Source organism: Myxosarcina sp. GI1 (assembly GCF_000756305.1).
GTDB lineage: Bacteria > Cyanobacteriota > Cyanobacteriia > Cyanobacteriales > Xenococcaceae > Myxosarcina.
Map to the genome: position 1 here is coordinate 1 of NZ_JRFE01000014.1, position 461,373 is coordinate 461,373.

Below are 461,373 nucleotides of genomic sequence, written 5' to 3' on the forward strand. Positions count from 1 at the left end.
ATACTCCCAACGAGCCGATGAATACTACCAGCCAGTTTTGAGTGTAGGCATAAAGAGCGATGATGTGATGGAGAGTAAAAAATACTGCCGATAGAGCAACTGCTGCTATTCCCGAAGACAATTTTTCGCATTGAGGATAGACAAAACCGCGCCAGATACATTCTTCAATAAACGAATTAATAAAACACCAATAAAAACATCCAGCTAAATAAATAGATAAGCTGGTAATTCCTACTACAGTTGCCTTGTTACGAATATCTGTTAGCTCGATCCACTGCTTACCAAGTAACAAGTAAGCACAAATAATTACTCCAAACATCAACAATCCCCAAGCAAGACCGATTAACGTTTTTTGGCGATCGAACCTGGGCAACCCTAGCGAATGCCGATTATGGTTCCACGTCCACCACAGAGGAAAAACTACTGCCCAAACTTTGGCAACTGTAAACACGCTATTGCCAACAATTCCTGGTGCAATGAGCAGAGACATAGTTACACCGATGCTAAAAACAGGAACAAATAGCAACAGAGCGATCGCTGCTTGCCGACGAGATAAGGAAGACATTCTTATAATTGTAGAAAAACTTTTCAGCAAGACTCTAATATTTTTTGCAACACACTACAAAAAATAAAAGTATGAACCAAGTAGTTGATGACTACAAAATTCATACTTCATATTAGACTCTGCCAGATTTTATCAAACTAAACCAAGCTTGGTTCTGATTTGGTTTCAGACTTCGATTTTGCTGCCGATGTCTTTTCTGTCGGCAATCCTTCAATGGGACACTCTTTCGTACCAACTGTAGAACGAGTAATTTTCTCTGAGGTTTCTTTGGCTTTTTGTTCGTCTAACACCCAGTCGCGATAGAAATCAAAAGGACATGTCTGTACGCCTTCGGCTCCCTCACCAGAGTTGATTTTACCCGTATAGCCGCGATGCATTAGTTTAAACAGATGATTTTGCGATTGAGCATTGGCGCGGAAGTCGCGGATGGCAAATTTAGATAGATTGGCATATTGAACGCCGTTTTCTTCTTCGCCACATTCTCCCAATGTGCGTCCATCAAACCCGACTATAGCCGAATGCCCGAAGTAGCTGTATACGCCGTCAAAACCAGAAGCGTTAGCAACTGCTACGTAAGTATTATTCATCCATGCCATTGCTTTAGAAACGTTAATTTGCTGTTCTTTGGCAGGATACATGTAACCCTGACAGCGTACGATTAACTCTGCTCCCTTCATCGCGCAGTCGCGCCAAATTTCAGGATAGTTACCATCATCGCAGATAATCAAGCTGATTTTTAGTCCTTTAGGTCCTTCCGATACATAAGTACAATCGCCTGGATACCAGCCTTCAACAGGACACCAGGGCATAATTTTACGATATTTTTGTACGATTTCGCCGCGATCGTTAATTAGAATCAGGGTGTTGTAAGGTACTTTATTTGGGTGATCTTCGTGCTTTTCTCCAGTAAGCGAAAACACTCCCCAAGTTTTATTACGCACGCAAGCTTCGGCAAAAATTTCTGTTTCTGCTCCTGGAATATCGGCAGCCGTATCCATCATTTCTTTAAAGTCGTACATGATGCCGTGAGTGGAGTATTCGGGAAAGATGACCAAGTCCATTCCTGGCAACCCGACTTTCATGCCGTCTATCATTTCGGCAATTTTATGACAGTTAGCAATTACTTCATCTTTGGTATGTAAACGGGGCATTTTGTAGTTGACCACTGCTACACCAACTGCATCATTACTAGAAGAAATATCTCCATGAAAAGCCATATTTTTCTCCTAAACTATTTTTGCTTTTATGTGTGAGAACAAAAAATTTATAATTTTAATTTTATTCCTGCGCTCATGTTATCGATTTAAATAAGTCAAACTTGTAACATTGAATACAGCACTGCGACTCTGTGTGTGATTTTGCAAAGCCATAAAAACTCAGATTGGGGTGCAGTAAAACCAAACTTATTCCCGTTGTTTCTCCATCGGAAATATCATGAGGGCGAACTAGGAGCGATATGCACTCCAGCAAAATCCCCCAATTCTTGGTAACATTTGAGTCTTCTCTTAAAAGAAAGGCTTAGATTGTGTCTTGCTGCAAAAAAAGACATTCCAAATGCTTAAAAATAGTATGAGTGAGGCGAGTTTGAAGTATGAATACTTAGTAGTTTATGAAGTAAATCGACGTTTTCTTAGTTTCGTCTGGATGAGAGCATAGCAACCTTATTTCAAAAAGATTCGGGTTTGCTCAAAGCTTCTCGTTGTGTACTAGCTCATATTCGTGTAGCTCAAAAACTTTGAGCTACAGTTTGCGATCGCATTCCAGTTACTGAGATTATTTCTCATACTATATAGTGTAGAAGTAAAGACGGAACCCGAAAGCGATGACACCAGACAAACATTTTGTTATCGATCGCCATCTAGAGTTTCCTAACTTAGTGTTTGGTGCTATTTTTTTCAGGACATGGTTTTAAGTTTACTACCTTAACTTGGCAGAATTGGCTTTAGAGGACGAAACAAAACACGATACCAGGCTTGTTCAAACTGTCACGTTTTTATGAATATTAGTTCAAAATACTTCTTAATTTTAATTACTACCATCTATCAAATTATTGCCAGTATTAAAGACAATATAGTTAGAGTACCACTAGGACAATTAATCGATCTTGGTGGTTACAAAGTACATATTTATACTAAAGGAACGGGAAACATAAGCGTTATTCTCGACCATAGCCTTGGGGGAATTGAAGGCTACTTTTTAATCGACGAAATTGCTAAATTTACTAGAGTTTTAATTTACGATCGCCCTGGATATGGCTGGAGCGATTCTAGTCCTAGAACGCGATGCAGTGCCGAAATTGTCAGCGAGTTAGATTTACTATTAACTAAAGCACAGATCGAGCCACCATATATTTTAGTCGGTAATTCTTTTGGCAGTTATAATGTGCGTCTTTATGCCCACAAGTTTCCCGAAAAAGTAGTGGGCATCGTTTTGACTGATGGACTGCACGAAAGGCAAATGTTAGCCATGCCGTTAATAGTTTCGGCTTTAAAACTATTGTTTATTTCTGGTTTTATAATGTCTATTTTTGGTGCGGCGATTGGGATAATTAGACTAATAGGAACTATTGGTATTTTTGAATTAATTAAGCCAGATTTAAAGAAATTTCCTAAAAAAATCAGACAAGAAGTTAAAAAATCTTTTTATAATCCCAAGCATTGGCTGACTATGACGAGAGAGCTAGGGAATTTAAATAAAAGTAGTCGTCAAGTTGCGATCGCCAATAATTTTAAAGATTTACCTATAGTTAGTATTAAATCGCAACATTTTTTTAAACCTACCTGGTTTAACTTTTTTTTGCCTCTAAAAACTGTAGACAGACTCAGAGATAGAATTCACGATCGCCTCAATCGGCTATCGAGCAACTATACACAACTAGCAGCAACCAACAGCAGCCATTTTGTTTGGGTCGATCGCCCAGAAATTATTATCGAAGCTATTAAACAAATTTGGTTGTTATAAACCAAGTGGCATTCTAATTAAAAAATGCGATAAAACTATAGAAAATATAATTTACCCTTTATTTTACGTGTGAAATGCACCGTCATAACTATATTGATCGCGCTATGAAAAATAGCGATAAATTTCTTTCGATGAAGAAAACGTACAAAAATAAGAGTATTTTGTTTGAGAATTAAACCAATGCGGTAATTTGCGATTCTCGAACGATAGTAAATTTTTGTTTTCTAGATCTTTGAGTTTTTAAAAGTCGATTTTTATAAAACAAAAGAAGAAAGAATAGTTTTTTCTATTTTTATTACAAAAAAACCTTCGATCCATTGAATCAAAGGTCTATCTTTATAAAGATAGTCATAATCTATAAGCTACAGAGAAATGTCAATTAACAATCATCCATTTTTAACCGATTCGCCGCTAGGCGTTTACGTATGCGGTTTACGCCTATAATACCACCAAGTGCCAATAACCCTAACGTGGGAGAAACATCAAAAGGAACGGCGGTTGCAGGTGCATCACTTGAAAACTGGGCGACTGGAAGTCCAGAACCGTTAGTATAAGCTAATCCATTAACATCACCATTGTTAAATGCGCGACAGATACCTCCTGGACAGACAACCCCACTACTAGAAGTAGTTACTGCATCCCAACTCAAGCCTCCACCTTCTCCACCGTAATTGTAAATTTCTAGAAGCAAATCTCCATTACTAGGATCGTAACTAAAAGTATTATCCAAATTTACAACAATATCAAAATCTCTGGGAGAACCAGTACCAGAGCTAGAAAGGGTCAAAGAATTACGATTTAAAACAGTAGTGTTATCTGCTCCTAAATTATTGTTAAAGTTCCTAGTTAATTGACTACTGGTAAAAGTAGACAGATTAAATTGAACATCCGAATAGATTGTCGAAAAAGCATTTCCGCTGCTATCATCTAGTCGAAATCGAATCTGATTGATATCAATCGGAGAAGAAAAGTAACTATTGTCATATATTCCTTGCCATCTACCATTTGGACCAAAATATCCTCCAAGAGGGAATGAATTGTTACTAGAGCTTTCGGTATTTTCGTAGTTAGGAGGAGTAGTAAAGGTGAGAGCGTTAGAGGGTGTAGTTATTGTTAAAATTGCTAATAATATTGCTCCACTTCCCAAATGTCGTGAAAATCTAATACTTCTTTTCATTGTATTCTTCTGGTTTGAGTGACTTTATTTATGCAAGTCGATCGCTTCTTTTTTAACTTACACATAAGCTAAGTCACATCAGTCTTTTCACATCGGGGTAAATACTGTCGTATTCTATTCCTAAAATTTGCCTTTCATTTTGCAATCAAAATATGCTGTCATAACTATGACGATCGCGCTAGAAAAAATAGCAATAAATTTCTTGTTTCTTGGCGATTAAGAAAACAACTATAAAACAATAAAAAAGAGAGAATAATTTTTAGTTTTTTATAGATTCCCTCTTCTTAAATAATTTAATTTGTTCGAGCTTAATACTGCGGAACATTGGGATCGACTTCTTGACTCCAGGCGGTAATACCTCCTTTAACATTTGTCCCCTCAATACCCGCTTGCTTGAGAAGATTTAAAGCTTTAGCAGAACGTCCGCCTAGCTTACAGTGAGCGATGAGGCGATGACCGTTGACTAGCTCTTTAACTTTCTCAATACCGCTACCGTCTTCAATTTCCGATAGAGGAATCAAAACCGAGCCATCGATTTTGGCAATTTGGTATTCGTTGGGGTTGCGAACGTCGAGTAAGACAAAATCTTTGCTGCCGCTGTCTATAAGCTGCTTTAACTCTGTTACCGTCATTTCAGAAATTGCGGTTTGTTCTTCGGCAGCGGTTGCCTGTGCTTGAGGAATGCCACAGAACTGTTGATAGTCAATCAACTTATCAATTACGGGACGTTCTGGATTGGGACGTAGCTTTAGTTCGCGGAACTTCATGTCCCAAGCATTATAAAGCAACAATCTACCGCTGAGAGTATTTTCTGCACCCAGAATTATCTTAATTGCTTCTGTTGCCTGAATCGTGCCAATAATGCCGCACAGAACCCCTAAAACTCCCCCTTCTGCACAGGAAGGAACCATTCCTGGTGGTGGTGGTTCGGGATACAAATCGCGGTAGTTTGGTCCTTCTTGATAGTTAAATACGGTTGCCTGTCCTTCAAAGCGAAAGATAGAGCCGTAGACGTTAGGTTTGTTTAGCAAAACGCAGGCATCGTTAGCGAGGTAGCGTGTGGGAAAGTTATCGGTACCGTCAACTATAACGTCATAGGGTTCTAGAATATCGAGAGCGTTAGCAGAACTCAGGGCAGTTTCGTATAAATCTACCTGACAGCTAGGATTGATCCCCAAAATTCTTTCTTTTGCCGATTGAATTTTAGGTTTGCCTACCCAAGCCGTATTATGAATAATCTGTCTTTGTAAATTGGAACTATCGACAATATCGAAGTCTATAATACCAATTCTGCCAATTCCTGCGGCAGCTAGATATAGTAATAGAGGAGAACCCAGTCCTCCCGTACCAATACATAAAACGCTGGCAGCTTTAAGGCGTTTTTGCCCTTCTAAACCTACCTCTGGCAAGATAATATGGCGAGAGTACCTTTGATACTCCTCTTTGGTAAGTTCGATTGCTTCCAAATTAGGATTGAGCATAGTAATGATAAAAAAACGCGATCGCTTTGCGGTTTACTAAGGACGAATCGATTACCAGCGATCGATCGAAGGATCGATTTTTGTCCGTCCCATTAATAGACTCAGACCGATCTTATACTGGATGAGTTCTTAATTATATAAAATTTCTCGCGACAATGAAAAACATTCAGATAGCCATTGGTAGTTATGACTTACATCGTTAAACTAAAGATCGATTTACAATGCGAACGCGATCGCGCTTTGCTCAATTTATCGTCATAATGCTTAAAACAATACTCAAACTGCGAAGAAATTTGTTTGAATTGGTTGGTTCGGAAAAATATTCTCGACCATCGTTATTTGATATCGATAAAAAGCTAGAACCATATCTTACTAAGACAAATGGCTTCTTTATCGAGGTAGGTGCCAATGATGGATATAGTCAGAGCAATACCTATTATCTCGAACGCTTTCGCGGTTGGCGAGGAATTTTAATTGAGGGCGTTCCCGAACTTTATAACTCATGCATCAGAGAAAGACCAAATTCGCAGGTTTTTAACTGCGCCTTGGTTGCGGATGATTATTCAGAATCTTTTGTAACGATGAAGTACGCCAATTTGATGTCTATTGTTAAAGGCGCACATAAAAGTGAAGATGCCGATGAAAACCACGTTCAAAAAGGTGTTGCCGTTCAAAAAAACGTCGTACCTTATGAAATTAAAGTACCAGCTAGAACCCTAACATCAATTTTAGATGAGTGTCAGGTTAAGGAAATAGATTTTTTCTCCCTGGACGTAGAAGGATTTGAATTAAACGTTCTCAAAGGCTTGGATTTCGATAAATACCGACCTAAATATATGCTGATCGAAGCGCGATTTAGACAAGAGATAGAAGATTACATCTCTAACTTATACAGCGTAGAAGCTCAGTTGTCGGTTCACGACTTTCTTTATAAAAGTAAAGACATTTAATAATTCTCAGTCGAGTTGGGTACATCTATATTCGGTTCGGTTTAAAAAAATATAGAAATAGTATCTATGAAGCGACGATTTTTTTTGTTTTGGCTGGCTAGCATTTCTCTAACAACGATCGCTAGTATCACCAAACCTTCACAGTCAGCCTACGGGCAATCGCCAGAAACAACAAAGACAGTTATATTTTATGTTGCCACTAACGGGAGCGATCGCTGGTCGGGGAAACGCAAAGCTCCTAATATATTAAAGACAGACGGACCTTTTGCCACACTGCATCGGGCGCGAGATGCTATTAGAGAGTTAAAAAATCAGCGAGGAGGAATTCTTCAACAACCCGTAACCGTAATGGTGCGTCGCGGTACTTATTATCTAGCCGAACCCCTAACCCTAACCGAGGAAGATTCTGGAACGGCGGAGTTTCCCATTACCTATCAAGCCTATCCCAACGAAAAGCCTGTTATTAGTGGAGGCAGGTTAATCAATAACTGGAAGCGACGGGGACGTTTTTGGGTTGCGAAGTTGCCTACTTTAGAAACGGGGAAATGGTATTTTCGTCTACTGCGCGTGGATAACGATTGGGCAATTCGCGCTCGTTATCCCAAATTCGATCCCGACAATCCCTCAAGAAGTTGGCTTTATGTAAATCCTCTGCCGCCTATCGCCAATAACCAGGGCAGATTTAATTCTAGTGTGGGTAGTATTCACAATCCAGGCGACAAGTTAGAGTGGAATATTTCTGTTGCTAAAGCTGGCAAATATAGAGTCTGGATTCGCTACGCCAACAACATGAAAGTTTATGGTGTTGAAAATATGGATGGCAGAACTGCTCTTAGGGTAAATGGTGGAAAACCTGTCAAGCTACAAAATTTACCTAATACGGGCAGCTTTAGTACCTTTCGCTGGTCGTTTGCGGCGACACTTTGGCTAAAGGCTGGAAAGCAAACTTTAACTTGGGAAAATCTTCAAGGGGGAGGTTTATCAATAGATGCTCTTTGTTTGACCGACGATTTTAATTGGAATCCTGCAAAAGCGATCGATGTAGATGCAGCAGGTGAAGTTCTGGTTAGCTCAAAACGAGCGGACAAAAACTTAATTGTCGTTCAGGCAGAAGCTTTCGATCGCTCTGTAGGAAATAAAATCGCCACCTTTTCTCGTAGTCGCCTACGGCATCGCTTGGCGATCGCTCCTGGTCAATTTCCTAACTGGCAAGACTGGGAGGGAGCAGAAGTAAATGTGTTTCTGACAGGAGACTATGGCAACGCAATTTTACCAATTACTCAGGTAGATCGAGCCGCTCGCACTTTGTACGGCAATTTTACCAGTGCCGACTATCCACCTGCTGCTGGCAATCGCTTTTTTATAGAGAATGTTCGTGAGGCATTAAATAATCCTGGTGAGTGGTATTTAGACACACAAAAAGATGAATTAATCTATTTGCCTAGAAGCCACGACTTTCCTAAAAATATAGATGTCGTTGCCCCTGCAATGGATAGGCTAATCGTTCTACAAGGCAGTAATCCCGAAACGGCTTTGGTAGAAAACATTAAGTTTCAAGGTTTGAGCTTTAGCGATACGGACTACACAATAGCGGACAATTACTTTTTTCCTGCCAATGCCGCAGTTTGGTTATCGGCAGCCAGACAGTGTGAGATTGAAAATTGCTCCTTTACCAGTCTTGGCGGCTATGGGGTAAGGATCGAAAAATCTAGCCACGACAATCGCATCGTACACAACCAGATGTCGCAGTTGGGGCAAGGTGGGGTAGTTCTTCTAGGAGATAAAGACTCTCAACCAGTTAATAATTTAATTGCTGCCAACGATATTCATGATGGTGGTAAAGTCTACAAACACGTAGCTGGAGTCTATATTGTCAACAGCAGCAATAATCGGATCGCTCACAACAATATCTATCGGATGCCACGTTACGGCATTTCTCTAAAAACAATAGAGCGCGATCGCTATTCCCGTCACAATATCATTGAGTTTAATGCGATTGTCGATACCAATTTAGAAACCAGCGATACTGGAGCTATTGAAAGCTATACGGGCGATCGCAAACAGCTTACTGGTAATATTATCCGCTTTAACTACATTCGTAATGTGGTCGGTATGGGAACTAACAGAAAAGGACAAATTCTTTCACCATACTACACCTGGGGAATTTATCTAGATGCTCATACCAGCGGCGTAAAAGTTTACGGAAATGTAATTATCGGTACGGTAAGAGGCGGTATTTATATTAACGGCGGTAAAAAAAACCTGGTAGAAAATAATATTTTTATCAACGGCGGTAAAAATCAACTCCGAGTCAATTTTAGAGATCCTGGTTTTGCAACGGGTAATATTATCAGACGCAATCTTGTCGTGTACAAAAATCCCCAGGCAACCCTATGGAAAAGTATTAATAAAGGTTTTAAAGCTTGGCAGCCCGTTTTAATGTCAGAATGCGACTACAATCTTTACTGGCATACAGGTAGTTTGAATCTTGCAGCACCAAAGCAAACTAATTTAACTCCCGAAGGCAATTTCGAGCAGTGGCAGACAGCAGGATTCGATCGCCATTCCCTAATTGCCGATCCTTTATTTGTTAATGCCGAAGCAGAAGACTACAGGCTCAAACCCAACTCTCCTGCTTTCAAACTAGGTTTTAAACGAATACCTTTAGAACGTATCGGAATTAGTGGTTTTAATGTAAGTTCTAAGCAATAGAACGCAATATTTATAAAGCTAACTCTAGAAAGAATTTGTTAATAATCTAATAAATTATAAAAAAGTTTCAAAACTATGCTCTTAATAAATGACGTGCGCTTAAGGTAGCCCAATAAGTTATATCATCTTTAGTTATTAAATCATCTGTTTGCCGTTCTTTAGGTTTAGAAGTCTCGATACTAGAATTAAAACTATTAGCTTGAGGAAATAAACTTTTTAAGAAAAAATCTATAGTTTGTTGTTTCAGTAGACCTTTCATCACTGCCGTACTACCAAAACGTAAAGCTATTTTCTTTTGTTCGCATAAAATTAATTTTATATCTTCTTCTGTTAATAATCCTGCTTGTTTTAAGTAATATCCTAAAGGATGTTTCTGTTGTTGATTGACGAAATCTAACCATTGTTCGCCAAAAAAGTCAGCAGTTGTCTGCTCGATCCAACCTCTCATCGCTAAAATTTCGCCAACTCGCAAATCTTGATAGTTTTTTTGGTCGAATAGTGCTACTTTTATTTGAGAATCTGTTACTAAGCCAGCATCCTGTAAAATTTCGCCCAAAGGCTTGTATGTAATCATCTTGGACATTTGTTTAAAAGCTTGTATGTAATTTTGTAAAACTATGCAAATCGATTAGCGTCCTAATTCCAACTAATTGAAGTTTAGCGCAATATATTTTCAAATAAGTAAAATTTATATCAATATTTTAACTATAAACTCTCCCAAATTCTGGGGATATTGCTTAAGTAAAAACACTCAAAATAAAATAAATTATTTTGTTTAGAAAATTACCATTTATATTTGAGATTTTGAAAATTATGTAGTAGGTGTAACCATAACCAACTTCGTAAATACTTGGGGTATTTATCCTTGGTCTATAGGTCGAGGAGAAAAATACATTTATCCAAACGATTTTAAATCGTTTGAAGCTCTTTCTCCTTTTGGCAAAGTTTTCTTTTGTGCTTCAAAAGATAGAGAATATCTATTTAATTAAAAACTATCAGATTCAGGTCTGGCATCAGTTCCCGAACGATTGAGGAACAAATTACCAGCAGCATCGTTTTGATACACGCAGTTAATTTGAGGAGAACCGTCTATACTACCCGTATAGGCAAAGGTATTCATTCTGCGCTTACAGTCTTTTACCTGTTCGGAATTAATTAGCTTTCTTTGTTCTAAGAGCGACCAGTTATTTTGACGCAGAATACATCCAGGCTGCATCACTGGCTGAGAAACAAAGACGTTGAAGGGGTTCATGCTCAAAAAGAACCGCATATCTGTTACCACCGCACTCGCTCCATATTGCTGACAGAGTTCGGGGTTTGGTGCCAGGCGATCGATTTCCAAGCGAGAATCGATACTGGCAAGGTTGCTGTTGCTGCTAAAGTTTAAGCTAATTCCTACGACAATACCTATGATAAAAACGCTGGCTAAAACTGCCACTTTAGCGACGTTAAAGGGATTTTTGTTTTTATTATTTAGAGGCGAAGTAGAGGGAGCAGATTTTCCATTGGGAGGACTATAGCGGTCGTATTCGTACTCGGTTCTATTTCTGCGTTTCATAAAATATAAGCTGGTTAAAAATTTAAATAATTCAAAAGTGATTTTATACTACCTATTCTAACTAATGAGTACAGAGGAGTAATTTTCTTAACTATCTTATTATTTAGTGTACGCACTAGGCAGTAGTACTCAATCTATTTAATAATAAGGGACAAAGAATCGCCTAATATCTTCCCCTGTTCCCTGCCAATTTATACCCATCAATTAGATATTGACACACCGACTAAACTTTTTACTAACGTTTGATAGCTAATCAAAGCTGTAAACCGAGTAATAAAATTGCTACAGAGTCTAATTTACAGCAAACTGACAATCATCTAGTTGTGGACGCTCTACTGGCTCTTTAAAAGCAGATTTTAAAGCAGCTTGTCTGCGCTCTGGAGATTCAGCAGCAAGATTCCAGAGACTTTCATAAAAGAAGAAAGATACGCCGCTAAGATGACGATCGCGTACTGCGTTTATCTGCTTGTTAATGTTGTTCCAGTAAACTTTACGACCTTTTAAACCAGATAAAATACCAATTCCTACGGGAATGTGTTGGCTGGCAGCAATAATTTCTGGCTGTTGTATTTCCTTAATAAAGCTTTTTTGGCGATCGCGATAAACTTGTACTATTAATTCTTCAATTAATCCCATTCTTTCCCAACGATACCAATCTAAGAGAAAAGAGTTGAGGGAAAACTCCTGGGGATTGGGCGACAGGGAGACAATTGCCTGGGGATTGGCTTGTTTGATTTCGTGAAACAGCGTTTCCATATAAGCCGTAATTTTATTGGCTCGCCAGCGTATCCATTCGGGAGCTTGACTGTCTTCTGGTGGAGATTTTCCGCCGTGTTCTTGTTTGTATAGCTCTACCGTATATTCGTCGTAACCCAACTCCGAAGGATAGCCAAAGTGATCGTCAAATTGAATGCCGTCTACATCGTAGCTACTAACAACTTCTACAACTAAATCGGTAATAAACTTTTGGACTTCGGGATGCAGGGGATTGAGCCAAACCCGTTGATGAACGTCTCCTTCCCACCAGATAGCGTCACCATCGCGTCGCATAGTCCACCACTGAGGATGGCTTTGTGCCAATACAGAATCGGCAGGAGCCATAAAGCCAAATTCAAACCAGGGAATTACCGCCAGATTCTTTTTATGACCTGCGGTAATAATTTCATCGAGAAGATCGCGGTTTTTTAATTCTTCAATCGGATCTTGTGGGTATCCCGTAACCTGTTGGGAAACTTGCGAGGGATAAAGAGTATGACCCCAATTCCAGACGGTAGGATAGAGAGTATTAAAATTTAATTCTGCCAGATTGGAGATCGCTTCTGAGGTTTTTTGACGGGAAAAAAGTACGTCGCTATCGATATTAGTCAGCCAGACTCCTCTTAATTCTCTATCAGTATTACTCGTACAGGTTTGAACTGATTCTGTAGAAGCGCGATCGCTTGGTAGTTGGGTATTACCCGTTAAAGGAGTTAGAGCGATAATAATAAAGGTCAAAATAAACAGAAACACCAACCAAGAGGGGCGACCCCAATCTCGGCTAAACTGGACTAATTTGTTAGCAAAGTTATCGTATGTCTTAGCAATTCGCTCTTTCATTAACAATTACTCTCAAATTATAAGCTGACGCGATCGATCGCAAATATGGCGATTATAGCTTTTCCAAAACAAATCATGAGTAAAAATAATGGCAATGTACATTCGAGATGCTGTTGAAGCCGATCTTAAGGCGATCGTCGAAATTTACAATCAGAGTATTCCCTATCGTCTTGCTACTGCCGATACCGAACCGATTTCGGTTGCTAGTCGCCTAAAATGGTATCGCGACCGCCCCAATAATCGTCCTCTATGGGTAGTAGAAATTGAAGCCACCATAGCTGGCTGGCTGAGTTTTCAATCTTTCTACGGTCGTCCAGCATATTGCCATACTGCCGAATTAAGTATTTATGTAGCCGATAAATTTCAGCGTCGGGGAATTGGTAGTGGTTTATTGGAAAGAGCGATCGTTTCATCGCCGCAACTAGAAATCAAAACTCTATTAGGCTTTATTTTTGCTCACAATCACGCCAGTTTAAAGCTGTTTGCAAACTATGGTTTTATAACCTGGGGACACTTACCCCAAGTAGCAGAACTCGACGGTATCGAGAGAGATTTAATAATTTTGGGTCGTCAGATTTCTAAAAATTAGAACTAAGCTTTTATTCTTTTTCAAGCTTGCAAACCTTAGCAATACAAGGCAAGAACATTCTAGCGTAAGATGGCGACAGCAATTGTCTCTGCTTTTTTAGTAGTTAGATCGGAATTGGCGATCGCTTTTTACAAGACCTCTGCCAAAATCTGACGACTCCACTTTGCTCCTAAAAAATACATAGTTGGCGTTGCAATTGTCGGAACAAATACAACGCCATTCCTTATCCTAATTGCTCTACAGTTACACTTTCGGTTGATTCGTTTGAAGATTCTACAGCTACGGGAATGGCTGGAGTTAAAGCAGATTCATCAGATTGCCTGGAATTCCAGAACCACCAATTATTAACGTAAAGCATCTGCCGTAATGGAGTTTTGATGGCAATTAAAAACATACCAATTGAAAGTAAACACCATACTGCTGGCCACTCGTTGATATTGTCGGTTAAAATGCGAGCTGCTAAAGGTCCAACTATGACATGGTATAAAGTAAATTTCCATGAACCATAGATTAGAGGAGCGACAAATACTGGAATGTAATAGCCTAAAGTCAACCATTTTAAACCATTCATCGGTACGTTCCAGGCTATATGCCAATTTCCCGATACAGAACAAAGCTGACTGCCACAAAGAGGTTCGTATCCGATCGTGCAAGTTCCCGCCCATTCAAAAGGATATAGTTTGAGCGACATTAAAATTACACCAATAAAACACATGCCATAGATAAAAGGACTGACTTGGTTTCTAACTTTTTCTGGAATAAATTGTAGTGCTACTGCACTAATGAAAAAGGGTTGAAAGATAATATGCAAGACTCCGAGCAGCGTAAAAATTTGATTTGAAGGTAGTTCTGGTCGGTCGATAACCGTATAAGTAAATGCTTGCAGCAATTCCATCAACGAGAAATAGCCAAGTGGAATCCAAAATGCTTTTTTTTCGCCTTTCCAAGCGACATAAGCCGTACTGGTCAGACCTATTGTAGCCAGGGTTGCCGATGCTTCTCCGCTCCAACACATAGTTTGTAAATCTCTAATTTGGTTTGAAGTTTAATTTAAATTAGCGAATCTTGACGCTAAAATGCACGGTTGAGCGATCGCATCTACATCTAACTAAATATTTCTTATTGCTTATTGCAGTATTTAAATTAAATATTTTAACCCCACTTAAAAATTGCCGAACTCCAGGTCAAGCCAGCCCCAAAACCAGAAGCGGCGATGGTATCTCCAGGCTTTACTCTACCCTGTCTGACGGCTTCATCTAATGCCAGGGGAATTGAAGCTGCTGAAGTGTTTCCATATTCGGAAATATTGCTAAGTATTTTGCTCCGAGGTATTTTAAGACGTTTTGCCACTGCATCCATAATGCGTTGATTTGCCTGATGTAAGAGCAGCCAATCAATATCTGCGGAGGTAAGATTGGCGTGAAACATGGCTTTACCAATTGCTTCGGGAACTTTATCTACGGCAAAACGATAGACTTCTTTACCATTCATGGTTATGGGCTGATAGGTACCGCTCTGGGTAGTAAGATCGGCAACCAGAGGCTGAGACTGACTCTGATAGGAAAGATTGAGACAGCCATTTTTGCTGCCGTCGCTATACATAGAAAAGCCCAAAAGGCGATCGCCTTCAGGAATTGCCTGACAAACTACCGCACCCGCACCATCGCCAAATAAAACGCAGGTATTGCGATCGTTCCAATCTACCCAACGAGAAAGAACATCTGCACCAATAACTAAAGCGTTGCGATATACACCAGTATGAATAAACTGAGTAGCAGTAATCAGGGCAAAGACAAAACCCGAACAAGCAGCAGTCAGATCGAAAGCTACGGCTCTATTGGCACCAATTAAAGCCTGAATGTTACTCGCGCTGCCAAATAAATCGTCGGGGGTAGAGGTTGCCAAAATAATCAAATCGATATCGGTGGGAGTAATGCCTGCCATTGAAATTGCCTGCTGGCAAGCGATCGCCGATAGTTTGCTAAGAGACTCGGTATTATTAGCAATATGACGGCGTTTCATTCCCGTTCTACTGCTAATCCAATCATCAGAAGTTTCTACTATGCGAGCTAAATGCTCGTTGGTCAAAATCGCCTTTGGTGCAGCCGAACCACATCCAGTAATTGCAATACCAGCCCCCGCATTATTCAATGTCTTTCTCCCTTGCTGCTTGGCACTAATAATTTATTTATTTGCCAAGTTTACACTAGCTCACAGCCTTTTCAGCTATATCTTCGGCATCTGTAACTATTTTTTCGTTATATGCCTTAATTCGTTCTAAAACGCGATTGTCGATCGCCTCTTTTGCCTGGCGAATAGCGTTAAATATTGATGGTGCTTTAGAGCTACCATGACTGATGATACACACCCCCGCTACCCCAAACAACAAACCTCCCCCATGTTCGGCATGGTCGATCCTTTGTTTAATATTGCTTAAATTGGGTTTGAGTAGTGCCGTGCCTAACTTACCCCGCCAGCCTTGAGGCAGTTCTTCTTTCATAATTTGCAGCATTACTTCCCCTACTGCCTCGGCAAATTTTAAGAGTATATTACCTACAAAACCATCGCAGACAATAATATCGAATTCTCCCGATAAAACATCTCTTCCTTCAGCATTGCCGACAAAGGGAATCTGGGGATTTGATTCTAATAACCGATGGGTTTGTAAAGCCAGGTCATTACCTTTGGAAGCTTCTTCCCCAATATTGAGCAATCCTAGTTTGGGTTTGGCATTACCCAATACATATTTACTGTATATAGTTCCCATTAAAGCAAACTGCTCTAAATATTTGGGGCGACAGTCTACATTAGCACCGACATCGAGTACGATTACCGATTTATTAGGTATGATGGTCGGAAAAACCGCGCCAATAGCGGGGCGATCGATACCTTTTAATCGTCCCAGACGTAGTAAAGCCGATGCCATTGCTGCTCCTGAATGTCCTGCCGAAACTACAGCCTGCGCCTGTTGTTGCTTGACTAAATTCATCGCTACATTAATTGAAGCTTTGGGTTTGCGACGAATTGCCACCAGTGGTTCTTCTTTCATAGCGATCGCTTCTTGAGCGGGTACTATTTCCAGTAAAGAAGTATCGACGTTACCATGTTTTTTAATCGAGGATTCAATTTGTTTTTCATCCCCTACTAACAAAACTTTTACATCGAGCCTGGTTATAGCTTGTATAGCTCCAGCAACGATTTCATCGGGAGCATAATCTCCCCCCATAGCATCTACGGCGATTGTCGGGCGTTTAAATACCATTTAGTAAATTTTTAGAGAAGCCTTACAAATTTTAACAGTTTTAGGGCAAATCTCTATATTGTCTGCATCATTTTCGGCACTTAAGCTCTAAAAAAATCACAGTAGTTCTCAATCGAGCAAACACCACAAAGCAGTTTTAGCATTGAGTATCAAGAGTTTGTGTGACTCCTTGTGCCTAATACTCAATGCTACTTTTTAAGTAGTTAATTAAAAAGGTATTTCATCAAGATCTTCGTAATTAGATTCATCAGAATTAGATGACGGCATGGTGGGTTCTGGAGTAGCAGAAAAGTCATTAGTACTGTAGTTATCCGACTCAACTGCTGCCGAACTCGGATTGGGTTCGTTCCAGCTATCGCTAGAAGCGGCAGCGGTTCCAACTGTATAGATGCGAGAGGCTACTAACTCGGCTCGTTTTTCTTTGTACCCCTCTGGCATTTCTACCAGGTTCATTGCCAAACGCCCTTCAATAATTATGCGATCGCCACGATGATAGCTGTTTTCAATTTCTTCGGCTAAATTTCCCCAGCCAACCACTCTAACTCTAGCTTTAGGGTCTTCGTCGCGCAGTCCTTCAAACTCCACCATCACATTAGCAACTTTAGAACCATCGGGAGTCGAGCGCAATTGGGGATCTTCAATTATTTCTGCCATCAAAATACAGCTATTCATTATGAGACACTCCTAAACATCTGCCAGTCGATCTTAACTTGAACAATTGTACTATTTTAACTTAAAGCTCGCTACCTCAGAGGCTATGACTTTCTACCAAACCCTGTTCGCGATCGATGAATTTTTGCACGAGATAACGATATTCCATTATTTTATCGTCTACCCAATCGCGGCGATCGCTATTAGCAAATATATGTACTAAGGGTTCTCCAGCATCGGGTAAAATTAAAATCCAGTTATCGTCTTGAGGATTGATAAGTTTAACTCCGTCGATTAACTCTAAATTATCGGAAGAATGAGTTTCTACTAAATAGCGCATCAATGCTCCTTTAACTTTCCAGGGACAGCGCAGTGAATAAGACTTATGACAGACATTAGGCAAATCGGCCCGAATTTGAGCGAGCGATCGCTCCTGAATAGTCAGCATTTCAATTAATTTGGCAATGCCAAACATGGCATCAAAACCTGGATGTAGCTGGGGAAAAATAAAGCCCATTTCGCCACTGCCTCCCAAAACTACATCGGGATTTGCCTGGGAAGTTTCCATCAGTGCTGTGGGATTGACTTTAGTGCGAATTACCCTACCATCATGACGGCGAGCGATTTGTTCTACCGCACTCGAAGCATGAACGGGAACTACTACCGTACTGCGAGGATGAGCGGTAAAAATCGTATTGACCATTAATGCCGTCAGAATTTCACCCTGAATTGGCAAACCAGATTCATCAACCAGAGTAAACTGCTCGCCATTAGCTGCTACTTGTACCCCTAAGTTGGCTTTTAAAGCTTCTACAACCTGACCTAACTGACGTAACAACACTACTGCTTCTGCCGCAGAAATTGCCGTTTGTTTGAGACTGGCGTTGAGTACCACAGCATCGCAGTCAAACTTGGTCAGCAGTTGGGGTAAAATAGCCCCCGAAACCGCATAAACGTAATCGATCACAATTTTTGAGCCGCTATTGCGAACCGCTTCGACGTTAAGCTGTTTGGCAAAAGTACGACTGTAGGTATCGATCGCGTTGCCAGGATAGGCAACCCCGCCAATTTCTTGAACCGAAACTCGGCGCAAGTCTTCTTTAAAATAAGCTCCTTCTACTTTCTTTTCTTTAGATTTAGAAATATTAATTCCTTGTTTGTCAAAAAACTCAATCAAAATGTAGTCGGGGCGGTTTGGCTCCAAACGAACGTGAATTCCTCCAGCTACTCCCGATAATTTGGTAGTCATGGTGCGAGAAATGGGAATGGCAGTAGCTTCTAAATTCTGCACGTTAATACCTGCCGACATCAATCCCGAAATTATAGAGCGACTTACCATTCGCGATACGCTACGCTGATCGCGTGATACCACTACCGTCGAGCCTAATTTGAGAGTAGAACCATAAGAAGCTCCTAATTTAACGGCAAACTCTGGGGTAATGTCAATATTTGCCAATCCCGTTACGCCGCGCTGCCCGAATAGATTGCGCTGGGCTGTATTGCCCCAAATTAGATTGATGTTCAAAATCGCACCCGATTCAATTCGCTTGCTAGGCCAAACTCTGACTCTAGGAGCTATTTGAGCTTCTTCTCCTACAATAGACAAAGGACCCACTACCGCACCTTCTAAAACTTGCGCCCTGCGATCGACTCTCGTACCGCGAGCGATAGTACAGGCACGTAGATGAGCTTCATCACCTATAGTGACTCCATTCCAGATAATCGGACGTTTTAAATCGGCATCGGCACCAACGGTAACGTTATCGCCTATCACCGTACCAGCCTCAATTTTGACCCGCGCTCCAATGCGACAATTGTTACCAATTAATACTGGAGTTTCCACCTCTGCAGTCGAGTCTATATAAGTATTTGTTCCCACCCAAACACCAGGAGTTTTTTCTTCATAGGCAAAATCTACGGTTACTTTGCCCTCCATAGCGTCATACTGCGCTTCGCGATAGGCTTCCAGGTGACCGACATCACACCAATAGCCTTCAGCAATATAACCATACATTGGCTTACCTTTATCTAAAAGTATGGGAAATAGATCTTTGGAAAAATCTGATTCTTCATTTTCTGGCAGATAGTCTAAGACTTCTGGTTCGAGAATATAAGTACCTGTATTAACCGTGTCGGAAAAAATTTCACTGAGAGAAGGTTTTTCTAAAAAGCGATTAATTTTGCCGTCTTTATCGGTAATTACTACGCCAAACTCTACAGGGTTGGGTACGCGGGTCAAAATCAGCGTAGCTTTAGATTTTTTTTCTCGATGAAAAGCGATCGCTTGTTGCAGATCGAAATCGGTAATTGCGTCGCCGCTAACAATTATGAAAGTTTCATTTAACCACTGTTGGATATTTTTAACGCAGCCAGCAGTGCCTAAAGGTTGTTCCTCTTCAACGGCATAAGTCATTTCTACGCCAAAATCACTTCCGTCTTGAAAATAATCGCGCATGACATCGGGTAGATAATACAGCGTAGCGATAATTTCTCTGATGTTGTTGCGTTTTAATAGATTGACTATATGTTCGGCGATTGGGCGATTGAGTACTGGCACCATCGGTTTGGGAAGATCGCAAGTTAAGGGTCTCAATCTAGTTCCAGAACCCCCAGCCATCAGCACTGCACGCATATAACCTCCTTGCTTAATAAATTAATTTGTTATAGAAGCTAGTTTTGTTTGTCTCTACTTCTATATCTTTATGTTCTCGTATTTTGCAGGAATCGCGAAAATTATTTAGTACTGAAACTAGCTGACCGAAAAATTGTCTCGATTTACAATTGATGAGAGTACACCCCTATAAGTACTCAAGCAGATAAGCTATATATTATGTAGTGATTAGTTTGACAGTAGGGCAATTATGACACAGTTAATCGGTATCGTTTTATTAGTAATTTATGGTGGCGGAGTTTGGAAATTCTGGAAGGGTTTTAGAAGAACCAGCTTTAACCCAAGTTTACCCAATCGACTCGTTTTAGCTTTTTTGTGGCCCGTACTCTTGGCAACCAATAAATCGTATCGCAAAAATTTCCAAAAAGCTCTTAAAGGTTAGTCACAGATTACTAAATGACCAAAAATATTTGGTCGATTGGAGGTACGAGTGAAAGCGCAGCTATAGCTGAGGCGATCGCCAGTATTGTTACCGATAATGTTCGTCTACCTTTGATAATTACTGTCGTTAGCCCGACTGCGCGCTCTCTCTATCCTTCTAACTTTAAAGTAGTTTCTGGGCGGATGGATGGGGCAGCAATGACAGATTTTTGTCGGCGAGAGGGAGTTATTGCAGTTGTCGATGCTTCTCATCCCTACGCTGTAGAAGTTTCCCGTCAGGCGATCGCTACGGCTAAAAACCTCAATTTGCCTTATTTGCGTTACGAAAGAAAGGCGATCGCCACAACGGACGATAACAATTCGCTTATAACCCGACTGAATAGTTTTGAAAGTTTACTAGCAGGCAGGTATTTAAATAATCAAAGAGTATTATTAACAATAGGTTGTAAAGCTTTACCATTATTCAAAAACTGGCACGATCGCGCCACCTTATTTGCCAGAATCTTACCCAAACCAGAATCGTTAGACATCGCCTTAAAATCTAGTTTTACTAGCGATCGCCTTATTTGCCTGCGTCCGCCGCTCGGTTTAGAATTAGAAACCGCTTTATGGCGACAGTGGAATATTTCGCTGGTGGTAACTAAAGCCTCTGGAACGGCAGGGGGAGAAGACATAAAATCTCAGGCAGCAGCAGAATTAAAGATTCCGCTGATAGTTATCGATCGCCCCAAAGTAAATTATCCGCAACAAACTAACTCTATAAATGAAGTTGTGGCTTTTTGTCGGAGGTATCTATCAAAAAATATAGAACGCCTATAAAAGCTAGTAACATAGATATTTGTTATCGAGATTATACACGTTTATTTATCAATGTCTGAAACTATTACTCCTGCAATCAGCGATCGCATCTGCAAACACATGAACGAGGATCATAGCGAGGCGATAGTTCTTTATGCCAAAGTATATGGCAATACTCCTCAAACTGAATCGGCAATAATGGATTCTATCGATCCACAGGGAATGAATTTATCGGCACAAATAGCAGGAGAAACCGTTCCCGTGAGAGTGCAATTTGACCATACTCTGAAAGATGCAGAAGATGCCCATCATACTTTAATCGATATGCTCAAACAGGCTGGAAATAGAAAGTAAAAAGCGCACCGCCTGCGCTGAGGAAACCTCAGCGTAAAGACGGAGCAAGAAGTTAAAAGTCAAAAGTAGTTTATCTTAACTTGCTACTTACTACTTTAAAAATAGGGAACTTATTGACGATAGGGACAGGTCAAAATTTATTGTTGTCAGGGACGATAAGTTGAAAAATTTAGCTACTTTACAAATCGCCAGGCGGACGCAATTTTGGTTGTGTTTGAGCTTGGCTTTTTCGGTAATCTATAGCTGGCTAGCACTTCAAAAGGCTTTTGCTGGAGAATATATAGTTCAAGACGATGCCCGACAGCACGTCTTTTGGATGATGCGCTATATCGATTCAGAACTGTTTCCTAACGATCTTATTGCCGACTATTTTCAATCTGTCGCTCCTGTAGGATATCGAACTCTATATCATTGGGCTGTGGATTTGGGTATCGCTCCTTTTGTATTTAATAGGCTGTTACCTCTACCAATTGCGCTAATTTCCAGCTATTATTGCTTTTTGCTATGTAAGCGGATATTTCCCGTTCCCATTGGGTGCTTTATTACCACGCTGCTTTTAAATCAGGCACTATGGATGCAGGATGACTTAATTTCTGCTACGCCCAGAGCTTTTGTCTATCCTTTCTTTTTGGCATTTTTATATTATTTAACCAAACGTTCTCTGTTGCCTTGTGTCGTAGCGATTGTTCTATTAGGAATTTTTTATCCTCAGTATGTTTTTATCTGTGGGGGTATGTTGGTTTGTCAACTAATAGAATGGCAGGGTAAAACTCTCAGTTTTTCTAAAGATTCACAAGACTATTTACTGTGTTTTTTAGGTTTGGCGACAGCTTTTATGGTCTTATTTCCCTATGCGTTTGATAATTCTGAGTTTGCTCCAACAATTACCCGCGCTCAAGCGTTGCAGCTACCAGAATTTTATCCAAACGGGCGATCGAGTTTTTTTAAAGACCATTGGTGGCAATATTTAGTAGGGGGTGGTAGAGCAGGATTGACTTCTGAAGCTTTATTAAATCCCGCTACCCTGACTTTTGGACTGTTTTTACCTTTTGCGAGCGAATTTCCGCAGCAGTTTGCTTTAATCGAGCGAATCAATCGCAATATTAGGCTTCTGCCTCAGTTAATTGCCGTATCTATAGTTATGTTTGCTTTAGCTCATGCACTGCTGTTTACCTTACATCTTCCCAGCCGCTATAGCGATCATAGTTTTCGGATTGTTTTGGTGTTGGCGGCAGGTATAACTATTACCACGTTTTTGGCAACATTACTCAATCGCTTGCAGCAAGCAATTCCTCCTCAAAATTTAAATTTAATTACTATCGGGCAGAAACTGTTGGTTTTAAGTTTGACTGCATTTTTGGCACTAGGAACGATTTTTTACTACCCTCTATTGCTAAAAAAATTGCCTGTCAGCAATTATAAATCTGGCGACCAGCCTGCTTTGTATCAATTTTTTCAACAGCAGCCCAAAAATATTTTAATTGCTTCTCTAACCAATGAAACCGACTATCTGCCTAGCTTTACCCAACGTTCGATTTTGGTTAGCCCAGAATATGCCATTCCCTATCATTTAGGATATTATCGTCCTTTTCGCCAACGGGCGACCGCACTAATTATCGCGCAGTACAGTCCCGATCTGAAAGTAGTCAAACAGTTTATTCGCAGGTACGGTATCGATTTTTTCTTAATCGAACCAAACAGCTTTACCCCTAAATACATCAAGGATAGCAACTGGATTTTACTACACCAGCCAGCCGCTCAAAAGGCGATCGAGCGTCTCGAACTAGGAAAAGTTCCAGCTTTGAGTACCGTCAAAGATAGCTGTTCGGTTTTCGCCAGCAATGGTTTTAACGTAGTTGCTGCTGAGTGTATTTTGTCTAAATAACTAGAAAAAATCTCTGGACAAAGTCTAGTAGATGATAATTTCTATATACTGTTCGAGATATAGTTAGACTATTAAAGATCTAAATACTTTTGCTTTAAAGAACTAAAAAACAACTATTTTTTTTGTCTACACTTGTAAATATTGGTATTGTAAATGACTTCAGCTATCGCTCCCGAACAAGTTGCTCGAATTGTTAATAATTTGCATCACGACCCTTTTGAAATCTTGGGTTGTCATCCTTTAGAACAAAACGGTCAAGTTCAAAGCTGGGTGGTGCGGGCTTATTTACCTCAAGCTCAAGCCGCCTGGGTAGTTTGTCCTGAAGAAAGAAACGAGTATCCCATGCAGTCACTGCATCATCCCAATTTCTTCGTATGCACGATTCAAGCACCCGAACTAGCAAATTATCAGTTGCGAATTAAAAACGGCGATCGCGAACGAGTAATTTACGACCCTTACGCCTTTCGTTCCCCCAAACTTACCGATTTAGATGTTCATTTATTTGCCGAAGGCAATCACCATCGTATTTATGAAAAACTTGGTGCCCATCCAACAGAAATAGAAGGCGTAAAAGGAGTTTATTTCGCGCTTTGGGCACCCAACGCTCGTAACGTTTCTATTCTCGGTGACTTTAACCATTGGGATGGCAGAGAACACCAGATGCGAAAAAGAGGTAACGGAGTCTGGGAATTATTTATTCCCGAACTAACGATAGGAGCGAGTTATAAATATGAAGTTAAAAACTTAGAAGGGCATATATATGAAAAATCCGATCCCTATGGTTTTCAGCAAGAAATAAGACCTAAAACCGCCTCGATAGTTGCCGATCTAGATGTCTATCAGTGGAACGATGCAGACTGGATGGAACAACGTCGCCATACAGACCCCCTGACCCAACCAATTTCTGTTTATGAAGTTCATCTTGGTTCGTGGCTCCACGCTTCTGCTAGAGAAAAAACTAATTTACTTTCGGGTAAATCAGAACCAGTGCCGATATCGGGATGGAAATCGGAAGGACGATTTTTAAGTTACTACGAACTAGCAGATAAGTTAATTCCCTACGTTAAAGAATTAGGCTACACTCACATCGAATTGCTACCCATCGCCGAACATCCATTCGATGGTTCGTGGGGTTATCAAGTTACGGGATATTACGCTCCTACTTCGCGCTTTGGCAATCCCGAAGATTTGATGTATTTTGTCGATCGCTGTCATAAAAACGGCATTGGCGTAATTGTCGATTGGGTACCTGGTCACTTTCCCAAAGACGGACACGGGCTAGCGTTCTTCGACGGTACTCATCTTTACGAACACGCCGATCCCCGTAAAGGCGAACACAAAGAATGGGGAACTCTGGTTTTTAACTATAGTCGCAACGAAGTCAGAAATTTTTTGGTTGCTAATGCTTTATTTTGGTTCGATAAATATCATATAGACGGAATCCGCGTTGATGCTGTTGCTTCCATGCTGTACTTAGATTACTGTCGCAAAGAAGGCGAATGGGTAACTAACCAGTATGGCGGTAGAGAAAATATTGAGGCAGCAGATTTTTTACGTCAGGTAAATAGTTTGCTCTTTGGCTATTTCCCTGGAACCCTGTCAATTGCCGAAGAATCAACTTCATGGCCTATGGTATCTTGGCCCACCTATACTGGAGGTTTGGGTTTCAACCTTAAGTGGAACATGGGCTGGATGCACGATATGCTGGATTACTTTCACATGGATCCCTGGTTTCGCCAGTTTCATCAAAATAATCTGACATTTAGTATGTGGTATCACCATAGTGAAAATTATATGCTGGCACTTTCTCATGATGAGATCGTTCACGGCAAAAGTAATATTATCGGCAAGATGCCTGGAGATGAATGGCAAAAGTTTGCTAACGTGCGCTGTTTGTTTGCCTATATGTTTGCCCATCCAGGTAAGAAAACCATGTTTATGAGCATGGAATTCGGACAGTGGAGCGAATGGAACGTATGGGCAGATCTAGAATGGCATTTGCTGCAATATAACAACCACAAATTGCTCAAGCAATTCTTTGCCGATCTTAACTCTATTTACAAATCCGAATCCGCTCTGTATACACAAGATTTTGAAGAAGCTGGTTTTGAATGGATCGACTGTAGCGATAATCGTCATAGCGTAGTTGCTTTTATTCGTCGTGGCAAAGATCCTGGTGACTTTTTAATTGCCGTTTGTAACTTTACTCCCCAACCTCACAGTCATTACCGTATAGGCGTACCAGAAATGGGATTTTATACTGAGTTATTTAATAGCGATGCCAAAACTTATGGCGGTAGCAATATGGGTAATTTGGGCGGCAAGTGGACTGATGAATGGTCTTTCCACAATTTGCCTTATTCTCTAGATCTGTGTCTGCCGCCTTTAGGAGTTCTTCTACTCAAGATCGATCGCGCTAAAACCAATGCAGCTTTGGAAGGCAAGTGATTAAAGTAGCAAGTAGCAAGTAATTCAGGCTCTAGGAAAAAGACATTGAGCAATGAGCAATAAAAATTTAACTGTTCATTGTTCCCTGTTCATTGTTCAATGTTTCCTGCTTCCCTTACTTCTCCAGTCTTCTACTGGCTGCAGACATCGAATAACAGAACACCCAGTAAATAGCCGCGACAAAAATATATACTTCTCCATAGCGTCCTAGATATTTAGGATTGGCTAAAATTGATTGGGAAATGCCGAGCAGATCCGTCAGACCGACGATCGCCAGTAAAGAAGTATCTTTAAATAAGGCGATAAACTGCCCTACCATACTGGGTATAACGGCTTTAAGCGCTTGTGGTAGGATAATAAATGCTAAAGTATAAATTGGATTTAAACCTAAAGCTTGTGCGGCTTCGGTTTGTCCGCGAGGAATTGACTGCAAACCACCGCGCACGTTTTCTGCTAGATAAGCCGCACTGTAAATCGTAAATCCTGCGATCGCTCTGACTACTCGTTCTGGTCTAACACCAGCAGGTAACACCAGGGGTAACATTACCTGTGCCATAAACAAAATACCAATTAAAGGAAAGCCGCGAACTATTTCAATATAGGCTACCGATAACCAATGAATAACTGGTAGTTTACTTTGTCTGCCCAATGCTAGTAAAACACCGAAGGGAAAACACAAGACAATACTAATTACAGCAATGGGAATAGTCAGCATTAAGCCACTCAAACGGTCTAAATTAAACGAGCTAACGTCTAGCAATAGCCAGAGATTGAAAAAAAAGGTTAAAGACCAAATTAACGTTAGCCAGCTACTAATATTGGGAAATTTTCTACCTAACTTTTGTCCGACAATTGCACAGACAATTAGCAGTAATAGCATTCCTAAAAGTAAGGCACTGGCTTTGATGCCTCCTGGTATTGCTACTAAAATACAAATCGCTGCTACCACACTTAAAATGACCAAAATATGGCGATCGAATAAATTAGCCGCCGCTCTAGCAAGTATTCCCCAAGAAAGTCCCGTTAAAGCAAAAATTATGACCAATGTTGTCCAGGCACGCCACAAAGCTTTGACAGGATACCGCCCGACAAAAAACAACCGCCAGTTAGCAGCTATAACTTGCCACTGCGCTTGAGTAAACGCCCAAGTAAACAAACGGGAAACCAGCCAATAAATCAGCAACAAACTAATTATGGTGAGAATGCTGTTATACCAGGTATTGAATAAATTTTTTTGCAGCCATTGCTTTGGACTGACTCTAGTTTTTGGCGGGGCAATATTAGTTACGCTCATGAGTAGATAGAAAGATTACCAGTGCGATCGAGTAGTAAATTCAGGTAAAGTTAAATTTTAAAATAACTTCAATTTGCTGTTACCAATAGAATTTTTAATCGCCAGTAAATGCGATCGCCTGAATAAAAACAGTGCCATAGATCTCTTTAGCTCAGGAACTGCTCGAATTCAATTAGATTGCCATCTGGATCGCGAAAGCAGGCGGAGAGTATCCCGTCTTGTAGTATCTCAACCTCTGGGTATTGACAGGGACTGCCGACTAACGCAATCCCTTTAGCTTTCAACTGTGCGATCTCTTCATCTAAATTAGTTACAGAAAATGTCAAAACAATCTTTGCTGGATGAAGATTGTAAGTTAAAGACTCAACTCACCCGAATTGTCAAGATCCGAAAGATGCAGCGTCCAAACTCTCGGCACTCTTGGAGCAGTGTTTCAAAATCATCGCTAGAAATTTCGTAAACTCGGCAGTCCGTTGAGGCACGTAAGGTAACGTGGCTAATTTCTTCCGCCAGGATAGGAACTTCACCAAAAAATGAGGGCGATTCGTGATGTCCTAGCAGTATATCGATCCCTTCGGGACGACGAGTGACCTCAATTTCACCCTCGATCGAGACAAACAGTCCTTGCGGGGGGTCTCCTTCTCGAACCAGGAAATCTCCTGCTGCGAGGTCGATCCGTCGAGCGCGATTGCACACCCATTCCAGGCGCGTCGGAGGCAGCGTCCGAAATAACTCAAGCTGTAATAAATCTTTTGTGCATAACATGGATATCAGTTTCCATAGCCTTCTGTTCGGGATGTTTCTGGCGATCTACCTTATTGCTACTAGTGCCGCTGCCTAATTATTCTTAATCTAAATCGATCTCAACGTAACGTTGGATCGATAAATACATAGATCGATTCGATCTTGCCATCCTCGATCTGGACTACATCGCTTCCCGAAATCGTAGCTGAACCACTTTGCGGACCACCGCGCCATTGAACACAGCACATATTGTGATGCCCTACAACTGGTCCTGCAACTGTAAACGCGAAGTCGGGCGGCAGGCTTGCTAGCAGACGACCGACGGTGTCCGAAATCGCCTGGCGACCCCGCACGATCTCGATTGGCTCATAGAGCGTTGGGTCAGCAACATACAGTTTTTCGATCGCTCGAATTCTAAACGCAGGTTCTCGCTCGCTGAACACGGCAGACAGATTGCTCTGCATCAACTGTTTGTAATCAAAATCCGACATCTTATTCGACCTCTATTTGCAACACTTTACTATTTAGGAAGCCAAAACACGCATCATCCGTGAGGCAGTAAGTTATTGAAATCGGCAAGTTCATATCGGCTTCTATGGTTGAGAACTCAACAATATGATTTGTTTCGGCTTGAGGACTTGAATTAGAATTATGTAGTGATAACATTGCCGAGATTTAATAAATTAGTTCGTAGTTTTTTATTTATACAAGCGATCGCTTAGTTTTGTTCGAGGATGACACTAATATAGTTATATAAGTCGACCAGACATTTTAAATCTTGCATAATACCTGGGAGTAATTCTGCCAACTCCTCCACAGACAAACTTGCTTTAGCTGTAGCAGCACTTAAGCTGGGAGCGTAGGCGAAATTGACAATCCTTTTACTCCCTGGATCGGATTTTGGTTTAGTTGGTCTAGTATAGTCATTTGCTTCTAAGGATAGATTAAAAGCTTGAAAAAAAGCCTTTAAGGTACGTTTATCTACTTTGACTTCGCAACTGAGAATGCGACTAACCGTACGAGAGTCGAGAAGCGATCGCTCGCTCAATTCTTCGTAGGTGTAACGACGGTCAAACTCATCACACAACACTCCAGCCCGCACGAGTTTCTGCCATCCCTGCTCGGTTAGAACAACTCCTCGTTGACGCTTGCTTTTATTAGTTGTTGAGTGCGATGGAATCATCTGTAGCACGCTCGAAAAATTAGAGTCAGATCTCGAAGGAAGAACTCTTAACGGTTGGTAGGGAGTAGTCAATGTTGTAGTAGGATTAGACATATTTTCCTCTTATTTAATCGAGTAATCTATTTGTTTATGGAATTAGCGATCGCCACCTGATCTTCCTGAAATGGCAGCAAGTAAGCTTTCAATGTCCCAAGCTCCAATATAGCGATCGCCATTAATAAATAACGTTGGGGTGCTAATGACGTTATTGTCTCTTCCGCTTTTGATATCTTCATTGACTCGGTTGATGTAAACGTGTTCTGATAGAGCCTTCAAAAATTGAGGAATATCTAACCCCAAGTTGTTGGCATACTCGACCAGATGACTATCATCCAAAGCTTGCTGATGCTCGAAAAGAGTATCGTGCATTTGCCAAAATTTTCCTTGTGCGGCAGCAGATTCTGCTGCTTCTGCTGCTCTTTGGGATTGGGGATGAATCTGCGTCTGGGGAAAGTGACGGAAGGCAAAGCAAAAGCTTTCGCTAATTTGTCGTACCATCCCCTGGAGCGTCCTGTGAAGCTGACCGCATTGGGAGCATTGGTAATCACCATATTCGAGAAGTTTTATTGAAGCATCCATATTTCCTCGAACGCGATCTGAATTTGACAAGGACAATTTATTATTATTGCTTGCTGGATTCATATAAGAACCTTTTAGCTAATTAGGTTATATCCTTTGCCTGCCTAGGTTTTCGCTGGCTGAAAGCATAGTAAATGCTAGATATTCCATACCTCATCCTTAAGTCTGAATTGAATAAGAACGTTTATTTGTCTATTTTTAATTTAAAGAATTGCTCTAACTTTGTCGCTGAAAAAAAGCTCGGATTTATAGCTGATAAGCCGCTCTACTTTTTGACTGACAATATTGACAGGTATTGTCCAATCGTAACAAGTTAAAATAACCCTCTTTTGTCACTAATGGGTATTGCCTTACAGTTTGACAATTCCTCGCCTCAATGCCACAATTACCGCTTGTGTTCGATCGCTGACTTCCAATTTGTTCAAAATGTTGTTGACGTGAAAATTGACGGTACGCTCGGTAATATGTAAAATCGCGCTAATTTCTTGAGTTCTCTTACCTTTAGTGATGAGCTGAAGTATCTCTAACTCGCGATCGCTCAAATCCCGACTCATCATCCGCTCGGCTAGTTTAGCTCCGACACTGGGCGGAATATACTGTTTTCCAAAACAAACGGTACGGATGGCTGCTAAAAGTTCCTCTGGTTCGGCATCCTTGAGTAAATAGCCCTTTGCCCCCGCTCTCAAGCCGCGATAAATATCTTCGTCGCTGTCGTAGGTACTCAAAATGATGATTTGAGCCTGGTGAAACTCGGCACAAATAGCAGTAATGGCAGCAACCCCATCTAGTTCTGGCATTCGCAAATCCATTAAAGTAACATCGGGCTGTTGCTGGCGGAAAAATTCGACTGCCTCGCGCCCATTGCCAGCTTGTCCGACAACGGTAAGATCTGATGATTCCTCTAACATTCCCACCAAACCCTGACGCACGACGGGATGATCGTCAACTACTAATATACGAATTGGCTGGGATGGATTCATCGCGCTCTATCTCCGTGTTACCGATACAACAATTTCTGTTCCTGCTTCTCTAGCACTTTGAATTTTTAACTGCGCCCCAATGCGACTGGCTCGTTCCGTCATTCCCAGTAAACCAAAGCCTTTACTAGTAGAGGAACTGTCGAGTGTAAATCCTCGTCCGTTATCTTTAACTCGTAAGATACACTGTGTCAGTTCATAGATTAACTGAATTCTAACTTCGCTTGCTGCTGCATATTTAATTGCATTTGTCAATGCTTCTTGTCCAATTCGCAGCAGATTATTTTCTACTTCTGCTGGCAGGGGATACGCCGTACCGAACGTTTCACAGACGATGCGCGTTTCTGCCGACGATTGCATTTGGGTAACTAGGCGATCGAGTGCCTCAGACAACTGACCGTTCTCTAGTAAGTAGGGACGACGCAGAGCTTCTACCGAGCGGCGTGCCTCGGCTAACCCAGAGCGTGCCAATTCTTGTGTTTGAGTGAGATGTATTTGTGCTTTGACTGGATCTGCGGTCAGTTTGTTTGATGCGGATCTTGAGTGAATGATAATGGCAGTAAAGGTTTGAGCTAAAGTGTCGTGGATTTCTCTTGCCATGCGGTTGCGTTCTTCGATAACTAACGTTTCTTCGGCTTGTTTGCGTTCTCGCAGTGCCGTGTTGTGCTGTTCGCTAATGTCTGTAATTAGACCATAGTATCCTTTGACTCGATCGTTGGCATCGAAGTCGGGAATATAGGTTGCACTAATATACCTTTTGCCAGATGGATAAAAAACTTCTGCCTCATAGTTTACAGCCTGTCCTTCCAGCGCACTTTTGATGTATGGCTCTAGCAGTTGATAAGCTACTTCACCAAGAAATTCGCGATTGCGCTTGCCGATAATTTCCTCGCGGCTACAATCAAACCAAACTGCACAGGTTTGGTTGACAAATCGATAGTACTGATTGATATCGGTGTAAAAGATACAAGCGGGGAGTGCATCCGTGATTAATCGTAATTCTTTTTCTCGTAAGTGAAGCTCGTCGTAGACATCGCACAGTGCAGCTTTACTTTCCTGCAATGCTGCCGTTCGTTCTGCAACCTTTTGCTCTAAGGTACGGTTGTAATTAGCTAACAGTTTTTCTGTCTGTTTGCGATCGCTAATATCTTGAAAGGTAGAGATCGCATAGATAATATTTCCCTTTTCATCAAAAACTGGCGTGCTAGAAACCGATATGGGGATAGTTCGCTCCAGACAGCGAAATTCTATATCGTCAACGGTAACAGTTTCCCCTGCTAACGCTCTAAAAATGGGAAGTCGCTCCACAGCATACAATCGATCCGTTCCTGCCTGGTAAACTTGGATCTGTTCTAATAATTCTTCGGTAATGGTTTCAGGCATAGCGTTGATGCCACATAACTTGTAGTTCATTTGATTGACGTAGCAAATACGTCCATTACTATCGATGACTGTAATTGCCACTGGCATCGCATTGATAAATTGAGTTAAACGGCTTTCCCGTTCTTTCACTTCAGCGTAGAGTTTGGCATTAGTAATTGCGATCGCCGCCTGTCCCGATAAAAGTTGTAAGCTTTTTAAGCGATCGCTCTTAAAAGCTCCAGTCGTAAGATTATTTTCTAGATACACAATGCCGTTGAGTTGCCCTTGGTAGAGAAGCGGCACACATAAAATCGATTTGGGCTGATGCTCTTTAACGTAAGGATCTAGAGTAAATTTACCCTCACGAGTCGCATCAGTTAAGACTACGCTTTCTTTAGTACGAATTACATAGTCGATAATTGTTGTAGGGAGGCGATTTTTAATTAGAGTAGACTGCAATACTTTAACGCTGCAAACGTCATTACCCGTACCGACATCCATTTCACAAGCAGCCTCAATTTTCCATTCCCCATCCGCTTCTAAAATCAAAAAACCTGTTTGCGCCCCAGCATTTTCGATTAGGATTTTCATTAAAGAAGACAGTAACTTATCTAAAATAATTTCACTCGAAATTGCTTGAGAAGCTTTCATTGCTGCTGCCAAATCTAAAGCTTCTTGAGAGCTACCAGCGCTCGTCGTGGTAACGGAATTCTTCATATAGGTATTTGTTGTCCGATTGACAGTGTGAGATTGAGTCAGCAAGTGCGGATATTTTGCTTCTATATCTGCAACTTTGGCTTTTGCTCCCCAGCGATCGTAGCAGTAGTGAGCTTCTCTCATGTAGGTTTGGGCGATCTTTTCTCGACCTCGCGCCAGATAATGCTTGGCTGCTAACTCGTAAGCCAAGGCTTCTTCTTGTAGATACTCATTATTTCTAGCCCCTTGAATTGCTTGCTCGTAAAGTTCTTCTGCTTCAAAAAATTGACCCAAAATTCGCGCTTTTTCTGCTTCTACCAGATCGTATTTGTGCTGATAATTAGTTGGAGCAGAATTTGCCCATTCCTGCATCTTTTCCTGGTTGCTGATTATTTTGGGCAACAGCAGTTCTCGTTCTGAAAAAGAAACAAGCTGATATAGCTGAATCTGAGCTAAAGAATCATAAAAATAGAATAGAGATATCGAAAAATTTCCTACTACTCCGTCTAAATAAAGTTCGGTCTGAGAGGCATACTCCACTGCCTGTAAAACATCTTCAAATAAATAATTTAAAATGAGTTTATCTAAATACAGATGATGAAGGTGAGTTCTATCATTTGCTTCAAGATGAATTGGTAAAAATTGATTTTCGTCATAGCAATCGCCCAGTAATCGACCTGGATTTTCAACTCGTTCTGCTTGTAAATTAAGGATAACTTGCTGCAATCTACGGAGATAAGTCAGCATATTTTCCTGTTTGAACTGAATTATCGCATCACTGTAGCTCTCGATCGCCGATATCACTTTTTTCAATTCTAAACCAGCAAAATATGAGTGCAGACAGCTAAAATTTGCAGCATATGCGCTAAATTCTATATTTCCTGTTTCCAGCCCAGTCTCATATGACTCTTGAAGTAAGGGTAGAGTTTGGCGAATAGGATCTTTACAGTGCATAATATGTCCTGCAACTATCTCTAGAACCATACACTTAAGCTTTTTATCGTCTAATCGCTCAGTTAAGCTTAATGCTAGTCTTCCAAACCGATAAGCTCCTGCAAAATCTCGCATTACACCATTGAGAATTAGCCCACCGTAAGCAGCATAGGCATGAGTTGAGAAGGACGTATTTCCATATCGCGCTGATAAATTTATCTGCTCTAATACAGTCAACGGTAGTAGTAGAGGAGCAACCTGATGTCCTGCTGCAACCAAGCTTGATAAGATCTGCATAGCAGCCAGTTTATCTGGCTCCTGCATTAATGGTAGCTCTAACAAATCTTCAATATGTATGGCACTAAAGTATTCTGCCGTTTCTGTTATTCGCCGTCGAACATCAATTTCTGTTGGCATCTCTGGCAGAGCTATACCCAGCAACTCTAAAACTTCTAAGCCAATCTCAATCGCCTCGGTTTGCCTACCCTGCACCATGCAATTTTGAATTTTAGTTTCATAAACTTTTATCTTATCTAGAACCGTATTGGCGCGTTCTAAAACGACGGCTGCCCATCGCTCCATTTGCCGAACGTCACCATACAGGTATGCTGCTTCTGTTGCTTCTTCGTGTAGTGCCAGGGTCAAAGCGTACTGAAACTGCCAGCTATCAGCAGCTAGTAATTCTATTCCTGTCGTTAGATATTGTAGTGCAGCACTATAGGCTGATGTTTTTTTGGCTCTCTGTCCTGCGATTAGATTTAATTTGGCTATTTTGTTTCGCTCTTGTCGCTCCGTGACTAGATTAAGACCTAAATTAAGGCAATCGACGATTTCAAATAATTTATCTGGGATAGTGCCAGGCTCGCTACTTTGCCACAAAAGATATCCAATTTGTAAGCGAACGGCTTGTTGTCGATCCTCAGCAATTAGCGCGTAAGCAGCTTGTTGAATGCGATCGTGTAGGAATTTATAATTTTGAATCAATAATGCTTCATCTAGTCTGGATACGGGCAGAATCAAACCTAACTCAATTGCTTCGACTAGTTTGGGAAAAATTTCGTGAGGCAATTTTTTACAAACGATCGCAAGGGTATCTAAATCGAAGTCAGCACCCACACAAGCTGCTAATTGTAAAATCTGCTGCGTTGAATTTGACAGTTTTTTCAATTTAGCAACAGTCATCTCCACCACATTGTCAGTGATATTTTTGGCTTCGATTTGAGTAATATCCCAGTTCCATTTTGGTTTTTCGTCTAAGCTAAACTGCGAATTGTCAGGCGAATTAAAAGTAATTAAATTTTCTGCATACAGCGTTTTGAGAAATTCATTAATAAAGAAAGGATTTCCACCAGTTTTAGCCATGACTAGCTCGGCTAAGGGTTTTACGGTGCTAGTGTCACTGTGCAAAGTTTCGGCAATGAGTCGAGCGATCGCTTCTAGTCTTAATGGTGCTAAAGTAATTTGAGCGATCGCCACAGCTTCTTCTTTTAATCTCTCAACTGTCATCATTAAAGGATGAGTTGGGTAGACTTCATTATCTCGGTATGCCCCAATTAAAAATAGATATTGCGTCTCGCGATCGCTCATCATCAATTCGATTAGCTTTAGCGTTGCTGAGTCTACCCACTGAAGATCGTCTAGAAAGATAACTAAAGGATATTCGTGGGAGCAAAACACCCGAATAAAGTTTTGAAAGACTCGATTAAATCGATTTTGAGATTCTGTTGCACCTAAATCTGGTACGGCTGGCTGTATGCCGACGATTGATTCTACTTCGGGAATTACGTCAATAATTACCTGTCCGTTTGCACCCAAAGCCGTTAATAGTTTTTCTCGCCATCGTTGCAGTTGCGTTTCTGACTCGCTCAATAGTTGCTCGACCAATTCTTGAAAAGCATCTACAACAGCCGAGTAAGGAATATTGCGCTTAAATTGGTCGAATTTTCCAGAAATAAAATAACCACATTTTTCAGTAATCGGTTTGTAAATCTCATGCACCAGATAGGATTTTCCAATACCAGAATATCCAGCAACTAGCAGCATTTCAATTTTGGATTGACGATCGTTTGTTGTCGCTACTCGTTCAAATGCTGTTAGTAATGTCTCAATTTCTGTTTCACGTCCATATAGCTTTTGCGGAATTTGAAACTTGTTAGAAATGTCGTGCGAACCCAAGGGAAAGGTTTCCAGGCAACTCTTTGTTTCTAACTGTTTTAGACATTTTTCTAGATCGGTTTTAATTCCCCAAGCACTTTGATATCGTTCCTCAGCATTCTTTGCCATTAATTTCATTACAATTGCTGAAACGATTGGGGGAATTTCTAGATTTACTTCATGAACTGGAATTGGTTGTTTGGCAATATGGCAATGTACTAACTCCAACACGTCAGTTGTAGCAAAAGGCAACTTTCCTGTCAGCAATTCGTAAAAGGTAACGCCGAGAGAATAAAAATCGGTGCGATAATCGAGACTGCGATTCATCCTTCCCGTTTGTTCGGGGGACATATAAGCAAAAGTGCCTTCTAAAATATTTAGATTTTTAAAAGTTGGATTGGTGCGAGTCAATCGAGTTGCAATGCCAAAGTCAATAATTTTGATAATTCCCGTTCGTGGATTGAGAACGATATTGCTGGGGTTTATATCTTTGTGAATGACATTAGCAGCATGAATTTTGCCCAAAATTTCGGTAATGGCGATCGCCAGACGGAGAAATTCGGCTAAGGGCATCGGACAAGAAATTTCTTTAAATTCCCTTAGTTTGTATAAGGATTCTCCGCCAAAATCTTCGAGGATAATAACTAAAGTTCTTTGATAATCTTGTTGGTTATAAGCTTCAATAACGCCTTCTAGATCGAGAGAGCGTGTAATTTCATATTCTTGTTTGTAGCGAATTAGTTCGGCACTTGTAGGATAGTTTTGTTTGAGAACCTTCAGCACGACCGCCGTATTATCCGCTCGCCTAACTGCCCGATAAACGAGGGAATTGACACTTTCGTAGATTTTAGTTTTGACGCTAATGTCGGGTAGGGCGATCGCCATCGTACACCAGGAAAATTGCCTGCGGTAAAACTCGATTTACCTTTAATATACTTTTAATTCTTCGCTCGCGATCTCGTTTAATAATTTGAATATTGGTGTTGGTGATTTTAGGTATGAAACAGTTGACGATACTGTTCGTAACTCTTGAATTTCAACTCTGTTTTATTTACCAACGCTACATGAGAAAGTTTTAAATTCCACCGTAACTTATCAATTTTGACTTGTTATATTTTGGTAAGTGTTGGCATAGTTAAGTAAAGTTTCAAACAGAAACAGCAAAAGAATTAGCCATGAATACAGAGCAGAAAACTCACCTAATTCACGATCGAAATTCACGAGGTAAGACCTTGACTGGCTGGTTAGATAGCCGTCATACATTTTCATTCGGTGGGTTTTACGATCCGAATCGAATGGGCTTTCGCACTCTCCGAGTAATTAACGAGGATCGCGTTATTCCAGGAGCGGGGTTTGGCACTCACAGCCATCGAGATATGGAGATCTTGACCTACGTACTGAGCGGAGAAATCGCACATAAAGACAATTTGGGCAACGGAGAAATCATCAAGCCTGGTGATGCTCAAATTATGAGTGCGGGAACGGGCATTACCCATAGCGAATTCAATCCTTCGCAGTCCAAACCAGTTCACTTATTGCAGATTTGGATTCTACCCGATCGCCAAGGAATTAAGCCACGCTACGAGCAACGTAGTTTTTCTCCAGTAGAGAAGCAGGGTAAGTTGCGACTCATTGCCGCACCCGATGGACGGAATGGAGCAGTAACAATTTATCAAGATGTCGAAATCTATGTAGCCCAGCTCGAACTCGGTCAACCCCTCAATTATCTGGTAAAACCCGAACGGTATGCCTGGGTGCAAGTGACACAGGGCAATCTCACCATAAACGATGAAATTCTCAAAGCAGGAGACGGGGTACAAATTAGTGGTGCAGAAAATCTAATATTTCACACAGATATTGGAGCAGAGATCTTACTCTTCGATTTAGCTTAATTGTTTTTTACGAATAACCTCGAATTTATTGCGATCGTTGTGATTAATTTTTTCTGTGTTGGCATTTTGGCAACAGCGTAACCGATTTTACATCACGATCGCGTTAATTGTGCTGGTAATTCTCATTCAAATAAGTCAATTCGTTAGTATTTCAACCTACTTAATGTCTCACTGAAGATAGTTCTATGGCACCTACTTCGTTACTAATCGAATTTGGCGAATATTGTTATTAATTAGCTGTCAAACTCATTTTGAAACAGTAGTGATACTTCTGCCGTAGCCACTAAAATTGGCAATTCTCTTAAGTTCCTGCTTAACACATCGATCTTGAATGGTCAGAGCATGAGGTCGAGCTTCATACTGAAACAAGTCAGCAATTAATCTACTATTTTACAAAGTATCTCGACAGTCAAATTTATCTTTTTCTAATTGATTCATACCTACTTAATTTAATTAACAAGGAATCTCATGCCTACAATTACGACTGAAGACGGAACTCAAATCTATTACAAAGACTGGGGCAGAGGGCAGCCCATCGTTTTTTCGCACGGTTGGCCTCTGTCTGCTGACGACTGGGACACTCAAATGATGTTCTTCTTAAATCACGGTTATCGAGTTATTGCCCACGATCGGCGAGGTCACGGACGATCGAGCCAAGTCAGTGACGGACATGACATGAATCACTACGCCGACGATCTTGCTGCGCTTACCGCGCATCTCGATCTAAAGGATGCTATCCATATTGGTCACTCGACCGGTGGTGGAGAGGTCGTCCGTTACATAGCACGTCACGGCGAAAGTCGTGTCGCCAAAGCGGTACTCATTAGTGCAGTGCCGCCACTAATGGTAAGAACTTCAGCAAATCCTGGCGGTCTGCCCAAAGAAGTATTCGATAACTTCCAAGTGCAGGTAGCCACCAATCGGGCACAATTTTATTGGGATGTGCCAGCCGGTCCTTTTTACGGTTATAACCGACCAGATACAAAAGCATCCCAAGGTGTGATTGAGAATTGGTGGCGACAAGGCATGATGGGCGGGAGTAAGGCTCACTATGATGGCATCGTGGCTTTTTCCCAAACCGACTTTACGGAGGATCTGAAGAAAATCTCGGTGCCGACTCTGATCATGCATGGCGATGATGACCAAATCGTCCCTTATGAAAACTCTGGACTGCTGAGTGCTAAGTTGGTGAAGAACTCAATACTTAAAACTTACAAAGGATTCCCACACGGCATGCCGACAACGAACGCAGACCAGATCGATGCCGATCTTCTGGAATTTATTCAATCGTAAAGACTTTGTCCAGTTAAGTTCCCCAGAAGAGCAGTTATTGTTTTTGCTAGTACTACTGGTTGGCTTTCCTGCTGGCGCGATCGCTGACATTATCGATTGTCGTTCGTTTGTTATCGGTAATGAAGTACCAATTGTCAAACATTTCATTATCATTCACTAGAGACTACTTCAGCAATACTCGAAGCTGCGCTAGAAGGAAAAATGCTAATTTCAAAAAAAACAGGACTATTCACACCCATCAGACTTGGTTCCTTAGAGCTTCCCAATCGGATTATCATGTCTCCGCTGACTCGTCTCAGGGCTACTCCAGACTGTGTTCCTACGCTGTTAATGGCTGAATACTACACTCAGCGTGCCACAGCAGGACTCATTATTACAGAAGGAACCCATCCGAGTCTAATGGGACGAGGGTACACAACCTCTCCTGGACTGCATAACAAGGAGCAGGTTGCAGGTTGGCGAAAAGTGACAGATGCGGTTCATGCTGCTGGAGGACGGATATTCGTGCAGCTGATGCACGCTGGACGGGTGACACACTCATCACTTTTACCCAATTGTGCCCGCCCGATCGCACCTTCGGCTATTCCAGTGGTGTCAGAACAAGTCCGCATTTGGGACGGCAAAGTCCCGTTCGAGACACCTCGTCCATTAGAGTTGGACGAAATTCCCCTAATAGTAGAAGAATATCGCAGATCTGCGGAACTGTCGATTGAGGCAGGTTTTGATGGCGTGGAACTTCATGCCGCAACTGGATATCTACCAAACCAGTTTCAAGTCACAGGCTCCAATCATCGCACGGATGCCTATGGCGGCACCTTGGAGAATCGAACTCGCTTTACCCTTGAAGTGGTCGAAGCTTTATGTAGCGTTCGGGGAGCAGATCGGGTTGGGGTAAAAATTGCCCCTGGTTTTACAGTCAATGACACATTCGATGACGATCCTGCCGAAACTTACATCTATGTCGCCAAGGCACTCAATCCATTTAAGTTGGCATACTTACACGTTGGGTATGAACGAGGTTACACCAGAGGTACTGCGCCGAACTTCAATCCCATCGATCTCCTGCGTTCTGTTTACCAGGGAACGCTGCTGGCTGTAGGTGGATTTGACCGTCAGCAAGGCGATGAAGCCATCAGAAGCGGACGGGCGGATGCCATCGTTTTCGGGCGATCGTTTATTTCTAACCCCGACTTGGTAGAACGGCTACGGCTCGATGTTCCGTTAACTGAAGCCGATCTGAGCACTTTCTATGGCGGTAGCGAGTTCGGCTACACAGATTATCCAAATTACCTTAGTAAATAACCGTAATCTAGAGCAACAATGAATAAATCCTGCACTCATCTCGATCTAATCCATGCCGTAACACCAAGTGCCAATGGCTGTAAAGACTGTTTGGCAATAGGCGATCGCTGGGTTCATCTACGCCTTTGCCTGACTTGCGGTCACGTAGGATGCTGTGATTCTTCCAAAAACAAACATGCAACAAAGCATTTTCAGGCTACCCAGCATCCCATCGTCGAGTCGTTTGAACCTGGCGAGGATTGGCGTTGGTGCTATATCGACAATACGTTCGTTTGAGTTAGTTAAATTAAGACATACAATTTACCTTATCTCCAGTAGCCCATGCATCTACTCAACCCAACCGATCTAATTCGAGAACGCTATGGCAGCAACGTCTTCAATCCAGAACACCTCTGGAATGAAACCCTAGCAACACTACTGTCTCACCGCTCGGTGCGTGCCTATCTACCCGACGAACTACCGCCTCAAACCTTAGAAACTCTGATTGCGGCAGCCCAATCAGCAGCAACATCCTCTAATCTGCAAACCTGGAGCGTCGTAGCCGTCCAAGATCCGTCTCGAAAAAACACCTTGGCTCAACTTGCTGGTAACCAGGCACACATCCGTCAGTGTCCTTTGTTTCTCGTTTGGTTAGCCGATCTAGCTCGACTGGATTACCTTGCCGCTCAGCAAGGGATGACCTCTGACGGCTTGAATTACCTGGAAATGTTTGTCACTGCCGTCATTGATGCGGCTTTAGCGGCACAAAATGCCACGATCGCCGCCGAGTCGTTAGAATTGGGCACGGTCTATATTGGTGGCATTCGCAACCAGCCGAAACAAGTAGCCGAAACACTTCAGCTACCGCCCCATCTATTTGCGGTTTTTGGCATGTGTGTCGGCTATCCCGATCTGGCAAACTTAGCAGCAGTTAAGCCCCGATTACCGCAAGCGGCTGTACTTCATTACGAAACGTACGATCTTACTCAGCAAGAAGCGGCAATCGCTCGGTATAACGAGGTAATGCAGCAGTTCTATGCGTCTCAGCAGATGAATGTTTCTGGAGATTGGGTAGAGCATTCCCTGAAGCGAGTCGCAACAGTACAGTCATTGGGTGGACGCGATCGGTTGAGAGAAGTTTTACGTCAACTTGGATTTTCACTGCTGTGAGGTCATTTCAAAGACAACTTTAGTTAGAGTTATCCGTTTGTACCGAGATAAATTCATCAATCCATCATTCTAAAGTACAAAATTATCAACTTTGAATAGTTACTGTTTTTCTATGAGGAATTGCATTATGGCTAGCAATATTGAAATAAACAAATCTATACCGCACGAGCGATGGGGCGAATTTTTTGACCAATTTTCTAATGGTAATCGAGGTCGACATATCTCGATTGAAATCATTAGTTCAGAATTTGGTGACGAAGAATTGATTCGGGACGCACCATTAATGGCAATTGTTTACGATCGCCCAGGTAAAGGTAACGCTCTGGTGATTGAGGTGGGTAAAAATGAAGTGTCTTACGCCCACACAATCGATGCACCCACTGAAGTTTTAATAGGACAAAGTTCAACTGGTCAAATCGCAGCACTCTGGATCGATGACGCTGGTGGGACAAAAACGTTAATCAAGCTACAAGCGAGTTGAGCGATCGCAATAAGCTGTAGAAGCAACTATTTCCAAAGCAGAGTTTTACAGTCTGCTTTAAGATCGTCTGCTTAGATCGAGAATAATTAGGCATCGTCGCCAGGAAAATGCAATGACTCCAAGAGCAACAGACAACCGCGCCCTGTTAAGCAGCATGATTACTCGGTGGCTCGTTCACTGGAATATTGCTGCGATCGCTCTTAGTTAAGTTATGAGAGCAGGTCCACCCATTCATCAAGCGATTAACTAAACTCAGTATAAACTTTAGAACGTTTTACTAAGCTAGATAAATAATCTAATTGTGAAGTTTAAAAATCATACTATGTTACAGTTTGTTAAAGATGCTGGAATGGCTTTACTCGGCGGTTGGATCATTGGAGTTGCCTTTGCTGGAATGAAATTAGTTCCTCCAGTTCCGCCGCTAATGGGATTAATTGGAGCCTCTGGCGTATTGATTGGTGGCTTTTGCTATGAATTATTAGTCAAATTGCTTTTTAAGCAATAGTTGTTCTTAAGTTTATTCACTATTACAAATACAATTCCATAACTTAGGTAAAGACTTATGCTATCTGTCCGAATCAATCATTTTGGTTCACCTTCAGAATTACAGCTTGAGGAGCTACCAAAGCCTTCAGTATCCAGAAATGAAGTCTTGGTAAAGATTCACGCTGCAGGGATTAACCCTGGTGATGTCAAAAATGTAGCTGGTACGATGCTACATACAAGCCTGCCTCGCACGCCAGGACGCGATTTTGCGGGAATTATGGTAGAGGGGTCCGACTCTCTTCTGGGCAAAGAAGTCTGGGGAACGGGAGGCGATATCGGATTTATCCGCGACGGGACTCATGCTGAGTACATTCTTTTACCACAAACTGCAGTTTGTGCGAAACCTAGTAACTTATCGATGGAGCATGCAGGCTCGATTGGAGTTACTTACGTTACCGCCTGGTTATGTCTAAATGCAGTCCAGTTGAAGGCTGATGAAACTGTGCTAGTGGTTGGGGCAACAGGCGGAGTGGGCAGTGCTGCCATCCAAATTGCTAAGTGGCAGGGAGCGCGAGTCTTGGGAACAGTAAGACGAGAAAGCGATCGTCATCTAGCTCGACAATCTAATCCCGATGTTATTCTCAATCTAGATGGAGAACTAGACAAAATTGTTTTGGTCGCCACTAATGGCGAAGGTGTCAATGTTGTCGTAGATACGGTAGGCGGAGCAATGGTCGAACCATGTCTCAAATCCCTCAGTCATCGAGGGCGGCTAGTGGAAATTAGTGCTCCTGCTAAAGAACGACGTATTAGCTTTGACGCGATCGACTTTTATCACCGAGAGTCGCGTTTAATTGGTGTGGACAGTCGATCTCTCGATAGCTCGGCTTGTGCTCAAATCTTAACAACCATAACACCAGGCTTTGAGACTGATGCCTTACATCCAATTGGCGAACTGCACTCCTACCCTCTGCAAAGTGTTGCTACCGCGTACGAGCAAGTGCTCAACCGTAGAATGTCTGGTCGGGTATTACTCACACCTCAGTTTGGGTAATGAGCAGAACCAGTCCAATAAGGTATGGAAACAATCTAAAAAGGTAAAATTGTTGGATCTCAAGTATTTGAGCGACTAAATATAGCATGACTACCTTTTCATCAAACTACATTTGTCAAATTAGACTGTAATCTAAATTAAGTTAGCTAACACCTACCGTTTCCCATTATGTCTAGCATTATTCAACTACTTGCTCCCCACATTAAAGATTTAGGAGGATTTAATGCTCGTCGCAGCTTGCCTCATGACGAAAGGATGATGATTGGTTCATTTATTTTCTTCGACCATTTGGGTCCTGCTGTTTTTCCTCCAGGTAAAGGAGTTGACGTGCGCCCTCATCCTCATATCAATTTAGCAACAGTTACTTATCTTTTCGAGGGTGCATTATTGCATCGCGATAGTCTTGGCAGCATTCGTGAAATACAACCTGGTGCAGTTAATTGGATGAGTGCGGGTTCTGGTATCGTTCATTCAGAAAGAAGTCCTCAAAGCGAACGCAACAGAGAAAGTACACTCCATGCCATACAAACTTGGGTAGCCTTACCAGAAGCCGAGGAAGAGAGCGAACCCTGGTTTCGTCATTATCCTAGTGCTGATATTCCGACATGGACGGAGAATGGAGTAGATATCACTCTTATTGCAGGAGAATCTAAAGGCAAAATTTCTCCCGTTGAAATTCTGTCTCCTACTATTTATCTCGATTTGGTTTTTACTTCAAAAGGTAAATTTATGCTTTCTGCCGAGTGCAGCGAACGAGCTATTTACAGCATTACACCAGGAATCGTTGTTGATGGGCAACAGCTAGAACAACACCAAATGGCAGTTCTTGCGCCTGATAGTGAGGTTGAGATAACTGCAAAGTCAAATGCTCGGTGTATGGTTATTGGTGGCGAACCTGTCGGAAAACGCCATAAATGGTGGAATTTTGTCTCCAGCCGCCCAGAAAGAATCGAACGAGCCAAGCAAGATTGGCAATCGGGCAAATTTCCTCAAGTTCCACAAGAAACCGAATTTATTCCTCTTCCTGAAGAAGAAATTGCCAGACCACAACCTCTAAGTTAAATTGTTCTTTTTAAAACTCTCAGTATGCGATCGACTGGTACTTTTTCATAGTTTATGCTCTTAATCGGCGATCGCTTTATTGATGGATGTCAAGATTACGAATGTTTTATTGAATGTAGCACGAAACTGTTTACGACCATTTTTGAGTTTGTTTTTTAAATACTTCACGGAACAAGATGATTTTTTTTAGTTAAACTATGAGTCTTACTATCTTTTTTCTGCGTCACGGAGAAACAACCGCCAGCCGCTCTGGAACTTATTGCGGTACTACAAATATTGAATTGACCCAACAAGGATTACAAATGGCAGAGGATTTTGCCGAGGCTTATCGCTCTTTGCCCTGGCAGGCAGCTTATGTTAGTCCTATGTATCGAACGGTGAGTACTGCTAAACCCCTGTGTAAAGCTATAGGGATTGAAATGCAGCTACGAGAAGGCTTAAAAGAAATTGCTTATGGAAAATGGGAAGGGTTAGCTCCCGAACGAGTAGCAAGAGAATTTCACGATGATTATTTACGTTGGTTATCCGACCCTGGTTGGAACGCACCAACTGAAGGTGAAAAAGGAATTGAGATCGCACGCCGCAGTTCTTTGGTTCTAGAAGAAATCGAACAAAACCATCCTACGGGAAATGTTCTAGTAGTTTCTCATAAAGCGACAATTAGAATTATACTTTGTTCTTTATTGGGCATAGACATCGGGCGTTTTCGCGATCGTATTGGTATTCCTGTAGCTTCAATTAGTATTGTCGAATTTGGCATTCGAGGTCCTTTAGTGCAAATCATGGGCGATCGCTCACATCTAAGATTGACTTTACGCCAAAGACAGGGACATTAAAATATTGATGTAGTGTTTTAGTGATGTTTGCTGCCGAGTTTGATATCAGTGCCAGCATACTTAAAATAAAGCACTCGATCGCCAAGTTTGACTTCAATTGGGGTACGACTGCCATCATGACCTGCTCCTACTACTACTACGCCGATTTAAGGCTTTTCTTTTGCTGTATCGGGTAATAAAATTTCTCCAGCAGTTTTTTCTTCTGCTGCTTGAACCTTAACAAAAACGCGAGCGCTCAAAGGCTTAATTGTTGAGACTGGTAAGGCTACTGTTGCCATAGATTACCCGTCTAATTATGAGGCAAAGAATAAAATGAATACAAATTAATTTGTTGGTAAGTAATAAGGGAAAGTGGCAGCGCTGACACTTTCCCTTCAAGTTTTAGGCGTTGGCTGCTGCTTCTTCTACTATTGCTTCTGTTTCTGGTAGAGAATTATTGGCTCTTGCCTCATCACCTAAACTAACTTTTACCACTCGCTGTTTTGCTTCTTCTGCTTTGGGTAAGGTTAGAGTAAGCATACCTGCTTCATAATTAGCAGTCGCTTCACTGTTAACTATAGGTACGGGTAAAGAAATCTGTCGCTGGAACTTGCCATAATTAAATTCCGAATGCAAGTATCGTGATGATTTTGCTTCTAAGCGATGGCGTTCTCCAGAAATAGTGACAGAGCTTCTAGTAACTTGGATATCGATATCATTGCCGTCCAAACCAGCAAGCTGCACTCGCAAGATTAAATTATTAGAGTCATCTAAAAGTTCGATTGCAGGAGTCCAAGTGGAGTAGTTCTCGTAACCAGCGCGATCGATATCATCAAAGACTCGATCGATCTGCCGACGCAATGAATCCATTTGTTCAAAGGGTGATAAGCGCACGATTTTCATAACGCAATTTCCTCCGTTATTAATGTGTCTCAACAAACCGTTGAATAAATAAATTGATTGAAATAAAGCTAGAAGTTATGCCTAATTCTTTATCGAATGAATTAGTACTCTTGACTTCTGAGTGCTAATTTAGCAGAACTTTTTTTAAATTGACAACTTTACTTAAAGTAGGGTTTCCCGAACTAAAGGCTTTGCTTAATTTATTACTTAAGTATTCAGCCACCATGCCAAACAAGCCCGATATGTTATTGCGAAGACTGTCGTGAAATATTCCTCTAATTTTAGTTGCAATGGAATAGAAGTAAGTCGTTCGTTTAATCGAATTTGGTATCTGTTCACGATCGAACTAAGATTGACTCAAAAAGAAAGTCGAATTATATGTTTTTTTATTTATTATTCAAATGACGATAGACACTTAAATGTTCTGCTAAAAAGGTTTTCTGAGTAAATAATTTTAAAGAACGCTCCAAAGCTTTTTTGCCGTACTGACTTCTTTCTTCTGGGGATAGTAACAGTAACTTGAGAATTGCTTCGGCTAACTGTTGGGGACGACCAGCACGAACTAATAAGCCCGTATCGGCGATCGCTTCTCTCACACCTCCCACATCGGTTGAAACAATGGTCGCACCAGACAGCATAGCTTCAATTACCGCAAAGGGAAAACCCTCAGAAATACTTGCCATTGCTACCACATCGGCTTCACTATAGGCTCGCCAGGGTTCGCTGGTAAAACCTGCAAAATTAATAGTTTCTTCTAAGTTATGTTTGCGAACGCTTTCTTGGCATTTGGCAAAGTATGCCTCATCAGAAGGTTTGCCATAGAAGCGAAACTCTACATTGGGAACTTGCTCTCGTACAACTGCTGCCGCTTCGATTAAGTCTAGCTGTCCTTTGAGAGGAAAGATCAAGCCCATGTTCATTACCTGCGGGCGTTCCTTTTTTACTGGCGGTGTAGGATGAAACTTGTCGGGATCGGCACCATTGTAAATAACTTTGATTTTCTCGGGCGGTACTCCCCACCAACGCTCCCAACGGGCATTATATTCACATACGGGCGCGATGCGATCGGCAAAGTGAAAGTTGAGTTTGACTACTGCACCCATCAGACAATATAAAAATTTACGGACGAACAAAGAAGGAATGCTGTGGTTGAGATTTAAATACTGTTCGCGAATATTGATGCCGTGTTCTGTCAGTAAATAGGGCGTATTTCGCTGTAGTTTGGCGATGACGCAGGGCAAACCACAAAAAGCTGCTGCTGAAGAATGAGTAATGTCGGTTTCGGGAACGGGTACCTGAATAGGAATGAGTAACCGATACACCAGGCGCATCGCTTCTGTTAATTCGGCTAGAGTAACTCCGATTAAATTCTGCTTTTGACAATAACTAGTGGCTAGATAACGAAAAGTCGACCAAACCAGCACCGAACTCATAGTTTGGTGATAGTCGTATTGCAGAAAGTATTCATGGATCGCCAACAGCAAGTAACCTAACTTTTCTGGCTTTAACTCGTCAAACAACACCGCCCGTAGCCAAGTCTCAAACAAAGGCATAAATCTGGTTTTAATTATGCGATCGCTATTGTCGAGCTTGCTTTTAAGTGCTAGAGAAAAAGGGAAACGCCAGCTATATTCAACAGGATCGTCTGTTCCCCACAACGGTATTTTGATAACTTCTAGTACATTGGAAGATAATTCATAATGTCTTTTGAGGTAGGGATTGGCAACAATCGACAATAGCTTAAAATCTACCTCTGGTAGCTGATGGGTTAGCACGTGACACCAGGTACTGACCCCACCCTTAGCAAAAGGATAAGTTCCTTCGGTGGTCAACAGTACCAGAGGACGAGCCACCTTTAATTGCCTCCAGCAATTTCTTGAGGTAAAAACTGGACTTTAGCCAATTGACCAATTAACAAGGCATTAGATAAATTGTCAAATTCAACTTCTACTAAATAATTCAAATTTTCAGCAGGTAGGGGATTAACAGTCGCGATTGTACCCTCAAATTTTTGTGCTGTCACTCCTTCGCCAATTTGGATCGCTACCTGCTGTTTGGGAGTTAAGGCATTTATCAAACGCCCGCTTACAGGAACTTCTACTTTCAAGCGTTCTAACTTTGCCAAGCTAACCAGAGGATTGCCCGTAAAGATGCGATCGCCTGAAGTTACTGGCAGTTCGGCAACAATTCCCGCTTCGGTGGCAGTAATGGTCTTGTTTGCTTCGGGGATTTGATGCTCTTTTAGTTGAGTGGCTTGTTGGCGCAACAGAGTTAATTTCTCGCTTGCCTGACGTTCTTCTAAGCGAGCGGCTTGAAGCTGTTTTTCTAGTTGGGCTATTTGTTCTTCCTGTTCTTTAACAGCTAGTTTTTCTTGTAAGAGAGATAGTTGTTTCTGGTTTTGTTCGAGTTTTGCCCCTGCTTCTGCTGCTGCTTGTGCCGTTTCAAAATCGATTTTGGCTACTTTTAAATCAGCAAGTGCTTGTTCGAGTTGTTCTTGAGAAATTGCCCCCTGTTTATTGAGGGTATTCCAGCGATTGAAACGTGCCAAAGCCCTTTCATACAGTGCTTTAGTCCTAGCTACCGAATCTTGACGCTGACGCAATGGTAGTTTATCTGCTTGACTTTGAGCCAGGGATACCTCTAAGTTTGCCTCGGCAATTTTAGTGCGTAAAGGAGCTAAATTATATTTGAGACTTCCGATTTGTTGTTCTAGTTCGTAAATTCGCTGTTTGATATTTTGTTGCTGCTGAATTACCCCTTGCTGTTGCTGATTGGCTAATTGTCTCTCTTGTAGAATTTGTTTCATCTGGGCTTCAGCTTCAGCATTTTTTAAAACCATTAAAGGTTGACTCGCTTCTACTTCTTCGCCAATCTGAACGTAAATTTCATCTACTACTGCTGGCGCGATCGCAGCTATTTTAAAGGTTTTAGCTGGTTGTATTTTGCCCGTAAACTTGGTATCGGCAAAAGTAGCTGTTTGTTCCGACAAACTAAGAGCGGGTAGCGGTTTACGCAACCACTGACGCATTAAATAAATCCCCGTAGTCAGACTCAAAGCAATTATTAACCAAGCCAATGCCGACCATTTATTTTTGTTCGGTTCGGGAGTAGTATTTGTCCGAACTGGACTTACTGCTGCTGGCGATCGCTCCAGAACAGCTACGGAAGTTTGCGAAGAATTGACAATCGCTTCACTGATTGATGATGCACTTAGTAATGTCGTTTTTCGCTCTAGAGGCAGCGTTTCAAATAAACCAGCGCCAATATGAGTACATCCTTTATGCACAAAGCGAATTGCTTGCTGTATTTCTTCGTCGGAAGTTCCCTTAAGTAAATATCCTGTCGCACCAGCAGCTATAGACTTAGCAATATATTCTTCATTGTTATGGCTGCTAAATACTATAATTTTGGTCTGTTTGCATTCCTGAGCGATAATTCTGGTAATCGTCAGACCGTCAAGTTGGGGCATTTCAATATTCAGCAGCACGATATCTGGTCGTAATGCGTCTACTTTGGCGATCGCACCAAACCCATCTTCAGCGGTACCGATTAACTGAAAATCGGCAGTAGAGTTAATTATTTCTTCAAGTCTGGCGCGAACGCTTTTTTGTGGGTCTACTATTAAAATACCAATCATGATCTTATGCTATGAATAAATAATTTTTTTATAGTAAGTAAATAAAAAATATAAATAATTTGTCTTTAATAGCAGCAACCGTATCCTAGCCTTATTGATGGATAAATATTAAAATGCTAGTTTTTATAGACAATAATTCAGGTTGCTACTTCATTCACAAATTTATAGCGAGGTTTACCTAGTAATTTTTACTGACATTTATAATTTGCCTCAAAAACAAGTCAATTACATCAAGGATTGATAAAGTTTTGCTGGTATTTTGTAAAAGTTATTAGATAAATGGTTGCCAGCAGATTGATAATTGAGACTATGGCGATCGCCTATTAAACGAGGTACGAAAAGTAGATGCTCTTTGGTAATAACGGAGAATTAGACTCCTTTTTAGCACCTTCTTTTTTTATTGAAGGAGGAGTCTTAAACCAAAGAAAGGAATAAGTTAAAAGAAAATCCTTTTGCACATCATGCCTTCTGCCTTCAGGAGCGAAGCGACGTTAAAATATAGCAATCGAATACTAAAACTATTAGCTATGGAAGCGACTAAAGTTCGTACTTCTAAAAACTTTAAAAGACTACAGGCACGGTTACGGGGTTTGGTAGGTAAAGCGATCGCTGACTATAATTTAATCGCAGAAGGCGATCGCGTCATGGTTTGTTTGTCTGGTGGTAAAGACTCCTATACCATGCTCGATCTGCTGCTTAGTCTGCAACATAAAGCTCCAGTCAAGTTTGAACTTTTAGCAGTTAATTTAGATCAAAAGCAGCCTGGTTTTCCGACTCAAATCTTACCCGAATATCTATCATCTCTAGGCGTATCCTATCGCATTGTCGAGCAAGATACCTACAGCGTCGTTCGACGAGTCATTCCAGAAGGAAAAACTATGTGTGGCTTGTGTTCGCGTTTGCGTCGCGGTGTTTTGTATCGAGTAGCAGAAGAGGAAGGAGCAAACAAAATTGCTTTAGGTCATCATCGTGATGATATTGTAGAAACTTTGTTTTTGAATATGTTTTACGGTGGCAGATTAAAAGCAATGCCGCCCAAACTATTGAGCGATGACGGTAAAAATACAATTATTCGCCCCCTGGCATACTGTTCGGAACGAGAAATTCTAAGTTACGCTAATGCCAGACAATTTCCCATTATTCCTTGTAATCTCTGTGGTTCTCAAGAAAATTTACAGCGAGCTAAAATCAAGCAAATGTTGCAGGCTTGGGAAAGAGAAGCACCGGGTAGAATTGAGAGTATTTTTCGCAGCCTGCAAAATGTATCTCCTTCTCAGCTAGCAGATACTCAACTATTTGATTTTATAAGTTTAAATGATTGCGATCGCCAAGTTTAAAACAAACTCAATTATTTGACGTGGAAACAATTACAAAAGGTAATTAAACCCAAAAACAACGATTGAGCGTGGTAAACAAGCGATCGGACTTAAATTGAGGCAAGGAAGTCGTTTAAGCATTCAGCGAGAATAATCTTGTTTATTACTGGTAGGCAATGAATTTTTTTGAATGCCAAACCAAACTTTTAGATTTTAACTACGAGCGATATTCCTTGTAGTAACGTGAGTTCTGGTTAAGCTAAAACCCTTATTCGATCGGGTTCGATCGCTCCTTCTTCTTCAAAATTTTTCAAGAAATGGATTGTATACAGATCGCTCCAACGCCAAAAGCTGGTAGCTATTCTCACCAATAAATTCTCTTATCCCGAACTGAGGTTACAGTACGCAACATCAAACAGTAAATTGCGATCGCTTACCAGAATCTAAGATTAAATTACTAAACAGTTAAACGAACATTTGCAAGGTTCTCAGAATTTCTTTTGCTGACTTCATAAAATCGATCGTGCTATTTTTTCAAATCATACAGCACAAGAAGCGATCGCACTATGAACACTTATAGCTTTGAGACACTAGACATTATAGGTTTTATCTGTTCTTGTGAGATTAATTTTATATCAAATCAATATAAAAACTGCTGTATATAAATCATATATAGCGTTTTCCATAGTAGTGAGGTACGCGCTCCTACACTCAAGATAAATCAATCAAACTCTAGTGTCTAGTGTTTAGTGCCTAATGCCTAATGCCTAGTGTCTGGTAAGACCAGAGTGTACTTTATTCAATCAAGAATTGCTATATAGCAATCCTAAATCAATTGTGAACAAAAGAAGGAATGAGAAGATGGGTGTGGATAATAAAAGAGAAGCTTAAGTTTGAACAACAACAGAAATGGAATCACTAACCGAATTTATCCAAAGCAGTAGAGAACCCAGAGAACTCAAACGAGCCTTAGCAGTACAAATGGTTCGACAGAATTATCCTTATAGTCAAATCAAAGAGGTCTTAAAAGTTTCAGTTGGTTTTATTAGCACTTATCAGACAAAGTTCAAGAAAGAGGGGATTGAAGGACTAAAGCTAAAGCACAAAGGCTCTCAGGGTTATTTAACTACCAAGCAAAAACAAGAAATTATCGGTTGGCTTCAGCAGAAAAATTATTGGCAGCTATCAGAACTTCAGACCCGAATAGAAGTAAAATACGACGTGGTGTTTGCTAGTCTTCAGAGCTATTACAGTCTATTTCACGAGGCGGGAATTAGTTGGAAAAAAACTCAAAAGTCTAATCCCCGTAAAAATCCTCAGTTAGTGGAGCAAAAAAAACAGAAATTCAACTTTGGTTGGAAGCGAATCGCAACAAAATCGCATCAGGTCAACTAAAAGTTTTTTTTCAAGATGAGTGTCATTTGTTGTGGGGTGATATTTGTGGCGCAGAGCCTCTCGGCTCAAGTCGCGTCTAGCGACGCTTGCAAGCTCTGCTTGCTGCTATGGGGTCAAACCAGCCAAAGAATTAAAGTACCGATAGTCAATGAAAAACAAAAACAGACCTACTATGGAGCAATTGACTTACAGACAAAAAAGATGCTGGTTCAGGCTTTTGAGAAAGGAGAATCCTCATGTACTATAGCTTTTCTCAAATATCTACAATCACAATATCCTCAAAGCCGTATTGCCTTAATTTGGGATGGTGCGAGTTATCATCGTTCTAAAGCAGTAAAAAGTTATCTCCATTCAGTTAATCAAGGACTTGAACCTAAAGAGTGGAAGGTTACTTGTATCCGCTTTGCTCCTAACGCCCCAGAACAGAATCCCATTGAAGATGTGTGGTTGGGCGCAAAACGTTTTGTACGGGAATTTTATTCTATTTGTTCTTCATTGGCGATCGCTAAAAGACTATTTGAATTAGCTACCGAACACCAAATTTTCGATTTTCCCAAACTTTCACTATACGGTTCTTTTTCATGAATCATTTAGGATTGCTATACAAAGTTGCTGACTTTTAATAGTTTCATGTTTTGGCATTAAATATAGCGATCGAATTTGCTTAAAACATTATATTCTTGGCTTTTTTGTTTATTGTTTTTTAGGATATATAAGCGCATAAAACTATACACACGTTATAAAAAAATGAAATTTTAATGAAGCAATATACAGCTACAAAAATGTTTGTTTATTAAAACTTTATTTTTATACTTTAGTTTTTGTCGGAACTTTAAAATTAACAATTATAAAACTAATGAAATCAATTTTTAATAAAAAGCTGTAGTTTTAACCCTAGGACTGACGCTGCCTGTAGCAATTTAGATGCAAAAAGTATACAAAATACTCCTAACTTTCATCTGGTTTTTATATACAAACAAAAAAAAGCCTGTATTATTTTTTGTAGAGCACAAATAATAAAAAGCTGCTCGAAAACATTAGGCAAATAAAAAACTTTTTATTTGTTAACATTAGGTTTCATCTATTCCATATACAAACAAATTTCAGTTATTTAGTTTAAAACACTGATTTTAACTATTAGCTGATAACTATTTTTGCTGTACAAAAAAAATTTTAAATTTATAAGGAGATAATTTTTATGGTTGCTTTTAAAGGAACTGTTGGTAATGATGACAATACATTATTGTTGTCAGAATCAGAACTTTTAGGCGATGACATCTTGTCAGGAGATCTAGGAAATGATTTACTCAAAGGATTTGATGGCGACGACACTATTGAAGGTGGTTTAGGTAACGACTCAATCGAAGGTGGTGCAGGAAAAGATCGTCTTTTTGGTCAAGAAGGCAATGATACGGTTGATGGTGGCGATGGCGACGACACAATTTGTGGTTATGAAGGTGACGACGTAATTTATGGTCGAGATGGCAGAGACCACATTTATGGTGGAGAAGGTAACGACATAATCTACGGCGGTGCTGGTGGCGACCACCTCTATGGTGGAGAAGGTGCAGATGTCTTTGTTTTTACACCAACAACTGACTTAAAAAATCGTGATATTGACACAATCTATGACTTTGATGTTAATAGCGATCGCATCGATCTTAGTGCTTTCAATTTAAATGCTTACAGCACCAACACCCACGCATTTGATATCTTCAAAAATGATTCAATGCCAGAAGTAGGATTGTACCAAAAGGGTGCTGATGTAGTTATTACTCCTAAGAATACTACTAACAAAGGTTGGGTTTTTCTCAAAAATGTCAACATTGACGACCTTAGTGCTAAAAACTTCATCTTTGCCGAAGCTCCTAAGTTAAACTTTGAAATTCGCAGTTTGGATGGTAGTGGTAATAACTTATTAAATCCAACTTTAGGTCGAGCTGGTGAAAATTATCTCCGTGTTGGCGATGCTAACTACGTCAATGGCGATGAAATTGACGATACTTTGCCAAATGCCAGATTTATCAGTAACCGCATCTTTAACGACCTTCATATCAACTTATTCTCTGAAAACAATGCCAGCCATTTAGTCTTTGTTTGGGGGCAATTTTTAGACCATACCTTTGGTTTGGCAACAGGAGTTGCAGATGCGTTTGGACTCGATATAAGAGGTGGAGAAGAAGCTAATATCGCTTTCGATAAAAACGATCCCCTAGAAGATTTCCGTAATGATTTTGGTGCCATTGAGGTTACACGCTCTGCTGCTAGAGGCAACGGCGAGCAAAGAGAACAAATCAATACCGTTAGCTCTTTTATCGATGGTTGGGCTATCTATGGTGGAACAGAAGCAAGATTAGAATGGTTGCGTGAAGGACCTGTTGATGGGGATATGTCCAACAATAGTGCTAAATTGCTATTGCCAAATGGCTATTTACCTACTGCTGATGCTCGTGGTGATGTAGCAAATGCTCCAGAGATGGCTTTAATGGGACGCTTGAGAAACGATCCCGCTTCGGCTATTGTCGCAGGTGATGTTAGAGCCAACGAAAATACTGGTTTAACCGCAACTCACACTCTCTTTGCTCGCGAACACAACCGCATCGTAGATTTGCTTCCAAGCTATCTCGATGAAGAAACTAAGTTTCAAATCACTCGTAAAGTTGTTATTGCCAAGCAACAATATATTACTTATGAAGAATACCTACCCTCTATTGGAATCGAACTAGATCCATACCAAGGTTACAACCCTAATGTCAATCCTAGTTTGACTAATGAATTTGCTACTGTCGGCTATCGCGCTCACAGCATGGTTCATGGAGACTTCGATTTCGATCGCGGTAATCTATCCGATGCTGATTTAGCAATGTTGGAACAACAGGGAGTTCTTAGAGATGGCGGTCAAATTGAAGTACCTGTAAATGCTCAATCGGGTAATCCTAGCGTAGTCAGTAAAGTTGGTTTGGGTGCTGTTTTTGAGGGACTATTTGAAACTAACTACAACAATGATTATCAAATAGATAATCAATTGCGTAGTATTCTCTTTCAAGTTCCAATTGTAAGTGGAGAATTTACCGATGGTCCTCCAATCGAGTTTCTGTTCAATGGCGTAGTTGATTTGGGTGCGATTGACGTTCAACGCGGACGCGATCACGGTATGCCTTCTTACAACGAGATGCGTATAGATTATGGATTAAAGCCTGTTACCTCTTTCTATGAGATTACTGGTGAAAATCCCGAAGCTATTAAAGCATTTGTAGATGCAGCCGATCTTAAAAATGTCGATGGCAGTAAGATAACTTCAGCAGACTTAATCTTTGATGCCAACCAGCTAAATCTCAACGATCCTAGTATTATCGACTTTATCGCTGTCTTTGACGAAGAAGGAGATTTAGTGGCAGATCCCGAAGAAATCGCCAAACTATTGGCTGATAACGATGAGGTTGAAGGTGTAACTGCTATCCAAAGATCGACCGTTGCTGCTCGCTTAGAAGCTATCTATGGCGACATAGATAACGTCGATGCTTTTACGGGTATGGTTGCCGAACCACATCTTGCTGGCACAGAATTTGGCGAACTACAGTACACTATCTGGAAAGAACAGTTTGAAGATCTTCGCGATGGCGATCGCTTCTTCTATCTCAACGAACCAGAATTAGCAAGTTTGAATGAGATTGAAGCAACTTATGGTATCAGCTATAAGGATGGTTTGGCTGATATTATTGCTAACAATACCGAGCTTGACAGAGGCGATATTTTTGCTAATGTCTTTATTACCGAGCCTCATGTCTAATTTATAGATGGCAATCTAGTACAACGTAAGTAAATAATTCTCGCAATTTTGATAATGGTTTAAATATTAGGGTGAGTAATACTCGCCCTATTTTTTTTGTAGACTTTACTCAGTCGAAGGGTTGTAAATACATACTTTTGGTTTGACTGTAAAACTACCATTCTCAACTAAATTACTAATACCTAAAAAGTTGCGCTCCTCATCATAGGTGGCGATATAGTTATTCGATCGCCTTAAAATTAATCTATCTACAGAAATTGCGATCGCTTGACCCTGACACCATTTTTTAGCTTCAAGCCGCTCTAAAATAACTGAGGATAGGTGAGTTAAAATTTGTTCTGGCGCGATCGCTTTAAATGTATTGTGCTGCAATTGTTGACCCAAATCGGCAAAGGTCAAACTAGTTTCTAATCTCATACCACAGCTTTCGGTACGAATCAGGCTAGCTAAAGTACCTCCCATACCTAAGATCTTTCCCAAATCGCGGGCGATCGCTCTAATATAAGTTCCAGGACTACAGATAATATTTACTTCTACTTCAGGAAATTCAGCCGCCAAGTCCCAAGTAATTAACTCAATCTTCTCAATGGCTACAGTCCTTGGAGGAACGTCTACTATTTCGCCTTTTCTTGCCAATTCGTAAAGCTTTTTACCATCTCGCTTAATAGCACTATATATAGGCGGAACTTGTTCGATGGTACCGACAAAGTTAGTCAAACTAGCTTTAATTGTTTTTTCGTCTAAATTACTCGTCGATGTAGTAGCAACAACTTCTCCTTCTAGATCGTCGGTAGTGGTAGTCATTCCCAAACGGATACGAGCGCGATAAGCTTTGGTTTCTGGTAAAAACTGTAATAAACGAGTAGCTTTGCCTACTGCAATAGGTAGTACACCAGTAGCCGCAGGATCTAGCGTTCCCCCATGTCCAATTTTTTTAGTGTTCAATAATCGTCTTAACTTGGCTACACAGTCATGAGAAGTAAAACCCGCAGGTTTATCGAGATTAATAAAGCCAAACATTTAATTAATAGTTAGCAAATACTAATAAAAAATAAATTACAACTTTTTACTATTGACTTTCTAGTACTAATTATCCTAGAGTTCAAAACTAAAAACCAGTTTTAATTCTATCAAGCTCTATGTCTACTCAGATAGTTACGGGTGTAGCAGGTTTTATCGGCTCTCATTTAGCAGAAACACTATTAAACAGGGGCGATCGCGTTATTGGCATCGACCAGTTTAATGATTACTACGATCCTCAACTCAAACACCAAAACGTAGAGCGTTTACAATCTTATTCGGCTTTTAAATTAATTAAAGCCAACATTCAAGATTTAGACTGGCAAAAACTTTTAGCAGAAACCGATGTAGTATATCATCAGGCAGCCCAGGCAGGAGTTAGAGCTAGTTGGGGCGACGGTTTTCGCAATTATACAGAAAGAAATATTAACGCTACGCAAGTGATTTTAGAAGCAGCTAAAGAAACCCCATCTTTGCAGCGCATTGTTTATGCTTCTACCTCTTCGGTATACGGCAACGCTGAAACTATGCCCACTCCCGAAACAACTTGCCCTCAACCCGTATCTCCCTACGGCATTACCAAATTAGCTGCCGAACGACTTTGCTGGCTGTACGAGCAAAACTTTAACGTACCAGTAACGGCACTACGCTATTTTACCGTTTACGGACCCCGTCAGCGTCCCGATATGGCATTTCACAAGTTTTTTCGAGCGGCATTAAAAGATGAAACTATTTCTATTTACGGTGACGGCAAACAAACTAGAGATTTTACCTTCGTCAGCGATGCAGTTGCAGCTAATTTAGTAGCAGTCGAAGTCCCCGAAGCAGTAGGACAAGTATTTAATATAGGGGGCGGCAGTCGGGTAGTTTTAGCTGATGTTCTCGATAAAATGGAAAAAATTATGGGGCGACCGTTACGGAAAAACTATGTAGCACGAGCTAGAGGAGATGCGCGTCATACTAGTGCCGACGTTACTAAAGCTAAAACAATTTTGGGTTACAATCCTCAAGTTGCTCTAGAAGAAGGTTTGACTAAGGAATGGGAATGGATTCAACCTTTGTATCGTTAAACGAAGGCAGATGGTAGAGGGGAATTCCTCGTCAGTCACAAGCTAATTTTTTGTCTTCTAGCTGTTTGCTAAAAGCATCACAATTTAGAGCGTAATTACTGTAGATTGTAGTTTGATTTATCAAAGACAATCGATTCTGAAAATTTTTTTCAGTGGCGATGCAATCACCTAATTTATCTAAAATATGTTTTCTGACTGCGCGTTCTATTGAATACTTGCGATCGCTATGCTTGAACTCAGACATACGATGAGCAAACAAAGTTGTTGCATGATAGAGTGATTTTAAATCGTATAAAGAATCAATTTGAGCAATACGTGCTGCTAAAAAACGAAACTGTTCGCAAACAGCTCTACTTTCTTCTTTAGTTAATTGATGGTCTTTGTAATAATAATTGATAGATTCTGCCATATATTGAGCATGTTTGGCTGCACTTTGAATTTGAGACTGCGCTTTATCTACAGGGGCGAGAAATTTATCTAACAAAAGTTGTCGAACGTAATCATCTCTTAACTTAGAATTAGCAATCAAATTTATTTCTGCCATTTTTTTCTCATGTCTTCTTTTGTTTTCTGCATGAGTCTCTTGAATAATGTTTTGTAGCAAGTTAGTAATAGGATGAACGAATAAATTTATACTCATAACAGTAAAACAATACTATATATACAAATAAATGCCATTATAATACATTTGTGTTTATGAAATTACTGTAAAAAACCAAGTGATAATTGCCAGGGGAAATACTCAAAAACTCGATACATTGAAAATAGCCAGCGATTTAAATTACCCGAATCGCGATCGCTCTAGAACGACTTTACTTTAAAAGATAATGACAAAGTTGATACATTGCGACGGGTTTTTGAATGACAATATAGATAATCGTTAGTATTTACGTTTATGTCGCGTGGCAAAATAAAGATTTTGCCGATTGGATTAGGAGAACCACTGAATGTTAGAACAATATAGAAAACACGCAGCAGAGAGAGAAGCTTTAGGAATTCCTCCTTTACCATTAACTGCCGAACAGACATCCGAACTGTGTGAGTTGCTAAAAAACCCGCCAGCAGCAGAAAAAGAAGAATTATTGTTATTATTGCGCGATCGCGTTCCTCCTGGTGTAGATGACGCAGCTTATGTCAAAGCGGGTTTTCTGACGGGAATAGCCCAGGGCGAGATTGAGTGTCCTTTGATTTCAAAGCAAGGAGCAGTTAATTTACTGGGCACGATGATTGGCGGCTATAACGTTCAGTCTTTGGTAAATTTATTAAAATCGCGAGAGCCCAGCCTTGCCGCTCAAGCTGCTGCCGCTTTGAGCAAAACTTTGTTAGTATTCGATGCTTTTAACGACGTTTTAGAACTATCCGATAGTAACCCCTATGCCAAACAAGTAATAGATTCTTGGGCAAATGCCGAATGGTTTATCGGTCGCCCCAAACTGCCTGAGAGTATTACTGTAACTGTGTTTAAAGTGCCAGGAGAAACCAACACCGACGATCTTTCCCCTGCTCCTCACGCTACTACTCGTCCCGATATTCCCCTTCACGCACTAGCGATGCTAGAGTCAAAAATGCCAGAGGGGATTGAAACTATTGCCAAGTTAAAAGAAAAAGGACATCCCGTTGCTTATGTCGGTGATGTAGTCGGTACTGGTTCTTCTCGTAAGTCGGCGATTAACTCGGTTTTATGGCATATCGGACACGAAATTCCTTTTGTTCCCAACAAAAAAGCTGGCGGTTACATCTTAGGTAACAAAATTGCCCCCATTTTCTTTAACACTGCTGAAGACTCTGGAGCATTACCTATTGAGTGTGATGTTTCCCAGATGAATACGGGAGATGTAATTACCATCAAACCCTACCAAGGAGAAATTACCAACGAAAGCGGCGAAGTTATCTCTACCTTCAAACTCAAACCAGAAACTATTCTTGATGAAGTCAGGGCAGGTGGACGTATTCCCCTACTTATTGGCAGGGCTTTGACCGATAAAACCAGAGACGCACTAGGACTCCAACCTTCAGAAACATTTACTCGTCCCTCTTTGCCCGAAGAGACAGGCAAAGGCTTTACCCTTGCCCAAAAAATGGTCGGCAAAGCCTGTGGTTTACATGGAGTCCGTCCAGGCACTTCTTGCGAACCAATTATGACTACCGTTGGCTCTCAAGATACTACTGGACCAATGACCAGAGACGAACTAAAGGAACTAGCCTGTTTGGGTTTCAATGCCGACTTAACTCTACAAACCTTCTGTCATACAGCAGCATATCCCAAACCCGTAGATGTCAAAACCCATCAACAACTACCCGATTTCTTCGCAACTCGCGGTGGTGTAGCATTGCGTCCTGGAGACGGTATTATTCACTCTTGGCTAAATAGAATGCTGCTACCAGATACTGTCGGTACAGGTGGCGACTCTCATACTCGCTTTCCTCTGGGTATATCTTTTCCTGCTGGTTCGGGTCTGGTAGCTTTTGCTGCGGCTTTGGGGGTGATGCCTCTAGATATGCCCGAATCGGTGTTAGTACGCTTTACGGGTGAGTTGCAGCCGGGTGTCACTCTCAGAGACATCGTTAACGCCATTCCCTGGGTAGCCATCCAAGAGGGTAAACTAACTGTGGCTAAAGAAAATAAGCAGAATGTCTTTAACGGGCGGGTAATGGAAATGGAAGGTTTACCCGATCTTAAAGTAGAACAAGCTTTTGAACTAACCGATGCTACCGCCGAACGTTCTTGTTCTGGTAGTACGATTAAATTAAGCGAAGAAACCGTAGCTGAATATTTGCGTTCTAATATCGCTTTGCTCAAGAATATGGTCGCACGGGGTTATAGCGATGCCCGTACTTTAATGCGTCGTGTTGCCAAAATGGAACAGTGGCTGGCAAACCCAGAACTGATGTCTGCCGACGCAGATGCCGAATATGCAGATGTTATCGAAGTCAACCTCAACGAAATTAAAGAACCTATTGTCGCCGCCCCCAACGATCCCGATAATGTCAAGCTAATGTCGGAATGTGCTGGCGATAAAATCGACGAAGTGTTTATCGGTTCCTGCATGACCAACATCGGACACTATCGCGCTGCGGCAAAAATTTTAGAAGGTGCGGGAGTAGTTAAGGGGCGTTTGTGGATTTGTCCTCCTACCCGTATGGATGAAAAACAGTTAAGAGAAGAGGGCGTATACGGTGTGTTTGCTGCTGCTGGCGCACGTACCGAAATGCCTGGGTGTTCTCTCTGCATGGGCAACCAGGCGCGAGTTGAAGATAATGCTACCGTCTTTTCTACCTCAACCCGTAACTTTAACAATCGTATGGGTAAAGGCGCGAGAGTTTATCTCGGTTCGGCAGAATTGGCTGCTGTCTGTGCCTTATTAGGTAAGATTCCCACAGTTGAAGAATATATGGCAATCGTGAACGAAAAAGTCGATCCCTTTGCTGGCGAACTGTATCGCTATCTCAACTTCGACCAAATAGACAATTTTGAAGATGAAGGCAGGGTAATTCCCATCGAAGAAATGCCAAAAATCGAAGATATTTTAGGTATGCCCGTTTAGTAAAGTGTGTACGTGTTTTGAATTCAGCTACTGTTACAGTAGCTGTTTTTTATTTACTGATTCTAATTCCGAGCGATTATAAGATTTTACACAAGTGTATTATGAGATCGCACAACGTAACAAAGCACCTATAATTAACTTAATGGAGCATTCTTTTGATACTTCCAAATTTCGTGGTCGAGTTGTCGTAGTGTTAAATTGGGAAAATTACTTTTCAGAGTTTTATATGCTTCTTTTAGCAATTCAGTAGCTTCGTGGATATTTATACTTTTTCCAATACATGATTCAATAAATCTAATTATCATTCTGTCTGGCTTAATAAAATTTTCTTCTCCTGCAAGCATATAAAAGTAACTCGTCGATATTCCGCTTTTTTGACCTGGTATCTGTTTAATAGAATATTCAAATTCTTTATTACCAATAAAATCAGGTAAATCTTGAAAAAAGTTTATTTCATATTTATATAAAACTTCGCTAAATTTAAAAACTGCTTCTGTCTTTAAAATTCCGTTACGAGAAGAAGTTCTACATCTATTTTTGAAAAAGTTATTAGCCAATTCTTCGATGCTATAGTTTTCATACAAACTAAGAAACTCTCTAATAGAAAACTGCTGTTTTTTGTCAGGGTACAGGCTGCCATATTCTCTTAGACGTTTGATTTTCTGGCGATTGCAAAAATTTATGACTACTCGTCGAGTTGTAGAATACCTAATTCCTATAGAAAAAACGGCATCGATAACACACAACGGAAGACTACTATAATAGTATTCTTCACTTAACTGAGCGTTACGCAAATCTAGAAGTTGTTTGCAGCAATTAGATAAAATTGTTTCCATACGTTAAATATACTTTTAGAATATCAAAAAAAATATTTGCGGCAGACTTAATAATCTTGAGTATGTTGATGTACTTGGAAACTAAGTCTAGCTTACGTAAAATTGTGTTTTTTATCAGTCAAAAACAATTGAAATTTTCAAAGTTTGAGGCTGTTGCGATATGATATTTTCAGCGATCGACAACCAACAATAGCAATAATGAAAATTACTAGCTGTCTTCATACGGCTATTTTAGTATCCGATCTCAACAAGGCAGAGCAATTTTATGGCAATATTTTAGGCTTATCTAAATCTTCTAAGCGTACTTCAAACTTTCTCGGTGCTTGGTATCAAATTGGCGAACATCAGCTTCATATCATCGTGCGACCTGATTTTGAAGCCAAAATACATAACATGGAAAAATGGGGCAGAAATGCTCATGTAGCCTTTACAGTAGACGATTTAAACACTGCCAAACAAAAGTTACAAGACCAAGGACATCCCATTCAGATGAGTTCCTCTGGACGTGCGGCATTTTTTACTCTAGACCCAGATAATAATATTATCGAACTCAGTCAAGTAAATCAAAATTCTAAATAAAGCGATCGCTCTTAAATATTATTCGCAGCTAAAAGTAATCGATGTCTTTACCCATTTGGCAACAGCCAGCAACTATTGTTCGATCGCAAATTTTAGTTAACAGTTTTCGCCGTACGGTTGGTAAAGAACTAATTTCAGCCACAAATAATCCCGAAATACTGGCAAAAAATTTATTTTTCGCGCCTTTTGTTCTCGTTTCTCATGGCACACAAAAAGATCCCGTACTTAATTACGGCAATAAACTCGCTTTAAAACTGTGGGAAATGCCCTGGGAAACATTTACCCAAACGCCATCGAGACTGACAGCAGAAAGAGAAAATCGAGAAACCAGAAAAATGATGTTAGAGCGAGTAACCCAACAGGGATATATTGACGACTATAAGGGGATAAGAATTTCTAGCAAGGGAACCAGGTTTTTAATTAAAAAGGCGATTGTGTGGAATTTGCAAGATAAAACAGGGGAACTTTGTGGTCAAGCTGCAACTTTTTCTAAATGGTCTGTCCTTGAAGCTTAGGGCAAATTTGTTTATCGTCACTGCGATCGCTCTATAAAATACTAAACATTTTGTTAATCAAAAATAATAACAGCTTGAGCTTGTGCGAGAATTATAGCGGTTTTCAGATTGATTAAGTACCAATTTAGCTCGAACTAAAATCGCTGAAACTCTTAGTGTTTGGCATCTTGACAGTTTAAGTATACTTAGGAGATCGCGCCAGCTGCTGTATATGGTTAATATATAGTTAACTCAAACAAATTTATTTAACTTTTAATATCTAATGATGGATGGTAATTTACCTTTAATATATATCTCGGCTTTACTAGCAATCTTGATTTTTGCCGCTATTTTTATTTTAAGAGAAGTAATTAAAACTCGTCGTCAAGAAAGCAAATTTTCTCGTTTACAAAATAAACTGAAAAAAGAAGCAGGAACCGCTCAGGAATACTATCAACTCGGTAGTCTTTACTTAGACAAAAAACTATTCGTACAGTCTATCAATTTGTTCAAAAAAGCTTTAAAAGCAGATAAAAAACTCGAACCAGAAAACGAAGCTCTCATCCACAATGCTATGGGTTACGCTTATTTTGGACAAGAACAATACGACATTGCTATTCGCCAATATAAAGAAGCTTTAAAAATTTATCCCGAATACGTAGTTGCTTTAAATAATTTAGCTAATGTTTACGAGAAAAAACAAATGGTAGTAAAAGCTGTAGAAACATATAAAGAAGTATTAAACATAGACCCAGAAAATAAAACCGCACAGCAACGTACTAAGTCACTAGAAAAACGTTTGGTTTCTTCTAATTCTTGATTTTTGTCGAACAAAAGAGCTAAAAAAAATAGATAGCTCTCAATTTTTAATACTCAATACTTGTTTGTTAGCAATATCCTGCATCTGGTGGTAAGTTAGGCTGTTGGGCTGCGGCAACGGCAAGCGCGTCGCATCTTTCATTTTCGGCGATACCCGCATGACCTTTAACCCAAACAAATTCTACCTGATGTTTTTGGCATAAATTGAGTAATTCTTGCCAAAGATCGGGGTTTTTGGCTGCTTCTTTTTTGTTGCGCTTCCAGCCGTTAGCCTGCCAGCGTTTTGCCCAACCTTTGTTTACAGCATCGACAATATATTTAGAGTCACTGTGTAGAGTTACAGTACATTGGTTTTTTAATGCTTTTAATGCTGCGATCGCTGCCATCATTTCCATGCGATTATTAGTAGTAAGCCGATAACCGCCAGCAATTTCCTTGCGATGTTCCCCATAAATTAACACCGCACCGTAACCGCCAGCACCAGGGTTGCCCGTACAGGCTCCATCTGTATAAATAATGACTCGATCGGAGAGAGTTTTTGTTATAGCTATTGGCGTAACTGGCGATTGCGTTTGTTGGGGTTTACGCTGCAAAGACTGGATAAAGTCTCGTACTTCAGGCAATAGAGATTCGGGAATTGCTTCAATCTGGCGAATAATTGCCTCTCTGTCATTCATTACTGCTCGATAATAAGTTGCGGTTGATTTTAAAATTATACAAACAAGCTATATTTAACGTGTCTTTAAACTAGAGCCGGTATGTCTGGTAAATAACCACAATAAAGCCCTGGCAGTATCGCGCCGAATTTTTATTTTAGCTTCAGGAGGCTCTTCGCTAGCCACTGCTATTGGAGTAAAAGCAATTCCCTGACTGCCTAGAACGATGTAGCCGATCGCTTTAGCTCTGGGCAGATGATAATCCGAAGTAATTAAATAGAGATGCTGGATATTTTGACTTTTGAAATCTGCTACTAAAGTAGTAAAGTTAGTTACCGTATCCGTAGCGCGATTATCTAGGTGTACTCTTTCTGAGGAAATACCAGCATCGCGAAAGATTTGTCGCGAGACAGCTTCGCTAAAACCACTAGAAACCCAAATAGGTAAAGAGGGATAGAACTGTGCAAACCAAGCAGTAAATTCTTCTCGCTGCGGACTTCCCCCTAGAGTAAGTATGGCTTGCGGTTGAGGCTGAAAAAAACGGGCGGTCGCAATTCTAATAGTAATGCTGGTAAAGATAAATAAACCTGCACTGAAAATAATTACTATGAATATAGCAAGATATCGCAAATAATATTTTGGTTGTTTGAATTTCATCCCAACCTTAAAGTCGTAGTTCTCGGTCGAAGGCTAGTATTTTACTTCAACCATATCTTACAGATTTATATGAGGCAATAAATAGTTTTGGTTCTTTTAGTAATCGAGGTAATGCTCGCATTTATTTAAGTTTCGTAAGACAGATCCTTTAAATCTGGAGTTAAAGTGTTGCGGTCGATAATTTCCGAATAATGGTCGATTAGTTTTGTAGAAATCGCCTGCCAGGAGTATTTCTCGGTAGTCAAATTACGAGCATTGTTACCCATTCGCGATCGCAACTGTGGCAAATTTAATAAATTGGCGATCGCTTGAGTCAATTCAGTCTTCTCTCCTTGAATGACAAAACCCGCTTCTGCCGCAGCAATTTCGGGGGCAATTTGCACTCCTGAAGTAACGACTACGGGCAAACCAGCAGCCATAGCTTCGGCAACGGCAATGCCAAAGTTTTCGGAAAAAGAGGGTAAGGCAAATATATCCGCACCCTGTAACAATAAATCTTTATCCCTTCCCGAAACAAAACCGACAAAAGAAGTGCGATCGCTCAAACCCAGTTTTATCACTAAATTTTGTAGGTAATCGATATAGTTTTGCTCTCCCGTACCCGCCAGAATCAGATGAAAATCAGAATTGCTGTCATTTAATCTGCTAAGAGATTCAATTAGTAAATCGGGACGTTTTTTGTAATGTAGTCGCGATAAAAATAAAATTATCTTTCTCTGTGGAGGTATTTGATAGAGACTGTTCAACTCGGCTCTCGCTGTAGGCAAGCTTGCTGGAGGCAATACTCCTAAAGGTAAAGTTATAGTTGGAGTTTCAATACCAAAGTTTCGCACATCTTCGGCTTCTCCTAAAGCGGTACAGTGTATTGCGGCGGCTCGTTGAAGATTGTGACGTTCGATTACAGCCGTGTATATTTGTTTTTTCAAATGGCTTTGAGCTAAAGCCCAAGGAGTAAGCTGACCAATGGTTCTAACAATGTAGGGAATCTGTCGCCGCCTAGCAATCGCGCCCGCACAAGTAGAGGCATAAGAAAAGAGATAATGGGTATGTAGCAAATTATATTCTGAAGCGTGTTGCCATAACCAGCGAGTAAGAGCCGCAGAGAAAATAAATTCTTTGATTGGCGGTGTAAAACGCGGCAAAAACCAGACGGGAACTTGCTCGTAAACTACACGACGATTTAAGGGAACATCTAAAAGCTCTACTCCATTATCGTTAGTCGTAACGATTTCAGCTTCTACCCCCAAGCTGCGTAGAGCTTTGACCATATTCAATACGGCTTGTGTCGGTCCACCTAAAGTAGGACTGAGAGAGGGAATGACATGCAATACTTTCATCTAACCGATTTCCTTCGCATGGGTTTGCAATAGTCGAGCGAGTCTGGTTTGAAACCGAGCAAATCCAAATTCCTCAATTACTTTCTGCCTTAAAGTCTCAGGTTGATAAATTAAGGAATGGGGGTGGGTTCTCTGTAAAATAGAGATTAGAGTTTGTGAAATCTCTCCTAAGTCGTCGGGATCGACCAGTACCCCTAGTTCACCGTTACAGAGAGCATCGACTGCCCCGTCGCGATTGCCTCCCAAAGTTGGTTTACCACAGGCTAATGCTTCTAAATAAACAATGCCAAAACCTTCCCCCTTACTAGGCATGGCAAACACATCACAGAGATTATAGTGGTCGTTGAGTTCTTCGTCAGGAACGAAACCCGCTAGAGTTACGCAGTCTTGTAACTTAAGTTCGGCAATTAACCGTTCGAGTCTGGGGCGATCTCTGCCTTTACCAGCGATAATATAACGAACGTCGGGACAAAAGGCGCGAATTTGCGGTAGTACTTGTATAATTTGGTCGTAACCTTTAGCACGCTCCAAGCTGTCTAGCCTGGCTACGGTTAAAATTACAGGCTGTTCCTTAGTTAAATGATAGCGTTCTAGTAAATATTGAGGTTTGGAAGCAATTTTAAAACGGCTAGCATCAAAAGTATTTGGTAATAAAGAAATGCGCTTGGGATCGAGATTTTGTTCGGCAATCAGGCGATCTCTTGTATAGCTACTTACTGCCAAAATGCGATCGGCAGACTTAAGAGCATTTTGTAAAGTTGGATTTTTAATATCCCAAGCATCGACTCCATGTGCTACCGTCCAGTAAGGTATGCCAGATAAGCGTTTGAGCCAGTAGGCAGCAACGGCAAAATTTAAATGAGTTGCCAGCACGATTTTAGGACGCTGCCACAGTCCGTAGCCGATAAGCTGACAGGCAAACATCAAAGTCCTTAACTTAGCAGTCCACTTGCCGCTAAAGTGAAAGCGAGTTTGGGGTAAAAAGTTAATTTCCTCTATAAAACGAGTATCGTGTTTGAGAAAAACATCGTAACTTTGTTGGGGATAGATCTTTTGCAAGGCTTCTAACAAAAAAGCCGAGTATACCTGAATACCTCCTTTAAACTCGAAAATATTAGGAAACCATAAGTGAAAACCAGAACGCGATGCAGCGTAATTCATAATCAATACTTAGTGAGTTTAAAGTCTTGCTAAAACCTCTTTTACCTCAGTCGATAACCGCTGGCGGTACAGATCCCATGTTAATCGTTCTGCCTGTTGACGCGCCGCTCGTCCCATAGCCTTCAACTCTTTAGGATGGCGGTAGCACCACTCTAGTTTTTCTTTAAGAGCATCATTATCACGAATGGGAACGATAAAACCTTCTACCCCATCGGTAATAATATCTGGTCCTGCGGTATTAGGAGTGGTAATAATGGGAATACCACAAGCCATAGCCTCTAGCAATACCAGTCCAAAACCTTCAACTAAAGAAGGAAATACAAAAACGTCGGCTGAATTATAGTATTGACTCAACTGTTGATGGGGAACGGAAGGAACGTGACGCACACCTTGCCAATCTCGATGTAAATAGCCTGGAGGAAATTCATCAACTCCCACCAATAATAACTCTGCATCTGGCAAATGTAGCTCCTGCCAAGCTGGTAGTAAATAATGGACTCCCTTACGCAAACCCACACGCCCAACAAATAAAGCGCGAAACTTGCTATGACTTTTGGGCTGTGGCTGAAAATAGTCTACGGGCGCACCATAGGGAATCACGCTGATTTTTGAGGCTGCAATTCCAATATCTAGCAGCGATCTTTTAGTCATTGAAGATGCTACAAAAATATGGTCTGCTAGTTGGACTTCTCTTTCTTTGCGCTCTAATTTCCAGGCGGGTTCCCTAACTACTTTTAGAGTAGTAGCCAAATTGGGAAACAGTTCTGCTTCTTCGGCTTGAATCTGCCTGCTCGTTTGATAAAAAGGAATTGGCAAGTCATACAAACAAAAGATATTTTGCTGATGAGCTGCTTGAAAGGTATCTGCTGCCCCATCTTCATAAGCATATACCGCATCGATTTCATGCAGATGATGTTGGGCAACAGTGCGATCTAATGTCGTATAGACCCGATCTATAGGACCAGAAATACCCATACCCAACGAGCGGCTCAGACCAGATTTAACCAATGCCATCCGCAGAATTTCTGCTTGGGGATAGCTATTTAGAGTCACGTTCTGCGGCGGAATCCAAGTTCGCCGTTCTAATTCGCGACAGAGTTGGTTTGAGCCATTGCCAGGTAGTTTTGCCAATAGGTTGGCAACTTTTCCCTGGGGATTATAGGCAAAAGAAGTCACAATTTCTTTGAGCCAGTTTACCTCTGCCAGAGCTATAGCTGCATGGCGGGAAAAAGGATTACTGGTGGGATGGATTAGTGAAATTCGCTTAGGCGCGATCGCAGTATTGAGCGACATAATAATTACGATTCCAAATTTTAATTCTTTCTAAGCAAGGATTACTGGTGGGATGGATCGGTGAAATTCGCTTCAGTGCGATCGCAGTATTGAGCGACATAATAATTATGTTTCCAAATTTCAATTCTTTCTAGGTGAGGTAACAAAAAAATAAAGCCGTTTAAAAACCAGTAATATAAATTGGTGACGTGATTGAAAACTATCTGTCCGATCGAGTTGATGACTAGAAATACCAGTATGCTATATCCCAAACGCCTCAAAAAAGGTCTATTCAACTTTTGGCAGACTCTCCACATAGCAACTAGCAAAACGATTTTTAAGCCGTACCACAAGACAAACCCAACCATACCCAACTCTAATGTTACTCTTCCTGGTTCTGCTTCGTAATAGACCCGAATAGCTTGTCCTTGTGGTAAGTGCAGCAAACTGCGAATGACTGCATTAGCCTGAAAAGTCGCTCCACTGCCATAGCCGTATGGTGTCAGCCCCATAAAGCGAAAGGGTTCGGTAAAAATATTTATAATTCTCGGTACGATGTCATCACTTTTAGCGGCGCGGGCTTCAAACGTATTTACTGCTGTGGCGAATTTGATTGTGACGACTGCAAAAGCTGCAATCGCAGGAACGAGAAACTTTTTAAAAGAATTTATTAAATCGGTAATATTTTTAGATGCTTCTAGATAAAAGTATCCAGCTAATAACAAAATACTTAAGATAATCAAAGCCCGCGAACCCGTCATCAAGCTAGTAATTGCGATTAACATTATTTCAATAATAGTCAACCACTCCCATAATCGTGTTTGCCTTCTACTAATCATAGGAATTAACAAGCACAGACAGGTCATTAAGTATGTCGTATAGCCTCCAATATAGGAAAAAGTTCCAGTTACTCTAACCGCGCCTCCCGACAGAGCTATTTCTTGTTCCATATCTGCCGCATAGACGTTTAGTGGACTACTAGGAGGGCTAAAGTATTGAGCGATCGCTAGTAAGCCCACGGGAATGAGTAACAACAAGTAAGCTCGCAAATATTTATATAATTCTTCTTCAGAAGCAAATAGAGAAGGCAGCATCCACATTAGGGGAACGTAAATCAAATAATTCCTGATGCCAAAAAAACCTATAATAGGCGAACCTAAAGCAGGATTGAAGGCTTGAAATAAACACCAGATAGTAGTGATATATACGAACCCCTCAATAGTACGATTTTTGACCGCAAAGTGATGGTTTGAGCGAGAACCAGCAAAAAAATAGGATAAATAAGCCCCAATGAGAATAAAGTCTTTAAGAAAGTAAATTAATTGACTGGCTTGAGGTAAGCCCCATTTACGTAATGCTCCTTCAATGACTACTATGACTAGTGCTGTTTTCACCGACAAACGCCAGTTTTGTGCTGCCAAACAAATTACGACAGAAGCTCCTAAAAAACCGATAATTAATAAGTCCAAAACAAAGTCTCCAATGACAAATAAGTTTCGTTTATGTTCTGCATTGAATGAGTTTAACCAACCGCCTGCTCGAAAACTCGTAAATAGGCTTGTGCCACTTCAGTTTGTTGGTGACGCGACAAGTGGACTTCAGAGTCTTGTCGATAGAGAGATAGGCGACTGGGATCTTTTAGCAATTCCGCTAATCTTTGAGTTAAAGCCGAGACATTGCCATTGGGGAAAGTAATTCCACATTGACCGATAGCATCCTTTAAGCCTCCTCCTTCCGAGCCAACTACAACACAACCACAAGCAATTCCTTCTAATGCCACGATGCCAAAAGGTTCGTGCCACAGGGAGGGAACGACCATAATTTGATGGGCATTTAGTAACTCGACTAACTCTCGTCCAGTTTTTACGCCAACAAAATTAACTTGCTCTAATATGTTTAAATCTCGTGCCTGTCTTCGGAGATTATTTTCTTCTGCTCCCTTGCCAATAATTGTTAATTTGGGATACAACCCATACTCTTTAAGATTGGCTAGAGCCTGTAGCAGTAGACCTACTCCTTTATCAGAAACCAAACGCCCCAAAAATATTAATTCGCGATCGCGCTTTATCTCTGGTATTAGTTTAAAAGTATCGGCTCGGTAGGAATTGGGAATTACTGAAGATTTAACGGGAAGATGGCTCGCTATGGCATGACTGACAGAGACATTAGTGGCAAACAGACTCACCAAATTTTTGAGATAGTCTTGCCAACTCTTGCTGCCATTGGCACGACGATACCAAGTATGATGGCTGGCAACATAAGGTTTGCGTATGGCGAGTAAGGGCATAATTCCTTTAAGACTGATACAGCCTTGAAAGTAGACATCACACCAGCGCATTAAATTTATTAAATCTCTCGTTTTTGGTTGGCGAATTACTTCAAAAGTAAATTGCTCTGCATCCCTGTTTGGTGTCAGGGAAACCAATTTTACTAAGTGTCCCTGCTGGCTAAATTCGGTTGCCAGAGTTGCAACAATTGTTTCTATACCACCGACATTGGGATAAAAAGATGGCGAATAAATTAAAATCTTCATTATCTTCTAAATGTTAACTATGGTTTCTTTCGATAATGAATTTCGTATTTTTGTAGTCAGCCCACCTGCTACGCTAAATCTATATTAAAACTGGCAATTATAGACTGTGGCATAGGCTCATTTGAGAGGCAAAAACCTGGGCTTGAGAAGCTAAATTGTGAGTTTGATACCAGCCATAGGCGCGATCGGCTATAGCCTGTAATTCATTCATTCCTCCTTGAAGTTCGAGCGAGCAATTGGCTACTAAATAATGTCTTCCCGATTTTATGCCATCAATTTCTAAATGGCTACCTTTGGCATTGAAGGGTACTAATCCATAAGCACAGTAAGCCGCAAAGATACCAGATTTTGCCAAATATTCGGGATTATAATCTAAAAATCCGCCACGTGATTTTAAGAAAATTCGATTTATTTCATCTTTGGGCAGTTTGCCCTTCTCTATTATTGGAATGCCATTGAGATCGCTCAAAGATAATCCAGTAGGAGTGCCAATATCGATAATTTGCTCGATACCTAAAATTTGACAAACGAGGCTAATTTTAGAGTGAGATTCTAAATAGGCTTTTTTACGATTATTTCTACCACCGAAGACAACCAGCCAAGGCTGACGTTCCGATAGACGAGATAGTTGCCTGGCTTCACCAATGTTAGAAAAAACGGGTAGTGCTGGAATATCTAAATGTTTACCCCGACTCAAGCCGTTCAAAATTTGACTGTAGAGCTTTTTATTAGTTAAAACGCGATCGCTCAATTGCACGAGCCTGGCAGCCAATTTTTTTTGCAGCCAAAATAGCCAAAAAGCACTCGTCCATGGTGGTTCTCCTGCGGCATAAACTTCATGAAACATGGTTACTAGCTGGCTTTTAGGACTAAAATCGCGCCAGTTTTGTAAACCATTTACCAACCAAGTCGGACAGCCTCTTTTGGCATAACCATAACCAACGTAGTGCAGTAAAATTGCCTCTGCTTGCTTTTGGGATAGCGCGAACGATAAAGATTTAGCAGTAGAAGATGTTAACTTGCTAATCGAAAAACCTTCAAGAGTATTTGCTCCAGTCCAAGTGCGATCGCCAACGATAAAATGGGTATCGATCTCGCGATCCTGGCGAAGTTTCCGAGCTAAGTTAAGAGCATAATCTCCAACACCATCAGTTGCTGGAGGAACGCGAGGAACGATTTGAATTATTTTAGCGATCGCCATACCTATCTATTTTTGCTGTAATTTTTCGAGCGACTCGATCGCCTATCTAATAGCTAAATCGAAGATTTTTAGCAACTTTTAATCTAAGTTAAAAAATGATTTGCCAAGGGTAATATCTCTAAAACTCTAGTTTTCTATCCAAAGGCGGTTTGACTAACAACATATTTTCTAAAAATAGCCAAAGCTTGAGCAAAGCAAAAGTTGCACCTGCGCCGCGATATTTTAAGATACCTGGTATGATTTCTAAAATTAAATCTTTTAAAAAAGCTCTAAGATAATATACTTTGTTGAGTCTATTTGATTCTTCAGGATGTATGGACAAATAAATTAATGTCGATTTTTGATGCTGTTTTAATTTCTGCCATTCTCCCATTTTTCTCCAAGGATGACAAACAGAGGCACTATTAACAAAAAATGATTTATATCCTTCTTTTGTTAACCTGTAGTTTAGATCGACATCTTCCATTGCTGCATAAGGAAATCGCTCGTCAAAACCATCAATCGACTCAAATAGTCTTCTTTCGATGGCAAAGTTACACGACCATAAATATCCTCCTGTCTCGTTAATAGGAGAGACTTCAGATAAACTTTTTTTAGGACGATTTACATAAGTTCTGCCTTCAAAAACTTGATAATTAGATTCATCAACTATAGCTTTAGCATAAGCTTCTAGCCAGTGGCGATCGGGCAAACAATCGTCATCCGTAAATACTAACCATTTTCCTCTAGCATATTTAGCTCCGTTATTACGATTGGCTGCTGGACCTTTGCGAGAACCTGAAACCCATTTTGCCCACGGATATCGCTCGCGAATTAGCCCCTCGGCAGTAGTATTAAAACCGTCGTCAGTTACAATTACTTCATAGCTTTCGGTTGATAATGTTTGAACATTAGGAGCCAAGCAATCCAAACATTTTGCTAATAAATCATTGCGCTGATAGGTAGGAATAATAACTGAAAATAAAGGAATTATCGTTGGATTCATAGTTTGTATATAGCTAAACTTTTAAATTGCTTAACTGCTGCTCGAATTTGGCTGTAGCATATTCGTAAAGTTTTAAGTCTAAAACGTGGGACTGATGAAGAGATTCCAAAACATTTGCATCGAGATCTTCAATTTTACTTTTTACTAAAGTTTTCTTTTCTAGATAATCTCGATCTTTTACTTGCTTCCAGTCAAAATAGTTTTGAAAGCAACACAATGATTCATCAAATCTTTCTTTAATTCCAATAACTTTATAACATTTATCTAAATTTTCTATTGCTTTGTCCAACAGTTTTTCGGAATTGCCAATTATTTTGTCATATCCATAACCAGCAATAAACCTAGTTTGTAAATTATCTCTATACTTTAGTTTAAAAAAATCCTGTAATGGCAAATTCTCAACTAGTGCATGGTCGGGATGAGTATAAGTAGAATATTTTGACTGTTTGATAAAAAAGTATTCTGAAATGGCTCTTTGAATTGGATCTCTGAAAAAAGTTATATATATAGGTCTGCAGGCAATATAACGATGAATACCAAACCTAATATGTCCCTGGATAATTTTAATTTTTCTCTTATTTAGTTTAGTAATTAAAGCTAGCCTACCTTTACCTTCATAAATTTCTCTAGCATCAAAATTGGGATCGATTGAATGTTTTCTAAAAGAAGTGCCACTAGTTTTAGGAATATGAGTAAAAATAATAGTACCGTTCATTTCTATTTATAATAAACTGCAAATTAATTCGTATAGTGCTTTTTTATTGCAAATCTTAACTTGCAAACATAAAATTACATTTGTTTTAATGCTATTTTAAAACCTACTACAATATCAGCATTAATTTTTTTTGTCTTTTCGACCGCGATCTAGTTTGTTTATTAATAATTCATGGTTTGCTTGGAATATTCCCTTTTAAAAAGTAATCAGCTTTATTTAGTAATTCAGATAATTTTTTAATAGGAATTAATAAATTTTGTTGTCTGGCAGCATAGTCATCAGATTCATCTACACTTTGTTCTACTTCACCGATCGCATAATAGTAGTCTAAGTTGAGAATATTGCACAGACCCCAATAGGTTAATTTGACATAGTCTTGAGGAAAGATTTCAATTACCTTCGTTCCTTCTCGGCAAAATACAACATTAGTCAATCCAGCACCATGAACTGCTACTACAGCCGATGCAGAATTTAGCAGTTTTGCCTGTTCGGCAATGGAAAATTCAGCCAAGTCAACAGTCTCAAAACCATGTTCGGTCAAAAATTCAATGACTTCTGGTTCGTTGAGAACTTTTCTTATTGAGGTTTTACGGGTAATATAAATTTTTCTACTTTTTGGAGTAGGAGAAGCAAAAGCAGTTGACGGCAAAAAGAGTTTTCTGACAAAGTCACAAGCCCAACGGGGAACGTTTCCCGTAAAACTGCCATATTTTTTATAGCGTAAAACATCTTCTGACGTTGGCTCTGCTGGCAAACAAAGACCATGGGGAATTACTAGATGCTCTACCTTGGCATGAAATTGCCAATCTGCAAGAATTATTTTTTCTTGAGAGATATTTAAAGCATTAAGTGTTTCTAAATGGAATTTAGTATGACAATTTTTACTTAAAATAAAACGATCTATGGAATTTAAATCGACTCCTCCAGCCTCTAATAAATGAAAACGAGGCAAAGTATTCAACATCCAATGAAAATAGCTATGGCTTCCAGGTGCCGACAAGACAGCTACCTTACCTTTTATCTCTGACAAAGGCGGCAATCGCCACTGTAAAAATACCGAATGGTCGTAACCCTGAGTAGGATCGACATAAAATTCACCTGGAGAATCTACTACCAACTTATTATCTGGAGTAATTACTGCCCCATTAGGTCCCCATAATTTAAATCCATCGGTTGTTTTAGCTTCAATTAGAGATACAGAAGCACTCTCAAATGAATAGTTAACATTACTAATTGCAAAATTTTTATGAATGGTCGATTCAATAGTTTTTGGCTGCGAGCGAAAAATTTTATGTCGTGAGTAAATTTCTTGGCAATTTACTGTTGTATTGTCGTCAGTCTGAATTTGTTGAATCCAATCGATAAACGAAGCATAAAAGCCCGATGGTAAACCAATACTATTTCTGACTCCTGGTATAGAGTGATATAGCTTTACCAAAGAATTACGAGTAGAGCCAATTAAAGGAGAAAACGTCTGATTCATAAAAATTAAAGTATAAAATTAAATAACTAACTTTTTGTCGATCGCTAAGTAGATTGTCGTTTGATATATTTCAATTTTTCCGTCATATTTAGATATTTTTTGAATACCATCTTTTAGAAGTCTATATATATCGTAGCGGTCGCCTAAAAGATCGAAAAAATCTTTCATAAACACTTTAGCAATAGCATTAACATTGCCAAATTCAAACTGTATTATTTCGATCTTGTTATTTTGCAAAGCATGTTTAGCACCCTGTAAAATACTAAATTCATGTCCTTCTACATCTATTTTCAGGTAATGGATTTTAGAAATTTGTTTTTTTTCAACAAAATCGTCTATAGTAGTTAGCTCGATTTCCAATCGCTCTTTGTCAAATTTTGGCTCGTATAAAGCATCAGTTGTATACAAAGAGGAAAGAGTTGAAATTTCATTGTTTTGAAAAAAAGTTTTTTTACCTTTAGTATCGCTAAAACCATAGTTATAGACTGCGACATTAGAGCTTTTTATATTTTCTTTGAAGTTTGTATATGCTTCCTTTTGAGGCTCGAAAGCAAAAATTTTTAACTTACGTTTGATTTTTTTTAATCCCGACAAAACAGCCTTGGTAAATTCCCCCTGATTAGCTCCAACATCAAATACTATTACAAATTCTTCCTCTTGAAATTTTTCTAGGATTAAAGAAATAGCAAAAAGTTCACCGCTAGTTTTTACATCAGTAGGCGAACCAATATTCATTCCATACAAAGAAATGAAATGCAGTTTTTCAAATAGAGGCTGAAAAGCTTTTTTGCCATACACCACATTATTAACGAGACTTTTTATCATTTTTTATTTTTCTCAGTAATTGTATTGTTTTTTGGCGTTATTACTTAAGCTTTTAATAAACTCATAGAGTCTTTGACTAACTCGCTGTTTTTCAAATTTTTCTTCGAGAACTTTAAAAGCAGTAGCCGCATATTTTTGATTTAGCTGCTGATTTGATATTTGTTCTAGAAGATATTTTTTAACTTCTGATACTTTATTAGTTTCGCAAACCAAACCGCAATCATGTTTTTTAATAAAATTATTGCAGGCTGAATAATTAGGTCCACTAGCAAAAATTGGTGTTCCAGATGCCATATAGTCAGTAATTTTGGTTTGTACCGAACTATTAGTCATATACTTATGCTCTGGCAAAAATGAGGAAGCAACTAATAGTAAATTTCCTTGTTGTAGGCACTGATTTAACTGTTCGTAAGGAATAAAGCCACCTTTTGTTACTTGCCATTTGTGCCAACTATCCTGGTACTGCTGCCAGAATTTTTCAGAAGTATGAAGAACGAGTTCGATATCTTTTCCTTCTTGCCTCAAATGATAGATTGCTTCGGCTATAACGGCTATGGCATCGTAGTGCATAGCGAAAATTGAACCTGCATAAAGTACTTTAAATGTAGTTGCTTGCGAAATCTCAAAGTCGGGCGTTTGTTTATCGGATAAATCGACGGGATTGTGTACGATCTCCGACTGCTGGGGTACGATTTGATATCGCTTGGACAAACTATCTTGAAGTTGCTCGCTAATCATTAGCCAACCAGTCGATTCAGCTAACAGCCAATCAGAAAGCTTCTGTACTCCGCTAGATAACCATGATGTGCGATCGGTTGCGATCCAGTCATCCATAAAGTAAATCGCAAATGGGCAATCGAAATACATAGCTACTTTATAGCCCATCAGCAGACAGCGAGTCGTAATCGGACAAATTAAGATTACTTCTGGTCTAAAATCTTCAAGACTTTCTCGATTTTCAATTGGCAACCAATCGAGTAACTGTAAATTAATGGCTGTAATTAGAGGATTGATAAATTTACCAAGACGATTGCGAACGGGTGGTAAAAAAGACCCTTTAAAAGAGTTAGAACGCGAGGCAAGTCGAGTAGATGTCGGTTCGTTTTTTAGTTGCTCGGCAGGAGCATAAACCATGAGGCGATCGCGAGGATAATTCTCAAATAGATTAGCCAGCGTTCGGTTCGCTCCTCTGCTATCTTCACTTAATGTTGCTTCGCTGACTATTAAAAGCCGAGGTAGATCGTTCATAAATTTTGTTTATGCTGGTTGTATTTATGCTTTGGCATACTGAAGTCTGCTCGACCAACCCGTAACAATTTCAGCAAAAATTGTATCTAAAGGCTTGGTAATCGACCAGTTGGGATAGTGGTCTTTGATTTTCCTCAAATCGCTGTAGTAACAAATGTGATCGCCTTCGCGATTTAAGGCTAAATATTCGTACTGCATTTTTTTATTGGTAAGGCTTTCTACCATAGCAAAGGCTTCTAAAATCGAACAGGTATTGTCTTTGCCACCACCTAAGTTATAGACTTCTCCACTACGAGGATTGGCGATAAATTCTTCAATAAAACGAGCGACATCATAAGAGTGAATGTTGTCTCTCACCTGTTTTCCCTTGTAGCCAAAGATTTTATAGGTACGACCTTCTAAATTAGATTTGACTAAATAGCTTAAGAAACCGTGAAGCTCTACGCCACTATGATTGGGACCTGTAAGACAGCCACCACGCAAACAGCAGGTTTTAAGCCCAAAGTAGCGACCGTACTCTTGCACCATAATATCTGCCGCTACTTTTGAGGCTCCAAACAGTGAATGTTTGGACTGGTCGATGCGAAAAGTTTCGGGAATACCCTGTTCGTAAGTGGGATCGCTATAGCACCAACGAGTTTCTGTCTCGTTCATAGAAATTTCATTGGGAGCATCGCCATAGACTTTGTTAGTAGACAAATGTACGAAGGGAATGTCAGGAACGAATCTACGAGTTGCTTCGAGTAAATTTAAAGTACCTACGGCATTAGTATCAAAGTCATCATAAGGGATCGCCGCAGCGCGGTCGTGACTGGGTTGGGCGGCAGTGTGGACGATCGCATCGGGACGCAAGCTTTCAAATAACTCTAGAATACCTTGGCGATCGCGAATATCTAGTTCGTGATGGGTGAAATTTTTAATAGACGATTGTAATCTCTGTTGATTCCAGCGAGTATCTCCTTGAGAACCAAAAAAGACCGCTCTTTGATTATTATCAATACCGTGAATTGCCCATCCTTGACTGGCAAAGTAAATACAAACTTCCGAACCGATTAAACCTGAAGATCCAGTAACTAGTAGTTTTTTCATGTGATTTGCACCAATAAATTTCTAATTTTCAATCAATTCAGCATTAATACATGTATTCAATTTTGCAAAGCTTGTTGATATAGCCGAACATATCTTTGAACTTGAAGTTCGAGGGAATATTCTGAAAGCGCGATCGCCCGACAATTTTGACTCATACGTTCTCTTAAGAGATCGTCTTGAAGTAATTGCTTTATACCGTTACCAAAATCTCGTTCGTCTTCGGGAGTAGCTGAATAACCTGTGATGCCATGACGTACTAAATCCGGAACACCGCCAACTTTAAAAGATACCATCGGGGTACCGCAAGCCATGCTTTCTTGCAAAGTCAAAGGAAGATTATCAGCACGAGTGGGAAAGACAAATAACTCGGCAGCAGAATAGGCAATGGCTTTTAAGCGATCGCTACTGATGTAACCCAGATTGACAGTGGAAATGCCAATAGTTGATTCTATAGTTTCGCCACCGCTACCAATAGTTAGCAATACAGCTTCTTTTTTAAGCTCGGCAGGTAGGTTTTGCAAAGCTGTGATTAACAAATCTTTACCTTTGCGCGAATCTTTAAGGCTATCTGCGCCAAACATCAGCACTTTTTTAAATTTTGGAATTCCCAATACAGATTTACATTGTTCGGAATCTATTGGTTGGTAGACTTCGGTATCAATTCCATTAGGAATGTGATGTATCTCAAAGCGAGCGAGCATACTTTGTTTAGCTTGCTCTGACAGCCATTTGCTCGGAGTAACTATGACTAGATTAGAACGACTATATACCCAATTTTTAAGCTTCCATTCCCAGTTAGTATTATCTCTACGTATGGAGGGATAGCTATTTAAATAAGGACATTTGCCGCAACCGTGTTTCCAACGATCGCAATCATAGCTATAGATACAATGCCCCGTAAAACTCCACATATCGTGGAGAGTAAAAATAGCTGGTTTGTGTTTAGTTAAAGCAGGAACAGTTAGATAATTGAAATAACCAGTATGCAAATTATGAAAGTTAAGAATATCTGCATCTTGATAAAAGTTGTGCTGTGGAATATTGAAACTACCGATAACATTGAGATAGTTGAGTCCCAAAGGGCGAGTAAAACGAGATAATTGGTTGTCCCAACGCTGTTTTAGAGGAACTGTAGCGACGCGATCGCTTTTTGTTTGAGCTTTTCCTACTAGCAGACGAGAATCAATGCCGTGTTCTAGTAACTCTTGGTGAAGTCTATATCCTGCGATCGCAGCACCGCCAGTAATATCTGATTGATTGATATGCAGAACTTTCATGGTTAGAGTTTGTTGATAAATACAGCGAGCGCTTAAATTCTGTCAATTTTAGGTTTTAGAAAATGATGATTTCTATAAAATCGATTTATCTGTTTTATACCTGGAAGATATGGTTTAATTAAAGCTTTTATAGTAGTGTTCCATTGAATAGATATATTTAATTTAGTTTTTAAAATCCATAACAACTGCAATCCAACTAAAGTTTGTCTGCTACGTAAAAGATGATTGCTTAATTGATAAAATCTAGTTCCCCAAATCTTGGTTCCCGCAGGACGATTGACCAATAGATTCCAAAACGGTTTTAGGCACCTAAAATCTTGCTGTTGAAGCAAACCGCTTTTTCCGCGTTCGTCATACCACCACTTTTTGTAAGATTGCCTATCTATCAGTTCTAAATATGTCCACCATAGTCGTTCGTGAGCTTTTTCGTTCAAAGATGATAAATCTCGATCTTGCAAACATTGATTTATAGCTTTATAAGAAATTTGTTGGGAACACTGTAGCTGTTTTTTGCGTTTGAGCTTGGTAATAGCAGCAGAATTGTCTTGTCTGTAATGTAGGAGAACATCGGGAAGTGTTGCCAAACAAGAGTTACAACTTATCCGCCACCAAAGATCGTAATCTTCTGCATGAAGCATCTGCTCGTTATATCCTCCCAATTCTTTAAGGAGACTATTTCTAACTGTCATTGATGAATGCCACAAACAGTTATTAATTAAAAGCAAACTTTGTAAGCTGTCATGGTCTTCAGGTAAGTTTTGTTTGCTTAATACTTTACCCTGGCGATCGATAAATTCTATAGAAGATCCTACGGCTCCAACTTGTTGATGTGTATCTAAAAAGTTTACTTGTAGTTGTAAACGCTCTGGAAAGGAAATATCATCCGCGTCCTGTCGGGCAAGATATTTTCCTGTAGTTGCAGCTAATCCTTTATTTAAAGATTTTTCTAAACCAAGGTTTTCTTGATTCTGAACGAGGACAATGCGAGAATCTTTAATACTATACTCGTTAAGAATTTGCCAACTGCTATCTGTCGAACCATCATCCACAATAACAAATTCAAAGTCTTTGAAAGTTTGCTTTAGAATACTGTTTACAGCTTCTTTCAGATGAGTTTCCCCATTGTAAACACACATCAAAACACTGACTTTTGGAATTGGTTTATTCATAAAGCTATTTAATAATTAACAATATATTTTTAAATTGTTAAAGTAATTGTTTATATTTAATACAATTCGCGTGTATTTATTTTTATATATATAGTCGCTTATTCTTAGTTGTTTTCAAGGAAAAACCGTTTTTCTTAATGAATTTAGTTTGCGTAATGTTTTAATCTTTCCCAACCATAACCGAGCAGTAACTATGATAAAATATTTTCCAGAAATCAAACGATGTATTAATGCTTGGCAAAATATTATTTGACAATATAATTTTCTTGTTTTACTCTGAATTAAAAACGGAATAACTTTATCTAATAAAAAAGCAGTAGCAGCTTTAGATGAAACATAGACTCGACATTGATTAATAAAGCTTTCCGAAAGTCGATAATCAGATATTCTGCCAACGTGTTCTAAATTGGGATCGCCATTCCAAATAACAAGCGGTTTTTGTATAAAAGAAAAAATTGCTCCTGCGGCTTCCAGTCGCAGACAAAAATCCCAATCTTGATGTTTTCTCAAGCTTTCTCGAAAACGGGTAGCCAGTGCCAAAGATCTATGCATTAGTAAAGTGCTGGTTTGCGCTATACCTCGATCGCAGAACAAGTAATCTCCCAGAGATTCAGTTGATTTTTTACCTCGTTTAGGAAAGATAAAACGCTCGTCAAAAGAGGTAAAAGTAGATTCGGAAATACCAGATGCGCTATTAAAAACTTGAGTATAACTTATTATTTTTTCTGGACAATCAAATTTTTGAATCGCAGCAAGTTGCAGTTCTAGTTTGTTAGCAACCCAAGCATCATCTGAATCTAAAAAAGCAATATATTCTCCTTTAGCTGCTTCAATACCCATATTACGTGCTGCTGCACCTCCTTTATTTGTTGAATGGCAAAAATAACGAATTCTAGAATCGTTTATACTGCTAACAACTGTTTCGGTATTATCTGTAGAGCGATCGTCAACTATGATAATTTCTAAATTTTGATGCGTTTGTTTTAGTACGCTATTTACTGTCTGACTGAGTATATTGGCGCGGTTATAAGTAGGAATAACCACGCTAACAATAATATTTTCTAATTCTTTTTTGCTGTAATTCATTTTTTTATAGATTAAACATAAAAAATAAAAAAATATTATGAGTTTTTTTCAATCCTTAAATGCTCAGTAATTTTAGATCTAAATTTTCTGTAAATCCCTTTAAAACCTAAATGTTTAATATCCAACCATTTATTCCATAAGTTCCACCAAAATTCGTTATCAAAATTAGTCTGTTGAGTATAGCCCAACATTTCCAAATAATTTCCAGCAATCCAGTTGAATCTTGTGTGCAGGCTTCGATCCCAGTTGCTATATCGAACTAAAGGATTAAACTTTTGGCTTTTTTCTACTTTGTTCCAATGCACTTTTCCTGTCTTTTCTTTTAGTTCTGAAGAACCTCTAATTGGTAAATTCAATGCTTTTTCAAAATCATAATTTTCTGCATTCAAGTCCAAGAAAGAAAAAATTTTGTTTAATTCTTGTTCTGTGTTAGTGAAAATTTCTTCGTATTTAACTATTAAATATTTGCGATTTAGTTTATCAAATTCAGACTTGGCTTGAATGATGGTACGAGCAGCTTCTGCCCAGGCTCTCATTTCATACTCATAACCTCTGTTGAAGGTTTTTACACTCGATTCAACTACTGCACGTCCATCACGAACTATAATAAGTAAAGGAGAATTAGGAAAAAAATGAAAAAAGTGAGATAGATTTTTAACGCTAGGAGTTTTAGTTATTCTTCTTTTAGTGGATTTTGTAAAATCATTCAAATTCTCTGTTTTATTTTTATAGTCAATTAAATCACTTTTAGTTCCCTGAGAATTTAAAAAAGTAGATAGAGTATTGCCAAAAGATTCATATATTTTTTCTGGTGAACCTACAATTTTATCTATCTCCCAATATCGCAAATGGCGATCGAGGGAATTAGCAAATTTAATTAATAAATCGGCGTAAGCCATAAAAAAATCTTCTGGAATTAGTGTGGCATCACAATCTGGATGTAGAGCCAACAGATCGCTAACAAAGTTTGTGCCACTTCTTTGACTGATTCCTAAGATGAAAATTGGTTCATTTCTCGATGTGGATGTAGTATCTTTTTTAGCTTCAATTAGCATTTCTTAAATCTCCTATTACTTTCAGTATGAATAAATTTGATAGAGTTGATATCCAATTTTCGACCAGTCATACTTTTGAGCAAGTGCATAAGCTTGAGTACACATTTCCTCCCATTCTTCATCGGTAGTAGCTAAGGCATTATTAATCGTGGCTAAGAGATTGCAATCTTTGTCATAGCAATAACCCTGTTTTTTATTACTAATAAGTTCGGGAATACTTCCTTTTTGAGGAGCAATAACAGGTCGAGCAAATGATAATGCCAACAAAACCGAACCAGAGTTAAGTATTTTTTGATATGGTAAGACGACCCAGTCGCAAGCATTCATGTATATTTGTATATCCTCATCTGGAATATATTCGAGTCGAAGCTGAATTTTGGGATTTTTCCGAGCAGCTTGCTCGATTTCTGCACACAAATCGCGATCGAAAGGAATTCCCGCTATTAATAAAATCACATTTGGGTTTTCAATTTGATTAAATGCAGCGATTAAATTATTTATTCCTTTATAATGTCTCACCATCCCAAAATACAGTATTACTTTGCGCTTCGGAGCAATACCTAATCTGAGTCGAGCATCCGATCTACTAACTTGATTGGGATAAGAACCAATATAGTTACCATGGGGAATTATGTGAACTTGTTTTGTTCGTCCATACATATGCGCAAATTCTTTTCGACTATACTCGCTCATTACAATAATGTCACTACAAATGCGACTTAAAAACCAACGCAAAATATGTTCGAGAACTGGAAAATTGTTGTTATGTGTATGAGTATTATGAACAGTCCAAACTATTTTGTTGCCAAGGAGCCTAAGAGTAATAAGATTACGAATAGTTATAAGAAAATATATTAAAGTTTTATATTTATTTTTTGAGTCAAAAAAGCATAATACTCTAACCCAATGAAGATGAATAATCTTATTGTGATGTTTCTCTAATAAAAGCTCAAAAAAACTACATAAAATTGAAAAAGCGTTAATCTGCACATTATAATCATTGAGAGAAGACCATAAACAAGTCAAATATTTATTTTCATTTGATTGTAGGCGAGGTGTAAGAACTTCGATTTTAAGTTTAGAATTAACCATTTTACATTGTTTTTGTTTGATAGAAATAAAATATATTTTTATTTTATTTACCGTGCAATAAATAATTGACTTTTGTTTTAAACTATAACTATTAAATTAATACATGTAAAAACACGAAACAAGCTATTTGTTTAATGTTGCAACGTCAAACACTAAGGTTTTAATCTTGACTCAATTTTAGAGTTGTAACCATGGTTATTTCATTCTAGTTTTGAGCAATAAATTTAGGTGCTTTAAGACACCGATAAACAAATACTAATGAAACTTAAAATAACGTATTTCCGTGAATGCATAAAATGTCGTAATTTAGAATAAAATAGCTGTACTTGGTTTGCTATCACAAGCTCTTAATTTGTTTCTGGACAACTTCTAAATGTTTTAAAATATAGGACTTTTGTTCTGAAGAAAATAATTTATTAAATTTTTGTCCATTTTTGTTATCAATAGCTTCTCCTACTGATATTTTCCAAGGCTCATTTTCTAAAACTATTTTTTTGGTAGCTATTGTATAGTTTTCTAGCATTGCTTCATCAAAAGAAATGTTTATGAAGTCACAAATTTTATCAAGAACTAAGGCAGGATTATGTACCAACTGTTCATATTGAACTAAAACATGATTGAGTTTGTCTTGACAACTAAGGCTGATTTGTACATCTTGTTTCCATTGATTAATGCACTTATCTATACTCCAGGGTTCATGCCAAGTCTGTGGATATTTACGACTTACTTCATATAGAGAAGATATTACATCTGTACCATTACGAATTATATGAATAAATTTGACTTCTTTAATGTATTTTTCAATGTAGTCAACATAGCGTACATGACCTGGAGTTTTTTCAATCCAAATACTTTTTTCCTGTTGTTGAGTTGTTGTATCTAAAACGTTCAAAAATGCTTGAATATGCTGATATTGAAAAATAGCAAATCGGGATAGGTATGAAAGCATATCTTCACGATCGATTTCTTTAAGAAATTCCTGAAATCTTATTCTAGCTTCAAGAGAAGCAATTCCTAATTTATAACGTTTTGTGTTGTGCTTCGGAATAAGATACCTAAAAAAATGAGATTCAGGAAAAGAAGCAACCTGTGGATGTGCGGTTAAAAGACTTTGTAGAAGTGTTGTTCCCGAACGTGGACATCCAACTAAAAAAAATCTTCTTTTTGACGAACTAAATATCTTCATTTATTGATTATTTGTCGATTTAATTTGTTTAAAAATATGACTAAAAATTGTAAATAATAAATATTAAATAAGCTATTTGTTAACTATGATTAGCTCAGTTATAAGCCATTTTTATTGCTAGCTTAAAAAGCGATCGCTATAATTGTAAATATCTAATTATATTTCTTCAGATATGCTCTAGTATTTTTTGTACCTTAAGATTAACCGATTCCCAAGAATATTTTGCTTTAACAAGCTCATAAGCAGAATCAACCAATTTTTGTCTCAAAAAAGAATTAGACCAAAGCTGACTAACTCCTGCCACAATATCTTCAGTTGTATTTCTAATCAATAAATGTTCTTCATCTTGCGCTGTTAAACCTTCTGCACCCTTAGAGGTACTTACCACTGGACGACCTGCAGCAAAGGCTTCTAAAATTTTGAAACGAGTTCCGCCTCCTTGGAGTAGAGGCACAACTGCTACACTCGCAGCAGCTAAATAAGGACGAATATCTGTAACTTTACCAGTTACTGTAATCCCAGGATTATTCTGTGCTGCTTGTTTCATCTGTTTAGTTGGTTCGCGACCGACTAACAGTAGATGGCAGTCTGAATAATTTTTCTGTAATTCAGGAAAAATTTGCTTTATTAGTATTTGGGCAGCTACAGCATTAGGTGTATAACTAAATGCACCAATAAAAATTATAGTATGAGGTGTAATTTGAAAGTTTTTAGGTAGAGGACAATTACCCAATTTTATAGTCTCATAGTCGGAAATATTAATTCCATTGGGAACTACTTGAGGGTGAGATTTTTTACCGTATAATTTTTGCATCAAAGCAGCATCATCATCACTACATACCCAAACTCGATCGACTTGACGGACAAAACTAGACTCAATAGCTTTAACTTTAGTTAGCAAAAAAGCCGATTCGATCTTGGATTTAATACCTCGAACCGAACCATATATTTGTTGTCTTAGAGATGCTTCTATATTATGAGTGTCGTATATAAAATAACATTTGTGTTTTTTCAGTCTTTTTAGATAAGGAAACAGCCAAAGTTCCTCAAAGACTATTATTTTAGGCTTGAATTTTCTTAATACATCTTCTAATTCTTGAGCTACTTTCTCTGAATAAAGTTTATTAGTCCAAGGATGCGTTTTAGGCTGTAAAAACCATAATTTATTTTTGATTTTTTGCCAACCAGAGTTTTTTTGAGGAATTTGTGATACACAGTAATTTTTACATAAGCTAACTTCAGGTGGATCGGGATACTTTGCATCATCTTTTGAATTATTCGCTTGGATAGAAATTACCCCTATTGAACCAAAATACAGCATAACATTTATATTTTGCCAATTGCGTAAAGCTGCTCCTCCCATGGGAGGATAAGGTAAATGACGAGTAATAAATAAAGTTTTCATAGATTGTTTATTCACTTGAGAAACTGTTTGTGAATTTATATTAAGCGAGATTAGTTGTAGAATCATACCCCGATTCAGCAACGCCAAAATAGCTAATCGAGATAACCTAATTTTTGTAGAATAGAGCCAGCCTCCATCTCAATTTGTTCGAGTTGTTGTGGCGATAATTCTTGTTGCCATCGACCTAACGAATTAGTATTGGCACGAGCAAATTCCTGATAGAGTAAATTTCGTGAATCGGAATCGACAATGTTTAAAAAGTTCAGTAAACGTTCGGCTTCTTCTTTTGGTTTGTTTACCAGGGCCTCATAACGCAGTTCGTAATATTGGGAATCTGGCAAATTAGCCGTTTGTGCCAATATGGCTTCAATATGACATCGCCATGTCCAAATGCAGCGATGAATATCGCTAGTTTCTTCAAACTCATGTTTGCGTTCTGCTTCGATCCAAAAACGAGCATAAGGACCGTGTAAATAACCAGCAGTTTCTCTTTTTCCAGATTTAGCTGAAGCAGCCTGCAACCAAGGTTTTTTGCTATGGGAAAGTGCAGCATCTCTGCCATCTCGAATTATATGTATAAACTTTGCATCTGGAAACGTTCGATACAAGAAGTCTATTAGAAAACAGTTTCGAGGAGTTTTTTCGGCAAATTGAAGGTCGCCATCAAAATGGAGTCGCATTAGCCAAGCATACACCGTACGATAAAACCATTTGGCTTTAATACTGTTCCATTTATTTTCATAAACATATCGTGCTGCAGCTTTCGTAGCTACAGGCTCTAAATGATAAGAAATCTCTGGTAGTTCTGCTATACACGAGCCTAAAAATGTAGTACCAGAACGAGGAGAACCAACAATAAAAATTGGCTGTCGTAGATTTGGTTTTAACGTACACCAAAATCGACGAGCCGACATCGACCGACTTTTATAGCAGTATGTTCTCTTATCTTTGATAGCTGTTTCACGCGCCCAACTTAAAAAGTTGTACCAACTTATCGGCTTGACTCGTGTTGTTAGTTCGGAACTAGACATTGGATTATTTTTCTTATTTGAATAGTAATTTAATCGAGTAATGAAGTGGATAGATGAATTTGATGTGTACAGAATCTATGAGAAGAGCAAATTTTAGTTTTAACAATTATTTATTCATCTTCTTTTTGTTGAATACGTTTTATAATTTTTGCTGGTACTCCCCCAACTACAGTAAAAGGCTCGACATTTTTTGTAACTACGCTCCCAGCAGCGACTACAGCGTTTTTACCGATAATGCAAGGTCCGATTATAGTTGCATTAGTAGCAATCCAAACTCCTTTCTCGATTACTATATCTCTTCCCTCTTTGGGACTTGTCTTTCTTCTTTCATCTTCAAATTTGGTAAAGTCATGCGTACCAGTAATCAAGCACACGTTTTTGCCAAAAAAAACATAATCATTTACGTACACCTCGCCAGAATTGGTATTTACCAGAAAATTATTTTTTTTTACGTTCTCTGATATATGCAGTCTTTCTTTCGGTCCTACAATCATTGGCTCGGTTAAAAATATGTTTTGTACTTCTTGTTTCAGTGCTTCAAAAAAAAAATTAATGAGCTTGTTTTTTATCTTGTGTTTAAAAGTTTTGAGTAAATTCATGTCATTTGTTATTCCTCTTTAAAAAAACAAAGTAAGTTAATTATTAATTTTTCTTGAATGAAAATGGTAGAATCATCGTTTACATAAAACGCCCCATTCTCTTGGTTGATAGAATAGACATCTGCTCATACTTTCTCTTCCGATCACTTTGAATCTAAAAGATGGAACTTTATCTAAACCACAAATTGAACCTTCTTTAATAGAAAAATCTAAATTGTATAGACCTGGTTTTAAGCCAAGATACGGTAAATGAAGTTGTATTTGGTGTTTTCCTACAGGTAAGGCTAGAGGTTTACCATCATTAAAGCTACTTAGATGTAAAACCAGATCGTTTTCTCCCATCATTTCTTTAATAGCAATAAATAAATTTATATTGTTGCTTGCTTTATGAACTTTACAACCTATAGATAAAGTGACCGATTCTCCACTTGTTAATGTCTCTATTGTGTTACCCGAATTGTCTTTAAACTGTACGGAGGTGACATCTAATCCCAAGCTTTCACTCTCCAGCTTTTCTGGTAAAAACATCGAACCAAAAGCTTTATCGCCGCCAATAAAAAACAGCTCTTCTTCGTATTTAGTAATTATTTCGTGGGTGTCGCCCGAGTCGATTAAATTACCTTTTGAAAGATATGCAGCCGATTGGCAGATGTTTAATATCGACTGAGAATTATGACTGACCAAGATAAAAGATTTGCCTGCTTGCAGCAAAGCGACTAGTTTACGTTGGCATTTGCGTCTGAACCTTATATCTCCTACTGCCAACACTTCATCAATCAAAAGAATATCTGGCTCGGTATAAATTGCACTAGCAAAGCCTAGTCTAGCTGCCATTCCCGAACTATATGTCTGCACCGGTGAATCTATCGCTTCACTTATTTCGGCAAACTCAACCACGTCATCAAAGCGTTCGTCGATCTCTTTCTTAGATAATCCTAAAATGGACATGTTGGCATAAATATTTTCTCTGCCTGTAAGAATAGGATTAAACCCCGCGCCTAGAGCAATTAGAGGTGCTACTCTACCTTTTACTCTAACCGTTCCTAGATCGGGTTTGATCAAGCCCGCAATAATTCGCAGTAGAGTCGATTTGCCGCTACCGTTTTTGCCTATTAAACCTACCGACTCTCCTCGTCGTAACTCAAAACTAACATTATCTAGTGCCCAAAATTCGCTAGGTCTTAATTTATCGCTATTTTCTCTCAACCCTAATAAATCACTAGTAATGTCTTGTACTCCATAAAACAGAGAGCGTTTTAAGTCACGACAAAACTTTTTAGAAACACTTTCAACTTTGAGAACGATGTCGTTATCTTGAAACTTTTGAGAAATATTGTGTTCTATAGTACTAGTCATTATGAACTTATCCTCTCAACTATATATGGTATTGACACACAGTAAGTCATCCAAGCGAATAGTAATCCTCCCAAACTGATTGCACTAACTACCCAAAAGCCAACTGGATCTGAAACAATGCCAGTAGTTGCCAGTTCTCTGGTAGTTACTAGTAATGGAGTTACTGGATTGAGATTGACAATGGTACCAAACAGTCCCTGTTTTGGCATTGGATAAACAACAGGAGTTAAAAATAGCCAAAATCCCGTAGCCAGGGTAATACCTTTAGAAAAGTCTTGATATAAAACTCCTAACGGTGCTATTAGCAAACCTATAAAAGTACCTAACAAAATTAAATGAATTAAAGCTACAGGTGCAATTATTACACTCCAACCTATAGGCATTTTGAACCAAATAAATAGCAAAATAATTAAAATTAGCTTGATTCCGAAATTAAAAAAGACTTCTCCTAGCTTGGTTAAAATCAACGCTTCACGAGGAAAATTAATTCTTGCTAACATAGATTTTCCCGAAGTTACGGCTTGCAGCGGACCGTTAAGAGCTTCAGTAAAAGTTTGCCACAAAGTCATACTAAACATGACATAAGCAGGATAGGGTAAGTCAGTTGCACCAATATTGACCACACCGCTTTCTCTGGCAAAAGTAAAGCTAGCTGCTGTCACTACAGCTGGGATAATAGCCCACAAAATTCCTAAAATTGACTGACGGTATTTAGCCTTAATATCTCTAACTAACAACCGCCAGGCTAACTCTCTAGATGCTAGCAAGTCTCGCCACATCTTATAAAACATTTGTTTGGGATGTCTAGTCAGACTTTCTGGTGTATAGATAACTTCCCGTGAATTCCACTTATTTGTCAATTTTTTCGACACTTTTTTACTTCTCAATCTTTTCATGGCTTGGCTGAGTAAATTTTCCAAGAATTGAAGGTAATTTTGTTTGTGCTATGTATATTCTCAAGATGAAAATTAACGGCGGCGGAACTGCTGCATAATGTTGCTAATTCTACTCTCTGATTCTTGTCTATCTTCATTACCATCAGCATTTGAAGCTGATTGATTGTAGTAAGAATCATAGTAAGAGTAAGCATAGTAATCAAATTCAGGATCGACCATATTAGCTACAACTCCAGCAATGTTACATTGACTACTCCGTAAAATTTCTAAAGAGTTACCAATTGCCTTACGATTGACTCTTTGAATACCTGCAATAAAGAGAAAGCTATCTATTTGACTGGCAATACTTTTGGCATCGGCAATTACTCCAATAGGAGGTGTATCGAGAAGTACATAGTCATATGCTTGTTGCCACTGGTTAATTAACTGCTTCATTTTGTCGGAGTTTAATAAAGCAATTGGGTTGGGAGAAGTTTCTCCAGAGGTAATTATGCTGAGGTTTTCTACTGTACCTGTTTGCACGTAGTTAGTCCAGTCTTCTTCTTGAGTAATCGCATCGCTCAATCCACTTTGGTTTGGTAATTGAGCCAATTTGTGTATCTTTGGTTTACGCATATCTGCATCGACAATCAGTACTCGCAAACCAAACTCAGCTAATACCAAGCCCAGGTTATGGGTAATCGTCGATTTACCCTCTGCCGAAGTAGAAGAAGTTATAGCCAAGGTTTTGATTCGACCAGTTTCAATCATTAGGTAGCGTAGATTCATGGCTAAAGAACGCAGACCTTCGGTAAAAGATGAATAGTAAGAGTAAGATCTTCTAGTTGTGTGAATGTTGATGTCAATTTGTGGTTCGTCAACTCTAGGAATAATTCCCAATACGGGCAATTTAGTTAACTGTTTGACTTCTTCTACTTGTTTGACGCGCTGGTCGAGTTGTTGCAATATGAAAGCTGTAGCAATTCCTAAAAAGACCCCAGCAGCAAGAGACATAAACAATCCTTGTTTGATGTCTGGAGAAACAGGTTTACTTGGTAAAAAAGGAGCATTGAGAATACGCCAAGGTGCAGTTTCTCCAGCTTCGGCAATTTCCAATTCTTGTCGTCTTCCTAATAAATAGTTATATGCTTCAGATTTTAGTCCTAGTTGACGCTGTAGTTCTGTATAAGTTTGCTGGAGTTGGGGAATGCTTTGAAAAGTATTTTCTGCTTGTAGTTTGCTTTGTTTTAGACCTGCCAATTCACTTTGTAGAGTAGCAATTTCAGTTTCCAACCGTAGTTTTTGATTGGCAAAAGATAGCAGAATAGAACCCTCAGAATTAATGTCTTCTTGAGCGTTTTTCGCTGTCGTTCCTGAATCGGATTGAGAACTAGAGGCTGTGTTGTCAGCAGTTGCTGAAGCATCAGTCTGCGGTGTTAAAGCTGTATTATTATTTCCTTGAGCTAAAACTACGCGATCGACTATGGCGGGAGAAACCGAATTTCCCAGAACTTGTCGCGCTCTTTCTTTTAATAGCTTTTTAAGTTCTTTTTGTCTTTCTTTTAGGTCTTCCATGACATAATAGCTGTCACGAAAGTTAACTTTACCCAAATTATATTGAGTTTCGATCTCTTTAAGCTCTGTAGCTAGATTGGTATAGACTCCGTCTTGTCCTAGTACTGATGCCGCTACCATAATTTCAGAGTCTTGACCCAGTTCTGCTAGCTGCTTTTCTAAAACTTTTACCTGTTTTTGCTTCAAATCTATGGCTATTTCTGTTCCCCGAATTTGTTCTTCTATAGTTAACTTGGTTCCCGTAGCTAAAGTTGCCGATGCTTCTGGGTCATTTATTTGATTTACCTGACGAAACTGACGTAAAGCTTTAGCTGCATCGTCCAATTCTTCTTGAGCTTTGGGTAGTTGCGAGTTGATAAACTCAATTCCTTTAGTTGCCTGCGATCGCTGCTTTTCTAGACTATAATTTACATAAGTGGAGCCTAAAGCTTCCAAGACAGCCTTGGCTTTTTCAGGGTCGGCATCGGTATAGGAAACTACCAGTACATCAGTAGGTATTTCATTGGTTGCTGCTTGATAAATAGATAAATTACCAACAACTTGAGATACAGAAATATTAGGATAGCGATCTTTGAGATTATCTATTGCTCCTGCCACCATAGAATTACTGCGAAGCACAAAAATTTCAGTAGATAAATCTTTGATGCTGTAAAATTTGCTTGCAGGTGTTTCGGTTGGTGCTACGGAAGCTGCCTGTTGATTTTGAGGAGTTTCCAATAAAATTAGTGTCTCAGAGCGGTATTGAGGGGTTTTTAAAATAGTTGATAAAAAGAATCCCGTAAAAGCAACAATGCCTACTGCTAAAGCTGGTTTCCAACGACGATAAACGATTTGTTTTAAATCTACTAGGGAAAAACTTGTTTCCTGAGAATTTATGTTACTGAAATCGATGATGTCTGGTCTAATTATGTTATTATTCATATTTTGAATTTAGAGCTAGAAATCCGATCTTATTTGACAACTATAGTTACGAACTAAATGATAAATATACCGAGCATAAAAAAGCGATACAGGCTACTAGCTAGCTGTCTTATAGCAAAAGCAATCTGTAACTTTGCCCATTTATGCTAATTTTTTTTAGTATTTAAAGCTTCAGTATTTTTACTAATTTATCTTTCCTGTCATAAATAAGTAGATTGTCTAGTTAAATTCAACTATGAATCTTCCATATTGGTTTCTAGACGTGCCCAAAGCGTACTTTTCCAAATAAAAAAGAATAACATTGAAGAAATTAAAGCACCGAGATTCCACTTAAAACAGCTTTTTAATAAAACCGAGCGTTTTTGCGAGCGTAAAGCTTGGGATTTGTTTCGTAACTCTATTTGTTTGTTTTGTAGTTTTTCGACAATTTCAGTTTTGAGTCGAGCGGGATTTATAGAATCAGTAATATTAACTTTTTGACTGGCTTGCTGTTGTAAAATCGCTCCAATCTCGTTAGCAGAATTAGCTGACTTAATGCGTTCTTGAAAACTTTCCATAGCATCTATTTGTCCTACAACACGACTATTTACTTCGGCGCTGTGCTGGTAATAAATACGAAAGCTATTAGTAATGCTTAGTGGAATCATGAGTAGCAAAACTATTGATGCGATTAAACATAGTCGAGACAACCACCTAAGTATCAAAAATTCTATAGGTGCGCGATCGCTTCTCTCGCCATAATAAACCAAAACTATGCCTAAAAGCGATACGGGAATTCGTTCGATAATTGCACCTATAGTTTGGAATTCCCAAACAGGGTTCATTAACTGTGGTGGAATTAGCAAAAAAAACAAGTCGATTAATGCCAAGATTAGTAAGCCATAGCCAACTAAGCGTAAAATTCCCGAAGAAAATATTTGTCGCTCCTGTGAAATATTCATGGTTAGTTTTTGTGCTTAACTAGTTAAGAATTTAAACTCGTCCAGTATAATGGCAAAATTTCTAAAGTAGGGATTGACAATTATAAAATAAAAATTATCTAGCGATTACAAACCAGGAAAACGAGGCTGCCACCAACGATACCATTCTATCCAAGCCGCTTCTAAAGTTTCATAAGCTGTCTGAAGATTAGTTTTGTCCTTTGACATAGATAGATGAGTCCACAAACAACGACGGTCGCGAATACTAGCATTTCCCCAGAGCCAATTCCACCACACTTGAAGCTTGAGATCGTGTCGATAGCGATTGAGTGAAAATTGCTGGTGGGTAACATTACTCTGGCTGCGGGGACTAATACAGCTACTAAGATAGGCGCGATCGCCACTGGTAAATAGGTAGTGATAGCCGATGTCTTCTAATCGTACTAGTTTACCTTTATCTACATCTTGGGACTTAGTATCCGTATAGCTAGCAATATACTTTTTTATATCTCCTCTAGTGCCCACGATATAACGTAGTTCTGCTTCCAGGTGAACTAGATTTTTATATTTTCTAACTTCTGAATCGTCGGTATCGGATGCTTGACGACGGTAGTGATAGCTGGCTGCTACCGCAATCTCTTCATTATTATTATCTGGCTCAGATGAGACCTTCAAAGTTTGACGAGCGGTTTGTTGCCACGAATTTAAAGCAATGCGGTTGGGCAATGCCATCGATTTTACCTGACGATTGCCTACTGTTGGTGTAAACAAACTAGATAAAACAATCGCGCCAAGACTAATACCAGTAGCAGCATGAATCAAACTGCGCCACTGATGTTTACCTACAATATTATTCATCTTATTTGGGTGCTGTCTGCTAAAAATTTAAAGTTTAAAAAAGATATTTTTAGGTTTCAATTTTTAGTTCTCGCTGCTGCACTATCCAGTAGCAAAAGAGTGAAAAGATAACCACGGCTAAAGTAGAAAAGATTTGAGAACCTTCAGAACCATGCCAATAATCAAATTCAGCAGGTTTGGGAATTGCCAGGGTTAAAATACAAACTCGAATTACTCCCAAAATAAATCCGACCACTATCGAGATAACAGGTAAAAACAAGCGTTGCGTTTGTTCTAACGGCATCAAAATCGACAGCAGTAGAGCCAGCTTGAGCATCAAGAGAATCATTGGACCTCCAGTACACGGATAAAGTATAGTTGCTTGAAACTCTCCAAAATTGGGCAAAAAAAGCAGCACTTCATTCCCCTGATTGGCAACATTAAAACCAAAATAATACAGTAGATAAGTAGCAACTTTGGCTGTCCAGAGGGAGATATCAGTCTGGCGATCGAGAAAATATCCCATCGCTCCCACAGGAAAAAAGAGGAACGCGGTAAAAAATAGTTCTCGCCAATACTGAAGTAATCCTTTAAATCCAGAAGCTATAACCGCTAGAGCGATCGCCGCACTAAAGGGAAGTATCGGTAGTAATGTCGATTCAAACCAAAACAAGGTAATAGTTTTTGTCATTACTATTGAAAGCCAAAACCAACCTACAAAGCTTGAAATTAGACCGCTATCGTAACTGAATCGATCGCGCTTATACCAGAGCGACCATAGAATTACCGCCCAAAATAAACTATCTGTTGTTAGACGATCTAGATCTGTAGTAGTTCTCCAGATTAAGTTGAGATAGAGAATACTCAGACTAATTAAGCTAAAAAACAGCCAGAAGCGATCGCGCTTTTGTCGTGTATCGATCTTTGTAGTCATATTTACTTAATTAATTCTTTCTCATAAAGCGAGCCAAATTGTTTTGCAGTTGGAAAAACCAGAATGCGTTTGAGGAAGCTATTGCTCATAAATGAAAGTTCAACTTAACTTAAGCTCTCGGAGCAAACAACTGTTGAGTTAAAAATTGGTCTTTAAAATTTTGGCATAACTCTACTGCATTTGTCGCGATCGATTTAATAACACTCTTAAGTAGATGAGTGAGACTAATTTTTCAGTAATGTTACTTTTACTGTTTCAATTTTGCCTATTACCAACACATAGAGCAACGAGCAGAACCTCTCTCGATAAATATATTCGAGAAAGCATAACTCAACGAAACTAGTCTGCTTATAACTAGTTGCTATAAATATTGAACTCGATCTTTGTACGGTATTTTTTTCTTTTAGAAGACTTCAGTGTTTTTGAGGATTAAAATACAAAACTTTCAATAGCCCACTTAATATAAATTTGATAAATACAAAGATAAATACGTAAATTTTTAATCGTTGCTTTAAATAATTATCGGTACTTTATCGGATTACCAAAATAACGACATAATCTTTAAACAAAAATACCTAAACTTTATTGCATATTTACATTTTAGACCTTTGTTTCTTTGATAATCAGCAATAGATAAGTAAAAACGCTATACAAAAAAAATCTAGTTATTTAATCAAATTAAGCGTTTTCAACTAATAAAACCATTATTTAAATCATTATTTATTGCTAATTACAGAGGATTATTATGGAAAATATGCAAGCTGGGCAAATGGCTCATCCCAACGATACAAGCAAAGCCAACGAACATCAAGCCCTTTTAGATTTAGTTCCTACCGAGACTGCAACTCACACCGCTATTGCTAGCGGCAGCTGGTTCGATCCTAATACTTGGAAAGATGGTGTAGTTCCCACAGCAGGTGCAATTGTCCATATCCCAGAAAATATTAGCGTCACTTATGAGGGCTACTCCGATGCCCCAATTTTTGCCCTACGAGTAGATGGCAATTTAACTTTCACAGCAGAAAATGGTACAGATACCAAAATTGTTGTCGATACATTATATACAACTACTAAAAGTCATTTTGAAATTGATGCTGACGCTACTACTGATGGTACCGTCGATATCGAAATCCGCCCCTTTGATATTGAAGCTCATAAAGCAATGGGAGCATTAGGTTGGAATATGGCAGCTATGCAACATTACAGTGATGGTGCTACTGTCACCGATACTGGTGCTGGCACTCGTCGCACCAGAGACTATGAAACAGTTGAGGATGGTGCTGGGGTTCTTGGCAGATATAACTGGGATCCCAAACAATTATCTCTCGGTATTGTTACTCATGGTGCTGTCCGTATAAATGGTCGGGAGAAACTTGCCAAAACTACTGCATCCGAAGTTGCTATGACTGGAGATATCAGCATCGAACTGGGAGATGTTCCCAGTGGTTGGCAAGTCGGCGATCGAATTGTCATAGTTGGTACACACTATGTAGAACGCGAAGCTAATACAGGCGAATCTCTCGGTAGCCAGGATGAAATTCGCACAATTACTCAAATTGATGGTAATAAAATTACTTTCGATCGCGCTTTAGATTTTAACCATGACACCCCTCGCGAGGGACTCGATGCCTATGTAACTAATTTAACCCGCAATATCAAAGTTCATAGTTCTACCGATATCTCAATTGAAGGCGTGCTTGAAGCTGATGATGTAGGTGATGTTGCCACTACCCTCGGTCATGTAATGTTCATGCACAATGAAGACGTGCAGGTAAGATATGCTGCCTTTGACGATTTAGGGCGCACTAATAAAAATGACGTTCTCGACGATTTTCAACGCCAAGGCTTCGATGGTCTAGATGCCGAGCGGAAAACTGAAAACGGCGAGTGGGTAACAACCCCTGTCAATCAGATTACTAATATACGTGGTCGCTATGCCGTTCATTTACATCGTGCTGGAGCCACGGCAACCGATAGTACCGCTTTAATACAAGGTTCGGTAATTACTGGAGGTCCTGGTTGGGGCTTTGTCAGCCACGATAGCAGTGCTGATTTTTATGACAATATTACCTACGGCGTGTTGGGTACAGGTTTTATGGCTGAAACAGGTAATGAGACAGGTACCTGGGCTCGTAATATCGCCATCAACACTTATGGTGCCGATTACAACGACCGTATTTTTACTCCTTCAGGCGATAAATATCTCTTTGAGAACAACAGCACCGATCTAACTACGATTCTCGAAAAACGCGGATCTTGGAAAAACCACGATATGGGTCACTTTGGCGATGGATTTTGGTTTCAGGGCAAGCTAATTAATGTTGTTGATAATGTTTCAGCTAACTCTGGATTAGACGGTTACTTTTACATGTTTCGTGCTCCAGATCAAATTAACGTCGATCCTAATGTTTTGGTAGAGCCATTATCCGTTCATAGTCCCGACGGCATCCATCCTTTTGCGCCAGGACTAAATGTTTTTGTAGGGAATGAGTCTATTGCCGATACTCGTGGCTTAGAAATGATCGGTATTGGCGGAGGGAGAACTAATGACGAACGTTCGGTAATTAATAATTTTACTGCCTGGGAAGTCGGAGATGTTGGTACGGGTGCTCAATATTATCCAGGCTATACCATTAAAAACTCTACCTTTATTGCTTCTACCAACCCTAAAGCTAATGCTGCCGATGGAGTTCTTTGGCGACAAGTACAAGTTGACACGGTGCTAGCTAATCTAGAAATTATCGGTTTTGACCAACAGTACGATCTACGTAAAAAGTGGTCTAGTGGCACTCTCAGTCAGCAAGGATTTGACGACCCTTACACTGTTATCAAAGAGGCTCTTGCTAATGGCGAACCCAATCCTCTACCCAATGGTTATGCTCATGTTTTGATCGATTCTGGATTCACTGCTGCCCAAGCTTCACAGAGTCAGTTTATGGGTAGTACCTTCGATCGCAATTACGATTTAATTCTCACTAGTGCCGACTTAGAGATTGGACGTTTTGAGATCGAGCTAGACGATCGCTCGCTCAAAATAGACCTCGACAATAAAAACATTACTTATGGTACGGCTCCTGACGATCCTGTCCGTCCTACTTTGCAAGAAGGTCATGTTTTGTTACTTAAAGGTACTAAAACAGATAGCATTGGCACTATTCCTATCGATTATCTTAACAACTCCTTAGTTTGGCATGAGGATGCGGTACAACATCGCCTTGAAACCTTTGGTTACCATCAGATGGCAAACGGATCTATTGGCGTTATTTTAGCCGAGCTATTCTCCGATCGCTACACTGCTGAAAAACATATCGTACAATTTGTTGCCGAGTTAGATCCCCGCTGGGAAATAATGGATGGTATTAATTTGGGAGTCTTCAATTCTGCTGACTATCCTAATGTTTATATACCTGAGTTTTTACTCAATCCCGAAGGTATTTCTTTATTCGCTCCAGCTACTTCTACTGATGGAATTTATCGAATTGCCGTTGGTGGTGGAGAATTTACCGATCTTAACGGAAAGGTTTGGGCTGCAGATTATGGATTCTCTGGAGGCACAGCTTATTACAAAGCTCAAGAAATTGCCAACACTGACAACGATAAAATTCACTATGGCAAGCGAGCTGGTAACAATTTTTCATATGATATCGAACTGTCTAACGGTACTTATGACGTAGCTCTACACTTTATGGAGCCTAGAAGTGATGCTCAGATTGGTAGTCGCGTATTTGATGTCTATGCAGAAAATAACTTGATGCTCGACAACTATGACATAATGGTCGCGCTTGGTGCTGAAGCTGCTCCTCTGACAGCTATTACTACTACTTTGAGCAATATTAAAGTAGTTGATGGAATACTCGACCTCGACTTTTCTAATGTTGCTGGTCTACCCGTTACCCTTTCAGGTATCGAAATTTCTCCAGTCACTCCAGATGATACTCCTACAAATCTTCCCACCGTTGGCGAACAAATTGCTAAACTGACAGCTTCTGATGCAGCAGCAAACGATATGTTTGGTATGGCTGTGGCAATTGATGGCGAGACTATGGTTATTGGTGCTCTATTAGATGATGACAATGTTACCAATAGCGGTTCGGCATATATCTTTACTAAAGATACAGATGGTAACTGGATAGAAACGGCTAAACTGACAGCTTCTGATGCAGCAAATAATGACCAGTTTGGTCGCAGTATCAGTATTGATAACGATACTATGGTTATTGGTGCTAGATATGATGACGATAACGGTAGCAATAGCGGCTCGGCATACATCTTTACTCGTCAAGCCAATGGCAATTGGACTCAGTCTGCCAAACTAACTGCTGCTGATGGTGCAAGGGGCGATGAATTTGGCTCTGTTTCTATTAGCGGCAATAATGTAGTCATCGGTGCTTTTGGTGATGACGATAAGGGTAGTAATAGCGGTGCAGCATACATCTTTACCCAACAAGCAAATGGTAGCTGGACTCAGTCTGCTAAACTAACTGCTGATGATGGAGAAAGTGGTGATGAACTTGGTCGTCGTTCGATTGCTATTAATGGCAATACAGCAATTGTTGGTGCTCGTGGCGATGACGACAACGGTAGTAACAGCGGCGCAGCATATATCTTTACCCAGCAAGCTAACGGCAGTTGGACTCAGACAGCCAAACTCAAAGCTGCTGATGCAGAAAGCAACGATTTATTTGGGATGTCTGTTTCTATTGATGGTGATACCGCAGTTGTCGGTTCTCGATATGATGATGATAAGGGTAGTAATAGCGGCTCGGCATACATCTTTACTCGTCAAGCCAATGGTAATTGGACTCAAACTGCAAAATTGACTGCCGATGATGGAGAAAGTGGTGATGAATTTGGCTATTCTGTCTCTATCAAAGATGATACTTTAATTATCGGTGCTTGGCAGGATAAAGATGGTGCTAGCAATAACGGCTCGGCATACATTTTTACTCGTCAAGCCAATGGTAATTGGACTCAGACAGCCAAACTCAAAGCTGCTGATGGAGCAGATGGTGATAAGTTCGGCTATTCTGCTACTACTGATGGCAATAACGTAGTCGTTGGAGCTTTTGAAGATGATGGTATTGGTAGTAATAGTGGCTCGGCATATGTCTTTTCACTAGGACACAATCCCTCTGATAATTTAACTCCTGTTGTCGTAGCCGACACCATTACCGTCGATGAAAACAGTACTAATAATGCTATTGATGTTCTGGCGAATGATACTAGTTTCGGTGATGGCTTGATGTCATTGAGTGCCGATCCTACTAGCATAAATGGCGGCACTATCTCGATCGACGATCGAGGTACAACCGATGCTACTGACGATCTTCTTGTTTACACTCCCGCTACCGACTTTAGTGGTACCGATCTCTTTTCTTACAGTATTATTGACACCAACGGTGATGTAGCAACTACTGATGTAACGGTCACAATTAATCCAGATACATCAGAAAATTCTCCACTTCGGATTGACGTTGGCGGACGTGGATTTACTGACATCAATGGCAATGTTTGGCAAGCTGATTATGGCTTCCAGGGGGGGTTAGATCATTATAGGACGCAGGAAATTGCTGGCACTGACAACGATGAAATTTTCTATGGCAAACGTTATGGTAGAAATATCTCTTACGACATTGCTATGGAAAACGGTAATTACGATGTTGTAATTCATATGATGGAGCCACAAAGTGATGCTGCGGTTGGTCGTCGGGTTTTTGATGTCTACGCCGAACAAGAATTGGCAATGGATAACTACGATATTTGGGCGGATATGGGAACTAATGCTGCTCCTATAACTGCCGTATCTGTTACTTTACCTAATATTACCGTTACTGATGGCTCTCTTGACTTAGACTTCGCATCCGAAATTGACTCGTATCGTCCTGTTAATTTCGCTGGAATTGAAATATATTCTTCTATCTAATAGTCTTCTATAGCTTTGCTAGATGTATTGCTATCGTATAAAATTGAAGCTTTTTTCAAATAGATACAAGTTTTAATCGATTTAGCTTATATTCCTTGTCAAAAGTCTGGTTTTAAATCGTCCGCAGTCTAGTAATTATAAAGAAGGGTTGGGTCAGTTGCGATCGCAGTTTACTCAACTCTTTTTTTCGGCAAATTGCTGTACCTTAAATGAGCTTAGAAGAATTAAGTCTAAGAGAATTTTTCTTAACCAGCAATGCCACAATAGAACTAAAACTATTTATTTAACGATTATTTTAAATCGATCGATCGCTTGTGCATTATGAATACTTCAAATAATTCTAATAAACATCAATCGAAACTTATCCGTCTCAAAGCAATCGAAAAAATCTATGGTAGCGGTAATACTGCCGTTCATGCTTTAGATAAGGTAGATCTGACTATCTTAAAGGGTGAGTATTGCTCGATTATGGGTGCTTCTGGTTCTGGTAAATCTACGGTAATGAATATTATCGGTTGCTTAGATCGCCCTACTAAAGGCAATTACTATTTAGATAACGTAGCCGTCGCAAAACTTTCTGACGAAGAACTAGCCACGATTCGCAACCGTAAAATCGGTTTTGTCTTTCAACAGTTTCACTTACTGCCTCAAGTTAGCGCGTTGGAAAATGTGATGTTACCGATGGTATATGCAGGGGTATCTAGTCGAGAAAGACGCGATCGCGCTGTAGAAGCTCTAACTAAAGTTGGTTTAGGCAATCGACTTCATAATAAACCCAATCAGCTTTCAGGAGGACAGCAACAGCGTGTGGCGATCGCTCGTGCGATCGTCAATCGTCCTTTGTTATTATTAGCCGACGAACCGACTGGTGCTTTAGATTCTCAGACTACCAAAGAAGTATTAAATATTTTTGGCGAACTTCACGACAGCGGTATTACTGTAGTTATGGTGACTCACGAACCCGATGTAGCACGTTTGACCAAAAGAATTATTTGGTTTAAAGATGGACGGGTAACTCACAATCGTCTTAGTCCAGAGGAAATGCTAGAAGTAGCGGTTGCTTCCTAGAGTAAAGGCAACAGATAAGAGATTTAGACATATAAAAGATTTAGATGGTTTTAGCAATGCTGTATATCTGTATATCTTTAACAAGATAAAAAAATAGGGACGTTGCTAAAAACGCCCCCCGTATATATAAATTGCCTAGCTGTAAATTTTAGCGATCGCGTTCTGCTAGATCTTTACTCGATTTTTCAATCTCAATCGTAGATACCGCGAGTTTATTTTGTGGTGCCTGTTGGACAATCGCTGACTGGAGAATTGGAGTACTCGTAACTGAGTCGCTAGCAAGAGTAAATAGGGGATTGGATAAAATTCCTGCTAGAGAAGTAACTACTGTTGCCAGAACTATACCTACCTGCAAAGGACGCATTCCAGGAATATTCCAACGAATCGGCGGATAGTTTTTTACCGACTCAGACATTTCATGAGGTTCTTTGACAACCATCATTTTGACAACGCGAATGTAGTAGTAAATTGACACTACACTAGCGATCAAGCCTAATAATACTAGGGTATACAAACCTGCTTGCCAGCCAGCCCAGAAAAGATAAATCTTACCGAAAAAGCCAGCTAATGGTGGAATTCCGCCTAAAGAAAGTAGACAGATACTCAAACACAGGGTTAGTAAGGGATCTTTTTGATATAGTCCTGCATATTCGCTAATTTGGTCGGTACCAGTACGAAGTGAAAAGAGAATGATGCAGGTAAATGCCCCCAGATTCATAAACAGATAGACCAGCAAATAGAATATCATTGCTGAATAGCCAGTATCGGTACCCGCAATCAAACCAATCATAATAAAACCAGCTTGAGCAATGGAAGAATAAGCCAGCATCCGCTTAATACTAGTTTGAGCCAAGGCTACAACATTACCTAAAATCAAACTGAGAAGTGCCAGGGCGGTAAAAATAAAGTGCCACTGTTCGGTAACTGCGCCATAAGCGGTAACTAACAAGCGAATTGCCAGGGCAAAACCCGCCGCTTTTGAACCAACAGAGAGAAACGCTACTACGGGTGTGGGAGAACCTTCATAGACATCTGGTGTCCACTGGTGGAAAGGAACGGCAGAAATTTTGAAGGCGATACCAGCAATAATAAAGACTAGAGAAATTGCCAATCCCAAGGAACGTCCAGAACTGATATCGGTAATTGCTGAGGCGATCGCATCGAGATTGGTTTCGCCTCCAGACAAACCATACAGCAACGAAATTCCATAGAGAAAAATTGCCGAACTAGAAGCCCCAATTAACAGATACTTTAACGCGGCTTCGTTAGAACGAGGGTCGCGTTTCATGTATCCCGTCATCAGGTAAGAGGAAATACTCAACATCTCTAGGGAGATAAACACCATCGTTAGTTCGTTTGCCCCCGAAAGAAACATCCCGCCAATGGTTGCTGAGAGCAAAATGCCAATAAATTCGGCTAGAGATGTTCCTGACTGCTGAATATAGCGAATTGACATCGGGATAGTCACCGCAGCCGATAGAGCGACGATACCGCGAAAGACAATACTAAAGTTATCGCTACTAAAAGAACCTAAAAAAGCAATAGGTTCGGGAGTGTCCCATTGGAAAACTAATGCCACGACTGAAGCCAGCAATCCTGCGATCGCCACATAGGGCAACCAGCGATAGGAACTACGTCCTGCAATTAAATCTCCGATTAAAATCACCATTAAGGTGGCAATGATAATACCTTCGGGTAAGATGGTTCCTGCGTTAAGCTGTGAAGCAATATTACTAGAAAAATCCATATTGTTGGAATAGAGGAAAGTAAATAGGGTCGAATAATTACGATCGAAAAGCTTTACAAAGGATTGTAACCTGCAAGCTGCTTGATTCTCTAGGGAATAATATCTGCTTGTCAGTAAAAAAAGAATAGAAACTTTAGATCGATTTTGGTTATGTTGAAATTAAACTTAGGTAAAAGAACTCATATTTTAAAACTTTAGGTTTGGAATGCAGAATGCGACTTTCATTGACACCGCCGTAAATAACGGTGTAACTACGACTAAAAACCAATTTCGGTCTGGAGACTATATATTGGAGACTAGATAAGTCTATATATCTATATATCTGAAAATAAACCTCTATAAAAGATCGACCTCTGTTATTTTACTGCGTTAGCTCGATTTTCTATGTCAACTCTTGTTATTGTCGAATCACCTACTAAAGCTCGTACTATACGTAATTATTTACCTTCCGACTATCAGGTACAAGCCTCGATGGGTCACGTGCGCGATTTGCCTCCCTCGGCAGATGAAATTCCTCCTGCCTATAAAGATAAAGAATGGAAAAATTTGGGAGTAAACGTTGAAGATAAGTTTCAACCGATTTATGTCGTACCTAAGTCGAAAAAGAAAGTCGTCAGCGAACTTAAAGCTGCCCTAAAAGCTGCAGACGAATTGATACTGGCTACGGATGAAGACCGCGAAGGCGAAAGCATTAGCTGGCATCTACTAGAAATACTAAAGCCTAAGATCCCCGTCAAGCGTATGGTATTTCATGAAATTACTCGCGAAGCCATTCAACAGGCACTAAAAGACTGTCGCGATGTGGATGAAAATTTGGTCCACGCTCAAGAAACTCGCCGAATTTTAGACCGTCTGGTAGGTTATACTGTTTCCCCACTGCTGTGGAAAAAGATTTCTAAGGGACTGTCGGCAGGGAGAGTTCAGTCGGTAGCGGTACGTTTGTTAGTAGAGAGAGAAAGAGAACGCCGTGCTTTCCAGTCTGGAGGATATTGGGATTTAAAGGCTCTTTTGGAACAGGATAAAGACCCCTTTGAAGCTAAATTAATTACCCTAGACGGCAAAAAACTGGCTACGGGTAGCGATTTCGACCCCGATACGGGAAAAATTGCCGAAGGTAAAGATGTGGTGCTGTTAGATGAAGCCGAGGCAAACAAGCTCAAAGATAGTCTGATTTCCAAGTCTTGGACGGTAAGCAACCGAGAAGAAAAGGCTACCAAACGCCGCCCCTCTTCTCCTTTTACTACTTCGACTCTGCAACAGGAATCTAACCGCAAACTGGGAATTTCGGCTAGAGAAACGATGCGAATAGCTCAAAAGCTCTACGAACAAGGCTATATCACCTATATGCGAACCGATTCGGTTCACCTGTCCAAACAGGCGATCGCCGCTGCCCGTAGCTGTGTCGAAAATATGTATGGCAAAGAATATTTAAGTCCCAAAGCTCGTCAGTACAGCACTAAAAGCAAAGGGGCGCAGGAAGCACACGAAGCAATTCGTCCTGCGGGCAATACGTTTCGCACTCCCCGAGAAACTGGTTTGGGCGATCGCGAATTTAAACTCTACGATCTAATTTGGAAGCGTACCGTCGCCTGTCAGATGGCAGATGCCAGATTGACTCAAATTGCCGTCGATATCGATGTCGAAAATGCCGTCTTTCGCGCTAACGGACAGCTAATCGATTTTCCTGGATTTTTCAGGGCATACGTCGAAGGTTCTGACGATCCCGATGCAGCTTTGGAAAACCGCGAATCACCTTTACCTCCTTTAAAAGTTGGCGATAAACCCGACTGTAAAGACATAGAAGCGATCGGACACGAAACCCAACCGCCAGCCAGATACACCGAGGCATCTTTGGTCAAAACTCTAGAAAAAGAAGGTATCGGTAGACCCAGTACGTACGCCAGCGTTATGGGAACCATTAGCGATCGCGGCTACGTACAGATGCGCGGTAAGGCATTGATCCCCACTTTTACCGCCTTTGCCGTTACCAGCCTATTAGAAGAACACTTCCCCGATCTGGTAGATACTGATTTTACTTCCAAAATGGAAGAAACTTTAGACGAAATTGCTAGAGGCGGTGCGGAGTGGCTACCCTATCTGCAAAAATTCTATCAGGGAGATGAAGGCTTGCGGAATCAAATCGATCTTAAAACCGAAGCCATCGATCCCGCTACGGCAAAAACTATCAAACTAGACAATCTAGATGCCCAAGTTCGCATCGGTCGTTATGGTCCCTATATCGAAATTACTAACGGCGAAGAAGAACTAAAGGTTTCAATTCCTGTAGACCTTACTCCAGCCGATCTTAACCCCGAACAGGTAGAAACTCTCGTCCGCCAAAAAATGGCAGGACCAGAAAAAGTAGGACTGCACCCCGAAACTGACGAACCAATCTATTTAAAGACAGGTCCCTATGGCGATTACGTCCAGTTAGGAGACAAAACCGACGATCGCCCCAAACCCAAACAAATTTCCATACCTAAAAACGTCAAAAAAGAAGATGTCACTTTAGATATGGCAGTGGGCTTGTTATCTTTGCCCCGACTGTTAGGAGAACATCCAGGTACGGGCGGTAAAATCAAAGCGGCGATCGGACGTTTTGGTCCTTATGTAGTTCACGAATTTAAAGACCCCGAAGAGAAAAAAATCAAAAGAGACTATCGTTCGTTAAAAGGCGAAGATGATGTTTTAACGGTTAGTTACGATCGCGCTATGGAATTATTATCTCAACCCAAGCGATCGCGTCGTGGCGGCACGAAAAAACCTCTCAGAGAGTTGGGAGAGCATCCAGAAGACAAAGAGCCAGTAAATGTCTATAAAGGACCTTACGGTAACTATGTCAAACACGGCAAGATCAACGCTGGTCTGCCTAAAGATGAAACCGTAGAAGGTATTACTCTAGAAAAGGCTTTAAAACTACTAGCAGAAAAAGCAGCTACCAAAAATACTCGCAAAACCACCAAAAAGAAAACTACTACTAAAAAAACTACAGCTAAGAAAAAGACTACCAAGACTAAAAAATCATCATCGTAAATGTATTGTTTTTAATCTTTGCTATTTCCATAGCCTTACAAATCCAGCTTGCTCAAAATGACGGGCGTTTGTTAAAGCTAGTGAAAAACATATAATCGCAGGAGTGAAGAGAAAATAAGTTTAGTTATAATTCTCTTCTACTCTTTGCTTCATGCTCGCCACTTATTGTATTATCCGCCGTATTCCCAACCAGTGGTTTCGAGTAAAAGCTGCTTACCTTCGCGGTGTATGCCAGAAGCGACTACTTCTCCTACATAAACAGTATGATCGCCTTCTTCTACCGTACCCACGACATTACATTCAATGTAGCCTAGTGAATCTTTAATAATCGGACAGCCTGTAGCTTCACCCTGGTAAAATTCTACATCTTCAAATTTATTACCCACGCGAGATTTGGGTTTAAAAAAGGAAGCAGCTAAATCTTTTTGTCCTTCATCGAGAAAGCTGATAGCAAACACTCCAGTATTTTTAACCATCTCGTGAGAACCAGTACCTTTTTTGACGCAATTAACTACTAAAGGTGGTTTAAATGAAGACTGCATCAACCAGCTTACGGTAAACCCATTCATTTCTTCCCCATCTTTGACACCACAGATATAAAGACCGTGAGGAATCTTGCGTAACATGGTTTTTTTTGCTTTTTCGTCTAGCAAAATTATTACTCCCAATAATATGATTATGTTTGTGTTTCGACGATTAGTTTATCAAGCTTCAGCCTTACGGCAAACTCTACTTTAGTTATAAAGTGTTTTGGCTGTTTAGAAAGATAACTTCGCTGTGACGGAAGCTATATATTTAATTTTTAGTCCGAGATCGATTGAGATAATATTCTCCTCTGGGAAATAAATCGGTATTGCGCGGTTGGGGTTTGCCGTCTTTGGCATGAGAAAACATACGGACGCTAGCATTTTTAATATCGCGGCGCATGGCGGCTAGATCGAATCCTGCCTTAGTTAAAAAATCTATGACTTTGGGGCGATCGAATTTAGCTAGTAGTCGATCTTTATTAAACTCTACGGGATGTTCGCTGCCAATTAAAATCCAAAGATTGCCACCCATGCCAACTCTAGTAACATGGGGAAAAACGCTACGCATAGTTTGAAGTGTACCCGCTCCTACATCCCACTCGACAAAAAATCCCCCTGGTTTGAGGCGCGATCGCACTTCTTGGAAAAACTCAGCCGAATAAAGCATTCCCGCACGCGATCGCCAGGGCTGGATAGCATCAGCTTCAATAATATCGAATTTGCGCTCGGCGTGGATTAACTCTCTGCGTCCATCACCGATAATAATTTCATAACGCGGATCGGCAAACAAATAGCTGAGGGGTTTGCCAACAGGAGTGTGAGAATATTCTTTGAGTACGGGGAGTTCTGCACCTAAAAGCTCTACAATGCGGATATATTCAGTATCGGGATTGACACCGATGGTATGAGGCGTACCACCAGAACCCAAACCGATTATCATGATTTCGGTTGGCTGAGGATGTAACAAAGCGGGTACGCTACCGAGTAAGCCATGCAGGTGTAAATAGGGAAAATTTGCCTGTATTTGCCCACTAGCGAACAGTACGGCTTTTTTATTTGGTTGGGTTTCGGCGATCGCCGCTACGCTAGTAGAATCTTCGGCATGAATAAAGTAAGCATCAGGTTTGACTCCCTGCAAAGCAGCCCAAAGACGATTGTTATTGGGAAAAAAGATAATTGTAACTATTAGAACTAGTGCCAAAACTGTAGTAAATTTAAACCGCAGCCACTTAGGACGCATAGCGATAATAAAGCCCAAGCCTAATACGGCTAAAAGTCTTAAAGAACCAGCAGTTCCTAACTTGTCTAGCAACAATAAACCCGTTGATAAACCTCCCGTCGTATTGCCCAAAATATTGAACAGCATCAAAAAACCTACTCGTCTGCCGATGCGATCGCGCTCTGTTTGTACGGCTTTTTGTACGATGGGAAAATAGAAGCCCAAGAGCAAATTAGGTATAACCATCATTACTGTAGGCACGACTAGATATTTAAACCATACTGCCCCGTCGAGATGATTGGGATCGATAAAACCAATGTCCGAGCGCAACCCTGGATGCTGCTGCCAATAGATACTAATACCCCAGATGGCGATCGCGCTATATGCCGCAACCATTCCTTGAATCAATAAAAATACCTTTTTTGGCTGACGAATGTGTTTAACCGCCCTCGCGCCCAACATACTGCCTACGGCATTACTAACTAAGACAAAAGCTAAGAGGTGAGCGTAAGTATAAGCATTAGACTGCAAGGCAATATCCAGCACCCGAAACCAAATAATTTCCAGGCTAATAGCTGCAAAACCCGAAAGAAAAACTAATAAATACCATTGTTTTGCCGAACGAGTTTGAGGCTGTATCTCAGAGTTTGCTAGCTTGGTGGTTTTTTGCCTTCGATCTTTAAACCAAAAACATAAAATTAATGCCGATATTCCTACTACAGCACTAGAAGTTGCTCCCAAATAGACCGTTCCTGCATAGCCTAGTGTGCCGACAATATACCAGCCAGAAATTAGAGTACCCAACCCCGAACCCAAAGTATTAACTCCATATAGCCAGCCAATACGGGAAGCCACTTTATTAGTACTGTGGCTAACTGCCCTAGAGAGTAAAGGCAGAGAAATTCCCATTAGAGTTGTGGGAATTAATAGGCTGAAAAAAACGATTGCTAAAGTTATGGGTAAAGAGTCTGCTAGATAATTAAACTTAATAAACAACAAATCGTAAAATAACCAACGGCTAAAAACCGCAAAAGCAGCAATTCCCAAATTACAACAGCCATAAATTCTTACCCGTTGACGATTGGTCAAAGAGTCGCCAATTATCCCACCCAAAGTATTACCTACCCCCAACCCCAACAAATAGGAAGTCACGATAATTGTTGCCGAACGTACGTCAGAACCAGAAAATAAGCCTAACATTCGCTGCCACGCAACTTGATACAGTAGGGCATTAAAGCCAGAGATAAAAAATAGAAAAAATAAAACTGATAGTATTTTTGAGTCGCGCCTAGGAGCGATCGCCGTAAGTTTAGAAATCATTAAAAGCTAATAGATACATAGACAATTACCGAGCGTTCTACTGAACGGCAGTTTGCCATAAAGTTTTGATAGAGCTACTGGCGATCTAGCCCGCTTTCTACAGACAAAACACATAGATCTGCCAATTGAGACTTATATTTTAATAGGTTTTCAAAATCAGAATTGGTATGATTGCAAGAATTTTTTAGACAACTAAACACATAAACGTGTCGCTTCTAATCAATTGAGTGTTACTTGCTATTACTGTTAAATTCTGATTTTTAATAAACGAGCGAATACAATTGTCGGTTTTTAGACGATTATTAATAAATGAAATAATTTTAAAAAACTGCCATGCCAATCTATGCCATTTTGTCTTTAAAGCCGCTCAACGACCCCGTAGCGGTTTTTCTCTCGATTTTAGTGATTATGCTGATCGCGCCTTTATTGTTCGAGCGAATACAGCTTCCTGGAATTGTGGGTTTGATTATCGCAGGGGTAATTGTCGGTCCCGAAGGCATTGGTCTTTTAGAACGCAGTAGCAATATTATTCTTTTGGGTACGGTGGGCTTGCTGTTTCTGATGTTTATGGCAGGATTGGAAACTAGCTTAGACGACTTCAAAGAGAATGGCGATCGGGCAGCTATTTTTGGCATAGCAACATTTATCGTACCGATGGTTATCGGGACACTCGCGATGATGATGGTAGGTTATGGTTTTCTGGCAGCTATTTTGGTAGCTTCCTGTTTTGCTTCCCATACTTTACTAGCTTTACCCGTTCTCAATAAATTGGGTATTATGCGTACTCCTGCGGTCAATATGACTTTAGGAGGAACTTTAATTACCAATGTTTTAGCTTTATTGGTACTGGCAGTTGTAGTCAAAGCTCATTCTGGAGAATTAACTCTTGGTTTTTGGCTGTTTCTCATTCCCGCACTAACTATTTATACCTTTGCCACCTTATGGGGCGTACCCAAAATTGGACGCTGGTTTTTTCATCGTTTCGGACACGACGAAAGTGCAGAATTTATTTTTGTACTAGCTAGTTTGTTTGTCGTTTCCTACATTGCCAACTTAATCGAAATCGAACCCATTATCGGTGCATTTTTAGCAGGGATTGCTCTAACTCCTTTGATCCCCCAACTAAGTCCGTTAATGAATCGGATTCAATTTATCGGCAACACTTTATTCGTGCCGTTTTTCTTGATTTCGGTAGGAATGTTAATCGATCCTAAAATTTTAATTAGCGAACCCAAATCGTTGCTAATTGCAGCAGTAATGATTGTTGCCGAAGTAATTGCTAAGTTTATCGCTGCCTGGGGAACGGGCAAATGGTTTAAATTAAAGTTTCCCAGCATTATGGTAATGTTTGGACTTTCCATCGCTCAAGCAGCTTCTACTCTGGCTGCGGCTACAGTAGCTTATGAAATAGAATTAATCGATCGCACCACAGTCAACGGCATTGTCGCGATGATTCTCTTTACCTGTATTGCTTCTCCCTGGATTACCGAAAAGTGGGGCAAACAAGTCAATTCCAGTACAGATAAAATTCCCGTAGCCAAGCAAAAATCATCAATTTCTCAACGAGTTTTGATTCCCGTTGCCAACCCCAACACCGAAGACAATTTGTTAAACTTGGCTTTAATTTTGTCTAAAGCAGCCCAGGGAACTCTTTTACCCCTTCATGTCTTAAGCGATCGTGACGTAATTGGGAACAATTCCGCAATTTCAGAAGCCAGAACTCAGCAGTCACAGTTGTTAGCTGCTGCTGAAACTATTGCCCATGCTGCCAATGCCGAGGTAGAAACCATCGGTAGAGTCGACGATCGCATCGATCGCGGTATTGTCCGTACGGCAGTAGAACGTCAGGCTTCACTAATTGTCTGTGGTTGGAAGGGCTATTCTACTTATAAAGAAAACTTTTTTGGAGGAACCCTCGATAATGTAGCAATAAAAGCTTCCGTACCCGTTTTAATCGCTCGTTTTGCCCAACCTATTGCCACTACCGCCAGAGTTTTTCTAGCAGTAACCAAACGTCAGGCTTTTTCTACAGAATTTAAGTCAATCCTGGAAATTGCCCAATTGATGTCTGCCGAACTCAAAGCCAGTCTTCAGGTTTTATTGGTAATTAGTGACAAGCAAAGCAAATTATCAGAGACAGAAATAACTCGACTTGCCACAGATACTTTAATCGCTCAGACACAAGGTAATTTAATCAAAGAAGTTTCTCAGAGAATACACCGCAACGATTTATTGCTATTGGTAGTTAACACTTCCAAACAAAAGTTACAGAGTAGATCGGCGGTAGGCACGATTCCCGAAATAATTGCCCGTTCGCATCAAGATACCTCCGTTTTAGTGCTGCATTTTCCCAATTGATTGCCACAGTTTTTTAAAAGCCTCTATTTGCCAGAAAAAATAGACGGTACATCTCTAAATAAGCAAATAATACCGATAAAAATTTACTATAGCGATAAGTTTATTCAATTGTAAGTGGTCAATTTGCGATCGCTCGCACAAAAAATAGTCGTGGCTAGAAAACTGTTGGTTTTTAAGTAGAAAACAAGTTTAACTTATCATTTTTCAAGCATTTCAGTAGTGTTTTTTTGCTTATTTGTTAATTATATAAATTGCATTTTTGAATTCTAGCGATTAAAGTTCCCTAAAATTATAAGGTTAATTATGGTGGAGATAACAAGAGGCAAGATATTAGGCTTTTAAAATGGAGCAGCGATTTATTAAAGAAAATTTTGGCAAAATCAAGTCAAAGATATAAATAAAGAAATAAAAAATAGAGGTTTTTGAGGTCAACCCAAAATTATTCAGATCGAATCAAAATTTTAGACGAATTTTGGGAATTTTAAATGTAGCCGAACATAGATCTGGCGATCGCTAGCTCTGTATAAAGCTAAAAAAATTTTAAAAATGCTCGTTTAATATGATAAATGACACCGTTTTATCCCAAAATCGAAAGCTGACTCAAAGTTCTCGTATCAGCCTGCGCTCCGCGTCGTTTCTTCTAGCTTCTATAGTCATAGGTATCGGCTGTCTAGTTATCTGTGGTTGGCTTTTCGACATACCGATTTTAAAGAGTCTGCTTCCAGGTCGGGTAACTATGAAAATCAGTACTGCTCTGGGCTTTATTTTAAGCAGTATTTCTCTATTACTATGGCATCTAAAACAAAATAACTCCTCAAATCCGAGCGATAACAACAACTTCAATCTACTAGTTGGTGGTTGCCTGTATCTTTTGCCAACTATATCGATTGTCTTTACTATTTTGACTTTTATTGAATATGGCTTTCAAGTAAATTTAGGTACTACTATACTTTCTTTTCCCGAAACTGCCGACGCTGTAGATGCAGTTGTTAATGGGCGAATGTCTCCCAATACAGCATTAGGTTTTCTTTGGTTTAATGGAGCCATTTTGCTGTCGATCGGGAAATATTATCTTACTGCCCAACTATCGGCATTGATAGTTATAGGGTTTGCTCTAACATCCCTACTCGGTCATATTTACAATCTTTCGGCGTTATACGGCATGAACTCTGGGACGGGAATGGCAATTCATACTGCTACCTGCTTTATATTACTAGGTTTGGCTTTATTAGGAACTCGTAGCGATCGAGGCTTGATGAGAATTATTACTGCAGATGAAGCAGGAGGAACGATGGCGCAATGGTTGCTTCCTTTAGTAACGTTAGTGCCAATACTATTGGGGTGGTTATTTTGGTCGTTTTTTGCCAACTTCGATCTAACTCCAGAAACTAGAATTGCCCTCAGAATTTTATTAGAAATAATTATTTTAGACGCAGTAGTTTTATGGGCTGCACGTAAATTGAATAAGGTAGATCGCCTGCGTCAAAGTTCTGTTCGCCAACAGCAAGAACAGGAGCAGCAGTTACGTTTGGCTTTTGAGTTCGCAGCAATTGGTAAGGCATTAATATCTAAAGAAGGTCAATTTCTCAAAGTTAATCCCGCTCTCTGCCAGCTTACTGGTTATAGTGAAGACGAAATGCTGCAACTATTGTTTCAAGATATTACCCATGATGATGATTTAGATACCCATTTAAAATTTGTTCGGAAATTTTTGGCAAATGAAATCGATAATTGTCAGTTTGAAAAACGTTACCTCCACAAATCGGGTCGAGTAATTTGGATTTCTCTTAACGTTACTTTAGCCAAAGACAATTTGGGCACACCAAAATATTTTATCGCTCAGATGCAGGATATTACCGTTCGCAAACAGGCTGAGGCTGAGATTCTGCGGCTCAATGAAGAGCTAGAATCAAGAGTCAAACAACGCACTGCCGAATTAGAGGCAGAAATTGTCGAACGTCAAAAGATTGAAGATTCCTTACGCTTACTTTCGGTAAAAAATCAAGCCTTACTCAAAGCTATACCCGATTGGATATTTTCTTTAGAACACGATGGCAAACTAGTCGATTTTAAAGCTCCCAGAAAAATTAAAGCTCCCCTAGTTCACAAAAAATTTATTGGGAAAAGACTAGATAAAGTTTTGCCCCCAGAAGTTTCGGCGGTAATGATAAAGGCAATTTCAGCAGCAGTAAATACCAAAGAAGTTCAAATCTGTGAATATCAATTAGAGAGAAAAGCGACCCTGAGAGATTATGAAGCCCGTATTGCTATCTGCGATTGCCAGGAAGTTATGGCGATTGTGCGTGACGTTACAGAACGCAAACAGGTAGAAAGAGATATTCGTCAGGCACTAGAAATTGAAAAAAATCTCAACGAGCTTAAAAACCGTTTTGTAACCATAACTTCCCATGAATTTCGCACGCCGCTAGCCTCAATATTATCTTCTTCAGAACTGCTCGAACATTACAGCTATAAATGGAATGAAGATAGAAAACTCAATCATCTGCACCGTATTCAATCATCGGTAAAGCACATGACAGATTTATTAAATGATGTCTTGCTACTAGGTAAAGCTGATGCAGGAAGGTTAGAGTTAAGTCCAACCAAATTCGATCTGTATCGATTTTGCCGAGAATATGTTGAAGAAATGCAGCTTATTGTTGATACCCATCAAATTGTTTTTAGTTTCAATACTCACTCTGACAGCAATTTTGATTCAAAATCGCAAGAATATCCCGTTGCTATGGATGAAATACTACTGCGTCATGTATTGAACAATTTACTTTCTAATGCAATCAAATTTTCACCCAATAGCGACAAAGTATATTTAGACGTAGAATACGATTTGGAGCGAGCTAGATTTCAAATTCGAGATACAGGAGTTGGTGTTCCTGTAGAAGAACGAGAACGATTATTTGAATCTTTTCATCGATTTAGCAATGCTAGCTCCATTCCTGGCACTGGTTTGGGATTGGCAATTGCCAAAAAAACCGTAGATTTACATGGTGGAAAGATTGCTATGGAGAGTCAATTAGGGCAAGGGACTACTTTTACCGTTACCTTACCCTACTTAACACAAGAATAGATCGAATTAAAAACTAGGTCGATCGCCAACATTACTGGTAGCGCGATTGAGATTGTCTTGAGCTTGTCGATCGCTAGGGTCTAAGCTAATAGCAACACGATAATTTTTAATGGCACTGGTAAAATCTCCCATAGTTTCTTGAAGCTGTCCTAAAAAATTAAACGCTTCGGGACGAGAAGGATCGCATCCAATGGCTTTCTTAACTTGAGCGATCGCACCATCAAAGTCTCGTTGTCTGGCTAGTTGCTTGGAGGCTTTCAAACTAGATTTGTATTCCGACTCACTATGTTCTGAAGGCTCCTCCAAAACGTTGTGAACGACATTTCTTAGTTCTTTAGGAGTAAATGGTTTTTGTAAAAAATCTACCGCTCCCAACTTCATTGCCTCTACTGCATTGTCTACCGTTCCGTGAGCGGTAATCAAAACAATTTTAATCTGAGGATATTCGGCGATCGCTTTTTTTAACAGTTCGATACCGTCCATACCAGGCATTTTTAAATCGGTAACAATCAGATCGTATTTATCCCCCGTCAATTGCAACATAGCATCTTTGCCATCGAAAGCAGTATGCACTCCGTAGTCTAAAGACTCTAAAGCCATTGTGACAGTACGTCTAATATTTTTATCGTCATCAACCACTAAAATTTTTGCCTTAGACATCGATTGAATTTCCTTTCCTTGTATTTATAATTAACTGTTGCTAATAGGAACGGTAAATGTAAAAGTGCTACCCTTGCCTACAGTAGAATCAATCCAAATTCTACCTCCGTGAGCGCGAACCATTTCTTTACAAATAGCCAATCCCAACCCACTGCCACCGACATCTTTTTCTGTTTCTACCTGGACGAATTTATCGAAGATTTTGCTTTGATACTCTAAAGGTATTCCCGCTCCTTCATCGGCGACGAAGATTTCTACCCAACTATTTCTAGCCGTCGCACCAATGGTGATTTTTCCTCCTGCTTCGCTGTAACGTAAGGCGTTAGCAATCAAATTAGTTAATACCCAAACAATTTTATTAGCATCTATTTTTACATTTATATCTTCTGATAGAGATCGCTCGATTAATTTGATATCTTTTTGTTCGGCCTGTATTTTAAAAGCAGCTATTGCTTTATCCAACAAAAAATTAACTTCGACGGGAGTGTATTCTAGTTCTAATTTACCAGACTCAATTTTAGAGAGATCGAGTAGATCGTTAACCAAACTGCGCAATCTTTCGACATCCTCTACCGCGCTTTCTAAAAGTTCTAATTCCGATTTTGATAATTTGTCGGCAGTAGTTTCGCTGAGTAAGTTGAGGCTCATCAATATCCCTGTAAGCGGGGTGCGTAGTTCGTGAGAAGCCGTAGCAACAAACTCGCTCTTTAGATTATCTAATTTTTTTAGCTTAGTGACGTTTTGCAATAACAGAATTGCTCCAATAACGCTATCGGTATCGCTAATTACTGGTGTAATAGCAAAGCGGTAATAAAGAGTATGTTCGCCTCGTTCGACGGTGAGGATTTCGCGCTCATCTTTTAATTCAGGTGGTTTGCCAGTTTGTGCAGCTTTTTTTAGATGCTCGTAAAGCGTGCGATCGCTAAAGACATCTAAAAAATGATTGTCCCTAGCCAGTAAAGATTTGACGTTAGCAATATCTGCCGCAATGGGATTGATGGCAATAATTTTGAGTTCGCTATCGACGACAATAATACCATCGGCAATACTCTGCACGATCGCTTCACTACGTTGTTTTTCGGTAATTACCCTACCAACATTAAGCTCGTGAAATGCCTTGAGTTTTTGGCTCATGACGTTAATTTCTCGCGCTAAAATTCCTAGTTCATCTTGAGATTTGACTTGTAAGGCAATGTCGTATTTTCCAGAGGCAATTTTACTAGTAGCATGAGTCATTGCCGTTAGCGGTTCGACGATGCGACGAGTCAGCAACAAGCTAAATGCCAACCCTACACCTGCGGCTGTAACTCCAGCGATCGCCGTCGACCAAATTGCCTGTTTTGATACTTCCTCAGCTTCTTCGGAAGTGGCTTCCATAGTTTCTTGATTGATGAGTCTCAATTCGATACAGGCGGCTTTAATATCGTCAAAAATTGGGACTATAGTATCGTAATAATTTGTGGTAGTATGATTAGTTTGCTGCTGTAGACGAGCAAAAGCTGCTAGATAAGTTTCATAACGAGCTTCGATGCGATCGATAATTTTGGCTTCTCCTAGAATGGTAATATTGCCCTCAGCTTTTCCCAGCCATTTTAAAAATTCAATTTGGTTTTGGCGAAACTGTTGCCTTCCCTGAATTTTGTTTTCTAATAAATACAGAAGTACTGCACTGTCCTGTCGTTCGAGAGCATCAATCGTGTTTCTTGCTGCTAGAATACTATGATAGTTTTCCTGCAAAATTGCTCCGCTAGCTTTTCCCAAACGCCTGAGATTGGCTATTCCTAAAATACCAACTAGAATAACCAAAGCCCAAGATAAACTGTAGCCAAGCAAAATTTTGCTTTTTAGCTTCATAGCTAATTAGATAGCCGATTAATTAAACTCAATTTTAGATTGTAATTGAGTTTGAGAGTTAGAGAAATATTTTTTTGGCAAGCGATCGCTATTTCACTACACCAAAACAATATTGCTAAAATTAATTCAAAATAAAGAAAAAACTCTAAAAAATGGCTCGAATTGCTGAAAAAGTATTTTGGACAATTAGAGATATACCACTTCTTCCTCAAAATGATTCGGTTAATTATGAAATCATTGATAGAGAACTGTTTGTAACTAGATCGCCCCATCATCTACATCAAAGAGTTTGTGGTAAGTTGTTTCGCTATCTCGATGAATGGTCTGAAAGCAGTGGTTTAGGAGAGACAATTATCGCACCTGTAGTAATTTTATCTGACATTGATAGTGTAATTCCCGATGTGGTTTGGATAAGTCAAGAAAGATTAGCTCAAGTTGAAGACAAAGCGGGACATTTGTTAAGCGCGCCTGAGTTAGTAATTGAAGTGTTACCTCCAGGAAAAAACAACGAAGACAGAAATAAAGAAGCTAAGTTGAAACTATACTCTCTTCATGGTGTTTCCGAATATTGGATTTGCGACAGATTGTCCAAACAAGTTGCTATTTATAGTCGGAAAAATGCGCGATTGATATTAGTAACTACCTTATTAGAAAATGATATTATTACTTTTTCTCTATTACCAAACTTTAGCTGTTTAGTCAGTCAATTGTTTGTATTGTAGATTAAATTCAATTCGACTCTTTAATAGTGGTAGTGTAATTAAAGTTAATTATCGCGATCGCAATAATTATAGTAGTAAGTCTTCGCAATGCGTTTCACTTAGCAGACAAGCAGTAAAGTTTTATGTGTAGTAAGTAGATTTAAACGACAAGATACATTTATTAGCAATTGGAATCAAAAATAGACAGTTGTGCGTCATTGATACTTTAAGTTTTATTTTTGTTTTATATGAGTAATGTATTTTAAATTTATAGTCAAAATTGCTGCTGCAACTTCTATATTTAGTCTGTCAAGTATCTCTACGTATAATCTACTAAGTCATGGAAACACTGTTTCTGAACTAAAAAACAATGAAAGAAAGTCTAATTGGGATATTTATACTAATAATTTGTCAACTCAACTTATCCTAGACGATGCTGAAGCTTACAATAATCGCGGTAAAGTTTATCGCGAGCGAGGAAAACTGAATTTGGCTCTAATTAGCTTTAACCGCGCTCTCGAACTCAATCCTAACTATGTCTCTGCTTATTATAATCGAGGTATTGTTTACCACTATATGGAAAAACTAGGTTTAGCCTTAGCTGACTTTAATACAGCTCTCGAACTAAATCCTGAATTTGCAGAAGCTTATTACGGTCGAGGTCTTATTTATTTTTATCAGAAAAAATCAGGATTAGCTCTAGCGGATTTTAAATACGCTCTCATACTTAATCCTAAATTAGCAGAAGCTTATTACGGTCGAGGTCTTATTTACGCAGAGCGAGAAAAATTTGAATTAGCTCTAGCGGATTTTAAATACGCTCTCACACTTAATCCTAAATTAGCAGAAGCTTATTACGGTCGAGGTCTTGTTCGTGCAGAGCATAAGAAATCTGAAGCAGCTCTGTCAGACTACAATCGCGCTCTCGAACTTAAGCCCAACCTAGCTCAAGCTTATTATGGTCGAGGTCTTATTTACGCAGATCGAGGAAAATTTGAATTAGCTCTAGCGGATTTTAACCGCGCTCTTAAGCTTTTTCCTAACTATACACCCGTATACTTCGATCGAGGGCTTCTATACGAAAAGCAAGGCAAAACCGAACCTGCACTAGCAGACTATAGTCGCGCCATCGAACTAGACGCTGAATCAGTCAAAGCACATGTTAATCGCGGTGTTCTTTATAAAGAGCAAGGCAAAACCGAACTGGCACTAGCAGACTATAATCGCGCTCTCGAACTAGACCCTGAATTAGACGAAGTGTATATGAATCGCGGTGTGGCTTATGCCGAACAAAAAAAAATTTGAGTTGGCTTTAACAGATTTCAACCGCGCTTTAGAACTAAATTCCGAACTACCTAAAGCTTACTTTAATAGAGGTCTTGTTTACTATAACAATGGTTCGGACAAAACTAAGCAGCTATAGTTCCATAGTCATAAAGGTTGTAGTAATTGGGATGGGATTTAATCAAAGTTGGCTCAAGACCTAACTGGTCAATAAATAGTTCGAGTAAATGATGATTGAGCGCACGCCGTTTATAACTTGCCATTGAAAAGACAAAATCGGTATCACAATCATGTTGTTGAACAGCATCCCATTTAGCAAGATTAAGAGCAGTCAAAGAACTATTAAAATGAAAATCAAGTTTGGCGCGATCGCGAGCCTGACAATCGGCTAAACCAGTAAATTGCTTGCTGTCACGAAACAAAAACTCAATTTGAAAGCGAGCCTTATAGTAGAGATAAATAGAGTAAGCATCTAGTTTGAGGTCGGTGGAGAATAAAACTGCATAACTGCTGGAGCTTGATTCAGAAGTTCTAAGTAGATAAACCAAGCGAATTTTGCGTTTGAGACTAATTGACCAGACAACAGCAGTGTATAACTCCATATCATCTGTTAATTGAGTTACCCACTCAAAGTTGCTGTAGTCAGTCAAATCGACTTTGCCAGCATATTTACGAGGTCTACCTCGTCGAGAGTACTCACCTTGATCTGGGTAACGTAAATCGGCATCTCGACGCAATTTACCAATTGCTTCTAGTTCTAAATCTGTAACTCCGTTGACCCACTTGATTTTACTGTAAAATCCATCGGTAACTACATATTGTAGCGAGGGTGGAAGATAAGGGCGAGTTGCTGCTAGTTGTTGAAGATAGTGATTGATTCTAGTTGTTTCAGGTTGTTGACTCTTCTCTGATTTAGACTTTGTCTGAGCCTTTGATGTTGCTGGTGTTTGTCGAACACTAAGACTGTAGCTGATGTTATTGGTGACATCTACTACTGCCATTGCTGATATTTCCAGCCCTTTTTCTATTTTAGCTGCACTCCCATTGTAGAAGTAATCTAGACCATAAGTTTGTTTGCCACTCTTAGGGATAAATGAGCAGTCTACTGCCAAGATTATTTGAGAATGAGGTTCAATTGCTTGCTGAATTAATGTTTGATTGAATCTTATAAAGTTGAATGAACGCTGATACTGTCTTCGATAGGTACGCTCACAAATTTGACTGTAACGACTTAAGTTGGTGAAAGTAGCTCGTCCACAAACAATGATAAGAGTTGACAATAAGGTTATCAGAAATTTTTGTTGGGGTTTGCTAAATCACCCACTGAAACCAGTAGGCTTTGTATAATTATTTTGATGCTGTCCATTTGCGGTAATCATTCAATACTTTTACCTTATCTGATGGATAGCTTTTTTTTGTCTTCTTTCCTAAAATTGTCCGAACCATTGCTATAAATAGAATAAATTCAAATTAGCTTTGGTGAACTACGATCGCGCCCTGAAATTAGATTCTGAATTTGCTAAAGCTTACACTAACTTGGGTTTGTTGTATCTGGAAATAGGAAACTTTAAAGCAGCTAAAACTAACTTACAAAAAGCGCGACGGTTGTTTCTTTCACAAGGTAAAATTGCCGAGGCAGAAAAAATTGAAAATCTTTTAAAACAGTTGCCTTACTTAAGACAATTACCCCATACTTCGATGCTAGATTAATTATTTATCATTTATAGTAAGCATCTCCTCTCGTCCCCGATAACATGACATCTATCCTAAAACAGCTTAAAACCTCAGTCAGTCAAGCTTTAGTTGCCGCTTTTGGTTCGGAATTAGCCGATACAGATCCATTAGTCGCCCCTGCAAGTAATCCCAAATTTGGCGATTATCAATCAAATGCGGCTTTGTCTCTGGCTAAAAAACTCAAGCGATCGCCGAGAGAAATCGCTCAATCTATTATTGATAAGCTGGAAGTAGATAGTATTTGCGAAACTCCTAACATAGCTGGTGCTGGTTTTATTAACTTCAGTATTAAGCCTAGCTATCTCGCCGCCCACTTAAGTAAGATTCAGAGTAGCGATCGCCTGGGAATCGAGCCTGTAACATTACCGCAAAAAGTAGTAGTAGATTTTTCCAGTCCTAACATTGCCAAAGAGATGCACGTCGGACACTTGCGATCGACGATTATTGGTGATGCGATCGCCCGTATTTTGGAATTCCGGGGACATGACGTTTTGCGTCTCAATCATATTGGTGATTGGGGAACTCAATTTGGGATGTTGATTGCTTACCTTAGAGAAACTTATCCCGAAGCCTTAACTACTGCCGATGCTTTAAATATTGGCGATTTGGTTTCGCTGTATAAAAAAGCCAAAGTCCGTTTTGATGAAGATCCAGAATTTAAAGAAACAGCCAGAAAAGAAGTAGTTAGATTGCAGGCAGGTGCCGAAGATAGTCGTCATGCCTGGCAGTTATTATGCGATCAATCGCGTCGTGAATTTCAGGTTATTTACGATTTATTAGATATCAAACTAACCGAACGAGGAGAGTCTTTTTACAATCCTTTGCTGCTCGATATTGTCCAACAGTTAGAAGCAGAAAATCTGTTAGAGGAAAGTGAAGGTGCTAAATGTGTCTTTTTAGAAGGATTTACCAATAAAGACGGCGATCCTTTACCCTTAATCGTGCAAAAAACAGATGGGGGTTTTAACTATGCCACTACCGATTTAGCTGCATTAAAATACCGAATTAAAGAAGATGAAGCCGATCGCATTATTTATGTCACCGATGCAGGACAAGCCAATCACTTTGCCGCAGTTTTTCAGGTAGCAAGAAGAGCGGGAATATTACCAGAACAAGTAGAAGTAGTTCACGTTCCGTTTGGTTTGGTTTTGGGCAAAGACGGTAAAAAGTTAAAGACGCGATCGGGTGAAACTATTAAATTAAAAGATTTACTCTCAGAAGCAGTAAACTGCACTCGCAAAGATTTAGAAACCAGACTGGCAGAAGAAGACAGAAGCGAAACAGAGGAATTTATCAATAACGTTTCTCAGACAGTAGGTATAAGTGCGGTTAAATATGCCGATCTCAGTCAAAATCGTACCTCGGATTACAAATTTGACTACGATAAGATGCTCGATCTTAAAGGTAACACCGCACCTTATTTACTTTATGCTTATGTCAGACCACAAGGCATTAGTCGCAAGGGAAATATTGACTTTGAACGGTTAGAGAGCGAACGCCAAATTTCTCTAACAGAAGATGCCGAACTGGTACTCGCCAAACATCTCTTACAGTTTGAAGAGGTTATTAAAGAGGTAGAAGCAAACTTACTACCAAATCGCATCTGCCAGTATTTATTTGAACTCAGTCAAAAGTTTAATAAATTCTACGAAGATTGCCCGATCTTAAATTCGGTAGAACCCCAGCTTACTTCTCGCTTATTGTTAGCAGATTTAACCGCTCGTACTTTAAAACTAGGTTTATCTTTATTGGGAATTAAAGTTTTAGAGAGAATGTAGGCAAAATAGATTCTACTTTGATGATGCGATCGCACATTACGAACCGAATGAAAATTTTTCCTCAAGCAGTTGCTAAGATTTACTTAAGATCTAAATCACTGTGAACTTGAAAACTCGACCCATAGCAGTCGGCAATTTTAAATATGCTCTTAGAAATTAACCGTATCTGCGTACCCCCAGGACAAACAGTACTGCTAGAAGATATTAGTTGGCAAGAGTTTGAGGCAATTTTAGCGGATTTGAAAGAACATCGCGCTTCCAGAATTGCTTACGACTGCGGCAGCTTAGAAATTATGACCCCGTTACCAGAACACGAAAATAATAAGGAATTAATTGGGGATTTGATTAAAGTTTTACTAGAAGAGTTAGACATTGAATTTTGTCCTCTAGGTTCTACCACATTTAAGAATCGCGTGATGGCGAAAGGTATCGAACCAGATAATTGCTTTTACATTCAAAATGAAGCTTTAATTAGAGGCAAAAAAAGAATCGACCTGGCAACCGATCCACCACCAGATTTAGCTATAGAAGTCGATCTTACTTCTCGTACTCATTTAGATTTATATGAAGCACTGGGAATTAAAGAACTTTGGCGATTTGAGGAAGACAAGTTACAAATATTGGTTTTAGTGAATGGTAAATATGTAGAGTCTCAAATAAGTTGTCATTTTTCTAAGCTTGGAGCGATTGTCGAAGTTATTTCTCAATATTTGCAGCAGTGTAAGATTCAAGGGCGAAATAAGGGAGTTAAGGCTTTTAGAAACTGGATCGAGGCACAAATAAGGCAATAAAATCGCAATTTGCTCGAAATTGCTAAGTTTACTATTTTTTAACAAATCGAGTTAAAGTTACAGGCTGTCTAATTTTAAGATTGCGATCGCCAGAAAATAAAATGAGTGAACTTTGAACCAAACTAACTCAAACATAACGATAGGTGAAGTTCAATCAAAAACCTATTCCTTTTAGAATATTTATTCTCAATTCATTTATGGTGTAATTGTTTTTCTTTTCTCCGAAAAAAATAATATGAACTGCTTTTTTATTATTTTTGTCTATCCAAACCCAATATTCGGCTTCTCCGTCACAGGCACTTTTGATTTTTTCGCCACTAAACCTTAATATTAACTGAGTTTCATATAAAGTTAAACCACGTTTTGCATTGTTAAGAGTGTTTGTTTTAGTTTTTAGATTTCTCTTAACAAGTGTTTGCCATTCTTTTTTATTAAGTTCACCATAAGCATAATTTGATAAATTGCTTAAGCGATTACTAAACTTTGGAGGAATACAAACTATTTTTTTTGCTTCTACTTTTAAAGGCGAAATAATAAAAAAGGCGATCGCTAAACACAAGAATTTTATACGCATACCTATACTATTGACTATTAATAATACAAGCCTATAGTATAAAAAATCTTGATTATTTAACGTGATTTGAATCATTATTGATTAACATTCATAAAATCAGCGATTTTAATTTATTTATTGTTTAGAAATCATCTTTTAATGTTTTTCATTATTTCTGACTCTTACTTCTTGACAACCTTTGATATCTCAAAGATTGTAGGTATTCATTGTCAAAAGTACTAAAATTAATCCTATTGTCTACTTTTAGACAGGTTAAATAAATCAATTCTAATCGATGAGCAACAATCTATATCGTGATATTCGCGAATTTTATGACGCTTCTAGCGGACTTTGGGAACAAACCTGGGGCGAACACATGCATCATGGCTACTACGGTCGAGCTGGTAACTACAAAATGAATCGCCGTCAGGCACAGATCGATCTGATTGAAGAGTTACTAATCTGGGCAGACTGCAAAGATAAAGAGAATGCACCACAGAATATTGTCGATGTCGGTTGTGGTATCGGTGGCAGCACGCTGTATTTAGCCGAGAAGTTTGGCGCAAAAGCCAAAGGAATTACTTTGTCTCCCAAACAGGCAGAAAGAGCCACAGAAAGAGCGATCGCGGCAGGATTAGGAGATAGAGTTGGTTTTCAGGTTGCCAATGCGTTAGAAATGCCTTTTGAAGATAATAGTTTCGATTTAGTTTGGTCTTTAGAAAGTGGCGAACACATGCCCGATAAAGCTAAATTCATGCGCGAATGCTATCGGGTACTTCAGCCTGGAGGCAAATTAATCATGGCTACCTGGTGTCATCGCGAGACTAGTTCGGTAGCTGGTGAATTAACTACTAGTGAAATAGAGCATCTACAAGATATTTATCGAGTTTACTGCCTACCTTACGTGATTTCACTGTCAGAGTATGTAACCATTGCTAAAGACTGCGGGTTTAAAAATCTACATGCTGATGACTGGTCGATGGCAGTCGCGCCCTTTTGGGATATTGTGATTGGTTCGGCAATGAATTGGCAAACAGTTACAGGTATACTTAAAGCGGGTTGGGAGACGCTTCGAGGGGCTTTGTCTTTAATCTTAATGAGTCGCGGTTACGAACGGGGGTTGATTCGCTTTGGGACGATCTATGCTACTAAGTAAATAAGATCGGTAACATTAATCTCAGCTTTATGGAAATTGCTTACGTACATTTTTACACCAGAAATGCAGCAGAAACGAGCAACTGGTTTATTCGTAATCTAGATTTTCAAGCGATCGCCAAAAGCCTCGATAACTATACTCAGACTGAAGTTATTGCTGGTAATTCGGTATTTTTATTAATCTCATCGCCATTAAATTCGCGCAGTCCAGTTTTTCGCTATCTTCAGAAGCATCCTTCTGGTGTCGCCGATATAGCTTTTAAAGTTAACAGTTTAAAAGCGGTAATTGATAAAGCCAGAGATCTTGGAGTTAAAATTTTACGATTTCCTCAAATTCAAAAAACCGAACGGGGAAACGTAAAAGTAGCTAAGATTGTTGGTTGGGATTCTTTAGAACATACTTTGATTGAAACTAGTGGCGATGAGCCGATAAGCTTTTTACCAATAGGTAAAGAACGACAAACCGAAATCGCCTGTAACAGCAGTTCGGGTATTATCGACATCGATCATATAGTTCTTAATGTCGCTGCTGGACAATTAAAAGCCGCAACTGCCTGGTATCAAAGTTTGTTTGGTTTACAGGTTCGGCAGAGTTTTAAGATTAAAACCGATCGCTCTGGTTTATATAGCGAGGCTTTAGCCGATGCTAGCGGTAAAGTGCAGTTCAATCTCAACGAACCTACTTCTGCTAGTTCTCAAATTCAAGAATTTTTAGATTTTAATGGTGGCAGTGGTATTCAGCACTTGGCGTTGCGCTGTGACAATCTAATTGATGCGGTTAACTATATGCGATCGCGTGAGGTAGCTTTTTTAGCAATTCCCAAGGCTTATTATCGGCAAATCGAACAAAAATCAGGCGATCGCTTATCTCTTTCGGCGCGAGAATGGCAAGCAATCGAACAGACAGAAATTTTAATCGATTGGCAGCGCGAGCATCCGCGATCGCTATTGATGCAAACCTTTACCAAACCAATTTTTGAGCGACCGACTTTTTTTCTAGAGTTTATCGAACGCAGACAACAAGCTACGGGTTTTGGTGAAGGTAATTTTCAAGCTTTATTTGAAGCAGTGGAAAGAGAACAAAGTAATCGATAAAATTGATTTTTCAAATTAACTAGAGACATTGTTAAAAGACAGCAGACAGTAATTAGACTTTTTTTTATTGATTTGTAGCAAAAATTTAAAAGTTTCATAAAAATTGCATAAGATATAAAATTTTGATATGTAGTTTTTAGCTTTTTTATTTATTGTTTATAAATTATTGGTAATGTTTTTATAGTTAATAACAGCGACTGATACAATTAAAACAGTCAAAAAGAGTGAATATAATTGCGAGTGCCGTATCGATTTTATTACTTTTAAGTGCGATTATTTCAATAAAATTAAACCTTTATAAAATAAACTAAAGTATCGTAGGAGAATTACTGTTTATGATCGCTTCTACCAGGATTGATGGTATTCTCGGTCCCGGTATTTGCTTGGCTGATGGCGAATATCAAATTACTAAACCACTAGGTCAAGGAGGTTTTGGAATCACCTATCGCGGAACGGATACCAGACTAAATCGACCTGTAGCGATAAAAGAGTTTTTTCCTGAAGGTTGCTGGCGAGAAGGGAGTTCGGTAGTTTCTGCGGGAAAATGGAATCTTACTACTTACAGAAGTGCCAAACAAAAGTTTTTGCAGGAGGGACGAACTTTAGGTCAATTCAACCATACGGGCATTGTTAAGGTGTTTCATTATTTTGAAGAGAACAATACTGCCTATATGGTTATGGAGTATCTACAGGGCAAAACCCTGACAGAAAAGCTTAAAGAGCGCGGTGGCAGGTTAAAAGAAGCCGAGGCTCTTTATTATATTGCCAAGATCGGACAAGCATTAGAAGTTTTGCATCAGGCAAGATTTTTACATCGCGATATTAAACCCAGCAATATCATGCTGGCAGATGATGAGCGAGTAGTATTAATTGATTTTGGTGCGGCAAGAGACTTTACCAGCCACAATTTTAAAAAATTTACTGCTATGGTGACACCAGGATACGCACCTTTAGAACAATATGGTAGAGCTTTACAGCATGGTTCTTTTACCGATGTTTATGCTTTGGGTGCAACCCTCTATCATCTGCTTACTGGTAGCGTTCCGATCTCTGCCGTTGAAAGAGCGGCAGGAGTAGAATTAAAAGAAGCTCGTCAACTCAATTCGCAGATTAGCCCCCATGTTTCCCAAGCAATTAGTAAAGCTATGGTCATGAATATCGAACAGCGATCGCAATCGGTACGAGAATTTCTCGAACTGCTAGATCGAGACTTGTGCCAACCACTGCCAAAAACAAAAACACCAAAAATTCATTTTTATCATTCTGTTCGAGATCCCTGGAGTGCGTTCGCAACATCTACAATAGCTTCAACTCCAGGTATAAAAACTACTCGTAACAGTGAAGATCGCTGGTTTTAAGGAACGATTTAGCATGATAGAAGATATTAAAATTGCCCTATTGGGAACTACGGGAGCGGGAAAAACCAGTTATTTACTAGGGATGTACGCCGTCATGCAGACAGGAGTACAGGGTTTTACCCTGGCGGCAAAAGATATGGATACGGATTTAGACCTGACCGAACGATGGGAACGATTGATTGCCGTTGAGGGAGAAGACCGCTGGCCCACACCCAACGCGGCAGAGATGGAAAAGTATTCATTTAACTTTAGCTATGGTTTTCGTCCTTTAATTGGTTTTGAATGGCTGGATTATAGGGGTTTGGCATTGAGCGATCGCTCGGAAGAAGTCGATGTTAAAGAATTGAGCGATTATCTCACCCAGTCTCAATGTTTGTTTTTGTGCGTATCGGGAGAACACCTAACAGAAAAGCTTACCCTGTCTACAGTCCGTCAGCTAAAAAGCGATCGCATGAATCAATTTATTCAGCAATACGTCAGCCACGACACAATTCCTAGTTCCAATCGTCCTTTTCCCATTGCTATTATCATTACCAAATACGATCTCTGTCAGCATCGTGAAAAACAAGAGATTATTGCCGACATCAAAAAATTATTTCAAGCTTTGTTTACACCAAATTCGGGTTGGCTGGTAATGATTTGTCCCGTTAGTCTGGGTAAAGACTTGAGTGACGATCCTCACGGTGGCGATATTGTACCTGTAAACGTTCATTTGCCGATTGTATTTGCCGTTTATGCCCAGCTAAGAAAATGGGGCATCGAACTAAAAGAAAAACGCGATCGCGCGGGGCAAACAGTTGAGGAAATGAAAAAAACTAATGCTCTCTGGCAATTACTCAAAGAGCGAGAAATTAAATCCAAATCAGCAGAATTACAAGATTGCGAAACTCAACTTACTACTGTCGAAAAAAATATGAAATTACTAGCAGAAGAATTACAGCAAGTTTCACTATTTTTCAGTGGTAATGAGGTGACAGCAGATGTCTGAACGAAAGTGGGCGGCAATTGTATACGGACGTAGCTATCATCTTGATTTTCGCTTTATCGCCATTCCCGAAGACTTTGGCGAGAAAGAAATTAGTTGGGCATCAAAATATATTTTTGCCACCACTCGTAAAGCCAGAAACTTACCCGCTCATCCTCGTTGGTCGCTATTTAAAAATGAAACTCATTGCGCGATCGGCGTTACCTGTATGGTACGGGATTTAGTTAGCAGCATGGATTTAGCTGGAACATCAATACCAACTAAAGATAATCGTGGCAGACCTCTCTATATTTTTGTTGGCTATGTAACTCAACTTAACGCTTCACAATCTTATTTAGATTTTCCTACCTACACCGAACATCTACAAGATTTTGCCAATCTCTATCAATACGTTCGCCAAGTTTGGACGATTGAAGATTATCATCAGAACAGCAAAAAACCTATAGTTACTAAATATCAAACTATTCTTTCTCCAGCCAAACTAACAGCAGATGTAACTTTAGCCGCGATCGAAGAATTAAACCACCAACAAAAGCAGCCCGATCGCGTGTTTTTCTGGCAAAGCGAACGCCAACACGATTGGCAACTATGGCTGGCAGCAGCAGTTTGTCCTTACCCAATTTCTCTTTGCCTCAATATAAATAGCGATCGCTACTTTAGTAACAGTCCATTTTTAAATCAAACCCTTACAAGTGTAGATGGTTTTACTATTAAAGAGCGAATTGCTACTCAAAAACAACTTCCACCAGCACAACCAGTAACGCGATCGCTTTCAAAAAGCATAACTAATAAAGTCAAAAGCGATCTAGAACTTACCATCTATCACGCTAACTATGCAGCTACGCTAGGACAAGAATTAGTAGAAAATTTTACTAGTAAAGTAAAAGTTAAATCGCTACATAATACAGAAACAGAAGCGCAAGATGACTTTGGATTTAAATATAAAAAATCTACTCAAGATAATTCCAGTTGGTTTTAATTTATCGAGAGGACAAATATCTCTAGCCAACATTTTAGCGATCTTCACCCGAATAAATTGTTCCGTCGAGCATAGCTGCACCGTTTAACTTGGGATAAGTCCCATCACTAACGTCATAGTATGGCTTTTCAAAATTAGGGATTTTCGCACCGAATAAATTTGCTCCTCTTAAATCAGCATTTTGCAGGTTAGTCCCTAGTAGATTAGCCTCCTGCAAATTAGTTCTCTCCAAATCGTAACCGTTCAACGTGAGACTTAAGAAAAACACTACTGGTAAAAAACAATGGATCTTTGAGAAAGCGAAAACCACGTTCGGGCGATTGTTGTGCTTTATATTCAACCAATAACTCGGAATTACTAATAAGTTTGGCATCCAAAACATTGGTAGCCAAAATAAATCTTCCTGCACGTTGCTTTTCTGTAGCGATCGCTAGTTGATTAGAACTGAGACGAGCTTTAATCTGGTAATAGCTGTTGGTTGGCTTTTGATATTTACTGGGTCTACCAGAGTGTTTATATTCAGAACGTTCGACTATCTCTAAATCAGCCAGTTGATGCCATCTTAATTGGCGTTCAAAATCTCTTGCTGCTTGGAGTGCATCTGGAAGACCGAGCAAATCTTTGTCGGCATAATTGGTTGAGTTTAGTTTGAGCCGAATCAAGGCTTTTGGCTACCTGCTGTTCCAATTGCTTGAGAGCAGCTTCTTGTCTGGCTTGACTTTCGACGACTAGCCAACGCTGTGGAATACCAGCATAATTGCTACAGCATTCAGCAACGGCATATCCCTCTACTGCGCTACTGACTAAAGCTTCGTCATTAATACTTAACAGTTGTCGAGCATCACTCAGGGWGGCTGGCACTCTCGACAACCATCTCAAAGATTTCATTTGTTGTAAATTTTGTTTGCTGTACAGAGCCGCATCAGCGACAAACAGCGCGTCTACATTCCATGAGGCGCGAAATTCTCGGAGAATTTGAGCAAAAATAGCACGGTCTGATTCATTCCCATCTGCTACTCGCAAATACAGTGGCACATCACCATCTCCGCTACAGATTAAATCGACCATAAATTGTTTTAAGTCTGGTCTATGATCTCTCGAATAGCCGTATTGGATTTTGATTGCTGTAGATTCAGTCTCTTCATCAGATTCAGCATATTCGCCATCAACATGAAACGAACTCGAATCGAGATGCAAACTTTTTCTGTCTACATTCATGTTTTTTGCCGCAGCTAGAGCCACCGTTACGAAAACTTGGGTTAAACCTGCTTCAAACAGTTTGTCTAGTACTCTGCCCAAGCAATCATCGTTTAAATGTTCTGGATAGATTCCTGTTCCCAGTAAATGTTCTGTAGCTTTACCTGCAAAGAATTTATCGAACAAGTAGAGGGGCGCACTGACCATTCCCAGACCATTGATAATCATCGCCTTAACTGCTTGACCTGGAGTCACTATTTGTTGATGATGTACTCCTATAATTTGGTTGATTTGTTCGACTAAACCAATTTGGTCAACTATTCCTGCGATAATGCCGTAGTGATTGAGATCTTGTACTTGGATTTCTGAAGTAGATGATGTCATGGTTTAAAAATACCATCTACTCCTCATTTACCTGCGGAATGTCGGGTCTAATTATGCCAAAAAACTCAAGTTATCAACAGATGATGAGCGTAAGCCTGGCTCTGATTTAACTCGGTCAATTTTTGGTAAGTTGTTTGGCGACAAAGGGTACATCTCTAAAGCCTTATTTGAGCAGCTTTACGCTCGAGGGTTGAAGCTTATTACTCGTTATCGTAACAATATGAATAATCGCTTAGTCCCTCTCCTTGACAGGATTTTACTTCGTAAGCGAGCCATTATTGAGTCGGTCAACGACCAGTTAAAGAATATTTGCCAAGTTCAGCACACAAGACATAGAAGTATTCCCAATTTTATGGTCAATCTACTTGGTGGATTAATTGCTTATACTTATCATCCAATCAAACCTTCTCTTGATTTGGAGGATAAAAGCTTACCTGCTTTGCCTCCTGCTATCTTTTAAGTTTATCGAACTCACGTTTACCAACTACCTCCAGCACCACCGCCATCGCTAGAACCACCGCCAAAACCACTACCAGAACTTCCACCACCATCAAAACCACCGCCGCTAGAACCACTGTCATAAAATTGATTGGCAAGAAAAATGTTAGTATTGTTCCTGTTTCTTTTGTTAGAAGAAGAAACGCGAGGAATCATCGTAACTTGTTCTGTTTGATAGTTGCAGCAATGACACTGTTTTTTAGACAGAAATTTCCCTTGACTATGGCGGGTTGCTGCTTCCAAAACTTCTCCAGTGGTAGTTACTGTTAACTCCTGACATTTAGGACAAGTATCATAGCGGTTAGAATCAGAACAATAGGCAATTATGGAGTAAGCTTGTATATCTAGACTACAGCGAGGACATTGAAAACCCCTATAGCTTACTCCACCAAGTTTTTGTGCTACTTGCTGTGCTTTGGTTAGTCTAATAGTTTTGACTCTTACCATCGGTTGATGACATTTGGCACAATGAACATCTTGATTGTCAATACGGTGCAAACTAATGTTTTGATTGGGTTTGACAAAAATTTTATTACGCCGTTTTTGATGCCAAACTATTCCTCCAACAATTAAAGTTAGCCCGCTCCCAACTATTGTAAATATGCTCCAATACCATTTATTGTCATTGAAAACCTCAGAATCTAAAGCCTTTACTAGAGCTTGAGTGCCATCAAGTGTACCGCGATCGAAATCATTTTGTTTATATTGAGGAATAATTTTAGTATCGATAATATTACTCACTCGTTCATCGGGTAAAATAGCTTCAATACCATAGCCAGTTTCAATTTCTACGCGATTTTCACCATAAGAAATCAAGAGTAAAACTCCATTATTAGACTCAGCTTTACCAATTCCCCAATAGTTAAAAAGTTCGGTAGCAAAATCTTCAGGAGAGGCAGCAGGAGCAGTTTCGGGTACAGTCACTACCGCAATTTCCGTTCCGTCTGTGCGTTCTTGTTGACTAATTAATTGATCGAGCTTGTTTTCAGTCTCGCTACTTAATATATCTGCCATATCCGTAACCCATCCACCGCTTGTTTGGCGAGGAGAAGGCACTTCGTCTACAGTTATGGCTTGTCCTGTAAGAGAACTAAATAAGATAGACGAACTTATAAAACCGAGGCTAAATATATGCTTGAGCATTAAAAGATAAATCTGTAATTTGTACTTGTAATGAGCAAATGCACCCACGCATCTGCTGGAAAACTATATTTGACTTATATTTAATACAATCTGTATCTTTATATGAGTCGCGTGATGATTCTATCGAGCGCCAGATTCATTTTTAAACTTTTGTCGATAATTAGTCTGTACATAAGTTTGTTCCTTTAATGAATAACACACTAAAATGAGTGTTCTAAACTTGTTTGAAGTTAAATCTCTATACGTAAGTAAAAAAAGAAATATGCAATAAATTTTTTCAGCTTGAAGCAATTTTACTTTACAGACATTTTTTGCTAAAGCGAAAAAAATTCTTGTGTTATATACAGTGCTACAAGTGTTATTATATGGGTTAGTAGTAATAAGAAAGTGAGTTTGCTTTGTGTAATCTTATTACATAAGCGGTTAATTTAAGCTTGTATTTGTATAGACATTTACTAAATTTGTAAGAAATATGGAAGAATCTAAAAGCGCAAAAATAGCGCAGCTTACATAAATTTTAATTTATCTTTATGGTTAACTGTAAAAGAAAGTATCCTATTTAAGATTTGTAAATATTTGACAAGGCATCAAAAAAATATATAAATGTCAAAAAGTAAGATGCTCCAAATCGTTTCTTTATACCGCTTTAAAAAGATTAATTTATTTTGATTGAAATTTTGAACTTTTATAAATTGCATATTATGTTGAAAAACAACATAAAAAAAGCTATCCAATTAAATTGAAATTGAAAAATGAACGTATTAAAACAGATAATTACTAAAGCCAGTCTCACCACAATTGTAGTTAGTATCGGTCTAGTAAATTCACCAGTCAAAGCAGAAACTAACAAACAATGTACTTATGAAGCAAACAATAGAATAACATGTACTTCTAGTGGCTCGGGTTCTAGCCGTACTGTCAGACAAAGTAGTTCATCTAAAACTACTTTGGATACCAATGTCAATGTTGACATCTCGGAAAAAGTTGTAGAAAACTTATTTAAAGGTATATTGGGGAACGGAAGTAACGAGTCTAAGCAAACTAACCAAAATCGCCGACAGAATAATATTCCAAATATTCCTGGTTTTGGTTTTTAAGTAAGTTTGAGTAAACTTATTTAGGCTTTGATTTACACAAATCAACAATTGTACAATTCATCATTTGCACAAATCATGTTTAGTCTCAAATCATAACACCCAGACTGAGTTACAGTCTGGTAGCCAATGAAGAGCCAAAAAAACTAGACTCCGCTTTTGGTAATTTAGGACAGCAGTTGCTCGACAGGGTGGAGTAACTGAGTGGAACGATGCTCAAAGTTTGGAAGTTTTATTACCCCCAAAAATTGCCAAGACCTTAAAAGTAAGGAAATTAGTCACTTTTACCACTAGTGCCGACACCAATGGTGGCAGTTATTTTGTGACCTACAATTCAGATATTCTCGGTGGAAGGTCGATCGCGTCGCGTCTCCCTCAACTGAAGAACAGACGGCTACGGCTCTCCTGAAGCTAAAACTAGATATTTGTAACATAGCTTGTTAAAAGACGAAAAGAATTATGAGAGCGTCAAAGTTGAGAAGCTAGTACTGGTCAGCACCCAAGCATAAACTATTAGCCCTAAGATAGCTAAACCGATGACAGTGTCTTTTTGTGTCGTCATCCAATGCAGGCAGCCTTGCCAAAAATAGCTAAAAGCGGCGCGGCGTTTAACAGCTAGTTCTGCCATCAAATCAGCTACTCTGGCATCTACTTCTTCGATAGRAATTTCACCTTGCTGATAAGCGATTTCTAATTCATCTAGCTGGTGCCAGTATTCTTTTGTTGCTTGAAGAAGATTAGRAAACATTAACTAAAACTGAAAATTGTAATTTGAATTTACGGTAACTTTGTAGCAGAAACTACTTACCGCCCAGAATATTGCTGTAAAAGTCATTTTTGGGGCAGCAGTAGCTACTCGTTAACTACAGCAGACCCAACTGAGATAGGATGTCTTGACACCTATCAAATGAAATTTTGATTTAGACACCAGACAAGCGGACAAATTCTTCAACCAGGCAACAGAGCTTTCTCAATTTAAGTTGAAAGAACCGAGTGTGGTRGAAGTCTGAGCCATTGTTGAGARAGTTTTATCTTGAAAGACAAATTCGCCATAATCAGCTAGATTATCCAACCCAATTACCGTAAGGTAGATTTCCGCAGATAACCAAAATATAGTTTTGATAAATAGCTGTGACCACTTAACTTTCATGATTGTTTTTCCGAACCAATAGCTAGCAAACACTTTACTTATTTCATAAAGCTCAAAGTGAGTGTTTCGATTTCTTTGACTTTAGATAAGTCCTTCTAGAGTTGCAGCGACGACTCGATAATCCGAATCCCGTCGCAGATTTGCCAGAGCAACTTCTGCTTTTGGAGTTTTGAAATTTCTCAAAACTTTTGCTRCTTGGGCGCGAATTACGGCTTGCTGCGATTGTGCTGCTGAGAGCAGAAGTTCTAAAGCTTTCGACTCTTGTGGTGTTTCGGCTAATTGTCCCAAACTAGCTACTACTGTTTCTCTGACAAYTGGATCGTCTCCTCTAAGACCTAGAATCGATAGTTCTAAAATAGTTTCTGGATATTGTATGCTGTCGATCGCTGCAAAGATACTAAACCGTACCAACCAATTAGAGTCTCGTTGAAATAATTGCGCCAGATAGGGGATTGCATCTTCGCCATATTTGGCTAAAGAATTAGCGGCTTCAGCTCTGACATTGTAATCGCTGTCGTACTCGATTAAATCCAATAACAACTCAAAGCCTTCATCTGTACGTTTGTGTCCTAAACCTGTAGCGACAAAAGAACGAATAATAAATTCTTTATCGTTGATGGTTCTCTTCAGTAAGGGAATAGCCAAATTAGGTTCGTAGTTTCTCAACTCGGCAATCGCTTTCATGCGATGTTGAGGATCTTGACTATCGAGATAAGTTTCAATCTGATGCAGTTCCATAAGACTATTTTTAAAGTATCTATAAGTTATATTAAGTCTTATTACAATAACTTGCCATACGCCGATCGGTCGATCGAGCAGTAGAATCCGTTAAGTCGAGCGACAATTAGTCTGGTTTCTAAGATGCGATCGCCAATCTAAATCACAACAGTCGAGTAACAAAGAGACAGGGAAAATATGGGGGCAACCGTTTGGAAAAATTTAAAATAGAGCAATCTTCGTTAGTACGGCTACACTAATGATTGGCTTTTTAGTTTTCAGTTAATGGCGAATCAGACCAAGAAAATCATTCACATTGGACGCTTTCTACGCATCGGTAGAGCAGAGGGATAATCCTGAATACAGAGGTAAACCATTAGCAGAGGAGTGCTTCTCCCCGTCAGCGTGGTGTAGTGGGAGCAGCCAGTTATGAAGCCAGAAAATACGGAATTCATTCAGCTGTGCCATCAAAACAGGCGATCGCTCTTTGCCCAGATCTTATTTTTGTCAAACCTAGATTTGAAGGTGAGAGAGGCGCGGGGTTCACGCGCATCTCTAATCAGCTTGTTGAAGTGTATCGAGCAATATCGGCACAAATCCATGATGTTTTTAGACGTTACACCGATATCGTCGAACCAGTAGCACTAGATGAAGCTTATCTCGACGTTACTGAAAATAAACAAGGATTACCCTATGCTTCTACAGTTGCCCGACATATCCGCGATGAGATATTAATTGAAACCAATCTCACTGCTTCGGCTGGCGTTTCGGTTAATAAGTTTCTTGCCAAAATAGCATCAGGAATGAACAAGCCCAACGGTATGACTGTCATCTTTCCAGAAGAAGCCGAAGCATTTGTAGAATCTCTACCCATAGAAAAATTTCACGGCATCGGTAAGGTTACTGCTGCGAAGATGCGTCGTCTGGGTATTCAAACTGGACTAGATCTGAAGAAACGCGATCGCTCTTTTTTAGTCAAATCCTTTGGTAAGGTAGGTAATTATTATTACAACATTGCCAGAGCAAAAGATAATCGAACAGTTGAAGCGAATCGTATTCGTAAATCAATTGGTGCAGAGAATTCCTTTGCCGAGAACTTAAAAGATAAAGAAACAATAATTATCAAACTCGAACAAATCGCCCAGACACTCAAAAAACGTATTGACAGACATCAAGCTTCAGGTAGAACGCTGACTTTAAAGGTAAAGTTTTCAGCTTATCAACAAATTAGGCGCTCGCGCATTTTTGAGAAGTGTATTAATAGTTTAGACGTGATTATCACTGAAGCAGTAGAGTTACTAGAAATAGTCGAACTAGATGGTAAAAATATTCGCTTGTTGGGTATTTCACTGTCTAATCTTAATAATTCAAAGAAAGCCAAGATAATACAGYTGTCACTGTTTGAATAATATATCCGAGCGCGTATGGGCGATACAATAATTTCTACCAGCGATCGCTCCAGTTACGATACTAATCTAATCTGTTATCAATTGTGGAAAACGAATATTCTCATTCTCAACAGCGGAGTGGAACATGGCGAGGAAACGGCGAGGTTTCCTATGCTCAAAACCGAAACCAGTCAAATCTTGTCTTTGCCTTGGCTAACGAACTTCAGCAATACGTAGAAGCAAATGCCGAGCAACTAGATAGATAGCAACGATTCGTAAATTTTACTCCTATATCCCTCTCAATCAACTGCCCTGTACTATTAGTTTCTTTAACGCAGCGATATAATTGACAATCCTATGATCTTTAAAGCGTTGAGAGAAAAAGTTTAGGCTGAAACGAGAACCAAGTCGGTATTCAGTATCCACATGACGGTATCCTTGCCAAGGTCTTGGTAATGCTGGCACGATATCCATTCCATAGACAAAACGATAGCTATTGGGAACGCGACGGTTAAAAGATTCTCTGAAACCATTATTGCCAACTCTAGGAGTGCCAAAAGTGTAAATGTCGATATTTTTGACTTGATTTGAGAAATTGTATTGAACGTCAACACCACACAGAGTTGCTAAAGCTCCACCCAAACTGTGACCTGTAATGGTTAAACTTGAGGCAGCATGATTCTTCAAATAATTATGAATTTGCTCTCGCACTGACATATAGGCAGAAGCAAATCCCCCGTGCATTTTAGCACCAGAAGAACTTTCTTCTTCATAAGGATAAACTTGCTCGCGCTCGCCAACAACTTTTTCTTGCAGCACGTCCTGTTGAAATTTAACGACTTCTTGCTTTAAATTGAAATTAGTGTCCCAATCAATGCGGTTTTCGCTACCCCGAAAAACAATATAGATGGAAGTCCCAGCATCGGAAAAAATAGCGCATTGAGTCCCCGTATTTTCCAAATCGATAAGCTCTGGCGTAACGCCAGGAAATCCACTAAATCGAAGCCCTGAGAAGTCTTCATAAACTTCTTGGGAAAGAATTGCACATTTGAGTGCTTGAGAGTAGTCCATTGCTAAAACTTCCTCTTAGATTTGCTTTGAATAAACAAATATTAGATCGAGTACAAGCGAGCGGAATACACGGCAAATTTTTCTTAAGCAAAAGCAAGTTACAAAAAGCAATAAAGATTGCCGAAGCGATAATCGCTCGTTATCCCTACCGATTGGTTTTGCTACCTGTTTGAGTAACGACGGGTGAGGAGTGCGAGCTAGCAAACAGGTTAACTACTTCCAATCTGCCATAGCCCCAAGATCTAGCAAATGACTCATAAAGACCGTCGAGCATAATTAGTTTCTCATAACAATTGTGTTGTAGTGCAAACTATCTATATTGCGAAACTACTAAAGGTTGGCGATCCCACTGTTATTAGGCACACTCTCTAGTTCTTTACCAGCATGAGAATTCTATTGCTCTCTGTGACAATATCCGAGGTTTATTAAAAAACACTAAAATTGCTAGACAAAATTGTTAGGTTGTGTATGTAACTCAAATTCAGTATTTTACTGAGGAGAAACATCATGACAACTCTTTTAATTAGTGTTTTAGTTTTGGGCTGGCTTTTAGCTGCTACTATCGGCACTTATGCTTACTTTGCCAACGGAGACAACTGAACTTCCAACAAGACCGCTTCAGGTTTGAAATATTTCCACATAAAGGAGGGAATAATGACAGATTTAACCAAGTATAAAGCTAGATTAGCTTGTGTAGATTGGCTAATAGATATTTATCGACAGCATCCTAGTATGCGTCAAGTAGAACTTTTTAAAGAACAACTCAAACGGAAAAAACAGGAAGATAAAAATATTTATCAGTCCGTCAAAGAGAAACTAGCTTCTTGCTAATAATAATTTTGGCTGGAGCGATACCTATTCGTTCCAGTCTAATAATTAATTAATAATAAATTCTATCTCTTATAGAATAATAGGGAAAAATTCTGTTTTCTATATAATAATAGCGATCGCCCTGATTTGCCCCGCGTCGATTTCTCCAGTTTCTTCTTTGAATCGCTCTTACGTCAAAATATTCTACTCCTGAGATGTCGTATTCTCTAAGTTCTTTAAGATCATCCCGAATCGAAACTGCTTCATCCTCGCTCTTAAAATTCCAACTGCCTTTACCTCCAGCACTAAGATCGTCAAAATTAAAGCTATCGGCAGTTCTGCTTTGAGCGTTGCTTGGTAGTGTAGAAAAATTGACAACTATGATTCCTAAAGCAACTGCGCTTAAGTGTATTACTCTCTTTGCAGTAGTCAACATAGTGTTTCGATCTGAAGTTCTGTTACCTCTAAAATATAGAAAAAAATTTGTCACCTCTGCATCCACACTGGGAACGATACTTAGATATTTTGCTGGTTGATGCAGAGCGATCGCGCCCACTACGATACAATAAATCCCGTTCCTCGCGATCGCCTCTACTCAAAATGCCCATAGATATAAGTCTCTATCCCGACAACTCGAAAGCACTTACACTAGAAATTAATAATACATCAAACATAAAATATTGGATATTGAACAGCTTCGTGCCAAATATCTCTGGTTGGTAAATGAAGAATTACCAGCACAGGCGAAGCAACGCGAGTTTCCCGTAAGATTTAATTATTGTTTTGCCAGAATAATTCTCGATAATTTTTCAATTGCTGTTGGTACGAAGCAATAGACCGCAAACAGGGTGCAGCTTACAAACAGCTATCGGTAGAACAGCTAGAAAGAGCCATAGAGATTGCCGAAGTGATAATCGATCGACCAGATAGCTATGTTCGGGAGCTTAATCAGAAGAATTGACCGCATCATTCTTGAAGAGAATTGATAAATTTGAGCCTACTTATAATGCCTTTATTTACTTAAACTCCGATGCTTTAAAGTTAGCTAAAGAAATCGATTTAGAGTATGAAACTTCTGGTCCGCGCTCTCCCTTATACTAAATCCGATTTAAAAAGTATGTAAACATGTGGTGTTTTTAAGCCAATGATAATTGGTCAACTTATGAACTTCATCTTTCATTTCACTGACTAGACAGCAACGCTCTAATAAAATATTTTCAATCTCATTAATAGTTTCAAAATATTGATTTACCAATGGCTCATCTATCAACTGCCAAAGTCTTTCGGCAGGTTGTAATTCGGGAGAATAGGGAGGTAAAAATTCAATTTCTATTCCTGAAGGAATTATGGCTGTTTTACTTCGATGCCAACCCGCATTATCTTCTACCAAGATAATTTTTTTTGATTACTAACTCCAGCATCAATCGCAAATTGTCGATCGACCAAATTAAGCCAATTTGTATTAACTCTTGGAATTAAGTACCACAAGGTTTCCCCAGTTTTCGGTTTCACAAATCCATAAACATACAACCATTCGTAGCGATGTTGTACGACCGCTTCGGGTCGATTACCAATTTTTGACCAAACCTTTTTGAGTATTGGTTTTAATCCTATTCTATGCTCATCAAAAAACCATAGATCTATTTGTACGCCTGGATTTTCTTGTTCTAGTTTTTCAACTTTCAATGGGAGGTTAGCTTTGAATATTTCCTGCTCCAATTTATCCGCTTTTTTATGTGTTGGTCTTGGACTCTGCCAGGAGTAACCGCACTTTTTTAGATAGTCCCAACCTCGCTGATTCCAGACTTTTTCTTTTCCCGTTTCTGTTTCAATCCAGCGAGCCACTTTCGTTCCTGTCCAGATTCCTCCATCTGGCGGCTTATTCTCGATCGCTCTTGTTAGTTTTTCTAACTGTCGTTGCGATAATAACCTTTTTTTTCCTCTAGCATGATTGCTGGTTTGATTTTTGCAATTCTTGACCCCTTCTTCTCCATAAAGGTTATATCGACTAAGAATCTTTTGACCATAAGAATAAGAACATCCCACAGCGAGCGCGCTATTTTTTATTGTCCATCCCAAAGATATTTTCCACAGCAGATGCCATCTTCTAGCTTCTACGGAGTCTTTACTTTTAAGATATTTTTTTTTAAGCTCACTCGAACTAAAATGCTTGGCTAAATAAGCTGTTTTTGGCATTTAACATTTTTTTGTTATTTCTCTCTATTTTACACGTACTTTGGTAATCGGATTTAGTATAAGAAGCACCGCTCGGTAGTCCATTGAATGCTCAAAAGAGCGCAGGTCGATGAAAAAAACTTCATCCCATTGGTTGCGCCATTTCCACACTAGCCATAGTTTAGAAGCTGGTTGTAATTTGCGGTTTCTACAGCAGAGTTTGGCTCATGTCAGCGTGACTACTACCGAGCGTTATCTGCATATATCTCCCGAAACTGGTAGCAGTCAGTTTATTGATTTTTAGTGAGGAAGCCTGCTGACGAAACGTCAGCTAAGGCAAGTCTCACTTTAGAGAGTTGGTTTAGGTAGGGCGATAAACCCTCTGAGTATGGCTTCGCTACGCGCTTATTGGGAACATCTATCAAACGCTTATCAAGAAGCTTTAAATTTAGTCATTAGTCATTAACTTTTCAGAAATAGATCCAGAGGAAAGTGGCCGTATGTTCCTGCAATCAGGTCATTTTCACTAGAACAAGAAACAATAACGCCTCGATATTTCCCTGTATATTGTTTTGAGTAATAAGACATTTTGTGAGTACTAAATTTCAAATAAACTGGTGACAAACTAATGGAAACGTTCTCTTGCACCAAATTACTTTGATGCGCGGAAATGCTCTGGTTCCCCGAGCTTATTCCACGCGCATGTTGATAACCTAAAGCCTCTAAATAACTAGCTAAAGCTGCAAAGCCTTACTGAGAATTATCGGCGCAAATCCCTAAATTTTGTGATGACGATAAACTCGTTACCAATAACAAGCTATGGCGGAGTAACTCTGGTTCTATTGACGAAGATGTATTTGTTACTTGGGCGCAATCGTATGACTTTACAATTTTTAAAGCTTTATCTAGAGTTAGAGTGGGCGGTTGTGATGCAGACATAGTAATGTTGTGGTTGATGTTTGAGCTTAATTTTTTGGCGGTTACTTCAAGCTAGAATACACGTTCGACCATCAGAGTGTAGCAGTTTTTAAAAACACAATATGCCCGACCTTCCAGAATTCATTCAATATCTTTACGAAGAATATCGCTCACTCGATTCGGGTTCTTTGGCTAGCTACATTCCCGAACTTACTAAAGTCAATCCTAACTGGTTTGCCATATCTATCATTACTAAAGAAGGAGAAGTCTTTGAAGTCGGAGACATCTCGGAAAATTTTACCATTCAATCTATATCTAAGGTTTTTGTCTTTGGCATGGCACTAGAAGATTGCGGTCGTCAAATTCTGCTAGAAAAAATTGGCGTAGAGCCTACTGGCGATCCTTTTAATTCGGTAATTCGCTTAGATGAAAACTCCAAGCGTCCAGATAATCCAATGGTCAACGCTGGAGCAATCGCTACTGCTGGTTTGATTAAAGGCTCAAACCCCACCGATAAGCTGAATCGAATGCTAGATATGTTTCGTCGCTACATCGGTCATGATGTTTATATAGATGCTCCTGTATTCATGTCAGAAAGAGCTACTGGACATCGCAATCGCGCTCTGGCTAATTTACTGCTTAATTTTGGCATTATCGATCGTAATATCGAAGAAATTCTCGACCTCTATTTCCAACAGTGTTCGATAGTAGTAAACTGTCACGATTTGGCAGTAATGGCTGCAACTTTAGCAAATCGAGGCATTAATCCCATAAATCAAGACAAAGCGATCGAGCCTTGTTACGTTAGGGATATTTTGAGCGTGATGTATACCTGTGGGATGTATAACTATGCGGGAGAATGGGCTTATAAAGTAGGAATTCCCGCCAAAAGTGGAGTTTCAGGAGGAATAATTGCTGTAATTCCTGACCGCGCTGGTATTGCGGTTTACTCGCCATTAATCGACCATAGAGGCAATAGTATTAGGGGAATCAAAGTATTTGAAGCTCTATCTGAAGAATTTCAGCTTCATTTATTGGATTTTCCTTTAGAACAGTGTCCCTTTCTAGATATTTCTCATCGAGATCCAATCAGGAGGCTTTGAAATTAGTCAGTTTTTAACGTATAAGCGTCTATACTTTCTTTGAAACCAAGAAACACATCTTTTCTGTTGAAAACGTGGTGTATCATTTTTAATCGGTCTTCCCCGATGCTTTTTAGATTTATAAATTCATTTGGGGAACTGAGGTCTAATACCTCTTTTTCTTAATTACAATCACTTTTCGTGGCTCTCATAACCCTTATCAGCAGCTAATATTGAGAATCTTCGTCTGGAGCGACCTAGTTTGCCTGTCTGTATTTTAATTCCATCTAGCAAAGACAATATTTGCTCTCTTTCGCTACCGCAGCTTGCGAAGCAAGCAAGCGTCGCTTCTGCGGCGCGACTTGAGCTATTCGGCTCTGCGCTGCTGTAGTTTTGTTAGTTAATGGCATACCATTGCCTTCAGTAATGGTATGAATCAAAATTCCTTTTCCCTTACAGCTGTAAGCAACTGCTTCACCGATACCTTTTCTAGAATAATAGCTAGTCCTAAAGGTAGGGGTTCGGCAGTTCCAAGTATTAGGGATGTTCCTGCTGCTGCGATCGCGCAATGCGTAATACTCATCATCGGCGGTAAAAAGGTAAGGTTACTTTCTACCAGTTTGGGTTTGGTCAATGGGATTTGTCAGTTATTTGGCTCACCGTTCATTATCATAATGTTGATACTAATTCTTAACTTACCAATCGTCCTATGTCCTGGCTTGACCTACGTTACGCTCGTCAACAGCAGATTCAACGGCTAGACCCAGTTACCGACCATTGCCAGATTTGTCATTTATTAGCTGGTTATGAATTCCCTTGGGATATCACCCGTTCTTTAGAACTAGCCATGCTCAAAACTTATTGCGTTCCCAGCATCTCCCAACTGCTCGACCGAACTAACGAATTCCATCATCATACCCAAAAACGCTACGATGATACGGGCTTACTAGTAGCTGAAATTCTCAAATGGGGCTACGACAGCGATCGTGGTCGAGAGTCTATTCGTAGGATGAATGCCATTCACGGGCATTACCCAATTAGTAATGAAGATTTTCTCTACGTTCTTTCTACGTTTATCTACGAGCCAATTCGCTGGAACGAGCGTTTTGGCTGGCGATTATTTGCTGAAACTGAAAAGCTAGCTATTTTTTACTTTTGGCTAGCAATTGGTAAGAAGATGCACATCCGCGATATTCCCTCAAGCTACGAGCGATTCGCTCAATATAATCAAGATTACGAACGGCAACACTTTATTTATTCTGACAGCAATCGTCGTGTTGGAGAATCAACTATCAATTTATTTCTCAGTTGGTTTCCTGCTTGGTGTCGCCCTCTTTTTAGACCATGTGTTCATGGGATGTTTGATGACTTAACGCTTGCCGCTTTTGGTTACTCTAATCCTCCAGTTGCTGTACGTAACTTAGTAGAAAATAGCCTTAAGTTACGCGGTCATGTCTCCAGATGGCTTTTGCCGAGAAGAAAACCTGATTTTTTTACTGACAGTAAGTTGAGAAGCTATCCCGATGGTTATGAGCTAAATGACCTTGGACCTACTAAAATGCTTTCCCACCTCAATCATTCTCCCAAACAAGAATAGACTCCTACTATTAGTTCAATTCACTGCTTTTTTGTCTGCAATCAAACTCCGGGTTCCCACCTCTTTCTCATACCTCGTACACCTCTTAATTGTTTAAGTGGCATATTTAGTGCTATTGTATCCTCACTGGAGTTAATCAAAATTTCTTCCTTAAGAGCATCGACGGTCATGGGTTTACCTTCGTCGCTTTCGGTGGGACAGTCTAACTGCATGGCGCTCGCGATAAAGAATTTCTTAAGAGAACCCTTATAGGTGGCGATCGCACAACGATATTCACCAAACAACTCGTCATAGAGATTCTGAGCAAATTCATTCGTACCCGTTCCGTTTCACCGAGGACTAAAATAGAGTTACCAGCACGTACTCTTTTACAGCTCTGCTAAAGTAGCTATTGAGACTTTTCAGATATCCTCTTACCCTCAGAATCTTTCTCTGGGCTGTCATTTTTTAAATGTTGATAGTTAGTTTGGAAAAGGCGATCGCTATAGCAGTGAAACAGGTTAAGCAACCACTCAGATATACGAGATTAAAAGAAAAATTAGAATGTAATAATTAGGAGCAATCTCGTCATGGTAGATTATTGCTGCCGTACTATCACCAAATTACTAAATTAATCCAGGTCCTTTGTGTCGCCAGTCGTGTTCCATTGTTAATTTACCTTCTTCATCTTCCGACAACTCTTGGAGTTCACGACGACGTTTAGCCTTAAGTTCGAGCTCTTTTTCTCTTAAATCCCCAGATTTGTTGATATAAGCTTCTGTTTCAACTGCATAGTTATTAATGAGCCCTTCTTGGTCGATAGTGTAGCCATCTCGGTTGTGGAGATGTTCTTTATCGGCAGGATCGTCATGGTTAACGTGACCGAAATGTTTGCCTTCTCTCTTCGCCCTGGCTACTGATTCTGATGGGACAATATGCGGATCGTAGTGAGGAATATTGGAATTAGAATCATTTTTAGTTTTCATAGCTTCCTCCTTGCTTATGAGCAATAAAATGAGGTTACTTAATCTTATTCTAACTCTCATTTCCTCTCAAAGAATTAAAAGGATGAAAGATGCAGGAGAATTAGTTCACCGTAATTTATCGCTAAATAAGAGCAAAATTTTTTTTAATCTTTACACGTCTCTATCCATACGGAATCACCTTGGCAAATAGTTCCTCCTTGTATGACCGACAGTCGAATTCCTGCATTAACATTGTTGTGCTGAGCAGCCGTTCTCAAAATATTCAAATCTTGTGGTAGCTCGGCTTGTGCTAGCGTAGTCACAACACATCGAGGGCAGAGTGTATCAATTTTTAGACTAACTGAATCTCCAATGGTGAGAATTTGCCCAACCCAATTATTCTCGACAAATTCTGCTTGCTTTGATTGAGTATCGATGAGAAGGTTAGGACGAAAGCGACAGCGCTCGAACTTACCAGCAGGATAAAGTTCTTGTAAGCGATCGAGAGTAGCTGTGGTGATAGCGTGAATCGGACAGGAATCGAAGAAAGTTCCTGGGGGCATAAATAATTGAGTCAAGGTATCTTGGTGAGCAGTACCTTCTACATCGGGCCAGTATTGGTCGAGACTGGGAGTTTCAGGAACGGTAGCCAGAAATTGCACCTTTCGCTCAATCCATTGAGATAGTATGGTATCGATCTCGGCTTGTTCGCTGGTAACAGTAGAACCGTTGGGTAGAGAAATACGGACTGAAGGCGTAGGTCGGTCGAACTGAGGAGTTTGCTCTAAAGTTGCGTGACACTTAAGTAGAGATGACCATTGCTTGGGATTTTTAGCACTGGCAATTCGGCTGGTTTTTTCATCCCATAAAGCATAAGCGCGATCGCCTAATAACCCCTGTGTTGCAATATCTGACGAGTCTAACTCTTCTCCCTGCATAGATTTAACTGGATAACGCCATAAGGATTTAAGATTGCCAACAAATGTGCGCTCCATAAATAATGCTTCCGATTCTACGCTTCTACGATAATTGAGCTAAATTTATCATGAGAACTTAATACCAAAGGTAGCAAGACTTACGAATCTTCCTTCATGGTGTAATTAGTATTCATTGACTTCCACAAAATCACTAAATGATCCCAAACTTATTGTTTTATTTTGTTTTTAGTAGTGGAGTACTTCGCGGTGGTTGTCTCAGCTGACTTGCTTGCTCGAAAGCATATGCTAATTTGATTAACGTCGGTTCGCTCCAAGGTCTACCGACAAATTCCATGCCAACAGGTACGCCTATGGGTGCAGTATCAGTTGGAGTAGAAAATCCAGCAGGTACTACCATTGACGGAAATCCTGTTGATGAAGTTAAAATTCCTTGCCGTTCTATTAATAGTGTCTAAAATTAAACAAAACACTATAATAGATGCAGTTTAATTGCTACTCCTCTTGTCGATACCACTCAATCGAACTAGGTTTAGTTCCAAACCGTTTCACCGAACCGTGCATGTTTATAAACGGACTAACTCCTGCTGTTTCGGGAAACAACCGCATTAAAAAAAAGTCTAAAGTAGTAAGCTTGAGATGTCCCTGAAATACTGCAATCGTTCCAAAACGCACCCCCGTTTGCTTTTGCTCTTCTAAAATTGCTTTAACGTCACCTTCTTGTAATAATGCTGCTCTACGCAAATAGTATCCCAATTTATGTTTGGTTCCCTCATTGGGTAACTTTCGCCAATCAATAGCAAAAAAATCAACTGTTTCGCGTTTGATCCAGCCATGTAACGCTAGTATTTCACCTAAAAGCAAATCGGGGTTGGCTTGCTGCTCTTGTAAAGCACGTTTAACCTGAGAGCTAGAAATCAATCCAGCTTCAACGAGTAACTCACCTAATTTTTGTGTATGGTTGCTGAGATCGTCTGGCATAAAAACAAATTTGATAACTTCAAAAAAACAAAAATATTTTGTTATTTTTTAAAATGGCTTTTTAGTACGGCTTCGTGTTTTATTTCATATTCCATTTTAAGCGCAGCGATCGGCAACAGCAATAGTACTTACCTAAATATAAATTAAAGCTTTCGCGCTACTATAGTTCGATGACGAGGACTATTAGTGGTTATAGTAAGTGTAGTAAAACTTTCTTCAGCGATCGCTCGTTCTAGATCTAAAGCAAAGTATTGGTCTAGATAGGGTTCGGTGCTTTTGAGCAAAGTCAAAATATAAGGCGGCATCGCTTGATAGATTGGCGAACTGGGGTTCATATCCATAATTGTTAGATATCCACCCGAACGCAACAAACGCCTTGCTTCACTAATGATAGCTTTAGCTGCGCTTTGAGGTAGTTCGTGAAACATTAAACAAGCAGAAACCAAATCGAAGGAAGCATCAGGTAAACCTGTAGACTCTGCTGCTGCATGAAGCCAGCTAATATTTTGTCCTGTTTGTTGCGATCGATACTTAGCCACTGCTAAAAAATATGGTGAAAGATCTACTCCCGTAACTTTGGCTTGGGGAAAGACTTCTTGGAGAGCAAAAGAACTCAGTCCTACGCTACAGCCAAAATCGAGAATTGCTTTAGGTTCTATTTCTAACTGCTGTCGCACCAAATCGTGATAGCTCTGACGTAGCATTAAATCGCCTCGAACATCTCCCTCTGACCAAATTTTGGCATGAACTGCCAGAGCCGCAGATTCTACTTCCCATGCTGCTTCCCAATTAAGATTGCCTCGTTCGTAGGCATGAAAAGAAGTAGTGTAATAGTCAGGATAATCAAGTTGGGGATTCGCTACCGCCTTAAAATCTGCATCCCAATTGCGATTGCTTAATTGCCTTACATTATCTCGCCAGGGTACGCCAATAGTCTCTGCCCGTTCTATCATCATATTTCTGGCTCGATTTTTAGCAAAGTTAGCCAGAGGTTTAATTGCTAAAATACCGTTTACCAGACGAGATGCCAGTCGCGCTCGTGGAGAAAATTTAGCTGCTTGTGACTGAGAGTCGCTCGATTTTAAGTTAGTAGAAGTAGCAGTCATTGACGCAATTAAATATAAAGTAACTTTAAGCTCGCTTTTAAATGTCTTAAAGGAATTTATATCATGTATTCCGCACTAAATTAGTTACCGTTTGTTTGAATATTTCTATTTGTTCGGCGTTAGGCTGTGTTTTCTGCCAAACTTGTCTTTGCATCAGGCGATCGCACCAAGCTTTGATTCGGGGAGTTGTATCTAATTCGTAACCCAGTTTAGAAATTAGAATTACGCCATTTGCCGCTACTATATCTCCTAAAGACAGGCGATTGCCACCAAAATAAGGCTCATCTGCTAATAGTTCGGCAAATAAATTCAATACTCGCTCTAGCTTGCGCTTTGCCCGTTTTAGCTTAGGCGAATCTGGCTTTTCTACAATCAGGGGAATTACCTGAGAACCTAGTTCGTTAGTCGTTACCATTTCTACCATACGCACTATGGCTAATCTTTGCGTGTTTTTTGGTAATAATGCAGGTTCGGGATATTTATGTTCGAGATAATCTAAAATTGCTAACGATTCTAAGACGCGAAAATTATTATCGACAATTACGGGTACGTGGTGAAAAGGGTTTAATTGCAGAAATTCTGGTTTGAACTGTTCTCCGTCTTTGAGATTGACAACAACGGGTTCAAAGGGAATTTCTTTTTCTAACAAAGCAATCCAGACGCGACGAGCTAGAGGTGATAGGGGATGATAGTAAAATTGCAGCATGATAATTTTAGGGAACAGGGAACAGAAAATCAGGAATAACTAAAAGCTAAAGTTTGATAATTTTTCGGGGTTTTAATTTCCTGTATAGGCGTTTCTCAGTGGTTCTGGAACTGCTAAGGGACGCATAGTATTAAGATCTTTGAAAAAGCCAGTCTGTGTCGCAGTTACTACCAACCTTTCTTCTAAATAAATTTCGGCTTGAAGAGTACAGCGAACGCGACTTAATTTTGACATCCACATCCTGGCTATTGGGCGATCGCCTAATCGTAAAGACTGTTTATACTCAATTTGAGTTGAAGTAATAATCGGACAGTAACCTTGCCTTAGCAGTTTGTCTAAAGGTAAATAAGTTTCCAGTATTTTAAGTCGTAAGTCTTCTAACCAGCGAATGTAAACGATATTGCTGACAATTCCTGCAAAGTCGATATCGTAAGTCTGAATGGGTAGAGCTAGTTCTATTTCTAAGGTCTTAGTCATAGTTTGAGATAGTGACATTTATTTTCAAAGACCGATCGGTCTTTTTGTTGATAAAAAAATATGCTGTTAGAGATTTTGTTGAAGATAAACCTGTAAATGACAAATGGCTCTTTCTAAGTGAATGCCATCTCGCTCTAGTTTACTCATCATAATTGCTCCTTCTAAGGTAGAAATGATTACCGTAGCCACTACATCGGGTTCGATATGCGATCGCACTTCGCCTTTTTTGATTCCTTTAACGACAATATTGACGATTAAGCTGCGCCAAGAGTTTAAAGCTTGTAAGGCGCGATCGCGCAATGGAGAGTCAGTATCGTCGGTTTCTATTGCCGTATTTAGGATCGGACATCCTCCTGCGATCGGCGGACAGTCAATATAATCTAAATAGCTAGATACCATCGCCTGCAATCTTTCTACAGCGTTAGTTTTAGTTCTTACTGCCTGCCAGATTTTTTGACTCATTAGACTGTAAGCATAATTAAAAGCTTCCAAAGCTAAATCCTCTTTACTAGAAAAATGATTGTAAATTCCTCCTTTTTTTAAGCCAGTCGCCTGCATGATATCGGCAATAGACGAACCTGCATAACCTTTTTGGTTAAACAATTCCGCCGCCTGTCGCACAATTCTACTTTTAGTTGCCTCAGCTTTAGACATATAACAAAAATCAAAAATCAAAACTAAGATGCTTAACTTATAGAGCTTCCAGACGTTCGGCGAAGCTCAGTCGAGCCGTAATTCGAGGTATCTTAATTCTTCTGTCCACTGCTATAATTGATGACATCATTTTTAAGACCGATCGGTCTTAAAAAAAGAATATCTCAAAGCCAATTTTTTGTCTAGGCGACTTTTCAAATATTTTGCGTACTGACAAGATTGTTTGCTGTAGCGCGATCGCCAAAATATCATTAAACCTAAGCCAAGGTAGAGAAATCATCAAACGCAATATCGTTAGCATTCACCCCAACTAAAGAAACTAGCTGTTCTCCAGTATCTGCAACTTCAATTACAGTATTACCATTGCTCGTACTAACTTTAAGTTGTTCGTATTCCAAATCATCGGCTAAAACCAGGGAATCTTTACCATCTTGAAAATCAAAAACCGTGTCTGTTCCTTCTTCTTCTCTCAGCACAAATCGGTCGGCACCAATACTGCCAAACAAGCCGTCACTACCCGCACCACCATCGAGTATGTCGTTTCCAACATCGCCATCGAGTAGCACATCATCGCCGTCATTACCCCGCAGTACATCATTTCCAGAAAGACCAAGTAATATATCTTTTCCACCTTGACCGTTAATAACATCATCGGAGTTTTCAAAACCCTGAATTGTATTATCTCGGTTGTTAAGAAAAGTAACCGTATTGCGTTTAAAAATTCTATTGCGAAGTTGTTTAGCATTAAAGACATCAAAACTATCTTGGATTTGCTGGTGACCATCAAAAAGAATATTACCTAGACCAGAAGGAAGATTATCTAGGTTTTCAAGGTCAAAGTCAGACAAAATAAGCTTGGTATCTTTTACTCCTTCAAAAGTAAGTTCGAGAGCTTGTTTATTCTGAGTAAGAATGAGGTTCTCAACAGTTAGTCCTTCACCAGAAAACTGAATGGTATCAACTCGATCGATAACTTTTTGAGGCGGGTTGATTCCTTTACCTACACCACCAAAATCGGTAATAATGTCAGTGCCTTCTCCTGCGGTAATGACAAAGCGATCTTGTCCGCTGCCGCCTGTGAGATTGTCGTTGCCTTGCTGTCCGTCAATCTGGTCGTCACCAGAACCCCCATCGATGGTATCATTACCTGCCAAACCGTTAATCGTATCGTTATCAAGTGTTCCAACAAGCAGGTCATTGCCAAAAGTTGCTCGAACAGGTTCGGTTTCAAAGCCAAACACTACATAGCTTTCTCCTGCATTTTCATTGCCATTAGGATCGCCGCCATATGCTCCAATAATTAGATCATCAGTGCCATCGTTATTGACATCTCCTGCGCCACTGACTGAGATACCTAAAAAATCGGAAGAATCAGTGCCGTTAATAACGAACCCATTGCTGCCGTTGAGCGTCGATAAGTCCAAACTTGACTCGAAGCCTTTACTGCTACCAAATAATACATAACTTTTGCCATTACTGCTAATGCCCTGGGATCTGGCGAGAAATGCCCCAATAACAACATCATCAATACCATCGGCGTTAACATCCCCCGCACTGCTTACCGAACGCCCCAAACGATCGACTTCATTAATACCGTTAATGACAAAGCCATTACTGCCGTCGAGTGCCGCTAAGTCTAAACTAGGCTCAAATCCGCTCTCCCTGCCAAACACTACATAACTTGCTCCTGCGCCATAAATGTTATTGGGAGAGGCATCTTGTGCTCCAATAATAATGTCATTAATGCCGTCGCCATTGACATCTCCTGCGCTGCTTACAGAGTATCCTAGAGAGTCATACTCATTAATACCGTTAATTACAAAGCCGTTGCTACCGTCAAGTGCCGACAAGTCTAAACCAGGAGCAAATTCACTTTCACTGCCAAACACCACATAGCTTTCTCCAGCATTATTATTGTCATTAGGATCGCCACCAACAGCCCCAATAATAATGTCATCAATGCCGTCGCCATTAACATCTCCCGCGCTACTTACAGAGCGACCCAAACTATCATTAGAATCGATGCCGTTGATGACAAAGCCTTTGCTACCATCAAGTGCTGCTAACTCCAAACTAGGAGCAAATTCACTTTCACTGCCAAACACTACATAGCTTTCTCCAGCATTATTACTGCCATTAGGATCGCCACCACCTGCCCCAACAATGACATCATCAATACCATCACCGTTAACATCTCCTGCACCGCTTACAGAAAATCCTAAAGAATCGTTAGGATCGATGCCGTTAATGACAAAGCCATTGCTACCGTCTAGTGTTGACAAGTCCAAACTAGAATTAAATCCACTCTGACTGCCAAACACCACATAACTTTCTCCTGCATTTGCACTCGCATTAAAAGCTCCAATAATGATGTCATCGATGCCATCGCTGTTAACATCTCCTGCACTACTGACGGAAAACCCCGAAACATCGCCAGGAGCGATACCGTTAATGACAAAGCCATTGCTGCCGTCTAGTGCCGACAAGTTTAAACCAGGCTCAAAACTACTAGTGCTGCCAAACACCACATAGCTTTTTCCAGCAACGCCAGCTTCAGCTGCCCCAATGATAATGTCATTAATACCGTCACCATTGATATCCCCTGCGTCGCTTACAGAGATGCCCGAATAGTCGTCAGGATTGATGCCGTTAATTACAAAGCCGTTACTACCGTCGAGGTCTGTGAGATTGAAAGATGCTATGGTCATAATAAGTTTTCGCTAAAAGCGATCGCGTGTATGTAATCGCGCCTATGTAAGTTCAATAACTACCACAATGAATATACATATAAACTGTAGTCATGTGAAGCCAGAAAAACAGTTAATTTAAGCTAGTAAATTTTTTTAGATTAAAGATAGCCTGTCCTCAGACAAAAGCGATCGCAGATAAAATAAATAACATGACCGAAATCGCACCAATTATTGCCCAAGAATTTTCGATTCCTCTAACTAATATTGAGAATGCTATACAACTTTGGCAGGAAGGCGGAACGATACCGTTTATTGCTCGCTATCGTAAAGAAAGAACGGGTTCGCTGGATGAAATTCAGTTAAGAGATATCTTTGAACGCTATACCTATCTAGATGAATTAAACAAACGTAAAGAAACAATACTTGAAGCGATCGCGTCGCAGAATAAACTAACCAAAGAGCTACAGTCTAAAATTGAAGCCTGTCTCAACAAAACCGAGTTAGAAGATCTATATTTACCCTACAAACCCAAACGGCGTACTAAAGCTACTGCGGCGAGAGAAAAAGGTTTAGAGCCTTTAGCGGAGTGGATTGAGTCGGTAAATGAGTCTGGTGCAAAAGCAAATTTAATTAAAGAAGCCGAGAAATATCTTAATCCAGAGCAAAGTGTAACTACAGCAGAAGAAGCCTTAAACGGTGCAGCAGATATTTTGGCAGAGTTAGTTGCAGAAAAGGCAAAAATCAGAGCTTATTTACGGGAATATCTATTAAAAAACGGCATTTTTACTGCCAGCATTAAAGACGACTATCCTGAAGGCAGCACCAAATACGAAATGTATCGCAACTATCGCTACAGCGTTAGCAAGATTCCGCCTCACAATATTTTGGCACTATATCGCGGTGAAGCAGAAGGGATGTTAAATGTCGATATTGCTTTTGAAGAGTCAGAAGTGATGTCTTATTTAGAACGTCAGGTAATCAAAACTAAAGTTAGCGAAGTGAGAGACTTCTATCGGGTAATGCTAAAGGATGCTTTTAGCCGTTTGCTCAAACCCTCTCTAGTTAGAGAAATAAGAAGCGATCGCCAAAATTATGCCGACATCGAATCGATTCAAACCTTTGAAGCTAACCTACGTAACTTATTGCTCGCACCACCTGCAGGAATGAAACCAACTCTGGCGATCGATCCTGGTTTTCGCACTGGTTGTAAAGTTGCTGTGCTATCGGATACAGGCAAATTTATAGAGAACAAAACTATTTATCCTCATTCGGGAGAGAAACAAAAGCAAGAAGCAGAAAAAATATCACGGGAATTAATAAATAAATATCAAATTAAACTAATTGCTATTGGTAACGGTACTGCTTCGAGAGAAACCGATCGCTTTATCGGCGATGTTTTAAAAACAATTAATCCCAAACCAATAAAAGTAATCGTCAATGAATCTGGTGCTTCTATTTACTCTGCTAGTGATGTGGCAAGAATGGAATTTCCCGAACTAGATCTTACTGTCAGGGGTGCAATTAGTATCGGTAGAAGATTGCAAGATCCACTTGCCGAATTAGTAAAAATCGATCCCAAATCAATTGGCGTGGGACAGTACCAGCACGATGTCAACCAAAAGCTGCTCAAACAAAAGCTGGAAGAAACCGTAGAAAGCTGCGTTAACTATGTAGGAGTAGATTTAAATACCGCATCTTCTGAGTTGTTGACCTACGTATCGGGAATTAGTAACGCGATCGCTAATAATATCGTCAGCTATCGTAACGAAAGTGGTGCATTTAAAAATCGTCGCCAACTACTGAAAGTTGCCAAGCTAGGCAAGAAAACTTACGAACAAGCAGCAGGTTTTTTACGAATACGAGATGGGGAAAATCCTTTAGACAATACCGCAGTACATCCCGAAAGTTATGGCGTAGTTAAAGAAATGGCGGCAGCATTAAAAGTTCCCTTAGCTGAAATTACTAAAGTAAGCGATCGCCTCAAGTCTTTAGATTTAAAGCAGTTTGTTACCGAAAATACGGGACTGCCAACTTTACAGGATGCGATCGCCGAACTGGCAAAACCTGGCAGAGATCCCAGAGAGCAATTTCAATACGCTACCTTTTCTGAAGGCATTAACGAAATTAGCGATCTTACAGAAGGTATGATCTTAGAGGGAGTAGTAACTAATGTGGTTAATTTTGGTGCGTTTGTAGACGTTGGCGTACACCAAGATGGTTTGATCCATATCTCACAAATGAGCGATCGCTTTGTCTCCGATCCCAACGAAATTGTCAAAGTGGGAGAAATAGTAAAAGTCAAAGTTTTAGAAGTCAACCAAAAGTTAAAACGGATAGGCTTATCACTTAAAGTTTAAAAATGTTTATAGAGGCAGAAAACCAAAACAGCTAACAGCTAAAGGCTTATCGCTTAAAATTTAAAGCATTTTTTCAAGAAACTGACAGGCGCGATCGCATTCTGGATTAGTAAAAAACTTGTCAGGCGGTGAATCCTCTGCCAGTCGCCCTTTATCGAGAAATAAAATACGATTAGCTACTTCCCGCGCAAAGCCCATTTCATGAGTTACAACTGCCATTGTGATTCCAGTTTTGGCTAAATTTTGCATTGCCTCAAGCACTTCTTTAACCGTTTCTGGGTCGAGAGCAGAAGTAGGTTCGTCAAACAACATCACCTCTGGTTCCATTGCTAGGGCACGGGCGATCGCCACTCGCTGTTTTTGTCCTCCCGATAGCTTTGCTGGATAAGTATCTGCCTTCTCTGGCAGCCCTACCTGTGTTAGCAATTCTATTGCCTTTTCTCGTGCCTTTTCTGCAATGACATTTTTAACTTTAATTGGTGCATAAGTTACATTTTCTAAAACTGTCATGTGGGGAAACAAGTTGAAATGTTGAAATACCATTCCCACCTTTTGCCGCAATTTTAGTATGTCGGTTTTAGCTTTCGTAATATCCGTTCCCTCAATATAAATCTTTCCAGATGTTGGAGTTTCTAATAAATTTAGGCAGCGTAAAAATGTTGACTTTCCCGAACCCGAAGGACCGATGATAGCAACCACTTCTCCTTTGCCAACTTTAGTAGATATCTCATGAAGAACTTGCAAATTGCCAAAGGATTTGGATAAATTTTCGACTCTAACTGCTTCTTTGTAATCTTTGTTCGAGTGCATACCCCCCCCAGGTTAAGAACATAACCATCACGTAATAAACCGCTCCAGCAAATAGTAGCGGTTCAAAATATATATACTTTTCTGCTCCTACAATCTGAGCGCGACGCAATAGATCTGCAACACCAATAGTAGATACCAAAGCCGAGTCTTTAAGTAAAGCAATACTTTCATTTACCAGTGCTGGTAAGATATTTTTTATTGCCTGGGGCAGAATAATATCTAGCATCATTGGTTTGTAAGGAACTCCCAGCGATAGCGCGGCTTCTCTCTGTCCTTTATCTACAGCAAGGATACCACCGCGAATCGTCTCAGAAATATAAGCACCTGAATTTAGGGTAAATGTAATCACCCCTGCTAGCAGGGCGGGAATATCATAGCCAGTTAGCTGTGGGGTAGCGTAGTAAACGAGCGCGATTTGTAATAAAAGTGGCGTACCGCGAAACACAGACGTATAGGCGTTAGCCAACCAAGTTAGAGGCTTAATGTTAGAAATTTTGAATAAAGAGAGAATCGTTCCCCAGATAAATCCAAATAAAGCCGAAAGAGCCGTAAATAGTAGCGTCGTTCCCAGACCTTTTAAAATAAACGGAATACTTGGTGCAATTCGAGCAAACGATAAAATACTATTGTTGGCTGGTTCTTCTGCTTGTGTCGTCGTTTCCTTTCCGTCGCCAAACCACTTGTTAATCAAGCTTTCTAGTTTCCCGCTTTTTTTCATCTCTTGGATAACGCGGTTAAAATCATCAATGAAAGGAAAATCTTTAGGAAAGGCAATAGCAGAACCAGCTTCTTCGGTGTTAGGAATTGTCTTAAATTCTAAATCGGAGTTAGCAGCCACAAAGCCTTTGGCGATGGTATCTTCAATAATGGCGGCATCAACTCGACCTGCTTTCACCTCTTGAATGATTTCACTGGTTTTGTTTAGGGACTTAGTTTGCATCCCTTCTACTTCTTCGGTCATGGTTTTTGCTGCTTCTTCTTGAGTAGAACCAAGCTGTACGCCGACCGTTTTACCTGCTAAATCTTCGGGTTTAGTTAGTTTGCTTTCTTTTTTTGCAACAATTGTGTTTTTAGCCTCGTAGTAAATTTCTGAAAAGTCTACGTTCTTTTTGCGCTCTTCGGTTGGGGTCATGCCTGCCATCGCAAAGTTAGCTCGACCCGATTGCAAAGCAGGAATAATCCCGTTAAAGTCTGTATCGACGATCTCTAACTCAAACCCCAATCGATCGGCAATATAGTTGGCAATATCTATATCAAAGCCAATAATTTCATTACCAGAGGCGGTATCTCTAAACTCGTAGGGAGGATAGTCCGCCGAAGTAACCATTTGCATTTGTGTCGGGATTTTTTCTGCCGACTGTGCTGCAATCCGCTCGGTTGTTCCCTGGATAAAGCCGATCGATAGCACTGTTATCAAAGATACAATTGCTAGTATTACTCTACTTTTTTTCCTTAGCAGTATTTTCACCACAGCATCGATCTAATGTTTATTTTATTAGGGGCTAAAACGCGATCGCTTTTTTAAATGTGCATAATTGCGGACAATTTTTGGTTGTAACTTTCGGCGAATGTAACGGATATGCCATCATCATACTTGAGTAACCAGTGATAAAAGTATCCGTTTTATCAAAGCGATCGCTATTGTAAATTAACGCATCGTTACAAATTCCTCTGCCGAACTAGGATGAATACCTACAGTAGCATCAAAATTAGCTTTAGTTGCTCCCATTTTAACGGCGATCGCTACACCCTGAATGATTTCTGCCGCACCATCTCCTACCATGTGCGCTCCCAATACTTTATCGGTGTTGGTATCGACAATTAATTTCATCAAAGTTTTTTCCTGAATGTTGGGAATAGTGTAATACATCGGACGAAACTTACTGCGATAGATTTTAATCGCATCGCCATATTTATCTCTTGCTTCGGCTTCAGTCAAACCAACTGTCGCTGCTTCTGGATCGGAGAATACGGCAGTAGGAATATTTTCATAAGACATCTGGCGAGATTGTCCACCAAAATGCGTATCGGCAAAAGCTCTACCTTCCTGAATAGCTACAGGTGTAAGATTGATGCGATCTGTACAGTCCCCTACTGCATAAATATGTTTTTCTGCGGTTTGATTGTAAGCATCGATCGCCACTGCACCATTGACTACTTCTACCTGGGTATTTTCTAATCCTAAGTCAGCGATGTTAGGTATGCGACCCGTTGCGGCAAGACTTACTACATCAGTAGCTATAGTTTCTTCTTTTTCGCCATGTATTTTGAGGTTAATTCCGTCTTCGCCCTCTTCAAGGGCAATTTTGGGTTTATTAGTTAAAATGCGAATGCCGTGTCTCTGCATCGCCTCCTGAATTTCCGAGCGCAAATCGTCATCAAAACCTCTAAGAATTTTATCGCTGCGAATAACTTGGGTTACTTCGGTTCCCATGCCGTTAAGTATGCAGGCAAACTCTACCCCAATATAGCCACCGCCGATAATCACCATACGCTTAGGCTGTTCTTTAAGGTGAAAAATATCGTCAGAAGTAATGGCGCGATCGATACCAGGAATGGTGTCGGGTTTGACAGGATGACCGCCAACGGCAATTAAAATCTTATCGGCAGTGACTTTTTCATCGCCGATCGCAATGGTATGAGAATCGACAAATTTACCGCGACTCTCAAACACTTTGACATTAGAATTATCTAACATCCGCTGATAAATGCCGTTGAGTCTATTTACCTCATTATTTACTGCCGTTATCATTTTTTCCCAGTTAAAGCTGGTTTCACCTACACTCCAGCCATAGCCCTGGGATTCATTAAAGTAATCGCTAAAATGAGCGGCATAGACCATTAACTTTTTGGGAACGCAACCACGATTGACACAAGTTCCACCAAGGCGATCGTATTCGGCAATTCCTACTTTAGCTCCATATTGAGCGGCACGTCTGGCAGTAGCTATACCTCCAGAGCCCGCACCAATAACAAATAAATCGAAATCATAACTCATTTTTGTAATATCTCCTGAGTGAAAATAGTTAATTTAACGGACAAATTATTTAAAGAAATCAAAAATTAGTAAGAACTGACTGAGCCGTAGTAATAAGCAGCAGCTTAATATATTTCTTGTCTATTAAAGTGATTAATCTTCTTTTCTATAGATTATGAAATATTTATCTTTTGCTTATATGTATTATGAAAATCTTTCTTGGGCTTCAAAAAGCTTATCTATATTTACTATTTTAGCTACAATTCTTAGTTTGCCAATTGCTCACAAGGTGGGATTTTCAGTTTTCCGAATCTGTAAATCTAAGTGATGTTACAATTGCCGATGTCGATTCTGATACACAGTATATAGATGCAGTTGCAGTTGAGGGTTTTACTTGCGCCACTTCAGGAACTATTGGTACGGAAATAGTACCTATTTTTGTTAATCTGGGAAGTGAATTAGAAGCTTCTAGCGTTAATTTGTCGGGTAGAGGGAGCCTGGACTTTGTGACCAATGGCGTAAAAAATGGCGTACAAATGGTCAGACTAGCTATGCTTCAAATCAAACAAATATTACTTTTGCCGAACCAGTTAATTCTTTTTCTCTACATTTATTCAATAATTCAGAATTTAATATCACTGGCGAACACGGTGTTGCTATAAAAAATAAAAGCTATCAAATAACAGTAGAACAAGTTCCTTTTGAATTTAGACACATTCCAGGTTTGTTACTTCCAGCAATGAGTTTATTAGGAGTACATTGCCTTCGTAAAAAATAGTTTTGGGTAAATTGTTTGAAGAACAAAAAATAAGTATTGTAGAGTAAATATAAAATTTAGAAATCATCAAACTATTTATATTTTCATATTTACTCTACTTTTAATCCTTAACCGAACAATAAGTGCTTACTTCGCCCCATAGTAAAAAGCAATTTCTTTGTCTTTTAGAGGAGGAAATTCGGCATCAGATAGCATCCGATCTAATTCCTCCTGAGAAATGTGCTTGGCACCAATCCTAACAATGCGCGATCGCATGGTATTAGTTACCCCACTCCTCTGTCTTCCAGCTTCTAAAGCCATTACTTGGTTATAGAGCTTGAGTTTTTCGGAAGGAATAGGGGAACCGTTAAGATCTACGCCACGTGCAATTGCCGCATCTACTTCATCTGCGCCTTTTGTTTCTGCCATAACTGTTACTATTTTAATTACTGTAGCCAATTATTGCAGATTATCGCTGGTGTCTACTTAACCAAGTGAGCTTCTAAGAACCAGAGACGCTTATCAATTGTCCGCGAAATCTCCGTATACAAGTCGGCAGTATCTGCATCGCCCATTTCATCGGTAGTATCGATCGCTTTACGTAAATGTTCGGCATAGGCTGCATAGCGATCGGCCAAAGCAGTAACGTGTTCGACACCGCTAACTGCATCGAGGTCGTATTCGGGTAAAATTGATTCTGAAGCAGCAATACGCGCCGTTCCCATTGCGGTTCCAGCTAGAGCAGTTACTCTTTCAGCTACCATATCTGTGTATTCTTCTAGCTCGGTTGCCATTTCGTCAAACAGTTCGTGTAGCTGGTAAAAGTCCATACCTTTGACATTCCAGTGTGCCTGTTTGGTTTGAGTTTTCAAGTCTAAAGTGGCAGCAAGTGTTTGATTTAATAGTTGAGTAACTTGAAGACGCAGTTCTTCTCCCAGATCGATTCTGGAGGGATAGAGTTTGGTTTTTTCTACTGTAGAAACCATAGGTTTTGTTCTCCTTTGTGTTTGATTGAAAATTTAATACTTAGTTCAATTAGCCAAAAGCAATATCCAAAAACATCATGGCGACAAACCCGCCAATAATTCCTAAAGCACCTTCTCGGGCAATACTTTCGCGGTCAATTTCTGGAATGATTTCACCGACAATTACAAATAACATCGCTCCTGCAGCGATTGCCATTGCCCAAGGTAAACTCGATTGACCGAAACTAACAATACTCGCACCAAATACACCACCCACTGGTTCGACTAAACCCGTCAATACTGAAATTCCCAAAGCAAAAGAGGTCGAATATTTTAATTCTTTTAAGGCTAGAGCAACTACCAATCCTTCAGGCATATTTTGTAATCCAATTCCGATCGCTAATGGCAGTCCATGACTGATATCTCCATTGCCAAAACCCACTCCTACAGCCAATCCTTCGGGAAAGTTGTGGATCGTAATTGCTAGAACGAATAACCAAAGGCGTTGAAAACTTTCAGTAACTTTGCCTTCTTGACCGCGAACAAAGTGTTCGTGGGGAAAATTATCGTGTAGCAACCACAAAAGTACCCCGCCGATAACGATCCCGATACTAATAATCGAGGCTGCTTGTTGTTGCGAATAACCGAGGGCAAGTGCCGCTTCGGTACCAGGAACAATTAATGAAAAGGCTGTTGCGGATAGCATTACTCCACCACCTACTCCTAGTAATATTCCTTGCCATTGTTGTTTGAGATTGGTAGTGAATAAAATTGGTAGAGCGCCAACTGCCGTACCCATTCCAGCAATTAAGCTAGCTAGAAAACCCAGATAAATTGTTCCCATAATGTCCGTATCGTATGGGGACACACTCTAAAAAATAAGCGTCCCCAAATTGTTTAAAAATCCGAAGTTATTTTCCTTCTCCTTTTAAGTATTGCAGCATAGTGTCGGCATCGGAAACTTCAAAAGGATCGGTAGGACAGTTATCGCCAAAATCTGGTTCGATAAACATCTGCTTAATTTTCATGTCGTCTACTAACATCGAGTAACGCCAGGAACGCAACCCAAAACCAAGATTGTCTTTGTTGACTAGCATCCCCATTTTGCGAGTAAACTCACCACTACCATCGGGAAGTAGAAAAACTTTTTCGGCTCCTTGAGCTTTGCCCCACTGGAACATAACAAAAGCATCATTGACCGAAAGACAGATGACTTCGTCTACACCTTGAGCTTTAATTTCGTCGTATAGTTCTTCGTATTTAGGCAAATGAGTAGAAGAACAGGTTGGAGTAAAAGCACCAGGGAGGGCAAATAAAACTATTTTTTTGCCTTTGAAGATATCTTCTGTGGTTAAATCTTGCCAGCGATAGGGATTCGGTCCTTCTACAGATTCGTCGCGGACTCTAGTTTTAAAGACTACGTTTGGTACTAAATCTCTCATAGTTGATAATTGTTTATTACTTATCTCGTACTCATTATGAGTTTTACTAAAATAAATCATACTCATAATGACTATGAGTTGTCAAGTAAAATCGAATATTAATTTTAAATTTTATTAATTTTTTGATGAAACAGTGCGAAATTACGATTATAGGTTGTGGCGTAGTCGGTGCGGCGATCGCCTACGAACTGAGTTCGATTGAAAATCTGCAAATAACGGTAATTGACAAAAATCCACCCGCAACTGGTGCGACCAAAGCGGCTTTGGGAGTGCTTATGGGAGCAATTAGCCGTAAAACCAAAGGGCGGGCATGGCGGTTACGAGAAACTAGTTTAAATAGATATCAGTCTTTAATTCCCGAACTAGAAGCGAGAACGGGGCTAAATATCGCCGTCAATCACCAAGGTATATTCAAGCTCTTATTTGCAGGCGATCGCCTGGATAAGTGGCAGGAGTTACAAGCGTTAAGAAAATCGCAAGGTTGGCAGTTAGAACTCGGCGATCGCGATTATGTAAAGCGACAATGTCCTCATTTAGTTAATGACAGCATTATTGGGGCAGTATACTCTCCTCAAGATAAGCAAATAAACCCCGTTCGACTAACTCAAGCATTGGTTGCAGCAGCAAGGCAAAATGGCGTAAATTTTTGCTTTAAAGTGGAATGTGAAAGTTTTATTACTGCTAAAGAAAATAATTTATTAACTTGTAAGTACCTAGAAACTAGTGCGGGAACAATAAGAACAGACTACTTAATAGTTGCTGCGGGACTTGGTTCGACAACTCTAACAGCTTCTTTACAGCAAGAAATTAATATTCGTCCCGTATTAGGACAGGCAATAAAATTACAGCTAGATAAGTATTTGGGTAGAGAAGACTTTCAGCCCGTTATTACTGGTAACGACATACATATAGTACCGTTAGGCAACAGTGAATACTGGCTCGGTGCGACGGTAGAGTTTCCTACAGAAATGGCAGAACCAATTGCCGATGCTCAAATGCTAGAAGAACTTATAGCTGGCGCGATCGCTTTTTGTCCTACTTTAACCAACGCCAAGATTTTAGAAGCTTGGTCTGGCAAACGTCCGCGTCCTGAAGGCAGATCTGCTCCAGTTATCGACAAATTAACAGGATACAATAACGTATTGCTTGCTACAGGACACTATCGAAACGGGGTATTACTAGCTCCTGCAACGGCTTTAGAAATAAAGCAAATGTTGAATGTATGAGCAATGAGCAATGAGCAAACTCGCGCGTTCCCTTGCTAGGGCAGACCCAACCAAGATTGATGATTGGTGCAAAAGGTCAATTGCTGAAAGAGTGACGATTTAAAAAACTTTTTCTAAGATTGAGTAGATAGTTAATAGTTAATAAACTGTAGTTTTCGTTAAAAACACTTAAGTATAGATGTTATTCAAACTGCAAAAGTAAATCTATCGTATTTTTTTAACTCACAAATTGTTAAAAATCAAATAGAAAAAGCAAAAAAATGATTCGTAAATATAGCATATTTATTCAATGGTGTGAAAAAGATAATTGTTTTGTGGTAACATTTCCCGAATGGGGCGAACTTTGCCACACTTATGGCGATACCTATGAAGAAGCACTGAAAAATGCTAGAGAAGTTTTAGAAATGATGATTCAATCATCTGTAGCAGAAGGAATGCCTCTACCAAAAATAAAAACCTTTAATAAGACGAGCGTGGAGAGTCTGGTTTAAAATCTGAGATAAAATAAATATCTTAGTTGCTTTAAAAATGTCAGATTTTATAATACAAGCAACAATAGGCGATCGCTCTTGAGAACTTACTAAGCAAGTTAATCGAGACAGTAAGTAAGCTGGTTGAGTTATGGAGCGATCGCTTTCGATTTAAAATTCTTTATATACAACTACCTTTCGATCTAACTTCCGTAGGATAATAAAAAACCATCGATTTATTTTTATCTCTCAAATCCCAAGCAAATATTCAATTTTTGATAAAAGGAGAAAATATTGGTTAGTACGGCTTCATTTAAAACTGCTAAATCCGAACAAATTTTTACTGCCGCGCAAAAATTAATGCCTGGTGGCGTTAGTTCCCCCGTTCGTGCCTTTAAATCTGTAGGCGGACAGCCCATAGTGTTCGATCGCGTTAAAGGTGCTTATATTTGGGACGTAGACGGTAATAAATATATTGATTATGTGGGAACTTGGGGACCTGCTATTTGCGGTCACGCCCATCCTGAAGTAATTCAAGCCCTCCACGAAGCTTTGGAAAACGGCACTAGTTTTGGCGCGCCTTCAGTGTTAGAAAACGTTTTGGCTGAAATGGTTATTAATGCCGTTCCCAGTATTGACATCGTGCGCTTTGTTAATTCAGGTACCGAAGCCTGTATGTCTGTACTGCGTTTGATGCGAGCTTTTACTGGCAGAGACAAAATTGTCAAATTTGAAGGCTGCTATCACGGTCACGCCGATATGTTTTTAGTCAAAGCTGGTTCTGGTGTAGCAACGTTAGGACTGCCCGATTCTCCTGGCGTACCAAAATCGGCTACTAACAACACTCTAACTGCTCCCTATAATGACCTGGAAGCGGTTAAAAAGTTATTTGAAGAACATGCCGATGAGATTGCGGGAGTAATTTTAGAACCTGTAGTAGGTAACTCAGGCTTTGTAACTCCAGATGGAGGTTTTTTAGAAGGCTTGCGAGAAATTACTCAAGAACACGGTGCTTTATTGGTTTTCGATGAAGTAATGACTGGTTTTCGCATTGCCTATGGTGGTGCCCAAGAAAAATTTGGTGTAACTCCCGACCTAACTACTTTAGGAAAAGTTATTGGCGGTGGTTTGCCCGTCGGTGCTTATGGCGGACGTGCCGACATTATGTCGATGGTGGCACCAGCAGGACCAATGTATCAAGCAGGAACTCTTTCTGGTAATCCTCTGGCAATGACAGCAGGCATTAAAACTTTAGAATTACTCCAGAAGCCTGGAACTTACGAACAGCTAGACCGCATTACTAAAAAACTATCTCAAGGTTTACTCGACGCAGCCAGAGAAGCAGGTCATCAAGTAACTGGCGGCAGCATTAGCGCGATGTTTGGTATGTTCTTTACTGGCGATGAAGTTCACAACTACGATGATGCCAAAAAATCGGATATGAAAAAATTTGCCAGCTTCCATCGCGGAATGTTGGAAAAAGGTATCTATCTCGCTCCTTCGCAATTTGAAGCTGGATTTACTTCTCTAGCTCATACAGAAGAAGACATAGACCAAACTATAGCAGCAGCAAAAGAAGTTCTTGGCAATCTTTAAAGCTGGTTAAGCTTCTAGTTGCGATCGCACCTAAAATAATATCGCAACTAAAAATAATTGCCCATTTTTTCTTAATTGCTGAAAAAATGGGCAATTCTATTGTTATTAATCTGTTGCTAAATCGTATTTATTTCTATGACTTTACAACCCAAACCGATACCGAACCTGCCAAGCAACGAAACTCAGCCCAACCTTCGTCGTTAGTAGTCACTGGTTCGGAAATATGTTCGGTAAGATCGATATAGGTTTGATTCGGCTGACAAACTTCCATCCATTTACTACCGTCTTCGCCATTACTTAAAACTACTGCCATTCCGCCTGGATGTTCCTCACTGCCCAATCTAGTCCAGCCGATACAGTTGGCATGGTCGAAATAATCATACTGTTCGCCAAAAGCATATTCTTTTCTGGCTTCGAGAAACTTGTCAATTAACCATTTGTGACTATCCATCCAGACTTCGTGTTCTTCTCCATCATTACCAGTATCTTTATAATGTGCGCCGTAGTAGTCTGCATAGAAAATACAGGGATAACCACCTTCTCTTAATAAAATTAGAGCGTAAGCTAAGGGTTTAAACCAGCCTTCTACTACAGATTCTAACAATTGTAGGGGTTGAGAGTCATGATTTTCTACCAAAGTAACCGCAAGTGCGGGCTGTTGGGCTACTAAGGTATCGTCGAATATTTGACGTAGATCGTAATCGCTACCAGCTTTACTTGCTTCGCTAAAGTTATAGTGTAAAGGTGCATCGAATAAAGCTACGTCTCCACCAGTTACATCAATAAAATGATGTAAAGCTTCGATATGACTAGACCAGTATTCTCCTACGGCAAATAAAGACTTCCCAGCATGGCGGCGTACGTGATTCAACCATTCGGGGAAAAATCCTGCCTTGACGTGTTTGACAGCATCAAAACGAAAACCGTCAACCTTGGTAGTATCTACATACCATTCACCCCAGTATTTTAGTTCGTCTCTTACTTCGGGATGTTCCATGTCGAGATCGCAACCCATCAAGTAAGCAAAAGAACCGTTTTCTAAATCTACCTGGTCGTCAAATTGTTTATCTTTAAATAAATAAATTGCGTCGGCATCTCCATCATAGGCATTGTAGTCAACCGCATCGAAATGCCACCAATGCCACTCTAAACTAGAGTATTTACCCTGTCTTCCTGGGAAAGTGAAGTGAGTCCATACCTTTACTTTTTGCATATCGCCAATTGGCTGATGGCGGTTGTCGGGACTAACGGGAGTGGCTTCAGCTTCTTCTTCTTTGTCCGCACCCATTTTATGATTTAAGACTACATCGGCATAGACTCTAATGCCTGCTTCTCTAGCTGTGGCGATCGCATTAATGTATTCTTCTTTGGTACCGTATTTAGTTCTTATCGTACCTTTTTGATCGAATTCTCCCAGATCGAACATATCATACACGCCATAACCAACTTCGCAATCGCCACCAACACCTTTATATGCAGGTGGCAACCAGACAGAAGTGATTCCAGCTTTAGCCAAATCGTTAGCATTTTCTGCTAATTCATTCCACAGCTTACCGTTAGGTTCGATGTACCAGTGGAAGTACTGCATCATCACACCATTAAATTCAGACATATCAAACTCCCTCCATTGGAAGCCAAACAGTTATATAAATGAGTAGATTAAATAAATTTTGCTCTCAACAAGACGTGGCGACTTTTAGTATCGTTGGTTTGTTTTTGATTGTTAACTATTGTTAAGTTAAACCCAGCAATTGTAATCATCCTCAAGATATATCTTAAATTTTGTTAAGTTTACTGCGATCGCCTATAGTTATTAACTATTAGGGGATATCAAACGTTTCATAGGAACAACTTCTACTTCCAAATAAATTTCTTTATCGGTCAATTGAGAAAGAGCAACTTTAATGCGATCGATCTGATTTTGGGAAATTGAATTAATAGGTGCGGCGACTTCTATATCTACCTTTAAATAACCTTTTTTAGGTGTGACTGTAACAAAATTAATATCTGCATTATTAAATGTTTCTGTCTCATAAAGAATAAAATCTTCAATTTGATAGCGAACATTCTTTTTGACAATTAATTCTCGCATGGAAATAGTAAGAGGAATACCCAAACAAAACATCACTGCTGTAGACAATGCCAATCCTTTTTTAGCTCGTTCGATGTTGCCATAAGATTGAAACAAAAATACCAAACTGCCAAAAAAGACAATACAGATGAGATTAGTTAAAAATAGCAGCAGCGCACCAAAGGCAATACTGCCCTCTCCTTGCCCCAAACCAATGCCTACTACGCCAAGCGGGGGAACTAAGGCAACGGCAATAGCAACTCCTGGTAACGCACTGGAAATACTGCGACGAGTATTAGCAAAAGCACCCGCAGCACCTGCTGCCATTGCAATACCGAAATCAATCAAAGTTGGCTTAACGCGAGCCATAATTTCTGTATCTACAGTTTCTAGACCGATAATTGAGGTGGCAACCCAGGCAACTGCAATAGTTAGAATAGTTCCTTTGAGTACTGTAAAGCTAGAACGACGCAATAGTTTGCGATTGCCCATTGCGATAGAATATGCCATCCCCACAATCGGTCCCATCAAAGGAGCAATAATCATTGCCCCAATAATTACTGCCGCACTATTAGCCAGCAATCCTAAAGTAGCGATAATGCTCGATAAGCCTAGCATGAAGTGAAAGCTGAATGAAGGGACGGATAAACGCCACAAACTTCTATTTAAACTGACAATGGGAAGCTGCTTTTCTTTTAGCCAATGCCAATTACCATTATCCTGATACCATAGCTTACTTAAATTTAGCTTTCTCTTGATTTTACGCAGAAAATATTTAATTCGGGTAAGATATCGAGGATTGTATGTTAGTAAAATTGTCATAATGGTCGTTTACTAAAAAATTGAATAAGCTAAAAGTAATTAGTAAAATTTAAGATTTATTAAAATAACTTTATCATTTGCTAAATATCCGAAATTTAAATCATTCTCAAGATATAAAGTTTTTATAGATGTTTTATAAAGCTAAAGATTAAATAACTTTAAGGTGCAACAGGAATTTTACGTAGAGTATGGGCAAAAATAATAACAATTAAACTATTCTATTTTTTTGTATTAGATATTGTAAATTTTACCTGATAGGTTTAAAACTCTCTGTGAAACTTTACTGATTACTGCTTTTTGAATTCTTTGTACATTTGATAAATTTCTGGTAAGCGTTTGTAAATTACAAATAGTTTTCGATACAGCTTGCTGGGAAGATGAGGCATTCCCGAAACCATTTCTCCTGCCGCAACATCATTAATAATGCCCGTTTGAGCGGTGGCGATCGCACCATCGCCAATTGTTACCTGATTGGCTACTCCTACCTGTCCTCCTAACAACACGCCGTTGCCTACCGTTACGCCTCCTGCAAGTCCTACATAAGCGGCAAAGGCACAGTTTTGACCTATCTGACAGCCATGACCAATCTGTACTAAATTATCTAGCTTTGTATTGCGTCCAATTCTGGTTTCACCTACCGCAGGACGATCTACAGTGCTATTGCAACCGATTTCCACGCCATCTTCTAATACCGTGTGTCCCGACTGCTGCATTTTATACCAGCCCTGGGAAGTAGGTACAAAACCAAAGCCTTCCGCACCGATTACCGCACCGCTATGAATGACACAGTTAGCACCAATATGACTGCGTTCGTGGATGGTACAGTTAGCGTGAAGTACTGTATTTTCTCCAATTGTTACATTAGGATAAATAACTACGTTGGGATGGATACAGACGCGATCGCCGATCTTTACACCGCTTTGAATTACGACATTGGCTCCAATATAAACATTTTTACCTATACGAGCATCGGTTGCGATCGCTGCAGACGGAGCAATTGCTGGTTCTGGTTGAAAAGGACGGTAAAATAGGTCGATAACTCTAGCGAATACGAGTCTCGGTTCTTTAGTAGCTATCCAGGCAATGTTTCTTTTGCTAGCTTGTGTTTGCAAAGATTCATCATTAGGTAAAATTAAGGCACTAGCAGCAGTTTCGGTCACTAAATGAGCGAATTTTCCCCCTTCGATATAACTGAGGCTGCCATATGTGGCACGCTCTACAGCAGCAATATCAGTAATTTCGGGATTTAAATCGCGACCGCGCAGGCTAGTCTTTTCAAGAGCTACATCTAATTTATCGACGATTTCTTTAAACTGCACTTTTTAACCTTAGTAGTTAGCATCTTAATCATAATTTGAGTTAGAGAGAGGGGCGATCGCTCTTAAAATTATCTAAATATAGTACATAAAAAATCAAATTAATTTTAAAAGATTTCGACTCAATCCAGTCTATTGATTCAGATTTATTTATTTTACTACTAGCAAGACGCATTCATATCTAATACTTTTCAATATTGATGCTTGAAGCTTATAACCATTCAATTTGAGAAAAGTTATTAAAATAATAATGGCTCGAACCTTACTGCCTGACACATAAATAATAGCGATAGCAATCTAAATTTACAAATAACCCATGAAGAGATCGCGCGAGAATACAGCAACATAATTCAAAATGTTTACTGTATTAATATTTCAAAAGCTGAAATTTAGCGATTGCAAATTTAGTTAAATAAGGCAGTTTTTAACTTTTAATTTTTGATTTTCTCGTAGCGATACTAGTCTAAATCTAAAATTAAAGAAGGCATTAACCTTTGTAAGTTCTTTAACGATTTACTTTGCCAGGGAATTTCTTCTGACCCAATAACAGACATTTTAACATTTTGTTGTTTGCGAACATTAATTACAAATTTTGAAAGTATGTTTATTCCAGAACTATTCAAAAAATCCAGCTCTTTAAGATTTAAGATAATAGTTTCTGGTTTGGTTTCTATGACTCTGTTTAGTAGTTCGGAAATTAATGTATATTCTTTAGTTCCATTTAAACGCAGCGTTCCCCGAAAGAAAACAGTTTGTTTGCTTTTATCATAAACTATGTGATAGGTATTAGTTTTGATTTCCATTGCTCTCTCATTTTATAAATATAAATAAATTGCGATTAAATTATAGTCAGCCTGTCAATAATTAAATACGATTTTAAAAAAAATGTCATATTTTATTGTTTTTATTAAATTTGTAGTTGAACCATTGTTGTTACACCTATTTCTTCAAACTGTCGCGTAAATTTTTCAAACTTCCAGCCAAGTTTGGCATTATAATCGTTAACCATAGTTAAAAAGCCTAACCCTGAATTTTCATTATTTTCATCAATAGCATTCTTTTCCAAAATATATAAGTACAACTCGTCTGGATCTGAATTAAGAAGTTTTTGAATACAGGCTTGGAAATTATTAAAATCCTGTTGTCTGAGGCTATTAGTAGTTTGAAAAATAATTCGGTCGTAGTTAAGATGAATTTGGATACTGATTGGCAACTCTGATTTTTTGTTACTGTATTTCACGGCATTTTCTAGTAGTTCATTAGCGATATAACTAACAGCACTTTTGATTTGCATTTGTTTTTTTAAATTGCTTGCGCAATTATCTGTATTGAGAAAAAAAGTACTCAAATAATCTGCTAAAAAATCTGCTGACAGACAATTATTTCGCCATCTTTTCTGTAAAGGAATCGAACTTGGAGAAAAGCTAAGTATTAAATATTCTTGACTAGGGGGCAAATGACGCAAAAAATCTCCGAATATTGTAGTCATAAATCAGTCCAAAAATTATTTTGAATATAAAAATACATTTTTTTTATCTTTTTTTTATAACAACTAAAGTAATATCATCATAAATTTTATGAAAACCAATGTGCTTTTTAACATCGTCAACAACAATTTGCCGAATATTTTCTGCAGAGCGATCGCAGTTATTCTTGACTATTTGAGATAATTTTTCCAGTCCATATTGTATTCCCAAGTCATTTTCTGCCTCAGTAATACCATCGGTATAAAGAACTACAACATCTTCAGGTTCTAATTCAATCTCAACTTGAAACACAAATTCTTCAATAGTTACTTCTAATCCAATAGGAAAACCGAGATCGATTGTATCGATTCGTTCTAAATTGCCTCCAGAACGAATTACTAAAATTTCTTCATGTTGTCCGCTTAATTTTAATTTTCCTCCGTGAAAATCTACCAAACATAAAGAAAGATATTTATCCGAATTCATTCTTTGAATATTTTTATAAATGGTACGATTGAGAATTTCTAGAAATTTTTTTGGATCGGTTTGATTGCTTTCCATTAAGGTACGTACTGCTGTTTGAACCATAAGCATCAAGACACCACTTTCTAAACCATGACCAGTAACATCTCCTATGGCAATTTTGAGCTGTCCGTTATTTTGTAAAACATCATAATAATCGCCTCCAACTTCATCTGCTGGTTCCATAAATCCAGCAATTTCTAGTTCTTTAATGCTATTTAATTCTTGTTCTTTAGGCAAAATCATTTTTTGCAAACGTTGACTAATTTCTAGTTCGGCACTGAGTCGACTATTTTCTGCTGTTAGAAGCTGATTTAATTGAGTAATTTGTGTATTAGCTTCAGCAAGTTTGCTTAAATAAAGAGTTTCTCGATCGCGCAACTTTTTTTTATTTAAACAGGCATTAATTCTAGCTTTTAATAATACAGAGTTAAATGGTTTGGGCAGATAATCTTCCGCTCCCATTTCAATACATTTGACGACGCTATCGATTTTATCTAAGGCTGAAATCATGATTACGGGAATATGCTGCCAATTACTATGACGAATCCATTGGAGAACTTGATAACCATCGATTTCTGGCATCATAACGTCAAGTAAAATCAAATCGTATTGTCCTTTTTGAATCATCTCTAAAGCTTGACGACCATCAGCTGCTGTAGCTACTCGATAACCTTGAGCCTCCACCTGACGAGACAGCAAATCGCGATTGGCTTGACTATCATCAACAATTAAAATAGTGTCTTGGCTAAGTTCTTCGTGCCGATCTGCAATATATTCTGGCGCATCTGATAAATTCATTGTTGATAAATTATCATTAATGGCTATCGAAGTAGAAGATTGTACCTCTTCATACAGTTGAATTATGTTTGCAATTTCGTTTGATAGATGTGAAGCCGCAGTGCAGATTTTATTTAAGTCTTCACTATAATTAATAGAGTCAATATTTGCTGTATTCAAGAGTTTTTGACAATAATTAATTACCTGCTGAGTTGGTTTTTGTAATTCTACTTGTAAAGTAGGATTGGCAACAATTGTTTTGAGGGCGTAAGTATCGCCATTTAGTAGTTCTGGATTGAGAAAAGTATTAACTAAATTCAGTAATTCTTTACCACAAAGACTAATTTCGGTTAAATCTGTTACCACCTTCGGATCTGTTGTTGTTGCTTCTAAATCTTCTAAAAGCATTTCACTGTAACCCACGATCGCATTGATTGGATTGCGTAATTCATGACGCAGATGGGCGAGTATCGATAATTGAGATTGAAGATCGGTAGACATTAAATGATAGAGTTTAACTTTGGGGTAAAAAATGCAGGATCTTGTCAATCAAACGATTTAATTCAATTGGTTTCGTATCGTAGTCATCGCATCCAGCTTCTAGAGCTTTTTCGCGATCGCCAGCCATCGCATGAGCAGTCAAAGCAATAATTGGAATCGATTGCGTATTGGGATTGGCTTTGATAGTTTTAGTAGCTTCCCAGCCATCTAAAATTGGCAAACTCATGTCCATCAATACTAAATCGGGACGTTCGGAAATTGTCATCGATACCCCTTGAGAGCCATCGAGTGCCATAATTACCTCATATCCTCTACGTTTCAACCGACGCGAAAGCATATCTCGATTCATTTCGTTATCTTCAACTAACAAAATTTTCGTCATCTATTTACTCCTATTTGCTAACTATGATGATTGAGAAGATAAAATCTTTATTGAATGACTGCGAGAAATAGCTTCTGATAAAAGATGATGGACTTCTGATAACAAAGTCTCACGTTCGTAAGAGCCTTTTTGAAAAATTTTTGTCACCTGTCCAGATAATTTTTGCCGCTCTTCGTTAGTAAGTTCCCTTGCTGTCAGCACAATTGTTGGAATCGATTTGTGTTGTTCTTGAAGTCGCAGTTGATGAATTAATTCAAAACCATCCATGTCAGGCATCATTAAATCTGAAATAATCAATCCAGGATTGTGTGTATCAAGTGCTTCCAATGCTTCTAGACCATTAGTGGCTTCTATGACCAATAAATTCTCTTTTTCTAACTGACGGCGTAATATTTCTCTAGTTTGAAAATCATCTTCTACCAGTAAAACTACGTTTGAAGACGATTTTGGTCGATATTTATCTAATACTGCTACTAAATTTTTCTGTTCGATTGGTTTGAGTAAATAATCTGAAGCCCCTAGAGCATAGCCTAAGTTGCGGTTATCTACCATAGTCATCATAACTACTGGAATATCGGCAGTTGTGGGCTCGGCTTTAAGAGCGGTAAGTATCGACCAACCATCCGTTTCAGGCATCATGACATCGAGAGTAATTGCTTGAGGTTTAGTTTCCTTAGCCAGACGCAAACCTTCCGTACCGTTAGAAGCGGTTTGAACGTTAAATCCCTGTTTTGTTAAGAATTTTTCAAGTAGATCGTGAATAGTTGGATCGTCATCAATTACCAAAATTGTATCCTTCTGAGATCTAACGGGATCGATTTTTGAAACAGTAGCTTGCTTCAAAACCTTATTTTTTGTCTGTTCGTTAATTTTTTCTACATGAAGTGGCAATTGAATTGTAAAAGTAGAACCGCAATCTACTTGACTAGTAACGTTAATATCTCCTCCCATCATTTGACAGAATTTTTTGGTAATTGCTAACCCCAAACCAGTTCCACCATATTTGCGGGTTGTCGAAGCATCAGCCTGAGTAAAAGCTCGAAATAACTTAGCGATTTGTTCTGAATTCATGCCAATACCTGTATCGCTAATTTGAAAACTTATCCAATCTTTAGTATCAATAATGTAACGGTTGACTTTTAAAGTAACTTTGCCTCGTTCGGTAAATTTACTCGCGTTACTCAATAGATTAAATAAACTTTGTTTTACTTTAGTAACATCAGCATGCATTACTCCTAAATCTTCGGAAAGTTCGACCGTCAAGGTATTGCCATTTTTATCTATTAGAGGAGATATTGTAGATACTGTTTCTCGAACAAGATCTCTAACATTAAAATTTTCTAAATAAAGCTCCATACGACCAGCTTCAATTTTAGAAATATCGAGAATATCATTAATTAGATTTAAAAGATGTTTTCCCGCACTGCGAATTTTGTTGAGATCGGGTATAAAATCATCTTGTTCTAAGTCTTCTGCTTCTTCGATTAACATTTCACTATAGCCAATAATTGCATTCATGGGAGTCCGTAATTCGTGACTCATATTGGCAAGAAAAGAACTTTTAGCCTGATTGGCATTTTCTGCTTCTTGGCGTGCTTCATCCGCATCGATAATACTTTGGGCGAGTTCTGCCGTGCGCTCTTTAACTCGAATTTCTAGTTGCTCTTTTTGTCTTACAAGCTGACTTTGAGCCTGTTGTAATTTTTTCAGAGTACTAGACAGCTTGACAGTGCGTTCGGCTACCCGCTTTTCTAGTTCTTGATTGAACTTGAGTAATGAGGCTTCTATTCTTTGTCTTTGTAAAATCTCTTGCTTGAGTATTCTATTTTGATCTTCTAAAGTTCTGGTTAAGTTGCGTAACTGTAGCTGAACTCGAACTCTTGCCAATACTTCATCTTGCTGAAACGGTTTGGTAATATAGTCAACTGCACCTAGAGAAAAACCCTTAACCTTGTGTTCTGTATCAGATAAGGCTGTCATAAAAATAACGGGAATATCGAAAGTTGAGGGGTTATTCTTTAGACGCTTACAAGTTTCATATCCATCGATACCAGACATCATAACGTCAAGTAAAATCAACTCTGGTTGATGATACTGAAGTTGTTCTAACGCGCTTTCTCCATCTATGGCTACAGCTACTTGAAATCCTGCTTTAGTTAAAGTTTCGGAAATAACTTCCAAATTATTAGGATTATCATCTACAACTAAAATGCCTTGAGGAACTGTACTTTCGGTCATAACTTATCGCCTTTTTGTAGTTGAAACAGAAGTAAAATTTTAATCGACGAGCTATTTTGGCTCTCCAAACTGTTCGATAAATTCTCTTAATTGACGCAATTTGAAAGATTGAGTTAGTTTGCGTATATGTAAACAGAAAACAACATATTTAGAATCTAGTTGTTCGATGCGATCTATTTCTTTTAATATGTCGTTGACTAAACCTTTGCGGCTAAGGTCTGCAAGCAAAGAAATTTCTTCAGAAGGCGGAGGAATAATTTCATTAAGATCGATTCCAGTTAAGGTTGTTTTATTCTGTTTTGTTTCTTGTTGTTTGTCTTCGTAAATCCACTCGATTTTAAGATTTTCCTGTAATGCTGCTAATAAATGATAGGCTTGAATTGGCTTGGGTAAAAAGGCATTGGCACCTGCATCTAAACTTTTTTGCTTATCGCTACCAAATACACTAGCAGAAGAAACTATTATTAATACATCTTTTCCTTGAGGAGCGGAACGCAATTTGGCAATCATTTCCGAACCATCCATTACTGGCATAGATAAGTCAGTAATTACTATATCTGGTCGAGCTTCAGCAAATTTATCTAAACCCTCCTTACCGTTTTCGGCTTCAATTAATTCAAAGCCAAGCGGGTTGAGTAAATTGACAATTACGGAACGATTTTCCCAAAAATCGTCTACTACCAAAACTTTGTGTTTTTCTCCTTTATAACCAACTATATTTTCTCCCTGGAATGAGTCATAGTTTTCAATCCAATTATTTGTTTCTGGTAGTTCTATTTCAAACCTAAAAGTACTTCCTTTACCTAACTGACTATCTACTTGTAGTTTACCACCCATTAACAATACAATTTGCTGCGTAATTGCTAATCCCAAACCAGTTCCTTCAGAACGTTTTTTAGTATCTCCTACTTGCTCGAAAGGCAAGAAAATCTTGGTTATATCTTCCGAACTAATCCCAATACCGCTGTCTTCTACTTGAAATAAAATACGATGAATTTTAAATTCTTCTGAATCTAGCATTTGCTCTTGATTATTAACAGCAAAGGTGACTTTTCCTCGTTCTGTAAATTTAATCGCATTACTGAGCAAATTAATTAAAACCTGCCTTAAAAGTTTTTCATCGGCTTTAACTCCGACAGGAAGATTGCGATCGCATTTATAAACAAAATCAATTCCTTTTTGTTCTGCTTTAATTCGACAAATTTCGACTACACCTTGAATAAAAGACGGAAAATGCAGTTCTATTGGATGCAGTTCCATTTTTCGCGCTTCTATTTTAGAAAGATCGAGAATGTCGTTAATTAAAGTGAGAAGATGAGAACCACACTGGTTAATAATTTCAATTCCTTTTTTTTCTTGTCCTTCAATTTTTTTCGATCGCTGGAGAATTTGGGCATATCCCAGTATGCCGTTAAGAGGAGTTCTTAATTCATGACTCATGTTAGCCAAAAATTCGCTTTTAGCCTGATTGGCAGAATCAGCAAATTCTTTGGCTTCTTTTAACTCTGTTGTTCTTTCTTCTACACGACTTTCTAAAATTTCGTTGGTTTTAGCCAGAGTATTAAAAGACTCTTGTAGCTGTTGTGCCATAAGGTTAAAAGAACGAGCGAGTACCCCTAATTCTTTAAACCTCGATTCTTTTACTTTCTGGTCTAGTTTCCCATCGGCGATCGCTTCGGAAGCTCTATTTAGATCTAAAATTGGTTGTGTGATCCAGCGAGATGTATAGAGTCCGAGTATAATTGCCAATCCTAGAGCTAATAAACATAACATAATTGTCGTGCGGGTATTGGCATGAATTTCTGCCATAAAGTCAGCTTCTGGTACAGTTACCACCATCAGCCAATCTAAACCTAATTCATCTTCCCAGGGAGTTACTTGGACAAACTGACGCTTGCCTTCGATAAAAAACTCTAACTGCTGAGGTTTTTGAATGTTATTTAAATCGTTAAATTGCTCTATTAGATGCCGAGCTGTAGCTCGTACGAGAGGACCCTTACTTTCTGTAGCCTTTAATCTTCTAGGTTTCTCATTAACTACAGTAAATGGTTGCTCGTCAGCCGAACTGCCAATTAGTAAACCATTTCTTTCTATAATAAAAGTCTTGCCTGATTCGCTGATTTTTAAGTTACGTAAAAAATGACTGATCTGTGAAAGTTGTTGTTCTGCACCAATTACGGCGATAAGGTTGTCATTTTGGTCGTAAATAGAACGACTGACAGCAATTGATAAATTGAACGGTGGAATTAACCAGTTGTAAACAGGACTCCACAGTAATTTACCACTTTCAGCTTTAGCAGCTTCTGTGTACCAACCTTCATCTTTAGCAATAAATTCTCCACTATCGAAAATAATTTCAGTGCGTTTTCCTTGAGAATCTACTGCCCAACTGTAGAGATGATTACTCCCATCATAACGTGCTGGATAAACCTCATCTATAGTAATACGCTCATCACCAAAAAAATGACCTGCGGCTAGATAATTACCTGTTTCAAATCCGAAAAGAATGTAGCCTATCTCAAATAAATTTAGTTGATTCCAAAAAAACTGCCCTAGTTGTTCTTGGTCTTGCAAGTCTAATATGTTCATCTCAACTGCGTCAGAGCTAACGCGAACAACTTGCTGGGGAATTGCCATGTAGCTATCAAGGTGCTGATCGATTCTTTGACTTACTTCTGTACGTAATTTGCCAGCTAAATCGTTAACGGCTTTTTGACCATTACGTAGTGAAAGATAACCTGTTATTCCTACGGCGACTACGATTTGTAAAATAAAGGGAATAACGAGTATCAAGTTGAGAGAAATTTTTCGGGAGTAAGCTGGAGAATCGGAAGTAAGCTCCGACGTTTGTTTTAACAACATAATATATATGTTTCTATAAAAAGTCTTGCATAAGCCGTTAAAAATAAAGTTCCCAAATTTAACCAAACAATTTCAGTAGCTCAAAAGTTTTTTTGAGCATCAAAGACTTTTTATAAAGATTTTACCGAACCCTCTTAAGTTTCAAAGACCATCAACCCATGTCTTAGCTTTAGTTTAAATAAACTACGAAACGATTCTCACGAAAAACTCACCAATTTTGAGTGTTACCAAGTAAATTGGAATTTTTGACTGTATTTTCTTGCTTTTCGATTTATTACTGAATTTATTTTGTTTTAGCGATTTTTGTACTTTTTTCCTGCTAAATTAAGTCCGAGTATTGACTTAATTTGAAAACGTAGAAGCAGTAAAACTATTACGGACACAATACAGAATAAGTAAAGTGGATAAGCCACTAGTTCAAAAGACCAGGATTTGAGAGCAAAAAGGTTAACAGTGTGTGCGAGAAGAAATACTAGCCAAGGTAGAGGATCTTCTGACTTTGGTTTGTAGTAAGATTTTCTAATTGTAGGTAATGCTCCTAGAAAATCAATCGCTATATTAAGGGAAAGCGCAATGAGGGGAGTTTGATACCACCACCATAGAAAAAGGCTCATTCCAGCACCTAATAAACAGATGCGGTCGAAGTTATTCCAACCTTTTTCTCCGTAACTGAGCGCAAGTATAGCGATAATAAAATGCCCAATTGCCAAACAAGCTGGAACCCATATGGTGCTAGTAGCTCCAGAAGAATAATAGCTGGCAAGAAGTATAAACCCCACAATTGTCCAAATCCACCAGGTGGTTCTATTCGGTTGAGTTTTACCTTGGTATATTGCTGTTAAATAAGGGACAAAACCAAATATGGAAATAATACCTGCAACTATTCCAATTACTGCTTGCCAGTCATTCATACTTAAAAAGTATAGAGTAGATCGTTTATATCTTTTTTAGAAATTTAAATTGCATTGGGAAAAGGGTACAAGGTATATATCCCTCGTACCCCATATACTTAACTGTATTCAGAAAAATGCTTCATTATATCTCTTAAAAAAATTTATTATTTTTTATTCTTGTTTTTATTAAGCCAGAATCAAATCTGCTTTTTGAGTCTGATGACTCACTTCCAAGCATTCTTGGTATATTTTTCTAAATAAACTTTGCTGTAACTCCACAAAAGATTTAAATCCTTCTAGTATCCATTCGTTAATTTGCTCCTCAGATTCAGGTCGATTGGGGGCTATCATGTTAAGTGCATTTAACACGTGGATAAAATGTCTGGCTTCTGCGCCAGTACCTTCATATTTGCCGTGAATAACAACATAGCACCAAGGATCGTAGCGGTGTCCGCCTTCACGAATTCTAGTAGCGGAAGTTTCATTACGGAGGTAACGGTCAAAGCCAATTCCTTTGTTTTCATGACGAATAATCATGTCAATTAAGGCGTATTCGCGATCGCCAAGTAATTCAGAAGCAGCATGAAACCCCATTGCTTTAATCAAAGACTCTGCATTCCCAGGAGTCCCTTGATACTTATCCATAGTTTCTCTAACGATTTCTTCTAACCAAGTTGGAATGGTAGCCATTTGATTGCGCTCTCCTGTAGAAAGCTGTGCATAGTCTCCCGCAGTCTTTAGCAATAATTGAGCTAGTTCGCGATGAGTAATTTCGTATGCACCTTCATCAGATGCAGCAACCATAACTTCAGCAGAAATTTGAAAACCTCTATCTGCTTGTTCTGTATCGAAAGTGTTGCGATCCATAAATAAGTAACGAGACATTGCAATAGAGCTTGCCAAACGAGCAATTACTGAAGAAGCATAGCCATTAAAGTAACAATATCTTTGCAAGAATTTATAGAAAGAAGTTGGATTTTTAGCTGCTAAACGTACTGTAGAAGATACTGTACGATCTAGTTGTGAAAAATCAAACAATTCATTGAAATAATTTTCAGTAAATAATGTCATCTTGCTACCTAATAATTTAAAATTGATATTTTTTGTTTGTTGCTGTAATCATTATCGAATAAGTTGGGATTAAATATTGCGATCTAACTAACAAATAACTAGTGATCTAGATCGCACCAAAATCGCTAGCTTTATAGTAAAACTTTAACTATTTTTTTTAAATTAAAGGTAGCAAAAAAACAACTAACAAAAAAGAAACTTTATAAAAATACAATAGCAATATTTAAATAAAATTACTGAAAAATTAATTTTATCATAAAAAGCTTTGATTAAGGTTAGATGATTTAATTTATTGTTTCTGTAAAAATTGAATAGTTGTGCGATCGCGATCGCAGTTACTTAGCGATCGCGATCGCAATTGAAATTTACTAGTTAGTTGTTAAAACTAAAATTTTTTGACTTCAGAATGTAAGTTTATGCAATATTTAATAAAATCGCGTAATTTTGCTATTCACAAATTGCCGATTTTTTTTGCACAATCAGGTAAAAACTATAATTAATATTTAAAAAAATATGGACAATCTAGATTCTACTAATAATTTATTTCAGCAATCGGTTGCTTTAGAATCTGCAGTTAACTACTATGACGATGTGGCTAACTTATTTTTAGAAATAAACTCAGCAAATAATCGGCAAAAATTAGAAGCTAGAACAAAACTATTAACTGTAGATCGCGATTATTATTTCGATCGCTTAACTGGCTTACCAACTTACGATTTATTAGTCAAACACATTATTAAATCTATTTCTATTGCTAGAGAGCAACCTGATTTCATTTTTGCTGTTTTATTTTTAGATCTAGATCGATTTAAGTCTATTAATAATAGTTTTGGTAGAATTTTAGGCGATCGCCTGTTAATTGCTATAAGTCAAAAATTGACTGCATGTCTGCGTTCTCAAGATTTTATTGCTCGTATTGGTAGTGACGAGTTTGCGATCTTACTGAATAATATTAAAAATGTTGATTATGCAACTAACATTGCCGAACGAATTTACAGAGAATTTATTATTCCTTTTAATCTTAATGGTTGCGATATATTTGTTGAAGCTAGTATTGGTATTGCGATCGGGCATAAAGATTACCAACAACCCGAAGATTTATTACGTGATGCTGAATTAGCAGTTGCCGATGCCAAAAAATATAATCGCACTTGTTACCAAGTATTCGATCGCTCGATGCACGGTGGTGCAGTAGCTCGTTTACAATTGGAAAGCGATTTGCGTTGGGCAATTAAACGTCAAGAACTTTTATTATATTATCAGCCAATAGTTTCTTTAATAGATAATCAAATCAATGGTTTTGAGGTATTAATTCGTTGGCAACATCCCGTTCATGGTTTGGTATCTCCCGCTAAATTTATTCCCATAGCTGAAGAAACTGGATTAATTCTTGCTTTAGGTTCCTGGGTACTAAGTGAAGCCTGTCAACAAATGCGAATATGGCAGACTCAGTTTAAAGAAATCGCTCATTGGAAAATTAGTATTAATATTTCTAGTAAACAATTAGTACAATCTGATTTTGCACAACAAGTCAAACAAATTTTACAAGAAACCAAACTCGATCCTCATAATTTAAAATTAGAAATTACTGAAAGTTCGTTAGTTGAAAACACCCAGCATACACTTGCCATATTTCAAGAGTTAAAAAGCTTGGGCGTACAATTTTCTTTAGATGACTTTGGCACTGGCTATTCGTCTTTAAGTTATTTATATCAATTTCCTTTCGACACAATTAAAATCGATCGTTCTTTTATTAGTAATATAGATAGCAATAGTGAAAAACTGAGAATTGTCCGTTCTATTATTACTCTGGCTCGAAGTTTGGGTATGGATACGATTGCTGAAGGTATTGAAAGCTTCGAGCAATCGGCTCAGTTAAAAGCTTTAAAATGCCAGCATGGTCAAGGTTATTTGTTATTTCGACCATTAAATAGAACTGCTTTAGAAGCATTTATTGTTAATGAATTAACTAACAATGTTCAAAAAAACGTAGATAACTATCGTGCTTTATTAGAAGAGCAGATTTCTAAAGATACACTATTTTCTCAAATCGAACGTTTACAGCACGAACTAGAAGATTTGAAACAAGAAAAGGTAGATCTAGAAATTATGCTTGAAACTACTACCGAACACGCTGATTTAATTCAATTTCAATTACATCAAGAAATAGATGAGCGTCAAAAAGCAGAAAACGCTTTGCAGCAAGCAAACCAAACGTTGGAAAAACTTAGTGTCATCGACAGTTTGACCCAAATAGCCAATCGTCGTCGATTTGATGATTATTTACTCGCAGAATGGCAAAAATTACAAATAGAGAAAGATCCTCTCAGTTTAATTTTGTGTGATATCGATTATTTTAAACTTTATAACGATAAATACGGTCATCTTATAGGCGATTATTGTTTACAGCAAGTCGCTTTAGCAATTGAAGGCGTAGTACAAAAATATTCAGGTTTATTAGCTCGTTATGGAGGAGAAGAATTTGGAATTATTTTACCTGATACCAGTGGAATGGACGCATTTGAAATTGCTAAGGAAATTAGAGCGGCAGTTCACAATCTCAAAATAGCTCATCAAAAATCGACTGTGGATAAATATGTTACTTTAAGTTTGGGTATTTATAGTATGATTCCGACTGTTGATACTTCGCCAGATTTATTAATTGCACTAGCAGATAAAGCACTTTACGAAGCCAAAGATTTAGGAAGAAATCGTGCTTATTTATTAAATTTCGGTAGCTTCAAAGAGTAACAATTCTGGTACTAAACTTGAAAGAAATTAAAACGACTCAGTCAGAAAACCAAGCCAGACATTGCTTAATCTGACGAGCGCGATTTAAAATACTCGATTCAAAACGCATATATAGTCATTTCAAATAGAAACCGTAGGAGAATATGTACTGTTTTTTTATTCTTATTCCTTATTACCTATTACCCATTACCTCGAAACGATAATTTAAACCACAAGGAAATTAATTGGAACGACTATAAAATCGCCAAAATGCAACCAAATATTGCTGCTGTGGTCGATAATTATTTGGCTTTTAGGTTTTTCTCTTATTTTTTTAACTCGAACTCAATTTCATTTACTAGCTTCAATCTGTCGAGAAGTTGCTCGAAGAGCTTTGACGCAATAGCAAGTATTTTTAACTTACTTTAACTGCATAAATTTAACTAGCGTACATATCTAATATATAGATAGTATTTTTGGTCGTATTAAGACTCGTACTTAATTGCTATAAAAATCATTAGTGCAATTAAGATTAAAAGCTATTCTATCGTCTAACGCAAGCCCGAATTTCCTCATAACTAAAAAAATTGTAGACTTTGGGAGTTTTTTATGTCTCTTGATATTAGTAAGTTTCGTGGTTCTAGCAAAGTAGCCGATCTATCTAAAGCGGTTAAATTTGAAACTTGTGATGGTAAATCCGAAGATTGGCGCGATTGGTTATCGGGTCATGTGTTTATTGTGGCACCATATCATCGAAAAGATGACCTTCACTTGTTTAGCGGTGAAGGTGTAATTATTGATTTCAATCTAAAATGCGATGGAGGCAAAATAAAAGTCCGCAGCCAAAAACTAACAACTTGGGATAGTTTTTGGCATCAAGTACAATTATCACTTGGCAAGCTACTGCCAAAAGCATTTTTTCCTGCCAGAATTGGTCTTTTGGGAGTCTCTGAAATAGCCAATACGGGAGTCGTCAATATGGACGGTAGGCTGATTCTAACCGCAGATGCAGGACGTTACTGGGAAGTAGAGCCAGATACCCTAGAAACCGCTACGCCAATAGGATATTTTGACGAACACATCGTTTCGGTTCCCCTATCATTTTTTCCAATGGTATCTAATACCGCTCACCCTTTTTACGATCGCGATACTAAAGAACTTATTAGCTGTGAATTAAAGGCTAAACCCCGTCCTGGAAAATTATTTACCGACATGATTAGTGCGGTGTACATTACTAAATGGGACGGCAACAACAAAAAATCTAAAGACCCACACAATAAAGGTATCAGACACTGGGAATTAGAAGGAACAATTCTCGATGGTAGCCCTCACACCGCTATAGTAACGGAAAAAGTGGTCATGATACCAGATATGCCCTTCCAAATGGGTCTATCGACTTTATTAGGGCTAAAAATTCCGCTGCAAAAATCTTATCACAAGACACAAATTTATCTCGTTGACCGCGAAGAGCTTAAAGACTCGGTTGATAAGGTGCCATCGCGTTTGCTAACTTTTGAAGGAGATAGCTATCATTTTTTATGCAACTATCATCATCGTGAAGGAAAAATCAATTTGGTTGCCGTACAGCAAGCAACTATAAGTCTGACTGAAGCTATAGAACCAGATGATGTCCGTCACTTTAATGGCGAACGCTACCAAGATCGAAACTATCATGGCGTACCCTGGATGTTTGCTTTCGATCCTGGAGTGTTAAGAAAAGTGGAAATAGAGGAAAAAGACGCTCGGTTAGTCACAGAAGAAGCTTTCTATCATCCTGGTTGGTTTTCGACCATGCTGCACACTGCCGATTCGCGTGAACTTTATACCACAACAGGTTATTCTGCTATCTATCAAGTATATGCAGGTTATTATCGCGATTTAATCTGTCGTCGCCAGTACCTTAGTTTTCGCGATCGCCGAAACAGAATTCTTCAAGATAAAGAACTACCTCAACAAGATCTGCCTTCGGTTTTGGCAAAAGTTCCATTGAATTGTAATTGGGACGATCTTAGTGACAAAATAAAAACAGAAACAGAACAAAATCCCGACACACCTGTAGCCGAGATTGGCAAGGAATTACTCGATTTTTATATTTGCCCAGAAGGTTACGTTCTCGATAGCGTTCAGTTTATTCCTCAAGGCGAAGGATATATTTTTGCTACGATTTTAAACTTGGGCGATCGCAACAGTCCAGATGAAGCCTGGTTATTTGCTGCCAATTGTCTTCAAGACGGTCCAATTGCCAAGCTCGATCTACCGATAAACTTTGGTTTTACTCTGCATTCAGAGTATTTTGACAGTATTTCCCAACGGACAACTAAATATAACGTGAGTAGATTTAAATCTGCGATGCGAAGCTTGGTAAAAGTTCCGTACGAATATATTTTCAATCAGCGTAATGACATTCTCAATCGCAAAGTGAATTGATATACAGTATCACTCGGTCGCATCAGATACATTATCTATATTTGTGACCCGTTTAGAAACCACTGTATATTTTTATAGAGAGTGTTTTCGAGTGGATGGATACCGCCTTAGCCTCTCTATTTGTGATTTAAGATTAGTTGGCTAATTATGATAACTCTGACAGGCTACCAAATTCTCGCTCAAATTTATGCCAGCCTCAACTCAGAAGTATATCGAGCCACGCGTTTGGCTGACGGTCGAGCTGTTATTCTCAAGGTCTTAAAAGACTATCCTACCGCTCGCGAACTAGCTCGCTACAAACAAGAATACAAAACTATTAACAGCCTTAATTTTGACAGCGCGATTGCCCGAAGGGCAGCGGCAGAGCCGATCGCGGCTTATAGTTTGGAAACATTTCAACGAACTGTAGCGATCGTGCTGGAGGATTTTGGAGCGATATCTCTCAGAAAATTACTGGAAAAACAACCTCTTACAGTAAAAGAATTTTTGCCGATTGGGATCGAGATAGTCGCAAGTTTAAAACAGATTCATGCCGCTAAAATCATTCACAAAGATATCAATCCTGCTAATATCGTCATTAATCCCACAACCAGACAAGTTAAAATCATTGATTTTGGACTGGCAACGATACTCAAGCAGGAAAATCCTGTTTTAAAAGCTCCCCAGGTAATTGAAGGCACTTTAGCTTATATTTCTCCCGAACAAACGGGAAGAATGAACCGTAGTTTAGACTACCGTACCGATTATTATTCTCTGGGTGTAACCTTCTACGAACTACTTACCCAACAATTGCCCTTTCAGGCAAACGATGCCCTCGAATTAGTCCATTGCCATCTGGCAAAACAACCCCTATCTCCTCACGAACTAAATCCCAATATTCCTCCAGCAGTTTCTAACATTGTCATGAAGTTAATGGCAAAAACTGCGGAGGAACGATATCAGAGTGCCGATGGGATTAAATTCGATCTAGAAGCCTGTTGGAATCAACTATCAACTACGGGGAAAATTGTCGATCTGGCGATCGCTTCTAGAGATTTAGTCGATCGGTTTCAAATTCCTCAAAAACTATATGGAAGAGAGCGAGAAATTGCTTCGCTGCTAGCAGCATTTGAAAAAGTTGCCTCGGGAGCTAACTCATCTCCACAACTGACACTGGTTACGGGACATTCTGGTTTGGGCAAAACAACTCTAGTCAGGGAAATCTACAAACCGATTACCCAAAAACGGGGTTATTTTATTGCTGGTAAATTTGAGCAATTTCAGCGTAATGTTCCTTATTCTGCTGTAGTTAGTGCTTTAAAAGATTTAGTCAGACAACTTTTGAGCGAGAGCAATACCAGTTTAAAGCGATGGCGCAAAAAGCTATTAGCGGCATTAGGAAGCAACGGACGAGTAATTGTCGATGTTATTCCCGAAGTGGAACTAATTATCGGTCGGCAACCAGAATTGCCACAGCTAGGAGCGACAGCAGCGCAAAACCGCTTTAATTTAGTCTTTAAAAGTTTTATTCGGGTCTTTTGTGCTTCAAAACATCCTTTAGTTCTTTTTTTAGACGATCTGCAATGGGCAGATACCGCCAGTTTAAAACTAATCGAACTAATTACCCTCGATACCGATTTTAAATACTTATTTACCATTGGCTCTTATCGAGATAATGAAATCGATCCTACCCATTCTTTGCAGTTTACTTTGCAAGAGCTGCACCGTGAAGGAATAGTAATCGAGCGGATTAGTTTACAGCCTCTCTCTGGACATCAAATCGCACAATTAATTAGCGATACACTTAACTGCAAACCAAGATCGGTACGCTCTCTTGCTAAATTAGTCTGGCAAAAAACTCACGGTAATCCTTTTTTTATTAATGAATTTTTAAAAAGTATCTATTCTGAAAATTTACTGTTATTTGAGCCTGTTGAAATTTCTGTTAGCAATGCTCGATCGTACAGTGGTGGTTGGCAGTGGAATCTCAAACAAATCGAACGGATTGGCTGCACTGACAATCTGGTGAAATTTATGATTGACAAGATGCAGAAATTGCCTCAGTCTGCTTTAGAAGTTTTGAGTGTGGCAGCCTGTATCGGTACGGAGTTTGACATAAATATACTTTCAATTATATGCCAACAATCGGCTGCGGAAATTTTTGAATATTTAGTTCTGGCGATCGATGCAGGTTTGATTATTCCTCAGTCGGACTTAAACGAACAGCTATTAATTCAAGATTATAAATTTGCCCACGATCGCATCCAGCAAGCAATTTATACCCCAATTGAAGTAGAAAAAAAGCTGGCGATTCATTTAAAAATCGGTCGCTTATTGTGGCGACAGACTCAACCCCAAGATCTATTAGAGAAAATATTTAAAATTGTCGATCGCCTTAACTTGGGATGGCGACTGGTAAAAGAAGGCTCGGAATTAAAGGAAATTGCTCGACTAAATCTACTGGCAGGGCGTAAGGCAAAAGCAGCCAACGCTTATGAAGCCGCACTTAAATATTTAAAGATCGGTCGGGAACTCGCAAACGATTGGCAGACAAATTACGATTTACTGCTGGCTTTGCATTCAGAAGCCGCAGAAGTAGCTTTTTTAAATGGCGATTTTGAGGAGATGGAACATTATGTCTCAGTAGTACTGCAACAGGCTAAAACTTTGTTGGATAAAGTTAAAGTCTATGAAGTTCAAATCGAGGCATATCAGTCGCAAAATCAAGATCTAGAGGCAATTCAAATGGCTCTGCCCATGCTCGATGAACTGGGCTTTATATTGCCATCATCCCGACAGAAAGAAATTCAGCGAGAGTTAAAACGAGTTCGGGCAAGTTTGGCTGACTTGCAGATTGAAGATTTAATCGAGCTACCACAAATAAGCGATCCAGAAAAACTAGCCGCCATAGAGATTGCAAGCTCGATCTTTTCTTCAATTTTTGTTGCCGACTCTCAATTGTTACCTTTGTTAGTTTGCAAACAGGTAGACCTATCGGTTAAATACGGCAATACTTCCTTGTCAGCTTTTGCTTATGTAAATTATGGACTTATTCTATGTGGTGTGTTCGATGAAATAGAGACAGGCTATCAGTTTGGCAGACTGGCGTTAAAGATTGCCGAGCGATTTGAAAGTAAAGAACTCATTCCCCGAATAACTGCCGTATTTTCTACGACAATTAGTATTTGGCAAGAACCCCTTAGAAATTCATTAACTCCGCTGCAATCTGCCTATCAAATTGGCTTGGAAATGGGAGATTTATATTATGGAACTTCCTGTGCCTATCTCTATTTATTTCATTCATTTTTTAGTGGCAAAGAGCTTAACGAACTAGCTTCAGAAATAAAAGTCTACGAGCTGGCTCTAAGCAAACTAAAACAACAAAATACCCTCAATTACCTCAAAATCTACGGACAAGCTGCCTTCAATTTAATTGATGTAGTCGATAATCCAGGTTGTTTGCAGGGAGAACTCTATGATGAAGCAACCATGCTGGAGCAACATTTGCAAGCTAACGATCGCTACGCATTATGTGCTTTGTATGTAAATAAATTATACTTATGTTATTTGTCTGGCGAATACGAACGGGCGATCGCCTATTCTGTCGAAGCTCAAAAGTATTTAGATGGTGCCACAGCAACCTTACTCATTCCTCTGTTTAATTTTTACGATTCACTAGCCCAACTTGCAGTTTATCCTGACGTTTCTAGTCGGCAACAGCAGCAAATTTTAGCCAGAGTTGTTACCAATCAGGACAAAATGCAGCAGTGGGCGGCTGTCGCTCCTACAAATTTCGCTCACAAATTTTACTTGGTAGAAGCCGAACGACATCGAGTTCGAGGCGATTGTGTTGAAGCAATGAGCTTTTACGAACTAGCCATAACTCAAGCAGCAGAACACTACTATATCAACGAAGAAGCACTCGCTAACGAACTAGCAGCAAAATTCTATTTAGACTGGGAGAAAGCCAAAATTGCCAAAACCTATCTGCGTGAAGCCCACTATCTTTATTCTCGTTGGGGAGCGGGAGCAAAAACTAAAGCTTTAGAAGCTCAGTATCCTGGATTTATCTTAGAAGCTGCGGTTGCTGTTTCAATGAGCGAGCGATTGAGAACGACTACCGAAACTGATACGGGTTCTAGTTCGGGCAAACTTTTAGATTTAGCGACCATCATGAAAGCCTCCCAGGCTATCTCTAGCGAGATTGTTTTAGATAAGTTGCTAGCTACCCTGATGAAAATTCTCATTGAGAATGTAGGAGCGCAGGTAGGCTATCTGATTTTAGAAACTGAGGGACAACTTTTTATTGAGGCTTTTGGTTCGGTAGATGAGACTAAAATAACTACTTTAAAATCTCTCGCCATCGATCGCTACTTGCCTACCTCAATTATCAACTATGTCGCTCGTACCAATAAGACCGTGCTGGAAAATGATGCGGCTCATCGAGGTAATTTTACTAACGATTCTTATATTAAAACCCATCAGATAAAATCTTTGTTGTGTGCGCCGTTGCTCGATCGCGGTCAACTTAAGGGAATTGTCTATCTAGAAAATAATCTGACCGTAGGAGCTTTTAATCAAGACAGACTGAAAATTTTGCAACTGTTGTCTGGTCAAGCAGCGATCGCCATTACCAATGCCAAACTGTATCGAGAGTTGGAAGAAAATCAAAATCGCTTGTCTCAATTCTTAGAAGCGATGCCAGTTGGGGTATCGGTTCACGAACGTTCTGGTCGCACTTATTATGCCAATCAAATAGCTAAAGAGTTGGCAAAGGCAAGTAATGCCTCGGCAGATACAACCACAGAGGAATTGCCAGAAATCTATCGAGTTTATCGAGCGGGAACGGAACGGTTATACCAGAGCGAACAGTTGCCCATCGCCCGCGCCCTGGCTGGAAAAGCGGCAAAAAGCGACGATCTCGAACTACACCTCCCAGATAAAATTTTGCCTTTAGAAGTTTCTGCTACGCCAATTTTTGATGAAACTGGCAAAGTCAAGTATGCGATCGCGGCATTTCAAGACATCACCGAGCGCAAACGCTCTGAAGCCGAGAGAATTAGCTTTACCAAAGAGCTAGAGCTTAAAAATATTGCCTTGCAGCAGGCAAAAGACAAATTAGCTCAGTCGAACCGCACTCTCGAACAAAAAGTTTTAGAGCGTACTCAAGAACTCTCACAAACTCTAGAAATTCTCAAAGCTACACAAGCCGAACTAGTCTTTGAAAACGAATTGCTCAAAACTGCTGAAGAATCGGCTTTTGACTATCAAGTAGGAGGCAGTTTGGCTATGGATTACCCCGCTTATGTGGTGCGTGCGGCAGACCGCTATCTCTATAAAGCATTAAAGCGCGGCGAGTTTTGTTACATACTCAATTCTCGACAGATGGGCAAATCCAGCCTGATGGTACGTATGATGCACCATCTTCAACATGAAGGAGTCAGTTGTGGCGCGATCGACCTCACCCGCATTGGTAGCGAAAATGTTTCGGTTGAAAGCTGGTATAAAGGCTTGGCGGTAGAGCTATGGCGTAGTTTTGGTTTGCTGAGAAAGGTCAATTTAAAAACCTGGTGGCAAGAGAGAAAAGATATTTCTGCTATTCAGCGGTTGAGTCAATTTATTGAAGAAATTTTGCTCGTTCATGTCGGTCATCAAAACAACGCTACACAAAATATAGTAGTTTTTATCGATGAAATTGATAGCGTTTTGGGGTTAAATTTTCCAGTTAGCGACTTTTTTGCTTTAATCCGTTCCTGCTATAACCAACGGAGTATTAATCGGGAGTATCAACGCTTGACTTTTGCTCTGTTTGGAGTTGCGACACCATCAGATTTAATGACTGACATTAAAACAACTCCTTTTAATATCGGGCAGGCGATTCAACTCGAAGCATTTAAAGAACATGAAGCTCGACCTTTATTGCCAGGTTTGATCGAGAAAGCTACCAATCCTCAAAAGGTACTCAAAGAAATACTGGCTTGGACTGGGGGTCATCCTTTTTTGACCCAAAAACTTTGTAAATACATTAGTAGTGCTTCAGTTCCGATTCCTGCCAACAGAGAAGCTGAATGGATCGAAAATCTCGTGCGAACCAAAACGATCAATAGTTGGGAATCGCAAGATGAACCAGAGCATTTAAAAACTATCCGCGATCGCCTTTTTAATAGCTCGCAATCAGTTCGGTTGCTCGAACTCTACAGACAAATTTTGCATCGAGGTGAAATTGTTGCAGTTGACAGTGCGGAAGAAAAAGAATTGCTATTGACGGGTTTGGTAGTCAAACAAAATGGAATTTTAAGAGTCCAAAACAGAATTTACAAATCGATCTTTACTCAGTCTTTGTTAGATAGCCAAAAGGTTTCATAAATATAGAAACATCGAGCATAATTTCAATTAGCCTATAGGTATAGATAAATCTTTGTCATCAAATCGATCGCGTGGAGGGAGAAAAATATGAGTATCGCAACCATAAATCCGACAACGGGAGAAACTTTAAAAACTTTTGACCCTTTAACGGATAGAGAAATTGAAACCAAACTTGCTTTGGCTGCGGAAGCTTTTGAAAAACATCGTCAAACTACTTTTCAGCAAAGAAGTCAGTGGTTAAACAAAGCGGCAGATATTTTGGAACGAGACAAGCAAAAATTTGCCCAGATTATGACCACAGAAATGGGCAAACCTTTTCAGGCAGCGATCGCCGAAGCCGAAAAATGTGCTAAGGTATGTCGTTTTTATGCAGAGAAAGCCGAGGAATTTCTCGCTGATGTTGAAATTACTACCGATGCCAGTAACAGCTATATTTCCTATCAGCCCCTGGGAGTTGTTTTGGCGGTAATGCCCTGGAACTTTCCTTTTTGGCAGGTGTTTCGCTTCGCCGCACCAGCACTGATGGCTGGCAATGTGGGCATTCTCAAACACGCTTCTAACGTGCCTCAGTGTGCTTTAGCAATTGAGGAAATTTTACAACAGGCTGGTTTTCCCGAAGGAGTATTTCAAACTCTATTAATCGGTGCCGACAAAGTCGAGGCAATTATCAAAGACGATCGCGTTAAGGCAGCAACCCTTACGGGTAGCGAACCAGCAGGAGCTTCCTTAGCATCGGCAGCAGGCAAACAAATTAAGAAGGTAGTTTTAGAATTAGGCGGTAGCGATCCTTTTGTAGTTTTAGAATCTGCCGATATTGAAGCTGCTGTAGAGACTGGAGTTTCGGCAAGAATGCTTAACAACGGTCAATCCTGTATTGCTGCCAAACGCTTTATCGTTGCCGAGGCGATCGCCGACAAGTTTGAAAAACTGTTTGTAGAAAAGTTTGAAGCTCTCAAGCTAGGCAATCCCATGCAGGAGGATACAGATATCGGTCCTTTGGCTACCGAAGCAATTCTGTCGGATATAGAACAGCAGGTAGCAAAAGCCGTAGATAACGGAGCAAAAATTTTAATCGGTGGTAAGGCTCTGCCAGATAGTGCTGGTAATTTTTATCAGCCAACTATTTTAACCGAGATCGATCCAGATTCAGCGATTGCTAGAGAAGAGTTTTTTGGTCCCGTAGCTATGCTGTTTCGGGTTAAAGATATCGATGAAGCGATCGCTTTGGCTAATAATATTCCCTTTGGTTTGGGAGCCAGTGCTTGGACTAACGTACCAGAAGAACGCGATCGCCTGATAAAAGATCTTGAAGCTGGTTCGGTATTTATCAACGGCTTGGTCAAATCCGATCCTCGTCTGCCTTTTGGCGGCATCAAACGTTCTGGTTTCGGGCGCGAACTAAGCAGCCAGGGAATTCACGAATTTGTCAATATTAAAACTGTATGGATTAAGTAAAGGCAGAGGGCAGAGGGCAAACAAGTCGAAAAATAATCTCCCTGCTCCCTGTCTTGGTCAGCATTCCCTTGCGCCTTTCGTCGACGCGGGGTCTGACCGCTGCTCCTCTGCTCAATACCTATATGCGGTCTACCCAATCGAAAACTGCTGTATATTTAGGCGGCAGGTAAACCTAACCAGTCGGGGTTGGCGGCAGTGGCATCAAACAAATTATCGGTTTTAAATGGTTCGTATTTTCCTTTGGCTGCAACTTCTGCCGTACGAGCTAGTAGTGCTGAGACTTCTTCGCTACTCAAGGGCTTAAAAGTATCGGCAGCCTCGATCGCCTGGTCGAGTATTTCCATACTATCGATACCTGTAATTACTACAGAAGTAGGTAAATTTAGCGCGTAATGCAGACATTCAATCGGCTTTACTACCTTGCTTTTGAGAATATGACCATCTGCCATTGATTTCATTCCCAATACTCCTATTCCTTGTTCGACCAGTACGGGCAAAACCTGATGCTCGAAACTGCGAAAGTGAGCATCCATAACATTTAAAGGCATCTGTACTGTATCAAACTGAAAATTATGCTGTTTGGCAATTTCTAGCATTCGCAGATGAACCAGCGGATCTTTATGTCCTGTAAAACCGATGTAACGGGTTTTACCAGCTTGTTTGGCTTCTAAAAAAGCGGCGATCGCTCCATCTGCGGCAAAAAAGCGATCGGGATCTTCGAGGCGAATTACTTCGTGAAACTGCAATAGATCGACGCGATCGGTTTGCAGACGTGCGAGAGATTCATCAATCTGCTTGGCAGCAAGTTCTTTGGTGCGACCGTCAATTTTAGTCATCAGAAAAACATTGTTGCGATAGCCATCCTGCAATGCTTTACCCATCCGAAGCTCGCTAACGCCGTCATTGTAGTCCCAGCAGTTATCCATAAAAGTGATACCGCGATCGATCGCACTACGAATAATGCGAATGCTTTCTTGTTCTTCATCTTGATGCCCGACGTGAAAGCCACCAAGACCAATGGCAGAGACTCTTTCTTGTGTATTTCCTAGCGTTCTATATAACATTTCTGATTTTAATTTAACCTAAACTAGCATTGCTAAAGTTGCACCCGACATAGTTGCAACTAAAATTTGCATCATCGACTACAACTGCCATATCGCACCCTTCACTACTTTATGTTTGATATTTGTCGTGACGAGGAGACATTATCAAAATAGATCTGCTAGTTTCTCAATTACATCTATCAAATGATTTAGAGTCAATTGCCACAGTTAGATAACTATTTACTTATAGTTATCGTGTTCGTTAAGTATTCTTTCGACTCTGGCTTCTTCTACTTTGTGAGTTAGTTTTTCAGCTTCGTATAAATCTCTTTGGGTTTTAGTCAAGCTAATAGTAGAACCGATGGTAAATACTAGTCCCATACCCATATAACCTTTAACCCAGCCATTTACGGGTAAATAAATTATTCCGATCGCCGTAGCTGAAATAGATATCATAAACGATAGCCAAGTTTGAATTACCCACGCCGAACTATGTTCTTGCGTTCTTTTTTTTGCCATAATTAAAATTCTTATTATTTAACAGTTATCGCAATTTTATAAAAGTAACTCATCATAAAATATTATGAAGTGACACTTAATAGAGCTAACCAAACATATTACAGCAGAGCAAACAAACTATTAGAAACAATCGACTGGATAAATCAAACTAGCTAAACTAAAATTGTTTATCAAACATAAATTTAATTCATAAACTTTTCCTAAAGATATTTTTGTAAAAAGAAACCTGAAATGAAGTTTTATGGCAAGCAAACGCTCTCAGCCTTATCAACCACTGTTACTACGCATACTTCACGGTATAACCAGCTTGTTTGCAATCGCGGCGATCGTTACTGCTTTTTGGACTTATGATATTTATGATGGACGATGGGGCAGAATATATTTACCTAAATACACAGAGATTGAAGGTATTCATGGAACATTTGGATTATGGACATTACTAATTTTTCCTTTGTTTGTTTTTTATGCTTTTAATCGGGGTCAGCATAGATTAATTGATTCAAATTCTTTAGTAAAACTGGCTGAATTTGGCAAACCTATTTGGTGGTACACTCTGCATCGTTTAGTCAATACTGTTAGTATTTTGGCATTAACCTTAGCTGTTTTTTCAGGGAAAATGATGAATGAAAAATGGCTGCCAGAAGGAGAATTAAATCATGTTTGGTACTATGTTCATTTAGTGGGTTGGCTAATCTTAGTAATTTGTATTGCGATTCATTTATTGATGAACATCAAGGTTGGGGGTGTTTCTTTGATTTTGTCGATGTTTAATTGGCGATTTCGTAGCGAAGATAGTCCTAAATTATGGCGCAGGAATTTTTCTATCTGGCGCGATCGCTTTGGAATGTCAACGGTAAAACAATGGCTACAATCTAGATCGCTGCTAAAAATTATTGAAATTTTTGTCTTGGTTGCAATTATTTTGGCTTGGATAGTTTCTCTGCTTAAAGAGTTATTGTTTTAAAATCTTGAAATTAATTTTGCCTTTGTTATTACATTAGTCGTTCGATTGAGCAATAATAACTACAATTATTATAAAAACACATGACCAAGACCAAAGTTAACTGGCAGGCGATCGCCTCAGAACTAGAGGGAATAGAAACAACAGATAATCGCGATCGCTTGACCAAACTATCTTTAGATTACTATCACTTCAGCCCTATTTTGTTCGAGCAGTTGCAAGACAAACGAGGAGACTTGGCGGTTTTTCCTACTACCGAAGCCGAAGTAGTTCGAGTCGCTAAAATCTGTGTCAAACATCGAGTTTCCCTGACGGTTAGAGGTGCGGGAACGGGTAACTATGGTCAGTGTATTCCCCTTAAAGGTGGCGTAATACTTGACGTTAGCAAAATGAATCGTGTTGTTTGGTTGCAGCCTGGGATAGCTTGCGTTCAGCCTGGAGTAAAAATGGCGGCTTTCGACAAACAAGCCAGAGCCATTGGTTGGGAGTTGCGGATGGCACCTTCTACCTATCGCACTGCAACTATTGGCGGCTTTATCGGTGGCGGTAGTGTGGGAATGGGTTCGATTAACTACGGACAAATAAGCGATCGCGGAAATTTGCGACGGGTGCGTTTGGTGACGCTGGAAGATGAGCCGAAAGTTATGGAACTAGAAGGTGATGAAGTTAAAAAAGTGCTTCATGCTTACGGTACTACAGGAATTATTACCGAACTAAAAATTCCTCTCGCTCCTGCATATCCTTGGCAAGAAGTTATTGTAGTCTTTGATGAGTTTATGAGCGCTGCTAAATTCGGTCAAGCTCTTAGCGATAGTAGCGGAATAGTTAAAAAACTAGTTAGTATTCACGCTGCACCCATAACTGCTTACTTTACTTCGCTACAGGACTATCTGCCTCAAGGCAAGCACTGTGTTTTGTTAATGGTGTCGGAATACGACTATGCACCTTTTACAGATTTGGTTAGAGAATATGATGGAGAAATTACTTACAGTAAGACTGCTGCCGAAGCCAGCAAGAGTACCAGCTTACTTGAATATACCTGGAATCATACCACGCTTTTAGCTCGCAAAGTAGATCCCAACCTAACCTATCTGCAAACTTTCTATTTCACCTTGGAAAGAGTGGAAAAAGCCTATGCCAAAGCTGGTGATGAAGTTATGCTGCATTTAGAGTTTTTACAGGCGGGAGGTAAAGCTGTTCCTGCTGCCTTGCAGTTAATTCGCTACACCACTGAAGATAGACTCAATGAAATTATTCGCGATCGCGAGGCAGATGGGGCATTTATTGCCAATCCTCATGTGTACACTATTGAAGACGGCGGCAACAAGCAAATCGATCTCGAAAAGGTTGCCTTTAAGCAAAAAGTCGATCCCTACGGTTTGTTAAACCCTGGCAAAATGCGCGGCTATGCGATCGAGCAAAAATCAAAAGTCAAAAGTTAAAAGCGGCGAGAAGCGTATCGGAGGTTTTCTCATCAGCCGCTGGAGTTAGCGAGGCTCGCTAAGACGTTAAAAGTTAAAACTAAAATACTTAATTTATAAAGCTTCTAGACGTTCGGCAAAGCTCAGTCGAGCTGTAGTTTGGGGTGTCTTAATTCTTCTATACACTACTGTATAATGGCGTTACAGCCTCTTTTTCCCACATACAAGATGACTGCTTCAACCACACAAAGCCTATATTCTTTTGAAGAATATCTCAGCTATGAAGAAGATCCCGACAACCGTTACGAATTGGTAGACGGCAAGCTTATATTAATGAACCCTCCGACTTTTCGCCACATTTTAATTGCCAAATTTATCGAACGAGAACTAGACAGAGAAATAAATCGGCTTCAGCTACCCTGGTTATCTATTCGAGAAGGAGGAATTAGAACTGGCTGGCGTAAATCTCGGATTGCAGATGTGTATGTGGTAGAGAAAGAGCGAGTTTTAAATTCCCTAGATAAATCGGGAGTGTGTGAAATTCCACCGTTACTAGTAGTGGAAGTAGTTAGTCCCGACTCTGTAAAAAGAGACTATCGTTTCAAAAGATCGGAATATGCAGCCTTGGGCATCAACGAATACTGGATTGTCGATCCTACTTCACAACAGGTTACGCTTTTAGTATTGGATGAAGGATTATATGAGGAGACTGTGTTTGCGGAAACAGAAACCATAGTTTCCTCTACTTTCACCAAACTCCAACTAACTCCCAAGCAAATTTTTACAGCCGAAGATATTTAGAGCGATCGCTAAATCGCTGATTGAGTATTTATTTCTAACGTTTATGGTATTAAAGAAATGCAACTTAAGCCTTACTATCGCAATTTTTATGCTCGTTTTTCTTTCGGGATGCTATGGAAAGAATTGTCTGAGTAAACAGACTACCAAACCAAGTCATCTGTAGCGGTTGCTTGAAACTAAAAAATGTCCAGGTTGTTACTTGGGCGATGCCGATCTAAGTGATGCCGAGCTAGCAGGTGCTGATTTGTCGGGAGCTATGCTAGTCAAAGCCCATTTAGATGATGCTAACTTGCAACAAGCTAATTTAAGCAGTGCAGAACAGAATTGGGAAGATGTAAATTATGGTGCTGGAATGAATGGTTACGCTTGAGTCTATACTGTAATGGCATGGGCTTTTTAATAGCAACTTTAGACAATTGCTGTTACGATTATTCCATATTTTTAAGAGTTTCTTCGCGAATAACTTCAAATACTTGACGATTAAGTAGAGTAAATTCTGGTGTCATAGTGTCATCGATATGACGCGGGCGTTTGAAATCTACCAGAATATCTTCTTTGAGATGTCCTGGATTTACGCCTAAAATTAAAATGCGATCGCCTAGAAAAACTGCCTCTTCAATATCGTGAGTCACAAAAATAACGGTAGTTCTCAACTCGCTCCAAATTTCCATCAACAGTTCCTGCATCATATGTCGCGTTTGGGCATCTAGCGCGCCAAAAGGTTCGTCCATCAATAAAACCGAAGGAGAATTAACTAAAGCTCTAATAATACTGGCTCGTTGCTTCATTCCTCCCGAAAGTTGGTGGGGATAAGCATGACGATGTTTGTACAACCCGACTCGATTGAGATATTCATCAACCAACTCGCGTCGCTGTTTTTTGGCAACACCTTTTATCCGCAAGCCAAATTCAACATTTTGTGCGGTAGTTTTCCAAGGAAGCAAGGAATACTGCTGAAAGACAAAACCGCGATCTGCTCCTGGTTTGGTTACAGTTTGCTTGTCTACAAAAATATAGCCCGTAGTAGGACTTATAAATCCCGCGATCGCATTGAGCAAAGTTGACTTGCCACAACCAGAAGGACCTAACAAACAAACAAACGAACCTGGTTCGACATGAAAATTGAGATTATCTAATACTTTAATAGTATGACGGCGCGCGCCAAATGAAACCGATAAGCCTTCTACTTCGACAAATCCTTTGGTCAATTGTGCCGTGGTTGGCGTTTGTACTGCGATATCATGCATGAGTTTGTTCCTAATTTCTCAACGACCTTGTTTATTAATCTGTCTCCAGGGCATTAATGCGGCGGTTAAACGGCTTACTGCCCAAGAACTAAAAGCACCCATCAATCCAATTAACAGCATTCCCATGACGATTGGTGGATAGTTAGAGGTGACATAAGATTCCCAGGTTATATAGCCCACGCCATAACGTCCTGCCAGAATTTCTGCCGTTACCAAACAGAACCAGGCATTACCCATCCCGATTACTAAACCACTGGCAATGCTGGGCAATGCTCCAGGAATGATGATGTCTAAAAAAGTGTGTCGGGGTTTTGCCCCCAAGCATTGACCGACTCGAATTAATACTGTGTCGTTAAGGGTGCTTTCTACTCCTTTAATGGTGCTAATTAGAACGGGAAAAAAGCCGCCTATAAAAGTGATAAATATCATTCCAGCTTCGGCTGTGGGAAACATTAAAATAGCCAGAGGAATCCAAGCCACTGCGGGAATTGGTCGCAATAATTCCAATGGCGGCGATAAAAAATCGTCAGCTTTTTGAAACGCACCGATAAAGATTCCCAGAATAATCCCCAAACAAGAAGCGATCGCATAACCGATTAGCACCCTAGCAATACTGGAGCGAAAATGTACCCAGGGATCGCTGGTAAAAAATTCCCAGGTAGCTGCGACTACCTCTAGTGGTGAAGGTAAAAAGTCAAAGTTAATGATGAAATTAAACTTTATCTGGCATAAAAGCTGCCAAACTCCAAAAAAGATAACTAAAGATAAAATACGCCGCACTAGTTTATGAGAGCTACTGCCTTCAAACAGTCGGGCGATTAGCTGACGAAAACTGTGAATTAGAGGAGTTCTGGTAAATTTAGTCGAGCTAGCCATCGAATAGCCTTTGAATTGTGGTTAATAGCAGATAGCAAAACGTTACAGCAAAAATCGATCGGGTAAAGAGTAGATTATTCGCTGCTAGCCGTGCCGACTAATGCGGGTGCAGTTTTGCTAGCTAGATTTTGTTGTAACTCTTTAAATGCCGTAACTTGTCCGCCAGAGGAAGCTGCAAACTGCTCGGCATCTTGTTCCAGCAAGAAAGCCGAAATTTCCTTGCCATCGTTGACATAGTAAGAATTTTCGGCAAATAGCTTCCAACCTTTATCGCGATCGTGTACGAACATGACATCGGCTGCTTTACCTTCTTCCTGTAGTTGCCCTAGCATTTTCATCATGTTGCCAATTGAAGCAAAATTGGTCACGGTTGGTTCGTCTTGAATCCACAACTGAGCTGCCATTGTAGGATCTTTTATTGGTTCTTCCGTTAGAGCATCTTTGCCAGTAATCTGGTAGCTTTCGGCTGTTTTAATTACCTGCTGATAATCGAGTTCCATTTCCTTCATTGCGGTTTTTAAATAACTTTCGTCAACCCATTCTGGTACTTTTTCTGGCTCGACTTTTCCTTCTACTTTTCCTAATTCGGACAAAGTAGTAATACTGTTTTCGAGTGCGTCTACATGAACCTGGCGAATTGTTGGATCGAGAGGCTGTAAGCCAGAAGGACCGAGAAACATATAAACTACTTCTTTTTCAATTCCCGACCACTCCTCTATTTTTGCTGAGATCTCTTCGGGTTTGGCTCTAAAGGTTTGGTTGGCTTCTAATACAGCTTCGAGATAAGCAACTACTATTTCTGGATATTTTTTAGCAAAGTCCGATCGCACGACAATACCATGTAAAGTCGGTACGCCCGTTTGCGCTCCATCATAGATTTTTTTGGCAAAACCTCGGAAGGGAAACAGTTCGCCAAAAGGTACGAAGTCAGCATGAGCATCGATTTGACCCGTACGCAGGCTCGTGCCGCCTACTTCGGGAGCTTGTGAAATTAACTGAACATCCTTATCGGGATCGACTCCATTATCTTTCAAAGCTTTTAAAACCATGCCGTGAGCCGCAGAACCAAAAGGAACGGAAACCGATTTGCCTTTAAGCTGCGCTAGAGAAGTTACTTCGCTATCTTTGGGAACGACTACCGCATTACCCGCACCATTTGGACTGTAGGCTAGAGTACCGATATAGGTAGATTTGACATCGCCTCCTTCTTGGCGAAACTTAACTAAATTAATTGCGGCAGGAAAGTCTCCCATCAGACCAATATCGATTTGATCCGCCAGCATTTTGTTGGTAATAGGTGGTCCAGATGTATAGCTAGACCACTGAATGTCGTACTTGACATTGGCATATTTACCAGTATTAGGTAAATGCTTTTCTAACAGTTCTAATTCTCTTACTGTAGCCCCACCTACCGCAGTATTTATTACCTGATCCTGCGTACCAATAGAAATCCGAATTGTTTCTTTATTACCAGAGCTAGTAGAGGCATCCGCTGTTTCTGATTCTGATGTAGAAGACTCTGCTGAAGGACTATTACCTGCACATCCATTAGCTAACATTGTGATGCCGAAAAATAGAAAAGTAATAACTACTGTGTTTTTCCAAGAACGATATTTTAAAGCAATCATAAATCTATATTTCCAGTATTTAAATATCTTTAATTGAGATAATTAAATGACGAGCGATCGCGTTTTTTTGTAAAAATGACTACACCGAAGAGAGGCGATCGATAAATATTTTGATTGGTACGATATATTTTTTTTATACTTAACTTAAAATATTTATTTAATTAAGAAATGCTTGTTTTGCAGCTAAAATCAATACAAAAATATAAAACTTAACTCTATTTTCAATAGATATATTTAGCTTAATCAAATAAATAAATTATCTAGCTGTTATTCAATTTGTAAGATGCGATCGCCTATTGGTTATGGGAGTCAATCCAGGACATATTAAAGAAGATATTAATATTTCGCTTCCTCGTCCCTGCCATATCGATGACACTATGACCCCATAGTTCATGCAAATTAATCGTCAAGCTTTGGCAACTATCCGTGAAGAAACTTTAAAAAGTATCGAATTAAGTTAGATTATTTAAAAACTTTACCAACAATTAAATAATCTAATATAGAGCGATCGCCACAGAGTGCTAGAACTTTAATGTCATTACTTGTTGATACTCGCATCAAACGGTAGTGTCACTAACATTTTTCAAAATTAATAGCTTTTAGCATCAGAAAAATAATATTAAATTAAATAAGCGATCGAACAAGATTGAGTTTGCTTTTTAAGTAATTCATTTGTATTTTACACATTCCTCGTTCAAAAAATTCTTCGATAAAATTTAGGAGCTAAATTTATGGTCGGTACAGTCAGCAAGCAGACAAAAATTGTTCGTGGAGCTTGTCCTCACGATTGTCCCGATACTTGTTCGATGCTAGTAACAGTTAAAGACGATCGAGCCATTAGGGTAGAAGGCAACCCAGACCATCCATTTACACGGGGAACATTGTGCGGCAAAGTAAGTGACTATCTCGACCGCGTTTATAGCGAAAAGCGAGTGCTGTATCCCATGCGACGAGTAGGGGCAAAGGGAAGTGGTGAGTTTGAACGGATCGGTTGGGATGAAGCTTTAGATGAAATAACCAGTCGTTTCCAACAAATAATTACTGAATATGGGACAGAAGCAATTATGCCCTGTAGTTACTTAGGTCATGAAGGTTTACTCAATGGGTTGACCGTTGGGGATGCCTTTTTCAACCGTTTGGGAGCAACCGTCACCGAGCGTACTATGTGCATTTCCTGTACCAGCACTGCATACCTAATGACCTATGGTCCCACTCACGGAACCGATCCAGATACCTTCCGTCACTCCAAATATATCGTTCTTTGGGGCTGTAATGCTCTTAGCACCAACGTTCACCTCTGGCCCTTTATCCAAGAGGCGCGTAAGAATGGAGCCAAGTTAGTCTCAATCGATCCAGTAAGAACTCGAACAGCCAAGCAATCGGATTTGCATCTTCCTATACGACCTGGTACAGATGGAGCTTTGGCACTGGGAATGATACACGTTATTATTAACGAAAATTTGACCGATGACGATTACATCGAACAGTATACTGTTGGTTTTGCCGAACTCAAGCAGCGCGTCCAAGACTATCCTCCAGAAAAGGTTGCTAGTATTACAGGGCTTGCCGTTAGCGATCTTGTTACGCTTGCTAGAGAATTTGCTACAACACAACCATCTGTAGTAAGGATTGGTGTTGCTCTAGAGAAACAGGCTGGAGGAGGGCAAGGAATTCGCGCTATTAGTTGTCTGCCAGCCTTAGTTGGTTCCTGGCGACATTTAGGAGGTGGAATGTTGCAAGCACCTATGTGGCCCTTTCCCATACGCTGGGATGTGGTTCATCGCCCTCATTTTATTAAACCTGGAACGCGAGTACTCAATCAGTGGCAATTGGGTCGTATTTTGAACGCAGAAATTCCTCTCGATCCACCAGTCAAAGCATTGTTCGTTTACAACTGTAATCCCGTAACTCAAGCCGCAGAACAAAATAAAATTGTTGCAGGTCTTGCCCGCGACGATTTGTTTACCGTAGTCAGCGAGCAGTTCTTTACGGATACAGCAGATTATGCCGATATAGTCTTACCAGCTACCACTCAAGTAGAAAATTTGGATTTAATGTTTTCTTGGGGTCATACTTATGTGACTTTAAATGATGCCGCTATTCAACCATTGGGAGAAGCCATACCCAACACAGAGCTATTTCGACGTTTGGCAGAACACATGGGTTTTGAAGAAGAATGTTTCAAACTTAGTGACGAACAGCTAGTGATGGAAGTACTGGACTGGTCATCTCCCGTTATGGAAGGCATCGATTTAGAGTTGTTAAAATCCCAAGGCTTTGCCAAATTAAAAATCGAGCCAGTTCCTCATGCTGAAGGGAATTTTCCCACTCCTTCGGGTAAATGCGAATTCTTATCTAGCATGGAAGTAGATAGCAACTTTGTTCTGCCTGCTTTTCGCCAGGGGTTTGAAGAATACCAACCAGGCGAACCTGTCGATCCTCTGCCAACTTACACGCCGCAGCGAGAATCTTCACAAAGCAATCCCGATTTAGCTAGTCGCTATCCCCTTAGCTTGATGTCTGCCAAACCCCATCAGTTTATAAATTCTTGCTTTGCTAACCTGCCCAAACACGCTAAGCTTCAGGGCGAACCACAAGTAATAATTCATCCCAACGATGCTGGCAAACGCAATATTGCTGAAGGACAAATGGTCAAAGTTTACAATGACAGAGGAGCTTTTCAAGTACCTGCAACCCTTAATGATATGACACGGGAAGGAGTAGTAGTGGCACCACTAGGATACTGGCGCAAGATTAGCCATGCAAACAATACGGTCAATGCAGCAACTTCTGCAATGTTTACGGACATGGGGCATACCGCAGCAGTTGGTGATTCTCTAGTGGAAGTAGAAGCTGTAGATTGATAACTTAGCCAGGAATTTGTGGTTTAACCGAACGAGATGCGATTGCTCATTTTCAAAATTATGAGATAAGTTAACGAAAAATAAACTACTAATGACGGGAATGGAATCTATTCCAGAAGCAGAGTCGCTGCTCTATAGTAGAGCAAATTCCTATCGTGGGAATAGATGAAGTTTTCGATTTATATCCATTCAGAGATTGTGGTAGTTTTTAAAAAGAACAAACCTTTAAAGGCGATCGCGATCCTAAGCTTCAACAGCTATTTTAAAAGTTTGACTCAAAGCAACGGCAATATGACTGAAAGTTCTAGCAGCAATAGAATCTGGCTGACTTAGTGCAATTGGTTTTCCTGCATCTCCACCACTACAGATACAAGGATCGAGAGGAATTTGTCCGAGTAATGGTGCTGATAATTCCTCAGCAATTTGTTCGCCGCCACCGCTACCAAAAATCGGCGTGCGTTTCCCCGTCGCATCTTCTAGATAACTCATATTCTCAACGATACCCAACACGGGAACGCCTACCTGACGAAACATATAAACTCCCCTACGCACGTCAGATAGAGCTACTTTTTGGGGAGTCGTTACCATCACTACACCGCAGATGGGACTTTCTTGCACGATGGTAATTTGAGCATCTCCCGTACCTGGAGGTAGATCGATAAGCAGATAGTCTAATTCGCCCCATTCGACATCGTTAAGAAACTGAGTAATAAGTTTGTGCAGTACGGGACCTCGCCAAGCTAAAGGGCGTTCTGGTTCGACGAGCGAGCCTACAGAAATTACTTTAATTCCATGAGCTTCTAAGGGAATAAATTTTTGTCCGTGTGGAGTATCAATCGCCCGAACCCCTGAGTGTTTTAAACCCAGCATTTGCGGGATATTGGGACCGTAGACATCGGCATCGAGTAAGCCAACTTTAGCCCCAGACTGGCTTAGTGCCATTGCTAAATTAACTGAGGTGGTAGATTTGCCTACCCCTCCTTTGCCACTAGAAATTGCTAGGGTAATTCTCACCCCAGGAATAGAACAAACCTCGATATAGGCTTTTTTACACCAATCTAGCGGAGATAAGGCAGCCTGTACTTTATCTTTGAGATCGAATTGATGAGAACCTACATATAGTTTGAGGTAAATATAATCTTCTACCACTTTTAGATTGCGTACCATGCCCAAACTCACCAGATCGTTATTGAGATTGGGTTCGATAATTTGCTTGAGTAGTTGAATGGTTTGTTGTTCGTGGTTGTTAGTCATACGGGTAGGGGCGATTCGCGAATCGCCCGTACAATAATAATTGATGAAAATTAATTAATGGCGGTTGGTTGTTGGCAAATTTTGTCGATCGCCCGTTGTGAAAAGATCCGCACGTCAGCATCGGGGTCGTCTAAAGTTTGCTGGAGAGCATTTAAAACATCGGTGTTACCGATATTGCCCAGCGCGATCGCCGCATCGCGACGAATATCAGAGTATTCGTCGGTAAGACATTTGATTAAAGCGGGGATAACGCTTTCGTCGGCAACTATTTGCAGGGTTCGAGCCGCAAACTTACGTACTTGCCAGTGTTCGTCTGTCAGGGCTTTGCCTAAAGATGAGATCGAACTAGTATCTTGGTGTAGAGCTAGAGATTGAGCAGCCCTACCGCGTACTTGCCAGTCGGGATCTTGAGTTAAAGCTTGACAAAGTAATTCAACTACTGACTCATCTTTTAGATGTCCTAAAGTCAAAGTGGCTTCCCGACGCACCTTTGGGGCTCTATCGTTCATCAAAGCTAGAGCGGGTGGACAGGTTTCTACCTGATTGAGGTAGCGTAGGGTAGTTATAGCTGCTTCCCGTAGTTCCTCTCTCGACGATTCAAAAAACGGTACTACATAAGGTAGTGCGTGCGCGTCGTGTATCTTTCGCAGCAAAATTAGTACATTAAGCTGTGTATAAAAGTTGTCTTCTTGAACCGCATCTAGAAGCATCATCAGATCTGCTGGGGCAATCAATTCTTTTAATGCCGATAATGTTTCCTTTCTAACTTCTTCATCAGGCGATCGCAAACAGATCATCAATGGTTTGATGGCGATGGGATTGTTAAGTTCCCAAATGCTTATGATAGCAAGCTTCTGGACAGACGTATTTTCATCTTCTAAAGCCTGAATTAAAGGCATAATTGCCTCTTCATCTCCAATGTGTTGCAAGGTTTTGACTGCTACTAAGCGGTCTTCTACTTCTGAAGACTGAAGCATTTCCACCCATGGTTTCAATTCTTCATTTATATCATCGTACATGAAAATAATCCTAATTTTTAAATAATCAAAAAGCGAGCTTTTACCTTAATAAAAAAGGAATTTGTACCGTAATTGCATTGGTCGGACATTCTTTTTCACAAGGCAAACAAAACCAGCACTCGTCATATTTCATATAAGCTTTGCCCGTTTCTGGATTTTTTGCCAAAACATCTAAAGGACAAACCTCAATACAGGCACGGCATTTTTCCAAACATTTAGATTCATCTACGATTACGGGAACATCAGCGCGCTGAGTAGTTAAAGCCATAATTTTGTTAGTAGTTGGTGGTTAACGGGTAGGGTGGGCAAATCTCAATCTAAAACTTGACTAATTCATAATCAGGTAGGTTTGCCCACCTTACTAAGATGTTGTTTGGTTGGGAATGGATATTTTGAAATGGATATTTTAAGTGTGGTGGGCAAATCGCCATCAAAATTCTATTAATTAACGACAATTGTGGTTTGCCCACCCTACGGTTAATTTTTCTAAGCTGTAGTTACCTTTACGTCGTAGACTTCTTTCTCTAAATTGACATCGACAATATATGGTTCGACGGGACGCTTAAAGAGAGTCATGCTGTCAGCTTCTTTTTTGAGATTGACGTGACAAAACCACTCATCATTATTTTTCTCTGGATAATCGATGCGGTAATGATAGAGTCCCCAACGGCTTTCTCTACGATACAAAGAAGCTCTAGCTGCCATTTCCGCACAGTCGCGAATAAAGTGAACTTCCATACAGCGCATGAGTTCGTGGGGATCTCTAGCTCCCATGATGTCTAAACTGTCGTAGTAGTTGACAAATTTATTTAAGCCAATCTCCATTTTGTGGGGATTTTTTGGTGGTTGTAAATAGTCATTAACGATGCGGCGGAGTTTGTATTCAACCTGGGTGTGGGGAACACCATCGGGATTTTGCAGGGGTTTATAAATGCGCTCTTTTTCTGCTGCCAACCAATCGGCATTGGGTTCTAAATGTTCTACATCTGCCGCATATTCCATTGCATTAGTGCCAGCAAGACGACCGAAAACAAAAGCTCCAATCATGTAGTTATGAGGAACGGAAGCCATATCTCCCGCAGCATACAATCCTGTTACTGTAGTTTCGGCTTTTTCATTGACCCAGACTCCCGAAGCACTATGTCCGCTACACAAGCCGATTTCAGAAATGTGCATTTCTACCCCGTGAGTGCGGTAGTTTTCCCCTCGGTTTTGATGAAATCTTTCTCGACTAGGACGCTCATTTGCCCACAAGATTGTTTCAATTTCGGAGATAGTATCTTCATCTAGATGGGTCATTTTCAGTTGGATTGGACCTTTACCAGAGTGTAACTCTTTCCAAACTTCCAGCATCATTTGACCGCTCCAATAGTCGCAATTGACGAAGCGGTGCCCTTCGGCATTAGCCGTGTATGCTCCAAAAGGACTGGCAACGTAGGCACAAGCAGGACCATTGTAATCTTTGATCAAGGGATTGATTTGAAAGCATTCAATGTTGGTTAATTCTGCGCCTGCATGATACGCCATTGAATAGCCGTCGCCTGCATTAGTGGGGTTTTCATAAGTGCCGTACAGATAGCCCGATTCTGGTAGTCCCAATCTGCCGCAAGCTCCCGTACTGAGAACCACTGCTTTTGCTTGAATAACTACAAAATCGCCATTGCGAACATCAAAACCCACTGCGCCAATGGCTCTGCCTTCTTTGACCATAACGCGAGTTGCCATTACTCGATTGGTCACTTTGGCTTTGTGCCGTTTGACCTGACGGGTGAGAATCTTTTTGAGGTCTTTGCCTTCTGGCATCGGCAACACGTATTTACCAACTCGATGAACCTGTTTGAGATCGTAGTTACCATAGGTGTCTTTTTGAAATTTAACACCCCAACTATCTAATTCCTTAATGACTTCGTAGCCTAAGTTTCCCGTTTGATAGACGGCTTTTTGATTGAGGATGCCATCGTTGGCAATGGTAATTTCGCGGACGTATTGTTCGGCAGTAGAATTACCTGGAATCACGGCAGTATTAACTCCGTCCATGCCCATGGCGATCGCACCACTACGTCGAATATTGGCTTTTTCTAAAATTAGTACTTCGGCTTCGGGGTTGGCTTGTTTGGCTTTAATCGCTGCCATTGTCCCTGCCGTACCTCCGCCGATTATCAGAACGTCTGTCTTGAGATGCTGGGTGTTCGTCATGTACTGTTCTCCGTTTGAAAGTGAGGTTTGATAAAGACAAATAGAGTAAAGATGCAAAAAGCCCGACCAAACAAAATTAAGTTATATTTTGCTAGAGATTTTTGTTATTTGCCAATATGAAACTAGAAATTCCTTGTTTAAATTCTGCCTCATTTACACCGAATCATTTATCAAACTTTGATATCGCTCGATAAATTTTTTTGATGAGTAATTTAATAAGATGGAAATATATCAATTAAAAGTTTTTTTAGAAGTTGCTCGCTGTTTGAGTTTTACTGAAGCTGCTGAAGTTTTAAATCTTACTCAACCTGCAGTTAGTGCCAAAATAAAATCTTTAGAAGCAGAATTAAAAACACCTTTATTCGATCGCCAAGGCAGACAAATACAGCTTACTGAAATTGGTAATTACCTAGTAAATGAAGGGAGAAAATTAGTCGAACTAGAAGCAGAAATTGGCAAAAAACTGGAAAATTTCAAACAGCTAAAATCATCCTGTTTGACTATTGGTAGTTCTCATAGTTTAGCTAGCTGCTGGCTACCTCAATTAATCTATCAGTATCGCCAAAAATATCCTCAAATTAAAATCCATTTAAAACTTTTTGGCGATAGCAAATTACTCGATCGAGCAGTTAACAGAGGCATTATCGACCTTAGTTTTTCCGAAACCAAATTTATCGATTGTCCTGAAATTTTGCAGCAGGAAATTGCTTCCATTCAATATAGTTTATTAGTTGCATCCAGTCATTCTTTGGCTGAAAAAAATTGGCTCTCTCTTCCTCAAATTAAACACAAACCTTTGGTATTATTAAGCGATCGCTTTGCCAGCCATCAAGTTTTTGAATCTCGACTTGCAGAACTGGGTTTAAAACTAGCAGATTTTACCAATCTAGAAATTGTAGATACGATTGGTTTGATGCGAACTTATCTAACCCAAGGCAATTATTTAGGATTTGCTTCCGATTTAGAATTTCAAGGGGAGTTAGATTCGCAAACTTTAACCGCAATTACTCTGCAAGAATTTGCTCTAGCAGCAAATATATATGCATCAGTATCACAACAGAGCAATAGCTATCGAGACAATCCTGCAAGTAAATTTTTGACTTTACTTTCTACTCAGACAACTCCAAAAAGTAATTGCGAGCCTGCCTTATCGGTTCCCAAAATGAAAACGCCAGTTTATGCCCAGCGCACACAATCTCAAGAGACTATTGCGATCGATCTTGGCATTCAAAACATCACAGTTCCTACCGTTACCGCAGGGTTAATCGTGCAGCGTTTGGGTTTACTCGAACACTTTTTACCCCGTACTGGTCGCTACGCTCGGGTCAAATACGAGCTTAACTGGCATAATTTTTCTCTGGGAACGCCAATTGTCAAAGGTTTACATTCAAAAAAATTAGATTTCGGCATTCTAGGAGACTATCCCCTACTTGAGAGTGCGACTCAAGGCAATAACGAGCAATTTGAACCTACACTTTTAGTCAGCTTTGTTTCTATCTCTCCCAACGGGGAAGGTAGCGCGGTTATCGTTCCTCAAACGTCTAAGCTCGAAACTATTGAAGATTTGCAGGGACAAACCGTAGCACTTCCTTTTGGTTCTTCCGCTCATGGCATGTTACTCAGAACCCTTTACCATCTCAATTTACTCTCAGAAGTACAGCTTTTTCCCCTAAAAAATTCTCAGATCGAAGCACCACTAGAGTCAGAAATAGCAGCAGGATATGCTTATTTCTCTCCATTCCACCAACTAGCAAGCGTTCGCGGTAATTTTAAGTATTTGTATAACGAGAATACCAGCGGTTTACCAGGTTTTTATGGTGTCGTAGTGCGCCAATCTTTTGCCGAGGCATATCCCGAAATAGTAGTTGGTTATCTCAAAGCTTTGATGGCTGCCCAATATTGGCTTGCCAATACCCCTTCGGCATTTTCATTAATAAGCCAGTGGACAAAAATTAAGCCGCAAATTCTCGGAAGTATTCTCAGTTCTACTCAAGCCGAAGCTTCGAGTCTGTTTGTAACAGATTGGCAAATCCGTCAAGACTGGCTAGAAAGTCATATCGCTCAACTTAAATCGATTCCCACAGTCAAACATTTGGGGAAAATTAACTTAAATCGCTGGGTGGAGCCAGAATTTCTGCAAACAGCAAGACAAAACTAATACTAAATCCGATTTAAAAAGTATGTAAACATGTGGTGTTTTTAAGCCAATGATAATTGGTCAACTTATGAACTTCATCTTTCATTTCACTGACTAGACAGCAACGCTCTAATAAAATATTTTCAATCTCATTAATAGTTTCAAAATATTGATTTACCAATGGCTCATCTATCAACTGCCAAAGTCTTTCGGCAGGTTGTAATTCGGGAGAATAGGGAGGTAAAAATTCAATTTCTATTCCTGAAGGAATTATGGCTGTTTTACTTCGATGCCAACCCGCATTATCTTCTACCAAGATAATTTTTTTTGATTACTAACTCCAGCATCAATCGCAAATTGTCGATCGACCAAATTAAGCCAATTTGTATTAACTCTTGGAATTAAGTACCACAAGGTTTCCCCAGTTTTCGGTTTCACAAATCCATAAACATACAACCATTCGTAGCGATGTTGTACGACCGCTTCGGGTCGATTACCAATTTTTGACCAAACCTTTTTGAGTATTGGTTTTAATCCTATTCTATGCTCATCAAAAAACCATAGATCTATTTGTACGCCTGGATTTTCTTGTTCTAGTTTTTCAACTTTCAATGGGAGGTTAGCTTTGAATATTTCCTGCTCCAATTTATCCGCTTTTTTATGTGTTGGTCTTGGACTCTGCCAGGAGTAACCGCACTTTTTTAGATAGTCCCAACCTCGCTGATTCCAGACTTTTTCTTTTCCCGTTTCTGTTTCAATCCAGCGAGCCACTTTCGTTCCTGTCCAGATTCCTCCATCTGGCGGCTTATTCTCGATCGCTCTTGTTAGTTTTTCTAACTGTCGTTGCGATAATAACCTTTTTTTTCCTCTAGCATGATTRCTGGTTTGATTTTTGCAATTCTTGACCCCTTCTTCTCCATAAAGGTTATATCGACTAAGAATCTTTTGACCATAAGAATAAGAACATCCCACAGCGAGCGCGCTATTTTTTATTGTCCATCCCAAAGATATTTTCCACAGCAGATGCCATCTTCTAGCTTCTACGGAGTCTTTACTTTTAAGATATTTTTTTTTAAGCTCACTCGAACTAAAATGCTTGGCTAAATAAGCTGTTTTTGGCATTTAACATTTTTTTGTTATTTCTCTCTATTTTACACGTACTTTGGTAATCGGATTTAGTATAAGAAGCAAATAGAGTTGTAAATGTATTTAGTGAATCATCCACAAAATAAAGCCAAGTGAACTAACACTCATAACAATCCATAATACAATTCCTTGGGCGATCGCTTGCCAACCCACAACTTTCAGAGTCTGTATAGATAGCCCCGTTCCAATAAAAAATAGCGTTAGCTTCAATCCAGCTTCTGAAAACTGCGTTAAGATAGGCGACCAGTTAGCGACACTGGGGACGAGCGATCGCATGAGAGATGCTAGTAAAAATAGACCGATAAACCAGGGAATTTGAATCGTAGGAGCTTGGTGTGATTCTGTTGTCCGTCGGCTCTGAAATAAACAGGAAAAAAAGAGCGAAATCGGTACGATCCAGAGTGTACGAGATAGTTTGACTGCCGTTGCCGTGTCTAATGCTGTCGTCCCGAAATGCGATGCCGCACCCACAACGCTAGAAATGTCGTGAATTGCGATACCTGCCCAAGTACCAAATTGGTCTGGCGTTAAGTGTAAGAGGTGTCCCAGCAGCGGAAAAATATATAGAGCGGCAGCATTGAGCAAAAAAATTGTGCCTATTGCCAGCGAAATTTCTTGTTCTGCCGCACCGATAACTGAAGCAACTGCCGCGATCGCCGACCCCCCGCAAATCGCAGTTCCTACAGAAATTAACACCGATGTTTTCGCTGGAATCTTTAACCGCTTGCCCAACCATTGCCCTAGCCACAATGATATGCCAATGCCGATTGCCGCAAACAAAGCACCTTTCTGTCCCGCTCGTACCACGACCGCTAAATCCATGCCGAAACCAAGCAGGATGACGCAGATTTGTAAAAGTTGTCGAGCCATCCAGCGGCTAGTGCGCTGAAACGGATTTTGAATCGTTAATGCCACTCCCATTCCCAATGTCAGAGCTAAGGGCGGCGAAATCCAGGTTGTAAGTGAAAAACTGGCAATACCCAGAAATAATGCTTGCTGCGGTGTAAACCGCAGGGTTATCGAACGCTGTAGTGTATTCTGTACTGCCAAAACCAGTTTAGATTCTTGTGAAGTCTCCATAATCTGTAGCGTTATGAGGGATCGACTTCACCGTAAGAAATTTTATTCATCGAAGCAAACGTTCTTTTCTGTCAATTCAATCGATAAAATCGATTAATAATTTTTCTTTCGCATACACATAACAATGACAGGTATAACGCTCGATCGACTCCGAATCTTTCTTGCTGTAGCAGAGCAGATGCATTTTACCCGTGCTGCTGAAGTACTCTACATGACCCAATCCTCTGTCAGTTCGGCAATCCAAAATTTAGAGGAACACTACGGATTGAAGCTATTCGATCGCATTGGTCGCCATATTGAGATCACCGCAGCAGGTAGATTACTCAAAATTGAGGCGCAAAAGATTTTAGAGCAGGTCAATTTAACCGAACGCGGCTTGCGGGAACTGAATAATTTACAACGAGGCGAACTAAAATTAGGCGCGAGCCTCACTATCGGCAACTATTGGCTACCTAATAAAATTAGCGAATTTAAGCGTCAGTATCCTGGTATTGAAATTTACTGTACATTGGGCAATACCGCAGAAATCATTACGGGAACGGTCGAGGGACAATTCGATCTGGGCTTTGTTGAAGGAAACGTCAGTTCCTCAGCGATCGATGCTCTAGAAATAGAAACCATTAGTAGCGATCGCCTTCTTATTGTTGTCGGTCAATCTCATCCTTGGTTTTCAACTCCAAGAGTTTCTCTAACAGCACTTACTCAAACCACATGGGTGATGCGCGAACCTGGCTCGGGAACCAGAGCGGTATTCGAGCAGGCTCTAAGAGAATGGGGTATTGACCCTAAAGACTTAAATGTCGTTCTGGCAATGAGTAGCGGTGAGATGGTAAAAGCTGTTGTTGAAGACGGTGTTGGCGTAACGGCAATTTCAGAACTGATGATTAAAAAAGAATTGCAGCTAAACAGCCTTCGCTCAGTTCAAATTGAAGAATTAGGAGCATCCACTCAAATTGCTCGTTCCTTTGTTCGACTAAAACATCGACAGCGATTTCAAACTCTTATTTCTCAAGCATTTACACAGTTATTAAATTATTAGTAGCTCGTGGAAATAAACTAACGCAGCTACCATAAATCTATTTTAAGTTTGCTAATAGCAAAGGCGCGATCGATTATGTTTATCGCCATCGGGAAGTTGTTTAAAAATTTGGTAAATTTCTCGATCGCAATCAAATAACGTTATAATTCCAAATCGCAAAATTCTGGCTTTAACTCTCTTGCCATTAAGGCTTGAATTGCTTCTTCAGGGGTAATCTTTCCTTTCAATAGTCGATAGACCTGACGAACAATCGGTATGGCAATAGCTCGCTCGTTAGCAATTTTAACTAAGACTTCGGTGGTGTTAATGCCTTCAGCAGTTCCTTCTATATTTGCTAAAATCTCTTCTAAAGTCTTGCCTTGGGCTAATCCGTAACCTACTTGATAATTACGAGATAAGGAACTATCGCAAGTGGCAATTAAATCTCCCAAACCAGACAAACCAAAGAAAGTTTCTCCTCTAGCACCCAGGCGAGTACCGATACGAATCATTTCTGGTAGAGAACGAGTTATCAACGCAGCTTTAGCATTAGTTCCCAACTGCATTCCGTCGCAGACTCCAGCAGCGATCGCAATTACATTTTTTAAAGTTCCACCTAGTTCTGCGCCAATCGGATCGTCGTTGACATAAACTCTAAAAGTGTCTGAAGCAAAAATTTCTTGTACGGTTTCGGCAGCAGCTAAATCTCGGCTAGCAGTTACGGTTGCGGCAGGTAAGTTTTGTCGAATTTCTTTAGATAGATTGGGACCTGATAAGACTACTACAGGATTTTCAGGAAAAGCCTGCTGCCAAATTTTAGATGGGGTATGAGTGGTATCGGAGTCTAAACCTTTAGTCGCCGTGACTATAATTAATTTGGAAGAAATATTTATTGCCTGAAGTTTTTCTACTGTCGGTCTTACTCCTTTCATAGCAACCGCAGAAACTACAATATCTACCTCTTTTACCACAGATTCTAAAGTTTTCTCGCTGCTTCGCGACCAGGTTAATACTTTGTGTCCGTTGTTTTTAAGAATATTGGCTAACGTCGAACCCCAAACCCCAGTTCCTAAAATAGTAACTTTGCTAAGTTGAAAACTCACTGTTTTAAACCATAATTTGTAATTTATTTTACATTTTAGGCAAACCCATCTCAGTTATTTCAAATTCCACTTCCCAAAATAAACAGACTTATCAAAGTGCCACTATTCCATAGACTGTGTAGCAACATTGGAGCTAACAGATTGCGCGATCGCGTGTAAACTACTCCTAAAACTATGCCGAGGGTAGCCAGGGGCAAAACTTCCGATAGGCTTAAATGTGCCACTGCAAAGATTAGCGCACTAATGATGATTGCCCCCCATACCGATACATAACGAGTTAGGGAAGGCAACAAGAAACCGCGAAACATTATCTCTTCAAAAATCGGTGCGGCGATCGAAGCGGTTACAAAAAATATGGTTAAAGCAACCTTGTCTTGAGCCTGCAAAGCTAAAAACAATAGGGGATTACTACCGCCCTGTCCGTTCCAAATCTGCTGATTGATTAAAGATACGATCAATACTGAAGGTACGGCAACCAAATAACCACCTAAGCCCCAAAGTACCCAATTGCTAAAAAGCTTGATTTTAAACCAATCTTGGGGTAAAGGAAAAAAAGATTTGACTGACAAATACAGTACCAAAATTCCGCTGGCTGACATCACCATGTATGTACCAAACACATATAAAGCTTTGAGTCTCAGGGAATAGTTAGCAGGATTTAAGCCCGATATGCCAAGGACAAAAGGCAAGACAAACTGACCGATAAAGAAAAAACCGACAATCAAAACTTGCCAGGTAATTTCCCAATTCCAGGGTGTTTCCCAAGTTTTATCGTTGTTAGTAGCTAAAATTGCGCCTTCTTTTTTGAAGAACAGTTGCACGATTAAAAAGATAGCTAAACTTATGCCGCCAATGCTGCCAAATACGGGAATACCGCTAATCAAACCTAGTTTGACGATAGAGTCTCTAGCTACTTGCTGTTCTTGTTGCTGAAGTATGGCTAAGTCGCGATCGCGATTTTCTAACTGATACAACTTTGCCAAACTTTGGTAGCGAAACCAGCTATCGAGGTTGGCTTCAATAATTGCTTCGCTATTATTGGCTATATCCGTTTCCTCTTGCCACAAACCAGTTAAAACTTTTGCCGTTCTAACATACCTATCTTGAGAATTGTTATCTGCAATCAACTGTTGCCAGGTAGATATAGCTTCGGTTTTATTATCTTGTGCCGTGTAGAGAATACCCTGTTTTAAATCTATTTCATTAATAAATTTGCCTATTTCTTGGATTTGTTTATCGATTTGTAATTTTTGTGGCGGTGTGAGGTTGGTAGGTTCATTTTCGGCTACAATTTGAGCTTCCTGGCGATCGCTACTAACTGTAGAGGATTCTAGCTGTCGTAGTTGTGCTACATAGTTGGCGCGGCTGGTTGTAGCTTCCTTACGGGCTTTTTGATACTGTTCTATTGCTTTGGCATAGGGTTCTTCGCCAATCAAAGAATCGACCGCTTTAAGATAATCCGCGCTGTTCTCGCCTTCAGGTTTTAGTTCTGAAACGTTAAGTACCAGATTGGTTTGGTAAAGTTCCAAACGACTTTGAATTTGTGGCTGGGAAAGGCTGTCGTTAAGCGAGAAAAATATTCTAGCGATCGCCAGTAAAGTTATTAAAGATAAGATTATTCGCTTGATAGTCATTAAATACTCGATAAAAAAATTTATGACGCATAGTTTAAATACGTCTAGTTGACGAAGTTTTAAGAAGCCTCGTCGTTATACGACAGGTTCTCTGTAAAACATTATCCCTTGTCGCCGAACAACGAACAATTGTTTCTATTTCAGAAAAATTTAATTTTGAGCGACGATTGTGAAGCTTAAAATCAATTAACAGCAATTGAAATACTAATTAATTGATTCTGGTAACGTCGTTTTCAGTGTGGACTTTTTAGATTGCGTTTACTTTTTGAAGAACTCGGATGGTTTAAATTCAAAAGATATTGGCTAATAGAAATAAGTAAAATTGCCAACGCCATGTAAATTACGTCGCTTGTTTGTCTGATTTCCAAACTAAGCATTTGCTTGAACAAACTTACAATCAAAGCAACTACGATTACATTGACTAACTTGCCTTTTAATTCTTCTAAAGTTTCACTCTGCAAAATATTTGAATCATCATTGTGTTTAATCTCTATTTCTGAAATAAACAATTCATAAATACCAAAAGCAAATATCAATAAAACAATGCCGATCAAGTAATAGTCAATTCCGCCAATAATATATGCTACTATCTGTACGGTTGCTTCTCCTTCTGGATCTTGAATATCGAAAGCTAGAGTCAAAGCCGCCCAAATGTCTAAAGTTCCAATAACAATTAAGCGCAAAGAGCTAAGTAAGCTAAAGACAACTGGAACTACAATAAAAAATCTAACATTCCAAATAAATGCTTCAAAAATAGCTTCTATTTTTTTGATTATTCTCGGTGTTTTTCTAACCATTAATTATTTGCGTACATATTTTAAAACCCCTGTTTTAGAGCATATACGATATGCAGTTGTTTTGGCTTTACTCAAAATAAAATCGTAAGTTAACACTACGTAACTTGCCATAGTTACAGCAATATTTATAAATTTGTTAATTTAGCTAATGTTTGTATTTGCTGGTGGCGCGGTGAGTTAGTACACTTTTGGGTAGAGGCTGCTGCCTAAATTTACTTTAGATGTAGTTTAAGTCAACGTTTGTACATAGGTTTATCGATCGCCAATAACTAATAACTGATAAATTGATAGATGTTTATTTAGAAGAGGATTAAAAGTTTGGCTACTCGCGTAATCATCGTCCGACACGGACAAAGCAGCTACAATGCACAGCAGTTAATTCAAGGTCGTTGTGATGAGTCGGTTTTAACCGAACGAGGTATTGCCGATGCCCAAACCGTAGGTAAAACCCTACAGGATATTTCTATCGATGCGCTTTATTGTAGTCCGTTGCAGAGAGCCAAAAAAACAGCAGAGATAATTCACGCTAGCCTGAATAATGCGCCAACTTTGCAGCCTACAGATAAACTAATGGAAATCGATCTACCGCTGTGGGAAAAAGTCAGCAAACAAGTAGCTAGAGAAAAATTTGCCGACGATTACAGCAAATGGAAACAACTGCCCCACGAATTTAAAATGATTTTAGAGGGAGGAACAGAACACTATCCTGTCCTTTCTCTCTACGAACAGGCGCGGCAGTTCTGGCAAGAAGTTATTCCCCAACATTCAGGAAAGACTATTTTAATCGTGGCGCACAACGGCATTAATCGCTGCTTGATTATGTCTGCTATTGGGATGAAATGCGATCGCTACCATTCAATTCAACAGTCCAACTGCTGTATTAACGTCCTCAACTTTACAGGAGACTACAACGATCCCGTACAGCTAGAGTCTCTCAATCAAACCTCTCATTTAGACGTGCCAATTCCTCCCGTTCGTCCTCCTCATGCTGGACCTCGTCTGCTGTTGGTGCGTCACGGTGAAACACAGTGGAATAAAGAATCTCGCTTTCAGGGAATTAGAGATATTCCTCTCAATGAAAATGGTAAAGAACAGGGACGTAAAGCCGCTGAATTTTTGAAGGATGTGAAGCTCGATTTTGCCGTAACTAGTTCGCTGTTGCGTCCTAAAGAGACTGCCGAGTTAATTTTAGAGCATCATCCAGAAGTAGAGTTAGAAACCACTACAGAACTAATAGAAATATGTCATGGCTTGTGGGAAGGCAAACTAGAAACCGAAATAGAAGCCGAGTTTCCTGGTTTGCTAGCCCAGTGGAAAGCAACCCCCAACTTAGTACAAATGCCAGCAGGAGAAAACTTGCAGCAAGTTTGGGATCGGGCAATTGCCGCCTGGGATAAAATAGTTGCCAAATTTAGTAACAGCGATCGCCCGCTTACAGGTATTGTTGTCGCCCACGATGCAATTAATAAAGCGATCGTCTGTTATTTATTAGGACTAGAACCCAAAAATTTCTGGAATATCAAGCAGGGTAATGGGGCAGTTAGCGTTATCGACTATCCCCAAGGTGCATCGGGACAGCCTGTGTTGCAGGCAATTAATATTACTACCCACTTAAGCGGTAGCGTCCTCGATAAAACTGCCGCAGGTGCATTGTAAATAGCTTATAACCTACAGCTTACAGCTAGATACAGAGCAATTTATTTTTATCCGTTAAATAATAATTATGTCTTTCCAACCGCCTACTATTTTGGCTTTAGATTTTGATGGCGTTATTCTCGATGGCTTAGAGGAATATTTTGCTACCACCAAAAAAACCTATCAGCAAATCTGGAACCAGCACGATATTAGTGACGAGTATAAACCTTTGTTTTGCCAATTGCGTCCCGTAATTGAAACTGGTTGGGAAATGCCTATATTACTAAGGGCATTAATTTTGGGTATCGATCGCGAATCTATTTTACAAGACTGGTCTTCAATAGTAACCCGAATCATGACTTCTGAAGGGTTGGATAAAAAAGATTTAGCTCAAAAATTAGACGGGGTTAGAGATAGCTGGATTAAAGAAGATCTAGCAGGCTGGTTGAGGATGCATCGCTTTTTTTCGGGGGTTATTCCTCGCTTACAACAAATAATTGATTCTCCTACTAAACTTTATATTGTCACTACCAAAGAAGGAAGATTCACCCAACAGCTATTACAACAGCAGCAAGTTTATTTACCAACAGAAAACATCATCGGCAAAGAAAGCAAACGTCCTAAATACGAAACCCTACGTCTGCTAAGAGATCGGGAAAGTGCAGACAATGTTAGTATTTGGTTTGTCGAAGATCGCCTTAAAGCTTTACAACAGGTAACGCAACAGTCAGATTTGCTACCTATTACCAAATTATTCTTAGCAGACTGGGGCTATAATACCGAACGCGATCGCAATCTGGTTCGTCAAGATGCTGATATTGAGTTACTCTCTTTACAACAATTCGAGCGAAATTTTGGCGAATGGTAAAAGAATTGCTAGAAGAGGCGATCGCCTACTAAATTTTTATTTATCAATCTTCTGTAAGATTAACTTTGTGATAGAGCTTTTTAAGCTCGATTTCATAATCTACAGAAGTCAAAGTCAATACTGAATTCTGTCCTTCATATTCTTGCAATAGCCACTTGTTTTCAGCTTGCTTAATGTATTGTTCGACAGCAAAACTATACTGGTCTATTAAAACGTATTCTTGAAAGGTCGAAATAGAACGATAGTATTTAAATTTATCGCCTCTATCGTAATTACTAGTAGATTTAGACAGCACTTCGATGATTAACAAAGGATTAATTACAGTAGTAGATTTATCTCCTTCATAAATAGGTTCGTCCTCGATAACCATGATATCGGGATAGGTATAAAATCGATAGCGAGGAATCCACAAACGTATATCTCCCATATACAGTTCGTAATTTCGATCATTTATAGATAAAGGAAATTGACGACAAAAATTCAGACTAATTTTGTTATGATTTGTCGTGCTACCTGCCATCGGTATAATTTTTCCATCTCGATATTCATGTTTGTTTTTGGCATCTGCTTCAAATTCGAGATATTGTTGCGGAGTGTAACAAACTTGTTTAGTTAAAGCAGACATAATAATTGTTCGCTATTTTATAACTATTGTTTTAATTGTAAGAAACAAAGTAGAAAAGAATAAAGCGATTTCAACGTAAAGAAATGTATGCGTTAATTCCCAATCCCTAGAATCACCGTTCCGTTTACGGCGGTGAGCAGTCAAGAAAATATACTGAATATCTCGTCGAATTCACGTTTAGTTAAATGCGATCCGTCCGAACAATTATTTTAATTTACCGCAAAAATTTGATTGGCAGTCATATTAAGATCTGGGAATGTTGGAGAATTTAAGCGATCGCTATCTCTAAATTGGCTAATCTGATATTCGCCGTCTACTAATTGGTAAATAGAAATTGTAGGCTGTTTGGGATTGCCAATATATCTTCTACCACCTAAAGCTAGATGATCCACAATCCAATACTCTTTTACACCAATTTCTTCATAATCTCTAACCTTAGTTAAGTAATCATCTCGCCAGTTGGTGCTGACAACTTCAATAATTAGAGGTATTGTTGCTGCTTGCTGTACGGTTGAATACTTCTCCCATAGTGATTCGTTTTTCAAGGCAGGGCGATTTAAAATTAATACGTCGGGAGAATAACCACACTCTCTAGCTGATGATTTTACCAGTGCAGTTTTTGGTATTAAATAAGGAAGTTGCAATCTTCTATACTCAACGGCTAATTCTGTGGCTAACAGACCAACAATCTCTTCGTGTTTTCCTGTTGGCTGCATCTCAACAATTACCCCATCATAAAGTTCGTAGCGTCCACCTTCGGGTTTCCAGTCTAAAAATTCGGCAAAAGTGACTGGTTTGATTATTGCTTGAGTCATAGTTAGTTCCAACTCATGTGATGTACTCCACATAGCCTCCATGATATTGGTAAGCGTGAGCTTCTCTGAGACTAATTATAATAAATACAAAATTATTTCAAAAAGTAATATGTCGTGCGATCGCTGTTTTCAATAACCTCTAAGGCTGGAAAGACAGCTAAAATGTCTGACATAAGATCTGTTGGAAACCAAGCAGATAAAATAAAAGAACTATAGAGATTAGATTTAATTAGATTTAAAACACATGACCAGTGCTGCACCAGCTAAAACAGAATACGAAGCCGTAATCGGTTTGGAAACTCACTGTCAACTCAACACCGAAACTAAAATCTTCAGTCGCGAATCGACTAAATTCGACCCCGAAAACCCCAACACTAATATTTCGCCGATTTGTTTGGGCTATCCTGGAGTGCTGCCAGTATTAAACGAAAAAGTTTTAGAATACGCCGTCAAAGCAGGATTGGCACTCAACTGTCAGATCGCGCCATACAGTAAATTCGATCGCAAGCAATATTTCTATCCCGACTTGCCTAAAAACTATCAAATCTCGCAATACGATTTGCCCATAGCCGAACATGGCTGGATTGAGATCGAACTTGTCGAAAAACCCAACACCGAACCCGTTAAGAAAAAAATCGGCATTACTCGCCTGCACATGGAAGAAGACGCAGGAAAATTAACTCATGGTGGCAGCGATCGCCTGGACGGTTCTTCTTATTCTCTAGTAGACTTTAATCGTGCTGGCGTACCCTTACTAGAAATTGTCTCCGAACCCGATTTGCGATCGGGGAAAGAAGCTGCTGAATATGCCCAGGAAATCCGCCGCATTATGCTTTATCTGGGTATTAGCGACGGCAAAATGCAGGAAGGATCGCTGAGGTGCGATGTTAATGTTTCGGTGCGTCCTGTAGGTCAACAAGAGTTTGGTACTAAAGTAGAACTGAAAAACATGAACTCCTTTAGTGCCATTCAAAAAGCGATCGAATATGAGATAGAAAGACAAATTGCCGCAATTGAAAACGGCGAACCAATCTATCAAGAAACTCGCCTATGGGAAGAAGGATCGGGACGTACTAAAAGTATGCGCTTAAAAGAAGGCAGTAGCGATTATCGTTATTTTCCCGAACCAGATTTGCCACCCATCGAAGTCTCGAAAGAACAATTAGAAGCATGGAAGGCAGAATTACCAGAACTGCCCGCACAAAAACGCAACCGTTATGAATCAGAATTAGGCTTATCGGCTTACGATACCAGAGTTTTAACCGACGATCGCGCCGTTGCCGAGTATTTTGAAGCGGCAGTAACCGCTGGTGGTGATGCCAAACAAGTAGCTAACTGGGTAATGGGAGATATTGCTGCTTATGTAAACAGCAATAACTTAACTATCTCCGAAACCGCACTCAAACCAGAAACCCTGGCAGAACTAATTGCTCTAGTTGCCGATGGTACAATTAGCGGTAAAATTGGCAAAGACATTTTACCCGAACTATTAACCAAAGGCGGTTCGGCAAAAAAACTGGTAGAGAAAAAAGGACTAATTCAAATCTCCGATACGGGAGAACTCGAAACAATTATCGATGAAGTCCTTAACGCACATCCCAAGGAACTAGAACAATTCCGTAATGGCAAAACTAAGCTCAAAGGTTTCTTTGTCGGACAGGTAATGAAGAAAACTAGCGGACGCGCCGATCCCAAACTGACTAACCAATTACTAGGTAAAAAGCTACAGGCGTAAATCTCTGACAAATAGATAATTAATAATTACCTCTTTCTAATCGATCGTTATCAGTTAGGGAGAGGTAAACATATTTTGTTAGATGATTTTTTGTTTGATGAGCGATCGCAACAGTATTAATAGTGAAAAATTGAAGAAAAGAGTGATTATAACTATATGTAGAAATTTGGCAAAGCCATCTGACAGATAGCAAACAAAAATATTATAAAAACATAATAGTTTATTTTATAAATAAGAATTTTTTGTACTTTGCAATCTTGAGAAAATTGAAAGCAACTATATTTAAAACAAAAATTGTTTGGATAACTGGTATATTTGCTATTTTTGCTATTAACTGTATGGGTTATTTGAGTGCATATTTTTTGACAAACTATCGTCAAACTGATAAACAATTTGGATATCCTCGTCCTGTTAATAAGCAAACACCCAAAGATTTTCAGCTACAATATATTTCCGATCGCCTGAAAACAAATCAACAATAATGGATCGATATCTGGTCGATTGAGTTACCTGAGTCCAACCCAAAAGGAACAATTATTCTATTTCATGGCAAAGGAAGTACAAAAAGCAGTTTATTAGCATCAGCTAAAGTATTTCATTATCTTGGTTACAAAACTGTTTTGGTAGATTTTAGAGGTTCTGGAGGCTCTAGCGGTAATGTTAATACCGTAGGCGTATATGAAAGTGAAGATGTAGCTTTAGTTTTTAATCGTATTCGAGAATTAAATCCTAATAAACCGATAATCTTATATGGTATTTCTATGGGAACTGCTGCTATTTTAAGAGCGATCGCTGAAGAAGATATAAACACCAATGCTATTATTCTAGAACTTCCTTTTACCAGACTTTTAAGTGCAGTACGAACTAGGTTAAAAAATTCTCAGTTTCCACCTTTTCCTATGGCAGAATTAATAGTTTTCTGGGGTGGGGTTCGCTACGGTTTTAATGGTTTTGCCCACAATCCAATCGACTATGCTAAAGAAGTTAATTGTCCGACTTTAATTTTACAAGGCAGTAAAGATCCTACAGTTAGTATCGAAGAAACTGAAGATTTATACTTCAAAATTAACTCTCTAAAAAAAATGGTTATTTTTCCCGAAGCAGGACATCAGTTATTAGTTACCGTCGATAAAGAAATATGGCAACAAAGTGTAAGAGATTTTTTAGGCAATTTGAATTAGCGATCGCTAGTAAATAAAAAATAACTTTGAACTAAAGAATGTATTAAACACTAGTAGTAACGTCTATTGCTCCGATTTCGATCTCGGCAATTTTATTCGATCGGCAATACCATGAATTATTGCTAATTTTAAAAGCTATGTTAAATGTTTCTCTTTATAGCAAAATTTTAATGGTTATAGTTGCGGCGATCGCATCTGTTATTGTTGGTTTAAAAATTCAAGACGATCGGCTCGATCGAAACTATAGCGTTCGAGTCCCAAAAACAACTCGACCTAGTCCGCAAGTAGAGCAAAAAGCCGAGTCATCTTCTACATCAGAAACCAAAAAGTCTGTAGAATCTTCTTCTGTATCTGAAGCCAATGCGTCTTCTGCAAATGTAATTACTACCTACAAGACTACAGATGCTTTTAAGCAATACAAACCTAGATATTTTATGACAACTATCCACCCTAGCAACTATGGCGATCGCTATAGTACTGACGTTTATGGTAACTCTGTAAACAACTTACCCCTTGTGGTCTTGCATGAAACCACCAACTCTATTGCCAGTGCTATTAATACTTTTAAAACACCTCATTCTAGCGACAACAATCAAGTTAGTTATCACACTTTAATTGCTCTAGACGGAACTATTATTTATTTGCTTACTTCGGATAAACGAGCTTTTGGGGCGGGTAACTCAGTATTTGAAAGTTCTTTAGGCAAGGAAACTGTTAAAACCAATGCTAATTTACCACCGTCGGTAAACAACTTTGCCTACCATATATCTTTAGAAACGCCGCCAGACAGTTGGGGTAAATCTCGCCAAAACTACCATAGCGGTTACACTGACAATCAATACAAGTCTTTAGCCTGGTTGCTAGCTCAAAGTAACATACCAGACGAACGCATTACTACACATAAAAATGTAGATCGTTCTGGTCATCGATTCGATCCTAGAAGCTTTGATTTTAATAAGTTTTTACAAATACTACATACTTATCGTCAACCAATAGATAAAATGTCCGAGCGAGAAACTTCGATTACAGAAATATTAAGAGGTTAATGTATTAAGTCAATTGCAAGTAAATCTTATTGTATAAAGTGTAAAAAAAATTGATGGATAAATTCATGGCGGAAGCCTTACAAGAGGCTTACCAGGGGCTGAAAGAAGAAGGAATACCTATTGGCTCGGTTATAGTTAAAAATGGCAGAATAGTCGGGCGCGGTCATAACCGAAGAATACAAAGAAATAGTGCTATTCTTCATGCAGAAATGGATGCTTTGGAAAATACTGGTCGTCAATCGGCAGCTTTTTATACAGACGTAATTCTATACACTACTCTTTCTCCATGCAGTATGTGTAGTGGTGCAATTTTGTTGTATAAAATCCCTCATGTTGTTATCGGTGAGAATAAAAATTTTTTAGGGGAAGAAGATTTACTAAGAAGTAAAAATGTAATAGTTGAAGTTCTCAACGAACCAAAATGTGTTGAGATAATGAGCGACTTTATACTATCTAAGCCTTTACTCTGGAATGAGGATATTGGAACCTAAAAAAAGCGATCTTAATGCGATCGCTATATTCTAGATTTATTTTTTTGCTGTAAACTACACAAACTAGCTTCGATTTATCTAGCAATTGGATGTGTTTCAGACGCGCTTGTCCCTTGGGCATCGATCGCTTTTTGAGTGCGTTTACAGTTAATAATGCCAAAAATTAACCAAAAAGCTAGTAGTGCTGTAGTTAGTATGAGTACCGTTACCGAACCAAATTGCACGATTAAGGCGGGTGCTGCGGCAGTAAACAAGCCACCACCAACAATTGGCTCGAAGAACAGTTGCTTGTAGGCAAAACTTTCAAAAGCACCAGTTCGGTTGTCAGGATCGACCATGCGAATTAACAAAATTCCCGTCGCGGTTACACCCATTGACTGACCCATATCGCCAATTCCTCGTTCAAACCAATATACAGGCAAAATACGAGGAGCTAGATACATAAATGCTAAAACGTTCCAAATAATCCCGACAATGGAAAGGGTAAGGAAAATACCAATATTAGCTCCCAATACGGCAAGATTGATCGATGCTAGAGCAGTGACAACTAAAACATCGAGAGCTATCCCTGCAATTCGTTCTTGCAGTCTTCTGATAATTAAAGTGTCGAGGTCGAGCTTAGTCATGACGACCTGAATAATGATACCGCCAATCAATGCTAAAGGAAATAAAGGAATAGCTCCAATCAACTCCAAACCGTTTCTGCCCCAGGTAATCGCTTCGATCCAGGTCAAAACCTGTAAGATCAGCCAACCAATTACTACTGCCAATCCTGTAAATCCGAAGTTTAGAGACAGAGGATCGATCAGTAGATTACGCATCAAAGAAGCACGTTTTCGCAAGACGTGGCTACTTTCGGTTGCGGCTGTCTCCTGAAACTGCGCGTCACCTTCTGCTACTTCTACGGGTTCGGTAGCAATATAGCCTTTTTTACGACCCCAGTGAGCCAAAGCCGTACCAAAAATAATTCCTGAAACGATACCCACTGTAGCCAAACCTAATGCTAAGTCTCCTCCTTCGGGGAAATCAAGACCGCTCAGAGTGTCAGCCATACCTGCCGCCGTACCGTGACCGCCTTCAAAACCAATTTCAATTAAAGCTCCAGTAATGGGGTTAGCACCAAACAGCGGAGAAAGTATCAGCAGCGTCAATAAAATACCAATAGTATATTGACCCCAGGCTAAACTTTGTCCAAAAGCTACTTGAGGAGCAGTTTTACGCCAAATTTCCTGGGGATTGGGTATAGTTTCACCTAAAAATAAAGCGGCAAAAACAATATTAATAAAAACACCAGGTGACTCAGACCAAACGTTTCGCATTTCTTCTGGGAAGATACCTCCCGCCCAGTAAGATTCTGCTCCCGCCCCCGATGCTACGGCGATCGCTCCTAAGACTCCAGGTCCTAAAAGTAAGGCGATTGCACCAGCAATAATTGATTCTGGTAAATAAATAGTTTCAAAGAACTTAATTTTGTGTTTGAGAAATCTTGCTACTAATAGCAAGATACCTACCATCACAAAAGCAAAGAATACACTGAGAAGAGTAAACATAACAAATTTTTCTGTACTTATTTCGAGTTGTATCGAATATTGGGATTATATTTTGTAATTTAAACTACTAATGATAATTTTTTTGAAGACATAAATTCAATCCCTACAATAGTTAAAAATTGGTGAAGTGCAGACAAATGAAGTTTTTGGAGATAATAACACAGCAGATTTACAGCGTTTTTGTATCTGGCTGGTACCAATATTAAATCGAATGTGATTAATTTATATTAAGTTTAATTTTGTCCAAACTGTAAAGTAAAATTCAATTAAATTAGCTTTTAAGCTGAGATACATTAAGTCGCTCAAGCAATGATTATCTCGTCATGTCGATTTTTTATTGTATTCTCTACAAGCAAATATCTAAAGGTGAGTAAAAAATATCTATGCTATTAATTAAAGCTATTTAGTAACTATATTCGAGCTACATAACTAACTACTTGATTAGAAAAGTTATTGTCGGTAATAACTGTATAGCAATCCTAAAACATTTGTGAACAGTCAAATCTCTGTATAGGGAACAGGGAACAAAAATTTCACGATTCACCAGGGATTGCTATATACATTTACTATAGTTGCGATCGCTTTAAGATTTATCTCAATTTAAAAAACAATGACTCGTTCTGTTTGGACTCCCTATCACGCTAAATTACACAAAACTCTGCGTCAGCAAAAGCTTTTGCCACAAGGAACGAGTATTTTAATTGCCGTTTCGGGGGGACAAGATTCTCTGTGTTTGGCAAAATTACTATTAGATTTGCGTTCTAAATGGCAGTGGAATTTGGCGATCGCCCATTGCGATCATCGTTGGTCTACCGATGCTGGTATTGCCGAGCGAGTAACAGAAGTAGCTAAAGTTTGGCAGATGCCTTTTTATCTGCAAATAGCAAGTGTACTTGAAGAAACTGAAGCTGCGGCTAGAAGCTGGCGTTATCAGGCTTTAACTGCTATTGCCGAACAGCATAATTTTAACTATATCGTTACGGGACACACCAAGAGCGATCGCGCCGAAACTTTGCTTTATAATTTAATTCGCGGTGCGGGTAGTGATGGCTTGAGTGCTTTGACCTGGAAACGCCCCTTAACAAACAAAATCGCTCTAATTCGCCCCATTCTCAACTTTTATCGCCATGAGACTTTAGAATTTTGCCAACAGTTCGAGTTACCAGTGTGGTTCGATCGAGTTAATCAAAATCGCCAGTATGCTCGCAACCGCATTCGCCTCGATTTGATTCCTTATTTGCAAAATAACTTTAATCCTATGGTAGAAAACTCTCTAGCTCAAACCGCAGAGTTATTACGCGCCGATGTTGAATATTTAGAATCAGCCGCACAACAGCTACTACAGCAAGCTAAAAGAGAAAACAACCAAATAAATCGCATCTATATGCGTAATGCACCTTTAGCGTTACAGCGTCGCGCTGTAAGACAATTTTTGCCATCAGTTATGACACGACAGCCTAATTTCGAGCAAATAGAAGCCGTATGTAGCTTGATTAGCGCGCCCAATAAAACTAAAATCTCTAGTTTACCTGGTGGTATAGTTGCTGAGGTTTCGGGAGACTGGATTATTTTTACTTAAAAAAGCGATCGCTCTATATGATGCGATCGCTTGTGTTTTCAGATATATTTACAGATGTTACTGATTGGCAGCTATCTGCTCGGTTACAGTTTGCATTACGCGCTGTTCTACATCTTGAGGTAGGGGAATATAGCCCAACTCTTGAGCGTATTGGTCGCCGCTATTTAACGCCCAGTCAATCATACTTTGCAAAGCTTGTGCTTTGTTGGGATCGTCATATTCTGGATAGAGCAGCATCCAAGTTAGACCAGCGATGGGATAGGCTTCGGGGTTGGCAGGATCGGGTACGGTTAGAGCAAAGTCTTCTGGTACGGTTTCACCTTGGAACACTAAAGAAGCACTTTCGGGAGAAGGAGTAATGATGTTACCAGAGCTATTTTCAATTGCAGCAGCAGAAATACCGTTTTCTGTAGCGTAAGCATACTCGACATAACCAACGCCACCTTCTGTTTGCAAAACTTGAGCGGCGATACCTTCATTACCTTTAGCACCGATCCCAGTAGGCCAGGAAACAGTTTTTGCAGCACCACCCTCCCAACTAGAGCAAGCTGTGGCAATGTGGTTAGTAAATAAGAAAGTAGTCCCGCTACCGTCAGAACGATGAATCCAGTTAATTGGAGTATCTGGTAGTTCTAGATCGGGATTAGCTTCAGTAATTGTAGGATCGTTCCAGCTAGTGATGTCACCAGTAACAATTCCACAATAGGCATCGCGAGATAATTGCAAGCTATCAATTCCAGGCAAATTGTAGGCAAATACCACACTACCCGCAGTCATAGGCACCTGAATGGGTTCTGTACCGTAGCTATCTACAAAAGATTGGCGTTCTTCGTCGGTTAAAGGAGCATCGCTAGCACCAAAGTCAACGGTTCCTTGTAAATACTGTTCGACACCAGCACCACTACCAACAGACTGATAGCTGATTTGTACGTTGGGATTTTGGTTGTTGTATTCAGAAAACCAACGTTGATACAACGGTGCTGGAAAAGATGCACCCGCACCTGAAAGGCTTACAGAATCTTGAGCGATCGCAACATTAGAAATATCTATATTTTGTGCGACAACTCCTAAAGTTACTACAGAGGCTGCCGTAAAAAGAAACTTTTGTTTTGATTTATTTGAGATCATTTAGACTTGCCTAAAACAAATTTACATAATTTATTTTCAAAATTAGATAATATTCTATTAAGGTAAAGAGAAATTTAAGAACGTGTAGCTTTTTGCGTTACATTTTAGTTATTTAAAATTACGAATACTAATAATTCGTACAAATATTCTCAATTGTTAAAGTATTCGTTTAAATTGAGTTGTATTTATACATTAACGGAGTCCCCTGCAACTAGATAAACATTTGAAAGCAAATTGCACTATCTATAAATATACTGCTTGAAGCGATTGTATCAATTAGTAAAAAGCAAGTGATTTTCTGTATTGACTGTGTTTATTTGCTTTGTTTGCTTGAATCACTGTTAACCAGACGTATTGCGAAAATACGAAGCGAGCGATTAAATCAAAAATGGCATAAGTATAACAATACTTTTTATCTTTAATTTTTGAGTAAAAATAGTACATCCATCTTTATAAATAAAGATCGGACAAAAAAATCATGCTAAAAAAGCTAATTAAAAATTAACCTTCATTTAACTAACTCTTAAACATTTGTTTTTTCTTCGCAGTTTTATTTATTTGCCCAAAAGTGTAATAATAAAACTCGATAACAGGCAAAAGTTTTTCTAAAAAAGTTTTATTTAAAGATTAATTAGAAAAATCAACCTCGCAAATTAGAGGAAAAAATCAATTGTCGATTTATTAATGCTAATTAAATCATGACTTCTTCCTCAGCAAATCTTCCTTCAGAAAGTTCGGAAAATAAAAATCGAACATCGCTTGAAAAAACTTTAGACACCACTTTTATTTGGACGACCCGCATTTTAGCTTTCGCCGTAGCTGCGGTGCTACTCTGGATTGCGATTAGAGTAGGAATACAGGCAATTCCAGCTATTAAAGAATTTGGCTTATCTTTTGTTACTAGTAGTGCCTGGAATCCTGTTGAAGAGGCATACGCCATTTTACCCATGATGTACGGTACGGTGATTAGTTCGCTAATTGCCCTACTCATCGCCTTTCCCATAGGAGTTGCTAACGCGATCGTTCTCAGTGAAGACTTTTTAGCTCCTGGTATAAGACGCATTTTGGTATTTATGGTAGAGCTACTGGCAGCAATACCCAGCGTCGTCTATGGTTTGTGGGGAATTTACGTCTTAATTCCATTTCTCAAACCAATCGGTTCGTGGCTGCATAATAATTTGGGATGGTTTCCTTTATTTTCGACACCCTATCCAGGTCCTGGAATGTTACCTGCGGGCATAATTTTGTCGATTATGATTTTACCCATTATTACCGCGATCGCCCGTGACTCTCTGGCTTCTTTACCACCAGACTTACGTTCTGGTTCTTATGCTGTTGGTTCGACCAGATGGCAAACTATCTTTAGCATCCTGATTCCCGCTGCTTTTTCTGGTATCGTCGGTGGCACGATGCTGGCTTTGGGTAGAGCTTTGGGAGAGACAATGGCGGTAACTTTAGTAATTGGCAATAGTAATGCCCTTCAGTTTTCAGTTTTAGCTCCTGCTAACACAATCGCCTCTTTAATGGCAAATCAATTTTCCGAAGCCAGCGGTTTGCAGAGAGATTCTTTGATGTATGCAGGACTAGTTTTGTTTCTAATTACTTTAATTGTCAACATTTTGGCGCAGTTAATCATTCAAAAAGTCAAGAAATATTGATTATGACCTCGGCAACTAACCAACATAAAGATACGAGCGGCTTGGAAAAATCATCTAAACCCCGTACCATTATTGGCACCATACTCAATATCGTTGCCTTTTCATTTTTGGGTTTATCGATACTTCCTTTGGGATTGGTAATTATTTACGTGCTGATTAAAGGGGGTGGTCGCCTCGGCTTAAATTTGTTTACCCAACTGCCCCCCGCAGCCTTGCAAGAAGGTGGTGGTATTGCCAATGCAATTGTGGGAACCTTAATTTTAGTCGGCATCGCGGCAGTAATTAGCATTCCCATTGGAGTTTTAGCAGCAGTATATCTTTCTGAATTTAGCCCTGCTAGAGCCGCCCGTTGGATTCGCTTTGCCACTAACGTACTCAGTGGCGTTCCCTCAATTATCGTCGGAATTTTTGCCTATGGCGCGATTGTGTTGCGAACGGGAGGTTTTTCGGCATTTGCAGGCGGTTTTGCTCTAGCAGTATTGATGTTGCCCATAATTGTCCGCACCACCGACGAGGCGCTGCAAATCGTACCGCAAGAGGTGCGTTGGGCATCTGTAGGTGTGGGAGCATCTAACTTTCATACCGTACTTAAAATTGTGCTGCCAGCAGCATTACCCGCAATTGTTACGGGAACTACCCTGGCGATCGCCAGAGCAGCAGGAGAAACGGCACCACTAATTTTTACTGCTTTGTTCACTCAATTTTGGCCCAATGGTTTATTCGAGCCAATTCCTTCTCTTTCGGTACTGGTGTATAACTACGCTACCGTTCCCTATGAAAATCAGCGAGAGCTAGCTTGGGCAGCTTCTTTAATTTTGGTATTGCTGATTTTAATTACCAGCATTCTCTCTCGCTTGGCAACTCGTAAAAGCGTCTATTAGTTAACAATCGATCGCAAGTAAATAAAAACAATTAGATAGTCATGACTACTCAAGAACAACAGCAGTCTCAAAACCAACAACCTGGAGCGGCAGAAACTATCTTACAGGCAGAAGATGTTACCGTTTACTATGGCGATTTTGCCGCTTTGCGAGGGGTTTACATGGAAGTCCCTAAAAATCAGGTTACGGCACTAATCGGTCCTTCTGGATGTGGCAAAAGTACCCTGATTCGCTGTTTCAATCGCCTTAACGATTTAATTGATGGTTGTCGAGTAGAGGGCAAGGTTATTTATCGCGACAAAAATCTTTATGCCGACAACATCGATCCGATAGAGGTACGCCGACGTATTGGCATGGTGTTTCAAAATCCCAATCCCTTTCCTAAATCGATTTATGAAAATATTGCCTATGGAGCGAGAATTAATGGCTATAAAGGGGATATGGATGAGTTGGTAGAAAAATCTCTCCGAGAAGCTGCCCTCTGGGAAGAAGTCAAAGACAAGCTCAAGCAAAATGGACTTTCCCTCTCTGGAGGACAGCAGCAGCGTTTGTGTATTGCTAGAGCCGTCGCACTTAAGCCAGATATAGTGTTAATGGACGAACCCTGTTCTTCCCTCGATCCCGTTTCTACTAATAAAGTAGAAGATCTGATTCACCAACTAAAAGCCCAATACACGATTATTATCGTTACTCATAATATGCAGCAAGCAGTTAGAGTAGCAGATATGACGGCATTTTTTAATGCTGAAGCAGGAGAATCGGGCAATCGTTTTGGTTATTTGGTTGAATACAGACCAACCGAGGAAATATTTGAAAATCCCAGAGAAGAAGCGACCAAACAGTATGTCAGTGGCAATTTTGGCTAGATTTATATGATTTAAGTTTAGCAATTCGCGATCGCCTTAAATATTAGGCGATCGTGTAAAAACTAATAAATATGATTATTTTGATTGACGCTTACCTACCAACTATTAATAACTAACCACTAACCCTCATATCCAATTATTTTCTTTCTACTTAACGGCGTATAAAGCATAAGAATCATCTTGGAAAAGTTTATTAAAGTCAGGGCATTGGATATTAAAGTTATTCTCATTTAAAACTACATGAGTAACTTGGTACTCAGCCTGTAAATAATCGAGTATCTGACAGGCGCGCTCTCTTGAGGGAGCTTCGTAAAATTTTAAAGCTAAGTTTACTCGCTCGTACCATTCCAAAACCTCAACATCTTTGTAAGGATGAGACTTAAAGTTAATAAAAATTGGCGCACCAGTATAGAGACGGAACTTTTGCAATTTTGGCAGTCCTAACATACTTTCTGACTGTATTGGCATCAAATAAACGTCATCAGCTTGCTTGTGGGTTTTGACATAGTTCATCAATGGTATGGTTTCATCGTTTAACTCTAGTTCCTCTACCTGCAACGCCGCACGACTTACAAATAAAACAGTCAAAGCTGTCAGACTAAAAGCGATCGCCAGCCTGCGATAGCGAGATAGGATAGTAAATTTGGCAAATATAAATCTAACTAACCAGGCAATAATCAAAGCCGTAGATAGAGGCACCAGAACCACAGAAATTCGCCAGGGAGTGGTAAAAGCTAAAGTGCCACTATTACCCAGCATTTTATAAACTGTCATTAAGGTTGCTAAAAGCAAAGGGAATGCCAAAATGGGAAAGATGCGCGTGTTTCTGGCAACTAACAGTCCCAAAATCATTGCCGAAATTTGTAAAATTGTGGCGGGATACTTCAACCAAATTTCTGGATGAGAGTGATGGGGAATCCTATAATTAATAATTATTTCCTGCGCTCGTTGCCAAATTGCTAAAGATGTCGGCTCGAAAAATACCAGGGTGTATATAACTACAGGAAGCACCAGTAGCAAACACAAACATCCCATTAAAAAAGCTTTGCGTATGTTTCGCTCTCGGTAAACAGTTATGACCATATAGGTCAAAGTTAAGAAAGCGGCACCAGGAAGATAAACGGGATGAAAAATACAGGCTAAAGCTAGTAGCGCGACCGCCGAATAAGCATAATTATTTAAAAACAAATAAATCGACAGCAGCAAGAACACCCCTAAAGTACTCGGCTGAAACTGATGGCTGATAATAAACTGTTCGGCAAAACCCTGATAGAGATATTCTTGAATATCGTTTTCACCACCAATGCCAATAGCAATAACGTGACTGTAGATTAGTAGTGTGGCATTGAGCAAATAAGCTGCTGGCTTGTTATTAAAGCCGAATAGTTGAGAAGTGATACCTAACAAGCTGTAGAGATAAACACCCAGACAGAGAATTTGATAGATATAAAACGATACTTCGCCAAAGTGAAGGTAGCTAAATTCTACTAGTTTACTAAAAGCTGGCAGGGGATCTAAAGTATTTGCCAGCCAGTCGCGATCGAGATAGCCCAAACCTGCTTTGGCAAGTCCATGTAAGAATTTAGTGTTTTGATTGCCTTCATAAAGTGGATCTTGTAAATAAATAATGCCAAAAACAACTGCAAATACAGTTATTTTGAAAAAACTGCGAGGAACTTTTGTTGGTAAAAGTTTATGCGTTACTAACTTCACTTAATTTTGTTTGAGTGCCAAGTTTCAACCTGAAGTTTAAATCCTATTAACATCTAACCCACATAAAAATTTTCTATAGATACTGCTGTTTTTTAATGGCGACAATACAAATTCTACGATAGTCGGCAATCCAGTTATCATCTCGATACAGAAGTGGTTTTAACCTTGTCTCAGTTTGAGCGATAATTTGGTCTTTAGTTTCGGAATAGGTTTCTAAATGACTACCTGCAAACATTTCCAGCCAGTTAGCCAAACCTTTTTCTCCTTCTAACTTAGTCGGGCGATCTCGCAAAGTAGCATAGACAACTTCAAATCCCTGTCGTTCTAAAAGGTTACTGTATTCGGCAATACTAGGAAAATACCAGGGATTATATGGTGTTTCTAAAACAGAATTTAAAGCAGTAACAATCGCAGCAATATTACCTTTTCCACCAAATTCGGCAACCAAACGTCCTTTTGGCTTTAAAGATCGCCAGATACATTCGATCGCTTTTGCTGGCGGCTGTATCCAGTGCAGCGCAGCATTAGAAAAAACCGCGTCAAAAGTTTTATCAAAGAAAAAATTAGCACCATCAGCGACCAAAAATTCTATGTGAGGAAAATTTTTCTTAGCTGTGGCGATCGCCTGTTCCGAACTGTCTATACCCACTACTTCAGCACCAGTTGCCGCAATTTCTGCCGTTAACTGTCCCGTACCGCAACCTAAATCGAGAATGCGTTCGTTTGGCTGTGGCGCAAGCAATTGCAAAACTTTTTGACCATATTGCCAAACAAAGCTGTGTTTTTCTTCGTATAATTCGGTATTCCAGCGATTCATATTTAAACGCCTAGTGTTTTGTCTATTAATTAATGAAGAATAGAGAAGCACTTAATATCTCCCTTGCTCCCTGCTCCCTGCTCCCTGCTCCCTGCTCCCCTGCCTGTCCACCAGTTAGATATTGACAGACCACTAGAGCCTAATTATCAATACAAACTACCATCTTTACGAGTAAACACATCTCCCTCAGAAGTACGCTTGGCTGCTAAATCGTCATCGGGATAAGTAACCTCGTCACCTGCCGTGCGATCGCCTATTTCTAAATACGTTACGATATAGTTAGAGCGATTGATAAGATGATGTCCGTCTGCTTCTCCTGCGGGAAAGCCAGCCATATCCCCCGCAGTTAAGATGTGTTCGCCGCTATTAGTAACTAAAGTAATTTCTCCTTCAATTACGTAAATAAATTCATCTTGACGCAAATGCCAGTGTCCAAGAGCAGAACGGCTTCCAGGCTGTAATTTGACTATATTAACCCCGAAATTAGTCAATCCTGCTGCATTTCCTATCCGCTGTCTAATTCTGCCAGCAACCAAATGTTTAAAAGGCTCGGGATAGTTAGTACTGCTATGTTCTGGTACCAACTTAGGATCTATTAGCATTTGATAACTTATTTATTTAGAATGCTCTGGTGCTTATAGTAGTATACATATTTGGGTTTAAATATTGTTTTAACTATTGACAGTTTATTGTTGATGGTTGGTGCGGGTTATGCCAAACTTTTATTTTGTCAAAGCTGTAAATAATAAACGGCATGATAGTTAGCTAAATTAACCATCTCTGACTGAAGCAGAACGATCGCTGATAACTGTTAAATTAAATAGGATTGAAACAAGACTAGGTAGCTCGAAGCAATTTTTTAGGTACTTACTCACACGGAAATTTATGATGAACGAACAAATTCGCATTTTAATGTGCGCTCCCGACCACTACGACGTAGACTATGTAATTAATCCTTGGATGGAAGGGAATATTCATAAATCTTCGCGCGATCGCGCCGTAGAACAGTGGTCGAAGCTACACTACACCCTTAAAGATTTGGCAATTGTCGATTTAATCCAGCCTCAAAAAGGCGTACCCGATATGGTATTTACCGCCAATGCTGGTTTGGTGTTAGGAGATAACGTCGTTCTCAGTCGCTTTTATCACCCAGAACGCCAGGGTGAAGAACCACACTTTAAAAAATGGTTTGAAGATAACGAGTTTAACGTTTTTGAACTGCCTAAAGATTTACCCTTTGAAGGCGCGGGGGATGCGCTGTTAGACCGCGAGGGAAGATGGCTATGGGCTGGTTATGGTTTTCGTTCCGAACTAGACTCCCACCCCTACATTGCTAAATGGCTGGATATCGAAGTGCTATCGCTGCGTTTGATTGACGATCGCTTCTATCATCTCGACACCTGTTTTTGTCCTCTAACTGGCGGCTATTTACTCTACTATCCAGGGGCGTTTGATTCTTATTCCAATCATCTGATCGAAACTCGCGTACCCGAAGCCAAACGAATTGCGATCGCCGAAACCGATGCTGTAAATTTTGCCTGCAATTCGGTAAACGTGGAACAAACGGTAGTAATGAACAAAGCCAGCGATAGTCTCAAACAGCGTCTGGCGGAGGCTGGTTTTGAAGTTATCGAAACCCCGCTTACCGAATTTCTTAAAGCAGGAGGCGCGGCAAAATGTTTGACTTTAAGAATTACCGAACCCGTACTAGAAGAAGTTCACGCTAGTACCCCAGTTGAAACTCGCGTCATTCAGCTAGAAGGACATTTGCTCGATGCTGGCATTATGAACCGTGCCTTAGATTTGGTAGTAGAAAACGGGGGTAGTTTTAAAGTTCTCAACTTTAACCTCGGTCTGGAAAGACAGAGTACCTCAGCCGCAGAGGTGCGAGTTTCTGCCCCCGATGGCGAGGTGATGGAAGAAATTATGCGTCGCTTAATTGACCTGGGGGCTGTAGCTACACCTCAAGAAGTGCGCGATGCCATTACCGAAACCTGTACTCAAGCAGGAGTTGCCCCCGATGATTTTTATGTTTCTACGATTTATCCCACAGAAGTTAGGGTCAATGGCGAATGGATACGGGTAGAAAATCAACGGATGGATGGGGCAATTGTTGTCGGCGAAACCGCTAAAGAAACAGTTGCCCGCTGTAAGATTTTACGAGACTTAGTAGCTGGCGATCGCGTTGTGGTCGGAGTTGAAGGTATTCGCAGCGTTAGAAAAGCCGCCTCTCGCGAAAAAAGAGCCAGCGATGAATTTAGCTTTATGGGGGCGGGTGTCTCCAGCGAAAGACGGGTAGAACTGGTAGTAGAACAAATTGCCTGGGAATTGAGGCAGATTCGCGATCGCGGTGGCAAGGTTATCGTTACCGCAGGTCCTGTAGTGGTTCACACTGGAGGCGTAAAGCATCTATCTCGCCTAATTCAAGATGGCTATGTTCAGGGATTATTAGGAGGTAATGCGATCGCCGTTCACGATATCGAACAGGCGTTAATGGGAACTTCTTTGGGCGTGGATATGCAAAAAGGAACTCCCGTAAGAGGCGGACATCGCCATCACCTTAAAGCTATCAATACCGTTCGCCGTCATGGCAGTATTGCCGCTACTGTAGAAGCAGGCTTACTCACCAAAGGAATTATGTATGAGTGCGTCAAAAATAACGTTCCTTTCTGCTTGGCTGGTTCGATCCGCGATGATGGACCGCTTCCCGATACGGAAATGAATCTGATCGAGGCGCAGGCAGAATATGCCCGACTACTCAAAGGTACGGACATGATTTTAATGTTGTCTACCATGCTGCACTCTATTGGCGTAGGCAACATGACTCCTGCGGGTGTCAAAATGGTTTGTGTAGACATCAATCCTGCCGTAGTTACCAAGTTAAGCGATCGCGGTTCGGTTGAATCTGTCGGTGTTGTTACCGATGTCGGCTTGTTCCTCAGTCTACTAGTCAATCAGTTGGAAAAATTAACTAGCCCCTATCAGAGGGTTTAGAAAAAATAAAGCACCGCTTCGCTTGGGTGCGGAGTGTTGAGGGGCAGGGGGATCTTTGTCCGACTGATTTCCCCCTGCTCCCTGCTCCCTGCTCCCTGCTCCCTTGCCCATAAAAACCATGCACTTTGCTTTTTCTGCCGAGTTATCCCTTCGCTTCCCTCTGTCTCTTACAAAAGGTTACAAAATTTCTAAAATATTTGTCTTTTATAGTCTTTAAAACAGCTTTTTGACATACTATAGAACTAAGGTACTAGTAAAAAGTAGGATAAATAGTTTATGAGCGATTGACTAAAGACATAATAGAATCGATAAAATGCTGATGATCGACTATAGGTTTAGAAATATAGCCATCCGCACCGCTTTGTTTGAGAAAACTCTCGCGATTTCCCTGCATGGCATGAGCGGTAACTAAAATAACTGGCAATGAAGCAGTTTGTGGATTGGATTTTAGCATTTGAGTAATTTCAATCCCATCTACTGGTTTACCTTGATAGATGCTATTAGCCAAAGAAACATCCATCAAAATTGCGTCTATATCGCCAGATTCAGCCAGTTGTAAAACCTTTTCTACGTTTTCGGTGCCTTCTACTTGCAAACCGCCTTTTTTTGTTAGTATTTTGGAGAAAACCCGAAGATTTATCGGATCGTCTTCCACAATTAGAACTGTGGTCATAAACAATAACTAGAAAGATTTTGAATTTAGAAAAAACTTATTGTTAAAAATAAGTTAATGATAAATTTAGTCTAAGTTTACTTACTCAGGAGACTGGTAACAAAATTTTCGTCTGCCAAGAGTTCCTGTGACTAAAGTTAAAATTTTGAAACAGACTTGCACTTTCGCAAGGAGGTTTGTACCAAAAATAGCATGGTGTAAAGCCATCAGCAATTTTAACTCATAGCTCTGTATTGTTGTGCGATCGCAATTGTCTTTTAGTCTGCCGAGGTTAGTTTGGCAATGTATATCGACCGTCACTGCTTTTACAGTACATACCCTTTTAGATGTAGATAAATATCACTCGAACCATTTTCTAGTGAAGAGCACATTATTTATTAATTGTGACTCAAAAAAACAGTAAGAGAAAAAACTTTTTCTATGTTATAGCTATATTGCACTATATTTTATAAACTCTCATTCCTAAAAGCTCGACTACATCTTCTGCGGGATATCTTACTAATCACCTTTGGAGACTTTTTAATTAATGGCAAAACAGCTTAACTTATTAGGGACTGGTCAAATTATCCCTACTCCTCTTCATCGCGAAATGGAGAGATCCTATTTAGAATACGCCATGAGCGTTATTGTCGGCAGGGCTTTACCAGATGTGAGAGATGGACTAAAACCCGTACATCGTCGAATTTTGTATGCGATGTATGAGTTGGGTCTTACACCCGATCGCCCCTATCGTAAGTGCGCTCGTGTTGTCGGTGATGTTTTAGGAAAATATCATCCTCATGGAGATCAGTCTGTATATGATGCTTTAGTAAGATTGGTACAGAGCTTTTCTACCCGCTATCCGCTTCTAGACGGTCACGGTAACTTTGGTTCGGTGGATAACGATCCGCCAGCCGCGATGCGCTACACCGAAACCAGACTAGCTCCTCTGGCATATCAAGGGATGCTCGATGAGATTAGCGAAGCGACGGTAAATTTTAGCGACAATTTTGATAGTTCTCAGCAAGAACCAGTAGTCTTACCCGCGCAATTGCCGATTTTATTGCTCAACGGCTGTGCGGGAATTGCTGTGGGGATGGCAACTAATATTCCACCGCATAACTTGACTGAAACCGTTGATGGTTTGATTGCGCTGATTGACAAGCCAGACCTGGCCGACGAAAAACTATGGCAGATAATTCCCGGTCCCGACTTTCCGACGGGAGGAGAAATTGTCGAAACCAAAGGCATCCATGATGCTTATCTTACTGGTAAAGGTATTATCAAAGTTCGAGGTGTTGCTAAAGCCGAAAGACTTTCTAAAGGCAAAACCAGACGTAGAGAAAAAGAGGCAATTGTAGTTACAGAACTTCCCTATCAGGTTAATAAAGCTGGCTGGATTGAAAAAGTAGCCGATTTAGTCAATCAGGGACGTATTGAAGGAATTTCCGATATTAGAGACGAAAGCGATCGCCAGGGCTTGCGAGTTGTTATCGAACTAAAACGCGATGCTAAAGCCAAAAAAGTCTTACAACAGCTTTATCGTCAGACGGCACTGCAATCCAATTTTGGCGCGATTTTGTTGGCATTGGTGGATAATAAGCCAGTTCAATTGTCATTGCGTCAATTGTTAACTGAGTTTCTCAAGTTTCGCGAACAAACCCTAACTCGACAGTACAGCCACGAACTAGCAGAAGCAGAGCGCAGACTACACTTGGTAGAAGGCTTATTAATCGCTTTAAATAATCTCGATCGCGTTATTGAAGTATTGCGTAATGCTCCAGATGGTACTACTGCCAAGTATCGCCTGGAAGAGGAATTAGGCATTAGTCCCGACCAGGGAGACTCGATTTTAGCCATGCCCATGCGTCGCCTGACGGGTTTGGAAAGACAAAAGTTAGAAACCGAAGCTGAAGATTTACGGGAAAAAATTGCTCAGCTAAATAAAGTTTTGAGCGATCGCCACGAATTACTTAAGGCATTAAAAAAAGAGTTACGCGCCCTTAAACGTAAGTTTGGTGACGAAAGACGGACGCGAATCATTAGCGTATTGCCTACTGCGGAAAAGAAAGTAGTTGCAGCTAAATCTACTCCTACAAAAACCGATGATGCGGTTCGGGCTACACCTAACAAGTTGATGATGCTCGATCGCTCTCCAAACGCTAACTTGCAAATTACTCACGAAGGCTGTATTTATTGGCAAAATCCTTCAGAAGTTGACTCCGCTTCTAATCTAAATATCAAAGCTGGTGCCGATTTTATTGTTGACAGAGAACCAATTGGAGATCGCCAATCGACAATTATAGTTACCGATAGTGGTAAAGCCTACCCGATAGCGATTGCCGATATTCCTTCGGCAATCGAAACTACTACTCAAACCGCTGTAGGTTTATTATCTTCAGCAGCACAAAGAGATGCTAACAAGACAGTGGCTCAGTTCTTTATGCCTCAAGATACTAGCAATCTCGACTTAATCATGTTGACTGAAAAAGGAATTATCAAACGCCTTAAAGCTTCTGAGTTAGAAGCGTTAGGCAATCGCGGTTTGGTTTTAATCAAGCTCAAGGAACGCGACAGCCTACAGTATTTTTGCTTTAGCCGTGAAGGTGAAGAAGTGGCGATCGCTACTACTGGAGGACGAATTTTGCGTCTGGCAGTAGACGAAAATCAAATTCCAACTATGGGACGTAATGCTCAAGGTAATAAGGTAATGCGTCTGCGGGTTCGAGAACAATTAGCTGGCTGCTGTGCGGTTACGAGCCAAGATACCATAGTTTTGATATCCCAATTGGGTTACGTCAAACGCATACCAGTTAAAACTTTAAGACTAGCCAATCGCGGCGATATAGGCACTCAGGGAATTCAGTTTGCCGACGAACGAGATAACTTGGCAGCAGCAACTGCGATTAAGTCTCTAAATAATTTAGTATTAATTACTAACAAAGATCGCCGTTTGGTGTTGCCTGTCAGCGAGATTCCTTTACTAGATAAAAATAGTACTGGAGAAAAATTAGTTAAGTTGCAAGCACAAGAAGCCATTATTGCTATCGCTTCTGGTGTTAAATAACTATTAGCGCGATCGCGTCCTTCCTTTAGACCTTATCGCGCTATTATCTCTGCTTTTAGCTCAAATTAGAAAAAAATGTTATTGTTAGTAATAAATACAGGGGCGCGTGGCTCAGGGGATAGAGCAACAGATTCCGGTTCTGTAGGTCGCAGGTTCGAATCCTGCCGCGCTCGTGAGGTTAATGTCTTACAGAGTAACTGTTTGTCAATTGCCACATATTATTTGTCACCGTTGTCAAATTAGCGTCATCACGCCAATAGACTCAAATAAGACGAGCGTAAATCTTTTGTATAATTTGTCGATATAATATTGCCGAACTAATCAGTTTGGTCTTATCATAATAAAAACTAAACTAAACCGTTTAGTCATGAACAAATTAAAATAGCTACCCAATGACTCTCAGAAGCAATCCTCTCTATCATAGTTGACTGTAGCAAGTGTACTTTTCTGTATTTTCCTTTAACCAATTACATAACATCTCTTCTGATGTTGTTCCGCTAGCAATACCTATCATTATGTTTACTACCTCTACTTCTGAAGCTATCATCTTAATTTGGTTAATTTCCAAAAAAACCGCCATAACAATAAAAGCAGTACGTTTATTGCCATCAACAAAAGGGTGGTTAATGGCAATACCATAACCTAATGCAGCAGCTAAATCGTATATACTGGCATCGGGATTGTAGTTAGCTATATTTACAGGACGATATAAAGCACTCTCAAGCTTTCCTTCATTAATAATTCCTGTTGTTCCACCAAATAAAGCAAGCTGTTGTTTGTGTATGGCTTTAGCTTGAGCAAGAGTAACAAATTTTAAGTTCATTTAGCCAATTCTTTCATGGCATTACGATAGCGATTAGTAATATTTTTTGCCGTCTCCATTACCGTCTTAAATTCTGGATCGTAAGGAGTTAAATATATACCATCAGGTGTTTGAGTGACGTACAAACTATCCCCTTCTCCTACATTCATTTTCTCTAAGATTTCTTGGGGAATACTCGCACCCAAAGAGTTGCCGATTTTCTGAATTTTTAATTTCACAACTTTAATACTGTAGATACGAATGTAGTTACCACTTTAGCAAAAACATATACCCAAACATGACCAAAAAGCAAACAAAATGTTGCTAATCTACTTTGCCTGTTCGGTAGCAAGCTTAATTCCCATGCCAATAAAAATCACTCCTGTTACTCGTTTGGCAAAGTCCATAAACCGAGTTTTAGAACGAACAATACTAGAAGCTTTAGCTGCTAACAAAGCAACAAACATACTCCATGTAGTGCTAGTAGTAATAAACATACACCCCAGAAAGAAAAATGAAAACGCTTTATGGCTATTAGCTGGATCGACAAACTGAGGTAACAATGCCAGAAAAAATAAAGCTACCTTGGGATTAAAAACATTAGTCAAAATTCCCTGGCGGTAAATAGTCGATAAATTTGCCTCTTTTGTCTTAGTAATGTCGGTGGTTTCCTGGGAACTATTATTAAAGAACATTTGGATACCCAAATATACCAAATATGTAGCACCAATCAATTTCACGATATTAAATGCAATTACCGAGGTAGCCAAAATAGCGGATAGTCCAAATGTAGCGGCACTGGTATGTAATAACAAACCAGTACTAATGCCCAAAACTGAAGCAACACCAGCTTTTCGTCCCTGACCTATGCTACGAGTAATGATATATATAGTATCCGAACCAGGTAATAAGCTAAGAGAAATTGCTGCCAACAAAAAAACAGAGAGGTCTTGAGTACCAAACATAAGTTAGATATTTGAGAAAAATTATTTAAATAAATTGAGAGTATTTAGGATGTTAACACTTTATTCTCGTCATCAAAACCATTCAAATCATTAGTTCGACAATGACTTTACTAACTTTAGTTAGTGGCTTGCGATCGCTACCCAAAAAAAATCAGATATCTAAGATAATAATTGTTTCTTAGTTATTCAATATATCGGGAGTAAAACCAATGCCTTTTTTAACTAATTCTTTAGCTAGTTCATAATTCCATTGAGACTCAATTTTGAGATTATCATTTTCATGATAAAAATCATATATAACTCTGTTACCAAAAGCTCTAATTAGTTCTACCAAGCTATCCGAACCACCAAAAGGATGACCCATAGGCTCATAATATAAACAACCTCGATTGTTTTCTTCTCGATTGTTTTCTTGTCGAACAAGCTTGATTAAACAATACTCCCCACAAAAAATAGAATGAAGCATTGATTCTAAATCCCAGTTACCAGGAGTTCTTAAAAATGGATGTAAACGATGTTCGTAATGAGTTAGATTACAAAGTTTCTGATACACTATACCTTCCTCACTGTCGTAATCAAAAGTATCTTCAAACCATGCTTTCGCTTCATTATCAAGATAACTATACCAATTAAAATCTTCGATTGGATCTTGATAATCTAAATTGCTTTCTTCTTTTTCAGAATCACAAATATTCATCCAATCATTTTTGATTATTTTGAGCTTCTCAAACATTTTTTGGAAATACTCAAATCTATCTAAACTAAGGATTTCAAATTCAATATAAAAGTATCTATCTTTCAAATTCATGTCATCAATACTCCATTGGTAAATATTTATGAACGAACAACAATCAATACAACCAGTAATCGACATCAAAAACCTCGACCACTATTTTGGTACGGGACAACTTCGCAAACAGGTTTTATTCGATATTAATTTAGAAATCGATCGCGGCGAAATTGTCTTAATGACAGGTCCTTCTGGTTCGGGTAAAACTACTTTATTAACCTTAGTTAGTGGTCTGCGATCGCCTCAGTCGGGAAGCTGTAAAATACTTGGGTCAGAGCTTTGTGGTGCGAGTAATAAAGAGTTAGTTCGAGCTAGACGCAATAACGGCTATATCTTTCAAGCACATAACTTACATAAAAGCCTTACTGCCTTACAAAACGTGCGGATGGGTTTGGAAGTACATGGCAAATACTCTCAGGCAGAAATGCGCGATCGCGCCGCAGCAATGCTAGAACAGGTAGGCTTAGGAGATAAATTGGATTATTATCCCGACAACTTATCTGGTGGACAAAAACAACGTGTGGCGATCGCTCGTGCTTTGGTGGCACATCCTGCGATTGTCTTAGCCGACGAACCAACAGCCGCTTTAGACAGTAAATCTGGTCGCGACGTAGTAAATTTGATGCAAAAGTTAGCTAAAGAACAAGGCAGCACAATTTTACTCGTCACTCACGACAACCGTATTTTAGACGTTGCCGATCGCATCATACATATGGAAGACGGCAAGTTAGTTAATAACTCTACTAAAAAAGCTGCTGCTTGAAAATACTTTGCCTCGATTGGCTCTACAGCGAAGTTATAATGTATTTTTAAACCATACGTTTACTATGCCTTTAAATCCTCGCTTACTTAAAGGGCGTTATGAAATCCAGAGGCATTTAGGTCAAACCGACCGTCAAACTTTATTAGCCAAGGATCGACAAACTCAAGAGTTAGTGGTAGTTAAGCTGCTAACCTTTGGTGGTAAATTAAAGTGGGAGACATTTAAGCTTTTTGAGCGTGAAGCTAAAATTCTCAAAGAACTCAAACATCCAGCTATTCCTCGTTATCTCGATTATTTTGATGTAGAAACAGATTTTGGACGAGGTTTTGCATTGGTACAAAGCTATATCGATGCACCTTCTCTAGCAGCGCATATTCAAGCAGGAAGAACCTTTAGTGAAATAGAACTAAAACAAATTGTCACAGCAGTTTTAGAAATTCTGATTTATCTGCATCATCGCCATCCCCCAATTATCCATCGCGATCTCAAACCAGAAAATATATTACTGGGCGATCGCTCTGGAAATTATGTCGGACAAGTTTATTTAGTAGACTTTGGTTCGGTACAGGCTGCTACCAAGGAACTAGGAACGAGAACGGTAGTAGGAACTTACGGTTATATGCCATTAGAACAGTTTGGGGGAAGAGCGGTACCAGCTTCCGATCTCTATGGTTTGGGAACGACAATTATTTATTTAGCTTCGGGACAGCATCCAGCCGATTTACCTCAACAAGACTTTCGGATTAGCTTTGAAAACTTTGTCAATCTCTCGTCTAGCTTTGTTGAGTGGTTGCAGTGGATGACACAACCAAGTTTAGAACGGCGTTTGGAATCTGCCGATCGCGCTTTAGAAGCCTTAGAAAATCCCAAGCTACAGACAAAGCCTGCTTTAGTTGTTTCCAAACCAATAGATTCTAAAGTGGTTTTGAATAAAAAAGCAGAATATCTAGAAATTTGTATTCCGCCAGTTGGTTTTAGTATGCAATTGCTGTTTATGATTGGATTTGCAACCTTTTGGAACGGATTTTTGGTGGTTTGGTATTCTATTGCCATCGCCACCTGGAGTCAAGGAGGTTGGTTTGCAGCTTTGTTTGCACTCGGTCATTTGGGTGTTGGTGTCTGGTTAATTTTATCTATACTATTTACTCTTTTTGGAAATACTCTGTTGTATATCGACAACAAACAAATTTCCCTCAGATATCAGCTTTTTGGTCTTAAATATTATCGTCCTCGTCCTATGTCCAGGCATAAAATCGTTAAGCTAGAACGCACTAATACTTCTTACAAGAAAGATTCCGATGGCGATCGCGTAGAAGTAAAACCACGAATTAATATTTGGGCTGGAACTAAAAAGTTTAAAATTGGGGGAAACGGTATACTTTCTGAAATTGAACTTGACTGGATATCTCACGAACTCGGTGATTGGCTGAAGTTGCCAGTTGTATCAATGAACAATGAACAGTAAACAATGAACAATTTTCACTGACCACTGATATCTGTCCATTGCTCATTGATAAATGCTAAATGTTAAATGATAATTGCTCATTATCGAAAGGTTGGGCATTTAACTGTTAACTTCTTGGCGAGCGTTCCAGGGCGCAACTGCGCCGACTCGTTTTATTTGTTTTATAAAAAACGTCTCGCTCCTAGCGGAGCCTCGCGGGATACCCGCGCCAGTTCTCGCCGCTTTTGACTTTTGACTTTCGTTATACCTACTCATATTTCACTCGCGGATCGAGAACGGCGTATAAAAGATCGGCAATTAAATTAAATAACACAATCAAAATACCGTAAATAAAAGTAATTGCCATTACTACTGGCGTATCGCTACGGTAGATCGACTCAATTAACAATGCACCAATTCCTGGGACTCGAAAAATTTGTTCGGTTACTAATGCACCAGTAAAAATTGCAGGTATATCTATAGCAATTAAAGTAACGACAGGAATCATTGCGTTACGTAAAATATGATTTTTAATAATTGCCCATTGAGTTAAACCTTTAGCCATAGCCGTTCGCACGTATTCTTGATTTAATTCTTCTAAAACCGAAGAACGAATAAACCTCATTAAAATTGCCGACTGATATAAAGCGAGTACCGCAATTGGCATAATAGATTGTTTTATTTGACCGATAAAGCTATTAAAATCCGTTACTTGCAAACTGCTATTGTAAATAAACGGAAACCAGTTTAACCAAACGCTAAAAATAATTATAAATAGTAAACCTGTAAAAAACGGTGGAATAGAAAAGCCTAAAAAAGCAATAGTAGTAATAATTTGGTCGGTAACAGAATAACGTCTGAGAGCGGAAATAATTCCCAACGGAAAAGCAATTAATACGCCAAAAATATAAGCCAAACCAACTACCCAAAGCGTAGCTGGCAACCGCTGCCTTAATAGATTGAATACGGGACTGCGACTATTGAAAGAATAACCCATATCGCCGCGAACAAATGCTGTAAACCACTTTATATAGCGAATATGAATCGGCTGGTCTAATCCCAAAGAACGGCGAATATTTTCTCTGACTTCGGTGGTAATTGCAGGATTAGACGCAAATTCACCTAAAGGATCTCCTGGTGCTAGTGCCAAAATAGCAAAAATAATTATACTAATTGCTATCAAAGTAGGAATTGAAATTAGCAAACGTTTAATAAAGTAGTGGCTCATTAAATTTAGTTTTTAGAAGCTCTTCTCAAAATAATGTACTTCAGGAAGATCTTCACGTTGCCCCAGATCGACCCATCCGTGTTTGAGAAAAAATCTCATTGCAGCTATATTCAGTGTGAAGCTACTGCGATCGCCACATCTGTTAATCCTAGCCTGTTAAATTCTGGTTCGGATACTAAGACAGCAGAACTATAAAAAGATATTACAAAATAAAATCAATCGAATTTATCATGCTCTTATTATCTTGCGAGATTGGTATAGGCTCTGTCAACCAATGTAGGAAGACAATTGCTGACATTTAGCTTTGCTGCTAACTTAACATCCCGCTTAAAACCTCGCTCGATTAATTCTTTGCCAGAGCCACATTGCTTAATTAAATATTCTAGGCTGTGTTGAAGGTTTTGATATACCGTGACTGCGGCTTGCGCCTCTGGTGACAAACTACCGCCAAGATAATTTATAACTGCACCTGCTCCAATCCAGTCTTTAAAATAAACAGTTCTAAATCATGATACTTTCCCTTCCAAAAACCAGGTTTTATAAGTATTCCCGGACTCTGGAAACCTAATTTTTCCGATAGCTTTTTAGATGCCACATTTTCTAACATGACTTCTGCAATAACATATTTTACTCCTCACAAATAAAATATAGATTTATGCGATCGACTTAGTTATTAATTTAAAATCTAACCATTACGCAGACAAATATTAGACAAGAAATATACATGACTGAAGCTACAGCTATTCGTCAGCCCAAACCAACAGCTACAACTATCGCTTATCAGGTGGCAATGCCACAACCAGCTTCTCATTTATTTGAAGTGAGTTTGCAGGTTAACAACTGGCAAGAAAACCAGCTAGATTTAAAAATGCCCGTTTGGACTCCTGGCTCTTATTTAGTCAGAGAATACGCGAGGCACGTTCAAGATTTTGTGGCTGAAGATAGCAATGGCAATTTAGCTAGCAAAAAAGTCAGCAAAAATCGCTGGCGCATAGAGACAGAAAATAGTTCTGAGATTACGGTACGCTATCGAGTTTACGCTAACGAACTAACGGTACGTACCAATCATTTAGATAGCACTCATGGCTATTTCAACGGCGCGGCTTTGTTCTTTTTCATTTCAGGTTGGGAACGACAGCCGATCCGTGTCCAGATTATTCCTCCGTATTCTAATTGGCAAGTCAGCACCACCTTATCTGTAGTCGATCGCAAAGCTAATATTTACGAAGCACAAGATTTCGATACTTTGGTAGACAGTCCCGTAGAAATCGGTACGCAAGAAGTATACGATTTTGAAGCTGTCAACAAACCCCATCAACTAGCAGTTTGGGGCAAAGGAAACGCCAAACCACAAAAGATTATTGAAGATACACAAAAGATAATCGAAACCGAAGCTAAAATCTTTGACGGGGTACCTTACGATCGCTATTTATTTTTACTACATCTTTCTGGTAGTGGTTACGGTGGTTTGGAACACAAAGAGTCTTGTACTTTAAATTATCCCCGCTTTGGCTTTCGCGATTGCAACAAGTACAATCGTTTTATGCAGCTTGTAGCACATGAATTTTTTCATCTGTGGAACGTGAAAAGGATTCGCCCCCACGTTTTAGAAAAGTTTAATTACGAAGCGGAAAGCTACACTACTTCTTTGTGGTTTTGCGAGGGAACAACCAGCTACTACGATATTTTAATTCCCCTGCAAGCAGGAGTTTACGAGCGTAAAACCTGTTTGGAAAATCTTAGTAAAGACATTACCCGCTATCTCACCATACCAGGGCGCAACGTTCAACCATTAGGAGAATCTAGCTATGATGCCTGGATCAAACTCTATCGCCGCGATGCCAATAGCGATAACAATCAGATTTCTTATTATCTCAAAGGAGAAATGGTATCGTTACTGCTAGATCTTTTAATTAGAGCCAAACATAATAACCAGCGATCGCTAGATGATGTGATGCGTTTGATGTGGCAGCGGTTTGGCAAACAAGAGATTGGCTTTAGCGAATCACAATTACGTAATGCGATCGCTGAAGTAGCCGATGATAATTTAGATGACTTTTTCGTTCGCTATATCGAAACTACAGAAGAATTGCCGTTTGACGAATATTTAGAACCCTTTGGCTTGTACGTTAAAGCCGTTGAAGACGATGACCCCGTTTTCCATACGGGTATGAAAGTAGTTACCGAAAATGGCAGAGAAATAATTAAGTTTGTTGAAGCTGATTCTCCTGCCGCCAAAGCAGGAATAGATGCTGAAGATGAGCTCCTGGCAATTGACGATATTCGCATTACCTCAGAATTTTTGAGCGATCGCCTCAAAGACTATCAGGCAGAAGATACAATTCAGGTTACGGTATTTCATCAAGACCAATTAAAAACTTTACCCGTAACTCTTGCCAAACCGCTACCAACTCGCTATGAACTCGCTCGTTTGGATAACCTTTCCGACTTGCAGCAGCAAAATTTATCTGGATGGCTGGGTTAAAGACAATTAGCAAAATAGATCGAATAAAAAATGCACACTTTTTTAACTTTTGCCTACTTTAAAAATCAATTTGTTCCCTTTGAAGAAGCCAATATTTCCATTGCTACTCATGCCCTGCACTACGGGACGGGAGCGTTTGGCGGCATGAGGGGACTGCCCGATCCCCAAAATCCCCAACAAATCTTATTATTTAGATTAGACCGCCACTGTCAGAGACTGAGCAACAGTGCCAAGTTTTTAAATTACGATTTGCCTGCCGATAAGATACAGCAGGTAATAATTGATTTCGTTCAAAAAAATCAGCCTACTAAGCCCTTTTATATTCGTCCTTTTGTCTATACTTCCGATCTCGGTATCGCGCCGCGCCTGCACAAAATTGAAAAAGACTTTTTTATCTATGGTATCGAGTTGGGTGATTATTTACCCCCCGACGGTATTAGCTGTCGCATTAGTTCCTGGCATCGCCAGGAAGATCGCAGTTTGCCTTTAAGAGGTAAAATTAGCGGGGCATATATTACTTCTTCTCTAGCAAAAACCGAAGCTGTCGAATCTGGTTTTGACGAAGCTATCTTGATGAACTCTCAGGGTAAGGTTTGCGAGGCTTCGGGTATGAATATTTTTATCGTCAGAAACGGTAAATTAATTACCCCTGGATTCAATCAAGATATTTTAGAGGGAATTACCAGAGATAGTGTCTTGACCATAGCTAGAGATCTTGGTATTGAAACTATAGAAAGACCAGTAGATAAAACAGAACTGCTAATTGCCGATGAAGTTTTCTTAAGCGGTACGGCTGCCAAGATCACGCCAGTCAAAAAAATCGAGAGTTATCATTTGTCAACAAATAGACCAATCACCGATAAACTAAGGCAAAAGCTAACCGCAATTACCGAAAATCGCGATTCTAAATATCAAGATTGGGTACATATTGTTAATTGTTAGCTGTCGATCGTAGATAATAAGAGAACGAACTATAGACCGATCGCCATAATCAAGCTAACTAATAATTAGAGGAGGTATAAGCTGTGGACTGGAGAGTGCGAGGAATTCGCGGGGCAATTACAGTAAAGGAAAATACACCCGAAGCGATCGCCGAAGCTGTAGATGAGTTGTTAGACGAAATAGAAGCATACAACAGTCTCGACCTCAATGAAATAGTCTGCGTTTTCTTCACCGCCACATCCGACCTCAACGCCATGTTTCCCGCAGCAGCTACTAGATCTCGTCCTGGATGGGATAGTGTTCCCTTATTAGATTTACAGCAAATGCCAGTCGAAGGCAGCCTGCCACGCTGCATTAGAGTGTTAATTCAGTTTAATACTAATCTGCCGCAGTCGGCGATCGTTCACTGCTACTTACGTCAGGCTCAAACTTTACGCCCCGACTGGAATATTTCCTTGACTGTAAATCATTAAAGTAGGGGTAAGGCACTGCAAATTATTGAAGTATGGGAAAGCCACTGCCATGCCTCTATTAACTCCGAATTCACCTCATAGCCAATGCAGAATATGACCGACAATATAGCAACCGAAATACAGAGTGCGATCGCCTCCCGCCGTCACGATGTCGATTATTTAGAAATTAGAGTCGAACAAAGTGAAGCTACCGCTCTATCTTTTAGAGGCAAACAGTTAGATGGGGTCGATCGTAGCTTTGCTCTAGCAGGAGGCATTCGCGCCTGTCATAAAGGAGGCTGGAGTTTTGTAACTTTCAACGGTTTAGAAGAATTGTCGGCACGAGTCGATGAAGCGATTTCTCAAGCTAAAATAGTCGGCTCGGAAACGACTCAACTAGCACCGATAGAACCAATAGAAGATTATGTCCCCGCTCAAATTAAAAGAGATCCTCGCGGTATTGATTTGCAAGAAAAACGTCGTTTATTAGAAATTTACAATCAGCTTATTTTAGACTACGATCCGCGCATTCAAACTACCATGACTAGCTTGAGCGATCGCTTTACTACCAAATATTTTGTCAATTCAATTGGTAGCTGTATCGTTCAAGAAAGACTAAATATTTCTGGACGTTTTGGGGCAATTGCCAGAGGAGAAGCAGGCTTAGTCCGTCAGGGGTTTGAATCGGTTTTTTCTCTCAACGACTTTAACGATTTGGTGGGAATTGAGGAGCGGGTTTTAAGCGCGGCGCAACGGGCAATTAGACAATTAGAAGCAAAATCTGTCAAAGGAGGACAGTATACCGTACTGCTCGATCCCTATCTAGCTGGTGTGTTTATCCACGAAGCTTTTGGGCATCTTTCGGAAGCCGATTTCGTCTATGAAAATCCGCAGATGCAAGAACTATTAACTTTAGGCAAGCCGATGGGAATCAAACAACTAAACGTTATTGACGATGCGACCTTAGAAAACCTGCCTGGAACTTTAAAATATGACGATGAAGGAGTGCCAGGACAGCGTAAGTATTTAATTAAAGATGGCGTATTAACTCAAAGACTGCATTCTAGAGAAACTGCAGGCAAAATGCAGGAATCACCGACGGGAAACGCCAGAGCAATTCGCGCCAGCTATCCTCCCATAGTGCGAATGACTAATACGGCGATCGAGCCTGGAGAAACTCCCCTGGCAGAAATGATTAAAACTATTGACGATGGCGTATATGCGGTCAGAATGCTAGGAGGACAAACCAATGGCGAAATGTTTACCTTTGCTGCCGCAGAAGGATATAGAATCCGCAATGGGAAAATAGCCGAGCCAGTTAGCGATGTAACTCTGACGGGAAATGTATTTCAAACTCTCAAGGATATAGAAGCAATTAGCAATGATACTCTCTACACCAATGGTGGATGTGGCAAAGGAGGGCAAATGCCTTTACCAGTTAGCGTTGGCGGTCCTCATGTAAAAATAAATAATGTAGTCGTGGGTGGCAGGTAAACGGTTATGGCGATCGCAGCAAGTTATTGTTAATTTGCTCTCTATCCCAACACTTCTCGATTAACGAGTTCATTATTGGGTTGAGCTATAGAGAAATAGAGTTTTGGAGATTTAGGAACAAACTGTTGAAAATACTCCATTTTCCTGCTTCCCAAACTCGATACAGCTATTCTACTAAATAGAAAGTTTCAAACGAGAAGTATTGCTCTCCGTCCTATCAGTAGAACGGAGAACGTACCAGATTCTACTAATTAATATTTAAATATTTAGCTTCTGCCTGTAGCTGTTGGATTAATTGTTCGTCTCCTCTAGCTTTTGCAGCTTCTAAACGATTGGTCAAGCTACGGCGAAGACTTTCACGATGGCTTAAAGTAGCTTGGTTTACGGTTTCCTGACTGATTTTGTTCATGGTGTAGTTTTTTTAAAGCTGATAAATAACATATGGTTAGTTTTCTCATTAAAAGATAACATTTTTTATAGTAAATAGTATAATTGGTTACAGAAACTTCAAATAAACTTAATTGTTTGGTTATATACTTCATCAGGCAGATATTAAAGTCTCGATCGTCAAAAAAAAAATTCACTTAAGTAATGAGTATTAATACTGATAGTTTGAGTATTAATCAAACTAAAGATTGGGAATGTTTTTATAATTTAAAGAATTAGTATTTTTGTTTGTCAATGAGTTTATTAGCTAAAAGCGAATTATTAACAGGTGTAGAAAATCGTGAAGAAATTACTCGTATTATCGATAAAGCCGAACAAGCTATCAAAACTTGGGAAGTATTATGCACTGATTTTTTTTCGCCGTTAGTTTTGGCAGAAGCAGAAACAGTATTTGGCAGACTGACAGAAATAGAAACTGTAGCTTGGGGAGGATATCCTCAAGCAGAAAGAAAGCGAATCGGGCTTTCTCGTCCAGATATTCCTTTAGATAAGTCGCAAATAGAACTAGCGGCTTTAGATATTGCAGGTAATTTTCTTTTCGATCCTGCTACCCACAGAGATTTTTTAGGAGCAATTTTAGGTACGGGAATAGTTAGAGAGAAAGTCGGAGATATTATCGTTTTAGGTGAAAGAGGAGCGCAGGCTATAGTCGTACCAGAAATGGTCGAGTTTCTAACTACATCTTTGACTCAGGTAAGATCGGTTAGCGTTAAAACTCAACAGATAGAATTTAGCGAATTAAAAATTCTTCCACCTAAAAAGAAAGAAATGACTACGGTAGAAGCTTCAATGAGACTAGATGCGATCGCTTCTGCTGGTTTTGGTATGTCTCGTAGTAAAATGGCTGAAGCGATCTCCAGTAAAGATGTACGGGTAAATTGGAAAGAAATTACTCAAGCTAGCTACAATCTTAAATCGGGAGATTTAATCAGCGTTCGCGGCAAAGGAAGACTAGAAATAGGCGAAGTTTCTCTAACTAAAAAACAACGCTATCGTATCGATTTGGTTAGATACAGGTAAATTATTTTTGGTATAAAACAATAAGCTTGCATTTAAAGAGTTGTTTTGCCAACTAATACAAACTGTTTATCCGTAAATATAACTAAAAGAAAAAATTATTTTACAAAATATCTTCGTATATCTACTGTTGTTATATACCCAGATAACACCGATGATAGATTCAACAAAACAAAGTTTGTATCAAAGAATTTACCACGCTTTGGTTAACAGCGTACTGCTCTACAATTACAAAGTTTTTTAACTCTTGCTCCCTAAGTCAGCGTAAAACGCTGGCTTTTTCATTTAAACATATTGTAGCTCTTAATACTTATTAAATGGCAAGAAAATAATATAGGCGGTTTTTAATCTTGTTACTTTAACAATTAGTATAAGCTGTGACTAAATGAATTTTCAAACAAATTGCGATCGCCTCGAAGCCAACAAGTTTTGTAGTTTTTATTCGGTATTACCACCAATAGTTACTTCTTTAATCCTTAGACTCGGTCCTCCACAGCCAACTGGCAGACCTCCCTGTCCACCTTTTCCGCAACCGCCAGATTCATCCCAATAAAAATCATCACCAATTGCTTCGATGTTAGCCAGAGTTTTAAAAACGTTACCCGACAAAGTTACATCTTTTACTGGTTCTGCTAACTCTCCATTACGAATCATCCAAGCTTCACCTGCACTAAAAGTAAACATCTCGCCATTGGTCATTCCCCCCAGCCAGTTGCCAGCATAGACTCCAGTAGATATATCCCGCACTAAATCTTTGACGGGAGTTTTACCCCTACCAATCCAGGTATTGCTCATGCGAACGATGGGTGAATAATGATAGTTGAGACAGCGAGCATTACCCGTCGGTTTTTCTTTTAGCTTGGCTGCGGTTTCGCGAGAATGTAATCTTCCTACCAATACACCGTCTTTAATTAACTGAGTGACAGTAGCAGGTGTACCTTCGTCATCGTAAAAGTAACTACCTCGATGTAATTTTGGTGTTTCTGTAGGGCAATCTTCTAGATTGGGTGCTGCACCATCAAAGATTTGTAGTTCTGGCGAACCAAATTGTTTACCCATGCTCATTACTGACAACAAATCGGGATTTTCATAAGCCATATCCGCTTCAGAAAGGTGTCCAAAAGCTTCGTGAACGAACAAACCTGTCAAAATTGGATCGATAACTACAGTATAAATACCGCCTTTAATAGTTCGCTGTGAGAGGGCATCCACTGCTCTTTGTGCCGCACTTTTTACCTTAGTATCTAGACTTTCCAAATCTTCAAAACCCTGACGCGAACCAGTAGTCTCTCTACCAGTCTGTACGATATTGCCATTCCTGGCCGTAGCTGCAAAACGCATTTCCATGTCCGACCAGGACTGTTCGATTAAGCTGCCTTCTGAAGTTGCAAGCAAAACTCTTTGAGAGCAATCGCTATAGCTGACGGAACTGGCAATGATGCGATCGCTATAGCTTCTGATGATATCATTGTAGCGATCGCAGAGAGACTTTTTCGCTTTTAGCGGAATTTGCCGCGGATCGCTACCAGTTAAAGGCAATCTACAAGCTATCTGTACTGGTTCTACAGGTGCGAGTATGGTTTTTTCTTGCCCCACCATTTTAGCAGCAGCGATCGCTTCTTCGATCTTCTCTGCCATAGCGGTCAAGTCATTAAAAGTTACTAAACCCCATCCTCCTTTATGACAGGCACGCACTTGTCCGCCAACCGCCATACTGTCGCTAAGAGTTTCAATTTTTTTTCCTCTTAAAGATATGTTGGTTTCGGCAGCTAACTCCAGCCGAATTGATAAAAAATCGACGTGTTTTTTATATTTAAAAATTAATTCTGTTAATAGGTTTTTTTGCTCGGCAAATATATCTGACATAAACAGGTAAAAACACAGTATCTATTTAATTATCACCTGTTTCTATTATATATATTCAACATTTTTGGTTAATAATAATTGGTGCGAGAAGTTTATTACCATTTGTTTCTCGCGAACCAAGAGTATTTCATACAACCGCGAAATAATATATTTAACTTCTGACTGATTTCAAGCACTCGTACAATCTATCATCTGCATAGAATGACCGAGGATAGTTACCAGCTAAATCTAAAGCCTCGATTAATTTTTTTGGCTCGCATTCTTTATGACAGAAAAAGTTAATTCCTAAAGAATATAACAACTCGATTACTTCAGGATGCTGACAGCTACTCCAGTTAATCAGACTAATCTTTGGCGCGATTGCTTTAATCAAGGTAATATTGTCGGTGTTAAGTTCTGCTTTGATGTCAAAAAAGATTACGTCAATTTCCACTTCGCTATACATCAAAGAAAAAATCTGCTCGCTATTTTCTACAAGCAAAACTTTGTGCATAGGTCGAGCTTTTTTAATTAGCCTGGTGAGAGATTGTCCGTAAAATTTATTTGATTCGACTGCCAAAACGCTCAACTGCCGATACTCGGTTTTGCTATCTGAAAAAAATTTATTAACTATATTAAACATTAATTTGAAATTACTGTAGTCAGTTTATCCATATATTTACTTAGATCCTGGTAACTATACTACAGTCCCGCCCGCTAAATAATTTCGATAGCCGTGAAATTAACTAAAAATTCATTTGTTTGTATACAGTTTTTTAAAACACACTGCTGCTAAAAGATAAAGAAAAGTGCAAACGTTTTGTCGAACCTGGCTTTCCACAAAAGTCAAGAAAGTAATTTCAATCCAACATCTACTGAATTTTTGTATCGAGCGTCAAAACTAGGCAATTCTTTTACAATCTGTTACAGTATTAAACGAAATGTAAAGAGAATCTCACCCAAAAAACAAATAAGTAATCTTACTTGGTATCCGAACGCGCCAACGCAAGAGATGCCAGTATCCTAACAAACAAAATACTGCTAAATAATTTCACAGTAAGCTGTTTATTAAGTTTTAAAATACGAGGGAACATAGAGATCTAAAAAAATTGCCTTCAGTAGGCTGTCTGTTTCTATTGCTCGACCGAACGGTTTAGGGTACTTGAGACATAAAAGCATACCTCGTTCAAAATAGTCAGTCATTTAAAAACTACCAACCAAATTTCGACACGGAAAATAATCGTAATTTATTTGATTTATGTCTAATCAAAAGCTAAACTTGTTGTCTTCTGGTCGCTTGGCACAGCCAGATATTCTAAAAATACTTTCTTTTCCAGAAAACACAGTTTCATCTGCTGGAAAATCAAATAGCTCATTCAACTATTTACTTGACAAACTTAGTCATGTAACTTGTAGCCAGTGGTTAATTTTGACAATATTAAATATTATTTCCTTTACTTTTATCGTTATGGCTTATTCTTGTACCAAACATTGAAGTATGGTTAGATTTAAAATCGAATAATACTCAGTAAATAATAAATAACAGGTGCTACAGCTAGCGCGGGCAAAAAAGAAGCAACTCTAATTTTGGTTATTTCTAATAGATTAAAACCAATAGCAATGATAGTTAAACCCCCAACCCCCGTAATAATTAATAAATAGGGATTGTTATTAGGATCGGTAATAGTATCGGCAATCCAGCCGGCAATTAAAGATAGACCGCCCTGATAAATTAAAATTACTAAAGTAGAAAAACCCACGCCAATACCGTAAATATTCGCTAAAGCTATTGAAACTATTCCATCCATAGCTGATTTAAGAGTCAATAAAGTATTATCGCCATTTAGACCGTTATTAAAACTTCCAATTAAAGTCATTGGACCGACACAAAATAGTATACTGCTAGCAACAAATCCTTCGGTAAATGACCCCTTGCCGCGAATTTTGTACTTCAACCAGTCTCCCACAGCAGTTAACCTATACTCTATTTCCCACCACTCGCCTAAAATTCCACCCAATATCATAGAAAGCAAGCTCAAAATAGCACCGTCAATACCAGCAATTGTTACCTTTGCCATGCTATTTGCCATACTCAAACCAATCCAAATGGTTATTAAGCCAATCCCTTGAGTTATAATTTTTTTCATTTGTGTGTTGAGGCGGTTTTGAAGAATTAAACCCAAAGTTGTGCCAATGGCAACGGTAAAAATATTAATCCAAGTACCGCTGGTTTTTACCCAAAAATCCATAAATAATTTTACAAGTTTGCTTATTTTACTTTGAATCTGTTCGAGGTAGAAAAGCGACGAGTTAAAAACCTATACCGTTTCTCAAAAGTAACTGGAGAGACAAAAAAGCTTTTTTGTTGCAAGCGAAATAACTAAAAACTAAAGGCTCCATTTTATCTATTTCTTTTTGCATAATCTATATCTAAAAATTTCATTATTTACGAGAATTGGTATTAAGTTTCTCTTTCTGCTAATTCCATCCACCGTTCGGTAACCCGATCTATTTCATTGTTTAACGCTGCCAATTGTTCGGATAAATCCTGCAGCTGAGTAAAATCTGTAGGAGGATTATGGTATAGTGTCTTTTCTAGTTTTTCTTTGGCAATTTCTAGATCGGTAATTTTACCTTCTAAAGACTCAAATTCTCGTCTTTCGTAGTTAGATAAACGACGAAATTTATTATTAGCAGATTTAGATTCAGTTTGTTTTTTGTTGCTGGAAGATTTAGGCTCTGCTGCTTTTTCTTCTTCCTTAGCTACTTTTTTTTCTGCTTGTTTGTAATCTAAATAAACTGAATAATTACCAGGATATTTACGAACAATACTATCTGGTTCGATCGCGAAAATAAATTCTACAGTACGGTCTAAAAAATAGCGATCGTGAGAGACAGAAATAACGCAACCATTAAAATTTTCTAAATAGTCTTCTAAAATTGCTAGAGTTTGTACGTCTAAATCGTTAGTAGGCTCGTCTAAAATCAAAACGTTAGGTGCTGACATCAATACCTGTAGTAGAAACAGACGACGCTTTTCTCCACCCGATAGTTTGTGTAGGGGTGCATACTGTTGATTGGGAGGAAATAAAAATCTTTCCAGCATTTGCGACGCGCTAATCTGGCTTCCGTCGGCAGTGGTGACTATCTCGGCAACATCTTTGATATAGTCAATTACCCGCTGCTCTTGGTTAAGTGCATCGAGTAGGTTATCGGAATGCTGATCGAAATAGCCGATGTAAATAGTTTGACCGATTTCTACCCGTCCCGTATCGGGTTTGATGCGGTTAGTAATAATATTAATTAAGGTAGACTTACCCACACCGTTACCGCCAATGATACCGATGCGATCGCGCCTGTTAAATTTATAGCTAAAATCTTTAAATAGAGTCCGTCCGTTATAGCTTTTAGAAATATTATCGACTTCAATTACTTTTTTACCGATGCGTCTGCCTGGAGTATCGATTTCTACTTTTTCCTGAGCCTGCTTGAACTCTTTGTTTTGCATTTCTCCAATGCGATCGATCCTGGCTTTTTGCTTGGTGCTACGAGCTTTAGGACCGCGTTTGAGCCACTCTAATTCTCGCCGTAATACCCCCTGATGCTTGCGCTCGGAACTTGCTGCTGCGGCTTCCTGCTGGGCTTTTTTCTCTAAATAATAAGAATAATTACCAGCATAAGTATAGAGATCGCTGCGATCGATTTCAATAATTCGTTTGGTTACTCGATCTAAAAAATAGCGATCGTGAGTAATTAATAAAATAGCACCAGAAAAGCGATCGAGATATTCTTGCAGCCACTCTACCGACTCGGCATCGAGATGGTTGGTAGGCTCGTCCATTAGCAATAAATCGGGTTCGTTTAGTAATGCCGTCGCCAGAGCAATACGCTTGCGGTATCCTCCAGAAAGACTGCCTACTTTGGCTGTCATGTCTTCAATTCCCAGCTTAGTAAGAACTATTTTGGCTTTGGTTTCTAGTTCCCACGCTCCCGCTAGTTCGATTTTTTCGGTAATACCAGCCAGTTTAGACATTAAAGCATCGAGTTTATCACCTTTAGCTCTGGCAACTTGATGTGATAATTCTTCATATTGCCGTACTAGCAACATTTGTTCGCTACTGTTAGCAAATACCTGATCCAATACGTTGAGGTTTTCATCTACATCTGGCTGTTGTGGTAAATAGATAATTTTTGCTCCCGACTTAACCATTCGTTCGCCGCGATCGATAGGTTCGATACCCGCAATCATTTTTAGCAAGGTAGATTTACCAGAGCCATTAACCCCAATTAACCCTACTTTGTCATCGGGTTCGATACTAAAACTGGCATCTCTTAAAATTTCTTTAATGCCAAAATCTTTACTGACGTTTTGTAAGGTGATGATGCTCATTTATTATTCGGGTTTGGCTCGCTATCTTCATCATAATGAATCTCTCTGTTGCAGACTACGCGGATCGAGAGCATCGCGCAAGCCATCTCCTAAAAGATTAAAGGATAATACCGTAACCACAATTAAAATCGCAGGCGACCAAATTAACCAGGGCTGTAGCACTAAAATCGAAGCATTGGTAGCTACAGACAGTAAGTTTCCCCAACTAGGATCTTTTGACTGTATCCCCAAGCCAATCAAACTAAGAACCGATTCGGCAACGATAAAACCAGGAACGGCAAGAGTAGCAGAGATAATGATGTAGGTAGCAGTTTGGGGTAAAACGTGACGAATAATAATATATAAAGGCTTTGCTCCCATTGCTCTGGCGGCTTGCACGAATTCCTGTTCTTTAATAGATAATACCTGTCCTCTAATTACCCTGGCTAAACCCGACCAGCTAATAAAGGAAGTAATAAAGACAATTAGTAGAAATTTTTGAGGGCTAGTCAAACCAGGAGGCAAAATCGAAGCCAGGGCGATAAGTAAATAAATTCCTGGAATGGTCATCAATACTTCTACAATTCGCATTAAAGACGCATCGAGCCAACCGCCAAAATAGCCCGAAATTCCGCCAACTAACATTCCTATGGGAAAAGAAATGGCAATTCCCACTAAGCCAATAAATAAACTGACCCTGCCACCAAACAGCAAGCGGCTAAACTGATCTCTTCCCTGTTGGTCGGTTCCCAAAATATTAATTCTGGCTTCGCCCAAAGTTCCAAATAAATGCCTCCGCAGGGGAATACCAGGGAAAATAGTCACCTGCTCGAAATTGGGGGGTAAAGGTAGCTGAATTTGAAATAGATTGTAGGAAAAACCTTTAGCAAATAAAGCGACTGGTGCGGGGTTTTCATAGTCTACAATCAATTCGCGATCGCCCGTATCTAAATCCGTTTCACCCTGAATGCTAGGATAAACTATAGGCGTAGTCCAATTACCATTGCGGTCGCGCCAATGAATTTCCGTAGGCGGTAACAAAGAACCATCAGATTGCGCTGCATAAGGACTATAGGGAGCGAGAAAATCAGCGAAGATTGCCGATAGATACAAAATAATCAATATAATCGCCCCAAAACGAGCCAAAGTATTTTTTTTGAGTTTTTGCCACCAGACCATGTTAATTATTCTTCTATCGGACTAACCTTTGCTTTATACAGTAACTTATCTCCCTGTTTATATCCCACATAGCGCACTTCTACTAATTGTCCCGAATTAGCCGTTCCTTTTAGTAGCTGGTGCCATTGCGGATCGTAAGGTAATTTTTCACCGACAGCAGCAATAGTTTCAATTCCCCATTCATCTAATAACTGTTCTATTGGTTTTACCAGCGGTAATAATCTCTCGGCTGGCAATTGAGAATTTTTACGTACGGCGGCAGCAGCAGTAGGCCATTGCAACAGCCAGGATTCAATGGCTTGCAAGCTATCTTGTTGAAATTCTCGTTTTAAAACTTCTCGCTGTTGCTGCATTTGCTCTTGTAAACTAGCGTATTCGCGTTTCAAGTTTGCTATGGTCGTCGCCTCTTCCCCAGACGACTTGGCAGAAATGCTTTCTCCATCATAAGAAATAAATGTGTCGATTAATTGTTCTATTGATAAGTTTAACGTTCTTGCCAAAGCAGCAATATTTTCTACAGACATCTTGACGATCAAGCCATGTTGTAAACGATTTAACTGCCACTGAGAAACACCTGACAATTTACTAAGTTCTAACAAATCCTCAATATTGGCTTGCTTTATCAACGTGTTTAAAAGTTGCTGGTTTTTTTCGTACAAAGTTTGACTCATAATTAACTAATATTTATTTTGGTTTCCATAGTTTGTTATTGAGCTCTCGTCGTTTGATGACAGAGATTTATCTAACTTCGTAAATACACTTAAAAAAGCAATCAGACTGAACATTTTTAGAAATATTTTTGGAAAAAATTACTCTAACAGCTTTAGCTGTAATTTGATGCCGCTTTTTAGCTTTTTCAGTGTTATTTTTCCTGTGTTAGCATTGTCTCAGAAAAATTGAACGAGTGTAGTGCGGATAAACCTCCGCATGTTGACCGCTCTAGGTTTTTATTCAAGATAAAAAAGCGAACCTGCCAGTATTATTTAGAATGACACCACAGTCAACTTCTAACCCAAATTCCATCGATAATTTTACTACTTCTCAACAGCTTGAGTTTTTTAAAGAACTCAAAGAAAAACGTTTTAGTGGTGAAGTTGTGTTTGCAGATCGCCTAAATACTGCATGGATTTTTTACTTTTACCTGGGCAGAATTATTTATTCTACTGGCGGCGAACACCCAGTAAGAAGGTGGCGGCGCAATCTCGCTTATTATTTTCCCCAAATTGTAGCTAACTTAAAGTCAGAATTAGAGTCACTTCAAAACTTTGCTGCGCAAAAAACTGTCATTAGCTGGGATTATTATTTGCTATGTCTTTGGGTAGAGCAACAAAAGGTAGACCGAGAACAGGCTACTAAAATGATTCGAGCCGTTACTGTAGAAGTTTTGTTCGACATTACTTATGCTAGAGACATTACCTATGTTCTCAAACCCCAGGATAAAGCTTTAACCAAACAGCTAGCAATGATCGACTGCGAACCACAAATTATTGAAGCCTGGAAACTTTGGGAACAATGGCAGGATACTAAATTTGCCCGCTACTCTCCTAACCTCGCTCCCAAGCTCAAGCAGTCAGAAGCACTTACTAAAAAGCTTAATTCCTCAGAGACAATATACAAAGCACTCGCTAAAATGCTACAGGGAAAATATACCTTTCGCGATTTAGCAGTTCAAAAACAAACTAGTTTGCTTTTAGTTGCTCGCTCTTTGACTCCTTATTTTAGATTTGGTGCGATTGAGTTAGTGCAGATTCGCGATTTGCCTGGCTCTTTGCCCGATTTTGTCTTAGATTCTTCTGCAACCACTGTTGATGAAACTTTTTCTAGGATTGTTGGTTCTAATTTTTCTCAATCTGCTTCGAGTAACAGCAGCAAGCTAACAGTTGCTTGCGTTGACTCCAACAGCGTCGTTTGTCAGATCTTAAAAAAAATGGTTACTAGCGCAGGTTATCAATATGTAAGTGATAGCGGCACTTTAAATACAAGTAAGCTCCTTAAAACAGCCCAGCCAGATCTAGTTTTTATTAATGTAGAGTTAGCTGAGTTCAGTGGCTACGAACTATGTTCGTTATTAAGACAAATAGATAACTTCGCTCGCATTCCAATAGTTTTGTATGGTAAAAAAATTGGTTTGGGCGATCGTGTTAAAGCCAAAATGGCGGGTTGTACCGAGTTAATAACTGAGTCTTTAGAAGTAAATCTTATTCGCAACACTATTGCTAAATACATCAAAGCCTCTTAGCTCGACTTTATTCAATTAAACAGCATAAATAACAATAGCTTTCAAACGCTCAAATAGATGACGGGAAACTTCGATCGTGTCAATAGATTTATATGATATGTAAAAAGTGCTAGCCCTGAAAAATCGGCGTATCAAATTTAAATGTTTTCTAGCTTCTTCAAAGCTCACTTTCATTTGCTAACGATATACAAACCGATCGAGAACTTGTTGTGTTAGAGCTTCCTGATCGGTACATAATTAAGATAAAATAGAGCCAATTATTTTGCCAATCGCGATTTTGTTATCATAAAAATATACTATTGAGTGTGAGAATAGTAATTAGGAGTAGTAAAAACGCGAGACACGATACTACTACTACAAATTAATCCTTAAAATCATTAAATAACAAAACATGGCTAAATTACAGCAGCGACGTTCTCAAAATGTGAGCGGTAATTTTTATGTCGATCGCTCTTGTATTAACTGCGATACCTGTCGCTGGATGGCTCCAAGCGTCTATCGTCAGGAAGGTTCTCAGTCGGCAGTATATCATCAACCGAGTAACGAAGAAGAACGTATTCTAGCACTAGAGGCACTGTTAGCTTGCCCTACAGCTTCGATTGGTACGGTAAAAAAGCCAACAGACATAAAAACCGTACAGGCAAAATTTCCTCTATTAGTAGCAGACAATGTCTACCATTGTGGTTATCACTCCGAATCTTCTTTTGGTGCTGCCAGCTACTTTATTCGGCGACCTGAAGGCAATATTTTAGTCGATTCTCCTCGTTTTGCGCCGCCGTTAGTCAAACAGATTGAAAAAATGGGGGGAATTAAATGTATGTATCTTACCCATCGCGATGATATTGCCGATCATCAAAAATTTAATGCTCATTTTGGCTGCGATCGTATCTTACATAGCAAGGAAATTTCTGAAAAAACTAAAGATGTAGAAATCAAGTTAACTGGTACTGATGATTATTATTTAGCTGATGACCTGCTGATTATTACCGTACCAGGTCATACCAAAGGACATACCGTTCTACTATATGACAATAAATTTTTATTTACTGGCGATCATCTAGCATGGTCGGATAATTATCAACGCCTGGTTGCTTTTCGTGGTTATTGCTGGTATTCATGGTCGGAGCTAGTTGAATCGATGGCTAAATTGACCAAATATAGCTTTGAATGGGTCTTGCCTGGTCATGGCAGACGTTATCATGCTAATCCCGATAAAATGCAGCAAGAATTAGCTAAATGTCTTAACTGGATGCAACAGGCAGCTTAACTGCTGAAAAACGTTAATATATTTTCTCAGGCTCCAAATAAAGTCTTTTTTTCAATTAATTTTCTTGCTAAAAAACCATACTTCAGTATGACGCTCCCCGTCAGTTAATTTCATTTGTGCCGTTCTACTTCCGTAATATCAAGTACGGATGAATAGTTAAATTAAATAGCTCTTGTCTTTGGCCACCAATGGTAGCAAGTTAACCCTTTAATCAAATCTCGCTGTTGTAGTAGTTTCTGACAACGAATGACTAACAATTCTTCCAGTTGCTTGAGGGAATGAACTCTATAATTAGCAACAACTTCATTGGTTAAAGGCCACAATTTTTCTGCGGGCTGCAATTCAGGAGAGTGAGCTGGTAAAAAACATAGATCTAATCCTTCTGGTAATTGTAGTTAATGAGCAATGTGCCAACCTGCTTGGTCTAAGACCAGCAATCCTCTCTTGTTTCGATTGAGTTGAAATTCACGAGCAAAATCTGCCAACACTCGATTAAATAGTTCGGTATTAGTATATGGTAATATCCACCAATAACTTTCTCCCGACTCTGGATGAACAAATCCATACAACCAGACCCATTCATACTGAATTTTAACTTTAGCGAGCGGTTGTTCACCTTTCGGTGTCCAGACACGACGTAGGATTGGCTGTAACCCTAAACGATGTTCATCTTCCACCATACTTCAATGTCTGCTTTGGAATATCGAGCTTGAAGCCACGATAATTGACAATTTAGTTTTCTTGGTGCGCGTTCCCTTGCTGATTAAAAATCAGCGGGGTCGCACCGCTTTTTTCCAGTCTCGTTGTTCGGCCAGAGAAATTTCATCATGTTTTGCCCATCGGTAACAAAGCTAAAAGCCTTACTGTAACTAACTAAGCGGGTAGGGGGAATCGAACCCCCATCATTAGCTTGGAAGGCTAAGGTTTTACCACTAAACTACACCCGCATCATTTGCGATGCGCTATTTATCTTAGCATAAAATTCAAACGAAACCAGAAGTAGTCTTTATTAAATCTTAAATTTGCTATAAGTATAATAGCGATCGCTCTTTCTAAAATAAATAGTTCAAAACAAAACAAGCACCCACATAAGTAGGTGCATTAAACTAAGACACATAAATTAAGCTTAAGCAGCTTTTTCGGTAGCAGGATAAACGCTTACTTTTCTTTGTCCTCTGGTTCTATATTCAAACTTGACAATGCCGTTGATTAAGGAATACAAAGTATCGTCACTGCCGCGACCGACATTATTACCAGGATGATATTTAGTTCCTCTCTGACGAACTATGATGCCACCAGCTTTTACTGCCTGATCGCCATAGCGTTTAACACCTAGTCGCTTAGAATTAGAGTCGCGACCGTTTCGGGTACTACCAGTTCCTTTCTTGTGAGCCATGTTGTTCTCCTATATTTTTTAACTAGATAATTTAGTTTATTCCGCCGCAGTCTCTACTGGTTCTGAAGCAGTTTCAGTTGCTGCCGATGCTGTCTCGCCTTCGGCAGATGCGATCGCAGTACCTTTAAGATTAATCGAATCAATCATCAAACGAGTTAATTCTTGACGATGTCCGCGTTTTTTGCGAGTTTTCTTTTTGGGCTGCATCTTGTAGACAATTACTTTTTTGCCTCGACGATGACGCATGACCGTTCCTTCTACCGTAGCACCTTCAATGTAAGGTTGACCTACGGTGATGTCGCCGTCATTGTTTACTAGTAAAACTTTGTCTATAGAGTAATTAGAATCTGGTTCTACGGATAGCAGCTCGATATCATAAAAACGACCTGGTTCTACCCATAGTTGTTTGCCGCCTGTTTCGATAATTGCGTAAGTCATGAGTTTGCCTATAGTGAGTGTTGCCGTACGGGTAGCCAAATATGGCTTTTAACTGTCTCAACCCGATCCGAGCAGATAGTTGACGCACAATCTCTAATTATACATCTAATTTTATATATTTTAACTATTTTTTTATTAGCCTAAGCTCGATTCAGAGGTATTTTCTTTTTCTAACCACAGAGTAACGGGACCATCATTAGCAATTTGCACCTCCATCATCGCGCCAAATTTACCTGTTTCTACTCGCAAACCACTTTGTCTGAGTTTGGTAACAAAGCGATCGTATAATTGTTCGGCGATCGCGGGAGGTGCCGAACTGCTAAAAGAAGGACGGCGACCTTTACGACAGTCGCCATAGAGAGTAAACTGACTGACTACTAAGATTTCTCCGTTAATGTCCTTAACTGACTTAGACCACTTATTACTATCATCTGCATCTTCGGGAAATAGTCTTAATTCCAAACATTTACGGCACATCCAATCTAGTTCGGCATCTGTATCATTAAGAGAAATTCCTACTAGTAAATTCAAACCCCGACCGATTTTGCCAATAATTTCTCCGTCAACGCTAACGGAAGAAGATGTGACCCTTTGAATAATTACACGCATTTGATTAGGATTAATTCTCAAATGATTTTTTTGTAGGGGTAAGGCATTGCCTTGCCCCTACCATATGGCGATTCGCGAATCGCCCCTACTTGCCGAATCCCTTGCCGCGATCGCTCTTTGGCATACACAGACAATTTTCAATCTGCTGGCGCAACGTATCGTGGTCTAGATTTTGTCCGATTAATACCAACTGATTTTTTTGATCGCCCCGCCATTCTTCATCCTCGATGGTAAATCTTTTACCGCTTAGATGGAAAACATGACGTTTGGGACTTTCATCAAACCATAAAATACCCTTCGCACGAAACACGCTTTGAGGTAATTGGTTGTCGAGGAAGTATTGGAATTTTCTAATTGATAGAGGTTTATCAAACTGTAGCGATAGAGAAGTAAAACCATCGTTCTCTAAATGATCGGAATGATGGTGATGATGTTCGTGGTCGTGATGGTGGTCACGATCGTGGTCATGATGATGGTGATGGTCGTGGTCGTGGTCGTGAGATTGTGACTCTGCTTCGGCAAAATATTTATCCGACTCAAATAAACCCACGCTAAGAATTAAAGGTAAAGCAACCTGTGATTTTTGGGTGCGTAAAATTCTGGCATCGTTTTTTAAATCTCTCAGTCTGACTTCTAAAGCATCTACGTCTGCTTCTTCTACCAAATCGGTTTTATTGAGGACGATGACATCACCATATTGAATTTGGCTTTGTGCGGCTTGGGAGTTAAATAGATCGAGACTAAAGTTGGCGCAGTCTACCATCGTAACGATTGAATCTAAGCGAGTCATGTCGCGCAATTCCGTACCCAAAAAGGTCAGTGCCACGGGGAGGGGATCGGCAAGTCCCGTAGTTTCTACTACCAAGTAATCGATCTTTTCATCTCGTTCGAGAATTTTATAAACGGCGTTGACTAAATCTTCGTTGATGGTGCAGCAAATACAGCCGTTGTTTAACTCGACCATATTATCTTCGGTAGTAACGATTAACTCGTTATCGATGCCGATTTCACCAAACTCATTGACTAATACGGCAGTTTTTAATCCTTCTTGATTGGTTAGAATGTGGTTGAGAAGAGTGGTTTTACCGCTACCGAGAAAGCCAGTAATGATAGTAACGGGTAAACCGCGTTTGGCTGCATCCATGCTGGAGGATTCGGGAGTTTGAGTGTTAACAGTAGTCATAGCGATCGCTTGTAACTGGACAGTCTTAAACTAAATAACAATAATGTTTTGTATCCACATTATTATTACGTATTTACGATCTTAGGTCAGTCTGAGGGGCAATTGCTATAGCTGAGGCATCGCTAAGAAAGCAATTAGATTTTCTTGAAGCTACTGAATCTTGCACCCGTACTAATACGTTATAATTCAATCTGTTCCCGTACCTGCGTCAGTAGTAGCGAACGAGCAAATTAAAAAGTGCAATTGCTTTTACTCAGCCAGAAGCTTTATCGTTAGTAATTTATTGTAATTTAAAGTTAATGACAGCCAATCAATTCCCAGACGATCGCCAAAATAAATCTAATTTAGACGAAATTCGCGCTACTAGAATTGAAAAGCTACAGCAACTCAAAGATTTGGGTTTAAATCCTTATGCCTATAAGTGGGATATAAGCCATCATGCAGCGGAGTTACAGGAAAAATACGCCGATTTAGCCGAAGGAGAAGAAGTTGCCGACGAAGTGGCGATCGCAGGTAGAATTGTCGCCCGTCGCGTATTTGGCAAACTGGCTTTTTTTGAACTGCAAGACGAAACGGGAAAAATTCAGCTTTACTTAGAAAAAAAACGCATCAACAACACCATGTCCGATTTGGTGGGTGCGTTCAATTACCTCAAAAAACTTTCGGATACGGGGGATATTTTGGGTGTCAAAGGCACGATTAAAAGAACTGAAAAAGGCGAACTTTCGGTATACGTCAGCGAGTTTGCCATTTTGACCAAATCTCTATTACCCCTACCAGATAAATGGGCTGGCTTAACCGATACCGAAAAACGCTATCGTCAGCGATATGTAGATCTAATCGCCAACCCACAGGTAAGACAGACTTTTCGCCTTCGCGCCAAAATTACCGCTGCCATTCGCCGCTATTTAGAAACCAGAGACTTTTTAGAAATCGAAACTCCCGTATTGCAAAGTGAAGCTGGTGGTGCCGATGCCCGTCCGTTTGTCACCTATCATAATACATTGGAGATGGATTTATATCTCCGCATCGCTACCGAGTTGCATTTAAAAAGATTAATCGTCGGTGGTTTTGAGAAAGTATTTGAGTTGGGCAGAATTTTTCGTAATGAAGGGGTTTCTACGCGCCACAATCCTGAATTCACCTCGATAGAAGTTTATCAGGCGTATGCCGACTACAACGACATGATGGCGTTGACCGAAAATCTAATTAGTAACGTCGCCCAGGAAGTTTTAGGAACGACTAAATTAAACTATCAAGGAGAGGCGATCGATCTTAGTACTCCCTGGCGTAGAGTTACCATGCACGACCTGGTTAAAGAGTCAACAGGGGTCGATTTTAGCAGCTTCAATGACTTTGAAGAGGCTAAAGCCGCAGCACAAAATGCAGGAATTGAAGTTCCAGCAGAATGTAGCAGCATTGGTAAATTACTTAACGAAGCTTTCGAGCAAAAAGTAGAAGCAACTTTAATTCAACCAACATTTGTAGTTGACTATCCTGTAGAAATTTCCCCTTTGGCAAAACCCCATCGCAGTAAGCCAGGTATGGTCGAAAGATTTGAACTATTTATCGTTGGTAGAGAAACCGCCAATAGTTTTTCTGAGTTGACAGATCCTTTAGATCAAAGACAGAGACTGGAAGCACAGGCAGCCAAAAAAGCGGCAGGAGATTTAGAGGCACAAGACGTAGACGAAGACTTTTTAGCGGCTTTAGAATACGGAATGCCTCCTACTGGCGGCTTGGGCATTGGAATAGATCGTCTGGTAATGTTGTTGGCAGACTCTCCTAGCATTCGCGACGTTATTGCTTTTCCCCTACTTAAATCTCAAAGTGAAGCGATTAAATCTTTTGATTACGACGAGAACAAACAAATTCTTAAAGTTGTTTTTAATAACGGTAGCGTTTACAAATATCTCGACGTACCTCAATCAGTTTATCGAGAATTGAAAGAAAGTTCCTCTGTAGGTCAGTATTTTAACTCTCAAATCAAAAATAAATATGGTTTCGATCGCGAGGTTTGAACGGATAAACAATATTAGTAGGTAGAAGGTTTGAGCTAACTACCTACTAACTAGTGCCTTTTATTACCTAAATCATAGTGCCTAGAGTCTAATTGCTAAAAGCATCTTTAATATTTTCAACGGTGCTTTCAACGAAATTTTTACTTTCGTCTACTGCTTCTTGAGTGCGAGCGGCATCTTTATTGGCTTTTTCTTGAATTCGAGCCGCATCTCTTTTAGCTTTATTTTCAAGAAAACTATTTTCGTCTGTAGCGCGATCGACTTTCGCAGCATTTTCTCTAGCAGTTTCTTTAACTTCTTGTGCTGTATCTCGAATAAAGTCTTTGGTCGAACCTGCGTCTTCACTAGCCTTGCCTCGAACTTCGTTACCAAAGTCAGCTGCCATAGCTGTATGGTTGGGGATAAAAGCACCTTGCCACATCAAAGCGATCGCTAAAAGAGATAATAGAGTTGTAGTAACCCAGCGTCTTACAATCGAAAGCCGTTTATTAAAATTATTTAATTTCATTAAATACTCCATGAGATTTATTATTCTCATTTGTACTGCATTTGGTTTATCAGCCAAATCGTTCCCTAGATAGAGCTTTTTGGAGGCTTAGTTATCAAACAAAAATTTTTTAAATAAATAAAACGAATGATTTTTCCGCTTAGTTATCAAACAATGAATTGTTCAACCTTTTTTTATATTTTCTTTTTTTAACTTGAAAACAGTGTATTTCAGTGTGTTATTTATCGCTCGGTTTCTTTAGCTTTCGTTTGAAATAGCAACCACCTGCAATAATTCCCGATAGTAAAATCCCCAAACCAGGAGAAAACTCAAAAGGAACGGCTGCACTATTAGTAGTTACCTGAAATGATTCGCCATCGCTTAAATTATAGTTCCATTCGTATGCCGAAGTTACAGGATCGCTAGTAGATGAAGCTGCTTCTAAATCATTATCTAAATAATTATTTACGACTAGATTTTCGTTAGAGGAAACGGCACTTAAATTATTGTTCGGAGAACTATTATTTAAAACTAAATTTTCGCCTGATGGTTCTAGTAATTTGTCATATAGAGTATCTTCGTTAAAGTCAATTACATCTACTTCAGCATTGCGATCGCTCAATCCTGTAGAAGTTTGCTCTACTGTAGTAGTAATTTCGTAAAGATCTCCAGTTTGAGTAGCGGTATAGCTGTTGCTGTCAATACTCACGCGATCGCCACTATTACCAATACTAGCAATTAAATCTTGATAAAAATAAAGATTGAAGTTGAGATTAGAACCACTAGTGTTAGTTACTGTCGCCGTTTGACCGAGGGTAGAACCATCATCGGCTAGGGATAAATCTAAATCCATAGTAAAACCCGTACCGCTATAGTTAAGCGTTGCCGAACTACCATTATTAGTAAAAGTACCTTCAGTAAGGGTATCTAAAGGCTGTGCCTGACCGCTTCCCAAACGATAAAACCAACCTGTCTCGGTTAGCAACCTATCATCATCTACTTGCCAATCGCTAAAACCAAGACTGCCAGTAGTATCAAAATCATCATCATAGGTAGCAATGTTACTACCAGATTCGAGAGTAAGATTAAAAGCATTAGCAGGCTGAAGCTGAATGCCAAATATAGTAAGTAAACTAAAAGATATTGGAGCTACGATCGCTTTAAACATAATATTTGAGTTAATTTTTATACCAAATTAAAATCACCAGAGTCAATTACACTGGCATCGACGCTGTAAAGCCTTGCTAACAACTCATCTGTACTTTGAACTTTGATTTCGGTATTAGAGCCATTTTGAGCGATAGCTAACTGCTCGAAGCTGAGGCTATCGGCTAGTCCAAAGGTGTCGTGATTATCTGCATAATCGTAAATAAGGTCGCTACCGTCTCCCGATCTAAGTACAAAAGTATCTGCTCCTCCATTACCAAACAGGCGATCGCCTAACGCGCCACCATCGATAAAATCGTCTCCCGCGCCGCCGTACAAGATATCTCGTCCGTTACCGCCAGCAAGAGTATCGCTATCGTTTTCTCCGTAAAGGCGATCGTTACCCTCACCTCCAGCTAGAGAGTCATTGCCATCGCCGCCTTTAAGTAAATCATTAACATCGTCACCAGAAACAACATCATCTCCAGCATCACCATAAACGCGATCGCTGCCGTTGTCTCCGTTTAGCACATCGTTATCGGCTTCACCCGCAACTAGATCGTTATCGTCGCCCCCGCTAAGGGTATCGTTACCTTCTCTACCGTTGAGACGATCTTTACCACCTTGACCTGCAATACTATTGTCTTCAATTCCACCTGTAAGTCGATCTTTGCTATTGCTACCGTTTAAAGTTCCAGTAATAACGATGTTGTCAAAAGCCATACCATCGGAAGTACTAGAATTGTTTGAATTAATCGGATTTAAACCATACTGCTGAAACTTAAGCTTGACGTTAGAACCTAAAGTTAGATTATTAAAGTCGGCAAAGTCATCTAGATTAAAGGCATGAGTTTGGTAGGTATTGGTAGAGTTACTACCCGTCAGAGAAATTAACCTATACCAGGTATTACCATCTACGCTCAAAGCTACCCCGTCAGCATTTACCGAACCAGTAAAACTGTTAGCCATCGCGTGGTCGTTATCGTTAAATTCTTTTTGGTCGAAGCTGAGTTGAATATCAGAATAGTCTGTAGTGTCTAAATCTAAAACAAATTCATTGAGGGAGTTAACGTTAGCAAAAGAGTTGTCTAGAGTTAAATGATAATTTCCGACAGGATTATTGTTAGTAGTTACTCTAATTCTTCCTCCACCGTTACTATTAGTTTTGTAAACGAGGGGTAAATCTCCATCTTCAAAATCGTCGCTGAAAATTAGAGATTTAGCAATAGCTTCACCGTAAATAGCTTTATAGGCATTAATCAAACCATTACCAGTTAGATTATCAAAACCAGAATTACCAATATCGATCGCGCTAGATTGCAAACGCTGATAAATTTCAGTTGAAGTTAGATTTGGTTCGGCTTGTTTTAATAGTGCTGCGATCGCTGCTGCGTGGGGTGCGGCGGCGGAAGTACCAAAAAAGTTAGGAAAACCATTCCCATCGACATCAGAACCAAAAAAAGTGGTATCCGTACCGTCAATTGCGGTAATATCTGGTTTATTTCTAACTTCTGGATTGTTTTTACGAACTACGGCTATAGGATTACCGTTAGTATCAGTTACATACTCGTAAAAGAAAGTTGTCGGTCCTAAAGCTGTAAAAGATTCGGGTCGATCTTGTCTGTAATAGGGAACTGCACCCACAGCCTCGGCGTTAGCAGCAGCAGCGTGACCGTAAATTGTCGAACTGTTGGTAAAGTATTCGGGAGTTACGCTAGAGCCAAAATTGATATATTTGAGCCGTCCTGGATCGGAACCGCTATATTTACCAATAACCAGATCGTAGTTCTGGCTACTACCGCTAGTGTTGGCAAAATCTAAATACTCAAGGGGAGTTCTATTGTTAACGTTGTCGTTAAATGAGTAGGCAACAACTTTGTTGTTAGAATCGAGCAGAAAGAGATCTATATCGGTATCGACTCCTCCAGCAGTGTAGAAAGGGTCATCCCACTGCATGACAAATCTAATTCTCTGACCGTTATTAAGTCTAATTTGCTGGCGGTTATCGACGCTATTAGCATTGGGATCGAAGTCATGATAGCTATAGCCTTCTGGAGAAACAGTAAAGTCACCCTGTATTACATTTCCATTAGCATCAACCCGATCCATAGCATCATCTAAATTCGGATCTTGCTCTAAAATATTATCGAGATTGGTATCGGCTACACCTGCAAAATTATCCGACTTATAAGACTTAGAAGCATTATTACCAGCCGAAGAAAAATAGGCTACTCCGTAGTCATTCACTACATCCTCGACAGCTAAAGACACAATGCCATCTTGAAAAAATGGTTCGCCAAAGTAAACAACATCATCGACAATGATATCTGCACCCGCTTCGGCTAAAGCGCGAATATTGTTGGCAAAGTTAGATTCACCTGTAAAAGCCGTAGCAAATAAAAGATCGGCTTCTGGTGCGAGGTCGTGAATTAGCTGTAGCATGGCTCGACCTTCATCGGAACCATTAGAAATATCTTGTAGTTCTCCATTGCGACTAATAACGGTAACGTCATTGGGTAAATCTCCCGAAGCAATATTACCAGCGGCTCCATTTTTGCTGTTGTAACTATCACTGAGAACGCCAATTTTTATACCCGTACCGTCATAGCCAAGAGGCAAAGATTTTCTAACTCTATTTGCTTCATGAATGAAGTCAGCTTGGCTCGTAACATTTCCCGAACCTGCGATCGATTCGTATACGGGAACTACTCCAAGTAATAAACGATTTTCAAGTTTGGTTTCAAGAGAAGTATTGATATTTTCGATTGGAATAAATTCTTCGATAAACTGAATTTCTGATTCAGGATCGTTATCTTCAGTTGTAAATCCTAATATGTTAGATCCGAGTACAAATCCATTCCTTCTACCAGTAGTAATTCTAACTAGTACCTGCTCTCCAGTTTCATCTAAAATTAAATTTTTATTGCTACTTTTAAAACCGCTTTTGCCTGTAAAATTACTGTATTCTTTACTTAGYTCGAGAAGCTCGATCGCCAAAGGGGATTTATTATCTTTAATAGCCATACCGAAGCATAAATATATCGGTTTTTATTTCAATCAATTTAAAGTTATATAAACTGATTTCTATATAAATTAAAATGTTGTCAAGCTCCAATCAGCAACAGTAATAACACCTAAAGCACATATATTTCTATCTTTGTTACTTTCTCGACAGTTAGCTACGGAATATACTCGTTCGTAGCTTTTGTACTTTGGTTTTTATCTATTAATTTGCATATATTTCTCTATCATTATTTTGCTTTAAGTATTTTTACCAACTACAAAAACGAAATGCTTTCAGATCGCAACTTATACCGAACAAACAAGTTTGTTATCTATTTACTGTACGCTATTGCCTATTTCATTTTTGTTGGCAAGAAAACGTTCGGCAACAGTAGATTCTGGGAATAATTGTTATTGATTTTGGTTGATTGATAAGCAATGATTTGTCTGTACCTAAAAATTCATAAACGAAGATTAAATAATTAAATGTAAGACTTGTTTAAAGTGCTTAAAATATCACAATTAATGCTTTAAATAAAGTTGAATCGTAATGTAGTAAATTATTTTTGCCGCTTTTTGGTAGATTTAAGCGCGATTTGTTGTTCCCAAATTTCAACTAAGTTGCGGATGCTGTTATCCCAACTGTATTTATCTACGGTTTGTTTACCATAGGTTCCCATTTCTTTCCTGAGTGCTTTATTTTCAACTAAAGTTTGCAGTTTATTGGCAAAATCTTCCTCGTCTTGAGGTGTATACAAAAAGCCATTTTTGCCATTTTCAATATTTTCTACGACACCGCCAGCACGGGGAGCGAGTACGGGAATACCTGCGGCTAAAGCTTCTAAAATAGTTAAGCCTCTAGTTTCTTTTTCTGAAGTAGTAACGTGTAAGTCGCAATTAACCAAAACTGCGGGGACATCTTGAGGAGATATTCGTCCCAAAAAATGAACGTGAGGAGTTAACTTACCCAACTTATCCGCTATTTCCTGACGCATGGGACCATCCCCCATAATTATAATCGCAATACGATCTAGATCGATTTTACTTGCTATTGTTGGAAAGACGCGAAGGGTAAAATTCCAACCTTTATCGGGATAGAGCCTACCGAGAAACACCAGCTTGATTTGCTCGTCTACTCTAGTAATTCCGTACTGCTGCTCGAAAAAGTTTGCTTGAGGAGAGGTATGTTTAAATCGCTCGGCATCAAAACCAACTAGGTTAGAGTGTAAAGTGTTTTTAATTCCCAAAGCTCTTACTTTGGGTTCGGTAATTTGACTGGTAACTAAAGTCAGATCGTAGGAATTATAAACATAAACTATCATTTTGGCGATCGCGCTACGGACAATAGCCATAATGATTCCAGGTAATTTAAAATAATCTTCTACATAATCTAAAAAATTGGTTCTAAAAAAGCTGATGCAGGGAATACCAGCACGTTTGGCATAATCAACTCCAGCTACTCGCCACAAACTAACAAATAATCTTTCTGGTTCGTCTACATGAACGATATCTGGCTGAAATTTTTCTAATTCTGCTAAAACAGTTTTATAAGAACGACGACTAGGGTTGAGTTCGTATTCCAACCCGACAAACAAATCGCTTTCAAGATTGACAATTCTTACTCCAGGTAAAATATTGCCTGTATAATCTCGCCAGTTAGGATAATCTTTTGCCAGACTGCTATAGTCGGGACAAAATAATAAAACTTCATGTCCCCACTGACTGAGTTTCTGCAATCTCTGCAAACCACTAACGGTAACGCCATCAATCAGAGGCAAAAAACAGGCTGTAATAATTGCAATTTTCACAGGCTAACTAAAAGCGATAAACAACGAGTATACCAATTCTCAATCTTACTGCTAATTAAGGAGGGATAAAGAATCGCTTTTGTAAAGCACCGCTTCGCCAGGGGGCAGGAAAGCTCATTAATTAGATATTGACAGATCGCTACTCCTTTGCTCCTGCTGCTGTTAATAACTCAACTATCTCCTGACAATCGTTAAATTTTGCTAGCATCAAAGCCGTGTAGCCTCCGCGATTGCGACGATTGAGATTTACTTTGTCGATCTCTAACAAAATTTTAACTCCATCGGCATAACCACGATGGCTAGCCCACATTAAAGCCGTAGCACCAGAACTATCTTGTAGATTGACATCGGCACCTGCGGAGATTGCTGCGCGCATAATGGCAAAATTTCCGCGATCGCCTGCGTGCATTAAAATAGTTTTGCCGTCGGCAAACTTAGTATCGGGATTAGCTCCTGCTTGGAGTAAGATCTCGGTAAGAGGCACATGACCTTGCGATACCGCTAGAGTTAGAGGTGTTTCTCTCTTATTGACGGCGTTAGGATCGGCACCTGCGGCTAAAAGTAAAGAGGCAATTTCTCGATATCCCTGTAGCGCAGCTACCATTAAAGGTGTATCGCCTAAATGGTTGCGTACATCTGCTACCGCACCAGCCTGTAGTAAAATTTCGACAATTTCTCGATAGCCTTCTACCGTTGCCAAATGTAAAGGCGTTTCTCCCCGTATATCCTGGCGATTAACTTCAGCACCTGCGGAAATCAAATAACTTACTATTACTTTATTGCCATTACCTGCAGCGATCGCCAGTACTGTTTCTGCTTCTACTGTTGCTAAGTTAACTTCGGCACCAGCTTCGACTAAAGTTTTGACCATTGCTAGATCGTTAGTTTCCGTTGCCAACACTAGAGGAGTATCGCCATTTTCATCGAGGTTATTAAGTGCCGCACCCGCTCGAACTAATTCGGTGACAATTTCTGTGTGACCATTGGCGATCGCTAAATTTAAAGGATTATCGCCATCTTCATCTAGATGGTTGACGTTAGCACCTGCACTAATTAACAGCTTAACCACAGATAAATAACCTTTATAAGCGGCGATCGCTAGAGCGGGTGTTCCATCGTCATTAAAGGTATTAACGTCTGCACCTGCGGCGATTAGGCTGGCTACAATGTCCACAGAGTTAGCTGCTGCAGCAACCATCAAAGGCGTTAGATAGTGGGGACGATTGTAACAGTTAACTTCGGCACCATTCTGTAGCAACAAATCGAAGATCTGGCGATCGCTAAGTCGAGCAGCATAAAACAAAGCAGTATTGTCTCGTTCGTCTTTACCGTTAGGATCTACACCTTTATCTAATAATTCTGCGACGCGCTCGCAGTTTTTTTGTTTGACTGCTTGTAACAGTAGCTTTTCTTCATTGGCAGCCATTATCTTTACTCCAGCTAACTCTCCATATTTTAGATTAGGCTAGATTATTGACCTAAAAACTTTTATCTAGAATTAAAGCCAAAATTTTTATTAAGAAGCATCGAGACTGGCTATCTTAGCTTCGTATTCTGCCTGAGAGAGAACGCCCTGTTTTAAAGACTGTTTTAGTTTGGCTATATACTCTTCTTGTTTTTCCTTTAGTCGCTGTTGCAAAATTTGTTCTTCTATTTGCTTGGCTACGCTAGCGACTTTAGCTTCATACTCTCGTTCGTCTAAAATGCCTTCAATAAAGGCTTGTTCTAATTTTGCTATTTGGGCTTCGATTGCAAAATCAATTTCATAACGCTCTACAGTAGCTTCTAATGCCGTTTTTTTGGCAAAATATTCAGTCGGCTCTAATATTCCTGCCTGATAAGCGCGTTCCAATTTTTGTAATTCTATTTTTACCTTGGCTTCGGCTTTTTCTCTAGCCGAAAGCTCTGTTTGGCTATTAGCTTCAACCACATCAGTAGCTGGAACGTTACTAAAAGGATTATCGATTTTAAAGCTTAGTTCTGGTTTAATTCTCGTACACTGCAAAGAATTCTCTACATATTCAACGAGGCTATTTTCTAAAATAACCGTCCAACCCGCACCTGCCAATCCAGTAATAATTGTAAGTCCGCCTGTAAATATGGAGGTTATACCCGCGCCTGCAAAGTTAGAAATCCATTTTCCCGTAGTGGTTTCAATAACAAATTCATTAGCGCGATCGCTTGGCTGCGACCAGTGTATTCTAACTTTAAAAGCTAGATTGGTTCCTGTAAAAGTTCTCAGTAAGCTGGTTTTTCTGGCTTGAATTAGATACTCGCCTTTGCTTTCTTTGCCATTAACTTCATACTGTCTGACTTTAAACCAGTGCAGTAGCTGTTGATAGACACTATCTAAATTCAGATCGTTGGCAATAAAGTAGTGAGTAGCCATTCAAAAATTACCTAGAATGTACGATCGGTACTAATACATTTTAAATCCATTATATAATGAACGACTGGTTGGGTTTGAGCATAGGAAACTCAAGAATAAATTGGGGGTTATTCCAAGGCGAGGTAGCAATTGAATTTGGCAGTTGCCAGCATTTATCGAATAGAAGCGATCGCGATACATTAATTAAACAAATTTTCAGTTCTCAAACTGGCGAGGTATTACCCATTTATTTGGCTTCAGTAGTCCCCCAACAGACAAAGTTATGGTTGGACTATTCTTTGTTAAGACAGATAACTTTACAAGACATTCCTGTAAAAAATCTTTATTCCACATTGGGTATCGATCGCGCTTTGGCTGTTTATGGTGCGGGAGAAATTTACGGCTATCCTGCCTTAGTAATAGATGGCGGTACGGCATTAACTTTTACAGGGATAGATGCCGCACAAAAGTTAGTTGGTGGTGCGATTCTGCCTGGATTGCGAGCGCAACTTACTTTTTTACCACAAAAAACCGCAGCTTTACCCAAAATAGAGCTACCCCAATCTCTACCCAATCGCTGGAGTTTGGACACCAAAACAGCAATTGCCTCTGGAGTCATTCATACTCTCATTGCAGGAATTACCAGCTTTATCGATGATTGGCTTGAGAGTTTTCCTTACAGTCAAATCGTGTTTACGGGAGGAGACAGTAATTTACTCTGGCAATATCTGTTAAAGTTCGATAAGAGTCATAAAAATTTAATTATCGATCGCCATTTAGTGGTTCAGTCTTTAAAGTTTATTTACCAAAGCGACAGTAAAAATAATCTTTTGTAGTAACTATACGATGCGGTACTGGAAAAACTATTCGTCAATACTCCAGTTTAAAACGACCAAAATAACTGTATGGCGATCGCTCGTTACAACCTCAGTCATTATCGGCGATCGCTAGCAAATAATCTAAATTTAAGAGGGTTGGGGAATAGAAATATCTACAGTCTCTATTTCTCGATTCAAACTTGTAAGAGGTGGTTCAATCGCCTGGGAATTTCCAACAACTAAAGTAACCATTTTTTCTGGATGCAAATGTTCTTTGGCAACCCTTTGAATATCTTCAACTGTCGTATTCTTAACCCCATCTTGATACTGAAAAATAAAGTCTTCAGGATAGCCAAAATATTCGTAACGCATTAACCGCGATAGAGTGGCATCGGGAGTTTGAAAGTTAAACACGAAAGAATTGAGAATTGATTCTTTGGCATTAGATAATTCAGCTTCGGTAATAGGTGTAGTGCGTAACTGTTCGATTTCTCCTAAGACCGATTTGATAAAGGGTACGGTAGTATTTGATTGAGTTTGTCCTCCAGCGACAAAGGTACCGTCATAGTCATAATTGGGATTCCAGTAGCCATAGATGCTATAGGCTAACCCTTGACGCGATCGCACCTCATCAAACAAACGTCCGCCAAAGCCATTTAGCACCCCATTTAACACGCTGAGAACGGGGTAGTCGGGATTCTTGAATTTACCTCCAAGATGACCGATTAAAACGTTACTTTGTGTTAGTTGAGGACGATCTACCAAAAATAAACCGTCGCTAAATTCTTGTGTGGCATTGGGAACCTCTAAAGGAGGTAGTTCTGAAGTAGGATTCCAATCGCCAAATGCTTCGGTAATTTTGGTTTTTATAGCTTCAGAATCAAAATCACCAACGATGCCTAGAATTATGCTGTCGGGGCGAATATACTGTTGATAAAAATTGACTACATCCTCACGGGTAATATTGTTTAAAGTTTGATATTCAACGGTGCGAGCATAGGGACTATTGGCACCGTAAACCAATTTATCAAACTCGCGCTCGGCAATACTATCGGGATCGTCATTACGACGAGCAATCTGTCCTTTATTTTGGGAGATCGCCAGATTTAATTTTGCGGGTGCAAATGCAGGTTGGCGAATTATTTCGGCAAAAAGCGGAAATACCGTATCTAAATCTTCAGTTAGGGTATTAAAGCTAGCATTGCCCGAAGTCGTACCAATACCTGTTTCGACGCTGGCGGCTTTCTGTTCTAAAAGCAAATTTAATTCTTCTGCCGGGTGACTTTCCGTTCCACCGCTACGCATTAGCGTACCAGTAATTGATGCCAATCCAACTTTGTCTGAGGGTTCGTAACGCGAACCAGTTCTAATAATTGCCGTCCCTTTAACCAAAGGTAAATCCCGATCTTCAACGAGATAAACTACCATGCCGTTATCTAACTGATAGCGTTCGTATTCTGGTAGTTCGACTTCGGGAAGCGGTGGGAATTCTAATTCTGTATAGTGTTTTGGCTCTAGTTGAGCAGTTGCAGGTTGTCTTAGCCCAAAGATTACTATACTAGCGATCGCCACTATAGACAGCCAGCTTACTATTTTCTTTATTTGTTTTACTTTCATTCTTTAGCGATAACAGTCAAATATAAGCTATGATTTCTCCTCATTTTGGCAAAAAAAATCAAGGCATGAACTAATATAATTTCTTTTTTCTAAAAAACTAACGCTTGCGATCGCTTCAATCGGATGTTCTAAAACCCAACCAAAGTCAAACGCAAGCGTTGCCAATTTAATAATTTAAGGTTAGTTCGATGTGCTTAAAATAAGCCAAGAGTCAAAGACTCGTCGATAGGATAAGTAGCACCAATTCCCAACCAAATAGTTACCAAAGTACCAAATAGAAATATGGTAGTAGCTACGGGACGACGGAATGGATTTTGAAACTTATTAACGTTCTCTATAAAAGGAACTAATATTAAGCCCAAAGGTACAGCACCTTGAGCGGCAATACCTAATAGTTTGTTAGGTAGTACCCGTAAAATTTGGAATACTGGGTATAAATACCATTCAGGTAAAATTTCCAGAGGAGTAGCGAAGGGATTTGCAGGTTCGCCGACGATAGCTGGATCTAAAACTGCCAGACACACTATCAAGCTGATAGTTCCCAAAATTACAATGGGGAAGGTGTACAACAGGTCATTAGGCCAAGCTGGTTCGCCGTAGTAGTTGTGACCCATGCCTTTGGCTAACTTAGCGCGTAAAGCTGGATCGGTTAAATCGGGCTTTTTCAATGTGGACATAGTTTTCTCCTTTTAATACTCTGAAGTGGCAGAAGCCAAAAACGACAGACTGCCCTCAGAGTTAAGTTAATTTATCTGGGGAAGAATAATTGATTTTATAGTGCAATCTTCTTCCCGATCGAGTTTGGACAAGAGCCAATCTTTATTTAGTCAGACAAATCTGGCTTACAAAGGACCAGAAATACCTTGTTTGCGAATCATTAAGAAATGTAGCAGCATGAATACTGCGATCAACCAGGGCAGAACGAAGGTGTGTAAGCTATAGAAGCGAGTTAAAGTAGCTTGACCGACGCTGGTACCACCTCTCAAAAGTTCTACCATCTGGTCGCCGACAATGGGAATTGCTGCGGGAACTCCAGAAACGATTTTCACCGCCCAGTAACCAATTTGATCCCAAGGCAGAGAATAACCAGTAACACCAAAGCTTACGGTAAGTACCGCCATAATTACTCCAGTGATCCAGGTTAGTTCGCGTGGTTTCTTAAAACCACCAGTAAGATAAACACGGAAAGTATGCAGGATCATCATCAGAACCATCATACTGGCAGACCAGCGATGAATGGAACGAATCAACCAGCCAAAGTTTACTTCATTCATTAAATACTGCACCGAAGCAAAAGCGTCGGTTACAGTAGGTTTGTAATAAAAAGTCATGCAAAATCCAGTAGCAAACTGGACGAGGAAGCAAACCAGGGTAATTCCACCAAGGCAATAAAAGATATTAACGTGGGGTGGTACGTATTTGCTAGTTACGTCATCAGAGATCGCCTGAATTTCTAGACGGTCTTCAAACCACTGAAAGGGCTTTGAGTCAGTTACTTGTTTAGAAAACATGAAGCTTGTTTAATTAGCTAACAAAAATAATGTATGGATAATCTTTTTTTTACCGAACTAACCAAACAAAGTCCTTGAGACTTCGAGCGCAGAAATTTGCTTTATGAGAGCAAAGTAATCTACGTTTGTTGGTTGAGGTATAAATTTTTAGTACGTTAAAGCTTTGTGCCTGTAGGCTACACGCAAATTCGTACTAACGTATGTTTTTGTTGTTTGAGTCCGCAGAAGAACTAAAACCGAAAAAAGTATAGTTCCCTATTAGAAATTTAACATAGCTTTACGCTGCGGTGCTTTTTTCTCAGAATGTATTATACGTTATATTTTAGTTCGGTTATTTGCTCTGTCTCAAAAACACTAAACATTTTAGCGTTTATCTCTATGGGTGTGGTGGTAACAATTGAAAAAGAATCGTTAAATTAATAAGATAAACAAAATTCGATTATCTAATTAATGGTCAAAAAAGCTTTCTGGGTCACTTTACTGGTATGTATTTGGCTGAGTTTTTCTCTTATTTGGTTTACTCCTGCGGCTGCGGCGTTTACTGAAGAACAAAAATTACTATTACAATCTTGGAGAATTGTCAACCAGGCTTATATAGATGCCACTTTCAATCATCAAAACTGGTGGCTGATGCGCCAGGAATTCGTCAAAAAACCCTTGCGCGATCGCGATGAGACTTATGAAGCAATTGAAGAAATGCTGTCTCGTCTCGACGATCCCTTTACCAGACTTCTTAGACCAGACCAGTATCGCAGTTTGCAGGTAAATACTTCTGGCGAACTATCGGGAGTAGGACTGCAAATCAATCTCGACTCAGAAACTAAATTAATTGAGGTAGTATCGCCCCTGGCAGGTTCTCCTGCTGAAGCTGCGGGAATCAAACCCAAAGATCTCATTTTAGAAATTGACGGGGTTAGCACCAAAACTTTGACTTTAGATGAAGCCGCATCAAGAATGCGAGGTCAGATAGGAACTGAAGTTTCTCTAAGAGTACAGTCAGATTCTCAGGTGCGAACGGTTAAACTGGTGCGCGATCGCATCGCTCTCAATCCTGTCTATATTACTTTAGATACTCATACCGACACTCCTATTGGTTACGTGCGCCTCAATCAGTTTAGTGCCAACGCTGCTAAAGAAATCGCTCACGGTGTCAGTAAGCTAGAGCAAGAAGGAGCAGAAGCTTATATCCTTGACTTGAGAAATAATCCAGGCGGTTTGTTACAAGCAGGAGTAGAAATTGCCAAAATGTGGTTGGAAGATAGCACTATTGTCTATACTGTCAACCGTCAGGGGGCTTTGGGTAGTTTTGTATCCAATCGTGAAATTTTAACCAACGAGCCTTTAATTGTATTAGTCAATCAAGGAACGGCTAGTGCGAGTGAAATTTTAGCGGGCGCACTTCAGGATAACGACAGAGCGTTGTTAGTAGGGCAAAAAACTTTTGGTAAAGGTTTGATTCAATCTTTGTTTGAATTACCAGACGGTGCGGGATTGGCAGTAACGGTAGCCAAATATGAAACTCCCAATCATAAAGATATTAACAAACTAGGAATCTTGCCAGACTGGGTAGTAGAACAAGAACCAATTAGTTTTGCTCAAATTGGTACCGAAGCAGATTTACAATATCAAAAAGCGATTGAGTTGTTGAACGACCATACTGCGATCGCCAAAGCTTCATAAGGAGATAGTATTGATGTTTAACTTTACAGGAACCAAACCAGACAACTTGGGAGTAACCAACGGCAAATTAGCTGCTTGCCCCGACACACCTAATTGCGTTAATAGTCAGAGTGATGAAAAACCAGCCAAAATTGACCCTTTACCATTAGCGTCAATTTCCGAGATTAAACAAGTCGTTGAAAGCATGGACAAAACGACTATTGTTGAAGAAACTGACAATTATCTGTATGCAGAATTCCAAAGCAAGCTAATGGGATTTGTTGACGATGTCGAGTTTTATCGCGATGAAGCTGCCAATGTAGTTCACGTTCGTTCGGCTTCCCGCTTGGGTAAATCGGATTTAGGAGTAAATCGCAAGCGAGTAGAAGAAATTAGAGCTAAGTTGTCATAAATTCAAGTAATAGACATTAGCAAAACAATAATAAGAAAACTTGCAATAAAATACAATTTCAATCCCAAAAATCGCCATTTTTTTCATTGCGGAGCTTAAGTAGGTAAATTAGCTCAATTCACAAAAAGCAAATACTAAATGGTTAAAGCGATTTGTATTAGTAAATTCTTTTTATTGTGTGGGTACTCTAAATTCATCAATTGAGTTTGGGTATACCTCATATAATGTCTAGCTTTTATCTAAAATTACTTTTTTTTATTGCCGTACCGCTTTCAACTTTTAGCATTAATATCCCTATTAACGCTCAACTGTCACCCGATCAATTAATCGAACAGCTTAATGAAATTAATGATAAAGCAAACGAACGCAATCGACTCTTAGAAGAATTAGAAAAAGAGGAGTCGCCGCAGAAAAAAGACGAGCAAAAAAAAGAAGCGCAAAACGACCATAAGAATTTAAAAGAAAATAATTCAGAGCAGAAAAATTTAAATTTAAAAGAACAGTTAGACTCCAAACCAGCTAAAAATTATGTTGCTGAAGAATCTGATGGCTCTCTTCCAACATACGTATTAATTAGTATTGCCGCTATGTTAAGCGTCGGTGCTTTTCCAATTGTTAAATATGGTGGACGTTCTTTTATCTGGGGAGAACAAAGCTTTATCAGAAAATATATAAATTATTTTCGTGACAAATATGGTAAACCGCAAGTTCCTACAGGTGTAGCTTTTAGACACAATAAATCTCTAGAAGAACTATCAGCAATTGGAGAAAAACTAGCAAAACTTGATAATGATAAATTCGATAATAAAGAATTTTTGATGTTTGTTCGGATTAAAATTGCTTTAAACAAAAAAGATATTGAATATCAAATTTTAAACAACAGCGCACAGCTATTAAAAGCTGGAATTGTCACCCAAAAAAGCTTTTTACGAATAGAACAAACCGAGTTACGCTTTCGTAGTTATAAACAGCAAAAACTTTATAATTTTGTAGTAGAAAATTTAACCGAAAACATCGATCGGCAAGAGTTTCTAGATAAAGTCGAAGAAAAAGTAACCGAAATTTTACCTTTACTAAATACTGAAGAAGGAAAAGTTGCATTACAGTGCTATATCAAAGAAATCAATCTAATTGCAGAACACGAATTCGGTTTAAAATTACTGCGTCTATTTAAACAATATAAACTTGCTGACTATTCTGTATTAAAAGCAGTGTCGGATATTATCGATTGTCTCAAGGGTAGAGATTTACGAGATTCTCAAGAACTAGTAGGTATGGTAATAGAAAATTTTGAAGCCTTTGAAAAACTAGCACCTATTATTGAAGTTCCTCAAGCAAGTAGAGAACCTAAAACTTATGCCAGTCTAATTCAATATATAGGATTGATGAATAGGCACAAAAAATCATATTACGATTTTAGTAAGCTATTAAAATTATTAGAAAAATGGCTAGTACCATATCAATTAATTTCAATTATTAGAAATGAATATACAGTGGATAATTATCGTCTTCCTAAAGAATTTAAACAAGATATTCCTGGTGAATACGTGTTTAAAAAATATGAAGAATATTTCGAAGAAAAACTAGAGAAAAAGAATTGAATGACAATATTTCCTACTTGTATAAAGTAAAGTATGAATCATACTAGTCAAACATCAAGAAAAGTAGAAAGTTTCTGATTTCATTGTTTTCACTGCTTTTACTGTTTCTCTGGGGTGTCAGTCATCCATTTGCCAAGGTTCGAGCAGATTATTTTCATCGAGAATTTTTTTGGGACGCAGGACTACAACAAGCTGACCGATTATTGAGTCAGAATTACTAGGTTCGGCTTCTAACCATCGCAGTTCTATATTGCCCTCTACCTCTACTAGAAAGTAGCTGTTAATATCCCATTCTCGACTGGCACGATCGACAATGACCAATACTTCTTCTGTTGTCGTCAAGAATTTAGGCAGGCGATCGCTCGAACACAAATAAGCTACGGGATCGCTTGCTTTTAGTACTGCCTGCCATCCAGGAACGGGAACAAAAGTCCCCTCATTAACTTTAATATGAGCAAATGGTTCTCGAACTTCTACAGAACCTACTGTCTCTATTGCTTGGCGAGTTAGGGGATAAGTTCCTACTAAAGGAACGATACGGGGTAATTCTTCTTCTAGTTCTAAACGGTAGAGAGGTAGTAAGGGTGCGGTGGCTGCCGAAACTACGGTAAAATCGCTTAATAGCTTTTCTATTTCCGCTCTCGCAGTTGGTGAATGAGCAAATTTTAGTCCTTTGGCAATCAGGCGCGATCGCTCTTGTAAATCTTTTTTCTGACGCGCTCGTTTCCAATTTGTATAAGCTACCCAATCCCCTGGATGGTTGGTAAAAGCTTCTGGTAGCTGAGACAAACGAGACACATCTTGAATAACTCTAGCTACCTGATGAGCTTCGTCTACGTCTAACTGTTTATCGTAAGCAAGTAAGCCAGCAGCAGTTCTTTGCTGTTGACTGAGAACGCGGAATTCATATAAAACGTCGCTTCTAGGTCCGCGAAAGTAAGCTAATACTTTTTCATTTACGCCAGATTTTACCAGAGTATCGTAAACTTGAGCCGCAACAATAATCAGGTTTTGCTGGCTGGCTTGAAAGCCCGTCTCTTCAAAAATTACTTGAGGACTATAACCAGACTTTTGTAAGGTCTGACAGTTTTTGCCCCAGTCGATCCAAGTACCTTCTTTATGCAGTAGCGATCGCATTAATTCTCTAGCCGTAGCATCGTCAAGCTGTACTGACTCGTTTTGCGGTGAATTATTCATTTCGTCTATTCTTTAGTCTTACAGCAATTTTGACATTAACTAAGTACCAGATACAAACTTTCTACTTTCCAGCATTGTATTTATCTTGAAGCTATTAGCTATTTAGGTTGCTCTGACCCCCGTTAAAAATCAACATAAAAACCGATAAACCAAGCTAATGGCTAACCGCTAAAAGCTATGAATCTCGGTGATAATGGGTCAACGAATGGGGAACTTCCAAACCATTTACTTCCATCAAGGATTTATTTCTCATGACTTCGCTGGGAATTCCATCGGCAACAATTCGTCCTCGATCGAGTAAAATTACGCGATCGCATACTTCCAAAATTAATTCTAAATCGTGAGAAGCGATAATTGCTGTTTCTTGAGATGTTTGTAAAAATTCGATCAGTCTTCTTCTCGCTCTTAAATCCAAATTTGCACTGGGTTCGTCGTAAAGTACAATTTGCGGCAGCATAGCAATAACTGCGGCGATCGCTACCATACATTTTTCTCCCCCTGAAAGATGATGGGGAATGCGATCTACTAAGTGAGAAACTCCTGTTAGAGCTAATGCTTCTTCAATGCGCTTATCTATTTCTCTAGAAGACAAACCAATGTTTTCCAAACCAAAAGCAATATCGTCTCTTACTGTCGGACAAAATAACTGATCGTCGGGATTTTGAAAAACCAAACCTATTTCTGGATTAAACTGTCCTGACTGAATCGGGCGATCGAATAGTTTAATAGTTCCATAACTAGGATTTAAAATACCGCAAATAGTTAAAAACAAGCTGGTTTTTCCCGCGCCGTTAGCACCGATCGCTCCTACAGTTTCTCCTGAAGTTATTTTTAGATTTATGTCGGTTAAAGTTTGCCTTTCTTTACTGTAGCCAAAACCTACATTATCGAGAGCAATAGCGGTAGTTTTAATAGTTGGTAAAGAAGCAGTCGGGATTAAGTCTTTCATTTAGTTATTTGAAACTAGTCTTTAAAGTTACTTTTGGTTAAGTTGTAGGTAAATATATCGACATTGTCATAAAAAATATAGCAATAATCAAAGTTATTACTGTCGCCCAAAAGCTATATAAATTTTCGGTAATGTTGCTTTTTCGGCTATTGCCGATCGCTTTCCGATTGCCATATCCCCTCAAGATCATTGCTTGATAAACCCGCAAGGAACGTTCGTAACTTCGGATTAATATACTGCCAGTTAATTGAGCAAAAATTCTCAAATTGCGCCGATTAAAATTTTTGGGTTGAAATCCTCTTAATTTTATCGCTCGCTGCATTGTTGTCAGCATTTCTCCCAATTCTTCTAAATAACGATATGCCAGTAAAGTCATGTCAACTATTATTTTAGATAATCCCAGCGATCGCGCAGCTTTTATACTATCTAAAAATGGTGCCGTGCCAAACAGCACTAAACTAATAGTTAAAATGCAAAAAAAGCGTACAGAAATCAATAGAGCATCCTGACATCCTTCTTCTCTAACTACTAAGTATCCCCAACGAAAAATTATCGTTTCTCCAGCTACAAAAGGCAGCAAAATTACTACTGCTAGAATAAACCAGCTAGGATAACGCAGGCGAGATAGTAAAAAAGAAAAAGGCAGCTTAGAAAGTTTAAAAATAATTGAAGTTATTATAATTGCTGCTGGTAATAAAGCCAGATTTTGAATAAAGGCAAAAGCAAAGATCAAACCAAATAAAGCTACCATTTTATAGCTTTGCTGCCAGCGATGTAAGGGAGAGTCTAAATAGGCGTAGCGATCTAGAACTAATTTCATAAATTATTTATTTATGTCATGTTATTTATGTATCGAGCGACCATCGTACTCTGACGAACGGAGTAATTCGGGTTTAACTCGTTCGAGAAAAGAAATTAACATTAAAGTAAATACACCTTCGATCGCTGCTTGAATGCTATAGCCCGTTAAAGATAACAGAATTGCTTTTTTTTCAGTATCCGCATCTATATCTGGAGAAATAGTAGTAATTAATAAAAATGCAAACATACTAGCAGACAATAACACGGCACTCGCACCAGCACCAAAAGACAAAACTGCCGTTAGTAGTTGTTTATTACCCTGGAGGCGATTGCGCCAATGAAATAAATAATAGGCAAAAATCGCGGGCAAACCCATAATTATTGCATTGACCCCCAAAGTAGATAAACCGCCGTGTTGAAACATTACCGCCTGAAAAAATAAACCGATCAGGATGGCAAGAAAGGCATAGTACCCCAAAATTATCCCTACTATGCCATTGAGAACGAGATGAATACTGCTCGGTGGTACGGGAATATGAATTAAGGAAGCCACAAAAAAAGCTGCCGTCAATAAAGATGCTTTGGGGATATTGGCTTGAGTGGCGCGATCGCGACTAATTTTGCGCAAACAGTACCAGGTAATACCGCCAGAAATTCCATAACCAGCCAAACAAATACCAGGGGGAACAAAACCGTCAGGAATGTGCATCAGACAAGGGAATCGTAATTTTCATGCTCTAGTTTTGAGTATTTTTACGAGAAAAGAATAAAGCCGTACCGATAAAGCCCCAAACGCCTACTACTGCCATCACTAGTTTCTGGGCTGAGGTATAATTGCCTTCGCTAGATTGGTTAGCTGACATTTGCGTCTGGGAAACATTGGCTGACGATGTTTTATCTGCGATCGGAATGCTGGTAATATCACCGTGTCCCGATTGACGTACTTTAACATCCCACTCACCAGTATTTTTTCGGTCGGGAACAAAGGTAAAATTTCCCTCAGAATCGGTCATACCCTTAAGCCAGGGGGTGGCAGGTTCGTTGGGTGCATAAATTACCACCTGAGCATTTGCCATTGGCGTACCGTCATCATAAGTAGCTCTAATGGTTATCGCAGAAGTTTCTCGATATTCAATCTGCGCTCCGTGAGCTAGAACTGGTTTTGGTGACAAAGAAAGTAAAAATAAAGAAATTAAAAAATACCATTTATTCATAAAACTTTAGTCATAAAAAAATAAATCATAAAATTTGATTTTTCTGAGTAATTTTTCAGAAATGCCGTGTATATAAAGGTAAGTTGTTGTTTGTTTCTCATTCATTACTACTGCTTATCGCACAGTGTCCTTCACCTACGTGACCCAAACCTGCGATCGCTTCGGTTAATTTTTGATAATTTTCGGAACTCAGTTCGGTTGCTAGAGCATCCTGGTTGATATTGAGAGTATTTCCCTCTGCCAAATCGGCTAAAGGCTGAAATCCCAGTGCATCTTGGTTCAAAGCATCGTCAGCAGGAGTTTCACTATCGCCAAAAATATGATCGAAGTGAAAAGTAGCTTCTACTTCGGCTGTATTGTCTACTTCCACAAAGCCTTTTCGTTCTTCACCAACAAATTCACCGCAGACGTATTTTAAAGGAGTATTGAAGCCAAGATCGAAGTTAATGGTTTCGTCATCTTTAGTAGCCGTACCCTGTAGGACTATGGTTTGCCCTGATATGGCAGTCTCCGCGCCAGCAGGAGCCAGCGTCCAGGCTACTGCATTATAAAAACCTGTAGGAGCGTTAACTTTCTTAACCAAAATTGGTTCGGCATCAGCTTCTCCTGCAGCTAAGTCTATAATTTGAGGGGAGTCTAATAAGGAAACTGTTTCTTGGTAACTAATATCATTAACAGTGTCTCCTGTTTCTGGTTCGTAAGCTGGTTCTGATTGATAAGCATTTGCTTCTGTCATACTGACGTAGACACGATCAAAATCAATTTGCCAACCATCTTTAGTCACAAAACCCTGACGGACGAAATCTTCTCCATTGGCAACCAAGCTAAGAGTTCCTTGACTTGAAGTTTCTGCTTCCGTTTGGGCGAGACTCTGCCGCTCGTAACCGCCAATAGCTCCTGAAGCTATCGCCATAGCCATAACTCCATAAACTGCTCGATTTTTTTTCATAACCTCGTATATGGCAAAAATTCATTTGACTACTACCTTTTTATTAATAATGAATTTTAAGTTTTGTTTTCAATACCCCTAGAGGGCATTTTTGCGCTTTTTTCTTTTTATTTAAGCTTTTCAGGCTTTGCTATTCTACCTAAAGAGAGATGATAAAATTGACGACGTGTTATTTTTTACCAAATTGCTTACAATGCCAAAGGGAAGCAAATAAAAGCAAACTTTTAAGTTTCTTCACAATTTGCTCGATATTACCCAGTAATTTCGGTCAAAACTTTACCAAACTTCTGTCAATCGAGGCTAAAATCGGAAAATAATCGCCGATTTATAGTAGATATTACTGACTAGTAAATTTACGTAGTCAGCAAGCTGAATGAAGTATGGTTTGCGTAAATACGCCTGCATACAATTACAGCTAAAGACAAAACAATTTGAAAAAGGTATAACTAAATACAACCTAGTTCATTCGCTCGAATAAATATAGTTAATTTTTCACTGAAGGAGCAAGAGGAAAACGGTATGACTCAGGCTAATCAAGTTTTAGCAACAATCGCACTTCCTGGAAACGATTGGGAAAGTCTAATCGAACAAGATACCAGTAAAGCCAAAGACGAAGTAGAAATTAAGCCAGCCAAAGGGAAAAAGAAAAAAACCGCTACCCGCCGTGCCGAACGAGGCAGAAAAAAACCATATACGGAAGATTCTATTCGTATTTATTTACAAGAAATTGGTCGTATTAGACTGTTAAGAGCCGAAGAAGAAATTGAGTTAGCCCGTCAAATTGCCGATTTATTAGAACTAGAAAGAATAAGAGAAAATATAGAAACAACTTTAGAAAGAGAAATTAGCGACGACGAGTGGGCGCAAGAAGTCGATATGAATATTCGGCAGTTCCGCCGCCGCCTATTCATCGGTAGAAGAGCCAAAGACAAAATGGTACAGTCCAACTTACGTTTGGTTGTATCGATCGCTAAAAAATACATGAATCGCGGTTTATCGTTTCAGGATTTGATTCAAGAAGGTTCATTAGGCTTGATCCGCGCCGCCGAGAAATTCGACCACGAAAAAGGTTATAAATTCTCTACTTATGCTACTTGGTGGATCAGACAGGCAATTACTAGAGCGATCGCCGATCAGTCTCGAACTATTCGCCTCCCCGTTCACCTTTACGAAACTATCTCTCGCATCAAAAAAACCACCAAGCTGCTCTCGCAAGAAATGGGACGCAAACCCACAGAAGAAGAAATTGCCACCAGCATGGAAATGACCATCGAGAAGCTAAGATTTATCGCTAAATCGGCTCAATTACCAATTTCTTTAGAAACTCCCATCGGTAAAGAAGAAGATTCTCGTTTGGGCGATTTTATCGAAGCTGACGGCGAAACTCCAGAAGATGAAGTATCCAAAAGTTTGTTGAGAGAAGATTTAGAAAACGTCTTAGATACTCTCAGCCCCCGCGAACGAGATGTTTTACGTTTGCGTTACGGTTTAGATAACGGTCGCATGAAGACTTTAGAAGAAATCGGTCAAATTTTTAACGTTACTCGCGAACGCATTCGCCAAATTGAGGCTAAAGCTTTGCGTAAACTGCGTCATCCCAACCGCAATAGTATTCTTAAAGAATACATTCGTTAATAAAAACCAGGGGCAAGGCATTGCCTTGCCCATACTGTAGCAAGAAGGTATTTGGCAATCCATCGTAGCCTACCAATTGGCACTTAAAATCTTAATTGCGTTTGCGTATGAGTTTGCGTTCTAATTCCTAAGTGTTCGTAAGCTTTATCCGTAACTATTCTGCCTCTATGGGTGCGATTGAGATAACCACTTTGAAGTAAGTAAGGTTCGTATACTTCTTCGATAGTTTTGCGGTCTTCTCCCGTAGCGGCAGCGATCGCTTCTAAACCGACAGGTCCACCTTGAAACTGTTCGATGATGGTATTGAGAACCAGACGATCCGTCCAGTCCAAACCACAGGCATCGACATCAAAAATATCCATTGCCGCAGCCGCTAATTCTTGAGTAATTTCGGTGGCTTGCTGTACCTCAACATAGTCTCTTACCCTTCTCAGCAAACGATTGGCAATACGGGGCGTTCCACGCGATCGCCGCGCAATTTCTTCTGCACCCGTTTCAGTAATTTTAGTATTGATAATTTCGGCAGTGCGTTTGACGATGAGAATTAGTTCGTCTAGCTCGTAAAAGCGCAATCTCTGCACCATGCCAAAGCGATCGCGCAAGGGAGAAGACAGCGACCCTGCTTTAGTAGTTGCCCCGACTAAGGTAAAGGGCGGTAAAGGAATGCTGCGAGTTTTGGCAGTCTGACCTTTACCAATAGTAATATCGAGGCGATAATCTTCCATTGCAGGATATAGCAATTCTTCGCTCATGCGGTTGAGGCGATGGATTTCATCGATAAACAGAATATCTCCTGGTTTGAGATTGACTAGCAAGCCCGTAATATCTCGCGGACGTTCTAATGCAGGTGCGGAAGTTATTTTACAGTTAACTCCCATTTCTGTAGCCAAAATAATCGACATGGTGGTTTTACCCAAACCAGGAGGTCCGTAGAGTAATAAATGATCTAAGGGTTCTTCTCTACCCTTAGCCGCCGCGATCGCAATGTTGAGAATTCCTTTTAAATCTTTTTGTCCGATATAGTCAGCTAGTCGTTGAGGACGAATTTTGTCTTCACTATTGTCTGTTTCTTCAACAGTTGCCTGTGCCGACATTAAGTTGGCTTCGTTTCTATTTGAGGGAATAGAATCGCGCTTCGGTTTTTGACGGTTTTTTTTAGGTGCTGGTTGCGAATCAGATGCTCGTTTAATTGCCATTACAGCTATATCTAAAATTCTAAGCTTTATTCGTACTGCTATTGTGACACCGAATAGTAACTAATTACTAACAGCGGAAGTTTAACGCTACTATCGACTCAACTTTTAATTCTTCGAGATTTAGATTTTGAATCGATTTTAGTAAATACTCGCCACAGAAGCTGGGGAGAAAAGAAAGATAGCGGCGATTTGAGCGAATGTGCTATTTCCATAAATGAAACATAGACTTCGGGATCGTAAGTTGCTTGCTTTTGTAATCTCTGTAAATATGGTTGAAGCAAACTATTTAATAAGGTAGGCTTGACTCTACCTTTAGTTTTTAAAAAGCGAGAATCTTGAGCAATAGCTAAATTCCAATGTGGGGAATTGCTTTTGGCTAAATCTTGTTGAAAGGAAGCAGAAGATAGTTTACTAAGTAAAAAAGATTTTCGCGTTCTATTTAGCCATTTTTGCAAAGTCAACACAGCTAAGGCACTTACCGTCATTCCCTGACCGTAAACTGGACAAAGAGAGCAAACGGCATCGCCAAGTACGATAAACCCATAAGGAAGCTCGATTTTTTCATAGTGACGCAACCTATTGGTAGTTGCTCTATAGGCATAAATAGGCGATATGGGTTCGGCTTGAGTAATTGTTTCATAAATGCTGGCATGACGCAGACTACGAGCGAAATCTAAAAAACCAGGCTCGTCAATCGGAGGAAAGTCTGCTTCATAACCGCCTAACGTAGCAATCCATTCACCTCTTTCGATTCTGGCGAGATATCCCAATCTAGTATGCTCTGGAGGAGCATGGTTAATTAACATAACTTTCCAAGGAAGTTGAAAGCCTTCTGGCTCTTTATAGCGGCGAGTCGCATATCCAAGATGAGGATTGACTGTAGTTTCTGGTGGTGCAGTTATGCCGATGTTTTTTAACCATTGAGGTGCTTTAGAGTTACGTCCGCTACAGTCTACAATCAGATCGGCAGTCAGTTTTTTTTCTTCTTTATTACTTAATGAGCTAGCTGTTATTCCTCGAACTCGATGTTCCTGTCGATGGTAAATTAGTTCGGTAACGCGATGTTGTTCCCAAAACTTTATTCTGTTGTTCTTTTTAATCTGACGAGCGATCGCCCATTCTAATAAAGGACGACTGCAAGTTATAGAAATTAAGTCGGAAGGTTTTGAAGTATTTGCCAACCATCCTGCTTCGCCGTAGCTATAAAACTCTTTCGCCCAATCAATAGTTAAAGCACCTCTTTGAATTAATTCGATATTAAAATCTTCGCCCAATAGTTCTAATAAAATTCTGTAGCCTTTGGTAAGCAAAATATGTGGCTGCGCTGACTGTGGTACTCCCTGGCGTAACTTTGGTTCTGTCGGTAGAGTATCTCTTTCGACAATGATTACTTCGGCAAAATAATCGATAAGTATGCGAGCAGCTAGCATTCCAGCAACACTACCACCGATAACAATTGCTCTATGTCCGAGATTACGGGTTCGATTTATCATGCAAAGAATACTAACTGATACTATGTTTGAGTATAGTTGCTACAGTTAGATAATTTGGTGAAGTAACCCAAGGAATATTTTTTGTTGCCAATCATCCTCGCTAGTGTCAATAGCCAGTAAAGGGGGTGAGCCGTAACCTATTAAACTGTAGAGGTTTCCTCTACAGTCGCGCCCTTTAGAGGGCAGAGGGCRGAAGTCTAGTCAACCATTTTTCACGAATGATTTAGTACTGCTATATTTTAGAAAACTTAAAAACTAAAAGTTGTTCGCAAAACACCTACCGCAGTAGTATCATTGTTCTCATTACCTTCTGGATTAAACAAAACAAAAAACCCAGGGGTAAGACTTAAATTATCGTTAACTTTGTAGTTATAAAAAAGTTCTAAATGATATGGTATTCCTCGCTCGACATCGGGTTCTGTCAATTCGGCTGCACCACCAGCATCGACTCGGTTTAGAGGTTGTCCAAAAATTAGTCCAGCACTATTTCCTTCTTTTAATAAATCTCGAACCTGAATACCTGTCATCCAACTGAGAAATTCTGAAGAAGCATCTGGTCCAGATACCGAATCAACAAAAAAATACGAACCATATCCAGTAAAAGCCAGATCGGGCAAAATGTTCCAGTTGAAAGAAGTTCCAATAGAATGAATGTGTACGGGGGTTTCTAGAATACCGTTAACGTTAACAGTTCCGTCTTGGTTAACAGTTTGATTGGGAATTGCTAAGGGAGTTGCCGAAAATCTATTAAGTCCCGTGGCTAATATATTTAGTTCGTGATAACTATAGGCGTAATTCAAACCTAGATCGATATTGTCTGTAGGCTTCAAAGTCAACTGAGTTGAAGCTAACATACTGCCACTAAATAGTCCTGCACCTAAGACATTACTATCTTCTTTTTCGGGTATAGCCGCGTTAACGCTAGCATATAAAGCCCGCCAGTCTATTCGCTTGGAGATGTTCCAAATAAATCCTGCTGCCGAAGCCAAACCAGTTTGAGAAGTTCCTCCCGACACGCGCAGCACTGGATTTAAAGCAGCAAATCGAGAAATAGCTCCCTGTCCTTCGTCAGCAAAGGGAATAATAGTGGGAAAAGCATCGGAGGCTTCGGCAGCTGTGCCAGCAAACAGAGTAACTTTATCTAAACCCGAAGGAAAAATGTAAAGTAGTTTGTAAAGGTTGACCGAATTACTTTCAACTTCTTCAGAAATATCCTGGGGATTGAAGCGCGGAAATTGAGGTTCAAAGCTAAGTTTGGTCGAGCCAGCAGTTAGTAAAGATTCTGTAGGAAATAAACTATTTTGAATGCTACCAGAACCATCTATTTCACCGCCAAAATTATAAGCCTGCAAACCTGTAATCAATAAATCTTCACCAGAAAAGCTGGTGTTTAAATTCAGGCGGACGCGATCGTTAAAAACAACTTGAGGATCTTCCCCTGTTTCTGAATTTCCCCCAGTTGCACCAGCTAAGGAGAAAATAACTTCACCACTTAATTTACTGGTAGGAGAAAATTGATTGTCTTCCAAGAAAGCAGTGCGGCTTTCAATGTTATCGATACGCCCGCCCAAGGTGGCAAGTTCTGCTTCAAATTCTTGGCTCAGACGGCTTATAGTATCCAAATCTTCTCTACTAACAGCTTCAGAAGAAGCAATCAAACGTTCGATTTGATTCAAGCATGAGTTTAAACCAGCCGCAAATTCATAACGAGTTAGAGCTTGACTGCCGCGATAGGTTTGGTTGGGGTAACCTGCAATACAGCCATAGCGGTTGACTAAGCTGCGGAGAGCTTCATAAGCCCAATCGGTAGGGGCAACATCTCGCAAACTGTCTACGTTTGTTACTTGACCTAGATAATCGCCTGAGTTATTTTGTATGTCAATTCGGTCGAGATTGCTATCGATACTATTAGTTTGATAATTCTGTACAAAATTATTGTTATTTTTAGTAGTTTGTGCTTTAACTTGTGGCGCAGCTAGCAAAACAACAGAAATTCCTATGGTAAATAAAGCTTCCAATTTTTTCATCTCTGAATTTCACACCCAAAAATATTGCGATTAAATTGTCTCGAATATTTTACTTTAATCGGTTTAAATAGTAGCGTTACAATATGTTAATTTAATTGATAAATATCAATATATTCTATTTTCAATTGTCAATAACTTGGGTTGATATTCAGAAATTGATTGTATCCTATCTTTGTTTTTCCAATGAAATATAGCAAAAATATAGTTTTTTATAAATAGAAACCTAATAGCACACTAAACGGAAATATTTTGATATTTTGAATGAGCAAAAATAAAAATGACGCTCGAAGAGTAAAAATTCAAGGGGAAGAAACAGTAACTAAACCGCGTCCACTTTGAAACTCATAGTTTTTAAGATAACTATTTTGGGTTAAAGGAGAAGGGCAAAAGGGCAAGAAATTATTTTAAAACTCCAGTTTTATATTTAAACGCGGTTTACAAGTTTTTGTTTTACTTGAATTTTAAATTTTGTTGCCAATTGTCGTTGCTGGTGTCAATAGTTGTCACGTAAGACTGTTCGCCAGTACCAAATTCTTCAAACAACTCTAGCTGTTGCCTGAGTAAATCGGGAGTAGCATCGGAAACGTCACCACTACGAGTGCTGAGGCGATCGCGTAAAATTTCCGTAGGTGCAATGCAGTGAATTATCTGTAGGGGAATATTGGCAGCTTGTGCTTGTTCGATAACGGGTTGACGCAGGGCAATGCGATCGTATTTAGCATCTAAAATGACGGTAAAACCCTCTTTTGCCAGCATGATGCCCAATTCTCTCAGGCGATTATAAGTTTTTTGACTCATGTCAGCAGTGTATATTTCATCTCCTCCTGGCTCATCAAGAGATATACCTGCAAGATGTTTGCGAACGACATCAGAACGAATTTGAATCGCGTTCATTTTTCGAGCGATAATTTTGCCTGCGGTGGATTTACCCGTACCAGATACCCCCGACATTAAGATTAATTTTCCAGATTGCCTTTTAGTATACTTCCAAGCCTGTCGATAGTAATCTGCGGCAGTTTGTTTGGCTTGCTGTTTATCGGCTTCGGAAACACCCTCATCATCCAATAGCATAGAGTTAGTTTTGGCTCTTACATAAGCCTGCCGAGAAAGATATAAAGATAATACGGTCAATCCCGACCAATCGCCAGTGTATTCTAGATAGGTATTGAGAAAAACATTAGCCAAATCTCGTCTGTCTCGGATTTCTAAATCCATTACCGTAAATGCCACATCGTACATTACATCTACAAAGCGGAAAGCTTCGTTAAACTCAATGCGATCGAATAGTTGAATTTCGTTCTGCCACCAGCAAATATTTTTGAGATGTAAATCGCCGTGACATTCTTTGATTTTGTGAGCATCAATTCTAGCTTGAAATAATTCCTGGCGATCGCTAAAAAAATGGTCGGTAAAAGTTTTGGTTTCATCAAACTGTTTCTGGGTTTGCACCGTACCGATATACTTTTTGGTTTGCTGATAGTTTTCGTCGATCGCCTGTTTAATTTTGGCTACCCTACCAAAGCTACGGATATATTCATTAGTCTTAGCTTGCTGATGAAACCGAGCGACTTTTTTACCCAATTCCGACAGGCGATCGCTCGATAGTTTGTTATTTTCAAAAAGATTAATAAATAGATTTTTCTGGGGAAACTGCCGCATTTTCAGAGCGTATTCGACAGCTTCTCCATCACCGCCCAAAATTAATTTATCTCCCTGCCGAACAATTGGTAATACTTCCAAATACAAATCGGGAGCAATTTGGCTATTTAAACGAATTTCTTCTTCTAAAAAATGCTTTCTTTTTTCGAGAGTAGAAAAATCTAAAAACCCAAAATCTACTCTTTTTTTTAGTTTGTAAACGTATTCACCTGTTAGAAACAGATAGGAAATGTGCGTCTGTACCAATTTTATAGAACCAGACACAGAATGAGGATAGGTTTCCTGCTGCTGCATCTTAGCGATAATAGAAGCAATATCGATCTGAGTCATGATGCTAGGTTCGATACTCTGGGTGGTAAGGGTTTGACGATACCAGTAAGGGTTTGACAATGCCAAACCCCTAGAGACGTGCTACGCACCAACCGCTTCTTTAGCCGCGTACATAACTTCTAAAGTAATTTCACTAAACCCTCTTTCGCGAGCAAATTTTTCGGTATTGCGCTTAACTTTACCCCTTACAAAACCAGGAACTTTATTTAGTTCTACAGTGGCTTCTTTGTTCCAGTTTAAGTCAGAGTCTGCCGAAATGCCTTTGGTGATAACTTCTTTGGTATCGTGTCCGCCAAAGATTTCTAACAGGTGATCTTCCATTCCTAAAGTGAAGGAGTTGTAAACTAAGTCAGCAATTTGATTGGTACCTTCATAACCCACAAAAGGCTTATAGCCAATAGGGAAGTTTTGAATGTGAATTGGTGCGGCAATTACGCCACAGGGAATATCTAATCGTTTGCCTACATGACGTTCCATCTGCGTACCAAAAATTGCTGAAGGTTCGTGACGGGCGATCGCATCACCAATTTCGCCATTATCTTCACTAATTAAAATTTCATCGCAATATTCGCTTACCTGTTCTCTAAACCAGTCGGCATCGTATTTACAATAAGTTCCTGCTAGTACTACTTTAATACCCATTTCTCTAGCTAAAATTTTGGTCATTGCCGCAGCATGGGTATTGTCGCCAAAGACAACGGCTTTTTTGCCAGTTAGGTTTTGACAGTCAATCGAACGAGAAAACCATGCCGCTTGAGATACGTGCAGGGTTTGGTTTTCAATATACTCTTCGTAATTTGCAGATGCACCCCGTTCGTTAATTACTTCCTGAATTTTACGAATACAGCGAGCGGTTTCGACTACTCCCATCGGCGTAATATCGACATAAGGCATCTCGAACTCGCTTTCTAGATATTCAGCAGCCATCATGCCTAGTTCGCGATAGGGTACGAGGTTAAACCAGGCACGGGGTAAGTTTTTAAGTTCGTGAACCGAAGCTTTATCGGGAATTACCAGATTTACTTCTATGCCCAAATCAGCCATCAGTCTTTTCAACTCGGTGCAGTCGTGCTGGTTATGAAAACCCAAAGTGGAAATACCGATGATATTAACCGAAGGCTTTTCAGTTTTGCCTGCGGGCAGTTCGCCTTTCTTACGAGCTTTTTCTAAATAAAATTTAACTACCTGTGCCAAAGTTCGATCGCCTGCCTGTAGTTCGTTGTAGCGATAGTGATTGACATCGGCTAACATCACATCACCTTGAGCATCCATTTGGGCGCGAGATACGAAGTTGTTTAAATCTTCTTGCAGGATGCTGGAGGTACAGGTAGGAGTAAGAATAATTAAATCGGGACGTTCTTCGCGATCTTTGCGAGTGATGTTATCGACAACTTTTTCTTGCGAACCTCTCGCCAGAACTTTGCGATCGACTACGCTAGCAGTTACTGGGGTAAAGTTACGCTCTCTTTCTAACATCGATCGCATAACGTTAAAGTAATCATCTCCCAGGGGAGCGTGCATGATTGCATGAACGTTCTTAAACGAACTGGCGATGCGTAAAGTTCCAATATGAGCGGGTCCTGCATACATCCAGTAAGCTAATTTCATAAATTTCTCCTCTAATTAATTCTTTTGATTCGGATTTGGCTTGAAAATAATAGCTTCTATTGCCGATTCTGGTTAGACTCCAGTTTGAAAAACTAGTTTCTTACGCACTAACATTGCATCGAGCAAAAATTTTAATACTTACCCAACTCCCACTTTTGAATATAGTTCTCTTGGTCGCTTTGAAAAACCCCCTATCGAAGAAAAACAATAAATCTTAATGTCTATATCCCTGGTGTGAATTTAATTATTTAATTAAGAATTAATACTTAGTGTTGATAATTTGTGTTAGGTTGAAAATAAGTTAAAAAATTGTAATATAGTTACAAAAATACTACTAGAGTAGTATAAAATTGGATTATTTTGTGGTTGAAATTTTATAGAGCAATTTTCAACCTGATTTATAGCCCAAACATCAAATAACAAAGTTTTCTAAAACCTTAGAAACAGAGCATAATCAGCAAAAAAAGCTTACAACTTACATATTGCTAACGGGAGTAGTTTATTAAATGGACTTTATCGAACAGTTATTAGAAAAATTGAGAGAATTTGGTCAAAAATTGATTGAGGTATTGTTAGGAGCGGAGCCAGAATCAGAAACAGAAGCTATTCCCATTCCCGTTGACGATCGCGCCCAACGCCGCTACCGCTAATTTACAAATTTTCTATTTTTAATAGTTTTGTCGCAGCTAAAAATATTAGTATTGCATGGTCCCAATCTTAATTTATTGGGGCGGCGCGAACCAGAAGTTTATGGTTCGATGACTCTCGAATCAATTGAAAAACTTTTACTAGAAGAAGCAAAAAGACTGCAAGTAAGTATATCTTGTTTGCAGTCTAATCATGAAGGGGTATTAGTAGACTCCATCCATGAAGCGATAGACAAATATCAAGGAATTTTAATTAATCCAGGTGCTTATACTCATACCAGTGTAGCTATTCGGGATGCTTTCGCCGCAGCAATGATTCCCGTAGTAGAAGTACACCTGAGTAATATTTATCAACGCGAAGAATTTCGCCATCACTCATATATTGCACCAGTCGCGATCGGACAAATAAGTGGCTTTGGTGCTGATAGTTATGTTTTGGGATTACAGGCGCTAGTTAATTATTTGCAAAGATAAGAAATTATTGTTTTCAAGGCAAGGGTTCAATACATAATTCCTCACGGTAGTAGGTTTCAAGAGTTATCAAAAAACCATTTTGTACTTTGGCTTTAGCGACATTAGTTCGCTTAATCAGATGAGGCGTTATGTTTTCATCAAGACGAAACACTTCTAATAGCCCAGCTAATTCGCGCTCACGGTTACAAGGACGCATTACCGCTAATATGTTGTCACTCAAAGATAATTTTCCAAAACTATCAATAACCTTAGTCGAACCGTTGTTAAGGTTTCGGATTAGTGACATATATGATTTATCAAAAGGATTACCTTGGGGAAAATACCAACGGAATCCTTCATAACCAACCGCAGCAAATTGCTGAGAAATTGCTACAGTGCCTCCTAAAGCAGTATTTTCGATAGCCAATTTTAGAGGTTCGGCTTGTGGTCGCTTTAAATCGAATAGCCAAGCCCCACCTGTTTTGTCATGTGAGGAATAACCTACTAAAAGTAAGTTCTGATGCAGGGCAAAATTACTACCAAAGTATTCTTCACCCATATCAGGTAAAATAAATTGCTCGATCTTCCCTTGACGGAGCAGATTAAAACAAACCAAATTTGATTCTGGTTCTCTTTGCACCAACAAATCGATAGGTTTAACTTCTGTTTCTGTTTTGAGGTTAATTAAATATCTTTTGTAAGAATATGTGGCAGGTGTATTGACTGCCTGATACCGAGATATACCTTCTCTTAAAACATCTGGATCTCTGATTCTGGCAGAAATTGTTAAAACATCTCCATCTATCTCTAGACTATTGCCAAAGATAGAACTATTAAAGATAAAACCTTCTCTATCTAACGCTAAATCTACAGACTGAAAAATTTCCCTAGTTCTGCTCCATTTACCAAAATCATCTGAAGTGTAGATAATGACCTTGTTCAAACCAGTATGACTTACGGCTAAATATTTTTCGTTAGCAACAAAATCACTACCAAAGCCATAAAGACGACTTTCATGTGGTTCGGGAAAAAAGCAGGTTTTATTTGGATTCGATCTACTCACTTTTACTGTTTTATTCAATGTTTAACATCGTCTATTTTTGATGCGATCGCGCTTAATGCTTTATTAAAATCTTTTTCTATAGTTAAAGGACTTTCAGTTAAACTGCGGTTAACAAAATCAATTAAAAACTCTGCCGATAAGTTGTGTAAATAAAAGCTGCGTTCTTTTTCTTCATAGTCATCGCGCTGTTTATTTAGCACAAAAAACCTCAATTTTTCATTTTTCCATAGCCAAACTTCTTTCACGTTTAACAATTTATATTTTTCTAAATCTTCAAGACTACCGCTAGAAAAAGCCACTTCAATCGCTAAATCTGGAATGTCTTTTATTTCACCAAAAGTAAAACTAGCATCAGGCTCCTTCCCAGCTAAAGGCTTGTTGGTTAATGTGGTAGAACCCATAGGAAAATACAAAATATTGAATCTTCGGCAAAAAGCTTTTATTAAATCGCTAATAATATCGGCAATAACTTCATGATTTTTGCTGGGAGACACAATGGTAATAACTCCATTTAAATAAGATACTCTATAACCAAAATCTTCCTCACAATATAGTTTTTCAAAGTCATCCCAAGTAGCATTAGCAAAACTAATTGTTAAATCCTCTTTTTCTAAACGTTCTAAAGGCAGAGGAAAATTTTTATTGGTTAATAACATAAAAAATAAACGCTTGAATAATAAATGTATTTTATGGAGATTAAAAAACAGATTGCGAGCTTCTAAAAATATTATTCAGAAATAATACTCAAAGCGACTGTTTCACCATCTTTTAAAGGCTGACTACTGCGAAGTACGAATCTTTCTCCCGATCTAATTCCCGATAAAACTTCAACATTGCCGTTAGTGCGATCGCCCAATTTTACTTGTCGTTTGGTCACGGTAGCTTGACGATCGTTAGTTTGAGTAACTACAAATAAATAATTTACTCCTTCCTCTTCAATAACTGCGGCTTCGGGAACTTCTATTTCTGATGTGGCTGTAGTTTCAAAGTCAACTCTAGCGAGTAAACCCCCTTTGATAAGATTGTCGGGATTATCAACTGTAACCTGTACTGCAATTTGACGCGCTACAGAATCGGATGTAGTAGGGGCAATTTGGGTAACTTTACCTGAAAAGGTGCGATCGCTAAAAGCATCTAGCTTAACTCTAACGCTTTGTCCGAGATTGACTCTACTTAAATCTAGTTCTGATATGGGAACTACCACTTCCACTTCTTGAAAATTGCCAATAGTAACAATTTCTTCTCCTGTTTGAATTACATCTCCAGGTTCGGCAGCCTTAGCAATTATCGTACCGCTTATCGGTGCGAGCAACTGAGTATAGACCCAACGCTGTTCAGCTTCGGCGATCGCTGCTTGTTGTGCTGCAACTCTCGACTTTGCCACATCTACAGCTTGTCTTTGAATAGCGATCGCTTCTCTTGCTGAGAATACAGTCTGTTGGGCAGTTTGAGCCGCAGTTCTGTATGATTCTGCCTGTTGTTCGGCAATTAAACCCGTTTTAGCTAGTTGACCGTACCTGGCAGCATCGCTTTTTGCCTGTTCTAGTTGAATTTGAGCTTGTTCTAACTGAATTTGCGCGTCTTTGACTTCAATTTCGGCTCTGGCTACTTCTGATTTTAGGCTGGCTAACTCCTCTCGTTCTTGGCTGACAACGGCGGCTAACAAACTATCATCCAGTTTGCCAATTTCTTGACCTTTGATAACGTTCTTCCCAATAGCTACAGATAACTCTAACAATCTACCTTCTACTTGCGATCGCAAAGAGACTTCAGTAGCGGGTTGAGTCGTACCGATATATTCTCTAGCCGGAGCCGAACCTAAGCTGGCAGTTGCTAGATCGACACTGGCCAGCTGCTGTTGACTGGCAACTTGTTCTGTGGTCGAATCTCTACTGTCGGCAGTGACGCAGCCAGTAATTAAAAAACCGATAAATAATAATAATTGCAACATTAGAGGAAACTAAGGGACTGGAGATTTATTGCTCGATGGATAATTGACAATGAGCAATGAACAATGAGCAGTTTAAAGTTAGTAAATGAAAAATTGTTCATTGTAGTTCTGTTCATTGTCAATTGTTGAATGCCCTGCTTCCTCTACCTTAGTCACTATTATGCCAATCCGACCAGCTTCGCGCTCAAGTCCCAAAGACGTTCGGCTTTAAGTTCGTCGAGAGCTTCGTCAGAAATTTCCTGTTTGAAAGCAGCGCGGTCTTTTTGCTGGCGGTTGCCCCAACTATAGTAAACTCCAGATTCGTTATACTTTGGTTCGGCAACTATCTTCGCTACTCGTTCTCCTGCTAATTCTTCCGAAACATAACCACCCGTGATATTTTTCTGGAACCAGGGAAAGATGGTCTGAAACAAAGAAAAGTGATTGCGGAACAAGCCAGTTTCGGCAACGCAACCAGGATAGAGAGCATTAAACACGATGCCAGTAGCGTCATGATAGCGGCGATCGAGTTCCTGCATAGTTAGCATATTGCACAGCTTACTGTCTTTATATGCCTTGCCCGATTTATATTTTTTACCATCGATCATCGATACTGGCTCTTTAAAACCAGCTTCCATACCCTGTAAATCTCCCAAGTCTGGCGGTGCGGGAATGGGAATTTTGCCTCCCAACTCTTTGGGGTTAGCTGTTACCGTACCGATAAATACTAATCTTTTATCTGTAGCTGACGATCTTCTTAAATCTTCTAACATCAGATTACATAGCAAAAAATGTCCGAGATGATTGGTAGCAACGCTCAACTCATAACCATCTTTACTCCGCAGGGGTTCTTTTTCTAAGGGCAAATATACTGCCGCGTTACAAACTAGAGCATTTAAATTTTTACCAGTAGCACGAAAATCTTTAACAAACTGCCGCACGCTATCTAAAGAAGCTAAATCCAAATGAATAACGCTATAGCTATCTGGTTTCATGCCGACTTCTTTGGCTACTTTTTTGGTTTTATCGAGGTTGCGACAAGCCATTACTACGTGCCAGTTGCGATCGCTCAAAGCTTTAGCCGCCTGTAATCCTACTCCTGAAGATGCACCCGTAATTATTACTGTAGAAGTTTGTTTCATATCTATTTAAAAATTGTCGTTATTAAAATGTGTGCAAAATTTTATAGTACAGAACTGTTAGTTCTAATGTTTTTAAGTATTTATAATCTGTTACAGCATTTCTCGAACTAACGAGCTACACCTTGGTTTTTTAGGCACTAGTCGCTGGGAAGTAGTTTTAGCGTTTTATATATTGAAAATCGCAGTTCTGGCTGTAGCAAGATGAAACAACACACAGCAAAGCTGCATAATATATATAGACGTAACTTAATGTATTAGCTAGACTTTCTACTATTGCCTGAAATTTCTCAGGCTTACGCGCTTTACTTTACTTTTTGCTATTAAATAAAAAAAATAATGCTGGAATGGATTACAAATACTGTTGACTCTTTAGGATATGTCGGTATTGGTTTGTTAATGTTGCTAGAAAATCTATTCCCTCCCATTCCTTCTGAGTTGATTATGCCTCTGGCTGGGTTTGCCGTAATCCAAGGAAAGCTTCAGTTAGTTTATGTAATCGTAGCCGGGGTAATAGGTTCGGTCTTAGGTGCATTACCCTGGTATTATTTAGGCAAGGTTTGGGGACTAAGAAGAATTAAACGCTTTGTCGATCGCTATGGAAAATGGCTGAGTGTTTCTAGTGAAGATATCGATCGCGCCAGACAATGGTTTCAGAAAAGAGGTAGAGAAACCACTTGTTTTAGCCGCCTCGTTCCTGGAGTGCGTACCTATATTTCTGTTCCTGCCGGCATTAGCAAAATGCCCCTCCTGCCCTTTCTCGTTTACTCTACTATAGGAACGGCACTTTGGGTCAGCTTTTTAACTTATGCTGGATTTCTACTCGGCGAAAATTACGATCGCGTCAAACAATATCTTGCTCCAGTAAGTACGATTGTTTTAGTCGTCTTTGTAGTTGCTTTTGTATTTTGGATTATCAGGCGAAATGTCAAACAAAAATAGATTTTAAAAACCGAATGGTCACACTTGTAAAAGTGTCAATCTGGAAATTATTAATCCCCAACCATCATTCTAAAATTGTTTGTAGTTCGATCGGTAAAATAAATAATACTAATGTCAAAACAATTTAATATTTCTCCTCTTTCTCGAGTCAGTAAAATCGGCTTGGGATTACTCAGTTCGTTGGTGTTTATCGTTGGCTGCGATACTCAAAATGCCCAACAATATGAAGCTACCGCAACGACTAATATTACGTGGCGAGTCAACTACAGTAACGATCCAACAGAAAATAAACGCGGCAGGTACGAAAAATTTGATTCTGTTTCTTTAGTTAACCGCAATGGCGAAAAACCAGAAAGAGGTGTAGTACAGGACGATAAAGGATTGTGGTGGGCTCAAGTTCCACCTAAGCCTAGTGTCGATGAAATTGAAGCAGCTAAAAAGCGTCCTTACGAAAAGATTGGCAAACCAGAATTACTCCGCACCATAGACTATCGCGTAACTTTTCAACAGGACGGACAGACAGTTAACCTACCAACTAACTATGCCGTCTATCGCCAGGTAGCCAAAGCTTACCCCAATCAAACCCCATTAAAATTTACGTTGGGAATTAATAACGGTTCGGTAGAAAAAGCAGAACCAATTCAATAAATAAACCACATCTACTTTGAGCGTAGGGTATGCTGAATCGCATTCAGCTTATACAACTACGCTGTTAAAACCATTAGTTTCAAGTTATCTATTCTCGTTCGTTGTCATTTTTACTCCTTAGCTAGTCAGCGAGTTTCTTTGGCGATCGCATCTAAAGTTTTTCTTCAATAAAAATCTAGAATCTTAAGAAGAAACTCCAATCATTTTTTATTGCTTTAGCTTCATCCTGGAAATTTTGAGAGGCTAGATCGTTTATTTATGCTCTAAAGTCAGCACTAGTTAAACTAAAAGTCTTCTTGCTTTATGCTTAGTAGCCAAATCTCATTACGTAATGAATCATCGAATCAAATCGCTTTTAATTGCCTTGGGTGGCGGTATCTTGATGGGTTTGTCGCCAGCACCAACTAACGCTTGGTATTTAGCCTGGTTTGCTTTAGTTCCTCTATGGTTTCTGGTGCGGTCGGAAAAATTTTTAAGCTGGGTAATTTTAACTGGTTTAGTTTGGGGCTGCGGCTATCATGGCTTAGGTTTATTTTGGATTACGGGAGTACATCCCATGACCTGGATGGGGGTTCCCTGGTTGGCAAGTTTGCTTATTGCTATTTTTTGCTGGTTATTTATTACCTTTTGGGGTGCTGTATTAGTCGCTACCTGGTCGATATTATTCAAACTAGTTATTAACAGGCTAGATCGCCATACTAATAAAACATATATAAATAGTGCGATCGTAGTCTTGGTGGGAGTAGCTCTATGGTGCGGTTTAGAAACGTTATGGAGTTATGGCTCGTTATGGTGGACATCTTTAAGCTACACCCAAAGCCCTAATAACTTAGCGATCTTGCAGTTGGGTAAAATATCGGGATTTAGTACGATTACGGCAGTAATTGTAGCGGTAAATGGATTATTAACAGAAGTAGTCTTATCGTGGCGCAGTTACAAGCGACAAACTTGGTTATGGTTATCACCTTTATCAATTTTTATTGTCAGTCATGCCTGGGGATATTATCTCTACCAATACCCCATAGCTGTTGAGAATCTAGAACCAATTGAGGTTGGTATTGTTCAAGGCAATGTTCCCAACGAAATTAAACTATCTCCTACAGGATGGCGTAAAGCGATACAGGGTTACACTACAGGTTACGAAAAACTAGCGCGGCAAGGAGTAGATGTGGTTCTCACTCCCGAAACTGCCTTACCTTTTTACTGGCACAATATTATCGATAATTCTGAATTTTATCGAACCGTAACTAAAAATAGAGTTCCTGTTTGGGTTGGTGCTTTTGGTGAAAGCGATCGCGGTTATACGAACAGCTTATTTACCCTTACAGCACAAGGAAAAACATTTAGTCGCTATGACAAATACAAACTAGTTCCTTTGGGGGAATATATTCCTTTCGAGCCGATTTTGGGAAAGTTGGTCGATCGCCTGTCTCCTTTAGAAGCCCATTTAATACCTGGTAAGCCCAATCCTGTTTTCGATACTCCCTTCGGTAAAGCAATTGTGGGAATTTGTTATGAGTCGGCTTATTCGGAGCATTTTCGCCGTCAGGCAAAAGCAGGTGGCGAGTTTATCATTACTTCATCGAATAATGCTCACTATAGTACCACAATGCCTGCCCAACACCATGCTCAGGATGTGATGCGAGCCATAGAAAGCGATCGCTGGGCGGCAAGAGCTACCAATACTGGTTATTCGGCAATAGTCGATCCTCGCGGAAATACTTTATGGATTTCTCCTCTCGAACAATATGCAATTCATGCAGGCACTATTTATCGTCGTCAACATCAAACTTTATACGTTCGCTGGGGAAATTGGCTAACACCAACTTTAATTTTATTGGGTGTAGTGAGTATTTCCATACGTAAGTAGTTAGTAGCAAGTAGCAAATAAAAACTTTTTACTCTTGCCTGTTCCCTGTTCCCTAAAGCCTGAATTACTTAAATTCGCTGTAATAAGCTCAAACCATGAGAATCCGTACCGCAGGTACTATAAAGATTATATTTAGCTGCTAGTTGTTTGACTTCCTTAGTCTGTGTCGCGCTGGGCTGCCAGGGTTTAGAATTGCTGTAAGCGTAATAAGTTTCTACTCCATCTATACCCAATTTAGCAGCTGCGGGAATCAACGTGCGAGCGGGAAGGCGATAGCGAGCGGGATGGGCTAAAACCGCTAACCCTCCTGCTTGTTGAATGCTTTTAATTACTTTGTCGGCTTTTGCTCTGGAGTCTCTTAAAGTACTGCCTTGCAAATAAGGTTGAAGATAAGGAGATTCGATATCGAATCCATAACCAAGAATATGTACTTCTGTATCTAAAAGTTTGGCAGTTATTTCAACTCCAGTCCAAATATACGGTAGAGTTTTGCCACCGTTTTGGTGACGCAATTTTGGTAAACTTTGTTGTATATCGAGATAACCATCAACAGTATGATGATCGGTAATTGCCAATCCCGTCATTCCAATTCTTACTGCTTGCTGAATCAAGCCATAGGGAGACATTCTGCCGTCAGAAAATATCGTGTGCAGATGAAAATTGTAGTTGTAAGGACAGCTATTTTCGTGAATAGTTAGCCAAGCTTTCTTAAGAGTAGAAGTGTCAAGAATGTTTTCATTTGACCGAGACATTTTAATCATACATATTTATTTATTATTTTAATTGTTATCAACACCTTAACAAAATAAAATACCTGCTGACAGCGATCGTAATCGTTAACTAGCTACAATTAACTGAGTTTTTAAGTAAATTGATGCTGCGAAAAGTTATCGTTCGTTAACTATTAATAATTCATATGACTACCTTGCTACCTGCGGTTTTGCCAGTAGGTTTAATTATTTTAGTAGGCTTTATCGTGGGGCGTACTTTGCCCTTACAGCGTCAAACTCTTTCCCAGCTAATTTTATTTGTCTTATCTCCAGCTTTAGTAATTGATAGTTTGTATCGAACTACTTTATCTGCACAAAATTCTCAACGATTATTACTTGGCTTTGCATTAACTTCGTTACTAATTTATCTAGGAATTTGGTTGCTAGGCGCGATCGCTAAATTATCTTTTGCTTCTAGTAAAGCTTTAATCGCGGCGACAGTATTTGCTAACAATGGCAATATGGGTTTACCAGTCGTGACCTTTGCTTTAGGTGCGCCTGGACTAGAGAGAGCGATCGTGTATCTGATAGCTTCTAGTATTTTGATGTTTTGTTTTGGTCCTGCGATTTTGCAAGGCAAAGGAGTTTTGTACGGTGTCAAACTAACTTTAAAGCTGCCGCTGTTTTGGTCGATTTTAGTTGGTTTGAGTCTGCGCTGGTTCGAGCTAAAATTTCCCTTTGAACTAGATACGGGAATTCAAAGACTGGGTGCGGCAGCCATACCGATCGCCCTGATTTTACTCGGTATGCAGCTATCTACTACCCGCTTTCAATTGGGAAAACGAGAACTTGTGGCGATCGCCGTGAGACTATTAATCTCACCGCTTATTGCTTATGGAGTTGGCAGCAGTATACAAATGGAGCAACTAAGTTTGCAGGTATTAGTTTTACAAAGTGCTATGCCTACAGCGGTTAATTCTCTAGTTATCGTCAGCGAATTTGGTGGAGATATCGACTTTATTGCTAGAGCGATCGTTGGTTCGACAATAATTAGTTTTGCAACTCTGCCTTTAGTTTTGTGGTTGCTGTTGGACTGAAAATTTGTCTGATAATTAATGTCTCCCTTGCTCCCTGCACCCCTGCTCCCTGCCAATCTATACATATCAATTAGATGTTGACAAACCACTAAGCATCCATCGGGTTAAGCTGCATCATTTTCCAAGTTACAAATGTACCAACGGGACTCCATAACAGATAGGGAAGCAATAACAAGGCTGCTATACCACTAATAGGTAACACCGTTATAGCTAAAATCAAGCCCAGGACAAAACCAGTACCGCCAATAATCGTGCCGATTTTAAGACTGCGGGTTTTGCACATTACGGGAGTATATATAGAAATCGCCACCTCTACTAATAAATAAAATCCCATCAGCCACCAGTTTTGTGTAGCCTCCCAAACGATATATGCCGACCAGGCACCGCAGATAAAAACCACCGTCCAGATAATCGGAATTGCCCACTCAAAAGTCAGCCACCTCGGACGGGTCAAATGTTTGAACCAACGAATATCTTTGGAATTAAGGGTTTGATTGAGAGCAAAAGCTACTACAAACGTTACTACGCCAATTATTAGCCAAGAGGGAATCATGTTCGAGAATTATAAACTATAGGGGTTGTTGGGGAATTTCTAGAATATCGATGGGAATTACCTTAACTCTTAATTCTACGGGTCGCTCTAGCTCTTTAGCTAATAAATCTCTAGCTTGTTCCAGGCGAGCGCGAGAGATAGCATCTGCCGATGCTACTTCCATTTCTACTAGTAAATAATCCGATTGAGGTTTGACTTCAATCGAGCGAATATCGGAGTTAGAAAAAATTGGCGTTCGACTGCGAACTATTTCATTGACCGTATATCGGACATTTTTTTGGATAATCAAAGTTCTCAAAGAAAAAGTTAGAGGTAGACCTAATAAAGCAATAATCCCTATGGAAAATATTAATCCTTGTTTTGCTCGTTCGATACTGCCATAAGATTGACATAAAAAAACAATTAAGCCGCTAAAAACAATTCCCGTTAGGTTAGTTAAAAATAGTAGTGACGAACCAATAGTTAGAGATTTTTCTCCCAAAGCCAAACCGATACCAATTACGCTCAACGGAGGGACGAGGGCTACTGCGATCGCCACTCCAGGTAAAGCATCGGCGATCCGCCTTCGGGAATTGGCAAAAGCCCCCGCTGCTCCTGCGGCAAGAGCAATTCCCAGATCGATTAAAGTAGGATTGGAACGAGATACAATTTCTGGTCCGACCGTTTTTAATTGAACGATAACGGCAGTTAACCAGGAAATTGCGATTGTTAGCGTTACACCTGTAAAAAGAGTCAAAGTCGAGCGTCTGAGTAAACGTCGATTAGCAACTGAAGCTGAATAAGCAATTCCTACGATTGGTCCGATTAAAGGTGCAATAATCATCGCACCAATAATGATGGCAACGCTATCTCCTAACAAGCCAAATGTGGCAATAATACCCGACATACCCAAGAGAAAATGATAACTCAAGGAAGGTACGGAAGCTCGCCACAAATCGCGATTGAGACTGGCAATTGGAATTGGTTTCTCTGCCAACCAATGCCAATCACCGCTTTGAGTATTCCAAAACTCTTCGATTTTTTTGGTTTGAACGGGAAGTTTTTTACGAAAATAAGACTTAATCCGCTCGAAAATGCTGGGACTGTGAGTAAGAAGTAACATATTTTATCTACAAATAAAAATAATTCGATTTGGTGTTTTGTCTGTTTTATTAATGACGGATAAATAATCCCTTAATAACTCCCCCTGCTCCCAAGCGAAGCGATGCTCCCTGCCCCTTTCAACTTTCCAATCAGATTGTTAACAGACTATTGGTGTTGTCAGGCTCCCATTCCCGAATACTGTCTCAAACCCTTACGCCATAGCCAGCGATTGGCGATCGCAAATAAAATTGTCCAGCCCAAGATGATGGCAATACTCTGTCCGATGTTAACTTCCAACCCAGTTAATAAGGCAGCTGGGAAGTGCATCGTGTAGGGAAAAGGTGTCCACTCCACAATTCGCCTTACTGTAGCGGGAAACACTTCTAAAGGAGCAACAGTGCCAGAGAGAAAAGTATCAAACAGAAACCAAAATTGCTGAATTGCACTGGCTCTTTCCGTCCAAAAAGCGAGCATGGCAAAAGTGTATTGAATAATAAAGCGCAAGCTAAATGCTAAGGCGATCGCGACTATGTACAGCAAAAGCTGTTTCCAGGTAGGAAACCAAGCTGCATCGGGATAGAGCAAGAAAAACAAACCCGCAAATAAAATTATCAAGGGAATACGAGTCATTTTTTCGGCTAAGTGTCTGGCGACATGATGCCATGCAGGATCGATTGGCTGTAGCAAACGAAAAGAAAGCTTTCCTTCTACTACTTCCCGTTCAAATTCCCAAATTACCCAAATAGTTGTAAATTGTCTGGTCAAAAAAACGCTAAAAAAATAACGTATAAAATCAACCGAACTCAGCCCAAAATTACCATTTTGAGAAGCTTTTACCCACACACCCATTAGAATAATTGGTAGGGAGTTAGATAAAGCCCATAAAAAAATTTCGGCTCTGTATTCGAGCATATGAGCATAATGAGCTAGTAAAATGGTACTGGCTTTTTTATAAATCCATTTCATAATGGCTTCTTTTAGCGATTAAATAAAACTTGAGGCATAAATAATAAGTCAAGCGATAAAAAGTAACAAATGTTTTTCACTTTTCTCAAACCCTTAGCTATTAAAAAAAGCTTATAGCTTATAGCTAAAGGCTTTTTATTAAAATCAATAATTCCTATCGACTCTAAATTTTACAAAAATTAACTTCGATCGTAACTTATTTTACTAAAAATAGTTCTTTAGCAGGATCGATAAGTATAGCTTTTTATTTAAAGTTAATTGTTGATAAACAAAAAAACAATCTCGATACACTCGATTTTATTAATCTATTTAGGAGGAACAAGTGCGATCTTTTTTTAAAAAAAGCCGTCAACTAATCGCTACAGTATTGATAGTTTTGGTCTTTACTACCGTTACGGCTTGTGCTAGCGCACCTACTGCCCAAAACACCGAGCGGTTAGCACCTGGGGCTAACGGACAAGTTTATAGCCAGTTAGAAAGAGGTAACAGTACCGCTGGTCAACAGTTTGGCGACTGGGTTGTAAGTAAAAGTCAGGGACTGATTAAAGATGCTTACGTGCGCGACAACAATAAATTGGGGGTAGTAATTACACCTCAAGTTAGACCAGATGAAGTAAAATCTCTAGCGCGATCGCTCACTCAGGGATTTCATAAAAACTTTCCCGATCGCAACCTATCGGTGTTGGTCTACGCACCCGATAAAGAATTAATCTTGACCACTCAATACGATTTGCAAACGAATCAAGTTCAATACAAATCTTAATTAAAAACAGGTAATTAAATTATGTCTAATAGAGAATACAAACGCCAAATTATGAACGATTTGGCACAAGGTGATGTAGAATCTCTCGACGATACAACCGCCGATAATTTAAGCAGAGAATATCAAAACTTTGATGACTTTGCCCAACGCTCTTCTAGAGAAGAAAGACGTGGTTTGTTCGGTCGTTCGTTCAACCACAATAACGTTTCGCCCGCTCAAATGGAGCCAGAATTGCAGCAGGCAATCTCTAAAATTAAGCCCAACGAACGAGACGATGTAGCTAGAGAGTTTTTCAAACATCTCAAACAAAGAGGCTTGAGCGATCGCGATTTAGAAAGACAGCTAGGTCTATCTACCCATCATGCCAGTCGGATGAATGCTGACGACGTTAGCAAACTAGCTAACTTCACTTATCACTCTCATCCCGATATTTTTCAAGAAGTTATGGCAGACCAGCCAGCGATTCTTAAGTTTCTCAGTAATCCTATAGTAGGTGCGGCTTTGGGTGCAGTAGCTGCTAAATGGTTTGGCGGTAGAAAATAGCATTGAGCTATAGTCATCCTAAAACTGAACTAAACGTTTTGATAGTGCTAACACGGTTGTTAGCACTATTTTTTGTTGCGTTATTTAAAGAAAACTTTTGGCTATGGACTGATAAAGATTTAATAGAAAATATCGGTCAATAATAAAACAACCTAAAAAAACAACCTCTATCTGGCATTCAACAATTGACAATGAGCAATGAGCAATTATCAATGTTCCTCGTTCACTGTTTACTATTCATTGATAACTGCCCTATAGAATAAGATATTCACTGGTTTGAGCTTTTAAATTTATATGAAAGACATCGGTTCGGAATTGCTAGCCAAAAAAGAAACAATTTTAGATAATTGGATTGATGCAGTTCGCCGAGATGCCGAAATTGATAGTGCTAAAAGTTTGGCATATCAGTCGGTAAAAGACAGTCTGCCGTTTATTCTAGAAGCAATCGCCTCATTACTCAACAAAAATAGAGACGATGATAAACCGCAGCAGATAGAAAGAGAAAGTTTGGAACATGGCTTGACCAGAGCCGAGCAAGGATACGATGCCGCTGAAATAGTCCGCGAGTATCGTTTATTGCGTCAGGTGATTTTTACAGTTTTAGAACCAGCTTTACTTACTGGTTCGGGAAGAGAAGTATTAGAAACAGTTAAGACAATTGATACCGTACTCGATAAAGTAATTGCCATATCTTTAGAAAGCTATGTCGAGGCGCGAGTGAATGAGGTCAAACAGGTTCAAAACCAACTCATGCTGACCAATCAAGAATTGACACGTTTGGTAGAGTCGCAAAAAGATAATCTTTCACACCTAGCACACGAATTAAAAAATCCTTTAAACGCTATCGTTAGTTTTTCTACCTTATTGCTACAGCAACAGCAAAAATCGACCCAGGAACCAGGAAATACTTTAAATTTGCAAACTATAGAGCGAGTACTAAATAATGGACAGCAACTGTTACGTTTGATTAATAATGCTTTAGAGGTTTCTCGCTATGAAAGCGATCGCATCGAGTTAAATTTAAAACCAGTAGAAGTTAAAACTCTAATTCAGGATATCACTAATGCTTTAGAAACCTCTATTGGCGATAAAGAAATTGAAGTTATCCTAGATTGTGCTAATGCTCCAGAAACTATTATCAGCGACCCTTTACGTTTACGCCAAATTATTTCTAATTTGGTTAGTAACGCTTTGCGCTATACCGAGCGAGGAAAAATTGAGATAACCTGTAGTCAGCCAGATGAAAGTTGCTGGGTATTTTCTGTTAGCGATACTGGTAGAGGTATTAGTTTGGAAGATCGGCAGCAAATTTTTGAGCCTTTTTATCGCGTGGGTTCTCAAGAAGATTATTTACCACAAAGCACTGGTTTGGGTTTGGCGATTGTGAATAAACTAGTAAAGCTCTTTCAAGGACAAATAGAACTTCAATCGGAGTTGGGCAAAGGTTCGGCTTTTACCGTAACTTTACCACAAAAGTTGCAGAACCAATCGTCCTAAGACATAGCTGTCGCGATTGATATTATATCAAGTACGGATAATCAATTAAAATAGAATGGCATCCATTCAAACAAAGTAGCAGTGCCAAAAAAACTTTTTCTGAGTCAGCATTTGAGTACTTCAGAACTATTAGACAGATATCGTAATGCCAATAACGTAATACAGAAAAGCCACTATCAAGTAATCTGGTTACTATCGACAGGTAAAATTTCAAAACAAGTAGCCGAAATAACAAGCTACACTCAGACTTGAATTTATCAGCTAATCAATCGATACAATAGAGTTGTCGGGAAATAAGAATAAAAATCCTTGAAACCTCTTTCATACAAAGCTTTCACCAATTTAAAGCATAAATCAATAAAATCCATTACTGGTATGCCTTTCACCGATGTCAGTCACGATTTCCCAACAAGTTTAATAGTCTCCAGGCACAGCCAGTTACCAAAACGTAGAGGATTCCTTGGATCGCCCACATCATGTTTACGGTGCGAGGTCTTCCTGTAGTTTTTGCTGAGGGTAAAAGAGAATATAACAATTCATAATGCTTAGGGATTAGCTGTGTAGTGTAAGTTATAGTCATGGCTTTCTAGATGGTTGTTTAGACGTTGAACTTTATTCAACCTACAGTCTAGAAAGTTTTTCTCTTTCAATACTTGTGTTTATTTTTACTTTCCAAACATCCTCTGAGACAAAATTCTACAATTAGATAACCTCGATTAGTTTTTTGCGGTTTAAAAATATTATTTGTTTTTGGTTTTTAATATTACCTAAATTGCTAACTTGGTAATTAGGAAGACTTTGTATTTTTACTTAATATTCAGGGCTATAGCGAAGTGCTATTGATATTTCATACATTATATTTAATGCGATCGCATAATCTATAAAATTATGTTTGTTGTTTTTTTTGAATTGGTAGAATCAATTTTATTTTTTGCATAAAAAAAGTTGTCATACAAAAAAAATTAAATAAATCTAAATTTGCTTTCATTTTTTTGTTGTTAATTTGAAAAACAAAAATTCTTGCAAATAGCAACTTTGTGTTTTATTTCCGTAAAACTTACATGACAAGAGTAGAGGACGAAAACACAAGGCTCAGACACTGTGCGCTGGAGCGCACCGCCGTTGCAAAAGCAACGTCGAATCGACGTATGTCGATTGCTCGTCTTCATCGCAAAACCTTATGCTATTCCAAGTCTCTGTTCATGCTCCGATAAACAATTAGTCTTTTGCTTCATTATCTTAAGTTTAAAACTATTACTACGATCGCTTGAATCATTACTTATTCAGCAACGCCCTTTTTACTCAGTTATCCCCTGCTTTTCATGACTTTATCCAACCAAGCTTCAAAGCGATCGCCTAAAGCAGAGAGTGAATACTCGGTTTCTGCCTGTAAACGGCACTGTCGGCGGTCAATACTGTCAATTTTATCGATCGCTGCTACTAATTCTTCGATGCGATCGGGTTCGACCAAAAAGCCTGTTTCACCATCTCTAATAATTTCAGTAGGACCTCCACGAGCATAAGCAATTACAGGTACGCCACAGGCAAGAGCCTCAATTGCCACATTGCCAAAAGCTTCGAGCCAGCGAGGAGTCATTAACAGAGCGCGACACTTACCTAATTCTCTCTGTAAATCTTCTGTACCTAAAAACCCAACATATTCTAATGGTGCATTGGGAAAATCCCGACATATCTGCTGCCAATAATCTGTATCTTGCATTTTGCCAAAAATTTTGAGCGGTAGTTTAGTAATGTTTGCTGCCGCTACCGCGTCTTCTAAAGCTTTTTCAGGGGCAATACGACCCAACCAAGCTAAACTGCGTTGCGGAGAATTATTAAACTGATAGAGAGATAGATCGATCGCGCTACCTAAAATTTCACAGTCATCTCCGAAAGGAAAACTTGCTGCCTGAGACTTAGTATAAACCCCAAAAGTATGAGGGTATTGCTTTATCGTCTCGCTCATAATGCGATCGGTTGCCACCGTCATCGAACCCATACTAATAAAGTGAGCGATTGGACGCTGGAAAAAGGGAGTTAAATAAAATGGCAGCCAGTCAAAAGCAAAATTGATGATAATATCCCAGTCTTTCTGTACTCTATTAGCGTAGGCACACATATTAGCTAAGACTGAATTGTCGGGTAAATCTACAGGAACATCTCGACTTTGAGTCTGTACGGGAATGTGTAAATTTCCAGCAATCTCTATAACTGCAAGATAGGCAACTGTAGAACCAACAGGAGCGACTATTTGCAATTGATGACCCCGACTCTGAAGCTCTCTAGCAACATTTTGAATAGTTAATTCTATCCCTCCACCTTGTCCAGAGCCTAAAGCTCCTACAGAAGTAGACAAAATAAGTATTTTCAGCATATTCTATCTAAAAAGATTTTTCTAAAGTTCTAGAGTATCTTGCCATCTCGTTTAAATATCGATTAATTATCGAAAAACCATCGAGGCGATCGCTTCAGTTTATTTATCTCGGTCAAATTTATGATTGGCATATTCAGTAAAAATATCTCTATCATTATTTTTATATGGTGAAAATTTACAAAAAACAAAAGTTTAAAATACTCGATTTGGCAGTAGCGATCGAGTCTTTTGTTGAAGTTCAATTACAGTAAGACTAAAAATATTAATGAGCGATCGATTAATTCGGGCAACAGCAGCCGAAAACAGCATCAGAGCCGTAGGAGTGATTAGCACTCGTTTGACAGAAGAAGCCCGTCAAAGACATCAACTTTCTTATGTAGCTACGGCAGCTTTGGGCAGAGCAATGGCTTCGGGGTTGTTGTTAGCCTCCAATATGAAAAAAGAAGGTTCGAGGGTCAATATTCACGTAAAAGGTAACGGACCTTTGGGAACGATCCTCGCCGATGCAGGTGTAGATGGTACCGTTAGGGGTTACGTGCAGCATCCTAAAGTCGAACTGCCTCCTAACAGTCGTGGTAAGCTCGATGTTGGCGGGGCTGTCGGACATCAAGGGTACTTATACGTCGTTCGCGATGTTGGTTATGGATACCCTTATTCCAGTACGGTAGAATTAGTTTCGGGAGAAATTGGCGAAGATGTTGCCAACTATTTGGTTAATTCAGAGCAAACTCCCTCAGCTTTATTGGTAGGGGTGTTTGTTGGTGCGAGTGGCGTAACTGCCGCAGGGGGGCTATTACTACAGGTATTGCCTAAAGCCGCTCGCGATGATTCTTTGGTATCCTTATTAGAATCTCGCGTCTCTCAATTATCTGGCTTTACACCTCTGTTACGGGAGGGAAAAACCCTGCAAGAAATTATGGAACAGTTACTGGGAGATTTAGGTTTATCAATTTTACCAGAAGTACAAATGGTGAGATTTAACTGCGGTTGTTCTTTCAATCGAGTTCTGGGTGCTTTAAAAATGTTAGGTGAAGCAGAACTACAGGACATGATTGAAAAAGATGAGGGGGCAGAAGCTATTTGTCAGTTTTGTGGTGAAGTTTATCAGGCTAACGAAGCAGAATTAGCACAATTGATTACCGATTTACGAGCCGAATCTACATAAATTTTTTGGCAGAATTTTGTTAATCTAAATCTATTCTTAATCAAAACGACAAATTTAAGAAATTTGGCTACTAAGATCGAATGATAAGATGAAAGACAATTCTACCGCTAATTATTGTAATGGTAGAAAATAGTCAAGATTAGTTGCTTTATTTTGGTTGACTTATGGCGATCGAACAAAATCCCAAAGACTGCGGCGATACTTCCAAAGATAAATTTATTGATGAAAGTCAAAAAAATCCGCCGCCAGAATCTAAAGCTACGATCGATAATAATAGATTAATGCGTCGCGATCGCCGCCAGCAGCCAGCAAAGCCTGCTCAAACGGATACTCTCGGTCAAACTACAACCAATGTCGGGCGCACTGCCAACGTAAAAAGGAATATGATTAGTAGCAAAGCAAAACTACACCGAGAAAAATCCTCAGTACCTAAAAGCCGTTGGTGGCAAACCTGGCAGTTTTGGGGGATTTTGCTAATTATTTGTTCTGGCGGCATGGGTTATGCTGCTACCTCAATGCTATTAAGTTTACCGAAAACTCAAAGCTGCAATCGAGTGTTTTGGCCCTTTGCTTCGGCAGCCGTAAGAATCTATTGCGCTCAAACGGCAGCAGAAAACGGCAGCGTTAAGGGTTTGTTAGAGGCGATCGATCTGGTTGCAGTATTACCAGAAGACCACCCTCTGCATTCGGAAATCAATCGCAATGTTGAAAAGTGGGCAACAAAAATCCTAGAAGTTGGCGAGACAGAATTTCAACAGGGAAATCTCAAACAAGCGATAAAAATCGCCAGACAGGTACCAAAGAAGGTAGAAGCTCGTAGTTTGGTAGAAGATAAAATTGACAGTTGGCAAGAGATTTGGCAGAGAGGAGAAAAAAATTATGCCGAAATCGAAAAAAGATTGCGGGATGCTAACTGGGGAGAGGCATTTTCCTGGGCAGTACGGCTGACAGAAATTCCCAATCAATATTGGGCAACTACTAAGTATCAAGAAAGCATTAATAATATCAACATCGCTCAGGAAGAAAACGCCACACTCTATAAAGCAGAAAAGCAACTCGAATCAGGAGATCTTGACGGACTGTTTTATGCTCTTGATAAAGCTGACGAAATTGACAAAGATAGCTATGCTTACCAACAGGCAAGAGAGATTTTAGCTAAAGGCAAAAATAAATTATTGGCTATTATCGATAGCTCTATAGAAGAGGGCAACTGGAGACAGTTGTTGAGAGTTGTCAATCGCATACCTCAAAGTTTGGAACTGGGTTCGCAAGTGCGGGAATGGAATATTTTAGCTAGTGCTGGTACTAGTGCCGATCTCGATACGGTATTTGGTTTGGAAGAGGCAATCGTCGAAGCGCGAAAATTAGATAAAGATAGTTCTTATTACCAGCTGGCACAGCGATTAATCGCTCGCTGGGAATTAGAAATAGATGATGTGGCACATCTGACCGAAGCGCGCCAGTTAGCCCAACTAGGTACAGTCAAAAACTTAAATATGGCAATTTCTGAAGCCAACTTAATTCCTAGTTCCAATCCTCGCTACTCTGAAGCCCAGCAGGAAATTGCTGAGTGGCGTAGAGATATTCAGATAATTGAAGATCGACCTATTTTGGATCGAGCTACGGAGTTAGCTGTCGCTAACAACCCAGAAGCGTGGCGCAGAGCTATTTCCGAGGCTCAATTAGTTTCTGCTAATAGTCCCCTTTATAGCGAAGCCAGAAACTACATTAGTAGATGGCAGTACAATATTCAAAGACAAGAAGATTTACCTTATTTAGAGCGAGCCGAATCTTTGGCAAATATTGAAAATTATCTAGCGGCAATCGCCGAAGCCGACAAAATTGGTTCGGGAAGGGCATTATATCAAGAGGCGCAAAACAAAATTAGTCTCTGGCGTAGTGAGATTGCTGCTGAAGAATATTTGCGTCAAGCTTATGATTTGGAAGAACAGGGAACTCCACAGGCTTTAGCTAAAGCGATCGAAGTCGCCAGACAGACTTCTTCTAGTAGCTCTCGTTATAGTGAAGTCGTGGAAAATGCCAATCGCTGGAGTCAAGAAATTCTCGACATGGCACAACGAGCTTCCTTTAGTTCGCTGCGAAGAGCGATCGCTATTGCTCAACTAGTACCAAGAGGTACCACAGCTCATTCTCAAGCGTTAGACGATATTCAGAGATGGGAAACCGAGTTAAATCCTCCCGAGCCAGAAGCACCACTACCTCCAAGGTTTAAATTAGAAAAACGCGAAAAAAATCGTTAGGTAATGGGCAAATAATTAGACAATTCAACATGAAGTTAAATAGAACTACTTGGCTATCGCTGTTGCTGGCAATTATTTTTAGTGGTGGAGTTTATGGTTACGAACTGGTCAGAAGTAAACAAGGAGTGTCCCAAGCCAATACAACTTCATCTCAGCAATTATTTCAGCTTCAAGAAGCAGATATTCAACAAGTAGTTATAGAGAAACCTGAGTTGACTTTGGAGTTAGTTAAAACTGGAGATCGTAGCAGTCCTTGGCAACTAAAAAGCCCTCAAGATGTCCCTGCTAATATGGGTACGGTTGCTTTTTTGCTAGACTTGCTCGCTAGTGGTAAACCCCAGCGCACTTTTATAGTCTCTGCCGATAAGCGATCGCAATATGGTTTAGACAATCCTATAGCTACCGTTACTTTTAAATCTGACAATAAAAGCCAACAAATTATTTTAGGGCGATCGGGTCTTAATGAAGACACTATATATGCTCAAATTGTTTCACCTTCTACAGGGGCAACGGCAACTGAAGTCTCACTAGTCTCAAAAAATTGGCAATATGCCGTAGAACGGGATTTAGAAGCCTGGAAACAATCGACTGTAATTAAATAAAATAAGTCTTAAGTTAAAATTTTTACTTGAATTTATGCCTGGCAGCCCAAAAACTAATTGTTAACTGTTTTTTACATTAGTTTACAATCTGTTAATATAAAATATATCAGCTTATATTAACTTTTATCAAAATTTCACTCAATGTCGGTCAATATCTTTAGTAAACCTAATCTTAACAATACATTTACTTTTAATTCTTATAGAAACAAAGCCGCAGGCTATGGAAGCGAGGCTCATTTGCCTCTACTGTCTTCTGAAAGCTTAAATTGCACTTTTTTAAGCGATCGCCAAAAATATACTTCTCAGTCCTACTGGAATGCTACCGAAGTCGATCGTCCTCAGAAAAAAACTCGGTTGTCAATCGAAAATTATCAAATTAAACATCAAGGAATTAATACTTTAGATATTGTCTTAGAATACAGCTACCACTATAGATTAGCTACTGTAAATGCTTTAAGCACCGATTTAATTTTTCGGCAACTAAATTTATTGCTACTGAATTATCCTAATGAAGAAGACTTTTGGGAGGTAATGAATTGTTATTTAACAGAGCAAATCTTAAAGCTAAATCCCATACTGTCAGAGGTTACAATTGTCATAGCCGTTCATCCTAATAGCGAATTTCCCTATCATCGCTCGTCTACAGTAAACCAGTCTAACTGCGGCAGTCGTTTAGAAACTTGGCATTTTAATTTTCCTTTCAGCTTCATCGACTCAATAGACAAAAAGTACGCTGCGTATAAAGTCAATGTTGACTACACTTACAATATCGACTCCTTAGATTTTCCCTATCCAGACTTTGTAGTTATCTACAAACAAATTGAAAACTTGCTAGTCGAAGATTGGAAAAATGAATCTTGGGCAAATGCACAGAGCAATTTAAAAAATCTTTTATTAAAAGAAAATTCAACTCTCAAATCGATATCAGTTGAGTTAGAACAATTGCCACAGAGAATAAAAATGAAGAGTTTTGGGTTGTGAGTGTCTTTGGTTATTGGCAAGCTACCCCAGGTGCGAACCTGTTGATAGCAACAGAATGCACTTCTAAATAGAGCGAGCAGTACTAAATGAGCTAGTAAAAGAGGTAGCAATATCAGATTTAGCCGACATTCCGCAGAAATAAAAAAATAACTGAATAATTATCGGAAGAATCAAGTCTGGATATCAAATCAAGTTAAATTAAAGAAAAAGTTGATGGTATGTTAAAAATCATGACACCATCAACAGCAGAAGTAAAAGTTAAAGACCTAAATCACTGTGGAATAATCGCAGGAATAATTGATGAAATTGGGCTAGTAGAGGAAATAGACAAAATTATCGCTTCTCATGGCAACCAAAAAGTAACAACAGGGCAAGCAGTGAAAGCCATGATTATCAATGGCTTGGGCATGATTAGCTCTCCATTATATCTGTTCCCAAAATTCTTTGAGGGTAAAGCTACAGAACATTTACTGGGGGAAGGAATATTACCAGAACATCTTAATGACGATATGATGTGAAACTAATTCCACATTTTAGTCACGGCAAATCTGGTAGACCCCCTCAAAATCAACTCCCAACTCAGGTTCATTACCAAATTGATGCTAGTTTGATTCCTAATCTAAATGCTATTGCTCTAGAAGAACGAAAAGCAGGAAGATTTATTCTGGCAACTAATGTCTTGGACAAACATCAGTTGAGCAATGACCAATTGTTGATTGAGTATAAAGCACAACAATCTACTGAGCGAGGTTTTCGATTTCTCAAAGAGCCTTTGTTCTTTACCAGTAGTGTTTTTCTTAAATCCCCAAAACGGATTGCTGCTTTGGCAATAGTTATGGGCTTATCTCTTTTAGTTTATAGTCTGGGTCAACGTGCTTTACGACTAGCTTTGGCAACCGCAGGGCAAACTATTCCTAATCAGTTGGGCAAACCGACTACTTCCCCTACTCTACGTTGGGTTTTTCAATGCTTTATGTCGGTTCATCTTGTTTCCTTCGGTGGAGTCAAACAAATTAGTAATCTTACTAGTGAACGAAGTCACATTCTTCAGTTTTTTAATTCCTATTGTCGTCAATATTATCTGCTCTCTTAAACTTTTCTGCGGAATGTCGGTTTAGTATAATTTGAGTTGGCGATCGCGGTGTGGAAATTACTTTATTCTCTCTTACAACCAATTCCCTACTAATACATAGGGTGCCCAAAAACCAGGGCGTGCATATTGAGGATATTTTTTTAATAACATTACTTGAGCGCGACGTAAAGCTTCGGCTTTAGTTACCTTGTTGTGGGTCAACTCGCGATAAAATTCACCCATCAAAATCGCCGTACCGCGATCGCTGATATTCCATAATGAAGCGAGTGTGCTACGAGCACCTGCTTTTACCGATGTACCAGCCAAACCCAAGATCGCTCGATTATCCCCTGCGGCAGTTTGACAGGCACTTAGCACTAATAATTCTAAAGAGCGATCTCGTCGGTTTGCATCGCGACGACGTAGGAGGCGATCGAATTGAGTAATGTTAATCGCACCGTCAGCGGCGAGAATAAAAGTATCCTCTGGACTGGAACTAAATTGACCGTGAGTTGCTAAATGTAAGATATTGAATGGAGTAGTATTAACATTCTCTTCTATAGTATTACTGGTAAATTCTTCATTTAAGAGTTGTTTGTTAGTTACTCCCGTCTGTTCGATAAGATTAAATTCAGACTTAATGTCTGGTAGAGGAGGAAACTGCGGAAATTCTGGAGGGGGTTCTACCAATCCAGCAGCAAGTACCTGGAGAGATTCAGGTGCCAGGGTTTTGGGGGGGAATAACTGCAATCCCAAACTTAGAGCGATCGCATATTTTTCTATTAGATATTGCCGACCATCATATAAAACAGACATGGGGATATTGCGTAATGCCCCATCGAGAACGAATACTAAGGTGTTGACCTCCTGAGTTTCTAGATCTGATTCAATATCTTTAATCAACCAATTATAAACCTCTTGGGACAGCAGCTGAATATCTTCTGTGCGGTCTGGTTCGAGTATGTATTGGCGAATTTGTTGCAGGGTTGCCTCAACCTCTTCTTTGGATTTGTCAATCGTAAAGTAGCGTAAGGGTTGTTGGGGAATTTTAACGATTACTTGGAGTTGCTGGGGCAAGATAATCGGATAAATAATCGCTGTCGTCGGATTGTCTCGGTCTACTACGTTATCAACTAAAATTGTATTGGTATCAATACAAGCTTCACGAAAATAATTATCTAATTCTGCTATTTGTAGAGCTTCAATTCTATTTCTGGCTTTGTTTAAAATTGCTTCGCTGGGATTATCTTTCTGTGATTCAAACAGTAAAGCAACGGATTCTCGATAGACGGGTTCTACACTTTTTTGAAAAGAGTATTGTAAATCTGGATTTACCGCTACTAAGTCGTTACGAAGGGCTTGCAAATTTTGCACCGCATTATCATAAGCTGTAATTGCCCCTGCAATATCTCCTCTGGCTTTTAACAACCGCCCTAATTGCCAATACCAACGATAGGAAATATCTGAGGCATTAATTGCTTTAGCGATAGACAATGCCTGTTGGGTATAATTTTCGGCATTGCCAAACTGTTGGCTTTTTTCGTATATGTTCCCTAAAGTACCTAGTGCCAAACTTTTTGCCCGTCTATCTCCTAAATCAGTTGCCTGTTCTACTGCTGTAGTGCAAAATTGAACGATTGTTTCTGGTTGTATGCCTAATTCCCATAAATTTTGTGCTAGATTAAGCCGAGCATATACTGTTTCTTGAGATACTGGTAAATTTGCTAATTGAGATCGTATTTTGGGAAATATTTCTCGTGCGGTAATAAAATTTTCCCCCTCGACTAATAAACTCAATAGATTAATTTGAGCTTGAACTTTGGTGATGGGGTTGGGAGTAACGGCAGCAGCTTCTCGATAAAATTCCAGGGCATTAGAAAAATTTCGTTCGATTTGAGCGGTATTGCCCAGGCTCAATAAAGCAGCACCTACATTTTCTTTAGAACGTAACTTTTGAGCAATAATTTTACTTGATTCTAGTACCTTGCGAGATTGCTTTAAATCTCCTGCCAATTGTAAAGCATCGCCCAGCATCCTTAACTCCACTGCTATAACTATGGAATCAGGCTGCGATTTTAACTGTTGTTTTAATTCAGTTAAAGTATTTAAACTACGACGATAAAACCCTAAAATTTGCCATGCTTGAGCTTGATTGAGACGAGCGCGGGTAATTCCATTACTATTATTTAATTGCTGATAAATTGTTTCTGCACGCTGCCAAGTTTTTAAAGCTTCTTCAACCTGTCCTAAATCTAATTGAATACTGCCTTGAATATTTAAACTAGAAGCAATAACAGCAAAGTCTCGAGCAGCAGGAAACTGTTCCAATATGCTCAAACTCTGGGCAATAGATTGCTCTGCTTTATCTAACTGACCCGATTTTTGGTACATCAATGCCAAATTACTAAGAGCAATAGCCTGTCTTAGTCTATCTTCTTGCTTCTCGTAGTTGGTTACAGCCTGTTGTAGAAGTTCGATAGATTGTTTAAATTGACCAGCTTCATAAAGTTGTTTTCCCTGCTGTAGGTAGTTAGAGGATGAATTTACCAACTGCGGTCTTTCTATTTGAGCTGCTACAGGATAACTCGTAACACAGATAAAAGCAGTCAAGCAAACCAAGGAGATAAAAACAGGTAAATAGCCAACTTTTAAGCGACGGATAAATTTGCGAGTGTTGCGATCGCTCTGAATTTTTTTACTAGTTTGCTGCCAACGCTTATAACTATTTACCCTGTTATTCATTTCTGCCCCTCTTGCGTATCGTAGTGGAAATATTAAAACTAATTACTTATTACAGGGATTATTAATTGGCATAGTAGAATTCGTAGAAGCCTCGGATACTAGCTCGACATTGCCGCGATCGTTAACAACCCATCCTTGTGCCTCAACAATCTTTGAGCTAGATTCATCTGTTGATGACTCGACTAATCGTTCATTTATCTTATCCGTCGTGATTTCTGTAGGTTCGTCAACCCAATCGGTAACAACTGCCGTTTCTCGCAGTGGTTCGTTAGGACTCAAAGGTAATCCTCCTCTACCTATAGCTACAAAGCGGTCAGTTTCTTCCTCTTGAGGCGTACAAGCTTGGCTGATTTGTTGAGAAGCATCAATTACATCAGCAGGTAATCGAATTAAACCCCGTGCGGGATCTAGTTCTAAAATTTCAATCGATACATCTCCCTCTAAACCAAACTGAGATGAGGCACTAGTATTAACAAAATCGCTACCAAAAAAACTAATAGTTTCAAGCTCGATATTGCCGCCATCTCCTTTAAAAGCGTTGGCAGTAATGCCATAGGTGTTGTCAGTAGGAAAAGCCAAGATAAAATCAGCATCAATATTGACGTTACCCCCGTTACCTTCTGCTTGCGCTGTTCCTGCGGTAGCCGTAATTTCTCCATCGTCAATAAACTGCACAATATCTCCATTGAGAGTAATGTTGCCTCCTTGATTACTGGTAGTTTCGGCTGTAATCGAACTATTATTTAATGTTAGTTCCTCTGCTGCAAGGGCAATACTTCCTCCTTGACCACTACCGTCGCTATTTACAGCAATAGCAGCCCCATCACTAATGGTGATAGTCTGTGGATTGATAAAGATACTGCCACTATTCCCTGTCGAATCTGCCTCTGTATTGGCAAATATTCCACTGTCTTCTCCAGCTAAACTAATGCTGTCTCGCACATTCATCGTGATGTTACCAGCATTAAAACTACCCAAGGTGGCAGTGCTGATTTTTCCATTATTAAGAGCTTCCAATGAATTACTCGTAATTGTTATGTTTCCTGCTTTACCATCCCCTAATGTATCGGCTGATATCTGCCCCCCATCTCTAATTCTCAAGCTTTCTGTATTAATTTTTAAATTACCACCATTTCCAGTTGCTTCAGAATTAACGTCTGCTCTTAAAGCACTACCAAGTTTCCCGTTTGATAAAAGACCGACTAATTCTATATTTTGAGTAATAATTTCTAAATTTCCAGCATTTCCCTGACCAAAAGTGCTAACAGCCACTTGTCCACCATCAGCTACAAATAAGCTTTCTGCGTCGATTATTAAGTTACCTGAATTGCCAGTTGCCCCATCTTCTACTTGAGCTATTAATCTACTAGGAAGTTCGCCATTGGGAGAAGTTCCGCTACCAATTACTTCGACTGATTTTGCTCTAACATTTATTTCTCCGACTTTTCCCGAACCAAAGGTGCTGGATATTACCTGCGCTCCATCAGCAATAATTAAACGATCGGTTTTAACCGATAATTTTTCTCCATTCCCACTAGCAGACAAAAAAGCATTACCAGTGTTGGTTCCTATAGTACTTGAAAATATATTATTTGGTGTTCGACCAGTTACTTCTATTGACTCCGCCTTAATTAATAATCTTCCTGCATTGCCCTTCGTAACAGTTGCAGAGGTTATCTGTCCTCCATCAGCAACGAACAAGCGATTGGTTTCTATAGTTAAATTCCCTCCAGAACCAGATTGAGGTTCTGCATTCTCACTAGCAATTTCACTAGCACTTACTAACCTACTGGGAATATCATCACTATCAGCACCAGTTACCTCTATTTCTCGCGCTGTTATTTTTAAATTTCCAGCATTCCGGTCGTTAGCCGTAGCAGTCGAAATTTGCGCTCCATCGTTAACGAGCAAGCGATCAGTTTCTATAGTTAAACTCCCCCCAGAACCGCTAGCTTCTGCTTCTGTACTGGAAAAGATGGTACTAGAAGTGTTTGCAGAGCCGCCAATAACTTCCACTTGATTCACGCTAATATTTAAGTCCCCAGCATCTCCTTCACCAAAAGTACCAGATGATATTTGTCCACCAGCAGCAAGTCGTAGACGTTCGGCTTCAATGTTGAGATTTCCAGCATTTCCCCGTCCTTCTGGATTAACTTGAGCAGCTATACTCGAATCATTTATAACTTCTACTGACTTAGCTATAACTTCTACATTGCCGCCATTGCCAGTTGCATTAGTAGCAACAAGAGATGTTAGTTGTCCTCCACTATCAACCATCAAACTGTTAGTATTGACGGTTATATTTCCAGCATTTCCCGAACTGCCCAGCACCTGACTACTAAGCAAACTTTGATTTATATAAGTAGATTCGCTAGTAAGATTGATGTTTCCAGCATTTAATTTTCCCAAAGTTCCAGTAGCCAATCTAGACAAATTGGTAATAGACAAATGATCGGCTATCAAGTTAATATCGCCTGATTTTTGTTCCAGTGCAGTATCATCAAAACTCACACTCAGTAAAAAACTATCTGTCACCGAAATCGTATTCTTACTGTTGAGGGAAATATTGCCACCATGTAAACCAAGAGCAACTATGTCAGCTTGAGGATTTATGATTATGTTTCCATCTGCTAGTAAGGTTACATCACCAGCATTACCCGAAAAGGGTCCGAAATCAGATTCAGAAAATGCGGAGACAAGAATCGAGCGATCGAGTGTAATATCACTACGGGAATCTATAGTAACCGAACCTCCTCCAAAATCATCTCTTGCGTCAATAAAACTAAGACGAATACCATTTGGCGAATCAAGAGATAAATTTGGTTGATATTGGTTGGTTATAAATACTCGACCTCCATCAGTAGAATCGAAAACAGATATTGCTCCTTCTATGTTGACATCAGCAGTCGTACCCTCGGCTTCAGGATCGGGAATATCGATCGAATTATTAATATTACTTATAATTTTCAATCGCCCAAAAGCTGTTGTTCCCGCTCTAATATCTAAAGTAGGTTCTGCGCTGCCATCAAGATCGAATATAGTTCCGCTATCTGATAGTGTTACTCGTTCCCGAATAGAATTCTCAAGCGTATCCGCAGAAGCAATATTGATATCTCCCGAAATAGTTACACTTCCTCCAGCAAAAATGTGCAAAGATGCTCCTGTGTAACTATCAAAACTGACATCACCACTAGCTCTAATTACTGGATTGTAAAGACTATGTAAATTTCCTAAACTACTGTCTGATTGTTTAATCTGAAAGTTGCCACCACTCCAAAAGTGAACATCTCCTACTACGGAATTAGTTGAAATCAAGGTCATATCTCCGCCAGAGAATAGACCACTTCTAGGATTGTTCAGGGCAAAAATATCTATACTTTCATTGCCTTGAATTAACAATTTATTACCAGCCGCAGCAATAAAAGGATTAGTTAAACTATCTCTAATTTGGATATTATCTGCTTGTAAAATTAAATCTCGACCAGTTTGAAGCTGTCCTTGTAAATCTAAATTCCCTGCTGTTAGTTCTAAATTTTGTCCTGCTGCTAAATTACCTTGATTGGTAATCGTTTTAGAGGAGTAATTTTGTCCGTACTGTAAGCCAGGTGTAAAATTAATCGTTAGTAATGGTGCTTCTTCGGGGTTGGTAGCACTAAAGTCTAGACCATTGCCAAATACTAATGAATCGGCTGTAGTTGCTAGAAATGAGCCGCTGACATTTAAACTGGCATTTGGACCGAAGATAATACCATTTGGGTTGAGCAAAAATAAATTAACATCTTGTCCGAGAGTACGAATTAAGCCATTAATAGAGGAGGCACTACCACCCGTTACTCTTGAGAAAATATTATTAATGTCATTTCCACTTTGAAAAATAGCTGCTTCGTTGCTATTAAGATTAAACTTACCAAAGCTGTGAAATAAATTATTCTTAACTGTTTGCCCTAATGATTGGGGAATATCGTAATTTGGTCCTATTATGGTTTGTGACGTTCCTAAAGTACCATCTGTGGTAATGTTTTGAGCTAAAATTTGCCCAGCAGGATAAATTAATGCGGTGCCTATAGTTAGGGTATCTACTAATAAGATTCGCCAATTTCTAACCATAGCTCACCTCCCTATTAAAACTCTTAAATAGAGTTGTGTATATTTGAATCTTACTATGGTGTGTAATCTCTAAAACCCTCATTACAAAAAGATTATGTGTCAAAATGTAAAGCGATCGCTTTGACTAATAAAGTTATTTTTCTTTTAGAATCGTAAAATCTCTGTTTGCCAAACCAAACCTTCTCCTGGTTGTAACATTACTTCCAAATAGAGTAGATCTACAGGCGCGATCGCCATATTTTTCTATTTAAAAAAAATTACTTGTTACAGGTATCAATCGACAAGACAGAATCAGTAGAAGCCTCGGATACTAGCTCGATATTACCGCGATCGTTGATAATCCATCCCTGTGCCTCAACAATTTTGGGGCTATATTCATCTACTGATGACTCGGCTAATCGTTCATTTATCTTGCCCTTCATGATTTCTGTGGGTTCATCAACCCAATCAGTAACAACTGCCGTTCCTCGCAGTGGTTCGTTAGGACTCAAAGGTAATCCTCCTCTACCTATAGCTACAAAGCGGTCAGTTTCTCCCTCTTGAGAGGTGCAAGCTTGGCTGATTTGTTGAGAAGCATCAATTACGTTAGCAGGTAGTTGAATTAATCCTTTTGCAGGATCTAGTTCGAGAGTAGTGATAGTTATCGTACCGTCTGAACCTTCGATTTCAGAACTAGCATCAATATCATTGGTATTGTTGTTTAAAACATTGCCTTCGCTGTCTATAGCATCTCCTTCGGTTAAATTAAAAACTTGCTGAGTATTAATATCAATCTTGCCTCCTTGTCCGCGATTTGCTGTAGCGATGATGTCATTACCATTACCCTGACTGGAAAAAGCGATAACAAATCTAGCATCAATGCTCAAATTACCACCATTAGCTTCTTCAAGTGCGCGAGCAGAAATAAAGCTATTATTCTGTAAAGTTAAATCTTTGGTAATCTGTAGATCGATATTACCACCTTCACCAGATATAGTCTCAGCATCAATTTTTCCTCCATCGGTTAACAAAACAGAGCCAGCATTAACAGCAATATTTCCTGCTTCTCCCGTACTTTCACCAAGAGTTACTAGGCTACTGTCAACTTGTTCGCCATTAATCTCTCCAGTACCAATAATCTCGATAGAATCTGAAGCGTTAATATTTAAAATACCACCCGCACCTCTTTGACTATCTGGATCTGGCGCGTCTTTTCCAATCAGCGAAGCAGCGCGAATCTCGCTACCGTCACGCACAACTAATTGATCGACATTAATATTGGCATTGCCACTTTCACCGACACTAAAAGTATCAGCAGAGATAACTGCGCCCTTTTCCACAATTAATTTTTTGGTAGTAAGATCTAATGTACCTCCACTACCAGTAGTAGGAGATATTGCTCCTGACTTGGCTGGAATAGATGGCTCGACTGAGACAAAAATACCACTTAGCCCTTTTCCGCGAAATTCTGCTAGTGGAGAAAATCCAGTTAATAAAATAGAGTCGGAAGCATTAATAGTTAATTTACCGCCGTTACCACTGTTTTGTGCCGTTGTACCTATCTGGGCTCCATCTCTAACTATAAGACTAGGAGTATTAACGGTTAGATCGCCACCGTTACCTGTTGCTGTAGTTTCTGCGGCTACGTCTGCACCTAATCCGCTAGGATTATCTATTTTACTTTCAGGAGTAGTATTATTTTTAGGTATCGTTCCAACTAGTTCAATAGATTCCAGAGCATTAACCAACAAATCTCCTGCATCACCCGCACCAAAGGTAGTGGTTGATATTTGTCCTCCATTTTTTATTGTGAGTTTGTTAGTATTTATGCTGATGTTGCCACCTTTACCTGTAGCATCAGTTTCAACTTGAGCTAAGAGTAAAGCATCGACATCATTATACTTTAGTTCTATATCAGTAGCTTCAATCTCTAAATTGACTCCTCTACCACTACCATAAGTAATTGTACCTATCTGCCCTCCTTGTATTTCCAATCGATTTGTTTCTACTGTTAGTTTACTTTTTTCACCTGTAGCGTCATCGAGGACGTTATTGATTATAAAAGTTGGAAAGTTATCGTTTGGAGTCTGCTCCAATTTTACAGAATTAGATGCTACGATATGTAAATTCGCAGCCTGACCACTTGTATTATCAATATTAATTTCACTACCTTCAATCAGAGTGATATTTTTGCCTTGAACTTGAATATCGCCAGTATTTTCGCCAAAACTGTTAACAAAAGCAGCACCCGATAAACTAATATCTTGAAAATTTTCGGCTTCTTCGTAGGCGAAATCAAAACCTTTAGCTACAGGTATGATATTAACGGTACTATTTCCTGCAACGCTGCCTAGTTCAATCCTTCCTTCTTCAGTAGTTAAAAAACCTCCTTCAATTAATACATCTCCACCAATTAAGGATAAAGTTTTTTCTGCTGGTACTCTTAATCCAACTAAATTATTAAGATCGAAAATAGACTTATTGGTAATAGCTTCTGGATTAGCTCCGAAATTTAATCCGATGGGTGCATTAATTGTCAATAATGGAGGAGTTTGAGGAGCGGTGGCACTATATTCAAAACCATTAGAAAAAACCAGACTGTCAGCAGTGCTACTTATAAACGAACCACCAATATTCAAGCTCGCCCCTTGCCCAAAAACAATACCTGCGGGGTTAATTAGAAATAAGTTCGCTTCACCTACAGCACCAATTACACCCTGAATATCGGATATATTACCTCCAGTAACTCTGGAAAGAATATTCGTAATCGTATCGGCATTATTAAAAGATGCTTCAATATCAGCAGGTACGGAAAACTCTTTAAAGCTATGAAACAAATTGCTACCTCTGACAGTACCTCTATTAATTTCAATTTTGCCATCTTGAAGAGGAGCTACTAAGGAACTTTCTGGAAGGGTGGTGTCGGGTAAAATTTGCGCCCAAACAGGAACAGATGTTAAACATCCCAATACTGTAATTCCCGATATAAACAAACAATATGTTTTATTTATCATGAGTAGCTCCACTATTTATTTCTTGTAAAAACTTGGTGTTGCTGAGATAAATTTTTTGATGCTTGGGAGTGATTTTCAAGTTATTCTTAACGACGTATTTCAAGCAATTAAAAATAAATTTCTTGAAAATCAGATGCGGTAAGAGAGGCGACAGAAATATTGAGAGTGGCTAAAGTTTGCGTACCGAAAACAATATTTTTATCGGCAAAAGTTAAATTGGCAAAGGTCAAACCATCAGCTAAACCAATTTTGTCTACTCCTAATTGAAAGTCTTTGACTGTATCGCTTCCTTCTTCTGCTGCTAAAACAAAGGTATCATTTCCAGCATTTCCCCGTAAGATATCGTTACCTTTTCCACCTCTTAGAAGATCGTCTCCTTTATTTCCCCATAGTCGATCGTCACCAGCACCTCCTTCTAAAAGGTCGTCTCCGTTATTTCCCCATAGTTTGTCTTTCCCAACACCTCCATACAGTTTGTCATTTCCACCGCGACCAAAAAGAATATCTTCACCATCAAAACCTTTAATAATATCGTCTTGCTTGGTACCAAAGATAACTTTATTGCTAACAGAGTTATCTTCTTCAGAGGGAACAAATTTGCTATTAGTAAGTTTTGCTTCAGTGGAAACAATTGTATCTTTATCGTCGAATTTTTGCCCACTTACGCGAATGCCATTAATTGAACCTAATAAATTTTTTTCAACTATATAATTTATATCGGTTGTGGCTTTCTCGACATCAATTGAAATACTATTATTTACTACAAGCTTTGTATTTCCACTTACATCAGTACTCGTTTCTCCTTCAATCAATAAAACAAGCTCAGTTATATCTCCTTTATCGTTGCTAAATGTATTGCCAATTTTATACTCTATTCTTGGGTTTAATTCATTATTATCTTCACCATCTAATTCATCATTCAAGGGAAATCCGCCTTCAACACCTTCGGCACCATCACTTGGTATTACTAGTTCGCCATCAAAACGAGTAAAGGGATCATTTTTTTTAACAAATCTTGCTTGTAAATCCAGAGTTAAACCAGGTTTTTTAATAACAATGTCGGTAGGACTATCATCGTCAGGGTCATCGGGTTTATTGTCAAGATTAATTTGAAATTCCTTTCCTCCAGCAGGCAAATCTTCAAATGTACCATTGAAATTTTCGATCGCTTTTTTAAAGGTCGTAATTTTTCCAATAGTAGTAGTATTAAGTGGTTTGTCATTTGACTGCAATGTAAATACTTGAAAATCGTATTCTACACTAAAATTAGTACTCCTACTTCCTGTTGACTTACCGCCTTTACCTCTTCCCATAATTTTATTTCTCCTTATTTATAAGTATTCAATAGGAGGTTTTATTCTGCTCGATCGGCGAACCGTGTATTGTAGACTTAATTATTAAAAGCTTTTTGGTTCAGTGTTTTATTATTAGACCTTGCTTAAAAAACAAGTTTCTGAGATTTTTTGTAAAATTAACCCAATCGACAAAATAATCTTATAATGCTTGATTTTTTTTGTATACTAAATTGTTACTAATGTTATTTGATTAAATGTGAATTTATGTTGCTTTTTGTAATCAGTTGGCAAACAATTATTTTGGTCGAATAATATTTTTTGATAAATCCGAACAAAAAAAGTAACTTTTCTTATTTTTTATTTATTAAATTTTTAAAATATCGGAAAAATTTTGATTCACTTTAATTTTTCTTAATATTAAAAACGTATAGTTTCTTGTCGATAGTTATTTGCTTCTGGCTCAGTTTCCCACACCAAACCTTCGCCTGGTTCTAACATTACTTCTAAATAAAGTAAGTCCACGGGCGCGATCGCAATATCTTCATTATTTTCAAAAGGTTGCAAAGCTTCTGTTAGCAAGCGCAGTTTAAAACCTACAGGAATTTGTTGTTCTGAAACCGTACTTTGTAATTCAAATCGCCAAACTAAGTTATTTTCTTTAGTAGTGGGAAAAATTATTAATTCATAAGAATTACCTGCAATAGTTAATTGTCGGGATACACCCGTAACCGTCTCTATACTTCGCATTCCTACAGGTGCGATAGTTAATTCTTTTCTCGACCAGCCCCACTGTTGCGCCAAGTTATCAACTCCTGTTTGCAACCATTGAGGAATTGACCAGCTTATAGATATGCCTTGACGCAGTTGAAATAAACTTTTACGCCAGTTATCTCGCGCCAGTAATGCACCCCATAGTGAAAAAGGTATAGCCAAACGAGGAAATTTGAGTTCGGGATTACCCAATCTTTCTAGCAGGTTTTCTGCCTGGATGGATGAAACAGCAGATAATGACTCGACTTCAGCCCGTAATATGCCTACAGAACTAGTTTGATGTGTTACCCAGAGTACATTAAGGTCTTGAATTAAATCGTCACTTTCTAAACTGTAAGTGCGATCGCGCCAATCGTAAAGTCCTTGAGTTTTTAACTGGTAATGAGTTGTATAACCATAAATTTCAATACAATCATCATCGGGCTGTACTCGCACTGCTACATAATAATCAGCAATCCATTCGGGAATATCTAGCCATTCTTGAGGTACGCGCAATTCATAATTATCGATCGCCAAAGTAGGGATTAATATTAAACGATAGTTCTCAAAAGTAATTGCCGTACCATTTACCACTTCCCAAAAACTCGGTAGGGTATCGATGCTGTAAGCTAGTCGGGCATCGGAGGCAATTTCTTCTCGAAACCAGGGTAAAAATGCTTGCAAGCAAAGTTGATTGAGCCAAGCACGGCGATCGCCACCAGCGGTAGAATAAGCGTGTTCGGTAATTTCTATGGCATCAGGATTTTCTAAGTAAAGATGTTCTGAATAGATTGTATGAGTAGGATAGTCAAACATAGGTATTTTCGGTTAATAAAGCGATCGGAATTTAAGTTAGGGGCAAGATAGGCTTTTCCTACTATGTCTGTAAAACAATTATTCGACCTGATTTTGGTGGTAATGATATCTGAGCCATTCCTCCAAGCTTGAATTAACTTTTTCTATTACGTCCGATCCAAGAGAAATATGCAAAGTTTGCTGACTCCATTTAGTTAAAGTTATTAACAATGATTTTTTAATACTGCTGAGACGGCGAGAAACTTGATACTGCTTGAGATTTAGCTGCTTAGCAACTTCAGTTTGTGTAAGCTGTTTACCATAGTAAACCTGTAATAATTGTCGTGCTTCTGGTTTTAAAGCAGCGATCGCATCATTTAATGCTCGATTTAACCGTGTTTGATAGTTTTGTGAACTTGCCGTTTCTTCTCGCTCGATCGCTTGAGTAAGTAGAGAAATCGATTTATCGTCAGGCATCATATCTAATAAGCTTGTATTGCCTTCATCTTTTATCGGAGTATCTGCCGAGACAATTTGGGGATAAAGTAAATTACGGGCAGCTCTAGCGCAAGCTAACAACCACTTTTCTAGAGTTTGTGAATTTATTGCTGAAGTATTTTTGCCCAAACGGCTCAAATGTTCTGAATTATAAAGTTCTGCAATCGCTTTTGCCGTATCAGCGTCTGGTTTGATAAGCTTTCGAGTTCTTTGACGATCGACAGAATGAAATTCGCAGTAGCATTCCCAAGCCAATAGATAACATTCAATAGTTTGACTATCAAAACCCATGTATTGCAATGATTTTATCAGTCGCTTACGGCTTAGTTTGTGTAATAAAGACCAATCAGAACATATATCTGCTTCTTTTCGCACTCTCAACAGATCTTTAATAACGTGCTTAAAGGATAATTCGGCGTAGCTTTTTAAATAGGGACTGTATTGAGGATTAAAGTTTTTCAGAATTTTAGGTATATGTGCGATCGCAATCTGAAAATAGTCTGCTAGAGAAGAATGACCAGAAACATTAAGCGTAAATTTTTTTACTGCCCAGTAGCAATCTTCTTGTAAATAAGCAGCAATATGAGAAGCAGCTAGATAGTTTAGATTTGGTTGAGTTTGCCAGACTTTATGCCAGTATAATGCCCAAAAATTTTTAGACTGGCGATCGGGTATCTGTTGCAAACTAGTTGTCATACTCCGCCGCAATTTAGGATCTCTTATCCAGCCACCAAATCGATCTACTTCAAATTTGATAAAGGTAGAAAAAATTTCCACTGTATCTTCTCGGCGTTGCATGGAATAATCGCTGCTTTTGAGATGTATGTAATTTCAATTATAAATCTATGCCTTACTAGATAAACCTGCGATCGATATCTGTAACAAAACAAAATTGCCTGCTTATGCTGCATAAAAACTTTAAGCCGTCGTAAAAGGTGGAATCAAAACTCATAGTTAACAAGTAAATAGGAGACAAAACCATGTCTAATATTGACAAAATTACGGCAAACGAAGAATTATTTACCGAATTAACACCAAAAGAAGGAGCAATGATTGAGGGAGGACAGTTTACTATTCTAATTAGAGATGTTGGTCCAGCTAGGGCAGCGGCACCATTAGCATTTAAAGCTAGTCAGATTCAAGCTCAACCCAACCCGACAGTTCTTCAAATAACAAATGGCACGGGCTACAATTTGAATTTTGGTTTGGACTTTGATGCACCTAACGCTGGCTCAAATCTTTCCATTGCTCCAAATGCGGTTCAAAATTTTCTAGGTCAAAACCCGAAAGCTATAGTAAAACACGATCTGAGTCTCTTGTTACCAGGATCGCAAGAAATTGCTACGGAGTTGAATCCAGGAAGAAGATATGAATTTTACGAAGTCTAATAAGATTAGTTGTCTGACATTATGAAAAATACATACTTAGTCAGTCCTAAGCTTAAAAAAAGCGAATAAAAGCCATATCTATTAAAGTAAACTATTCCCCGGCTGATGCTAGAGGAGGAATAGTTTATTTTGTCTCGGACGGGCTTTATTCAAAAACTTCTCTCCTAACTCTGCATAAAAACTCGAAATTGTCGTAGAGAAAAATATCAGATTAAAACAATAAAAATTTGCATCTACGAATTATTTATTTTTAGCTAACGTGCAATTTCATCTCAATAGATATACAGGGTTGAATTGCCACTAAGGAGGGAAACCATGAATACTCAATGGGAAAAAATAATTTTTAAAATCTTATGTTGGTTATTCGTAGAAGCTGTTTTTAATTTAATTGGAATTGACGATTTAATTGATTATGGTGAATTCACGCTGATACCTAAAGTAATGCTGCAAGTAAATGCTACAGAACTCGCTCTCCACCAATGTTAAATAACTACAAACTACAGAGCGTACATAAACCAATTCGCTGTAAATTTTAGTTAGGCGCGATCGCAGTTTGAGGAAAGGCTCGGTGAACAAGTTAGTTGTTTTAAAATTAGGAGAAGAAACCTTAAAAACTGGTTTTCCCGTAACTCTGCAAATTGGAGAAGAATATACTCGCCCTAGCGTTGAAATTACAGGTAATTTACCTGCCTATCCAGAAATTATCTATCATTACCGTTATTGGCAAACTATTTACCGTAATCTAAAGTTGGCATCTCGCCCCATTGGTTTACCCAAACAAACTCTTGCCGCCAATACCATAGAAGAATGTCAGCAAGCCGCAAATATTTTTAACACACATTTCAACAATTGGCTGGCAGCAGATTCTTTTCGTCCCATTCGTGAGAAATTTTTAGAAAAGCTCTCTCCAGAAGATAGCATTCGCATCCTATTACAAACTGAAGATTTTCAAATACAACAACTACCCTGGCAGCTTTGGGATTTATTAGAACAATATCCCAAAGCAGAAATAGCTTTAAGTTCTTCTGTATACGAACAGGCGGATAGAAAAGCATACATTGGCGAAAAAATCAAGATATTAGCTATTTTGGGTAATAGTCAGGGAATTGATACCAAAACTGACAGAGCCATTCTCGAACGTTTACCTAATGTTGATATTACTTTTTTAGTAGAACCAGAACGTCAAGAAATTAATGACCGATTTTGGGAACAGCATTGGCAGATTTTATTCTTTGCAGGACATAGTTCTACTCAAGAACTAAAGAATGCTGGCAAAATTTATATCAATCAAACTGAGAGTCTAACTATAACTCAATTAAAGTATGCCCTAAAAAAAGCAGTTGCAAGAGGTTTACAATTAGCTATTTTTAACTCTTGTGATGGCTTAGGATTAGCACGGGAGTTTGCACCCCTACAAATTCCTCAAATTATTGTCATGCGAGAACCAGTTCCTGACAAGGTAGCACATCAGTTTTCCAAATATTTTTTACAGGCATACTCTCAGGGAACTTCTTGTTATTTAGCCGTGCGAGAAGCAAGAGAGCGATTACAGGGTGTAGAGAGTCAATATCCTTGTGCTAGTTGGTTGCCTGTTATCTGTCAAAATCCTGCGGAAGTACCTTTAATTTGGCAAGAACTGTATAATAGCAAACCTATACTCAATTCAACTCAAGTTTTAGTCAAATTTACTCCCAATAAAAAGAAAATAAACTTATTTAGTTTTTCAGCAATCCTAATAGTAAGCACCCTGATGTTTGGGTTAGTAATGGGGACAAGATATTTTGGTTTCTTGCAATCTCTAGAATTAAAAGCGTTCGATCGCTTATTGCAATTACGTCCTTCGGAAAAACCCGATCCGCGCCTTTTAATTGTAGCCATAACAGAAGAAGATGTACGAAACCAACAATCGGAAAAACCGCGAGGTTCTCTATCAGATAAATCTCTTGCTCGGCTGTTAACACAATTAGAACAAGCTCGACCAGCAGTGATTGGGTTAGACATCTATCGGGATTATCCAGTGGATGAAGAAGATTCCGAACTAGACAAATTATTGAAAAACAGCAGTTCCCTAGTAAGTGTCTGTAAAGTTAGCAATCCTCGCGCGGGTATATCGGGTGTTGCTCCACCTCCAGAAGTTTCCAAAAATAATCTAGGTTTTAGTAATATTCTTCTAGATTCAGATAATGTGGTGCGTCGTCATTATTTAGCTTTAACTCCTCTTGCTTCTGTTTGTAATACTTCTTACTCTTTAAGTGTTCAACTTGCTTTACGCTATCTCTACAACCAAGGCATCGAACTTAAATTTACCTCTGAAGGCGCATGGCAACTAGGAAAACTAACCTTTAAACCCCTGGAATCACATACTGGAGGATATCAAGGAATTGATGCTTTAGGTCATCAAATCTTACTCAATTATCGAGCTTCACCTTCCCTAGAAGCGATCGCTCCACAAATATCTTTGGGTGATTTTTTGGCGGGAAAACTAAACGATTCGGCAATTAAAGACCGCATAGTTCTAATTGGTACGACAGCAGAGAGCTTTCGCGATTATTCTTTAACTCCCTACACTGACAATGGAAAACCCAAAATCATTCCAGGAGTAGTATTGCAAGCTCAAATGGTTAGCCAACTTATTAATGCTGCTATGGATAGAAGACCTTTATTACAAACTTGGTCGATCTGGTATGAAATCTTTTGGATATGGAGTTGGTCTTTAATTGGTAGTTTATTAGCTTGGTATTTGCGGCAGCCTAATTATTTAATAATAGGTGTTGGAGGAGTATTACTGATTTTATCTGGTGCTAGTCTGATTTTATTAATTATATTTGCTTTATGGATTCCTTTAGTTCCTGCATTTTTAGCTGTGAGCGGTAGTGCTATATGTACGGCAGTCTTTCTAGCAAATAGCAAAAACCCTAAGTTAAGTTAAGTTATAGTGAGCTTTTTATTTAAACTAAATTATTTAAAATAAAGAAAAGAGCTATTTTGTTTACTATCGATAATAATTAATACAAAGTTTTAAAAGTTTTTGATAGCTCAATTTTATGATGATTACCAACAACTATTGGCGGACTTTTAAACTAATTACCACCTTAGTTATCATAACTATCGTGGCTGGGATTGCTCGCTCTTCAAAACTATTGGCAGAGTCAGTTATTGTTAGTAGCAAATCAATCGAATTTGTTCCCCCACCTCCACCACCAGACCGTAGTGCAGCAGGCGATCGCGGTGAAGCTGCAAGTCGCGGATGTATTAATAGCGAGCAACCTTTAACAGCATTAGTTCCAAGTTATCAACAAACAATTCATTTAAATAAAGAAGAAACTATTCCAGTCACTAAAGTTTGGGGGTTAACAACCTCTGAATATCCTACTTTTTGGTTTTTAATTCCTTTCAAGCACAGGGAGATTTCGTCAATGGAGTTCGTTCTCAAAGATGAGTCTCAACAACCTAGTAAAACAATATACCGTAATTTATTAACCATACCCGAAACTCCTGGTATTATCAGCATTGCTACCAAACATCACGCTCCATCTTTAAAAATCAGCCAAACTAACCAACCAAAAATGTATCATTGGTTTCTAAAAGTACGAGTCAAATGTAACCCGCAACAGCCAGCAAAATTACATTTTGTTGAAGGATGGATCGAGCGGACTAATTTAAATTGGGAATTTGGCGATCGCTTAGAGCAGCTAACTGCTATAGAAAAGGCTGCATTTTACGCTAAAAAAGGAATATGGCACGATGCAGTGACTAACTTGGCAGAACTTAGCCTGGCTAATCCTGGCAGCGATCGCCAAAATTATGCGGCTGAATGGAAAAGCCTGTTGCAATCTGTAGATTTGGAGATTTTAGCCAACTATCCACTGCTCGACTGTTGTAAATTTCTTGAGTAAATGGCTCTACTCAACTCTTTAATGTTAGGTAACTTAAAGAGCAATTCATAACTAAGTTCGATAAAAATTGTGATAATAGTAAAATCTGGCAAAAAAAATACCCCCCATCACTGGAGAGCATTGTTTAGTCATTTATCTTTTGAGCTTTTTCCTCGTCGCTTACAGGAACTGTAATAAGCTCTGCTTGCTCGGCATTTGCGGTTTTCTCTTTATAAACTGCGAGCGCAATTACACCGATTAAAAGTGTATCTATTAAAAGCATGGGTTGGATTATCCTCGTCTAAGATTGGCTAAAAATTGACATTAAATGCTTATCTAAGCAAAAAGCGTTCCCATTTAACAAGATGAGAACGCCTTTTTTAAAACTCGATGAACGAGTTAGTTAAACTTTTTGATTAGCCGTTAATGCTAGGAGCAGAGAGTGCTACAGGAGTAGCATCGGCACTGGCAAGGTCTAAGGGGAAGTTGTGTGCATTACGCTCGTGCATTACCTCAAAACCAAGGTTGGCTCTGTTGAGTACGTCTGCCCAAGTGTTTACAACTCTTCCTTGAGAATCCATTACCGACTGGTTGAAGTTGAAACCGTTCAAGTTGAACGCCATCGTACTGATTCCCATTGCGGTGAACCAAATACCGATTACAGGCCACGCTCCTAAGAAGAAGTGTAGGCTGCGGCTATTGTTGAAAGACGCATATTGGAAAATCAAGCGACCAAAATAACCGTGTGCGGCTACGATGTTGTAGGTTTCTTCTTCTTGTCCGAATTTGTAACCGTAGTTCTGTGACTCGGTTTCGGTTGTTTCTCTTACCAAAGAAGAGGTTACCAAACTACCGTGCATGGCAGAGAATAATGCTCCACCGAATACGCCTGCTACACCTAACATGTGGAAGGGGTGCATCAGAATGTTGTGTTCGGCTTGGAACACGAACATGAAGTTAAACGTACCAGAAATACCTAATGGCATTCCGTCAGAAAAGCTTCCTTGTCCTAAAGGATAGATTAGGAATACTGCTGTGGCAGCCGATACTGGTGCAGAATATGCTACGCAGATCCAAGGACGCATTCCTAGTCTGTAGGATAGTTCCCACTGACGTCCTAAGTAGGAGAAGACTCCGATTAGGAAGTGGAAGACGATTAGCTGATAAGGTCCGCCGTTGTACAGCCACTCATCTAATGAGGCTGCTTCCCAGATGGGATAGAAGTGTAGTCCAATTGCGTTTGAGCTTGGTACTACTGCTCCCGATACGATATTGTTACCGTACAGTAATGAACCTGCTACTGGTTCTCTAATGCCGTCGATGTCTACAGGCGGTGCTGCGACGAAGGCGATTAGGAAACAGGTGGTTGCTGCTAGGAGGGTGGGAATCATCAAGACACCGAACCAACCGATGTAAATGCGGTTGTTGGTGCTGGTTACCCACTGACAAAAGTTCTCCCAAGCACTGCGATTTTCGCGAGTTCTTAGTGTAGTTGTCATATTGTGTGAATTATTGCGTTATGTATTAAATTTTCAAGGTTCTGTAGATGGGAAACGAGATAAAAATAATTTGTTTGACCTCATCCACATTTACATACTAACTAACTTTTCAGTCTTTGTCAAGTTTTGTAACGAATATTAGACCCTAATCTATCAATGGTTGTAGTTACTTGGTGTTTGTAAATTCGACCGAAGATCTAACTAGTTGACATTAATAAACAAGAATGCCACTCCTCCTAAAGAAATGAAAACTCCCAAAACGGAACGCCAACTAATTTTTTCACCCATAAAAGCTACTATTGGTAGAACAAACAAAGGACTTGTAGCTAATAAAGTTTGAGCAATACCTGTAGGTGCATATTTTAATGACGTTTGCTGTAACCAAATGCCTAAATAGGTACCGCTAAAAGCTGCGATCGCTACTGCACTCCAATTGGTTATGCTTAAATTGCTTTTAATTAATAGCGATCTAGTCAAACCAGTTTGTCGGCGGTTGGTAACTAACCAAAGCAGCCAAACGATTGCAGTACCTGCCAGCAAACGTACCAATGCACTAGTTAGAGGACTGATATCGGACTGTAACAACGCAAAACGAGAGATTACTGCACCAAAGGCTTGAGCGACTGCCGCTAAAATTGCATAAATAATTCCTGCTTTCATCTTTATACTTTTCTTCGTGGCAATCGGAGTGCGTTCGCTAATTACCCAAACGATACCGCCAAGAGTGAGTATAATTCCACACCAAGCACTAGATGATAACTGTTCGCTCATAAAAATTAAGGCAAGCAGCGCGCCTATAGGGGGAGACAATGTTTCTAACAATAAGGTGCGTCTCGCGCCCAAAATATTTAAAGCCGCAAAATAGGCAGTATCGCCTAAGCCAATTCCGATCGCGCCGCTAACCGATAGCATGAGCAAAGGATATAAAGCTATATTGTCAAACGTCGCTTTCTGCCCTATCAGAGTTATTACTAATAGTGCGATCGCAATAATACCTTTATAGACATTAAGCTGTAATGGTGAAATTTTTAATCCCAGGCGACTGTAAATTATGGAAGCAGCTGCCCACAAAAAAGCAGCACTCAATGCTGCTATTTCTCCAATAAATTCCTGAAAATAACCGATATTTATAGACAAAACTTTAATTTAATTTTTGATATAGCGGTTCTTGAATAGGTGAGGTACTAATTTAAACTTAGAACAAATTGCCTTTTGCACGGATGGCTAGAAGTTTTGAGGTTCCCTCAAAACTCGCATCCTCCTCTTGCCTGACAGAATCGAAATGTACCTAATATGACTAAGGATTGCTATAAATACTGCTAACTAATATTCTCGTATGCAGTCATAAAGGAAGCTTAATAGTAAAAGTAGTTCCTTTATCTACTTCTGATTCTACTTCAATAGTTCCTTCGTGAGTATTTATTATTTGCTCGCACAAATATAAACCCAAGCCTTTACCAGAGCGACGATGATTGCCTTGTTGAAAACGTTGGAAAATGGCTTTTTGCTCTGACTTGGGAATACCAATGCCCGTATCTTCTATTTTGATAACAACGTTTTTGTCTGTAGTTTGCAGGGCAATAGCAACATAACCTCTGTCGGTAAACTTAATTGCGTTACCAATCAAATTAGACAAAACACGTCTTAATTCTAGACGGTCGCCTTTAATACTAGTATTAGGTAATATCTCTAATTTTATTTCTAAATTTTTTTCTGCTGCTAGAGGCTTAAGTTCTACTACTACTTCTTCTACTAACTCCGATAAATCGAATTCGATAAAGCTGAGAATTTTTCTACCTACTTCGTAATGATATACTTCTAATAATGTATTTAACATTTTTAGCAAATTTTCATTACTGTTATTAATATTTGCAATAGCTTCTTTCATCTCATTAGTAATAGTACCAAAAACTTCTTGCTGCATCAGACTAAGCATTCTGTTGGCTGCAACCAACGGTGTACGCAGGTCGTGTGTCAAACAAGAAACAAAATTTTCACGCTGATCGATGGTTTGTTTGAGACGCAGTAGCGAACGGACTCTTGCCTGTAATTCATCAATTTGAATTGGTTTGCGAATAAATTCATCTGCTCCAGCATCTAATCCTTGAATAACGCTAGTCTCTTGATAGGCACTAATCAACAAAATAGGAATAAAAGGTAAGTTGCGGTCTTGACGAATTTGCTTTGTTACTTCATAACCGTCAATTCCTGGCATCATTACATCGAGTAAAATTAAATCGGGAGGAGATTGCTTAATTGTCTCTAGAGCTTTTAAGCCATTGTCAACCAGGCAAACTTCGTATCCTTCTTGTTCTAAAGCTAATTTAAATAAAAATAAATTATCGGGGGTATCATCGACAGCAAGAATCCGATCTTTTTTTAAAGCTACAGCAGAAGACATATAAAAAAGTTTTATAAAAGATTATTATCAATCAATTCTAAAATACTGTCTGCTGTCAAACATAAGCCTTACGAGGGATTTTGACACAAAAAACCGAACCAACTCCCACTTCGCTTTCGAGAGTTATCGTACCCTGTAGCATTTTGGTTAATGAGTCGGTAATTGCTAATCCCAAACCAGTTCCAGTATGAGCGCGAGAGATAGATTGATCTGCTTGGCGAAAAGCTTCAAAAATACGTTTAAAATTATCTTTTTCAATACCTATACCCGTATCTTCCACCGCTATAGCTATTTTGTTCTCACTTTCAAACTCCCATACTTTGACCCGTACACCACCTTGATTGGTAAATTTAATGGCATTAGATAACAAGTTAATGAGAATTCTTTTTAAACAACTATAGTCTTGAAACACTGTAGGGTTATTTAAATTAATATCTGTTTTTAGCTCGATCTTCTTTTGCACTGCCAACGAACGTAGTTCTTCGACGGTCAGACAAACTAATTTATCTAGATCGAATTCGCGAAAGTTTAGTTCGAATTTACCTGCCTCGATTTTAGAAAAATCCAACAGTTCATTGATCATTTCTAATAAGTTTTGGCTATTATTAAAAATTCGACCAACTATATTTAGCTGTTGTTCGCTTAAAGGATCGGGATACTGACGTAGTAACAGTTGAGAAAAACCCATAATGGCATTCATCGGGGTTCTCAATTCGTGAGACATGGTTGCCAAAAACTCGGATTTAAGGCGAGAAGCTTCCTGTAGCTGAATGTTTTGTAGTTGGATTTGCTGCTGCTGTAGTTTCAGTTCTCGATTTTTTTGCATTAATAGCTCGTTTGTGGCTCTCAAGCGTTGATTTGCTAGTTTTGCGGCTTTCTCAGCGCGGTTAATTCGGATAGCACTACTAATAGTTTGAATCAAGCTTTGGGGAGAAACCCGAGATTTTGATAGATAATCGGCGGCTCCAGCTTTCATTATTTCGACAGCAATTTCTTCATCTCCTTGTCCTGTAAGTACTATCAAAGGTATTGATAGATTCAATTCGTTTATTTGTTCGATCAGGTTTAGTCCATTGCTATCTGGCAAATAATAATCGAGCAAGATGACATCAAAATTTTGATTGTTTGGGGTTGAAAATAGTTTTTCTAAAGCCGCAGCACTATTTTCGGCTTCGCATAAAGTTATGTTTAAACTACCTTTTTGTAAAGCCCGTCGTACCGCCATACGGTCTACTTCATCATCATCTACTATTAATATCTTGATATTTTCATCCATTAACTACAGTGGAGCGTTTGTTTGATTGAGATTGGTTGTCGATTTTACAGTTAAATATCAAACTGGTTAGGGCATTTCGCACAAAGTCCAGTATTTATTTAAAGCAACCATTACTTCGGCAAAATTGCCAAAGGTAACAGGCTTGAGAATATAGCCTGCTACGTTAAGATTATATGCTTCTACGCGATCGCGATCTTCGTCAGAAGTTGTCAAAACTATAACAGGTGTTAGCTTTAGTTCGGGATGTTCTCTAAGTTTGTGCAGAAATTCCAAACCGTTCATTTTGGGCATATTGAGATCGAGTAAAATCAGGCGGCGATTGGAAGGAATAACTTCTTGATGACCTTGAATCGCTCCTAGCTTTTCTAGAGCTTCAATACCGTTATTGGCAATATATAAAGGATTATAGATATTGCTTTTTTTGAAAGCGCGTTTGACGTTCATGATATCTACTTCATCATCTTCGACCAGCAAAATATTAATTACTCGTTCTTCCATAATTATCGCTCGATTTAGTTTAATAAACTGATTTGCGCCAGGTGAAATGAAAAGTACTACCGTTACCGAGTTCCGATTCTACTTCAATTTCTCCTCCTCTTTCTTCGACGGCTTTTTTAACAATTGATAAGCCAATTCCCGTAGCTTCTTTGCGATCGCGAGCTTCGAGAGTTTGAAAAATGCCAAAAATCTTTTCGTGATAATCGGAATTAATACCAGGACCATCATCACTGACGCTAAAGCGATAAAACTGACCGCAATCGCTGACCGAGATTGACACTTTTCCTGTCGAACGATGGTGATGGGCGATCGCATTACTAATTAAATTGGTAAATACTTGCTGTAATGGTATGTATTCGGAAACTACAGTAGGCATATTATCGTCAATTTCGACTGTAAAGCCCGAAGGAAGTTGTATGAGTCGAATAATTTTTTGCAGTAAAGCAGTTACATCTATAGTTTTTGGCTTCGACCTATCTCTACCAATACGAGAATATGCCAGTAAACCATTAATTAAATTTTCCAGACGCTGAACCCTACCTCTTAACAGATTCATTTGATGGCGCGTGTCTTCGGTTAATTTGTCTGCTAAATCTTCTTCAATCCACTGCGAAAGATTAGCAATAGCTCTCAGTGGTGCTTTGAGATCGTGAGAGGTAACATAGGCAAAGCGATCTAATTCCTGATTGCGTTTTTCCAGCTGCGCTGTGGTTTTTAAGAGCATGGCGTTAATCTTTGTTAGCTCTGTAGCTCTAGCTTGCAGCATTATTTGTGTTTGTTGGCGTTGGGTAATATCTTCTAAAATTAAACCTACTAAACGATTGGGTAGGGGAAAAGCTTGAAGGTTAAATGTTAAATCGCTCACACAGTCATTGAGGTTGGTTACTTCTCCTAAGTCTCGCACCTGCTGAGTTTCAATAACTTCAACACAGGCTTCAGGAATTTTTAGTTCGACCAAACGCGGAAAACACTCCGCCACATAGCAATCGACAGTCGGGCTGACGTCACACATCGAGAGTCTTGCGGCAGCGGGATTGAGATCGATTAGCTTGAAACTATTGGGGTTTTGAGGGTTGTCTAACCGCCAAACCATAATTCCAATTTGAATATTGTTAACAATATCGGCATAAAGCTCGATTTTTTGCTTTACTTGTTCTACTTCGGTTCGCGCTTCTCGCTCTCGAATTAGTAACAAATCTTTTTGGCGATCTGCTGCTTCTAACTGTGCGGTGCGCCGTTGGACTCTTTGCTCTAGCTGTTGATTGAGTTCGGCAATTTCTACTTCGGCTAATATGCGGTCGCTAACGTTACGCGATATAGAGACAATCTCGGCAATAGTTTGGCTATTAGGGCGATAAAGGCTACGGTTGGTAGTTTCCAGCCAAATATAGCTGCCGTCTCGATCGCGGAATCGATAGGTGTAGGTGTAAAACTCGGAATATTGTTCGATTTTGTTGGGAGTTTCTGTAAGTAAAAGGGCATCTTCGGGATGAAGAAAATCATAAATTGATTTTCCGATCATTTCCTCTGGCTGATAACCTAAAGTTGCTCTAGAAGCAGGAGAAACATACAAGAAAATTCCTTCTGGAGATTGAATGGAAATTAAATCGCTAGAATTGTCGGCAATTGTTCGATAGCGTTTTTCACTTTCTTCTAATGCTTGAAGAGTTTGTCTGGCTTCGGTAATATTCTGGAACAACGACACAAAATAAAGCGGCTCGTTTTGTTCGTTACGCATTATCGAAGTGCTAATGTTAAGCCATACTGGATATCCCTGTTTGTGCAAATAGCGTTTTTCTACCATGACGCTAACCCTTTCTCCAGACAATAGCTGGCGAGTATATTCTAAGTCACGCGGCAAATCTTCTGGGTGAGTAAGCTTTTGAAAAGTTGTCTGAGTTAATTCTGCCTGAGTGTAACCAATAATATTACACAAGGCAGGATTTGCTTCTAACCACCTTCCCTCTAGCGAAAGGATCGCCATACCTACTGCTGCTTGTTGAAAGGCACCATTAAAACGAATTTGACTATCTTTTAGAGCGCGTTCTATCTCGAGGCGATCGCTGATATCTCGCATTGCTGCCACTGCACCCAATTTTTCTCCCGTAGCTGTAATAATTGGGTCGCCACTTGCCAGAATATAGCGCGTTTTAGCGTTTTTGGGTTTGATAATCATTTCAACATTGCGTACTGATTCTCCTTGTAGAGCGCGAAACAGAGGAATGTCTTCTGGTTTCATCAATGTTTTGCCATCACTATGATAGAGATCGTAGTGTTCGCTCCAGTCAGTAGCAGTAATTGCTGCTTGTGGCAGTCCATGAAATTCTTGAGTAGCGCGATTAAACAAAGCCAATACTCCCTGGCGATCGCAAGCTACAATTCCTTCAGCAAGATTATCTAATAAGGCTTTGACAAATTCTTTTTCGGCAATCAACTCGGTTTTTATCCGCTCTGTCGCCTCAACTTTTTTTCCAACTCCCATCCATTCTACAATGCGATTTTGGCGATCGCGTATGGGCTTAACTTCGAAATTAAAACTCCAATAGTTGTCATTAAAATCTTTCAATCTAACAGATATCTGCCAGCAGTTTTGCAGTTGCACCGCTCGCTCGATTTTTGTCTTGAATTTGATTCTATCTTCTGGATGTATAGATTTTAAAAAAGCTCGCTCGACTGCTTCTGAATTTTCTAACCCCGTATATTTTTGCCAGGAAGAATTAGTGTAAATAATAGTTCCAGTTTTTTCTGCCAGCCAGACAATATCGCTATTAGAGGCGAGTAAATTATTATAGCGAGAGCGGCAAACAGCCAATTCTTGCTGTAATTTATCTATTTCTTGCTGACATGATTGCATTTTGATTTTTAAACTGGATTTAAACTTGCTGTGATTTTTACTCTAATTTTTTTTATAAAAAATAGATTATATGTACTGTATTTAATAATTTTGGCATTGTTTTCCTGTTTATATTAAATGATATTAAAGCTAATCTTTCCTCTAGCGGAGGAAAGAGTCTAAGCTGTTCTCTTTTAGATTACAGATTACTTTTTTATTTGTGACGAGGTAAGAGAGATGTAAGAAATTTGAGTAGCAAAAATTATTAACTTTGAGTTAAAAATAGTAGAATAATTTTTTTTGATTAGCTTTTCAAGCTTAAGCTATAGGTTTCAATTGTAAATATACAGCATTTTTCGGTTTTATTAAGTACACTGTAGTTTAATTAAGCTTGAGCTTCAATGCTTTATAGCAGTTAAATTAACTGCTACTTGCTACTTTTGTTAATCGCCATTAATATGAACTACTAACTCTCTTTGATGGCTGCGTTGACGGTGTTCCCACAGATAAATTCCCTGCCAGGTACCCAAAACCAACCTGCCTCCAGCAACTGGAATTTGTTCGGAAGTGTGGGTTAGTGCCGAGCGTATATGGGCTGGCATGTCGTCAGCACCTTCTGCATTGTGAACGTAACGCGATGGGTCTTCTGGTACTAGTTTGGCAAAAAAATTATTTAAGTCCTGAAGCACATCGGGATCGGCATTTTCTTGAATTACTAATGATGCCGATGTGTGCCTGACAAAAACCAGACACAAACCCGTATCGATTTTCGACTCTGCTACAATTTGCTCGACTTTGCTTGTAACTTTATGAAGAGATTTTCCCGTAGTTTTTAAGCGAAAAGCTTTTTGATACTGTTTCATATTCATTTAGCTCGTTCTCGTTCAACTTCAGTGTGACTAGTATTAGATTTTTTTTCATTGTTTGGCGAACCAGACCGATTAGCATCGGCTACTGCTGAGGGATCTAAGTTACAGCGAGTAAATAAGTGCTTGAGGACATTTTGTTGTTCTTCAGGAAGAGCGAACCACCAGGGAAGATGACCTTCTGGAGCACGTTCGGGATTGAAGTTTAACTGTTCGTAAAGCAAATAGCCTCCCGCACTAGCAATTTCACCCTGCTTCCAACCGACTTGAGTAGCAAAACTCCGCCAGGCTGCGGTTGAAAAATCGCCATTTCGATCGACATTTTGCCAGATTTTTTGCTGGGGTGTAAAACCAAACCGACCGCCACTGTACTGCTGCCAGAGACTATCGATAGTTCTAATGTCGCTACAGGCAAAATCAGCAATTGTTTTGAGTTCGATAAAGATGTTCTGGTTCTGTTGTTTGGCAGATGTAACGATGCGATCGATTAGTTGATAGGTTTGACGGTCTGCATCTTCCCACTTTTTGGCTTCGAGAAGTCGTTTTAAGGGTCTGTAGTCGATACTTGTGGTGGCAGAGATTAGTTTTGACTGCGGAGAACGCCTGGATGCTGCTTCGTTGGCTGTTGTAGTATTTGGTTGGGGTGAATTGCGATCGCTAGAAGCATCTAGAACATCTTCTGATGAAAAAGTAGGTATGGAAGAAATTCCAGATTCTGATGGTGTTGCTTCAGCAGCAGAACTTTCCTGGCGAATTTCTGAAGAAACTTTGGTTGTGTTTTCTTCTGAAGAAGTAGATTCATCGATCGCGGAGTTGGATGTATTGGAAGTCGTGTCGGGATTTGAATTTGCCTCCGTTTCTCGATTTTCTTCTGAAGGTTGAGGTTCGATAATTATTTCTGGTATTGCTGGAGTAGAATTATCGTTTGTATCGGAAACTGTAGATTGAGATTGATTTTGCGCGATCGCCTGTCGGTAAGCATTTATAGGAATGGCATAGTTGGAAGTCCCCCCAGTAATAGCATTAATATTAGCTTCACCATGAATACCAATTAGATTGCCGTATTTATCAAATACAGGACCGCCGCTCATTCCTGGAAACGCTTCACCGTTATAGATCAGCGAGTAGCCATTAGCAGTAGAATTTGGCAAGATTCCTACCAGGTTAGCAGCGAAAAAGCGATAATAACGGCTATTTTCTTGTCTTTGTTCCCCTGGATAACCAGCAAAATAAATGCTTTGTCCTTCTAGGATATTTCCCGAATCGCCTAATTCTGCTACCTGATAATTTTGATTGCTCTCAAACTTAACAATAGCTAAATCTAATTTGGCTATCTGTCTGATGCTGGTGGAATTTATTTGATGCTCTCTACCATCAATAGTTTGTAGCGAGTATTGTCCTGGATTTCTTACTACATGCCAATTGGTTAACACCGTGTAGACATTATTAGATTCGGCTATAATTGCTCCCGAACCGAGATTTGCGCCGTCTATACGCACGGTGATTTGTTTGGCGCGGAGGTTTATTTGTTCTGGTTGTAATGCTTGAGCTAGTTGGAGTTGCGTTTTAGGGCTTTGTATTTGATAGAGTGAACTCTTAGAGGAAGAAGTTTCCTCAATAAGAGACGCAGTAGTTCTACTAAAAGCTGGCTGTACGGTTGCGGCGATCGCACCTCCAAAAAATAATATAGAAATTATTTGCGAAAAGTTCATTGTTGCTTTGCCTCCAGCAAATCTGTCCGTCAGCCAAAATAATATTTAATGTTAGCCTCTATCTAGACGAGTATTTTCAATACCACGACTCGATTAGTTATCAATTATTTTATCTTCAACTATTTATAAATAAAGTTATAGCTTGTCAGCGCCGAGCAGGTTTAGCGGTGAGTTGCCAAGTTAGAATTATGTCTTAATCTTAATGACGACAAATTGTCTCTCGGTGTTTCCCAGAAAACAATCTCTATTTAAAACTAGACGAGCGCGCTGCTATTAACTTAGCAAACATCAAAAGCTTAAATTCAAACTCATTCTGGTATTTGGCAGTTTTCGATCGCTTTAGCTCTAGCCTGCATTTGAGCGACTAACTTTACAGGATTACTCACTAAATCGGAATCTAAAGTTATTGATGTCCAAGCAGAATCTTTAGCTGCTGAAATATCTGGCTTGGATTTTGGCTTTGGTATCAGGCTAATTCCCGCTTCAATCGGAATAGCCAGACTAGAATTAGTAATTAATTCTTGCAGGGGCGGGCAGGGTTGAGAGCCATCTTCGTAGTAGTCTGGTGCTTCCCAAAGTGGATAGGCATGTTTGCCGTTAACTCCAATGACTGTTCCATGAAGATCGAACAAAGGACCACCACTCATACCTTTTTCTACATCATTAGTATATCCAATTCGGTATCCTTCTTCTAACGCTCGCTCCAAAATTATTTGAATTCTTCCCGATCTCAGAGTAAAGCCAGGTAGCGGGGCATTTTTGTAGTTTTCAACTTCCGTTTGACTGAGTTTTTTGCTACTGGCTACAGCATAACCTGCCGCAAAAGCTGGTTCTCCTACGGTTAGAGATGAAGAACTACCGAAACTAGCAATATTGTATTGCACATCGCTAGTAAATTGTAATAAAGCCAGATCGTATTTTGAAGCTAATTTAGCTCTTCGTGCTGGATAAATTTTGCCGTCGGGAGTTTGTATAGAGTAAGGAGCTTGACCTGCCCTCAAGACGTGTTGATTGGTAATAACCGTATACAGGCTGCTTCGTTGTTGAATAATAAAACCCGAACCTAAAAAATTCTCACCTAGAATTTTAACGGTAATTTTGCTGGCTGTAGTGTTTACTCTAGCATTTAAACTATTAGGAAAAAATGCTGGAATTTTGTCAGACAAATATAGGCTGCTACTAGCTAAAAGCACACCAACACCAGCCAAAACTAGAGATAGTTTGACTGCTGTTTTCGGCTTCAAAGGTAAAAAGCGTTCATTTAAAAGCGAATTTAAACGATTCTTAGGTTTTTTATTTGGATCGAACAACTTTGTTTACTAACCCATTGAAATGGGGAACTTCAGCGATTTATTTATCCTTTTGCTATTTAGTAACGGGAACTTTTTCGAGAAATTTTTCTAAGTCGACATAAAATTCACCATCATTGTAAAAACCAGGATCGTCCGCACTTAAGGTTAGGGTTTGTCCGCTGACGCTACGACGAAAATCAACTAATCTAACTAAGGTTGCTTCTGGATCTGTTCCTTGTTTGAGAGTAATCAAGACATTCTTGTCTGGACATGTACCGCTACTAGAGTCGGCAACGCAGATTACTGGCTGTTGATTGACGTTACCCGTACGAATATACTTTAAATTTCCTTTATCCAGAAATTGTTGAAAACGCTGGGAAATTGCCAGGCATCTTTTTTGCGGAGTCCAGTCATTAGCAAAGGAATTTGCCCACTCAATCAGAGTTACTCTACCTCTGGGAGTGTTGACAAAAGTATTCCACTTACCGTTAAGCTGGGCGCAGTAGTAGGTATTATTTCTAGCTGAGGTAGCTGAGGGAAAAGCGATCGCGCTTCCTAAAACAACGCTTACTCCAGCAAGCATTCCAACTAAAGATCTTATCATGGCTTTCAATCTCAATTAATCTACTAATAGTTAATATTACGCAGAATATAGCGATATGTATTATTTATACTCACATTTAGAAATCGTTTTGCTCGGTCATGACAGTAAATATACTGTCCACTCAAAGAGTACTGGAAAATTTACGAGGTTTTCTTAGATCTCTCGTCTACTGAGCGTTACTCATTTAAAATAGCGGCTTCTACCTGTTCTCGCTCTAAATTACGTCCGATAACTACCAAACGAGTTTGACGAAGTTCGTCACCTTGCCACAGGCGATCGTAAAAGCGGTCGAAACGATTGCCAACACCTTGAATTACCAGACGCATGGGTTTTGTCGCTACATTAACAAAGCCTTTGATGCGATAGATTTCATGCTGTAGCAATAGCTGTTGTAATCGTTCGATTAAAATATTTGGTTCGAAGCTGCGATCGCAGACAATTTCTACTGCTTTAATATCATCGTCGTGTTCGTGGTCTGCTTCATCATCATGATGGGAGGGGCGATCGCTTAGATTATCCTCTACCGCAGCATTAAACCCGAGTAAAAGATCGGCAGCGATTTGTCCCCGTTCGGCGACGACAATTTTAACTCTCGGCGATAAGTCTTGCTTCAGCAGAGTTTTAATCCTCTCTACATCGGCAGCATTTACCAAGTCGGTTTTAGTTAACAGTACTAAGTCGGCACAGGCTAACTGATCTTCAAATAGTTCTTCGAGGGGAGTTTCGTGTTCTAGATTGGGATCGGCTTGACGCTGTGCTTCTAATGCCGCTAAATCTCCAGCGATCGCTCCATTGGCTAATGCCTGACAATCTACTACCGTAACCACTCCATCGACCGTAGCACTATTACGAATCTCGAACCAGCTAAAAGCGCGCACCAGAGGTTTTGGTAATGCCAGTCCCGAAGTTTCGATTAGCAAACAGTCTATTTTGTCTCTACGTTTGAGTAGTTCCTGCATAGTTGGATAAAACTCCTCTTGTACCGTACAGCACAGACAACCATTGGTTAGCTCGATAATATTCCCGTCAGGAGTTTCTTCCTCATCGCAAACTTGACAAGAGCGTAAAAGATCGCCGTCTATTCCTACCTCGCCAAATTCATTGACTATAACGGCAATCTTTCTTCCTTGATTATTTTGTAGCAAATGACGCACTAAAGTCGTTTTCCCCGCGCCGAGAAAACCTGAAATTACAGTTACGGGTATTTTGTGCATTTTATTTTGTTAGTAGTTAATGGTTGGTAGTTGGTTGACGATTGCTCGTCTTAACTTATTAATGTATTAGCTAAAAAAGCTACGCCGATACCGCAGATTGTAAAACCTGCAAATCGTAGGTTTAGATTAGAAGTATTATCGGACAAAGAATTTCTACTAATTACCAATCTTCCGATAGTAAAGACAGTCGCGCTTATAACTAGCTGAATCAAACAAAAGCCCAATAGATAACCACTCAAAGCGGTAGTTTCTGCACCAACTATTGATTCGCCGTAAGCATAACCGTGAAAAATTCCTGCTATGACGGTAAAGACAATTAACAAACCTGAATCAACTAAATTTTTTTGAGCCAAGAAAATTCCAACGATCGATACAGAACCAGTAATAATTACTTCTGGTAAAAACAAATCTATGCTTAATAAATGAATTCCCGTTCCTATTGCTGTGGCAGTAATGAAAACCAAGGGAATTACGCCTAATTTGTTGCTTAAAGCGGCTAACAATCCAATCGCAGCTACAAAAGCCAAGTGCTCTAAACCTATAACTGGATGAGCCAATCCTGACAAAAATCCTTCAGCAAAATTATCAGGAAGTATACCACCCATAGCGTGATGAGCTTGGGCGGGTTCGATTGCTATAAAGATAAACAGTAACCAACTAAAAATTGCTAAAGCGATCGCGCTAATTTTTTTTAGCGATCGCGCTACAAACGATAGAGCAGACATTATCCGTACCTCGCAGATATGTTCGAGCGAATTTTTGATTTTTATCGGCGGGCATCCTGACTTAGAGTATCGCAAAGATCTCTTTACAGTTGCGGGACAGCGTCAGATTTGCACTGAACTTTCCCCTTCACTCCTGATGGCTGACCCCCATCAGAACCGATATCGCAGACAAATATAAACCTACCATAAGATTGGTATAATCAGCTTTAAATCGAAGTTCAAATTATTATCGATCATGGCAGACTGGCAGACAGTAAGCGGTGGCATAACTGCACCCAAAGGATTCAAAGCGGCAGGGATCGCCGCAGGATTAAAAGCTTCGGGGGCAAAGGATTTAGCCCTGATTTTATCAGAATCTGAAGCGATCGCCGCTGGAGTATTTACCACTACCCAAGTAAGAGCCGCTTGTGTCGATTATTGTCGGAAGCGTCTGCAAGCCAAGGCTAGTGCCAGAGCAATTTTATGTAACGCAGGACAGGCTAATGCTGCCACGGGCGAAGCGGGTTGGAAAGACGCTCGGTTGTGTGCCGAACTACTAGGTAGAGAATTAAATATTGCTGAAGATTCGATTTTACTCGCATCAACGGGGGTTATCGGTCAGAGAATCAAAATAGAAGCTTTATCTCAAAGCTTACCCCAATTAGTTGCTGCTGCTTCTCTAGAAGGAGGTAAAGATGCTGCCGAAGCTATTGTAACTACCGATCTGGTAACTAAAGAAATTGCTTTAGAAACTACAATTGAAGGTCGTCCCGTCAGAATTGGCGGTATAGCCAAAGGTTCGGGCATGATTCATCCCAACATGGCGACTATGCTGGCATTTGTTACCTGTGATGCGGCAGTTTCGACTCAGCTATGGCAGCAGATGCTCAAGCGAGCCGCTAACAAAAGCTTCAATCAAGTTACTGTAGATGGGGACACTAGCACCAACGATACTTTATTAGCTTTGGCTAATGGGCAATCTCGCACCTCAGCAATTACCGAAAAAAGCAAAAATGCCGAAAAATTAGAGGCAATGTTAACCGCAGTCTGCCAACATTTAGCCAAAGCGATCGCTCGCGATGGTGAAGGAGCGACATGTTTGATAGAAGTACGAGTATCGGGAGCTAATGATGATAAAGCTGCCTCGGCAATAGCTAAAACTATTGCTGGCTCGTCTTTAGTCAAATCGGCAGTTTTTGGACGCGATCCTAACTGGGGCAGAATTGCTGCTGCCGCAGGTAGGGCAGGAGTTAAATTTCACCAGGACGAACTAAACATAAGGCTGGGCGATTTGCAACTCATGCAAAACGGACAACCTCTTCCTTTCGATCGCGCTGCGGCTAGTAACTATCTCAGACAAGCCGCCGCAGGAGAATATTTGCAAAACGACACGGTATTAATTGAGGTTTCGATCGGAGTTGGTAGTGGAACCAGTGTCGCCTGGGGTTGCGATTTGACTTATAAATATGTAGAGATTAATGCTGAATATACAACTTAAATAGAGGTAGAGGAGTAGAAAAGGTTTTAGGTACTAGTAGGGACTGGGGGACTAGGGGAACTCTCTAGTAGAGTGAAGCCTCCCCGTCTCTTATGACTTCCTACTTTCTACTTCCTACTTTATTAAGCTGCTTCCCAAAGTTCTTTAATTTTTCCTGGAAGAAACTCAGCAATTTCATTCGCTCTTTCTGCTGATAATTCACCTTTGGTGGCAGAAAAGATTGCTTTGATTACTTTCTCGCTATCTGTACCTTTTGGTAGTCCTCCTTCTTGTTTGACTCGAAAGAAGAAAGTTTCGTCGTCGAATTTTAACGGCGGACGAACTTTACTCAACCAGGATACGATTGGATTTTCGTCTTTCCACAGTTGGGCAATTTCTTCCTGCAATCTTTTTTGGTCGGTAGGTTCGGCAGGATCGTGCAGTTCCGACTCTACGTTTTCGGCAGCTTCAGTAGTCATCAAGTCTCGCATGGTGCGATAGACTACAGTGACTAAATCTCTAGCATCAAATATATCTGGCAGTTCGGCTTTGAGAGCAACTTCTTCGAGAAAAGGAGTGTCTCGGTCGACAATTTGTGACGATGGTCCCGAACCCAATGATTCTGGAGGTTTTTCTTCCATGCGATCGAGCATTTTTTGACCTTTATCGGTTAATTCAGCGCGATTGAACCTAATTAAATGCGGCAGTGGTCCGTCGGGTGCGCCCAAAGTGTTAGCAATACTAAAGTCTACTTCGTCTGAATCGATAACATCTGGTACATCTTCCTGATTGGCATAGGCATTGCCTGTAAAATCAGCTTCGATATATTTTTTTTGATTGAGATAATCTAAATGACCGAGAAAATCAGATACGGTCATATTTCTACCAGTAAAATCCGTACTGCTAAAATCTACCCTGTTATCATTGCCTTCTCCTGCTTTAATTTTTTGTAGCAGGATGTACATAATGTCCTCTTTTAAATTAATAGGCATATCTTTTCTTTTATGAATTCTGTATTTATTTTTTGCTAAATCGAGTCCTTTGGCAATAGTTAAATTTATTTATATGTATAAAGTAGAGTGTTTTGTGTTTAAAGAGGGATCGACCCAGGCTACAGTAATACAGGGTTTTTTTCTAACATACATCTACCAAAAGAACTAAATAAGCTTCTTAAATTAAGCATTCGCAGTTTTGCGTCTTTTATTCGGACGTTGGAAAAACTTTATTATTCACAAGCTAAAATTGAGCAACTTTACCTATTGCTATTAGTTTTTGATTAGTCTATATGAAGGCTATTACGTACTAACCACAAATAACTTGTTTAAATTTTCAATTTTTACATTGAATTTTTGCCGTGCGATCGCTATTTTAATTAGCGCTCACTTATTTAAAACTCAAGGGTTAACAATAAGAGACATTAATTAATTCCTAAGACAAGTTAAAGATTTGACTGCGATCGCGGGGATCGTTTTAGGATAAGCAAGACAGTAAAGTAGAAAAGTCTTCAGTGCTTTGTACTATTTGCAAATCTCATAAAACTATCAATTGAGTCAAGCTTCAGGAAAACAGGAATATAATATACCCATGATAAATAATTTAATTTAGTTATCTAAAATAGTGAAAATTTAAATCGACTATTGTTTAAGGTACATTTCGCCCTCAAATACTGCGCTGTAAGAAGGGCGATTTTAATGTCTTGGTGTCGATCGCACATATATATAAAATTAAGGAGAATACATGACTGCAACTGTTGATAAACAGATCGAATCACAACAGCCAGAGGTAAAAAAATCCAGCCCTCGTAAAATTGGCATACCTAAAGAAATATATGAAACCGAACGACGTGTAGCTGCAACTCCCAATACCGTCAAAAAGTTGCAGAAGCTTGGTTTTGAAATTTTGGTCGAGTCGGGTGCGGGAGAAAGAGCCGACTTTAGCGATAAAGCTTTCCAAAAAGCAGAATGCAAAATCGTTCCCGACGCTAAAACTTTGTGGGCGGAAGCCGATATTATTCTTAAAGTACGCGCTCCCGAAGCTTCAGAAATAGAAACGATGCCAGAAGGCAAAACTATTATTAGTTTTATCTGGCCCGCGCAAAATGAAGAATTATTAAATAAGCTCGCATCCCGCAATGCTACAGTGTTGGCGATGGATTCAATTCCTAGAATTAGCCGCGCTCAAAAAATGGATGCTCTTAGTTCGATGGCAAATATTGCTGGCTATCGGGCTGTCATTGAGGCGGCTAATAACTTTGGACGCTTTTTTACAGGACAAATCACCGCCGCAGGCAAAGTTCCCCCTGCTAAAGTTTTAGTAATTGGTGCGGGTGTAGCGGGCTTAGCTGCTATTGGTGCTGCTAGAAGCCTGGGTGCTGTAGTGCGGGCATTCGATACTCGTCCTGTGGTCAAAGAACAGGTAGAAAGTCTCGGTGCCGAATTTCTGGAACTGGAGTTTGAAGAAGACGGTACTGGTGCTGGTGGTTATGCCAAAACCATGAGTAAAGAGTTTATCGATGCGGAAATGGCTTTGTTTAGAGAGCAAGCCAGAGAAGTCGATATTATTATTACTACTGCCTTAATCCCAGGCAAACCCGCACCTAAGTTGATTCTTACCGATATGGTAGAAACCATGAAAGAAGGTTCGGTAGTAGTTGACTTAGCAGCAGAACAGGGAGGTAACTGCGAAGTAACCAAACCCAATGAAGTCTATCAATACGATGGGGTAACTATTATCGGTTTGACCGACTTACCCAGTCGTATGGCAGCACAGTCTAGTCAGCTTTACGGAACTAATCTCTGGCATCTGCTTAAAGATATGGGTGGTGCGGAAGATTATAAAGTAGACTACGAAGACCAAGTAGTGCGCGGTGCGCTTGTACTTCACGAAGGTAAGATAACCTGGCCTCCACCAAAAATTGAAAATCCCTCTCCCACACCTCCGCCAAAGGCGAAAGCTGCGACAGCATTAGACAGTCAAAAAGAAGAGAAAAAAGCTTCGGGTGGCTTCTTGTGGTTGCTTATTGCTGGTTTAGCTTTACTTGGAATTGGTGTTGGTGCGCCTTCTTCTTTCCTATCTCACTTTACCGTGTTTATTCTGGCTTGTTTTGTTGGTTGGCAGGTAATTTGGAACGTTACTCCTGCTTTACATACACCCTTAATGAGTGTCACCAATGCTATTAGCGGCATTATTATTTTAGGAGGTATGTTGCAGATTTCTGGCGAAATAACTTCTGCCCCTGTAATTCTTGGCGCGATCGCAATTTTGGTAGGAACAATTAACATCTCTGGCGGTTTTCTCGTTACCCAACGAATGCTGAAAATGTTCCAGAAATAAATATTCATACATTATCAATTTTGAGGGCGAACTGTCCTTCGCCCCTACCGATACATTCTTAATTTTTGCAAAAAATATGTCTAGCAATCTCGTAACCGTCGCTTATATTGCGGCAAGTGCCTTGTTCATCCTTAGTCTGGGGGGACTATCCAACCAGGAAACCGCCCGTAAAGGTAATCTTTTCGGTATTATTGGTATGGCGATCGCTCTTACCGCTACTGCCTTAAGCTCCCAGGTTCACAGTTACACTACTCTTGCGGCTGCCGTTATTCCTGGAGCAATTATCGGCTCTATTTTAGCCGCTAGAGTGGCAATGACTTCCATGCCTGAATTAGTAGCAATTCTGCATAGCTTTGTCGGTTTAGCTGCCGTATTAGTAGGTATTTCCAATTATTTGCAGCCAAACTCGAACTTAGTTGGTGTTGAAGCTACTATCCACGAAATTGAAATTTTTGTCGGTGTCTTTATCGGTGCCGTTACCTTTACGGGTTCGGTTGTGGCATTTAGCAAGCTTAATGGTTTAGTGGGAAGCAAACCTCTAATGTTACCCGCCCGTCATTTAATTAATATTGGTTTATTAGTCGGTTCTGTAGTTTTAGGCGTGCAGTTTATGGGTACGGAAAACGGACTGCAACCTTTACTCATCATGACTGGTTTGGCTGGCGTTCTTGGTTTCTTATTAGTTATGGGTATTGGCGGCGCAGATATGCCCGTAGTTATCTCTATGCTTAACAGCTATTCTGGCTGGGCGGCAGCAGCAGCTGGCTTTATGCTCAACAACGATGTGCTAATCGTTACGGGTGCTTTAGTTGGTAGTAGCGGCGCGATCCTCAGCTACATCATGTGCGAAGCGATGAATCGTTCGTTTATTAGCGTTATTTTAGGTGGATTTGGCGAGGGTTCCAGCAGTGCTGGCAAAGGAGAAGCCCAACCAATGGGCGAAGCAACTGCTACTAATGTTGAAGAAGTTGCCGAACTTCTCAATGATGCTAAAAGCGTAGTTATCGTTCCTGGTTACGGTATGGCGGTAGCGCAAGCACAACACGCCGTTTCCGATATTACTAACATTCTTCGCAAACGCGGTAAAGAAGTGCGTTTTGGTATTCATCCCGTAGCAGGCAGAATGCCAGGACACATGAACGTACTTTTAGCCGAAGCTAAAGTCCCCTACGATATCGTGTTGGAAATGGATGAAATTAACGATGATTTGTCCAATACTGATGTAGTTTTAGTGATTGGTGCCAACGATACAGTCAATCCTAGTGCGTTGGAAGATCCCAATAGCCCTATTGCAGGTATGCCTGTAATGGAAGTCTGGAAAGCTCAAAACGTTGTGGTCATGAAGCGTAGCTTGGGAATTGGCTATGCAGGAGTAGATAATCCCTTGTTCTATATGGACAATAACCAAATGCTCTATGGCGATGCTAAACAGAATGTTAGCGCATTATTGAGTCAGTTGTCTGCAAGTGAAACTAAGAAAGAGTTAGTAACTGCTTAGTTTGAAACTTCTTTTTTTTAAAACTTAAGCGTAAGCGTCCCTCTTTAATTTAAGAGGGATTTTTTTGTACCCTTTCTTGCAAAGAACTGCTATAGCAATAAGTTTTAAAGTTAAGATACAAAATAAAATCCTCGGTAGTTATTAAACGGCGAGAAGTATCTAATAAAGGAAACTCTGCTAAATAAAGTTCTGTTGCTTCCTTTAAATTAGCCACAGCTTCTTCGACGCTTTCTCCTTGACTTGTTCGTTCCTACTTCGGGACATTCTGCTATATAAACATTCTCTTCCCAATATAAAATAGCAGTTGAGGTTTTAATTTTATTAGATAAAGAATTGGTATTCATATATATAAATAAATCTTAATCGCTCTTTCTTAAGTCCTTCAATTATTAGCAGACAGCTTCTAAATTTGTTTTATATAGTTCTTGAAACTGTTCAATCATTTCATTAGTTACAATGTTATTAATATTATTCAGATTAGCAATTATATAATCAAAAACTTTTTTAGTTTCTTGCAGAGGATTTATACGTTCTTCACCGCAAGCATTTCTAAACCGATTGGTAATGCGGCGAAATTTCATATAATCACTAAAATATAATAATTGGTTTTCACTGAAATCACCCGATTCTTTTAATGATTTATATAACTGAATGCTAGGTTCAAAAGCATTCGTGAGCGCAATATAAGTATGTTTAGGAGTTTTGCCTTTTTCTTTAGTAAAGCTACTATCTATTTCATGTTGTTGTTTGACATAAGTAATATTTCGATAGCCATTAATGCAATTACTTACAAAAAAAGAAAAGCAAGAATAATCTTCATCGTAAAAGTAATAAAGATCGTTTGACAGCATCCAATTATTAAAATGTTCTTCGTAATCCATTAGAGGTTCTAGTCGATCGGGATGTATTCTACATGTTTCCGTACATCCATCATTTTGAATTGTATAACTGGAATCAAATTTAATAATATTAATATTGCAATGATTGCCATAAGGTGCGGGACAACTGTAGCGATCTGGCATTATTTGTTTAAAATTGTACCCGTCAACAATATAAGAACTACCCTCTAACAAATCTAAACCTCGCTCAAATATCTCATCGATGGGTAACATTTGCCCGCCAGAGGTCATAAACTTATGGTCTTTAGTGGCTTTAATAGTTGCACCATTTTCTAAAGTATATTCAAAAACTTCTTGTTCGCCGCGATCGTGCCATTGCTCGATTGATTGTATATAGAAAAAACCGCTTTCAGCCCTTGTGTAGACATGACAGTTTATTCGTTTTTCTACAATTTCACCAATAGGCAACGCGCCATATTTCAACGTTAAAACTTCGGTATCGTAACTCAAACAATACTCGGCAAACACCACCATTTCATCAAATAAGCTATTAGCAAGTTGTTTGCTAACGCCATTTTTAGCCGAACCATCGATAAATTTTTCGCGATGTTTTTCCATTTCGGCTAATTTTTTCTTACCCATACATCGCCGTAACAAATCGGCTTCACCGAGAGAATAACCAGCTAAATCTTGAGCAATTTTCATGATCTGCTCTTGATAGACAATTACTCCGTAAGTCTCATTTAAAATTGGTTTTAATAGCGGATGTTGATAGGTAACTTGTTCTTGCCCGTGTTTGCGTTTGATAAATTTGGGAATTAGTCCCGCATCTAGAGGACCAGGGCGATAGAGAGCCGAAATTGAGGAAATATCTTCAATACCAGAAGGTTTTAAATCTCTAGTAATCTGTTTCATGCCGTCAGATTCTAGCTGAAATATTCCCTCTAAATTTCCCGCTCGAAATAGCTTATGGGTTTCTTGTATGTCTTCTGGCAGCTTTTTTTGTTTGCCTTTAGCTAATATTTCTAAAGCTTTGCGTTCGTCTAAGGGTATTTGGTCTAAGTCTAAATGAACATTTCTAGTTCTGGCAACTAAATTAGCAGCGCGTTGAATAGTAGTGAGATTTTTTAAGCCCAAAAAGTCCATTTTCAATAAACCCAAGGCTTCTAAATCTTCCATATAATATTGAGTGATTACCGACCCGTCATTGTTCTTTTGTAGGGGAACAATTTCGTCTAAAGGTTGGGAAGAAATAACTACTCCTGCGGCATGAACTCCAAAGGTTTTATTAGTACCTTCTATTCGCATTGCCATATCAACCCACTGACGCACCGTTACCGTTCCGACTTCCTCTTTACGGTCGTTGTAAACTTTTACCGTAGCGTTTTCATAAGCATCTCTAAAAGCTGGTTCTGGTGTTTTTTCAGAAACCATTACTTTTAGCTTGGTAGGCTTACCGCGAACTACGGGGATCATTTTAGCAATGCGGTTTTGATCGGCAAAATCTACACCTAGTACTCTACCGACATCTTTTAACACCGCCTTGGAAGTCATGCGGTTAAAGGTAATAATTTGGGCGACATTATCCTCACCATATTTATCGGTAACATACCGAATCATTTCTTCCCTGCGATCGGGGCAAAAATCCGTATCTACATCAGGCATTGATTTCCGTTCGGGGTTTAGAAACCTCTCGAACAACAAACCGTGATGAATGGGATCGATATTGGTGATTTTGAGACAATATGCCACTAACGAACCTGCCGCCGATCCCCTACCAGGTCCAACAGGGATATCATTGTCCCTTGCATATTTAATGTAGTCCCAAACGACTAAAAAGTAAGTGGAAAACCCTTTTTCCTGCATTACCTTTAATTCGGTTTGCAGTCTTTGTTTGTATACGGGATCGATTTCGGAATGGTGACGACATTTTAATCTTTCTAGTAATCCCTGCCAGGTTACTTCTTCTAAATAGCTATCGGCAGTATGTCCCAACGGCACGGGATAATCGGGTATGCGAGGTTCGCCTAAGATGTTATATGCTTGAACTTTGTCGGCAACTTCTAAAGTATTGTTAATCGCTTCTTCGATAACGTCATCGGGTAGATGATCGCGGAACAATAACTTCATTTCTACGGCAGATTTTAAATATTCCGTACCACTATAGCGCAATCTTTTATCGTCGGTAATGCGTTTTTGAGTCAGAATGCACAGTAAGGCATCGTGTGCTTCTACGTCATAACAGGAAATAAAGTGAGAGTCGTTAGTAGCAACGATTTTAATTCCTAGTTCTCTGGCAATTTTGACTATGCTAACGTTAACAATACGATCTTCTGGCGAACCGTGATCTTGTATTTCCAGGTAATAGTCATCGCCAAATACATCCTGATACCATTTAGCTACTTTTTTAGCTTCGTCATAATTGTTTGCCAGCAGTCTTTGCGGAACTTCACCACCCAAACAGGCACTAGTAACGATCAAACCTTCATGGTATTTTTCCAACAGTTCTTTATTTACACAAGGACGTGCAAAGATCCCGCTACCTTGAAAGCCTTTGAGATGAGAAATAGTAGTTAGCTTGACTAAGTTGCGATAACCCTGAGTGTTTTTGGCTAAAACAACCTGATGAAATTTTTTGTGGCGTTTTTTCTTTTCTTTGGGGTTGATTTCAATGTCGCCATTGATGACGTACATTTCATTGCCAATTATCGGCTTGATGCCTTTGTTGCGACAGACTTTTATTAGTTCGATCGCGCCATACATCACCCCATGATCTGTCAGTGCGATCGCAGGCATTTCTAATTCTAAAGCGCGATCGATCAACTGCGGGATCTGTGAAGCACCATCGAGTAAACTATAGTCGCTATGAATGTGTAAGCCAACAAAAGTCATTTTTCAGTTAACAGTGAGCAATGAGCAGTTACTTATTATTAACGATTTGCTTCTGTTGTGGGGAGGATAGTAAGAATATTTAATTTAGACTGGAGAGTAGAGCGATCGCTTCTGGTATAAAATTATGATTACTTACAAAACTTTGTCTTGAAACAATAGAAACAATAATTGTTTCATTATAGCTATGGTGGAAACTATAAATAGGGAAACAATTGTCGATCCCAACTATATTTATTTTATTTTTGATGGAAAATATTTCAAAGCTGGTTATTCAAAAAATCCTAAAAAAAAGAATGTTTGATTTGCAGATTGGATGTTCGGAAAAAAATCTTTATTTAGGTGCGTTGATACGTCTTCCTAATAAACATTACGCATTTATCTTAGAGCAAGAATTGCATAACATTTTAAAAAATTATGAAAATGTTCATGTAAAAGGAGAATGGTATGACCTGCTCAATGATGATAATAACCAAGAATACGATTTATTATCAGCTTGTTTTACATATTGTGCTATTAGGGTTGCAGATGGCTTGAATTTAGATATTGATGAAGTTTTTTCTGAATATTATGATAATAAAAAAAGATTGCTAGATCTTGTAGAAATATGTTACGAATGATTATTTATTTCGACCAGCTAAAATGTGTTTAATATAATTTATATAATTGAGCGTCATCATTTATCTTAAATGCGCTTTCTTTTAATAGGTACGAGCGAGCACTAATCTAAGAAGATACGGCGAACTTTCTGACTTCTGGTAATGCTTCGCCTTCTTCTATAGCAGATTCAATTAATAACTCTAATACCTCTTCGGCATTCTTTAGTGCTTCAGCATAGGTATTGCCATGAGTATGACAAAATTCGCCCCATTCTGGCAGGCTAGCGATAAAACAATTGTCTTCGTCCGACCATTGAATAATAACGGTATAGTTGGGATTTTTCATAAGCTACTACTTTATGTCTTTTAGTGTTTTTAAAGCCTTCTCTACATCTCTTTCTTGATACAGTTTTGCATCGCTTCCATCTTTTCCCGATATTACTATTTTCCCAGATAATAATGGATGCGACCATTTTGTATGACTTCCCTTGCCACTGCTTTCTTTAAATCCTGCTTTGCGTAATATATTTTTTAGTTCTCTAACCTTTTTAGGTATTTAGCAGATTTGATTCATTTTCTTTATTTTACTAGCGAAAGAAAAACAGGGTTTCCCTCCTCTTGCTCCCGATTTTGTAATTGAGTTAGTAAGTCCTAGCGATCTTAAAAATCAGAGATATGAAGATTTACAAGAGAAAATGCGGGAATATATTGATAACGGTGTTCGACTTGGATGGTTAATCGAACCCTCAGTAAAAACTGTAGAAATTTATCGTCTTAACAAACAAGTAGAAATTTTAAATAATCCCAAAACGCTATCGGGAGAGAATGTTTTATCTGGATTTATTTTGGATCTAAGCGAGATTTTTTAGTTGTTTGTATTTTGCGATCGCACCATACATTATCCCACGATCGGTAAGCCCGATAAGCCTTTGGTATAACTACGCTACGCTGGTATTTCTAATTCTAAAATTTTAGTCGAATTTCGGATAAAGAAGTCCCAGATGCGATCGCTTCAAAATCGCGATCGAGGTGTAACAGTTTTAAAGTAACTTTAGTTCTGAATTAGTCGCTACTTTTTTGACTCACAGTCCACCAAGCCAAAGCATAAGGTTGAACCGCCTCATTCATCTGACGGCGATAGTAAACGCGAATTTTATAGCGTCCAGTAGCGGGGATCGGGCAAAAAATATGTTCGGCACTATCTTCACTACTGAGGGAAGAACAGGTATTGCGAAGACTACTTTTTTCAGAAGCTGGCATCAGATAAATATCGAGATTATTCAAGCTGCGATCGCGAAAAGTTTCTCCTACATCGTATTTGCCATTTTGGTTGCGGTCATTTAATAAAACCAAACGATCCCAAGCCAAAGTAATCGCTGCATGACTACCTGCAACTAAAGGCTGTTCCAAATAATAGTCTCGGTAGGAATTGACTCTAACCTGACGGTAATCCCAACCAATAGGAGAAACCAAGCTGTCTGGCGAGTTTTGTCCCGCGCTTAACTGTTGATAGGCTCTAAAGGCATTGAGATGTCCCGTACCCATTTGAATATCAAAAGGAATGCGCGGATTTTTATAGGCATCTGAGTCCAGCCAGGTCTGATTTTGTTCGTTGAGTATAGTGCGTTCCATGCCTAGTAAAAGGTTATCTCCTGCATCGCGAATTTTGTCGGCAGAATTTAGCAGGATTGCCTTCATTACTTCATGACGACGAGAATCAAGACTTTTGTTAGCTGAAGTTGCAATTGCGCGATCGCCGTATTCTTGTAAGAGAGCGACAGAAGCCGTAATGTGTGGTGCGGCAAAGCTGGTACCGCTTACCGTTTCTAATTCTCCTTTGCGATTGTAAAGTGAAATTTGGCTTCCGGGAGCTAGCAAACTAATAGCGCGGCGCAGACCCTTATTGATTTCTTTTTTAATAACGCTGCGACCAATTCCTATAGGTAACGCGCTTAAATTGGCAAAATCTACTTTATTAAATAATCCCTGGCGTTTGGTCGTGTATGCTGTAGTAATGCCGTTATAGTTATCGGTAGGAATGGGAATTCCTCCTTTACCCTGATTGCCCGCAATTACGTAGAGAACGTTATGTTTTCGAGCCGACCAGTCAATACATTCAGTTAGTAAAGCTCTTCCGTCTAGAGTTGCAAAATCGCGATCGTCTCGTTCTAAAGATTCACCAAAACTAAAGTTAATTGCTCGAACGTCTCCGCCATTTTGTAGGGCGATGTGCTGGCTGGTCAGACATTCTATAGGCTGTCCGCCTTCTTTGAGAGAACCTACTGCCGAGGCGTAAAGTCTGGCTTTGGGAGCTACTCCCTGTAGGGCTTTATGGTTGGCAATCATCACTTCTGCTACCAAGCCTGCATGTTCGTCAACATTATCGTTAAATTTGGGTTGGAGATCGCGAAAAAAGACCGTGTGTGGTGCAATTAAAAGATCGCCAATGTTTAGTTTGTCAATCCCGAATTTTCCTGGTCTGCCGATCTCAATCTGACCGATACCTATTTTACGTCCGAGTAAATTGTAGGGTTCTTGATGCAGACGGCTAGCCTGAATACCTCGATCGCCAATAGAATCGCCTAGTGCTGTAGCTGGTGCGAGCGCACCAAATGTTGATATAATTACGGTGACACTGCTAAATAGTCGGCTAATTTCTCTAAACTTTATCTTGCTCTCGGTAGTGCGATCGCCAAAGCCGAGCTTCAATTTTTGTCTTTTAACTTGCATTTTTAAATTGTTTATTATCAATCGCAGTTAACTGACATAACATTTGGCTTTTAAGTAGCTCCAATCTGGTTTTCTCTGCTTTATTTAGTGATTGCCGTACCTTTGCCATAAAATACTTGCCAAAAATTGTAGCTTAGGTTAAAAGTATGTCATGTCTGTTTATCAATCGATAAGCTCCAGGTAACAAAGTGTTAGAGCTAGATAGCAGGCGATCGATTTTTCGTTATTTACAAACATCATAACCATAGTAGACAACTCTTAGCGTATGACCAAACAAGTTGCGCATCCGATGATGAAATTGCAGCGCAAAGTATCTTCCTTGATTGATTCCAACATCATCAAACCAGACGATAGCATTAGCAAAATTGCCTTACTATTAGGCAGTGACTGGGCATATTGGAAAAATGAGCTTTTAGAGTTTGATTTTTCCCTCAAAGACCCAATCAAAGAATTGTTAATAGTAGAAGACTGGGATGAAGATTGAAAAAGCTTTTAGCCAGGCTGCTATCGCAGCGAGCCTCGCTGTCTGTTACAAATGCGAGGCTCGGCGCAGGCGCGCCCTGCATAACTATGTAGGGGGATATTTCAACATGTACTCTCCCTAGCCCTTGCCTTAATTCTTCTGTAAAAACTACTAAAGGCAGACGGACAAAGCTTTAAAAAGCTCTTCTGCCGTCTGATAGCGATCTTGAGGTTTGGGTTGACAAGCTATTTTTAGAACCTCAGCCAGAGCTACAGATAGATTGGGAATGCTATCTATATCAAACTCAAATTTATTGCTGCGGTAGCGATAATATTGCATGGGTGTTTTACCAGTTAGCAAAAAGATAATAGTCGTACCAATTCCGTAAATATCTGATTGAATACAGGGTTTACCCCGATACTGTTCTGGTGCGCTATAACCTTCTACACCAATACGAGTATTTAACGAAGTTCCCAACTCTTTTACCGCTCCAAAATCTAGTAGCATCAAGCGGCTATCGAGATTGCGTAACATTAAATTAGCTGGTTTGATATCCCGATGAACTAAAGGCGGATCGAGATTGTGTAAATAAGTCAGAATCTGACAGACTTGCATCATCCATTTAGTAATTCTATCGCGATCTACGGCTCCTCTTTGATAGACAAACTGTTCTAGATTGTGACCGTGAATTAACTCCATAATCAAATACTTATGGTCGTTATCGACAAAAAAGTCATAATATTGAGGAATACCAGGATGGTTTAAAGATTTGAGAATACGTGCTTCTCTCTCAAAAAGTTCTTTAGCTTTGGGAACGCGAATCATATTTGCATTCATCTCTTTGAGAACTAACAGTAAGGGAGCATTTTTGACAGTTCTGTTTTTGTCCCAAACCAAATAAGTAGTTCCCATACCACCTCTACCTAAAGTTTTAAGAATTTGATAGGGACCAACAAAGCGTTCTTCTTCAACCATTGCCGCGCCGCAGTGACGGCAAAAAATGCTGTCGACAGGATTACCGCTATGATCGCAGGTGTCGGTAGATACTTTAGCTGTAGTCGTGCTTTTTGGTTCGGCTACCAAAGCTGATTCGAGTTCAAACTTAAATATAGGTCCATTTTCAGCGAGACGAAGCAAGTTATTATGTTGAAGAATAGCTTCGTCAATTGCAACTTTATCAATCGAGGTTCCATTAGTTCCTCGATTGATTGCCTGCCATTTATCTGTTTCTATTAACCTCAGTTCTAAGTGCTGGCGAGAAACCTGAAAATAGCCATCTAGAACGATATCGTTATTTTGAGCGCGACCGATACGAATGAGAGTTTTCTCTTTGAAATGCCACTGTTGCAAGGGGTGATTGGTTTGCGGTTCTAGAAGAGTTAAGATGACCATATAAAACAGCTAGCTGCAAAGTTGAGGATTTTTCCTCTTAAAATTCTGGCTTTAGTTTGATTTTAATTGAAATGCCCGTAATGTTATCGTGTCCATTATGCTGATTGGCAAGCTCGATTAGTTCGACCAAACCTGCTTCAAGATCGCTTTGAGAGCTAATTAATGGTTCGAGATACTGTTCCCAGTGGTTTTCTACAAAATTGAAATCGCTAAGACCATCACTACATATCAATAACAAACAATCTTCGGTAATTTCTAAAAATTGAATTTCGGGTCTAACATAGCTATTGTCCCTGGGACCTAAAGCCTGAGTTAGCTGATAGGCATCGGGACGACCATAGGCAATATCTACCTCGACTCCTCGATTAATCTCTCTTTGACCTACTTCATGATCGCTAGTCAAAAGTTCCAAGCCATGTTTGCGAGTAAGGCGATAAATACGACTGTCTCCTACATGAGCGATCGCTAACTGACAATCGTGTAATAATGCCATTGCTAAAGTTGTACCCATTCTAGCGCTACCAGAACTGGAGTTATTTATATTGGTTTGATAAATAGTATTGTTAGCAAGTAAAATCCCTGCCTCGATTGTAGCTGCATCGGGTAATTCATCATGCCAATGCGCTCTAAAGTAGTCCAAAATAGATTCTCCAGCCATTGCGCTAGCTACTTCTCCTGCTGCATGTCCTCCCATACCATCACAGACAACGTACAAACCTCGAAAGCTAAAATTTTTTACGCTACTGTTCTCTTGTTTGATAATTGAAGTTTCAATAGCGTAAAAATCTTCGTTGTGCTTTCTTTGCGAACCTACATTAGTACAGCCAGCATCGATAATGCTATCGAGCTGCATCGAATAAATAAGCGTTTCTCGATCGTCAGCATCGTCATCGCGATCGAGTTCATCATCAAAAAAATTATTTTCTTCTGAAGTAATGTGCAATTCTTCTGTGTCTAAATCGGAATCTAGATTTTGCAGTTGAGAACGCAACTGTTCGATTTCTCTAATCTCGCCAGAAGTGACTTGTTTGAAGATTGGGTCGAGTTTTTGGCGGTAATTATCTTCTAAGTTACTCAACCAAGTTTGCCAAGTTCGTACTAAATTTTTGAGACTGGGTGTATCTTGGGGCTTATCTACAAACAGTTGTTGCAAACAAAATGCCCCGTCTTCGTCTACACGTAAATTGGATTCAGTTAACAAACTGCTACTACAGCCAATTTTGCATAGTGGAGTCCATAGTTTGGCAATTTCATCTAGAAACCAAACAACTTGAGCTAGAGGTAATTCTTCGCTAGACCAAAATTCTGTCAACAATTGCCATTGCGAACGATCTTCGATTAGTGTTACGCCTCCATCTACTAGTTGGCAAGCTTCATAAACTTTAGGCACTATAGGTGTGTGCCGTTCTAAAGTTAAGTATGGTAGGGCATGAGATGGAACACTCAAAGAATTCCAAAAATGAGCGAGAGACAAATAAAATCCATTAGAATTAGACTGCAAATTGTCTAGTTTTTCCCTATGCTGTTGGCGTATTGATGCCAAATGAGTTTGTTGCAGGGGTTGTAGATCGATAATTTTTCCTGAAATACAGTCGTTTGGACAGATAGCTTCGGCAAACGTTCGATCTAAATCGTCAAATACATATCGTTGCCAATTTGTATTACTACCTTGTGGCAGGTTAAAAAAATCTGCTAGATTTTGAACTTCTAGTTGAGACTTTTTGCCCTTTTTATGGGTAAGCTCGATAAGTCGCTGGCTGTTTTTAGCGGGTTTAATTATTGCCCATAACATATTTGTTTTTTTATTACCTTTACCATTTTTAGCGATTTCGTCTGTTAAAGAAACTCCACAACTCTGGCAAAAGTTATTAGTGTGTGGATTTTTAGACTTACATTGAGGACAAATTAGCATCTCCAAACTTCCTCTAATTTATTTTTTCGTTATTTAGAATTCAAAATAGATATATCTGTCAAGCATCTAAATTGGGTTATACGATCGACTGATTTTACTCGATCGCCGCTTAAATAAAGAAATATAAAAATATTTGATATAGAGCGGAAAACAATCGCTTTTATAGGTTTCATTACGAAAAAGAATGGTTCAGCCAGAATAAAAGTCATCTAGCGCAATCTTAACTTATAGCATTGTTTTGACAATACCCTAGAGAACATAAAGCCGATCGAATAAATTTCTATGTATAAATATCTATTATTGAAAATAAAAAAGCTAGCCCGATTGCCGTAAATTTACTTACGAAAACTTATCGAAACTAGCAACAATTAAATCGATATTTTTACCGATCTTTAATCAGAGTTAATTCGCCGAGAAACTCGATCGATTACCCAAGTTAAGATGGCTCCTAAAAACAAAATGCCAATGGCGGGATTGAATAAAGGCTGCCAGAGGCGATACCAAAGATCGAAACCCAGAGGAATATCTAAATAGCGTCCGATAACGGCGATCGCAAACCAAACAAAGCCAAATAGCACCAAAAAAACATCGGCGACTAAAAGACGATTTAACCAAATAACTAATTGTTCTTTCATAAAGATGTATATCTAGGTAATTAGACTTACCCTACTTTTACCAGAGTTCGATCTAACTGTTGCTGCCAGGCTATCAAATCTTCTAAAGAGCGATCGCGATATTTGCCGTATCTCTCGCGTTTATTTTTGACTCTGTTGGATAATTGAGGAATAATGCCAAAGTTTGGCGGCATCGGTTGAAAGTGTTTGGCAGAAGCCGAACTAATAAATTCAAATAAGGCACCCATCATAGTTGTTTGAGGCATAATTACGGGAGAGATTCCCAATATAGTTCTAGCGGCATTAGTTCCTGCCAGCCACCCTCCTGCCGTAGCTGCGGTGTAGCCTTCCGTACCGATTAGCTGTCCTGCGGCAAGTAAAGTCGGTCGAGTCTTAAACTGCAAAGTAGAATGCAAAAGATTGGGAGAATTAATAAAAGTGTTGCGGTGCATCACTCCCATACGAACGAACTCGGCAGTTTCCAAACCAGGAATTAGACGGAATACCCGTTTTTGTTCGCCCCAGCGCAAGTTTGTCTGAAAGCCAACTAGATTCCACAACTGTCCTGCTTTGTCTTCCTGACGCAATTGTACTACCGCATAGGGACGCTTATGTTTGTTGGCAGGATCGCGAAAGTCTCCCCAGCGAGGATCGAACAAGCCCACAGGCTTTAAAGGTCCGTAACGCATCGTATCTTCACCCCGTTGCGCCAACTCTTCAATAGGAAGACAGCCTTCAAAAAATTTGGCACTTTCTCGCTCGAAGTCTTTTAATTCGGCAGCTTCGGCGTTACATAACTCCTCTCGGAAGCGCAAATACTGTTCTTTATTCATCGGACAATTAAGATAAGCCGCTTCTCCTTTGTCGTAACGCGAAGCCAAAAAAGCTATGTCGCGATCGATCGACTCGCCTACTACGATGGGACTTGCCGCATCAAAAAAGCTCAGGTATTCCATACCAGTAAACTGCTGTAAATCTTCTGCCAAATCGTGGCTAGTTAGAGGACCCGTTGCTAAAACTACCACACCAGTTTGGGGAATTGACTCAATTTCTTCTCGCCTTAAATCGATGAGGGGATGACTGGCTAAAGTGTGGGTTAAGTCGCTACTAAATACTGCCCGGTCTACAGCTAAAGCCCCTCCTGCTGGTACGGAGTGTTTGTCGGCAGTACGAATAACAATTGAATCCAAATGGCGTAGTTCGGCATGTAGCAACCCCGCAGCGCGATCGCTGGCTAAAGCACCAAAAGAATTACTACAGACTAATTCAGCTAGTTCTTGAGTGTGATGAGCGGGAGAAGACCGCACGGGTCGCATTTCATATAGGGTTACTGGGATTCCCGCCCTAGCAATTTGCCAAGCTGCTTCGGTTCCTGCCAGTCCACCACCGATTACTGTTACTCTGTTGTCAGTCATAGCTGAGATTAGTCAATATATTGTCTTATCTCAGTTTAATTAATTTTGTAGTGTTAAGTAGCGATTGGCTTGTGTCAGCGCGCAGAGCAAGATCGCTTATCGAGCTAAAATAAATCTTGTTTAAAAAAATTACAGTCAATACCGTATTGCGATCGCAATACGGTATCAAACAATTTTTAATTTTTTGCTTCAGAGCTTTTTCCTGTTTTTGGCTCGTTAGCGAAATAAGCCCAGGTTCCGATGCTTACAGCTAATAAATAGCCTAAAGCTAAAACGGCAATCAGAGCGATCGCTGTAGATGTAATAGTCATGGCTGCATCTCCTAATTGAGATTTTTATTTGCATTCATAATTTAGCAATGGTGTCAAGACAATTCAACAATTATTAACGAGTTCGTTAAATCGTTACAGATAGAAATAAAAGACTCAGAATTTTAAAATCCGAACTAAATAATTTGCTGCTTAAAAATATGCTGTCTCACACTTTTAGCACCACGATCCCCAAACGTGCTTTCTTCACTTACTAAATTAAATATTATGAGAGGAGGCTAAAAAGTTTGGCGAAGATGAGAAAAGGCATTATTTCGATCGCTGAAAACAGAGAATCTTGAATTGTTGCTTTTCAGGCGTTCTCTAACTAAAAAAGCAAGTCAAGCTAATAAGCATTCGATAAGTTAGGGGACTAAAGTTAGGGGACTACGCTTTTCGTCAATCGATTTTTGGCTGTAAGCTATAAGCTTTTAAAAATACTTACAGTTTACAGCTTTATTCATATTTAACGTTAGATGATGAGCGCAGAGACTATCAGTTGGCAAATAACATTTTTGCTTAACTTGTCACCAGTGGCTAATGAGTCACCATAGTAATAATTTTTTGTTGCTTGAAACTATTATTTTTCGTCGTATTGGGTAACGCCAGAAAACAAATAAAAATTAATCTTTCTGATTTCACAAGGGGCTGACTTTTGAAAGCCCCACTGTTTTAACTGGTTTCGCTGTCTAACTGAGTTTACTGTACCCCGATCGCTCTGCCACCAGAACCAAAGGTAATAGGAATATCTTCTTTATGCGGTTCCCAACCGACATCAAATCCTTGCGCCCAAGCTTGCTCTCTGGCAGTCCGAAATGCCGAAAAACTGTCAGGTCTGACAATAAAAGCCAGGTAATCTTGTTGTGGATTTAAACCCGCCAAAACTTGATTGAATTCGGATTTTTTTGCAGCTATCTGGTCTTTATTTTCACCTTCTTTAGTGGCAATTGGCTCGTATACCATCGAAAAAGTGCTAGCATTAGTCATTTTGACGTTGTAATATTCAGTTTGAGTCTGAAAATTTATCAAACGATTGGAACGGCTGCTGATACAAGATCGATATTCACTCATCCGTCGTACGTATTCACTAGAACCAGTAAGATCGAACTCATCAGAAAAATCTGGTCGATTGCAATTAGGAAGATTGCCTATGAGCGTCTCAATTTCCTGTTGTACTTTAGCATCATTAAGATATGTAACTTTACCGTCTCTAATCTCAAAAAAACGTGGCTCTTTTGTACTTTTACTTACTATAGGAGTTTTAACAATAGAGTCTGCTTCAACGGCAATTAACGTGACAAACAAGCTAACAAACATTAATACTCCAACAGTATTAGTCAGAATATCTAAAAAAGAGTCGAGATTTTGACTGGGAACGGCAAGTTTGCGCCGTATTCTATTTCTCATAATTTCAAGTGTTATTTATTCTTTAATAGTTAACTTCCAGTTAAAGTCAACTGGTTCGTAACCAATATCAATACCTTCTCCTTCTACCAAATCGCGAATTTGATTGAAGATATCAATACCGTCTGGTCTTAAGGCAACAATTAAATATTCTTTATCTTTATTAGCTTTGACTTGTTGAATGAGTTTTTGTAGGGGCGAATTAGGATCGTTTAGATTGGCTCTAGGAATAAATTCTTCACTTGGATGTAATACTACCCCATCATCGCGACATTCTATATAGCGTGGTGACTTGCTGCGATTTACCCCTCCCTCCTCAGCTTTGGCGACAATAGTTACCTCTTGCTGATTCATAGCTTGAGTTGTAAGTACGATAATCAGTAAAATTAGGGTACCGATAGTACAAGCCAAGATTGAGAGAAAGGGAAATAATTCTACTTCAGTATGTTTGCGAGAAATAGTTTGCCTACGCATAAAAATTTGTTATAGATGAACTAAAGGCTTCGCCCTTAGGGAAGAGATTCGAGAGAAGAAGGAAAAAGAATTGTTGTCCTTTCCTCCTTCGTTTTGACTACTAAAGATCGTCATTGAAAATTTTTGTTCTTTAAAGCCCAGTAAAGATTATTTATTATTACCGTCTTGTTCGACTAGAGTAATACGACGGGGTTTGTTTAACTGCTGGAGAATTGGTTCTAGCTTGCCTAAGTTATCTCTTACTCCTACCAAGACTGTCTCTAATTGAGCCGTTTTTTCTAACGATCGCAGGCTATCATCCAAGCTACTCTGTAAATTTTTAAAATCGCTAAATTTGCTGCTAGCTTGTTCTAAAGCGGCAACTCGATGTTCTAAAGCTTTAGCCGCATTTTCTAATTGATTGCTAATTTCCTGGGTGCGATCGCTCAAATCATTAGCTGTGGCGACGTTTTTACTTCTAATTTCGTCAACAGTAGTTTTAATTTGATAGATCAATTCCTGGCTGGCTTGCTGTTGTTGGGTAAAGAAAGTCATAAACTCCTGACGATCTTGTGTTGCCAGTTCTCTAATTTGAGTAACCCGATCCATTACCTGAGAATTGACATCCTGTACTTTACTAATTTCGGCCATAAATCCTTGAGCCAAAGCCTGGGCTGCCTGTTGAGCATATAATTGTGCTGGTTCCACCAAAGCTTCGGGATTGGGGAAATGTCCGTCAATGGCATCTTTGACGGCGCGGTCTACTGCTGCTTCATCTAAATGTTTGTTTTTATCTCGCAGTCTGGGTAGCAGCTTATCGTTAATAAATACGTCGATTCCCAAGAGCAAGCGAGATTCGTAGCGTTCTACCAGTACCAACGGAATCATCACCACAACACTCAAAAACAAAGCTAGTAGTGTAGTATCGAAAGCAACTGCCAAGCCCCCCGTTACGGTGCCAATTCCTTCTTTAATTTGTTCGACATCGCCCGCTTGTTCGAGGAAACCCGAAAAACCATTAACTGCTTGACTGATACCGATTACCGTACCGATAAATCCTAAAAGAGGAATTGCCCAAACCAAAATCCGAGGAATTGAGTAAGAAGATTCCGAAGCACTTAAGTAAAATGACGAATCATCGAGAGCAAATTCATTAGCTACGGCGCGATCGCCGCTTTGAATATAGGCTTTTAGAATTCGACTACAGCGCATAGCGACCAAGTTTCCATCTTTAGTCAATCTTTCTTGAAAATATTTGACTTCGTGAGACTCTGGCTGGTTTAGGGGTATGTGGTCGGCAATCCAAATTCTATTTAAAGCGCGATATTCATATCTGAGCTTGATATATTTAAGTATGGTTATAGCTGCGACTATTGCTGCTAGGGCTACTGCTACATATTGAGTAAATCCTCGTTCGTAGAAAAGAATACCGAGATAAGTATCTCTAAAAAGTAATAGTATTGCGTAAACCACTACAAAGATCGCCGCCGCCACTCCTAAAACAAATGGTAGATTGATTTCTAACTCTTGACGTTTGGAGCCGCGAACACGGGATTTAGATTTAGAACTAAGCTTATTCATTTTAAATTTATTAGAAATTTATTAGACTGGCTGCTACACTTTACTCGACGACCTCTTAAAATTTGCTAGTCAGCGGTAAACTACCTTCTACGTTCGCGATACGCTTCATGCTAAAAACTTGCGACTGAAATATCTTGAATTACAACGAAGGTTACTATGGTCTACAGATCGAGTTTGACCTACACAACCCTAGCATCGATAAAACGATTGTAAAAAATATCTCAATATTTGCCACTTTTTTTGCTTTTATTGATAGTGCCATACATATATAACGGCTGCCAATTAGAGTCTATAAAGGTTCAATTACCTTAGTCTAGTAAAATTAAAATCTGGGTAAAATATTGGAAATACGTGGCCGAGCTGTTAATTGTTTAAACTGAACATTCTTGAATTAGATAAATAGCAGTTAACCCTGCTCCCTATCTTCCCTGCTCCCAGTCCCCTTACAAGGGTACGTTTTTAACAACTGAATGATTTACTAGTAACACGGGAACGAAAAATCAAGGAGTATAACTTCCTTTAACTCTAAAAACCAGCCTTAATAATTTAATTCTCTAAACCATCTAACTCGCGTGTTACTGGGGTTTAACCAGAGATAGATAAGGTCTATCTAGATAACGGTTTGCTACTTCCAAGATCTTATCGCCTGTAACTTTAGCTATTGCCTCTTGAAAATTGCGGTCGTATTCGACTTTCAAACCTAGAGTTTCGTACCAGCCATAAATTTGAGCTAGTTCGCTGTTGGTTTGCTTGCCTAAAGCATATTGTCCTAAAAGTTTGTTCTTAGCTCCTTGTAGCTCCGCTTCACTAAGCTTGACTTCGCTCAATCGCTTTACTTCATCTCTCAGACCAGCGATCGCAACTTCGATATTCTTTGGCGCAGTCCCCATATAGGTAATAAACGGTGCTGGTTCCAATCTGGTCGGATAAAATGCCGATACATCATAAGCCAAACCGCGTTTTTCCCTCAGTTCGACAAACAGACGACTGGAAAGACCGTTACCCAAATAAGTACTAATTAACTTCAAAACTGGATAGTCGGAGCAATCGACACTAGTTCCCAAATAACCAAGCATCACAATTGCTTGTTGAGTATCTCTTACGATTTCGGCAGTGAAAGGATTGGCGGTTAGAGTAGGGAATTGTGGTTTTGGAAGAGGATTAGTAGGAGCTTTCCAGTCACCAAATACATCTCGAATTAAACTGACTGCTGTGTCTGGAGTAATGCGTCCAGATAGACTAATTACCAGACGATCGGGGCGAAAATAAGTTTGATGGAACTGCTGTAAATCTTGACGTGTTAACTCGGCAACTGAAGACTCCGTCCCTAAAGCTGAAACTCCGTAGGGATGTTCGCCATACATCTGCTGGCGAAGTTGATTAAACGCTACATTAAAGGGCTGTTCCTGTTGCGAACGAATGTTTTGTATAGTTAGTTTGCGCTCTAGTTCTACTTCTGCTGTAGGAAAAGACGGCGATCGCACGATTTCTGCTAATAGCTTTAGCATGGCAGGAAAGTCAGCCGCTACGGTTTTTAAACTGAACAAAAAATAATCTGTTGCCGCATCGGCACCCAGACCCGCACCAATAGATTCTACTTTTTCGGCAATATCTAAGGCTGAAAGTTTTTCCGTCCCTTTAGTAATTACGGCAGAAGTTAAATGAGCGAGTCCCGCGCGATCGCGCTTTTCGGCAATTGTGCCTGCCTGTTTGAAAAAAAAACGACCAGAAATTATATCGGCAGCTTGATTTTCTATAACTATTAGGGTGATGCCATTATCTAATACGAGTTGCTGTAAATGAGGTTCTGCTACTGACAGAGGTTCTTCATTGGTGGTGGGAGCGGTATTTGGCTGACCATTGGTCAATTTTTCGGACATTGTTGCTGGTAATTATCGTTTAACAAGATCTCAAGCTAGTAATAGCATAGCGTTCTGGAGACAGATAGCGTCGGGCGACTGCTCGAAGCTGCACTGCTGATAGTCGCTCGACAATCTGAGGGTAAAGTGCCGAATCTTCAGCGGAAGACACTATATCATAGAATCCATAAATGCCTGCTAACTGGCTGGGAGTCTCCATCGAAAAAATATAGTTATTAATTAGTTGCCGTTTGGCACGGGTTAACTCTAACTCTGATACCAAAAAGTTTTGTAATTGCCATAGGCTGGTACCTAGTAAGCTCTCGACTTCGTTTAGATGTTCTTCTGGTAGCCAGGCGTTAATTGTAAAAATACTTGAATCTTTTTGCAAAGAAAAATCGCTGCAAATATCTAGTACTAGCTGACGCTCTTCTCTAAATTCTCTCACTAAGCGAGAACAGCGACCTCCAGCTAAAATTACCGATAATAAATCTAAAGCGATCGCTTCTTCAAGATCGCTCGCGTTAGGTCCGACCCATCCCATCAATAAACGAGCACATTCGATTATGGGTAGGCGCAATTCCTGGCGGCGAATGGCGGTTGCTGATGGCTCCTCTCGAACTACCTCAAGGGGACATTCTCTAGGTTGGCTAAATTCTGTAAAAGATGATTCTACCAGCGATCGCGCCGTCTGCGATTCTATTCCCCCTATCATTACTACCGTCATATTTTCTGGCTGATAGTATGCTCGATGAAAACAGCGCAGGCGATCGGGTGTATGCTGCATTAATAACTCTTTTTCTCCCAAAATCGAGCGTTTATAGGGATGATGCTGGTAGAGAGTTTGACATAGTGTTTGAAAAGCGATCCAGTCTGGATCGTCATAGCTAGAATGAATTTCTTCTAATACTACATCTCGTTCGCGATCGAATTCCTCGTCTGGGATGCTGGCGTGGAGTAAAATATCTGCCAGACAGGGTAAAGTCTGCTCGATGTGTGCTGTGGCTGTGGTCAAATAAAAATGCGCGTAATCATAGCTAGTAGCAGCATTAGCCATACCGCCAACGTTTTCAATTATCCAGTCGAATTCTCCAGCTTTGAGATTGGGAGAGCCTTTGAAAATAGCATGTTCTAAAAAATGTGCCATTCCAGACCATGCTTCTGGTTCGGCTGTAGTACCAGCCTTAACCCAAACGTCGGCAACTACCACAGGGGTTGCGGGCAAATATTGATGAATTAGAGTTAATCCGTTATCTAACTTGTGAGTTTCGGCTAGAAACCGAACTGTGTTTAAACTTTCTAATAGTCGTGGCATTAACTAGCTACACTTTAGGCAATATAGCTAATAATAACTTTTTCTTAACTAATTATTTTGTTGCTGTAGAGCTAATTTTATTTGAAAACCATGACATTTTTGGTTTAATGGCATACCGCCGCGCCGTCTTACCCTAGTTTACGACCTGGGTTCACCAGGTGGGGATTGGCATTTTCTGCTTCCATTTCCGAGTACTCGCTCGGTATACTTCCACAGAAAACAGTTATTCCCCAAATAAATCAAGCATAGATCGTTAAACTATGCAGGTAGTCACCAACGCGGTAGCATAACCTTTTCTATCTTAATAATTTTTGCGTTTTTGGCAAGTAGGAACGAATCGCGTTTGTCTCTACGGTAAAGATTGAAGGGGCGCGATATTATATGGGAAACATGCAGCAACTAATGAAATTAAGGTGGAGTTAAGACACGCAATCATTGTCTACAAAGCATACGATAGTAACAGCAAACAGTGGGCTGAAAAATGTGCGAAAGAATTAGAAGCACGTCAATGCAAAGTTCTAATGGGACCGAGCGGCATTAGAGACAATCCCTACCCAGTGTTTTTAGCTTCTTCAACGATCGATATCGATCTAGCTATTGTCCTGGGTGGAGACGGTACGGCTTTAGGGGCAGCCAGACAACTTGCACCACAAAATATACCAATCTTGGCAGTTAACGTAGGCGGACACCTGGGTTTTTTGACCGAACCTTTTGAATTGTTTAAAGACACAGAAAAAATGTGGGATCGTTTGGAGTCAGATCTCTATGCCGTTCAAAAACGCATGATGCTGGAGGCACAAATATTTGAGGGCGATCGCAGCAACTCGCAAGCCGTTAGCGAACGTTTTTTTTGTCTCAACGAGATGTGCATTAAGCCTGCTAGCATAGACCGCATGCCTACTTCAATTTTAGAAATGGAAGTAGATGGGGAAGTAGTAGATCAATACAGCGGCGATGGTTTGCTGGTATCGACTCCTACAGGTTCTACAGGCTATACAGTTTCCGCTAATGGACCGATTTTACATCCTGGAATGCTGGCGATTGCCGTAACTCCTATCTGCCCTCTCAGCCTTTCTGGTCGTCCAATTGTCTTACCCCCTGGTAGCATAGTCAGTATTTGGCCTTTTGGCGATCGCGAGGTTAATACCAAACTTTGGACTGATGGAGCTTTAGGAACTACTATCTGGCCGGGACAGAGAGTTCAAGTACGAATGGCAAATTGTCAAGCAAAATTTATTATTATTCGAGAAAGTTATTCTTTCTATCAAACTTTGAGAGAAAAGTTACTATGGGCTGGAACGAGAGTTCATTATGAAAATAATGGTTTAAAGTAATTTTTTTAATAAACACTAATCGTTAATACTTTTAAAACAAATTACAGCGATTGATGAATTACAAAAAGCTATTTTATTTAGCTATAGCTATATTTACTACTGTGTCAATCTGGGTTGTTGATGGTGACATAACATTGGCGCAGTTTGACTATGCCCCCTTTCAAAACTTCTATGGTTTGGAAAACCTACGATTAACTCCTAATTCAGAGAACACTTCAAAAGCTCCAGTAGTAATTGACGGTAGAAGAATATTTTCTGTCAGCCAATCGACAGAACAAAAAGCTGCTGAAAGAGCGGAAAACATCGAAACTAAGCTTAAAAACGCTATTAAATCTTCCGAATCTTTAGAAGTTAGTATAAGACAAGAAAACAACTATCCCGTAATTTATCTCAACGATAACTATTTATTTACTGTTACTAGCGACGATACCCTTGGTAGCGAAACTATTCAAACCAGAGCCGAACAGATCCGTGACGATATCGATTTAGCGATCGCTTTAGCCAGACAAGAAAGAAGCACAGATTATCTTCAACAACGCGGAATTATTGCAGTTGCGATACTATTGGTTGCCCTAATTTTAAGTAGGTTTATCGATCGACTGCAAAAATATCCTTTAAGAACGGCCATAAAAAAAATTATTCCAGGTTTTCCCAACAATGACAGTTCTCAGCCTTCTAGCCTCACTACTTTATACCGCGTCAAATTGGGATTTATTCAATTTATCTTGTGGATAATTACTATCCTGACTATTTCTGAGTTATTTCCTCTGACAAGACAATGGCGATATCGAATCTTCAATCTATTTAATAACTCAGTATTTGATTTCAGCGGCTATGACTTTTCAATTATCGATCTAGTAATTCTGATAGCTTTATTGATTGCCGTCATCATCGGTAGCGGCTATGTCACCAACCTGTTGCGAGTCAAAATTTTACAGGCAACTAGAATCAGTCGCGGTTTGCAAGAGGTAATTTTAATTGTTACTAAATACGGTCTGATTACGATTAGCGTAATTATTTTGCTGCAAGCGTATGGACTGAATTTAAGTTCACTGGCAATAATTGGTAGTGCTTTGGGTGTAGGTATTGGTTTTGGTTTTCAAGATATTGCTAAGAACTTCGGTAGCGGTCTGGTGTTGTTATTCGAGCGCACGATTCAGGTCGGAGATTTTATTCAAGTAGGAGAACATTTAGGAACTGTAGAAAGAGTGGGAGCGCGGAGTATTGTCTTACAAACTTTAGATCGAATTTCGGTTATCGTACCTAATTCACGCTTTTTAACTGACGAAGTAATTAACTGGAGTCATCGCAACTCAGCCGCCAGACTTCACATACCAGTTGGCGTGGCTTACGGTACTGATGTAGATAAATTTAAATTAGCTCTATTAAAGGCAGCAGAGGAACATTTAGAAATTTTGAGCAATCCCAAACCGCAAGTTTTTTTTACTGGCTTTGGTGATAGTTCCCTCGATTTTGAATTGTTAGTTTGGGTAGCTAATCCAAGCATTCAGGTAAGAGTTAAAAGCGATCTTTACTTTAGTATTGAAGCAATTCTTAGAAAGCAAGATATTGAAATCCCTTTTCCTCAAAGAGATTTGCACTTGCGTACTGGTAATTTACCCATAACTCTAACTCCTCAATTAGAAAATCATTTGCTTCATTTACTAAAACGTTGGATTAGCGATCGCCAGACAAATGGCAAGAAATAATTCTTTTTAACCTTCGCTGTTCAATAAAGCACGTGCCATATAAAAACTAGCAATAGATTTACCATCTATTGGTTCGCCAGCTACAATTGCTGCCTCTAGTTCTTCACCACTCATCAATACAACTTCTATATCCTCATCTTCATCTTGTTGGGGAGGTTGTGCCAATTTTTCTAAATCTCGTGCCAAAAAAGCATAGATATATTCGTCGGAGTAACCAGGGGCGAGAATAAACTTACCAAGAGATTGCCACTGATGAGCGCGATAGCCTGTTTCTTCTTCAATCTCTCGTTTTATGGTTTCAGCAGGATCTTCATCTGGTTCGACGGTACCCGCAGGAAACTCTAGCAGTCTACCTTTGACGGTAAATCGATATTGCTTGACCAAAACAAATTTACCCTCTGGGGTAACTGGTACGGCTAAAGCTCCACCTGGATGGCGAATACATTCCCAGTCACCTTCAACACCGTTGGGTAGACGCAGTTTAATTACTTCGTAGTCAAATTTACGTCCTTTATAAAATAGCTTGCGTTGCAGAATTTCTGAGGGTTCGTTACTTACTGACATATGTGAGTTTGAAGTTAGTGGTTAGTAGTTAAGCAGTAAAACGATCGAAAGTGAGAAAATTTGGTTTTTTCCTTTGTCAGATTTATGTCGATCATTGTGTTGGGGGAAACTTTAATATTAAGAATATCATTACTCTACTCAACCGTATTTTTCGACTCCTGTAGCGTCTACTCGTCGGGCAAGTTGAGCGATCGCTTTTTGGGAAACTGGTTCGATCCAGTCTGGAGCAATTTCTGCTAGAGGAATTAACACAAAAGCTCTTTCGTTCATTCTGGGATGGGGAATTGTCAGATTAGGATGCTCTAAAATCAAATCTTCGTATAGTAACAAATCTAAATCTAGAGTTCTGGCTCCCCATTTTTCAGTTCTCACTCGTCCAAACTGAAGTTCGATCGCCTGGATAAGAGTTAATAACTCTTCTGGAGTTTGGTCTACCTGCAACAGCGCACAACCATTGAGATAGTCTGGTTGAGGCGTAGGCGTTCCTACTGGTTTGGTTCGATACCAGCTAGAAGTAGCTTTCAAATCTATGCCAGGAGTTTGGGATAGTACTGCTAAAGAAGTTTTTAAAGTATTGAGGGAATCACCTAAATTACTACCTAGAGCGATCGCACATTTAGCCATTACTAATAAAATAATTTGTATTTTTTAGTTAGATTAGCAGACTACAGAAAACTAATTGACATAACTATACTCGGCGATCGCTTTATTAAATTCTAAAAATTTAATTTAGATATTTCCTAAATAAAACTCTTTACTTAGCGATTGCCAAACAAGATATTAAAGTACATACAGCAATTTTTAGTTGGATGAGGTTCGTTTTGGATTAGTCAGGCACTAGGCACCAGGGGGTCAGCGATTCTCGTTTGGTATAAATTTGTACTCAATTAATATGAAAATTGCTGTGATTGCTAACTCAAATGCTTTCAAAGTCATAGCAACTAAAAGCTTTGAGCCAATAAAAAGTCATTTTGCGCAGTTCTAGCGATTGTAAGATTTTGTTCTCCTGCATCGATAATGTTTCCGCTTTGAGTCGGATCGAAACTCCAGCTGATAATTTCTCCTGTACCGCGATTGACTCCATAAAGATTTCCATCAGGACCAGTCGATATTTGAGTCAGACCACCAACGTTATCTTGAAAAGTATTAACCTCAACATTACCATTTTCAAAAGTTAGATAGCGTACTGTACTATCACCAAAGTCACTAAAAAATAAAGCATCATCGTAGACATCAGGGAAAGTATCGCCAGTATAAAAATCTCCCATAATAATTGCCACAGCACCATCACTGTGATTGCGAGCATAAAGCGGTGTGGTTACAGATTCTCCACTCTCATAAAAAGCCTGTGCTTCTGGTAGAGTTTGATACTCATTTTGCTGCAAGCTTTCTTCATTGCCACCTTCATAGTAGGGCCAGCCAAAGTTAGCACCAGCACCTGTATTAATTTCTTCCCAAGTCTTCCAGCCTACATCGCCAATATATGGTTCGTTGGTATCAGGATCGATGGTAAAACGAAACGGATTGCGTAAGCCATAGCTATATACTTTAGAGCGATTGCTATCGGGATTACCATCATAAAATGGATTGTCAGACAAACCATCTCCAGTAAGAGGATCTACGCGTAAAATTTTACCCGAAAGATTATCAATATCTTGAACGCGAACGCTGCGGGGATCGACCTGATTATAGGAAGTTCCATCACCATTGCTGATAAATAAAGAACCATCAGTTCCAAAACGCAAGGCACCTACAGAATGGGATTCGCTATCGGTAGCTAAATAGTCCTGAATATTTTCGCCTTCTGGAGTAATTCCCGACGGAGGAATATCAAAATCATTGGTACTGTTGGCATCGGGACGACTAATATTTTCCCAGGTGCTGTTGGCTCCCGCAATCACGACTTCGCTATTAGGTAGAGCAGTAGTAAAATCAGTACTAGGATCGGCTTCGATCCTGATGACGCGAGAAGGACGATTGCCATTACCGTCGGGTCCTGCCAAACCAGTATTTCCCTGTGCTTCAGGTGGATCGTAGGTAAAAGCCAAATAAACATAGGGTTGGTTGGGGAAATCTGGATGAACGGCTAATCCCAATAAACCACGATCTCTGGTATTGTTAACTTGTTCTGAAATATCGATAAACGGCGTTGCCGCTAAAGAGCCATTTTCGATTAAACGCACTATTCCAATTTGTTGTGCTACAAACAAGCTTTCACCATTGGGTGTCCAGTCAATTGCGGTTGGCTGATTTAGTCCCGAAGCAAAGGTTTCGAGAACAAAGGCACCAAGATCGTTATCGAGAATATCGACTGCCAGATCTTCTAAGGTAAAACCATCAAAAGTATTGTCTTCACTACTGACACTATGGCTAATCGTTCCTTGATGATTGCCTTCTTGTAGATCGTCATCAATTGCGCTCACGCTGACTGTTTGAGCTTCGTTCCAGTTATCGGGAGTAAAGGTAAGAGTCGCAACATCAGTGCTAACCTGGTCATCGGTGGTAATATCTACCGTAACGTTACTATTTGGTTGACTGCCTAGAGTAATGCTGTAACTATCGCTACCCCCTGCTTCGCTAACTTGAGTGTTGCTTTCAGTTTCCTCTAAAATTACCGCATCTACAGGAGTTTCGTTGTCATTAATGGTAATGCGTGCGGTTCTGGGTGCATCGAGCGTGCCATTACCTGTAACACTATCAATAGTTAAACTAAAGGTTTCTTCTGGATCTACTGTTTCATCATCGATGATTGGAACGGTGATATTTTGGCTGCTTTCTCCTGGAGCAAAAGTTAACGTTCCCTCCGTAGCAGTAAAGTCTTCTCCTGCGATCGCCGTTTCAGCAAAAGTTTGATAGTTTACCGAAACGGTTTGCTGTAGATTACCAGTTCGTACTACGGGAATATCAACCGTACCAGCAGCTTCATTGACTGTAAAAATACTGTTGCCTAAAGCTAAAATGCTAGGCTCAGAATTGACGGGAATGAATTCGAGATAGTCAACTCTTGCTGGTTCAAACCATCTCTCTCTGCCTGTAAGGGTAAAATTATCACCTTGGTTAACAGTTATACCCGCAGCAATTTCTCTGGTAGTTGCGGTTGTCGAATTTGCTCCACCGCTAGGAAAATTGCGATTGAGTCTCCAACTGTCTAAAACGTTATCGTTTTGCTTGACTTCAAGTCTTGAAATACCGTCATTCTCGTCATAGTAACCAACAACTATATCGTACTCTCCAGAAGCTCCTTCAAAACTAAATGAAGCAGTTCCAGTTTGAAAAATCCAGCCACCAGCTAAACTAATTAATTCTCCACCCGATGCCGAACCATTGGCTTCAATACGATAGGTGTCGAGAGACATCGATTCAGCTTCTACGATAAATGTTTCGACCATGACCGTTTTAATGTATACAAATATACAGTTTGGCTTGAAAGCTTTACAAGCCTTATGACTGCTTAATTTAAATGATAAATATTGCTATTTATATTAGTATATTTACGGAGCACATCTTAATAAAATAGAACATACACAATTAGAAAATTAAATTGCAGGCAATCCCTATTTTTTGTTTTCCTTTGCCTGTTTCCTATGGTTGAAACTTGGCGTAAGTTCTAAAATACTTAAAACCGACATTCCGCAGAAATAAAAAAATAACTGAATAATTATCGGAAGAATCAAGTCTGGATATCAAATCAAGTTAAATTAAAGAAAAAGTTGATGGTATGTTAAAAATCATGACACCATCAACAGCAGAAGTAAAAGTTAAAGACCTAAATCACTGTGGAATAATCGCAGGAATAATTGATGAAATTGGGCTAGTAGAGGAAATAGACAAAATTATCGCTTCTCATGGCAACCAAAAAGTAACAACAGGGCAAGCAGTGAAAGCCATGATTATCAATGGCTTGGGCATGATTAGCTCTCCATTATATCTGTTCCCAAAATTCTTTGAGGGTAAAGCTACAGAACATTTACTGGGGGAAGGAATATTACCAGAACATCTTAATGACGATATGATGTGAAACTAATTCCACATTTTAGTCACGGCAAATCTGGTAGACCCCCTCAAAATCAACTCCCAACTCAGGTTCATTACCAAATTGATGCTAGTTTGATTCCTAATCTAAATGCTATTGCTCTAGAAGAACGAAAAGCAGGAAGATTTATTCTGGCAACTAATGTCTTGGACAAACATCAGTTGAGCAATGACCAATTGTTGATTGAGTATAAAGCACAACAATCTACTGAGCGAGGTTTTCGATTTCTCAAAGAGCCTTTGTTCTTTACCAGTAGTGTTTTTCTTAAATCCCCAAAACGGATTGCTGCTTTGGCAATAGTTATGGGCTTATCTCTTTTAGTTTATAGTCTGGGTCAACGTGCTTTACGACTAGCTTTGGCAACCGCAGGGCAAACTATTCCTAATCAGTTGGGCAAACCGACTACTTCCCCTACTCTACGTTGGGTTTTTCAATGCTTTATGTCGGTTCATCTTGTTTCCTTCGGTGGAGTCAAACAAATTAGTAATCTTACTAGTGAACGAAGTCACATTCTTCAGTTTTTTAATTCCTATTGTCGTCAATATTATCTGCTCTCTTAAACTTTTCTGCGGAATGTCGGTTAAAATAAGTCTCACGTATTAGGTGCAACGCTCAATTTTTAACTCTACTGCTATTTACTGTGTTTTAAAGCGTATTCTTTAAATCTTTCTAAATCTGCTTGTACCGTAGATTTGACAATATCGCCCAAAAACCAATTATCCATTAACCTGCCTAGAATGCCAGGGATTGCATAGGAAAAAGTCATTTTAACTATACTTTTGCCGTGGCGATCGTAAAAGCGAATCGCGCCTCGATTGGGCAAACCGTCTACTGATTCCCATTCAATTATTTGTTCGGGTACGACTTGCAGTATGCGAGATAGCCAAGTGAAGTTAAAACCACCCGAAGCCAATTTCCAGCGAGATAGTTCGGGATTGTCTTCTAAAATTGTCACCGAATCGATCCACTTCATCCAACGCGGCATTTGTTCTAAATCCGACCACATACCCCATACTTCCTCGATGGGAACGTCTACTTCTACTTGTACGGTATGTTCTAACCAATCTGTCATGATTTTGTAAGGATGCGAGTTGAATGAAGCAAAGTTTTCTGAATCTTAACTTTAAATTTTAAACTGCTACGGGCTTAAGTTTCTCGGCGTTTTCTAAAATAGCTCTGGCAGCCTGTTTGCCCGAAAGAGTTGCCCCTTCCATACTGTCGATATAGTCTTGTTGGGTATAGCTACCAGCCAAGAAGAAGTTAGGAATGGGAGTTTTTTGAGCGGGACGATACAGATCCATGCCAGGGGCTTCGCGATATAAAGATTGGGCGAGTTTAACTACACTGTACCAGGTCATGTTCAATTCTTTAGAAGAGGGAAAGAGTTGACGTACCTGTTCCAGAACGTGATAAGCAATAGTCTCATTATTTTCTTTGATAAAAGGATCTCCTGGAGTCAAGACTAATTGAAGTAAAGAACCCTGTCCTGCCCTGTAGTAATCCCCTGGGCTAGCTAAAGCTAGATCGGCAAAACAAGAAAAATCGGCATCGGGAGTATAGAGTAAATTATCGATACCTGCGGCGGCAGCTAGCTGTTTTCTCTGACTAGCATCTTGTAGTTCTGTTACCCAACCATCAAAACGCAACTGTACTGTAGCGACGGGGACGGCATCTAACTTGTAGATATTGTCAAATTCCGACCATTTGCGCCACTCTGGAGGTAAAACTTTCTTAATTCCGGGAACATCACAGGCAAAAACATAGGCATCTGCAGTAATTGTCTCTTCTGTTTCTCCGTCAGCAACAACTATACCCGTTACTTTGATAGTGTCTCCCAACTCATTAAATAAAATTTTTCTTACGCGACGACGAGTATGAATCTTGGTGCCTCTAGCGGTTAGATATTCTACGATCGGCTTGTGTAAATATTCACTAGGAGAACCTTCTAGCATCCGCAGAACTGAGGCTTCAGTTTTGGTAGCGAAAAACTGAAAAATGGTCAGCATACAGCGAGCGGAAATATTTTCTGTGTTGATAAAGCCCAAAGCATAAGCAATGGGATCCCACATTTTTCTCAAGCTACCATTGTTACCGCCATGAGAGCGAAACCAGTCGGCAAAGCTAACCGAATCTAAATCACGAATGGTTTTCATCGCTCCTTCGGAGTCTAGCAAAGCTCTAACTATGGGGCTAGTTCCCAATGCTAAGGAATTAGCCATTTTATCTACCGCAGAAAGCTGAGAGGTGGTAAAAAAGGCTTTCAAACCGTTAAAAGGCGCACCTGTTAGAAAGCGAAAATCTAGTTCGCCAACTCTGCCTCCTTTATTGATAAAAGTATGAGTATGCTCTTTGAGACGCAAATTATCGATCGCCCCAACTTTTTTCATCAGTTCAAACAGATTGTAGTAGCAGCCAAAAAAGACGTGTAGCCCCATTTCTAAATGATTGCCGTCTTTGTCTATCCAGCTACCTACTTTGCCACCTACAAAAGGGCGCGATTCAAAAATTTCTACTTCAGCACCAGCATCAGCTAATTCAATAGCCGTGGTCATTCCTGCTAGACCTGCACCTACGATTGCTACACGCATTAAATTCGTTATCTATTACTTCAAGATTGGCGAAGTGAACCCCAGCCCTGTATCACAGCGCGTTCCCTTGCGTCTTACGCCGAACAGCCTCTGAAAGAGGCAAGCGACGCTTAGTCGCGTCTTTGGGCGTATCCGCCCTGTGGGTTGCTGCTCCGTTTTACGGCAGGGTACTATTCACTTTACATATTGTAATAGATATTACTGCTCTTCTAATTTTTCTCGTCCAAAAGCTTTGAGTTTGTTATAAAAATCGGAAACATCTGGCATGGGTACAAACTGATGGATTGGGGTTTGCTCTGCTGCAAATCCATTCCAATCTGCTTGAAAAGGGATATTCATAGCGGGAACCAAATTTGAAGCTGAATTAGATTGAATCCCATTATTTACGGACGATTCCGAACTCGATTCTAATGGTGTGTGCTGGGGACGAGTAGCTTTGCCAGTATCCGAAGGGCGATCGCTAGACTGAAGTTGCTGGGAAGAAACTTCTGGTTTTATGGTAGAAGATTTTTTAGCAGCAATGGTTTCTTCGGAAGATTGCTCTTGTACTAAAGGTTTTTTAACTACACCGTTTTTAAGCTCTATATTTTCTTTCTCGATCGCCCGATTGAAGAATTTACTGCTATTGTTATCGCGTTTGTTGTTAGTAGAAGAGTCAGTTATTGCTTCAGTTGAAATATCGGTTATGTCAATTAAATACGTAGGTAGCTTGCGACAAATTAAACGCTCGAATTCATGAGTAAAGTGAGTATTGGGAGTACCTATACGCAACCAAACGCTTAAAATTTGTTCTATAGAAACTGCTTTATATCTCCCTAAATACAAAGCTTCAATAGTTGCCAAACGTATCCAGCTTGCGTGATATCTATCCAACCATTTTTGCAAAAAGCCTTCTATACTAGATTTTCCTAGATCGAAGGCATAGCTTCTAATTAAACTTGTCGTTTGTTCTAGTGCTAACTCTGTATTTAATTCTGTCATCGACCTTTTAATGTCAAGAATATTAACTAAATTAGTAAATTAGTTACAAATGCCAATTAACTACTTTTTAGTTTGCAAATTATCTCTACGTAGTTTTACTTAATTAATAATACTACATAAAAAACCATAGGTATCCAGCATACAACATACTCTAATTTTTTTTAAACCGCTATTAAATTAAATCTATTTAACAATCTATGGTTTTTATAGTAAGCGTTCGCGAGAAGCAGACATGATATTAGGAATATCTAAAATTATAAATATTATAGTTGGCTATGCGAACCAAGTTGGAAATTAGGAAACGTGTCCGAATTAAATTTCGCTCCGAATCATTACGAGCGGGTATTTTCAGATCTTTTGTTGCCGTCAGAATTTTCTCTAACTCAATATAATTAAGGCAACTACAAACCATTTCTACAAAACAGATTTTTTATAGAAACTGGAACTGTCACAAATTAATTCAATTACCAAATTTAGATGCAAGATTTAGTTACTGACGCGATCGCACTTAAAGAAGCTTTGTTAGACTTTGTCTATGATGCTGAAGGAGAAATAGCAGTTGCTTTAGAAACCTATGCTGCCGAACATGGCAGTAAGGATAAGTATGACATCAAACAGCAAAATATAATCGTCGATACTTTTTTGACCGAAGGCAGAGTAAACGAAACAACTCCTCTAGAACTTTTTATGGAGGAACGTAAAGATCTTAACGAAATCGACTGCGTCTTATTGGAACTATGGCAACGTAATTTTACTGGTTTGTTTGAAATTAAAGCAATTTCAACTACGCAACTAAAACTAATGAACTGGTTAACCGCTAAAGAATATCTTGTAGTGCCGCACTCTAGCATACCTACTGCCGAATCAGACCGCTGGCAACAGGGAGAAATTTTATTAACTCGTCTGGCACCGCTAACAGACGATTTTTGGTTCTTTTTTAGCGATCGCAGCGACAAGGGAAAATTGGGCAAGCCTAAGCTGGCGGTTGCTATAGGAGAATTTAGAACCAAATTTGGTAACCAGCTTTATGGCGACGCACCCGAACTACTAGCAGAGGCTTGGGATTCTGTAGCAGTGTACCATCAAGAATTTATCGATTATTTTGGCAGCGATCGCTTAACTATGCCTGGAGAAGAACTCAATCAAAAATTGGGTGAATTGCAGAGTAAAATGAGCCAAAAACGTCTGGAGGCGGCGGGAATTGATAGTTCTAAATCGATGCAGGAACTGATGCAGGAATCAGGTGCAGACGTGTCAGAAATTGAAGAGGCTGCGGATTTATCGGGATCGGACACCGAAGCAGTTGCCAAAGTTTTAAAAAGTAAAAAAAAGCTGTCCTCAGTTATTCCTAAAATCGATCTGCCTCCAGAAATAAAAGCTGCCGAACTCGTGACGGTTTTTTCTCATCCCAAATGGGGGCAAATGTATTTGCCTAACTACCTCAAGCTAATAGATCTTTTAGATAAAGAAAGTCCAGAAACAGATATTACTTGTCAATACTTGGTTCGTAAATATCTTGAAGAACCTCAAACTAATTACTATATTTGGCAATTATTGGTAAAAGAACGGGGCAACAAACTAGAAAAAGTGCTGCAAACTGTTTTGAATAATCCCAATCTAAAGCTAGAAACAGACTTACCAGCAACACTGCAAAAATACGATAAACCACTGCATCCCGTGCTGCCCGATATTGCTAGTGTTCCCATACATTTAAATAATTTATTTGAAGAAGCCGTAGCGCAGGTACAAAAATCTAAATCGAAAAGCAAAAAGAAAAAGAAAAAGAAAGGTTTTTTGTAAATATAGCAGTAGACAGAAGAAATAAAATACCTCGAACTACTAAAAGCTTTATTTGTTATGTATTTTAGTTTTAACTTTCGACTTTTAACTTTTGACTTTTGCTATATATTGTTTGCAAGTGTCGGTCGAACTGCTTCTTAATAGACAAAAAAACAGAGGCGGTTTGTCTTGCCTCTGTCTGAATCGTAATTACTTTTGTTAATTTACTAATGTTCAAAAAAACCTTTTAAAATAGTATGTCTTTAGGCAGAACGGCGAGTTACTAAACCCCAAATAAAGATGAGGATGATTGCACCGATAACTGCAAAAATAATACTAGGAATAGTTAAGGCACCTGCTGATGCTCCTGCCGCCGCTGACGATCCCAGTAGAGCAGAACCAACCCAACCTCCAACTAAAGCACCGAGAATACCCAAAACGATAGTAGCAATAATGCCGCCACCTTGATGACCGGGGTAAATTAATTTTGCTAAAGCGCCAGCGATTAAACCTAAAACTATCCAGGCAATAATACCCATAATTTTTTCTCCTGTTTATATTTTTATACTGTTTTAGTATTGTGATATTTGAATTATTCAAGTAAGAATATCCATTTAGTAAGAATAATATCAGTAATTTCTCTAATTTTTATCTATCTTAATGAAGATCTACAATTCTATCGAATTATTGATTTAAATCTAGAAAAAAAATGTATGGGGCAGAGCTTTACAATAGCTTCGCATATTTTCTATTTTTTGAAACGGTTTTAGCTGATATAAATTTTAGCATTAAAAGACTCTAAAAGCTTCAAAACGTAACCTTAGTGTTTGTTTCTGCTATTGTAACTTTCTAATTAAATTTGTAAAGATTTAATATAGCAATTCTCGGTCAGATAAAGTGAACTATTGTTTTTTGATTGTTAAAGATCGAAATGCATAGTTTAACTTTATTTCTTTTTCGATTTAGTGGCTTGCGGTTTTACAATCGCCACTAGAACATCTAGAACTAAACAACAGTTGAGCTTTGGTAAAAATTTCGCGAGCGAATTCGGGGTTACTTTGCATTTGCTCGAACAAAACTGTAATTTCTTCTGGCTTACTTTTAATAGTAAAACTCGTACCAGCATAAGTAATTTTAAAATTTTGCAGTCGAGCATTTTTAGTCTCTAGCCTGGTGTAATCATTATCGACTACTGCTTCGTTAGCAATAGTTTGAGCAGTGACATCAATTGTTTGTATCGGGTTTCGTTCTGCTACATTTACATTAGACTCGTTCGGTTCGCGATCGCTGCTTTTTTCATCATCAATACATCGATAATGATTGACAATTAATTTTGCCAAAGAATATGTTATTTGCTCGCCATGACTGGCAAGCTGTAAAGCTCGATTTCTAGCTTCTTTTGGAGTTGAAGGAGCAGCCAGAATATAAAGTGCAGAAGTCGAAAAATTTAGATTGGTAAAATTTACGTCTTTAAATTGTTCGCTTACCTGCATGAATTTAGTTGCAGAAGACAAACTCCAGTTAAATTCTGCTTTCAGCCAACTTCCAAAGTTTCCGTGTTTGAGCTTTTCTTTTACTTCAGTTAGTTTTTGACCTATTGATACTATGTCTTGTGCTGTTTGACGTATTAAACTTCTAATTTCTGAAGCTCGCTGTTCCACTGTAAGTTTAGTTTCACTATCGATATTTCCATAGTCAAACCTCTGTTGCTGGAATAAATTTTTTGAAGATAGTTTTGATAATGAGTGATTGGTAGCCATAGCCAATAAAGCGTGTAAAAATACATTTGCCTATTCTATTTATAGCTATTGTAAGTTAATTGAAATAAAAATGTAATAATTTTTTGTATTATTACTTAAGTATAATAAATACAATCTGCCACAGTTGCCCAAACGATCGAAAAATCGAGCATTACAGCATCAACAAGATTCACAAAATAGAAACAATTATATATTTACTACAAAGCAAAAAAACTCGCGAGCGATAAATAACTGATACCATTAAACGTAAATTGCAAGAAAAACAAACTTTATAATGAAGCGCAGAAGAGCAACCGAATTGGTTGAAAATTTAGCATGACGATCGAGGCAACCGACTGTAATGCGGTCGCCAATAGACAGAATAGATAAAAAGATAAGGACTAAGCTAATTTTAGCCTTTCGATGTCGCGAATTGGCGGCGCACCAAACATCCGAGAATATTCACGGCTAAACTGCGAAGGACTTTCATAACCTACTTGATAGGCAGCGTTGGTGGCATCGGCGTTATCGGCAAGCATCAGGCGACGTGCTTCTAGTAGCCTCAATTGTTTTTGATATTGCAGCGGACTCATTGAGGTTACTTGCTTAAAGTGCCGATGAAATGAAGAAGGAGACATATTGGCTCGATCTGCTAACTCTTCAATTCGCAGTGATTGAGCAAAATCGGACTTGATGAAGGCGATCGCCCTGGCAACGCGCTGCATATTACTTTCAGATGTGGCAATCTGGCGAACAGCTTCCCCTTGTTCCCCTGTTAACAGGCGGTAATAAATTTCGTGAATAATTAGCGGTGCTAAAAACGGAATGTCTTGAGGTGTATCTAGAAGCCTTGTAAGTCTGATAGCGCAATCGATTAACGGGGTATCGATATTATTAACACACCAGCCTCTAACCGAGTTTTCTTTTTTACTCTTTATAGGCTGAATTTGAGCAATGAGATCGCAAAGTTGAGTAGGGGACAAACTTAGCACTAATGCTAGATAGGGCTTGTCTGGCGTAGCCTCAATTATAAATCCTCTAGCGGGTAAATCTACCGAAACGACTAGATATTGACCTGCACCATAATAATAAGTCTCTTCACCCAGCAATACTTTCTTTTTACCCCGAACGACAATTGCAAGAGCGGGTTTATACATGGTGCATATTGTCTTAGTAGCAGAATCACGCGCAAATTCTAGTTGCTCGATATCTGTTTGATGAAAACCATTTCCTTTACTTTCAGTGTGTCTGGTTATTAAAGTCCCTAGTTCCCTACATTTATTGTCAATCGCATCGCGATCGGTTGCCTCAATCATCACGCAGAATTTTTAGCTAATTTGATTACCTTTCGGTGCTAATTATAGAAAATCTTTTGTTCGTACAATGTTCGACTTGAGAGATTTAGGCAACAATCTGCCAGTTTTGTGTATTTAAAAACTAGTTTTGCAAACATAAGATAAAGCCAGAACGAAAAAAATAAACGACCGAACGTTAGCGGCGGTAAGGTACGTTTTCGAGCAGTAGTTGGTTTCTAGCGATCGAGCATAGTCAAGTTATTATTCGTTTCCTACATGCTATTTTCGAGGCTAAACAATATGAAATACAAATTGCTTACTAATTATATTTTGAAAAACTAACGCTAACCCAAAGCAAGCTATACATCTACAAAAATTCAAACTCAAATGAAACCGAAAGATACGATATCACTAGAAAGTAAAGTAGCTTTAGTTACTGGAGGTACGTCTGGAATAGGTAGAGCCACCGCTATTGCTCTTGGTGCTGCTGGAGCTAAAGTAGTTTTCTCTGGTAGACGAGAGCCAGAAGGCAAAGAAACTGCTGCGATGATTCGCGATGTTGGTGCTGAATGTCTTTTTGTCCGTTCGGACGTATCGAGAGAAAAAGATGTCAAAGCGTTAGTACAAAAAACAATAGAGACTTATGGCAAACTCGATTGTGCCTTCAATAACGCAGGTATCGATCCTCCCTCTATTCCCCTTCACGAACAGTCAATTGAAGATTTCGATAAACTAATGGCTATTAACCTGCGCGGACTGTTTATGTGCATGAAATATGAAATTCTTGCCATGCTGGATCGAGGAGAAGGTGTTATTGTCAATAACTCTTCTATGGCAGGTTTGATTGGTTTTCCTGGAGTATCTCCTTATGTTGCCAGTAAACACGCTGTCATGGGTCTGACTCGCTCGGCAGCACTCGACTACGGCAAACAGGGTATTCGGATCAATGCCATTAATCCTGGTATTATTGCCACCCAGATGATCGATCGCTTGACTGAGACAACAGAAACCACCGCTGATGATTTGGTGTCTGCAATACCAATGGGAAGAATGGGTCAAGCAGAAGAAATTGCTAAACCTGTCGTGTTTCTTTGTTCCGATGCCTCTGGCTACATCACGGGACAGCCTTTGGTTTTGGATGGTGGATACACGGCACAGTAATTTCTCCCCCCGATCGTAAGCTCGATCGCTGCTCTCTATCGGTACGCTTAGCAAACACAGGGCTAGGTTAGTTCGAGCTTGTCAAAAATCAGAGGGTAAAGATTAAGGAAAAATAGGCTCCGCCAAGAGCGCATCAGAATACAAACCTAAAATAAATACGGTCATAAACTTAGTAAGAGGATAAGGCAAACATGAACGATGGACGCGATTTAGCTGGAAAAGTGGCAATTGTTACGGGTGCTGCTAGCGGTATTGGTTTGGCGATCGCTAAATTACTAGAGCAACGCGGTGCGTTCGTTGTAGCTGAAGATATCAACCCAGACGTAAACGAAGTTTTTAAAAACCAGGAACGGATCGTTCCTTTGGTGGGTGATGTGGCGACAGAACAATTTGCTATAGAAGCAGTTGCCACTGCGACACAACGCTTCGGCAAACTCGACATCCTGGTTAATAATGCTGCTCGTATAGTGTACAAAAATGCAGTCGATCTGACCCTTGAGGAGTGGAACTCGATTATGAATATCACTGCTACTGGTGTCTTCTTACATTCGCGGGAGGCACTCAAGGCAATGATTCCCAACCAAACAGGTGCCATTATTAACATTGGCTCTTATGCCTGCTACCAGACTTTTCCAGGTATTTCGGCTTATGCAGCAGCTAAGGGTGCCTTGGCACAAATCACACGGACTCTGGCACTGGAAGCGATCGAACACGGCATTCGAGTCAACGCAGTAGGTGCTGGCGATGTAGTAACTAACCTTTTAAATACATTCCGCGAGGACGGACGCGATTTTCTCACCGAACACGGTAAAAAAGCTCCCATCAAACGTGCTGCCCAACCAGAAGAAATTGCCGAAGTTGTGGCTTTCTTAGCATCAGACAGAGCAAGCTTTTTGGTAGGTTCGGTCGTAATGGCTGACGGTGGTATGAGCGCAGCCATATAACAATTAGTACTCGTTCCAAACCGAGAAATAATCTAAATCTACAAATATAAAGTAATTCATTCAAACAATATTATTTATGTCAAACGTAAAAAATAAAGTTATTGCTATTACTGGAGCTAGTAGCGGTATTGGTCAAGCTTCTGCCAAATTATTAGCTGAAAATGGCGCAAAAGTTGTTCTAGGCGCACGACGTACCGAAAAACTAGAAAAGATTGTTGAAGAAATTCGCGCAGCAGGTGGTACGGCGGAGTTCAAAGCTGTGGATGTTACCAGTCGCGAAGAAGTAAAAGCGTTTATTCACTTTGCTAAAGACAAGTTCGCTCGCGTCGATGTCATCTTTAACAATGCTGGGGTAATGCCCCTGTCTCCGATGAAAGCTCTCAAAGTTGAGGAGTGGGACAAAATGATTGACGTAAATATTCATGGCGTACTTAACGGTATTGCTGCGGGACTACCAATCATGGAAGCGCAAGGTGGCGGACAGTTTATTAATACCGCATCTATTGGCGCACACGTAGTAGTACCTTCATCTGCGGTCTATTCGGGTACAAAATTTGCTGTTTGGGCAATTTCTGAAGGATTGCGACAAGAATCAGAAAATATTCGCGTGACCATCATCTCTCCTGGCGTGGTGGAGACGGAACTCGGCTCTGATATTACTGACGAATCGGCACAAGCGGATTTACAAGAATTTCGCAAAACTGCTCTAACTCCAGATGCGATCGCCTCTGCTGTTTTGTACGCCGTTTCTCAAGCAGATAATGTCGATGTCAATGAAGTCATTGTTCGTCCGACGGCAAGCGCGTTTTAACTTTAAAACGGCAAACTAGATTGAAACACTTTTTCTACAAAAATTTCAAGAATAAGGATAAAGCAATGATACAAGACATCAAAAAAATTGCCTTGGTAACAGGTTCGAGTAGAGGTTTAGGTAAAAATACGGCTTTGGCATTAGTTAAAAAAGAAGTTGATGTCATCGTGACTTATCGCAGTAGTGAGGCAGAAGCAAATAACGTCGTTTCAGAAATTGCAGACATAGGCGGTAAAGCAGTCGCTTTGCAACTGGACACTTCCAACACCAAAACTTTTGATAATTTTGTAGAACGATTCGAGCAATCTCTGCAAGATACCTGGCAGACAGGGCAGTTTGATTTTCTGATTAACAATGCTGGTATTGGGATTAATGCACCTTTTATCGAAACCACTGAAGAAGATTTCGACCGTTTATTTAACATTCAAGTTAAAGGAGTCTTCTTCCTGTCGCAGAAATTACTGCCTCTGATTAAAGATGAAGGGCGAATCGTTAATATTTCATCTGGTCTGGCTCGTTTTTCTCTACCTGGCTATGCTGCTTATGCTAGTGCCAAAGGAGCAGTCGAAGTTTTGACGCGCTATATGGCAAAAGAATTGGGTCAAAGACAAATTCGAGTCAATGTATTAGCACCAGGGGCAATTGAAACTGATTTTGCTGGTGGAGTGGTTCGAGATACTGAAGAAATTAATAACTTTATCGCTTCGCAAACTGCCTTGGGTCGTGTCGGAGTGCCAGACGATATTGGTGGTGCGATCGCAACTTTGCTCTCTGAAGAAAATCGCTGGATAAACGGACAGAGGATCGAAGTCTCTGGCGGTATGTTTCTTTAATTGAAACTTTATCGCTTCGCAAACTGCGTTGGGTTGCGTTGGGGTGCCAGATAATATTGGTGGCGCGATCGCTCTGGTGTTGAATTGCTATGATTTAGGACTAAATTTTGCCTCTGCTCTCCATTTGGCTATGATGCAGAAATATAAGACGTTCTATACTTTTGATAAAGCTTCAATAAAATCGGTCACAGCAATAGAGCTAATTAAAGTAAACGCACCTAAAAATATTAAATTAAGATGACTCAACAGCCAACTCCTCCTGTAGCAGCAAAACATCCTCACGAATTAGTAACTCATAGAGATAAAAGAATCGATGACTATTATTGGTTGCGTCAACAGGACGAACCAGAAGTTATTGAATATTTAAAAGCTGAAAATGAATATACAAAAGCTAAAATGCAGCACACCGAAAAGCTGCAAAAATCTCTGTATGATGAAATGCTTTCACGGATTAAAGAAACCGATCTTTCCGTACCCTATCGGCTAAAAGATTATTATTACTACTCTCGGACTGAAGAAGGTAAAGACTATTCTATTTTATGCCGTAAATATCGGAGTTTAGAGGCAGAAGAAGAAATACTCTTAGACCAAAACGAATTAGCTGCCAACAAAGAGTTTTTTAGTTTGGGAGTGCGATCGATTAGTCCCAACCAGCAAATTCTAGCTTACTCTACCGATACGACGGGTGCAGAACAGTATACTTTAGTTTTTCTCGATCTAACTACTAGAAAACTTTATTCAGAGTCGATACCAAATACCTATTATTCTTTTGCCTGGGGTAATGATGACCGAACGGTTTTTTATACCAAGGTAGATAATGCCAATCGTCCCTATCAACTGTGGCGACATACTTTAGGCAGCGATCCTCAAAACGATGTTTTAGTATATCAGGAAGATGATGAAGGGTTTTATTTAGGTGTAGGGAAAACTCGCTCTCGCGCCTATATCGTGTTGGAATTAGGCAGTAAAATTACTTCCGAAGTTCATTATCTCGATGCCGATAATCCTGGTGGCGAGTTCAAGCTATTTCAACCGCGTCAGAAAGGAGTAGAGTATTCTATCGAACATCATAGCGATCGCTTTTACATCGTCACTAACGAAGAAGCGATGAACTTTAAGCTGATGGAAACGCCAGTAGATAATCCAGATAAAGCAAACTGGAAAACAGTAATTCCCCATCGAGAAGAGGTAATGTTAGAGGGAATCGACGCTTTTGCCAATTATTTGATTATTTACGAACGCCAGGCAGGATTACCGACGGCGAGAATCCAAAATTTGAAGACAGGCAAAATCGAAGAACTTACTTTTCCCGAACCAACTTACTCTTTTTCTGGCGGTAATAATCCCGAATTCGATACTACCAAGTTTCGCTATGGCTATACTTCAATGGTTACTCCCTCTTCTGTGTTCGATCGCGATTTGGAGACAGGAGAAACAGAACTAAAAAAAGAAACTGAAGTATTGGGAGAATTCGATCGCACTTTATACGCTAGTGAGAGATTGTACGCTACTGCACCCGATGGTACGGAAGTTCCGATTTCCTTAGTCTACAAAAAAGGAGTCGAGAAAAATGGTAACAATCCCCTATGGTTAACTGGTTATGGTTCTTACGGCTATCCCTATCCCGTTACCTTTTCTTCTTTAAGGCTTTCATTATTAGATCGCGGCTTTGTTTATGCGATCGCTCATATTCGTGGTGGTGAAGAAATGGGGCGTAAATGGTATGAAGACGGTAAGTTTTTACAGAAAAAAAATACCTTTACCGATTTTATCGCCTGTGCCGAACATCTAATTGCCGAAAAATGGACGAGTAGCGATCGCCTCGTAATCTCTGGCGGCAGTGCGGGGGGTTTACTGATGGGTGCGGTAATCAATCTGCGTCCAGATTTATTTAAAGCTGTAGTTGCCGATGTTCCGTTTGTCGATGTCTTAACTACAATCTTAGATACGTCGTTACCTCTAACTATTTTAGAGTGGGAAGAATGGGGCAATCCCAACGAGCCAGAATATTATGACTACATTAAGTCTTATTCCCCCTACGATAACGTTACCGCCAAAGACTATCCCGCTTTGCTAATTACCGCAGGTTTAAATGACTCGCGGGTTAAATATTGGGAACCTGCTAAATGGATTGCTAAATTACGCGAACTCAAAACCGACGATAACCTATTGTTACTTAAAACTAATATGAGTGCTGGTCACGGTGGCGCATCGGGACGCTACGAAGCTCTTAAGGAAATTGCCCTTGAATACGCTTTCGTCCTCGATCGCCTGGGCATTAGTAACGATGTCTAAAATCATACTACGCTTTTTAGTCGAATAGACTACGAAGCCAATTCGCTCGCTCCTTCCCCGTTCCCTAAAAACAATATGTGTGTATGTTGGAAGCGAGTTTGACTTATACTGACATCGGAGCCTTGGCAGGAGTACCTTTATTACGAATAACTTAGCGATCGCTAGTTGGCGGAGTTTTTATCATCGGGACAAAACGAACTGGAAAAGTTTTTTCCTCGACCGTACCATCAGCAGTTTTAGTCAGCACGTACATTTCTTGATTGCGGTTGCCTACGGGAATAACCATCTTACCGTTTATTGCCAACTGGTCGATTAAGCTTTGGGGGATTTGTTCTGGAGCCGCAGTTACAATAATTACATCATAGGGAGCGTGTGTTTTCCAGCCTTGATATCCGTCACCAGTTTTCACTTCAATATTTTGATAACCTAGTTGACTCAAAGTTTGCCGCGCTTTATCTGCCAGTTGGGGAATAATTTCAACCGAGTAAACTTCTTTAGCTAGCTCTCCTAATATAGCTGCCTGATAGCCACAACCAGTTCCAATTTCTAATACGCGATCGCCAGCAGAAATTTCGACAGCTTCGCTCATGTAAGCCACAATATAAGGCTGAGAAATCGTTTGATTGTAACCAATGGGTATGGGGCGATCGCTATAGGCTAAGTCTCTCTTAAATGAATCGACAAATTGATGACGGGGGACTTTTAACATGACAGCTAAAACTTGTCGATCTTTTATACCCCGCTCTTTTAACTGATATTCCACCATTTGCCGACGCTGTAACTCAAATTGCTCTGTCGCCAAATAAAAAGGTTGCTGAAATTCTGAGAAATTAGAGGATATTTTTGCTGCAAAACCAGGTTTGATTATTAATAAAATACAACAACCCAATAAAGCGATCGCTACTAGTCTAAAATTCATAATTATTCACCTAAACCTTAGCTAGATTTTTTTAACTTCGTCTCAGGTTTACTTAATTATCAACGTTCAAACAAAATAGGGCGAACCGTACATTTATATAGCTGTAGCTGTGGTTGAGGCAGCAATAACTCAATTACGATCGATCTTTGAATATTCAACACTAGCTGTATTTACTGTTGCTAATGCCATCCTAGTTTGGCTTGCTCTAAAACGTATGCCGATACAGATTCAATCTGTTGGGATGAAAGACGCTCGGCATAAGCTGGCATATTGTTTTTACCGTAAGTCACTAGAGAGACTACTGCTGATAAATTATCTACTTGATTACGATGTAAGGCTCTTTGCTTGAGATTTTTACCACGCCTGACAATATTTCCACCGTTGGCATGACAACCCGCACAATTTGTCTGAAAAATTTCGCTGCCGTTAGTTACCTCTGCTGCCATAGCAAAAGGTAACTGAAGCAAAAATATCATCGTGGCGATCGCTATAGAGATAAATAACTTATTCAAAATATTTTATTTAAAGTTCTCTTATTTCTGGTTTGCCGTCTTTAATTTCTCCAACCAGAACTATATCGGCAACACCAACAAACAAACCATTTTCTAGCACACCAGGCAGATTGTTGATTGTCTTTTCTAATTCGGCTGGATTATCTAGATTATCGAATTTTACATCAATTACTAAATTGCCCTGATCTGTTACTACAGGACCTGCTTTTTTAACGCCCATACGCAATTCAGGCTTGCCTCCCAATTTAGAAAGGCTATTCATTACTGGTGCAACTGCCATGGGAATGACTTCTACAGGCAAAAGAAAACTAGACCCTAATTTATCTACCAGTTTGCCGCTATCGACGACTACTATAAACTCATTTGCCAGAGAGTCTACAACTTTTTCTCGGGTATGCGCCGCACCGCCACCTTTAATCAAATTTTTTTGAGGATCGACTTCGTCGGCACCGTCGATCGCAATATCTATACCATCGATTGCATCGAGGGTAGTCAGAGGAATACCAAATTTTTTGGCAAGCACTTCTGATTGAAAGGAAGTAGGAACGCCAACTATATTCTTTAATTCTCCTTTTGAGAGGCGGTTGCCAATATATTCAATCGCATAAGCTGCAGTTGACCCAGATCCCAATCCCACAACTGAGTCAGATTTGACTCTATCGGCAGCAGCTTTACCTACTTCCTGCTTCATGGTTTTAACTGGGTCGTTGTTTGCCGCCATTTTTCTAGCTCCTTATATTTTTCTATCCGCGATCGATTTTACTAGCTATTTAGCCCAAAATATCTTTCGAGCCAATTTTAGCTGCTAATCGATTTAAATTTCCCTAAAGCTTATAGTTAAAAAAATTTACTGAGGCGGAGTGCAAATACTATCGGCTAGTTATTGGCTGAAGCTAACATTTCTTTTAGTTTGGCTAATTCATCTGCCCAACGGGGATCGGGTTGCACGCTTCCTGATTGTTGACTACTACTCTGTTTTTTAGAACGTTTGCTACCGCCTCCTTTATTTTTTTTGGTTGGAGGATTGTTGCTAGCTTCTGAAGTCGAAGCAGTTTCTTCGTCACTTTTCTTATTGCGCGGCAAAGCTTTTTCTATTTTTAAAGGATTTTCCATGAACGACTGACCATTGTATTTTTCAATAAATTGGTCGGCTACTTCATCACTGGGAACCGTAACAAAGGCAAAACCGCGACATTTTCCAGTTTTGCGGTTTTTGATGACTTTGGTTGAAACCTGCTGTCCTTCATCAGCAAATAATTCGGCTAACTTTTCTTTCTCGACATTTTCTTTTGGTAAATTACCTACGTATAAACGAACAGACATAAGAATATATCCTCTATGCTAAATTAAACTTTTATGTAACAAAATAAACACTTTTATTATTTTTATCGATAACTGCTCCAAAATCCAATTAGTTTGCTAAAAATTTTTAAAGTTCGGTCTTTTGATAAATTTTTCTTAGTGCATCTCTTATTTCTTTCAGAAAAAATCTCCGAAATCTGAAATAAGAAGCGCAGTGATTTCACTATAATCCGATTCTGGCACCTTAAATTTTTTCCTTTAAAATGAGTGGCATGCTAATTTGAGTTGGCATTCTCTCGGACAATATTTTCGGTCGTTAATTTTTAGCTCTAATAAAATCGATTGTTGCAGAGATTGTTTACTATCAAGCAATTTACCAGTGTTTGTGGCGATCGCATCGACACCATCAACGTCAATTTATTTGACTGAGCTCGACCGACCTATTATTTGCTCTTAATATACTTTAACATCTAGACGATTATAACTAAACCCCACAATTGTCAAATTATTGTCATACTCGATCGCATTCAATTCCTCGAACACCGAAATACCTGCTTACAGCGCGATAAAGTTGATAAGAGAGATAAGTTAAAATACTTCAATCGGTCTTATTAGCTACCAAGCATTCGCCAGTAGCAGACAGTATGAGGTAGCAAATTTTATAACTAGAGAAATTTTCTCATCTTGTTTGGGATTGCTATAGTATTCAGTTTAATTCTAATTTGACAGAAGGTGTAGTAAAGCCAGACTTAAAGTTCCGTCCGCAAAAGTTTGTACGCCCCTTGGCTGCTTCGAGCAAGCTCAAATTTAAACTTTAATTAATTAAAATCATAAAAATCAAAATTTTTGTCAAGTAAAAACCTTTTTTTGCTAGGGTGAAAGTAAAATCAACTCGTTCTGTCAAATATATGTTCCAAAGTTGCTTAATCTGCACTGATTTTACAGATGGTATATATCGCTTAGTCAATTTTGTTCCAAATCTCGCTCAATGCGGATTGAAAAAAATTGTGTTTTTTCATAGCGTACCGATATGGAACGAAGGAGAAGTTCCCAGAGTTGACGAAGAGGCAATGAAGCGAGCCAAGGAACGGTTGGGTCGAGCTTCAAATAATGCTCCCGAAGGAGTGGAAGTGATAGTGGAAGTCGCTTCGGGAAAGCCTCTTGATACTATACCTAGAGCTTTAAAGAAATACGATGTTGAAGTTATTTTAACAGGGACACCCATACATAGTCTCTTGAAAGAACAATGTTTTGGTAGTACCAGTACGGGTCTTGCCAAACAAACCGAACAACCTTTAACTATAATTCGTCCCGAACTAATTACTACTTACACCCGCGAGGAATTAGCTTTACGCTGTCAACATCTGTGGCGATACTTGCTCGTTCCCTATAATGGCAGCGAAACTGCAAAGTACGCAATCGAACAAATAAAAGCTTATGCCAAAGAGCGCCCCCAAGGATCTTTTACCCAGTGTATGTTAATTACGGTGGTAGAAGATGTTGGCAGACAGTCTTTGATAGCTAAAGAACGAGTCAAGGAAGCTCAAGCGCAGCTAGATTCGGTCAAAAAAGAGCTAGAAGAATTAGATATTGAAGTTAATACAGCAGTAAAACAAGGTAGCCCTTTACAAGAAATTGCTACTGCGGCTTTAGATTTTGATATTAGTGCGATCGCTATTGCCGATGATTATAAAAATAGCCTATTAAAATGGGCGGCTGGCAGCTTTGCTAACGACCTGTTGCGGAGTAGCTGGTTTCCCATTTTGCTGTTCTCGCCGAAAAAATAGACAGAGTAACTCAATCGAGTAGTTCGACTATATGAGCGATTAAATGAGGATAGTTACTGAGTAGGTAGTCTAAGCGATCGCAAAACAAACTTAGAATTAAATCTTCATAACTCATTCCATATTCGGTTAGACCCTGCGCTACCAAACTGGTAGCGTTGGCTGTAGGTCGTTTGAGATCTGGTTTGGGGTTAGCTTCAAGAATGTAGAGTTTGCCCGAGCGATCGGTTCTCAGATCGAGGCGAATTAAAGCTGTAAGGTTAAAACTACGATAAACGTCTTTTGCTATCTGCTCTAACTGCTGTTTAATCGGTTCTCGGTCAGACAGCAAACGCAAGCGATCGCTAGTAATTGCTTTTTTGTCCATCGAAGTAAAAATTTTTTCATCAGGTTCCAAAATACGTTCGATCGCGCTAAAAGCAAAAGGTGACTGTCTTTTTTGCAACTGTAAATTTATATAAGTTACATAGCCGCCTACTGCGATACAAAATTCTCTTCCTGGCAAGTAAGCTTCAATCAAAGCACTATTGTGAGTCACACGCTGGACATCAGCGATCGCCGCAGCTAGAGCGTCAGGTTTATCGACAAAATGAATATTTAAAGAAGCTCTTCCCGACACGGGTTTGACTAAAAAAGCACCTGTATAATTGCCAAACAGATGTTGAAAATAAAGATTGTTGGGCTGAAATGTTTCTTGATGGGGATGCCAAACCATAAAAGGTGAAGTGGGAAAACCCAGACCCTTTAGTTCGCGTTTAAGTAGGTGTTTGTTGTCGAGAATCGAGCTATTTATCGGACTGTGACCGATATAAGGAACTCCTAACATTTCTAACAGTGCAGGAGTATGACAGACGGGATCGTAACCTTGAACTCCTCCCGTATTCAACCAGGCTAAGTGAATCTGTTTGGCTTTAAGTTGCGCCGCTAGAGACATATCGTCTGGTAATAACCAAACATTTTGGAAACCGAGATTTTTAAAAGCCTGGGCAATATTTTTAGCCACTGCTTCATAGGTTTTAGTCGATCGCGGATTGTGAGTTTTATAAATAACCGCTCCTGCTCTTTGTTTGTCACCACCATAAATTACTGCCAGTCGCAATTTTTTGGTTAGCTCATTCAAATACTGAGAAAAAGAGTTAAAGCTGTAGTTAAATTTCATAGCGGTCGATAGCTCAAAAAAAGAGTAAATATGGCTCGTAGCGATTTTTTTAGTAGATAGCAAGAAAACAAAATCTGCTCGCACCGTACTGAAAATTCAATCCTATGAGAAGATTAAACAACTAACATTATTAATGAACTTAAAAGATTATCATGGCAGAAATTCAATTTTCCAAAGGAGTAACTGAAGAAGTAGTTCCCGATATTAAAGTTACTCGTTCTAAATCAGGAGATACGGGAACTGCTACTTTTTATTTTGACGAACCGCAAATTTTTAGTATGGACGAGGCAAATGAAGTTACTGGTATGTATTTAGTGGACGAAGAAGGAGAAATTGTCACTAAAGAAGTAAAAGGCAAGTTTGTTAATGGGGAACCAAAAGCAATTGAAGCAACTCTAATTATGCGTTCTGCTGAAGAATGGGAACGTTTTATTCGTTTTATGGATAGATACGCCGAAGAACATGGTTTGGGACTCAACAAATCTTAAATTTTTAGTAGTTGGCTTCAATTAGTAATCGGCGATCGGTAACTATATTACTTTCTTCAAAAAAGATATTAGAAGCAAAAAGTATGACTGTTTTAAAATAACCTTTGATATCGAGCGATGGTCTTGAGAAGGTGCTTCAAATTATAAAAATCGGTGCATACTATTAACTGTGAACCGATCGCTGTCAAATATTATGACCGTACCCCATCCAGATAAATCGGCTGTATCTCTTAACTGCGCTGTAATTACAGTAAGCGATACTCGTACTGTCGAAACCGATAACAGCGGTAAAATTATTCAGCAGTTACTAGCCGATGCGGGTCATGAAATCTTAGCATACACTATCGTCAAAGACGAACCACAACAGATCGCAGCTTGTTTGTCCGAGCTAGATAAAGATACAGATTTAAATACGATTATTTTTAGTGGCGGTACGGGAATTGCTTCTAGAGATACAACTTATGAAGTAGTTTCCAACTGGTTAGACAAAACAATACCAGGATTTGGCGAACTGTTTCGCTGGTTGAGCTATCAAGAAATTGGTTCTCGCGCGATCGCTTCTAGAGCCATAGCAGGAAGTAAAAATCGTCAGTTAATTTTTGCCCTTCCTGGTTCGTCGAATGCAGTTCGCCTGGCGATGAAGGAGCTTATTTTACCCGAACTCAATCATTTAATAAAACAACTGCAAGGTTAAACGGTTACTTACCGAATTTCTTTCTGAATTTCTTCTAAACCAGATTTAGTTTTAAGATGACGGCGCAGGCGATCGCCACCAAAGATGCCACCAACAATTAATAAGCCCAAAGTAGGAGAAAATTCAAATGGTACTTGCTGCACGGTAAAATTATCCACCATCAAAGCCGAAGTGCGATCGTAACTATCGACATCTACCACCCCAAACGCCGCTCTGTAAGTATAGTTGCCCTCAGCTAAATCACTCACAGTTTCCGTGTACTGATTATCTGGATTATCTGAATCGTAGTAAGTAGTGTCTTCATAGACAAAATCGCCACTAGCTATTGGCTGCTGTATGAGGTCATCGCTTTCAAATAAAACGTTAATCTCATTAGTAGTCAAACTTTCAGGGTTTTCTAACAAACTAAAATAACCATAATCCTGATTGCCCAAACCAGGGTCGGTATTGACTCCATCATTAGTCAAGTAAGCCGTATTAAAGCTAACGGTAAAGCCATTATTGCCGTTAGTCACATCATTTGAAGAAATGGTGACATTAAAATCCTGATAGAAACCAGAACCCTCTTTAGAAGTACGGCTATCGCCAACTAACTCGGGATTGGAAGCAGTACGGTCGATACTCAAAGCTTCGGGAGAGAGACTGGTTTGATTTTGCAGCGAAGAACTGTCATTGGGGTTGATATCGGCATTGACGGGGTCGCTGCCCGACTGGTTGAAGTCCAGGGAAATAAGAGGATCGGAGCTATCGACATCGTCAATTCTGGTGGTGTGTCCTGTAGTAGTAATGGCATGAGAACTACCATTAATCGGCTCGATACCATCTATAGTTCCAGTAACAGTTGAATCACCAATAGGAGTCCAACCTGAAAGATCGTTAGTTTCAAAATCGCCATTGGTTAAATTGACCGAAAAAGCAGTGGCAGAATCGACTGCTACTAAATTACCAAGAGCGAGAAAACCTGTCAGACAAATGAGACGAAGTTTGAATTTAGGCGAGAAAAATAAAAACATAATGACTAAATGGTTAGTTTAACTATAAATTTATGAATGGCATGGATACAGATAACGTTGAAGAATGAGAACTAAACAAAACAGCTAGCGAGCGAGCTTAATTCTCATTCCCATAGCCGGGGCTAGAAGATAAAATCGCTAGAATCTATGTCGCTAGAGTTGACACCTTGAAGATAGACAACGTCTTTGTTGTAGACGCTGCCTGGAGGTTGGAAATCGACTTGAATCATGGTGTCGGAACCAAAGGGGGTAGCAACGACATAGCCGTCGGCATAGAGGTCGCTCGACACATTATTTAATTCTCCAGAGGCGATCGCACTGAAGTCTAAAAGATCGCCGTTGGGATCGAAATCGCTAATAAGATCAATGCCGTCACTGGTTTGGTTGAAGTAAAAAACGTCATTACCTCCATTACCAGTTAAAGTATCTTGTCCTGCACCACCAGTAAACAACTCATTACTGGAAGTACCGCTTAGATTATCGGAATAATCTGTACCGTCAATGGGATTGAATTGGATGGTAGTCGTAGCTATATTACTGTCATAATCTCCGTCGTTGACTACTACTTCAATAATGCGTTCCCTCGCATCGGGACTGGTTTCGGTGTTATTAAAGCTAATTGCTTCGATTAATTCTTGATAATCTGCTAGCGGTACGGAGTTTAGCGAAGCACTGGTAAATTCAATAAAGATCTGACCGTCAGCAGTAGAACTCGCGTAGTTAATTAAATTAAGATTGCTAGATACATACGTTCCTGTTAGCTCAACTGCCAAGCCATCAATTAATAATTCATCTCCAGTTTGAGCATTAGTGAGAGTAACGGTGGCAGATTCAATATTGACATCGTCGTTATCGGTAATAGTAGTATCGCTATCGGCAATTCCAACAGCAGAACCAAAAAAAGTAGTTAGATAATCATAATCTGTAGCGGTACTGCTATCATCTCCATCAAGATCGATAAACGGTGGATTGATATTGACAATTGTTCCCGTACCAGTATCCGAGAAGTCCGCAACATCACCGCTAATTACGGAGTTTACTGCCAGGGTAAAGCTTTCATTAATTTCGACCTCTTCATCAGTGGTGCTATCAATTCTTACCTGAATTCCTGTAGAACCTGCGGGAATAGTTACCTCCGTACCGTCAGTAGCACTCAACCACGTGGTTCCGCCATCGGTAGAATATTCAAAATTGGTATTTTCATAATCAACACCGTCTGTAGCAGAAACCCCTGTTGTAGTTAGGTCGAGAACTACATCGCTAGTTTGATGGGGAACATCGAGGGTAACGTCAAAAACAAGTGGGTCACCTTCATTAACAGAGACATCCGAGATACTTACTGTCGGTAATGCACCCACCGCCAGAATCATATCTTCCACTTCACCATCGGTTGCTGTACCCTGATACGCTAGCTTGGGAATCGTCGGTTCCTCGTCAAACAAGCGGAAACGAGCATAAAATTCGCCGTATCCCCCTTCAAGCCCGCCTGTGGGAATATCGATAGAGATGGTCTGCGTTCCCGCAGTTACCGCTTGGTTAATTACTAAATCGTTAGTTCCTGTAAAATTACCGTCGTTATCCCAATCGATCCAGCCTAATAAATAACCAGTTCCCGTTACCTCAAATTGAAGCGAACCTCCTCCTGTACCGTCGTCCCAAAGAGTAGCATCGACAATTGCTACTCCATCATCTTCAGCTCCGTCACCATCGGCATTTACTGTTGGTTGACCGTTAGTTTCCGTATCGGGTGCGGTGCCCAGATACAGGGTAGGTGTTTCGCTAACAACGTGTCTTGCGCCATCACTTTCTAGAGTAGTCTGGTAAGAATCTGGTAAGTCGCCAAAATCGTAATTGAGGGTAGAAACAAAGGCAAAATCGAGTGCCGTTACGTCACTGTCTACTGTGACTGTTTGGAATACTGAAGTATTGTTGTCGGTAATAGAAGTTGCTGGGGTATCCGTATCAGTTGTAGTTAGGGCAGTATCTTCTAGGATGGGTAGGCTCTTAGCTAAAGAGATATAGTAAGTATCGGCAGGTAAATTACCGAAAGAATAATTACCATCAGCATCGGTTTCAGTCGAGCCAATATAAACTGGACTGCCACCGTTGTCTTTATAAATAAAGACCGTCAGACTTTCGACAGGAATATCGGTGCCTTCTCCCGAATTGCCATCAGTCGTACCTTGTTCTTCTAAAACTACTGTACCGCTAACACTGTTAGGTCCACTATAGGCATAACCAAAGTCAATATATGTTCCGTCATCTATGGCATTACCATCTACTTGAGTAACCGCTCCTGTGTTATCAACCGTAATCGTAGTGGTATTAGCTCCGACACTGCCCGTCCCATTAAGTAGGTCGTTAATATCTCCACTAGAAGTTGGTGATGTGTCTGTTGGCTGAGTAACAGTAATTGTCCAGTTTCCTTCCGTCAGGTCTTGGAAGAAGTAGTAACCCTCGTTATCAGTAGTTGTAGTGAAGGTTGTCGTACCATCGGTAATGGATATTTCAACATCCGATATCCCTACTTCGCTAGCATCTTGAATGCCATCTCCGTCTTGGTCTAACCAAATATAATCTCCAACTACCGAACTGGGTTCAAAACCAAAATCCGCACCTTGATAATTCGTGCCGTAGTCAACGATGACATTACTATCTTGGGCATCTGCAGCAGGAAGAGAGGGGTAAGTATTATCCCAACTGGGTACACCATCGCGGTCTGGGTCGTCGGTGTTGTCGGCAATAGTTAGTCCCGACGGTAAAGTAGCAGTGTCAATTGCTACGGTATAAGTTCCAGGTTCGACTCCTGTAAACAGATAAGAACCTGCTAATTCTGCACCAGTTCCGTCTGCTGTGGTGGTAGTTGCAACTGTGTTACCTTCTCCATCCAGCAAGTTAACGGTAACGCCACCAATCCCGATTTCATTGAAATCTTGAGTTCCGTTAGCGTTAGCATCGTAATAAACCGAATCTCCAATAGTTGCCAACACCCCAAAACCAAAGTCCGCAGTTTGGTCTGCTCCGTTGGTGATGGAAACATTTGTTGTATTAGCTGTGGTTGGCTGATAAACATTTCCATAGCTATCTATGGGTAAATCGGTATCTGCATCATCGACAATGATTTGATAATCCCCGTCAGGCAAACTACTAAAGCTGTAGTTACCGTCAGCATCGGTATCCACTGTTTGTAGTGCCACATAAGTACCATCACCGTTGAGATCCGCATATAGGGTTACCAGAATGTTGGATAGAGTCGTGGTTTCAGAAGTGCCTTGAGTTCCGTCACCGTTTACGTCATACCAGAGATTACCGCTAATGGTGGCATCACCATATTTGTTGTAGGGGAAATCGATATCATTATTAGTTTCACCTGCAGTGAGAGTAACGCTAGCAGGATTAGTCACCAATCCAGTAAGGTCGGCAGGTAGATCGGTATCAGTTTCATCTACCGCAACTAAATAATCTCCTGGTGCGAGATTGGTAAAGCTATAGGTACCATCAGCAGCCGTAGAGGTAGTAGTAATTATTGGGTCGGTATCGGGGTCGTATACGCCATCACTATCAATATCGGCATAAAGATTGAGGATGATATTAGGTATGCCTTCATCGCTAGCATCTTGAATACCATCCTGATTCCAGTCAAAGAAAACCGTATCACCAATGGATGCCGTACCCGAAGCAGAATAACCAAAATCGTAACTGCCAAGAAAATCACCCCCACTAAGAGTGATTAGGCTAGTGGTCAGGTTGTCAACGGTGGCATCGGGGTCGGCAGTTTGCGTCCAGGTCGAATCCGCAGGTAGAGTAGTTGCATCAATTTGTATTTGATAATCTCCACTAGCAATACCTTCAAAGGTGTAATCACCATTTGCGTCAGTGGTGGTCGTGTCAACTACAGAGCCTGTATTGTTTAGTAGATTAACTGTAATCCCACTTAGTCCACCTTCACCGTCTTCGGGAGTACCACCATCGCTATCGTAGTCTTGCCAGACATTACCAAATAAAGAATTGCTGATGATGTTATAGCCAAAATCCTGGTCGAGATTGTTTGCTAGCGAGGCAATAGTGACATCTGCTACATGTTTATTTGCCTGACCACCATCAGGGTCGTAGGTTTTTGTATAACCACTGGGTAAAGTTGCAGTATCTATTTGAACTGTATAAGTTCCATCAGTATCTACTACAAACTCATAGTTACCACTGGACTCAGTTACTGTTGTTTGGAGTAAAGTATTACCGTCATATAACTCGACAGTAACTCCTGGTACGCCAGGTTCGCCCGCATCAAAAACACCATCATTATTCTGGTCACTCCAGATAGTATCACCGATAGTGGCAGTTGGATTGATAGTAACGGTAACGAGATTGGAGTCATCGTTAACGGCTTCTCCGTTTGCCATCACCGCGCCCGTAACCAAAGCAGTGTTCTGGATGCCGCTTTCAGTAGTATTGTTTAACGGTTCGAGTGCTTCGTAAACTACTTCAATTTGGTTAGTGTCCCCTGCATTAACTGCCCCAACATCATTCCAGGTCAAAATACCGTTAACTTCATCAACTGAATCAGGAGTAACTGAAGCAGAGACAAATCTTAGCTTAGTTTCATCATAATCATCGATTAAGGGAGTGGAGGCAATGGTTGTATCGATATCGAAGGAACTGCCAGAACCCGCGGGTTCATCGGTAGTAACTCGAAAACCCAAGGCATCAACATAGGGAACTGAATTATCACCCTGACCGTTTTTGATAGTAATAAGATATGCGCCAACTCCAGAATTAAAAGTGCTAGTAAAGTCAGACCAATCCCAGGTTCTTAAGCTAGTAACATCCCAGATCAGTTCACCTGCATTAGCAACAGAATTGTAAGTAGAAAAATCTGAAGGGACAAACGTTAGAGTATCGGTGGTTGCGCCATTTTCTCTAAGTTGAAATTCCCAAGTGTCATCATTAATAGTACCTGTCTGATAAACATTCGCCACCATTTCCACTTTAGTAATGTTGGCTGTCGTTCCTGGTAGAGTAAATACACCTCCATCAGCAATGTTCCCATTAAAAAAGGCTGAAGCAAAAGTATCATTAGCTCCGTCTGTTATATTCTCGGGTGGCGTAAAATTTCCATTAACCGATTCGACCCAAAGATCGTATTGATTCCCCGAACCGCCTTCACCAGAACCCGAACTTAAATTGTTGGTCAGATCGATAGTATAGGTAACTTCACTTCCTTCTAAAACTGGGCTGTTTACTACTTGCTTATCAACCGCCAATACGGGACCAAAACCAAAATCATTGTCGGTAGAATTTACCCCCGCAATATTAACCGCATAGGTTTCTTCCGACGACAGAGTATAACCAGTCGTTTTATCTGGGTCATCGCGAGTAACTTCTACGATCCAATTACCATCGGGCAAATCACCAAAGGAGTAATCACCATTGACATCGGATGTAGTTGTATCCCAAAGGAAATCACCCGAATCGATCGCGCCATCATTATTGCTGTCGTAGTAAAGATTTAGATCGACCAAATCCATACCCGCTTCGTCACCGTTGAGAATACCGTCTAAGGTAGTTCCAGTAGTTCCACCATCGTCTTCAAATACTGTTCCCGATATGGTTTGCGAACCAAGAATACGGGTAGTTGCTTCGCCATCAGATAATGTACCACCAGCAAATCCTACTCCCCCCGTGTTGAGAATGTAGGGGAAGGACTCTGTGGGAGTAGTACCGTCAGGAACTGCATTAAAAGTTGCCGTAAATGAGTCACTTGCTTCTAAAGAAGAATCTAGCCACCACTGTAGATTGGTAACTGTAGAAAGATCCGCAGGTTCGGTAGCGTCCCAGGTAGCACCATTATCGGTAGAATAGAAAACCGTTAGAGTAGAGTCAGCAGGAACGGTATTATTAATTTCCGCACCGCCAGCATAATTCATGCCCTCTGGAATTTCATCATAAATCACCAGAGGAGTTCCATAGCTGGGATTGCCCAAAGGAACCGTACCATCATTAGTAGCGGTTAAAGTATAGGTATACTCTGTAGCAGAGGCAATATCTACGGTGTCGGTATTGACGACTTTATCAAAGGTTAGTGAGGGGTCGGTAAAGACAACCTCGCCCCCAGACCTACCATAGTCACCGTTGTATTTAATGTTATCGTCGCCCGAAGCTGACTGTTGATAGGGGGTTAAAGTAGAACTGCCATCACCAAGTTTGGCAAATTCATAAAAGACCAAACCGACAACACCAGTATTATTAGCAGGTATATCTTTGTGATACAGTTGGTCTTCAAAGGCAATGATTTTTTCGGTGCCGTCGTTGAGCTTGACGATTAGCACCCCATAATTACTAACCAGGCGAGAATTTGAAGGATCGTATTGGCTGGGATCGCCGACAGGCTGCAACCAAACATCGTGGTCGGGAATGAAATCGCCGTCGTAGTCAATACCTTGATTGACCCGACCCATATCGTACCAAATACCCTGCAAACCCGTCGTGCCGTCGCCGACAACGTTTTCGGGTCGCCATCCAAGTTGCTCTTCAAAAGCATTAAGGTATTCGTCGGGAACTTTAGATGTGGTATTGGGCCAAATTTTGTTTGCCGAAGCTGCAATCTCTGCCCGTAAAGTCGCTTCGCCATTTTGAAATTCTAATAAACTGCCATTTGTCGGATCGTTGGCTGTTGCCCATACGTCGTAATTTAGAGTTGTATCGTCGCTGATATCGGCTTTTTTGCCAAAAACGGCGGTATCGGTTGGGTAGCTTACCAGCCAGTATTGATGGATGGTTTCGCCTGGGGCAATAGTCCCAAGATATCTAGCAGCATCATTACCTTCATGGGTAAAGGAGTAAGAACCATTGGCAGCATAGGTACCAACCTGGGGATTAGTGCCATCGCCATAGTCCCCCATGTAAAACCAAACATCAGTCAGTGGTTCGCTACCAGTATTAGTAATTGTTGCCGAAAGGTGTGCTGCTTCGGGACCACCATTACCATTGTGATCGACTACTAAATTCGGTGCGGACGTAATATTTACTTCTAATGCCAAAACGCCATCCCAGTCTGCGACACTCAAAGGGGTAAGAGCAACTGGTTCATTGTGGAGTGTAGAGATTGTATGACCGACTCGATGTTCTAAGTTCCAATTACCACCCTTAGCAGCATTACCAGTGCGAGTAGTAGACGCAGCGATGTTGGCACCAGTAATGTCGTATAACTTGGCGATAAACTCTTCACCAGCATCCCCAGCAGCAACGTTACAACCGTAAAGAAAAAGCAGGGGAGCAGGAGAGCAGGGGAGCAGGGAATACGAGAACCAGGATTTTAAATCTTGTTGATACTTATCTAACGTGTTGAGGCTGAGTTGGGTGTTGCCGAGATACAAGCAGCCAGGAGAACCGTGTGAGACGATATGAACTTCTGCTACCTGCTGTCTTTGGCTTAAAACTTCACTTATTTGAATGATACCATCGTACTTCTCTGAGAGAATAACTACTTTGGCTTCGGGAACGACTCCAGCAGCTAAAGCTCGATAGTTTTCAACTTGAGAGTCGATAAAAACCAGTTTAGATTTATTTGCCAACATATTTATCTCAGTAGTAGTAAATGTATCGTGGGACAAATTCATAAGTAATTAATTAAAATCTATAAATCGCGTAACAAAGTTAAATAAATTTTTCGAGCTAATAAGTTAAAAAACTTAGTCGATCGCAAGTTGCTAAATAGAAACCAACCTCCGCTTTTAGCTATAAGCAAATAAACTGGAAGCAATGTTATGTGTATATTGCGTTATTACAAATAAAAATAAATATGCATTTAAAGGCTAGCTGAACCCCCACTAATTTAATCAATGAAAACTGAAACGCCCATCAGAAAAAATAGGGAGGCTCAACCCTAAAAAGCGAAAATACTATGAAAAAAGTCGGGAAAATTATTTATGCAGAAATTTTTGTAAAGACTACTTTAGTGATTTTACTGAAGCTTCTAGCAAAAATTAACTCAATATTGTTTTAATTTTCAGTGTTATTAGTTAGATGAAGCGATCGCCCACAAAAACTACAATAATTTCCTTGATATCCCAAAAAAAAAGTCCCTCTATTAACTAGAGGAACCGATTATCTAGGGGTAAAAGCTTAAGCTGTAATAATATAAATTGCTATAGTTATGAAGTCTGGCTGGGTAAGATTCCTACCTTGACATCTAAAGCCAAATTTCTACCCTGACGGTTTAATTTCATTGGTAACTGCTCGCCTACTGCGATTTGCTCTACGGCTCTTTGTACTTCATCGGCAGTTTTAATTTTTTTACCGTCAATTTCTTCAATTACATCTCCAGCACGCAATCCCGCTCTAGCAGCAGGAGAATTAGGTACGACTTCGACAATAACTACCCCGCTATCGCTATCAAAAGCAAAGTTTTGTCGGTTTTGCAATTCGGCTTTGATTTCTGGAGTCAAAGAAGTCATACGGATACCTAAGAAGGGATGGTCTACTTTTCCACTAGCGATTAACTGTTCGGCAATATTTTTGGCGGTGTTGATGGGAATAGCAAAGCCCAAACCCTGAGCGTTTTGAATTATTGCAGTATTAATACCAATTACTTCACCTTTAGAGTTGAGTAAAGGTCCTCCAGAGTTACCAGGGTTGATAGCAGCATCGGTTTGGATAAAGTCAATCCGTTTATCTCCCACACCAACTTGAGAGCTACTGCGTCCTGTAGCACTTACGATGCCAGTAGTAACGGTGTTGTCCAGCCCTAAAGGATTGCCAATGGCGATCGCCCACTCACCAATTTGCAAAGTATCTGAATTACCAAATACAACTGCGGGTAATTCGGTAGCTTCAATTTTAACTACCGCCATATCGGTAACGGGATCGGTTCCCATTACTTCTCCTGCTATAGTGCGTCCGTCTTTAAGAGTAACGGTTACTTTATCCGCACCATCAATAACGTGAGCATTGGTTAAAACCAAGCCGTCAGAACTGACAATAAAACCAGAACCCGTACCTCGCTGTACCTGGGTATCGGGCATGTTAGGCATTTGGGAACCAAAGAAGCGGCGAAAATAAGGATCGTCGAAGGCTTCTGGTAATCGTGTTTCTACCGTCCGCGAGGCGTTAATTCGTACGACTGAACTACCAACCGTATTGACTACATTGGTAACGAAATTCTGGGGAACAATGTCGGGGGAACTTTGAGCTACTGACGAACGGAAGGGCGAATTGGAGCTTTGAGCCACTTCTGAGTCATTTAGAGGACTGGCAACAATTTGTGGACTATTAATTAAATAGTTGCCACCTAAAGCTATGCCGCCTCCAAGCAGTACTAGAGATATAGGTTTTGTAACTTTTCGCCAACTAGACAACAGGTTCTGTTTTGGCGATGATGATGGGGATGAAAACGTTGGTTTCATTATTTATATATCACCTCTGATGCTTATTTTGTTATGAGTAGCGAATTATATTAAAAGAGTAATTATAAAAATTATTTATTTGGTAATCTAAAATTTAGAGAAAGCCGACCCTAAAAAGCCTGAAGGAGCTTGGGTGAAGTAGAATTTAGAGCCGACATTTTTAATATAAATGTTGGCTATGACTTTCTTGTGACAACCAAATGAAGTTTTAATGACTAAAACTTATAAATTGTTACTATAACTACCCAATCTGTGTTGCTAATTAATTCTAACTAGCGATCGCGCTAATATGCCGATGAAATATACTATATTTTCGCCTGCAAAATTTCTATTGTCGAAGATCTTATTGTCAAATATAAGGGGAACTATAAAAACCAGTCGGATTTTAACTGGCTTAGTCTTTAATAACTTACAGTAAAGCAATGAAGCAATTTTTCAAGCAAACCATTGCCAGTGCGATCGGCACCTTAGCAGGACTGCTGCTATTTTTTGGTCTTGGTGCAGGTGGATTGGTCTTATTATTAATAACTGCCGTATCCGTAAACAAACAACCCGTTGTTGAAAACAAATCGATATTGGTAGTCGATCTGGGAATGCAGATTAAAGATTCACAATCGCCTGCTAATTTAGGACAAGCCTTTTCTGGTAGCGATCGCGAAACCATGACTTTGCATCGGGTATTGCAGTCAATAGAACGGGCAACCGAAGACGAGCGGATTGTAGGTTTGTTGCTCGATGGCAGAAAAAACGATGCTGGCAATGGCTATGCCAATTTAGCTGAAGTCAGACAAGCTTTACAAAATTTTAGAGCTGCGGGTAAGAAAATTATTGCCTATGATGTCAATTCGAGCGAACGCGATTACTATCTAAGTTCTGTTGCCAACCGAGTAGTTTTAAATCCTATGGGAATTATAGAATTTAATGGTTTGAATTCCCAACAGATTTTTTTCAAAGAAGCATTGGAAAAATACGGTGTTGGCGTGCAGGTAGTTCGAGTAGGCGACTATAAATCTGCTGTCGAACCGTTTACTCGTTCCGATTATAGTCCTGAAAATCGCCAGCAAACACAAAAGTTGCTCTGGGATTTGTGGGGAAATTTTATGTTTGCAGTAGGTGAAAGCCGTCAATTAACAACGGGAAAATTGCAGCAGGTGGCTAGCGATCGCGGTTTTCTCTATTCTCAAGAGGCAAGAAAGATCGGCTTAATCGATCGCAGTGGGTATTACGATGATGTCTTAACCCAACTGCGACAGCTAACTGGAGAATCTCAAAATAGCGAAACTTTTAGACAAATAAAATTAGCAACCTACGCCAATCGCGTACTGGTTGAAGGAGAAAATGCTGCTAACAATGTAGTAGCAGTACTGTATGCAGAAGGCTCGATTGTAGACGGAGAGGGGAATTTAGATTCTATAGGTAGCGATCGCTTTACTGAAACCCTGCGTCAGCTTAGAAAAGATGACAAAATTGAGGCAATTGTCTTAAGAATTAATAGCCCTGGAGGTAGTGCTACCGCTTCAGAAGTCATTCTCAGAGAAATTTTACTCGCTCGCCAAGCCAAACCCGTAGTAGTCTCTATGGGTAATGTGGCAGCTTCTGGCGGTTACTGGATTGCTGCTGGTGCCGATCGCATTTTTGCCTTGGAAAATACGATTACTGGTTCGATTGGGGTTTTTGGCTTGCTGCCTAATTTTCAAGAAATTAGTCAAGAACAGGGGATAACTTGGGATGTAGTCAAAACGGGGCGTTTTGCCGATATTAACTCTAGCCTGCGTCCCAAAACCGATGCCGAACTGGCTATTTATCAAGAGTCAGTCAACAAAATATACGACCTTTTTTTAAATAAGGTTGCTAAATATCGCCATCTTTCTCAAGACAAAGTAAAAGAAATTGCTAGAGGTAGGGTTTGGTCTGGTCGAGAAGCTGTTGAGATTGGATTGGTAGACAGCATTGGCGGATTAGAAGCGGCGGTCGCTTATGCAGCCAAACAAGCCGAGTTAGGAACTGACTGGCGGCTAGAAGAATATCCCCAACAAAATAGATGGGAAACTGAAATTCTCGAATTACTGTTTGATGCCGAGGCTTTAAAGACGCTAAAGAATACTGCTCCCCTAACCACAGAATTACTAAGAATCGAACGGGATTTAGAAATTTTGCAAAGTTTTAAAGATCCACAGGGTATATACGCCCGTTTACCCTTTAATTTTAATTTTGAATAATATTTTCTTTTAAATCTGGAACAGAAATTTTAAACAAAGTGCCTCTACCAACTTCGCTTTCTACTACGATCGCGCCTTGTAATTGCTGAACTACCAAATTGTAGACTAAATGCAGTCCCAAACCGCTACCGCCACTGTGTCTTGCCGTAGTAAAAAAAGGATTGAAAATTTTACTCAAATTAGCCTGGGAAATACCACAACCGTCATCACTGTAGTTAATTTGAACTCGATCTTCGTTTTTAAATACGGCAAATTCTATCTTTCCCGATTTTTCTGAGGGATAGGCATGAGTTAGAGAGTTCATGACTAAATTAGTAATTATTTGTGCCAAAGCACCTGGATAACTATCAATGAAGATCGTTTCATCTCCTGTTACCTCAATTTGATGCTTGCTATGTTTGAATTGAGGAGTTAGGCTTACCAAAACTTCTTCAATATAGTGTTTGACCGAAAACTGTCGTTTTTCTAAACTGGTGCGATCGACTGCAACTTGTTTGAAACTTTGTACCAGTTCTCCAGCGCGTTCGAGATTCGTAGAGATTAATTGGCTACTTTCTGAAGCTGTTTCTAAATAGCTATTAAGAGTCGAGCGTTTTAATGCGCCTTGTCGAATGCGAGCGACAAAAGCTTGAGTTTCATCAAACAAAGTAGAAGCAACGGTTATACTAGTACCGATAGGCGTATTTATTTCGTGCGCGACTCCTGCAACCAAATTACCCAGTGCTGCCATTTTTTCAGCTTCTACTAGCTGTTTTTGCGTCAGCTGCAAGTTTTCTAGTGCCTGTGATAATTCTTGAGTGCGCTTTTCCAAAATATCTTGAGACTCTTGAAGATCGCTAATTACTCTTTTAAATAAAGACTCTTTTTTTTGATTGTTTTCTTCAAGACCAATTCGTCTTTCTTCAGAACGTTCGAGTTTTTTTTGCAAAACTCGATTGGTCTTTTCTAGCTGCTTAATTTGCCGTTTGTAATCTATCCGTTCTGAATCCATTTACCTCGTTCCTAAGAGTAAAGCGATCAAAGTTTCGTGGTGTAAAAAAGTTTCTGGATAATGTTCTAAGGGAGAAATTTCGCCATAAGTATAAAATCCACAGCTTGGAAGCGATCGAGGTAAACAACTATTAATTACTTCATATTCTCGTTCGGCTTTAGTCCCTAAAATCTTTCTGCGAGTCGCACAGGAAAAAAATAAGGCAACAGTTGGTGTCGTTCCTGGGTATTTGTCGATCGCCTGTAACATCGACGATGGAGAAGATTCGATAATGCGATCGCCATTAGTTTCGACAATTTGCACGGTTGCACCCAAGGGAATTTCGGCAAAAAAGCTAACGCTACCCGTTTCGGTATCGTAATTGTTGGGTACTCTCATATAAAAGTTGTCGCTGTCTTCATCGAACACTGCCAGGGGATACTCTAAAGAAGGAAAAGAATCATTCAAATAGTATTGATAAAAATCTAAAATGGGGCGATTATCAAGTTCGTAAACTATATTTTTGTCAACTTTGGTTATTTTTTGTCTTTTACCAATCGGATTCCAGCCATTAGCCACACCATAAGAATGGATTAACTTGCCAGAAAATAGCAATACCGCGATCGCGTTAGTATAGACTTGCTGCTGGCAAAATTGATAGGTTTTTTGAAATTGCAGGCGATCGGCACTCATGCCACCAAATAAAGGGATCTGCTTACCCAAACTTTGCTTTATTGCTTCGACAATAGTTACGCCACAGTTACTCAAGCCATCGGCTAAAGTCAGACACAAACTTATTTCGCCATCGACTTGAGATCGAGCATTGGTAATAGCTTCTTCTACTGCGGCTACTGGATTTGAGGCAAGATTTTGTCCGACACCAGCCCGAATTTCAATTTCATCAGAGCAAAACAAAATTAGCGTTAGAGAATCTTCTTGAAAACCCAATTTAGACGAAATTTCACCATCTGTGGTACAGCCAATTAATTCTAATTGGGGAAATTGTTGGTAGATGCTCTCTAAAACTAAATCGTGTTCAAAATCGATCGCCGCATATAAAATTCCCGCTTGGGGTGTCGTTCCTGCTAATTCAGTCGAGCATTCCTCTAGAACTTCAGCGATCGCCTCTTGGGAATCGGGATCGTTACTATGCCCGATAACTACTTCAAACATAAGCTATTATTCCATTATTTTATTTTGTGCCTAGCAGTACGGTAATAAAGGTTTCATTGTGAAACAAAGTCGCTCCATATTTTTCTAGTGGAGCAATTTCGCCATTGCTGTAAAAACCACAACTAGGTAAATCGAACTGCAAATGTTGTTTTACCATTTGATATTCTTCTTTGGCTTTAGTACCTAGAACTTGACGGCGAGCCGCACAAGAGAAAAATAAAGCTGCGGCAGGTTTATATCCTGGATATCGCTCCATAGCATCTTGCATCGATACTTCCGAAGAACTTAAAATTGCCTCTCTAGTTGTTTCAGTTATCTGTACGAAGGAACCTTCGGGAATATCGGCTAAAAAATTAATCGTGCCTAGCTCGCGATCGTAGCCGTTAGGAGCGCGCAAATAAAATTTATGATTGTCTGGTTCGTAAACTGCCAAAGGATACTCTAGAGAAGGAAATAAATCGCCCAAATAATATCGGTAGAAATCGAGAGCGGGTTTACCGTCTACTTCGTAAAGAATATTTTGTTTGACTTTGGTAACCTGGCTTTTTTTACCAATAGGATTCCAGCCACTATTAACCCCACAACTAACTAATAAGTTGCCAGAAAAAAGCAATACGGGAATTGTATCGGTTAAAACTTGACGTTGATAAAATTGATACGTTTGCTCGAATCGCCAGCTATCGGCAGTAAATCCACCAACGATAGTAGCCTTGCTGCCCAATTCTTGTTTTAAGGCTTTAATTAAAACCACTCCGTTACTTTTTAAACCATCGGGTAAAGCAATACACAAACTTACTTCTCGATCTATCTCGGCTTTAGCTAAAGAGATCGCCTGTTTGACGGCAATTGAAGGTCGTTGCGAAGCTTCTTTACCAATACCCGCACGAATTTTAACTTCATCAGAGCAAAACAACATAATTGTTAGAGAATCGTCTTGAAACCCCAACTGGGAAGAAATTTCGCCATCTGTCGTACCGCCAATTAATTCTAGTTGGGGAAATTGTTGGTAAATTTTCTCTAAAATTAAATCGTGTTCAAAATCGATCGCCGCATATAAAATTCCCGCCTGCGGAGTTTTTCCCGCTAATGCAGACAAACATTGTTCTAAGATCTCGGCAACGGCTTCTTGCGAATCAGGATCGTTGCTATGACCCACTACTACCTCAAACATAGATTAAATATTATTAAACTAATAATTACAGCCCATTTACCCTAAAAACTCGTACTTTTAAAAGCTAATTTTTAATTTAAACGAGGCGCATTAGTTATCTTTCCCCAAATAAAGATAAAAATTAAAAAGGTAAGGAAAAGTCGGAACCTTAAGGAAAAAACTAAAAATTTCAAGTAAGATCGATGGCACAACAGCAATGGGTGAGAAAGGGTGAAACTTCACCACAATAATTTATCAACGTGGTTCAAAGTTGCTTAATGTCAGATAAAGAACGACATCATAAATTAGTCAATATGTCAGATGAAGACATAGACTATTCAGATATTCCCGAGCTTGATGAAAACTTTTTTGAAAATGCTAAGTTAGTCAAAAAAAACCAGCGACAGAAGCTATCTCGATACGAGTCGATCGCGACACTTTAGAGTAGTTTTGTAATATAGCTTCTAGCAATCCTGAAATCGGAGGCTATCAAATCTCGATCGACGGTGTGCTGAGAACCTATGGGCTTGCGAATAAATAAAATACCAGGCATTCTAAAAAATAACAAATCATAAATGGAATTTTGCCGATGGAACTGACAGAAACTGTCAAATCGACTTTCAAAGATGCTGCCGGAAAACTAGCTGGCAATCGAAAACGAGATTTCATAGCCAAGGTAACGGAAGATTATTTTGGGGGTTCAGCCAGGAGAGCAGAAACAGTTTTAGGTTGGAATAGACACAGTATCCAAAAAGGATTACAAGAAAGAAGAACAGGGATTGTCTGTGCAGATAACTATCGAGCAAGGGGATGTAAGAAGAGTGAAGAAAAGTTACCTAATTTGGAAACAGATATCCGTTCTTTAGTAGATGCTCAAGCTCAAGCTGACCCAAAGTTTCAATCCACTCTTTGTTATGCTCGTATCAGTGCCAGAGCGGTAAGAGAGGCATTGAGCCGCGAAAAGGGATATACGGAGACACAATTACCAACTCGCCAGACAATTGGCGAAATTCTGAATCGTTTAGGCTATCGTTTAAAAAAATCCAAAAAACCAAACCACTGAAAAAGATACCACAAACCGATGCCATCTTTGAAAATGTTTTCCGCGAAAATCAAATCTCGGATAAGAATTCTAAATCCTTACGTGTATCGATTGACAACAAAGCCAAAGTCAAAATTGGCAATCTATCGCGAGGTGGCAAGGCGCGGACTTTAAAGGCTAGAGAAGCAGATGACCATGACACACAATGGCAAGCTACTTTGATACCCTTTGGTATTCTCAATACTGGCAATGACCAATTATCAATTTACATGGGTCAGTCTGCTGAAACAAGCGATTTTATCGTTGATTGTTTGACAGCTTGGTGGCATGAACATCAACTCCAGAAATCGCAACTCGATGAATGGGTAATTAACCTTGATGGGGGAGCAGCAACTAGAAGTAACCGTACTCAATTCATCAAACGCATGGTCGAGTTGTCCCAGAGCATTGGTGTCAAAATTCGTCTAATTTACTATCCTCCATATCACAGCAAATACAATCAGATTGAACGATGTTGGGCAACATTAGAAAACTATTGGAATGGGACTATTTTGGACTCGGTTGAAGCCGCTCTAAAATGTGCAAGCAATATGACTTGGAAAGGAATCAAACCTATCGTGCATTTGGTGGAGAACACCTATGAAAAAGGAGTCAAAGTTTTATCTAACGAATTAAAGCACTATGAACCCTTCTGGCACAGATCTGAAACTTTACCCAAATGGGATATCACTATTATTCCCACCTAATTGGTATCTTTTTTTCTTGCATATCCCCTACGTAGCACATCAAACAACTAAGGGTAAACACTTATCACAGTAATTGTTCGATGTGGCTCAAAACTGCTTGACGATCGCAATTCATATTTTTTCGTGTCGGGCGATCGCATTAATTAGGTAAAAAAACTCTAACAAAAGGTTGAGAACGATATCTGCGATAAATATCAAAGTCACTATCGAGTGTAGCAATTGCTTCTAAATTCAAACGTTCGGAAATAGCGACTAGAGATAAATCGGCAAAATCCCCTGGCAAATCTCGATATTGCTTATTTAGCTGGGCAATTCGCGAAAAGTCAGTACTGTTTAAATAAATGCACTCGTATATTCCATTAGCTAAATCTAACAAAAACTCATTTTGCACTCGCCAATCAGCACTAAGCAACCACATAACTTCAGTAACGCACATAGGAGTAGTAGTTAATTGAGCGGTGCAGGTTTCTAAAAAGCTAGATACTTGTTGATGGTATCGATCTCCAGCACTGTAGTAAGCAATCAAAAAGCCACTATCTACTAAAATTTTGGCGTAGTACATAATCGGCGATCGCTTTTTTTCTAGTTTCTCGTTCTGATAAGTCTGGCGATGCGTTTTGCAGCAGATGCTGAGGATGACCTCCTCTCCTTTCAACAACGGTTTTTTCTGCTTGTAAAGCCAGCCAGCGATCGCGAATCAATTGTTCGATTAGTTCAGTTTTATTACTACAATTTTCCTGCGACAAAATATCTGCTAGCTGTTTTTCGGTTTCTTTGTTCAATTTAATAGTTGTCATTTGAAAGCTTAAATTATACTAACAATATCTATTCAATTTTAAATCCATCACATTTCATATTTCTATATCTGCTTTAAGCTCATCCCAACTAATTTCTGATTCATCTTGACGAGAGCGAGAAACCATCATGTCATGAAAATCTTCCCATAAATCTCCCCACTTGCTTAGATCGATTAATACAGAGATTTTTTCGCCTTCTTCATTTATTAAAAATTGAACGCCTTCCATTATTGTGACTCTCTAGATGAAATACTTTAATTAAATTGTACTTTTATTTATCGGACTATGTAGCCATCTCACAGTGGGTCGGACTTCACAGCGATCGCCCTAAAGAGGATTAATATAATTGCTTTACATCTGTTGATAAACTTGTTCCATTTCCAGAGCTGGACGCGCTAGTAGGTTGGGTTGATGCAAAAAACCCAACACTCATAAATACTAGTTATTCTCTGGCGTGGCAATAAATCTCTTAATGGAAGAAGCAGTAGATATTGCCAATGAATTAGAAGTTTCTTTGATTGGCTTCTTGTTGTCGCTCGACCAAAAGACCAGTAGCATATTTATGAAGGATACTAGAGATTAGTGTCTGATAAGGAATCCCTTCTTCAATAGCTTTTGCTTGAATAGCATCTAAATCGAAAGATGAAAGCCTCAAGGTAATTCGTTTATCTTTAGCTAGAGTAGCCTTAGCATAACTACGAAGTTGTGCCAGACGAGTTTTATCGCCAACTAATTGCCATTCTCCTCGTTCAAAAGACTCTAGTATTTCTTTTTCTTCACCATCTAAATCTAATTTATTCATGGTTATTGTCTCTTCTGAGATATTGCTTAGTTGCCTTCCGAGAGGGAATAATTGTTTTCAAAAAAAGTTCCGATTCAGTTTCAATATACGGAACAATGTAAGCGTAACCTTGAATCTGGACTACAAGCAAACGTTGGTTTGGATATTGACTTTGATTTGGATGAATATAATCATCAAGTAGATCCCCTCTATTAATTGCTGCCAAAACTGCTTCAAACGATACTCCTCGTTGAGATTTAAGCTTCTCATTTTTGGCAAGATTCCAGCGGATAACTTTCATTTCATCTATTGTATGTCTATTGTACAGACAATGACAACAGCAATATTAGAGGTTGTGCGATCGCTACCTTTTACTAATGTCATAGAGAATTATTAATATAATTGCTCCACATCTGTTGATAAGCTTGTTCCATCTCCAGAGCAAATTGTTTACCATTCCATATAAGGTAATGATTTTGTAAAGGCGATCGCCCTGATGTGATATTTTCTGCGATCGCACGAAGTGCGCTAGCGCAAGCCAATCGCATCTACCATTTTGTAGTATTGTCGAGGTGCAACTGGTCTGTTTGCCAAGCGAGGGGATTATTAATGACGTATTGGCGGATTTTATTTAATGCGGAGCGATCGCGTATGATATGCTCGTAATAATTACGTTGCCATACGGGTGTGCCTGGGGCATCGCGTAGAATATTAATTTGTTTGGTGACGGTTGATTTAAACCCCGCAATTGACGATGATAATGATTTAGGTTTCATTCGTAATGGTTCATGGTTGTGTCGAATCGAACGATCGCATGGGGATAAACGGTTATGTTGCGGCAAATTGTTACGTAGGGGCGAACCGCCGTTCGCCCCTACAGGGTTGGTGATAACGACAATTCCATGAACATGTTTGGGCATCACAACCCACGCATCCAATTTAATTTCCTGTCTAATTACGGCGGATTTTTGCCATTGTTCCGCCACAATTTCACCAAACCCATTCAAACGCATTTGTCCGTTAACGATTTTGCCAAACAAACATTGTCTTTCATAGGTGCAAATGGTGACAAAATACGCCCCAGGTTGACTATAATCATATCCTTTTAATCGGATCGAACGCCTATGGTGTTTGTTGCGATCGTATTTCATTAAATTTGATTGTCGTTTGGGTGTTGTAAATATGTTGTGGGGGCGAACCGCCGTTTTTTCGTATGGGCGTTTCGCATTGTAGGGGCGATTCGCGAATCGCCCCTACAGGGTTTGTCGGTAATTACCATGATTTTGTTAGGGCGATTAAATCACGCAACATTAATTAACTACTAGCTATTTTGAGGTGGAATGGCTTCTACTCTGCCATCGGGATAAACTTTTAACTCGCCACCAAGACTTTCAATGTTTCTTTCCGCTATTTGACGGGTAGCTGTATCTCTAGCATTTACGTATAATTGAAACCATGCACCTATCTGTGCTTGAGTAGCATCGGGTTTGTTAGCCAAAAACTCAGCCGTGCCGCTAGCAGATTTTGCAATGAATTCATTTCCTGCGATGCTTGCCCACTTCGCAGACATTTCATAAGAATTTTGAGCTTGTTCTAGATCGTCAAGGAACAATATTTCATCTACGCCTTTGTATAACCAAACGTAATAAGCGTCGGGAGTATCAGGTGATAAATGTTTTAAGCCTTTTTCCATCAATGCTACAGTGCGTTCTGGATAACCTGCAAACATGGATGAAGCGGGAGAAATTATTAAATAGGCACGAGAAAAAAAAGGATCGCGATCGACAATTACTTCCAAAAAATTTGGGCTTAATGAGTAACCAGTTTGATTTCTAGCTTTTTCGTCACCAAAATATTGCAGAAATCTTAACATTGTCCAGTCTGCAATCAGATTATCAAAGCCAAATGACGGCATTTTTTTTAAGAAAGATAGTTTTAAACCTTCCGCTTTTTCTTGCCGAACATAGCTTTCTTCGTCTAAAGTATCTTCAGTTATTTGCTTAACTTGTATAGACTGTAATTTAATTATCCAAAATATACAAAAGGCTCCTAAACTAAATGAAATAGCTAGATTTATTAAATTTGATTTAAATTGTTTAATCATTAGCTTTTGACGAGTGATATAGTCAGACTAGAAATAAGTAATTGTATTTAATAAAATTGTTTAATTTATTTGAGTAGTACCAGTAGTGCAAGTAGGAACACCACTTGTAACCGATGCTGGAATAGGAGCGATTGCACCATCAATACTATTTTGTTCGCAGACAACTCCCATATAAGAACCAGATGACGTTTGACCGACAGCAGAAGAATAATCTCTAAGGTCATTTTCAAAAGTACCTATAACTTTTGCTGTATGTACCGCACCTTCCGAATCAGGAGTTCCGCTATCAGCATAAATGTAATATTTACCCGTTACTTTCATGGGTAAATTAGGCATGGTAGTAAAAGTTCCATGTTCAAAACGATAACCTTGCTGCACTCTATTGATAGTGCCAAGAGTAATTTTGGCTTCTGTTTGCCTACTTTTTTCTACTTGTCTAAACAAAGTTGGTAAAGTGGTAGTAGATAAAATACCAATAATAATTACTACTACTAGCAACTCAATTAATGTAAAACCTTGATTTTTTTTTTGTCTAATATCGTATAAAATTTTTAACACCAGCACATATTTTATCATCGGTCGATATAAAAAAGACTTATTTAAAAAAAAAGAGCATTTTAATTGAATAAAATGCTCTTTTCAAGCTATATGAAAATTATTAAACCGTTATAGCTCGCTGGAGCCAGTACCACAAGTAGGTGCGGTAGTGGCAGTACCTGCTGTTACTGAAATAGCACCAGTAGAACCGTTAACTGCATCAGATTCGCAGATAATTGTTACAACTGTACCATTACTTTGTTGATTGACTGCGGCAGTATAATCTAAAATGTCATTTTCATAAGTAGCAACAGCAGTAGCTGTTTGAGATGCTTGTACCGCATCTGGCGTACCATCATCAGCATAATTGTAGTTATCACCTGATACTGTGATTGGTAAATTAGCTAGAGTTTGGAATGTACCAGTCTCTAGACGTTCAGCCTGTTGAGTGCGGTTGATCGCGCCAAGGTTATTTTTTGCTTCAGCTTGTCTACCTTTAGCAACTTGTCCCAAGAGGTTAGGTAGAGCGACGGCAGCTAGTACACCGATGATGATTACAACGACTAATAGTTCGATTAAAGTAAAACCTTTGTTAGCTTTTTTGTTACGTAGATTTTGTAAAAGTTTTGCAGTAAAAACGCTATTCATGATATCCTTCCTAAAAATAAAAATAGTGTGAATTTTTTGTGTTTGTGTTTGTTAGTTTGTTTGGGGTTTCTTTGTTTCCCTAGTTAGAAATTACCCATTTTTTCAAAATACATATCACTACAAAAAAAAATTTCTGCCGCGTTGAGTTGGTGCATGGTTGCAAAGATGCCCATTAAATCTTTGCCCCCCCTAAATCCCCCGATTTCGGGGGACTTTGAGTTAATCGGTTAGATTGGTAAGCAAACTAAAGACTCAAGTGAACTTCCCCCTAGATTTGACGAGCGAACTCGGCGAGGTTTCCTCGCCTTAAGCACGCGCGAGTTAGGGGGCAAGGGGGGCGAAACCCATGAAGTGCGAAGGGATACAGCCCCCTAAATCCCCCAAGTTTGGGGGACTTTTGGTTAGTCGCTTAGATTGGTAAGCAAACAGAAGACTTTAAAGAACTTCCCCCTAGATTTTGGGGGCAAGGGGGGCAAAATCCATAAGATGCGAAGGAATACAGCCCCCTAAATCCCCCAAGTTTGGGGGACTTTTGGTTAATCGCTTAGATTGGAAAGTAAACTGAAGACTTCAGAGGACTTCCCCCCAGAATTGGGGGGCAAGGGGGTAAAACAAAGTGAAACATAACCAAAGAATTCGCGGTACAAGTACAGAAATAGAACAAACCGCCAAAAAATTAAGAAACAACCTAACACCAGCAGAAGCTCGTTTGTGGGCAGTATTAAAAAATAAACAGCTTGAAGGGTTGCGTTTTCGCCGTCAGCATCCCGTAGGAGATTTTATTTTAGATTTTTATTGTCCTGCTTGTAAATTGGTCGTAGAAGTTGATGGAGAAATACACGATCGCCAGAAAGAATATGACGCTGCTAGGACTGCTAAGTTAGCAGAATATGGCTATAAAGTATTGAGATTTAGCAATCAACGAGTAATAAACGATCTACCGCAAGTTTTGGCAGAAATAAGACGTGTTGCTCTTTCAATTTCTTAGCAGACAATTGAATAGTTGATATAGCCCCCCTAACCCCCAATTCTGGGGGAAATAAATTAAGCGATCGCGCTATTGTTACTGCAACAGATTTAAAGTAACGCGATTACGCTCGACGTAGCCTTCGGATCGCATAAATATTGATGAGTTACGATAGATTGCTACATCCCCTTTACAGCAACAGAGATCACTACAAACAACTCTCAGATTAATTAATAGTAGCGCGATCGCGCCTCGTTAGACTGAGGTTAAAATGGAGGAAAATCATCAAAGCAATGAATACCGAACAAGATTTACTAGAAAAATGGCGCGAACTACCTTTAGATAAACAGCAAGAGGTTTTACAATTTGTTGAATCTCTCAACGAACAGAAGCAATCCAAACAAACCGAATTAGGACAACGCTTACGCCAGATTAGAAACAAGATAATAGCCTCTGGTGTACCTTTACTAAATCGAGAGGAAATAGAAAAAGAACTTGTCAGCCGTCGAGGTAGCTTACAAAACATCGATAAATGACTATAACTTTTATAGATTCAGGGGTGCTAATTACCGCATCACGAGGAGTAGAAAATTTATCAGAGCGAGCCATAACAATTTTGGCTTCTGTCAATAGAGAGTTTGCTTCAAGTGAATTTATCAAGCTGGAGGTACTTCCCAAAGCTATTTATTATCGTCAAACTGATGAAGCCGAATTTTACCAAGCATTTTTTAATGCCGTTATTCATTAGGCTAATAATACAGACCAAATTATACAAGATGGATATAACATTGCCAGTAAATATGGTTTGGCTGCGATAGATGCTCTACATATAGCTGCTGCTATATCAGTTGGTGCAGAAGAGTTTATTACTACGGAAAAACCTACCAAACCAATGTATAGAGTAACTGAGATTGAAGTAGTATCTCTTTTTGATTAACAGAATTAACGTATCGGGAGATCGCGCTATTGTTACTGCAACAGATTTAGAGTAAGGCGATCGCTCTGTATAATATGAAATACTTAAATGTTTGCTACAAAAGGATAACTTGTGGGACTGGGTATTAATGATTGGTGACTGGGCAGAAAAAAGTTCCTAATCGCTAATCCCCGATTCCTAAACAGATTTAGAGTAGCGCGATCGCATCAATATTGGTGGTTAAGACGGATTGCCACATTCACTCTACAGCAACAGCGATCGCCGTCTAACCCATACTACCATATTGCTTTCTTTCATAGTTGCATTACTTACTACTTGCCAACCAAAGGTTTGAAATCAATTGTCATTCCCACTGCTTGAAGCACAGAAGTTAGTGTTTCTAAAGTCGGATTTCCTTCTTCACCTAGCATCCGATATAAATGCTGACGCGAAATCTTAGCCTCATTTGCCACTGTTTGCATTGCTCCTTTGGCATCTACTACATTTTTTAAAGCCAATAAGAAAGCCGATTTATGCCCATCGGCTAGAGTTTCATCAAATGCTACTTTTAAATACTGTGCTGCATATTCAGGATCGGCTAATCGCTGAAGTAAATCAGATTGATAATCTTTAGTTGGCATAATCAAATTTCTCCTTGTTCTTGCTGATACGCTTTCCAGAGGCGACGTGCTGTTTTAATATCTTTCTTTTGTGTTTTCTTAGAGCCACCGACGAGTAGAAGCACTATCTGATTCTTAAAAAATCCAAAATAGACCCGATAACCTGCCCCAAACTGAAACCGAAGCTCAAAAATTCCTCCTTCCAGACTTTTTTTGTCTCCGAAATTTCCCAGACGTACTCGATCTAGTCTGACATCAATCCGAGCCTGTAGAGTCGAATCGAGTTTATCGAACCATTCATCGAAAGGACAAGCTCCATCTGCTGTGACATACTTTCTAAATATACCGATGATGCGATCGCAATTTGTCCAAAACTAAAGAGCAGTTTCTTCTTGAATTTCGCGAATAATATTTGACACTTCCTCTTCCGACTCAATATGCCTTGCCAGAACTTGGGCAGTTGAATCTATTAAATGTTCGGAGAATAATTTTGATAAATCTTGTCGCAAACCTTTCCCGATGTAAAATTTCTGTGAGTGTAATCGCGCCATTGTTACCTCAACAGATCTAGAGTGACGCGATCGCTCTATATAATTATGGTTACTGCTCTATATTTATACCTTTATCTGGTTAAATTTTTTATGTTACATTAAATCTGTACAGGTTTATGTCAGGATATGATACCAACAACAGATTCAATTGCCTATACCAATGCCAGGAATGGACTAGCATCTTTATTAGATCGAGTCAGCAAAAATTCAGAAATTGTTATCATTAATCGTCGAAATAAGCCAGATGTAGCTTTGATTAGCAAAGAAGAGTTGGATAGTTTACTAGAGACAGTTTATCTATTACGCTCTCCTGCTAATGCCAAAGACCTTTTTAAAGCCATAGATGAATCTAGGCAAATGGATGATTCGATAGTCGAACCTCAGTCTGTAGAAGACTTATGCGAGGATTTGGATATTGTCCGAAGCTAAAGCATGGTGTCCTATTTTTACGCCTACTTTTCGAGAACATCTGCTTTGGTGGGCAAAGAAAGACAAAAGCAAGATCGACAAAATTTTAGATTTGGTAGAGGTGACTTGCGAGCAACCATTTAAAGGAATTGGTAAGCCAGAACCTTTAAAATACATAGATTCTAATATTTGGTCGCGACGTATAAACCTCGAACATCGTTTAGTCTATCGCATCAAAGATAATCGTATTTACTTTTTACAATGCCGCTACCATTACGATTAAGCTCTAGAAATAGTCTATTATCACTAACAAATATATCAGGCGATCGCGTCTTTGTTACCATAATAGATTTAGCGCAACGCGATCGCAATTTATCTAAAACTAAAGAGCAGTCTCTTCTTGAATTTCACGAATAATATTTGACACTTCTTCTTCCGATTGAATATGCCTTGCCAAAACTTGGGCAGTTGAATCTAATAAGCGATCGGAAAATAATTTTGATAAATCTTGTCGCAAACCTTTCCCGATGTAAAATTTAAGCAAAGCTTCTAATGACATATCCCGACAATTCGCTACTTTTTGAACAGACTTTAGTGTATCTGTGGGAATTGAAATAGATACTGTTTCTGTCGATCGAGACTTTAATTTTAAACTAAGTTTTTCTTTAGGCATTTTCATATAATTTTCTTTCAGCACGAGTAGCAGGACGATCAGAAATAATACGGTTTCGTCGATCGCGTTCTACAAAGACAACCAACAATAAACGATAATAAGAAGAATATCTAATGATAAATTCTCGTTTTTCCTTATTAAAGGAAGCATCACCAGTTTGATAGAAAGGAGCGAAAAAGACTTCTGAGGCTTTTTCAAACGCCACATCGTGTTTTTCTCGATTACTTTGCGCTTTGTTAGCGTCCCATTCAAACTCAATGCCCTGTAGATGATAGACAACATCTATATTTAGAGTTTAGCCGTTCGCTAAATCTGATGGGCAAAAAAGCTATTTATCAAATTCTACTAGGCTCTGATGAATATTTGCCCACCTTACAGCCTACATCCCAATCAAGAAACCATCACGCTATTGCGAGCGGGTAAGGTTATCTCCAATTCCTGCATCTCCTCGGCAGAATGCCAGGTCATACGTCCCTTGCCGTAAATAACTGAATCTGGTTGAGAAGCCAATTCGCTAACAGGAAAGCGAACGGTAGCGGAATTGTCATCGATGTTGATTGCTACTATGACTATTTCTGAGTCTAAAATTCGAGCGAAAGCATAAATCGATTCATTGGCATACAGCACCTTGTAAGTACCAGTCCGCAAACAAGCATACTTGTGGCGTAAGGCAATTAGTTCTTTGTGATACTCTAAAGTTTCCACATCCCACTGTTGCGGTTCGGGAAAAACCCTCCGCGAATCTGGATCTTTACCGCCAGGCAAACCTACTTCATCTCCATAAAAAATACTAGGCGCACCTGGAAAGGTAAATAGCATTACCGTAGCTAAATGCATACTAGACTTGTCTTCGCCTACAGCAGTTAAAAGTCTGGAAGTATCGTGACTATCTAAGAGATTAAGTTGAGTTAGCTGGATTTCCCAATCGTGTCTTTGTAACAAATGTTCGATTTTAGAGGCATATTCTGCTGCCGATAATGGGGGATAGGGAGTAAGATTTTCTTGTGCGTATTCGCGCACGTAGCGATCGCCTGCGGTAAAGGCAATCGTCGGTTCGGTAAATCTGTAGTTCATTACGCCATCAAACTGTTTGCCATCCAGCCAAGGAGTAGCATCTTCCCAAATCTCTCCCACAATATAGGCTTCGGGATTAATATCTTTGACGCGATCGCGAAATTCCGACCAAAAACCAGGTGTTGTTACTTCATTAGGTACGTCTAATCTCCAGCCATCAATACCTTTTTGTAGCCAATATTCGGCTACCTGCATGATATATTCTTTGACTTGTGGATTGTCGTGATTGAACTCTGGTAAAGCACGATTGTCAACCCAACTAGCATAGTTGGCAGGCTTATCGCCATCATAAGCCGATAGTGGCCATTTATGAATTTTAAACCAGTCCAACCAGGGAGAATGAGGACCGTTTTCTAAAATGTCGTTAAAAAAGAAAAAGCCCCGACTGGCATGATTGAAAACTCCGTCTAAAACGACTTTAATATTTTTTTGGTGAGCGGCTTCCAGTAATGCCTCAAAAGCCACGTTTCCACCCAATAGAGGATCTATCTGATAATAATCATGCGTATGATAGCGATGATTGGAAGCAGACTGAAAAATTGGCGTAAAGTAAATAGCATTAATGCCTAAGTCTACAAGATAATCTAATTTGTCAATAACTCCCCACAAATTACCACCTTTGTAACCCTGTAAAGTTGGTGTAGCATCCCAGCCTTCTAAAGTAGAAGCAATCCATTGACCTTTAATAGTAGATTTACCTCTGGCAAAGCGATCGGGAAAAATTTGATAGAAAACAGCGTTTTTAACCCAATCTGGTGTTTTAATACTCATGGTTATTAATGGAAGATCGATACTCGCTCGCGATTTCACTATTAACCTTAGCAAAGAAGAGATTTTCCGCCATCAACTCTAAAAAGATGAATTTTATCTATTTGTATTGATAACCAGAGGCGATCGCCCATAGCAACTCGTTTATCGGGGGTAAGAGTTACGTTAATAGTCGCTTCTATATCTTCGTTTAGATGAGCCGAAACATAGGTTTCACTTCCCAAAGCTTCAACCAGATCGACTGTAACCGAAATATTTGACTCGTCTTTATCTCCTAGCTGTAGATGTTGGGGACGAATACCTAAAGTAAAAAATCGGGCGTTGCTGTCTTGAATTGGTTTAGCCCAAAATTCTGGCAGAGTAAGTTTAAATTGAGGATGCGCTAAGGTTAACGGTGCGACTAGTTCTACTGGTAAAAAATTCATTGGTGGCGAACCGATAAACTCGGCAACAAAGCGATTAGCTGGCTGCTGATAGATTTCTAATGGTGGGGCAATTTGCTGGATACGTCCGTCATTCATTACCGCAATGCGATCGCCCATAGTCATGGCTTCGGTTTGATCGTGAGTAACATAAATTGTAGTAGTACCTAGTTGCCTTTGCAGTTTGACAATTTGAGCGCGGGTTTCGGTTCGCAGTTTGGCATCGAGATTGGATAAAGGTTCGTCCATCAGAAACACTTGTGGATTACGGGCGATCGCTCTACCTAATGCTACTCGCTGTTTTTGTCCTCCCGATAATTCTTTGGGCAGTCTATTTAGTAGCGTTTCGATTTGCAGTAAACTGGCAACTTGTCTCACTCTCGATCTTACTGACTTTTCTTTTGCCGATAGATAGCGTAGTTTTCTGGGTAAAGAACGAGTTATCCCTACCAAAAAATCGTCTAGCTTATTAGAATTTGATAATTTGCCATTTTCTGACAAAATATTGCCACGTCGCAGTCCAAAGGCAATGTTGTCGTAGATATTTAAATGGGGGTATAAAGCATAATTTTGAAATACCATCGCAATATCTCTGGCTTTAGGCGGCAGATTATTTACCAGGCGATCGCCAATCCAAATTTTACCAGCCGTTATAGTTTCGAGTCCCGATAGCATTCGCAATAAGGTGCTTTTTCCACAGCCAGAAGGACCTACTAAAACCATAAATTCACCGTCTTCTACGATTAAATTGATATCGTGTAAGACACCAACGCGGTCACTTTTTCGGGATTTAGCTTTGGTAGATGTGGGAATAGTGTTAGCAATTGCGATTGCAGGACGAACTTTTTGCTCTTTACCGTCTAATTGTTCTATTGCCCCATCTCGTTCGCGGCGTGGATAACTTTTATCAACGTTTTCAAAAACAACTTTTGCCACTGTGACAGCTTAATAATTTGCTCTATTTTGCCTGTCATACTATCACTTAGATTTAGTTCGAGCAGTTGTTTTTCAATATTTTTTTTACACGCTTAATGTCATTTGGTAATATTTTACGGCAACAAGTAGTAGAGAGAGTCGAGCAACTATAGCTTGAAAAGCGATCGCTACTGCTCGTATATACTCAACCAAAAGGCGATCTCTACCTAAAAAAAGCTGAGTTGAATGCAAGATCTGCTATCAAGGAGATCGCTTTCCCAGATTTAGAGATCGAAGTAAGAAAAATAGTTGGATAAAGTAAATTTGAAAATAAACTTACTAAAGCTCACATAGAATAGAGCGTCTTTTATTCTTACAAAAATTATGGCAAAGTTTTATTCGCAACTTACTTTAGACTTACAAACTTTTATCCAAAAGCAAAAAATCTTTTTTACCGCCACTGCACCCATATCGGGCAGGATTAATTTATCTCCTAAAGGTATCGATACTTTTTGTTGTCTCGATGCTAATACTGTCGCCTATCTAGATTTAACTGGTAGTGGTAACGAAACTGCGGCACATCTACATGAGAACGGCAGAATGACAATAATGTTCTGTAGTTTCGAGGCAAATCCTCTAATTCTAAGATTATACGGTCGAGGAGAAGTAATTAGCCATTCCAGCGATCGCTGGAATAAATTACATTCTCTGTTTGTCTCCACGCCAGGAGAAAGACAAATAATTTTGCTCGATATCGAATCAATACAAACTTCTTGTGGTTTTGGCGTACCGCTATATGAATTTAAAGAAGATAGAGAAACCTTGATTGACTGGGCAGCTAAGAAGGGCAAATCTGGCATTAAGCAATATCAACAACAGAAAAATCTACAAAGTATTGATGGATTGCCGACTAATCTCAACACTAATTAATTGAGCGATCGCCCAAATGTCATCGATCGCAGAAATTGTAAAGAAACATCCTAATATTTTTCTAAAATTAAGAAGATTTTGCGAAACTATAGTTTAACCTTTAGGGCTGCAAGTACAAGAAAATCTCAAACTTATTATTAATGAAATTAGCCGCCAGAGTCGATCGCGTACCACCATCAATGACATTAGCAATTTCTGCTAAAGCAAAAGCCATGCAAGCAGAAGGTATTGATGTCTGTAGTTTTAGTGCGGGAGAACCAGATTTTCCTACTCCCGCTCATGTTGTCGAAGCAGCTAAAACAGCTTTAGATAATGGTAAAACTCGCTATGGACCTGCGGCAGGAGAACCAGAACTTAGAGAAGCGATCGCTCGTAAATTGCAGAAAGAAAACAATTTAGATTATCAGGCAGAAAATACCATCGTTACTAACGGCGGTAAATACTCTCTGTTTAACCTGATGCAGACTTTAATTGAAGAAGGAGACGAAGTAATTATTCCCTCTCCTTATTGGTTGAGCTATCCAGAGATGGTTAAGCTGGCTGGAGGCACGCCTGTATTGGTAGACACGTCAATGGAAAATGGCTATAAAATTACTCCCGAACAGCTAGAAAAAGCGATTACCCCACAAAGCAAGCTGTTCGTGCTTAATTCTCCTTCCAATCCTACAGGTGCGGTTTACAGTCCTGAAGAAATTCGCGCACTTGCAGACGTAATTTTAGCTGACGATAAACTTCTGGTAGTTTCCGACGAAATTTATGAAAAAATTCTTTATGGTGATGCCAAACATCTCAGTATCGGTGCGGTAAATCCTCAGATGCTGGAACGAACTATTACTAGTAACGGTTTTGCCAAAAGTCACTCGATGACTGGTTGGCGCGTGGGTTATGCTGCTGCCCCTGTAGAGATAATTAAAGCCATGACCAAGATACAGGGACATAGTACCTCTAATGTCTGTACTTTTGCCCAATATGGCGCGATCGCGGCTTTAGACTCTTCTCAAGATTGCGTAGCAGAAATGGTCGAGGCATTCGCTAAAAGACGCACTTACATCTACGAAGCGGTTGATGCTATCCCCAAACTAAGCTGTTTTAAACCCGATGGTGCTTTTTATCTCTATGTCGATATTTCTCAGACGGGAATGGGTTCTCTAGAATTCTGTGAGAAGTTATTAGAAACCAAACACGTTGCTGCAATTCCTGGGGTGGCTTTCGGAACGGATAACTGTATTCGTTTTTCCTATGCAACGGGTATGCCGACAATTGAAGAAGGCGTTAGGCGTTTGGCTGAGTTTGTTGATTCTCTGAAGTAATTTAAGTGATAGATATTTTTATTAAAGTTGATTGAGGAGTTAGTAAAACGAAGAAAATTTATCAGCCTGACTCGATTCGTGGCGATACACCAATGTCTGATGAATTACTTAGAGCCGTAAAAAAGAGGCGATTTGTGAAAGTAGCCAAACCTGGATCGGATGACGCTAAATATCTAGATTTTGTAGGAGCTAACGCATCTGCTGGTAATTGGGAAGGTAATTCTAATCCAAAAAATTTAGATGCCATAACAGTTCGGTCTGATGCTTATAAAATAGAAGTATTAGAAGAGTTTTTACACGGCACTCAAGCAAAGTTGGATATGGATATGTCTACAGCAAACTCAGCTATTTTAGAAATTCATGTAAAAGACTTTATGATACGTCATAAAGTCTGGTTAGGTTTGTCAGAAAAAGATGTAGAAGCATTGACAATAATGAAAGAGCTATATGAAAGATAATTACGAGATGGATATTAAAGCTGTTTTTCATCTTAGTAGGGGGACTACGGCTATAGTAGGCAATCTTAAGGGTTATGAAACAAAAAGAATTATAGGCTCCAAAGCACAATTATTTGTTGACGGAAAACCACAAACAACTATTGAGCTATATGAAACTATATTCGATCGCCCTACTAAGGATAATTTGCGATCGCTCGAAACCTACGACAAAGTAGAATTAACCCAAAATTTTGTAGAAAAACACAATTGTAGATTGGTAGAAGTAAAAAACTGATAGATTAATAATGAAAGTTTTTAGCGATAAAAGCAAATTTGCCTTGTAAATAGAAGACTATAAATCTGAGGCTGAAAATTTACGTGTTGTCAATATTGTTGTTTTGCTAGAGCGATCGCTTATTTAATATTTAGTTTGATAATTCGATTCAATTAACCTGCAATGTCAGCATCTCCTAATTCACCTTCAGAGTCAAGATTGATTACAATTGAATGTCCTGCAAATAAATCGCCATCTAAATAATAAATTTCTGCGCTACCATCGTTGCTAATATTTACCGACTTTAGCTCCATCCGCTTGACGAATTATTCCCGATCGATTATTTCATCCTCACTCCAAGTATCATTGTATAAATCTAGTAGCTTTTCTGCTGCATAAAGCTTAAACTTTGAAGCACTGTCTCTAAGGTTTTTAATTACTTTGCGAGTGAATTCTAAAATTTCATCAAAATTATCATTATCAATATAGAATTCAGATTCTATAACTTCACCATTATGGTCTTTTATTTTTCCTTCATACCAAACGTATTCTTCAGAATATTCGATCGCGCCTAAAAAAGAATCATTAATAGTTTTTTGCATTAATTAGAAAAAGATTATTTACTAAATTCTTAATAAAAGTAATGCATTTTAGCTAGAGCGATCGCAATAGATATTGCTTGTCGAACATTTTAGATAAATTATTTGATATTTTTTTTTGCCATATTATATACTCAGATCGCTTATTATCGAGCTTACTCTGTTTTAAATGTCAATCGAGAAAAAAATAATTATAGCTATTAGTTCGATCGCAATTCTGGGCTTTGGTTTATACAAAAATATAGATAGTCCCTTTGTTTATCGACTAATTAGCAAATGGAACTGCAAAGATTCTTTATTACCCGTTTGCAACCCCGCCAATGCTCAAACTGTAGATAAAGTTTCTGGTAACAATGGCGTGGTTGTCTCTACCCAAAAAGAAGCGTCAAAAATTGGTTTGCAGGTATTAAAAGATGGCGGAAATGCGATCGATGCTGCGGTAGCGGTAGGTTATGCCCTAGCCGTTAGCGATCCTTGCTGTGGTAACTTAGGCGGTGGCGGTTTTATGCTGATTCGTTTTGCTAATGGCGAGTCTACTTTTATCGACTTTCGCGAAACTGCACCTTTAGCTGCAACTCAGGATATGTATCAAGATAAGCAAGGTAATGTAATTAAAGGATTGAGTACCGAAGGTTATTTGGCAGTTGGCGTTCCTGGCACTGTAAAAGGTTTAGATTATGCCATGACTGAATATGGAACAATGAAGCGCGATCGCCTTATCAAACCTGCTATTAAATTAGCTAAAAACGGTTTTGTGTTGCAACAGGGCGATGTAGATATTCTTGAGGCGGGAAAAGATAAGTTATTAGAACCTAATGTCGCTGAAATATTTTTGACAGAAGATAACAAAGTCGATCGACCTGGAGATATTTTAGTGCAAACCGATCTAGCCAAGACACTAGAGTCGATCGCCAAACGGGGAACGGAAGTATTTTATCGAGGAGAAATTGCCGAGAAAGTTGTTACTGCTAGCGAGGCTAACAACGGCATTCTTAGCTTAGAAGATTTTGCTAATTACCAGATTAGGGAAACCCAACCAATTAGCTGCAACTATAGAGGTTATCTGGTTATTTCTGCACCTCCTCCTGGTGGTGGTACTACCGTCTGTCAGATGTTAAATATTTTGTCTGGTTACAATTTGAAGCAGTTGGGTTGGCAAACTACCAAAAGCTTGCATTATATCTTTTCGGCAATGCTACTAGCTTTTAGCGATCGCAATCAATATTTAGGCGATCCAGATTTTGTCGAATTTCCCCTCGATAAACTGTTGTCTAAAGATTATGCAGCTACTTTAAGAACTAAAATTTCCGACTACGAAGCTATACCGCCAGAATCAGTTTATTCTAATGTTCAAACGGAAGGAAGCAATACCACTCATTATTCGGTAGTAGATAAACAAGGTAATGCCGTAGCGGTAACTTATACAATTAATTCTTATTTTGGTGCGGGGGTAATTGCCCCAGGTACGGGTTTTTTGCTCAATAATGAAATGAACGATTTTACGACTAAGTTAGGCAAACCCAATCAGTTTGGTTTGCGTCAGGGAGAAGCTAACCTAATTGAACCAGGCAAACGTCCTTTGAGTTCGATGTCGCCTACGATAGTTACTCAAGATGGACAAGTTTATTTAGTAACGGGAAGCCCAGGAGGTTCGACTATACCCAATACCGTATTGCAGGTAATTGTTAATGCGATCGATTACGATATGGATTTAGAAGCCGCAGTTAATACTCCTCGTCTTCACTATCAGGGATTTCCTAATGTTGTTGTTAGTGAACCCAATGCAGTAGATGCCAAAACTATCCGAGGTTTGAGACTAAGAGGTTATACAATTTTTCCTTTCGATACTTTGGGTGCGGCAGAATCAATTTTGGTCGAGCCTGAAACTGGATTAAAAACAGGAGTTAACGATGTTCGCAAACCTGCGGGTAAAGCTGTTGCTTATTAACGTAATAACATTAGAGAATAGGGAACAGGGAACAGGGAATAGGGAAGTAAAAAGTAATAAGTAAATCATTGCTACTCGCTACTCGCTACTCGCTACTTGCTACTCGCTACTTGCTACTTACTACTTACTACTTACTACTTACTACTTGCTACTTGCTACTTGCTACTTATTTTTGGAAATAGTATGATTTCTATTTGAAATGATTATAATATTACAGTTCTGCCTTTTCAGTACTGCCAAAACTAATATCATCAGATTCATAGTCTGGTGGTTCGACGTGAATGGAAACTCTAACTTTACCAAAGCTTTCTGCTAGTCGTTGTTCGATGCGTTCGGTAATTTTATGAGCGGTTTGCACATCAGAAGTATCGACAATCAGGTGCATTTCGATAAATACCTGTCTTCCTACTACACCACGAGAGGCAATATCGTGACAGTTAACTACTCCAGGAGTTGTCATGACAATGCGATGAATTTTTTCGGGTGCGATCGCCATTTCGTCTACCAACCAGGGTAAATTGTCGCGTATTACTTCCCAACCGCTATAAAACACCATAAAAGCAACGGGAAAAGCCAAAATTACGTCAAGCGATCGCAATTGAGGAATATTCAATGCTGATGCTTGCCAAACTCCTATCAAGCCTGCAATTACCACCACCGTCACCCAAATATCGCTGGTGGTGTGTTTGGCATCGGCAATTAAAATCGGACTATCAATTTTTTTACCAACGTTGCGTTCGTAAACAGCAACAAAAATATTGACGATTAAGACAATTGATAACAGCCATAACTCGCTTGGTGCAACTTCTACAGGCTTACCACCAAAAGCAATACGTTCTACCGCACCCTTGAGAATTTCAAAACAGGCAATTCCTAAAAAAGCGGCAATTCCCAAGGCACCTAACGCTTCAAATTTTTGATGTCCGTAGGGATGTTCTCTGTCTGGTAGGGGAGAAGAAAAACGATTGGCAATTAAGCCCAAAATATTGTTGGCACTGTCGGTAATGCTGTGTAAAGCATCTGCTTGCAGGCTAAGAGAACCAGTAGCAAAACCAATGGTTGCTTTTAACGCCATTACGAATAAATTTAGCAGCAGAGTTATCCAGAGAACTTTGCGAACTTGGGAACGATTGTCTTGCATTTTCGACCACGAATTATCATCATGCCTTCGTTATACAATCATAAGCCGAAAATAACTATAGTCTTTGGCAGTAAATGCTTTGAGGTGTATTCATCTGTCAAAAACATATAGGCTTATTGCAATTTATTCTAATAAACAAAGTATTTTGTTCTTATTAATTGGTAGTTGTTTTACTAAGGTTAGATGATATTAATTAGCATTAAAAACCTAATATTAAAATTGATTACCGATCACCTGTATTAACAAAAATAGCTGCCTGAGTGCGATCGCGCAGATTGAGACGACGCAGAATACTGTTGACGTGATTTTTAACGGTGCGTTCGGCAATGTATAGCTGTTCGGCGATTTCACGATTGCTATAGCCTTTAGCAATTAATTGTAATACTTCTTTTTCTCTAGAAGTTAAAGTCTCTAATTCTGGTGTTTGAGTAGCTGTAGAAGTGGTAACGGCTTTTTTAAACAATCCAGGGCTTAATTGAGTGTAACCTTTGTTGGCAAAACGAATTGCTTCGGCTAGTTCTGTCGAGGGAGTGTCTTTAAGCAAATAGCCTTTAGCACCATAAGCCATTGACTGAGCTACATATTCATCATCGTCAAAGGTAGTGAGAACTAATATCTTAATATCTGGTGCTTGTTTGGCGAGAGCCTTAATTGCTGCCACTCCATCCATTACAGGCATCCGAATATCCATTAATACTACGTCGGGTTGCAGTGAAAGCGATCGCTCTACGGCTAGCTTGCCATTTTCCGCCTCGCCGACAATTTCTATATCGTCATGAGTTTCTAATAAACTCGCCAGTCCTTCTCTGACAATGCTTTGATCGTCTACTAACAACACGCGAATCATAAGGTATTTCTCACTTTGTGTTCTAAGGAAAATCCACTATTAATGAGCCATTTATTATTAAGCATTTATTGTCTGTAGTGTTCAGTGTTTATTGAATCTATAGTCGGTAATTTATACGAGCGGAATTTTGACTTTAACCTTGCAGCCTGCACCATACTGACTATTAACAGAGAAACTACCGTCTAAGGCTTGAGTGCGTTCCTGCATTCCCTGAATACCAAAACCTGTTGTATTCTCTTGCGGCTCAAAACCACAGCCATTATCTTTTACAGTAAGACAAACATAGTTATTTTTAATATCTAAATCTAGTTCGACTTTGGTAGCTTGACTGTGTTTGACAACATTAGTTAGAGCTTCTTGTACGATTCTATATAGTGCGGTGTCGATTTCTGTAGAAACAGTAGTTAAATTTATTTTTGAGGCGATCGCAATATTATTATTAGCTTCAAATTCGTCTATCAGTTTAGCGAGAGCAAGTTCTAGCGATCGCCCCTGTAAAATATTATTTCTCAGAGTTGCTACCGACTGACGAATATTTTGTAGTGCTTCTTTACCTAACTGTCTGGCTTTTTGGATGTAACTGGCGGCTTTGGTACGATCTTGTTCTAAAAATAAAGCAGCATTTTCCAGTTGAATACTTTGGGCAGTAAGATAGTGTCCGACAGAATCGTGAATTTCGCGAGCGATGCGGTTTCTTTCTTGTAAGATGGCTCGATCTTCTAACTTTTGAGCATATTGCCGCAGACGACGATTGGCAATGGTTAGCTGTTGGCGGCTTTGATGTTCGGCTAAAATCGTGCTTACCGACAACAGAACAAATGCCAAAACTAAACCAAATAATAATGCCGAATTAAACAGCAAGCCAAACAAAACTCTATTAGCTTCTTCAGGTGGCAAACGTTTCAAAATACGGGGTATTCTGCCGAGAACGATACCAAAAGGAGTAATTCTAAGCCAAATCGCTGCCTGTAGTAATAAAAAAGAACTATAGGCGATCGCAGCAGCAATAATTCTTCCTCGCCAATTAAACAGCAAACAGGCACGAATAACCACAATCAACAGCAACGGCGGAAACACTCGATCTCGTCCTCCTAATAATACCGCCAGCCAACTTAAAGTAAAGCCCAAACTAATATAAATCTTTTTAAAATTGGCATTGGAGAAAGGCAGTCTCAACCCCATAATTCCCAACGCCGCAATGCTGAAAATCGCACTTAAATTCAACAGCCAGAAGTTCGATGCCAAATGATGGTGACGGGGTGCCAGTAAATCCGAAAAAGCAGTTAGTAAAGCAATTACTAGTAAAATCCACTCTAGATACAGCAGTAGCTTAAAAGGATGTTTTTGCCACGTAGTTTGAGTCATTTCATTTAGCATTTATCAATGAGCAATGAGCAATGAGCAATTATCGTCTGTAGTGTTCACTGTTCATTGTTTACTGTTTAATCTAGTCCCAAAGTACTAACAGAATTGGGAACATAGATCGATGTTACTCTACTGCCTTACTACTTACCATTGAGCTATAAGCAATCAATTTTGTAACTCAATCTAAGGAGACAAAAATTTTATGAGGAGTATTTTATTAACTCTAGCAGCAACTTCGCTAATTCTTCCAACTACAGTTTATGCTGCTGACTTTAATTCCATTAATTCAAATAATAGTGACACATCTATGAAAATAGCTCAAGCGCGACCCAAACACGGTAAAAGACACGGTAGAGGCGATCGCCTGGAAAAACTACAGGAACAGCTAGATCTTTCTACCGAACAAAGACGACAGATCGAACAAATCGAGCAACAGTCCGAAACTGAAACAGAGGATTTGCGCCAACAGCTAGAGGAAGCTCACCAACAAATGCAGACGCTACTATCTAGTGATGCTTCTACCGACGAACTGCGCCAACAACACCAACAAATGCAAGAACTGCATCAGCAGCTAGACAATAATCGTTTTGAAACCAAACTACAAGTTAGAGAAATTTTGACACCAGAACAGCGGACTCAGTTAGCAGAAACAATGCAGCGCCGTTGGGAACGAAAAGGCGAACGGTAAGATTTAATTATTATTCGGGGTTTTCATGACAATAAAAAGCGATCGCCAGCAAAAATGCCAATTCTTTAAAACCTAAATTCTTTTGCTTTTAGTAAGCGATCGCCTTGTAAGACTCTAACTAGAACTTTCTTCCCCAATAACCCCTATTTTATGACGAAAAGATAGTTCTCCACCGTACCAACCACCAACAGAAAGTAAGGTAGCTATCACTAGAGAAAGAATAATTCCTACAGGAATAATTGTGGTTTGTGGATCGCCCAAACGCAAGCCAAAGTTAACAAATGTCAGTACCAGAACTGCCACGTTGATAAACATATGCGCCCAACCAGCGGTACGCCGACGCACCTTTTTAACCCTGATAAAATCTACCATGCCAATTAAAGCAGCTAGAACACCAGCTAACCCACCCAGACCAATTAGCCATAGTGAAGCGCGCGCCCAGAAAAAGTCTTTGGTCAGCCAGTAACCTATGTCGCTACCTGCCGCACCGCTCAAAAAAGCAACGGGAAAAATTACTAAAATTGGATGAATGGGGTGTCCAAAAATAGATATGGAACTGGTAATACCGCTTCCCACATAATCACCTTCGCGGCTTTCTAAAATTGCTGGAATATTAGGATACGGAACTTGACCACTTGCGTTGGTGCGTTCGGCTGAGTTTTGCATTGGTTTCTCCTGAATTTAGATGAGTTGAATTAAGTTTTAAAATTTTTATTCGACAATATTTTTAATGGTCGAGCTAATCTTTTCTCTGACTTCTTTTACCTGTTGGGCTATGGGTCTTTTTTCGTTGAGAAAGACGCGAGCGCAGTTGCGACCTGGCATTCCCGAAATTGAGCCGCCTGGATGGGTTCCTGCCCCTGTAAGGTATAGTCCTGCTATGGGTGTGGTATAGTTGGCAATTTCTGGTAGAGGTCGAAAGAACACCATCTGATCTAAAGTCATATCGATGTGATAGTAATTGCCCTTATAAGCTCCCAGACGTTCTCCCAATTCGGCTGGACTTTCGACACGACGGGCAATAATGGCATCTTTTACATTAGGGGCATAATCGGCTAACTTATCAATAACGCGATCGGCAACTTTATTTTTTAATTCATCCGTCCAACCAGTACCGTTTAGTCCCTGTCCTTCCATGCCATGAATTTGATAGGGAGCAAAAAATTCGATCCAGAGAGTGTGTTTCCCTTCTGGTGCCATAGAAGGATCTAATACCGTCGGTACGTCGAGATACATCGATGGATTTTCATCGGGTATTTTACCCATTGAAGGTAAAGTGTGAGCTTCTTCTACGTGATGCATCGAGTCGGCAATTAAAATCGAACCGATAAGCAATTCTTCTCTGTGGTTGTAGCGTTCAAAACGGGGTGCTTCGGAAAGCGCGCAGTCAATTTTTAGAATAGTTTCATTGTTGTTGACAATACGTCTATCTAGCCTTTCTCTCAAGTCAGGTGCGGCAACTTCACTCGCCTCAGCAGGAACCATATTTAAAAATAAGCGAC

388 protein-coding genes, 2 tRNA genes, 1 other RNA gene, 16 pseudogenes and 1 riboswitch (1 of these 408 only partly in view) are annotated in these 461,373 nt (G+C 39.6%); of the genes and pseudogenes, 153 read left to right on the forward strand and 254 right to left on the reverse strand.

What is annotated here, in order from left to right:
• Positions 1–565, reverse strand: a 565-nt coding sequence (locus KV40_RS07040; protein ID WP_036479363.1) for a CPBP family intramembrane glutamic endopeptidase, incomplete at its 3' end; no start/stop codon positions are given.
• 137 nt (positions 566–702) lie between these two features.
• Positions 703–1,782, reverse strand: a complete 1,080-nt coding sequence (locus KV40_RS07045; protein ID WP_036479365.1) for an aliphatic amidase — start codon at positions 1,780–1,782, stop codon at positions 703–705.
• 778 nt (positions 1,783–2,560) lie between these two features.
• Between KV40_RS07045 and KV40_RS07050 the strand changes: the two genes are divergently transcribed.
• Positions 2,561–3,526: an alpha/beta fold hydrolase gene (locus tag KV40_RS07050; protein WP_172657249.1), complete on the forward strand. Its 966-nt coding sequence runs from the start codon at positions 2,561–2,563 to the stop codon at positions 3,524–3,526.
• Positions 3,527–3,905: 379 nt separating this feature from the next.
• On the opposite strand, the gene KV40_RS07055 is transcribed toward KV40_RS07050, so the two are convergent.
• Positions 3,906–4,703 (reverse strand): hypothetical protein, encoded by a 798-nt coding sequence (locus tag KV40_RS07055; protein WP_036479367.1) that lies wholly within the window; start codon positions 4,701–4,703, stop codon positions 3,906–3,908.
• Positions 4,704–5,011: 308 nt separating this feature from the next.
• Positions 5,012–6,184: a molybdopterin-synthase adenylyltransferase MoeB gene (gene moeB, locus KV40_RS07060; RefSeq protein WP_036479369.1), complete on the reverse strand. Its 1,173-nt coding sequence runs from the start codon at positions 6,182–6,184 to the stop codon at positions 5,012–5,014.
• 221 nt (positions 6,185–6,405) lie between these two features.
• Between moeB and KV40_RS07065 the strand changes: the two genes are divergently transcribed.
• Complete coding sequence (locus KV40_RS07065) at positions 6,406–7,134, forward strand: FkbM family methyltransferase (RefSeq protein ID WP_052055440.1); 729 nt, start codon at positions 6,406–6,408, stop codon at positions 7,132–7,134.
• A gap of 66 nt (positions 7,135–7,200) precedes the next feature.
• Complete coding sequence (locus tag KV40_RS07070) at positions 7,201–9,846, forward strand: right-handed parallel beta-helix repeat-containing protein (RefSeq protein WP_036479371.1); 2,646 nt, start codon at positions 7,201–7,203, stop codon at positions 9,844–9,846.
• Positions 9,847–9,919: 73 nt separating this feature from the next.
• Here the strand turns inward: KV40_RS07070 and KV40_RS07075 are convergent, their stop codons facing one another.
• Positions 9,920–10,420, reverse strand: coding sequence for a hypothetical protein (locus tag KV40_RS07075; protein ID WP_253274184.1), 501 nt, complete (start codon positions 10,418–10,420; stop codon positions 9,920–9,922).
• 283 nt (positions 10,421–10,703) lie between these two features.
• On the opposite strand from KV40_RS07075, the gene KV40_RS37260 reads away from it, so the two are divergent.
• Positions 10,704–10,835, forward strand: coding sequence for a hypothetical protein (locus KV40_RS37260; RefSeq protein WP_371260772.1), 132 nt, complete (start codon positions 10,704–10,706; stop codon positions 10,833–10,835).
• Here KV40_RS37260 and KV40_RS07080 read toward each other — a convergent pair.
• Together KV40_RS07080 and KV40_RS07085 are read right to left on the reverse strand one after the other, a co-directional pair.
• The gene (locus KV40_RS07080) at positions 10,832–11,404 is read right to left on the reverse strand and encodes a DUF3172 domain-containing protein (RefSeq protein ID WP_036479375.1); all 573 of its coding nucleotides are present in this window, start codon (positions 11,402–11,404) and stop codon (positions 10,832–10,834) included. The two genes, KV40_RS37260 and KV40_RS07080, sit on opposite strands and share 4 nt — an antisense overlap.
• A gap of 291 nt (positions 11,405–11,695) precedes the next feature.
• Positions 11,696–13,000: a glycoside hydrolase family 10 protein gene (locus KV40_RS07085; RefSeq protein WP_036479377.1), complete on the reverse strand. Its 1,305-nt coding sequence runs from the start codon at positions 12,998–13,000 to the stop codon at positions 11,696–11,698.
• Positions 13,001–13,094: 94 nt separating this feature from the next.
• Between KV40_RS07085 and KV40_RS07090 the strand changes: the two genes are divergently transcribed.
• On the forward strand, positions 13,095–13,589 hold the full coding sequence (locus KV40_RS07090) for a GNAT family N-acetyltransferase (protein ID WP_036480631.1): 495 nt from the start codon (positions 13,095–13,097) through the stop codon (positions 13,587–13,589).
• A 223-nt stretch (positions 13,590–13,812) separates the two neighbouring features.
• Here the strand turns inward: KV40_RS07090 and KV40_RS07095 are convergent, their stop codons facing one another.
• From KV40_RS07095 to KV40_RS07115, 5 genes are all read right to left on the reverse strand, one after another.
• The gene (locus tag KV40_RS07095; RefSeq protein ID WP_052055441.1) at positions 13,813–14,604 is read right to left on the reverse strand and encodes a DUF5765 domain-containing protein; all 792 of its coding nucleotides are present in this window, start codon (positions 14,602–14,604) and stop codon (positions 13,813–13,815) included.
• 137 nt (positions 14,605–14,741) lie between these two features.
• Positions 14,742–15,740 (reverse strand): beta-ketoacyl-ACP synthase III, encoded by a 999-nt coding sequence (locus KV40_RS07100; RefSeq protein WP_036479380.1) that lies wholly within the window; start codon positions 15,738–15,740, stop codon positions 14,742–14,744.
• A gap of 55 nt (positions 15,741–15,795) precedes the next feature.
• Positions 15,796–16,851 (reverse strand): phosphate acyltransferase PlsX, encoded by a 1,056-nt coding sequence (plsX, locus tag KV40_RS07105; RefSeq protein WP_036479382.1) that lies wholly within the window; start codon positions 16,849–16,851, stop codon positions 15,796–15,798.
• A gap of 207 nt (positions 16,852–17,058) precedes the next feature.
• The gene (locus KV40_RS07110) at positions 17,059–17,523 is read right to left on the reverse strand and encodes a single-stranded DNA-binding protein (protein ID WP_036479384.1); all 465 of its coding nucleotides are present in this window, start codon (positions 17,521–17,523) and stop codon (positions 17,059–17,061) included.
• Between the two features lie 76 nt (positions 17,524–17,599).
• On the reverse strand, positions 17,600–20,134 hold the full coding sequence (locus KV40_RS07115) for a mannose-1-phosphate guanyltransferase (protein WP_036479387.1): 2,535 nt from the start codon (positions 20,132–20,134) through the stop codon (positions 17,600–17,602).
• Positions 20,135–20,363: 229 nt separating this feature from the next.
• On the opposite strand from KV40_RS07115, the gene KV40_RS07120 reads away from it, so the two are divergent.
• The 5 genes from KV40_RS07120 (at position 20,364) to glgB (ending at position 26,039) form a co-directional block, all read left to right on the forward strand.
• Positions 20,364–20,555, forward strand: a complete 192-nt coding sequence (locus KV40_RS07120) for a hypothetical protein (protein WP_036479391.1) — start codon at positions 20,364–20,366, stop codon at positions 20,553–20,555.
• Positions 20,556–20,569: 14 nt separating this feature from the next.
• Positions 20,570–21,373 carry a cobalt-precorrin-6A reductase gene (locus KV40_RS07125; RefSeq protein ID WP_036479394.1) on the forward strand — a complete coding sequence of 268 codons (804 nt, stop codon included), beginning with the start codon at positions 20,570–20,572 and terminating at the stop codon, positions 21,371–21,373.
• Positions 21,374–21,424: 51 nt separating this feature from the next.
• On the forward strand, positions 21,425–21,706 hold the full coding sequence (locus KV40_RS07130) for a DUF2470 domain-containing protein (protein ID WP_036479397.1): 282 nt from the start codon (positions 21,425–21,427) through the stop codon (positions 21,704–21,706).
• Between the two features lie 160 nt (positions 21,707–21,866).
• Positions 21,867–23,591, forward strand: coding sequence for a hypothetical protein (locus tag KV40_RS07135; RefSeq protein ID WP_036479401.1), 1,725 nt, complete (start codon positions 21,867–21,869; stop codon positions 23,589–23,591).
• Positions 23,592–23,744: 153 nt separating this feature from the next.
• Positions 23,745–26,039: a 1,4-alpha-glucan branching enzyme gene (gene glgB / locus KV40_RS07140; RefSeq protein WP_036479403.1), complete on the forward strand. Its 2,295-nt coding sequence runs from the start codon at positions 23,745–23,747 to the stop codon at positions 26,037–26,039.
• A gap of 115 nt (positions 26,040–26,154) precedes the next feature.
• Here glgB and KV40_RS07145 read toward each other — a convergent pair whose 3' ends face one another.
• From KV40_RS07145 to KV40_RS07175, 8 genes are all read right to left on the reverse strand, one after another.
• Positions 26,155–27,333: an amino acid ABC transporter permease gene (locus tag KV40_RS07145; protein WP_036479406.1), complete on the reverse strand. Its 1,179-nt coding sequence runs from the start codon at positions 27,331–27,333 to the stop codon at positions 26,155–26,157.
• Between the two features lie 146 nt (positions 27,334–27,479).
• Positions 27,480–27,659: a VOC family protein gene (locus KV40_RS34725; protein WP_156113969.1), complete on the reverse strand. Its 180-nt coding sequence runs from the start codon at positions 27,657–27,659 to the stop codon at positions 27,480–27,482.
• A gap of 37 nt (positions 27,660–27,696) precedes the next feature.
• The gene (locus KV40_RS07150) at positions 27,697–28,098 is read right to left on the reverse strand and encodes a cyclic nucleotide-binding domain-containing protein (protein WP_036479409.1); all 402 of its coding nucleotides are present in this window, start codon (positions 28,096–28,098) and stop codon (positions 27,697–27,699) included.
• 98 nt (positions 28,099–28,196) lie between these two features.
• The gene (locus tag KV40_RS07155; RefSeq protein ID WP_036479413.1) at positions 28,197–28,568 is read right to left on the reverse strand and encodes a nuclear transport factor 2 family protein; all 372 of its coding nucleotides are present in this window, start codon (positions 28,566–28,568) and stop codon (positions 28,197–28,199) included.
• 227 nt (positions 28,569–28,795) lie between these two features.
• Positions 28,796–29,353, reverse strand: a complete 558-nt coding sequence (locus KV40_RS07160; protein WP_036479414.1) for a hypothetical protein — start codon at positions 29,351–29,353, stop codon at positions 28,796–28,798.
• A gap of 42 nt (positions 29,354–29,395) precedes the next feature.
• On the reverse strand, positions 29,396–29,941 hold the full coding sequence (locus KV40_RS07165; RefSeq protein ID WP_036479417.1) for a DsbA family protein: 546 nt from the start codon (positions 29,939–29,941) through the stop codon (positions 29,396–29,398).
• Between the two features lie 287 nt (positions 29,942–30,228).
• Positions 30,229–30,858, reverse strand: coding sequence for a response regulator transcription factor (locus tag KV40_RS07170; RefSeq protein WP_036479419.1), 630 nt, complete (start codon positions 30,856–30,858; stop codon positions 30,229–30,231).
• A 6-nt stretch (positions 30,859–30,864) separates the two neighbouring features.
• A complete protein-coding gene (locus tag KV40_RS07175; RefSeq protein ID WP_036479422.1) occupies positions 30,865–36,885 on the reverse strand; it encodes an AAA family ATPase in 6,021 nt (2,006 codons plus the stop codon).
• Between the two features lie 290 nt (positions 36,886–37,175).
• Here KV40_RS07175 and KV40_RS07180 point away from each other — a divergent pair, with 290 nt between their 5' ends.
• The 11 genes from KV40_RS07180 (at position 37,176) to KV40_RS07220 (ending at position 45,555) form a co-directional block, all read left to right on the forward strand.
• The gene (locus KV40_RS07180; protein ID WP_036479424.1) at positions 37,176–37,892 is read left to right on the forward strand and encodes a pirin family protein; all 717 of its coding nucleotides are present in this window, start codon (positions 37,176–37,178) and stop codon (positions 37,890–37,892) included.
• A 468-nt stretch (positions 37,893–38,360) separates the two neighbouring features.
• Entirely contained in the window at positions 38,361–39,185 is an 825-nt protein-coding gene (locus KV40_RS07185; protein ID WP_036479427.1) for an alpha/beta fold hydrolase, read from the forward strand.
• Positions 39,154–39,345, forward strand: coding sequence for a hypothetical protein (locus KV40_RS34735; protein ID WP_156113970.1), 192 nt, complete (start codon positions 39,154–39,156; stop codon positions 39,343–39,345). Before KV40_RS07185 ends, KV40_RS34735 begins: the two co-directional genes overlap by 32 nt.
• A gap of 41 nt (positions 39,346–39,386) precedes the next feature.
• Positions 39,387–40,487, forward strand: a complete 1,101-nt coding sequence (locus tag KV40_RS07190; RefSeq protein ID WP_036479430.1) for an alkene reductase — start codon at positions 39,387–39,389, stop codon at positions 40,485–40,487.
• A gap of 18 nt (positions 40,488–40,505) precedes the next feature.
• A complete protein-coding gene (locus KV40_RS33190; protein ID WP_072013792.1) occupies positions 40,506–40,763 on the forward strand; it encodes a ubiquitin carboxyl-terminal hydrolase 14 in 258 nt (85 codons plus the stop codon).
• Positions 40,764–40,808: 45 nt separating this feature from the next.
• Positions 40,809–41,636, forward strand: coding sequence for an NADPH-dependent oxidoreductase (locus KV40_RS07195; RefSeq protein WP_036479433.1), 828 nt, complete (start codon positions 40,809–40,811; stop codon positions 41,634–41,636).
• Between the two features lie 112 nt (positions 41,637–41,748).
• Positions 41,749–42,117, forward strand: coding sequence for a DUF5335 family protein (locus tag KV40_RS07200; protein WP_216595555.1), 369 nt, complete (start codon positions 41,749–41,751; stop codon positions 42,115–42,117).
• Positions 42,118–42,418: 301 nt separating this feature from the next.
• Positions 42,419–42,622 (forward strand): hypothetical protein, encoded by a 204-nt coding sequence (locus KV40_RS07205; RefSeq protein WP_216595556.1) that lies wholly within the window; start codon positions 42,419–42,421, stop codon positions 42,620–42,622.
• Positions 42,623–42,679: 57 nt separating this feature from the next.
• A complete protein-coding gene (locus KV40_RS07210) occupies positions 42,680–43,657 on the forward strand; it encodes a zinc-binding alcohol dehydrogenase family protein (RefSeq protein ID WP_036479441.1) in 978 nt (325 codons plus the stop codon).
• A 168-nt stretch (positions 43,658–43,825) separates the two neighbouring features.
• Positions 43,826–44,719 carry a pirin family protein gene (locus KV40_RS07215; RefSeq protein ID WP_036479442.1) on the forward strand — a complete coding sequence of 298 codons (894 nt, stop codon included), beginning with the start codon at positions 43,826–43,828 and terminating at the stop codon, positions 44,717–44,719.
• Between the two features lie 197 nt (positions 44,720–44,916).
• Positions 44,917–45,555 (forward strand): histidine phosphatase family protein, encoded by a 639-nt coding sequence (locus KV40_RS07220; RefSeq protein ID WP_036479444.1) that lies wholly within the window; start codon positions 44,917–44,919, stop codon positions 45,553–45,555.
• Positions 45,556–45,572: 17 nt separating this feature from the next.
• Here the strand turns inward: KV40_RS07220 and KV40_RS07225 are convergent.
• From KV40_RS07225 to KV40_RS31930, 4 genes and pseudogenes are all read right to left on the reverse strand, one after another.
• Positions 45,573–45,833 (reverse strand): annotated as a pseudogene (locus KV40_RS07225) (co-chaperone GroES).
• Positions 45,834–45,936: 103 nt separating this feature from the next.
• Positions 45,937–46,437, reverse strand: coding sequence for an Hsp20/alpha crystallin family protein (locus KV40_RS07230; protein ID WP_036479447.1), 501 nt, complete (start codon positions 46,435–46,437; stop codon positions 45,937–45,939).
• A 386-nt stretch (positions 46,438–46,823) separates the two neighbouring features.
• Positions 46,824–48,290, reverse strand: a complete 1,467-nt coding sequence (pelF, locus tag KV40_RS07235) for a GT4 family glycosyltransferase PelF (protein ID WP_036479449.1) — start codon at positions 48,288–48,290, stop codon at positions 46,824–46,826.
• A gap of 2 nt (positions 48,291–48,292) precedes the next feature.
• The gene (locus KV40_RS31930; protein ID WP_052055443.1) at positions 48,293–50,074 is read right to left on the reverse strand and encodes a response regulator; all 1,782 of its coding nucleotides are present in this window, start codon (positions 50,072–50,074) and stop codon (positions 48,293–48,295) included.
• Between the two features lie 527 nt (positions 50,075–50,601).
• Here KV40_RS31930 and ttcA point away from each other — a divergent pair.
• The 3 genes and pseudogenes from ttcA (at position 50,602) to KV40_RS07255 (ending at position 56,575) form a co-directional block, all read left to right on the forward strand.
• Entirely contained in the window at positions 50,602–51,411 is an 810-nt protein-coding gene (ttcA, locus tag KV40_RS07245) for a tRNA 2-thiocytidine(32) synthetase TtcA (protein WP_036479451.1), read from the forward strand.
• A gap of 888 nt (positions 51,412–52,299) precedes the next feature.
• Positions 52,300–53,370, forward strand: a pseudogene (locus KV40_RS37265) (IS630 family transposase).
• Between the two features lie 613 nt (positions 53,371–53,983).
• Entirely contained in the window at positions 53,984–56,575 is a 2,592-nt protein-coding gene (locus tag KV40_RS07255) for a peroxidase family protein (RefSeq protein ID WP_052055444.1), read from the forward strand.
• Between the two features lie 105 nt (positions 56,576–56,680).
• Here KV40_RS07255 and truB read toward each other — a convergent pair whose 3' ends face one another.
• Positions 56,681–57,595, reverse strand: a complete 915-nt coding sequence (gene truB / locus KV40_RS07260) for a tRNA pseudouridine(55) synthase TruB (RefSeq protein ID WP_036479453.1) — start codon at positions 57,593–57,595, stop codon at positions 56,681–56,683.
• A 119-nt stretch (positions 57,596–57,714) separates the two neighbouring features.
• Between truB and KV40_RS07265 the strand changes: the two genes are divergently transcribed.
• A complete protein-coding gene (locus KV40_RS07265) occupies positions 57,715–58,665 on the forward strand; it encodes an NAD-dependent epimerase/dehydratase family protein (RefSeq protein WP_036479455.1) in 951 nt (316 codons plus the stop codon).
• A 31-nt stretch (positions 58,666–58,696) separates the two neighbouring features.
• Here the strand turns inward: KV40_RS07265 and KV40_RS07270 are convergent, their stop codons facing one another.
• The gene (locus KV40_RS07270; RefSeq protein WP_216595557.1) at positions 58,697–59,305 is read right to left on the reverse strand and encodes a hypothetical protein; all 609 of its coding nucleotides are present in this window, start codon (positions 59,303–59,305) and stop codon (positions 58,697–58,699) included.
• 307 nt (positions 59,306–59,612) lie between these two features.
• Between KV40_RS07270 and acnB the strand changes: the two genes are divergently transcribed.
• Positions 59,613–62,210 carry a bifunctional aconitate hydratase 2/2-methylisocitrate dehydratase gene (gene acnB / locus KV40_RS07275; RefSeq protein WP_036479457.1) on the forward strand — a complete coding sequence of 866 codons (2,598 nt, stop codon included), beginning with the start codon at positions 59,613–59,615 and terminating at the stop codon, positions 62,208–62,210.
• A gap of 134 nt (positions 62,211–62,344) precedes the next feature.
• Here acnB and KV40_RS07280 read toward each other — a convergent pair whose 3' ends face one another.
• Positions 62,345–63,046, reverse strand: a complete 702-nt coding sequence (locus KV40_RS07280) for a hypothetical protein (RefSeq protein ID WP_036479460.1) — start codon at positions 63,044–63,046, stop codon at positions 62,345–62,347.
• Between the two features lie 198 nt (positions 63,047–63,244).
• On the opposite strand from KV40_RS07280, the gene KV40_RS07285 reads away from it, so the two are divergent.
• The 3 genes from KV40_RS07285 to KV40_RS07295 all read left to right on the forward strand — a co-directional run bounded on the left by KV40_RS07285 (position 63,245) and on the right by KV40_RS07295 (position 64,939).
• On the forward strand, positions 63,245–63,625 hold the full coding sequence (locus KV40_RS07285; RefSeq protein WP_036479462.1) for a VOC family protein: 381 nt from the start codon (positions 63,245–63,247) through the stop codon (positions 63,623–63,625).
• 41 nt (positions 63,626–63,666) lie between these two features.
• Positions 63,667–64,140, forward strand: coding sequence for an MEKHLA domain-containing protein (locus tag KV40_RS07290; protein WP_036479465.1), 474 nt, complete (start codon positions 63,667–63,669; stop codon positions 64,138–64,140).
• Positions 64,141–64,405: 265 nt separating this feature from the next.
• A complete protein-coding gene (locus KV40_RS07295; RefSeq protein WP_081942797.1) occupies positions 64,406–64,939 on the forward strand; it encodes a tetratricopeptide repeat protein in 534 nt (177 codons plus the stop codon).
• 67 nt (positions 64,940–65,006) lie between these two features.
• On the opposite strand, the gene rnhA is transcribed toward KV40_RS07295, so the two are convergent.
• From rnhA to crtA, 29 genes are all read right to left on the reverse strand, one after another.
• A complete protein-coding gene (rnhA, locus tag KV40_RS07300) occupies positions 65,007–65,483 on the reverse strand; it encodes a ribonuclease HI (RefSeq protein WP_371260773.1) in 477 nt (158 codons plus the stop codon).
• A gap of 186 nt (positions 65,484–65,669) precedes the next feature.
• The gene (locus tag KV40_RS07305) at positions 65,670–66,251 is read right to left on the reverse strand and encodes a YdcF family protein (RefSeq protein ID WP_052055445.1); all 582 of its coding nucleotides are present in this window, start codon (positions 66,249–66,251) and stop codon (positions 65,670–65,672) included.
• A 125-nt stretch (positions 66,252–66,376) separates the two neighbouring features.
• Positions 66,377–67,588: a glycosyltransferase gene (locus KV40_RS07310; RefSeq protein WP_036479469.1), complete on the reverse strand. Its 1,212-nt coding sequence runs from the start codon at positions 67,586–67,588 to the stop codon at positions 66,377–66,379.
• Entirely contained in the window at positions 67,589–68,749 is a 1,161-nt protein-coding gene (locus tag KV40_RS07315) for a glycosyltransferase (protein ID WP_036479471.1), read from the reverse strand.
• Between the two features lie 18 nt (positions 68,750–68,767).
• Entirely contained in the window at positions 68,768–70,042 is a 1,275-nt protein-coding gene (locus KV40_RS07320) for a glycosyltransferase family 4 protein (protein ID WP_216595558.1), read from the reverse strand.
• 41 nt (positions 70,043–70,083) lie between these two features.
• Complete coding sequence (locus tag KV40_RS07325) at positions 70,084–71,490, reverse strand: hypothetical protein (RefSeq protein WP_036479473.1); 1,407 nt, start codon at positions 71,488–71,490, stop codon at positions 70,084–70,086.
• A 53-nt stretch (positions 71,491–71,543) separates the two neighbouring features.
• Complete coding sequence (locus KV40_RS07330) at positions 71,544–72,554, reverse strand: glycosyltransferase family 4 protein (protein ID WP_036479474.1); 1,011 nt, start codon at positions 72,552–72,554, stop codon at positions 71,544–71,546.
• Between the two features lie 97 nt (positions 72,555–72,651).
• Positions 72,652–73,755: a hypothetical protein gene (locus KV40_RS07335; protein ID WP_036479477.1), complete on the reverse strand. Its 1,104-nt coding sequence runs from the start codon at positions 73,753–73,755 to the stop codon at positions 72,652–72,654.
• A gap of 118 nt (positions 73,756–73,873) precedes the next feature.
• Positions 73,874–74,740 (reverse strand): glycosyltransferase family 2 protein, encoded by an 867-nt coding sequence (locus KV40_RS07340; RefSeq protein ID WP_036479479.1) that lies wholly within the window; start codon positions 74,738–74,740, stop codon positions 73,874–73,876.
• Positions 74,741–74,753: 13 nt separating this feature from the next.
• On the reverse strand, positions 74,754–75,455 hold the full coding sequence (locus KV40_RS07345; protein ID WP_036479481.1) for a sulfotransferase family 2 domain-containing protein: 702 nt from the start codon (positions 75,453–75,455) through the stop codon (positions 74,754–74,756).
• Between the two features lie 169 nt (positions 75,456–75,624).
• The gene (locus KV40_RS07350; RefSeq protein ID WP_036479483.1) at positions 75,625–76,938 is read right to left on the reverse strand and encodes a DUF563 domain-containing protein; all 1,314 of its coding nucleotides are present in this window, start codon (positions 76,936–76,938) and stop codon (positions 75,625–75,627) included.
• An 18-nt stretch (positions 76,939–76,956) separates the two neighbouring features.
• Entirely contained in the window at positions 76,957–77,763 is an 807-nt protein-coding gene (locus KV40_RS07355) for an FkbM family methyltransferase (RefSeq protein WP_081942799.1), read from the reverse strand.
• Positions 77,764–77,775: 12 nt separating this feature from the next.
• The gene (locus KV40_RS07360; RefSeq protein ID WP_052055446.1) at positions 77,776–79,011 is read right to left on the reverse strand and encodes a glycosyltransferase; all 1,236 of its coding nucleotides are present in this window, start codon (positions 79,009–79,011) and stop codon (positions 77,776–77,778) included.
• 24 nt (positions 79,012–79,035) lie between these two features.
• Entirely contained in the window at positions 79,036–80,100 is a 1,065-nt protein-coding gene (locus tag KV40_RS07365) for an NAD-dependent epimerase/dehydratase family protein (RefSeq protein ID WP_036479487.1), read from the reverse strand.
• A 56-nt stretch (positions 80,101–80,156) separates the two neighbouring features.
• Positions 80,157–81,377, reverse strand: coding sequence for a glycosyltransferase family 4 protein (locus tag KV40_RS07370; protein WP_036479489.1), 1,221 nt, complete (start codon positions 81,375–81,377; stop codon positions 80,157–80,159).
• Between the two features lie 32 nt (positions 81,378–81,409).
• Positions 81,410–82,546 carry a glycosyltransferase family A protein gene (locus KV40_RS31945; protein WP_052055447.1) on the reverse strand — a complete coding sequence of 379 codons (1,137 nt, stop codon included), beginning with the start codon at positions 82,544–82,546 and terminating at the stop codon, positions 81,410–81,412.
• 114 nt (positions 82,547–82,660) lie between these two features.
• Complete coding sequence (locus KV40_RS07380; protein ID WP_036479491.1) at positions 82,661–83,632, reverse strand: glycosyltransferase; 972 nt, start codon at positions 83,630–83,632, stop codon at positions 82,661–82,663.
• Between the two features lie 35 nt (positions 83,633–83,667).
• Entirely contained in the window at positions 83,668–84,687 is a 1,020-nt protein-coding gene (locus KV40_RS07385; RefSeq protein ID WP_036479493.1) for a sulfotransferase, read from the reverse strand.
• A 21-nt stretch (positions 84,688–84,708) separates the two neighbouring features.
• The gene (locus KV40_RS36925; protein WP_052055448.1) at positions 84,709–85,779 is read right to left on the reverse strand and encodes a glycosyltransferase; all 1,071 of its coding nucleotides are present in this window, start codon (positions 85,777–85,779) and stop codon (positions 84,709–84,711) included.
• Between the two features lie 337 nt (positions 85,780–86,116).
• A complete protein-coding gene (locus KV40_RS07395) occupies positions 86,117–86,965 on the reverse strand; it encodes a sulfotransferase (protein WP_036479496.1) in 849 nt (282 codons plus the stop codon).
• 166 nt (positions 86,966–87,131) lie between these two features.
• A complete protein-coding gene (locus KV40_RS07400; protein WP_036479498.1) occupies positions 87,132–88,370 on the reverse strand; it encodes a glycosyltransferase family 4 protein in 1,239 nt (412 codons plus the stop codon).
• Between the two features lie 92 nt (positions 88,371–88,462).
• On the reverse strand, positions 88,463–89,401 hold the full coding sequence (locus tag KV40_RS07405; RefSeq protein WP_036479501.1) for a sulfotransferase: 939 nt from the start codon (positions 89,399–89,401) through the stop codon (positions 88,463–88,465).
• 110 nt (positions 89,402–89,511) lie between these two features.
• A complete protein-coding gene (locus tag KV40_RS36930) occupies positions 89,512–90,000 on the reverse strand; it encodes an acyltransferase (RefSeq protein WP_036479504.1) in 489 nt (162 codons plus the stop codon).
• Between the two features lie 72 nt (positions 90,001–90,072).
• Positions 90,073–91,356, reverse strand: a complete 1,284-nt coding sequence (locus KV40_RS07415; RefSeq protein WP_036479507.1) for an ABC transporter ATP-binding protein — start codon at positions 91,354–91,356, stop codon at positions 90,073–90,075.
• Positions 91,356–92,252 (reverse strand): ABC transporter permease, encoded by an 897-nt coding sequence (locus KV40_RS07420; RefSeq protein ID WP_052055449.1) that lies wholly within the window; start codon positions 92,250–92,252, stop codon positions 91,356–91,358. Before KV40_RS07420 ends, KV40_RS07415 begins: the two co-directional genes overlap by 1 nt.
• Positions 92,253–92,324: 72 nt before the next feature.
• Positions 92,325–94,727 carry a polysaccharide biosynthesis tyrosine autokinase gene (locus KV40_RS07425; RefSeq protein WP_036479512.1) on the reverse strand — a complete coding sequence of 801 codons (2,403 nt, stop codon included), beginning with the start codon at positions 94,725–94,727 and terminating at the stop codon, positions 92,325–92,327.
• Between the two features lie 233 nt (positions 94,728–94,960).
• A complete protein-coding gene (locus KV40_RS07430; RefSeq protein WP_036479515.1) occupies positions 94,961–95,668 on the reverse strand; it encodes an HpsJ family protein in 708 nt (235 codons plus the stop codon).
• A gap of 105 nt (positions 95,669–95,773) precedes the next feature.
• Entirely contained in the window at positions 95,774–96,505 is a 732-nt protein-coding gene (locus KV40_RS31955; RefSeq protein WP_052055450.1) for a cyanoexosortase A system-associated protein, read from the reverse strand.
• Between the two features lie 49 nt (positions 96,506–96,554).
• The gene (crtA, locus tag KV40_RS07440; protein WP_156113973.1) at positions 96,555–97,418 is read right to left on the reverse strand and encodes a cyanoexosortase A; all 864 of its coding nucleotides are present in this window, start codon (positions 97,416–97,418) and stop codon (positions 96,555–96,557) included.
• A gap of 745 nt (positions 97,419–98,163) precedes the next feature.
• Here crtA and KV40_RS31960 point away from each other — a divergent pair.
• Both KV40_RS31960 and KV40_RS07450 read left to right on the forward strand, forming a co-directional pair.
• Positions 98,164–103,341: a malectin domain-containing carbohydrate-binding protein gene (locus tag KV40_RS31960; protein WP_052055451.1), complete on the forward strand. Its 5,178-nt coding sequence runs from the start codon at positions 98,164–98,166 to the stop codon at positions 103,339–103,341.
• Between the two features lie 321 nt (positions 103,342–103,662).
• The gene (locus KV40_RS07450; RefSeq protein ID WP_036479518.1) at positions 103,663–104,409 is read left to right on the forward strand and encodes an ABC transporter ATP-binding protein; all 747 of its coding nucleotides are present in this window, start codon (positions 103,663–103,665) and stop codon (positions 104,407–104,409) included.
• Positions 104,410–104,557: 148 nt separating this feature from the next.
• Here KV40_RS07450 and KV40_RS07455 read toward each other — a convergent pair whose 3' ends face one another.
• Complete coding sequence (locus KV40_RS07455) at positions 104,558–106,156, reverse strand: NAD(P)H-quinone oxidoreductase subunit N (protein ID WP_036479521.1); 1,599 nt, start codon at positions 106,154–106,156, stop codon at positions 104,558–104,560.
• A 384-nt stretch (positions 106,157–106,540) separates the two neighbouring features.
• Between KV40_RS07455 and topA the strand changes: the two genes are divergently transcribed.
• Positions 106,541–109,189 (forward strand): type I DNA topoisomerase, encoded by a 2,649-nt coding sequence (gene topA / locus KV40_RS07460; protein ID WP_036479525.1) that lies wholly within the window; start codon positions 106,541–106,543, stop codon positions 109,187–109,189.
• A gap of 170 nt (positions 109,190–109,359) precedes the next feature.
• Here topA and KV40_RS07465 read toward each other — a convergent pair whose 3' ends face one another.
• Both KV40_RS07465 and KV40_RS07470 read right to left on the reverse strand, forming a co-directional pair.
• On the reverse strand, positions 109,360–109,842 hold the full coding sequence (locus tag KV40_RS07465; RefSeq protein ID WP_036480667.1) for a flavin reductase family protein: 483 nt from the start codon (positions 109,840–109,842) through the stop codon (positions 109,360–109,362).
• 142 nt (positions 109,843–109,984) lie between these two features.
• Positions 109,985–112,255 (reverse strand): fused MFS/spermidine synthase, encoded by a 2,271-nt coding sequence (locus KV40_RS07470; protein WP_036479527.1) that lies wholly within the window; start codon positions 112,253–112,255, stop codon positions 109,985–109,987.
• 333 nt (positions 112,256–112,588) lie between these two features.
• Here KV40_RS07470 and KV40_RS07475 point away from each other — a divergent pair, with 333 nt between their 5' ends.
• Together KV40_RS07475 and KV40_RS31965 are read left to right on the forward strand one after the other, a co-directional pair.
• On the forward strand, positions 112,589–114,613 hold the full coding sequence (locus KV40_RS07475; protein WP_036479530.1) for a cation:proton antiporter: 2,025 nt from the start codon (positions 112,589–112,591) through the stop codon (positions 114,611–114,613).
• A gap of 736 nt (positions 114,614–115,349) precedes the next feature.
• Positions 115,350–117,698, forward strand: a complete 2,349-nt coding sequence (locus KV40_RS31965; RefSeq protein WP_052055452.1) for a PAS domain-containing sensor histidine kinase — start codon at positions 115,350–115,352, stop codon at positions 117,696–117,698.
• A gap of 6 nt (positions 117,699–117,704) precedes the next feature.
• Here the strand turns inward: KV40_RS31965 and KV40_RS07485 are convergent, their stop codons facing one another.
• Both KV40_RS07485 and KV40_RS07490 read right to left on the reverse strand, forming a co-directional pair.
• A complete protein-coding gene (locus KV40_RS07485; RefSeq protein ID WP_036479534.1) occupies positions 117,705–118,358 on the reverse strand; it encodes a response regulator in 654 nt (217 codons plus the stop codon).
• Positions 118,359–118,388: 30 nt separating this feature from the next.
• Positions 118,389–120,212 (reverse strand): ATP-binding protein, encoded by a 1,824-nt coding sequence (locus tag KV40_RS07490; RefSeq protein WP_036479537.1) that lies wholly within the window; start codon positions 120,210–120,212, stop codon positions 118,389–118,391.
• Positions 120,213–120,364: 152 nt separating this feature from the next.
• Here KV40_RS07490 and KV40_RS07495 point away from each other — a divergent pair, with 152 nt between their 5' ends.
• The 3 genes from KV40_RS07495 to KV40_RS37270 all read left to right on the forward strand — a co-directional run bounded on the left by KV40_RS07495 (position 120,365) and on the right by KV40_RS37270 (position 122,336).
• Positions 120,365–120,934, forward strand: coding sequence for a Uma2 family endonuclease (locus KV40_RS07495; protein WP_036479540.1), 570 nt, complete (start codon positions 120,365–120,367; stop codon positions 120,932–120,934).
• 387 nt (positions 120,935–121,321) lie between these two features.
• Positions 121,322–122,218 (forward strand): tetratricopeptide repeat protein, encoded by an 897-nt coding sequence (locus tag KV40_RS07500; RefSeq protein WP_172657250.1) that lies wholly within the window; start codon positions 121,322–121,324, stop codon positions 122,216–122,218.
• The gene (locus KV40_RS37270; protein WP_081942802.1) at positions 122,196–122,336 is read left to right on the forward strand and encodes a tetratricopeptide repeat protein; all 141 of its coding nucleotides are present in this window, start codon (positions 122,196–122,198) and stop codon (positions 122,334–122,336) included. Before KV40_RS07500 ends, KV40_RS37270 begins: the two co-directional genes overlap by 23 nt.
• Here the strand turns inward: KV40_RS37270 and KV40_RS33205 are convergent.
• Positions 122,323–123,477: a transposase gene (locus tag KV40_RS33205; protein ID WP_072013782.1), complete on the reverse strand. Its 1,155-nt coding sequence runs from the start codon at positions 123,475–123,477 to the stop codon at positions 122,323–122,325. The genes KV40_RS37270 and KV40_RS33205 overlap by 14 nt on opposite strands.
• Positions 123,478–123,667: 190 nt before the next feature.
• Here KV40_RS33205 and KV40_RS07510 point away from each other — a divergent pair.
• The 3 genes and pseudogenes from KV40_RS07510 to KV40_RS07520 form a co-directional block, all read left to right on the forward strand.
• Positions 123,668–123,907: pseudogene (locus KV40_RS07510) on the forward strand (tetratricopeptide repeat protein); the annotation flags it as partial.
• A gap of 44 nt (positions 123,908–123,951) precedes the next feature.
• The gene (gene argS, locus KV40_RS07515; protein ID WP_036479545.1) at positions 123,952–125,709 is read left to right on the forward strand and encodes an arginine--tRNA ligase; all 1,758 of its coding nucleotides are present in this window, start codon (positions 123,952–123,954) and stop codon (positions 125,707–125,709) included.
• A 143-nt stretch (positions 125,710–125,852) separates the two neighbouring features.
• On the forward strand, positions 125,853–126,500 hold the full coding sequence (locus tag KV40_RS07520) for a Uma2 family endonuclease (protein ID WP_036479546.1): 648 nt from the start codon (positions 125,853–125,855) through the stop codon (positions 126,498–126,500).
• A 154-nt stretch (positions 126,501–126,654) separates the two neighbouring features.
• Here the strand turns inward: KV40_RS07520 and KV40_RS07525 are convergent, their stop codons facing one another.
• Positions 126,655–127,149: a hypothetical protein gene (locus KV40_RS07525; RefSeq protein WP_036479548.1), complete on the reverse strand. Its 495-nt coding sequence runs from the start codon at positions 127,147–127,149 to the stop codon at positions 126,655–126,657.
• A 199-nt stretch (positions 127,150–127,348) separates the two neighbouring features.
• Here KV40_RS07525 and KV40_RS07530 point away from each other — a divergent pair, with 199 nt between their 5' ends.
• The 5 genes from KV40_RS07530 to KV40_RS07550 all read left to right on the forward strand — a co-directional run bounded on the left by KV40_RS07530 (position 127,349) and on the right by KV40_RS07550 (position 132,625).
• Positions 127,349–128,209: a methyltransferase domain-containing protein gene (locus tag KV40_RS07530; protein ID WP_036479551.1), complete on the forward strand. Its 861-nt coding sequence runs from the start codon at positions 127,349–127,351 to the stop codon at positions 128,207–128,209.
• Between the two features lie 29 nt (positions 128,210–128,238).
• Positions 128,239–129,303 (forward strand): 4-hydroxyphenylpyruvate dioxygenase, encoded by a 1,065-nt coding sequence (gene hppD / locus KV40_RS07535; protein ID WP_036479554.1) that lies wholly within the window; start codon positions 128,239–128,241, stop codon positions 129,301–129,303.
• Positions 129,304–129,638: 335 nt separating this feature from the next.
• The gene (locus KV40_RS07540) at positions 129,639–130,661 is read left to right on the forward strand and encodes a serine/threonine-protein kinase (RefSeq protein WP_036479557.1); all 1,023 of its coding nucleotides are present in this window, start codon (positions 129,639–129,641) and stop codon (positions 130,659–130,661) included.
• A 13-nt stretch (positions 130,662–130,674) separates the two neighbouring features.
• Positions 130,675–131,649, forward strand: a complete 975-nt coding sequence (locus KV40_RS07545) for a hypothetical protein (RefSeq protein ID WP_036479560.1) — start codon at positions 130,675–130,677, stop codon at positions 131,647–131,649.
• Entirely contained in the window at positions 131,642–132,625 is a 984-nt protein-coding gene (locus KV40_RS07550; RefSeq protein WP_036479563.1) for a hypothetical protein, read from the forward strand. Before KV40_RS07545 ends, KV40_RS07550 begins: the two co-directional genes overlap by 8 nt.
• Positions 132,626–132,659: 34 nt before the next feature.
• On the opposite strand, the gene KV40_RS36620 is transcribed toward KV40_RS07550, so the two are convergent.
• On the reverse strand, positions 132,660–132,842 hold the full coding sequence (locus KV40_RS36620) for a pentapeptide repeat-containing protein (protein WP_036479565.1): 183 nt from the start codon (positions 132,840–132,842) through the stop codon (positions 132,660–132,662).
• Positions 132,843–132,876: 34 nt separating this feature from the next.
• A pseudogene (locus KV40_RS07560) lies at positions 132,877–134,206 on the reverse strand (IS1634 family transposase); the annotation flags it as partial.
• A 7-nt stretch (positions 134,207–134,213) separates the two neighbouring features.
• Between KV40_RS07560 and KV40_RS31975 the strand changes: the two are divergent.
• Positions 134,214–134,666 (forward strand): annotated as a pseudogene (locus KV40_RS31975) (transposase); the annotation flags it as partial.
• 17 nt (positions 134,667–134,683) lie between these two features.
• On the opposite strand, the gene KV40_RS33210 reads toward KV40_RS31975, so the two are convergent.
• Positions 134,684–135,847, reverse strand: coding sequence for a YgcG family protein (locus tag KV40_RS33210; RefSeq protein ID WP_081942823.1), 1,164 nt, complete (start codon positions 135,845–135,847; stop codon positions 134,684–134,686).
• A 752-nt stretch (positions 135,848–136,599) separates the two neighbouring features.
• Here KV40_RS33210 and KV40_RS07575 point away from each other — a divergent pair.
• Positions 136,600–136,944: a hypothetical protein gene (locus KV40_RS07575; RefSeq protein ID WP_036479567.1), complete on the forward strand. Its 345-nt coding sequence runs from the start codon at positions 136,600–136,602 to the stop codon at positions 136,942–136,944.
• Positions 136,945–137,398: 454 nt separating this feature from the next.
• Here KV40_RS07575 and KV40_RS07580 read toward each other — a convergent pair whose 3' ends face one another.
• Positions 137,399–137,689 (reverse strand): hypothetical protein, encoded by a 291-nt coding sequence (locus KV40_RS07580; protein WP_036479569.1) that lies wholly within the window; start codon positions 137,687–137,689, stop codon positions 137,399–137,401.
• Between the two features lie 483 nt (positions 137,690–138,172).
• Positions 138,173–138,829 (reverse strand): HEAT repeat domain-containing protein, encoded by a 657-nt coding sequence (locus KV40_RS07590; RefSeq protein WP_036479570.1) that lies wholly within the window; start codon positions 138,827–138,829, stop codon positions 138,173–138,175.
• 271 nt (positions 138,830–139,100) lie between these two features.
• On the opposite strand from KV40_RS07590, the pseudogene dinB reads away from it, so the two are divergent.
• Both dinB and KV40_RS07600 read left to right on the forward strand, forming a co-directional pair.
• Positions 139,101–140,217, forward strand: a pseudogene (gene dinB, locus KV40_RS07595) (DNA polymerase IV).
• A 15-nt stretch (positions 140,218–140,232) separates the two neighbouring features.
• The gene (locus KV40_RS07600) at positions 140,233–140,433 is read left to right on the forward strand and encodes a hypothetical protein (protein WP_036479572.1); all 201 of its coding nucleotides are present in this window, start codon (positions 140,233–140,235) and stop codon (positions 140,431–140,433) included.
• A gap of 66 nt (positions 140,434–140,499) precedes the next feature.
• On the opposite strand, the gene KV40_RS07605 is transcribed toward KV40_RS07600, so the two are convergent.
• Both KV40_RS07605 and KV40_RS34740 read right to left on the reverse strand, forming a co-directional pair.
• A complete protein-coding gene (locus KV40_RS07605; protein ID WP_036479573.1) occupies positions 140,500–141,267 on the reverse strand; it encodes a lipase family protein in 768 nt (255 codons plus the stop codon).
• Positions 141,268–141,412: 145 nt separating this feature from the next.
• Positions 141,413–141,541, reverse strand: a complete 129-nt coding sequence (locus KV40_RS34740; RefSeq protein WP_156113975.1) for a DUF1643 domain-containing protein — start codon at positions 141,539–141,541, stop codon at positions 141,413–141,415.
• 233 nt (positions 141,542–141,774) lie between these two features.
• Here KV40_RS34740 and KV40_RS37275 point away from each other — a divergent pair, with 233 nt between their 5' ends.
• Together KV40_RS37275 and KV40_RS34745 are read left to right on the forward strand one after the other, a co-directional pair.
• The gene (locus KV40_RS37275) at positions 141,775–141,867 is read left to right on the forward strand and encodes an endonuclease (RefSeq protein WP_371260770.1); all 93 of its coding nucleotides are present in this window, start codon (positions 141,775–141,777) and stop codon (positions 141,865–141,867) included.
• 54 nt (positions 141,868–141,921) lie between these two features.
• The gene (locus KV40_RS34745) at positions 141,922–142,098 is read left to right on the forward strand and encodes a hypothetical protein (RefSeq protein ID WP_156113976.1); all 177 of its coding nucleotides are present in this window, start codon (positions 141,922–141,924) and stop codon (positions 142,096–142,098) included.
• A gap of 49 nt (positions 142,099–142,147) precedes the next feature.
• On the opposite strand, the gene KV40_RS07610 is transcribed toward KV40_RS34745, so the two are convergent.
• Positions 142,148–142,513: a hypothetical protein gene (locus KV40_RS07610; RefSeq protein WP_156113977.1), complete on the reverse strand. Its 366-nt coding sequence runs from the start codon at positions 142,511–142,513 to the stop codon at positions 142,148–142,150.
• Positions 142,514–142,541: 28 nt separating this feature from the next.
• Positions 142,542–142,685 carry a hypothetical protein gene (locus tag KV40_RS34750; RefSeq protein ID WP_156113978.1) on the reverse strand — a complete coding sequence of 48 codons (144 nt, stop codon included), beginning with the start codon at positions 142,683–142,685 and terminating at the stop codon, positions 142,542–142,544.
• Positions 142,686–142,757: 72 nt separating this feature from the next.
• Here KV40_RS34750 and KV40_RS34755 point away from each other — a divergent pair, with 72 nt between their 5' ends.
• Positions 142,758–142,913 (forward strand): hypothetical protein, encoded by a 156-nt coding sequence (locus KV40_RS34755; RefSeq protein ID WP_156113979.1) that lies wholly within the window; start codon positions 142,758–142,760, stop codon positions 142,911–142,913.
• Positions 142,914–143,185: 272 nt separating this feature from the next.
• On the opposite strand, the gene KV40_RS34765 is transcribed toward KV40_RS34755, so the two are convergent.
• Together KV40_RS34765 and KV40_RS34105 are read right to left on the reverse strand one after the other, a co-directional pair.
• Complete coding sequence (locus KV40_RS34765; protein WP_156113981.1) at positions 143,186–143,467, reverse strand: transposase; 282 nt, start codon at positions 143,465–143,467, stop codon at positions 143,186–143,188.
• On the reverse strand, positions 143,461–144,273 hold the full coding sequence (locus tag KV40_RS34105) for an IS630 family transposase (RefSeq protein WP_156113982.1): 813 nt from the start codon (positions 144,271–144,273) through the stop codon (positions 143,461–143,463). Before KV40_RS34105 ends, KV40_RS34765 begins: the two co-directional genes overlap by 7 nt.
• A 109-nt stretch (positions 144,274–144,382) precedes the next feature.
• Here KV40_RS34105 and KV40_RS33225 point away from each other — a divergent pair, with 109 nt between their 5' ends.
• Entirely contained in the window at positions 144,383–144,556 is a 174-nt protein-coding gene (locus KV40_RS33225) for a tyrosine-type recombinase/integrase (RefSeq protein WP_081942804.1), read from the forward strand.
• 158 nt (positions 144,557–144,714) lie between these two features.
• On the opposite strand, the pseudogene KV40_RS33230 reads toward KV40_RS33225, so the two are convergent.
• Positions 144,715–145,191: pseudogene (locus KV40_RS33230) on the reverse strand (DUF1824 family protein).
• Between the two features lie 101 nt (positions 145,192–145,292).
• Here KV40_RS33230 and glsA point away from each other — a divergent pair.
• Entirely contained in the window at positions 145,293–146,273 is a 981-nt protein-coding gene (gene glsA / locus KV40_RS07625; RefSeq protein WP_036479577.1) for a glutaminase A, read from the forward strand.
• A 415-nt stretch (positions 146,274–146,688) separates the two neighbouring features.
• Here glsA and KV40_RS36110 read toward each other — a convergent pair whose 3' ends face one another.
• The gene (locus KV40_RS36110) at positions 146,689–146,886 is read right to left on the reverse strand and encodes a hypothetical protein (protein WP_216595560.1); all 198 of its coding nucleotides are present in this window, start codon (positions 146,884–146,886) and stop codon (positions 146,689–146,691) included.
• A gap of 75 nt (positions 146,887–146,961) precedes the next feature.
• Between KV40_RS36110 and KV40_RS07630 the strand changes: the two genes are divergently transcribed.
• A complete protein-coding gene (locus tag KV40_RS07630) occupies positions 146,962–147,849 on the forward strand; it encodes an oxygenase MpaB family protein (protein ID WP_036479579.1) in 888 nt (295 codons plus the stop codon).
• A gap of 41 nt (positions 147,850–147,890) precedes the next feature.
• Here KV40_RS07630 and KV40_RS34775 read toward each other — a convergent pair whose 3' ends face one another.
• From KV40_RS34775 to KV40_RS07640, 3 genes are all read right to left on the reverse strand, one after another.
• Positions 147,891–148,061, reverse strand: coding sequence for a hypothetical protein (locus tag KV40_RS34775; RefSeq protein WP_172657247.1), 171 nt, complete (start codon positions 148,059–148,061; stop codon positions 147,891–147,893).
• A gap of 393 nt (positions 148,062–148,454) precedes the next feature.
• Positions 148,455–148,814 (reverse strand): hypothetical protein, encoded by a 360-nt coding sequence (locus KV40_RS07635; protein ID WP_052055457.1) that lies wholly within the window; start codon positions 148,812–148,814, stop codon positions 148,455–148,457.
• Between the two features lie 143 nt (positions 148,815–148,957).
• A complete protein-coding gene (locus tag KV40_RS07640; RefSeq protein ID WP_036479581.1) occupies positions 148,958–149,788 on the reverse strand; it encodes an MOSC domain-containing protein in 831 nt (276 codons plus the stop codon).
• A gap of 275 nt (positions 149,789–150,063) precedes the next feature.
• Between KV40_RS07640 and KV40_RS36935 the strand changes: the two genes are divergently transcribed.
• A complete protein-coding gene (locus tag KV40_RS36935) occupies positions 150,064–150,186 on the forward strand; it encodes a hypothetical protein (protein ID WP_256381111.1) in 123 nt (40 codons plus the stop codon).
• A 37-nt stretch (positions 150,187–150,223) separates the two neighbouring features.
• Here the strand turns inward: KV40_RS36935 and KV40_RS07645 are convergent, their stop codons facing one another.
• The 6 genes from KV40_RS07645 to KV40_RS07670 all read right to left on the reverse strand — a co-directional run bounded on the left by KV40_RS07645 (position 150,224) and on the right by KV40_RS07670 (position 156,360).
• A complete protein-coding gene (locus tag KV40_RS07645) occupies positions 150,224–150,709 on the reverse strand; it encodes a hypothetical protein (protein WP_052055458.1) in 486 nt (161 codons plus the stop codon).
• A gap of 143 nt (positions 150,710–150,852) precedes the next feature.
• Positions 150,853–151,815 (reverse strand): class I SAM-dependent methyltransferase, encoded by a 963-nt coding sequence (locus KV40_RS07650; protein WP_052055459.1) that lies wholly within the window; start codon positions 151,813–151,815, stop codon positions 150,853–150,855.
• Between the two features lie 61 nt (positions 151,816–151,876).
• Positions 151,877–152,521 (reverse strand): glutathione S-transferase family protein, encoded by a 645-nt coding sequence (locus tag KV40_RS07655; protein ID WP_036479583.1) that lies wholly within the window; start codon positions 152,519–152,521, stop codon positions 151,877–151,879.
• 72 nt (positions 152,522–152,593) lie between these two features.
• Complete coding sequence (locus KV40_RS07660) at positions 152,594–153,016, reverse strand: thioesterase family protein (RefSeq protein ID WP_036479585.1); 423 nt, start codon at positions 153,014–153,016, stop codon at positions 152,594–152,596.
• Positions 153,017–153,064: 48 nt separating this feature from the next.
• Entirely contained in the window at positions 153,065–153,652 is a 588-nt protein-coding gene (locus tag KV40_RS07665; RefSeq protein ID WP_036479587.1) for a TetR/AcrR family transcriptional regulator, read from the reverse strand.
• A gap of 257 nt (positions 153,653–153,909) precedes the next feature.
• Positions 153,910–156,360 (reverse strand): FG-GAP repeat protein, encoded by a 2,451-nt coding sequence (locus KV40_RS07670; RefSeq protein WP_052055460.1) that lies wholly within the window; start codon positions 156,358–156,360, stop codon positions 153,910–153,912.
• A gap of 191 nt (positions 156,361–156,551) precedes the next feature.
• Between KV40_RS07670 and KV40_RS07675 the strand changes: the two genes are divergently transcribed.
• Positions 156,552–158,699 (forward strand): Tex family protein, encoded by a 2,148-nt coding sequence (locus tag KV40_RS07675; protein ID WP_036479589.1) that lies wholly within the window; start codon positions 156,552–156,554, stop codon positions 158,697–158,699.
• 60 nt (positions 158,700–158,759) lie between these two features.
• Here KV40_RS07675 and KV40_RS07680 read toward each other — a convergent pair whose 3' ends face one another.
• From KV40_RS07680 to gor, 3 genes are all read right to left on the reverse strand, one after another.
• Positions 158,760–159,509, reverse strand: coding sequence for an amino acid ABC transporter ATP-binding protein (locus tag KV40_RS07680; RefSeq protein ID WP_036479591.1), 750 nt, complete (start codon positions 159,507–159,509; stop codon positions 158,760–158,762).
• Positions 159,475–160,926, reverse strand: coding sequence for an ABC transporter substrate-binding protein/permease (locus KV40_RS36625; protein WP_371260771.1), 1,452 nt, complete (start codon positions 160,924–160,926; stop codon positions 159,475–159,477). Before KV40_RS36625 ends, KV40_RS07680 begins: the two co-directional genes overlap by 35 nt.
• 231 nt (positions 160,927–161,157) lie before the next feature.
• A complete protein-coding gene (gene gor / locus KV40_RS07690; protein WP_036479596.1) occupies positions 161,158–162,507 on the reverse strand; it encodes a glutathione-disulfide reductase in 1,350 nt (449 codons plus the stop codon).
• 257 nt (positions 162,508–162,764) lie between these two features.
• On the opposite strand from gor, the gene KV40_RS07695 reads away from it, so the two are divergent.
• On the forward strand, positions 162,765–163,148 hold the full coding sequence (locus KV40_RS07695) for a hypothetical protein (RefSeq protein WP_036479598.1): 384 nt from the start codon (positions 162,765–162,767) through the stop codon (positions 163,146–163,148).
• A 242-nt stretch (positions 163,149–163,390) separates the two neighbouring features.
• Here the strand turns inward: KV40_RS07695 and KV40_RS07700 are convergent, their stop codons facing one another.
• The 4 genes from KV40_RS07700 to KV40_RS07715 form a co-directional block, all read right to left on the reverse strand.
• Complete coding sequence (locus KV40_RS07700; protein WP_036480689.1) at positions 163,391–163,672, reverse strand: DUF4090 family protein; 282 nt, start codon at positions 163,670–163,672, stop codon at positions 163,391–163,393.
• A gap of 53 nt (positions 163,673–163,725) precedes the next feature.
• Positions 163,726–164,229 carry a DNA starvation/stationary phase protection protein Dps gene (gene dps, locus KV40_RS07705; protein ID WP_036479600.1) on the reverse strand — a complete coding sequence of 168 codons (504 nt, stop codon included), beginning with the start codon at positions 164,227–164,229 and terminating at the stop codon, positions 163,726–163,728.
• Between the two features lie 49 nt (positions 164,230–164,278).
• Positions 164,279–165,052, reverse strand: a complete 774-nt coding sequence (locus KV40_RS07710) for a ZIP family metal transporter (protein WP_036479602.1) — start codon at positions 165,050–165,052, stop codon at positions 164,279–164,281.
• 67 nt (positions 165,053–165,119) lie between these two features.
• On the reverse strand, positions 165,120–165,650 hold the full coding sequence (locus KV40_RS07715; RefSeq protein WP_036479604.1) for a peroxiredoxin: 531 nt from the start codon (positions 165,648–165,650) through the stop codon (positions 165,120–165,122).
• Between the two features lie 125 nt (positions 165,651–165,775).
• On the opposite strand from KV40_RS07715, the gene KV40_RS07720 reads away from it, so the two are divergent.
• The 3 genes from KV40_RS07720 (at position 165,776) to hemL (ending at position 168,942) form a co-directional block, all read left to right on the forward strand.
• Positions 165,776–166,876, forward strand: coding sequence for an FAD-binding oxidoreductase (locus KV40_RS07720; protein WP_036479606.1), 1,101 nt, complete (start codon positions 165,776–165,778; stop codon positions 166,874–166,876).
• Between the two features lie 260 nt (positions 166,877–167,136).
• Complete coding sequence (locus KV40_RS07725) at positions 167,137–167,367, forward strand: type II toxin-antitoxin system HicB family antitoxin (protein WP_036479608.1); 231 nt, start codon at positions 167,137–167,139, stop codon at positions 167,365–167,367.
• Between the two features lie 273 nt (positions 167,368–167,640).
• Positions 167,641–168,942 (forward strand): glutamate-1-semialdehyde 2,1-aminomutase, encoded by a 1,302-nt coding sequence (gene hemL / locus KV40_RS07730; protein WP_036479610.1) that lies wholly within the window; start codon positions 167,641–167,643, stop codon positions 168,940–168,942.
• Positions 168,943–169,075: 133 nt separating this feature from the next.
• Here the strand turns inward: hemL and KV40_RS07735 are convergent, their stop codons facing one another.
• From KV40_RS07735 to KV40_RS07785, 11 genes are all read right to left on the reverse strand, one after another.
• Positions 169,076–170,554 carry an alpha-amylase gene (locus KV40_RS07735; RefSeq protein WP_036479612.1) on the reverse strand — a complete coding sequence of 493 codons (1,479 nt, stop codon included), beginning with the start codon at positions 170,552–170,554 and terminating at the stop codon, positions 169,076–169,078.
• A 201-nt stretch (positions 170,555–170,755) separates the two neighbouring features.
• Entirely contained in the window at positions 170,756–171,835 is a 1,080-nt protein-coding gene (locus KV40_RS07740) for a TIGR00341 family protein (protein ID WP_052055461.1), read from the reverse strand.
• Positions 171,836–172,122: 287 nt separating this feature from the next.
• Complete coding sequence (gene lpxD / locus KV40_RS07745; protein WP_036479615.1) at positions 172,123–173,154, reverse strand: UDP-3-O-(3-hydroxymyristoyl)glucosamine N-acyltransferase; 1,032 nt, start codon at positions 173,152–173,154, stop codon at positions 172,123–172,125.
• A gap of 455 nt (positions 173,155–173,609) precedes the next feature.
• A complete protein-coding gene (locus tag KV40_RS07750) occupies positions 173,610–173,954 on the reverse strand; it encodes an STAS domain-containing protein (protein WP_036479617.1) in 345 nt (114 codons plus the stop codon).
• Between the two features lie 104 nt (positions 173,955–174,058).
• Positions 174,059–174,499 carry a DUF6272 family protein gene (locus tag KV40_RS07755; protein ID WP_253274191.1) on the reverse strand — a complete coding sequence of 147 codons (441 nt, stop codon included), beginning with the start codon at positions 174,497–174,499 and terminating at the stop codon, positions 174,059–174,061.
• Between the two features lie 184 nt (positions 174,500–174,683).
• Positions 174,684–176,420, reverse strand: coding sequence for a SpoIIE family protein phosphatase (locus KV40_RS07760; protein ID WP_036479622.1), 1,737 nt, complete (start codon positions 176,418–176,420; stop codon positions 174,684–174,686).
• Between the two features lie 13 nt (positions 176,421–176,433).
• Positions 176,434–176,802: a response regulator gene (locus KV40_RS07765; protein ID WP_036479625.1), complete on the reverse strand. Its 369-nt coding sequence runs from the start codon at positions 176,800–176,802 to the stop codon at positions 176,434–176,436.
• Positions 176,803–176,823: 21 nt separating this feature from the next.
• Positions 176,824–179,040, reverse strand: a complete 2,217-nt coding sequence (locus KV40_RS07770) for a response regulator (protein ID WP_036479627.1) — start codon at positions 179,038–179,040, stop codon at positions 176,824–176,826.
• Between the two features lie 51 nt (positions 179,041–179,091).
• On the reverse strand, positions 179,092–181,902 hold the full coding sequence (locus tag KV40_RS07775; protein ID WP_036479630.1) for an ATP-binding protein: 2,811 nt from the start codon (positions 181,900–181,902) through the stop codon (positions 179,092–179,094).
• Between the two features lie 293 nt (positions 181,903–182,195).
• Positions 182,196–182,813 carry a hypothetical protein gene (locus tag KV40_RS07780; RefSeq protein ID WP_036479633.1) on the reverse strand — a complete coding sequence of 206 codons (618 nt, stop codon included), beginning with the start codon at positions 182,811–182,813 and terminating at the stop codon, positions 182,196–182,198.
• 168 nt (positions 182,814–182,981) lie between these two features.
• Positions 182,982–183,866: a hypothetical protein gene (locus KV40_RS07785; protein ID WP_036479636.1), complete on the reverse strand. Its 885-nt coding sequence runs from the start codon at positions 183,864–183,866 to the stop codon at positions 182,982–182,984.
• A 513-nt stretch (positions 183,867–184,379) separates the two neighbouring features.
• Between KV40_RS07785 and KV40_RS07790 the strand changes: the two genes are divergently transcribed.
• The 4 genes from KV40_RS07790 (at position 184,380) to KV40_RS07805 (ending at position 196,823) form a co-directional block, all read left to right on the forward strand.
• Complete coding sequence (locus KV40_RS07790) at positions 184,380–186,617, forward strand: diguanylate cyclase domain-containing protein (protein ID WP_052055462.1); 2,238 nt, start codon at positions 184,380–184,382, stop codon at positions 186,615–186,617.
• 588 nt (positions 186,618–187,205) lie between these two features.
• Positions 187,206–189,023: a carotenoid oxygenase family protein gene (locus tag KV40_RS07795; protein WP_036479638.1), complete on the forward strand. Its 1,818-nt coding sequence runs from the start codon at positions 187,206–187,208 to the stop codon at positions 189,021–189,023.
• Positions 189,024–189,170: 147 nt separating this feature from the next.
• On the forward strand, positions 189,171–195,368 hold the full coding sequence (locus tag KV40_RS07800; protein ID WP_036479641.1) for an AAA family ATPase: 6,198 nt from the start codon (positions 189,171–189,173) through the stop codon (positions 195,366–195,368).
• 66 nt (positions 195,369–195,434) lie between these two features.
• Positions 195,435–196,823, forward strand: a complete 1,389-nt coding sequence (locus KV40_RS07805) for an NAD-dependent succinate-semialdehyde dehydrogenase (RefSeq protein ID WP_256381116.1) — start codon at positions 195,435–195,437, stop codon at positions 196,821–196,823.
• Positions 196,824–196,978: 155 nt separating this feature from the next.
• Here KV40_RS07805 and KV40_RS07810 read toward each other — a convergent pair whose 3' ends face one another.
• Together KV40_RS07810 and KV40_RS07815 are read right to left on the reverse strand one after the other, a co-directional pair.
• Complete coding sequence (locus KV40_RS07810) at positions 196,979–197,887, reverse strand: aldo/keto reductase (RefSeq protein ID WP_036479647.1); 909 nt, start codon at positions 197,885–197,887, stop codon at positions 196,979–196,981.
• 219 nt (positions 197,888–198,106) lie between these two features.
• Positions 198,107–198,385 carry a YiaA/YiaB family inner membrane protein gene (locus tag KV40_RS07815; protein ID WP_036479649.1) on the reverse strand — a complete coding sequence of 93 codons (279 nt, stop codon included), beginning with the start codon at positions 198,383–198,385 and terminating at the stop codon, positions 198,107–198,109.
• A gap of 241 nt (positions 198,386–198,626) precedes the next feature.
• Between KV40_RS07815 and KV40_RS07820 the strand changes: the two genes are divergently transcribed.
• The 4 genes from KV40_RS07820 (at position 198,627) to KV40_RS07835 (ending at position 201,938) form a co-directional block, all read left to right on the forward strand.
• The gene (locus KV40_RS07820; RefSeq protein ID WP_036479651.1) at positions 198,627–199,349 is read left to right on the forward strand and encodes a cytochrome b/b6 domain-containing protein; all 723 of its coding nucleotides are present in this window, start codon (positions 198,627–198,629) and stop codon (positions 199,347–199,349) included.
• A gap of 80 nt (positions 199,350–199,429) precedes the next feature.
• Positions 199,430–200,788, forward strand: a complete 1,359-nt coding sequence (locus KV40_RS07825) for an FAD-binding oxidoreductase (protein ID WP_036479653.1) — start codon at positions 199,430–199,432, stop codon at positions 200,786–200,788.
• A gap of 207 nt (positions 200,789–200,995) precedes the next feature.
• Positions 200,996–201,568 (forward strand): Uma2 family endonuclease, encoded by a 573-nt coding sequence (locus KV40_RS07830; protein ID WP_036479656.1) that lies wholly within the window; start codon positions 200,996–200,998, stop codon positions 201,566–201,568.
• A gap of 166 nt (positions 201,569–201,734) precedes the next feature.
• Complete coding sequence (locus KV40_RS07835; RefSeq protein WP_052055463.1) at positions 201,735–201,938, forward strand: pentapeptide repeat-containing protein; 204 nt, start codon at positions 201,735–201,737, stop codon at positions 201,936–201,938.
• 58 nt (positions 201,939–201,996) lie between these two features.
• Here KV40_RS07835 and KV40_RS07840 read toward each other — a convergent pair whose 3' ends face one another.
• The 3 genes from KV40_RS07840 to KV40_RS07850 all read right to left on the reverse strand — a co-directional run bounded on the left by KV40_RS07840 (position 201,997) and on the right by KV40_RS07850 (position 205,319).
• Positions 201,997–202,815 carry an ABC transporter ATP-binding protein gene (locus KV40_RS07840; protein ID WP_036479658.1) on the reverse strand — a complete coding sequence of 273 codons (819 nt, stop codon included), beginning with the start codon at positions 202,813–202,815 and terminating at the stop codon, positions 201,997–201,999.
• Between the two features lie 18 nt (positions 202,816–202,833).
• The gene (locus KV40_RS07845) at positions 202,834–203,691 is read right to left on the reverse strand and encodes an ABC transporter permease (RefSeq protein ID WP_036479660.1); all 858 of its coding nucleotides are present in this window, start codon (positions 203,689–203,691) and stop codon (positions 202,834–202,836) included.
• A 74-nt stretch (positions 203,692–203,765) separates the two neighbouring features.
• On the reverse strand, positions 203,766–205,319 hold the full coding sequence (locus KV40_RS07850; protein ID WP_216595561.1) for an ABC transporter substrate-binding protein: 1,554 nt from the start codon (positions 205,317–205,319) through the stop codon (positions 203,766–203,768).
• A gap of 731 nt (positions 205,320–206,050) precedes the next feature.
• Here KV40_RS07850 and KV40_RS07855 point away from each other — a divergent pair.
• Positions 206,051–208,183 carry a molybdopterin-dependent oxidoreductase gene (locus tag KV40_RS07855; RefSeq protein WP_036479662.1) on the forward strand — a complete coding sequence of 711 codons (2,133 nt, stop codon included), beginning with the start codon at positions 206,051–206,053 and terminating at the stop codon, positions 208,181–208,183.
• Between the two features lie 243 nt (positions 208,184–208,426).
• Here the strand turns inward: KV40_RS07855 and KV40_RS07860 are convergent, their stop codons facing one another.
• The 4 genes from KV40_RS07860 to KV40_RS07875 all read right to left on the reverse strand — a co-directional run bounded on the left by KV40_RS07860 (position 208,427) and on the right by KV40_RS07875 (position 212,652).
• On the reverse strand, positions 208,427–209,437 hold the full coding sequence (locus KV40_RS07860) for an Mrp/NBP35 family ATP-binding protein (protein WP_036479664.1): 1,011 nt from the start codon (positions 209,435–209,437) through the stop codon (positions 208,427–208,429).
• 50 nt (positions 209,438–209,487) lie between these two features.
• A complete protein-coding gene (locus KV40_RS07865) occupies positions 209,488–210,456 on the reverse strand; it encodes a HEAT repeat domain-containing protein (RefSeq protein ID WP_036479666.1) in 969 nt (322 codons plus the stop codon).
• 40 nt (positions 210,457–210,496) lie between these two features.
• Positions 210,497–210,724, reverse strand: coding sequence for a ferredoxin family protein (locus KV40_RS07870; protein ID WP_036479668.1), 228 nt, complete (start codon positions 210,722–210,724; stop codon positions 210,497–210,499).
• A 218-nt stretch (positions 210,725–210,942) separates the two neighbouring features.
• Positions 210,943–212,652: a fumarate reductase/succinate dehydrogenase flavoprotein subunit gene (locus KV40_RS07875; protein ID WP_036479671.1), complete on the reverse strand. Its 1,710-nt coding sequence runs from the start codon at positions 212,650–212,652 to the stop codon at positions 210,943–210,945.
• Positions 212,653–212,872: 220 nt separating this feature from the next.
• Here KV40_RS07875 and KV40_RS07880 point away from each other — a divergent pair, with 220 nt between their 5' ends.
• The gene (locus KV40_RS07880) at positions 212,873–214,810 is read left to right on the forward strand and encodes a LysR substrate-binding domain-containing protein (protein ID WP_036479674.1); all 1,938 of its coding nucleotides are present in this window, start codon (positions 212,873–212,875) and stop codon (positions 214,808–214,810) included.
• Positions 214,811–214,823: 13 nt separating this feature from the next.
• Here the strand turns inward: KV40_RS07880 and KV40_RS34785 are convergent, their stop codons facing one another.
• The 3 genes from KV40_RS34785 to KV40_RS07890 all read right to left on the reverse strand — a co-directional run bounded on the left by KV40_RS34785 (position 214,824) and on the right by KV40_RS07890 (position 217,015).
• Positions 214,824–215,105, reverse strand: coding sequence for a transposase (locus tag KV40_RS34785; protein WP_156113981.1), 282 nt, complete (start codon positions 215,103–215,105; stop codon positions 214,824–214,826).
• Positions 215,099–215,911, reverse strand: a complete 813-nt coding sequence (locus KV40_RS34110) for an IS630 family transposase (RefSeq protein ID WP_156113982.1) — start codon at positions 215,909–215,911, stop codon at positions 215,099–215,101. Before KV40_RS34110 ends, KV40_RS34785 begins: the two co-directional genes overlap by 7 nt.
• 87 nt (positions 215,912–215,998) lie before the next feature.
• Positions 215,999–217,015, reverse strand: a complete 1,017-nt coding sequence (locus KV40_RS07890) for a YeiH family protein (protein ID WP_072013796.1) — start codon at positions 217,013–217,015, stop codon at positions 215,999–216,001.
• 124 nt (positions 217,016–217,139) lie between these two features.
• Between KV40_RS07890 and KV40_RS07895 the strand changes: the two genes are divergently transcribed.
• Positions 217,140–218,054 (forward strand): LysR family transcriptional regulator, encoded by a 915-nt coding sequence (locus KV40_RS07895; protein ID WP_036479676.1) that lies wholly within the window; start codon positions 217,140–217,142, stop codon positions 218,052–218,054.
• 140 nt (positions 218,055–218,194) lie between these two features.
• On the opposite strand, the gene KV40_RS07900 is transcribed toward KV40_RS07895, so the two are convergent.
• The 3 genes from KV40_RS07900 to KV40_RS07910 form a co-directional block, all read right to left on the reverse strand.
• Entirely contained in the window at positions 218,195–219,136 is a 942-nt protein-coding gene (locus KV40_RS07900) for an NAD(P)H-dependent glycerol-3-phosphate dehydrogenase (protein WP_036479679.1), read from the reverse strand.
• A gap of 59 nt (positions 219,137–219,195) precedes the next feature.
• Positions 219,196–220,770: a CPBP family intramembrane glutamic endopeptidase gene (locus tag KV40_RS07905; protein WP_036479682.1), complete on the reverse strand. Its 1,575-nt coding sequence runs from the start codon at positions 220,768–220,770 to the stop codon at positions 219,196–219,198.
• A gap of 233 nt (positions 220,771–221,003) precedes the next feature.
• Positions 221,004–221,567 (reverse strand): YqhA family protein, encoded by a 564-nt coding sequence (locus tag KV40_RS07910; RefSeq protein WP_036479684.1) that lies wholly within the window; start codon positions 221,565–221,567, stop codon positions 221,004–221,006.
• A 318-nt stretch (positions 221,568–221,885) separates the two neighbouring features.
• On the opposite strand from KV40_RS07910, the gene KV40_RS07915 reads away from it, so the two are divergent.
• Both KV40_RS07915 and KV40_RS07920 read left to right on the forward strand, forming a co-directional pair.
• Positions 221,886–223,223, forward strand: a complete 1,338-nt coding sequence (locus tag KV40_RS07915; protein WP_036479686.1) for a histidine phosphatase family protein — start codon at positions 221,886–221,888, stop codon at positions 223,221–223,223.
• 67 nt (positions 223,224–223,290) lie between these two features.
• The gene (locus KV40_RS07920; protein ID WP_036479689.1) at positions 223,291–224,070 is read left to right on the forward strand and encodes an HAD family hydrolase; all 780 of its coding nucleotides are present in this window, start codon (positions 223,291–223,293) and stop codon (positions 224,068–224,070) included.
• Between the two features lie 43 nt (positions 224,071–224,113).
• Here KV40_RS07920 and KV40_RS07925 read toward each other — a convergent pair whose 3' ends face one another.
• A complete protein-coding gene (locus KV40_RS07925; RefSeq protein WP_036479692.1) occupies positions 224,114–224,695 on the reverse strand; it encodes a Uma2 family endonuclease in 582 nt (193 codons plus the stop codon).
• 209 nt (positions 224,696–224,904) lie between these two features.
• A complete protein-coding gene (locus tag KV40_RS07930) occupies positions 224,905–225,510 on the reverse strand; it encodes a Uma2 family endonuclease (protein ID WP_036479695.1) in 606 nt (201 codons plus the stop codon).
• Positions 225,511–225,754: 244 nt separating this feature from the next.
• Between KV40_RS07930 and gatB the strand changes: the two genes are divergently transcribed.
• The 5 genes from gatB to KV40_RS07950 all read left to right on the forward strand — a co-directional run bounded on the left by gatB (position 225,755) and on the right by KV40_RS07950 (position 229,963).
• The gene (gene gatB / locus KV40_RS07935; protein ID WP_036479698.1) at positions 225,755–227,245 is read left to right on the forward strand and encodes an Asp-tRNA(Asn)/Glu-tRNA(Gln) amidotransferase subunit GatB; all 1,491 of its coding nucleotides are present in this window, start codon (positions 225,755–225,757) and stop codon (positions 227,243–227,245) included.
• A gap of 266 nt (positions 227,246–227,511) precedes the next feature.
• Positions 227,512–227,727 (forward strand): hypothetical protein, encoded by a 216-nt coding sequence (locus KV40_RS34115; protein WP_052055465.1) that lies wholly within the window; start codon positions 227,512–227,514, stop codon positions 227,725–227,727.
• Between the two features lie 18 nt (positions 227,728–227,745).
• Complete coding sequence (locus tag KV40_RS33250; RefSeq protein WP_256381117.1) at positions 227,746–228,426, forward strand: alpha/beta hydrolase; 681 nt, start codon at positions 227,746–227,748, stop codon at positions 228,424–228,426.
• 170 nt (positions 228,427–228,596) lie between these two features.
• Complete coding sequence (locus KV40_RS07945; protein ID WP_052055530.1) at positions 228,597–229,472, forward strand: N-acetylmuramoyl-L-alanine amidase; 876 nt, start codon at positions 228,597–228,599, stop codon at positions 229,470–229,472.
• Positions 229,473–229,525: 53 nt separating this feature from the next.
• Positions 229,526–229,963 (forward strand): nucleoside deaminase, encoded by a 438-nt coding sequence (locus tag KV40_RS07950; RefSeq protein WP_036479701.1) that lies wholly within the window; start codon positions 229,526–229,528, stop codon positions 229,961–229,963.
• Between the two features lie 74 nt (positions 229,964–230,037).
• On the opposite strand, the gene KV40_RS07955 is transcribed toward KV40_RS07950, so the two are convergent.
• Positions 230,038–231,513, reverse strand: a complete 1,476-nt coding sequence (locus KV40_RS07955) for a sodium/glutamate symporter (RefSeq protein ID WP_036479705.1) — start codon at positions 231,511–231,513, stop codon at positions 230,038–230,040.
• A 610-nt stretch (positions 231,514–232,123) separates the two neighbouring features.
• Here KV40_RS07955 and tilS point away from each other — a divergent pair.
• A complete protein-coding gene (tilS, locus tag KV40_RS07960; RefSeq protein WP_036479707.1) occupies positions 232,124–233,092 on the forward strand; it encodes a tRNA lysidine(34) synthetase TilS in 969 nt (322 codons plus the stop codon).
• 57 nt (positions 233,093–233,149) lie between these two features.
• On the opposite strand, the gene pstS is transcribed toward tilS, so the two are convergent.
• Entirely contained in the window at positions 233,150–234,220 is a 1,071-nt protein-coding gene (pstS, locus tag KV40_RS07965; protein WP_036479709.1) for a phosphate ABC transporter substrate-binding protein PstS, read from the reverse strand.
• Positions 234,221–234,918: 698 nt separating this feature from the next.
• Between pstS and pstC the strand changes: the two genes are divergently transcribed.
• From pstC to pstB, 3 genes are read left to right on the forward strand one after another with little or no spacing between them, the layout of a single operon-like run.
• Positions 234,919–235,878, forward strand: coding sequence for a phosphate ABC transporter permease subunit PstC (pstC, locus tag KV40_RS07970; protein WP_036479711.1), 960 nt, complete (start codon positions 234,919–234,921; stop codon positions 235,876–235,878).
• Positions 235,879–235,880: 2 nt separating this feature from the next.
• Complete coding sequence (gene pstA, locus KV40_RS07975) at positions 235,881–236,759, forward strand: phosphate ABC transporter permease PstA (RefSeq protein WP_156113987.1); 879 nt, start codon at positions 235,881–235,883, stop codon at positions 236,757–236,759.
• A gap of 41 nt (positions 236,760–236,800) precedes the next feature.
• On the forward strand, positions 236,801–237,625 hold the full coding sequence (gene pstB / locus KV40_RS07980) for a phosphate ABC transporter ATP-binding protein PstB (RefSeq protein WP_036479713.1): 825 nt from the start codon (positions 236,801–236,803) through the stop codon (positions 237,623–237,625).
• A 147-nt stretch (positions 237,626–237,772) separates the two neighbouring features.
• Here pstB and KV40_RS07985 read toward each other — a convergent pair whose 3' ends face one another.
• From KV40_RS07985 to KV40_RS07995, 3 genes are all read right to left on the reverse strand, one after another.
• Complete coding sequence (locus KV40_RS07985; RefSeq protein ID WP_036479715.1) at positions 237,773–239,338, reverse strand: DUF6798 domain-containing protein; 1,566 nt, start codon at positions 239,336–239,338, stop codon at positions 237,773–237,775.
• Positions 239,339–239,411: 73 nt separating this feature from the next.
• Positions 239,412–240,155, reverse strand: a complete 744-nt coding sequence (locus KV40_RS07990; protein ID WP_036479717.1) for a trans-aconitate 2-methyltransferase — start codon at positions 240,153–240,155, stop codon at positions 239,412–239,414.
• Positions 240,156–240,301: 146 nt separating this feature from the next.
• On the reverse strand, positions 240,302–240,757 hold the full coding sequence (locus KV40_RS07995) for a cupin domain-containing protein (RefSeq protein ID WP_036479720.1): 456 nt from the start codon (positions 240,755–240,757) through the stop codon (positions 240,302–240,304).
• A gap of 286 nt (positions 240,758–241,043) precedes the next feature.
• Here KV40_RS07995 and KV40_RS08000 point away from each other — a divergent pair, with 286 nt between their 5' ends.
• On the forward strand, positions 241,044–243,149 hold the full coding sequence (locus KV40_RS08000) for a TIGR00300 family protein (protein ID WP_036479722.1): 2,106 nt from the start codon (positions 241,044–241,046) through the stop codon (positions 243,147–243,149).
• Between the two features lie 274 nt (positions 243,150–243,423).
• Here the strand turns inward: KV40_RS08000 and KV40_RS08005 are convergent, their stop codons facing one another.
• Positions 243,424–243,822, reverse strand: coding sequence for a response regulator (locus KV40_RS08005; protein WP_036479724.1), 399 nt, complete (start codon positions 243,820–243,822; stop codon positions 243,424–243,426).
• A gap of 526 nt (positions 243,823–244,348) precedes the next feature.
• Between KV40_RS08005 and KV40_RS08010 the strand changes: the two genes are divergently transcribed.
• The gene (locus tag KV40_RS08010; RefSeq protein WP_036479726.1) at positions 244,349–246,868 is read left to right on the forward strand and encodes a DNA topoisomerase (ATP-hydrolyzing) subunit A; all 2,520 of its coding nucleotides are present in this window, start codon (positions 244,349–244,351) and stop codon (positions 246,866–246,868) included.
• A 100-nt stretch (positions 246,869–246,968) separates the two neighbouring features.
• Positions 246,969–247,041 (forward strand) — tRNA-Arg (locus tag KV40_RS08015).
• A gap of 245 nt (positions 247,042–247,286) precedes the next feature.
• Here the strand turns inward: KV40_RS08015 and KV40_RS08020 are convergent.
• The 4 genes from KV40_RS08020 to KV40_RS36120 form a co-directional block, all read right to left on the reverse strand.
• Positions 247,287–247,691 (reverse strand): type II toxin-antitoxin system death-on-curing family toxin, encoded by a 405-nt coding sequence (locus tag KV40_RS08020; protein ID WP_036479728.1) that lies wholly within the window; start codon positions 247,689–247,691, stop codon positions 247,287–247,289.
• Positions 247,688–247,909, reverse strand: a complete 222-nt coding sequence (locus KV40_RS08025) for an AbrB/MazE/SpoVT family DNA-binding domain-containing protein (protein ID WP_036479730.1) — start codon at positions 247,907–247,909, stop codon at positions 247,688–247,690. The genes KV40_RS08020 and KV40_RS08025 overlap by 4 nt, the downstream gene beginning before the upstream one ends.
• Before the next feature lie 90 nt (positions 247,910–247,999).
• A complete protein-coding gene (locus KV40_RS08030; RefSeq protein WP_036479732.1) occupies positions 248,000–248,635 on the reverse strand; it encodes a LysE family translocator in 636 nt (211 codons plus the stop codon).
• A gap of 178 nt (positions 248,636–248,813) precedes the next feature.
• Complete coding sequence (locus KV40_RS36120) at positions 248,814–249,443, reverse strand: hypothetical protein (protein WP_216595562.1); 630 nt, start codon at positions 249,441–249,443, stop codon at positions 248,814–248,816.
• Between the two features lie 28 nt (positions 249,444–249,471).
• On the opposite strand from KV40_RS36120, the gene KV40_RS08040 reads away from it, so the two are divergent.
• Positions 249,472–250,188 (forward strand): DevA family ABC transporter ATP-binding protein, encoded by a 717-nt coding sequence (locus KV40_RS08040; protein ID WP_036479735.1) that lies wholly within the window; start codon positions 249,472–249,474, stop codon positions 250,186–250,188.
• 64 nt (positions 250,189–250,252) lie between these two features.
• The gene (locus tag KV40_RS08045) at positions 250,253–251,653 is read left to right on the forward strand and encodes a serine/threonine-protein kinase (protein ID WP_036479738.1); all 1,401 of its coding nucleotides are present in this window, start codon (positions 250,253–250,255) and stop codon (positions 251,651–251,653) included.
• Between the two features lie 247 nt (positions 251,654–251,900).
• Here KV40_RS08045 and KV40_RS08050 read toward each other — a convergent pair whose 3' ends face one another.
• Positions 251,901–252,860, reverse strand: a complete 960-nt coding sequence (locus tag KV40_RS08050) for an ABC transporter permease (RefSeq protein ID WP_036479741.1) — start codon at positions 252,858–252,860, stop codon at positions 251,901–251,903.
• 57 nt (positions 252,861–252,917) lie between these two features.
• Here KV40_RS08050 and KV40_RS34795 point away from each other — a divergent pair, with 57 nt between their 5' ends.
• A complete protein-coding gene (locus KV40_RS34795; protein ID WP_156113988.1) occupies positions 252,918–253,055 on the forward strand; it encodes a hypothetical protein in 138 nt (45 codons plus the stop codon).
• Between the two features lie 44 nt (positions 253,056–253,099).
• Here KV40_RS34795 and KV40_RS08055 read toward each other — a convergent pair whose 3' ends face one another.
• The gene (locus KV40_RS08055; protein ID WP_036479744.1) at positions 253,100–253,300 is read right to left on the reverse strand and encodes a 2-phosphosulfolactate phosphatase; all 201 of its coding nucleotides are present in this window, start codon (positions 253,298–253,300) and stop codon (positions 253,100–253,102) included.
• Positions 253,301–253,584: 284 nt separating this feature from the next.
• Here KV40_RS08055 and KV40_RS08060 point away from each other — a divergent pair, with 284 nt between their 5' ends.
• The 4 genes and pseudogenes from KV40_RS08060 to KV40_RS08075 form a co-directional block, all read left to right on the forward strand.
• Entirely contained in the window at positions 253,585–255,345 is a 1,761-nt protein-coding gene (locus KV40_RS08060) for a M61 family metallopeptidase (protein ID WP_036479746.1), read from the forward strand.
• A 30-nt stretch (positions 255,346–255,375) separates the two neighbouring features.
• On the forward strand, positions 255,376–256,287 hold the full coding sequence (locus KV40_RS08065) for a branched-chain amino acid transaminase (protein WP_036479748.1): 912 nt from the start codon (positions 255,376–255,378) through the stop codon (positions 256,285–256,287).
• An 83-nt stretch (positions 256,288–256,370) separates the two neighbouring features.
• Entirely contained in the window at positions 256,371–256,760 is a 390-nt protein-coding gene (aroH, locus tag KV40_RS08070; protein WP_036479750.1) for a chorismate mutase, read from the forward strand.
• Positions 256,761–256,853: 93 nt separating this feature from the next.
• Positions 256,854–258,167, forward strand: a pseudogene (locus KV40_RS08075) (TldD/PmbA family protein); the annotation flags it as partial.
• 313 nt (positions 258,168–258,480) lie between these two features.
• Here KV40_RS08075 and KV40_RS35665 read toward each other — a convergent pair.
• Complete coding sequence (locus tag KV40_RS35665; protein WP_172657251.1) at positions 258,481–258,642, reverse strand: hypothetical protein; 162 nt, start codon at positions 258,640–258,642, stop codon at positions 258,481–258,483.
• Positions 258,643–258,914: 272 nt separating this feature from the next.
• Here KV40_RS35665 and KV40_RS08080 point away from each other — a divergent pair, with 272 nt between their 5' ends.
• Positions 258,915–259,700 carry a photosystem II S4 domain protein gene (locus tag KV40_RS08080; protein WP_036479754.1) on the forward strand — a complete coding sequence of 262 codons (786 nt, stop codon included), beginning with the start codon at positions 258,915–258,917 and terminating at the stop codon, positions 259,698–259,700.
• 435 nt (positions 259,701–260,135) lie between these two features.
• On the opposite strand, the gene KV40_RS08085 is transcribed toward KV40_RS08080, so the two are convergent.
• The 6 genes from KV40_RS08085 to KV40_RS08115 form a co-directional block, all read right to left on the reverse strand.
• On the reverse strand, positions 260,136–261,563 hold the full coding sequence (locus KV40_RS08085; RefSeq protein WP_036479756.1) for a TldD/PmbA family protein: 1,428 nt from the start codon (positions 261,561–261,563) through the stop codon (positions 260,136–260,138).
• Between the two features lie 151 nt (positions 261,564–261,714).
• On the reverse strand, positions 261,715–262,185 hold the full coding sequence (locus tag KV40_RS08090) for a response regulator transcription factor (protein WP_052055468.1): 471 nt from the start codon (positions 262,183–262,185) through the stop codon (positions 261,715–261,717).
• Positions 262,186–263,050: 865 nt separating this feature from the next.
• Positions 263,051–263,791, reverse strand: coding sequence for a DUF554 domain-containing protein (locus tag KV40_RS08100; protein WP_036479761.1), 741 nt, complete (start codon positions 263,789–263,791; stop codon positions 263,051–263,053).
• Between the two features lie 212 nt (positions 263,792–264,003).
• The gene (locus tag KV40_RS08105) at positions 264,004–265,932 is read right to left on the reverse strand and encodes an ABC-F family ATP-binding cassette domain-containing protein (RefSeq protein ID WP_036479764.1); all 1,929 of its coding nucleotides are present in this window, start codon (positions 265,930–265,932) and stop codon (positions 264,004–264,006) included.
• A 30-nt stretch (positions 265,933–265,962) separates the two neighbouring features.
• Positions 265,963–267,090 (reverse strand): ABC transporter permease, encoded by a 1,128-nt coding sequence (locus tag KV40_RS08110; RefSeq protein WP_036479766.1) that lies wholly within the window; start codon positions 267,088–267,090, stop codon positions 265,963–265,965.
• 5 nt (positions 267,091–267,095) lie between these two features.
• Entirely contained in the window at positions 267,096–267,761 is a 666-nt protein-coding gene (locus KV40_RS08115; protein WP_036479769.1) for a helix-turn-helix domain-containing protein, read from the reverse strand.
• A gap of 317 nt (positions 267,762–268,078) precedes the next feature.
• On the opposite strand from KV40_RS08115, the gene KV40_RS08120 reads away from it, so the two are divergent.
• Together KV40_RS08120 and KV40_RS08125 are read left to right on the forward strand one after the other, a co-directional pair.
• Positions 268,079–269,329 carry a response regulator gene (locus KV40_RS08120; protein ID WP_036479771.1) on the forward strand — a complete coding sequence of 417 codons (1,251 nt, stop codon included), beginning with the start codon at positions 268,079–268,081 and terminating at the stop codon, positions 269,327–269,329.
• A gap of 391 nt (positions 269,330–269,720) precedes the next feature.
• Positions 269,721–270,596 (forward strand): MBL fold metallo-hydrolase, encoded by an 876-nt coding sequence (locus tag KV40_RS08125; RefSeq protein WP_036479773.1) that lies wholly within the window; start codon positions 269,721–269,723, stop codon positions 270,594–270,596.
• A 395-nt stretch (positions 270,597–270,991) separates the two neighbouring features.
• Here the strand turns inward: KV40_RS08125 and KV40_RS34800 are convergent, their stop codons facing one another.
• The 6 genes from KV40_RS34800 to KV40_RS08155 all read right to left on the reverse strand — a co-directional run bounded on the left by KV40_RS34800 (position 270,992) and on the right by KV40_RS08155 (position 274,222).
• Positions 270,992–271,276, reverse strand: coding sequence for a transposase (locus KV40_RS34800; protein ID WP_156113989.1), 285 nt, complete (start codon positions 271,274–271,276; stop codon positions 270,992–270,994).
• A gap of 196 nt (positions 271,277–271,472) precedes the next feature.
• A tRNA-Gly gene (locus KV40_RS08135) sits at positions 271,473–271,543 on the reverse strand.
• Between the two features lie 179 nt (positions 271,544–271,722).
• Positions 271,723–271,992 (reverse strand): 50S ribosomal protein L27, encoded by a 270-nt coding sequence (gene rpmA / locus KV40_RS08140; RefSeq protein WP_036479776.1) that lies wholly within the window; start codon positions 271,990–271,992, stop codon positions 271,723–271,725.
• A gap of 36 nt (positions 271,993–272,028) precedes the next feature.
• On the reverse strand, positions 272,029–272,430 hold the full coding sequence (rplU, locus tag KV40_RS08145) for a 50S ribosomal protein L21 (protein ID WP_036479778.1): 402 nt from the start codon (positions 272,428–272,430) through the stop codon (positions 272,029–272,031).
• Between the two features lie 135 nt (positions 272,431–272,565).
• On the reverse strand, positions 272,566–273,039 hold the full coding sequence (gene dtd, locus KV40_RS08150; protein ID WP_036479780.1) for a D-aminoacyl-tRNA deacylase: 474 nt from the start codon (positions 273,037–273,039) through the stop codon (positions 272,566–272,568).
• A gap of 85 nt (positions 273,040–273,124) precedes the next feature.
• Positions 273,125–274,222 carry a GTP-binding protein gene (locus tag KV40_RS08155; RefSeq protein ID WP_036479782.1) on the reverse strand — a complete coding sequence of 366 codons (1,098 nt, stop codon included), beginning with the start codon at positions 274,220–274,222 and terminating at the stop codon, positions 273,125–273,127.
• A 299-nt stretch (positions 274,223–274,521) separates the two neighbouring features.
• Here KV40_RS08155 and lysS point away from each other — a divergent pair, with 299 nt between their 5' ends.
• Positions 274,522–276,243, forward strand: coding sequence for a lysine--tRNA ligase (lysS, locus tag KV40_RS08160; protein WP_036479784.1), 1,722 nt, complete (start codon positions 274,522–274,524; stop codon positions 276,241–276,243).
• An 88-nt stretch (positions 276,244–276,331) separates the two neighbouring features.
• On the opposite strand, the gene KV40_RS08165 is transcribed toward lysS, so the two are convergent.
• The 6 genes from KV40_RS08165 to KV40_RS08190 form a co-directional block, all read right to left on the reverse strand.
• Positions 276,332–276,751, reverse strand: a complete 420-nt coding sequence (locus KV40_RS08165) for a hypothetical protein (RefSeq protein ID WP_036480714.1) — start codon at positions 276,749–276,751, stop codon at positions 276,332–276,334.
• 217 nt (positions 276,752–276,968) lie between these two features.
• Positions 276,969–277,898 carry a hypothetical protein gene (locus tag KV40_RS08170; protein ID WP_036479786.1) on the reverse strand — a complete coding sequence of 310 codons (930 nt, stop codon included), beginning with the start codon at positions 277,896–277,898 and terminating at the stop codon, positions 276,969–276,971.
• 17 nt (positions 277,899–277,915) lie between these two features.
• Positions 277,916–280,900, reverse strand: a complete 2,985-nt coding sequence (locus KV40_RS32000; protein WP_052055469.1) for a S8 family serine peptidase — start codon at positions 280,898–280,900, stop codon at positions 277,916–277,918.
• Positions 280,901–281,439: 539 nt separating this feature from the next.
• Entirely contained in the window at positions 281,440–282,687 is a 1,248-nt protein-coding gene (locus tag KV40_RS08180) for a glycosyltransferase (protein WP_036479788.1), read from the reverse strand.
• Positions 282,688–282,826: 139 nt separating this feature from the next.
• Positions 282,827–284,113, reverse strand: a complete 1,287-nt coding sequence (locus KV40_RS08185; RefSeq protein WP_036479790.1) for an ankyrin repeat domain-containing protein — start codon at positions 284,111–284,113, stop codon at positions 282,827–282,829.
• Between the two features lie 90 nt (positions 284,114–284,203).
• Positions 284,204–285,076 (reverse strand): hypothetical protein, encoded by an 873-nt coding sequence (locus tag KV40_RS08190; RefSeq protein WP_036479793.1) that lies wholly within the window; start codon positions 285,074–285,076, stop codon positions 284,204–284,206.
• 56 nt (positions 285,077–285,132) lie between these two features.
• On the opposite strand from KV40_RS08190, the gene KV40_RS08195 reads away from it, so the two are divergent.
• A complete protein-coding gene (locus tag KV40_RS08195; RefSeq protein ID WP_036479796.1) occupies positions 285,133–285,891 on the forward strand; it encodes a pantothenate kinase in 759 nt (252 codons plus the stop codon).
• A gap of 129 nt (positions 285,892–286,020) precedes the next feature.
• Here the strand turns inward: KV40_RS08195 and KV40_RS08200 are convergent, their stop codons facing one another.
• The 3 genes from KV40_RS08200 to petB form a co-directional block, all read right to left on the reverse strand.
• Complete coding sequence (locus KV40_RS08200) at positions 286,021–287,490, reverse strand: pitrilysin family protein (protein WP_036479798.1); 1,470 nt, start codon at positions 287,488–287,490, stop codon at positions 286,021–286,023.
• A gap of 194 nt (positions 287,491–287,684) precedes the next feature.
• Positions 287,685–288,167 (reverse strand): cytochrome b6-f complex subunit IV, encoded by a 483-nt coding sequence (gene petD, locus KV40_RS08205; RefSeq protein WP_036479801.1) that lies wholly within the window; start codon positions 288,165–288,167, stop codon positions 287,685–287,687.
• Between the two features lie 165 nt (positions 288,168–288,332).
• Positions 288,333–289,001: a cytochrome b6 gene (gene petB, locus KV40_RS08210; RefSeq protein ID WP_036479803.1), complete on the reverse strand. Its 669-nt coding sequence runs from the start codon at positions 288,999–289,001 to the stop codon at positions 288,333–288,335.
• A 450-nt stretch (positions 289,002–289,451) separates the two neighbouring features.
• Between petB and ctpA the strand changes: the two genes are divergently transcribed.
• From ctpA to KV40_RS08225, 3 genes are all read left to right on the forward strand, one after another.
• Positions 289,452–290,681 carry a carboxyl-terminal processing protease CtpA gene (ctpA, locus tag KV40_RS08215; protein WP_036479806.1) on the forward strand — a complete coding sequence of 410 codons (1,230 nt, stop codon included), beginning with the start codon at positions 289,452–289,454 and terminating at the stop codon, positions 290,679–290,681.
• A gap of 13 nt (positions 290,682–290,694) precedes the next feature.
• Positions 290,695–291,072, forward strand: coding sequence for a DUF1499 domain-containing protein (locus tag KV40_RS08220; RefSeq protein WP_036479809.1), 378 nt, complete (start codon positions 290,695–290,697; stop codon positions 291,070–291,072).
• Between the two features lie 224 nt (positions 291,073–291,296).
• On the forward strand, positions 291,297–292,673 hold the full coding sequence (locus KV40_RS08225; protein ID WP_052055470.1) for a hypothetical protein: 1,377 nt from the start codon (positions 291,297–291,299) through the stop codon (positions 292,671–292,673).
• Between the two features lie 117 nt (positions 292,674–292,790).
• Here KV40_RS08225 and KV40_RS08230 read toward each other — a convergent pair whose 3' ends face one another.
• The 6 genes from KV40_RS08230 to KV40_RS08255 form a co-directional block, all read right to left on the reverse strand.
• Positions 292,791–293,870, reverse strand: coding sequence for a RuBisCO accumulation factor 1 (locus KV40_RS08230; RefSeq protein ID WP_036479812.1), 1,080 nt, complete (start codon positions 293,868–293,870; stop codon positions 292,791–292,793).
• 175 nt (positions 293,871–294,045) lie between these two features.
• A complete protein-coding gene (locus tag KV40_RS08235) occupies positions 294,046–294,819 on the reverse strand; it encodes an energy-coupling factor ABC transporter ATP-binding protein (protein WP_036479815.1) in 774 nt (257 codons plus the stop codon).
• 37 nt (positions 294,820–294,856) lie between these two features.
• A complete protein-coding gene (cbiQ, locus tag KV40_RS08240; RefSeq protein WP_036479819.1) occupies positions 294,857–295,639 on the reverse strand; it encodes a cobalt ECF transporter T component CbiQ in 783 nt (260 codons plus the stop codon).
• Between the two features lie 21 nt (positions 295,640–295,660).
• Positions 295,661–296,329: a cobalt transporter CbiM gene (gene cbiM, locus KV40_RS08245; protein WP_036479822.1), complete on the reverse strand. Its 669-nt coding sequence runs from the start codon at positions 296,327–296,329 to the stop codon at positions 295,661–295,663.
• Between the two features lie 28 nt (positions 296,330–296,357).
• Positions 296,358–296,834, reverse strand: coding sequence for a carboxypeptidase-like regulatory domain-containing protein (locus KV40_RS08250; protein WP_036479825.1), 477 nt, complete (start codon positions 296,832–296,834; stop codon positions 296,358–296,360).
• A 97-nt stretch (positions 296,835–296,931) separates the two neighbouring features.
• Complete coding sequence (locus KV40_RS08255) at positions 296,932–297,783, reverse strand: hypothetical protein (protein ID WP_036479830.1); 852 nt, start codon at positions 297,781–297,783, stop codon at positions 296,932–296,934.
• Between the two features lie 519 nt (positions 297,784–298,302).
• Between KV40_RS08255 and rpoD the strand changes: the two genes are divergently transcribed.
• Positions 298,303–299,418: an RNA polymerase sigma factor RpoD gene (gene rpoD, locus KV40_RS08260; RefSeq protein WP_036479833.1), complete on the forward strand. Its 1,116-nt coding sequence runs from the start codon at positions 298,303–298,305 to the stop codon at positions 299,416–299,418.
• Positions 299,419–299,501: 83 nt separating this feature from the next.
• On the opposite strand, the gene ruvB is transcribed toward rpoD, so the two are convergent.
• The 5 genes from ruvB to bchB all read right to left on the reverse strand — a co-directional run bounded on the left by ruvB (position 299,502) and on the right by bchB (position 307,731).
• Positions 299,502–300,614 (reverse strand): Holliday junction branch migration DNA helicase RuvB, encoded by a 1,113-nt coding sequence (gene ruvB / locus KV40_RS08265; protein ID WP_036479836.1) that lies wholly within the window; start codon positions 300,612–300,614, stop codon positions 299,502–299,504.
• 98 nt (positions 300,615–300,712) lie between these two features.
• A complete protein-coding gene (locus tag KV40_RS08270; RefSeq protein ID WP_036479839.1) occupies positions 300,713–302,107 on the reverse strand; it encodes an NAD(P)/FAD-dependent oxidoreductase in 1,395 nt (464 codons plus the stop codon).
• 248 nt (positions 302,108–302,355) lie between these two features.
• Positions 302,356–304,134, reverse strand: coding sequence for an iron uptake porin (locus KV40_RS08275; RefSeq protein WP_052055471.1), 1,779 nt, complete (start codon positions 304,132–304,134; stop codon positions 302,356–302,358).
• A gap of 450 nt (positions 304,135–304,584) precedes the next feature.
• Positions 304,585–306,123, reverse strand: a complete 1,539-nt coding sequence (locus KV40_RS08280; protein ID WP_172657268.1) for an AAA family ATPase — start codon at positions 306,121–306,123, stop codon at positions 304,585–304,587.
• A gap of 81 nt (positions 306,124–306,204) precedes the next feature.
• Complete coding sequence (gene bchB / locus KV40_RS08285) at positions 306,205–307,731, reverse strand: ferredoxin:protochlorophyllide reductase (ATP-dependent) subunit B (RefSeq protein ID WP_036479841.1); 1,527 nt, start codon at positions 307,729–307,731, stop codon at positions 306,205–306,207.
• Positions 307,732–308,237: 506 nt separating this feature from the next.
• Between bchB and KV40_RS35670 the strand changes: the two genes are divergently transcribed.
• Positions 308,238–308,381 carry a hypothetical protein gene (locus KV40_RS35670; RefSeq protein ID WP_036479842.1) on the forward strand — a complete coding sequence of 48 codons (144 nt, stop codon included), beginning with the start codon at positions 308,238–308,240 and terminating at the stop codon, positions 308,379–308,381.
• A gap of 27 nt (positions 308,382–308,408) precedes the next feature.
• Positions 308,409–308,852, forward strand: coding sequence for a type II 3-dehydroquinate dehydratase (aroQ, locus tag KV40_RS08295; protein WP_036479844.1), 444 nt, complete (start codon positions 308,409–308,411; stop codon positions 308,850–308,852).
• Positions 308,853–308,865: 13 nt separating this feature from the next.
• Here the strand turns inward: aroQ and KV40_RS08300 are convergent, their stop codons facing one another.
• The 4 genes from KV40_RS08300 to KV40_RS08315 form a co-directional block, all read right to left on the reverse strand.
• A complete protein-coding gene (locus tag KV40_RS08300) occupies positions 308,866–309,894 on the reverse strand; it encodes a hypothetical protein (protein WP_156113990.1) in 1,029 nt (342 codons plus the stop codon).
• A gap of 14 nt (positions 309,895–309,908) precedes the next feature.
• Complete coding sequence (locus KV40_RS08305) at positions 309,909–310,550, reverse strand: Uma2 family endonuclease (RefSeq protein ID WP_052055472.1); 642 nt, start codon at positions 310,548–310,550, stop codon at positions 309,909–309,911.
• 71 nt (positions 310,551–310,621) lie between these two features.
• Complete coding sequence (locus KV40_RS08310; RefSeq protein ID WP_036479848.1) at positions 310,622–311,845, reverse strand: efflux RND transporter periplasmic adaptor subunit; 1,224 nt, start codon at positions 311,843–311,845, stop codon at positions 310,622–310,624.
• Positions 311,846–312,003: 158 nt separating this feature from the next.
• On the reverse strand, positions 312,004–312,966 hold the full coding sequence (locus tag KV40_RS08315) for a protochlorophyllide reductase (protein WP_036479850.1): 963 nt from the start codon (positions 312,964–312,966) through the stop codon (positions 312,004–312,006).
• Positions 312,967–313,302: 336 nt separating this feature from the next.
• On the opposite strand from KV40_RS08315, the gene KV40_RS08320 reads away from it, so the two are divergent.
• From KV40_RS08320 to lnt, 3 genes are all read left to right on the forward strand, one after another.
• On the forward strand, positions 313,303–313,905 hold the full coding sequence (locus KV40_RS08320; RefSeq protein WP_036479852.1) for a DedA family protein: 603 nt from the start codon (positions 313,303–313,305) through the stop codon (positions 313,903–313,905).
• A 111-nt stretch (positions 313,906–314,016) separates the two neighbouring features.
• Entirely contained in the window at positions 314,017–314,553 is a 537-nt protein-coding gene (locus KV40_RS08325) for a hypothetical protein (protein ID WP_036479854.1), read from the forward strand.
• Positions 314,554–314,884: 331 nt separating this feature from the next.
• On the forward strand, positions 314,885–316,423 hold the full coding sequence (gene lnt, locus KV40_RS08330; protein ID WP_036479855.1) for an apolipoprotein N-acyltransferase: 1,539 nt from the start codon (positions 314,885–314,887) through the stop codon (positions 316,421–316,423).
• Between the two features lie 68 nt (positions 316,424–316,491).
• Here the strand turns inward: lnt and KV40_RS08335 are convergent, their stop codons facing one another.
• A complete protein-coding gene (locus KV40_RS08335) occupies positions 316,492–317,175 on the reverse strand; it encodes a PHP domain-containing protein (RefSeq protein ID WP_253274195.1) in 684 nt (227 codons plus the stop codon).
• 164 nt (positions 317,176–317,339) lie between these two features.
• Here KV40_RS08335 and KV40_RS08340 point away from each other — a divergent pair, with 164 nt between their 5' ends.
• A complete protein-coding gene (locus tag KV40_RS08340; protein ID WP_036479859.1) occupies positions 317,340–318,230 on the forward strand; it encodes an AEC family transporter in 891 nt (296 codons plus the stop codon).
• Positions 318,231–318,318: 88 nt separating this feature from the next.
• On the opposite strand, the gene KV40_RS08345 is transcribed toward KV40_RS08340, so the two are convergent.
• The 3 genes from KV40_RS08345 to KV40_RS08355 form a co-directional block, all read right to left on the reverse strand.
• The gene (locus KV40_RS08345; protein WP_036479861.1) at positions 318,319–318,783 is read right to left on the reverse strand and encodes a TspO/MBR family protein; all 465 of its coding nucleotides are present in this window, start codon (positions 318,781–318,783) and stop codon (positions 318,319–318,321) included.
• A gap of 16 nt (positions 318,784–318,799) precedes the next feature.
• On the reverse strand, positions 318,800–319,885 hold the full coding sequence (locus KV40_RS08350; RefSeq protein WP_052055473.1) for a TIGR00341 family protein: 1,086 nt from the start codon (positions 319,883–319,885) through the stop codon (positions 318,800–318,802).
• 158 nt (positions 319,886–320,043) lie between these two features.
• Positions 320,044–320,832: an ABC-2 family transporter protein gene (locus KV40_RS08355; RefSeq protein ID WP_036479863.1), complete on the reverse strand. Its 789-nt coding sequence runs from the start codon at positions 320,830–320,832 to the stop codon at positions 320,044–320,046.
• A 322-nt stretch (positions 320,833–321,154) separates the two neighbouring features.
• On the opposite strand from KV40_RS08355, the gene KV40_RS08360 reads away from it, so the two are divergent.
• From KV40_RS08360 to KV40_RS08370, 3 genes are all read left to right on the forward strand, one after another.
• Positions 321,155–321,595 (forward strand): hypothetical protein, encoded by a 441-nt coding sequence (locus KV40_RS08360; protein ID WP_036479866.1) that lies wholly within the window; start codon positions 321,155–321,157, stop codon positions 321,593–321,595.
• A 21-nt stretch (positions 321,596–321,616) separates the two neighbouring features.
• Positions 321,617–322,138 carry a hypothetical protein gene (locus tag KV40_RS08365; RefSeq protein ID WP_253274196.1) on the forward strand — a complete coding sequence of 174 codons (522 nt, stop codon included), beginning with the start codon at positions 321,617–321,619 and terminating at the stop codon, positions 322,136–322,138.
• A gap of 294 nt (positions 322,139–322,432) precedes the next feature.
• On the forward strand, positions 322,433–323,635 hold the full coding sequence (locus KV40_RS08370) for a sensor histidine kinase (protein WP_036479871.1): 1,203 nt from the start codon (positions 322,433–322,435) through the stop codon (positions 323,633–323,635).
• A 391-nt stretch (positions 323,636–324,026) separates the two neighbouring features.
• Here the strand turns inward: KV40_RS08370 and KV40_RS33260 are convergent, their stop codons facing one another.
• Together KV40_RS33260 and KV40_RS08380 are read right to left on the reverse strand one after the other, a co-directional pair.
• The gene (locus KV40_RS33260) at positions 324,027–324,215 is read right to left on the reverse strand and encodes a transposase (RefSeq protein ID WP_072013797.1); all 189 of its coding nucleotides are present in this window, start codon (positions 324,213–324,215) and stop codon (positions 324,027–324,029) included.
• A 726-nt stretch (positions 324,216–324,941) separates the two neighbouring features.
• Entirely contained in the window at positions 324,942–326,009 is a 1,068-nt protein-coding gene (locus KV40_RS08380; protein WP_036479873.1) for a glycosyltransferase family 4 protein, read from the reverse strand.
• A gap of 265 nt (positions 326,010–326,274) precedes the next feature.
• Here KV40_RS08380 and hslO point away from each other — a divergent pair, with 265 nt between their 5' ends.
• From hslO to KV40_RS08410, 5 genes and pseudogenes are all read left to right on the forward strand, one after another.
• Complete coding sequence (gene hslO / locus KV40_RS08385; RefSeq protein ID WP_036479875.1) at positions 326,275–327,174, forward strand: Hsp33 family molecular chaperone HslO; 900 nt, start codon at positions 326,275–326,277, stop codon at positions 327,172–327,174.
• Between the two features lie 164 nt (positions 327,175–327,338).
• Positions 327,339–329,435 (forward strand): hypothetical protein, encoded by a 2,097-nt coding sequence (locus KV40_RS08390; protein WP_052055474.1) that lies wholly within the window; start codon positions 327,339–327,341, stop codon positions 329,433–329,435.
• A gap of 29 nt (positions 329,436–329,464) precedes the next feature.
• Complete coding sequence (locus KV40_RS08395; protein WP_036479877.1) at positions 329,465–330,037, forward strand: DUF4340 domain-containing protein; 573 nt, start codon at positions 329,465–329,467, stop codon at positions 330,035–330,037.
• 141 nt (positions 330,038–330,178) lie between these two features.
• Positions 330,179–331,018, forward strand: a complete 840-nt coding sequence (locus KV40_RS08400) for a hypothetical protein (protein ID WP_036479878.1) — start codon at positions 330,179–330,181, stop codon at positions 331,016–331,018.
• Between the two features lie 230 nt (positions 331,019–331,248).
• A pseudogene (locus tag KV40_RS08410) lies at positions 331,249–332,111 on the forward strand (IS1634 family transposase).
• Positions 332,112–332,183: 72 nt separating this feature from the next.
• On the opposite strand, the gene KV40_RS08415 reads toward KV40_RS08410, so the two are convergent.
• The 6 genes from KV40_RS08415 to KV40_RS08440 all read right to left on the reverse strand — a co-directional run bounded on the left by KV40_RS08415 (position 332,184) and on the right by KV40_RS08440 (position 346,068).
• Positions 332,184–334,832, reverse strand: coding sequence for a CHAT domain-containing protein (locus tag KV40_RS08415; protein WP_081942807.1), 2,649 nt, complete (start codon positions 334,830–334,832; stop codon positions 332,184–332,186).
• 42 nt (positions 334,833–334,874) lie between these two features.
• Positions 334,875–338,939, reverse strand: coding sequence for a filamentous hemagglutinin N-terminal domain-containing protein (locus KV40_RS08420; protein WP_036479880.1), 4,065 nt, complete (start codon positions 338,937–338,939; stop codon positions 334,875–334,877).
• Positions 338,940–339,196: 257 nt separating this feature from the next.
• A complete protein-coding gene (locus tag KV40_RS08425) occupies positions 339,197–341,932 on the reverse strand; it encodes an S-layer family protein (protein ID WP_052055476.1) in 2,736 nt (911 codons plus the stop codon).
• A 107-nt stretch (positions 341,933–342,039) separates the two neighbouring features.
• The gene (locus KV40_RS36940; protein ID WP_052055477.1) at positions 342,040–343,245 is read right to left on the reverse strand and encodes a hypothetical protein; all 1,206 of its coding nucleotides are present in this window, start codon (positions 343,243–343,245) and stop codon (positions 342,040–342,042) included.
• Between the two features lie 399 nt (positions 343,246–343,644).
• Positions 343,645–344,793: a DUF1822 family protein gene (locus KV40_RS08435; protein WP_036479882.1), complete on the reverse strand. Its 1,149-nt coding sequence runs from the start codon at positions 344,791–344,793 to the stop codon at positions 343,645–343,647.
• A gap of 78 nt (positions 344,794–344,871) precedes the next feature.
• Positions 344,872–346,068, reverse strand: coding sequence for a sigma-70 family RNA polymerase sigma factor (locus KV40_RS08440; protein ID WP_036479885.1), 1,197 nt, complete (start codon positions 346,066–346,068; stop codon positions 344,872–344,874).
• Between the two features lie 182 nt (positions 346,069–346,250).
• On the opposite strand from KV40_RS08440, the gene KV40_RS08445 reads away from it, so the two are divergent.
• The 4 genes from KV40_RS08445 (at position 346,251) to KV40_RS08455 (ending at position 350,554) form a co-directional block, all read left to right on the forward strand.
• Positions 346,251–346,658, forward strand: coding sequence for a hypothetical protein (locus tag KV40_RS08445; RefSeq protein WP_036479887.1), 408 nt, complete (start codon positions 346,251–346,253; stop codon positions 346,656–346,658).
• Positions 346,659–346,973: 315 nt separating this feature from the next.
• Positions 346,974–347,144, forward strand: a complete 171-nt coding sequence (locus KV40_RS35675; RefSeq protein ID WP_172657252.1) for a hypothetical protein — start codon at positions 346,974–346,976, stop codon at positions 347,142–347,144.
• An 82-nt stretch (positions 347,145–347,226) separates the two neighbouring features.
• Positions 347,227–349,587 carry a CHASE2 domain-containing protein gene (locus KV40_RS08450; RefSeq protein WP_036479888.1) on the forward strand — a complete coding sequence of 787 codons (2,361 nt, stop codon included), beginning with the start codon at positions 347,227–347,229 and terminating at the stop codon, positions 349,585–349,587.
• Positions 349,588–349,702: 115 nt separating this feature from the next.
• Complete coding sequence (locus KV40_RS08455; RefSeq protein ID WP_156113992.1) at positions 349,703–350,554, forward strand: DUF928 domain-containing protein; 852 nt, start codon at positions 349,703–349,705, stop codon at positions 350,552–350,554.
• A gap of 124 nt (positions 350,555–350,678) precedes the next feature.
• Here KV40_RS08455 and KV40_RS34810 read toward each other — a convergent pair whose 3' ends face one another.
• From KV40_RS34810 to KV40_RS08515, 13 genes are all read right to left on the reverse strand, one after another.
• On the reverse strand, positions 350,679–350,816 hold the full coding sequence (locus KV40_RS34810; RefSeq protein ID WP_156113993.1) for a hypothetical protein: 138 nt from the start codon (positions 350,814–350,816) through the stop codon (positions 350,679–350,681).
• 133 nt (positions 350,817–350,949) lie between these two features.
• Positions 350,950–352,032: a photosystem II q(b) protein gene (gene psbA, locus KV40_RS08460; protein ID WP_036479890.1), complete on the reverse strand. Its 1,083-nt coding sequence runs from the start codon at positions 352,030–352,032 to the stop codon at positions 350,950–350,952.
• Between the two features lie 201 nt (positions 352,033–352,233).
• The gene (locus KV40_RS08465) at positions 352,234–353,169 is read right to left on the reverse strand and encodes a DMT family transporter (protein ID WP_253274197.1); all 936 of its coding nucleotides are present in this window, start codon (positions 353,167–353,169) and stop codon (positions 352,234–352,236) included.
• 205 nt (positions 353,170–353,374) lie between these two features.
• Positions 353,375–354,433 carry a hybrid sensor histidine kinase/response regulator gene (locus tag KV40_RS08470; RefSeq protein WP_036479892.1) on the reverse strand — a complete coding sequence of 353 codons (1,059 nt, stop codon included), beginning with the start codon at positions 354,431–354,433 and terminating at the stop codon, positions 353,375–353,377.
• 55 nt (positions 354,434–354,488) lie between these two features.
• Positions 354,489–355,709, reverse strand: coding sequence for a hybrid sensor histidine kinase/response regulator (locus tag KV40_RS08475; protein WP_036479894.1), 1,221 nt, complete (start codon positions 355,707–355,709; stop codon positions 354,489–354,491).
• Positions 355,710–355,775: 66 nt separating this feature from the next.
• Positions 355,776–356,207 carry a response regulator gene (locus KV40_RS08480; protein WP_036479896.1) on the reverse strand — a complete coding sequence of 144 codons (432 nt, stop codon included), beginning with the start codon at positions 356,205–356,207 and terminating at the stop codon, positions 355,776–355,778.
• A 19-nt stretch (positions 356,208–356,226) separates the two neighbouring features.
• Complete coding sequence (locus KV40_RS36640; protein WP_052055479.1) at positions 356,227–359,061, reverse strand: PAS domain S-box protein; 2,835 nt, start codon at positions 359,059–359,061, stop codon at positions 356,227–356,229.
• A gap of 422 nt (positions 359,062–359,483) precedes the next feature.
• On the reverse strand, positions 359,484–359,903 hold the full coding sequence (locus tag KV40_RS08490; RefSeq protein WP_036479898.1) for a secondary thiamine-phosphate synthase enzyme YjbQ: 420 nt from the start codon (positions 359,901–359,903) through the stop codon (positions 359,484–359,486).
• A gap of 2 nt (positions 359,904–359,905) precedes the next feature.
• Positions 359,906–361,618, reverse strand: a complete 1,713-nt coding sequence (locus KV40_RS32015; protein WP_052055480.1) for a GUN4 domain-containing protein — start codon at positions 361,616–361,618, stop codon at positions 359,906–359,908.
• A gap of 308 nt (positions 361,619–361,926) precedes the next feature.
• Complete coding sequence (locus KV40_RS08500; protein WP_172657253.1) at positions 361,927–362,862, reverse strand: serine protease; 936 nt, start codon at positions 362,860–362,862, stop codon at positions 361,927–361,929.
• Between the two features lie 121 nt (positions 362,863–362,983).
• Positions 362,984–363,514 (reverse strand): COP23 domain-containing protein, encoded by a 531-nt coding sequence (locus KV40_RS08505; protein WP_036479901.1) that lies wholly within the window; start codon positions 363,512–363,514, stop codon positions 362,984–362,986.
• Positions 363,515–363,690: 176 nt separating this feature from the next.
• The gene (gene cobW / locus KV40_RS08510) at positions 363,691–364,728 is read right to left on the reverse strand and encodes a cobalamin biosynthesis protein CobW (RefSeq protein ID WP_036479903.1); all 1,038 of its coding nucleotides are present in this window, start codon (positions 364,726–364,728) and stop codon (positions 363,691–363,693) included.
• A gap of 50 nt (positions 364,729–364,778) precedes the next feature.
• On the reverse strand, positions 364,779–365,453 hold the full coding sequence (locus KV40_RS08515) for a HupE/UreJ family protein (protein ID WP_036479906.1): 675 nt from the start codon (positions 365,451–365,453) through the stop codon (positions 364,779–364,781).
• A 28-nt stretch (positions 365,454–365,481) separates the two neighbouring features.
• Positions 365,482–365,629, reverse strand: a riboswitch (cobalamin riboswitch).
• Between the two features lie 59 nt (positions 365,630–365,688).
• Here KV40_RS08515 and argJ point away from each other — a divergent pair.
• Complete coding sequence (argJ, locus tag KV40_RS08520; RefSeq protein WP_036479909.1) at positions 365,689–366,930, forward strand: bifunctional ornithine acetyltransferase/N-acetylglutamate synthase; 1,242 nt, start codon at positions 365,689–365,691, stop codon at positions 366,928–366,930.
• Between the two features lie 122 nt (positions 366,931–367,052).
• Here the strand turns inward: argJ and KV40_RS08525 are convergent, their stop codons facing one another.
• Positions 367,053–367,901 (reverse strand): DUF2267 domain-containing protein, encoded by an 849-nt coding sequence (locus KV40_RS08525; RefSeq protein WP_036479912.1) that lies wholly within the window; start codon positions 367,899–367,901, stop codon positions 367,053–367,055.
• 745 nt (positions 367,902–368,646) lie between these two features.
• Here KV40_RS08525 and pntA point away from each other — a divergent pair.
• The gene (gene pntA / locus KV40_RS08530) at positions 368,647–370,242 is read left to right on the forward strand and encodes a Re/Si-specific NAD(P)(+) transhydrogenase subunit alpha (protein ID WP_036479915.1); all 1,596 of its coding nucleotides are present in this window, start codon (positions 368,647–368,649) and stop codon (positions 370,240–370,242) included.
• A gap of 76 nt (positions 370,243–370,318) precedes the next feature.
• A complete protein-coding gene (pntB, locus tag KV40_RS08535) occupies positions 370,319–371,740 on the forward strand; it encodes a Re/Si-specific NAD(P)(+) transhydrogenase subunit beta (RefSeq protein WP_036479917.1) in 1,422 nt (473 codons plus the stop codon).
• Between the two features lie 49 nt (positions 371,741–371,789).
• Here the strand turns inward: pntB and KV40_RS37280 are convergent.
• Together KV40_RS37280 and KV40_RS08545 are read right to left on the reverse strand one after the other, a co-directional pair.
• Positions 371,790–372,084 (reverse strand): annotated as a pseudogene (locus KV40_RS37280) (type II toxin-antitoxin system HicB family antitoxin).
• A gap of 726 nt (positions 372,085–372,810) precedes the next feature.
• Positions 372,811–375,471: pseudogene (locus tag KV40_RS08545) on the reverse strand (DNA polymerase III subunit alpha); the annotation flags it as partial.
• Between the two features lie 245 nt (positions 375,472–375,716).
• On the opposite strand from KV40_RS08545, the gene KV40_RS08550 reads away from it, so the two are divergent.
• Positions 375,717–376,088 carry a GIY-YIG nuclease family protein gene (locus KV40_RS08550; protein WP_036479920.1) on the forward strand — a complete coding sequence of 124 codons (372 nt, stop codon included), beginning with the start codon at positions 375,717–375,719 and terminating at the stop codon, positions 376,086–376,088.
• Positions 376,089–376,194: 106 nt separating this feature from the next.
• Here KV40_RS08550 and KV40_RS08555 read toward each other — a convergent pair whose 3' ends face one another.
• On the reverse strand, positions 376,195–376,413 hold the full coding sequence (locus tag KV40_RS08555) for a type II toxin-antitoxin system HicB family antitoxin (protein WP_036479923.1): 219 nt from the start codon (positions 376,411–376,413) through the stop codon (positions 376,195–376,197).
• 6 nt (positions 376,414–376,419) lie between these two features.
• Positions 376,420–376,623, reverse strand: coding sequence for a type II toxin-antitoxin system HicA family toxin (locus KV40_RS33265; RefSeq protein ID WP_072013810.1), 204 nt, complete (start codon positions 376,621–376,623; stop codon positions 376,420–376,422).
• A gap of 28 nt (positions 376,624–376,651) precedes the next feature.
• Between KV40_RS33265 and KV40_RS08560 the strand changes: the two are divergent.
• Positions 376,652–376,936, forward strand: a pseudogene (locus KV40_RS08560) (Uma2 family endonuclease); the annotation flags it as partial.
• A gap of 193 nt (positions 376,937–377,129) precedes the next feature.
• On the opposite strand, the gene KV40_RS08565 reads toward KV40_RS08560, so the two are convergent.
• Positions 377,130–378,797 carry a S8 family serine peptidase gene (locus tag KV40_RS08565; RefSeq protein ID WP_081942809.1) on the reverse strand — a complete coding sequence of 556 codons (1,668 nt, stop codon included), beginning with the start codon at positions 378,795–378,797 and terminating at the stop codon, positions 377,130–377,132.
• Positions 378,798–379,062: 265 nt separating this feature from the next.
• Between KV40_RS08565 and KV40_RS08570 the strand changes: the two genes are divergently transcribed.
• Positions 379,063–379,281 (forward strand): DUF4327 family protein, encoded by a 219-nt coding sequence (locus KV40_RS08570; RefSeq protein WP_036479926.1) that lies wholly within the window; start codon positions 379,063–379,065, stop codon positions 379,279–379,281.
• Between the two features lie 150 nt (positions 379,282–379,431).
• Here KV40_RS08570 and KV40_RS08575 read toward each other — a convergent pair whose 3' ends face one another.
• The 11 genes from KV40_RS08575 to ssrS form a co-directional block, all read right to left on the reverse strand.
• Positions 379,432–380,652 carry an FHA domain-containing serine/threonine-protein kinase gene (locus KV40_RS08575; RefSeq protein WP_036479928.1) on the reverse strand — a complete coding sequence of 407 codons (1,221 nt, stop codon included), beginning with the start codon at positions 380,650–380,652 and terminating at the stop codon, positions 379,432–379,434.
• 37 nt (positions 380,653–380,689) lie between these two features.
• Positions 380,690–382,564 (reverse strand): serine/threonine phosphatase, encoded by a 1,875-nt coding sequence (locus KV40_RS08580; RefSeq protein WP_036479931.1) that lies wholly within the window; start codon positions 382,562–382,564, stop codon positions 380,690–380,692.
• A gap of 392 nt (positions 382,565–382,956) precedes the next feature.
• Positions 382,957–383,199 carry a hypothetical protein gene (locus KV40_RS08585; RefSeq protein WP_036479934.1) on the reverse strand — a complete coding sequence of 81 codons (243 nt, stop codon included), beginning with the start codon at positions 383,197–383,199 and terminating at the stop codon, positions 382,957–382,959.
• Positions 383,200–383,225: 26 nt separating this feature from the next.
• Entirely contained in the window at positions 383,226–384,593 is a 1,368-nt protein-coding gene (gene trmFO / locus KV40_RS08590) for an FADH(2)-oxidizing methylenetetrahydrofolate--tRNA-(uracil(54)-C(5))-methyltransferase TrmFO (protein ID WP_036479937.1), read from the reverse strand.
• Positions 384,594–384,769: 176 nt separating this feature from the next.
• The gene (locus KV40_RS36945; protein ID WP_256381112.1) at positions 384,770–384,904 is read right to left on the reverse strand and encodes a hypothetical protein; all 135 of its coding nucleotides are present in this window, start codon (positions 384,902–384,904) and stop codon (positions 384,770–384,772) included.
• 696 nt (positions 384,905–385,600) lie between these two features.
• The gene (locus KV40_RS08595) at positions 385,601–386,308 is read right to left on the reverse strand and encodes a hypothetical protein (protein ID WP_036479939.1); all 708 of its coding nucleotides are present in this window, start codon (positions 386,306–386,308) and stop codon (positions 385,601–385,603) included.
• A 15-nt stretch (positions 386,309–386,323) separates the two neighbouring features.
• A complete protein-coding gene (locus KV40_RS08600) occupies positions 386,324–386,779 on the reverse strand; it encodes a hypothetical protein (RefSeq protein ID WP_036479942.1) in 456 nt (151 codons plus the stop codon).
• A 147-nt stretch (positions 386,780–386,926) separates the two neighbouring features.
• Positions 386,927–388,339: a MotA/TolQ/ExbB proton channel family protein gene (locus KV40_RS08605; RefSeq protein ID WP_036479944.1), complete on the reverse strand. Its 1,413-nt coding sequence runs from the start codon at positions 388,337–388,339 to the stop codon at positions 386,927–386,929.
• A 575-nt stretch (positions 388,340–388,914) separates the two neighbouring features.
• Positions 388,915–390,219, reverse strand: a complete 1,305-nt coding sequence (locus KV40_RS08610; RefSeq protein ID WP_081942810.1) for a pitrilysin family protein — start codon at positions 390,217–390,219, stop codon at positions 388,915–388,917.
• A gap of 19 nt (positions 390,220–390,238) precedes the next feature.
• The gene (locus tag KV40_RS08615) at positions 390,239–391,513 is read right to left on the reverse strand and encodes a pitrilysin family protein (RefSeq protein ID WP_036479946.1); all 1,275 of its coding nucleotides are present in this window, start codon (positions 391,511–391,513) and stop codon (positions 390,239–390,241) included.
• A gap of 108 nt (positions 391,514–391,621) precedes the next feature.
• Positions 391,622–391,804: non-coding RNA, 6S RNA (gene ssrS, locus KV40_RS33270), on the reverse strand.
• A gap of 122 nt (positions 391,805–391,926) precedes the next feature.
• Here ssrS and KV40_RS08620 point away from each other — a divergent pair.
• Positions 391,927–392,847, forward strand: a complete 921-nt coding sequence (locus tag KV40_RS08620) for an NAD(+) kinase (RefSeq protein ID WP_036479948.1) — start codon at positions 391,927–391,929, stop codon at positions 392,845–392,847.
• Between the two features lie 101 nt (positions 392,848–392,948).
• Positions 392,949–394,556, forward strand: coding sequence for a mechanosensitive ion channel family protein (locus KV40_RS08625; protein WP_172657254.1), 1,608 nt, complete (start codon positions 392,949–392,951; stop codon positions 394,554–394,556).
• A 6-nt stretch (positions 394,557–394,562) separates the two neighbouring features.
• On the opposite strand, the gene KV40_RS08630 is transcribed toward KV40_RS08625, so the two are convergent.
• The 3 genes from KV40_RS08630 to KV40_RS08640 all read right to left on the reverse strand — a co-directional run bounded on the left by KV40_RS08630 (position 394,563) and on the right by KV40_RS08640 (position 398,509).
• Positions 394,563–395,120 (reverse strand): NUDIX hydrolase, encoded by a 558-nt coding sequence (locus KV40_RS08630; protein ID WP_036479951.1) that lies wholly within the window; start codon positions 395,118–395,120, stop codon positions 394,563–394,565.
• Positions 395,121–395,258: 138 nt separating this feature from the next.
• On the reverse strand, positions 395,259–395,744 hold the full coding sequence (gene folK, locus KV40_RS08635; protein ID WP_036479954.1) for a 2-amino-4-hydroxy-6-hydroxymethyldihydropteridine diphosphokinase: 486 nt from the start codon (positions 395,742–395,744) through the stop codon (positions 395,259–395,261).
• 317 nt (positions 395,745–396,061) lie between these two features.
• Complete coding sequence (locus tag KV40_RS08640; protein WP_052055483.1) at positions 396,062–398,509, reverse strand: PQQ-dependent sugar dehydrogenase; 2,448 nt, start codon at positions 398,507–398,509, stop codon at positions 396,062–396,064.
• Between the two features lie 341 nt (positions 398,510–398,850).
• Here KV40_RS08640 and KV40_RS08650 point away from each other — a divergent pair.
• Positions 398,851–399,713: pseudogene (locus tag KV40_RS08650) on the forward strand (IS1634 family transposase).
• 71 nt (positions 399,714–399,784) lie between these two features.
• Here the strand turns inward: KV40_RS08650 and KV40_RS08655 are convergent.
• From KV40_RS08655 to KV40_RS32020, 3 genes are all read right to left on the reverse strand, one after another.
• Entirely contained in the window at positions 399,785–400,225 is a 441-nt protein-coding gene (locus KV40_RS08655) for an SRPBCC family protein (protein ID WP_036479957.1), read from the reverse strand.
• 58 nt (positions 400,226–400,283) lie between these two features.
• A complete protein-coding gene (zds, locus tag KV40_RS08660; protein WP_036479960.1) occupies positions 400,284–401,741 on the reverse strand; it encodes a 9,9'-di-cis-zeta-carotene desaturase in 1,458 nt (485 codons plus the stop codon).
• 198 nt (positions 401,742–401,939) lie between these two features.
• On the reverse strand, positions 401,940–402,722 hold the full coding sequence (locus tag KV40_RS32020; protein WP_052055484.1) for a hypothetical protein: 783 nt from the start codon (positions 402,720–402,722) through the stop codon (positions 401,940–401,942).
• Between the two features lie 477 nt (positions 402,723–403,199).
• Here KV40_RS32020 and KV40_RS08670 point away from each other — a divergent pair, with 477 nt between their 5' ends.
• Positions 403,200–404,522, forward strand: coding sequence for a hypothetical protein (locus tag KV40_RS08670; RefSeq protein WP_036479961.1), 1,323 nt, complete (start codon positions 403,200–403,202; stop codon positions 404,520–404,522).
• A gap of 242 nt (positions 404,523–404,764) precedes the next feature.
• On the opposite strand, the gene KV40_RS08675 is transcribed toward KV40_RS08670, so the two are convergent.
• The 3 genes from KV40_RS08675 to KV40_RS08685 all read right to left on the reverse strand — a co-directional run bounded on the left by KV40_RS08675 (position 404,765) and on the right by KV40_RS08685 (position 407,556).
• Positions 404,765–405,040: a GlsB/YeaQ/YmgE family stress response membrane protein gene (locus tag KV40_RS08675; protein WP_036479964.1), complete on the reverse strand. Its 276-nt coding sequence runs from the start codon at positions 405,038–405,040 to the stop codon at positions 404,765–404,767.
• A 423-nt stretch (positions 405,041–405,463) separates the two neighbouring features.
• Positions 405,464–406,261: a DUF3102 domain-containing protein gene (locus KV40_RS32025; protein WP_052055485.1), complete on the reverse strand. Its 798-nt coding sequence runs from the start codon at positions 406,259–406,261 to the stop codon at positions 405,464–405,466.
• 380 nt (positions 406,262–406,641) lie between these two features.
• The gene (locus KV40_RS08685) at positions 406,642–407,556 is read right to left on the reverse strand and encodes an AraC family transcriptional regulator (protein ID WP_172657255.1); all 915 of its coding nucleotides are present in this window, start codon (positions 407,554–407,556) and stop codon (positions 406,642–406,644) included.
• A 366-nt stretch (positions 407,557–407,922) separates the two neighbouring features.
• Between KV40_RS08685 and KV40_RS08690 the strand changes: the two genes are divergently transcribed.
• From KV40_RS08690 to KV40_RS08715, 6 genes are all read left to right on the forward strand, one after another.
• Complete coding sequence (locus tag KV40_RS08690; RefSeq protein ID WP_036479970.1) at positions 407,923–408,696, forward strand: SDR family oxidoreductase; 774 nt, start codon at positions 407,923–407,925, stop codon at positions 408,694–408,696.
• Between the two features lie 191 nt (positions 408,697–408,887).
• Entirely contained in the window at positions 408,888–409,640 is a 753-nt protein-coding gene (locus KV40_RS08695; RefSeq protein ID WP_036479972.1) for an SDR family NAD(P)-dependent oxidoreductase, read from the forward strand.
• 76 nt (positions 409,641–409,716) lie between these two features.
• Positions 409,717–410,451, forward strand: coding sequence for an SDR family oxidoreductase (locus tag KV40_RS08700; protein WP_036479975.1), 735 nt, complete (start codon positions 409,717–409,719; stop codon positions 410,449–410,451).
• A 65-nt stretch (positions 410,452–410,516) separates the two neighbouring features.
• Entirely contained in the window at positions 410,517–411,284 is a 768-nt protein-coding gene (locus tag KV40_RS08705; protein ID WP_036479977.1) for an SDR family NAD(P)-dependent oxidoreductase, read from the forward strand.
• 43 nt (positions 411,285–411,327) lie between these two features.
• A complete protein-coding gene (locus tag KV40_RS36135; protein ID WP_036479978.1) occupies positions 411,328–411,525 on the forward strand; it encodes a hypothetical protein in 198 nt (65 codons plus the stop codon).
• Positions 411,522–413,579 carry a S9 family peptidase gene (locus tag KV40_RS08715; protein ID WP_036479980.1) on the forward strand — a complete coding sequence of 686 codons (2,058 nt, stop codon included), beginning with the start codon at positions 411,522–411,524 and terminating at the stop codon, positions 413,577–413,579. Before KV40_RS36135 ends, KV40_RS08715 begins: the two co-directional genes overlap by 4 nt.
• A gap of 151 nt (positions 413,580–413,730) precedes the next feature.
• On the opposite strand, the gene KV40_RS08720 is transcribed toward KV40_RS08715, so the two are convergent.
• From KV40_RS08720 to KV40_RS08735, 4 genes are all read right to left on the reverse strand, one after another.
• Positions 413,731–414,498 carry a protein-L-isoaspartate(D-aspartate) O-methyltransferase gene (locus KV40_RS08720; RefSeq protein WP_216595564.1) on the reverse strand — a complete coding sequence of 256 codons (768 nt, stop codon included), beginning with the start codon at positions 414,496–414,498 and terminating at the stop codon, positions 413,731–413,733.
• Positions 414,499–414,677: 179 nt separating this feature from the next.
• Entirely contained in the window at positions 414,678–415,010 is a 333-nt protein-coding gene (locus KV40_RS08725; protein ID WP_036479983.1) for a c-type cytochrome, read from the reverse strand.
• A 10-nt stretch (positions 415,011–415,020) separates the two neighbouring features.
• Complete coding sequence (rpiA, locus tag KV40_RS08730; protein WP_036479985.1) at positions 415,021–415,731, reverse strand: ribose-5-phosphate isomerase RpiA; 711 nt, start codon at positions 415,729–415,731, stop codon at positions 415,021–415,023.
• Between the two features lie 155 nt (positions 415,732–415,886).
• The gene (locus KV40_RS08735) at positions 415,887–416,333 is read right to left on the reverse strand and encodes an RNA-binding protein (RefSeq protein WP_036479987.1); all 447 of its coding nucleotides are present in this window, start codon (positions 416,331–416,333) and stop codon (positions 415,887–415,889) included.
• Between the two features lie 887 nt (positions 416,334–417,220).
• Between KV40_RS08735 and KV40_RS08740 the strand changes: the two genes are divergently transcribed.
• The gene (locus KV40_RS08740) at positions 417,221–418,099 is read left to right on the forward strand and encodes a universal stress protein (RefSeq protein ID WP_036479989.1); all 879 of its coding nucleotides are present in this window, start codon (positions 417,221–417,223) and stop codon (positions 418,097–418,099) included.
• Positions 418,100–418,109: 10 nt separating this feature from the next.
• Here KV40_RS08740 and KV40_RS08745 read toward each other — a convergent pair whose 3' ends face one another.
• Positions 418,110–419,255, reverse strand: coding sequence for a D-alanyl-alanine synthetase (locus KV40_RS08745; RefSeq protein ID WP_036480769.1), 1,146 nt, complete (start codon positions 419,253–419,255; stop codon positions 418,110–418,112).
• Between the two features lie 152 nt (positions 419,256–419,407).
• Between KV40_RS08745 and psb28 the strand changes: the two genes are divergently transcribed.
• A complete protein-coding gene (gene psb28, locus KV40_RS08750) occupies positions 419,408–419,743 on the forward strand; it encodes a photosystem II reaction center protein Psb28 (RefSeq protein ID WP_036479991.1) in 336 nt (111 codons plus the stop codon).
• A gap of 193 nt (positions 419,744–419,936) precedes the next feature.
• On the forward strand, positions 419,937–420,437 hold the full coding sequence (locus KV40_RS08755) for a molybdenum cofactor biosynthesis protein B (protein ID WP_036479993.1): 501 nt from the start codon (positions 419,937–419,939) through the stop codon (positions 420,435–420,437).
• Positions 420,438–420,445: 8 nt separating this feature from the next.
• Here the strand turns inward: KV40_RS08755 and KV40_RS08760 are convergent, their stop codons facing one another.
• From KV40_RS08760 to KV40_RS08770, 3 genes are all read right to left on the reverse strand, one after another.
• Positions 420,446–421,450 carry a hypothetical protein gene (locus tag KV40_RS08760; protein WP_036479995.1) on the reverse strand — a complete coding sequence of 335 codons (1,005 nt, stop codon included), beginning with the start codon at positions 421,448–421,450 and terminating at the stop codon, positions 420,446–420,448.
• A gap of 122 nt (positions 421,451–421,572) precedes the next feature.
• Positions 421,573–429,066, reverse strand: coding sequence for an SdrD B-like domain-containing protein (locus KV40_RS08765; RefSeq protein WP_081942811.1), 7,494 nt, complete (start codon positions 429,064–429,066; stop codon positions 421,573–421,575).
• A gap of 534 nt (positions 429,067–429,600) precedes the next feature.
• Positions 429,601–430,851 carry an HhoA/HhoB/HtrA family serine endopeptidase gene (locus KV40_RS08770; RefSeq protein ID WP_036479999.1) on the reverse strand — a complete coding sequence of 417 codons (1,251 nt, stop codon included), beginning with the start codon at positions 430,849–430,851 and terminating at the stop codon, positions 429,601–429,603.
• A gap of 422 nt (positions 430,852–431,273) precedes the next feature.
• Between KV40_RS08770 and sppA the strand changes: the two genes are divergently transcribed.
• Entirely contained in the window at positions 431,274–433,070 is a 1,797-nt protein-coding gene (gene sppA, locus KV40_RS08775; RefSeq protein ID WP_036480001.1) for a signal peptide peptidase SppA, read from the forward strand.
• Here the strand turns inward: sppA and KV40_RS08780 are convergent.
• From KV40_RS08780 to KV40_RS08790, 3 genes are read right to left on the reverse strand one after another with little or no spacing between them, the layout of a single operon-like run.
• On the reverse strand, positions 433,057–434,061 hold the full coding sequence (locus KV40_RS08780) for an ATP-binding protein (RefSeq protein ID WP_072013799.1): 1,005 nt from the start codon (positions 434,059–434,061) through the stop codon (positions 433,057–433,059). The two genes, sppA and KV40_RS08780, sit on opposite strands and share 14 nt — an antisense overlap.
• The gene (locus KV40_RS08785) at positions 434,062–435,213 is read right to left on the reverse strand and encodes an FIST signal transduction protein (RefSeq protein ID WP_036480003.1); all 1,152 of its coding nucleotides are present in this window, start codon (positions 435,211–435,213) and stop codon (positions 434,062–434,064) included.
• A gap of 19 nt (positions 435,214–435,232) precedes the next feature.
• Positions 435,233–436,384 carry an FIST signal transduction protein gene (locus KV40_RS08790; protein ID WP_036480005.1) on the reverse strand — a complete coding sequence of 384 codons (1,152 nt, stop codon included), beginning with the start codon at positions 436,382–436,384 and terminating at the stop codon, positions 435,233–435,235.
• Positions 436,385–436,641: 257 nt separating this feature from the next.
• Here KV40_RS08790 and KV40_RS36645 point away from each other — a divergent pair, with 257 nt between their 5' ends.
• Complete coding sequence (locus KV40_RS36645) at positions 436,642–436,806, forward strand: hypothetical protein (RefSeq protein ID WP_172657248.1); 165 nt, start codon at positions 436,642–436,644, stop codon at positions 436,804–436,806.
• 146 nt (positions 436,807–436,952) lie between these two features.
• Positions 436,953–438,151, forward strand: a pseudogene (locus KV40_RS33275) (ISAzo13 family transposase).
• A gap of 139 nt (positions 438,152–438,290) precedes the next feature.
• Here KV40_RS33275 and KV40_RS08805 read toward each other — a convergent pair.
• The 10 genes from KV40_RS08805 to KV40_RS08840 all read right to left on the reverse strand — a co-directional run bounded on the left by KV40_RS08805 (position 438,291) and on the right by KV40_RS08840 (position 443,018).
• On the reverse strand, positions 438,291–438,713 hold the full coding sequence (locus tag KV40_RS08805) for a type II toxin-antitoxin system VapC family toxin (protein WP_216595566.1): 423 nt from the start codon (positions 438,711–438,713) through the stop codon (positions 438,291–438,293).
• The gene (locus tag KV40_RS08810) at positions 438,685–438,948 is read right to left on the reverse strand and encodes a hypothetical protein (RefSeq protein ID WP_036480008.1); all 264 of its coding nucleotides are present in this window, start codon (positions 438,946–438,948) and stop codon (positions 438,685–438,687) included. The genes KV40_RS08805 and KV40_RS08810 overlap by 29 nt, the downstream gene beginning before the upstream one ends.
• A gap of 54 nt (positions 438,949–439,002) precedes the next feature.
• Positions 439,003–439,176 (reverse strand): hypothetical protein, encoded by a 174-nt coding sequence (locus KV40_RS35685; RefSeq protein ID WP_172657256.1) that lies wholly within the window; start codon positions 439,174–439,176, stop codon positions 439,003–439,005.
• Positions 439,177–439,450: 274 nt separating this feature from the next.
• The gene (locus KV40_RS08815; protein WP_036480010.1) at positions 439,451–439,750 is read right to left on the reverse strand and encodes an antitoxin; all 300 of its coding nucleotides are present in this window, start codon (positions 439,748–439,750) and stop codon (positions 439,451–439,453) included.
• Entirely contained in the window at positions 439,743–440,030 is a 288-nt protein-coding gene (locus KV40_RS08820; protein ID WP_036480012.1) for a BrnT family toxin, read from the reverse strand. Before KV40_RS08820 ends, KV40_RS08815 begins: the two co-directional genes overlap by 8 nt.
• 79 nt (positions 440,031–440,109) lie before the next feature.
• Positions 440,110–440,271, reverse strand: coding sequence for a hypothetical protein (locus KV40_RS34835; protein WP_216595567.1), 162 nt, complete (start codon positions 440,269–440,271; stop codon positions 440,110–440,112).
• Between the two features lie 6 nt (positions 440,272–440,277).
• Positions 440,278–440,880 (reverse strand): transposase, encoded by a 603-nt coding sequence (locus KV40_RS08825; protein ID WP_036480014.1) that lies wholly within the window; start codon positions 440,878–440,880, stop codon positions 440,278–440,280.
• A 170-nt stretch (positions 440,881–441,050) separates the two neighbouring features.
• Positions 441,051–441,833 (reverse strand): hypothetical protein, encoded by a 783-nt coding sequence (locus KV40_RS08830; protein WP_036480016.1) that lies wholly within the window; start codon positions 441,831–441,833, stop codon positions 441,051–441,053.
• Between the two features lie 60 nt (positions 441,834–441,893).
• Entirely contained in the window at positions 441,894–442,391 is a 498-nt protein-coding gene (locus KV40_RS08835; RefSeq protein WP_172657257.1) for a type IV pilin protein, read from the reverse strand.
• A 108-nt stretch (positions 442,392–442,499) separates the two neighbouring features.
• The gene (locus KV40_RS08840; protein WP_036480020.1) at positions 442,500–443,018 is read right to left on the reverse strand and encodes a type IV pilin protein; all 519 of its coding nucleotides are present in this window, start codon (positions 443,016–443,018) and stop codon (positions 442,500–442,502) included.
• Between the two features lie 616 nt (positions 443,019–443,634).
• On the opposite strand from KV40_RS08840, the gene KV40_RS08845 reads away from it, so the two are divergent.
• The 3 genes and pseudogenes from KV40_RS08845 (at position 443,635) to KV40_RS37285 (ending at position 444,922) form a co-directional block, all read left to right on the forward strand.
• Positions 443,635–444,006 carry an endonuclease domain-containing protein gene (locus KV40_RS08845; RefSeq protein ID WP_036480023.1) on the forward strand — a complete coding sequence of 124 codons (372 nt, stop codon included), beginning with the start codon at positions 443,635–443,637 and terminating at the stop codon, positions 444,004–444,006.
• A gap of 272 nt (positions 444,007–444,278) precedes the next feature.
• The gene (locus KV40_RS08850; RefSeq protein ID WP_036480025.1) at positions 444,279–444,521 is read left to right on the forward strand and encodes a DUF2281 domain-containing protein; all 243 of its coding nucleotides are present in this window, start codon (positions 444,279–444,281) and stop codon (positions 444,519–444,521) included.
• A pseudogene (locus tag KV40_RS37285) lies at positions 444,518–444,922 on the forward strand (type II toxin-antitoxin system VapC family toxin). The gene KV40_RS08850 and the pseudogene KV40_RS37285 overlap by 4 nt, the downstream one beginning before the upstream one ends.
• A 311-nt stretch (positions 444,923–445,233) precedes the next feature.
• On the opposite strand, the gene KV40_RS08860 reads toward KV40_RS37285, so the two are convergent.
• The 3 genes from KV40_RS08860 to KV40_RS34840 are packed head-to-tail and all read right to left on the reverse strand — an operon-like array spanning position 445,234 to position 446,072.
• Positions 445,234–445,542: a DNA-binding protein gene (locus KV40_RS08860; protein WP_036480030.1), complete on the reverse strand. Its 309-nt coding sequence runs from the start codon at positions 445,540–445,542 to the stop codon at positions 445,234–445,236.
• A gap of 2 nt (positions 445,543–445,544) precedes the next feature.
• Positions 445,545–445,874, reverse strand: a complete 330-nt coding sequence (locus tag KV40_RS33285) for a type II toxin-antitoxin system RelE/ParE family toxin (RefSeq protein ID WP_072013800.1) — start codon at positions 445,872–445,874, stop codon at positions 445,545–445,547.
• 21 nt (positions 445,875–445,895) lie between these two features.
• Complete coding sequence (locus tag KV40_RS34840; RefSeq protein WP_156113995.1) at positions 445,896–446,072, reverse strand: hypothetical protein; 177 nt, start codon at positions 446,070–446,072, stop codon at positions 445,896–445,898.
• Positions 446,073–446,198: 126 nt separating this feature from the next.
• Between KV40_RS34840 and KV40_RS08865 the strand changes: the two genes are divergently transcribed.
• Positions 446,199–446,501: a type II toxin-antitoxin system Phd/YefM family antitoxin gene (locus KV40_RS08865; protein WP_036480032.1), complete on the forward strand. Its 303-nt coding sequence runs from the start codon at positions 446,199–446,201 to the stop codon at positions 446,499–446,501.
• On the forward strand, positions 446,488–446,763 hold the full coding sequence (locus KV40_RS08870) for a Txe/YoeB family addiction module toxin (protein ID WP_172657258.1): 276 nt from the start codon (positions 446,488–446,490) through the stop codon (positions 446,761–446,763). The genes KV40_RS08865 and KV40_RS08870 overlap by 14 nt, the downstream gene beginning before the upstream one ends.
• Positions 446,764–446,862: 99 nt before the next feature.
• Here the strand turns inward: KV40_RS08870 and KV40_RS08875 are convergent, their stop codons facing one another.
• The 4 genes from KV40_RS08875 to KV40_RS08890 all read right to left on the reverse strand — a co-directional run bounded on the left by KV40_RS08875 (position 446,863) and on the right by KV40_RS08890 (position 450,353).
• The gene (locus KV40_RS08875; RefSeq protein WP_216595568.1) at positions 446,863–447,153 is read right to left on the reverse strand and encodes a hypothetical protein; all 291 of its coding nucleotides are present in this window, start codon (positions 447,151–447,153) and stop codon (positions 446,863–446,865) included.
• Entirely contained in the window at positions 447,146–447,358 is a 213-nt protein-coding gene (locus KV40_RS08880; RefSeq protein ID WP_253274199.1) for a BrnT family toxin, read from the reverse strand. Before KV40_RS08880 ends, KV40_RS08875 begins: the two co-directional genes overlap by 8 nt.
• Positions 447,359–447,543: 185 nt before the next feature.
• Positions 447,544–448,998 (reverse strand): glycoside hydrolase family 13 protein, encoded by a 1,455-nt coding sequence (locus KV40_RS08885; RefSeq protein ID WP_036480040.1) that lies wholly within the window; start codon positions 448,996–448,998, stop codon positions 447,544–447,546.
• A 47-nt stretch (positions 448,999–449,045) separates the two neighbouring features.
• Complete coding sequence (locus tag KV40_RS08890) at positions 449,046–450,353, reverse strand: ABC transporter ATP-binding protein (RefSeq protein WP_036480042.1); 1,308 nt, start codon at positions 450,351–450,353, stop codon at positions 449,046–449,048.
• Positions 450,354–450,716: 363 nt separating this feature from the next.
• Here KV40_RS08890 and KV40_RS08895 point away from each other — a divergent pair, with 363 nt between their 5' ends.
• The 4 genes from KV40_RS08895 to KV40_RS08910 all read left to right on the forward strand — a co-directional run bounded on the left by KV40_RS08895 (position 450,717) and on the right by KV40_RS08910 (position 453,304).
• On the forward strand, positions 450,717–451,262 hold the full coding sequence (locus tag KV40_RS08895) for a pyridoxamine 5'-phosphate oxidase family protein (RefSeq protein ID WP_036480044.1): 546 nt from the start codon (positions 450,717–450,719) through the stop codon (positions 451,260–451,262).
• A gap of 140 nt (positions 451,263–451,402) precedes the next feature.
• Positions 451,403–452,572 (forward strand): pyridoxal phosphate-dependent aminotransferase, encoded by a 1,170-nt coding sequence (locus KV40_RS08900; RefSeq protein WP_036480047.1) that lies wholly within the window; start codon positions 451,403–451,405, stop codon positions 452,570–452,572.
• Positions 452,573–452,664: 92 nt separating this feature from the next.
• Positions 452,665–453,030: a hypothetical protein gene (locus KV40_RS36150; protein WP_216595569.1), complete on the forward strand. Its 366-nt coding sequence runs from the start codon at positions 452,665–452,667 to the stop codon at positions 453,028–453,030.
• Entirely contained in the window at positions 453,020–453,304 is a 285-nt protein-coding gene (locus KV40_RS08910) for a hypothetical protein (RefSeq protein ID WP_036480050.1), read from the forward strand. The genes KV40_RS36150 and KV40_RS08910 overlap by 11 nt, the downstream gene beginning before the upstream one ends.
• Positions 453,305–453,456: 152 nt before the next feature.
• On the opposite strand, the pseudogene KV40_RS36655 reads toward KV40_RS08910, so the two are convergent.
• Positions 453,457–453,885 (reverse strand): annotated as a pseudogene (locus KV40_RS36655) (DUF2262 domain-containing protein).
• Between the two features lie 166 nt (positions 453,886–454,051).
• On the opposite strand from KV40_RS36655, the gene ggt reads away from it, so the two are divergent.
• Complete coding sequence (gene ggt / locus KV40_RS08920; protein ID WP_036480055.1) at positions 454,052–455,830, forward strand: gamma-glutamyltransferase; 1,779 nt, start codon at positions 454,052–454,054, stop codon at positions 455,828–455,830.
• Positions 455,831–456,041: 211 nt separating this feature from the next.
• Here ggt and KV40_RS08925 read toward each other — a convergent pair whose 3' ends face one another.
• The 3 genes from KV40_RS08925 to KV40_RS08935 form a co-directional block, all read right to left on the reverse strand.
• A complete protein-coding gene (locus tag KV40_RS08925) occupies positions 456,042–456,971 on the reverse strand; it encodes a cation diffusion facilitator family transporter (RefSeq protein ID WP_036480058.1) in 930 nt (309 codons plus the stop codon).
• A 223-nt stretch (positions 456,972–457,194) separates the two neighbouring features.
• Positions 457,195–457,818 (reverse strand): response regulator transcription factor, encoded by a 624-nt coding sequence (locus tag KV40_RS08930; protein WP_036480061.1) that lies wholly within the window; start codon positions 457,816–457,818, stop codon positions 457,195–457,197.
• A gap of 111 nt (positions 457,819–457,929) precedes the next feature.
• Positions 457,930–459,183: a sensor histidine kinase gene (locus KV40_RS08935; RefSeq protein WP_052055486.1), complete on the reverse strand. Its 1,254-nt coding sequence runs from the start codon at positions 459,181–459,183 to the stop codon at positions 457,930–457,932.
• 202 nt (positions 459,184–459,385) lie between these two features.
• Between KV40_RS08935 and KV40_RS08940 the strand changes: the two genes are divergently transcribed.
• Positions 459,386–459,871, forward strand: a complete 486-nt coding sequence (locus tag KV40_RS08940; RefSeq protein ID WP_036480067.1) for a Spy/CpxP family protein refolding chaperone — start codon at positions 459,386–459,388, stop codon at positions 459,869–459,871.
• A 114-nt stretch (positions 459,872–459,985) separates the two neighbouring features.
• Here KV40_RS08940 and KV40_RS08945 read toward each other — a convergent pair whose 3' ends face one another.
• Both KV40_RS08945 and crtO read right to left on the reverse strand, forming a co-directional pair.
• Positions 459,986–460,537, reverse strand: coding sequence for a DUF2231 domain-containing protein (locus tag KV40_RS08945; protein WP_036480070.1), 552 nt, complete (start codon positions 460,535–460,537; stop codon positions 459,986–459,988).
• Positions 460,538–460,582: 45 nt separating this feature from the next.
• On the reverse strand, positions 460,583–461,373 hold the 3' portion of the coding sequence (gene crtO / locus KV40_RS08950) for a beta-carotene ketolase CrtO (protein ID WP_036480073.1). 901 nt of this gene lie beyond the right edge of the window; the window shows 791 of its 1,692 coding nt (coding positions 902–1,692); its start codon lies beyond the right edge, outside the window; the stop codon is at positions 460,583–460,585.

Coding starts and splice junctions, on each gene's coding strand:
- KV40_RS07045 (WP_036479365.1), bottom strand. CDS start 1,782: ATGGCTTTTCATGGAGATATTTCTTCTAGTAATGATGCAGTTGGTGTA.
- KV40_RS07050 (WP_172657249.1), top strand. CDS start 2,561: ATGAATATTAGTTCAAAATACTTCTTAATTTTAATTACTACCATCTAT.
- KV40_RS07055 (WP_036479367.1), bottom strand. CDS start 4,703: ATGAAAAGAAGTATTAGATTTTCACGACATTTGGGAAGTGGAGCAATA.
- moeB (WP_036479369.1), bottom strand. CDS start 6,184: ATGCTCAATCCTAATTTGGAAGCAATCGAACTTACCAAAGAGGAGTAT.
- KV40_RS07065 (WP_052055440.1), top strand. CDS start 6,406: ATGCGAACGCGATCGCGCTTTGCTCAATTTATCGTCATAATGCTTAAA.
- KV40_RS07070 (WP_036479371.1), top strand. CDS start 7,201: ATGAAGCGACGATTTTTTTTGTTTTGGCTGGCTAGCATTTCTCTAACA.
- KV40_RS07075 (WP_253274184.1), bottom strand. CDS start 10,420: ATGATTACATACAAGCCTTTGGGCGAAATTTTACAGGATGCTGGCTTA.
- KV40_RS07080 (WP_036479375.1), bottom strand. CDS start 11,404: ATGAAACGCAGAAATAGAACCGAGTACGAATACGACCGCTATAGTCCT.
- KV40_RS07085 (WP_036479377.1), bottom strand. CDS start 13,000: ATGAAAGAGCGAATTGCTAAGACATACGATAACTTTGCTAACAAATTA.
- KV40_RS07090 (WP_036480631.1), top strand. CDS start 13,095: ATGTACATTCGAGATGCTGTTGAAGCCGATCTTAAGGCGATCGTCGAA.
- KV40_RS07095 (WP_052055441.1), bottom strand. CDS start 14,604: ATGTGTTGGAGCGGAGAAGCATCGGCAACCCTGGCTACAATAGGTCTG.
- plsX (WP_036479382.1), bottom strand. CDS start 16,851: ATGGTATTTAAACGCCCGACAATCGCCGTAGATGCTATGGGGGGAGAT.
- KV40_RS07110 (WP_036479384.1), bottom strand. CDS start 17,523: ATGAATAGCTGTATTTTGATGGCAGAAATAATTGAAGATCCCCAATTG.
- KV40_RS07115 (WP_036479387.1), bottom strand. CDS start 20,134: ATGCGTGCAGTGCTGATGGCTGGGGGTTCTGGAACTAGATTGAGACCC.
- KV40_RS07120 (WP_036479391.1), top strand. CDS start 20,364: ATGACACAGTTAATCGGTATCGTTTTATTAGTAATTTATGGTGGCGGA.
- KV40_RS07125 (WP_036479394.1), top strand. CDS start 20,570: ATGACCAAAAATATTTGGTCGATTGGAGGTACGAGTGAAAGCGCAGCT.
- KV40_RS07130 (WP_036479397.1), top strand. CDS start 21,425: ATGTCTGAAACTATTACTCCTGCAATCAGCGATCGCATCTGCAAACAC.
- glgB (WP_036479403.1), top strand. CDS start 23,745: ATGACTTCAGCTATCGCTCCCGAACAAGTTGCTCGAATTGTTAATAAT.
- KV40_RS07145 (WP_036479406.1), bottom strand. CDS start 27,333: ATGAGCGTAACTAATATTGCCCCGCCAAAAACTAGAGTCAGTCCAAAG.
- KV40_RS07150 (WP_036479409.1), bottom strand. CDS start 28,098: ATGTTATGCACAAAAGATTTATTACAGCTTGAGTTATTTCGGACGCTG.
- KV40_RS07155 (WP_036479413.1), bottom strand. CDS start 28,568: ATGTCGGATTTTGATTACAAACAGTTGATGCAGAGCAATCTGTCTGCC.
- KV40_RS07160 (WP_036479414.1), bottom strand. CDS start 29,353: ATGTCTAATCCTACTACAACATTGACTACTCCCTACCAACCGTTAAGA.
- KV40_RS07165 (WP_036479417.1), bottom strand. CDS start 29,941: ATGAATCCAGCAAGCAATAATAATAAATTGTCCTTGTCAAATTCAGAT.
- KV40_RS07170 (WP_036479419.1), bottom strand. CDS start 30,858: ATGAATCCATCCCAGCCAATTCGTATATTAGTAGTTGACGATCATCCC.
- KV40_RS07175 (WP_036479422.1), bottom strand. CDS start 36,885: ATGGCGATCGCCCTACCCGACATTAGCGTCAAAACTAAAATCTACGAA.
- KV40_RS07180 (WP_036479424.1), top strand. CDS start 37,176: ATGAATACAGAGCAGAAAACTCACCTAATTCACGATCGAAATTCACGA.
- KV40_RS07185 (WP_036479427.1), top strand. CDS start 38,361: ATGCCTACAATTACGACTGAAGACGGAACTCAAATCTATTACAAAGAC.
- KV40_RS34735 (WP_156113970.1), top strand. CDS start 39,154: ATGCCGATCTTCTGGAATTTATTCAATCGTAAAGACTTTGTCCAGTTA.
- KV40_RS07190 (WP_036479430.1), top strand. CDS start 39,387: ATGCTAATTTCAAAAAAAACAGGACTATTCACACCCATCAGACTTGGT.
- KV40_RS33190 (WP_072013792.1), top strand. CDS start 40,506: ATGAATAAATCCTGCACTCATCTCGATCTAATCCATGCCGTAACACCA.
- KV40_RS07195 (WP_036479433.1), top strand. CDS start 40,809: ATGCATCTACTCAACCCAACCGATCTAATTCGAGAACGCTATGGCAGC.
- KV40_RS07200 (WP_216595555.1), top strand. CDS start 41,749: ATGAGGAATTGCATTATGGCTAGCAATATTGAAATAAACAAATCTATA.
- KV40_RS07210 (WP_036479441.1), top strand. CDS start 42,680: ATGCTATCTGTCCGAATCAATCATTTTGGTTCACCTTCAGAATTACAG.
- KV40_RS07215 (WP_036479442.1), top strand. CDS start 43,826: ATGTCTAGCATTATTCAACTACTTGCTCCCCACATTAAAGATTTAGGA.
- KV40_RS07220 (WP_036479444.1), top strand. CDS start 44,917: ATGAGTCTTACTATCTTTTTTCTGCGTCACGGAGAAACAACCGCCAGC.
- KV40_RS07230 (WP_036479447.1), bottom strand. CDS start 46,437: ATGAAAATCGTGCGCTTATCACCCTTTGAACAAATGGATTCATTGCGT.
- KV40_RS31930 (WP_052055443.1), bottom strand. CDS start 50,074: ATGATTGGTATTTTAATAGTAGACCCACAAAAAAGCGTTCGCGCCAGA.
- ttcA (WP_036479451.1), top strand. CDS start 50,602: ATGGAAGCGACTAAAGTTCGTACTTCTAAAAACTTTAAAAGACTACAG.
- KV40_RS07255 (WP_052055444.1), top strand. CDS start 53,984: ATGGTTGCTTTTAAAGGAACTGTTGGTAATGATGACAATACATTATTG.
- truB (WP_036479453.1), bottom strand. CDS start 57,595: ATGTTTGGCTTTATTAATCTCGATAAACCTGCGGGTTTTACTTCTCAT.
- KV40_RS07265 (WP_036479455.1), top strand. CDS start 57,715: ATGTCTACTCAGATAGTTACGGGTGTAGCAGGTTTTATCGGCTCTCAT.
- KV40_RS07270 (WP_216595557.1), bottom strand. CDS start 59,305: ATGAGTATAAATTTATTCGTTCATCCTATTACTAACTTGCTACAAAAC.
- acnB (WP_036479457.1), top strand. CDS start 59,613: ATGTTAGAACAATATAGAAAACACGCAGCAGAGAGAGAAGCTTTAGGA.
- KV40_RS07280 (WP_036479460.1), bottom strand. CDS start 63,046: ATGGAAACAATTTTATCTAATTGCTGCAAACAACTTCTAGATTTGCGT.
- KV40_RS07285 (WP_036479462.1), top strand. CDS start 63,245: ATGAAAATTACTAGCTGTCTTCATACGGCTATTTTAGTATCCGATCTC.
- KV40_RS07290 (WP_036479465.1), top strand. CDS start 63,667: ATGTCTTTACCCATTTGGCAACAGCCAGCAACTATTGTTCGATCGCAA.
- KV40_RS07295 (WP_081942797.1), top strand. CDS start 64,406: ATGGATGGTAATTTACCTTTAATATATATCTCGGCTTTACTAGCAATC.
- KV40_RS07305 (WP_052055445.1), bottom strand. CDS start 66,251: ATGAAATTCAAACAACCAAAATATTATTTGCGATATCTTGCTATATTC.
- KV40_RS07310 (WP_036479469.1), bottom strand. CDS start 67,588: ATGAAAGTATTGCATGTCATTCCCTCTCTCAGTCCTACTTTAGGTGGA.
- KV40_RS07315 (WP_036479471.1), bottom strand. CDS start 68,749: ATGAATTACGCTGCATCGCGTTCTGGTTTTCACTTATGGTTTCCTAAT.
- KV40_RS07320 (WP_216595558.1), bottom strand. CDS start 70,042: ATGTCGCTCAATACTGCGATCGCGCCTAAGCGAATTTCACTAATCCAT.
- KV40_RS07330 (WP_036479474.1), bottom strand. CDS start 72,554: ATGAAGATTTTAATTTATTCGCCATCTTTTTATCCCAATGTCGGTGGT.
- KV40_RS07335 (WP_036479477.1), bottom strand. CDS start 73,755: ATGGCGATCGCTAAAATAATTCAAATCGTTCCTCGCGTTCCTCCAGCA.
- KV40_RS07340 (WP_036479479.1), bottom strand. CDS start 74,740: ATGAATCCAACGATAATTCCTTTATTTTCAGTTATTATTCCTACCTAT.
- KV40_RS07345 (WP_036479481.1), bottom strand. CDS start 75,455: ATGAACGGTACTATTATTTTTACTCATATTCCTAAAACTAGTGGCACT.
- KV40_RS07350 (WP_036479483.1), bottom strand. CDS start 76,938: ATGAATCAGACGTTTTCTCCTTTAATTGGCTCTACTCGTAATTCTTTG.
- KV40_RS07355 (WP_081942799.1), bottom strand. CDS start 77,763: ATGATAAAAAGTCTCGTTAATAATGTGGTGTATGGCAAAAAAGCTTTT.
- KV40_RS07360 (WP_052055446.1), bottom strand. CDS start 79,011: ATGAACGATCTACCTCGGCTTTTAATAGTCAGCGAAGCAACATTAAGT.
- KV40_RS07365 (WP_036479487.1), bottom strand. CDS start 80,100: ATGAAAAAACTACTAGTTACTGGATCTTCAGGTTTAATCGGTTCGGAA.
- KV40_RS07370 (WP_036479489.1), bottom strand. CDS start 81,377: ATGAAAGTTCTGCATATCAATCAATCAGATATTACTGGCGGTGCTGCG.
- KV40_RS31945 (WP_052055447.1), bottom strand. CDS start 82,546: ATGAATAAACCAATTCCAAAAGTCAGTGTTTTGATGTGTGTTTACAAT.
- KV40_RS07380 (WP_036479491.1), bottom strand. CDS start 83,632: ATGAATTACAGCAAAAAAGAATTAGAAAATATTATTGTTAGCGTGGTT.
- KV40_RS07385 (WP_036479493.1), bottom strand. CDS start 84,687: ATGCTAATTGAAGCTAAAAAAGATACTACATCCACATCGAGAAATGAA.
- KV40_RS36925 (WP_052055448.1), bottom strand. CDS start 85,779: ATGGTTAATTCTAAACTTAAAATCGAAGTTCTTACACCTCGCCTACAA.
- KV40_RS07395 (WP_036479496.1), bottom strand. CDS start 86,965: ATGAAGATATTTAGTTCGTCAAAAAGAAGATTTTTTTTAGTTGGATGT.
- KV40_RS07400 (WP_036479498.1), bottom strand. CDS start 88,370: ATGAAAACTTTATTTATTACTCGTCATTTACCTTATCCTCCCATGGGA.
- KV40_RS07405 (WP_036479501.1), bottom strand. CDS start 89,401: ATGTCTAGTTCCGAACTAACAACACGAGTCAAGCCGATAAGTTGGTAC.
- KV40_RS36930 (WP_036479504.1), bottom strand. CDS start 90,000: ATGAATTTACTCAAAACTTTTAAACACAAGATAAAAAACAAGCTCATT.
- KV40_RS07415 (WP_036479507.1), bottom strand. CDS start 91,356: ATGACTAGTACTATAGAACACAATATTTCTCAAAAGTTTCAAGATAAC.
- KV40_RS07420 (WP_052055449.1), bottom strand. CDS start 92,252: ATGAAAAGATTGAGAAGTAAAAAAGTGTCGAAAAAATTGACAAATAAG.
- KV40_RS07425 (WP_036479512.1), bottom strand. CDS start 94,727: ATGAATAATAACATAATTAGACCAGACATCATCGATTTCAGTAACATA.
- KV40_RS07430 (WP_036479515.1), bottom strand. CDS start 95,668: ATGAATATTTCACAGGAGCGACAAATATTTTCTTCGGGAATTTTACGC.
- KV40_RS31955 (WP_052055450.1), bottom strand. CDS start 96,505: ATGAATAATATTGTAGGTAAACATCAGTGGCGCAGTTTGATTCATGCT.
- crtA (WP_156113973.1), bottom strand. CDS start 97,418: ATGACTACAAAGATCGATACACGACAAAAGCGCGATCGCTTCTGGCTG.
- KV40_RS31960 (WP_052055451.1), top strand. CDS start 98,164: ATGGAAAATATGCAAGCTGGGCAAATGGCTCATCCCAACGATACAAGC.
- KV40_RS07450 (WP_036479518.1), top strand. CDS start 103,663: ATGAATACTTCAAATAATTCTAATAAACATCAATCGAAACTTATCCGT.
- KV40_RS07455 (WP_036479521.1), bottom strand. CDS start 106,156: ATGGATTTTTCTAGTAATATTGCTTCACAGCTTAACGCAGGAACCATC.
- topA (WP_036479525.1), top strand. CDS start 106,541: ATGTCAACTCTTGTTATTGTCGAATCACCTACTAAAGCTCGTACTATA.
- KV40_RS07470 (WP_036479527.1), bottom strand. CDS start 112,255: ATGATTTCTAAACTTACGGCGATCGCTCCTAGGCGCGACTCAAAAATA.
- KV40_RS07475 (WP_036479530.1), top strand. CDS start 112,589: ATGCCAATCTATGCCATTTTGTCTTTAAAGCCGCTCAACGACCCCGTA.
- KV40_RS31965 (WP_052055452.1), top strand. CDS start 115,350: ATGAAAATCAGTACTGCTCTGGGCTTTATTTTAAGCAGTATTTCTCTA.
- KV40_RS07485 (WP_036479534.1), bottom strand. CDS start 118,358: ATGTCTAAGGCAAAAATTTTAGTGGTTGATGACGATAAAAATATTAGA.
- KV40_RS07490 (WP_036479537.1), bottom strand. CDS start 120,212: ATGAAGCTAAAAAGCAAAATTTTGCTTGGCTACAGTTTATCTTGGGCT.
- KV40_RS07495 (WP_036479540.1), top strand. CDS start 120,365: ATGGCTCGAATTGCTGAAAAAGTATTTTGGACAATTAGAGATATACCA.
- KV40_RS37270 (WP_081942802.1), top strand. CDS start 122,196: ATGCCGAACAAAAAAAAATTTGAGTTGGCTTTAACAGATTTCAACCGC.
- argS (WP_036479545.1), top strand. CDS start 123,952: ATGACATCTATCCTAAAACAGCTTAAAACCTCAGTCAGTCAAGCTTTA.
- KV40_RS07520 (WP_036479546.1), top strand. CDS start 125,853: ATGCTCTTAGAAATTAACCGTATCTGCGTACCCCCAGGACAAACAGTA.
- KV40_RS07525 (WP_036479548.1), bottom strand. CDS start 127,149: ATGATTCAAATCACGTTAAATAATCAAGATTTTTTATACTATAGGCTT.
- KV40_RS07530 (WP_036479551.1), top strand. CDS start 127,349: ATGAGCAACAATCTATATCGTGATATTCGCGAATTTTATGACGCTTCT.
- hppD (WP_036479554.1), top strand. CDS start 128,239: ATGGAAATTGCTTACGTACATTTTTACACCAGAAATGCAGCAGAAACG.
- KV40_RS07540 (WP_036479557.1), top strand. CDS start 129,639: ATGATCGCTTCTACCAGGATTGATGGTATTCTCGGTCCCGGTATTTGC.
- KV40_RS07545 (WP_036479560.1), top strand. CDS start 130,675: ATGATAGAAGATATTAAAATTGCCCTATTGGGAACTACGGGAGCGGGA.
- KV40_RS07550 (WP_036479563.1), top strand. CDS start 131,642: ATGTCTGAACGAAAGTGGGCGGCAATTGTATACGGACGTAGCTATCAT.
- KV40_RS33210 (WP_081942823.1), bottom strand. CDS start 135,847: ATGCTCAAGCATATATTTAGCCTCGGTTTTATAAGTTCGTCTATCTTA.
- KV40_RS07575 (WP_036479567.1), top strand. CDS start 136,600: ATGAACGTATTAAAACAGATAATTACTAAAGCCAGTCTCACCACAATT.
- KV40_RS07600 (WP_036479572.1), top strand. CDS start 140,233: ATGGGCGATACAATAATTTCTACCAGCGATCGCTCCAGTTACGATACT.
- KV40_RS07605 (WP_036479573.1), bottom strand. CDS start 141,267: ATGGACTACTCTCAAGCACTCAAATGTGCAATTCTTTCCCAAGAAGTT.
- KV40_RS34740 (WP_156113975.1), bottom strand. CDS start 141,541: ATGCTCGACGGTCTTTATGAGTCATTTGCTAGATCTTGGGGCTATGGC.
- KV40_RS37275 (WP_371260770.1), top strand. CDS start 141,775: ATGACAACTCTTTTAATTAGTGTTTTAGTTTTGGGCTGGCTTTTAGCT.
- KV40_RS34745 (WP_156113976.1), top strand. CDS start 141,922: ATGACAGATTTAACCAAGTATAAAGCTAGATTAGCTTGTGTAGATTGG.
- KV40_RS07610 (WP_156113977.1), bottom strand. CDS start 142,513: ATGTTGACTACTGCAAAGAGAGTAATACACTTAAGCGCAGTTGCTTTA.
- KV40_RS34750 (WP_156113978.1), bottom strand. CDS start 142,685: ATGGGCATTTTGAGTAGAGGCGATCGCGAGGAACGGGATTTATTGTAT.
- KV40_RS34105 (WP_156113982.1), bottom strand. CDS start 144,273: ATGCCAAAAACAGCTTATTTAGCCAAGCATTTTAGTTCGAGTGAGCTT.
- KV40_RS33225 (WP_081942804.1), top strand. CDS start 144,383: ATGAAAAAAACTTCATCCCATTGGTTGCGCCATTTCCACACTAGCCAT.
- glsA (WP_036479577.1), top strand. CDS start 145,293: ATGCCCGACCTTCCAGAATTCATTCAATATCTTTACGAAGAATATCGC.
- KV40_RS07630 (WP_036479579.1), top strand. CDS start 146,962: ATGTCCTGGCTTGACCTACGTTACGCTCGTCAACAGCAGATTCAACGG.
- KV40_RS34775 (WP_172657247.1), bottom strand. CDS start 148,061: ATGCAGTTAGACTGTCCCACCGAAAGCGACGAAGGTAAACCCATGACC.
- KV40_RS07635 (WP_052055457.1), bottom strand. CDS start 148,814: ATGAAAACTAAAAATGATTCTAATTCCAATATTCCTCACTACGATCCG.
- KV40_RS07640 (WP_036479581.1), bottom strand. CDS start 149,788: ATGGAGCGCACATTTGTTGGCAATCTTAAATCCTTATGGCGTTATCCA.
- KV40_RS36935 (WP_256381111.1), top strand. CDS start 150,064: ATGCCAACAGGTACGCCTATGGGTGCAGTATCAGTTGGAGTAGAAAAT.
- KV40_RS07645 (WP_052055458.1), bottom strand. CDS start 150,709: ATGCCAGACGATCTCAGCAACCATACACAAAAATTAGGTGAGTTACTC.
- KV40_RS07650 (WP_052055459.1), bottom strand. CDS start 151,815: ATGACTGCTACTTCTACTAACTTAAAATCGAGCGACTCTCAGTCACAA.
- KV40_RS07655 (WP_036479583.1), bottom strand. CDS start 152,521: ATGCTGCAATTTTACTATCATCCCCTATCACCTCTAGCTCGTCGCGTC.
- KV40_RS07660 (WP_036479585.1), bottom strand. CDS start 153,016: ATGTCACTATCTCAAACTATGACTAAGACCTTAGAAATAGAACTAGCT.
- KV40_RS07665 (WP_036479587.1), bottom strand. CDS start 153,652: ATGTCTAAAGCTGAGGCAACTAAAAGTAGAATTGTGCGACAGGCGGCG.
- KV40_RS07670 (WP_052055460.1), bottom strand. CDS start 156,360: ATGACCATAGCATCTTTCAATCTCACAGACCTCGACGGTAGTAACGGC.
- KV40_RS07675 (WP_036479589.1), top strand. CDS start 156,552: ATGACCGAAATCGCACCAATTATTGCCCAAGAATTTTCGATTCCTCTA.
- KV40_RS07680 (WP_036479591.1), bottom strand. CDS start 159,509: ATGCACTCGAACAAAGATTACAAAGAAGCAGTTAGAGTCGAAAATTTA.
- gor (WP_036479596.1), bottom strand. CDS start 162,507: ATGAGTTATGATTTCGATTTATTTGTTATTGGTGCGGGCTCTGGAGGT.
- KV40_RS07700 (WP_036480689.1), bottom strand. CDS start 163,672: ATGGCAGAAACAAAAGGCGCAGATGAAGTAGATGCGGCAATTGCACGT.
- dps (WP_036479600.1), bottom strand. CDS start 164,229: ATGGTTTCTACAGTAGAAAAAACCAAACTCTATCCCTCCAGAATCGAT.
- KV40_RS07710 (WP_036479602.1), bottom strand. CDS start 165,052: ATGGGAACAATTTATCTGGGTTTTCTAGCTAGCTTAATTGCTGGAATG.
- KV40_RS07715 (WP_036479604.1), bottom strand. CDS start 165,650: ATGAGAGATTTAGTACCAAACGTAGTCTTTAAAACTAGAGTCCGCGAC.
- KV40_RS07720 (WP_036479606.1), top strand. CDS start 165,776: ATGAAACAGTGCGAAATTACGATTATAGGTTGTGGCGTAGTCGGTGCG.
- KV40_RS07725 (WP_036479608.1), top strand. CDS start 167,137: ATGATTCGTAAATATAGCATATTTATTCAATGGTGTGAAAAAGATAAT.
- KV40_RS07735 (WP_036479612.1), bottom strand. CDS start 170,554: ATGTCTGAATTTAATGGTGTGATGATGCAGTACTTCCACTGGTACATC.
- KV40_RS07740 (WP_052055461.1), bottom strand. CDS start 171,835: ATGACAATTTTACTAACATACAATCCTCGATATCTTACCCGAATTAAA.
- KV40_RS07750 (WP_036479617.1), bottom strand. CDS start 173,954: ATGGAAATCAAAACTAATACCTATCACATAGTTTATGATAAAAGCAAA.
- KV40_RS07760 (WP_036479622.1), bottom strand. CDS start 176,420: ATGTCTACCGATCTTCAATCTCAATTATCGATACTCGCCCATCTGCGT.
- KV40_RS07765 (WP_036479625.1), bottom strand. CDS start 176,802: ATGACGAAAATTTTGTTAGTTGAAGATAACGAAATGAATCGAGATATG.
- KV40_RS07770 (WP_036479627.1), bottom strand. CDS start 179,040: ATGACCGAAAGTACAGTTCCTCAAGGCATTTTAGTTGTAGATGATAAT.
- KV40_RS07775 (WP_036479630.1), bottom strand. CDS start 181,902: ATGTTGTTAAAACAAACGTCGGAGCTTACTTCCGATTCTCCAGCTTAC.
- KV40_RS07780 (WP_036479633.1), bottom strand. CDS start 182,813: ATGAATGACTGGCAAGCAGTAATTGGAATAGTTGCAGGTATTATTTCC.
- KV40_RS07785 (WP_036479636.1), bottom strand. CDS start 183,866: ATGACATTATTTACTGAAAATTATTTCAATGAATTGTTTGATTTTTCA.
- KV40_RS07790 (WP_052055462.1), top strand. CDS start 184,380: ATGGACAATCTAGATTCTACTAATAATTTATTTCAGCAATCGGTTGCT.
- KV40_RS07795 (WP_036479638.1), top strand. CDS start 187,206: ATGTCTCTTGATATTAGTAAGTTTCGTGGTTCTAGCAAAGTAGCCGAT.
- KV40_RS07800 (WP_036479641.1), top strand. CDS start 189,171: ATGATAACTCTGACAGGCTACCAAATTCTCGCTCAAATTTATGCCAGC.
- KV40_RS07810 (WP_036479647.1), bottom strand. CDS start 197,887: ATGTTATATAGAACGCTAGGAAATACACAAGAAAGAGTCTCTGCCATT.
- KV40_RS07815 (WP_036479649.1), bottom strand. CDS start 198,385: ATGGCAAAAAAAAGAACGCAAGAACATAGTTCGGCGTGGGTAATTCAA.
- KV40_RS07820 (WP_036479651.1), top strand. CDS start 198,627: ATGGCAAGCAAACGCTCTCAGCCTTATCAACCACTGTTACTACGCATA.
- KV40_RS07825 (WP_036479653.1), top strand. CDS start 199,430: ATGACCAAGACCAAAGTTAACTGGCAGGCGATCGCCTCAGAACTAGAG.
- KV40_RS07830 (WP_036479656.1), top strand. CDS start 200,996: ATGACTGCTTCAACCACACAAAGCCTATATTCTTTTGAAGAATATCTC.
- KV40_RS07840 (WP_036479658.1), bottom strand. CDS start 202,815: ATGCATGATATCGCAGTACAAACGCCAACCACGGCACAATTGACCAAA.
- KV40_RS07845 (WP_036479660.1), bottom strand. CDS start 203,691: ATGGCTAGCTCGACTAAATTTACCAGAACTCCTCTAATTCACAGTTTT.
- KV40_RS07850 (WP_216595561.1), bottom strand. CDS start 205,319: ATGATTGCTTTAAAATATCGTTCTTGGAAAAACACAGTAGTTATTACT.
- KV40_RS07855 (WP_036479662.1), top strand. CDS start 206,051: ATGGTCGGTACAGTCAGCAAGCAGACAAAAATTGTTCGTGGAGCTTGT.
- KV40_RS07860 (WP_036479664.1), bottom strand. CDS start 209,437: ATGACTAACAACCACGAACAACAAACCATTCAACTACTCAAGCAAATT.
- KV40_RS07865 (WP_036479666.1), bottom strand. CDS start 210,456: ATGTACGATGATATAAATGAAGAATTGAAACCATGGGTGGAAATGCTT.
- KV40_RS07870 (WP_036479668.1), bottom strand. CDS start 210,724: ATGGCTTTAACTACTCAGCGCGCTGATGTTCCCGTAATCGTAGATGAA.
- KV40_RS07875 (WP_036479671.1), bottom strand. CDS start 212,652: ATGACGAACACCCAGCATCTCAAGACAGACGTTCTGATAATCGGCGGA.
- KV40_RS07880 (WP_036479674.1), top strand. CDS start 212,873: ATGGAAATATATCAATTAAAAGTTTTTTTAGAAGTTGCTCGCTGTTTG.
- KV40_RS07890 (WP_072013796.1), bottom strand. CDS start 217,015: ATGGAGACTTCACAAGAATCTAAACTGGTTTTGGCAGTACAGAATACA.
- KV40_RS07895 (WP_036479676.1), top strand. CDS start 217,140: ATGACAGGTATAACGCTCGATCGACTCCGAATCTTTCTTGCTGTAGCA.
- KV40_RS07905 (WP_036479682.1), bottom strand. CDS start 220,770: ATGACTATCAAGCGAATAATCTTATCTTTAATAACTTTACTGGCGATC.
- KV40_RS07910 (WP_036479684.1), bottom strand. CDS start 221,567: ATGGTTAGAAAAACACCGAGAATAATCAAAAAAATAGAAGCTATTTTT.
- KV40_RS07920 (WP_036479689.1), top strand. CDS start 223,291: ATGTCTTTCCAACCGCCTACTATTTTGGCTTTAGATTTTGATGGCGTT.
- KV40_RS07925 (WP_036479692.1), bottom strand. CDS start 224,695: ATGTCTGCTTTAACTAAACAAGTTTGTTACACTCCGCAACAATATCTC.
- KV40_RS07930 (WP_036479695.1), bottom strand. CDS start 225,510: ATGACTCAAGCAATAATCAAACCAGTCACTTTTGCCGAATTTTTAGAC.
- gatB (WP_036479698.1), top strand. CDS start 225,755: ATGACCAGTGCTGCACCAGCTAAAACAGAATACGAAGCCGTAATCGGT.
- KV40_RS07945 (WP_052055530.1), top strand. CDS start 228,597: ATGGTTATAGTTGCGGCGATCGCATCTGTTATTGTTGGTTTAAAAATT.
- KV40_RS07950 (WP_036479701.1), top strand. CDS start 229,526: ATGGATAAATTCATGGCGGAAGCCTTACAAGAGGCTTACCAGGGGCTG.
- KV40_RS07955 (WP_036479705.1), bottom strand. CDS start 231,513: ATGTTTACTCTTCTCAGTGTATTCTTTGCTTTTGTGATGGTAGGTATC.
- tilS (WP_036479707.1), top strand. CDS start 232,124: ATGACTCGTTCTGTTTGGACTCCCTATCACGCTAAATTACACAAAACT.
- pstS (WP_036479709.1), bottom strand. CDS start 234,220: ATGATCTCAAATAAATCAAAACAAAAGTTTCTTTTTACGGCAGCCTCT.
- pstC (WP_036479711.1), top strand. CDS start 234,919: ATGACTTCTTCCTCAGCAAATCTTCCTTCAGAAAGTTCGGAAAATAAA.
- pstA (WP_156113987.1), top strand. CDS start 235,881: ATGACCTCGGCAACTAACCAACATAAAGATACGAGCGGCTTGGAAAAA.
- pstB (WP_036479713.1), top strand. CDS start 236,801: ATGACTACTCAAGAACAACAGCAGTCTCAAAACCAACAACCTGGAGCG.
- KV40_RS07990 (WP_036479717.1), bottom strand. CDS start 240,155: ATGAATCGCTGGAATACCGAATTATACGAAGAAAAACACAGCTTTGTT.
- KV40_RS07995 (WP_036479720.1), bottom strand. CDS start 240,757: ATGCTAATAGATCCTAAGTTGGTACCAGAACATAGCAGTACTAACTAT.
- KV40_RS08000 (WP_036479722.1), top strand. CDS start 241,044: ATGAACGAACAAATTCGCATTTTAATGTGCGCTCCCGACCACTACGAC.
- KV40_RS08005 (WP_036479724.1), bottom strand. CDS start 243,822: ATGACCACAGTTCTAATTGTGGAAGACGATCCGATAAATCTTCGGGTT.
- KV40_RS08010 (WP_036479726.1), top strand. CDS start 244,349: ATGGCAAAACAGCTTAACTTATTAGGGACTGGTCAAATTATCCCTACT.
- KV40_RS08020 (WP_036479728.1), bottom strand. CDS start 247,691: ATGAACTTAAAATTTGTTACTCTTGCTCAAGCTAAAGCCATACACAAA.
- KV40_RS08030 (WP_036479732.1), bottom strand. CDS start 248,635: ATGTTTGGTACTCAAGACCTCTCTGTTTTTTTGTTGGCAGCAATTTCT.
- KV40_RS36120 (WP_216595562.1), bottom strand. CDS start 249,443: ATGAATTTGAAAGATAGATACTTTTATATTGAATTTGAAATCCTTAGT.
- KV40_RS08040 (WP_036479735.1), top strand. CDS start 249,472: ATGAACGAACAACAATCAATACAACCAGTAATCGACATCAAAAACCTC.
- KV40_RS08045 (WP_036479738.1), top strand. CDS start 250,253: ATGCCTTTAAATCCTCGCTTACTTAAAGGGCGTTATGAAATCCAGAGG.
- KV40_RS08050 (WP_036479741.1), bottom strand. CDS start 252,860: ATGAGCCACTACTTTATTAAACGTTTGCTAATTTCAATTCCTACTTTG.
- KV40_RS08060 (WP_036479746.1), top strand. CDS start 253,585: ATGACTGAAGCTACAGCTATTCGTCAGCCCAAACCAACAGCTACAACT.
- KV40_RS08065 (WP_036479748.1), top strand. CDS start 255,376: ATGCACACTTTTTTAACTTTTGCCTACTTTAAAAATCAATTTGTTCCC.
- KV40_RS35665 (WP_172657251.1), bottom strand. CDS start 258,642: ATGAACAAAATCAGTCAGGAAACCGTAAACCAAGCTACTTTAAGCCAT.
- KV40_RS08080 (WP_036479754.1), top strand. CDS start 258,915: ATGAGTTTATTAGCTAAAAGCGAATTATTAACAGGTGTAGAAAATCGT.
- KV40_RS08085 (WP_036479756.1), bottom strand. CDS start 261,563: ATGTCAGATATATTTGCCGAGCAAAAAAACCTATTAACAGAATTAATT.
- KV40_RS08090 (WP_052055468.1), bottom strand. CDS start 262,185: ATGTTTAATATAGTTAATAAATTTTTTTCAGATAGCAAAACCGAGTAT.
- KV40_RS08100 (WP_036479761.1), bottom strand. CDS start 263,791: ATGGATTTTTGGGTAAAAACCAGCGGTACTTGGATTAATATTTTTACC.
- KV40_RS08105 (WP_036479764.1), bottom strand. CDS start 265,932: ATGAGCATCATCACCTTACAAAACGTCAGTAAAGATTTTGGCATTAAA.
- KV40_RS08110 (WP_036479766.1), bottom strand. CDS start 267,090: ATGGTCTGGTGGCAAAAACTCAAAAAAAATACTTTGGCTCGTTTTGGG.
- KV40_RS08115 (WP_036479769.1), bottom strand. CDS start 267,761: ATGAGTCAAACTTTGTACGAAAAAAACCAGCAACTTTTAAACACGTTG.
- KV40_RS08120 (WP_036479771.1), top strand. CDS start 268,079: ATGACACCACAGTCAACTTCTAACCCAAATTCCATCGATAATTTTACT.
- KV40_RS08125 (WP_036479773.1), top strand. CDS start 269,721: ATGGCTAAATTACAGCAGCGACGTTCTCAAAATGTGAGCGGTAATTTT.
- KV40_RS34800 (WP_156113989.1), bottom strand. CDS start 271,276: ATGGTGGAAGATGAACATCGTTTAGGGTTACAGCCAATCCTACGTCGT.
- rpmA (WP_036479776.1), bottom strand. CDS start 271,992: ATGGCTCACAAGAAAGGAACTGGTAGTACCCGAAACGGTCGCGACTCT.
- rplU (WP_036479778.1), bottom strand. CDS start 272,430: ATGACTTACGCAATTATCGAAACAGGCGGCAAACAACTATGGGTAGAA.
- dtd (WP_036479780.1), bottom strand. CDS start 273,039: ATGCGTGTAATTATTCAAAGGGTCACATCTTCTTCCGTTAGCGTTGAC.
- KV40_RS08155 (WP_036479782.1), bottom strand. CDS start 274,222: ATGACTACTGTTAACACTCAAACTCCCGAATCCTCCAGCATGGATGCA.
- lysS (WP_036479784.1), top strand. CDS start 274,522: ATGACAGCCAATCAATTCCCAGACGATCGCCAAAATAAATCTAATTTA.
- KV40_RS08165 (WP_036480714.1), bottom strand. CDS start 276,751: ATGAAATTAAATAATTTTAATAAACGGCTTTCGATTGTAAGACGCTGG.
- KV40_RS08170 (WP_036479786.1), bottom strand. CDS start 277,898: ATGTTTAAAGCGATCGTAGCTCCAATATCTTTTAGTTTACTTACTATA.
- KV40_RS08185 (WP_036479790.1), bottom strand. CDS start 284,113: ATGGCTGCCAATGAAGAAAAGCTACTGTTACAAGCAGTCAAACAAAAA.
- KV40_RS08190 (WP_036479793.1), bottom strand. CDS start 285,076: ATGGCTACTCACTACTTTATTGCCAACGATCTGAATTTAGATAGTGTC.
- KV40_RS08195 (WP_036479796.1), top strand. CDS start 285,133: ATGAACGACTGGTTGGGTTTGAGCATAGGAAACTCAAGAATAAATTGG.
- KV40_RS08200 (WP_036479798.1), bottom strand. CDS start 287,490: ATGAAAGTAAAACAAATAAAGAAAATAGTAAGCTGGCTGTCTATAGTG.
- petD (WP_036479801.1), bottom strand. CDS start 288,167: ATGTCCACATTGAAAAAGCCCGATTTAACCGATCCAGCTTTACGCGCT.
- petB (WP_036479803.1), bottom strand. CDS start 289,001: ATGTTTTCTAAACAAGTAACTGACTCAAAGCCCTTTCAGTGGTTTGAA.
- ctpA (WP_036479806.1), top strand. CDS start 289,452: ATGGTCAAAAAAGCTTTCTGGGTCACTTTACTGGTATGTATTTGGCTG.
- KV40_RS08220 (WP_036479809.1), top strand. CDS start 290,695: ATGTTTAACTTTACAGGAACCAAACCAGACAACTTGGGAGTAACCAAC.
- KV40_RS08225 (WP_052055470.1), top strand. CDS start 291,297: ATGTCTAGCTTTTATCTAAAATTACTTTTTTTTATTGCCGTACCGCTT.
- KV40_RS08230 (WP_036479812.1), bottom strand. CDS start 293,870: ATGAATAATTCACCGCAAAACGAGTCAGTACAGCTTGACGATGCTACG.
- KV40_RS08235 (WP_036479815.1), bottom strand. CDS start 294,819: ATGAAAGACTTAATCCCGACTGCTTCTTTACCAACTATTAAAACTACC.
- cbiQ (WP_036479819.1), bottom strand. CDS start 295,639: ATGAAATTAGTTCTAGATCGCTACGCCTATTTAGACTCTCCCTTACAT.
- cbiM (WP_036479822.1), bottom strand. CDS start 296,329: ATGCACATTCCTGACGGTTTTGTTCCCCCTGGTATTTGTTTGGCTGGT.
- KV40_RS08250 (WP_036479825.1), bottom strand. CDS start 296,834: ATGAATAAATGGTATTTTTTAATTTCTTTATTTTTACTTTCTTTGTCA.
- KV40_RS08255 (WP_036479830.1), bottom strand. CDS start 297,783: ATGAAAAAAAATCGAGCAGTTTATGGAGTTATGGCTATGGCGATAGCT.
- rpoD (WP_036479833.1), top strand. CDS start 298,303: ATGACTCAGGCTAATCAAGTTTTAGCAACAATCGCACTTCCTGGAAAC.
- ruvB (WP_036479836.1), bottom strand. CDS start 300,614: ATGGCAATTAAACGAGCATCTGATTCGCAACCAGCACCTAAAAAAAAC.
- KV40_RS08270 (WP_036479839.1), bottom strand. CDS start 302,107: ATGATAAATCGAACCCGTAATCTCGGACATAGAGCAATTGTTATCGGT.
- KV40_RS08275 (WP_052055471.1), bottom strand. CDS start 304,134: ATGAAAAAATTGGAAGCTTTATTTACCATAGGAATTTCTGTTGTTTTG.
- KV40_RS08280 (WP_172657268.1), bottom strand. CDS start 306,123: ATGACTCAGATCGATATTGCTTCTATTATCGCTAAGATGCAGCAGCAG.
- bchB (WP_036479841.1), bottom strand. CDS start 307,731: ATGAAATTAGCTTACTGGATGTATGCAGGACCCGCTCATATTGGAACT.
- KV40_RS35670 (WP_036479842.1), top strand. CDS start 308,238: ATGGACTTTATCGAACAGTTATTAGAAAAATTGAGAGAATTTGGTCAA.
- KV40_RS08305 (WP_052055472.1), bottom strand. CDS start 310,550: ATGTTATTAACCAATAAAAATTTTCCTCTGCCTTTAGAACGTTTAGAA.
- KV40_RS08310 (WP_036479848.1), bottom strand. CDS start 311,845: ATGTTGCAATTATTATTATTTATCGGTTTTTTAATTACTGGCTGCGTC.
- KV40_RS08315 (WP_036479850.1), bottom strand. CDS start 312,966: ATGAAACAAACTTCTACAGTAATAATTACGGGTGCATCTTCAGGAGTA.
- KV40_RS08320 (WP_036479852.1), top strand. CDS start 313,303: ATGCTGGAATGGATTACAAATACTGTTGACTCTTTAGGATATGTCGGT.
- KV40_RS08325 (WP_036479854.1), top strand. CDS start 314,017: ATGTCAAAACAATTTAATATTTCTCCTCTTTCTCGAGTCAGTAAAATC.
- lnt (WP_036479855.1), top strand. CDS start 314,885: ATGAATCATCGAATCAAATCGCTTTTAATTGCCTTGGGTGGCGGTATC.
- KV40_RS08335 (WP_253274195.1), bottom strand. CDS start 317,175: ATGTCTCGGTCAAATGAAAACATTCTTGACACTTCTACTCTTAAGAAA.
- KV40_RS08340 (WP_036479859.1), top strand. CDS start 317,340: ATGACTACCTTGCTACCTGCGGTTTTGCCAGTAGGTTTAATTATTTTA.
- KV40_RS08345 (WP_036479861.1), bottom strand. CDS start 318,783: ATGATTCCCTCTTGGCTAATAATTGGCGTAGTAACGTTTGTAGTAGCT.
- KV40_RS08350 (WP_052055473.1), bottom strand. CDS start 319,885: ATGTTACTTCTTACTCACAGTCCCAGCATTTTCGAGCGGATTAAGTCT.
- KV40_RS08355 (WP_036479863.1), bottom strand. CDS start 320,832: ATGAAATGGATTTATAAAAAAGCCAGTACCATTTTACTAGCTCATTAT.
- KV40_RS08365 (WP_253274196.1), top strand. CDS start 321,617: ATGTCTAATAGAGAATACAAACGCCAAATTATGAACGATTTGGCACAA.
- KV40_RS08370 (WP_036479871.1), top strand. CDS start 322,433: ATGAAAGACATCGGTTCGGAATTGCTAGCCAAAAAAGAAACAATTTTA.
- KV40_RS33260 (WP_072013797.1), bottom strand. CDS start 324,215: ATGACTATAACTTACACTACACAGCTAATCCCTAAGCATTATGAATTG.
- KV40_RS08380 (WP_036479873.1), bottom strand. CDS start 326,009: ATGCTGAAAATACTTATTTTGTCTACTTCTGTAGGAGCTTTAGGCTCT.
- hslO (WP_036479875.1), top strand. CDS start 326,275: ATGAGCGATCGATTAATTCGGGCAACAGCAGCCGAAAACAGCATCAGA.
- KV40_RS08390 (WP_052055474.1), top strand. CDS start 327,339: ATGGCGATCGAACAAAATCCCAAAGACTGCGGCGATACTTCCAAAGAT.
- KV40_RS08395 (WP_036479877.1), top strand. CDS start 329,465: ATGAAGTTAAATAGAACTACTTGGCTATCGCTGTTGCTGGCAATTATT.
- KV40_RS08400 (WP_036479878.1), top strand. CDS start 330,179: ATGTCGGTCAATATCTTTAGTAAACCTAATCTTAACAATACATTTACT.
- KV40_RS08415 (WP_081942807.1), bottom strand. CDS start 334,832: ATGAATAACAGGGTAAATAGTTATAAGCGTTGGCAGCAAACTAGTAAA.
- KV40_RS08420 (WP_036479880.1), bottom strand. CDS start 338,939: ATGGTTAGAAATTGGCGAATCTTATTAGTAGATACCCTAACTATAGGC.
- KV40_RS08425 (WP_052055476.1), bottom strand. CDS start 341,932: ATGATAAATAAAACATATTGTTTGTTTATATCGGGAATTACAGTATTG.
- KV40_RS36940 (WP_052055477.1), bottom strand. CDS start 343,245: ATGGGAAGAGGTAAAGGCGGTAAGTCAACAGGAAGTAGGAGTACTAAT.
- KV40_RS08435 (WP_036479882.1), bottom strand. CDS start 344,793: ATGTTTGACTATCCTACTCATACAATCTATTCAGAACATCTTTACTTA.
- KV40_RS08440 (WP_036479885.1), bottom strand. CDS start 346,068: ATGCAACGCCGAGAAGATACAGTGGAAATTTTTTCTACCTTTATCAAA.
- KV40_RS08445 (WP_036479887.1), top strand. CDS start 346,251: ATGTCTAATATTGACAAAATTACGGCAAACGAAGAATTATTTACCGAA.
- KV40_RS35675 (WP_172657252.1), top strand. CDS start 346,974: ATGAATACTCAATGGGAAAAAATAATTTTTAAAATCTTATGTTGGTTA.
- KV40_RS08455 (WP_156113992.1), top strand. CDS start 349,703: ATGATGATTACCAACAACTATTGGCGGACTTTTAAACTAATTACCACC.
- KV40_RS34810 (WP_156113993.1), bottom strand. CDS start 350,816: ATGCTTTTAATAGATACACTTTTAATCGGTGTAATTGCGCTCGCAGTT.
- psbA (WP_036479890.1), bottom strand. CDS start 352,032: ATGACAACTACACTAAGAACTCGCGAAAATCGCAGTGCTTGGGAGAAC.
- KV40_RS08470 (WP_036479892.1), bottom strand. CDS start 354,433: ATGTCTTCTGCTGTAGCTTTAAAAAAAGATCGGATTCTTGCTGTCGAT.
- KV40_RS08475 (WP_036479894.1), bottom strand. CDS start 355,709: ATGGATGAAAATATCAAGATATTAATAGTAGATGATGATGAAGTAGAC.
- KV40_RS08480 (WP_036479896.1), bottom strand. CDS start 356,207: ATGGAAGAACGAGTAATTAATATTTTGCTGGTCGAAGATGATGAAGTA.
- KV40_RS36640 (WP_052055479.1), bottom strand. CDS start 359,061: ATGCAATCATGTCAGCAAGAAATAGATAAATTACAGCAAGAATTGGCT.
- KV40_RS08490 (WP_036479898.1), bottom strand. CDS start 359,903: ATGAAACAGTATCAAAAAGCTTTTCGCTTAAAAACTACGGGAAAATCT.
- KV40_RS32015 (WP_052055480.1), bottom strand. CDS start 361,618: ATGAACTTTTCGCAAATAATTTCTATATTATTTTTTGGAGGTGCGATC.
- KV40_RS08505 (WP_036479901.1), bottom strand. CDS start 363,514: ATGATAAGATCTTTAGTTGGAATGCTTGCTGGAGTAAGCGTTGTTTTA.
- cobW (WP_036479903.1), bottom strand. CDS start 364,728: ATGCACAAAATACCCGTAACTGTAATTTCAGGTTTTCTCGGCGCGGGG.
- KV40_RS08515 (WP_036479906.1), bottom strand. CDS start 365,453: ATGTCTGCTCTATCGTTTGTAGCGCGATCGCTAAAAAAAATTAGCGCG.
- argJ (WP_036479909.1), top strand. CDS start 365,689: ATGGCAGACTGGCAGACAGTAAGCGGTGGCATAACTGCACCCAAAGGA.
- KV40_RS08525 (WP_036479912.1), bottom strand. CDS start 367,901: ATGCCTATTAATTTAAAAGAGGACATTATGTACATCCTGCTACAAAAA.
- pntA (WP_036479915.1), top strand. CDS start 368,647: ATGACTGCAACTGTTGATAAACAGATCGAATCACAACAGCCAGAGGTA.
- pntB (WP_036479917.1), top strand. CDS start 370,319: ATGTCTAGCAATCTCGTAACCGTCGCTTATATTGCGGCAAGTGCCTTG.
- KV40_RS08550 (WP_036479920.1), top strand. CDS start 375,717: ATGGAAAATATTTCAAAGCTGGTTATTCAAAAAATCCTAAAAAAAAGA.
- KV40_RS08555 (WP_036479923.1), bottom strand. CDS start 376,413: ATGAAAAATCCCAACTATACCGTTATTATTCAATGGTCGGACGAAGAC.
- KV40_RS08565 (WP_081942809.1), bottom strand. CDS start 378,797: ATGCAAGTTAAAAGACAAAAATTGAAGCTCGGCTTTGGCGATCGCACT.
- KV40_RS08570 (WP_036479926.1), top strand. CDS start 379,063: ATGACCAAACAAGTTGCGCATCCGATGATGAAATTGCAGCGCAAAGTA.
- KV40_RS08575 (WP_036479928.1), bottom strand. CDS start 380,652: ATGGTCATCTTAACTCTTCTAGAACCGCAAACCAATCACCCCTTGCAA.
- KV40_RS08580 (WP_036479931.1), bottom strand. CDS start 382,564: ATGCTAATTTGTCCTCAATGTAAGTCTAAAAATCCACACACTAATAAC.
- KV40_RS08585 (WP_036479934.1), bottom strand. CDS start 383,199: ATGAAAGAACAATTAGTTATTTGGTTAAATCGTCTTTTAGTCGCCGAT.
- trmFO (WP_036479937.1), bottom strand. CDS start 384,593: ATGACTGACAACAGAGTAACAGTAATCGGTGGTGGACTGGCAGGAACC.
- KV40_RS36945 (WP_256381112.1), bottom strand. CDS start 384,904: ATGACTATTACATCTACAGCGATCGCTCTGATTGCCGTTTTAGCTTTA.
- KV40_RS08595 (WP_036479939.1), bottom strand. CDS start 386,308: ATGAGAAATAGAATACGGCGCAAACTTGCCGTTCCCAGTCAAAATCTC.
- KV40_RS08600 (WP_036479942.1), bottom strand. CDS start 386,779: ATGCGTAGGCAAACTATTTCTCGCAAACATACTGAAGTAGAATTATTT.
- KV40_RS08605 (WP_036479944.1), bottom strand. CDS start 388,339: ATGAATAAGCTTAGTTCTAAATCTAAATCCCGTGTTCGCGGCTCCAAA.
- KV40_RS08610 (WP_081942810.1), bottom strand. CDS start 390,219: ATGTCCGAAAAATTGACCAATGGTCAGCCAAATACCGCTCCCACCACC.
- KV40_RS08615 (WP_036479946.1), bottom strand. CDS start 391,513: ATGCCACGACTATTAGAAAGTTTAAACACAGTTCGGTTTCTAGCCGAA.
- KV40_RS08630 (WP_036479951.1), bottom strand. CDS start 395,120: ATGTCAGTAAGTAACGAACCCTCAGAAATTCTGCAACGCAAGCTATTT.
- folK (WP_036479954.1), bottom strand. CDS start 395,744: ATGGCTAAATGTGCGATCGCTCTAGGTAGTAATTTAGGTGATTCCCTC.
- KV40_RS08640 (WP_052055483.1), bottom strand. CDS start 398,509: ATGGTCGAAACATTTATCGTAGAAGCTGAATCGATGTCTCTCGACACC.
- KV40_RS08655 (WP_036479957.1), bottom strand. CDS start 400,225: ATGACAGATTGGTTAGAACATACCGTACAAGTAGAAGTAGACGTTCCC.
- zds (WP_036479960.1), bottom strand. CDS start 401,741: ATGCGTGTAGCAATCGTAGGTGCAGGTCTAGCAGGAATGACCACGGCT.
- KV40_RS32020 (WP_052055484.1), bottom strand. CDS start 402,722: ATGACAGAATTAAATACAGAGTTAGCACTAGAACAAACGACAAGTTTA.
- KV40_RS08670 (WP_036479961.1), top strand. CDS start 403,200: ATGCAAGATTTAGTTACTGACGCGATCGCACTTAAAGAAGCTTTGTTA.
- KV40_RS08675 (WP_036479964.1), bottom strand. CDS start 405,040: ATGGGTATTATTGCCTGGATAGTTTTAGGTTTAATCGCTGGCGCTTTA.
- KV40_RS32025 (WP_052055485.1), bottom strand. CDS start 406,261: ATGGCTACCAATCACTCATTATCAAAACTATCTTCAAAAAATTTATTC.
- KV40_RS08685 (WP_172657255.1), bottom strand. CDS start 407,556: ATGATTGAGGCAACCGATCGCGATGCGATTGACAATAAATGTAGGGAA.
- KV40_RS08690 (WP_036479970.1), top strand. CDS start 407,923: ATGAAACCGAAAGATACGATATCACTAGAAAGTAAAGTAGCTTTAGTT.
- KV40_RS08695 (WP_036479972.1), top strand. CDS start 408,888: ATGAACGATGGACGCGATTTAGCTGGAAAAGTGGCAATTGTTACGGGT.
- KV40_RS08700 (WP_036479975.1), top strand. CDS start 409,717: ATGTCAAACGTAAAAAATAAAGTTATTGCTATTACTGGAGCTAGTAGC.
- KV40_RS08705 (WP_036479977.1), top strand. CDS start 410,517: ATGATACAAGACATCAAAAAAATTGCCTTGGTAACAGGTTCGAGTAGA.
- KV40_RS08715 (WP_036479980.1), top strand. CDS start 411,522: ATGACTCAACAGCCAACTCCTCCTGTAGCAGCAAAACATCCTCACGAA.
- KV40_RS08720 (WP_216595564.1), bottom strand. CDS start 414,498: ATGAATTTTAGACTAGTAGCGATCGCTTTATTGGGTTGTTGTATTTTA.
- rpiA (WP_036479985.1), bottom strand. CDS start 415,731: ATGGCGGCAAACAACGACCCAGTTAAAACCATGAAGCAGGAAGTAGGT.
- KV40_RS08735 (WP_036479987.1), bottom strand. CDS start 416,333: ATGTCTGTTCGTTTATACGTAGGTAATTTACCAAAAGAAAATGTCGAG.
- KV40_RS08740 (WP_036479989.1), top strand. CDS start 417,221: ATGTTCCAAAGTTGCTTAATCTGCACTGATTTTACAGATGGTATATAT.
- KV40_RS08745 (WP_036480769.1), bottom strand. CDS start 419,255: ATGAAATTTAACTACAGCTTTAACTCTTTTTCTCAGTATTTGAATGAG.
- psb28 (WP_036479991.1), top strand. CDS start 419,408: ATGGCAGAAATTCAATTTTCCAAAGGAGTAACTGAAGAAGTAGTTCCC.
- KV40_RS08755 (WP_036479993.1), top strand. CDS start 419,937: ATGACCGTACCCCATCCAGATAAATCGGCTGTATCTCTTAACTGCGCT.
- KV40_RS08760 (WP_036479995.1), bottom strand. CDS start 421,450: ATGTTTTTATTTTTCTCGCCTAAATTCAAACTTCGTCTCATTTGTCTG.
- KV40_RS08765 (WP_081942811.1), bottom strand. CDS start 429,066: ATGAATTTGTCCCACGATACATTTACTACTACTGAGATAAATATGTTG.
- KV40_RS08770 (WP_036479999.1), bottom strand. CDS start 430,851: ATGAAACCAACGTTTTCATCCCCATCATCATCGCCAAAACAGAACCTG.
- sppA (WP_036480001.1), top strand. CDS start 431,274: ATGAAGCAATTTTTCAAGCAAACCATTGCCAGTGCGATCGGCACCTTA.
- KV40_RS08780 (WP_072013799.1), bottom strand. CDS start 434,061: ATGGATTCAGAACGGATAGATTACAAACGGCAAATTAAGCAGCTAGAA.
- KV40_RS08785 (WP_036480003.1), bottom strand. CDS start 435,213: ATGTTTGAAGTAGTTATCGGGCATAGTAACGATCCCGATTCCCAAGAG.
- KV40_RS08790 (WP_036480005.1), bottom strand. CDS start 436,384: ATGTTTGAGGTAGTAGTGGGTCATAGCAACGATCCTGATTCGCAAGAA.
- KV40_RS36645 (WP_172657248.1), top strand. CDS start 436,642: ATGTCAGATAAAGAACGACATCATAAATTAGTCAATATGTCAGATGAA.
- KV40_RS08805 (WP_216595566.1), bottom strand. CDS start 438,713: ATGTACTACGCCAAAATTTTAGTAGATAGTGGCTTTTTGATTGCTTAC.
- KV40_RS08810 (WP_036480008.1), bottom strand. CDS start 438,948: ATGACAACTATTAAATTGAACAAAGAAACCGAAAAACAGCTAGCAGAT.
- KV40_RS35685 (WP_172657256.1), bottom strand. CDS start 439,176: ATGGAAGGCGTTCAATTTTTAATAAATGAAGAAGGCGAAAAAATCTCT.
- KV40_RS08815 (WP_036480010.1), bottom strand. CDS start 439,750: ATGAATAAATTAGATTTAGATGGTGAAGAAAAAGAAATACTAGAGTCT.
- KV40_RS08820 (WP_036480012.1), bottom strand. CDS start 440,030: ATGAAAGTTATCCGCTGGAATCTTGCCAAAAATGAGAAGCTTAAATCT.
- KV40_RS08825 (WP_036480014.1), bottom strand. CDS start 440,880: ATGAAATACGATCGCAACAAACACCATAGGCGTTCGATCCGATTAAAA.
- KV40_RS08830 (WP_036480016.1), bottom strand. CDS start 441,833: ATGATTAAACAATTTAAATCAAATTTAATAAATCTAGCTATTTCATTT.
- KV40_RS08840 (WP_036480020.1), bottom strand. CDS start 443,018: ATGAATAGCGTTTTTACTGCAAAACTTTTACAAAATCTACGTAACAAA.
- KV40_RS08850 (WP_036480025.1), top strand. CDS start 444,279: ATGAATACCGAACAAGATTTACTAGAAAAATGGCGCGAACTACCTTTA.
- KV40_RS08860 (WP_036480030.1), bottom strand. CDS start 445,542: ATGCCAACTAAAGATTATCAATCTGATTTACTTCAGCGATTAGCCGAT.
- KV40_RS34840 (WP_156113995.1), bottom strand. CDS start 446,072: ATGGCGCGATTACACTCACAGAAATTTTACATCGGGAAAGGTTTGCGA.
- KV40_RS08865 (WP_036480032.1), top strand. CDS start 446,199: ATGATACCAACAACAGATTCAATTGCCTATACCAATGCCAGGAATGGA.
- KV40_RS08875 (WP_216595568.1), bottom strand. CDS start 447,153: ATGCCTAAAGAAAAACTTAGTTTAAAATTAAAGTCTCGATCGACAGAA.
- KV40_RS08885 (WP_036480040.1), bottom strand. CDS start 448,998: ATGAGTATTAAAACACCAGATTGGGTTAAAAACGCTGTTTTCTATCAA.
- KV40_RS08895 (WP_036480044.1), top strand. CDS start 450,717: ATGGCAAAGTTTTATTCGCAACTTACTTTAGACTTACAAACTTTTATC.
- KV40_RS08900 (WP_036480047.1), top strand. CDS start 451,403: ATGAAATTAGCCGCCAGAGTCGATCGCGTACCACCATCAATGACATTA.
- KV40_RS36150 (WP_216595569.1), top strand. CDS start 452,665: ATGTCTGATGAATTACTTAGAGCCGTAAAAAAGAGGCGATTTGTGAAA.
- KV40_RS08910 (WP_036480050.1), top strand. CDS start 453,020: ATGAAAGATAATTACGAGATGGATATTAAAGCTGTTTTTCATCTTAGT.
- ggt (WP_036480055.1), top strand. CDS start 454,052: ATGTCAATCGAGAAAAAAATAATTATAGCTATTAGTTCGATCGCAATT.
- KV40_RS08925 (WP_036480058.1), bottom strand. CDS start 456,971: ATGCAAGACAATCGTTCCCAAGTTCGCAAAGTTCTCTGGATAACTCTG.
- KV40_RS08930 (WP_036480061.1), bottom strand. CDS start 457,818: ATGATTCGCGTGTTGTTAGTAGACGATCAAAGCATTGTCAGAGAAGGA.
- KV40_RS08935 (WP_052055486.1), bottom strand. CDS start 459,183: ATGACTCAAACTACGTGGCAAAAACATCCTTTTAAGCTACTGCTGTAT.
- KV40_RS08940 (WP_036480067.1), top strand. CDS start 459,386: ATGAGGAGTATTTTATTAACTCTAGCAGCAACTTCGCTAATTCTTCCA.
- KV40_RS08945 (WP_036480070.1), bottom strand. CDS start 460,537: ATGCAAAACTCAGCCGAACGCACCAACGCAAGTGGTCAAGTTCCGTAT.